This is a genomic window from Klebsiella oxytoca, assembly GCF_009707385.1.
Taxonomy (GTDB): domain Bacteria; phylum Pseudomonadota; class Gammaproteobacteria; order Enterobacterales; family Enterobacteriaceae; genus Klebsiella; species Klebsiella oxytoca_C.
In genome coordinates this window covers 3,850,473-4,311,845 of the sequence record NZ_CP046115.1, presented here as the reverse complement: position 1 = coordinate 4,311,845, position 461,373 = coordinate 3,850,473, and the positions used below count along the sequence as shown (strand labels likewise).

The following is a 461,373-nucleotide window of genomic DNA, read 5'->3' as shown; positions in this document are numbered from 1 at the left end:
CGAGTGGCCGCCCCAGCAGACAATCATATTTGGCGCTTCACCCACGTGCAGGGCACGGGCGTTGCGCAAAATGGAGAAGACCAGGTTGGTGATATGCACCGAACTTTCCAGATCGAGATTCGGGAAGCGAACGGTGTTGTGGATCTGGCCGTAGACGAACAGAATATCGCGCAGTACGGCAAACAGGTTGGCCTGCAGGGAACGGATGATTCGCCCGTCAACGAAAGCGTCTTCCGGCGGGTTGATCAGTTCCAGCTTCACGCCGCGTTCGCGGCGCAGCACGTTAATATCGAAGTTTTCAAAACGAGACAGGAGCTCTTTGCTGTTATCGGTCAGGCTTCCTGAGTTGAGCACAGCAAGCGAGCAGTTGCGAAAGAGTTGATACAGGTCACTGCTGGCGGTGCGTTTAAGCATATCCACTTCCAGCTGCGACAGCATTTCCATTGAACCAAGCGGGCTAACATGTGTAATCAAGTGAACTCCTTACAGGACGATTATCGTCTTCCTGTGATTACAATAGCCCTGCTGACGGCGTTTTCACAACCTTGCGCGCGGGTTAACGCACGCAAATTGTGAAAATGTTTACTATTGACGGGCGAGGCGACCGATAGCCGGAACAAAATCGGTGTTGCTGCGCCACGGGTTGATGTCCAGACCGCCGCGGCGCGTGTAGCGCGCATAGACGGAAAGGGCTTCCGGCTGGCAGAAACGTTGAATATCGTTAAAGATGCGCTCTACGCACTGCTCGTGGAACTCGTTGTGATGGCGGAATGACACCAGATAGCGCAGCAGTTTCTCACGATCGATTTTCGCCCCGCGATACTGGATTTGTACTGAGCCCCAGTCAGGCTGGTGGGTAATCAAGCAGTTAGACTTCAGTAAATGGCTGACCAGCGTCTCTTCGACAACTTTGCCGGAAGCGGCGTTCTGCAGGTAATCGGCGCTGAACTGGTAGTTATCGATTTCAATATCCTGCTCGTCGATGCAGGTGCCGTGCAGATGGGCTACCGGCTGGCCTTCGAGTTCATCAAGGCGATACAGCGACACTTTTACCTGCCCTTCGGCGCAGGCGCTGAGATCGCGCGCCAGCGTCGCTTCGACCTCCTGCCAGCCGGCGAAACGAGTCTGGTTAAAGCTGTTGAGATAGAGCTTAAAGCTTTTTGACTCCACCAGATTCACGGTCGTGTCGCTGAGCTCTACGTGGCCCACGGCGACCTGCGGCAGGCCTTTGGCATTCAACCAGGAGAGCTCGTAAAGCGTCCAGATATCGGCACCGTGAAACGGCAGATTGTTGGCGTGCAGGCCCAGCGGATCGCGGTTCAGGCTGCGCGGGACGCCCTGAAGCAGGCTGGCGTCGTAAGTATCGCGGTAATCGGTTGATTTACCGAGCGTCAGGCCAGCCAGCGCCTGATGGTTATCGTAAGAAGACATGTTTCACCATAGTTAAAGCGGTTACACTATATGCCAAGTGTATCCTGTCTAACGTGAAGAGAGAAACCGGTGGACTATCAAACCGCAGAAGCGCTACAAGCATTTACCCAACGTTATTGCGACGCGTGGCAGCAGCAGTATTCCAACCTGCCGCGTAGCGAAGATCTTTACGGCATTCCGTCACCCTGTATTAGCGCCACGGACGATGACGGCGTATTCTGGCAGCCGCAGCCGTTTTCTTTAGAACGCAATATTAATGCGGTTGAACGCGCGCTGGAGATTGTGGTACAACAGCCGCTTCATGCTTATTATACCACTCAGTTTGCTGGTGACATGCAGGCGCGTTTTGCCGATGAAACCATGACGCTGCTGCAAACCTGGAGCCCGGATGATTTTCAACGGGTACAGGAAAATCTGATTGGTCATTTGCTGGTACAAAAGCGTTTGAAGCTGTCGCCTACGCTGTTTATCGCCACGCTGGACAGCGAGCTGGACGTCATTGCGGTCTGTAATATGAGCGGTGAAGTAATTAAAGAAACGCTCGGGACCCGTAAACGAACGACCCTTTCCCCTTCGCTTGCGAGTTTCCTCAACGCCCTTAATCCTGTTCTGTAATCCACAGCACCCAACACTTTGTGAGAGATCTCTTACAAGACCTGTAAGAGATCGTCATCATTTAAGGCGATTCTTTACGCACTGTATTTTAGGTAATTTTATATTTATCAATTGGTTATATTTATTTTAAATGCTGATACAGACAATGAATCTTAAGATATTGTCTTAACAAGGGTTGTAAGACGAGGCGGAATCAGGGATTCTATACCCATCAACAGGGAGTTGATAAATGAAGCGAACATCAGGATGATGACGCTTCTTTAGGACCCGCCAGGATGGCGTAGCAAGGACAGGCTTCAGGATGAAGCACAGGATAACGCAGGATTGCGTAAAAGGACACCTCCAGGAGGGAGAACGAGAGCCGGTCGGGACGTTCGGTGGATCAGGAAGATCAGGATAGACTTACGGATGAGTTATTTCACATCGGGGTGGTGTGAAAGCAGGATGCAACAGTTTATGGATGAACATGGTCAGGAGACCACAGGAAAAGTTTTCATGGACGAGCAGGGAGCAACAATGTAGCTGGATTGCTGCAAAACGAACCGGGAGCACTGTTTATACAGTGCTCCCTTTTTTTATTTCTCGTCTGAATTTGCTATTCTGCGCCAGTTTTCAACTCATCGAGGTTTCCCATGACTCTTGACCATAGCGTGCGCGAGCGCCTGCTCGCCATTGAAGCGCTGCTGCGCGAAACGGAACACTGGCAGGATAGCGCCCCCGACAGTAGCGCGTTCGCCAGCGAGCAGCCGTTCTGCCTCGACACCATGGAGCCGCTTGAATGGCTACAGTGGGTATTAATCCCGCGCATGCATCAGCTGCTGGAAAGCGGAATGCCGCTACCGCAGAACTTTGCCGTTGCTCCTTATTATGAAATGGCCCTGGATAATACTCATCCCGTGCGCGAGCAGGTGCTGGCCGAGCTGCTCCTGCTGGATGCGCTGTTCGCCGGCGGCGAAGCCTGATGCTGGAAATTCTGTATCAGGACCAGTGGCTGGTGGCGGTAAATAAGCCTTCGGGTTGGCTGGTGCACCGTAGCTGGCTGGATCGGGACGAAAAAGTTGTGGTGATGCAAACCGTGCGCGACCAGATAGGCCAGCACGTGTTCACCGCTCATCGTCTCGACAGGCCGACGTCCGGCGTACTGCTGATGGGGCTGTCGAGCGAAGCGGGTAGATTGCTGTCGCAGCAGTTCGAGCAGCATCAAATGCAGAAACGCTACCATGCAATAGTTCGCGGCTGGCTGAGCGAAGAAGCGGTGCTTGATTACCCGCTGGTTGAAGAGCTGGATAAAATCGCCGATAAGTTCGCGCGTGAAAATAAAGATCCGCAGCCGGCGGTAACACATTATCGCGGCCTGGCGACGGTAGAAATGCCGGTGGCGACCGGGCGTTACTCTACGACCCGCTATAGCCTGGTAGAGCTGGAACCCAAAACCGGTCGAAAACATCAGCTCCGCCGCCATCTTGCCCATCTACGCCATCCGATTATCGGTGATAGCAAACACGGGGATTTGCGGCAGAATCGCAGCGCGGCAGAACATTTTGGCTGCGAGCGGCTGATGCTCCATGCCAGTCAGCTATCATTAACGCATCCTTTTACCGGTGAACCGCTGGTTATTCGCGCTGGCCTGGACGACGTTTGGATGCGCGCGTTGTCGCACTTTGGCTGGCGCGGCCTTCTCCCGCTAAATGAAAGGGTTGAGTTTGCAGGCGACAGCGGTCAGGATGAAGAGATACAGGTTAATTCAGGGAGATAGTCATGGCTGAAGTCGGAATTTTTGTCGGTACGATGTATGGAAATTCGCTCCTGGTCGCCGAAGAGGCGCAGGCTATTTTGAGCGGACTGGGCCATAAGGCGAAGGTCTTTGAAGACCCTGAAGTCAAAGATTGGGAGTCATATACCGGGAAATATGCGCTGGTGGTGACTTCAACCACCGGACAGGGTGACTTACCGGATAGCATTGTGCCTTTGTACGAAGGTATCAAAGATATGTATCAGCCGCATTTGCGCTATGGCATGATCGCGCTTGGCGATAGCACCTATGCCAACTTCTGCGGCGGCGGTTTAAAATTTGACGCGTTACTACAGGAGCAGGGTGGTACACGCATTGGCGACATGCTGATGATTGACGCCAGCGAAGACCCTGAGCCAGAAAGCGTTGCTAATCCATGGGTGGAGCAGTGGGCAACATTGCTTGATTAAAAGTTTCGCCCTCTCCCTACGCAGAGGGCGTCCCTTCTTACTGATTTTCAGTGCCAGTGGCCAGATTAACGGTCAAAAAGATCGTAACAATTCTTCGTTTCCCCGGCTTCGGGCATTTGCCTTAAAACCAATGTAATAGCAGGGCCTTTACCGGGCTATTTCACGGGGTCAAGAGAGTTAATTCACACTCCTGTCTTTTACGCCGCCGTTTCTCTCTGAGAACGGACTTAGCTTTTCATTTCCGTGAAGCATCCCCCATCACATTAGGCATAAGCCATAAATCAGATTCTCTATCGCCGTGAAAGCTGTGTATTTGCACGGTGAGCCCGCCAGCCCCTCTTTTTATACTTTTCCTGCCAGTAAAAAATGCAGTGCCAGATATAACGAAAACGATGAAAAACACTAACACGTCATTCTGAGTACCCTACAGGTTGTGCTGTTCAGAATGAACGTAGCTAACGCTATGATTCAGGAGTGCAACAATGAGTTCATTAAGTCAGGCGGCGAGCGGCGCGGAAAAGCGCACTAATGCTCGTTACTGGATAGTGGTGATGCTGTTTATCGTCACATCCTTCAACTACGGCGACCGTGCCACCTTATCCATTGCCGGTTCGGAGATGGCCAAAGATATTGGTCTCGATCCAGTTGGGATGGGCTATGTCTTCTCCGCGTTCTCATGGGCCTACGTCATCGGCCAGATCCCTGGCGGCTGGCTGCTTGACCGCTTCGGCTCAAAGCGCGTTTACTTCTGGTCCATTTTTATCTGGTCTATGTTTACCCTGCTGCAGGGCTTCGTCGATATCTTCAGCGGCTTTGGCATTATTGTCGCGCTGTTTACCCTGCGCTTCCTGGTTGGGCTGGCGGAAGCACCTTCCTTCCCCGGTAACAGCCGCATCGTGGCCGCATGGTTCCCGGCGCAGGAGAGGGGCACGGCCGTTGCTATCTTTAACTCAGCGCAATATTTTGCCACCGTTATTTTTGCGCCAATCATGGGTTGGCTGACGCATGAGGTGGGCTGGTCGCACGTGTTCTTCTTTATGGGCGGCCTCGGTATTGTTATCAGCTTTGTCTGGCTGAAGGTGATTCACGAGCCGAATCAGCATCCGGGTGTTAATAAAAAAGAGCTGGAATATATTGCCGAAGGCGGCGCGCTGATCAACATGGATCAGGCAGCAGCCAAAGCCAAAGTACCGTTTAGCGTTAAATGGGGACAAATCAAGCAGCTGCTGGGTTCCCGAATGATGATTGGCGTATATATCGGCCAGTACTGTATCAACGCTCTGACCTACTTTTTTATCACCTGGTTCCCGGTTTACCTGGTACAGGCGCGCGGCATGTCGATTCTGAAGGCGGGCTTCGTCGCATCGGTTCCGGCGGTCTGCGGATTTATTGGCGGCGTGCTGGGCGGCATTATCTCTGACTGGCTGATGCGTCGTACCGGTTCTCTGAACATTGCGCGTAAAACGCCAATCGTTATGGGGATGCTGCTATCGATGGTGATGGTGTTCTGTAACTACGTCAACGTCGAGTGGATGATCATCGGCTTTATGGCGCTGGCTTTCTTTGGTAAAGGCATCGGTGCGCTGGGCTGGGCGGTAATGGCGGATACGGCGCCGAAGGAGATCAGCGGCCTGAGCGGCGGTCTGTTCAATATGTTCGGTAACATTTCCGGTATTGTGACCCCGATTGCGATTGGCTATATCGTTGGCACCACCGGTTCCTTCAACGGCGCGTTAATCTATGTGGGGGTTCATGCGCTGGTGGCGGTCCTGAGCTATCTCGTATTGGTGGGCGATATTAAACGTATCGAACTGAAACCAGTGGCAGGACAATCATCATGACAAGCCAATCAAGTCCTGTTGTCACGGACATGAAGGTTATTCCTGTGGCCGGGCATGACAGCATGTTGCTCAATATCGGCGGCGCGCACAACGCGTACTTTACCCGCAATATCGTGGTACTCACCGACAGCGCCGGAAATACCGGCGTAGGTGAAGCGCCAGGTGGTGAAGTGATTTATCAGACGCTGGTTGACGCTATCCCGCAGGTGTTGGGTCAGGAAGTCGCCCGCCTGAATAAAGTGGTTCAGCAGGTGCATAAAGGTAACCAGTCCGCGGATTTTGACACCTTTGGTAAAGGCGCCTGGACGTTTGAACTGCGGGTTAACGCGGTAGCGGCGCTGGAAGCCGCGCTGCTGGATCTGCTGGGTAAAGCGCTCAACGTGCCGGTTTGCGAACTGCTAGGGCCGGGCAAGCAGCGCGATGCGGTGACGGTGCTGGGCTATCTGTTCTATGTGGGCGATCGGACAAAGACCGATCTGCCCTATCTGGAGAGTACGCCGGGCAGCCACGAGTGGTATCACCTGCGCCATCAGGAGGCGCTGAGCAGCGATGCGGTGGTGCGCCTGGCGGAAGCTTCACAGGATCGTTATGGCTTTAGAGACTTTAAACTGAAAGGCGGCGTGCTGCCCGGCGAGCAGGAGATAGAAACCGCTCGCGCGCTGAAAAAGCGTTTCCCCGACGCACGTATCACGGTTGATCCCAATGGGGCATGGCTGCTGGATGAAGCCATCGCGCTGTGTAAAGGTCTGAACGATGTTCTGACCTACGCGGAAGACCCCTGCGGCGCCGAGCAGGGCTTTTCTGGCCGCGAAGTGATGGCGGAGTTTCGCCGCGCGACCGGGCTGCCGGTGGCGACCAATATGATAGCCACTAACTGGCGGGAAATGGGGCATGCCGTAATGCTGAACGCCGTGGATATTCCGCTGGCCGATCCGCACTTCTGGACCCTTTCCGGCGCGGTACGCGTGGCGCAGATGTGCGATGACTGGGGGCTGACCTGGGGCTGCCACTCTAATAACCACTTTGATATTTCGCTGGCCATGTTTACTCACGTCGGTGCGGCAGCGCCGGGTAAGCCTACGGCCATTGATACCCACTGGATTTGGCAGGAGGGCGACTGCCGCCTGACCAAAAATCTGCTGGAAATCAAGAACGGAAAAATTGCGGTTCCTGATGCGCCAGGTCTGGGCATCGAACTGGACTGGGAACAGGTACAGAAGGCTCATGAAGCCTGGAAAAAGCTGCCCGGCAGCGCGCGTAATGACGCCGGCCCGATGCAGTACCTGATCCCCGGATGGACTTTTGACCGTAAACGCCCCGTTTTCGGCCGTCACTGATTTGAATGAGGATTTAATTATGAGCGCACAATTTACTACCCCTGTTGTTTCCTCTATGCAGGTTATTCCGGTCGCGGGCCACGACAGTATGCTGATGAACCTGAGCGGCGCGCACGCTCCGTTCTTCACGCGTAATATTGTGGTGATTAAAGATAATTCCGGTCATACCGGCGTCGGCGAAATTCCCGGCGGTGAGAAAATTCGTAAAACTCTGGAAGACGCGATCCCGCTGGTAGTCGGTAAGACTCTGGGGGAATATAAAAACGTGCTGACCGCCGTGCGCAATACTTTTGCCGACCGCGACGCTGGCGGGCGCGGTTTGCAGACCTTCGACCTGCGTACCACAATTCACGTTGTTACCGGGATCGAAGCGGCCATGCTTGACCTGCTGGGCCAGCATCTGGGCGTTAACGTTGCATCTTTACTGGGCGATGGTCAGCAGCGCAGCGAAGTAGAAATGCTGGGCTATTTGTTCTTTGTCGGCAACCGTAAAGCCACGCCGCTGCCGTATCAGAGCCAGCCGGATGAAAAATGCGACTGGTACCGCCTGCGTCATGATGAAGCGATGACGCCGGATGCGGTAGTACGCCTGGCGGAAGCGGCATATGAGAAATACGGATTCAACGACTTTAAACTGAAAGGCGGCGTGCTGGCCGGGGAAGAAGAGGCGGAATCGATTGTCGCGCTGGCGAAGCGCTTCCCGCAGGCGCGCGTGACTCTGGATCCGAACGGCGCGTGGTCTCTGGATGAAGCGATTAAAATTGGTAAATACCTGAAAGGCTCCCTGGCCTATGCGGAGGATCCGTGCGGCGCCGAGCAGGGCTTCTCCGGCCGTGAAGTGATGGCGGAGTTCCGCCGCGCCACCGGTCTGCCGACGGCAACCAATATGATCGCTACCGACTGGCGTCAGATGGGGCATACGCTGTCGCTGCAGTCCGTGGATATCCCGTTGGCCGATCCGCACTTCTGGACCATGCAGGGTTCCGTGCGCGTAGCGCAGATGTGCCACGAGTTCGGCCTGACCTGGGGCTCGCACTCTAACAACCACTTCGATATCTCGTTGGCGATGTTTACCCACGTGGCGGCGGCTGCTCCGGGTAAAATCACCGCTATCGATACGCACTGGATCTGGCAGGAAGGCAACCAGCGTCTGACCAAAGAGCCGTTTGAAATTAAGGGCGGGATGGTACAGGTACCGGCGAAGCCTGGGCTGGGCGTAGAGCTCGATATGGATCAGGTAATGAAAGCCCACGAGCTGTACCAGAAACACGGTCTGGGCGCGCGCGATGATGCCATGGGGATGCAGTATTTGATCCCGAACTGGACGTTTGATAATAAGCGTCCGTGCATGGTGCGCTAAGGAAACACCGGTCCCTGCGGGGGCCGGTTTCTTGCATGGCGTCGGGTAAATGTTCATTTTAAGGACAGCTTATGAAGATAGTGATCGCACCGGATTCATACAAGGAGAGCCTGAGTGCGCTGGAAGTTGCAACTGCTATAGAGCAAGGTTTTCGGGAAATTTATTCCGATGCGGAGTATGTCAAGCTGCCGGTCGCCGACGGCGGAGAAGGGACCGTTGAAGCCATGGTTGCCGCGACGCAGGGATGCCGGGTAGAGGTCACGGTCACTGGTCCGCTCGGTGAACCAGTGGCTGCTTTTTATGGTCTTTCGGGCGATAAACAGTGCGCGTTTATTGAAATGGCGGCGGCGAGCGGTCTGGAAAGCGTGCCGCCGGCGCGACGTAATCCTTTGCTGACCACCTCCTGGGGAACCGGAGAGCTGATACGCCACGCGCTGGACGCGGGCGTTACGCAGATAATTATCGGTATTGGCGGCAGCGCGACGAACGATGGCGGGGCCGGAATGGTACAGGCGCTGGGGGCGAAACTGCTGACAAAAGATAATCAGCAGATTGCTTCCGGCGGTCAGGCTCTGGAGAATCTTGCGCGCATTGACGTTAGCGAACTTGATAAGCGCCTGGCCGGATGCCATATTGACGTGGCTTGTGATGTCACCAATCCGCTAACGGGACCACAGGGCGCGACGGCAGTATTTGGGCCGCAGAAGGGGGCTACGGCGGAGATGATCTCCCGCCTGGATAAGGCGCTGGCCCATTTTGCCGATATTATCCACCGCGACTTAGAACTTGATGTGTTGAATCTTGAAGGCGGCGGAGCGGCAGGAGGGATGGGTGCAGGCCTGTACGCCTTTTGCGGCGCGAAGCTGCGGCCCGGTATCGAGATTGTGACCGATGCTTTACATCTCGCCGAGATCGTGGCGGATGCGGATCTGGTGATTACCGGCGAAGGTCGAATTGATAGCCAGACCGTGCACGGCAAAGTGCCGGTTGGCGTGGCGAGAGTGGCAAAACGCTATAATCTTCCGGTCATCGGGATTGCCGGGAGCCTGACGCCGGATGTAGGCGTCGTGCATCAGCACGGACTGGATGCGGTGTTCAGCGTCATTTATTCAGTGTGTACGCTGGATGAAGCGCTGGAAAATGCCGCCGAAAATGTACGCATGACGGCGAGAAACGTTGCCGCCGTGCTGAAAATGGGGCAAGTGTTATAGTTTTTCCCCGGTCGCGAAAGCGCAGACCGGGGCTCGCGTTTTAAATGCCTAATAGCTTACAGGCTTCACGCGCGACGTTGTCCATTTCATCCAGCAGTTCCAGAAACTCCGGTTCCAGCTCTTCGACGTCGGTGCCCGCGCGTAGCTGGCTCTCAATGGTATGACACAGTTTCTTCAGACGCGGCACGCCGCTATAGCTGCAGCTACCGTGAAGCTTATGAATTAAGTCCAGCACGCCTTCCGGCTGTTCTCCCACCAGCTGTTCTTCTATTTTGTTACGCACCTCTGGCATAAAGGCGAGCAGCATTTGCAGCATTTCCCGCGCCAGGTCTGGTTTCATCGCTGCCTGACGCAGCGCCAGCTGCCAGTCCAGGGTGACATTATGGTTGATGGTCGGCTCTACGGCCTCCGCCGCTATTTGCGGCAATATGGCTTTCCCCGGCTGGTAGCGCAGCAGCAGATTGTAGAGTTTCTCTTCTTCAATAGGTTTCGCCAGATAATCGTTCATTCCCGCGCTCAGCAATTTCTCGCGCTGTCCTTCCAGGGCATGGGCCGTCACGGCGATCACCGGCGTTTGCTGCTGGTGAGGGAGCTGATGGATCAGTTCGCAGGCGCGGATACCGTCCATTTCCGGCATCTGAATATCCATCAGAATCAGATCCTGCTGCGTTTCTCTGGCCTGTTCGACGGCGTGCTGACCGCTGTTGCACAGGATGACATGCTGAACCAAATCCTCCAGCAGCGCGCCGATAAGCTTAAGATTCGCCGGGTTATCATCGACGGCCATCACCGTCATCGGCAGTTTTTTACTATCGGAGCGGTGCAGCAGAACCGTTGGCTGCGTCAGGCACGTGGCCGTCAGCGCCGGAAGCAGTCGCGTGGAGGTTAACGGCTTGAGCAAGCAGGCGTCTATACCATCGTGTTTCAGCGCTTCGGCGCTGACCTGCGCGTGGCAAGGCAGCGCCAGCAGCAGGTGGTCGGCAAGCTTGCTGGCCCTTGCCAGCTTATCGCGATGCTGGCTGATGTCGCGTATCGACACCGGAATACCTGCCAGCAGAATATCGTAGTGGGCATCCGGTAGCGCCGTCAGCGTCGGGCTATAGACCACCTCCAGCGGCGTTGTCGCCAGTAGCTCCATCGTACACTGCGCCGCCGCCGCGTTTGCCTCTATATAGGCCAGCTTTTTACCCGCCAGGCACTGGGTCGGTACATTATCGGGAACCGCGTTGGGGTTAAGGTCGAGACTAATATGGAACCAGAACGTTGATCCGCGATTAGGCTGACTATGGAAGGATATATCGCCGCCCATCTCCTTCACCAGGCGCTGGGTGATGACCAGTCCGAGACCGGTACCGCCGTGGCGGCGGGAAATGCTGGCGTCGGCCTGGCGGAAAGCCTGGAACAGACGCGACTGATCGCGCTCCGGGATCCCGATACCGGTATCATGAATCTGTACTTCGATCTGCACTCGTGAATTGCTGATTGCACGTTGTTCCACCAGCACGTCAATGTTGCCGTGCTCGGTGAACTTGATAGCGTTGCCCATCAGGTTGGTAATAATTTGCTGCAGACGCAGCGGGTCGCCGATCACGTTATCCGGCACATCATTTTTGATGTTCAGCGTCAGCTCCAGCCCTTTATCGTGCGCCGAGTGCGCCAGCAGCGTAACCACCTCGTCCAGGGAGTTACGCAGCAGGAACGGAATGCTCTCAAGGATGAGCTTACCGGCTTCGAGCTTAGAGAAGTCCAGAACATCGTTAATGATGGCCAGCAGGTTGTTAGCGGAACGTTCAATAGTGGTGAGATGATCGCGCTGGGTAGTATTTAAATCGGTTTTCAGCGTCAGACGCGTAAAGCCAATCACGCCGTTAAGCGGAGTACGCAGCTCATGGGACATATTAGCGAGGAACTCAGATTTGATTCGCGCCGCTTCCTGGGCGCGTTTTTTCGCCAGGTCCAGCTCCACGTTCTGGATTTCCATCTGCTCAAGCGTTTCCCGCAGATCGGACGTCGCCTGATCGACATTGTGCTGCATCTCTTCATGATAGGCTGCCAGCGACATCGCCATTGAGTTGATGCCGTTTTTCAGCATATCCAGCTCGCCGAGCATATAGCCTTCGACCCGACTATCAAGCTGGCCGCGGCGGATACGGTCAACCGTGTTCACCATATTGCGGATTGGCCCGGTTACGTCGCGCATTAGTCGCCAGCCGAAGATCAGCGCAATACCAATACAGAACAGCATCATCACGCTGGAGATGAAGATCTCTTTGTACTGCTGCAGGCGCACCGATTTCAGATCCAGCTCAAGCGCCACGTAGCCCAGCATATTGCCCGGCATTTTGGCATCGCTCCCCGGAGATTCATCAGGTGAATAGCTTTCCGAAACAATTGGGGTACGCAAAATCATTAAATCGCCGTGGCGAATTACGCTCAAACGGCGAGGAAAAGGGGTTCCTTTCGCTAGCTGAAGCTCTCCGGGATCGAGCTGAAAGTTTGAGGTGACAAACAGCTTGTTTTGCGAATCGTAAATGGAAATGGCCCGCACAATATCGGAATGGCGGCGATGCAGCACGCTGATTAGCTGCCCGATTGACTCGCGGTTTTGCAAATTCATGCCATATTCACTGGAGACCGCCAGCGGTTCGATAATGCTGGCTCCGGCATCTTCCAGCTGGCGCTGTAGATCGTTATAGCGGTGTGCGACGAAGAAAATACTGAGCAACAGACCGATCAGGACGGTCGGCGCCAGAATAAGAATCATCATGCGGGCACGAAGGCTGTAGTTGGTCATGCGGTTCCATTATGGGAGAATATACACATCATTCTTCAGGCGGCTTCCACGTTGGCTGCGCTTTTAGCGTGCCCTGATCGAACTCGTGTATAGAGTCAGTATATTTAATTGAGACAAATCTCTACGATGGCGCAATTCTACTCTGCAAAACGGCGTGTGACGACGCGCCAGATCATAACCGTTACAGTAAATGACCTTGACCCTTTCGGCCAGGGCGTTGCGCGTCACCAGGGTAAAACGCTGTTTGTCAGCGGTTTATTGCCGCAAGAGCAGGCTGAAGTTGTTGTTGTCGAAGATAAAAAACAATACGCCCGCGCTCAGGTGAAACGCCGTCTAAGCGATAGCCCACAGCGGCAGGCCCCGCGCTGTCCGCATTTTGGCATCTGCGGTGGATGTCAGCAGCAGCATGCCAGCATTGAGCTGCAGCAGCAGAGTAAACGCGCCGCGCTCGCGAGGCTGATGAAGCGCGACGTTGACGACATTATAGCCGCTGCGCCGTGGGGCTATCGTCGCCGGGCGCGTCTGAGCTTGAATTATCAGCCAAAGACCCAACAATTACAGATAGGCTTCCGGAAGGCCAACTCCAGCGAAATCGTTGATGTAGTGCAGTGCCCCGTTTTGGTGCCCGTTCTTGGTGCGCTTCTGCCTGCGGTACGCGAATGTCTTACCGGATTGAAATCTGTGCGTCAACTTGGGCACGTGGAGCTGGTTCAGGCGGATAACGGTCCGCTACTGGTATTGCGCCACACCGCGGCTCTTCCTGAGGCAGATAAAGAAAAACTGGAACGTTTTTCGCAATCTAATGGTCTTTCCCTGTATCTCGCCCCGCAAAGCGAGATACTTGAACATATTTCTGGGGAAGAACCCTGGTATACCTCTGACGGTCTACGCTTACTGTTCAGTCCGCGTGATTTCATCCAGGTGAACGATGGCGTAAACCAGCTTATGGTGCGTACGGCGCTGGATTGGCTGGATATTCAGCCTCAGGATCGGGTTCTGGATCTCTTCTGCGGCATGGGCAACTTTACCCTGCCGCTGGCGAAGCGTGCGGCGCAGGTTGTTGGCGTTGAAGGGGTTCCCGCGCTGGTGGAGAAAGGGCGAGAGAACGCGGCGCTTAACGGATTACACAATGTGACATTCTTTCATGAAAACCTGGAGGAAGATGTTACCCGTCAGGCGTGGGCGAAAAACGGCTTTGATAAGGTCTTGCTTGATCCGGCGCGAGCCGGTGCGGCGGGCGTTATGTTACATATTATAAAATTAGCGCCGCGTCGGGTGGTGTATGTTTCATGCAACCCGGCAACGCTGGCGCGCGATAGCGACGTTTTATTGCTGGCGGGTTATACCATTCAGCGCCTGGCGATGCTGGATATGTTCCCACATACTGGACATCTGGAATCAATGGTGTTGTTTGAGCACAAGCATACACACAATTATTCGAATCGCATCGAGATGGCGGCAGAGTGAATCCCCGGCAGCTTACTCAAGTCAGTGACCGAGGTGAGCAAGGGAACCCAGTGCTGATGTGGTTTGCAGAATGAAGTGTAAAGTTAAGGCTTGCCGACTTCGGCAGGCTGGTCCCTTAAGGAGAGGACAATGGTTGCGGTAAGAAGTGCACATCTAAATAAAGCTGGTGAATTTGACCCGAAGAAATGGATCGCGAGTCTGGGAATCTCCAGCCAGCAGTCGTGTGAACGCTTAGCCGAAACCTGGGATTACTGTCGAGAGAAAACGCAGGGCCACCCGCAGGCCGAACTCCTGCTGTGGCGCGGCGTGGAGATGGTGGAAATTCTCTCCATGTTAAGCATGGATATCGATACGCTACGCGCGGCGATGCTTTTTCCTCTGGCTGACGGCAACGTTGTCAGCGAAGAAATCATGCAGGAGAGCGTCGGTAAATCCGTTGTCACCCTAATTCACGGCGTGCGGGACATGGCCGCGATACGCCAGCTTAAAGCAACCCATACAGATTCAGTCTCCTCTGAACAGGTAGATAACATTCGTCGCATGCTGCTGGCGATGGTCGATGATTTCCGCTGCGTGGTGATTAAGATCGCCGAGCGTATTGCTCATCTGCGCGAAGTGAAAGACGCGCCGGAAGATGAACGCGTGCTGGCGGCGAAAGAGTGTACCAATATCTACGCGCCGCTGGCCAACCGCCTGGGGATCGGTCAGCTCAAGTGGGAGCTGGAAGATTATTGCTTCCGCTATCTGCATCCGGCGGAATACAAACGTATCGCTAAGCTGTTGCACGAGCGGCGCATCGATCGTGAACATTATATTGACGAATTCGTAGGGCATTTGCGCTCGGAGATGAAAACCGAAGGCGTCAAAGCTGAGGTTTACGGACGCCCCAAGCATATTTACAGCATCTGGCGCAAAATGCAGAAAAAACATCTCGCTTTCGATGAGCTGTTTGACGTGCGCGCGGTGCGTATTGTGGCCGAGCGTCTGCAGGACTGCTACGCCGCGCTGGGGATAGTGCACACTCACTATCGACATCTGCCGGATGAGTTTGATGATTATGTCGCTAATCCCAAGCCTAATGGCTATCAGTCAATTCATACCGTCGTACTAGGCCCAGGCGGAAAAACGATTGAAATCCAGATTCGTACTCGTCAGATGCATGAAGATGCTGAGCTGGGGGTTGCCGCGCACTGGAAATACAAAGAGGGCGCCAGCGCTGGGGTCAGCGGCGGGCGTGGCTACGAAGATCGCATTGCATGGCTGCGTAAACTGATTGCCTGGCAGGAAGAGATGGCCGATTCCGGCGAGATGCTGGACGAAGTTCGTAGCCAGGTCTTTGACGATCGGGTTTATGTCTTTACGCCGAAGGGCGATGTGGTCGATTTACCTTCGGGTTCGACGCCGCTCGATTTTGCCTACCATATTCACAGCGACGTCGGCCACCGCTGCATCGGTGCCAAAATTGGCGGGCGTATTGTGCCGTTTACCTATCAGCTGCAGATGGGTGACCAGATTGAAATCATTACCCAGAAGCAGCCAAACCCAAGCCGCGACTGGCTGAACCCAAACCTCGGCTACGTTACCACCAGCCGCGGGCGTTCCAAAATACACGCCTGGTTCCGCAAGCAGGATCGCGACAAGAATATCCTTGCCGGCCGGCAGATCCTTGATGATGAGCTGGAACACCTGGGTATCAGCCTGAAGGACGCGGAAAAGTATCTTCTGCCGCGCTACAACTTTAACGAACAGGACGAACTGCTGGCGGCGATTGGCGGAGGCGATATTCGCCTCAACCAGATGGTTAATTTCCTGCAGGCGCAGTTCAATAAGCCCAGCGCGGCGGAGCAGGATGCGGCGGCGTTAAAGCAGCTGCAGCAGAAAACCTATACTCCGCAGAATCGCAATAAAGACAACGGTCGCGTGGTGGTGGAAGGGGTTGGCAATCTGATGCACCACATTGCGCGCTGCTGCCAGCCGATTCCCGGCGACGAGATTGTTGGTTTTATCACTCAGGGCCGGGGTATCTCGGTACACCGTGCGGATTGCGATCAGCTGGCGGAGCTGCAGTCTCACGCCCCGGAGCGGATCGTCGATGCGGTGTGGGGAGAGAGTTATTCTGCCGGTTACTCGCTGGTCGTCCGCGTTCAGGCCAACGATCGTAGCGGCCTGCTGCGCGATATCACCACTATTCTCGCCAATGAAAAGGTCAACGTGCTGGGCGTTGCCAGCCGCAGCGATACCAAACATCAGTTGGCGACTATCGATATGACCATTGAGATCTACAACCTGCAGGTGCTGGGCCGCGTGCTTGGCAAGCTGAATCAGGTGCCGGATGTCATCGATGCCCGTCGTCTGCACGGCGGTTAACATCACTTTCTTTTTTTCGGCCGGGAAAGGCGAACGTCGCCTCCCGGCCTGATTCTTTTATGGAAACGACAATGACCCAAATCGACCGCCTTCTGGGCATTATGCAGCGTCTGCGCGATCCGGAAAACGGCTGCCCGTGGGATAAAGAGCAGACTTTTGCCACTATCGCCCCGTATACCCTCGAAGAAACTTATGAAGTGCTCGACGCCATTTCTCGCGAAGATTTTGCCGACCTGCGCGGTGAATTAGGCGATCTGCTGTTCCAGGTCGTCTTCTACGCTCAGATGGCGCAGGAAGAGGGGCGCTTTGATTTTAACGATATCTGTGCCGCTATCAGCGACAAGCTGGAGCGACGTCACCCGCATATTTTCGGCGAGGCGTCCGCCGGTAATAGCAGCGAAGCGCTGGCTCGCTGGGAGCAGATTAAAAGCGCTGAGCGAGCGGAAAAGTCTCAGCACTCCGCGCTGGACGATATTCCGCATAGCCTGCCGGCGCTGATGCGCGCGCATAAAATTCAGAAACGCTGCTCGGCGGTAGGCTTTGACTGGACTTCTCTGGGGCCAGTGTTGGGCAAAGTGCACGAAGAGATAGACGAGGTGATGCACGAAGCGCAGCAGGCCGTAGTGGATGAAGCTAAACTGGAGGAGGAAGTGGGCGACCTGCTGTTCGCGACGGTCAATTTATCCCGCCATTTAGGGGTAAAAGCCGAAGTTGCGCTGCAAAAAGCCAACCTGAAGTTTGAGCGTCGATTCCGCGAGGTTGAACGGATTGTTGCCGCGCGCGGCCTGGAAATGACCGGTGTTGACCTCGACACCATGGAGGAGGTTTGGCAGGAAGTAAAACGCCAGGAAACTGATCTCTAAAGAGTTTTCGTGATCAAGCGCTATTTGTGTGATTTTTTAAATAACAAGCGCTTGATTTGCGTCAAAAACATTTCTCCAAAAGCGGCTATTTTCTCACTCCCTGCGTTTGTGTGGGCCTGATGAAAAGGAGGGATAATGAAAGTTTGTGGCGTCAGTCATGATCGGGTATACTGCTTTCCCGTCCTGGTTATTCCATCGTCTTTTAAACCTAACTTCTCAGGTTCAGCATGACAACGAACTATATTTTTGTGACCGGCGGGGTCGTATCCTCTCTGGGTAAAGGCATTGCCGCAGCTTCCCTCGCAGCCATTCTCGAAGCCCGCGGGCTTAACGTGACCATGATGAAACTGGATCCGTACATCAACGTCGATCCGGGTACCATGAGTCCAATCCAACACGGGGAAGTGTTCGTTACTGAAGACGGCGCTGAAACCGATCTGGACCTGGGTCACTACGAGCGTTTCATTCGCACCAAGATGACCCGCCGCAACAACTTCACTACCGGTCGTATCTACTCTGACGTCCTGCGCAAAGAGCGCCGCGGCGACTATCTGGGCGCAACCGTGCAGGTTATTCCGCACATCACCAACGCTATCAAAGAGCGCGTCCTGGCGGGCGGCGAAGGTCATGATGTGGTGCTGGTTGAAATCGGCGGCACCGTTGGCGATATCGAATCGCTGCCGTTCCTCGAAGCGATTCGCCAGCTGGCGGTAGATATTGGTCGTGAAAACGCGCTGTTTATGCATTTGACCCTGGTGCCGTATATGGCCGCCGCGGGTGAAGTCAAAACCAAACCGACCCAGCACTCCGTGAAAGAGCTGCTCTCTATCGGTATTCAGCCTGACATTCTGGTCTGCCGCTCCGATCGCGCCATTCCGGCGAACGAGCGCGCTAAAATTGCATTGTTCTGCAATGTGCCAGAAAAAGCCGTTATTTCGATGAAAGATGTCGATTCCATTTATAAAATCCCGGGCCTGTTGAAATCTCAGGGGCTGGACGATTATATTTGTAAACGATTCAGCTTAAACTGTCCGGAAGCGAACCTGGCCGAATGGGAACAGGTTATCTACGAAGAAGCGAACCCAGCAGGGGAAGTCACCATCGGTATGGTCGGCAAGTACATTGAACTGCCGGACGCCTATAAATCGGTGATTGAAGCGCTGAAACACGGTGGCCTGAAAAATCGCGTAACCGTCAACATCAAGCTGATTGATTCGCAGGATGTGGAAACGCGCGGCGTCGAAATTCTGAAAGATTTAGACGCTATCCTGATACCTGGTGGCTTCGGCTATCGCGGCGTTGAAGGTAAGATTGCCACCGCACGCTATGCGCGTGAAAACAATATTCCATATCTGGGCATTTGCCTGGGTATGCAGGTTGCGCTGATTGAGTTCGCGCGCAACGTAGCGGGAATGGAAAACGCCAACTCAACGGAATTTGTGCCAGACTGTAAGTACCCGGTTGTGGCCCTGATTACCGAATGGCGTGATGAAGACGGTAATGTTGAAGTTCGCTCTGATAAGAGCGACCTCGGCGGCACGATGCGCCTCGGCGCGCAGCAGTGCCAGCTGTCCGATGACAGTCTGGTGCGCCAGCTGTACGGTGAGCCAACCATTACCGAGCGTCATCGTCACCGTTACGAAGTTAACAACATGCTGTTGAAGCCGATTGAAAATGCGGGCCTGCGTATTGCGGGACGTTCCGGGGATGATCAGTTGGTCGAGATCATCGAAGTGCCGAACCATCCGTGGTTTGTTGCCTGTCAGTTCCATCCGGAGTTTACTTCGACGCCGCGTGATGGCCATCCGCTGTTTGCAGGCTTTGTAAAAGCCGCTGGCGAGTACCAGAAGCGTCAGGCGAAGTAAAAGAGTTAGAACGGCAATGCACCCATCCGGGTGCATTGTTTGTCTGGAGTTTTAGTTTAACTTGTACTGAGGAAAACCTAATGTCCAAAATCGTTAAAGTCATCGGTCGTGAAATCATCGACTCCCGTGGTAACCCGACTGTTGAAGCCGAAGTACACCTGGAAGGTGGTTTCGTCGGTATGGCAGCTGCTCCGTCAGGTGCTTCTACTGGTTCCCGCGAAGCGCTGGAACTGCGCGATGGCGACAAATCTCGCTTCCTGGGTAAAGGCGTACTGAAAGCCGTTGCTGCAGTTAACGGCCCGATCGCTCAGGCAATCCTTGGCAAAGACGCCAAAGATCAGGCTGGCATCGACAAAATCATGATCGACCTGGACGGTACTGAAAACAAATCTAACTTCGGTGCGAACGCCATCCTGGCCGTATCTCTGGCGAACGCCAAAGCTGCCGCTGCTTCTAAAGGCCAGCCGCTGTATGAGCATATCGCTGAGCTGAACGGCACTCCGGGCAAATACTCCATGCCGGTTCCGATGATGAACATCATCAACGGCGGTGAGCACGCTGACAACAACGTCGACATCCAGGAATTTATGATTCAGCCGGTTGGCGCTAAATCCCTGAAAGAAGCCGTACGTATGGGTTCTGAAGTGTTCCACAACCTGGCTAAAGTTCTGAAAGCTAAAGGTATGAACACTGCTGTTGGTGACGAAGGCGGCTACGCGCCGAACCTGGGTTCCAACGCTGAAGCTCTGGCTGTTATCGCTGAAGCGGTTAAAGCAGCTGGTTACGAGCTGGGCAAAGACATCACTCTGGCGATGGACTGCGCGGCTTCTGAATTCTACAAAGACGGTAAATACGTTCTGGCTGGCGAAGGCAACAAAGCGTTCACCTCTGAAGAATTCACTCACTTCCTGGAAGATCTGACCAAACAGTACCCGATCGTTTCTATCGAAGACGGCCTGGACGAGTCTGACTGGGACGGTTTCGCATACCAGACTAAAGTACTGGGCGACAAAATCCAGCTGGTTGGTGACGATCTGTTCGTAACCAACACCAAGATCCTGAAAGAAGGTATCGAGAAAGGCATCGTTAACTCCATCCTGATCAAATTCAACCAGATCGGTTCCCTGACCGAAACTCTGGCTGCGATCAAAATGGCGAAAGACGCTGGCTACACTGCCGTTATCTCTCACCGTTCTGGCGAAACTGAAGACGCTACCATCGCTGACCTGGCTGTTGGTACCGCTGCAGGCCAGATCAAAACTGGTTCTATGAGCCGTTCTGACCGCGTTGCTAAATACAACCAGCTGATTCGTATCGAAGAAGCTCTGGGTGAAAAAGCGCCGTACAACGGTCGTAAAGAGATCAAAGGCCAGGCATAAGCCTGTCTTTATCTGATATGTGAATGCCAGCCCTTGGGCTGGCATTTTTTTATCTGTACAAAGTGGCTATTTAAAATCTACCGCCATTTGCTGCGGAATAGACAGTCCGCGCGTGGTCTGGACGCAGCGGTCAATATAATCGGTAAAGCGCGGCGGTTTTGGCATCCCCATACTGAGCAGCTTATCGTTACTGAATCGCACGTTGAGCGTGGCGAAGGCGCCGTACAGGCGCATGGCTTTTAGCATCAGCCGTTCGTTACAGGGACCAAAGATATCCTTCAGCTCACGGCGCATTTTGACCAGCGTTTCATATCTGACCTGAGCATATTTATCACCGACCGGCGCCTGTTCCAGCGCCGATGCCATTGCTCTATCAATATCCGCAAATCTCACGCTATTCTCTTCGCCAGCTGAAATGTGTACGACTTCTCCGCGCGCAAGCGGGCTGATTAGCAGCATAAGCAGCGCATCGGCGCAATAATCGACGGGGATAACGTCGATGCGGTCCTCCATCGAACACATAAATTTTTGTAGCATCAGCCCCATGCTGAACACCCAGAAGATACTGCTGGATGGCTGACAGCCGTGATGAGTGTGGCCAACAACAATCGAAGGGCGGGCGATTACCAGCGGTAACGTGGGGCACTCCTGCTGCATCAGACGCTCTATCGTTGATTTAGAGTGCGTGTACTCGACCAGATGTTCTGCGCGCTCGCGGAACATTGCGCTTTCCGCCACCAGAGAATCGGGCTCTGGCGAACAGGACATCGCGGTACCGACGTGTAGAAAGCGCTGAAGGCCGCTGACCTGAGCCATACGTCGGGCAAACTGCAGCGTACCTTCGACGTTGACCTTCCAGATAAGCGGATTATTACCAAATGAGGCAACGGCGGCGCAGTTGAGCACGTGGGTTACCTGATTCAGGCGCGGGTCGTCGAGAAAGGGCTGCGGATTGGTCAGATCCCCCAGCAGAATGTTGCCGGGCGTCAGGGCCGTTAATCTCTCTTCGCTAATATTGAATTTTCGCAGGTTTTCCTTTACCCGTTCTACGGCAGCTACACTATTATCCGCACGAACTAACAGCAATAGATTGGTCGCATTCATTTGATTAAGAATGCTTTCTAACACTGCTCCACCCAGGAATCCTGTTGCGCCAGTAATTAATAATGTATTCATGAATGCAGTCTCATTGTGGTGAATTGACTGGATTCTAGATGTGAATAATTAAACGGATATTAAATGGTATTGTTTCATAATATTCTGTTTCTTAATGATATTTTAATGTTTCTCTACGTGGTGGATCGAATTTGACCCTTTGCAAAGATAATAAATTCATTATTTCGTGTATCCATTTGTACATCATTGAATTTTATTATTTTAATTTATTTTGGATTTACGGATTTATTCATTTTTTGTTACACCAAATTTTAAATTAGTGGCGCTAAAAATTATCCTGATAATTATCAGGATAATTAAATGACTCGCTGGAGCAGCAGAGGACAAGATCTGCACGGGCAAATCTGCGATAATGCGCGCCCACAACCCTGAGCAGAGATGATTATGCAGTACCCGATTAACGAGATGTTCCAGACCTTGCAAGGCGAAGGTTATTTCACCGGCGTTCCCGCCATTTTTATTCGTTTACAGGGATGCCCGGTTGGTTGCGCCTGGTGCGATACCAAACATACCTGGGATAAGCTTGCCGATCGGGAAGTGTCGCTGTTCAGCATTCTGGCAAAAACCAAAGAGAGCGATAAATGGGGGCCGGCAAGCAGTGAAGATTTATTGGCTATCATCGGACGTCAGGGGTGGACGGCCCGCCATGTAGTCATCACCGGCGGCGAGCCCTGTATTCATGATCTTACGCCTTTAACCTCGCTTCTGGAGCAAAACGGATTTAGCTGTCAGATAGAAACCAGCGGCACCCACGAAGTTCGCTGTACGCCTCATACCTGGGTGACCGTGTCGCCGAAGGTGAATATGCGCGGCGGCTATGATGTGCTTTCTCAGGCGCTACAGCGGGCTGATGAAATCAAACATCCGGTGGGTCGCGTACGCGATATTGAAGCGCTGGATGAACTGCTGGAAACGCTGACCGATGAAAAGCCGCGTATTATCGCGCTTCAGCCGATTAGCCAGAAAGATGATGCAACGCGCCTGTGCATTGAAACCTGTATCGCCCGCAACTGGCGACTCTCTATGCAGACGCATAAGTATCTGAATATTGCGTGAGGTAAAAACCCTGGCAGCAGATGGCTATCAGGGTTTTATTCAACTGAAGGTACTATCACTCGCCGCGATAGACGCAGCCCGCCGTACAGGTTTCCTTGATCATCACCGCGCTCAGCAGCGGCACCAGAGGCTTCATCTGCTCCCAGATCCATTTTGCCAGTACTTCGCTGGTCGGGTTTTCTAGCCCCGGAATATCGTTCAGGTAGTAGTGATCAAGCCTGTCGTAAGTCGGCTTAAACGCGGCCTTCAGCTCGGCGAAATCCATGATCCACCCGGTATGGGGGTCGACTTCACCGGTAATCTCCAGGCGCACCATAAATGAATGGCCATGCAGGCGGCCGCACTTGTGGCCTTCCGGTACATGCGGCAGGTGATGAGCGGCTTCGAAGGTGAAATCTTTAAACAGCGTGGTGGACATCTTTTATTCTCAATATGGCAAAAAACCGCCGTAGGGTACCGGAAAGCACCTTTTTTCGCATTAACTAAAACGCCCCTGAACAGAAAATGGACATATTCATCCAGCTTATTGAAGAAAAATTATTATATATCATTGGGTTATTTAATCGATTTTGTTGTTAACAACTATAACTAAAACAGGTTAGTCCATTTGGTTATTTGTTATTTCCATCCCTTCTTTAATTGTTACTATCTGCACCGTTAACCTTATCACTCGTCATACTTCGAGCCGCATGTGCGTTGGCAATAACTCGGCCCATCCTTGGGCCTCGCCCTGACGGGCGCTGTTCACCCCAGCCACTTACTTATGTAAGCTCCCGGGGATTCGCTGCGTCGCCGCCTGCCTGCAACTCGAATTATTTAGAGTGAACACATTCTCTTTTGTTTTATCGCGCTGACAGGTTGCGACTAACAGCTTTGCTTACTGGAACATAACGACGCATGACGACACAGGCCCCACCTTCCAATTTGCTACCGCTGAATCCGGAGCAAATGGCGCGCCTTCAGGCGGCCACGACCGACTTCACGCCTACCCAGCTGGCCTGGGTTTCCGGTTACTTCTGGGGCGTGCTGAACCAGCAGCCCGGTTCGGCGATTGCGGCACCAGCCCAGGCGGCAGAAGTACCATCCATCACCCTGATTTCAGCATCGCAAACCGGCAACGCCCGCCGTATCGCAGAAGCGCTGCGTGACGATCTGCAGGCTGCGCAGCTGAACGTGAAGCTGGTCAATGCAGGCGACTATAAATTCAAACAAATTGCCTCCGAAAAGCTGCTGGTCGTGGTGACCTCAACGCAGGGGGAAGGTGAGCCGCCGGAAGAAGCCGTCGCGCTGCATAAGTTCCTGTTCTCGAAGAAAGCGCCAAAGCTGACCGATACCGCGTTTGCCGTATTTGGCCTCGGCGATACTTCCTATGAATTCTTCTGCCAGTCCGGCAAGGATTTTGATAACAAGCTGGCCGAACTGGGCGGCGAACGCCTGCTTGACCGGGTGGACGCTGACGTGGATTATCAGACCGCCGCCGCCGAATGGCGCGCCCGCGTGGTTGAGGTGCTAAAAGCGCGCGCGCCTGCTGCCGCGCCGTCCCAGCTGGTGACCAGCGGGGCGGTGAACGAGATCCACACCAGCCCCTATACCAAAGAAGCGCCGCTGACCGCGACGCTGGCGGTGAATCAAAAAATCACCGGTCGCGATTCAGAAAAAGATGTGCGCCATATTGAGATCGACCTCGGCGACTCAGGCCTGCGCTATCAGCCGGGCGACGCGCTGGGCGTCTGGTACCAGAACGATCCGGCTCTGGTGAAAGAGCTGGTGGAACTGCTGTGGCTGAAAGGTGATGAGCCGGTCACGGTTGACGGTAAAACCCTGCCGCTCGCCGAAGCGCTGGAGTGGCACTTCGAGCTGACGGTCAACACCGGCAACATCGTGGAGAACTATGCCACCTTAACCCGCAGCGAATCTCTGCTGCCGCTGGTGGGCGATAAGGCACAGCTTCAGCATTACGCCGCGACCACGCCGATCGTTGATATGGTGCGTTTCTCGCCGGCGCAGCTGGATGCCCAGGCGCTGATCGACCTGCTGCGCTCGCTGACCCCGCGTCTCTATTCCATCGCCTCTTCGCAGGCGGAAGTGGAAAGCGAAGTCCACGTCACCGTCGGCGTGGTGCGTTATGACATCGAAGGCCGCGTCCGCGCCGGCGGTGCCTCCAGCTTCTTGGCTGACCGCGTTGAAGAAGATGGCGAAGTTCGCGTCTTTATTGAGCATAACGATAATTTCCGTCTGCCCGCTAACCCGCAGACGCCGGTGATCATGATTGGCCCGGGTACCGGCATCGCGCCGTTCCGCGCTTTTATGCAGCAGCGCGCGGCGGAAGGTGCGGAAGGTAAGAACTGGCTGTTCTTCGGCAACCCGCATTTTACCGAAGATTTTCTCTATCAGGTGGAGTGGCAGAGCTACGTCAAAGAGGGCGTGCTGAGCCGCATCGACCTGGCCTGGTCCCGCGATCAACAACAAAAAGTCTATGTTCAGGACAAGCTGCGCGAGCAGGGGGCTGAACTGTGGCGCTGGATTAACGACGGCGCCCATATTTATGTCTGCGGCGATGCTAATCGTATGGCAAAAGACGTTGAACAGACGCTACTGGAAGTGATAGCCGAATACGGCGCGATGGACGCCGAAGCGGCGGACGAATTTTTAAGTGAGCTGCGCGTTGAGCGCCGTTATCAGCGAGATGTCTACTAATGAGCGAAAAACATCCAGGCCCGCTGGTGGTCGAAGGTAAACTGACAGATGCCGAGCGCATGAAGCTCGAAAGCAATTACCTGCGCGGCACCATCGCGGAAGATTTAAATGACGGCCTGACCGGCGGTTTTAAAGGTGACAACTTCCTGCTGATCCGTTTTCATGGCATGTATCAGCAGGATGACCGCGATATTCGCGCCGAGCGCGCGGCGCAGAGGCTGGAGCCGCGTCACGCGATGCTGCTGCGCTGCCGCCTGCCGGGCGGGGTGATCACCACTAAACAGTGGCAGGCGATTGATAAATTTGCCGCTGATAACACCATCTACGGCAGCATCCGTCTGACCAACCGTCAGACCTTCCAGTTCCACGGCATTCTGAAGAAGAACGTCAAGCCGGTGCACCAGATGCTGCATTCGGTCGGGCTGGACGCGCTGGCGACCGCCAACGATATGAACCGTAACGTGCTGTGTACCTCTAACCCATACGAGTCTCAGCTGCATGCTGAAGCCTACGAATGGGCGAAGAAAATTTCTGAGCATCTTCTGCCGCGCACTCGTGCCTACGCCGAGATCTGGCTGGATCAAAAGAAAGTCGCCACTACGGATGAAGAACCGCTCCTCGGTCAGACCTATCTGCCGCGTAAGTTCAAAACCACCGTGGTGATCCCGCCGCAGAACGATATCGATCTGCACGCCAACGATATGAACTTCGTAGCGATTGCCGAAAACGGCAAGCTGGTAGGCTTTAACCTGTTGGTCGGCGGCGGTTTGTCTATCGAGCACGGTAATAAGAAAACCTACGCCCGTACGGCGAGCGAGTTTGGCTATCTGCCGCTGGAGCATACCCTGGCGGTAGCGGAAGCGGTGGTGACGACCCAGCGCGACTGGGGTAACCGTACCGACCGTAAAAACGCGAAAACCAAATACACTCTGGAACGCGTTGGCGTAGAAACCTTTAAAGCGGAAGTGGAGCGCCGGGCGGGGATCAAATTTGAGCCGATTCGTCCATATGAGTTCACCGGACGCGGCGATCGTATCGGCTGGGTGAAGGGGATCGACAATAACTGGCACCTGACGCTGTTTATTGAAAATGGTCGAATCCTTGATTATCCGGGGCGTCCGCTGAAAACGGGTCTGCTGAAGATTGCGAAGATCCACAAGGGCGAATTCCGCATCACGGCGAACCAGAACCTGATTATTGCCAGCGTTCCGGAAGAGCAGAAAGCGAAGATCGAGAAGCTGGCTCGCGATCATGGTCTGATGAACGCCGTCACGCCGCAGCGTGAAAACTCGATGGCCTGCGTGTCCTTCCCGACCTGCCCGCTGGCGATGGCGGAAGCTGAACGTTTTCTGCCATCGTTTATCGATAAAGTCGAGGCGGTGATGAGCAAACACGGCGTGGGCGACGAGCACATCGTCACCCGCGTGACCGGCTGCCCGAACGGCTGCGGCCGCGCGATGCTGGCGGAAGTGGGGCTGGTCGGTAAAGCGCCGGGCCGCTACAACCTGCACCTTGGCGGCAACCGCAGCGGGACGCGGATTCCGCGCATGTATCGGGAAAACATTACCGAGTCGGAAATTCTTGACTCAATCGATGAACTGGTAGGGCGCTGGGCGAAAGAGCGCGAAGCGGGTGAAGGCTTCGGCGACTTTACGGTGCGTGCGGGCATCATTCGCCCGGTGCTCGACCCAGCCCGGGATTTCTGGGAATAAACTTTTCTCCCTCATCCTGGCCCTCCCTCCTCCCTCGCTCCTTTGGGGGAGGGGAACAAACAAACGAGGTACTTATGTCCGTACTCGATCTGAACGTGCTGAACGAATTACCGAAGGTTGATCGCGTTTTGCAGCTGGCGGAAACCAATAGCCAGCTGGAAAAGCTGAGCGCGGAAGCGCGCGTCGCGTGGGCGCTGGAAAACCTGCCGGGCGAATACGTGCTCTCTTCAAGCTTTGGTATTCAGGCGGCGGTGAGCCTGCATCTGGTGAACCAGGTACGCCCGGATATTCCGGTTATTCTCACCGATACCGGCTATCTGTTTCCGGAAACCTACCAGTTTATTGACGAGTTAACGGACAAACTCAATCTGAACCTGCAGGTCTATCGGGCGAAGGAAAGCGCGGCATGGCAAGAGGCGCGCTACGGAAAGCTCTGGGAGCAGGGCGTTGAGGGCATTGAGAAATACAATGACATCAACAAAGTCGAGCCGATGAATCGGGCGCTGCAAGAACTGAACGCGCAAACCTGGTTTGCGGGCCTGCGCCGCGAGCAGTCCGGCAGCCGTGCCCACTTACCGGTACTGGCGATTCAGCGCGGCGTGTTTAAGGTGCTGCCGATCATCGACTGGGATAACCGCACCGTCTATCAGTATCTGCAAAAGCACGGCCTGAAATACCACCCGCTATGGGACCAGGGATATTTATCGGTGGGCGATACCCACACCACCCGTAAATGGGAGCCGGGGATGGCGGAGGAAGAAACACGGTTTTTTGGCTTAAAAAGAGAGTGCGGACTGCACGAAGGTTAAACTCATCTTAAGTGAGCCAGCATTTTTCAAATGCTGGCTCACTTATTAGCGGCCCAGCCCTGTCTTTTTATGGTAATAATCGGCTTCACCTTGCGGCGATACAAGTACCACCTGCGCCGCCGGGCGATGTTGTTTCTTACGGAATTGCTCAAGTGCTTCCTCATTGGGGAGTAAAAACTCACCTGATTGTTTGCGCCACCACGACAAGCGTACTGATAACCGGCTCATTTCCCAGCGGAAATCCCCTTTATCGACGACGGGATGCAATTCCCCCACCTCATTCTGCCATGCCAGATAAACATCCACGCTCTCCTCGCCCAGACGAGTCGAAAATTCTCTATCCTTATCCCATAAAAAATCGCTGGCTTCTCGATCATAACCGAGATCGTGACACAGCAGATTTTGTGCAGCAACTGAGCGCTGGCTAAGCACTTTGCCAAAGGCCATATCGGAGAGCGTTTGCAGACCAGTGGGCGCATTAATTTTCTGCTCATACACGCCATCCACCAATATTCTGGCATTCTCCGGCATCCGGATTTCACCTTGCTGACGCAGCAAAGCCTGGGTGCGCCACAGACAGGCATGATCGGCGTAAACATAGCCGGTTCCTTTTAGCTCTTGTCCCAGCCATCCTGCTTCTGCCTGCTCCTGCCAATCCGGGGCCAAAATATACAATACCGGAGGCTGGCGACCATCAGGCTGCGTAGATTTGCGTTGCCCCTGAGCATCGCGAATATGACGTTGCAGACGACCAGCGCGCTGGATTAATAAATCAATGGGTGCCAGATCGGAGATCATCCAGTCAAAGTCCAGATCGAGACTCTGCTCCACGACCTGTGTGGCTATCAGTATTTTCCCTCGTCGTTCTGAAGAGGGGGCATCATTACCGAACCAGCTAAGTGTTTTATCTTCAATAGTGATACGATCGACAAAAGCAAAGCGGCTATGAAAAAGCAAAAGATCCCGTTCGGGCACGATCCCTTCATGCAACAGCTGCTGGTAAATTTCTCGTGCATCATCAACCGTATTGCGAATCCAACAAACACACTGCCCGGCTGCCACAACGCGATAAATAATGTCCAGTGCTTCCCGGCGCTGTTGTATCCAGCTAATAGCCACGGTTCGTTGAACTTCAGGACGCGTGGGCAATGCTTGTTCCAGCAGGCCGGCGGACGAAAGATGGCTTAACCACGGGTAATCTGCATTCTGGTTGGCTTCTGTAGCCGTAAATCCTGAACCGTCATTGAAGGCATTGAGTAATTTTTCCCGTAACGCGGTAGGAAGCGTCGCGCTCAGGATAATGGCGCTTCCCCCTTGGGCGGCATGGAAGCGTAATAACCCTTCCAGCAATTTCACCATATAGCCATCGTAGGCATGAACTTCATCCAGCAGCAGAATTTTATCGCGCATCCCCAGCAGGCGGAGTGACTGATGGCGAAAAGGCATCACCGCCATTAAGAGCTGATCCAGCGTACCGACGCCGACTTCCGCCAGTAGCGCTTTTTTGCGCGAATCGGCAAACCAGGCATGGCACTCGCCGCTAGCGTTACTATCATCACGGGCGTAGTCTTCGGCAATTTCTCCTGCCGGTTGCCAGAGGGATTGGCGGAAGGTGCTCGACATTTCTCGCCCGCCGTGAGCCAGGACGAGGGATGGTCTGGAATCATCGGTAAATAGCGCGTGATAGGCCGTAGCCAGGCGTTTATACATTGCGTTTGCGGTCGCCATTGTTGGCAACCCAACGTAGAGACCGTGGCCTTTATTGGCCGACATCAGGCGGTGAGTCAAGATTAACGCAGCTTCCGTTTTGCCTGCTCCGGTAACGTCCTCCAGAATAACTAACTGAGGGCCTGGAGCCGAGATATCCAGCGTGCTTGCCCGCTTTTGAAGTGGGGTCAGTGTGTGAATGAAAGGAAACAGCGCCTGGTGGTTCTGGTAGTGGCTATGCTGTGATGGCGGCGGAATTTTTAAGATGGCTTTCTGAGCTTTTTCACAGGCGAGGGGCCAATACTCTTTCAGGGGCATAGCGTTGTTGAGCAATGGAAACTGTGTCTCATCTGAGCCCATCCAGTCAGCAAGGGTGGTAAGTGTTCCCCGCGCTAGCGGGGATAAACCGTATTTTGCAGTCTGAGTCTTTAAACCTTTTATGTGTTCCCCGCGCTAGCGGGGATAAACCGAGCTGGGATTAACGGACAGGCCACCGAACGAGGTGTTCCCCGCGCTAGCGGGGATAAACCGAAGCCGCAGCTATGACCGGCACGCTGGCGCGCGTGTTCCCCGCGCTAGCGGGGATAAACCGTAATACGCGATTGCTACAGTCTTCTGTGATGCGTGTTCCCCGCGCTAGCGGGGATAAACCGTTATACAGAAACTCCGGATCGCGCAGGTCTGTGTGTTCCCCGCGCTAGCGGGGATAAACCGATATTTCTGGCATTTTAGTAATTGCTTCTACAGTGTTCCCCGCGCCAGCGGGGATAATTCGTACCCCAGCACTTGAGTCGTTCTACTTTCAGAAAGGGGACACTTTTGTTCCCTTTCCCCTTATTCTCTAACCTTTCCATTGCTTCTCAGTACAGCAAAGTCCGGCTCCGGACAATTTTGACCAAAGTTTTCTGTCCACGGAAATGGCGCGCCGTTTTTTACATAGCGCTGATAGAGACGTTTTACCGATGTTGGGTCCTGAGCCCATATCCAGTCCGTCGCGTTGCACAGCACGGCGGCATAGGCCTGTGATTTTCTCGGCAATAGATCGGCGGCTTTCTCGGCAAGCTTCACCGCCTGCCAGCGATAGTGCATAAAATGATTATCCTGTTTCGGCTGGGATAGCTGCACACGTTGGCGCTCACCGGCGCTAATCCACGATTTGGCGGCCGGCTTACCTTCTAAACCCGAATCGTAATAAGGCCATGAATATCCACCGCCATAGAGTGCAAAATCCGGCGCCATCTCATAGCCCGTCAATTCCATTCCCTGATGACGCAGGAGAAGCGCAGCTTGCCACCACGCCTTTGCCTGAGCGGTCTTTGGTCCATTTTTCGGTAGGGTATTGATAAACGCCTGTGCAGCATCACGATTCTCCGGCAGGGCAAAATAGGTCAGCGCTTTTTGGTACTGTCCTGCCCGCATCAGACGGCGGGCAAGCAGGGTTCGTAGCCTGACGTCAGCGCTATAGCGTTCCGTATTTTCCGGCTGCTCAAGTAAAGCAGGAGAGGGGGCGGGGACATATTTATCCACGAACGCGGTGAGCTCTTTTAGCGTAAGCACCCGTTCGGCAATTTGCGCTAAATCCGGCCAGTAGTGCTCTTTGGCTTTGTACATCAGACGCATCGCTTCGAGATAATCGTTGCGATTCAGCGCCAGGATTGCCTGTTCGGCGTTAATACGGCAGGTCGGGATAACAAACTCATCACCGATAATTTCATTATTATCAGGTTGGGACCCCCACGCTTCGTCTGCCGGAAAAGATGCGGCGGCTTTTGCATACCATGCCGTTGCCGCTTTAACATCACCAGCCCGCAGCGCCATTTTGGCCTGTACCCACGAGGTCAGCCCATTTTCGGTGGCATTTTTTAGCAGTAGCGTCACCAGCGGGTACTGACCATTACGATAGGCGAGGGCGATCAGACGATCGCTACCGGGCAGGTCGTGGTTTATTCTCTGCGCCAGCTTCGCAATCAGCGCATCATGGTAATTTTTGATCTCTTGTTCATCATCGGGCCTCGGTTCTGGCTCGTATAAGGGACCAGACGAGCGCGTGAAAAAACTCGCAATAAGCAGTTGCTGAATAAGCGGATCGTCAAGGCCCGGTTGCAGGAAGTTCTCGTTTTCAGGATCGCTCAGAATATCTGCGGTGTAGCGTAAAGAGAGGCTGCCGGTGGGCGACCCCTGAGCCGCCTGCCGGGCGTAGAGGTGGGCCGCGGCAAGCGGCTCACTCTGCCAGTGTTTGATGCGGCCCTGCTGACCGAGGCTTGCCAGCGAGAGCTGTTCCGGGTCTTCTTGTCCATTGCGCACAGCGTCGATAATTTGCTGATAAAGCTCGAAAGCTTCGCGTAGCCCCTGCTGGTTACCGTGAGAGTGAGCGCTATCGGAAAGCGGATATCCGCTCTCAGAGCGTGGTTCCGGATAATCATGCATTAAGTCGCGGGCCAGTGAGTAGCGGGCTTTTAGCCCCCATAGGCCCTGTTGTGCTGCGGGCAGCGCAAGAACCTGACGAAAATAATCACGCGCCCGGCTATCGCGTTTGGTAAATGCCACGGCGCCGAGGACGTACAGGCGGCTCGCGGCAGGCAGGTCGGCAGCCATCTTTTCTGCAGCTTCTAACGAACCGCTGGCGCGGATCTTCGTAATCAAAATCTCTTGGGCAGAGGGGGCGGTAGGCTTATCGGTGGAAGTATCGCGCCATTGCGGAAGACGCGGATCGATAGGCACCAGGCGGCTGCTCTCTAAAGCAAAGCTTCCCTCGGGTAAATAAAGCAGATTGGCGTGACGGTTTTCCAGCAAATAGTTGGGGAAAAACGGCCCGCAGGCGTGGCCGTTGGCGGCGGCCAGCATCGCCGTCAGGAAGGTGGTCAGAGGTAATTTACGGGCTAACATAAAACTCTCCTTGCGGTGGCGACGTGCATCTTGCCCAGCCGATGGTGCGCGTTCTTCCGGCGCGTAGCAGCGCCGGGGCGGTCAGATAAAACCTCTCTTCAGCAAAGCGGTAGCCGCCTGCGCCATCGGCGGCGAGGCAATTTTCCATCTGTAACGTAATTTTTATCGGTAGCGGGGCGTCAATATTGCCCGAATTTTTAATCGCCAGTTCGTAGAGCGTGGACTCAGGGCTGACGTTGGCTTTGTCGGGAAGCGCCAGCCATTGCCAGCTTGTGTTCAACGGCCGATGGCGAATAACCGCTTCCAGCGTGGTGAGTGACCAGGAACGACTATCGTTAGCCAGCGGCAGACGGAACCAGACAAGACCGGCAAAATTTTTCGGCGGATTCGCTTCGAGCTCACGGGTAAAAGCGTCGATTTGCTGCGGCGAGACGCTAAGCTCTCGCCTCTCACCGAAAATACCCAGCAGCGATTCGCTTTCCACCCGTTCTGGCTGACCGGGGGCGGAAATCAGTGCGGAACCATACGCCGGCAGCGCCAGATAAAAAGGATGCGGAGAGATAAGGGCATATTGTCTGCTCCAGCGCCGGGCCTGAGCCGGGTCAAACAGCCCCTGCTGCGGCGAGAGGACACTATGGAGCTGTAGCACGGAGCTATCCACCGCTGCCAACAGGTCAGGAAGATGAGCTGATGAGAGCCAGGCAGGAAGCGCGGTGATGCTGAGCGTTAGATCTGGCGGCAGTGCCTGGCGCAATAACGCCAGCAGTTGCTGATAATCTGTCAGCCGCGAGGTGGGCGCATCGTAATCAATTTCGATTGCCGTGAGTTTAACGCCAGCACCGCGCCAGTGAGTAATAATGCTTTGAATCTGTGGCAGAATGGCTGCCGCATCGAGCTGCGTCAGGCTGCCGTCCAGGCGGACTACCAGCCACACCGGGCGACCATCCTGCTGTAACAAGGGTGTATCGACCCGGGCAATACGCGATCCTTCCTGCGGATGAATCTGTAGCCCCAGCACGCGCAAAGTTGAAAACAGCTCGTGGCTCTGGCGTAGCGCCGTTTTATGATCGTCTTTCCAGACGCGTTGCCAGATATATACCTGGTTGTCGGCGATGGAGCCTGCGCAGGTCGCCAGCAACAGAAACAACGGTAGCAAAAAACGCAAGTGCATTATGGCGACACTCCTTGTTGCCGGGTTAATTATTATTCTATTTTTTTGCGGCGGGTTTTTTCTCCACCTTCGCCAGCTCTTTGACCAGCGGCAGCATAATCTTCAGCACATCGCGGCTGCGCTGGGCAATACGGCCCGGCAGGGCTTTATCAATATGCTGTTGATTATCCAACTGAATATTATGCCAGCTGGTGCCATCCGGGAAGGAACGAGATTTAGCGCGCTGCTGGTAGCCATCTTTGCGTCCCAGGGACCAGTTTGTGGCTTCGACCGATAATACCGGGATTCCGGCTTCGTCAAATACGCTGGCATCATTACAGCAGCCGGTACCTTTCGGGTACTCAGGGTTCAGGCCTGGATTGCTGGAGGCGATAATGCCTTTGCTGCGGGCGATAGCCAGCGCCCGGTCGCGGGTGAGCTTACGTACCGACGCAGGCGTGCTGCGGCCGCTATTGAAGTAGAGTTTATCGCCCACCACCAGGTTATCGAGATTGATTACCAGCAGAGTATTTTTCTTTTCCGCATCGCTCATACGTTTGAGCATATTCTGCGCGCCAAGCCGACCTTCTTCTTCACCGCTGGTAGCGACGAAGCGAATACCGTAGCGGGTAGGGACGTTCTTCAACTGCTCGGCAAGTTCCAGCATAACTCCCAGTCCGACGGCGTTATCATCGATACCCTGCAGCGTCAGTCCGCCGAGATTATTTTCAACGTCGGCGTTGGTTTGCGGCGCATAGGTATCGAGATGGGCCATGATGATAATCTGCTGGCGCTCTTTCCCCTCATGCGCGGCGATAACCGTACTGCCGGTGACGTTCTGCCAGTTTTTGCGCTTTTCATTGTCGGTGTAAATATAACGAGTATTAAAACTGCGGATATCGCTCTTATACCCCATTTGCGTGAACTGCTGGCGCAGATAGTCGGCGGAGAGCATTTCGGCAGGCGAACCGGTCATTCTTCCGGGAAAAAAGGTGGCGATATGACGAGCCTGTGCATTGGCGGTGTCGCCCAGGGCACTCATTGCCGGGGCGGCGGAGAAGACAAAACCTGCGCCCAGCGCCAGGGGAAGCAGGCGACGGCACAATGCGGAAAACATAACGGATCCTTGAGTACTTAAAACAATTTCACCCGCGTAGTATGAAACTGTGACCGTGGTTAAACAATTTCAATCGCTCTTAAATGGTGGAAAAACCGCGTGTTAAGCACTTTTTGATATTTGCTTTCCCAGGTCGTTATTCTTTTGAGTAACAACTCATTCCATTTCGTAATTTCATTTGCTCCAGACCGCACCCTATAGTCGCTCTATTGCTGATTGTAAGAGAGTTGTTGCGCAGTGGAATACTTGCCGATATTTGCCGAAGTGAAAGAAAGACCCGTACTGGTTATCGGCGGCGGCGAGATTGCCGCGCGCAAGATCGCGTTTTTGCTGCGCGCTGAAGCGAAGGTGCAGATTGTCGCCGATGCGCTGATACCAGAACTTGCCGGAAAGGTTGAGCGTCAGGAAATTCAGTGGCGGGCGACCGTATTTGAAGAGCGGCAGCTTGATGACGTATTCCTGGCGATTGCCGCCACTGAAGATGACGAGCTTAACCAGCGCGTCTATGTTGCGGCGAATGCGCGCTATCGGTTGGTCAACGTTGTTGATAATCAGGCGCTGTGCTCGTTTGTCTTTCCGTCAATTGTTGACCGTTCGCCGCTGCTGGTGGCTATCTCTTCCAGCGGAAAAGCGCCGGTACTGTCGCGAATATTGCGGGAAAAAATTGAAGCGCTGCTGCCAACCAACCTGGGGCGGCTGGCTGAAACAGCAAGCTACTGGCGCCACCACATTAAAACTCATCTTAAAACAACCGCTGAACGCCGCCGCTTCTGGGAGCGCGTGTTTACCGGTCGCTTTGCCAGCCTGATGCTGGCGGGCAACAAAGCCGAAGCGGAAAAAGCGCTGGAAGATGAACTCAGACAGCCGGAAAAACGTCCCGGTGAAATTATTCTCGTTGGGGCAGGTCCAGGCGATGCCGGACTGTTGACCCTGCGCGGTCTGCAGGCCATTCAGCAGGCAGACGTGGTGTTTTACGACAACCTGGTGACGCCAGAAGTGCGTGAACTGGTACGCCGCGACGCGGAGACTATTTGCGTTGGTAAAAGCGCCTCCGGCGTATCCGTTCCGCAGCAGGAAATTAACCGCATGCTGGTGGAAGCGGCAAAAGAGGGCAAAACGGTGATTCGTCTGAAGGGCGGCGACCCGTTTATCTTCGGCCGCGGCGGCGAAGAGCTGCAGGCGGCGGCTGAAGCCGCTATTCCGTTTCAGGTTGTTCCGGGCGTCACGGCAGCGGCGGGCGCAACGGCTTATGCCGGGATCCCGCTGACCCACCGGGACTATGCCCAGAGCGCCACCTTCATTACCGGCCACTTCGGCGCGGAAAATTCTCCGCTCGACTGGGCGCGGCTGGCGCAAAGCGGCCAGACCCTGGCGATTTATATGGGCAGCCTGAAAGCGGTGGAAATCAGCGCCCAGCTGATCGCCAACGGCCGCGACGGCGATACCCCGGTAGCGGTGATCTCTCGCGGCACTCGCGCCGATCAGCAAACGAAGACCGGCACATTACAGCAGCTCGGAAACCTGGCAAAAGATGTCCCGATGCCCGCGCTGCTGGTGGTGGGCGATGTGGTGCGATTACATCAACAGCTCGCCTGGTTTCAACACACAACAGACGCAGAGGGCTTTGGTTCTTCTGTTATTAATCTGGCTTAAGGAACGGTTATGGACCAAAAACGACTTACTCACCTGCGGCAACTGGAGGCAGAAAGCATCCATATCATTCGTGAGGTGGCCGCCGAATTCTCTAACCCGGTGATGATGTACTCCATCGGTAAAGATTCCAGCGTGATGCTGCATCTGGCGCGCAAAGCGTTTTATCCTGGAACCCTGCCGTTCCCGCTGCTGCACGTCGATACCGGCTGGAAATTCCGCGAAATGTACGAGTTCCGCGACCGTACGGCTAAAGCCTACGGCTGCGAACTGCTGGTACATAAAAATCCAGAGGGCGTGGCGATGGGCATTAACCCGTTCGTGCACGGCAGCGCCAAGCATACCGACATTATGAAAACCGAAGGTCTTAAGCAGGCGCTGAACAAATACGGCTTCGATGCCGCATTCGGCGGCGCGCGCCGCGATGAAGAGAAATCTCGCGCCAAAGAGCGGATTTACTCCTTCCGCGATCGCTTCCACCGCTGGGACCCGAAAAATCAGCGTCCGGAGCTGTGGCACAACTACAACGGCCAGATTAACAAAGGCGAAAGCATCCGCGTCTTCCCGCTTTCCAACTGGACCGAACTGGATATCTGGCAGTACATCTATCTGGAAAATATTGAAATTGTGCCGCTGTACCTGGCGGCAGAGCGCCCGGTGCTGGAGCGCGATGGCATGCTGATGATGATCGACGACGATCGCATCAATTTGCAGCCCGGTGAGATGATCAAGAAACAGATGGTGCGCTTCCGTACTCTCGGCTGCTGGCCGCTGACCGGCGCGGTGGAATCCAACGCGCAAACGCTGCCGGAGATCATCGAAGAGATGCTGGTATCGACCACCAGCGAACGACAGGGGCGGGTGATAGACCGCGACCAGGCAGGCTCCATGGAGCTGAAGAAACGTCAGGGTTATTTCTAAGGAGCCGCCATGAATACCACTATTGCACAACAAATTGCCGATGAGGGCGGGGTAGAAGCCTATCTGCACGCCCAACAGCACAAAAGCCTGCTGCGCTTTCTCACCTGCGGCAGCGTCGATGACGGCAAAAGTACGCTGATTGGCCGTCTGCTGCACGATACCCGTCAGATTTATGAAGATCAGCTCTCTTCCCTGCACAATGACAGCAAGCGCCACGGTACTCAGGGTGAAAAACTGGATCTGGCGCTGCTGGTGGATGGCCTGCAGGCCGAGCGCGAGCAGGGCATCACCATTGATGTCGCCTATCGCTACTTCTCTACCGAGAAACGCAAGTTCATTATCGCTGATACTCCGGGGCACGAGCAGTATACCCGTAATATGGCGACCGGCGCTTCCACCTGCGATCTAGCGATCCTGCTGATCGACGCCCGCAAAGGCGTGCTCGATCAAACTCGCCGTCACAGCTTTATTTCGACGCTACTGGGGATCAAACACCTGGTGGTGGCGGTGAACAAAATGGATCTCGTTGATTTTAGCGAAGAGACCTTTAACAGCATTCGTGAGTCGTACCTGACGTTCGCGGAACAGCTGCCGGGAGACCTGGATATTCGTTTCGTGCCGCTTTCGGCGCTGGAAGGGGATAACGTCGCCAGCCAGAGCGATAAAATGCCGTGGTACAGCGGCCCGACGCTGCTGGAAGTGCTGGAAACCGTTCAGATTCAGCGCGTGGTGGAGAGCCAGCCGCTGCGTTTTCCGGTGCAATATGTTAACCGTCCGAACCTCGACTTCCGTGGTTTTTCCGGTACGGTTGCGTCCGGTCGCGTGACCGTCGGGCAACGTCTGAAGGTGCTGCCGTCGGGCGTGGAATCCACCGTTGCGCGTATTGTCACCTTCGACGGCGACCTGCCGGAAGCGGCGGCCGGTGAAGCGATCACTATCGTGCTGAAGGACGAAATTGATATCAGCCGCGGCGACCTGCTGGTGGATGCGGCGGTTTCTCTGCCCGCGGTACAGAGCGCCAGCGTTGATGTGGTATGGATGGCGGAGCAGGCGCTGACTCCCGGCCAGAGCTACGATATTAAAATCGCCGGTAAGAAAACCCGCGCCCGCGTAGACGGCATTCAGTACCAGGTGGATATCAACAATCTGACCCAGCGTGAAGTGGAATCTCTGCCGCTGAACGGCATTGGCCTTGTGGATCTCACTTTCGACGAACCGCTGGTGCTGGATAAGTACCAGGATAACCCGGTCACCGGGGGGCTTATCTTTATCGACCGCTTAACCAACGTCACCGTTGGCGCAGGCATGGTACGCGAGCCGAACGCACAGGCGCAGGTGGGTGCTTCGCAGTACAGCGCGTTTGAACTTGAGCTGAACCAGCTTATTCGTAAGCACTTCCCGCACTGGGATGCTCGCGACCTGTTGGGAGGCAAATAATGGCCCGGCACGACGAAAATATCGTCTGGCACGCCCATTCGGTAACGCGTGAAGATCGTGAAGCGCTGCATGGGCATAAAGGTGCAGTGGTCTGGTTTACGGGACTTTCCGGTTCGGGAAAATCAACGATTGCCGGCGCGCTGGAAGAGGAGCTGCATCGGCTCGGCGTGAGCACCTGGTTACTGGATGGCGATAACGTGCGTCATGGCCTGTGCAGCGATCTCGGATTCAGCGATGATGACCGCAAAGAAAACATTCGTCGCGTAGGGGAAGTGGCGAAGCTGATGGTCGATGCCGGGCTGGTTGTATTGACGGCGTTTATATCTCCGCATCGCGCAGAGCGGCAAATGGTGCGCGAACGTATAGGCGAAGGACGTTTTATCGAAGTCTTTGTCGATACGCCGCTGGCCATCTGTGAAGCGCGGGATCCGAAAGGCCTGTACAAGAAGGCGCGGGCAGGGGAATTGCGCAACTTCACCGGGATTGATTCAGTATATGAATCGCCGGAGAAGGCTGAGATTCACCTCGACGGTGAACAATTAGTAACAAATTTGGTGCACCAACTATTAGACCTGCTACGACAGAGCGATATTATCAGATCCTGAAACGGCGGCGGCATCATCAATGGATGCCGTTCGCCAGGTCAACAGGATTCGATATGCGCAATACCCAGAACATCAGTCTTATTCGTTCAGAACCGCCACCGGCAGCCGGCGACGAGACCACCTGGTCTCTGTCGGGCGCCGCCGTTGGTTTTATTTCATGGCTGCTGGCGCTGGGTATTCCCTTCCTGATCTATGGCAGTAACACGCTATTTTTTCTTCTCTATACCTGGCCGTTCTTTCTGGCATTAATGCCGGTTGCCGTTGTGGTTGGCATCGCGCTGCATTCTCTGCTGGACGGTAAACTTCAGTACAGCATTTGTGCGACGATTTTGACCGTCGGGCTGATGTTCGGTCTGCTGTTCTTCTGGCTGCTGGGGTAGTCTTTTTTACGAATGAATCTTGCCTGGGTATCAACGGTAAAAATGTGGTACAGTCCCCGCGTTACGCGGCGTCGTCCGCGCGCCAGAGTAGAGCACTCGGGCGAGTTGTGGGATGATGATGCCGTTTTTCAGGGGGCAGGATGGGTAAACTAACGCTGCTGTTATTGGCTTTGCTGGTCTGGCTGCAGTACTCGCTGTGGTTTGGCAAAAACGGTCTGCACGACTATAGCCGGGTTAATGACGATGTCTCCGCGCAGCAGGCGACTAACGCTAAATTAAAAGCGCGCAACGATCAGCTATTCGCCGAAATTGATGACCTCAACGGCGGTCAGGAAGCCATCGAAGAGCGTGCGCGCAATGAACTCAGTATGACCCGCCCGGGCGAAACGTTTTATCGTCTGGTGCCGGATGCGTCCAAACGCAACCAGGCCGCGGGGCAACAGCAGAATAATCGATAAACAGGCCCAGGATTACAACATGGCAGCCACTTTTCCGGGCGTTTGCGCCGTGCTGCCGGCAGCCGGTTTTGGCCGCCGCATGCAAACGGAATGCCCTAAACAATATCTCTCAATCGGTAACAAAACGATTCTCGAACACGCGGTCGCCGCGCTGTTGGCAAACCCGCTGATAAAGCGGGTGGTGATTGCCGTCAGCCCCGGAGACCTGCGCTTTAGCCAACTGCCGTTGGCAAATCATCCTCAAATCACCGTCGTTGATGGCGGCACCGAGCGTGCGGATTCCGTTCTCGCAGGCCTGAAGGTTATTGATGAAGCCGATTGGGTGCTGGTGCATGACGCCGCGCGCCCCTGTCTGCATCAGGACGATCTCAGTCGTCTGCTTCAATTACGCGAGACCAGTCGTACGGGCGGCATTCTGGCTGCTCCGGTTCGCGATACCATGAAGCGCGCGGAGCCGGGCAGAACGGCCATCGCCCATACCGTTGAGCGTAACGATTTATGGCATGCGCTAACGCCACAATTTTTCCCTCGCGAACTGCTGGTTGATTGCCTGACGCGGGCGCTTAACGAAGGCGCTATCATCACTGATGAAGCCTCGGCGCTGGAGTACTGCGGCTTCCACCCTGAGCTGGTTGCCGGACGAGCTGATAATATTAAAGTGACGCGCCCGGAAGACCTGGCGCTGGCCGAATTTTACCTTACCCGTTCCCGACACCAGGAGAAGGCTTAATGCGAATTGGACACGGTTTTGACGTACACGCTTTTGGCGGTGAAGGCCCAATTATCATTGGCGGCGTGCGCGTGCCTTACGAGAAAGGGCTGCTGGCGCATTCCGACGGGGATGTTGCGCTACATGCGCTGACCGATGCACTGTTGGGCGCGGCGGCCTTGGGTGATATCGGCAAACTGTTTCCGGATACCGATCCGGCCTTTAAGGGCGCCGATAGCCGCGAGCTGCTGCGTGAAGCGTGGCGGCGGATTCAGGCCAAAGGCTATACCCTTGGCAACGTTGACGTCACTATCATCGCCCAGGCGCCGAAAATGCTGCCGCATATTCCGCAGATGCGCGTCTTTATCGCTGAAGACCTCGGCTGTCATATGGACGATGTTAACGTCAAAGCTACGACGACTGAAAAGCTGGGCTTTACCGGCCGCGGCGAAGGTATTGCCTGTGAAGCGGTGGCGCTGCTGCATAAGGCGGATAAATGATTGCTTTTGACGACCTCACTTATCTGCATGGGAAACCGTTGAGTCGGGGGCTGCTGAAAGCGAATCCGGAAGATTTTGTGGTAGTCGAGGATCTTGGTTTTGCGCCTGATGGCGAAGGCGAACATCTTCTCGTCAGGATTCTTAAAAACGGCTGCAATACCCGTTTTGTCGCTGACGCGTTGGCAAAATTCCTTAAAATTCATGCGCGTGAAGTGAGCTTCGCCGGGCAAAAGGACAAGCATGCGGTAACCGAGCAGTGGCTGTGCGCCCGAGTGCCGGGCAAAGAGATGCCCGACCTGAGCAAATTCCAGCTCGAAGGCTGTCAGGTACTGGAGTACGCGCGCCATAAGCGCAAGCTGCGCCTCGGGGCGCTGAAGGGGAACCAGTTTACGCTGGTGCTGCGCGAAATCAGCGCCCGCGACGATGTTGAAAAGCGTTTACAGGCCATTGTCGAGCATGGCGTACCTAACTATTTTGGTGCTCAACGCTTCGGTATTGGCGGCAGCAATCTGCTGGGGGCGCTGCGCTGGGCCGAGAACGGTGCGCCGGTGCGCGATCGTAATAAACGCAGTTTTTGGTTGTCGGCGGCCCGCAGCGCATTGTTTAATCAACAAGTTGGTATTAGATTAAAAAAACCGGAATTTAATCAGGTTGTTGATGGCGATGCGCTACAATTAGCGGGGCGCGGAAGCTGGTTCGTTGCGACCTCTGAAGAACTGACGGAACTCCAGGCGCGGGTTGATAGCCGCGAACTGATGATTACCGCTGCGCTTGTTGGCAGCGGCGACTGGGGAAGCCAACGGGATGCGCTGGCCGCCGAACAGGCGGCTGTGGCCGAAGAGACGCAGCTACAGGCGCTGCTGGTGCGTGAAAAAGTAGAGGCAGCCCGACGGGCGATGCTGCTTTATCCCCAGCAGATGAGCTGGAACTGGTGGGATGACGTTACCGTTGAACTGCGTTTCTGGCTGCCCTCGGGCAGCTTCGCCACCAGCGTAGTAAGGGAGCTTATCAATACAACGGGTGACTATGCGAATATTGCTGAGTAACGATGACGGGATACACGCGCCGGGGATTCAGACTCTGGCGAAGGCCTTACGGGAATTCGCTGAGGTTCAGATAGTTGCACCCGATCGTAACCGCAGCGGAGCGTCGAATTCCCTGACGCTGGAGTCTTCGTTACGCACTTTCACTTTCGACAATGGCGATATCGCCGTGCAGATGGGTACGCCGACGGACTGCGTATATCTCGGCGTGAATGCCCTGATGCGGCCGCGACCGGATATTGTGGTCTCCGGTATTAACGCCGGGCCTAATCTTGGTGATGACGTTATCTATTCCGGTACCGTAGCCGCCGCGATGGAAGGCCGTCACCTGGGCTTTCCGGCGCTGGCCGTCTCGCTGAACGGCTATCAGCATTATGATACCGCCGCTGCGGTTACCTGTTCCATTCTGCGGGCTTTAAGCCGCGAGCCGCTGCGCACCGGGCGCATTCTCAATATCAACGTGCCGGATCTGCCGCTTGAGCAGATCAAAGGTATTCGCGTTACCCGCTGCGGTAGCCGCCATCCTTCCGATCAGGTCATCCCGCAAAAAGATCCGCGTGGTAATACGCTTTACTGGATTGGTCCTCCGGGTGAAAAGTATGATGCCGGACCGGATACCGACTTTGCCGCAGTCGATGAAGGCTATGTGTCGGTCACTCCGCTACACGTCGATTTAACCGCCCACGGCGCGCATGAGGTGGTTAGCGGCTGGCTGGATCGCGTTGGGGTTGATTCGCAATGGTAAGTAAACGTGTTGAAAGTCTTCTCAATCAGCTCCGTACTCAGGGCATTGTTGACGAGCGCGTGCTGAACGCGATTGCGCAGGTGCCGCGAGAAAAGTTTGTTGATGAAGCCTTTGAACATAAGGCATGGGAAAACACGGCTTTGCCGATTGGACAGGGGCAAACTATCTCGCAGCCCTATATGGTGGCGCGGATGACCGAGCTTCTGACGCTAACGCCGGACTCAAGGGTGCTGGAAATTGGCACCGGTTCGGGTTATCAGACGGCTATTCTGGCGCATCTCGTGCATCACGTTTGCTCGGTAGAGCGGATTAAGAGTTTGCAGTGGCACGCGCGCCGCCGCCTGAAACAACTTGATTTACATAATGTTTCAACTCGTCATGGCGATGGGTGGCAGGGTTGGCAGGCACGCGCGCCGTTCGACGCGATTATCGTTACCGCAGCACCGCCGGAAATACCGGACGCACTGCTGGCGCAGCTGGACGACGGCGGCGTACTGGTGTTGCCGGTAGGTGAAGAGCATCAGTTCCTGAAGCGGATCCGTCGACGCGGCAACGAGTTTGTGATTGATACTGTCGAAGCCGTGCGCTTTGTTCCCCTCGTTAAAGGGGAGTTGGCCTGAACCCGGATTATTCCAGGTTTTTTTGCCTGCATTTAGGCATAGGGTGGACGCATTTTTCGTGTCCTGGCCGGCACCGTCCGGTGAGCATGATATTGGTAGTTAACATATTCCTGGGGGATAAATGAGCGCGGGAAGCCCAAAATTTACCTTAAGCCGCATTGCGGCTTTGTCACTGGTGTCACTCTGGCTGGCAGGCTGTAGCAATTCCAACAATCCGCCTGCGCCGGTCAGCTCGGCTGGCGGGGCTTCATCTTCCAGCACCAACTCCGGAATGCTGATTACGCCTCCGTCAAATAACGGTACCGCAAACGTTCCGCAGGCACGTCCGGTACAAACTCAACCGGTACAGGCGCAGCCCACGCAGATTCAACCGATGGCTCAGGAGCCGGTACAGACGGTGAACGGCAAAATTGTCTACAACCGTAAGTATGGGGATATTCCGAAAGGTAGCTACACCGGCGGCAGTACCTATACAGTTAAACGCGGCGACACGCTATTCTATATCGCATGGGTCACCGGTAATGATTTCCGCGATCTGGCGCAGCGCAACAATATCCCCGCGCCGTACGCCCTGAACGTTGGTCAGACGCTGCAGGTTGGTAATGCGTCTGGTCAGCCAATTACCGGTGATAACCCGGTTGCTCAGGCCAGCGTACAGGCCAGTAACGGTGGAATGCTGGGCGCAAATTCTGCACAAAAATCCACCGCGGTGGTTGCGTCCCAACCAACTATTACGTATTCTGAATCTTCAGGTGAACAGAGTGCTAATAAGATGTTGCCGAATAACAAGCCTGCGACGACAACAACCGTCGCGCCAGTTACGGCTCCAGCTGTCAGCACAACCCAATCGACTGCAAGCAGTACGTCAACCAGTTCGCCAATCTCTTCATGGCGCTGGCCGACTGATGGCAAGGTTATCGAGAACTTTAGTGGCGCCGAAGGCGGCAATAAAGGTATTGATATTGCAGGCAGTAAGGGACAGGCTATTGTCGCGACCGCCGATGGGCGCGTCGTCTATGCCGGTAACGCACTGCGCGGTTACGGTAATCTTATTATCATCAAACATAACGATGATTACCTGAGCGCCTACGCTCATAACGATACGATGCTGGTAAAAGAGCAACAAGATATCAAAGCGGGGCAGAAAATCGCTACCATGGGTAGCACGGGTACCAGTTCGACACGTTTGCATTTTGAAATTCGTTACAAGGGGAAATCCGTTAACCCGCTGCAGTATTTACCGCAGCGATAATTTGGCAAAGTACGGATAACTCGACGTCACTAAGAAAGGCGCCAGGGCGGCCACCATACCTTCTTTACCGGGGGTATAAAAGGTTATCGTCCGGGCGTCGTTTGAGCGATGTTCAGCGAAAGTGCTTTGCTCAGGGATCACGGGTAGGAGCCACTTTATGAGTCAGAATACGCTGAAAGTTCATGATTTAAATGAAGATGCGGAATTTGATGAGAACGGAGTCGAGGTTTTTGATGAGAAAGCCTTAGTTGAAGAGGAACCCAGTGATAGCGATCTGGCAGAGGAAGAGCTTCTTTCGCAGGGAGCAACCCAACGGGTGCTCGATGCGACGCAACTCTACTTAGGTGAGATTGGTTATTCCCCACTGCTGACGGCCGAAGAAGAGGTTTATTTTGCCCGTCGTGCGCTGCGTGGTGACGTTGCGTCACGCCGCCGGATGATCGAAAGTAACCTGCGTCTGGTTGTCAAGATAGCCCGCCGTTACGGCAATCGTGGTCTGGCGCTGCTGGATCTGATTGAAGAAGGTAACCTGGGGCTGATTCGCGCAGTTGAGAAGTTTGACCCGGAACGTGGGTTCCGTTTTTCGACTTACGCGACATGGTGGATTCGTCAAACGATTGAACGGGCGATTATGAACCAAACCCGTACCATTCGTTTACCGATCCATATCGTTAAAGAGCTGAACGTCTATCTGCGTACCGCTCGCGAGTTGTCCCATAAGCTGGACCACGAGCCGAGCGCAGAAGAGATAGCCGAGCAGCTGGACAAGCCGGTTGATGACGTGAGCAGGATGCTGCGTCTGAATGAGCGCATTACCTCGGTGGATACACCGCTGGGCGGCGACTCGGAAAAAGCGCTGCTGGATATTCTGGCCGATGAAAAAGACAACGGCCCGGAAGACACCACGCAGGACGATGATATGAAACAAAGCATCGTCAAATGGTTGTTCGAACTGAACGCCAAGCAGCGTGAAGTGCTGGCTCGTCGTTTTGGTCTGTTGGGCTATGAAGCCGCCACGCTTGAAGATGTTGGTCGTGAAATTGGCCTGACCCGCGAACGCGTACGTCAGATCCAGGTTGAAGGTCTCCGCCGTCTGCGGGAGATCCTGCAAAGCCAGGGGCTGAATATCGAAGCGCTGTTCCGCGAGTAAGAAACCTTTCTTAAAAAAGGCTCAATCGTTCGATTGGGCCTTTTTCTTTTAACCTCACCTTAAATCAGCGCCGTCTCGTGGAGATGCCGCCAGATAATTTGACCTCCCTGCTGACAAAAGAGAGCCGTAGACCAGCGAACTGTTGGCGCTTTGTCGGGCAAATGCTGGGTTTCCCGATACATTACCGCCGCGCCATCGTGCCATTCGGCAAGTAGGGCGGCATTATCAATGACAATCTTTAACCCGGGCCGACTGCCACAAGCCCCCTGAAAAAAAGCGCTGACCGCCTGATGATTCATTCGCATGCCGCTTATTGGGATCATGCTGAATTCCGTGCTAAAACGCTGCATTAGCGCGTCTGCGCTTCCTTTACCCTGACCCAGCCACTCTTCTATGACTACATGGGCGGCAATAACTTCTTCAATGTAGTGATTCATTTGTTTTCCATTTTGCTATGCAGGCGCATGATTATGGCCCGATTATTAAGGTTCAGGCTGCTTAGCAGCGGCACCAGAGTAACAACGGCTGCGGTGATAAATACGCCGCGCCAGGCCAGCGATGTTGGCCAGTAAAGTGAAAAAGCGCTCACTAACGCTGCCAGCAGAGCAGAACCAATCAGGAAGCTGAGCTGGCGATTAAGATTCCACAGCGCGCTGGCGTCCGGCATATCTGGGTTAGCTACATTAAGAAACGCGCTGCTTTGGGCCGTGCTGCTGCACAGACTGCCGCCCGCCCCCATTAAGATAAATGCCGCGATCAGCATGCTGCTGGCAGTATGTGAATTGACGCCGATCAGGATAGCGATCCCGAAGGCCTGCAGACAACAGCCCACTATTATCAGAGGGCGGGGACCGAGACGATTGAAATAGCGGCCGGTCGTGACGATCGCCATACACGAGGCCAGAGACCAGGGAAGCATCAGAGCGCCGATGGTGGAGGGCGACATACCCGTTACGCTTTGCAAATAAAACATGCCGACGACGTTGATGCCAATAAACGTCCCCGGTACGCAAAGGTATACCAGCATAGAAAAGCGCAGCAGCGGATCACGCAGTAAAGAGAGGTGTAAGAAGCCGCTCTGCCGGGCGAGGCTTTTCTCATCTTTAAGCCAAAGCGCTGCCAGGCTAAAAGTCAGTAGCGCTATCGGCAGGCTGGCAAAAAATACCCAACGCCAGCTCAGTGATTGCACCAGTACTCCTCCCAGAGCCGGAGAGCACGCCGGAGCCAGCAGCCCGACCAGCATCACCGCGGCAGAAAGTTTAGCCCGTTCATGAGGCTTAAACTGCTGCCAGGTAAGCGACTGACCTATTGGAATCAGCAGCCCGCCGCCGATCCCTTGCAGAACGCGCCACATAACAAGGTTTGCCAGCGAGTCGGCCATTCCCGTCGCTAAAGCCCCGATGCTAAATAAACTTAGCGAAAACAGAAATATTCGCCGGGCACCAAGCCGCTGGCTTAGCCAGGCGCTACACGGCAGTACCAGGGTAAGTCCGGCAATATAGCCGTTGCTGACCCATGCCAGTTCGCTCACCGAGGCGTGCAGCGACTGGCTCATCGCAGGAAAGGCGACGCTGGCGATAAACATATTGATTAAGTCGAGAAAGAAACCCAGTAGAAAAACGGCGGCGGCTTTGCGGCGATAGGTCATATATTCAATCCTCTGTGAAGGCCGCTACTGTAAACCTGCTTATTGACGAGAATAAACGAGACATTCAGAGATATACTGTCTGAAATTTTTTGACAATGGGTGCCAGGATGCTGAACCTGCAGCGAATGACGATGTTTGTGGCGGTGGTAGATAGCGGAAGTTTTACCGCTGCAGCCGCAGCGCTTGGGCAGACCAAGGCCGTGGTTAGCTTTAACGTCCGCCAGCTGGAGAGCGAACTGGGCGTTACCTTACTGCTGCGGTCGACCCGGCGGCTTACGCTGACTGAAGCTGGTTCGCTGTTTTATCATCGCGGCGTCGCGCTACTGAAAGCGGCGGAAAATCTGCAGGATGAAGTACGGGGCTGCCATGTGGGGCTGAGCGGAGAGCTGCGGATCACGACGACGCCGGAATATGGCGCTCAGGTGATTGTTCCGGCGCTGGCGGAATTCAGCGAGCGCCATCCCGCGCTTCGCGTTCGCCATGTTTCATCGTCTCTCCACGCGGATTTAATCTCCGAGCGCTTTGATGTGGCGATCCGCCTTGGAACGCTGGCGGATTCACGTTATCGCGCGGCGTTGATATCGCGCTTTGCTATTGTTCCGCTTGCCGCCCCGTCGTGGCTGGCGCGTCATGCCGTGGAGACGCTGGAAGATTTGGCCCAGGCGGAGTGGATTATTCATGAACGTCTGACCGCGCCGCTGCGCTGGCAGCTCACCGGGCCGCATAACGAGAACGTGGCCTTTGAAATTAACCGGGCCCCACGGTTGTCGGCGGATAGCGCCAGCGCGCTGATGGCTTTTGCGCTGGCGGGCTGCGGGATCGCGCTTCTGCCTGAATGGCTGGCGGCGGCCGCGCTGGCGGATAATTCGCTGGTTCAGGTAATGCCAGAATTTAGCTTTCCGCCCCAAGGAGTGTACGCGGTCTACCCGGATGCTCAGCATGTTCCGGCTAAAGTCCGGGCATTCATCGATTTTTTACGCCAACGCCAGGGTTAATTCTTTTGTTCTTGCGCCATCAGCTTGTGGATTATTTGCGAAAACTGCTGGCGCTCTTCATCGTTCAGCCGACCTAAAAACTCTTCGTCGACGGCGTTGCCCAGCGGCATTGAGTTCGCCAGCAGCGCTTCGCCTTCGGCGGTTAAATAGACAAACCGACGGCGTTTGTCCGCCGGATCGTGTTCGCGGCGAACCAGCCCACGGCTCTCCATTCGGCTCAGCATTTCCGCCAGCGTCGCTTTAGTGCTGACCGCCGCTTCCGTTAACGTCACCTGTTCAATACCCGGATGCTCGGCAATTGAGCGCATCACCGCGTACTGCGGTTTGGTCAGATCCGGCAGTTCAAGCTGCCAGCGGGCGGTGTGCTGCTGAAAAAGCTGGCGCAGCATATGAAACGCCTCGTTTTTTAACTCCATGACAACTCCGTAATAAAACCGTCGGTTTCTATGATAGCCGTTCGCAAGGCGTTTGAGCATTTTTCCTGTTTTGATAAAAAATGCGATCGTATACGAACAAACTTGCGAGAAATGCTTATCAAGCGTAGTTTTAATAAAAATGTTCGTATACGAACAATTAATGAGGCGATGATGAAGCTAATCGTAGGGATGACCGGAGCGACGGGGGCTCCGTTAGGCGTTGCGCTGCTAAAAGCGCTTCGTGAGATGCCGGAAGTGGAAACGCATCTGGTGATGTCAAAGTGGGCTAAAACCACCATTGAGCTGGAAACGCCGTGGAGCGCCCGTGAAGTGGCGGCGCTGGCCGATTTCTCACATAGCCCGGCGGACCAGGCCGCCGTCATCTCATCAGGTTCATTTCGTACCGACGGCATGATTGTTATCCCCTGCAGTATGAAAACGCTGGCAGGAATTCGTGCTGGTTATGCCGATGGGCTGGTTGGGCGTGCCGCAGATGTGGTGCTGAAAGAGGGGCGTAAGCTGGTACTGGTACCGCGCGAAATGCCGTTGAGCACTATCCATCTGGAAAACATGCTGGCTCTGTCCCGCATGGGAGTGGCGATGGTGCCGCCCATGCCCGCTTACTACAACCATCCCAAAACTATTGAGGACGTCACTGACCACGTCGTCACGCGAGTGCTGGATCAGTTTGGGCTGGAGTATCACAAAGCGCGCCGCTGGAACGGGTTACGGGCGGTAGAGAATGTTTCACAGGAGAATGAATAATGGCTTTTGATGATTTGCGCGGCTTTTTACAGGCGCTGGACGACCAGGGGCAGCTGCTGAAAATTAGCGAAGAAGTGAATGCTGAGCCGGATCTGGCCGCGGCGGCAAACGCCACCGGGCGCATCGGCGATGGCGCGCCGGCGCTGTGGTTTGACAATATTCGCGGTTTTACTGATGCTCGCGTGGCGATGAACACTATTGGTTCCTGGCAGAATCACGCTATTTCACTGGGCCTGCCGCCGAATACGCCGGTGAAAAAGCAGATCGACGAGTTTATTCGTCGCTGGGATAAATTCCCGGTGTCGCCGGAGCGGCGGGCCAATCCGGCATGGGCGGAAAATACCGTCGACGGCGAGGAGATCAACCTGTTCGATATTCTGCCCCTGTTCCGTCTCAATGACGGCGACGGCGGCTTTTATCTCGACAAAGCCTGCGTAGTTTCACGCGATCCTCTCGACCCGGACAATTTTGGCAAGCAAAACGTTGGTATTTACCGCATGGAGGTGAAGGGCAAGCGTAAACTCGGCCTGCAGCCGGTACCGATGCACGATATCGCGCTGCATCTGCACAAAGCGGAAGAGCGCGGTGAAGACCTGCCGATTGCCATTACCCTGGGTAACGATCCGATTATCACCCTGATGGGCGCTACGCCGCTGAAATACGATCAGTCGGAATATGAAATGGCGGGTGCGCTGCGCGAAAGCCCATATCCTATTGCTACCGCGCCGCTGACCGGCTTCGACGTGCCGTGGGGTTCCGAGGTGATCCTCGAAGGGGTGATTGAAAGCCGCAAACGTGAAATCGAAGGGCCGTTTGGTGAATTTACCGGCCACTACTCCGGCGGGCGTAATATGACGGTAGTGCGTATCGATAAAGTTTCTTATCGCACAAAACCGATTTTTGAATCTTTGTATCTCGGTATGCCGTGGACCGAAATCGACTATCTAATGGGCCCGGCCACCTGCGTACCGCTTTACCAGCAGCTGAAGGCTGAGTTTCCGGAAGTGCAGGCCGTCAACGCGATGTATACCCACGGCCTGCTGGCGATAATTTCCACTAAAAAACGCTACGGCGGCTTTGCCCGCGCGGTTGGCCTGCGGGCGATGACCACGCCGCACGGTCTGGGCTACGTGAAGATGGTGATTATGGTTGATGAAGACGTTGACCCGTTCAACCTGCCGCAGGTGATGTGGGCGCTGTCGTCGAAGGTTAACCCGGCGGGGGATCTGGTGCAGTTGCCGAATATGTCGGTGCTGGAGCTTGATCCTGGTTCCAGCCCGGCGGGCATCACTGACAAACTGATTATCGACGCCACTACGCCGGTTGCGCCGGATCTCCGCGGCCACTACAGCCAGCCGGTACAGGATCTTCCTGAAACCAAAGCCTGGGCTGAAAAACTGACCGCCATGCTGGCCAACCGTAAATAAGGAGAAAAAGATGATTTGTCCACGTTGCGCCGATGAACATATTGAAGTGCTGGCAAAATCGCCGGTAAAAGATGTCTGGACGGTATTTCAGTGCCAGCACTGTTTCTATACCTGGCGCGATACCGAGCCGCTACGCCGCACCAGTCGGGAACATTATCCGGAAGCGTTCCGTATGACGCAGAAGGATATTGATGAAGCACCGATGGTACCGCATATTCCACCGCTGCTGGCGGAAGATAAACGCTAACATAAACGGGCCCGCTTAGTCGGGCCTTTTTTATTTGTTTGGTTAATCAATGAAAAATATTTATTAATTAATCTTTCAAATGTCAAAATGGTTGATAGAGCAGATACGTTTGCGAGCCTTCTTCCAGTTGATAATAAAAGCAACGCATTTAACGAATTTCCGATAATCATGGCGGCCGGGAAAATATAGAATAGCGGCGGGTGCTTGAGGCTATCTGGCTTTGAGCATTTATAAGGATTCAGATAGACGAAAGCCCCAGGAGATATTTCTATCAACTGAGGCTAACGAATGAACACAGACAATTCAGATGTTAGTCTCTTCTTTGCAGGGAGGCAAGACATGCTGACAAAATATGCCCTTGTGGCAATCATCGTACTGTGTATTACGGTACTGGGATTTACGCTGTTGGTACGAAGCTCGCTGTGTGAGCTGAGTATTAAAGAGCGTAGTATGGAGTTTAAAGCTGTTCTCGCTTACGAATCGAAGAAGTAGCATCAGCGCGGGGGAGACCCCGCGTATTGGTTGTCAGGACGCATCCTCTCGCACCCATTCTCGTGTTTTCTAAAACGGCAGCACCGCTAAGCGCTGCCGTTTTTCATATTAATGGAACTAAACCAGGCTTTTCAGGCGGTAGATCCACTCCAGCGCCTGGCGCGGGGTCAGCGAATCCGGGTCAAGGTTTTCCAGCGCTTCAACCGCCGGTGAGGTTTCCTCGGGAGCGGAAAGCAGCGACATCTGCGTACCGTCTACCTGAGTGGCGGCAGCGCTCGGCGCGATGCTTTCCAGCTCGCGCAGCTTCTGACGCGCCCGCTTAATCACCTCTTTTGGCACCCCCGCCAGCGCCGCAACCGCCAGGCCGTAGCTCTTGCTGGCCGCGCCATCCTGCACGCTGTGCATAAAGGCAATGGTGTCGCCGTGCTCCAGGGCATCAAGGTGGACGTTGGCCACGCCTTCCATTTTTTCCGGCAGCTGGGTCAGCTCGAAGTAGTGGGTGGCAAACAGCGTCAGAGCTTTAATCTTATTCGCCAGATTTTCCGCGCAGGCCCACGCCAGCGACAGGCCATCGTAGGTTGAAGTACCGCGACCAATTTCGTCCATCAGCACCAGGCTGTGCTCGGTGGCGTTATGCAGAATATTGGCGGTTTCGGTCATCTCTACCATAAAGGTTGAGCGGCCGCTGGCCAGGTCATCTGCCGCCCCGACGCGGGTGAAGATACGATCGATGGGGCCGATTTCCACTTTTTCCGCCGGAACGTAGCTGCCGATATAGGCCAACAGCGCGATTAGCGCGGTCTGGCGCATATAGGTACTTTTACCGCCCATATTCGGGCCGGTAATAATCAGCATTCTTCGCTGCGGGGCAAGGTGTAGCGGGTTCGCGATAAACGGCTCTTTCAGTACCTGCTCAACCACCGGATGGCGGCCTTCGCTGATCCGAATGCCCGGTTTATCGCTAAAGGTCGGGCAGCAGTAGTTCAGCGTTTCCGCGCGCTCGGCGAGGTTCACCAGCACGTCAAGCTCCGCCAGCGCGCTGGCGCTCTGCTGCAGGTCGCCAAGATGCGGCAGCAGCATATCGAAAAGCTCGTCATACAGCTGTTTCTCCAGCGCCAGCGCTTTCCCTTTGGAGGTCAGTACTTTGTCTTCATACTCCTTCAGCTCAGGAATAATGTAGCGCTCAGCATTCTTGAGGGTCTGACGACGGACGTAGTGGATTGGCGCGTGCTGGCTCTGACCGCGGCTAATCTGGATGTAATAACCGTGAACGGCGTTATAGCCCACCTTCAGCGTATCCAGGCCCAGACGCTCGCGCTCGCGAATTTCCAGTTTATCGAGATAATCGGTCGCACCATCGGCCAGGCCGCGCCATTCGTCCAGTTCAGCATTATAGCCGGGGGCGATGACGCCGCCGTCGCGAACCAGCACCGGCGGTGCATCAATAATTGCCCGCTCCAGTAGTTCGCGCAGTTCGCTAAACTCGCCCATCTTTTCACGTAGCTGCTGTACCGGTTTGCAGTCAACGTCGGCCAGCATGGCGCGCAGTTCCGGCAACTGCTGGAAAGCGTGACGCATGCGCGCCAGGTCGCGCGGTCGCGCGGTGCGTAGGGCAAGGCGAGCCAGTATACGTTCGAGGTCGCCAACCTGACGCAGTATCGGCTGGAGCTCGGCGTAACGTTCTTGTAGCGCACCGATAGTCTGCTGGCGCTCTACCAGCAGGGCGGTATCGCGCGCTGGCATATGCAGCCAGCGCTTCAGCATACGGCTACCCATCGGGGTGACGGTGCAGTCGAGTACCGAGGGCAGCGTATTATCAATACCGCCAGCGAGGTTCTGGGTTATCTCCAGATTGCGGCGCGTAGCGGCATCCATAATGATGCTGTCCTGCTGGCGTTCCATGGTGATGGAGCGAATGTGCGGCAATGACGTACGCTGGGTGTCTTTGACGTATTGCAGCAGACAGCCGGCGGCGCACAGGCCGCGCGGAGCATTTTCCACGCCGAAACCGACCAGATCGCGAGTGCCAAACTGCAGATTTAGCTGCTGGCGCGCGGTGTCGATTTCAAATTCCCATAGCGGACGGCGGCGCAGGCCACGGCGGCCTTCGATCAGCGAAGACTCGGCAAAATCTTCCGCGTACAGCAGTTCGGCGGGATTGGTGCGCTGGAGCTCTGCCGCCATGGTTTCGCGATCGGCAGGTTCGCTCAGGCGAAAGCGGCCGGAGCTGATATCGAGGGTTGCGTAGCCGAAGCCCTTGCTGTCCTGCCAGATAGCGGCCAGCAGATTATCCTGGCGCTCCTGCAGCAGCGCTTCATCGCTGATGGTGCCGGGAGTCACAATGCGTACGACTTTACGCTCAACCGGCCCTTTAGTGGTGGCGGGATCGCCAATCTGTTCGCAGATAGCGACCGACTCGCCCTGATTAACCAGCTTGGCCAGATAGTTCTCTACCGCATGGTGCGGGATGCCGGCCATCGGAATGGGTTCGCCCGCGGAAGCGCCGCGTTTAGTCAGCGAGATATCCAGCAGCTGAGATGCGCGTTTCGCATCGTCATAAAACAGCTCGTAAAAGTCTCCCATCCGGTAAAACAGCAGGATCTCCGGATGCTGAGCTTTCAGCTTGAGATACTGCTGCATCATGGGCGTATGGGCGTCAAGATTCTCTAGTGTACTCATCAGTTTTTGATGTCCATTTTCTTAAGTTTTAATGAGTTAGCGAAGTTTATCGTTTTTATGACGTCGCGCGCTGGCTCATTGGTTCCCGTGAAATTGTGCATTTCTTTTCATTTGCTCATAAGCCGCATGATAACGGAGTCTTCAGGTCAGGAAAACAAGAAGCGACGGCGGCTTGCCGGGAGAAGGGGAGGCAGAGGATAAAGCTATACTGGCGAACAGAGAAGGTTTTGTCTGTGGGCGCTGGTTGACTTTGCTGGCCAATCATAGCGGCTGCGTAATTTTGTACTATAGTCTGCTGGCAGCCGGACACATGTTATAGATGTCTTTGTTAATAAATTGTGATCTATGTTAAAATTATTTAACCGTAAACTCTTGACCCCCTCAACTATTAATTACCTGTCGCTATTTGTTTTTAGGATATATCCCAGAGGTCTGCGAGTTAATTTTCTGACGCGGCATTGTTCGCGAGGTTAAATCTTTTTTTAATTCTTTGATGAATGTATTTCTTTTTACCTAAAAAATGATTTGTTAGTATTTTTGTCGACCAGGGGGATCTGGCTTTAATTAAATTATTAATATTCATTAATAGTCTAATTATTGAAACGGATTTTTCGGTGATGCGGAGGGCTGGAAATTGTTATGAGGGTACACCCTGGCAATTTAATAGCTCTTACTCTTTTAGGATAAAAATTTATAACGCAGGAATTTTCTATGAAACTGAATAAAGTTGCTATGGCTGTGGCATTAACTGCTGCTCTCGGCTCAATGTCTGCTCTGGCTGATACAACTAATGGCCAGATTGAGCTTCAGGGTGAGCTGGTGAATACCGCTTGTGGTTTAGCTCCGTCTTCCAGCCCGGTAACCGTTGATTTTGGTCAGGTTCCAGTTTCCCTGCTGCAGGGCGGTGGCCAGGCAACTGAAACCAAAAACATCGAGCTGCAGTACTGCGATACTACCATCGCCAGCAGCGCCGTTGTTTCCTATACCCCGACTTCGGTTAACCCGAACGATCCTACTCTGGCTGCATTCACTTCTGGTACCGCATCTGGTGCAGGTATCGGCCTGAAAGACAGCGCTAGCCAGACTGTTACCTGGGGCGCGCAGACTACTCCGGTAACTCTGGTTGACGGTACCAACACCATTCCTTTCGTGGCATTCCTGAAAGCGGAAGCAGCAGCGAGCGGTTCTACAACTACCGTAACCGCGGGTGCATTCCAGTCAACGATCAATTTCACTATCGATTATCAATAATCGATTTTGAATTGTCGCTCGCGGGGAGGTTTCTCCCCGCGATATTGGAATTTGTACCAGATAATATGGAATTCTGAGTATGGTTAAGGATACAGAGAAAAAGAGACTGATGGCATTATTTGTATCGGTATTACTCTTTTCCGGACATGCTTCGAGTACTAATTTTACGCCCGGGCAGCTGGCGCTTTCTGGGGAGCTGGTTGCTGCCGCGTGCGATATTGATCCTGAGTCGCGGGAGCTGTGGGTGGATTTCGGTAATATTTCCGCTCGTGATATAAATATGGATCAAGAAGGTAAACTTATTCGGCCTTTTTTGGTGCGCTTAGTCGGCTGTGAATCTTTCGGCAGCGAAAATCAATCAACGCCTGGTGCTTATGCCACCATTACTTTTACCGGCAATGCTTCATCACAAGACCCCACAGTATTAATTCCGGATGGCGAGGGAAAGGGATTTGGTATACAAATTCGCGATCGCCATGGGGAAATATTAACCTTTGGAGAACCCTCTTCAGGTTATCTTTTGAGTGATGAAAATAATACGCTGAAATTTACCGCCTCGCTGGTACCCGTTCAGCAACATATTAAGGCCGGGGATTTCTACGCCGTTACTCGTTTTTTTATGGATTACAACTAGAAACAAGCCAGCTATTTCTGTTTTAGCTTGTTTGTCGCGCACGATATTTTACTGATTGATTCGGGATGAATAGTCATGTCAGCAGAACTAAAAATAAAAATAATCCTCTCTCAGATGCTTTTTTTCTGCTGTGCTTCTGTGGCTTGCGCTTCAAGTGATGTGGAATTCAATACCGACGTACTGGATGCCGCCGACCGCGATAATATCGACTTAACCCGTTTTGCTACCGACAACTATGTTCCGCCGGGCGAATATTTATTGGATATTAAAATAAATGGCCAGGCCGTGGGGCAGCAAAAGGTTCGTTATCTGGCTTCTAAGGATGAGAAGCATACTCAGGCCTGTATTAATGGTGAAATCTTCTCAAGATTGGCCCTGAAAGAAGAAGCGCAGCTGAAGGTCGCCCAGCCGTTTGCGGATTGTTATAACCTGCTCAGCCTGCCGGGCGCTACGCTCAGCAACTACGCCGGTGTACTGAATATCACCGTTCCGCAGGCGTATATGAAATACAACGATCCAAACTGGACGCCACCGGAGCGCTGGGACGAGGGTATCGGCGGATTTTTGCTCGACTATAGTCTGACCGGGCAATATACCCGCCAGCTGGATATGCATGAAGATTACAGCACCCTGAGCGGATATGGTCAGACCGGGATTAACCTCGGCGGCTGGCGCCTGCGTGGTGAATATCAGACCAGCTATTACAGCGCGACGCACCAGTTTGATTTCGACATGAATCAGATCTACGCCTATCGCCCATTGCCGATGATGGCGGCAAAGCTAACGGCAGGGGAGATCTATCTTGATTCTCAGGTCTTCGATACCGTGCGTTTTACCGGGCTTAATCTCGCCAGCGATGAGCGTCAGCTGCCGCCGAACCTGCAGGGCTACGCGCCGGAGATTCGTGGCCTGGCTAAGACTAACGCCAAAGTTACGGTGAAGCAGAGCGGGCGTATTATCTATGAAACTACGGTTCCCGCCGGGCCGTTTAACATTCAGGATTTACGCAGCTCGGTGCGCGGTACGCTGGACGTTCAGGTAGAAGAGCAGGATGGCTCAATCTCAACCTTCCAGGTCAACACCGCCAACATTCCTTATCTTACGCGCCCTGGCTACGTGCGCTATAACGTCGCGGTCGGCGCGCCGTCCCGCTATAGCCATAAAATTCAGGGGCCAGGATTTGCTTCCGGCGATTTCTCCTGGGGGATTACCAACGCGTGGTCATTGTATGGCGGCTTACAAAGCGCAGGGGCCGAATATACCGCGGTTTCCGCCGGTATTGGGCGCGATCTCAGCGTGCTCGGCGCACTCTCGCTGGATGCCACGGAATCCTACAGCAAGCAGTCAAATCAAAAACGGCTCAAGGGAACCTCGTTTAAGCTGAGCTACGCGAAAACCTTTGACGAATATAACAGTTCAATTACCTTCGCCGGATATCGCTTTTCGCAGGAGGACTTCCGTTCTTTCTCGCAATATCTCAACGAGCGTTACGAAGGTTACGACAGTCTTGGCCGGGAAAAAGAAGTGTATACCATCACCGGTAACAAAACGTTCTGGGCCGATGAGCCGGGCAAGGCGACGACCGTATTCCTGACCTATACCCACCAGAATTACTGGAATCGAAGCAGTCAGGATCGCTATGGCATCTCGTTAGGGCGTTCATTTAACGTCGGTAATATTCGGGGGATCACCACCAATATTTCGGCCTACCGTTCTGATTATGAAGGGCGTAAAGACGACTCAATTGCTTTCTCACTTTCGATTCCTGTGGGTGACAGCAAATGGACCGGCCTCGACGTGCAGACCAATAACGGTAAAACCAGCCCGATGCTCTCGTATACCGACAGCAGCGACTACAACAACCTGTGGCGGCTGCGTGCAGGGGCAAGCCAGAGCGGTTATGCCAACGTCGATGGCTACTATCAGCGTCGCTCGCAGTATGCCGAAATCAACAGCAACGCCAGCTATCAGCAGGATCACTATATTTCCCTGAGCAGCACCCTGCGCGGCGGCTTTACTGCGACGCGACACGGAGCGGCGATTCACAACAGCGGCGCGACGCTCAATACGGCTCGCGTGATGGTGAATACCAACGGTATTGGCGATGTCCCGCTTAATGATGGGAAATCAAGAACCAATAATTTCGGCATCGCCGTTATTCCGGACATCGTGAGCTACAACAGCTTTGATACCCGGGTTGATGTTGATGCGATGTCGGAATCCATTGAGCCGGCGAAAGCTATCAGCACCGCCACGCTAACCGAAGGCGCCATTGGCTATCAGACCTTCGGCATGGCGAAGGGTGAAAAATTGATGGGCATTATTCGTCTGGCTGACGGTACCTACCCGCCGTTTGGCGCCGAGGTTATCAACGGTGATGGCGTGAGCGTATCGATGATTATGGAAGGTGGGCAGGGATGGCTGGCAGGGGTGAATCCTCAAGAGCTGTTAAACGTAGTGTGGAGCGGGAAAAAGCAGTGTCAGATTACCATCCCGCCAACCATAGAGCGTCGTTCGACAGCCGCGCTATTGCCGTGTAAATGACAGTGACTGTAATAAAAGGCCAAAAATGAGCATAACAAGCAACAAACTCTGCTGGATGGGCGTTCTGATGCTGGCGGCGGTAAGCGGTACCGCCCAGGCGGGCGTTTCGTTGGATCGCACGCGTCTGATAATCACCGGTAAAGATAGCTCGGCGAGCGCGAATCTGACCAACACCAGCCCGGATATTCCTTTTCTGGCGCAATCGTGGGTGGAAGACAGCAAGGGTAACAAGATTACCTCCCCACTGGTGGTTTTACCGCCTTTGCAGCGCATTAACGGCGGGCAAAAAGGGGTCGCGCGGGTCACAAAAACAGATGGTATCAACCAGCTGCCGCAAGATCGCGAAAGTCTGTTTTATTTAAGCGTGCGGGAAATTCCGCCTAAGCCGGATAAAGCTAACGTCCTGCAGCTGGCCATGCAGTCGCGGATTAAATTATTTTTCCGTCCGACGGCTATTATTCCCAAAAGCAAAAGCGAAATATGGCAGGACCAGGTCGTCTTTCAAAAGAGCGGAAATAAGATGACCGCGCAAAATCCGACGCCCTATTACATCACTATTATTAGCCTGTCCCGCGTTAAGGGTGAAAAAATCACCAAATTCCCGGGAATTATGATTGCGCCGAAATCCAGTCTGGAGTTTAGCGTGACCGATGGCGGCGTCAGAGATTTTGCGATGATGTATGTGAATGATTATGGCGGACATCCGGAGCTGAAATATCGCTGTGAAGGAAATACCTGTAAAGCGCTGCCACCATCGCAGCAAGGGTAATTAAAGAGGAACCTGATGATGAAAACGCGCCTATCGCTATTAGCACTGTTTGTATTCGGTATCAGTATGCCAGCGCTGGCCGACGCTGATATTCCTCTACAGCCGCAGCACTATAACCGGGATCATCAGGGGGAGGATGGCGGTAACGTCATTTTCAACGGCTCTGTGTATGCCTCGCCTTGCGTGCTTGCCCCGCAAAGCCGCCTGCAGATTATTGAAATGGGCGAAATTAGCGTCCGGCGTTTTCACCAGGCCGGTGACCGTAGCCAGCCGGTGCTGGTTCGCGTCGAACTCAGGGATTGTCTGAAAGGCGCTTCCCAGGCGCGCGACAGTATCGCATCCAGGACAACGGGCAATAGCAAACATCTTTACACCACCAGCGAGCAGGCGATACAGCTCACTTTTATCGGCGAGTCGGACGAGAATAATCGCCAGCTTCTGCGCCTGACCGGCAGCATTTCCGGCGCTGGTATTCGCCTGCTGGATACCAAAGAGCGAGCGCTGGATATTAACCAGACCCAGCCGCCGTTTGTTGTAAAAACCGGCGACAGCAGCCTGACGTTTCTGGCGGTACTGGAGTCAACCGGACGAAACGTGTCTGCGGGCAATTTTAGCGGACTGCTGCGATTAAAAATGGAGTATCTGTGATGGTGACAATGGTTATTGGGCGGAAATCTTGCGCCACGCTTTTACTTTTTGGCGGCCTATTATCCCAGTACGCCAGCGCGGTTGAAGGGGAGATTACGCCGGTTGGCGGGCCTAAAACCTATAATATCGATGTGGCCAATCAAGATATTACCAATAATAGTATTGGGGCGACTATTCCCTATATTTTCTCACTGGGTGAACAATACTCTGGTATAGCCAGCTGTACTATCCCTATGGAAAATCAGGCTATTTTTTACTCTGCTACTGCTTCGCTGCTGCAGCAGGGGAGCTCGCCAGGCTATTTAAAACTGAATGATTACATGGATGTGAAAATTGAAATTTATATCCGTGGTCAGCGTATGGAATATCTTCCGGTCCCTTTTAATAATGAGTCTAACCGGGCGTTTCAGAACAAATGCGTGCCGCCCACCACTCAGTTTAATAACTTTGAGTCCGGCGCTCAGGGGCGGGTGACGTTTATGATCACCAAGCCGATTGTTAACGGCGTAAACCTGTTAGGTACTGAAATAGCCAAACTTTATGGTCGTCTGGGGGATTACAGCGTTGGAATGGGCAGTACGCCAATGTCGATTGTCCGAATTAATTCTGGGGTGATTACCGTACCGGACAAATGTATCGTTAACTCTGGTGCGCCGATTACCGTTGATTTTAACACCATCCCGAGCTCTGGTTCACTGCTAAACGGCAACAACTATAGCCAGTCCGTGCCGATTCAGGTGAAGTGCGAAGGGGGAAGTTTTGCTACCGGCACTTTTAATATACGTCTGGGAATTCAGCAGGCGAATACCGCCAGCTTTAATAGCGACTATTTAGGAACGACTGGCGCGGTCGACCGCTCTAATCTCGGCATTATCCTGAAAGATTCTGGCGGCAATTTAGTCGCCGCGAATAAGTTTTATGACGTCCCGGGTTTTAATAACAATCAGGGAACCTGGAATCTGACTGCCGCGCCGATTGCGAATGCCGGGACCAACGTTCTCGAAGGGGATTTCCAGGCATCGGCCACCGTGGTCGCTGAGTTTCAGTAAGGGGATAGCATGCGTCAATTAATCGCATCAATGATACTCATATGTTCGCTACCCGTGGCCACCCCGGCGCATGCAATCGGGGAGCTGATTGGCGGCGATCTAAACTTCAAGGGAACCGTGGTTTCCCACGGTTGCAGTATCGTGCCTTCGTCAAAAAACATCGCCGTGGATTTTGGCCAGATTTCAACCCGCACGCTCTATGCGGAAGGGAAATCGCAGCCTAAAGCGTTTGTTATTGAGCTTCAGGATTGCAGCACTGATGTTTTTAATTCCATCACCGTGACCTTTAGCGGGACGGAAAATGCCAATATGAGCGACCGCCTGGCGATTACGCCGGTCGCGCCTAATTCTGCCAGCGGTATTGGTATTGGTTTTGAAGAGAGTAACGGCACGGCGATTTTACTTAATACGCCGACGACCGCGGTGGCTATTTCTGATGCCACCATGCAGCTAAATTTTAGAGCCTTTGTGGAAGGGGAACCGGAAGCCTTGAGTAACAAAACCTTGACCACCGGCGCCTTTCAGGCAACAGCGAACTACACTCTAAATTACCAGTAGAACAGATCAAGGATGATGAAAAATGAGCCGTCATTTCTTTCTCTACGATAAAAACATCTTTTTTTCGGAAGGCGTGCGTTCCGTGGTTACCGATCTGGCTAAGCATGAAGACGATTATGTTTTCTCGCGGCTCGATCAGTTCTCACAGCTGATCGGCACGCTTCGTCTGCCCAGGCAGAAAGATGAACTACGCTGGATCCTCTGCGATGTCGATAGTTTGCCGGATGAGCGGTTTAATGCGCTGTACACCATTAAAGAGTATTACTGCAGGGAAAATCAGCAGCTAGTGATTTTGTTAGGCGAGAATAATATTTCTTTATTCTTTGCGCTGCATTCACTTCTCCCGGAAGCAAGCTGGCTTTTGAAGAATGAGTCCCTGGATAACTTTTTTAAGTTCATCGAAGGTGCTGATTCTATGCCAGCGAAAAAAATATTTTTCAGTCGCTCTTTGATTAATTATACCCGGCAGAAATGGCTCGCCAGGGATTTTAATAATAGTATCTCCAGTGATGACTGGTGGTTAATGGAAGAAATTTTCAAAGGAAAGTCATTATCGCAAATTTCCTCTGAACAAAAAATTGATGTTCGTCGCCTGAGCCGCTGTAAACGAGGCCTGATGAAAAAGCTAAACGCTAAAAATAACGTTGAGCTGTTTAATATTTTCAAGTGCATCGTGGCCACCCCCTGCGTATAACAGCGGATAAATATGACATCGAAAGAATTACTGGCAGGTTACTTAGCCAGTAGGTAAGTGCAAGAAAAACATATATCAATATAAATAGTTAAGGATCTAACAAATGCAAAAATTAAGTATGATTGAAGCATCAGCTATTATTGGCGGAACTTGCAAGGAAACCTGCACCAGCTCTTACGAGACAGTGGTTGTTGGTGGCGTTTCTTCTTGTAAAGAAGTGACTACCTGTACTGATAAGCACGGTAACTCAACCGTTACTATGAAAAATGCTGCCGACGGTATGTGTGTAGTGCCGAATAGCATCCGTCAGTAATTTCTGATGTGGTATATGGAGGGGAAACCCTCCATATATTTGACGCCGTTTTTTAAGAGTCAGTTATCAACATGAAGATCAAACCTATTACCATTATTGGCTACACGTTTCTGGTGGCATTAATATCGTCACTGATTACCGTGCTGTGTTACCACATCTTTGTGTTTAATACATTTTCACTGGACAGCAGTAAACCTTCGGCGTTACGGGAAATTGATAGCGAAATTGTTGCCAGTAGTCCAATACAACATAAGAACAGCATTATTGAAGTTCTCTCCTATGGCTGTCACTACTGCGCGTTGAACGAGGAAGATATCGAGAAATTCGCCGGCACACTGCCTGCGGATAGTACCTTTGAAGTTATCCATATTACCGCTGAAAGAAACGGCCTGGCGGTTTATGCTCCGGTTTTCGCCACCCTTGAAGTGATGGGGCTTGAGCGCCAGATGCGCGACCAGGCTTTTAACGCGGTAATGACCCGCGGTATCAATTTAGCCGACGATGAAGCGCTCAACGGCTGGCTGAAAAAGAATAATATTGATGTCGAAAAATACCATCAGGTACGCCAAAGTAAAGCCGTTACTGAACGCCTTGAATATATGGCGAAGATTACCGAACTCTATGACATAAACGCCACGCCGTTATTTATTGTGAATAAAAAATACGTGGTGGCGAAAGATCGTCAGTTTCCTGAATTTGCTGACTATATGCGTCAGCTGTTAACTCAGGACAAGGAGTAAGCGTGACGCGCTTTCTGATTGTCTGGAGCGTATTCAGCCTGAGAAAATGGTCATCGCAGCTGATCTGGCGCAGTCACCCGTTTACTGGCTACGGTCAAAAGGTAGTGCGTGGAATTATGCGTTTTACCCCTATGCCGCTGCTGTTGGCGGCGGCTCGGGCGTTGTGCTGGCTGCGGCTGTTGGGGCGACAATATCGCGGACGCACCGCCGTGGCGACGCAAAACTACCGCTGCCTGACGGGGGCCGATGGGCGTATTGACGCCGCATGGATAGCCATGCGCCGCCAGCTGCTGGAGATGGGCGCGACCTGGGGACAGCATCCGGCCACGCTGTCCCAGATGCAGGCGTGTACGCGAGAGCTGGATGCCGTAGTCGCTCCGCTGGCGGCGCAGAAAACGCCGGTTGTTATCGCACCGCTGCACTGCGTGTCGGATATCCTTGCCGCGATGGTCGGAGCCAGGGTAACGCCGGGTAAAGCCAGCGTGGTGGTCTCTTCCAGCGCGGAAAGCTATACCGTCGCTAGCCGCAAAATGGGCGGCGTCGCGCTCTCTTATTGTTCAATCCATCAGGATAATACCTCACTGGCCAGCGAGCTGATGGCGCTAATGAGCAACGTCTCCGAAGGGCGGGAAAATATGATTATTTTTCCCGATATTCCCGCCGACTATACCGTACAGACCCATGAGGCGCAGTCCGGGAAAATAAGCTGTCGGCTATTTGACCGTCCGGCGAAATTACATAGCGGCGTACAGCGTTTTTCCCGCATTGTGTCGGCGAAGGTAGTTTTTTATCACCTTTATTATCAGCAAGGGATCAAAATAAAAATCTATTCCCCGCTGTCGCCGAAAGAGGTCACGGCACATCTGCCGACGATTATCGAAAATACCCTGCGGGATTATCCGCAGGATTGGCTTTTATGGCACAGCCATTCGCTCTACTTTATTAATCACTGACGTATAATAATGAAAAAGATTATCCCTGATATGGTTTTCCAGGAAGAGACCAATGAGTGTGGTCTTTCCTGTATTGCGATGCTGGCGCAAACTCAGAATATTCAGTGTTCTCTACCGGCATTGCGGGAAATTTTCCCGGCGTCCGATCACGGGACTTCGTTAAGCGACTTATCTCTTATTCTGCAACAGATTGGCATTGCCACGGCGCCGGTGCTGTTCGATCACGAAGAGCTCCATGCGCTGCCGTTCCCGTCCATTCTGCACTACGGCGCCAGCCACTATGTGCTGCTGGCCTGGCGCAAAGGCGATTACGTTTGCGTGATGAATCCGGCTATTGGTCAGCAGTGGCTGCCGTTTTCGGCGTTAAAAAAAGAGATTAGCGGCTATGCGCTGATCCTTGAAGATACCCCCGGCGTTATCGCTAATCAGGATCCGGTTATTGCCGGCGCGCAGCAGGAGATGCCGAAGGCGATGAGCCTGAAGGAAACCGCGGCGGTACCGGGCATTTATAAACTGATGCTGTTGACCTTCCTGGTATCGCTCACGCTGTTTTTGATGCCGACGATGGTCAGTCGGGCAATCAATCAGGCTTTTTCTGATGTGCAGAATACGCCGTTTCCCTATTTGTGGTTCATTCTCGCATTCGTCGTCTCCACGCTGTTAGCGCTGGGCGTCAGGGTCATCAGCGAGCGGTTTATCCGCCGCTTTGTCCTGCTTAAGAGCGACGTTGGTTTTTCCCGATTGCTGAATAACCCGCTGCGCTTCTTTGAAAAACGCGCGCCGGGAGACGTTTTCAGCCGCTTTATCGCCTGGCAGAGCGGCATGCTGCAAAAAATTGAGCTGGATAACGGACTCCGCTCGGACTGGATTATCTGCGTTATCGCCATCGGCATTATGTTCTGGATCTCCCCGGTGCTGGCGCTGATTTCCGCCGTGGGAATTGTCGTAATGGGGCTGATTAGCATCTGGGCGATATTCCGCGATCGCTGGTATACCCAGCAGCTCCAGCTAAAAAGCGCGACGCTGAATGACTTTTTTATGGAAACCCTGCAGGGGGTATTAACCATCAAAACCGCCGGACTGGAAACCCAGCGTAAAGCGCAGTTTGCCCGCTTATCTCACGATCTTTTCACCTGCCTCCAGCGCCAAAAAATCTACCAGCAGGTAAAAGAGGGGCTGTACCAGCTGACCGGCAGCCTTGAGATGGTGGTCTTTATGCTGGTGGTGCTGCCGCTGGTGCACGCAAAGCTTATCTCGCTCGGCGACTTTTTTGCCTACAGCTTTTTACGGCAGATTTTCACCTCCTACGTGACGCGGATATTTTATGCCGTGATCCGTAAATCGCAGCTGCACGTAATTGACACCCGAGCGCAGGGCCTGTTTACCCGGCATGAGCTGGCTTCGCCGCTGTTTTCCCCGATTGCAGGAGAGGCCGTTCCGCGGCTGACCTTCGAACAGGTGAGCTTTCATTACAGCCCGCAAAGCCCGGTGCTAAATGCCGTTGATCTCACCCTGGAGCCAGGCGAACAGATAGCGATTGTAGGTGACTCCGGCGCGGGCAAAAGTACCCTGCTGCGGCTGATGGCCGGGCTTTTTACCGCCCGGCATGGGCGCATTCTGCTCAACAACGATGAGGCCAGCGCGCAGCAGCTGGCATCGCAGGTGTGGCTGCAGAGCCAGGAGGACATCCTGTTCAACGCCTCGGTACTGCAAAATATCACCCTGTTTGATCCCTGGTATAGCGACAGCGACCGTGGGCGAGTGGAGTCTCTGGTCAATAAAATGGCGCTGGGGCCGGTGGTGCAGGCGCTGCCGGGAGGCATGGAGGCGCTGATCCGCGAAAGCCACTCTGCGCTCTCTTTAGGCCAGCGCCAGCGGCTGATGCTGGCGAGAGCGCTCTACAGCGCCCGACCCATTTTGCTGTTCGACGAACCGACCGCCAATCTTGATGATGAAACGGCGGAAACGGTGATCGCCGCGCTGTGCCAGCACTGCCGTGAACATGGTAAGACGCTGATTGTGGTGACCCATAGCGAGCCGATTCTGCATCACTTCAGGCGAGTCTATCGCCTCAATGAAGGCGAGCTGCACGATATTGCGCAGGGAGCGCCGGGCCAATGATGCGAGCATTCTTCCGCCGCCCTAAAACGCTACTTTTTGCGCTGGTCGCGGCGGCGGCCATTACCGCTGCCGTTTTCTACCAGCAATCGCGTCCGGCGCAGGCCGAGTCGCTCTATACCGTTGCGCTCGACCGTGGAGATATCGAAAAGGTGGTGCTGGCGAGCGGGATTATCAAACCCGCCGTTCAGGTGAGCGTCGGCGCTCAGGTCAGCGGTCAGCTACGCAAGCTGTACGTGCGTCAGGGCGAGCGGGTAAAAAAAGGGCAACTGTTAGCCGAAATCGACCCGACGCTGCAGCTTTCCGACTTACGCAACGCCACCGCACAGCTGGCCAGCGCCAGAGCGCAGAAGCTGGCCTCTGAGGCCACGCTGGAACAGTACCGCAAGGCGCTGGCGCGCGAACAGGCGATGTACCGCGACGGTTCCGGGGTGAGCAGCGATCTGGAGCAGGCGCAGGCGCAGTATGCCGCGCAGGTTCAGCAGATTGCGGTCAACGAGGCGCAGATTGTGCAGGCGGAAATGAGCGTGCAGACCGCCAACGCTAACCTCGGCTATACCCGCATTGTCGCGCCGATGGATGGCGAAGTGCTGGGCATCGTCACCCGAGAAGGGCAAACCATCGTCTCCTCGCAAATTGCGCCGACCATTCTGGTGCTGGCCGATCTCGATAAAATGCAGGTACAGACGCGCATTTCCGAAGCCGATATTCAGAAAATTCATCCAGGACAGCCGCTGTGGTTCTACGTTATCGCCGATCCGCAGACGCGTTATGAAGGGGAGCTGGGATACGTCCAGCCCGCGCCGCAGGAGGCGCTGGAAGAACAAAACGCTGGCGCTTCCGCCGGGAATCAGCAAAGCAGCGCCATCTACTATAACGGCACCTTTGAAGTCGATAACCGGCAACGATTGCTGAAAACCTCGATGACCGCCCAGGTGTTTATCCGCATCGCGCAGGCGAAAGATACGCTGCGCGTACCGGTCGCCGCGCTGGGGCGTTCGCTCGGCGATGAGCGTTATCTGGTACTGGTGCAAAAGGAGAACGGCAGCGAGGAGCGAACCGTCCGCATCGGGATTAACGACCGCCAGTATGCGCAGGTTCTCGAAGGATTGCAGCCCGGCGAGCGGGTAGTGATCCCGCAGGACGCGGGGGCAGTCTGATGGCTGAGCCGTTAATCGTGCTGAACAACGTCACTCGGCATTTTATTGCCGGTACGCAGACTATTCCGGTGCTGAAATCCGTGTCTCTGGCCATTATGCCCGGCGAAATGATGGCGATAATGGGCGCTTCCGGTTCGGGTAAATCGACGTTGATGAACATTATCGGTTGTCTGGATAAGCCCAGCAGCGGTGAGGTTTATATTAACGATATCGCCATCCACCGGGCCGATAGCGCGGCGCTGGCGGAGCTGCGCAGCCGCTGGCTGGGATTTATTTTTCAGCGTTACCACCTGATGCCCTATTTAACGGCGGAAGAGAATATTGCCATCCCGGCGCTGTATACCGCGATGCCTGCCGCAGAGCGCCAGGCGCGCATTGCGCTGCTGGCCGAAAAGCTGGGCATCGATGGCCGCTTACAGCATAAGCCGGCCCAGCTTTCCGGCGGCCAGCAGCAGCGGGTCAGCGTCTGTCGGGCATTGATTAACGGCGCGCAGATTATTCTTGCCGATGAACCGACGGGAGCGCTGGATAGCGTCAGCGGTCGGGCATTGATGGAGGTGCTGCATCAGCTTAACGCCGATGGTCATACGGTGATAATCGTCACCCATGACCGCGCGGTGGCGCAGCAGGCGCAGCGGATAGTCGAGATCAGCGATGGGCAGGTTGTCGCCGACAACGCCTGTAGCGCGCGGGATAATCGTGACGTCCAACGGCTACCGGCGGTGCAGGATAATGGCCGCGCCTCGCTGCTGCGCAGCGTGGGGGAGTCGGTGCGTATGGCCTGGCGTTCACTGCTGGGCCATCGGATGCGCGCTTTTTTATCGATGCTGGGGATCATCATCGGGATCTCGTCCGTGGTTTCTTCAATGGCGGTGGGGGAAGGCGCCCGGCAGACGATCATGAACGAGATTGGCAAGCTGGGTAACACCACGCTCGAAATCCGCCCCGGCATCAGCTGGGGCAGCAAGCGTCCGGATATGGAACGGGCGCTGTCGCTGGATGATATTGCCAGCCTTAGCAAACAGCCCTGGGTTCAGGGCGTCTCGCCGATTGTCTCCAGCATGACCACCGCGGTGCGTCAGGGCTTTGATTCGTCGATTATCCTCTCCGGAGTTTCCGCCGACTTTTTCTCCTTGCAGGGGATCCGCTTTATCGATGGCAACGGTTTTACCCGCCGGGACGTCGATGACCGGGAACCGGTGCTGGTGCTGGATGAAACCAGCAAAGAGACGCTGTTTCCCGGCAATGAAGACCCGCTGGGCAAAATTGTGCAAATCGCCGGCGCGCCGTGGCGGGTGATTGGCATCGCCAGCAAGCCGGGGCCGAAGGTGGTCAGCGGATTTATGTCGGCGTGGATCCCCTATACCTCGCTTCTGCAACGGATTTCCGGCGATAAGCCGCTGGAAGCGCTGACGCTGCGTTTTCAGGAGACGCTATCGCCACGGGAGGCTTCGCAGCGTGTGGAAAGACATCTCATCCGTGAGCACGGTAAAAAAGATTTCTTTGTGCAGACCGATGAGCAGCTTGCTAAAGCGCTGCAAAAAACCTCTGACTCCATGTCGTTGCTGATCACCGCGATTGCCGCGATTTCGCTGCTGGTCGGCGGCGTTGGGGTGATGAATATCATGCTGGTTTCCGTGACCGAACGCACGCATGAGATCGGTATCCGGCTCTCGGTCGGCGCGCGCCCTTCCGACATCATGCATCAGTTTTTAATTGAGGCGGTGATGATCTGCGCGCTCGGCGGGCTGACGGGGGTTTTAGGCTCCTGGGCCGCCGGTAACCTGTTTGCGCTGCTAACGCAGGAGTTTTCTATGGTCTTCACCTGGCTGCCGGTGGCGATGGCCTGCGGCTTTTCCGCCCTGATTGGCCTGACGTTTGGCTATTTTCCGGCGCGCCGGGCGGCGCGTCTGAACCCGACGGAGGCGCTGGCCCGCGAATGAGACCGTTGACTTTATTACCGTTAATTTTCGTGCTGACGGGCTGCGGCAGTTTGACCCGCAGCGATTATCAGCGCCCATTGCTGTCGGTGCCGGAAAACTGGCAGCGGACGGAAGGACAGGGCGCAGCCCTGGCGCAGGACGCTGGGGGCCGCTGGTGGGAGCGTTTCGGCGACGAGCGACTCTCACGGGTAATTGGCCAGGTACTGGAAAGCAATAACGATCTGGCCACCGCCGCTCTCACTCTCAAGCAGGCGCGTATTTCCGCCGGATTAACCCAGACCAATATCAGCCCTGATGCGAGCCTCAACGGCTCCGGCAGTAACTCAAAACCGCTGAATAGCGGAGGTTCGCAGGAGAGCTACAGCGCCTCATTGTCCCTGAGCTATGAGCTGGATCTGTGGGGCAAGCTGGCGCGGATACGAGAACAAAGCGAGTGGGAAGCGATTGCCAGCGAACAGGACTACCGGGCGACCATTCTGTCAACGATTGATACCACCGCGCAGCTCTACTGGAGCATTGCGCTGTTGAATCAGCAAATGGCTTACCAGGCAACGAGTCTCGATATCGCCGGGCAGACGCTGGCGCAAATTGAGTCCTGGCAGCGGGCGGGAAAAGTGGGACAGCTTGATGTACTGCAGGCGCGACAGACGGTTATCAGCCGTCAGAATCAGCTGTTAAGCCTGAAGCAGCAGCGGGCGATTTCGCGCAACGCGCTGGCGCTGCTGCTTAATCGCCCTCCGGCCCAGCATACCGATGAAGCGCACGGCCTTGACGTTCGTCAGCGGGTTGCCATCGCCAGCGCCACGCCGCTGTCGGCCCTTGCCGCCAGGCCGGACCTGCAGGCGGCAGAATCGCGCTTGCGCGCGGCGCTGGCGGGGTCCGATGCCGCACGGCTAAGTTTCTATCCCACGCTTTCGCTGCAGGGGACGCTCAGCGCCGGAAGCCAAATTTTTAACCAGTGGTTTAACGACCCCCTGCGCACCGTCGGCGGCAGCGTCGCCGCCCCTTTTATCCAGTGGAATACGGTACAGCTTACCGTGGAGCAGGCCAGCGTGACGGTACAGCAGGAGGCGGTGAACTTCCGTCGGACGGCCTATACCGCGCTGTCGGAAGTAGACAACGCGATAGAGAAGCGGCTTAACGCCGAGGAGCAGCGCGAGCGTCTGCTGCAATCGCTGCGGCTAGGCCAGCAGCGCCTGACGCTCACCGAAAGCCGCTATCGTGCAGGCGCGGTGGACTATCAGACCCTGCTGAACGCGCAGGATGCGCTGCTTGATGTGCAGAACAGCCTCGTGCAGAACCAGTACGACTATCTTTATGCCACTTTGCAGCTTTGGCTGGCGCAGGGAGGCAATAACCCGCAACAGAGGACATCCCAGAATGAGTCACAGTAATTCCCCTTATCGCGTGGTGATAACCGGCTATGGCGCGGTGACTCCCCTTGGCGATAGCGCAGCCGAAAGCTGGCAGGCGATCATGGATTATCGATACGGTTACCGCTATGTGGATCTCTCCGCTAACGGTATTCACACTCATTTCATCGGTCAGATAGAGAACGAGCCCAGCCTGAAGGGCGTTCCCGCCGCCATTCGCCGGCGTCTGCCCCGCCATGCGCGCCTGGCGCTGGCCGCCGCGCGGGAAGCGGTAGCGATGGCCTTTGCTGGCGAAGCGCCCACCGGCTTTTACGACCCGCTAATGTGCGGCGCAATTATCGGCTCCGGCTGGGCAGGGCTTGATGAAAGCTACCTGGCGGTACCGGAGTTTGAGAAAACGGGCGTTTCATCGCCTTTCAGCTGCTTCTTTTCCATGCCGAACGTGACCACCGCGGCCTGTAGCCAGCTGTGGAATTTGCGCGGTTATCAGAATACGCCGGTCGCCGCCTGCGCCACCGGCACTATCGCTATCGGCGAGGCCTATGATGCGATTCGCTTTGGCCGCGCCAGCATGATGCTTGCCGGAGCCGGGGAGTCGTTGAACAGCATTTGCGCCATCTGGAATATCGATGTGCTTGGCGCGCTGAGCCGGGAAACGGAATCGCCGGAGCGGGCCAGCTGTCCGTTTAGCCTGCAGCGCAGCGGATTCGTGCTTTCAGAGGGCGGAGCGGTGCTGTGCCTGGAAGAGCGCGAGAGCGCCCTGGCGCGCGGAGCGACGATCCTGGCGGAAGTTACCGGCTATGCCAATTTCTCCGACGCGGTGGATTTTACCTCCCCGGCGGAAGACTGCGTGGCCCGCGAGCAAACCATACGCTGGGCGCTGCGCGGCGCAAACCTCCAGCCTGCCGACCTCGACTATATCAACGCTCACGGCACCTCTACGCCGCTCAACGATATTAACGAAACGCTGTCGCTGAAAAAGGCGCTGGGTGACGAGGCGTATCGAATACCGGTATCCAGCACCAAAGCCTACTCGGGGCATTTGATCGCCGCGGCGGGAAGTTTTGAAACGATTGTCTGCCTGCAGGCGATGGCGGCGGGGATCATGCCCGCAACGGCGCATCTGACCGAGCCGGACCCGCAGTGCGATCTTGACTATATCGCTGAAGGTCATCGTCGTGGGGAGATCCGCCGGGCTCTCAATCTGAGCTTTGGTTTCGGCGGCGCGAACGCCGCGCTGGTGCTGGAGAAACATGCGTGACGCGGCTTTTCTACACCCTTGCCGATGCGCAGCAGTGGGCGGCGTTTTCCGGCGATGACAACCCCATTCACTTTGACCTCTCGGCTGCGCGCGAGATGGGCGGGAGCCGGCTGAGCGTTCACGGAATGCGCGCTCTGCTTGACGTGAAGCGTGATGTCCAGTCGCGGCTGGCGTATCCGCAATCCAGCTCTGAACGTTACCTGAAATGCGTGGTTCGCCTGCGCAGGCCGCTCTGGTGCGATAGCGACTGGCTGCTAACTCCGGGAGCCGCGAAAAATCGCGTCTTATCCGCCGCGTCGGTCAGCAGCCCGCAGGATGATGAAGTCTGTTTGTCATGCCAGATGAGCCTCGCCGCCGGGCCGGAATCGCTGACGGGAAAACAGCCCAGCGAACTTGCACCAAAGACGCTGCTTGCGCTGCAATCCCATTTCAACAGCGCCTGGCCCGACCTGGCGCAGTGGCAGTTTCTCGACGCGCTGTTATTTCGCCAGCTCATCAGCGATGGGGCGCTGCTGCGACAGGAGAATATCGCGGCTCTGCTCGGTCACGGTGAGACCTCTTTGCAGCAGATTTTTACCCGTTATCCGGTTGTACAAACCCATCAGGAAGTCGTGTTTGACGCTCGTATGATGGGGGAATGTGCGCCGATTTGGCCGGATACCCTGTCGCTCTGGCTACTGCCTGCGCTGGTGGTTGGCGAAATAGCGCAGGGGGCTTTAGTACGCGTCGCGGCGGCGGCGCAGCTGGATGACCAGATAATCACGAGCGTGGTAACGCTAAAAGTTGGCCCAACGACTATTTGATAATTAAGGATAATTTATGATTCCGTATGATGATGTTCTGCAAAAAGTGTGTGAAATGATTTGTGATGCCAAAGATCTGGAGCCCGATGAAGTCGATGAAAATACGCCTCTCGTACGGCTGAAGTTAGATAGTCTCGACTACGTCGAATTGATGGTGCTGGCAAAGCGCGAATTCAACATTACCCTGGAAGCGGACTGGTTTATTCACAATCCAGGGATAACTCTTGGCGAACTGTGTCAGTACATCAGTAAAGAGTCAGGCAGCTAATATGGCGCAAAAATGGATACTGATTACCGGAGGCAGCCGCGGCATCGGTCGGGCGCTGGTGACCGGTCTGGCGCAAAGCTGGAACGTGGTATTTACCGGACGTAACGAGGCGGCGATCGACGCCACCCTGGCGGAGTGCGAGCCTTCATCCAACCGGGTACAGGGATACGCCTGCGACGGTAATGATGAGCTGCGGGTTGAGCATCTGGCGCAGGAGCTGCTGACCACGTGGGGGCCGCCGGAGGCGATAATTCACAATGCCGGGATGGCGCGCGACGGCTTGCATATTCATCAGAATGCCGCGCTATGGCGTGAGGTGCTGGAAACCAACGTTATCTCCATGATGAACTGGAATCGGGTTCTGCTGCCAGCGATGCTGACGCAGCGGCGAGGCTCTATCGTGATGATGTCATCGGTCAGCGCGTTAAAGGGCAACGTAGGACAAACGGCTTATGCCGCAAGCAAAGCGGCGATGAGCGGTATTGCGCGTTCGCTGGCGCTGGAGGTGGGGCGATTCGGCATTCGGGTAAACTGTCTTGCGCCGGGCCTGATTCGTACGGAGATGCTGGCAGAAATACCGGCGGACAAACTCAAAGAGATGCGTCAGGCAATACCTCTGCGCAGATTGGGCGAAACGGATGATGTGCTTGAGGCCGTGGCGTTTTTAATCGGTGAGGGGAGTCAATATATGACCGGGCAAACGCTGGTTCTGGACGGCGGGTTGAGCGCCTGAGTCAGGTCGGGTCAGTCTTTAAATGGAGTTAGTGAGTTGCTCAATGCGATTCACTAGCTCTTTTATTTCTCCCGCGGTTGCGCGATATATCTGAATTATCTGTGAGGCATATTGAGCGAGCAGGGGCAGCATAAATGGGGGAATTCCATCTCCCGGATTGTTTTTAATTAACTGCGCCAGCGATTTTTCTTCCGCTCTTGGCCCGCTTAACGCATAAACCACCAGTCGGCTAACGGCAATCAGCATCGCTTCCGGTTCAAGAGGGAAATGGGTTAATTTGGACGATACTGGGCGATTTTGCGTCGCTATCCACTCAGAAATATCATCAATTCCTTCAATAGGATGCCAGGAGTAAGGTGCTTGCTCAGCCGATGCGGTTTGCTTTGGCGACGGTCTGTGATCCAGACAGGAAATATTATGCAGTAACCCGCCAATCTCAACTTTCAGCGTTTGCGTCGCACTCATTTCCATTTTTGTCGCCAGAAAACCGGCAATATGTCCGACGGCAGCGGATTGCCACGGCGTCTGCTGGCTGAACTGATCGATAATAAAAGAGAGAAGTTCGGCAATATCGCGCAGATTGTGTAAAGAGATAGTGTCGTTATTCACCCTGGGGATCTCTTTGATGTAATCGCGATAGTCGGTAGAAGTCAGGACGGACCAGAAATGTTCATCTGCGGAGAGCGTTCTGAAAGCCTCAATAAACTCTTTCTTATAGAGAATGTTTGCCCCGGCGGAGACAATTTCAACAAGCTTTTTGCTTAAAAAAGCGATATGGCCGCTGCGGTGCTGGCAATAAAGCACATCCAGACGGTCGGCAAAGAACAGCAGATGACTCTCTTCGGGAACCAGCTCATCATCGATGTAATGCCCCAGACCGTTGCGCCAGTGGGTGTGATGATAGCGAACAATTCTGTTTAGCGGACGAAACAGCGGAATGCGGCTAAGTAATTCGCTGCCGATGATCGCGTGATTATTATGCTCGTTATCGATGTAATTAAGTGGTTCAAGACGTGATTTTTCATTTAATCCACCGACATCATGAATGAGCGCCGCCAGTATCGTTTTACGCCGTTGGGCTGCGGTAAAATCGACTAAATTAGCCAGCCGTGATGCAATATACGCCGTTCTGACATGGTGCAGATTCAGCCGTGGGTTAATCATATCAATGATATTGGCGATACTGGCTAAGGTCGGAAGTAAATGTATGGTCATGATATCGTCATAATTAAAATTAATGAGATAAATCTCAATCAATGATTTGCTGCTGACGCTGGCAACCATATTGTGGGAACGTTTGATTACCGAATAAAATAGTATCATCATTGATCTGATTTATATAGATGATTTTATCATTAGTTTGGCTGGCAAAGAGGTTTTTTTGTGCAATATTTTCCGGCGTATTATCAGAATGGTGGCGAATGGTTTGCACTTCAGCTATATAAAAAAGATGGCTGGGGACGGTGTTGGTTTTTAAGGTGAAAGCAATGGTACGTGAAACAATATATTTGTCTGCATTGTTGGTGAGTAATCCTTCAAGATTGATTAAGAGGCGGTTATCGGAAAATTCTGCGGAGAGCAGGCCTTGTGAGCGTAGAATGTTGTCATCTATATTTTCGGTAATATCGTACTGTGATTCGCAGGCGAAGTTGTCATGGCGGTTGAAACGAATGTAAAGCGTTAATATTAACGTCAGCGCCAGGGAACAGGCTGAAAATATTAGAGCGTATTTACGCATTTTTTATTTCCTTATAGTAGTAGCTGTGGCACTGCTGGTACTTTCTGTCGCATTTGAGTATGAAGATGTCCATATAGATGCCCAAGCCTTGTTCCTGATCTATTTGTCGATTGAAAAGGTAGATTTTCTTTGGCTTAGAACAATCAAGCCCAGAGGGGAGCAGTTTTTTTATTCTGAGTATTTCTGTCGCGTGCAGGGCTTCTGAGCCGTAAATAGTACATTTATCTTGCGTAAAAACTATGGCAGATGATTGTTTTTTATGGATAAAGAATAGTGAAAAAAGCATCACTATCAGTACGGCGAGGATAAATAACATGCCCTCCTTGCGGTGTTGCCACAGTAAACTACGCGTGGGGAGTTCTGGAGTCAGCGTCGGGAGAGTGAAAGAGGAGTAGTAATCATTGTCGCTGGTGATAATGACTTCATCAGAAATCTTAAAGCCAATTCGCGGTACCGTGATAATTACATTTTTCTCAATACCAAGATCGGCAAGACTGCGGCGGAGCGTTGAGATGTATTGGTTCAGGTTGCTATTGGATGGCCTGGCACCATATTTTTCAAACACCGTCTGAAAAATATCAACTCGCGAAATAATATCCCCACGGTATTGCAACAGACTGGTAAGGAGGCGAGTGGAAGTGGCTGAGAGTTCTATACAATCGCCGGTCAGAAGATTGACCAGGGAAGCCTCCTCGGTATCAAATGTAATAAATCCCTCTATATCGAACCGCATTTTTATCTCCACACGGAATTAAAAATTCACTCTTTATATCAGGGTTTTTATCATAAAAAAAAGTGAATTTCAGATAAATGTACTGTTTAACTTGAAATTTGAAGCTAATGTTGCCGTTTTCGTGGGGGTAACCCATACTGACACGCACTGAATGACAGAAGGAGCTGACTCATGAAGATTTCATTTTCATCCTGTACCCCACATTCAAATCAAAATTCTGTTACCGCCGTTGAGAGTTTAAGGTCATTGATGACCACTATGGGCATTAATAAATTCTCCGGGGTCAATGTACCAGAGCAAGAGTATATTCTTTATGTATTGAAAGAACATGAGCCTGAGGGGTTACTTACTCGTGAGTTAGCGGACAGATGCGAAATGTCAATATATAAAGTCAGACACTTGCTACTACCCCTTGAGAAGTATGGTCAGGTGATCAGAATTAAAATTAACAAACATCATAAATGGTATTTTTATAATAAAAATATTGACTAAGCGTCATACTAACAAGAGGCTTCAGGGTTTGCAATAAATATAGAAATCTTAGATTTTTTTTGTTTATTTTTATGTATTTTGAGGAGTTCTATCTCGCAAATAATAGAGAATATTCTTAAGGTTGATATCTTAGGCTTCTTAGATCTAAGTCATTTCGCTATTCATATGGCGATAAACATTTATCAAGCGTGACAGATTATTCTTAGATGGCAATTTTGCTCAATGGTTGATGGGGGAGAGGCTACCCTTTGTAGATGAAATGATGTTTTTTTGTTTCTGGAGTGTTATTTTATAGCGTGGCAATTTCGTTCATTCTTCTCGAGAAGGCGTTTAGCGCTGCGGGAGGGGGAAACATGCGCATAATTATCTAAGAACGTGGTTATCGTCGCCGATGGCCAGCCTTGGGCTGGCTAAATTGCTGGCCGATGACTGGAGTCGCCCTTTTTCAACGTAATTCGCCAGAGAGAGACTTCAGCCCGGTCAGCGCAAAGGCTATTGAATCCGTTAACCATTGTTGTTCGCTAGTGCGAATTTTTCATGAAATAGAGTGATATTTACGTAGAAGGGTAAATAATGTGATCTACTTCAATAATATAGCGATAAGATAACAAGATCCAACGGCATATATTGCACACCATTACGGATGGAAAAATAAAATTAGATGACCGCTGGTGTCCAGTATACTGGACAAAATTCAGCGCTGAGGCTGAAGATATTAATCAATTGGGCCATCGAACAAGGCAATCAGGGTGTTATTTGATATTGAATAATAAAACGGCCACAGCAGGCACGTTACTGTAGGGCTAAATATTAAAGTTATCAAACACTCTGATTGAGGGAGCACGCATGGCTTATAGAATGATTTTAAACGAAACTTCGTATTTTGGCCCCGGCTCGATTAGCTGTATTGTCGACGAAGTTAAAAAACGCGGCTTTAAAAAAGCGCTGGTGGTCACAGATAAGGATCTTATTCGTTTTAACGTTGCCACAAAAGTATTCGCTATTCTTGAGAGCGCCGGGCTGCCATACAGTATCTTTGATGAGGTCATCCCCAATCCCACTATTGAAGTTGTGCAGCAGGGCGTTGAGGCGTTTAAGCAGTCGGGCGCCGACTACCTGATCGCCATCGGCGGTGGCTCACCGCAGGATACCTGTAAGGCAGTAGGGATTATTATTAATAACCCTGAATTTGCCGACGTTCGCAGCCTTGAAGGTGGGGCTGAGACCAAAAACGCCGCCGTGCCGATAATTGCGATCCCAACCACCGCCGGTACAGCAGCGGAGGTCACCATCAACTATGTGATTACCGATGTCCAGAATCGACGTAAGTTTGTTTGCTATGACCCGCACGATATTCCGCTAGTGGCGATCGTTGACGCCGAAATGATGGCCAGCATGCCTGCCAGCCTGAAAGCGGCGACCGGCGTTGATGCGCTGACCCACGCGATTGAAGGCTATATCACTAAAGGCGCATGGGAGTTAACCGATATGCTGCATCTGAAAGCTATCGAGGTAATCGGCCGCTCGCTGCGCGCCTCGGTGCAGGGCGATGCGCAGGGCGCGGAAGGCATGGCGCTTGGGCAATATATCGCCGGGATGGGCTTCTCAAACGTGGGGCTGGGGCTGGTTCACGGCATGGCTCACCCGCTGGGCGCTTTCTACGGCACGCCGCACGGGGTGGCGAACGCGGTGCTGTTGCCGCATATCATGGCGTATAACGCCGAATATACCGGGGAAAAATATCGCGATATCGCGCTAGCTCTTGGCAACAAGCAGGCGGCAACGATGCCGATTGCCGAGGCGCGTAAGGCGGCGATAGAGGCGGTGGCGCAGCTCAACCGCGACGTCAATATTCCGGCGCGCCTGCGTGACGTGGGAATGAAAGAAGAAGATATTGACGGGCTGGCGCAGGCGGCTCTGGCCGATGTATGTACCGGCGGCAACCCGCGCGATACCAATCTGGAAGAGATCAAAGCGCTGTATCGGGCGATTTTTTAAATAAAGCGAACGGTAAGCAGGGTCTGGCGCCTCTCACAGCGCCAGACATACCTGCGGAACGGCCGTATCGGGATGTTCGCCCGCTCTGTTCTCCACCGCTGCATCAGCGGCTGCCGATAATATATTAGTAGGGTTTACTTCCCGGAAAATCCGCTGGCGCACGTAGACATACCGGCATAATCCTCAGGGAGTAATGGGCTGCATTGCCCTCCATGAATGTGTATTATGAATGCATCTTTATCGGGGAGGTGCAGGCGATGGCGGGCAAACGTATTGCGCGGGAAAAAAAGACCATTAGCAGCATGATTGTGCTTTATCAGCGCCGCTGCCCGGATGCTCGCGACGACGCCGAACACTATCAGACGCTTAACGATTATGCTGATAAGCGCCTGGATAAGTGCGTATTCGGTGAAGAAAAACCCGCCTGCAAGCAGTGTCCGGTGCACTGCTATCAGCCCGCGAAGCGCGAAGAGATGAAGCAGATTATGCGCTGGGCAGGGCCGCGGATGCTCTGGCGGCACCCAATCCTGACGATTCGCCACCTGATCGATGATAAACGCCCGGTGCCGGAGTTACCGGAAAAGTATCGGCCCAAAAAGCCGCAATAAACTCCCCGGCTCGCGCTGCGCTTAGCCGGGCTACAATTCGTGCGGCCCGGGTAAGGCGTCAGCCGCGACCCGGGACCTCGCCGGAACGGGCTGTGGTCTGACTATCGCGAACCGACGTCCAGATAAACGCGATAACGAACAGAACGGTAAACAGCACCACAATGGTCGGCGCCGGGGCGCTGTCGAGATAAAACGACAGCCACACGCCGCCCAGCGAACAGCCTAACGCCACCGCCATCGCCAGCAGCAGGGCGCTGATAAACCGCCGCGTCAGCAGCAGAGCGATCGCCCCCGGCGCTATCAGTAGCGAAATCGACAGAATAATCCCCACCGCTTTCAGCGTCGCCACGATGGTCAGCGCAATCATGCACAGCAGCCCATAGTGCAGCAGCCCGCAGCGTAATCCGCTTGCCCTGGCCTGCTGCGGATCAAAGGCATGCAGCAGAAAATCGCGCCACTTCAGGCCGATAATCAATACAATCGCCAGCGCAATCAGCGACGTTTGTACAATATCAATGGCGGAAATCCCCAGCATATCGCCAAACAGAATATGATCGAGATGGACCTCCGACTGAATCGACACGTACAGCACCAGGCCCGCGCCAAACATCCCGGAAAACACGATTCCCATAATGGTATCGCGCTTAATGCGGCTGTTATCGTCGAGATAACCGGTGGCGATGGCGCAGAACAGTCCGGCAATAAACGCACCGATGGCGAAGGGGATGCCGAGGAGATACGCCACCACCACGCCTGGAAACACCGCGTGGCTCATGGCATCGCCCATCAGCGCCCAGCCTTTGAGCACCAAAAAAACCGACAGCAGCGCGCAGGGAAGCGCGACGATTGCCGCTACCAGCAAGGCGTTGACCATAAACGAGAATTGGAAAGGTTCAAACAGCACGCTCAGCATGAGGCCTCCCTGACGCGGCGACGGATGGCGAGCAGACCGTGTTTCGGCGCGAAAACGAAAGCGGTTAAAAACAGCAGCGTCTGCGCCACGACGATAATCCCGCCGGTCGCCCCGTCCAGGTAGTAGCTTAGCCACGCGCCGAAAAAGCTGGTCAGGCTGCCAATCGCGACGGCAATCGTCAGCAGGTGCGGAAAACGGTCGGTCAGCAGCCAGGCGGTAGCGCCGGGCGTCACTACCAGGCAAATTACCAGAAACGCGCCGACGGTTTGCAGCGCCGCCACGGTACAGGCCGCCAGCAGGGTAAAGAACAGCAGCTTCAGCCCGCTGGCGTTGAGGCCAATCGAGCGGGCGTGGTTCTCATCGAAAAAAGTTACCATCAGGTCTTTCCACTTCAACAGCAGAATCGCCATCGAAATAAAACCAATCGCCGCCAGTTGGACAATATCCTCCGGAGCAATAGCCAGAATATTGCCGAGAATAATGGTCTGGATATTCACCGAGGTCGGATTCAGCGACACCATAAACAGGCCAATACCGAAAAAAGAGGAGAAGATCAGGCCGATAATCGCGTCTTCTTTCAGCTTCGAACGCTGGTTTAGAAACAGCATGCTGCCCGCGGCCAGCCCGCCGGAAAGAAACGCGCCCAGCGCGAAGGGCAGGCCGAGCATATAAGCGCCCGCTACGCCGGGGACAATGGAGTGAGAGAGGGCGTCGCCAATCAGCGACCAGCCTTTGAGCATCAGATAGCAGGAGAGAAAGGCGCACACTCCGCCCACCAGCGCCGAAACCCACATCGCGTTCAGCATATATTGATAACCAAACGGTTCCAGCAGCCAGCTCATCTTTCGCCTCCCGCCGCCCGGCGGCTGATAAACGGCCGCTCATCGTCGGTAATAATCCGCTCCTCCGCGCCGCTCAACGCCACGTGGCGCAGCACGCCGCTAAAAGCCAGTTCGAGGTTTTCGGCGGTAAAGGTGCTTTCCGTCGGGCCGCTGGCCAGTACGGTACCTTTGACCATCACCGTGTAGTCGCAGAATTCGCTTACCGAACCAAGGTTGTGGGTGGAAACCAGCATGGTGCAGCCTTCATCACGCAGTTCCCGCAGCAGCTCGATGATGCGCGCTTCGGTCTGCACGTCGACGCCGGTAAAGGGTTCATCCAGCAGAATGATTTTTCCCTGCTGAGCGATAGCGCGGGCCAGAAACACACGCTTTTTCTGCCCGCCGGAGAGCTCGCCGATCTGGCGGTGCCGGTATTCACTCATGCCGACCCGCGCCAGGGCGGCGTCAACAATCTCATGGTCGCGTTGTTTGGCTCGCCGTAGCCAGCCCATATGGCCGTAGCGGCCCATCATCACCACATCCTCCACCAGCACCGGGAACGACCAGTCCACTTCTTCCGCCTGCGGAACGTAGGCAACCAGGTTCTGCCGCAGAGCGCGATTAACCGGTTGACCGAGGATCGCGATGTTGCCATTGCTGGCGCGTACAAAGCCCATCAGCGCTTTGAACAACGTTGATTTCCCGGAGCCGTTCACGCCAACCAGCGCCGCGATAGAGCCGCGTGGGACGCTAAACGAAGCATCGCGCAGCGCGGTGTGGCCATTACGATAAGTAACGCTGACATTGTTGACCGCGAGGCCCGGCAGCTGGTTATTCATTCCTGCTTCCTTAGTCCGTCGTTGATGCCCTGGACAATGGTTTGGGTAGTGACGCGCAGCAGGTCGAGCCAGGTTGGCACCGGGCCATCGGCGGCGCTGAGGGAGTCGACGTACAGGACGCCGCCGTAGTGGGCGCCCGCTTCGCGCGCCACCTGACGCGCCGGTTTATCGGAAATGGTGCTTTCGCTAAAAATGGTCGGGATGCGCTCTTTCTTCATGGTGTCGATAGTTTTACGCACCTGCTGCGGCGTTCCCTGCTGGTCGGCGTTGATTGGCCACAGATAGAGCTCCTGCAGGTTGTTATCGCGGGCCAGATAGGAGAATGCGCCCTCGCTGGTCACCAGCCAGCGCTTGTCCTGTGGCAGCTTCGCCAGCTCTGCCTTCAGCGGTGCCATGGTCTGGCGGATCTTCTCTTTGTAGGCTTCGGCGTTTTGGCGATAGACGTCAGCATTTTCAGGATCGTACTTCACCAGCGCATCGCGAATATTATCGACATAGATCAGCGCGTTATCCGCCGACATCCACGCGTGCGGGTTGGGTTTGCCGTTATAAGGCCCCTCGCTGATGCCCATCGGCTGAATGCCGTTGCTGACCACCACTTCCGGCACGCCCTTTAAGTGCTGATAAAAGCGGGAGAACCACAGTTCAAGATTCAGACCGTTGGCGAGGATCAGCTGTGCCCCCTGAGCGCGTTTGATATCCCCGGGCGTCGGCTGGTATTCATGGATCTCGGCCCCGGGTTTAGTTATCGAACTGACGTCGGCGGCATCGCCCGCGACGTTTTGCGCCATGTCCGCGAGCACCGTGAAGGTGGTAATCACTTTAAATTTCTCTTTTGCCTGAGCGGGAGCGACGGCCAACAGCGCCAGGGTGGCGGCAAACATCAGATACTTTATGGATGGCAGGTGCAGCATAAGAGCCCTCACAACGGTGTGGTTAATTAATCATCATTTATAGCCATTGCTATGTTATATAGCACAGGCTATTTATAAATGAAAATAATTCTTATTTGTATGTTGAGGGAATGATTAGCAAGGGGGTTGCGACGCGAGAACAGAAAAGCCCGGTCATCGGGGAGACCGGGCGAGAAAATCAGGAGAGATCGGCCACCGACTGACGAGGGATCAGGCGGCCCGCCAGGGTGCGCCCTTCGGGAGAGAAGGTGGGGCGCTCGTCAATCAGGCTGCGGATGCGTTGAATACAGTTTTCCATTAGCTGTTCCAGCGGCCAGGAGATACAGGTTAGCGGTGGGTTCAGCAGCGAAGCGAGGGGGGAATCCTCAAGGCTCAACAGCGACACTTCCTGCGGTATGGCGATGTTGAATTCGCGTAGCAGGCGCATCGCTTCGGCGGCGTAGCGGTCGCGTTTAACAATAATCACCGAGTATTTGCTGAAGCTGTTGATCAGCGTCAGCAGCGCCTGTTCAACGTTATCGTTGGCCGCCAGCATCAGCTGCCGGTTAAAGGGGATAGAGTAGTTTTGCAGCACGTTGCGGTAGCCTTCAAGCATCTGGCGGCTGGCGTCATCGCTGTCGTTATCAACAAGCAGGGCAATATTACGGTGGCCTTTACCGATCACGTAGCGGCAGGCGCTTTCGGTGGCAAAAGCGTAGTCGTAGCCCTGATTATTGACGCCGGCAATGCTGAAACGGTCAAAGGAGATCACGTTGCGCGGTGCATCCGCCGGGACGGCGCCGAGCACCACTACCGCCACGCACTGGCGCTGTAAATCGTCAACTACCGCCGCCTGTTCCGCCGCATCCGTCACGTACTGAACAATCAGGTTTTTATTCAACCCTTTCAGCGCCAGGGAGAGCATCGGCAGCAGGCGCGCGCCGCTGCTGTCATCGTTCGTCGGGATCACCAGCCCCACGTGATTGGATGTTTGACTGGCGAGGTTTTGCGCGGCGAAGCTCGGGCGGTAGTTAAGTTCTTCCACCGCGCGCAGCACCGCTTCCCGGCTCTCTTCGCGCACGCCCCTGGTGCCGGTCAGCACGCGGGATACCGTCGCCCGGGAGACATTCGCTAATCTTGAAACATCATCAATGGTTGGCATGGCATTTTCTGTCTGAATATTTTCGCCTAGCTTAGCATATCCGCTGAAAAAAGTGTCTATTCGGCGGCGCTCAGAACCGGCAGCCAGGCCGCGCCGCGCACGCCGCTGGCGTCACCGAAGCGCGCCTGTTTGATCTGCGTTCGGCAGCTGTCGGAGAAGAGATACGGGACGATAGCCGGCGGCAGCTGCTCATAGATTTGCCCGACGTTGGAGAGCCCGCCGCCCAGCACAATCACCTGCGGATCGAGGATATTGATTACCGACGCCAGGCTGCGGGCGAAAGCGTCGATAAAATGCCGCCAGTGGGCCTGCGCCTGCGGATCGCCGTTCTGCGCGGCGCTAATAATCGCTTCCGACTGCGCCTGCGCGCCGTAGCGGCGTGCAAAACCGGTACCGGAGATAAAGCTTTCGATGCAGTTCTCTTTTCCACAGTAGCAGGGCTGAGCCGGGCCGTCGCGTTCGGGGCGGTAGCCCGGCAGGGGGTTGTGCCCCCATTCACCAACGATGGCGTTAGGTCCGCTGAGCAGCCGTTGGTTCACCGCGATGCCGCCGCCGCAGCCGGTGCCGATGATGACGCCGAATACGGTCGTCGCCCCCGCGCCCGCGCCGTCCATCGCTTCAGAGAGAGTAAAGCAGTCGGCATCGTTCGCCATCCATACCGGTTGACCGAGTTCCCGCATCAGGTCGTGACGCAGATCGTGGCCGTTAAGCACCAGACAATTACAATTTTTAATCAGGCCGCTTTGCGGGTCGATAGCCCCCGGCAGACCGATGCCGATGGTAAACGGCCGTTCGCTCCAGTCGCGGACGGTCGCAATCAGCCCGAGCAGCTGTTGCATAAACGCCTGATAGCTCTCTTTATGCGTTGGGCGACGCTGGCGATAAACGCATTCGCCCGCCGCGTTGAGCAGGACGGCTTCCATTTTGGTGCCGCCAATATCTAAACCCAGATGTAGCATGGTTATCCTTAATAGTGGTGGACGATTTCCCGGGGCCAGCCGGTTTTCTCCGGGAGGGAGCTACGCGCGCAGCCCAGGTAGCCCGGCTAAGCGCAGCGCGAGCCGGGAAGCCAGCCAGGTTGCATGCGAATTTACCGTTTTCCTGTGTCGCGGCGTAAACGCCTTACCCGAGCTACCAGCCGGTTTTCTCCGGGAGGGAGCTACGCGTGCAGTCCAGGTAGCCCGGCTAAGCGCAGCGCGAGCCGGGAAGCCAGCCAGGTTGCATGCGAATTTACCGTCTTCCCGGGTCGCGGCGTAAACGCCTTACCCGAGCTACGTCATCCGCGCTGCCAGCAGGTTTTCTCCGGGAGGGAGCTACGCGTGCAGTCCAGGTAGCCCGGCTAAGCGCAGCGCGAGCCGGGAAGCCAGCCAGGTTGCATGCGAATTTACCGTCTTCCCGGGTCGCGGCGTAAACGCCTTACCCGAGCTATGTCATCTCCTCTCTCCTGGAGAGGAGGAACCCTACGCGTGCAGCGGTCGCGAACGGTAAATGGCGATCAGTTCGCCAATCAGCTCTTTCGCCAGAATCGAGGTCATCAGATGATCCTGGGCGTGAACCATCACCAGGGTCATTTTAGTTTTCCCTTCGCCTTCATCGGCTTCAATTAGCTGGGTCTGCACCAGATGCGCTTCGCGGGCAAAATGCGCGGCTTCTTTCATCTTCTCGTCAGCGGCGGTGAAATCCCCCGCTTTAGCGCAGCTCAGCGCTTCGTAGCACAGGCTACGTGACTGTCCGGCGTTGATGATGATACCCATTACCTGTTCTTCTAATTCCATGACAACCCTCTGAAAAGTATAAATTATGCGGACTGCGGCGCGCTTTCGGCCTGAGCCACCGCGTTAGCGTGCTCCTGCTCAAGCAGCTGTTTTTCGTAGGCTTTAAGGAACGGCAGATACATCACCATCGCCGTCGCCATACAAATCAGGCACATGATTACCGGACTAAAGCTCCAGTTCGCTGCCCAGGAAGCACCGATAGGGGCCGGAGTCGTCCACGGCGTCATCGACACCACGCGGCTGACCAGGTCCAGCTTCAGCGCAAAGTACGCCAGGGTCGCGTTGACCATCGGCACCAGCACGAACGGCAGGAAGAACAGCGGGTTCATGATGATCGGCGCGCCGAACAGAATCGGTTCGTTGATGTTAAATACGCCCGGCACCACGCCCATCCGGCCAATCGTCCGCAGGTGTATGGCCTTGCTGCGCAGCAGCATCAGCGCCAGCGGCAGGGTGGAACCGACGCCGCCGATCAGCAGATAGTGATCCCAGAAGCCCTGGACATAGATATGCGGGATTGCGGTACCCGCAGCCATTGCCGCCTGGTTGATCGACAGGTTAGCCATCCAGAACGGGTTCATAATGCCGGTCACGATTAGCGCCCCATGGATGCCGGCAAACCACAGCACCTGGCACACCAGCACCGACAGCAGGATCGCCGGTAGGGTATCGGAGGCCGCCACCAGCGGTTTCACCAGCGACATAATTGCTTCCGGGATGATCATTCCCAGCTGCGCTTCAATAAACAGGTTCAGCGGGTGCAGCGTCAGCACGATTGCCAGTACCGGGATCAGGATCTCAAACGAGCGCGCCACGCCTGCCGGAACTTCAGGCGGCAGACGGATCGTAATGTTGTGGCGTTTGAGGAAGGCGTACAGCTCAGTGGAGTAAATCGCCACCAGAATCGCGGTGAAGATCCCCTGGCCGGAGAAGTAGGCGGTAGAGATCTGGCCATCTTTCAGCGGCGCGGCCACCAGCAGAAACGACATCAGCGATAGCATCCCGGCGGTCAGCGAATCCAGATTGTGATGCTTCGCCAGGCTTGCGGCGATCCCGACGGCGATAAACAGCGTCATCACCCCCATGCTGAAGTTAAACGGCAGCATCAGCGCATCGCGATGATCGAGCGAAAATTGTAGCCAGGCACGGGCAAAGCCCCACGTCGTATCCGGGGAAAACGGCGGGAAGATAAACACCAGCAAAAACGAGCCGACGATCATAAAGGGCAGGGCGGTAATAAAACCGTCGCGGATGGAGGTGACGTATTTTTGCTGGCCGATCGCCCCCGCCATGGGCGTGATCTTCTGTTCAATCACGGCGATCAGCTTCGCGTACAGAGTGCTCATGATCTTTCCTTAATTTTTGTTATCGATAAGGGAAAGCGCGAAATCCAGTACGGCGCCGCCTTTCTGCATGCCGTAATCCATCATGTTGATGGGTTCTACGCGGATCCCGTATTTATCGGCCTGTTTCTGCAGATCTTTCTGCATGTATTTCACCTGCGGCCCCAGCAGAACTACTTCGTAATGACCCACTTGCTGGTCAAACTCCGCGACGCCAAAGGCGTTGATCTCCACCGGCAGCCCGCGCTGCTCGGCCTCGGCGATCATTTTTTTCACCAGCAGGCTGGTGGACATGCCCGCAGAACAGCACAACATTATCTTTTTCATATATCGCTCCTGATGAGTTGGATGCGCCGACTATAGCCATAATGGATTTAAAACGGAAAGCGCTTTCCGTTTGTGGATTTATTTATTGTGACCACGATCACCTATGGCGGGCTTTTACTTTACTCAGTAGTGCGCGATCATCCTGGCGACATCACTATTCTAAAAGGCAGGGCTATGAACATTCAGTTGATGAATGTTGTCGTCGACATTATCGAGCAGCGGCTGGCGCCGCTGGCCAACGTTCTGACGCGCAATAACCACATTACGGCGATGCGCGACAGCTTTGCGCTGGCGATGCCGTTTGTGATTGTCGGAAGTTTGCTGGTGCCGATTTTGTTTCCACCCGTTTCCATCGACGGTACATCGGCTTTCGGGCAGTTCTATCTCCAGCTGCGGCCGATACTGCTGCCGACCTTTGAGCTCACTATCGGACTGGTGGCGCTGATTGTCGCCTTTGGCGCCAGCGCCAGTCTTGCCAAGCAGTACCGGCTACCGGAGCGGCTCTGCGGGTTAACCGGCTGCCTGGGGTTTTTGCTGTTTATCGGCTTTCGCGGCAACGGCGCGGCCAATCTTTATCTTGGCGGGATGGGGATTTTTACCGCTCTGATTTCAAGTGCTTACTCCATTGAAATCGTGCGCTTTTTCTACAAAAAAGGCTGGTGCATCCGCTTGCCGGAAGAGGTGCCGGTGATGACCCGCAACGGCTTTCAGCTGCTGATCCCGCTGCTGGTGGTGATGCTCTCCATCAGCGTCATTAACGCGCTGCTGTTGCAAAGCACCGGGCGAATTTTACCAGAGCTGATAAGCGAAGCGGTGCGGCCGCTGGTAGTGGCTTCCGATACGTTAACCGCAGTACTAATCTCATTGTTTATCTGCAACTTACTCTGGTTTGTCGGTATTCACGGCGCGCTGATCATTACCGGGATTATGAACCCGTTCTGGATGACCTATCTGTTTGAAAACCAGCAGGCGCTGGCCGCCGGTTCCGCTATGCTGCCGCATATTTACCTGCAGGGATTCTGGGATTTTTATCTGCTGATCGGCGGTATCGGCTCCACTCTGCCGCTGGTTTTTATGGCGATGCGCAGCCGTTCGCGGCAGCTAAAAAGTGTGGGCAAAATTGGTCTGCTACCTTCGCTTTTTAATATCAATGAGCCGATATTGTTTGGTTTTCCGATTATCATGAACCCGGTTTTTCTGCTGCCGTTTATTTTTGTACCGCTGATAAATGCCTGTATCGCATGGTATTTAACCCAGCTGGGGATTCTCGATCGGGCGGTGGCGATGCTGCCGTGGTCGATGCCGGCGCCGCTCGGCGCGGCATGGTCAGCCAACGGCAGCTGGAAGAATTTATGCATGTGCCTGTTCGCCATCTTTAACGCATGGATGCTCTATCGACCGTTCTTTAAAGTCTACGAACGCCAGCTCGCCGACGCAGAACGCTAAGTTTTCTCCCCCTGTATCAGCCCGCCGCGCGCGGGCTTTTTTATTTCCGCTGAATTATGTGACGTACCTCACGAATATTCGCCCGCTATTTTGAAATTTGTGAACTCATCCGGCAATTACGGAAAGCGCTTTCCATTTGTGGATGTACATTTCCAATTTAGATCCGTAAATTTCCTCCCGTTCTCAGGCAGTGTTAATAAAAAATAACCAAGGAAAAAAAATGATCAGGCTAAATCATTCAATACCTCTGTCTTTACTGGCCCTTGTGGTGATGAGCGACTGCGCCAGCGCCGATCCGAAGTACGATTTTATGCTGCATGGCTATATCCGTTCCGGGATCCTCGCCAATTCCGACGGCAACCGCGCCGACTCCGTAGGCCTGATGCCCGACGGAAAATGGCGTCTGGGCAACGAAGAAGATACCAAAATTGAACTGATCCCAACGGTGACCCTCACGTCGGACAGCGGCGTGGTGGCAAAAGTCCAGGCCAACATCACCCACCAGTCGAAATGTACCTCCGACTGGAACTGTCAGGATGATGACGGACACGATGTGCAGTTCCGCGAAGGTTTCGCCGAACTATCAAACCTCGACTTCGCGCCGGAAATGACCTTCTGGGCCGGTAAGCGCTACAGCAGCTCCAACACCTCCAGCCACCAGTTCGACTGGGAGTACATTCAGTACAACGGTACCGGCGGCGGCTTTGACAACATGGATCTCGGCTTTGCGCGCTTTGATGCCGGGGTTTACGCCTTCTCGCCGACGGACGAAACCAAAGCCTACCCGGTCGACAAAGGCGATCAGGGCTATCCGGATGACTACTCGCTCAACCTGTGGCTGAAAAAGATCGGCGGGACCGGCTTCGATCTTGAACTGATTGGTCACCATATGAACCGCAACGAGAATCATCCGACCTCGGCGGAAAAAGGCTACGGCGTGACCGGCGTTTATAACTTTGACGGTTTTTACGGCCTGACCGGCGGCTATTCCCGCGTGGTTTTCCAGTACGGACGCGGCCTGGCGGCGGGAGATTCGCTGGGCAAAAACGGCTGGGGTTGGGCTAACCTCGACGATACGCAGTCCTGGCGCGTGGTGCTGGACAATATGGCCTCGCTGGGCGACTGGGAAATCTCCACGTTTGCCTACTATCAGAAAGACAAAAATTACCGCTGGTGGACGGAAGACGCCAACGGCTGGGGGCGTACCAGCTGGGTGGCCGGGATCCGCCCGTACCAGCAGATCACCAAAAACTTCGCCATGCAGTACGAGCTGGGCTACGAATATCTCGACGATAAAAACTACAAAGGCGTGGACGGTAAAGGCAAAGGCGGGTTGACCAAAGTGACCGTCGCGCCGACCCTGACCTTTGACTCCGGCTTCTGGACTCGCCCGCAGCTGCGCTTCTTCGTGACTTACGCGAAGTGGGATAAAGGGGTATCCGACGCGCTGGACGGCAACTACAACTGGAGCACCAATACGATTTCCGCTGGCGGTTATTCGCGCAGCGGCGATACCGACACGCTGAACTTTGGCGTGCAGGCCGAAGTCTGGTTCTAAGGAGAGATAACGATGATTAAGCCGGTGAAAAAACTGATGCTTGTGGCGCTGCTTTCGGCGCTGGGAAGCGCCGGAGCGATGGCCGCAGAGCAGTCGCATTTTGAACACTTTATTACCCGTGACGGCGCGACGTTAAAAGATGGCGATAAGGTTTTCCGCTTCGCGGGGATCCACGCGCCGGAGCTGCACCGCATTGAGGACGATGCTCGCGGGACCTGCAAGGCCGACTCGCGCGGCTGGGGGCAGTACTTCCGCTGGCCGACGGCGGACGAGCAGGAAAACTGGATTAAGGCGCAGGTGCAAACCGGCGCCAAAGCGCAGCGGGTATACGTACTTTCGGTGCAGCAGGAATTTGACGAGGCCTGCGGTCGCGAAACCCATATTCTGGCTCCGCAAACCGCCGACGGCATGCCGCGCCTGAACGAAAAGGCGATGCAGATTTACGACAATATGATCGCCGAGGCGGATAAGCAGGGGCTGCGCCTGATTCTGCCGTTTATCGATCACTGGTGGTGGTGGGGCGGTCGCGAACAGCTGGCGGCGTTCTACCACGAAAAGCCGGAGGATTTTTATCGCACCGACAGCAAAACGTTTAAGGCCTATCTGGACGTGATTCGTCAGGTCATCACTCGAACTAACAGCGTGACCGGCCGCCCTTACTATGACGAAAAAGCGATTATGGCCTGGGAGACCGGCAACGAGCTGGAAGACACTAACGCGGATTTCCTCCGGCAGACCGCCGCGTGGATCAAAAAGTGGGCGCCGCATCAGCTGGTGATTGATGGCACTTACAAGAAAATTAACGAGTTCGCCCTTGATGACCCGAATGTCGATATCGTCAGCAACCACTATTACACCAATGCCGATAACAACCATCCCGATCAGGTGAAGAAAGATTTGACGGCGGCCGCGGGTAAGAAAGTTTATATGGTGGGCGAATTCGGCCTGCTGGACGCGCAGCAGCTCAACGCCATTATGCAGTCGATCGTCCATAGCGAAGTCAACGGCGCGCAGGCGGCGGGCGGCTTGATTTGGGGCTTCCGCGGTCATCGCCACGACGGTGGTTTCTACTGGCATAAAGAGTCTACCGGCCACTATAGCTATCACCTGCCGGGCTTTCCGGTAGAAGGCAAGGCCAATCAGGAGATGGAAGTGGTCGATCTGGTCAGGACCGCCGCGGCGCAGATGAACGGGCAGGAGAAAGCACCGCCGCTGCCGAAGCCGGATGCGCCGAAGCTGCGGGCGACGGATTCACCGTTTGCTATCAACTGGCTGGGGGCCGCGGTGGGGCGCGCCTATGATGTTGAGCGCTCAGATTCGGCAACCGGGCCGTGGAAGGTGGTAGGGCGCGATATTTCCGACGGCGTTAACGAGTGGAACCCGCAGACGATGGATCTGTTCCGCGATGACTATCGCAGTCTGCGGCTGGGGAATACGTACTATTACCGCGTCATCGCTAAGAACGAGAGCGGCAGTTCAGCGCCTTCAAACGTGATTAGCGTGAAGCACAACCAGGAGAATCAGGCGCCGGTAATCACGCTGGCGCAGACGCTCACTACCAGCCAGGACCAGGGCGTGCAGCTGAGCGCGAGCTGGCGCGATGATGGGCTCCCGGACCGCGACGTAAAGGTTAGCTGGAGCAACGGCGGCAGCGCACAGGCCCATTTCTGCGCGGCGGATAAAGCCGAAACCCGCGCCTGGTTTAGCGCGCCAGGTGAATATGCGCTGACCTTCAGCGTCGATGACGGCCTGCTCAAGAGCAGCAAAACCGTTAAGGTCACGGTGACGGAGGCCGTCGGTAAAGCGCCCGCCGATTACTGCCGTTTTGCCGGGAGGGTATTAAACGTTAGCGAGGGTAAGGTTGAGGCGGCGAAAAGCGAGAAAGACGCGCTGGCGATTGACGACGACGGGTTTCTCGGACCGTTTGCCAACGATGGCGATAAGGTGAGCTGGCAGGTTGCCGCACCGTGGGCCGGCAAGTACCAGCTGCGGGTAACGTTCAGCGGCAAATGGGGCGGTAAGAAAAACTCGTTTATCGTCAACGGCGGCGCGCCGATAGCGGTTGAATTCCCGCAGACCGATGAACAGGGCCAGCAGCTGCTGGTGCCGGTCGAGCTGAAAGCCGGCGATAACCGCATCGATTTTGGCAAATTCGCCGGTGACTGGGGCTATATGTTTATCAAATCGATTGAAGTGGTTGCTGAGTAGTGCTTATTGGCTGCGCCCGTTGGGCGCGGCCTTTTTTAACTTACAGGAGGCGTTATGACCCGGTATCAGTTTCCGGAAGGCTTTTTTTGGGGCGCGGCGGCATCAGGTCCGCAAACGGAGGGCATAAGCAATAAGCCGCACCGTTCTATTTGGGACAGCTGGTTTGCCGAACAGCCGGAACGTTTTTATCAGCAGATTGGGCCGCAAACCGTCTGCGACACTTACCATCAATATCCGCAGGACGTGGCGTTAATGAAGCGGACCGGGTTCAACTCTTTTCGCACCTCGATCCAGTGGTCGCGGCTGATTGACGACTTCGAAACCGGCGCGCCCAATGCGGACGCGGTGCGTTTTTATCATGCCTACCTGGATGAGATGATTGAAAACGGCATTGAGCCGATGATCAACCTCTATCACTTTGACATGCCGGAAGCGCTGCAAAAGCAGTACGGCGGCTTTGAGTCGGCGCACGTGACGGATCTCTTCGCGCGTTTTGCCCGCACCGCCTTCGAGCTGTTTGGTCACAAAGTGAAATACTGGATCACCTTCAACGAGCCGATTGTGCCGGTTGAAGGCGGCTATCTGTACGACTTCCACTACCCCTGCAAGAAAGACGGCAGGCTGGCGGCGCAGGTGGCGTTCAACATTATGCTGGCCCACGCCAAGGCGGTGCGCGAGTTTCGCGCGCTGGCGCTGGAAAGCGAGATTGGCGTGGTGCTGAACCTGACGCCCTCATATACCCGCAACGACAGCGCGGAGGATAAAAAAGCGGCGTGGTATGCGGATCTGTTTTTCAACCGCAGTTTCCTCGATCCGTTGGTGAAGCATCAGTTTCCAAAAGAGCTGTGCGAAATTCTGGCCGCGCACGATTGCCTGCCGGAGGTGACAAAAGCCGACGTGGAGCTGATCACCGGATCGCGCGTCGATTTTCTCGGCGTTAACTATTACGTTCCGCGGCGGGTGAAGGCGCGCGAAAGCGACTATACGCTGGACTATTTCACGCCGGAGTTTTATTTCGAAAACTACGTGAATCCAGAAGGGCGCTTTAATCCTTATCGCGATAATAATGAAATTCTGCCGCAGGCGATTTATGACATTGCCGCCAACATTCGCGATAACTACGGCAATATAAAGTGGTTCCTCGCGGAAATCGGTATCGCGATGGATATTGAGTCGGAAGGTGAGCCGGGCGAGGACGGGGTCATTGATGATTCGTTCCGCATTGGCCTGATGGAAGAGCACCTGGTGCAGCTGCATCGCGCCATTGCCGACGGCGCCAACTGCTTTGGCGTGCATCAGTGGACTTTTATCGATAATTGGTCGTGGATTAATTCGTTCAAGCGCCGCTACGGCTTCTGGCGGCTCGACCTGCAAACCGGCGAGCGGCAGATAAAACGCAACGCGCTGTGGTTTGCCGGGCTGGCGACCAGCAACGGCTTCAGTTCTGATAAATAGCTCTGCAAAATCCCCCGGAGGCGGCGCTTGACGCGCCTTTCCGGGCTACCAAACCGCACGCACTTGTAGCCCGGACAGATGCGCTGCATCGCCTCCGGGAAGCCCCATTCCACGTGACTTTAGTTATCTCCCCGGCGGCGGCTGACGCCTTACCGGGGCTAGGGATTCACCACCCTATGGTAGCCGCGCGAGCCGGGGAATGATTGGCGCTACTTTTGCGCTTTCGCCAGCGAGGCTAACCTGCTGGCGGAAACGGTGGGGCTACACCAGCTGGTCTTTATTAATACCGAGCCGTTTCATTCGCGACAGCAGCGTTGTGCGCTTTAATCCCAGGCGCTGGGCCGCGCCCTTTGGTCCGGCGACTACGCCGTTACTCTCTTTCAGTACCCGGACAATGAGCTGATACTCGTCTTCGCCCTCTTCCGGCAGCACTTCCGCCGCCTGTGGCTCCTGCTGGATACTCATTTCCGGCAGGGAGAGCTGCAGCACGCTGCCGCGGGTCAGCAGCACCGCCCGTTCAATGACGTTTTCCAGTTCACGCACGTTGCCCGGCCACTCCATGCGGCTGAGAAGCCGCAGCGTCTCGGCCGGAATGCTGTCGATATTGCGTCCGAGGCGGCGGGCGATTTTAAAGGTGAAGGCTTTCACCAGTAGCGGAATATCGTCCGGACGCTCGCGCAGCGGCGGCAGGTGGATAGGGAAGACGTTCAGCCGGTAGTAGAGATCGCTGCGAAATTCGCGATCGGTAACCATTTGCTTAAGGTCGCGGTTGGTCGCGGCGATCAGGCGTACATCGGTATGAATCAGCTTATTGCTGCCGAGACGCTCGAACTCCTGCTCCTGCAGGACGCGCAGTAGTTTAGGCTGCAGCTCCACCGGCATATCGCCCACTTCATCAAGGAACAGCGAGCTTTTGTCCGCCAGTTCGAAACGGCCGATACGCTGGGCGCTGGCGCCGGTAAACGCCCCGCGCTCGTGACCAAACAGGTCGCTTTCCAGCAGCCCGGCGGGCATCGCCGCGCAGTTCATTTTGACCATCCGGCGGCTATTGCGGCCGCTCAGGTTATGAATAGCGCGGGCAATCAGCTCCTTACCGGTGCCGGTTTCACCGAGGATCAGCACCGTGCTGTCGCTCTGCGCCACCATTTCCACCTGCTTGAGCACGCTATTCATGGCCTCGCTGCGGCCAATGATTTCGCCAAACTCGTTTTCGACGTTATTGAGTTGTTCGGTGAGCGCCAGGTTTTCATCCACCAGCCGCTCTTTAAGGCGCTGAATTTCGCGATAGGCGAGGGCGTTATCGATGGCGATCGACACGCGTTCGGCGATTTGCCGCAGCAGCTTGAGGTTGGTGGTGGTAAACACTTTTTCATCGCACTGCGCCAGCTTCAGTACCCCAAGCAGGGTATCGCCGGACATTAACGGCAGCAGGCACAGGGTCTGAATTTTGTTATCCCACATCTCGAAAAGCATTTTTTCGTACGGCGCCAGCGGGTCGTGCTCGTGGAGGTTGAGCAGCAGCATCTCTTTGCTTTTGAATACCCGCTCGGTCAGGGTACCGGCTTCGTCCACTTCGCTCTGGTCGTGCACCGGGTGGCTGGCGTCGAGATAGTGGGTGGAGTAGATATTGAGTTTGCCTTTGCGGTTGCTGCGCAGTACCACGCTAATGGCGTCGATACGGAAGTAGCGGTGGATCTCTTTGGCCACTTCGCTGACCAGCTCGTCAATATCCAGCCGCGAGAGCACCGCGTTGGTGATCGCCACCAGGATACGGAAGTTATCGCGCTCGTGGCACAGCAGATCGTAGTCGACGTTATTGCTGACCCGGCTCTGGATCTGCTCGGTCACTACGGCGACGATTTGCGTAAAGGTGTGCAGCCGCTGGTACTCTTTTTCGCTCCATGGGCGATGGTCATCACGAATAAATTCGCAGCCGCCAAAGATACGGCCCTCCGCCGCCAGCGGCAGCAGGCAGTAATAGCCAAATTCCGCATAGAGCCCGCTTCTGGCGAGCTGCGGCCAGGTTTCGGCAAAGGTGGCGCTATCGCAATGCAGCGCATCCGGTCGCGACAGCAGGCGTCGCACCGGGCCGTTGGCGAGCACGGTTTCATCTTCATAGCCGCCCGGATGCCCCTCGTCGTCGCAGGCGTACCTGGTCGCGCGGTGGTTACCGGAATGCCACAGAATAATCGCCGCCCGGTCGGCAAGCGCGGACTGCTGCACCAGGCGGGTCAGCGTCTCACTGAGCGCGGCCAGGTCCGGCTGCTGTAATAAAATACGGGTGATATCGAACAGACCCTGCTGCCCAAAATCGCCCATCGGTGTATACGACATTGCTTAAGTCCAAAAGCGCCGCAAAACGGCGCAGAAGAAAGTGATGACACAAATAATAGTCTGTAAATAAAGCGGTTGTGACCGCCATTAGCCCATCCCTGGGTGCCCGCTGGTTTGGGCTGGATAATGATGCTGTCGTCCTGGCGCTTTCCCGGCTCGCGCTGCGCTTAGCCGGGCTACAGGTGTGCGCAGTTTTGTAGCCCGGATAAGGCGTTAGCCGCAATCCGGGATCCCGCACCGTTAACAAATTCTCGGCAGCGGCTCGGCGTGCGGAAGGTCCAGCGTACGTTTGACGCCGTACAGACCAATAGAGCGCACGCCTTTGCGTTCCACAACGTCGCCGATTATCGCCGCATCGCGGCCTAACGGATGAGAGCGTAAATGCGCAAGCACGCTTTCCGCCGCCTCGCGAGCAACGGCGATCAACAACTTACCCTCGTTGGCAAAATTAAGCGCGTCCAGGCCAAGCAGCTCGCACACCCCGCGTACGGTATCGTTAACCGGCAGCTTTTGTTCATGCAGCTCTATTCCGCAGCCGCTGGCGGCGGCGAACTCATGGGCCACCGCGTTAACGCCGCCGCGGGTGGCATCGCGTAGCGCTTTCACGCCAGCAACGCCGCGCAGCATCTGAATTAAGGGCGTCAGCACCGCGCAGTCGCTGGACAACGCGCCGTCCAGCCCCATCTGCTCGCGCAGGTTGAGGATCGTCGCCCCGTGGTCGCCAAGCGTGCCGCTGACCAGCAGCACGTCGCCCGCGCTAATCCGCTGCGCGCCCCAGCGAATGCCGGTGGGGATTACGCCGATCCCGGCGGTATTAATAAACAGCTTATCCGCCGCCCCGCGCGGCACCACTTTGGTATCACCGGTGACAATGGCGATACCGGCTTCCCGCGCGGTCTGCGCCATGCTGTTGACCACCGCTTCGAGAGTGGCCATCTCCAGCCCCTCTTCGAGAATAAACCCGCAGGAGAGGTAGTGCGGGATCGCGCCGCTTACCGCCACATCGTTGGCGGTACCGCAAACCGCCAGCTTGCCGATATTGCCGCCGGGGAAAAACAGCGGATCGATAACATAGCTGTCGGTGGAAAAAGCCAGGCGATCGCCCTGGGCCATAAGATCGGCGAGATCGAGACGTGCCTGATCCTCCTGTTCCGCCAGCCAGGGATTGGCGAAAGCCTGCATAAACAGATCGCCGATCAGCTGCTGCATCGCCTGACCGCCGCTACCGTGAGCTAACTGAACGCTTTTCATGCTTCGATTTCCTGACTGCGATATTGATACCAGGCGGCGCAGGCGCCTTCCGATGAGACCATCAGCGCGCCGAACGCGCTTTGCGGGTTGCAGGTGTTGCCGAACAGCGGGCACTGGTGCGGTTTACAGCGGCCGGTCAGCACTTCGCCGCAGCGGGCGCGTGGGTCGTCGCAAACGCGCTGCGGTGCCGGGCGAAAATGCGCTTCAGCGTCGAAACGCTGATAGGCGGGCGTCAGATGCACGCCGGAGTCGTTAATTACTCCCAGACCGCGCCACTCGCTATCGCCGCTAAGGCAGAAAACGTCGGCGATGGCCGACTGCGCCAGCGGGTTGCCTTCATCGGGCACCACCCGACGATACTGGTTCTCCACGTCGCTACGGCGCGCTATTGTCTGCTCAACCAGCATCACCGCGCCTTGCAGTAGATCAAGCGGTTCGAATCCGGCCACCACTAAAGGGCGCTGGTAGTCGCTGGCGATAAATCCGTAGGCGTCGGTACCGATAACCATGCTGACGTGACCGGGGGCGAGAAAAGCATCGATGCCGTTATCCGGCTGGTCGAGCAGGCTGCGCAGGGTCGGCAGCAGGGTGATGTGCTGGCAGAAAAAGTAAAAGTTCTCGACGCCGCGCTCGCGGGCCTGACGCAGGGTCAGGGCGGTGGCGGGCATGGTGGTTTCAAAGCCGAGGCCGAAGAACACCACTTCACGCTCGGGGTGCTGCTGCGCCAGCTTCAGGGCGTCCATCGGCGAATAAACGATGCGGACGTCGGCGCCGCGCGATTTTGCCTGCAGCAGCGAACCGTTTTTTCCCGGCACGCGCATAGCGTCGCCAAAGGTGCAGAAAATCACGCCCGGACGGCTGGCGATATCGATACAGGCGTCGATACGCCCCATTGGCAGGACGCACACCGGGCAGCCGGGGCCGTGAATAAACTCGATATTTTCCGGCAGCAGCTGGTCGAGGCCAAATTTAAAAATGGCGTGAGTATGGCCGCCGCACACTTCCATAATGCGCAGCGGACGCTGGGCGGTATGCGGCAGCAGGTGGGCGCGCTGCCGGAGATGTTCCACCAGCTGCATCACCTGCTCAGGAGCGCGGTATTCATCAACAAAACGCATCTATCGCTCCTCGCCGTACAGCAGCGCGCCGACGTCCGGCTCGACTTCAAACATATTTTGCAGCGCTTCAAGGGTGTCGCGCGCTTCCGCTTCGTTAATCACGCTCATGGCGAAACCGACGTGCACCAGCACCCACTGGCCGATGCGCGGCTGGCCGCGCTCGTCGACCGCACCCACCAGCGTCAGGTCGACTTCGCGCTGAATGCCGCACACTTCGACCTTCGCCAGATTGCCGTCAATGGCGCAGATTTGCCCCGGAATGCCTATGCACATCGTTGTGTCTCCAGCCAGTCAAGCCACTGGTCCATGCCTTCGCCGCTGGTAGCGGAGAGTAGGATGATGTCAATATCCGGGTTCACCTCCCGCGCGCAGGCCAGACACTTCTCTACATCAAAGTTGAGATACGGCAGCAGGTCGACCTTGTTAAGCAGCATCAGGCTGGCGGCGGCAAACATATGCGGATACTTCAGCGGTTTATCTTCCCCCTCGGTCACCGACAGCACCGCCACTTTATGGCGTTCGCCGAGGTCAAAGCTCGCCGGGCACACCAGGTTGCCGACATTTTCGATAAACAGGAGCCCGTGGTCCGCCAGCGGCAGGCGCGGAGCGGCGTCGGCGATCATCTGCGCGTCGAGATGGCAGCCTTTCCCGGTATTGACCTGAATCGCCGGGGTACCGGTGGCGCGGATGCGCGCGGCGTCGTTCACCGTTTGCTGATCGCCTTCAATGACCGCGCAGGCGGTTTTCTCTTTCAGCCGCAGCAGGGTTTCCGTCAATAAGGTGGTTTTGCCGGATCCTGGGCTGGAGACCAGATTCAGCACCAGCTGGTTTTTAGCGGCGAAGCGCGCGCGGTTGCGGGCGGCCAGGCGGTTGTTTTTATCCAGCACGTCGATTTCCACTTCCAGCATTCGTCGCTGGCTCTGGCCCGGCGCGTGGGTACCCGCCTCACCGTGACCGTAGTGCAGGTCGCCAGTTTCCGAGCGGGTGGGGGAGAAGTTATCGGTTTTGACGCCGGTAATGTTCATCGTCTGGCGCGGGGCGGGCGCGAAGGGGGCGCTGCGAAACGCCGAGTGCGGGTTATGCTCGTCGCCTTCTATATAGAGGTTGCCTTCACCGCAGCCGCAGGTTGTACACATAATCTTTTACTCCAATTCTAAACGCTGAATCTGTAAGCCATCATCCGCCACGATCTGCAACTGGTCGTTATCACAGTGCGGGCAGCGGCGGACGTGCTGAGAGACAAGATGCACATACTGCTGACAGCGTTCACACCAGCATTCGGCCTGTTGCTCGGCGATATACAACGCGCAGCCTTCCGCCAGGGTGCCGCGACACACCAGTTCAAAGCAGAAGGTCAGCGCGCTGGCTTCCACGCAGGAAAACGCCCCGACCTTTAGCCACACGCCGGTGACCCGGTGCGCGCCGGCCTGCTGAGCCTGCTGTTCAATAATTTCCAGCGCCCGCTGGCTAAGGGTGATTTCGTGCATGGTGCCTCCGTATCGCAATGGCCCATTAATGCAATAACGATGCCAGGTCCCTGGGCAATGACGCCAGAATGTCGATGACACGCTTCAGACATCGTCATCGACATGTCTTTCTTGCATTGCGAATTTAATAATTTACTTAAAAATCAATAAATTAATTTTTGGCATGAAAAGTGCTTAACCGGTGCATCTCATACAACGGGGGATCCGGGATGACTATTTGGGAATTAAGTGAAAAGGCGGACTACATCGCCGATCGTCACCGCCAGCATCAGGAGCAGTGGCACACCTACTGCAATTCGCTGGTACAGGGAATAACCCTGTCGAAGGCGCGTCTGCATCACGCCATGAGCTGCGCGCCGGATAAAGAGCTGTGCTTCGTACTGTTTGGCCACTTTCAGGTTTACGTGGCGCTGGCGGAAGGCTTTAACAGCCATACCATCGAGTATTACGTGGAAACCAAAGACGGTGATGATAAACGCCTGATAGCGCAGGCTACGCTGGGCTCAGACGGCATCATTGATGGCCGGATCAGCAATCGCTCCCGCGAGCAGGTGCTCGAGCACTACCTGGCGACTATCGCCAGCGTTTACGACCGTCTCTACGAGGCGATGGAAAAAGACCAGCAGGTGGATTTAAGCCACCTGACGCTGGCCCGTTAATCGTCAGGTGTCGACAAGTGTCGAAGCTGACACCTGCGCAACCTGTTTTCGTCAAAAATGACTTTCACCTGAGGATGACCCGGTGAACCGTTTTGTAATAGCTGACTCCACCGTCTGTATTGGCTGTCGCACCTGCGAGGCCGCCTGCGCTGAGACTCACCGCCAGCAGGGCCTGCAGGCCATGCCCCGGCTGCGGCTGATGCGTAATGAAAAAGAATCCGCGCCGCAGATGTGCCACCACTGTGAAGACGCCCCCTGCGCCACCGTTTGCCCGGTTAACGCCATTAATCGCGTCGATGGCGCGGTGCAGCTCAATGAGAGCCTGTGCGTAAGCTGCAAGCTGTGCGGCATCGCCTGTCCGTTCGGCGCCATTGAGTTTTCCGGCAGCCGTCCGCTGGATATTCCGGCTAACGCCAATACGCCGCTGGCGCCCGCCGCGCCGCCGGCTCCGGCCCGCGTCAGCTCGCTGCTCGACTGGGTGCCGGGCGTGCGCGCCATCGCCGTCAAATGCGACCTGTGCTACTTCGACGAGCAGGGCCCGGCCTGCGTGCGTACCTGTCCGACCAAAGCGCTGCTGCTGGTGGATATCCGCGATATGGCCCAGGCCAGCAAGCGTAAACGTGAACTGACCTTTACTACCGACCTCGGCGATTTGTCGCTGTTTCAGGCGCAACAAGGAGGCGTGAAATGAGCGTGGTTGCATTAGTGAATCAGGCGGTGGCCTGGTACGCCGCCAGCGCGGTGCTGGCGTTTTTGTTCGCCCTGCGCAAACCGCTGAGCGGGGCGATTGCCGGAATTGGCGGCGCGGTCGCCAGCGTGATGCTGGTGCTGGCGGGCGCCACGACGCTGCTGATGCCTGAGCGTCTGAACGGCGGCATGCTGCAGATGCTGCATCTCACAATGCGGGTTGGCGGCGTGAACGCGCTGTGGCTGCTGGCCATCGGCCTGTCGGCGCTGCCGATATCGCTGTTCAATATCGCCTGGCATCGTCATCCGCAGGTTAAAGCCAACGGTCTGCTGGTAAATCTCCTGCTGGCCGCCGCCGTCTGCGCCGTGGTGGTGACGAACTTCGGCGCGCTGGTGGTGATGGCGGAAATCATGGCCCTTTGCGCTGCGTTTCTTACCGGCTGCGCGCAGTCCGGCAAGCTGTGGTTTGCGCTGGGACGCCTCGGTACGCTGCTGATGGCGTGGAGCTGCTGGCTGGTCTGGTCGACCTACGGCACCCTTGAGCTGGGGCAGATTACTCAGCTGGTGGTGGCGGCACCGCAAAACGCGCTGCTGTGGCTGCCGGGCCTGATCGGCTTCGCGCTGCTGGCCGGGGTGATCCCGCTGCACGGCTGGGCGCCGCAGGCCCACGCCGGCGCCAGCGCCCCGGCCGCCGCGCTGTTCTCAACGGTGGTGATGAAGGTCGGCCTGTACGGCATCCTGACCGTCTCGCTGGCCGGTAGCGTGCCGCCGCTGTGGTGGGGCGTGATGCTGCTGGTGCTGGGAATGATTACCGCCTTTATCGGCGGGCTGTACGCCCTGATGGAGCACAATATTCAGCGCCTGCTGGCTTACCACACTCTGGAAAACATCGGCATTATCCTGCTCGGCCTCGGGGCATTCGTCACCGGCGTGGCGACCCATAACCCAACCCTGATGGTGCTGGGGTTTATCGGCGGCATGTATCACCTGATCAACCATAGCCTGTTCAAAACCACGCTGTTCCTTGGCGCGGGGGCAGTGTGGTTCCGCACCGGCCATCGCGATATTGAAAAGCTCGGCGGTATTGGTAAAAAAATGCCGCTGATTTCGCTCTCTATGCTGGTTGGCCTGATGGCGATGGCCGCGCTGCCGCCGCTGAACGGCTTTGCCGGGGAGTGGGTTATCTATCAATCCTTCTTTAAGTTGAGCACCAGCGACGCGTTTGTTGGCCGCCTGCTTGGGCCGCTGCTGGCGGTGGGCCTGGCGATTACTGGGGCGCTGGCGGTGATGTGTATGGCGAAAGTCTACGGCGTCACTTTCCTCGGCGCGCCGCGCAGCAAAGAGGCGGAAAACGCCACCTGCGCGCCGGGGCTGATGACCTTTAGCGTGGTGTTGGCCGCCGCGTGCTGCGTTATCGGCGGCGTGGCGGCACCGTGGCTGCTGCCGCTGGTGAGCGGGGCGTTTCCGGTGCAGACGGAGGTCTCCAGCGTGGTCTCCCAGCCGCTGATCGCCATTCTGCTGATTGCCTGCCCGCTGCTGCCGCTGCTGCTGATGATCTTCTTCAAGGGCGACCGCCTGCCGGCGCGCTCGCGCGGCGCGGCCTGGGTCTGCGGCTACGACCATGAAAAATCCATGGTGGTGACCGCCCACGGTTTCGCCATGCCGGTGAAAGAGGCTTTTGCGCCGATCCTGAAGCTGCGCCACTGGCTAAACCCGGTACGCCTGATCCCCGGCTGGCAGAACGCTTCCGCGCCCGCGCTGTTTCGCGGCGTGGCGCTGGTGGAGCTGGCGGTACTGGTGGTGATTGTGATTTCCCGAGGAGCCTGAGAATGAGCGTATTAATTGCATTGTTGCAGGCGCTGGTGCTGTTCGCCGCCGCGCCGCTGTTGTCCGGGGTGACCCGCGTCGCCCGCGCGCGTCTGCATAATCGCCGCGGCCCGGGCGTACTGCAGGAGTACCGGGATATCCTGAAACTACTGGGGCGCCAGAGCGTTGGCCCGGATGCCTCCGGCTGGGTCTTCCGCCTGACGCCGTACGTGATGGTCGGCGTGATGCTGACCATCGCTACCGCGCTGCCGGTGGTGACCGTTGATTCGCCGATGGCGGGGCTGGGCGACCTGATTACCCTGATCTACCTGTTCGCTATCGCCCGTTTCTTCTTCGCTATCTCCGGCCTCGATACCGGCAGCCCGTTTACCGCTATCGGGGCAAGCCGCGAAGCGATGCTCGGCGTGCTGGTGGAGCCGATCCTGCTGCTTGGCCTGTGGGTCGCGGCGCAGGTCGCCGGATCCACTCATATCAGCAATATAACCGACACCATTTATCACTGGCCTGCCGCCCGCACTCTCCCGCTGATTCTGGCGCTGTGCGCCTGCGCTTTCGCCACCTTTATCGAAATGGGCAAGCTGCCGTTCGACCTGGCGGAAGCGGAGCAGGAGCTGCAGGAAGGCCTGCTCTCGGAATACAGCGGTAGCGGCTTCGGCGTGCTGAAGTGGGGCATCAGCCTCAAGCAGCTGGTGGTCCTGCAAATGTTCGTCGGCGTATTTATCCCGTGGGGACAGATGACCAGCTTTAGCGCTGTTGGTCTGCTGCTGGCGCTGGTGGTCGCCGTCGTCAAGCTGGTGGCGGGAGTACTGATTATCGCGCTGTTCGAAAACAGCATGGCGCGTCTGCGCTTTTGCGCCACCTCCCGCGTCACCTGGGCCGGGTTTGGTTTTGCCTTTTTAGCCTTCGTCTCCTTGCTGGTGGCGTGATTTAAGAGAGTTTGAGCATGTCTGAAGAAAAAATCGGTCAACACTATCTCGCCGCGCTGCATCAGGCCTTTCCGGGCGTGGTGCTGGATGAAGCCTGGCAGACCAAAGATCAGTTGACGGTTACGGTGAAGGTCAACTATCTGCCGGAAGTGGTCGAGTTCCTGTACTACAAGCAGGGCGGCTGGCTGTCGGTGCTGTTTGGCAACGACGAACGTAAACTGAATGGCCACTACGCCGTCTACTACGTGCTGTCGATGGAGCAGGGCACCAAATGCTGGGTAACCGTGCGCGTGGAGGTGGACGCCAATAAACCGGAATATCCGTCGGTGACGCCACGCGTGCCGGCGGCGGTGTGGGGCGAGCGCGAAGTGCGCGATATGTACGGTCTCGTGCCGGTTGGCCTGCCGGACGAGCGCCGGCTGGTGCTGCCGGACGACTGGCCGGATGAACTCTATCCGCTGCGTAAAGACAGCATGGACTACCGCCAGCGCCCGGCGCCGACTACCGACGCGGAAACCTACGAGTTTATCAACGAGCTGGGCAGCAAGAAAAACAACGTGGTGCCGATTGGCCCGCTGCACGTCACCTCCGATGAACCGGGCCACTTCCGCCTGTTTGTTGACGGCGAAAATATTATCGACGCCGACTACCGCCTGTTCTACGTCCATCGCGGGATGGAAAAGCTGGCGGAAACCCGGATGGGCTACAACGAGGTGACCTTCCTGTCGGACCGCGTGTGCGGTATCTGCGGCTTCGCCCACAGCACCGCCTACACCACTTCGGTGGAGAATGCGATGGGCATCGTAGTGCCGGAACGCGCGCAGATGATCCGCGCCATTCTGCTGGAGGTGGAGCGCCTGCACTCGCACCTGCTGAACCTCGGCCTCGCCTGCCACTTTACCGGCTTCGACTCCGGTTTTATGCAGTTCTTCCGCGTGCGCGAAACCTCGATGAAGATGGCGGAAATTCTCACCGGGGCGCGCAAAACCTACGGCCTGAACCTGATTGGCGGCATCCGTCGCGACCTGCTGAAAGAGGACATGATCCAGACCCGCCAGCTGGCGCAGCAGATGCGCCGCGACGTGCAGGAGCTGGTGGATATGCTGCTCAGCACACCGAATATGGAGCTGCGCACCGTCGGTATTGGCCGTCTGGATCCAGAAATCGCCCGCGACTTCAGCAACGTCGGCCCGATGGTGCGCGCCAGCGGCCACGCCCGCGATACTCGCGCCGATCACCCGTTCGTTGGTTACGGTCTGCTGCCGATGGAAGTGCACAGCGAGCAGGGCTGCGACGTGATTTCACGCCTCAAGGTGCGCATCAACGAAGTTTATACCGCGCTAAACATGATCGACTTTGGCCTCGATAATCTGCCGGGCGGCCCGCTGATGGTGGAGGGCTTCACCTATATTCCGCACCGCTTCGCGCTGGGCTTCTCGGAAGCGCCGCGCGGCGATGATATCCACTGGAGCATGACCGGCGACAACCAGAAGCTGTACCGCTGGCGCTGCCGGGCGGCGACCTACGCCAACTGGCCGACTCTGCGCTATATGCTGCGCGGCAATACCGTCTCCGACGCGCCGCTGATCATCGGCAGCCTTGACCCCTGCTACTCCTGTACCGACCGCATGACGGTGGTCGATGTGCGCAAGAAGAAGAGCAAAGTGGTGCCGTACAAAGAGCTGGAGCGCTACAGCATCGAGCGTAAAAACTCGCCGCTGAAATAAGGAATCGCCATGTTTACCTTTATCAAAAAAGTCATTAAGACCGGCACCGCGACGCACTCATACCCGCTGGAGCCGATGCCGGTGGATAAAAATTTCCGCGGCAAGCCGGAGCATAATCCGCAGCAGTGCATCGGCTGCGCCGCCTGTGTTAACGCCTGTCCGTCGAACGCCCTGACGGTAGAGACCGATCTGGCGACTAACCAGCTGGCGTGGCAGTTCAACCTCGGGCGCTGTATTTTCTGCGGACGCTGCGAAGAGGTCTGCCCGACGGCGGCGATTAAGCTCTCTCAGGAGTACGAGCTGGCGGTATGGAAGAAAGAGGATTTTCTCCAGCAGTCGCGTTTTGCCATTTGCCACTGCCGGGTGTGCGAACGGCCTTTCGCGGTACAAAAAGAGATCGACTATGCCATTGCGCTGCTTAAGCACAACGGTGATACCCGCGCCGAGCTGCATCGCGAAAGTTTTGAGACCTGCCCGGAATGCAAACGCCAGAAGTGCCTGGTGCCGTCCGATCGTATTGAACTGACTCGCCATATGAGGGAGGCCAGCTGATGAGCAATTTATTAGGCCCGCGCGATGAAAACGGCATTCCGCTGCCGATGACGGTGGATGAGTCTATCGCCAGCATGAAGGCTTCGTTGCTGAAGAAAATCAAACGTTCCGCCTACGTCTATCGGGTGGACTGCGGCGGCTGCAATGGCTGCGAGATCGAGATTTTCGCCACCCTGTCGCCGCTGTTCGACGCCGAGCGCTTTGGGATTAAAGTGGTGCCGTCGCCGCGTCACGCCGATATTCTGCTGTTTACCGGCGCGGTGACCCGGGCGATGCGTTCTCCCGCGCTGCGCGCGTGGCAATCGGCGCCGGATCCGAAAATCTGCATCTCTTACGGCGCCTGCGGCAACAGTGGCGGTATTTTCCACGATCTGTACTGCGTATGGGGCGGTACCGACAAAATCGTGCCGGTCGACGTCTATATTCCGGGCTGTCCACCGACACCTGCCGCCACGCTGTACGGCTTCGCGATGGCGCTGGGCCTGCTGGAGCAGAAAATCCACGCCCGTCTGCCGGGCGAACAGGATGAACAGCCAACCGAGATCCTTCATCCGGATATGGTACAGCCGCTGCGCGTGCGTATCGACCGCGAAGCGCGTCGTCTGGCGGGCTACCGCTATGGCCGGCAGATTGCCGACGACTATATGCGCCTGCTGACGCAGGGCGATAGCCAGGTGGTGCGCTGGCTGGAGGCGGAGAAAGATCCGCGTCTCACCGAAATCGTCACCCATCTGAATCAGGTGGTCGAGGGGGCGCGTATCCGATGAGCGAGACGGTGGTGTTCAGTCAGCTGAGCCGTAAATTTATTGATGAGAACGACGCGACGCCGGATCAGGCGCAGCAGGTGGTCTATTACAGCCTGGCGATTGGCCACCACCTCGGCGTCATCGACTGCCTGGAAGCGGCGTTAAGCTGTCCATGGGAGGCGTATCTGGAGTGGATCGCCACTCTCGAAGGGGGCAGCACCGCGCGGCGCAAAATGGAAGGCGTGCCGAAGTATGGCGAGATCGTTATCGACAGCAATCACGTGACGATGCTGGCTAACGCTTTTGATAAAGCGCAGTCCGCGCAAACCCCCCAGCAGCAGGCGTGGAGTAAAACCCTGCTCAGCATGCTGCATGATATTCACCAGGAAAGCGCCATCTATCTGATGGTGAGGAGACTACGTGACTGACGTTTTACTCTGTGTCGGTAACAGCATGATGGGCGACGACGGCGCAGGTCCGCTGCTGGCGGAGATGTGCGCGGCCAATCCGGTTGGCGACTGGGTGGTGATCGACGGCGGCAGCGCGCCGGAAAACGATATTGTCGCCATCCGCGAGCTGCGCCCCGAGCGCCTGCTGATCGTCGACGCCACCGATATGGGGCTCAACCCCGGCTATATCCGCATTGTTGACCCGGACGATATCGCTGAAATGTTTATGATGACCACCCACAATATGCCGCTTAACTATCTTATCGATCAGCTAAAAGAGGATGTCGGCGAGGTGATTTTCTTGGGTATTCAGCCGGATATCGTCGGCTTTTATTACCCGATGACCCAGCCGATTAAGGACGCGGTCGAAGCGGTGTACGCGCGGCTTGATGGGTGGCAGGGGCAGGGCGGTTTTGCGGCGCTGGAAGCCGCAGAGGAGCCGGCGTTCCCCGGCTAAGCGCAGCGCAAGCTTGGAGTTCAGTCAGGGGAGCAAGTTTACTTTTTTCCCGGGTCATGACGTAAACGCCTTACCCGGGGTTCGGCTACTTTTGTCACCCTGGCGTTTGCCATTCCCGGAGGCGATGCTGCGCATCTGTCCGGGCTACCGGTCCGGGGGCGTTGATGAACCTGTAGCCCGGCTAAGCGCAGCGCAAGCCGGGAGTTCGGCCAGGGGGAGCAAGTTTACTTTTTTCCCGGGTCATGACGTAAACGCCTTACCCGGGGTTCGGCTACTTTTGTCACCCTGGCGTTTGCCATTCCCGGAGGCGATGTTGCGCATCTGTCCGGGCTACCGGTCCGCGGGCGTTGATGAACCTGTAGCCCGGCTAAGCGCAGCGCGAGCCGGGAAAATTTCCGTGTTGCAGGTGTTTGCCAGGCTGAGCATCCCTCAGTCTGCGGGGCACTCTACGCCAAATCTTCCCCGTTGCTGGCAATCACCTTCTTATACCACCAGAACGATTTCTTCCGTTTGCGCGCCAGCGTGCCGTGGCCGGCATCGTCGCGGTCGACGTAGACAAAGCCGTAGCGCTTGCTCATCTCGCCGGTTGAGGCGGAAACCAGGTCGATGCAGCCCCAGCTGGTATAGCCCATCACCGGAATACCGTCCTCAATGGCGTCGCCCATCGCTTTAATATGTTCGCGCAGATAGCTGATACGATAGTCGTCGTTGATCTCGCCGTTAGCGTCAATCTCATCGCGCGCGCCGAGGCCGTTTTCCACCAGGAACAGCGGTTTCTGGTAGCGGTCATACATCATATTCATGGTGATGCGCAGGCCGAGCGGGTCAATGCCCCAGCCCCATTCGCTGGCCTGAATATGCGGATTCTTCAGCGACTTGACGATATTGGCGGCGTTGGTGTTACCGGCATTCATCTCCGCCGAGGCGCAGCGTGAAGCGTAGTAGCTGAAGGAGACGAAATCGACGGTATGGCGCAGGATCTCATCATCACCCGCTTCTTTGACGATAGTCACCCCTTTCTCGCGGAATACCCGCGCCGCCCATACCGGATACGCGCCGCGTGCCTGGATATCGATAAAAAGCAGGTTCTCGCGATCTTTTTCCAGCGCCATCCACACATCTTCCGGCTTACAGGAGTAAGGATAGAAATTGCCGCCCGCCAGCATACAGCCAACCTGATTTTGCGGGTTCACCTCGTGGGCGATTTTGCTGGCTAAGGCGCTGGCGATCAGCTCATGATGCGCGGCCTGATATTTTACCTGCTCCTGATTTTCCCCCTCTTCAAACACCAACCCGGCGCCGGAGTACGGACTATGCAGCATAATGTTGATTTCATTGAAGGTGAGCCAGTATTTCACAAGACCATCAAAAGCTTCAAAACAGGTGCGGGCATAGCGGGTGAAGAACTCCACCATTTGACGATTGCGCCAGGAGCCGTATTCGGTCACCAGATGCATCGGTACGTCGAAATGGCATAGCGTGACCAGCGGCTCGATATGGTGCTTTTTGCACTCCTCGAAAAGAGAGCGATAAAAGGCGATCCCTTCCTGGTTTGGTTCCAGCTCATCCCCCCGGGGAAACAGGCGGCTCCAGGCGATAGAGGTGCGGAAGACGCTAAAGCCCATCTCCGCCATCAGGGCGATATCTTCTTTATAACGATGATAAAAATCGATCGCCTCGTGGCTCGGGTAGAACTCGTCGTCGCGCAGTTCAAAGCGTTTCTCCAGCCCCAGCTTGACCGGCAGACGGTGAGCGCCGTGGGGAATGGTATCGACGGTGGTCAGCCCTTTGCCGCCCTCCAGATATGCCCCTTCGGACTGGTTGGCGGCCAGTGCGCCGCCCCATAAAAATCCCTGTGGAAATGTCGCCATGCGTTACCTCGTTAACAAAATTGTGTTCAGGCGTGAGAAGCTTGCGTGCTGGCCTGGCGCTGTCTGGCGTCGGCGGCGGCTTCTTCTTGCGGAATATCTTCAAAGCCGAGCATCAGCGTCAGGACAAACGACAGTACTACCGCCAGCGCCATGACGCCAAAGACCCAGACGATGGTCATCGGATTGGCCGGGTCGAAAAACTGGACGCTGGTAAATAGTCCCGGTGCCGCCATCGAGTGGCTGGCGAGCCCGGCAATGCCGGCCACCGCGCCGCAGATAAAGCCGCTGATCAGGCTGGCAATCAGCGGTCGCTTCAGGCGCACCGCCACGCCGTACAGCGCGGGTTCCGAGATTCCCGCCAGAATGGCGGAAGCCGCCGCCGCCAGCGCCGTCTGGCGTAATTCCGGGTTTTTGGTTTTCCACGCCACCGCCAGCGATGAGCCGCCCAGCGACAGGTTGGCGCCGATTTCCGACGGCATCACCATGCCCTCTTTACCGGTTTCGGCAATGGTCTGAATAATAGTCGGGGTAAAAACGCGGTGCATCCCGGTCATCACCAGCAGCGGCCACAGGGCGCCCATAATCGCCACCGACAGCCAGCCCAGGTAGCTATGAATGGTATAAACCAGCGCGGAAATTGCGCTACCGATCCAGATGCCGAGCGGGCCGATCAGCAGAATTGACAGCGGAGCGGCGATGAGCACGATCAGCATCGGTTTAAGGAAGTTTTTGGTGACCGCCGGGGTGATACGATCGACCCAGCGTTCGATATAAGAGAGGCACCAGGTCATCACCAGCGCCGGGATCACGGTATAGGTATATTTCACCGCCGTCACCGGAATAAAGGCGAACTCCACGTGCTCGCCCTGGGCGGCTTTGGCCATCAGCTCGATAAAGCTCGGATGCACCAGCACCCCGGCAATGGCAATCGCCAGCGACATATTGGTTTTGAACTTCACCGCCGCGGAGGCGGCGACCATCAGCGGCAGGAAGAAGAACGCGCCGTCTCCAATCACCGTCAGAATGGTCAACGTGGGCGCGCCTTTGGGCAGCGCGCCGGTCATCTCTAAGATCATCGCCAGCAGTTTGACCATCGATCCGCCGATAATCGCCGGGATCAGCGGCGACATGGTGCCGATCAGCGCATCGAGGATCCCGGCGCCGATGCGTTTCAGCGTGATGGGCGGTTTCCCCTGGGTTTCGGCAGGGCGCAGATCCCCCGGCAGCAGCGCCACCACTTCGCGATACGCCTGGGAGACGGTATTGCCGACGATCACCTGACACTGGTTATCGCTACGCACCACGCCGAGTACGCCTTTCAGCCCTTTCAGGGTAGCGCTGTCGACCCGCTCGTTATCTTTAACCACGAAACGCAGGCGGGTCATGCAGTGGGTGACGGCAGCAACGTTCTCCGCGCCGCCAATTGCCGTGATAATCTGCTGCGCCAGGGCTGCATAATTTTTAGACATCGGATTTTATCCTGTTTATCAATAGGGTACTGGCTTGTCACCGCAGCGAAAAAACGAGCGGTATCATGCATACATAGGAAACCGGTTCCACATAATCATTAATAGTTTCTTATCAGGTTACAAGAATTAAAAAATTCAGATCTTAATTTTGTGATTTTGATCGCTTAGCGAGTCGGGGGCGGGCGCTAAGCGCAAATGCTGAAAAAGCGCCGCGCGTGCAGTACACTGCGGGCTACATTGGCAACAGGAATAACCACATGGCAACGATGCTGGAGGTAGCGAAGCGCGCGGGCGTATCAAAGGCTACCGTTTCGCGAGTGCTGTCGGGGAACGGCTACGTCAGCCAGGAGACCAAAGACCGGGTGTTTCAGGCGGTGGCTGAAAGCGGCTACCGGCCGAATCTGCTGGCACGTAACCTGGCGACGAAAAAGACGCAGACCCTCGGGCTGGTGGTGACCAACACGCTGTATCACGGCGTCTATTTCAGCGAACTGCTCTACCACGTGGCGCGAATGACGGAAGATAAAGGACGGCAGCTGATCCTCGCCGACGGTAAGCACAGCGCGCAGGAGGAGCGTGAGGCGATTCAGTATCTGCTCGATCTGCGCTGCGATGCGATTATCATCTACCCGCGCTTTCTCAGCGTCGATGAGATGGATGAGATCATTGAAAATCACGAACAGCCAATAATGGTGCTTAACCGCCGCCTGCGCCGCAACGCCAGCCACTGCGTCTGGTCCGATCAAAAAGCTTCGGCGATGATGGCGGTGGAAAAGCTTATCGCGCTGGGCCATCGGGAAATCGCGTTTATTACCGGTTCGCTGGATTCGCCAACCGGCGTTGAGCGTCTCTCGGGCTATAAAGACGCGCTGGCCCGCCACGGCATTGACCTGAATAAGGATCTTATCGTCGAAGGCCGCTGGACGCCGGAAACCGGCGCTGCCGGGGTGGAAACGCTGCGCCAGCGCCGGGTCGGCTACAGCGCGCTGGTGGCGAGCAACGACGATATGGCGGTTGGCGCGATGAAACAGCTGCATCAGATCGGCGTCAAGGTCCCGGAGCAGGTCTCGGTGGTGGGCTTTGACGATATCGTGCTGGCGCCATATATGGTTCCGGCGCTCTCCAGCGTCAAAGTCCCGGTGACGGAGATGATCAAAGAGAGCATTAACCGGCTGATCGTTATGCTCGACGGCGGTGATTTCAAATTTATGCAAACCTTCCCCGGCGAGCTGATTGAACGCGAGTCGATGATTTCCGGCCCGCATGCCTGACGTCGTCAGCTGTCATCGTCACAACTGACGATGACAGCATTTCATATATTTATCCTTTTTAATATCAATGAATTAAAAACTGGAACGTATTATGCATACTCCGGCGCGTAACCTTCTTACAGCTGGAGAAATGGATGAACCGTTTCATTATTGCCGACGCAAGCAAATGCATCGGCTGCCGCACCTGTGAAGTGGCCTGCGTGGTCTCTCATCAGGAAAATCAGGACTGCGCCGCGCTGACGCCAAAAAACTTTTTACCGCGTATTCACGTGATCAAAGGCGTCAATGTGTCGACGGTTACTGCCTGTCGTCAGTGCGAAGACGCGCCGTGCGCCAACGTCTGTCCGAACGGCGCGATTAGCCGCGACCAGGGCTTCGTCCACGTGATGCAGGAGCGCTGCATCGGCTGCAAAACCTGCGTGGTGGCCTGCCCGTACGGCGCAATGGAAGTGGTAGTGCGTCCGGTTATCCGCCACAGCGGCGCCGGGCTGAACGTGATGGCGGAAAAAGCCGAAGCCAACAAGTGTGACCTGTGCTACCACCGTGAGGAAGGTCCGGCCTGTATGGATGCCTGCCCGACCCACGCGCTGATCTGCATCGACCGCAATAAGCTCGAACAGATGAATATCGAAAAACGCCGCCGCACCGCGCTGGCCTGGTAAGCCGGCCGCGCAATGAACGGGGTACAGATCCGTATTCGCGGTAAAGTGCAGGGGGTGGGCTTCCGCCCCTTTGTCTGGCAGCTGGCGCAGCGGCTGGGGCTGCGCGGCGACGTAAGCAACGACGGCGACGGCGTACTGGTGCGGCTTGTCGGCGACGGCGCGCTTTTTCTCACCGCGTTAAGCCAGCGCTGCCCGCCGCTGGCGCGTATCGATAGCACGCAAACTCTGCCGTTTGCCTGGACCGTCGCGCCGTCGGATTTCACTATCCGCCAAAGCGGGGCCGGGAGCATGCGCACGCAGATTGTACCCGACGCCGCCACCTGCCCGGAATGCCTGGCGGAGATGAACAACCCGCTGGAGCGCCGCTACCGCTATCCGTTTATCAACTGTACCCACTGCGGGCCGCGCTTTACCATTATTCGCGCCATGCCCTACGACCGACCGTTCACCTCCATGTCGCCGTTTCCTCTTTGCCCCTCCTGCGCGGCGGAGTATGGCGACCCCGGAGATCGCCGTTTCCACGCTCAGCCGGTAGCCTGCGCCGGGTGCGGACCGCGGCTGGAGTGGCGCGGTTCCCGGGCGCATTTATTGGGCGAGGACGCTTTAGCAGCGGCGATTGTTCGCCTGCTGGCGGGCGATATTGTGGCGGTGAAGGGGCTGGGCGGTTTTCATCTGCTGTGCGATGCCGGAAATTCTGAGGCCGTCGCGAAGCTGCGGGCGCGTAAACATCGTCCGGCGAAACCGCTGGCGGTGATGCTGGCGACAACGGCGGGGCTCAGCGAACAGGCGGTAGCGCTGCTGACGTCACCCGCCGCGCCGATCGTGCTGCTGGAAAAAAAGCTGGTGACTGGCCTGTGCGACCTGATTGCGCCGGGGCTTGCGGAAGTAGGGGGGATGCTGCCGTCTAATCCATTGCAGCATTTACTTTCGCAGGCGCTGGCGCGTCCCTTAGTGATGACCTCCGGCAACCTCAGCGGCCGCCCGCCGGCGTTAACCAACGCCGAGGCGCTGGCGGACTTAGCCGGGATTGCCGACGGTTTTCTGCTGCATAACCGCGAGATTGTGCAGCGGATGGATGATTCGGTGGTGCGGCAAAACGGCGAGATGCTGCGCCGCGCCCGCGGCTACGTGCCGGACGCGCTGGCGCTGCCGCCGGGGTTTCACGACGCGCCGCCGCTGCTGGCTCTCGGTGCGGATATGAAAAATACCTTTTGCCTGCTGCGCGGCGACGAAGCGGTGCTCAGCCAGCATTTTGGCGATCTCGACGACGAGGGCGTCGAAGGGCAGTGGCGACAGGCGCTGCACTTGATGCAGGAGATTTACGCTTTTGCGCCGCAGCGGGTGGTGGTCGACGCTCATCCCGGCTATCGCGCTTCGCAGTGGGCGGCGTCGCTGGCGCTGCCGGTGGAGCGCGTTTTACACCATCATGCCCACGCTGCCGCCTGTCTGGCAGAGCATCGCTGGCCGCTGGACGGTGGCGACGTAATCGCCCTGACGCTTGACGGCATCGGGATGGGGGAGAACGGCGAACTGTGGGGCGGCGAGTGCCTGCGGGTCAACTATCGCGAGTGCGAGCACCTCGGCGGCCTGCCGGCGGTGGCGCTGCCCGGCGGCGATCTTGCGGCGCGTCAGCCGTGGCGCAATCTGCTCGCCCACTGCCTGGCGTTTGTCCCTGAGTGGCAGAACTATGCTGAAACCGCCGCGCTGCGTCAGCAAAACTGGCCGCTGCTGGCGCGAGCGATTGAACGCGGTATTAATGCACCCTCAGCATCGTCGTGCGGGCGTTTGTTTGATGCCGTCGCCTGCGCGCTGGGCTGCGCGCCGCTCACTCTGAGCTATGAGGGGGAGGCAGCCTGTCGTCTGGAAGTGCTGGCGGCGACCTGCGAAGGCGTTGATCACCCGGTGACGCTACCGTGGCGAGACGGCGAGCTGGACTTGTCGACCTTCTGGCAGCAGTGGCTGAGCTGGCAGGCGGACCCGGCGCAAAAAGCGTGGGCCTTTCATGATGCGCTGGCCCGCGGGCTGGCGGCAATGATGCGTGATTGCGCGTTCGCGAGGGAGATACAGACCCTGGCCTTCGGCGGCGGGGTATTGCACAACCGCCTGCTGAAGGCGCGATTGACCTTTTATCTGGCCGATTTTACTCTGCTCTTTCCGCAGCAGCTTCCCGCAGGCGACGGTGCGATTGCCCTCGGCCAGGCGGTCATCGCTGCGGCCCGCCTGCAGGTTTAAAGGATTCCGACATGATAGTGACGATTTTACGTCAGCAGCCGCGCGCAGCGGCGCTGGTGCTGGCATTAATTGCCGCCAATTTGCTGGCGTGGGGCTGGGCGTTTGCCGCATTCGGCGGCAGCGGCGCGCTGATGGCCGCCAGCCTGCTGGCCTGGGGCTACGGCCTGCGCCACGCGGTGGATGCCGACCATATTGCGGCGATCGATAACGTCACCCGCAAAATGATGCAGCAGGGGAAACGGCCTTTTGCCGTCGGCGTATGGTTCTCTCTGGGGCATTCGTCGATTGTGGTGCTTGCTTCGGCGGCGATTGCCGCGACCGCTACCGCCTTCGGCCAGCAGATGAGCTGGTTTCACGAGACCGGCAGCGTCATCGGCACCGCCGTATCGGCGCTGTTTTTGCTGGCGATGGCGTTTATCAACCTGGTTATTCTGCGCAGCGTCTGGCGCAGCTTTCGGGCGTGGAAGCAGGGCGAAAAGGTGAGCGATGAGGTTGCGATCGGCGGCGGCATGATGAGCTGGCTGTTCGCTAAGACCTTCCGCCTGATTAGCCGCAGCTGGCAGATGTACCTGGTGGGGTTTCTGTTTGGCCTCGGTTTTGATACGGCGACGGAAATCGGCGTGCTGGGCATTTCTGCCGCCAGCGCGTCGAGCGGGATGTCGATTTGGTCGATTATGATTTTTCCGGCGCTGTTCGCCAGCGGGATGGCGCTGGTGGATACGCTCGATAACGTGCTGATGGTCGGCGCCTACGGCTGGGCGTTCAGTAAGCCGCAGCGTAAGCTCTATTACAATATGACCATTACCGGCACCTCGGTGGTGGTGGCGCTGTTTATCGGCGGTCTGGAGGCGCTGGGGCTGTTGATGGATAAGTTTTCCCTGAGCGGCGGGGTCTGGCGCTGGGTCGGCGCATTGAACGACCATCTCGGCGACGCCGGTTTTGTGGTGGTGGGGCTGTTCGTTGCCTGCTGGGTGCTGTCGGTGCTCAACTACCGCTGGCGCGGATACGATAATCTGGCGCGGTAGGTTGGGTATCTCCCCGGCTCGCGCTGCGCTTAGCCGGGCTACCAGACCCGGGCGCCTCGCAGATTGGGTAGCCCGGGTAAGGCGTTTACGCCGCGACCCGGGAAGAGAGAGCGCTCGCCTCCTGGAATGTCCGCCATGCGCCGCACGTTTTCTCCCGGGGGAGGCGCAAAGCGCCTGCCCGGGCTACAGGAGTGGCGCGGTAATTGGGCATTTTCCCGGCTCGCGCTGCGCTTAGCCGGGCTACCAGACCCGGGCGCCTCGCAGATTGGGCAGCCCGGGTAAGGCGTTTACGCCGCGACCCGGGAATAACCTCATTTCATTGAGGTTAACTCACCAGCTGTTTAAGCAGCGCAAAGGCGTCTTTCATCCGATCCTCGCTGACCACAAAGGCGCGCAGCTGATTTTCACTATCCACCCCTTTCGCCATCAGACCGTCTTTGGCGGCAACGATATTCCACGTCAGATCCTCGCGTCGGGTATCGCCCGCCAGGTGCAGCGGTAAATCCGGCGTCTTCACCTTCACCAGCATCGGCGGCAGCTTCAGATCGCTCCGCTGGCCCAGCAGAGTTTTACCGAGGCTCATGGCGCTTAGCAGAATCGGCTGCAGAAACGGCAACACCATACCGTTGATTTCCGCGCAGTCGCCGAGGGCGTAAATCGCCGGATGGCTGGTTTGCAGCTGGCTGTTGACCACCACGCCGCGATTAATTCTCAGACCCGCATGCCGCGCCAGCGCCGTTTCCGGACGCAGGCCGGCGGCGGCGACGACCGCATCAACCGTCACCGTACGCTGACGATCGAGGGTGACGCGAATCCCGTCGGCGCTCTGCTCCAGGCTTTCCAACTGAGTCTTCAGCATCAGATGCACGCCCATGTCGGTCAGACGATGCTGCAGTCGACTGCTGGCTTCCAGCGGCATCAGCGCCGACAGCACGCTGGCGGAGTTATCCACGACCGTCACCGCTTTGCCGGCGCGGCAGAAATCCATCGCCAGCTCGCAGCCAATCAGCCCGCCGCCAACGATCAGCACTCTTTTTGCATCGCGCAGCTGGCTTTGCGCCGCGCCGTATTCTCGCTGGCTATTCAGAGTCAGCATCAGCTCGCGTCCCGGCACCGGCGGAATAAACGGCGTCGCGCCGGTGGCCAGTACCAGTTTGTCATAACTCCACTCGCGCTCCTGGCTCTTCACCCGCTGATTCTCAGCGTCGATATCGCTGACCCAGGTATGCGGAAACAGGCGCAGATTGTACTGCTCGGCAAACTCACCCGCCGTTTGCAGGGTCAGGTCGTCGGCCTTCTGCCCGAGACTGACCACATGGCTGAGATCCGGTTTGTTGTACTCATCCATGCTGTCGGCGGCGATCAGGGTCAGCGGGATGTCCGGGTCCTTCTTGCGAATATTTTTTACCAGCTGACGGGCCGCGAAGCCCGAGCCGATGATGACGATACCATCACTCATTTTGCCTCCGATGCCAGAACGTCAAATACATCTTTACCCAGAGAACATTCAGGACAGAGGAAGTTATCCGGAACTTCGCTCCATGGCGTACCCGGCTGGACATCCTGGTTCGGCTCGCCCTGTTCGGGGTCATAAATCCACTGGCAAACGCTACACTGCATTTTTGGGCCGAGATCGGCCGCCGCTGTGCAGGGCGTTGCTTCCGGCAGCGCTTTTTTCTCCTGGCTCAGCGGCAGCGGGGAGAGGGCCCACTGACGGGCGATTTCACGACCGTGTTCGCGGCACAGCTCCAGCGCGTTGAGGTCAGGACGCCATTTGGCCTTCAGGCTCAGGGACATTTCAAAGCCCGCATCCTGTAAGCGCGTGGACAGGCGGTCAACCGCGCCGCCGCTCCAGCCGTGGGAGCCGAAGGCGCTGGCGTGTTTGTTGCGGAAACGCAGACCGGTCATCTCCTCCACCAGTCCGGCGATTTTCGGCATCATCACGTTATTCATGGTGGAGGTGCCGACCAGTATGCCTTTCGAGCGGAATACGTTGGTCAGAATGTCGTTTTTATCGCTGCGGGCGACGTTAAAGATTTTCACCGCCACCCGCGGATCCACGTCGGTAATGCCCTGAGCGATCGCATCGGCCATCATGCGGGTGTTGTTGGACATGGTGTCGTAGAAAATGGTGATGCGGTCTTCCTGATAATCCGCCGCCCACTCGAGATATTTTTCGACAATTTGTGTCGGGTTATCGCGCCAGACCACGCCGTGGGAGGTGGCAATCATATCTACCGGCAGGTTAAAGTCGAGGATCTCGGTGATTTTCGGCGTCACCAGGCGGCTGAACGGGGTCAGGATGTTGGCGTAGTAGCGCTGGCACTGCTCATAAAGCTCAACCTGGTCAACTTCATCATTAAACAGATGCTCATCGCAGTAGTGCTGGCCGAAGGCGTCGTTGCTGAACAGCACCGCGTCGCCGGTCATGTAGGTCATCATGCTATCCGGCCAGTGCAGCATCGGAGTTTCGACGAAGATCAGCTGCTTGCCGTTGCCGATATCCAGGCTGTCGCCGGTTTTCACCACCTTAAAGTTCCACTCCGGATGATGATGATGGCCGGTGATGGAGTCGATGGCGTTGGCGGTACAGTAGATTGGGGTATCCGGGATCTGCGTCATCAGTTCGGTGAGCGCGCCGGCGTGATCCTCTTCGGCGTGGTTAATAATGATGTAATCAATATCGGCGAGGTCGATTTCGCCGCGCAGGTTCTGCACGAATTCACGGCTGAATTTATGATCGACGGTATCAATCAGCACGTTTTTTTCTTCCCGGATGAGATAGCTGTTGTAGCTGCTGCCGCGCAGCGTTTTGTATTCAGTACCGTGGAAATCACGTACTTCCCAGTCGCGTTGGCCAACCCAATGAATATTATTTTTAACCAGAATGGACATAACCACCTCAATTAACACAGCGTTTTCAAATAAGATATTTTGTCTATATCAAGTTACGTGCCATGTTTTTAATTAATTGAATTATAATGATTTAATGTTTTTATTTATATTTATTGATGTCAAAATGACAATGTATAAAATAGTCGATATGACTATATTGATTGTCAAAATGACTATGGGGCGATAATGAGTTTCACCGTCGAGGCCCTGGCGAAAATCGCCATTGATTTACAAAGCGATCTCGGACACGCCGACCGCTTCTCGCGTCTGATTACCACTTTGCGGCAGATTCTCGGCTGCGATGCGTCGGCGCTGCTGCGCTACGAGGCGCATCAGTTTGTGCCGCTGGCGATCGATGGCCTGGCCCAGGACGTGCTCGGGCGGCGCTTTGCCCTTGAGGGGCACCCGCGGCTGGAGGCGATTGCCCGGGCGGGGGACGTGGTACGCTTCCCGGCGGACAGCAGTCTGCCGGACCCTTACGATGGGCTGATCCCCGGTCAGGAGAGCCTGAAGGTGCACGCCTGCGTCGGCCTGCCGCTGTTTGCCGGGCAAACCCTGATCGGCGCGCTTACCCTCGACGGGATGGATGCGGACCGCTTCGACAGCTTTAGCGACGAGGAGCTGCGCCTGATAGCCGCTCTGGTGGCCGGGGCGCTCAATAACGCGCTGCTGATTGCCCGACTGGAGAATCAAAACGTGCTGCCGGAGCAGGCCATCGTTTATCCGGTATCCGAACGTCAGGAGATCATTGGCCTGTCGGCGCCGATGCTGCAGCTGAAAAAAGAGATCGATATCGTCGCCGCTTCCGACCTGAACGTCCTGATTAGCGGGGAGACCGGCACTGGCAAAGAGCTGGTGGCGAAGGCGGTGCATCAGGGATCGCCGCGGGCGGCCAATCCGCTGGTCTATCTTAACTGCGCGGCTCTGCCGGAGAGCGTGGCGGAGAGTGAACTGTTTGGTCACGTCAAAGGAGCGTTTACCGGGGCGATAAGCAACCGCAGCGGCAAGTTTGAAATGGCGGATAACGGGACGCTATTCCTTGATGAGATTGGCGAACTTTCGCTGGCGCTGCAGGCCAAGCTGCTGCGGGTGCTGCAATATGGCGATATTCAGCGCGTCGGCGACGATCGCAACCTGCGGGTGGATGTGCGGGTGCTGGCGGCGACCAACCGCGACCTGCGTCAGGAGGTGGTGGAGGGGCGTTTTCGCGCCGACCTCTATCATCGCCTGAGCGTGTTTCCGCTGTCGGTCCCGGCGCTGCGCGAGCGGGAAAATGACGTCGTGCTGCTGGCGGGCTATTTCTGCGAGCAGTGTCGTTTACGTATGGGGCTGTCGCAGGTGATTTTAAGCGAGGCGACGCGCGTCAGGCTGCTGGCCTGGTCATGGCCGGGTAACGTGCGCGAGCTGGAACATGCCATTCATCGGGCGGTGGTGCTGGCGCGGGCGACGCAGGTGGGTAATGAGGTGCTGCTGGAGCCGCAGCATTTTCAGTTTGCCGCGGAAATGCCGACCTTACCGAACGTCAGCCCGCAGCCAGCGGCGGGAGCGGTAAGCCTGCGCGAGGCGACAGAGACGTTCCAGCGTGAAGCGATCGCCAGAGCGCTGGCGGAGAACAACCGAAACTGGGCCGCTACCGCTCGCGCGCTGGATCTTGACGTCGCCAACCTGCACCGGCTGGCGAAGCGTCTTGGGCTTAAAGGATCCCGGCCTGATAAAAGTTCTGCAGGTTAATCGCGCCGACCAGCAGGCCGTTTTCATCCACCACCGGCGCGGCGCTGATTTTATGCTTCATCAGGCGCTCTTTGGCTTCTATCGCACGGCTTTCCGCTTGCAGAGTGACGCCGTTGCGGGTCATCGCCTGGCTGACGATATCCTGTAAGCTGCCGCCGCCTACCAGCCAGCGGCGCAGGTCGCCGTCGGTAAAGACGCCCTGCACATGATTGCGCTCATCGCAAACGGCGACCAGCCCCAGGCCGGTGCGGCTGAGTTCGAGCATCGCGTCCATGACGCTGGTGTCGTTGGCCACGCGCGGCACGTCGCCGTCGCGGCGCATCAGGTGGTGAACTTTATTCAGCAGCCGCGCGCCCAGCGCGCCAGCCGGATGCGAACGGGCAAAATCTTCTTCATTAAAGCCGCGGGCCTGCATCACCGCCATCGCCAGCGCGTCGCCGAGCATCAGCGTGTTGACGGTGCTGGAAGTCGGCGCGAGGTGCATCGGGCAGGCTTCACGCTCGACGGCGATATCGAGCACCGCTTTGGCTGCCAGCGCCAGCGGTGAGGTGGATTTACCGGTCATCGCCAGCAGCGGAATAGATTTTTCTTCCAGCCGCGGGACGATCAGATCCAGCTCTTTGGCGCTGCCGGAATAGGAGATAAACAGCATCACGTCGCGGCTATCGAGCATTCCGAGGTCGCCGTGCAGCGCTTCCGCCGGGTGAACAAAAAATGCCGGGGTGCCGGTGCTGGCGAAGGTGGCGGCCAGCTTTTTACCAATATGACCCGATTTGCCAATACCGGAGACGACCAGTTTGCCCTCGCAGTGGATGATGGTCTCCGCCGCGCGGATGAAGTCGTCGCCCAGGCGTTCAGGCAGGCGGCTCGCCTCCTGAAGCTCCAGCATCAGGGTCTGGCGTCCGGCTTCTAACAGAAAGTTACTCATGATCTTCTCCAGTAATAATGACTTCGATGCCTTTTGCTTCCAGCGCCTGCTTAAATTCCGGGCTGATATCGGCATCGGTAATCAATTTGTCTACGCTCTCCAGGCCGCAGACGATATTAGGGCTTTTGCGGCCAAACTTCGACGAGTCGGCCATCAGGATAACTTCGCGGGCGGCATTGCACATCGCTTTGCTGACCGTATAAACCTCATTAAAGGTGGTGACCCCGGCGATTAAGTCAATTCCGTCGGTGCCCATAAACAGGCGATCGAAGCTGAATTGTTCAAAGGCGTTTTCCGCCAGCTGGCCGTGAAAAGAGGCCGATTTTTTACGAAAAGTGCCGCCCGGCATCAGAATAGTTTGTTCGTTATCCAGCTCGGAGAGAGCGTTGACAATATGCAGGCTGTTGGTCATCACGGTGATGTTATTGAAGCGGCTAAGCATCGGCACCATTTGCAGCACGGTGCTGCCGGCGTCAAGAATGATCGAGTCGCCATCGTGAATGAAGCTGACCGCGGCTTCGGCAATCCGCTCTTTTTTGTGAGTGTTAATCAGCGTCTTGTGGTCGATGGGCGGATCGGCCTCATCCTTATTTAACACCACGCCGCCGTAAGTGCGGATTACGGTGCCGGCATTCTCAAGGATCACCAGATCCTTACGGATGGTGGTGCCGGTGGTGTCGAAGTGTTGCGCCAGCTCTTCGACCGAGCATTTGCCCTGCGATTGCAGGTGCTCGAGAATGGCTGCCTGGCGCTGACGTGGTTTCATAGGCGTTGTATCCTGCGTTTAAAGTTTCGAAATGATAATTTCGCAAGATATTAACGTTCACAACGAAATTATCCATGTTTCGGATTAAGCGCTAATAATAGAGCATTCTGACAGAGCGGATCATGGGGAAAGATCACATCAGGTTGCAATTCCTCGATATGTTTGCCGTTGAGGGCGGGAATTTTTTGCGGCCTGGCGAAGACGGTAAGACCTTTCATGAGCAGCGTATCGCGAATGCGGTCGTTTTCGTCGACGGCGATGGCGATGACGGCACGCGGCTTGAAGCGTCCCGATGAGCGCCCGACGCCAACTCTTCCCTGCTGACATAGCCGATCGAACGCGCGATTGAACTGGCGGATTTGCCAGCCGCCAAAAGCGAGCTGGGTTATCCAGGCGATGGCGGCGACGGTAATGAGTGCGGTAACCATAAAATCTCCTTAGAGTGTGGGAAAACTCCCCCGGAGGCGGCGCGTTGCGCCTGTCCGGGCTACTAAACCGCCAACTGCGCAGACGGTCAGGAAGAACCCGGGTCGCGGCGCGTACGCCTTACCCGGGCTATGGATCGGCGTGGGGTGCCGGTTTTGTAGCCCGGATAAGCGCAGCGCAATCCGGGACCTCTGGTTTAAAACATCACCTGCCCGCCGGTGACGTTAATGGACTGGCCGGTGCAGTACGACGCCTGCGGGCTGGCGTAAAACATCAGCACGTTTAGCACGTCCTGGTAATCGCAGCCGCGCTTCAACGGCACTTTATCGATGTAATACTGCTCTACTTCGTCCTCGGCAATCCCCAGCTTGGTGGCGTACTGCGGCAGCAGCGACTGGAACATCGGCGACTTCAGCAGGTTGCCCAGCATCAGGGAATGCACGGTAATCCCATACTCTGCGAGATCCAGCGCCAGCGACTGCGTCAGCCCCACGCCGCCGAACTTCGCCGCGCTATAGCCGGAGTTATGCTTGCTGCCTACTTTGCCGGATTTCGAGTTGATCTGGATGATGCGGCCTTTGATGCCGTCGCGGATCATCAGACGAGAGAACTCGCGGGCGCAGAGGAAGTAGCCCACCAGATTCACCTGCAGCGAACGGTCGAAATCCCCCAGCGCGAAATCGCTGATAAAGGCCGCTTTAGCGATCCCGGCGCTATAGACCAGCAGATCGACGCGGGAAAATATTTCGTCCACCCCGCGGGCAAGGGCGACCACGCTGGCTTCGCTGGTGGCGTCCGCGCCGAAGCCGTAAGCCGTTCCTTCACCATATTCAGCGTTAATAGCCTGGGCGACGCGGGTCGCTTTATCGCTCTGAATATCGACAACCGCGACGCGATAGCCTTCTGCGGCCAGTCCGCGACACAGAAACTCCCCTAAGGTTTGTCCCCCACCGATGACAACAGCAACCTGATTCATAATTTTCTCCTTACAACTTAAGCAACAAATTTCAGAACGCAGCCGGCGGCGATAGCTTCCGGCACCGGGCCCGCCACGTGGACGGTGCCGGGGAATTCCGCTTCGCGGTGGCCGTCAAAGCGCAGCGTGATATGGCCCAGCTCGCGCAGGTTCTGCTCGGCGACCTCGCCGACGGCGGTGACCGGATAGCGCTGTTCGCCAAGCTGCAGTTCAGCGCCCGGCACCAGCGCGCCGGACAGCTCGCCGTGGTTGTGAATAAAGCAGTACTCTTCGATATCGGCCGGCGCGCCTTCGCGGAAGGTGATCAGCATCTGCTCTTCCAGCGCCATCGTCGCGCTGGCGCCGATGTGCGTAATGGTGGTCTGGTAAATCACGGTCATCTTCAGGAACCTCTTATTGGTAAATAAATCCGGAAACGAACCAGGCGATCAGCACCGTTGGTGCGCCGGTCAGGAAGCGGCTTACCAGCACCGACGGCACGCCGACGCGCACCGTGTCCTGTCGCGCTTCTGCCAGCGACAGGCCTACCGGGATAAAGTCGCAGGCGGCCTGGGCGTTGATGGCGAACAGCGCGGGTAGCGCGAGATGCGGCGGAATATTGCCAAGACCAATCTGCACGCCAATCAGCACGCCGATAACCTGGGCGATGACCGCGCCGGGGCCGAGAAACGGCGACAGCAGCGGGAAAGAACAGATGAGTGCCAGGGTGACGAGGCCCAGCGGATGGCTGGCGAGCGGCGCCAGACCGTGGGCAATCCAGTCGCCGATACCGGAGGCCATGATGATGCCGATCAGCGCCGAGACGAAGGCCATAAACGGCAGAATAGTTTTCAGCACCGTATCGATAGTGTCGCGTCCGGCCTGGAACAGCACCGCCACGACGGAGCCCATCCCCATGCCGACTTTTGCCAGCAGGCCGTCGCTCTGCTCGGTTATCTTCTTGCTGGTGTCATATTCACGAGGCGCAGACTGGGCCGGTGCGGCCTGTGGGGCAGGGGAGTGACCCTCTTCCAGCGCGAAAATGTTCTCCTCTTTGACGCCGGAAACATAAATGTCTTCGACGATATACTGCGCCAGCGGACCTGATTTGCCGGTCGCGTGAATATTAATGGTCGGGATGCGGCGTTTCGGGTAGATACCGCAGCGCAGGGTGCCGCCGCAGTCGATAATCGCCACGCCGATTTCCGCTTCCGGCGGTTCTCCCTCTTTAAAGCCATCGACCGCCTGCCAGCCGGTGAGGTGGGCAATTTTATCGACGATCGCCGGGCGGGTGCCCGCGGTGATATAGACGATTTTTTTACCGGCAACGGCGTCCAGTTCGAGCGGGCCGCCCCAGCCGCCGGTGCCTTTTTCAATGCGAATACGCGTCATGATGTCGCTCCTGACAGATGAACTTTCTGCTCAAGCTGGATAGCCATTTTTTTCTCAAAAATCGATGTGGTCAGGTCGGTCACCCAACCGCGGAAGAAGTTAGTGACCAGGCCAACCAGCAGATAGCTCACCGCCAGTGGTCCCAGAGGCAGGCCGAGAGTGGTCAGCCCGTTGGCGATCCCCAGATAGACGAACAGTTCTCCGGGGTTGATATGCGGGAACAGGCCGTTCATCGAGTGGCAGCTGTAGGAGGCCGCCGCGTAGTAGCTGGGTTTGTATTTCTCGGGCATAAAGCGCCCAAGGCTCAGGGTCATAGGGTTGCAAAACACGAAAGTGCCGATGCAGGGCAGCAGCAGGTAGCGGGAGATTGGATTACCGGCGCAGCGCTGCGCCAGCTTTTCGATCCGCTGCTGACCGATAAAGTTGATCAGCGCGTTCATGATCACCAGCAAACTGATCAGCAAAGGCAGGATCCCGGTAACCATCCCGGTAAACACCTCGCCTCCCTTCTGAAACAGGCCGATAAACCATTCGGCGCCGTGGGTAACGACTTCAATCATTAGTTCTCTCCTTCAGCATGTTATTTTTCTTGCTAACTGGCAGCTAATTTTAATCATTTTAAAAGGTTTAAAATTGTTATATTGATCGCAAGATGAAAGATAAATATTTTATTTTGAAAGATAATGGCTGAGGTGAACGATAGATATGGCAGAGAGCGAGGAAAAAATGGCAATAAAAAACAATTTACGTCGCCGCCGCTTCCTTGTGAGCGGGCGCATGCTTTACCATAATTACCCCTTGCCGATTAGTTAAATGGATGTCCCATGTTGAAGCGTCGTTATCTGGCTCTACTCCCTTTGTGCATTTTTCTCGCTGCCTGCAGCAGCAAACCTCAAACGCCTGCGGAAAAGGAAATGGCGAGCGGCACGGGCGGTTTTTTACTCGAACCGCAGCATAACGTGATGGAGATGAGCGGCGATTTCGCCAATAACCCGGCCGCAGAACAGTTCATCGACAAAATGGTGAGCAAGCACAGCTTTGACCGACAGCAGCTGCATGAAATCCTCTCGCAGGCCAAACGGCTGGACTACGTGCTGCGTCTGATGGACCGCCAGGCGCCGACCGGGCTGCCGCCGTCGGGGCCAAACGGCGCCTGGCTGCGCTACAAAAAACAGTTTATTACCCCGGATAACGTGCAGAACGGCGTGGCGTTCTGGAATCAGTATCAGGATGCGCTTAACCGCGCGTATCAGGTTTACGGCGTGCCGCCGGAAATTATTGTGGGGATTATTGGCGTCGAGACCCGCTGGGGCCGGGTGATGGGCAAAACCCGCATCCTGGACGCGCTGGCGACGCTGTCGTTTAACTATCCGCGCCGCGCGGAGTACTTCTCCGGCGAGCTGGAAACATTCCTGCTGATGGCGCGCAGCGAACAGGATGACCCGCTGGATCTGAAGGGGTCCTTCGCCGGCGCGATGGGCTACGGTCAGTTTATGCCCTCTTCATATAAACAGTATGCGGTAGACTTTAACGGCGACGGTCATATCAACCTGTGGGACCCGGTTGATGCCATCGGCAGCGTGGCTAACTACTTCAAGCAGCACGGCTGGGTGAGCGGCGATGTGGTGGCGGTGCAGGCGATGGGCCAGGCGCCGGGGCTGAACAATGGTTTCAAAACCAAATACAGCGTCTCGCAGCTGGCGGCGGCAGGATTAACACCGACTCAGCCGCTGGGTAACCATCAGCAGGCGAGCCTGCTGCGGCTGGATATTGGCACCGGTTACCAGTACTGGTACGGCCTGCCGAACTTCTACACCATCACCCGCTATAATCACAGCACCCATTACGCAATGGCCGTCTGGCAGCTGGGGCTGGCGGTTTCACAGGCCCGCATGCAGTAATCCCGTCTTCTGCGCTCCTCTCCGTCCGGAGAGGAGTCTGTAACATTTTGCAGCATTTCCTTTTGTTGACGCCAATTTACAATCTACGCTTCTTTTAATATTGTTATGTTATAACGTTTTATTGAGGCGTAAACATTGACTTCCTTATTGATGACTTCAGGTATCGGCCGGTTGGCGATGGCCAGCGTAGTGCTGGCCGCGCTGTGGCTGGCAACCTGGTGGGCGGTATCGCTGCCATGATTAAGCTCGATCATCTGGTAGCTGGTTATGAAGGGCTGGCGATCGCGCCGTCGCTTAGCGGCACGATTGAGACGGGCAGCATGACGGCAATCGTCGGCCTTAATGGCTGCGGTAAATCGACGCTGTTGAAGACCCTGGCCGGGTTTATTCCACCGGTAAACGGGCGTCTGTCCTGGCGCAACGGCCGGCCGGTTATCGGCTGGCTGGCGCAGCGACACGCGCTGGAGTCGCAGTTTCCGCTAACGGTGCAGGATGTTGTCAGCCAGGGAGCCTGGCCGCAGGTATCGCTGCTGCGAGGGCTCAGGAGAGACAGTCGCCTTCGTATCCGGGCCTCTCTGGAGCGGGTGGGGCTGCTATCGATGGCGAAAATGCCGATTGAAGAGCTCTCCGGCGGCCAGTTTCAGCGCATGCTGTTCGCGCGAGTAATGGTGCAAGGCGCGCCGCTGGTGATGCTCGACGAGCCGTTTACCGGCATTGACGAAGCAACCAGCTGCGAGCTGATGAACCTGATTCTGGAAATGCATCAGCAGGGGCAAACGATCCTGGCGGTGCTGCACGATAACCGGCGGGTCGCCGACTATTTCCCGAAAACAATGCTGCTGACGACTGAACGCGTCCACTGGGGCCGAACTTCTGAGGTTCTGCCCGCATTTCATTCCGCGAGGATGGCATGATCTGGCATACCTTTTTTCAGCCCTTTATCGAATTTGGCTTCATGCGCCGGGCGCTGGTGGTGTGCCTGGCGTTATCCCTGAGCAGCACCATACTCGGCGTCTTCTTACTGCTACGACGCATGAGCCTGATGGGCGACGCGCTTTCACATGCCATTTTGCCCGGCGTGGCGGCGGGCTACCTGCTTAACGGGATGTCGCTGCTGGCGATGACCGTTGGTGGTTTTATCGCCGGGATTGCGGTGGCGCTGGTAGCGGGGTGGGTCAGTCGGCGTACGCCTTTAAAAGAGGATGCCAGCTTTGCCGGATTTTATCTCGGCTCTCTGGCGCTGGGCGTCACGCTGGTTTCGCTGCGTGGTTCTAACGTCGACCTGCTGCATCTGTTGTTTGGCTCGATTCTGGCGGTAGATAGCGATTCGGCGGCGTTCGTGACGGGCGTGGCCAGCCTGACGCTGATCTGCATCGCTCTGTTTTATCGCGGCCTGGTCAGCGAAGCCTTCGATAGCGTCTGGCTCCAGGTGAACTCACGCAGATTACCCGCACTGCTGCACGGCCTGTTTCTCGTTTTGCTGGTGCTCAATCTGGTGGCGGGATTTCAGGTGCTCGGCACGCTAATGGCGGTAGGCGTCATGATGCTGCCAGCGGTAGCGGCGCGCTGCTGGGCGCGGACGCTGCCGGGCATTCTGCTGCTGGCGGCGCTGCTCGGTAGTTTTTGCGCATGGATGGGACTGAGCCTGTCGTGGGCGGCAAATTTGCCTGCCGGGCCCGCGATTGTGCTGACCGCCAGCGGCGTCTTTTTTGGATCGGTGATTTTGGGCTCGCGCAGTCGGCTGGTTGTTGGCTGGCGTAACTTAATGGGGTAAGGACAATGATGAAACGTACCGGGATATGGCTGGCGCTGGCGTTGGGGCTGGCATCGCAAGGGGCGATGGCGAAAACGCTAAACGTGGTGAGTAGTTTTTCCGTATTGGGCGATATGGTGCAGCAGATTGGCGGAGAATATGTGCACGTAGATACGCTGGTGGGGCCGGACGGCGATCCGCATACCTTCGAGCCCTCGCCGAAAGATAGCGCGCTGCTGAGCAAAGCCGATGTGGTGGTGGTCAACGGTCTGGGGCTGGAGGGCTGGCTGGACAGGTTGATTAAGGCATCCGGTTTTAAAGGCGAGCTGGTGGTGGCTTCCAGAGGGGTTAAAACCCACATGCTTGAAGAAGATGGCGCAACGGTAACCGATCCGCATGCCTGGAACAGCGCCGCCAACGGCGCGCGGTATGCGCAGAATATCCTCAACGGCCTGGTTAAAGCTGACCCGAATGATAAGGCGGCGCTGGTGGCTTCCGGTAGGCGCTATATCGACCAGCTCAACGCGCTTGATAGCTGGGCGAAAGGTCAGTTCAGCGCGATCCCGCAGGCAAAACGTAAAGTGCTGACCAGCCATGACGCCTTTGGCTACTTTGGCCGTGCCTATGGCGTGACCTTCCTCGCTCCGCAGGGACTGTCTTCAGAAAGTGAAGCCAGCGCGGCGCAGGTGGCGGCATTAATCAAACAAATTAAAGCCGATGATGTACACACCTGGTTTATGGAAAATCAGCTCGATCCACGACTGGTCAGGCAGATTGCCAGCGCAACGGGCGCGCAGCCGGGAGGGGAACTCTATCCTGAAGCGCTCTCAAAACCAGGCGGCGCAGCGGACAGCTACGTGAAAATGCTGCGACACAACGTGGAGCTTATTGCGGCGAGCATGAAATAACTGAATCCGGCCCGCTATGGGCCGGTTATCTGCTTTATTTCTTGGTTAATGAGAGGCCACAGGTCTATGCCCCGCGTTCGAAACGACATGTACGTTTAACTCTTCATATGCTGTGAATGACGGCACTGCTGATGCCCGCTGGCTATGTGAAAATGCCGCGTCGGCCATGGTTGATGTTTTTAGGAAGCCCGCTCGTAAATTCGCGACCCCATCCCCATATCTCTGCTGAAAGTGCTATCTTTGATGGCCTCTTTATAAAGCTTATGTGGGGCGACGAATGACAGATTCGGAATTGATGCAGCTGAGCGAGCTGGTGGGGCTGGCGCTGAAAGCACGCGGCGCGACGGTGACCACGGCGGAGTCCTGTACCGGCGGCTGGGTCGCCAAAACCCTTACCGATATTGCCGGCAGTTCGGCATGGTTTGAACGCGGCTTCGTGACTTACAGTAATGAAGCGAAATCGCAGATGATCGGCGTCAGCGAAGCGACGCTGCTTGAGCATGGCGCGGTGAGCGAGCTGGTTGTGGTTGAGATGGCGATTGGCGCGCTGCGTGCGGCCCGTGCGGATTACGCGATTTCGGTCAGCGGCATTGCCGGGCCGGATGGCGGCAGCGCGGAAAAGCCGGTTGGTACCGTGTGGTTTGGCGTAGCCAGCGCCAGCGGACAGGGCGTAACCCGGCGCGAATGCTTCGCCGGAGACCGTGAGTCGGTGCGCCGTCAGGCCACTACCTATGCGCTAAACCTCCTCTGGCAACAATTTCTACAAAATACTTGATACTGTATGACTATACAGTATAATTGCCTCAACAGAACAGAATTTACCACCCGGTTACACCCGGCATGAGAGGAGTAATAATGGCTATCGACGAAAACAAACAGAAAGCGTTGGCGGCAGCACTGGGCCAGATCGAAAAACAATTCGGTAAAGGCTCCATCATGCGCCTGGGTGAAGACCGTTCCATGGATGTGGAAACTATCTCCACCGGCTCGCTTTCCCTTGATATCGCTCTGGGCGCAGGCGGTCTGCCGATGGGCCGTATCGTCGAGATCTACGGGCCTGAGTCTTCCGGTAAAACGACGTTGACTCTGCAGGTTATCGCCGCCGCACAGCGCGAAGGCAAAACCTGTGCGTTTATCGATGCGGAACACGCGCTGGATCCGGTTTACGCTCGCAAGCTGGGCGTGGATATCGACAACCTGCTGTGCTCCCAGCCGGATACCGGCGAACAGGCTCTGGAAATCTGTGACGCGCTGGCGCGTTCCGGTGCGGTAGACGTTATCGTTGTTGACTCCGTCGCGGCGCTGACGCCGAAAGCGGAAATCGAAGGCGAAATCGGCGACTCTCACATGGGCCTCGCGGCGCGTATGATGAGCCAGGCGATGCGTAAACTGGCAGGTAACCTGAAGCAGTCCAACACGCTGCTGATCTTCATCAACCAGATTCGTATGAAAATTGGTGTGATGTTCGGTAACCCTGAAACCACTACCGGCGGTAACGCGCTGAAATTCTATGCTTCCGTGCGCCTGGATATCCGTCGCATCGGTGCGGTGAAAGAGGGCGACAACGTCGTCGGCAGCGAAACCCGCGTTAAAGTGGTGAAAAACAAAATCGCTGCGCCGTTTAAACAGGCTGAATTCCAGATTCTTTACGGCGAAGGTATTAACTTCTTCGGCGAGCTGGTTGACCTGGGCGTGAAAGAGAAGCTGATTGAGAAAGCGGGTGCCTGGTATAGCTACAACGGCGATAAAATTGGTCAGGGTAAAGCGAATGCCATCTCCTGGCTGAAAGAAAACCCGGCTGCGGCAAAAGAGATCGAAAAGAAAGTTCGTGAACTTCTGCTGAGCAATCAGGACTCCACCCCGGACTTCGTTGTTGATGGCAACAGCGAAGAAGAAACCGAACAAGATTTCTGATATCGTCTGCACAGATAAACAAGGGGCCGCTTATGCGGCCCTTTTGCTTTTTGACTCGCGAGGCTTCCCGTGACTGAAACTTCACCCCGTTGCTCTGACTATGCCCGACTGCTGGATCGCGCGATCCGCATTCTGGCTATGCGCGATCACAGCGAACAGGAACTAAGGCGCAAACTGGCAGCGCCGGTTATGAGTAAGAACGGTCCTGAAGCGCTAAATGTGACGCCGGAAGAGGTCGATAAAGTTGTTGAATGGTGTATTGATAACCGTTATCTGGACGACGATCGCTTTGTTCGCCAGTTTATTACCAGCCGTAGCCGCAAGGGATACGGCCCGGCGCGCGTCCGCCAGGAGCTAAAGCAAAAGGGAATTTCGCGTGAGACGATAGAGCGAGCAATGTTTGAGTGCGAAATTGACTGGGCCCGGCTTGCCAGAGAGCAGGCACAGCGAAAATATGGCGAACCTCTACCTGTCGCATTTACAGAAAAAGTCAAAATTCAGCGCTTTCTGCTCTACCGCGGCTATCTGATGGAGGATATCCAGGAAATCTGGCGAAATTTTGCAGATTGACCCATCCGGGATTTTACTTCCCCGTGAAGAAAACTTATCTTATCCCCACTTTATTTTCGTGAGTAGCCTGCCGGTCGAAACTGGGTAGTGGCTGCCAGCGACATTTCGTTAGCTTGATTTCAGGATAATTATGAGCAAGAGCACCGCTGAGATCCGTCAGGCGTTTCTCGACTTTTTCCATAGTAAGGGACATCAGGTAGTTGCGAGCAGCTCCCTGGTGCCGCATAACGACCCGACCCTGCTGTTTACCAACGCCGGGATGAACCAGTTCAAGGATGTTTTCCTTGGTCTCGACAAACGTAATTATTCGCGCGCGACCACCGCGCAGCGTTGCGTTCGTGCGGGTGGTAAGCACAACGATCTGGAAAACGTCGGTTACACCGCGCGTCACCACACCTTCTTTGAAATGCTGGGTAACTTCAGCTTTGGCGATTACTTCAAACAGGACGCCATCAAATACGCATGGGAACTGCTGACCGGTGAAAACTGGTTCGCCCTGCCGAAAGAAAAACTGTGGGTGACCGTCTACGAAACCGATGACGAAGCGTTCGACATCTGGGCAAATGAAGTTGGCGTACCGCGTGAGCGTATTATCCGCATCGGCGACAACAAAGGCGCACCGTTTGCTTCCGATAACTTCTGGCAAATGGGCGATACCGGGCCGTGCGGTCCATGCACCGAAATCTTCTTTGATCATGGTGACCACATCTGGGGGGGCCCTCCGGGAACTCCGGAAGAAGATGGCGACCGCTATATTGAGATCTGGAACATCGTCTTTATGCAGTTCAACCGTCAGGCTGACGGGACTATGGAGCCGCTGCCGAAGCCGTCCGTTGATACCGGTATGGGCCTGGAGCGTATTGCCGCAGTTCTGCAACACGTTAACTCCAACTACGATATCGATCTGTTCCGCGATCTGATTAAGAGCGTGGCTAGCGTCACCGGTGCGACAGATTTGTCTAACAAGTCGCTGCGCGTTATCGCCGACCACATTCGTTCCTGCGCGTTCTTGATTGCCGATGGCGTTATTCCGTCGAATGAAAACCGCGGCTACGTGCTGCGCCGCATCATTCGTCGCGCCATTCGTCACGGCAACATGCTGGGCGCGAAGGATACCTTCTTCTGGAAACTGGTTGCCCCGCTGATTGAAGTGATGGGCTCTGCCGGTGAAGAGCTGAAACAGCAGCAGGCTCAGGTTGAGCAGGTGTTGAAAACTGAAGAAGAGCAGTTCGCCCGTACTCTGGAGCGCGGACTGGCGCTGCTGGATGAAGAACTGGCTAAACTGCAGGGCGACACGCTGGATGGCGAAACCGCTTTCCGCCTGTACGATACCTACGGCTTCCCGGTTGATCTGACCGCGGACGTTTGTCGCGAGCGCAACATCAAAGTTGATGAAGCGGGCTTTGAAGCAGCGATGGAAGAGCAGCGCCGTCGCGCGCGCGAATCCAGCGGCTTTGGCGCAGACTACAATGCGATGATCCGCGTAGATAGCGCATCTGAATTTAAAGGCTACGACAGCCTTGAGCTGAACGGCAAAGTGACCGCGCTGTTTATCGACGGTAAAGCGGTCGATAGCGTAAGCGCGGGCCAGGATGCGGTTGTGATCCTCGACCAGACTCCGTTCTATGCGGAATCCGGCGGCCAGGTGGGCGACAAAGGCGAACTGAAAGGTGCTGGATTCTCCTTCCAGGTCAATGACGCACAGAAGTACGGTCAGGCAATCGGTCATATTGGTAAACTGACCAGCGGTTCGCTGAAGATCGGCGACGCCGTACAGGCTGACGTCGATCAGGCTCGTCGCCAGCGTATCCGCCTGAACCACTCCGCTACGCACCTGATGCATGCGGCGCTGCGCCAGGTTCTCGGTACGCACGTCGCGCAGAAAGGTTCTCTGGTTAACGACAAAGCGTTACGCTTCGACTTCTCGCATTTTGAAGCGATGAAGCCGGAGGAGATCCGTGCGGTAGAAGATCTGGTGAACGCGCAAATTCGTCGTAACCTGCCAATCGAAACCAATATCATGGATATTGATGCCGCTCGTGAATCAGGCGCGATGGCGCTGTTTGGCGAGAAGTACGATGACCGCGTTCGCGTGCTGAGCATGGGTGATTTCTCCACCGAACTCTGCGGCGGTACTCACGCTGCGCGTACCGGTGATATTGGCCTGTTCCGCATTACGTCTGAATCCGGTACCGCAGCAGGCGTACGCCGTATCGAAGCCGTCACCGGTGAAGGCGCGATGGCTGTGCTGCACGCGCAAAGCGATCTGCTGGGCGATATTGCGCAACTGCTGAAAGGGGATACCCATAGCCTCGGCGACAAAGTGCGCGCCGCGTTAGAGCGTACGCGCCAGTTGGAAAAAGAGCTGCAGCAGCTGAAAGAACAGGCTGCCGCGCAGGAGAGTGCAAATCTCTCCAGTAAGGCAGAAGAGATTAACGGCGTTAAGCTGCTGGTCAGCGAGCTGGCCGGCGTTGAGCCGAAAATGCTGCGTACTATGGTTGACGATCTGAAAAACCAGCTGGGTTCAACGGTTGTCGTGTTAGCCACGGTCGCAGAAGGTAAGGTTTCTCTGATTGCAGGTGTGTCTAAGGATGTGACAGACCGCGTGAAAGCAGGGGAGCTGGTTGGTATGGTCGCCCAGCAGGTGGGCGGTAAAGGGGGCGGTCGTCCGGATATGGCGCAAGCCGGCGGTACCGATGCGTCTGCTCTCCCTGCTGCGTTGGCCAGTGTGAAAGGCTGGGTAAGCGCAAAACTGTAATAACTATAATCGCATAGATGCTGTGATTCTCGGATTACAGCATCTTGCGCGAGAAGTACCGATAACGATAAAGTCGGGTTGAAGTTGTGTATATCGGCTAAACTTAGGTTTAACAGAATGTGATGCCGTGACTGCTTACACCGTAGGGTGTTTGTCATCGCTTACTTTTTGGCGTTATATGATGGATAATGCCGGGATACGAGAGACCCGACTCTTTTAATCTTTCAAGGAGCAAAGAATGCTGATTCTGACTCGTCGAGTTGGTGAGACCCTCATGATTGGAGATGAGGTCACTGTGACAGTTTTAGGGGTAAAGGGTAACCAGGTTCGTATTGGCGTAAATGCCCCTAAAGAAGTTTCTGTCCACCGTGAAGAGATCTACCAGCGTATCCAGGCTGAAAAATCCCAGCAGTCCAGTTACTAAGGTTTTCGCGCCTCGCTATTTTGTGAGGCGCATCCTTCCACCTGCCGTTTTTTCCACTTTTTCTCTCCGACAGCTTCTCTTTTTTATCTATTATCAAGCATCCGCGACAGCTTTCTTTTACGTTAGCAGTGACGTAATCGCCAATTTCTTGTTGATAAAATACTCTTTTTGTCGTTTTCACAGGCTAATTGCGCGGTAAGTGTGCAAACGAAAAAAAGGTCTCGAAAAAAGGTTTGACTTATAAGTACCAGAAAGTAATATGTGCGCCATCGCAGCGACGAAGAGCAGAAACAAGTTCTTCGAAGCACTCGTAAGAGGCGTGTGGTGAGGTGGCCGAGAGGCTGAAGGCGCTCCCCTGCTAAGGGAGTATGCGGTCAAAAGCTGCATCCGGGGTTCGAATCCCCGCCTCACCGCCATTTTGCATCCGTAGCTCAGCTGGATAGAGTACTCGGCTACGAACCGAGCGGTCGGAGGTTCGAATCCTCCCGGATGCACCATCTTACTTGATACGGCTTTAGCAGCAGTATCAAAATCTGCAGTAAAGTAAGTTTCCCGATGCATCCGTAGCTCAGCTGGATAGAGTACTCGGCTACGAACCGAGCGGTCGGAGGTTCGAATCCTCCCGGATGCACCATATTCTCCGCGCTTTCAGCAATGAAGGAGTGGACGAGATGGCGGTAGTAGCCGCAAGCACTAGGAAGGATAACGTTGCTTTAGCAACGGCCCGAAGGGCGAGCCATAAGGCGAGTCATCCTCCCGGATGCACCATCTTACTTGATATGGCTTTAGTAGCGGTATCAATATCAGCAGTAAAGCAAGTCTCCCGATGCATCCGTAGCTCAGCTGGATAGAGTACTCGGCTACGAACCGAGCGGTCGGAGGTTCGAATCCTCCCGGATGCACCATATTCTCCGCGATAGTAGCAACACTGTCGTTGCATGGTCTGCGAGACAATCGCCAGCATCAGGAAGGATAACGTTGCTTTAGCAACGGCCCGAAGGGCGAGCCATAAGGCGAGTCATCCTCCCGGATGCACCATCTTACTTGATACGGTTTGAGTAGCGGTATCAATATCAGCAGTAAAGTAAGTCTCCCGATGCATCCGTAGCTCAGCTGGATAGAGTACTCGGCTACGAACCGAGCGGTCGGAGGTTCGAATCCTCCCGGATGCACCATATTCTCCGCGATAGTAGCAACACTGTCGTTGCATGGTCTGCGAGACAATCGCCAGCACCAGGAAGGATAACGTTGCTTTAGCAACGGCCCGAAGGGCGAGCCGTAAGGCGAGTCATCCTCCCGGATGCACCATACTCCAATGCAATCATCTTCTGCTCTTCCTTTTTCCTCAGGCATTTTAAACGCAATAATTCACTATCTTCTCAGTACTTTTTCCGTTGGCAACTCGCTCTTTCCACTATAATTTATCCCAGTATACTGACCTGATTCGGGGTGAAAAAAGTGCAAGGAGAGAAATCCATGAAATGGTTCAAAGCAATTTCCGCGTTTGGCGCGACGCTTCTGGTTGCCGTATCGCTTGCGGGTTGCGCAGGTTCGGCCACAAAGGAAAGTACCGGTGGATATATTGATGATACCGTCGTTACCACCAAAGTAAAAACGGCGCTCTTCAATGACAAAGAGATTAAGTCTTCGGAGATTAGCGTCCAGACCTTTAAAGGTCGTGTACAGCTCAGCGGCTTCGTCTCATCCGCTGACAGCGCCAAACGTGCGGTAGAAGTAACGCGCAAGGTGCAGGGCGTTCGCGTAGTTGAGAACGATTTGAGAATCAAATAAACGCACCAGACCACATTGAGATTTAGAAGGGCGCCACAGGGCGCCCTTGTTGCATCTACCTCTGGCAGCGACAAACCAGGCCTTTTGCGTTACAGTAACACCTTCTTAACCGGTTGATGAGAAGACGATGTACGAACGTTACGCAGGACTGATTTTTGATATGGATGGCACGATCCTCGATACCGAGCCGACGCATCGTAAGGCATGGGACGAGGTGCTTGGACGTTACGGTATGCGTTTTGATATGCAGGCGATGGTCGCGCTTAATGGTTCTCCAACCTGGCGGATCGCACAGGCTATTATCGAATTAAATCACGCTGATTTAGATCCTCATCGTCTGGCAGAAGAAAAAACCGACGCCGTGAAAGCGATGCTGCTTGATAGCGTTCGTCCTTTGCCGCTGATTGAGGTGGTTAAGGAGTGGCACGGTCGTCGTCCGATGTCGGTGGGTACCGGTAGCGAGAGCGCCGTTGCCGAAGCGCTGCTGGCTCATCTGGGCTTGCGTCACTATTTTTCGGCGGTGGTAGCCGCCGATCATGTCGCCAACCACAAACCCGCGCCCGATACTTTCTTACTTTGCGCCGAGCGCATGGGCGTAGCGGCGGAGAAATGCGTGGTCTTTGAAGATGCGGACTTTGGTCTGCAGGCGGCGAAGCGCGCCGGAATGGATGCCGTGGACGTGCGATTGCTGTGAGCGACTCGCTGTCGCTGATATCGCTGTTTGCCAGCAGCTTTTTGAGCGCAACGCTGCTTCCTGGTAACTCGGAGGTGGTGCTGATTGCCATGCTGCTGGCGGGGGTTAGCCAGCCATGGTTACTGGTTTTAATAGCAATAATCGGTAATAGCCTTGGAGGGGTAACTAACGTTATTCTGGGGCGCCTGTTTCCGCTGCGCAAAACATCGCGCTGGCAGGAGAAGGCATCCGGCTGGCTAAGACGCTACGGCGCGGTGACGCTATTATTAAGCTGGGCGCCTGTTATAGGCGATTTGCTGTGTTTACTGGCGGGATGGATGCGCATTTCCTGGGGACCAGTGCTCTTTTTTTTATGCCTTGGCAAAGCATTACGCTATATCGTCGTTGCGGCGATAACGCTTCAGGGCATGACGTGGTGGCACTAATTGGACTGATTGTTCAACCATTACAATTATGCTAATTCAAACGATTTCGACAGGCGGGAGGTCAAATTGATCCCGGACGTATCACAGGCGCTGGCCTGGCTGGAAAAAAATCCGCAGGCGCTGCAGGGTATTCAACGTGGTCTTGAGCGCGAAACGCTGCGCGTTAATGCTGACGGCACGCTGGCTACTACCGGTCATCCGGAAGCGCTGGGCTCAGCGCTGACTCATAAATGGATTACCACCGATTTTGCTGAAGCTTTGCTGGAATTTATTACGCCGGTTGATGGCGATATCCAGCATATGCTCACCTTTATGCGCGATGTTCATCGCTATACCGCACGCCATATTGGCGACGAGAGGATGTGGCCGCTGAGCATGCCTTGCTACATCGCGCCCGGCCAGGATATTGAACTGGCACAGTATGGCACCTCAAATATCGGTCGTCTGAAGACGCTGTATCGCGAAGGGCTGAAGAATCGCTACGGCGCGCTAATGCAAACCATCTCCGGCGTGCACTTTAATTTCTCTTTACCGATGGCTTTCTGGCAGGCTAAGTGCGGCGTTGAGGATGCTGAAAGCGGTAAAGAAGCGATTTCAGCAGGCTATTTCCGTTCCATTCGTAACTACTACCGTTTTGGCTGGGTTATTCCATATCTGTTTGGCGCCTCTCCGGCAATATGCTCGTCGTTCCTGCAAGGGAAGCCAACGACGCTGCCGTTTGAGAAAGCCAGCAACGGCATGTACTACCTGCCTTATGCGACCTCTTTGCGCCTGAGCGATCTGGGCTATACCAATAAGTCGCAAAGCAATCTCGGAATTACGTTTAACGATCTGTACGAGTATGTGGCAGGATTGAAGCGGGCGATAAAAACGCCTTCCGAAGAGTATGAAAATATCGGACTGGAGAAAGACGGCAAGCGTCTGCAAATCAACAGCAACGTACTGCAGATCGAAAACGAGCTGTACGCGCCGATTCGCCCGAAACGCGTAACCCGCAGCGGCGAAACGCCGTCCGACGCGCTGCTGCGCGGCGGCATTGAGTATATTGAAGTTCGCTCTCTGGACATCAACCCGTTCTCACCGATTGGCGTAGACGAGCAGCAGGTACGTTTCCTCGATCTGTTTATGGTCTGGTGCGTGCTGGCCGACGCGCCGGAAATGAGCAGCGACGAGCTGCTGTGTACGCGCACCAACTGGAACCGCGTGATTCTCGAAGGCCGTAAGCCGGGCCTGACGCTGGGGATTGGCTGCGAAACCGCTCAGTTCCCGCTGGCTCAGGTGGGTAAGGATCTGTTCCGTGATTTACGCCGCGTGGCGCAAACCCTGGATAGCATCCACGGTTGTCAGGCCTATCAGCAGGCCTGCGATGAGCTGGTCGCCTGCTTTGATAATCCGGAATTAACCTTCTCGGCGCGCATTCTGCGTTCTATGCTTGAAGAGGGGATTGGCGGTACCGGCAGAGAGCTGGCCGAGCAATACCGGACGATGCTGCGCGAGGAGCCGCTGGAAATTTTACGCGAAGAGGATTTTGTCGCCGAGCGTGAGGCGTCGGTACAGCGTCAGAAGAAAGTGGAAGCAGCGGATAGCGAGTCGTTTGAAGCGCTGCTGGCAAGGCACGCTTAGCTTTACGAGCGGTAAAAAAGAAAACGGCCACATCACTGTGGCCAAACTTTCATCTCTGATTCAGGGATGATGATGATAATAAATGCGCGTCTTTCATATATTCAGACTCGCGGCCTCAAAAAGAGTTCATTTTATTTTTAAAAAAATCACTATCGGAGGTGAAGAATGCCGTTGTTAGATAGTTTCACAGTCGACCATACCCGAATGGAAGCGCCTGCGGTGCGTGTCGCGAAGAAAATGAACACGCCTCACGGCGATGAAATCACCGTTTTCGATCTGCGATTCTGCGTGCCAAATCAGGAAGTAATGCCGGAAAGAGGCATTCACACCCTTGAGCATCTGTTTGCCGGCTTTATGCGCGATCACCTGAACGGTAATGGTGTGGAAATTATCGATATCTCTCCGATGGGCTGCCGTACCGGGTTCTATATGAGCCTGATCGGTACGCCGGACGAGCAGCGCGTCGCGGATGCCTGGAAAGCGGCGATGGCCGATGTGCTGAAGGTGAAAGATCAGAACCAGATCCCGGAGCTGAACGTATACCAGTGCGGAACCTATACCATGCACTCGCTGGAAGAAGCCCAGGAAATCGCTCGCCATATTATTGAGCGCGATGTCCGTGTCAACAGCAACGACGAGCTGGCGCTGCCGAAAGAAAAACTGCAAGAACTGCATATCTAGCGTTTCCGCTACGGCCCGGCGAGAGCGTCGGGCCGCTATTGCTCAATGCCGCCATGTCGACGACTTTAAGCCTCAACTTCGAACACCGTTCACTGGTACCCTTTGCCCATGATTATGCTCATGGCGATAGCGAACCCTGGCATCAGCACGATTGCGCCCAGCTATTACATATTCTCAGCGGCGTAGTGCGGGTTGAAACCGCGCAGGGTTATTGGGTGGCGCCGCCGGGACGAGGTGTCTGGCTGCCCGCCGGTACACCGCATACTCTGCGGGTTACGGGAGCCGCTGCTGCGCGAACCCTGTTCATTGATCCTTTCGCGCGCGCCGATCTTCCTTCAATCTGCCAGATTGTGCAGGTCACTCCGCTGCTGCGTGAACTGATTATCGCGTCGCTGACGCTGGCGGAATCTTATGCGCCAGGAAGTCGAGATGAACGAATTTACGAGCTGATCCTCGATGAGATTCGCGGTATGCCGGCGCTACCGTTTGGTCTGCCGGAGCCGCAAAGTGAAACGTTGCGCCGTTTATGTCAGAAGGTGAGGGAGGCGCCGGGTGAATCCTGGAGCAGCACCGAGGCGGCGAAAGAGAGCAGCATGAGCGCGCGCACGCTGAATCGTCATTTTCAGCAGCAAACGACACTCACCTGGAGCGAATGGGTGCGCCGGGCGAAGCTGATGGAAGCGCTGGTTCGCCTGGCGCAGGGGCATTCGGTACTTCGGGTGGCGCTGGATCTCGGCTATGGCAGCCATAGCGCTTTTAGCGCCATGTTTCGCCGGGTCATCGGCATGGCTCCCAGCGACTACTTCCGCTCGCCGGAGTAATGGCTTTCCCTCATCGCATTGCACAGCGCCTGTAACGAAGCGCGCGCCACGTCGTTATCAATTCCCACGCCCCAGCGGCTATTGCCATTCGGGAAAACGCAGCGAATATAGGCCACTGAACGGCTGTCGCTGTGTTCACCGAGAGTATGCTCGTGATAATCTTTGATAACGAAGTTTTGCTTCAATAAGCCGCTCAGGCCGCTGGCGGCAGCGGATAGCAGGCCATTGCCGCGGCTGTGCAGTCGTCGCGTTTCCCCTGAAATACGCAGGGTCGCCTGCAACGAAAGCTGTCCATCCTGCTGGCTATCGCTGTTGTAATCCAGCAGCGCGATCGGTGGGTTGGGCACCAGGCCATAGCGGGCACGAAACAGCTGCCACAGCGCGTTCTGGGTCATCTCTTTACCATGTGTATCGGTTTCCCGCTGTACGTGCAGGCTAAAATCCTGCTGCAGCGTACGCGGCAGCTTCAGGCCATGATTCTGTTCTATCAGCCACGCGCTACCGCTTTTGCCAGACTGACTATTGACGCGAATCACCGCTTCGTAGCTACAGCCGATATCCTGCGGGTCGATAGGCAGGTAGGGCATTTCCCAACGATCGCCGGGCTGGCGGGCATCGAATCCCTTTTTAATTGCATCCTGATGAGAGCCGGAGAAGGCGGTATAGGCCAGGCTTCCGGCCCATGGATGGCGCGGATGAACCGGGATCTGGTTGCAGCTTTCGACGACTTCGACCACCCGGTTCATTTCGGAGAATCTAAGCCGGGGATCGATTCCCTGGCTGTAGAGATTCATCGCCAGCGTCACCAGGCAGACGTTACCGGTGCGTTCACCGTTGCCGAACAGGCAGCCTTCAACACGGTCGGCTCCGGCCATCAGCGCCAGCTCCGCGCTGGCGACGCCGGTTCCCCGGTCGTTATGCGGATGGACGCTGATGCATACATCGGCGCGGCGTGAGAAATGGCGACAAAAATACTCAATTTGATCGGCGTAAACGTTAGGCGTATTTACCTCCACCGTCGCGGGGAGATTGATAATCATCGGCCGGTCGGCGCAGGGCTGCCAGATTTCCGCCACCGCTTCGCATATCTCCAGCGCGAATTCAGGCTCGGTGAAACAAAAGGTTTCCGGAGAATACTCGTATTGCCAGCGGGTCAGCGGCTGCTGTTCACACTGCTGGCGGATAAGCCGGGTGGCGCGCGTCGCCAGCTCGACGACCTGCGCTTTGTTCATCCCGAAAACCAGCTCGCGGAACAGCGGCGCGGTGGCGTTATAAAGGTGAACCGTGGCGCTGTGGGTATTGCGAAGCGATTCGAACGTCTTGAGGATTAAATCCTCCCGCGCCTGGGTCAGCACCTGGATGGTGACGTCCTGCGGTATACGCTGTTCTTCAATTAACTGACGCACAAAGTTGAAGTCGGTTTGTGAGGCGGAAGGAAAGGCGACCTCAATCTCTTTGAATCCACACTCCAGCAATAAATCCCAAAACTGCAGCTTGCGCGCGCTATCCATCGGCTCGGCCAGCGCCTGGTTGCCGTCGCGCAGATCGGTGGAGAGCCAGCGGGGGGCGTGGGTGATTTGTCGTTCCGGCCAGCGACGGTCGGGCAGAGCGACAAGCGGATAGGGGCGGTATTTTTCACCGGGTTGAGTCAGCATGATTTTCTCCTTTTTAGCGAATCTTTATCGTGCATGACCCGACGAAAAGGCATCTCCAGCAAACTGGACATAAACTAGCGCAAACTGGACAACCTGCGTAGCAGGCAATAAAAAAGGGATCCGCAGATCCCTTTAAATCAAGCCTTAATGCGCGCCGCCGCCGCCGCCCCCGGCGCTAAACGGCGGTCTGGCAAACCATACCAGCCCCAGCAGAAGGATAAATATCGCCGCCGAGAGCCAGAAAATTTCGTTGGCGGAGATAATTAGCCCCTGATTGGTTATCTGCTGCGCTATCCAGCCGGACGCCTGCTGTTGCGTCATCCCCAATCCCAGCAGCTGGTCATATATCTGCTGGGCGTTGGGGTTATACGGCGTCACCGATTCGGTAAGCTGGGCATGGTGCAGCGCCTCGCGGTTCGTCCACATGGTGGTGGTAATCGAGGTGCCGATGGAACCCGCCAGCGTACGCGTAAAGTTCGACAGGCTCGATGCCGCCGCCAGCCGTTCCGGCGGCAGGCCGGATAAGGTGATGGTGGTCAGCGGCATAAAGAAGCAGGCCACCGCGAAGCCCTGGATAAACTGCGGCCATGCCGAAGCGCCGAAGTCCATACCCGGTTCGAAGGTCCAGGCGCGCCAGTAGAAACAGACCGCGTACATGATAAAGCTGAAGGTGACCAGCCGACGCATATCCAGCTTGTGGGCAAAGCGGCCGATAATCGGCGAGAGGATCACCGGGATCACCCCGACCGGAGCCGAGGCCAGACCGGCCCAGGTGGCGGTATAGCCGTAGACCTCCTGCAGTAGCTGTGGCAGCAGCACAATAGCGCCGAAGTAGAGCATATAGGCAAGGCTGATACACAGGCAGCCGATAGTAAAGTTTCGCGACTTAAATAGCGACAGGTCGACTATCGGGTTGTCGTCGGTTAGCTCCCAGACGATCAGGAAGCTTATCGCCACCACCGCGACAATCGTCAGGATGATGATCTCGTTGGAGGCGAACCAGTCCAGCTCTTTACCCCGGTCGAGCATTACCTGCAGGCTACCGATACCGATAATCAGCAGCGCCAGGCCCACGCCGTCGATCCGCCGCTGTTCAGTTCGGGTTTCCCGGTTGCGCAGGGTTTGCAGCGTCATTACCACCACGGCGATACCAATCGGTACGTTGATAAAGAATATCCAGCCCCAGTGGTAGTTATCGCTGATATAGCCGCCGAGAATCGGGCCGCAAATTGGCGCCACGATAACCGTCATTGACCACAGCGCCAGCGCGATGGAGCGCTTAGCGGGCGGGTAGTTGCTGAGCAGCAGACTTTGTGACAGCGGGATCAGCGGACCGGCGACGATCCCCTGAATCACGCGGAAGAAAATCAGCATCGTCAGGCTGTTCGACATGCCGCAGGCCCAGGAGGCGATAGCGAACGCCACCGTTGACCAGAGAAACAGCTTCACTTCGCCAACGCGCTTTGCCAGCCAGCCGGTAATCGGAATGGAGATAGCGTTCGCCACCCCAAACGAGGTGATAACCCAGGTTCCCTGGCTCAATGAAGAGCCAAGGTTACCGGCGATGGTGGGGATAGCCACGTTAGCGATTGTGGAGTCCAGCACCTGCATAAAGGTCGCGAGCGACAGCGCAATGGTCATAATGACCAGCTGCGCGCCTTCCAGCGGTTTTTGCTGTTGCATTACGCTCACCCCGAATTATCCGGCGTTGGCCTGGATGATGTCGTTTATTAGCTTGTTGACCGGCTCAAGGCCGATTTCGCGGGCATTACTTTCGTATACCGGGGAGCTGCGCACCTGGCTTGCCAGCATCTCGCCGCCGCGGTCGGAGGTGTTTACCTCAACCAGCGTCGACAGGCCGATGCGCAACGGGTGCTCTGCCAGCTGTTTTGCATCCAGCTCAATACGTACCGGCAGGCGCTGGACGACCTTGATCCAGTTACCGGTGGCGTTTTGCGCGGGCAGCAGCGAGAAGGCGCTACCGGTCCCCATATCGAGGCCGACGACTTTACCGGTGTATTTCACATCGTCGCCGTAAATATCGCTGACCACGGTAGCCGGCTGACCAATACGCATGTGCGCCAGCTGCGTTTCTTTGAAGTTGGCGTCAATCCACAGGTTGGTTGCCGGTACGACGGCCATCAGCGGGGTAGTGGTGGTGATTTGCGCGCCGGGCTGTACGGAACGGCGAGAAACGTAGCCGCTAATCGGGCTGACGATCTTCGTCCGCTGCAGGGCCAGCCAGGCGTTACGCACTTCGGTGGCCGCCTGCAGCACCGCAGGCTGTTGTTCCAGCCTGGTACCCAGAACGATCGCCTGGTTGGCGTTGTATTGCTGAATCGCCACGTCCAGTTCGGCCTGCGCGCTGGCAACCGTGTCGCGCGCATGCTGCAGCTCTTCGCGGCCAATCAGGTTGGCGGCTCCCAGTGGAATACGACGGTTAAGGTCGGTTTGCGCCTGGGAAAGCGCGGTTTTTTTCACTTCGATATTGGCCTGCAGCTGCTTGCTGTTGATCATTTGCTGGCGAGTTTGACGTACGCTGGCGGCCAGCTGGGTTTGCGCTTTTTCAAACGCCTGCTGGGCATCGGTCTGGTCGAGGGTGACCAGCGGATCGCCTTTTTGCACGTAGTCGGTGTTGTCGGCCCAGACTTTCGTCACGCTGCCGGACACCTGCGCCATAATTTGTACCTGGTTCCCCGCCACGTACGCGTCATCGGTCTCTTCAAAATGACGCAGTACCAAAAACCAATAAACCCCGTATGCCACGGCAACAATAATAAAGAGCAAGGTCAGCAGCAGAAGGGCGCCTTTACGCTTCCCTTTTTTGCTGCCCGGTTGCTGCGGGGTTTGGCTCTCCGCATTTGCGCTCATGTTATTCTCCACGATCTTATTATTTCACATCGGCTGAGCCGACCTGTTTATCAGAAAGGCCAGCAGAAAATCTGCTGGCCTGTCCGTTTTCCTTGTCAATCCAGAAAAAGTGTTGAGCGGTTGGTTCCGCGCTTAGCGCAGAGACTCCGCAAGCACGCCATCCTCTTCCATTTGGTCGAGGCGACCAAGCAGCTTACGGGTGATGTGCTCGAGCTGATCTTTTTCGCTGGTGCTTAAAGAAGACCAGAGCTGATGCAGGCAGTTGTGCTGCGGCGGTAATACTTCACGCAGGAATTGATGCCCTTTATCGGTAAGTTGTAAATGCAGGCAGCGACGATCGTTATCGCTTTCGCGGCGCTCGATCCAGCCGCGCTTTTCCAACTCGTCGGCGATGCGCGTGGCGTTGGTCCGTGACGATCCCAGGGCGCAGCTCAGCTCAGAGGGCTGAATGCTGTGATTTTCCTGAGACTCAAGCGTGATCAGCGCCATAAACAATGTCTCGTTAATCCCTTGCGCTTTCAGCATCTTGTTGCGATTTTCCAGCAGTTTCCCCTGCATATGCATGCAAAGACGGGTGAGCAGAATTTCCTGAAAAGGGAAGTCTTCGTGACGGCTGGCGCGGAACTTGAGCATTTGCTCAATGGGAGTAAACGAACTATCCATTTTGGTTATGACCTCATTAATTACAGCCGATATAATAACTATTGTGACAAATAAATCAAATGAATTATTGACAAAAATTTATACTTTAAGCTTATAGCCATGTGCCGATTTTCCAGACAACACCGTAGGTTAGCGCGCTCAAAAGCGTTGGCATAATGATGCTGCGCGTTTTCCAGAAGGCGATGCCCAGCGCGATGAAGCCGGCTAATGTGGGCAACAGACGGCGGGCGTCGTGAAGAATTTCCGGCACGCTGGAGACCACGAGCAGCGCGCAAATGGAGGCGATGCCGATGGTGTCCAGCAGTACGCTGACCGGCCCGCGACGCGTCGGACGCGCGTTTCCGGCGCGCAGGCGCAGAGGCAGATAGCGGAAGAGATAGTTCACGCAGCCGACCAGCACGCCGAGAATCAGGACATTACTGTTCATCGGGCATCCCCTGAATGCTGGCCTGTACCAGAGCGATCAAACAGCCGCAGACAATCCCGGCAAGGATAGCGGCGGGGATGGAAAACAGAATAATTCCTCCCAGCGCTCCTGCCAGCGCGGCGGTAACGCTAAGTGATTGTTTACGCTGGAAAGAGGCAAGTAAAAAGCTCATAAACAGCGCCGGAAGCATAAAGCTCAACGCTGCCTCCACTGCGGGAAAACCGGTCAGCAGACCGCTGCCTGAGTATGCCCCTACCACAGTGCCGAAGACCCATGAAGCCCACGACATAAAAGCGATACCGATCATCCAGTTTTCGCTCCAGCGGCGATTATCGCGTACCAGTTTAGCGGTGGCGGCGGCAAACACCTCATCGGTCAGACCGAATGCCCAGATCGCGGTTTTTTTCTTGCTCATTGCACTCTGAATACGGCTGCGCAGGGACGGGCCGTAGAGGACGTGGCGAACATCCATTGCCATAACGGTGAGCGCCGCGACCCACAGCGAGCTTCCCGCGGCCAGCATCGCGGTGATCACAAACTGGCTGGCGCCAGCGTAGATAATGCAGGAAAAGAACAGGCTTTCCAGCGGAGTGAAGCCGAGCTTAGTCGCGTTGAGGCCAAAAGCGAAGGCCACCGGAATATAGCTAACGACAATCGGCAGACTGTCTTTTATGCCTTCGGCCAGACCGGCCTCGTTAGCGGGGAGAGTTTGCGTCAATGCGTCAGGGTTTTCCATGGAAATAGCTTATTAATAACTCACGTGAAAATCACACGATAAAACAGGTGGATTAACCTTAGCAGAGAGCGGCGCGGCTTAACAGTATTCGGGATAATATGCTTAAAGTTATGCACATTTTTTGCATATAAACCCATCGGTTGGGGAGGGGGGATGATGGCGAACCTTGCACTATCAGGCAGAACACCCGGAAAAGGCGGGGGCCTTTTCCGGGATACGCGATAAAAGCGGGGGATTACTTCTGCGCGGCCAGCGCTTCGTTCACCCAGCCGTCAAACTGCTGCTGGTGGGCTTTGATCCAGCCGTCAACGTGGCCCTGGATATCCGCTTCTGAACCATGACCCGCGTGCATCATGGCGTTTTCGGCGTTGATATCGGCAATCGGCAGCTTCATGATGCTAAATAGCTTCGCCGCCGCCGGGTGTTTCTCGGCCCAGGCTTTGTTGGCGACAATATGCATCGTGTTCACCGGGAAACCATAGTTCATACCGTTTGGCAGCCTGGTATCAATATCTTTCTGCTCGCCCGGCAGGGAAGAGAAAGGCACCTGCAGCCAGACCACGTCTTTACCCGGTTTCAGTACGTCGCTGACCCAGTAAGGCGTCCAGGTGTAGTAGATCACCGGTTTGCCCTCTTTATAGCGGGCGATGGTATCAGCCATCATCGCCGCATAGTTGCCCTGGTTGTGCACGACCGTCTTGCTCAGGCCATAGGCATCAATCTGATGGTTGATAACCGCTTCACAGCCCCAGCCGGGCGTACAGCCGGTCAGGTCGGCTTTGCCGTCGCCGTTGGTGTCAAACAGTTTGGCGATTTTCGGATCTTTAAGCTGATCGATAGATTTGATGTGGTACTGCTCCGCCGTTTTCTTATCAATCAGGTAGCCCTGGGCTGCACCGGTCACAAAAACGCCTTCACGGTAAAATTTCTTATCGCCACCGGCGGCTGCGTACATATCGTCGTGCAGCGGCTGCCAGTTGGTAGCGATGTAGGTGGTATCGCCTGCGGCGATAGAAGTGTAGGCGACGTTATAGTCGACTTCGCTCGGCTTCTCGACGGTATAGCCGAGCTTTTCCAGCGCGCGGCTAACCAGCAGAGTCTGGAAGGTCTCTTCCGAAATAGTGCTCTGCGCCGGTTTAACGGTAATGCCTTTGCCAGGCAGATCCGCCGCAAAGGCGGTGGTGGAAATGAGGGCGGTAAACGCTGTGGCAAGGATCGCTGTATGTCGCATCGTTGTTCCTTTTATTCATCAGATGGGAAGTTCATCCCCCCCGACGGCACGACTGCCGGGGAGGTGAGCTCTTATTTACAGAAAGGGCGAGTAATCAGCCCCAGCGGGCCGGTTGTGTACCAGCGGCGGTTGCCGCGGCTGCGTGAATCCCGTCCTACGGCCTGAGTCAGACGGTCAAGAATAATGGCAAGAATGACGATCCCGACGCCGCCGACGGTGGCGAGACCCATATCCAGGCGGCCAATGCCGCGCAGTACCATCTGGCCGAGACCGCCTACGGCGATCATCGAGGCGATAACCACCATCGACAGGGCCAGCATCAGCGTCTGGTTAACTCCGGCCATAATGGTCGGCATGGCCAGCGGCAGCTGAACTTTAAATAACAGCTGACGGGGGCTGGCGCCGAATGAGCGTGAAGCTTCAATCAGATCTGCTGGCACCTGGTTAATCCCCAGAATGGTCAGGCGAACGATCGGCGGCAGGGCGAAGATAATTGTCACCACAACGCCCGGAACGTTACCGATACCGAACAGCATGACGATAGGCACCAGGTAGACAAACGCCGGCGTGGTCTGCATTGCGTCGAGCAGCGGACGGATAATTTTCGCCGCTCGTGGGCTACGCGCCAGCCAGATCCCAAGCGGCAGGCCGATCAGCATACAAAACAGCAGCGCGGTCAGCACCAGCGCCAGGGTCACCATCGCCTGCGACCAGGCGCCGATAGCACCGATGGCGATAAGCGAAATCAGGGTTGCGGCACCCATGCCGACGCTGGAGATTTGCCAGGCGATCAGCGAGAAAATAATAATCGCCACCGGTGCCGGCATACCCAGCAGCAGCTGCTGAAAGGCGCTCAGGATATAATCCACCGGTACGCGAATCCCCTGGAAGACCGGGCGGAAATGCATCACCACCCAGTCGATACCGTGTGTGACCCAGCTATCGAGCGGAATAAGCGTTTTATGGAACGGATCCATAATATTGAAATGTTCCGGCTGCGGCGCGGGCGCGCTGGTCAGCCAGTCAGCGCCGCCGCCATCGGTTGGCGCCGGCGTCGAAGTCCCCCAGGCGTCGGCGGATTGCGCTGCGCTATCCGCCGCTGGTGCGGTGTCCCATGGGTTAGATTGATCAGCCATTGTTTGTCCCCTCGCGATCTAAAGCCTGCAGCAGCATACGTTTGGAAATGATGCCGATGTACTGTTGCCCTTCGTCGATAACCGGCACCGCGCACGGTGCGTGACCAACGTTGGAGAGCAGCTCGCTGAGCGGCGTTTGCGCATCGACCGCCTGCGGGGAGTCGAGTAATGCCGCATCGATTCCCTGGCCTTCGCTCAGGGCGGCCTTCAGGGAATCAATGGAAACAATGCCGACAAACTTATTACCGCGTTCGATAACGTAGCCATATTCGCGGTCTTCATCCTGCAATAATTTCAGCGCTGAACGCGGGCCGAAGCCGGGCGTTTTACGGATCAGACCGACTGGACTACGGCGGGCAATATCTTTGGCGCTGAACACCTGGCTAATATCGACACCGCGGAAGAAGGTACGGACATAATCATTAGCGGGATTATTGAGTATTTCATCCGGCGTACCGACTTGCACCACTTCACCATTTTGCATAATGGCAATACGATCGCCGATACGCATTGCTTCATCGAGATCGTGAGAAATAAACACTACGGTGCGTTGATGTCTGGCCTGTAATTTCGTCAGCTCATCCTGCATTTCGGTACGAATTAGTGGATCGAGCGCCGAGAATGCTTCATCCATTAACAGGATATCGGGGTTAATCGCCAGCGCCCGGGCAAGGCCTACGCGCTGACGCATGCCGCCAGAGAGCTCGTCAGGATATGCATGAGCATAGTTTTCCAGACCGACCTGTCGCAGCGCTTCCAGCGCTTTTTCCTGGCGTTCCTGAGTCGGCACGCCTGCCAGCTCCATGCCGAAGGCGGCGTTGTCGAGTACGGTCATGTGAGGCATAAGCGCAAATGATTGAAAAACCATTGCGATTTTTTTTCTGCGCACCTCGCGGAGTTCGGCATCAGAGATTTTCGCGATATCGACACCGTCGATCAGGACCTGGCCACGGGTGGGTTCAATCAGGCGATTGAGAAGGCGAACCATGGTGGATTTCCCCGATCCGGAGAGCCCCATGATGACGAATATCTCGCCTTCTTCAATGGTCAGACTGGCGTTTATTACGCCAAGCGATAACCCCGTTTTTTCCAGTATTTGTTCTTTCGAAAATCCTTTTTCGATATATTTGAAAGCCCTCTGTGGGTGCTCGCCAAATATCTTGTAGAGATTCTTGATTTCTAATTTAATTGCCATGCAATAGAGCGTTTCCTGTTATTTATTAATATCGATAAAGTACCTGGTGGTGATAATTGCTTTTTTACACCCTAACATACTGAGAATCTGTGACAACCCTTAATCTCGGGTTGCCACGGAAATTCGAAAGGCGAATTTTCGGTGCATCCCCCGTGATATAAGGGCTGAGCACGAATTGCCTGTAGTCGATATTTTTTAGCTATGTTGGGTTAATTCTGGCGAAAATCGATAGCATTCTACTGAATATGACACGGTGATGACGGAAAGATATTGAGTGAGATGAAAACGGATAATGTGAAATAAATCACCAGGAAATATATCGATATATTCCCGGTGAAAGTAAGGTTAAAAGTCCCAATCATCGTCGGCGGTTTCTTCCGCTTTTCCCATCACATACGACGATCCAGAGCCAGAGAAGAAGTCGTGATTTTCATCGGCGTTCGGTGAGAGCGCGGCGAGGATCGCCGGGTTGACGGCGGCCATTTCCGCCGGGAACAGCGCTTCATAGCCAAGGTTCATCAGCGCCTTGTTGGCGTTGTAGCACAGGAAGGCGTTGACCTCCTCAATCCAGCCGCTATCGGCGTACAGCTCGCGGGTGTAGGCCAGCTCGTTGTCGTACAGATCCATCAGCAGATCGAGAGCGAAGTTTTTCAGCTCTTCGCGCTTTTCGTCGCTGACAATCTCCAGCCCTTTCTGGAATTTGTAGCCAATATAATAGCCATGCACCGCTTCATCGCGAATGATCAGGCGAATCAGATCGGCGGTGTTGGTCATTTTGCCCCGGCTGGAGAAGTACATCGGCAGCCAGAATCCGGAATAAAAGAGGAAAGATTCGAGAAACACGCTGGCGATTTTTTTCTTCAGCGGTTCATCGGACTGATAATACTCCAGCATCAGCTGTGCTTTGCGCTGCAACGGCGCGTTGTGTTCGCTCCAGGCATAAGCGGCATCAACGTCTTTGCTCTGGCAAAGGGTTGAGAAAATCGAGCTGTAGGATCGGGCGTGCACCGCCTCCATAAAGCTGACGTTAGACAGCACCGCTTCTTCATGCGGGGTGAGGGCATCGGCCATCAGCGCCGGGGCGCCAACGGTGTTCTGGATAGTATCAAGGAGCGTCAGCCCGGTGAAGACGCGAATCGTCAGCTGCTGCTCCACCGGGGTAAGCGCTTGCCAGGCGGGAATGTCGTTGGATAGCGGTACCTTCTCCGGGAGCCAGAAGTTGCTGGTCAGCCGGTTCCAGACCTCCAGGTCTTTGTCATCCTCAATTTTGTTCCAGTTAATGGCGCTGATGCGCGATATATGGGTCATCCTGTTCTCCTTACAGCGCGCAGGACACGCAGCCTTCGATTTCGGTACCTTCCAGCGCCAGCTGGCGCAGACGGATGTAATACAGCGTTTTGATACCCTTTTTCCACGCGTAGATTTGCGCTTTATTGATATCGCGCGTGGTGGCGGTATCGGGGAAGAACAGAGTCAGCGACAGACCCTGATCGACATGGCGCGTGGCCTCGGCGTAGGTGTCGATGATTTTCTGTGGGCCAATTTCCCAGGCATCCTGATACAGCGCCAGGTTGTCGTTGGTCATAAACGGAGCGGGGTAGTAAACGCGCCCGGTTTTCCCCTCTTTGCGGATCTCTATCTTCGAGACGATCGGATGGATGCTGGAGGTCGCGTGGTTAATGTAGGAAATAGATCCCGTCGGCGGTACCGCCTGCAGATTGCGGTTATAAATGCCGTAGCGCATCACGTCGTCGCGCAGCTGCCGCCACATTTCGCGGTCGGGCAGGGTAATACCGGCGCGAGCGAACAGCTCACGGACTCTAGCGGTTTTTGGCCGCCAGTCGCCTTCCAGATAGGGGCGGAAATAGTCGCCGCTGGCGTACCGCGACTGCTCGAATCCGGCAAAACGGGTCCCTCTTTCACGTGCTATCAGCATTGAAGTGCGCAGCGCGTGCCAGGTAATGGTGTAGAAATAGAAATTGGTGAAATCCAGCCCTTCCTCGCTACCGTAGGCAATGCCCTCGCGCGCCAGATAACCGTGCAGATTCATCTGCCCCAGGCCGATGGCATGTGAGGCGGCATTGCCCGCCGCCACCGAAGGCACCGAACGGATATCGCTCATATCGGAAACCGCCGTCAGCCCGCGTACCGCCACCTCGACCGTGCGGGCGAAATCCGGAGAGTCCATGGTATGAGCGATATTCAGCGAGCCGAGGTTGCAGGAGATATCCTGGCCGATGCTGGCGTAATCCAGGTTTTCGTTAAACGTGGAGGGCGTATTGACCTGTAATATCTCCGAGCACAGGTTGCTCATATTGATACGCCCGGCAATCGGGTTCGCACGATTAACCGTATCTTCAAACATGATGTACGGATAGCCGGACTCAAACTGAATTTCCGCCAGCCTCTGGAACAGCTCGCGGGCGCGGATCCAGCGCTTGCCCACTCGTTCGTCGGCCACCAGCTCAGCATACATTTCGCTTACCGCAATATCGCCGAACGGTTTACCGTACAGACGTTCGACGTCGTAGGGTGAGAACAGCGCCATCTGCGCATCTTCTTTCGCCAGCTGAAAGGTGATGTCCGGAATCACGACTCCGAGAGAGAGCGTTTTAATGCGGATTTTCTCATCGGCATTTTCGCGTTTAGTATCGAGGAAACGCAGGATGTCCGGATGATGGGCATGCAGATAGACCGCGCCGGCCCCCTGGCGCGCGCCGAGCTGGTTGGCGTAGGAAAAGGCATCTTCCAGCATTTTCATCACCGGAACGACGCCGGAGGACTGATTCTCGATGCGCTTGATCGGCGCCCCGGCTTCGCGGAGGTTAGAGAGCAGAAACGCCACGCCGCCGCCGCGTTTGGATAGCTGTAGCGCCGAATTCACCGCCCGGCCAATCGATTCCATATTATCTTCGATCCGCAGCAGAAAACAGGAGACCAGCTCGCCGCGCTGCTGTTTACCGGCGTTGAGGAACGTCGGCGTAGCGGGCTGGAAACGCCCGGAGAGGATCTCATCGGTTAGCTGGTGGGCCAGCATCTCGTCGCCCTGCGCAAGGCTCAGTGCCACCATACAGGTGCGGTCGGCAAAGCCTTCGAGGTAGCGCTTACCATCGAAGGCTTTCAGCGCGTAGCTGGTATAAAACTTCCATGCGCCGAGAAAGGTCTGGAAGCGAAAACCGCCGTTTTGAGCATAGGCAAACAGCTCAAGAATAAACTGGCGATCGTAGCGCGCCAGGACCCCGGCATTGTAATAGCCTTCGGCGACCAGCCACGTCAGCTTGTCGTCCTGGCTGGCGAAGGGAACGGTATTCGGCTCAACGTGGTTGGCCATAAACGCCGCCACCGCCTGGTGGTCTTTGTCAAACGGGATGCGGCCATTGCTGTCGTAGAGATTCAGCATCGCGTTGAGGGCGTGGAAATCCGGCGCCTCGGTGGTTATACGTTCTGCGGTTGTCGTTGCCAAAATTCGCTTACTCCTTTACGCACGTTGTCGACATCTTGCGGGGTGCCCATTAGCTCAAAACGATAGAGATACGGTACGCCGCATTTCTGCCTGATGACGTCGCCAGCCCGACCGTAGGCCTCGCCGAAATTGCGGTTGCCCGCAGCGATAACGCCGCAAATGTTCTGACGGTTATGCGGATCGTTGAGAAAACGGATCGCCTGGCGGGGGACTGCGCCCGCCGTGCCGCCGCCGCCATAGCTGGGGACGATAAGAATGTAGGGTTCGTCTACCTGAATGCGCTCGCGTTCGTTAAGCGGTATGCGCACCGCAGGCAGCCCCAGGCGCTGGACGAACCGGTGCGTATTTTCGGAGCTGCTGGAGAAGTAGACGATCAGGCTCATAAGCTGGCCGCTGATGCCGTCGGGCGCAGTCGATTGATCATGTCGGGACGAAAGCCGGACCAGCGGATTTCTCCGGCAATTACCACTGGCAGCTGGCGAAAGCCCTGCTCGCGCAGCATATCGACGGCTTCAGGATGGAGGTCAATATTGACCATGTCGAATTCAAACCCGCGGGTTTCCATGGCCTGTTTCGTGGCATGGCATTGCACGCAGTCATTTTTAGTGTAAATAGTAATGCGCATGATTCGTATTTCCATTTAAGATGGCAGCACGACGCAAAAATTGGCGTCGCGCGCTATGGGCTATCGTTGCAGGAAATACTAGATGTAGTTATTTAAAAGTTCAACAACTCAATATATATGGTTTTTGTAAAGATTAGCCCCCGCGAAAGGAACCGCAGGGGGGCGCTATCTGCTGGCTTGAAATTACAGGCGCATGCTGACCGCCAGGCGGTTAAAAGCGTTCATCAGGCTGATGGCGAACGTCAGATCGCTTATCTGGCGGGCGCTAAAATGCTCCAGCAGGGGCAGATAAACGTCGTCTTGCGCATGGCTTTCGGCGATGTGGGTAACCGATTCGGCCCACGCCAGCGCCGCGCGCTCGGCTTCGCTGAAATGAGCGCTAACCCGCCAGCCTGCCAGTGCGTCCAGCTTGTTTTGCGCGACGCCGGATTTACGCAGGGCTTTGCTGTGCATCTCCAGGCAGAAGGCGCAACCGTTGATTTGCGACACCCGCAAATAAACCAGTTCTATCAGCGCGCCGTCCAGCTCGCTTTTTTCCAGCGCAATTTTGGCCTGAACCAGGGCGTTATAGACTTCCGGACTCAGTTCATTATACGGCTGACGTAATGTGCTCATTTTACTCTCCTCATTAAGACGCGAGGAAAATAGCACTATAATGGACTGCATAAGATAGCCATATTGTGATGAAAAAAGCAGACCATAATGGATGCCAAAAAACTTCCGCACTACCAGCGTATTGCCCGCCAGCTCAAGCTGGCTATTGAGAACGGCGAACTGGCTCCGGGGAGCAGGTTGCCTGCGAGCCGAGTCTATGCGCAGGAACTTGGCGTCTCGCGCGCGACGATTGAGAACGCCTGGGGGGAGCTGGTGGCGCAGGGCTGGGTGGAACGGCGCGGGCAGGCGGGGACTTTTGTTAGCGATCGTCTTAGTCCGCAGCAAAGCGCGCCAGTACAGCCCATCGCGGGAGATGAACCGACAGCGCCGCTGCCGTTTCAACTGGGGCTTCCAGCCCTGGATCTGTTCCCGCGAGGGCTGTGGGCGAGGGTGATGGGACGGCGGCTACGGACACAAACGCGTTTTGATCTGGCCCCCGGCGATCCCTGTGGAGAACGGATACTTCGTCGGGCGATCGTTGATTATTTGCGCCTGTCGCGCAGCATTGAATGCCGGCCTGAACAGGTCTTGATCACCGGTAGCTACGCCGCGTCGATGCGCCTGATTCTGCGGACCCTTGCGCAGCCTGGACAGCAAATGTGGATGGAAGATCCGGGGTTTCCGTTGATCCGGCCGGTGGTGAACGGTGAGGGCGTGGTGATAAATCCCGTTCCGGTCGACGACGACGGGATGGATATCAGCTGGGCGCAGCAGCATTATCCGGACGCCCATTTTGCATTACTGACGCCCGCTCATCAGAGCCCGCTCGGGGTAGCCCTGTCATTAGCCAGGCGCAGGCAGCTGCTGCTATGGGCGGCGGAAAACGATAGCTGGATTATCGAAGATGATTACGACAGCGAATTCCGCTATCGCGGAAAGCCGCTACCGCCGTTAAAGAGCCTTGATGCCCCGCAGCGAGTTATCTATGCCGGAGCGTTCAGTAAGTCTCTCTTTCCGGCGTTACGCGCGGCCTGGCTGGTCGTACCGGAACCGCTGGTGGCGCCATTTCGCGCCGGGGCGGCGCTGATGAGCTGTAGCGTACCGACGCTGTGGCAGCAGACGCTGGCGGATTTTATGCGCGAAGGTCATTTCTGGCGTCACCTGAAGAAAATGCGCACCAGCTATGCTCAGCGCCGTCTGTGGCTTGAATCGGCGCTGCGAGAACAGGGATTTAAGGTTGTACCGCAAGCGGGCGGGATCCAGATGGTGGTCAGGGTTGACGGAGACGATCGTCAGCTGGCGCTGCGCGGCAGGCAGGCTGGTCTGGCCGTGCAGGCGCTGAGCGACTGGCGAATGGATAGCCGCGGCCAGGGAGGGGTGCTAATGAGTTTTACTAATTTGACGTCAGCAGAAATGGCAAATGATGCCGTGCGTAAGCTTTATGCGGCGCTGCACGACCAGCAAAGAAAAACCCCTGCATACCGGAGCGTGCAGGGGTAGACGCGTATTTGTTATCTTCATTGGTCTGACAGAGATATTATCGACGTAAATTCAATAATACGCCAATAAATACCCCAACGGCTGCTGCAGCGCCAACGCTCTGCCACGGTTTATCGCGCACATAGCTGTCGGCGCAGCCCATAGCGTCACATGCGGCCTGCTGAACGCGATTATTGCCGTTAAGACGGGCGCGGGTCTCTTTCAACAGCGTTTGCGCTTTTTTACGCGCCGCTTCCGCTTCGTCTTTTGCATCGCTGCCCCATGATTTCAGCACCTCTTCCAGCGTATCCGCTAATTGGCTGACTTCATTATGGATATCTTCAGCGCTGTCTTCTACGTTGTTGCGGTTTGCTCGATTGGCCATTAGTTTCTCCCTTTTATTCCATTGGGTTTATACCCGTCATACTTCAAGTTGCACGCGCCCTGGCCGTATTACCCGGGCCCCTGTGGGCCTGCGCCAGTGCTGTTCAAAGCACAAGTGCCTTGTCCTGCAATTCGAATTATTCAGTCTATAAGTGTAGGACAGGATTTTGCATTATGCTGTAAATAGCCCTTTATGGAATATTCCGAAAGCGTTGTCTTTAATGAATAAGGTAAGGTTAACGTGCGGTAAAAGATAATGAGGAATTAGTATGTATTTAAGACCCGATGAGGTGGCGCGAGTTCTTGAAAAAGCCGGCTTCACCATGGATGTTGTTACGCAAAAAGCGTATGGCTATCGCCGTGGCGATAATTATGTATATGTGAACCGTGAAGCTCGTATGGGGCGTACCGCGTTAATTATTCATCCGGCTTTAAAAGAGCGTAGCACCACGCTTGCGGAGCCCGCGTCGGATATCAAAACCTGCGATCATTACGAGCAGTTTCCGCTGTATTTAGCGGGCGATGCTCAGCAGCATTATGGTATTCCACACGGGTTCAGTTCGCGCATGGCGCTTGAGCGTTTTCTGAGTGGCTTATTTGGCGAAACGCAATATAGCTGACAAAAAGCGGCTGGCGGAACCAGTCGCTTTTTTGCATCAACTCAGGCTTTGGCCTGCTGATAGGGGCTGACGCGGAAAAGGCGGCGACAGTAGTCGAGGAAATAGCCGTACGCTGCACCCATCATCATCGATATGACGATATTTGAACTCACCGCCGCGGCGATCTGATGCCAGTCGGCGCCGACGACCAGCAGAATCGCGACGTAGACCGGTGACTGGAAAGTAACATAGGCCACCACGTCGGCAATATTCTTCATCCAGCCTGACAGGCTGACTTTGCGCGCCTGACGCATCGCGAAATCGCGATAGAAGCCGTAAGGCACGGCAATAATAATGTTCACCGGGATCGCCACCAGTCGCGAAGATAAAGACTGCTGGAAAGTCATTCCGGAGAGAAAAATTTCGATCATCATGTTCACAACGGTGCAGTAAACCACCATCGCAAAGGTGTCTGCTACCGCATGACGCAAGCGGGACTGCGCAGAGAACATCGGTGTGCTCCTCGAAAATGAAGTCGATAATGCCAAAATATTCGCGTTAAATCAGCGTTTTTGGGGGGCTGTTTTGATGTGCGTAGATTATATCTCTGCATTAAAACTATCAACTAGCTATAAATTTTTATTTAATGGCTTTTGGTCGATAAAATACTCTGCAATAGTCTATTTTTTGTTCGTTGCGCTACTTTTGTTCTCTTTGCTGATTTTTTCTTTATATATCAAATAGATGTTTTTATTCCTGTTCCAGGAATCGGCCGCATTTCGGCCGATGCTAGCGTGATTTCATTACAGAATCGCGTATTGATGTGACTGATGTCACTTTTGGAGTTTTTTGTGCATTAAATGGCTTAAATGCAGTGCAATATGCTATTTCTATCTCCGGGTGGCTATTCATATTGAGCGCATTATTATTCCGTGCCTTTATATGCCGTGTTTTGGTTTTCTGACCGGGAGGTGCTGATAACCTGCTGAGCATACAGGCAATAACTGACGACAGGGGCGTTATTAATATTTTTCGGTCTGCACGAGCTTATTCATTTCTGATAATGTTGTGTTTATTGATTTATTAGTTGTATGTTTTATGAATCTTTTTTTTGATATATTCGGGAGTGCTTAAAGACTGGAAATAAATAATCGTATCCATTAAACTAGCGCCGTAACATTTGTTTCATTTGCTATTTGGGAATTTTTTGAATTATATGTCATTACTATTAGATAAACTTAATAATATCCGTTCACTCCGCGCAATGTCCCGTGAATTCTCCATTGACGTGCTTGAAGATATGCTGGCAAAGCTAAGGACCGTCACTGAAGAAAAACGTGCTGAAGAGCAGGCGGCTCAGGCACAGCGGGCGGAATATCAGGAAAAAATAAACACCTGGCTGGAATTAATGATGGCTGACGGTATTACGCCTGAGCAATTAGTCGGTCAAACTGCTTCCACCCCTAAAGGCGGTAAAAAGCGCCAGCCGCGTCCGGCTAAATATCGTTTTATCGATTATACCGGTGAAGAAAAAACATGGACCGGACAGGGACGTATGCCGAAGCCGCTAGCTAAAGCGGTCGCCGAGGGGAAATCCCTTGAGAGCTTTTTGATCTAATATAAAAACGGTGGGCAAGCCCACCGTTTTTTTCTCGGCCTAATCAGCACACGCCGAAATCACCCTCTTCTTTATAGGCCGTCACTTCCTCTGGCTTCAGCGTATATTTCTCACCCTGCTCGTTACTCGCCTGAACGGCGATAATGTGGCCGTCCTGGACTTCAACGACTTTGAGTTTTGGCCCGCCTGCAAGCGGTTGTACCAGGTCACCGACTGAAAACATACTTCTTCTCCTATGGGCTGAAAAAACTTATCGCTGATAATAACCATAGCTTAGCAAAAGCATTGTAAACAGCTGACCAAAAGAAGTAGCGGTTAGCGACGATTCCACGGCATCAGCGCTAAAAGGCGCGCCATACCGCAAAAGCCGGTGACGCCGGCGAAGGTTAAACCGGCGCCGACAAACGCGCTCAGCAGGAAAAATCCGCTGCTAAAAGCGTAACCTAAAGCCACACCGAGCAAAATCAGAATGCCCGCGGCGATTTGTACCTGACGCATGAGCGGTAGCGGCTGAGATTTATCCTCTTTTACCGGCAGACCCGCCGCTTTCCACGCCTGAATACCTCCGGCCAGCAGCTTTGCCTGGGCCGGTGCAGCGGCGTTCGCCAGGCGGATGGCGTTATTCTGGGTACGCGAGCCAGCCTGACAGTGAAACACAATGGTCTCCTCAGGGCGGGCGTGTAGCGCGGCGGCGTTATTTAGCGTCTCCAGCGGCACCAGTTCCGCTCCGGGGATATGTTCGCGGGCGTACTCATCGGCGTCGCGGATATCGATCAGCCGGGCGCCCCGTTCGATGAGTGCCTGGGTTTCCGCAGGAGAAAGCGTGGCGATAGTCATAAACGCTCCTTAAGGACAAAAGATCGACTTCAGCGTGCTCACGATTTGCTGAACCGCTGGTTGGGTGATGAAATAATGGATTCGCTGCGCCTGACGTTCGCAGCCGATGAGCCCCTCATCGCGCATTCGCGTCAGATGCTGGGAGGTAGCGGAGGGACTCAGCCCGGTGATCCGCGCCAGTTCACCAGCGCTGGTGCCTGGCGTATCGCACAGCATGCACAAGATCAATAACCTGCTGGGATGGCTCATGGCTTTCAATAGCGCGGCGGCTTCACCGGCGCTGGACTGTAGCTGTTCTGGCGTATTCATTTATTTTAGTCTTTTCTAAATTTAGTAAATTCTAAAATAAAAAACAAGATTACGCCAGATCTCTCGATAACGCAGCCGTCAGCTCCGTACTGCCGCATCCACGATGCCGCGTCTGGCAAGGGCAATTCCTTTATCGCGGCCGTGCGGCTTAATATCCAGCCCCTCGGCGTAGATAAACTCGACATCGCTGATGCCCATCAGGCCAAGGACCGATCGGAGATATGGCGTCACGGCGTCGGTAGCTTGTCCCTCGTGTATGCCGCCGCGTGAACTCATCACCACCGCGCGGACGCCTTCGACTAGCCCCTGAGGCCAGGTTTCGGTATAGCGAAACGTTTTCTGGGCGCGGGCCACTAAATCAAACCATTTTTTCAGGTCTGTCGGAACATTAAGATTGTACATCGGTGCGCCAAGGACCAGCAGATCGCAGGCTTTTAACTCTTCGATTAAGGTATCGGATAAGGCGACATAGCGCTGCGTTTGTTGGCAGGCAGCAGTGGCGCCGCGCAGGGCGGCAAAAAGCTCGCCGCTCAGCGTTGGCAGCGCCATCTTTGTCAGGTCATGTTCAACAAGGGTGTCCTGATGACCGGTTTCCCGACGCGATAAAATATACTCGTCAATGAGTTGGTTCGTTAGCGATGCCGGGCCGTTAATACTGGATTTCAATACTAATATCTGACTCATAAATAGCGCCTCAGGTAACTTCGTTTGGCACAGATTAGCACTGTCTATTTTTCTCCAGTAGTGACATTATTTTCCTGGATTGTAGCCTTTATGGAACCAATTTTATGAACCATGACCTGAGCGGTATCCCGGTGTTTGTCACCGTCGTTGAGAGCGGTAATTTCGCGAAAGCGGCGCAAACGCTGCACGTCACCCGTTCAGCGGTGGGCAAAACCATCGGGCGGCTGGAGGAGCGGCTGGGCGTTGCGCTGTTTCAACGAACGACGCGTAAACAGACGTTGACCGAAGAGGGAGCGCTGTTCTATCAGCAGTGCCGACAGGCGCTGGACGGTATTCGTGAAGCGGAAGATGAAATTCATCGGGGAAAAACTGAGGTTAAAGGACGGCTGCGGGTCAGTCTGCCGGTTCTTTTTGGCCAGCGCTGCGTGGCGCCAATCCTGTTTACTTTGGGCCAGCGTTATCCGCAGCTAACGCTGGAGCTATCGTTTAACGATCGCCAGGTTAACTTATTTGAAGAGGGGTTCGATCTGGCGGTTCGCATCGGTACTTTAGCTGATTCGAGCTTCCTTAAGGCTCGTCATCTGGGCGAGCATGGAATGGTACTCTGCGCGTCGCCCCGTTATCTGCAAACGCATCCCGCCCCGCAAACCGTTGGAGAGCTGACTGAGCATCGAACTATCGGCTATTTGCGCGGCGGTCAGGTTCAAAGATGGCAGCTCAACGAGCCGCAAACCGGCCTCATGTTGGTGCGACCGCAGCCGCAGCTGGCGATGGATGATTTTGCCGCCATTGCCGCTGCGGCGATGAGCGATATGGGGATTGCCTGGATCCCTGATTGGCTGGTGGCGCAAGAGATTGCTCAGGGACTATTGATGCCCGTCTTGCCGGATAGCGCGAGGGTTAATTTCGCAATCAGCGCCGTCTGGCCGGAGGCGCCATGGATCCCGCAGAAGATTCGTGTAGCAATAGATGAGCTGTTGGCGCGTCTTCCAGCGCAGATATATCCAACGACTTAAACCGGCCGCAATCAGGACGACTCTTAGCGCCGGGTTAAGCGTAACTTAAGCCGGCTCAGCGATAATGACGGTAATATGACTGCCGCGAGCTATCGCCATGAACGCACTGGAAACGTTAAATCAAAGCGCTTTTTTAGCGCTGAATGCATCGCCCGGTACCCCGGAAATCATCCTGGCGCTGGCTCGTTTTTCGGCGAGCGGAATTATTTTTGTGGTTCCGGCTGTTCTGCTCTGGCTGTGGTTTTCAGGAGGGCGGCAGGGGCATCGTCAGGCGCTGTTTTGTGCCCTGAGCATTCTGACCGCGCTGGGGTTGGGAGCTGCCTGTGCCATGCTGTGGTTTCATCCGCGTCCGTTCATGATCCCTCTCGGCCATACCTGGATAAATCATCCGGCGGATAATTCATTCCCGAGCGACCACGGCACGGTAATGTTTAGCGCCGCTTTTGCATTACTGTCGCTGCGCCTGCGCGCGTTGGGGATATTTCTGCTGCTGGCGGCGCTGCCGGTGGCCTGGGCGCGAATCTTCCTTGGGGTTCACTTTCCGCTGGATATGGTCGGGGCGGTGTTGGTTTCCGTCTGGGGCGTCTGCATCGCAAAGCTTGTCTGGCTGCGCGTTGGCCGTCGTTTAACGTTGCTATGTGAAGCCGTGAGCAGACGTATGTTCGCATGGCTACCGCCGCGCTTTACCCCCTGAGCGAAGGCAGATGCTATGCGCCATGGTCTCCGCGGCGTGCTGCACGGCGGTACAGCGTACTGCGCGCGATGCCTAAAGCCCGTGCGGCCTTGCTGATGTTGCCGTTATAGTTTGCCAGAGTATCGGCAATCAGCCGGGCATCGTGCTGTTGAAGCCCGCACGGCGTATGGGCGACAGCCGGGGTTCGATATTCATGAGGCAAATCATCGATACCCAGCGTTTCGCCCTCTTCGGCGAGCGCCAGCAAAACTCTCATCAGGCTTTGCAGCTGGCGAACATTGCCCGGCCAGGGCTGAGTCGCCAGGTGTTGCACAACTTCGGGAGCCAGCGTGATGCGACGCTTTTCTCCTCCCAGTTCGCGCCATAATCGCTGGATAAACGCGGGCAGTCCAGGCCACTCGCGCAGCGGCGGCAGCGTCAGGGCAAACTCACGCAGGCGATAGAGCAGATCCTCACGGAAGGTGCCTTCGGCTACCCGCTGCGCCAGGTTGCGGTGCGTAGCGCAAATTACCGCGAAGTTAACCGGCAAGCTTCGGCTGGCGCCAAGCGGGGTGACTTCTCTCTCCTGTAAGATCCTCAGCAGACGGGTTTGTAGCGTTAACGGCATATCGCCGATTTCATCAAGAAACAGAACGCCGCCGTCGGCCTCGCGAATCTTACCGATATAGCCGTTTTTATTGGCGCCGGTAAACGCGCCGGGCTGGTAGCCAAACAGCTCTGATTCAATCAGTGATTCCGGGATGGCGGCGCAGTTGATGGCGACAAATTTACCGCTGCTCCAGCGGCTGTGCCGGTGCAGCAGACGGCTGACGTACTCTTTGCCACATCCGGTCTCTCCTTCAATACATAACCCGATACCGGCATTAAGCAGGCGCAGCAGCTTTTCCCCTTCCTGCTGGCTGGAGAAAGGCAAATCGAGGCTCGGACGGGAAGCGATCGCCACGCTGGCGGTAGCGGGAGCGCGTAGCAGGTAATAGTATTTCTGCTGTCCGACGGCGAGCGGCAGCGGCACGCTGACGGCGGTTTGCTGCAGCTGCGGAAAAAGCTGCTGGAACGTGATTTGGCCGAACAGGCTGGCGTTGAGAGAGAGTTCGCGCATTGCCAGCCGGTTAGCCGCCATCAGGATATTATCGCTGAAGATCAGCAACAGTTCGTCCACGCCGTCGAGCTTTTCCGGTTGAGAATGCAGGCTCATCAGCCACTGCTGCGGATGGAGACTTTGTTTAACCCACAGATACTCTATCTGCCTGGCGGCGCCTTTTACCCACGCCAGCGTGCGGGCGTGCGGAAACTGGGCCGGGCCGGAGATATCCAGTACTCCGGCTATTTTGCCATCGGGACTTTGCAACGGCACGGCGGCGCAATAAAGGCTCTGGTTGCTGGTCAGGAAATGCTGGCGGCCATTGATTTCGCAGCTATCGTTAATCGCCAGCGCGGTGCCAATGGCGTTAGTCCCGCGCCCGCTTTCGCTCCACAGGTTGCCCGGTGCTAAAGCCAGGCGCTGTGCACGCTTCATGGCGTGCGAATTACCGAAGGTTTGCAGCACCAGGCCGCTGGCGTCGGAGAGAACCACGACGGATTGTAGTTCATTTACTTTGCCGGATAGTTCATTGACCACCGGCTGAGCCAGCTTTTGCAGACGGCTATGGCTGGCGAGCCTGTCTGCCAGTTCGCTGGCGCGCAGGCGAGGGAAGTCATGCGTGGCGGGGTCGAGTCCATAGCGCCGACTGCGGCACCAGGAGTCGCTCAGCAGCGGGCTTGCTTCCACCTCTGGCGACAGGGCAAATGGATTTCCAGGCACGGGACACCTCGTCGTCTTATTTTTGTTGCAATATTGTAGCGATAAGGTTTTTTATGTGTTGCGATTCGCGACACATAAGGGAAATTTTGCGCGTTATGAAAATAGGTAAATAATCTAATTTTTTGAAAATCATAGTCTTTTTAATTAATAAAAAAGTGGCATAACCCCTGCAATGGAGTGGAGACGCAGCGAGCCGCCGGACAAAACTAATACGCCGCTGCGCCTCAACCCTACATGAAGGAGATTCGCGATGCGTTATGCACATCCTGGCACGCCGGGCGCTTTGGTTTCACTGAAGTCAGCTTACGGTAACTTTATTGACGGTAAATTTGTCGAGCCGATCGGCGGTGAATACTTTATGAATACCTCCCCGGTCGACGGTAGCAACATTGGTCAGTTTCCGCGTTCCGATGCCAAAGATATCGACTTCGCCCTCGATGCGGCGCATCGGGCCGCCGACGGCTGGGGGAAAACGTCGGTTCAGGAGCGGGCAAATATACTGCTGCAGGTGGCCGATCGTATTGAGGCTAATCTTGAGTATCTGGCGGTAGCGGAGAGCTGGGATAACGGCAAACCGATCCGTGAGACCCTGAATGCTGACCTGCCGCTGGCGGTCGATCATTTCCGCTATTTCGCCGGCTGCCTGCGCGCGCAGGAGGGGAGTACGGCGGAGATTGATGAAACGACGGTGGCCTATCACTTCCATGAGCCTCTCGGCGTAGTCGGTCAAATCATCCCGTGGAACTTCCCGCTGTTGATGGCAGCCTGGAAACTGGCTCCGGCGCTGGCGGCAGGCAACTGCGTGGTGCTGAAACCGGCAGAGCAGACGCCGCTTAGCATCACGCTGCTGCTGGAGATTATCGGCGATCTGTTCCCGGCGGGTGTCCTGAACGTCGTGCAGGGCTTTGGTAAAGAGGCGGGCGAAGCGCTGGCCACCAGTAAACGCATCGCTAAAATCGCCTTTACCGGCTCCACGCCGGTTGGCCGCCACATAATGGCCTGCGCGGCGGAAAACATTATTCCTTGTACCGTTGAGCTGGGCGGCAAATCCCCTAATATCTACTTTGCTGACGTGCTGGAAGGCGAAGAAGAGTTTATTGAAAAGGCGGTTGAAGGTCTGGTTCTGGGCTTCTTTAACCAGGGGGAGGTCTGTACCTGCCCGTCTCGCGCGCTGATTCAGGAATCTATTTATGAGCCTTTTATGGCGCGCGTTATGGACAAGGTGGCGCAAATTCGCCGCGGCGATCCCTTTGATACCGACACCATGATTGGCGCGCAGGCGTCGCGCCAGCAGTTCGATAAGATCCTTTCATATATCAGGATCGCGCGCGATGAAGGCGGTAAGATTCTGACCGGCGGCGAACGCGCCAGCATCTCTGCGGAACTGGATAACGGTTTCTACATTCAGCCGACGCTGATTGAGGGGCATAACGATATGCGCAGCTTCCAGGAAGAGATCTTTGGCCCGGTAATCGGCGTCACCACTTTTAAAGATGAAGCTGAGGCGCTGTCTATTGCGAACCAGACCCAATTTGGCCTGGGGGCAGGGGTATGGACGAGGGATAGCAATCTGGCCTATCGCATGGGGCGCGGCATTAAAGCCGGTCGGGTGTGGACCAACTGCTATCATATCTACCCTGCGCACGCCGCATTTGGCGGTTATAAACAGTCCGGCGTGGGACGTGAAACGCATAAGATGGCGCTCAGCGCCTATCAGCAGACGAAAAACCTGCTGGTGAGCTATGGTACCGCGCCGCTGGGTCTGTTCTGAGCGCCAGCCATTATCTACTCATGCTGAAAACAACCCGCAATCGTCATCACAGATTGCGGGTTTATTATTCCAGGAAATCATGATTGTTATTCGCCTGCAATTATCCGCGGCTTCCGTTTGAAATAACCCCAGTACCATTTATTTAAAATCATTAGCCTGATTATTGTTTATTGGGTTACGAAAATAATATGAAAACCAATCTAAGAATAATCCTAATATTGCGTAAATATATGGGTTACTCACAAAATGATAGCCGAATAATTGGCTTGAATTTTATGGTGATTGTTAAATTTTACAGGCTAATGTTGCTTTTTGATGTTGTTGTGCCGTGATTTTAGGCGGTATTAATTAACAACTTGCAGAGTATATTTAATATCATTTTTATATGTAAAATAAAACATCATTTCATTAACATAACAAAATATTGCGGTTTGTAATTGAGCGAGATAGTATTTATTTATTCACTTAATAAATGGTTTGTCCGTGCGGCGGCATACATTCTGTTTATTGAATAGTTGATTAAGCAGCTCAGGTTTTGCTCCTGATGTCCTGCGGACGGAACGCGAATATTATTAACAGGGAGGAACTAAACGCAGATTTGCCCGGCTTTTAAAGTCTCCGTGCTCAATCTGTAGAAAATATAAGTTAGAGATGAGATTAATAATGAAGACGCAATTTCGTATTATGGCAATGCTTGTCGGTGCTCTGGTGTCCGGTACCGTATTATCCAGTCCTTCGCAACCGGCGCGCTCGGCAATGACCGTCAATCCAGGTTCCAGTGCGGGAACCCAGGGAACGGGCGGCCAGGTAGAGTTTACCGGCTCCATTACCGACTCCTCCTGTAATGTTGATAGCACCAGCGCGAATCAAAGCGTCGATCTGGGGAAATGGGCGAGCAGCTATTTTACCGGAGCCGGTTCTGAAACGACTAAAACTTCCTTCCACATCAAAGTGAAAGATTGCCCTTCCACCGTTACCTCCGTCTCGGTACTGTTTGACGGTACCCGCGATACCAACAATAGTGACCTGCTGGCGATTAACGGTACCGCGAGCGGGGTGGCGATAAAACTGTACGAAGACGACAAGTCGACGCCGGTTGATCTCGGCGCTGTATCACACGCCCACGGCGTTACCGCCGGCGCGAGCGGAGCGGCTACAGGGACGGCCGATCTGGAATTCTTTGCTGACTATGTCTCGACCAGCGCGGTTTCCGCCGGTTCAGCTAACGGTACAGCTAACTTCAATATGGTTTACAACTAATCCCTTTAAAGCGGGTAAAGCTGATGAATTCATGGTTCCGTAGGCCGGGGACCCGCTCTTATCCGGCTGAAATACGGGCAGCATATTGAGTAACGCGTGGTCATCCATCCCGGATGATATTACCCGCTTTATTAATCCCGGACGGTAGTGATTATGAAACGAACAATCGCCGCGATAGCCCTGTCAGCGTTATCCGCTGCGGCACAGGCCGGTATTGTCACGGGTGGGACCCGTGTTATTTATCAGGAAGGGAAGCGTGAAGCGGCAATATCGGTGACTAACGCAGATACCCATTCACCGTATCTGGTGCAATCGTGGGTAGAGAATTATCGGCCAAACGATAAAAGTCGGGTGCCGTTTATCGTTACGCCGCCGTTATTTCGACTCGATCCCGAACAGCAGAACGTATTGCGCATTAATTATATCGGCGGAACGCTGCCTGCGGATCGTGAGTCCGTTTTTTGGCTCAATGTAAAAAGTATTGCTCCCAGCAAAAAAGATGAAGCGAACAAGCTTCAGGTCAATATTAAATCAAAGTTTAAGATTTTCTATCGTCCTGATGGCCTTGCTGGTGAACCTGCCGAGGCGTGGCGCAAGCTGAGATTTAAAGTTGAGGGTTCAAAGCTGGTTGCCCAAAATCCAACACCTTACTTCGTCTCTTTTTTTGTTATTTCTGTTGGCGCTAAGGAAATTCCTGAACCCGGTATGATTGGCCCTCTCACCTATAAAGAGTGGCCGATTAATCATTCCGGAGTAGTTAAATGGCGCGCTATTAATGATTTCGGTGGTATTACGGATTACGCGCAACAGTAATTTTTGCTTCGCCTGGTCAGGATATTGTGAAAAATAACGCTTCTGGTATCACTTCCGGTTATTCGGCGATCGTTGCGCACGCCGGCAGAATTTTTTTATCAGCGACGGCACCGACGGCACTTTTCCTGCTTTGCCAGAGCAGCATTGCGCAGGCGGATGATTACTTTGACCCAGCGGCATTAGAATTTGCCAATCCGCAGCAAAAGACCGCTGATTTGCACTATTTTGCCAAATCAGGCGGCCAGCAGCCTGGGACATATCCAGTCAGTATTTGGGTAAATAATCAGGAGATAGCCCAGGCTGAGGTGACTTTTGTCGACAGCAATGGCGCGCTGCAGCCGCAATTAACCCCGGCGCAGCTGGCGGAATATGGCGTTAACGTCAGCGCGTTCCCGGCGTTTAATACGCTGCATGAAGGGGAGGCGTTTACCCGGATTGAGCGCTATATCCCCGATGCCAGCAGCCGTTTTGATTTCGCCACCCAGCGTCTGAATTTAAGTGTTCCCCAGGCGGCAATGAACGTGCAAAGCCGTGGGTACGTTGATCCGGCGCGCTGGGATGACGGCATCCCGGCGGCGTTTGTTAACTATAACCTGACGGGATCGCAGACCCGGCAGGCGGATGACAACAACCGCTCCAGCTATCTGAATTTACGTAGCGGAGTTAACCTCGGAGCCTGGCGTCTGCGCAACGTATCGTCGATGGAATATGACCGGACCCGACGCTGGAATTCGCAAAGTACCTGGCTACAGCGCGATGTGAAGTCGCTCAAAAGCCTGCTGCGGATGGGCGATACCTTTACCACCGGGGAAATTTTTGACAGCGTGCAGTTTCGCGGCGTGCAGCTGATGTCCGATGATGAAATGCTGCCGGATAGCCAGCGCGGTTTTGCTCCGACGATTCGAGGGATGGCGCACAGTAATGCGAAGGTGACTATCTCCCAGCATGGCTATGTTATCTATGAAACTTTCGTCTCGCCGGGGGCGTTTGCGATTAACGATCTCTATCCGACGGCACAAAGCGGCGACCTTTGGGTCGAGGTTAAAGAGAGCGATGGCTCGGTTCGGACCTTTACGCAGCCCTTTTCAGCCGTGCCGTTTATGCTACGCGAAGGGCGAGTGAAATTCAGCCTGAGCGCCGGACGCTACCATTCGGGTCAGAGCCAGGCGCCGTCGCCGACGTTTGTGCAGGGGACGTTGTTTTATGGGCTACCGGCGGAGTTAACCCTCTACGGCGGTAGCCAGCTGGCGCAGGATTACCGCTCCTGGGCGCTGGGCGTCGGGCGGGGTTTTGGCGAACTGGGTTCGCTCGGTGGCGGTGTGACCTGGGCTAACACTACGATGCCTTCAGGAAAACGCTCGGCGGGACACTCGCTGCGCGTACAGTATCAGAAGGATTTTGTCGGTACCGGCACATCCTTTAGCCTCGCCAGCTATCGCTACTCCTCTGGCGGTTATTATGACTTTAGCGAGGCGAATGCGCTTGAGAGCCCCAGCGGGCAGGTTGAGAACAAGCGCAGCCGTGAGGAGGTCTCCGTATCGCAGGCGTTTGGCGGTGTGAGTAGCCTGGCGATTTCCGCCTGGTCGCAGGAGTACTGGCACCGACAAAACCGCGACGAGACGCTGCACCTCGGATTTTACAGCGCCTGGCGAGGCGTTTCGTGGGGCGTGGGGTATTACTACACCCGGTCCTCCGATCGGCAAAAAGCCGATCGTTCGTGCTCCTTCAACCTCAGTATTCCGCTTGGCGGTCCGCTTGCCGGAAGCGCGATTAGCTATAGCACGACCTCCGATAATAACGGGCGCACCTCGCAGCAGGCATCGCTGTATGGTTCGATCCCGCGTAATCCAAATCTCTATTATTCCCTTCAGCAGGGCTACTCTAACGGCGGCCAGGGTAGCAACAGCAGCGCATCGCTGGATTACCACGGTGGCTACGGAACCGCGCAGCTCGGCTATCGTCGCGATAGCGCCAGCCACCAGCTTACCTGGGGAGCATCGGGTTCTATTGTCGCCCATCGCCATGGCGTGACGCTGGGGCAAACCGTCGGCGAAAGTTTTGCCATCGTACGTGCGCCGGGTGCCGCCGATGTGGCGATTCAGAACGGCAGCAACGTGCACACCGACTGGCGGGGCTATGCAGTGGTGCCCTCGCTGACGGCCTATCGCAAAAACACCATTACGCTGGATACCGAATCGCTGGCCGATGATGCCGATGTTGAACTGGAAGGACAGACGGTGATCCCCGGCGGCGGAGCGGTGGTACAGGCCACTTATCAGACCCATATCGGTAATCGCGTGCTGTTTACCCTGAGCGATAGCCGTGGCCCCCTGCCGTTTGGCGCCAGCGTCCGCTTGCGTAAGGCTGAGGATGACGAGGGGACGGCTCCCGGTGGCATGGTGGCCGATAGCGGACAGGTGTATCTGAGCGGCATTCCGCAGCAGGGAACGCTTGATGTTACCTGGAACGCTGACAATATCTCACGGAGATGCGCCCTGCATTTCCAGCTTACCGATACCGTACAGCAGGGGCAGAGTCCGGTAAAAACCGTTTCTGGCCTCTGTCAGTAGCTCTGAACTGAGGTGATTTTGCGCATAATATCGTTTTTATTACTGCTGATGGCGGGAATGTATAGCCACGGCAGCCGGGCGGAAACCTGCAAAGGTGATATCGGCCAGATGACCGTTAACGTCCAGAATATCAAGTACCTGCCTACGCTACCGCTGAATTCGCAGATGACCAGCATGATGGCGGATAACGGTAGCGGGATTCGTTTCTCCTGCGACCTTCAGCTACCGAAAGCGGTAGCTAAGCGCCTGGTGTACCGGCAGCTTAAAACTGCATCATCGGCGCTGTCGATTAACGGTCAGCACGTGTTTCCCTCGGCGCTGGACGGTATAGGCTACTCGCTGGGCTTCCAGTGCAACGGCGGACCTGTTCGCGCAATTGACGGTAATCATGCTGCCGGGGGCGCGGAGTCGGTGACGGTGTGCGATAGCAATGAGATTGCCGCTCTGCTGGCGCAGCAGCAGATTGCGGTGAAAGTGCTGGTGACGTTTTATAAGACCGGAGAGGTTACCCTGGTCAGCGGCAACCACGCTAATGTCCCGGCGCAGCCGCAGATTGGTGAGCTCACTATTCAGCAGCGGGCCGGCAGCGGCGCCGATTATGTCGCCAGCCCGCCGGTCACTCTCGATATGGCCGCGCTGAACGTCGATATTGGCAGCAGCGGCAGCTGTCAGGTTTCGAGCGCAAACATTCACGTAAACCTCGGGACGGTCAATAAGGCGGAATTCAAAGGCAAAAACACCGTCGGCGGCAGCGCGCGAAGCTTTTCTATCCCGGTCTTTTGTTCAACGCCGACCGATATCCGCATCGGTTTTTTTGGCGTGACGACGCAAACCGGGACCACAGATACCCTGGCGCTGAGCAAAGAAAACGCCTCTGCCAGCGGGGTAGGCGTCCGGCTCACTTACGGCAATAACAGCGCCCCGGCACCCGCTGCCGGCACCAGCGTTAAAATCAATGAGGCCAGCAACTTGCCGGTACTAAAACGAATTAACGCCAGCCATGCCGGCAGCGCAGAAAATATCAACTTTAATGCCCAGTACGTGCAGACCGATGAGGCGGTAACCGCCGGCACCGCCAATAGCATGGTGACTTTTGCGCTGGAATATAACTGATGCCAACTGGCGAGACGCAGGCTCTCGCTTTCGCGCTGTGGCTCACAAAAAAGAGATGTCATTGCGATTTTTTGCACGATGAGCGGATCGGTACGCTATCAATGATCGAGAGATTAAGCGGCTGACCTGAAATACTTTTGTGCGGGAAAATCGAAAATGAAAATCGCCTTTGGTGAGCTTAAGCCTGTATTACAGGCGCAGCGCGTTTTTGTCGGCGGACAAAAGCTGGTCTGCGCCCACGCTTTTTATCGTGACGATCTGCTGATTGAGGTGCCGGAAAATTTAGCCACCGAGGCTTATACCACCTACTGGGGGCGCTGCGGCGAACGGCTGGCCTCAATGGGAGCGTTTAGCTATACGCGAACGTTGCTTCCGGCGCTCATTCGGGTGGGGCGCTATACCTCTATTGCCGACAGGCTACAGGTGTTAGGCGATCGGCACCCTCTGGAATGGGCCAGCGCCAGCCCGGTATTTTATGCGCATCACTCCGGCATGATGGCCACTCTGGCCGCCGATAGCGGCAGGCCCAACCAGTTTTACCCTTTTGAGAAAACTCCTCGTCCGATAACTATCGGTAACGATGTCTGGATTGGTCAGAATGTTACTTTGGCGCAGGGCATCACCCTCGGTGACGGCGCCGTGATTGCGGCCAACTCGCTGGTGGTAAAGGACGTTGCGCCGTATACCATCGTTGGCGGTAATCCCGCGAAAGTTATTCGCGGACGCTTTAGCGACGAGATTATCGAACAACTGCTGGCGCTACGCTGGTGGCGTTATTCCGCTCAGGATATCGCCGGGTTTCCGGTTAATCAGGTTGAGCGCTTTTGTGAACTGTTCGCTGCGCGCATTGCTGAAGGGACAATACAGCCTTTCTCGCCGCCGGTATTGACGGCATCCATGATTAAAGATTTTATGGCTAATAAACATCACCCGCTGCGCGGCGTGGTTTAATCACAAACGGTTCAGATCTGGACAAGGATAAGAAAATGAAGTTGAAGTCAGGCATTGCTTTGGTCATCGCCGTCGCCGCTTTTGGCGCCCAGGCACGCGACATGAACAGCATTCAGCAAAGCGGCGAGCTCAAAGTCGGCGTGCCGGGAGACTACGCGCCGCTGGCGTTTCATAATAAAGCCGGAGAGCTGCTGGGCTACGATGTTGATATGGCGAAAGATCTTGGCAAGCGGCTCGGTCTGAAGGTGAGCTTCGTGCTGACCAGCTGGCCTACGCTTTCCGCCGATCTGAAGGCTGATAAGTTTGATATCGCCATGGGCGGAGTGACGGAAACCGCGGCGCGAGCGAAAGAGTTCGCGTTAAGCCAGCCGGTGGTGCCGAATGGCAAGATTGCCCTGGCTAACTGCGCGGCGGCACCGGCTCTTGGCAGCCTGGAAAAAATCGATCGGCCGAATGTGAAAGTGGTTGTGAATCCGGGCGGCACCAATCAAAGCTTTGTCGATGAACACATCAAGCACGCGCAAATCATTCGGGTAAAAAATAATATCGATAACCTTGAAGCGCTGCGGCAGAAAACGGCGGATATGATGGTGACCGACCTGATTGAAGGCGTTTATTACCAGAGCAATGAACCGGGTATATTTTGCGTGGCAAACGAGACGCCGTTTCCGGGCACCGCCAGTTTCAAGGTCTATATGATGAATAAAGATAACCCGCAGCTGCTGGAGAAAGTTAATCAGTGGCTGGAAAGCCAGGACAAAAATGTGCTCCAGCAGAAGTGGCGGATCCATAACCAGGTCAAAGCCTGACGCCCAGGACCTTCCCGGCACAGCAGGCAGAACCATTACTCCCTTTCCTGCAGGCAGAGCGCCAGCGAATAGTTCTGGCGCCAGACGGCTGGTCTGAATGCCTGATAACGTTCATTATGTCGTCCAGGATGTTGGCATAACGAAAATAAATTCAGGATAAGGGAATCCATGAGCGCTGAGATAACGTTGCCCGTCAGGCAGCAAAACCAAAATATTGTTCGTCTGGCTACGGCACAGGCGCTGGCAGGTGCAAACGCGGTGGTGTTTTACACCACCGGGGCGCTTGTTGGCAACGCCATCGCGCCTTCTCCGACGCTGGCAACGCTGCCCCTCACTATTTTTGTGCTGGGCATGGCCGCCTGTATTCTACCATTTGGCGCGATGGCCAGAAGGCGCGGACGGAAAACGGTATTTATGACCGGTACCGGCGCCGGTATATTGACGGGGCTCCTGGCGGCGCTGGCGGTCGTTATCAGCTCGTTCTGGCTGTTCTGTGTCGCGGCCTTTTGCGGCGGCGCTTATGCGGCGGTGGCGGTCTCATTTCGCTTCGCCGCCACCGATGGCGTCAGCATCGATCGCCGGGCGCGGGCGCTTTCTCTGGTAATGGGCGGCGGCGTGGCTGCCGGGGTCATCGGCCCGATGCTGGTGATCGGGACTATGAATCTGTGGCCGCCGCATACTTTCGCGATGACCTTTATCGCTCAGGGAGTGGTGGCAGCGGTATCGGCGCTGGTACTGTTGGGTGTGAAAACCGCTGAGCCGGCGGCGCAGGCGAAGTACAGCGGCCGTCCGCTTGGCGAAATCGTTCGCCAGCCGGGTTTTTCCCGGACGGTATTTAGCGGCGCAATCTCCTACATGGTGATGAACTTCCTGATGACCGCCGCGCCGCTTTCCATGCATATGCACGGGATCTCGCAGCAGGCGTCTAGCCTCGGTATTCAGTGGCACGTGATCGCCATGTATGGTCCCGGATTTTTTACCGGCAGGTTAATTCAGCGTTTCGGAGCCCGGCGTATTAACGCGGCCGGGTTGTTTTTGCTGGTGCTGTCGGTGATGGTTGGTCTGGCCGGCGTCGAGGTGATGCACTACTGGCTGTCGCTGATCCTGCTGGGTTTAGGCTGGAACTTTGGCTTTACCGGCGCGTCGGCGCAGATTATGGACTTCCATCGACCGGAAGAGAAAACCCAGGTGCAATCGCTGAACGATTTTATTGTTTTCGGCGTCATGATGATTGGGTCATTTTCCTCCGGCGCATTAATGAACCTTTTCGGCTGGAATGCCGTACTGTGGGGATCGCTGGTGCCGGTTGTGGTTGCGCTGGCGGTTTTACCGATAGGCGGACGGGCTGCGCGCCGGGGCTAATTTATCAGGCGGTGTCTGCGCTGCGCCGCATTAGCGGGCAGCGCAGTCTGAGTCGGGCAGAGGTCTCTCTCCAGAGCGTAATTTTTCTACCGACTCTGATTTCGACTGCGGCTATCCAATAGCAGATATAAATTGATAATCCGCCACATAATAATATGCGGTTAAGACAAAATTAGATAAGAATGTCGCCTGTTACCAGGATAATTCCCATTCTTTAATTGGTTAAAAAACGACCATTTCGTGTGTTTTTTCCGAATTGATGCTAAATCAAACTCACAACGTTGTTTGTTAAATTTTTTTCTGCTGGAATCGGCGAATATATTTTTGAAGTTTTTTTCTAGCGGATGGGAAAATGATAAGAAATAGCTTATTGGCGTTGGTTTGCATTTCTGTGGGTCTAATGCAGGGATGTGCTAATAATAAAAAAATAGACAGTGTACTAATAAAAAAGGATGTTGCTGAAAAAGAGCAGCCAGCGCAGATACCAGCTTTACAGCAGTGTATCCAGGATGCTGATGCTTTAGTTAAGCTCGACAAAAAGTTTCAGCAGGATTCAACTGAACTGTATGGCTTAATCAACGATGCTAAGTTTTATGCTTCTGTTTCAGGTCAAACGTCATCAAGCGTAAAGTCAACGATTACTCCGCTTTTTGAATATAAGATAAACTATAAGTGCAATGTTATTTCTCAAAAATTAATTAAAGAGTTCGAAATTCGGGCGAGAAAAGCCGATCTCAAGGATGGGATTGCCAGATGAGATACAAGAAGGGGAAACTGAATATATACGATCTTAGAGGTCTTGCGATTGTATTTGCTCTCTCTACCCTTGTTATTATGTTCCCTGCTCACTCTGCCGAGGGTGACTTCCTCGATAATATATCGAAACTTGAGATAAAAAATCTGCCGGAAGCAGAAGCCAGCGCTGAGGCAGCAACGACGGCTAATCAAGGAAGAGATAGCGGCGGTAAAAAAACACCGCCAAAGCAAGATGTTGTCAGAAAGAGAGCCACTCAGAGTAACAAGGCTGAAAGTACGGTCGGAACGCTTCGTAAACAGAATGCGGAACTGAGCGCTGCGGTCAAAGCGGCAGAAAAAAAGCTGGAACAAACGACGCGTGAGCTCTCGGCGCAGATTGCCGAACTGAAGGCGCAGAGCGGACAGACGGACAGCGGCGATCCTGGCGTCGTTAGCGCGCTGACGAAGAAGAATGCTGAACTGGCCGCCGCCGCCGAAGCCGCACAGAAAAAGATGGATGAGACCACTCGCGCGCTGTCGGCGGAGATTGCCGCGCTGAAAGCGCAGAACATCCAGAGCGACAGCAAGCAGAAAACCGTGCTGGATGCGCTGGCGAAAAAGAATATTGAACTGACCGCTATCGCCGCATCGGCGCAGAAAAAGCTGGATGAGACCACCCGCACGCTGTCGGCGGAGATTGCCGCGCTGAAAGCGCAGAGCACTCAGGGGGAGGGTAAGCAGAAAACCGCCCTTGATGCGCTGACGAAGAAGAACGCTGAGCTGACCGCCGCCGCTGCATCGGCGCAGAAAAAGCTGGATGAGACCACCCGCACGCTGTCGGCGGAGATTGCCGCGCTGAAAGCGCAGAGCACTCAGGGGGAGGGTAAGCAGAAAAGCGCCCTTGATGCGCTGACGAAGAAGAACGCTGAGCTGACTACCGCCGCCGCATCGGCGCAGAAAAAGCTGGATGAGACCATCCGCAGGCTGTCGGCGGAGATTGCCGCGCTGAAAGCGCAGAACTCTCAGGGTGAGAGTAAGCAGAAAACCGCCCTTGATGCGCTGACGAAGAAGAACGCCGAGCTGACCGCCGCCGCCTCCTCGGCGCAGAAAAAGCTGGATGAGACCACCCGCACGCTGTCGGCGGAGATTGCCGCGCTGAAAGCGCAGAGCACTCAGGGTGAGAGTAAGCAGAAAACCGCCCTTGATGCACTGACGAAGAAGAATGCTGAGCTGACCGCCGCTGCTGCTTCGGCGCAGAAAAAGCTGGATGAGACCACCCGCACGCTGTCGGCGGAGATTGCTGCGCTAAAAACGAAAAATACACAAAACGAAACTGAGCAGAAAAAGATTATCGATACGCTGACCAAAAAGAACGGTGAGCTAACCGCGGCTGCTGAGACGGCACAGAAAAAATATGCTGCTTCTGTGCTTGATTTAAACGATAAAAATAAAAAATTGCAGTCTACTCTTGATAGCCTGACCATAAAGAAAAGTGATTTAAATCTTGCGGATAAAAGCAATAAAAATGCTTATGCGCTTGGGGTATTCTATCTGACTCAGGCACTATCCGATGTAAATAAAATGGCCGACAATGATATCAAGCTGACTCCCTCGGCGTTGGTTTCCGGGTTTAACGATGCTTACAATAAAAAGCTGCAAATTAAAGAGGGTGAAATAGAAAGCATCGTCAACACGCTTAATGACCAGTTGTCGTCAAAGTACGTTGATATCGAAAAAAGAATCATGGCTAAAATCAAAAATAAAAAATACGAAATAATGCCTAACGGCGTTTATTTTGTTATTGATAAAAAAGGGAAGGAACCTTACAAGCCGAATGAGTCTTTATCCATGAATATACTGGAGAAAAAGCTCGATGGTACGCCGATACTGAACACCATGAATTCAAAGATGGTGTACGACAAGCAGCTCGATCCTTTAATGGAAAAGGTCTTATCATCAGGTTTTAAAGGCGGAAAAATTACCCTATATGGCCAGGCTGGCTCATTATACAGCACCACTCCGGCTGACATTAATCCCGACGCATTAATCTCAATTACCTTCGAGCTGAGCCCCTGAGCAATCGGTCGGGATGAATAGTAAAGTCGGGCGGGTTACTGCCTGACTTTTGCCGCTGCTTGCCTCAGTTTTATAGGGCGTTCACGGCTCGTTTCATGGTTATCTCTTTTACAGAACCGTGCACAGGGTGCGTCACAGGCATAAAACCAGCATGAGCAAGAGATGTGAGGCTATTTATCTTTTTGTTTTAAAAACCAACGATGCGGAAAGTAACATGTAACCTCCCGCGCGGTGAATGGGATAACAGCGGGTAGTACAGAGGCGCTTCATCAGAAGCGAGGTGTGGAAAGATAGTGTGCGGAATGCGAGAGGGTCAATCAGCTGAGCGTAAACGCAGAACAAAAACCAGTTCATCCTCTTCCGTGCAGGAACAGGAAAAACCGAGTTTGTGCAGTAAGTTTATTGAGCGAAGATTCTCTGCAGCAACCCCGGCTTTTAGCGCTGAAAATCCCTGTTTTTTGCTCCACTCAATCACCGCCGTAGCGACCTCAAAAGCATATCCCTTTCCGGCATGTCGCGGACTAACGGTGTAGCCAAGCCAGAGGGCTTCGTTGTCCTGTTTTAAATAGATATCGCCAATTAAGGTTCTTTTGATGGTATCGAATATCGCCAGCTGCATACCCGTTGCCAGTGAAAGGTTTCCCAGCAACGCCTCTGCATAAGCTTCCTTTGTCAGGTTTTTAAAACCCTGATATTGCATCCATTCGGCATCATTGCGATAAGCCATGAACGGCTCAATTTTATCGGTGTTGAACGGCCGTATGATGCAGCGCTTTGAGAAAATTTCCACCGTAAATCCTGTCAGTGTTGGGCATCAGGAGGCAACGTTATAAACAATTTGTCCCTGTATATCCAGGCGGATTTGCTCCCGGCCCGGGCCGGGAGCGATGGCATCAGAAAACATTCATGCTGTAACCGACGATAAACTTCACATCGTTACGGTCGGTTTTATAGTTGCTGTCAGTCGTGCGCAGCAGGGCGGGCAGAAGGGTAAACGATAAGCCTTTTGCCGGACCATCCGCCACCAGATAGCGGGCTGAAAAATCCATCGACGTCATCTTTCCATCATACTGACGTTCGCCCCGGGTTTTGCTGACATCCGTGACAACGTGCCAGCCATAGGTGACGGCGCTTGCCAGCGTTAATTCTGGTAGCTGGAAGTCGGCAAAATTATAGCTTACCCCCAGTCTTACTGCCCGGGCGCCCGAGACGTTGAAATCCTCAAGCTGTGACAGCGTGGGCTGATAGTCTCGTTTGTCTGAATTTGCCCACGGCGTTAAGCGAAAGTTGTAATCGCCGGTATTGGGAGCATAGTTCTGGCTGTAACCCAGCGACCACACCGTATTGTGATGGCTCAGATTGAAGCCGATACCGACGTAATATTCGGTGGCAGGATCGCTGATGCCTGAAAGCTTCTCGTTGTAGCGTGCGCCCTGGTAAAACAGCTTGCTGCGCAGGGAAAAGTTATTCGATAAGGTATCGTTGCGTTCAACCTGAACCTGCCAGTTGCGGCGATAATCTTTGCCTTCGCCATAGCCAAGGTCCAGCACCGTATTGCCAAAGTTGTAAATTGCGCCAGCGGTGTGAATGTAATCGATAATTTTGCCGGCTTTCATTGTCCCGCCGTTGTTATCGAGTCCGGCGGCGTTATTTTGATGCCATGAGGTTGTCATCGGTTTAAAGTCGCGGCTCCAGTCGTTTTTAAAACGATCCGCCCACGCGTAGGTGAGTTTGAGATCATCAATAGTTAACGCGCCGTCAAAACCGCGGAAGGCATGGGGATTCAGGCCCCAGCTGCTTTTAATCGTCCCGGAGTTAATCGGCGTATAGCCTGCGGCAAGCTTAAAATTAGCGTTCTCTTCACCCAGCTTTAGCTTCAGCGCGGCAACCGACACGGCCATATAGGATTTCTCACATGGGCTGAACTTCCCTGCCTGACCGCATTGGTAGTCATAATAAAGGATCTCCGACTGGCCGACAGTATGCCCTAGTTTGATATTGGCATTGCCCCAGAAATCGAATCCAATAACGTCCTTGTAATAGCCCGAGATATAGCTAAGCGCAATATTACCGGTCTGGTTTTGGATCCCCGCGGGACCCAGTCCATATTTTCCAGTAGTAGGATCTTTAACCGCGCGATGACGGATATATAAAGATGTATTAAGATCTAATTTACCTTCGTCATAAAACGCTTTCTCAAATAAAGAGGGAGGTTCATAATCCATCTCTTCAGCGGAAAAGGCAGCAGAGGAAATAAAAAATAAAAGCGGAGCGCACAGAGAGGCTCTGAGTTTTATGGTGCTCATCATTTTTACCTTATAAAATATTTATGGTAGGGACAGATAATTTGTTTTTAATTTAAGTTATTAACGAGTTCAGGGATTTTATCTCCGTATTTTTCTAAGAGAAGTTGGTTATGTTGGGCCGAGTTCTCAATATTACCGCTCAGAAATATCGGTAGCGGCTGATTATGCTGGCTCAGGTTGCTGATGATTTCGGCGAACAGAGCGTGAAGAATAAATATTCCAGTCATCGATGAGACCGGCGCGAAGGGAGCCGGCTGGCCTGGAAGCGAGAGCACTGCGTCGCCTATCGGCACTTGGTTATCAATCGCTATATCCGCGCACTCTTTGAGATAGCGGCCCTCCTTGTGCTTTGAGCGCTGGGTTTCTGCGTATATAAAACTGGTCAACGCCAGGGTGAAAGCGCCGTGGCGTTTTCCCCACAGCGCCGCATCTATTGGCGCAGGGTTAATACCCGATGTGGAAATCACAATTAAGCAGTCGTGCTCGGTAAGGTTATATTCATCAAGATGACGGTTAATATAATCATTCTGCTTTTCATAATGCGATGAGGCGGCGGCACCTTGATGAAGCATTAAGGGTTCAATGAATATAGGCCTGACCGGAGCAATTCCGCCAGCGCGATAAAATAGATCTTCAGAAAAAATATGCGAATGGCCACAGCCAAAAATATAAATAATTCCGCCGTTGGCGATTCTTTGTGCCATTTCGCTTGCGGCGGTAATGATTTTATTATTTTGTTGCTGAGTGATGTCGTTAAGCTTTTCCTGAACAATCTTTAAGTATTGTTGAGTGATTGTCATATCCAGTATCCTGACCAATGTGGTTGATAGAGTCGGTACAGGGCTTCCATATAGAAATAATCGCCCCAGAGATTACATTCATCGATACCTTTTCCTAAAGCCCAGGCATAGACCCCGTGCTTCAGCAGCCCGTCACAAGCATCGTCGTCTCTGGCCGAAGCCTGCACCATCAAGGTCTGTAGAAGCTGACTGGCTATCCGATCGTAATGTTCGTCGGGAAGATGTTTATGTGCTTCCAGCAGGCCGCAAATAGCAATGGCTAACGCCGAGCTGTCTTTAGGCGTACCGTCGATGTCGTTAAGGACAAGATCCCAGGCCGGGACACCATCGGCAGGGAGATGGCGGAAAAAATAACTGCAGGCCTGCAACCAACGTTCCAGATGCTGAATTTTTCCGCTGGCTGACCAGTTAAGCGGGATCCCGAGAATGGCCCAGGCCTGTCCACGAGCCCAGCAGGATTGGTCGCTGAAGCCCTGGAATGTTTTGCCATATGCTGGTTCTCCGCTGGCCGGATCAAAATAGAATGTGTGAAAAGTAGAGTCATCTTCGCGGAAAATATTGTCGATGACATTCTGGTAGTGGCGTTCCGCAACCTCCCGGTAATGATGTTCGCCGCTAATATTTGCCGCCACGTGTAGCAGTGGAAGGTTAATGAGCGAATCGATGATCAGGCGATACTCTTCCGGATCCGATAATTTCCCCCAGGCTTGAATAAAGCCGGCATCGGTATGAAACCGCCGGGTAAGAACATCGGCTGCCGCCAGAATCAGTGATTTCACCGCGCTATCGTCCGTTAGCTTCCAGTACGCCACCGCCGATAAACTGTAGAGGAAACCGATATCATGATGATCGAGTACATGGTGTGCGTCTAAACGAGCCCGGAAGCTGGCGACATTGCGTTTTACCGTATCGAGGTACGCCGCTTCACCGCTGAACTCCCAGGCAATTGCCTGCATTCCGGTCCAGAAACCATTGGTCCAGTCGTTATTTTCTTTCAGCGCATAGCGATTCTCCGTGGTGCAGGCAGAGGGAAACATATCTCCATAGCGCTCGGCGTTTCGTAGGAGTTTGCTGCCTATCGCGCTCAGCTCATCCCGGCACTGCGCACGGGTCAGTGCAGGGAAGGGGAGCGAGAGGCTGGTCAATAACGGATTTTCTTTCATGGCCTTCCCTAGAGCGTAAAAACACGTTCTTTGTACTGTTTCATGAGAGCTTCATTATATTCTTTGCCTCCGGGCAGATTGATGCTGCGCATGACCGGCGGCTCGATACCCTGTTCCAGCAAGATTTCGATACAGCGTAAAACGATGTTGTTGATGATGAAGGCTGCCGATAATGAGGAGACCGGGCCGGTCATTATGCGGCCGCTATCAAGATTTAGCGTGCAGTCACCGGCAGGGCAGCCGTTATCCACCACCACATCGGCGTAATCACGAATGCTCTCAACGCTATTTGTCGAGGCGGGATCGTGACGAGTGATGACGATCAGTTTTAGTCCCTGCTGCTTTATTTGCCGCGCCAGTTCCGTATGCAAAGGTCTGGTGCCGGAGTTGGATATCATGACAAAGCAGTCAGCCTCGCGCAGATCGAGAAGTCCGGCAAAGATATCGCCAATGCCTGTGAGCGAGTCAAACCAGCCCGTAGGGCCGTAGAACTGGTCAATGGCTTTGGTGTTCACCAGTCCGCCGGCTCTTCCGGCAAGCTCAACCGCTGCGGCAAATGAGTGTCCTGAACCAAATCCATGGATAACGCCGTTAGCCTTTACGCATTCGGCAAAGAGCGTTGCGGCCTGTTCTATTGTATCGCCCTGGGTTAGTGTGACGCGATCCAGAGTGGCTATCACATGCTGATAATACTGCTGCTGATTTGGAGACATTCCTTATCCTTTATCTTTTAAAAAAGTGGTGATGGCGACGTCTGGTTCTTCTGGCGTCATTTGCGCGGTGACTGAAACTCCTTTAGCCAGCAGGGCGTTGATCGCCTGGATTTCAGCGTCGCTGACGCTTACCGAGCGTTTGATCTGGCTACGCCCTTCTTTGTTTGACATATTGCCGATATTCAATTGAGTTAGCCCGATGCCGCTGTTAACCATCTGCAGGGCAATTTCCGGGGTTTTCAGCAGAATAAGAACGCGCTGACCGGCGTAATTTCCGGCAAGAATATTGGCGCTGGCTTTTTCAACCGTCAGGATTGAAGTATTGCAGCCTTCCGGAGCCGCGCTGCGCAGCAGCATTTTCTCAACCTCATTTGCCGCGACCGCATCGTCAATAACCATGATGCGATTAGCATTAAAGTGGCTGACCCAACGGGTGGCGACCTGACCATGGATTAAGCGATCGTCGACACGAATATGTACGATACCTTTCATTATTATTTCCTGAGAAAATGATATTTATTTAGCCGAGAATATTCAGGTTATAGCCAACTATGCCGAGAGCAATCAGGATGAAAATAACCCGGGTAGAATTCATCTTTTTTAAACCCAATAACCAGTAGGTTAATGCCACTACCAGTAATGGAATCAGCCCGGGCATGATTTGATCGGCAATTGACTGCAGTTTTAGTGATACCTCACCGTAGCTGAATTCAAAGTTAAGTTTGGCTTTTACCACCGAAGGAATCAGCGCGCCTATAACGGTGAGACCAAGAATATTGGCAGCCCGCGTAATTTTATTAAGGCTGTTGGTCAGCGATCCCAGCAGGTTAACGCCCTCCTGATAGCCTTTATTGATACTAAAGCGCATGAACAGCATGCGGACTACCGCAAATAGCAGCCAGAGCACTAATCCTACCGGATTGCCCTGTAAAGCAAGGTAGGAGGCGACCGAGCCGATGATGGTGGTAGGAATAACGAAGAACAGAGTATCGCCAATCCCCGCCAGTGGCCCCATCAGTCCGGTCTTAATCCCAGTTACGGCATCTTTTCCCGTCAGACCGGTTTTTTCTTCCAGGGCGATATTGACCCCCAGTATTCCCGGCGCCATCGTGTTATTAGTGTTAAAAAACTGGCTATGAACTTTTGCTGCTTCTTTTAGCTCTGTAGGCTGCTGATATTTCTTCTCCAGGAATGGGTAGATGCTGTACAGGTAACCCAGACCCTGCATTTTTTCGTAGTTCCATCCGGATTGACCGAACAGGAACCAGCGCCAGAATACGCGTTTCAGGACTTTATTCATCACCCATTACTCCATTTGTGGAAGAGACAGCCGGTTGGGCCACCTGTTTTTCGGCATTAAAGATATAGATAGCGATAGCCAGACCCATTAATGCCGCACCGAGTACCGGTATATTGAGATACGCGGCGAGAAAGAACCCCAGGATCAGGAAAGTAATATTCTTTTTAATGGGTAAATAGCGCAGAAGGATAGCGATACCCAATGCAGGCAGCACGCCGCCAGCGACTTTCAGTCCGTTCATAATGGAGTCCGGGATCCAGGTCACTACCTCGTTAACGAAGGTGGCTCCGAGAATTAACGCCAGGAGAACAGGTACCATGCGCGAAAGCGAAATAGGCACCTGCCCAAGTAGATTCAGCCTGGCTGCGGCCTTAACCTGGCCCGTTTCGATGAGCGCATCTGCTTTATGATGAATAAAGGTGTTGGTGAACCGGGCCAGAATATCCAGCTGAACCATCAGTAACCCAATAGGGACGCCAATCGTTGCACCGAAGGCCGCGCCCTGGCCGCTGATAATAGCGAAAGCTGTACCCAGCACTGCTCCTGTCATATAGTCGGGAATTGACGCGCCGCCAAAGTTACCTACCCCTAATACTAAAAGATTTAATGTGCCGCCAACTATTAATCCTGTCGTGACATCTCCCATAATAAGTCCGGCAAAAAAACCGGCCATTCCGGGCTTAACTAAACCTAAGGTTGTATTATTGCCATCATATATCGCTAATCCTGAATAGAGAGTGAGTAAGACTATCTGCCAAACCGCTATATGCTCCATGTTTATTCATCTCCATCATGAGTATTTGTGGTTAAAGCCATAGGTTGCAAATGATGAATGCCTGCACAGGCTGTTGTCATAATCTCGCCTATCATCTGCTGGCTTACAGGAGCGTCAAGAACCATGACTATTTCTAGTATTAAATTTAAATTCATACCGGAAAGTAGCGTAACGTTATCCCATAAATTATTTAACGCAATTAGCTCCATTGCTGTATTGTAGGGAGAGCCATTTTTTAAATCTGAGATGATAATTAATTTTTCTTGCCTAGACCTTAACTCTGATATTTTTTCGGTAAGTTCTCTTTTGAAAATATCAATGCCTTTTTGGCCGTCTAGTTCAAGTAAATGAAGATTGGGTTGCGGTCCCAGAATGAGTTCTGTTGCTTGTCTGGCACCGCTGGCAAAACCACCGTGAGATATTAATAGAAGTTGATTCATCCTGGCCCCTTATCTGGCGTTCTGATTTCGATATAAAATGACTCTAACCGCTTGTATGTTTCAATATATTCAATGACCTGGGCTTGCTCATTGTAGGTGTAGCGTTTCATGACGATAACTGGTTGTTGGTTGGAAAGTACCAGATGATCCTGTACATCTGGAGAGACATCAGTTATTGCGCAGATCGTCTGGCGATATGGCATGGCATACATATCCAGACCGTGGTTTACTTTAAACGCCTCATAAATAGAGTTGAGTGCTGAGTTATTGACGAGCAGTTTACGCTCAAAATAACGTACCGGAATATAAGAGATCTGAAAGGCATAGGGTTTGCCACTATCAAACTTAAGTCGGGAAATACGGTAGTATTCTTCAGTAGCGTCAAGTCCAAGCTTTTCCTGAATAGAGATATCATTTTCAGTGGTGCAGGTAATGACTTTTACCGACTGCATGCCTTTCATATCTCTGTCTGATTCAGAGAAAATAATATTTTCATTACGCTTTGCTTTTGAGACAAAAGTCCCTTTACCCTGGTAGCGTACCAAATAACCTTCATTTACCATCTCGTGAATTGCGCGAATGACGGTAGCAGAGCTAACGGAGTAACGCTCTTTTAGTTCAGATTCACTGTAAAATTTCTCACCAGGTTTAAAAGTACCATTTCTTATTTCATCTAACAGCGCCGCTTTTATCGCCTGGTACTTAGTTGATTGTGCAGTTGCTCTCATATTTTGCCGGAATCTATTTAAATTAATTTTGTAGGCTTACGATACCGCTACGGGTTGGTTGGATCAACACGCAAAAGCAACTTAACCGGTTAACCTGTTAAGTTATTTCCTGGAATGTGATAAGGTTCGCATAAACGAGGGGGGAGGGGACGAAAAGGTGGCTGGAGCGCTGAGGTACAGCGGCACTACACGAGTATGCCCATCGTAAGCAGGGAACTGGACAGATACGATGGTTAAAGACGTATGGTTGATGGGTCAGCAATGCTGAGTGGGGGAATTCTTGTAGAGCCTGCAATGGCGACTGGGCCGTTTTACAGGCACAAAAAAGCCCGCAGGGCTTGCGCCGTGCGGGCTCTTAGGACTTCATCGGATGACTCTGGTAATCACCGATGGAGAATTTTGGTGCTGGCGGAGTCTGAATTGGTTGTGTAACTTGTTGTTTAATATTTGATAATATTCAGTTCAATTTTCATTTTGGTCCCATTGTTGGTCCTAAAAGAAAATGTCAGGTTTTTTGCAGGGGAGGTGGGGTTACAGCAGGAGTCTCTTCGTTTGTGAGATTAGCATTTTGCTTTCCTTCAGTCTGCTCTGTATTTATGTGTTTATTTCACGTTAGTTTTTAGCAAGCCGGTAGAGCGCCTTGCTCGCAAAATATCCACTACGGAAAGATACGGGGTCTGCTCTTGCCACGAAAATCCCTTCCGGTCGATACGGACAAGCCCGTATTTTTCTACCAGAAAATTCACCGCATCGCTGAGAGATATCCCGGCGTCAATATGCTCCTGGATGGTGGTTTCATTACTGAACGGTGTGTCATTCAGCGTCAGGCCATAGTGCTGCGACAACAGATGAGTTAGCAGGCACTGCCAGATTTCAATGGGTGACAGGCAGGGCTGAGCCGCCCGTGTCGGGTGTGATGATAAGGTTTGCATGATGTTTACTCTGTGATGTTCAGGGAATAAGTGGTGAGCTAATGCGGCTCAGTCTGGTCAGGATAAATAGCAATGTAGACATAACCACAGGAGCCGAGTGTATCGGCTTCGCAGGTGAGTCCGTTGTGGTAAAACGTGACGCAGTGCAGATAGCGGGGATTTAGCTCGCCGCTGGTGAGCATTAGTTCCAGTTGCTTGAGTATCAGGGGAAAAGCTTGGTCCAGGTGTAATACATCCCCGTCGCTGAAAGCACCGTTGAATCCGGCCCGGTCAGCGAGAAAATGCACCCGGTTGCCTTCCTGCACCAGACGAGCGCCAAAACAGGGTGTGATCGTGCGCTTTAGTCCCCACTGCTGGCAGGCGGGATTATCCGGCTTAGTACCGGATTCGGAGTGATTGTTCATTATTGTTCCTGATTAAAGGGAAAGATTAATTGAGAGTGACACTTCGAAGAATGACATAGGGACCATTGCGGTCCTGACGACGTTCAGCAAATACGGCCAGAACGCCGCGTATATCTTCCACCTCGCGGCCAGCATAATGGCAGATACTGCCTGACCATTTATATTTTCCCGTACTGAAGCGAAACAGCCGGGAGCCAGGATGTTGCCGGTATAGGGTCATTGCCTGGCGTTTACTGATGATTTTCATATCCAGCCTCGCTCCGGGAACGACACAATGCCCTCTGAGCCGATGACCAGATGATCGAGCGTGTTCACATCAACCAGTGCTAACGCTTCTTTAAGCCTGCCCGTAATGTTGCGGTCACATTGACTGGGCTCCGGATCACCGGATGGATGGTTATGCGCCAGCACGGCAGCTGCAGCATTTAAGCGAAGCGCTGACTTCACTACTTCGCGGGGATGGACCTGGACATGGTTAACTGAACCGGCAAACAGCGTTTCGCTCTCCAGTAAACGATGCTGATTATCAAGATAGAGCACCATAAACACTTCCCGTTCTTGTCCTGCCAGCTGTAACCGAAGCCAGTCACGGGCAGCAGCACTTGAGGTAAAAGATATGCCGGGCTGGCGCAGATATTTATCCAGCAGATTGATAGCCCGGCGAATGGTCCGTTGGGCATAGGGTGTCAATCCAGAAGTCGCGGGAAGCAGGCAACCATGTTGAGCCATAACCGCCAGCGGAAAGAGTTCAGGCTGTGATGACAATGGGGATAACGCGGTACTCATGCTCGGCTCTCCTCAGTCGATGAGATGCATAATGGAGTTGCACTCTGGATGGTTCAGCGCGAAGTCGCGTAAGCGATAATAGTGCTCAGTCATCGCATCACACTCGGTGCGACAGGCGTGGTGACTGTATGTCATCAGACAGGCGACTATTCCTGCTGCTTCACTGGTGAGTTCTGCTCCATTGCCGTTCATGCTGTTAAACAATGCCCACTTTTCATCATCCTCCGACTCAGGAGACATAAAAGCGCCGCCGTTGCTGAGCGTCGAAAAGTTCCAGATACCGCCGTGATAGTCAGTGCACAGGCGGTCCATCCAGGCAAAGATTCGGGGTTCAAGGGTTATCCATTGCGGGATGGAGCCAAAATGTTTCGGCCAGAAGCCAATGCGTAACTCATCAGGGACCACTGAGGCGGTAATTGCTGTCAGCTCAGCGAACTGATGATTTTGTGTATCCATTAAATTATCTCCCTTATGCCGGAACTGTTGTTTAACGCCCGAAAAACTCGAGCATGTTTTCTGCCATAACCCACAGGGCGCGATTGAGCTTCACATCGCCATCAATACCGGTAACGGCACGGGTGCGGTTGCTTTTCCCCTGTGCAGTTCGCCCTGACAGACCACCTTTCATCAGGTTCTCTTGCACGCGCTGGTAGACTGTCCACAGGTCGTCGCTGTAGTCCTCCCGGCGACGTGGGGTCAGCAACTGCGATACCGTGACCGGCTGGTGGTCCTCACCAAATCGATACTTCAGTGCGGCATTTGCCAGCGCGTGACGGGCCGGGGCTGGCAGCGCCAGCGACTGCATTGCATCGCGTTTCTCATCCACCCGGTCAAAGACCCCGAGCACTTCGTAAGCCCCTTCAATTACCTTCTCGACGACATTGCCTTTATGCGGTACCCGCACTTCTCCGAATGACTGGCCGCAGACAAGACCGTTAGTACAAACGCCACGAAATAGCCCCGGCAGCATCTGGTAGCTTGATGAGCCGTCATGGCTGTTGAGAAGAATGATTTCCGGCACCTGATGCCCGGTCAGTTGACCGGCACGACGCAGGCGAAGCATGTGTTTGGTGTGCTCCCGCTTGCTCTGGTCTCGCACGCGGGTCTGGCAGGCAAAGAACGGCTCAAAGCCCTCACGCTGCAGGCTTTCAAGGATGGTGATGGTCGGGATGTAGGTGTAACGGTCTGAGCGTGATTCATGCTTGTCGCTCCCGAACACGCTGGGGACATGACTCAACAGCTCTTCATGGGTTAGTGGTCGGTCACGGCGTATCTGGTTTATACGGCCAAAGCGGCTGGCTAATCGCATGGGTAATTCCTTATGCAGTGGGTAAAAATACAAAGGGCCACACTTCCCGAGGGAGGTGTGGCCTGACTTTGTTTATAACGGTGATGCGCTGGTGGTGGTTATGCAGGGAATTTGCGGATGCCATAACGAGCGATATATCTGTTCAGCCAGTAACCGGCATCCGGCTCAAAGTTCCAGGCTCGCCAGACCATGCAACACTCATGACGGATAACCAGACGGAAATGTGTCCCCTGGTCGTCTTCTATTACAACGTTGGAATATTGAGACGCAACCGCCTCTGCCTGCTGGCGCGTAAACGGTCCAACAGGCAATTCAATGAGCTCATGCACTCAGCCTCCTTAAAACAAAAAGCCCCTGCGGCATAAGCGACAGGGGCTGAATCAAACGGATAACGAATCGGCTAAGATGCCTTACCACCGACAACCGTGACTTGTATCGGCCGGTAATACTGCGGGTCGAAAATGGCCAGTGGCAGGTCAGTCTGGTAACCATGACGCTCTTCCGTTGCCTTCATGATTTCGACGGAGCTAACGTTTTCCACGCATTCGTTCTCCAGCGAAGCTTCCTGAGAGCGAGTAGCATCGCTGTCGCCAAATGCAGCCACCGCCATATTCCCCATCGCCAGCGTGTTCCCCCCTTTATCTTTCAGACGCAGGGAGAGTGTCAAAGGCCCGAACCCTTCGCCACTTCCGCCGTTATCCAGGCGAAACTGCCAGACGCAGACATTACCCGGCACCCAGACCATGTCGGTGTTACGGATACTAATGTAACGCTGTTCTTCAGCCTGAGCCGGTGACAGCAGACAGAGGCTCAGAGCGAAAACTGAGATAACGCCTTTTAGCTTAGTCATGGATTTTTCTCCTGATTCTCCGGCAGATAGAGCTTCCCCATTTCCTTACCATCGTGTGAGTACACCACCGATTTCTCACCCGTGTAGCTGTCGGTTTCAATCCTGAAGCTCAGGGTGATATTGTCCGCAAGGCACAGGGCTGCCATCAGCGGCTGCACCGTTTTCTGCTGCATGTCAGCAATGTAGTAATAATTACCTGACTCACAACCTTCCGGCGACTGGCGGGTTTTCATCACCGTATATTGCGGTGTACCGAAGGCATCCTTCTTTACCCATTCCTGGGCAATATCGGATTTATGCGAGACAACCTTGCTGAATGGTGGCGGGGTAATGTCCTTAAAACGGGCTATCGCTTTCACTCCCGCATCTTCCTTGCTGTCGCAGCCAGAGAGCCCCATGGTACCGATAACCATCAAAACAGTGAGAACAGGTCGATACAATTTCTTCATGGTGCAGATTCCTTATTAATCGTCCGTTCCATTGCTTCAGCAGTTGCCGGTGCGTCGGCACAACTCAGCCAGACTCTGTTGGGCTACCCACTGCTGCAGTTTCTGCTCTGAGGCAGAACGCTTCGCCGCCAGGGCAGCCTGCTGCTGTTTGTTGACACAGTTTTCCGGGAATGCAGCAAGCACCTTGTTGCTGTGAGGTTCGTCAGCCAGTTCCAGCTGATACTGGGTGTCGATGATAGTGAAGTAACACCCTTTCCCCTGGTCTTCGCCCTGATAGACCGATGTCAGGTCGGAGTAATAACCGCTGGCAGGTTTCAGATTCAGCTTGCGCACGGTATGCGTTTTCTTGTCGGCGAGAAAATAAGCACCACCACCACGCTGACGCAGCAGGAATTGCCTGGTCCAGGGATAATTGCCAATGACACTGGCCTGATAGAGCGTGTTGTTCAGCGTGTCGTTATCCATGCCATCGGCCGATTTCCAGCCATCCGCCTGCATGTACTGCCAGAATTTGACGGTACCCACGACAGTTTCGGCAGACGCCGGAAAGACAGCGCCAGCGCAGAGACTGACGGCCAGCGCCGTTGTGGTCAGTAATTTCTTCATCATGATTCCTTATGAGGTAAAAGACCGTCGCCGGTTCTGGCGAGCAGTGAGTGAAAAACGTGAAAATGGGGAAGAGCTCTGAGGAATTCCGGTTCGGCGAGAACGTTGCGAATCTGAAGGTCAGGCACGAACAGTTCCGGGTGCAAGGTAACCGCATGGATATCGTTCAGCGGAAACACCGCAACACGATGATGATGCTCTCCAGTCAGATACCAGTGCCCACCGCAGAGTACGAGGCGGTATGGTGCAAGCCCTGAACAGCGACAGCCTTCAGCCAGCAACGTTACGCACCGATGCTCTGATATGGCCCTGATAAGCCGTGTAAATATGCCTGGTCTGGGTGGCGACAATGGCTCTGACTCTGCCCATATGAGGCAAGGAGACTCACCGGGTCCACTTAACAGGGAACTGACCATGTGATTGTCCATGTCAGGAAACAAGGCCTCCACACCAGACTGACGAGCAAAAGTCAGCACCGCCAGTTCACGCTGATGACTACCTGAAAGTAGGCGACAGGTGCCATCGCGATATTCCAGATCCAGGTACATCAGTCGCTCACGAAAATCCCGGCGGAGGGTGCGGATCGATACACCAAATTCTGCGGCAAGAAGGCCCATATCCAGCGTTTCTCCAGCAACCAGGCGGCTGATAATGAGGGACAGCCGAACCGCCAGCCTTTCATGGCGACGCTCAGTCTGGGACATTAGATTTTCTCCATCCCGTTAACAGGCTGAAAATTAAGTGATTAGTGTAACGAAGGGGCCGGACAGGGTATGGACATGGGAAGGCGTATTTTTTCAAAGCGTGGATTTCAGGCGTGATGCGCCGTTGCGCCTGATTGATGGATTAGTAGTTCATTAATTGAGCAAGGCAAGGACAGGGAGTGTCCGCCATGAGCGGTTTGTCATAAGAAAATCCAGTCCCAGACGGCACGGGCAACAGTCACCACAGCTTCCCGTACGGTTCGAATCACAGCCCTTACAGGCGCAGGCAGAAAAGATGATGACTCCGCAGTGCCAATCATTTCATCCACTGCATTACCAAATCGCTCACGTGCCTGCTTTTTTACCGGCTCGGTGCAGAGCCTTCCATGCAGTTGTGTCGTCAATGGGCTGGTGGCGCGGTCAGGCAGGCAGCGCATCATGGTTTCCACCATCGTATTCAGTCCCCATCCGGTACGGGCCGACACCATGCAGACTGGATGCTGCGGCAGAAACAATTGCTGCATCGCATGCTGTTTCGCCTTAATCGTCAACAGCTGCGCCGGAGAGGGCTGGTTATCGGCAGTTTTCCACTCGTGGCAGGGTTCGATTTTGTCGGCCTGATTCACCACAAATAAAACCCGATGCTGGTACGCCAACATAACCCTCCGATAAAAATGCTCATCCACCGACATGGCGCGATCATCGGCTTTGATAGCCCACAGCACCATATCCAGTTCTGGCAGGATGCGGCGATACAAGGCGGTGTATTCCTCGTCGCGTTGCTCGCTTTCACCCACTCCCGGTAAATCAACAATCATTAGACTGTGATTGCCATTGCGAAGCCGGAAGCGCAATACGTCGCGAGTGCAAGCCTCCACATCACTGACCGGTGTGACTTCGCCGTGGAACAGGGCATTACAAAGTGACGATTTACCGGCACCACTTTTACCCATAATGCCGATCACCGGCTCGTATTGTGTCAGGCTGCGAAGTCGTTCAAGAATGTGGTTACGGAGAGTATGGGGCAGGGAAACCAGTGGTTTCTCAATGGCCCGGAAGCCTTCAGTTTTATTCATACAGAGATCTCAGCGTGAAAACAAAAATTCCCGCAATCCGGTAAGGATGCGGGGGTATTCACGGAGATAATATCTGTCTGAAAATATTTGGGGTGCGAGTTAGAATCCAACAAGGTCGCGCTTAATTTGGCAGTTTGGTGATCGGTTCTGATGGTCTGCTTAGTGCTGTGAGTTCAACGGGTCGATGCAACGCTATCCTTAAAGAAGCGGACGTCGCCCGTCTGCAAGCCACTTAGAAAAGAGCACCGTCACTTCTGCAATCTATCTATGTTAATGTAAAGCATCTCGATTAGTTCTTTCGCATTTTGACTATAGTGCAAGGCCCTATGGCAATTGGGGCAAAGTGCAATGCAGTTGCTTGTTGTATCAGCACCAGATGAAGAGAGAGGTATCACGTGATGTACTTCTAGGTATGGGCTGCCATCATTTAAATAAAACGGTGCCTTTTCACCACAGTTTTCACATACACCCTTACTTTGCTGCAAGATCCAAGCTTTCACCGCAGGATCTCTAACATAGACCTTTTGAAGTTGCTCTACCGCGCTTGGTACTTTATATCCTTTGGGCTCGCTCAAAGGTTTTTTTAGTAATCTGCTAACTCTTGTATTCAGAACGCTCTCATCATCTGTAGGTAGCAAGAGATCTGATGATTCTCCATGTATTATAGGTTCCCAAAATTTGCCATTGTCGACTTTAGGAACACTTATCATTATTCGTTTGGTCCTGTTACCAGAAGGAACTTCTTTTCTACCTGTACTACTGAAATGAGCCTGATAACTGCACATTTTTTGGCGAATATCTCGAGGGCTATTACCCACTAGAGGAAAGTATTCACTAGGATGGATTTTTCTTTCAGCTATGGACGGCATATACTTTCTGGCTGTCAATGAGGCAAGATATACAACGACATTATTTACATCGCAATCGATCAGTCGCTCAATGATACAATCAAGGGCAATATTGTAGTCTTTGTTCCTGTGTGCTGGCCCCCAGGACTCAAGGATTAGACCATAAACCCCATCTTCTTCATCAACTGAGCACTCTGCGCTCAGTTGAGTGCCATTTTTATCAAAAACATGCATTACATTGATCTTTTGTGCGGATTTTCTACAAAAATACTACCTATCTATATAAATAAGCAACGTTTTATTAAAAATCGAGCTGACCTGCTACCCGTTGATTAAAACACGAGAATGTTAGTAATGCTTATTATTTGAGAAAAACTGCGAACTTTCGTTCTTTGCTCTTAACTACCTTCAGAAACAACCGATTGTAAAAAGCCAGCCTTAGAGGCTGAGGTGGGCTTTTCAAGAATTTTATCTCCTCCGATTGGGCTCGCCTTCGCCAGTAACTGGTTAATTTACAAGATAAAAAAATGATGTAGTCAAGACCACTAGGCTGACCACCATTTTTAACCCATGAAAGAGCGTTTAAAGCAGCGTCATTCCCAATTCCTGTCCATTATTCTTTTAAAAACGTTTTCAATCTTTCCAGAAGGATATCGGTCTCTTTAAGTTCGCACTCCCACACTACCAACGCCCGCCAGCCCATTTCGTGTAGCTTTGATAAATGTAGAGAATCTCTGACTTTGTTTTTTTCCAACTTAGCAAACCAATATTCCTGATTTGACTTTGGCATACGATGTCGCCGACATCCCTCATGACCATGCCAAAAGCAACCATGCACGAAGATAACTTTACGTTTTCCCCAAAACACTAAATCTGGCTTGCCCGGCAATCGCGGATCGTATAAACGATAACGAAATCCAGCATGATAGACAAGGCGTCTAACGATTCGTTCGGGACTGGTATCTCTCCCTTTAACTCTGGACATAACATAGCTTCGTTTAGCGGGGGTAACTGTATCCATCGTAAAACCTCGCTATGTTATGCCGTAGAATAAAAGCGCTTCCATATTGAAAACGCCTTTGGTTAAAAACATCAACCAGAAACGCTACTGCGATATTTTAGCTCCGTTTAAGATTCGCAAGCGCACGCAATGGTCGTCTTTCCAGTTCAAACGTATCAATGAATCGTAGCGGCGACTCTCCGCCAGCCAATCCAAAACAGTCAATAAGGGAATCACGTTCGGCGTCTCTCCATTGCCATAATGGATGCGTTACGGCTGCTCGCCAAAGCTCTTTTCCATCCTGTATTTCGATAAGAACAGGTAATGAATGCTCTTTTGACAATTTGATTGTTCCTGGCCGTAGCGCCTCGACGTCTTCCGCTAACTCAAACGCTCTTTCTCGCCAGCCTTTCATTTCCGGCTGATTCCAGTCGGCGGCGTTCAGGCCGCATGCGAATTCGGGCATAACCATCGCCCGTAAATAGGCCATACCTAAACGCCAGTCCAACAAGCCGTGATACCGACGGTTGCCATAGCGCTGTATGCACTTGTAACACGCGGTTTTGCATTGAGTCGGGTGATCTTTTTTTAGAAAATCAACCATCGGCCAGTCGTTATTCTCTTCGAGAATCTCATGTAATAATTTGACTATCAAAGGTAAGCCGTCAGCAGTTGCTGGTTCGGCAAGCCGTCTGCATAATCCTGAACCGTTGATTAACGCGTCGGCGATTTGCAATATGGGTTTACCAAGATGTAGTCGGGGTTCAAGCATTTCGAATTCATCTGGCGAAACATCCAGATAGAGCGCTGCCTTATGCGTCAATATTTGGGTTGCGCTGATAGCCGCCGCGCGCGTAGGCAAATTCATGTACTCGCCGTATCTGGCGACCATATTCAGATTAAGGCGAGTATCGAATTTCGTTAGTTCAAGATGGAGCGATTCGGTCTCTTTGCTCGATACAAGCCCAAAATCGCTTTTCTTGCCGCGACACTCCCAGCGTGGGCTATTGTGCGATTCCAGCCAGTCTGAATCGATAGCTTGATCATCTTTAATTGACGGGCAATAAGTAGAAAAGGGCACCGGCGCTTTTTTATCGTACACTAGGTCAACAGTAAATCGTTCGCCTTCCTTTTCTCCATTAATGGGGCCATCGTTGAGGCGTAGAATGGTCACTTCGCCACGTTGCACAGTGAAAGAATCGCATTTTGTTGGAACGCCCTCATGCAACACTGTCGCTGTGGTTTTCAATGACATGCGGATAAAACTATCCATATCGTCTTTGGGTTTGAAATCCGTGCGAAAAGCGGCTGGTGTGATATAAAGCCTGAATTCGTCAGGGCTGATAGGCGTGCGGCAATCTTCGCAATTAATGTCGCTGTCAGGTTTATGTAGCTCCAGTTTGGCGGAGCCACATGACGGGCAAATTGCTACATGGCTGCATGACTCCTGCCATGAACCTACCGTCGAGAGATCCGATATTCGGTTGTTCTGGATCTGTGGTTCCTGGTAATTGCCTGTAAAGCCTATTACCTCATGCTTTTTCTTATCCTTAATTAATACCGAGCCGGGAGCATACTCGAAAACTGCGAGATCAAGATCGCGATCCATTGTCGACCATTCGTATTCTTCTTGAGCGTTTAGACCTTTTGTTTTACGCAATCCCAAATACAGGTTGCGCACCCGAGTCGGCATTCCATACATCGGCAGTTTGCCGTGCTCAGCCAGGAAACGTGCAAGCCCCATATCTTCTTCAGGGGCGTAAGCGTTCAGTTCAGCGATTTCATCAATTATTTTTTCCGCATTTAATGCGGAGTCAAGACGTTGTCTTTGCTCTGAATCGAACGTTGCAGCTTCAATAAAGCGATCATGTATATTCTGAGTTGCTTTCAACGCTCCCAGCAATCGTTCAGCCCAGTTCGTTTCATCGCGATGATAGTAATCATGCGTAGAAACATATTCGCCATGAATATCAGGCGGAACGAGTTTATCTCCAGGGAATGTTGTTCCGTTTTTATGATCCTCTTCGCGTAAAAGATTAAATGCAGCTCTAAGCCATACTTTCCGCATGAGTCTTAATGGAATGGCGTCGTGATCTACCGCCAGAAAAGGCGGCGGCGGCGGATCACCGGTGATCGCATGAGGATGGGCGAAATAGTAGGCATCATGAGTACGTCCGCGACAAAATGTGATAACGAAAGAAAAAGCTTGGCCTCGTCGCCCAGCTCGACCGACGCGCTGCTGGTAGTTAAATCGCTGAGGCGGCATGTTGGCCTGATAAACAGACTGAAGTGAACCGATATCAATTCCAACTTCCATTGTCGTGGTAACAGCAAGCATATCTATTTCCGCATCTAGCTTTTCAAGTTCACTCATCTTATCGACGAAAATACCCTTGAACTTACGCAGACGATCGGAGAAATCATCCGTCTGCCCCGTCAATTCTTCGACGTTCAGCCGGAAACGTTTAACTCCGTCTCGCTCGCCGCGTACAATGCGTTTACCAAGAAAATTTTCTTCCCATAGCTCTTCGACAAATCCGCTGGGTTCAATGTTGAGTGGATTTATACAACGGGTACAATGTTTGAACCCTAAATGTAAGTGAATTCGCCCACAGTTACCGCATTGCCAGTAATTATCGCCAGGTTTAGCGACCTTAAGAAACAACTTGCCGATACTAATTAATCCTGCTGGATGTTTCAAATCAGTAAACTGCTTTAAGATACGCGTCAAACCATCTTGATAGTTGTTATCACCGAATAAGACTCTGGCGACTCGCTTAATTTTCTCTTTTTCAACATCTTTCCCAACATACCAATCACGAGTACGGCTTGCATCGAAATATTTATTCTCTTTAACACGATAGGCACCGGAAAAAACCCTTAGCCAGGCATCAATTTCCGGCATGTCATCTTTATCTGAGATACATGGATATGCCAGTCCTGTTTCTTCAAGCGCGAAAAAAGTATTGGCGAAAATAACGTCATCGATTAATTCAGATTGATTTTCGAATATCTTCTTTTTGATTGTCATTCGGTCAGACAAGGAAAGTTTTTCGTGATATTTGACGACATCTCCATCTTTTACAAAATTGTCGTGCCACACGGTTTTGTCATCGTCATCAGCGCTAGTACGATATTTGTAAGGCGATATTCCTAACCCTGTTAATTCCGAGGATATTTTTCCGATGAAGTCGCCTTCAGATTCCAGTAAGCTATCAATTTTTACTCGTCTGAATCTACAGAGAGTAGCAATACTTTCTTGGCTTTTTTTTAGCACATATAGTCTTCCGAACTCATCATCGTCCTCAGCCTTTCTGGCTTTGGCTATTTTTTCATTAAGTTCCTCTTCTGGAATGTATTCTTTTTCAGCATCTCTGATAATCGCTCTTGCTGCAGCGACCAATATTTCCCTACGCAGATCGCGCAAGTGCAGCCGTTCAATTTCCAGCGCCATTGACGCCGCGTCCTGCCTGCTGTCTGAGAAAACAATACTCTTCGCTTCCGCCCCAATCGCATGCAGTAATTCAAATAGCTCCGTCGCTACCAGTTGTGATGATTTTGTCACACCGGTACGAAATGCGCGAATGGGTGTTCTGGAACGATTACTGGCAGGTCGACTGGAATAGTCGATGCCGCAGTTCGGGCAGCAGAAAGGCTGCGCGGATGGTTTCTTTGTCGGCTCGCCTTTTTTAGCCGGAATTGTTTTCTGGAAATAAAGATACCCGCTAACCGCGTCAGTATCTGTTGGCGATATTTCCTGCCCGACCGTCACAATACCTGTAACAGGATTAAGCGTCGCCTTATCCCAGACATCCCAACCCTTTTCGCAGCCTGCCGGACTCTTATCGACTATATTTACAGGCCAGAAAACCGCAAACTCATCCAGAGTCATATCATCGTAATATTCAGCGCCGGGGCGTTCGGGAAGATTTTCCAGATTGGCCGCCGAAGGTAATAATTCGATGGTGCTACCGCCATTCTGTCCCTTTTGACCGCCGATCAGTAACTCGCCGCAAGCCTCGCAGTACAACATCTCAAATAAACGGCGACCTCGTTTCTCTCCCTGAGCTGCTTGAGCATGCGACAGGCCGCGTTCCAGACAAAAATCGGCGAATTTCGCCTTTTGCTCTCCCGGTGATACGGAGGCGAAGAAACCCTCAATATTTCTGACGAATGTATGCACGCGAAAAGCAGGAGTCACGTTGGCTGGCTTCTCGCAATCCACCCCGGATTCCGGCAGCGCGCGCACCAGCATTAACCCACGTAATGCTAATTCCAATTCATCTGGTTTATCCGAGCCTTCCTTCAGAAAAATCTTATCTATGATAAGTCTAGGAGGCATTGCTCGTGGCAACTCGCCGCCTTCTTCTATACAAGCGTTGGTCAATAGCGCAGCCGCTTTTTCCGCCGCTTGTTTAATGCCTTGCATATCATTTTGCGCTTTTACGCCCAGAGCCAGGAAGACATCAGACAAAGCCTGACTCAGCGCGTCCGTCATGTTCAGATTGCGAATGACATTTCCCTGATTCTCAAGCGCAACCCGCATTAATGCGGCAAAAGGCCGCACGGCGATTTTTCCTTCTGGCTTCAACGGTATATAAGGTTTTCCCTGAATGACGCAGTTACGCCAGAAATCAGTCTTATCGCTACCGGGATCCAGAGAATCGCGGCAAGTGCCAAAGGGCGCAAAGAGATCCCGAAGGTATTTCCGTGATTGTTCTCCATCAGCGCCATCCATCGGCAGCGATGCCGAAGACGCCAGCAAACGTAGTTTGTAGCGATGTTTCGGATCGTCAAGCCCAAGTCTGATAATCAGCGACTTAATCAACATTGCGGTTTCGGTTCCAGCGGAACCGCGCATTAAATGCAGCTCGTCGAATACCAGATAGAAATACGCATCGTTGTTATTCAGCAACCATTCGCGCGTAGCATCAAAAATACCGTCTTCGACTTCGCGCGAAAGCATTGCCCCTAGCATTGAGGCGTTAGTGACGAGAACGTCAGGCGGGGCAGCCTGCATATCCCAGCGAGACATCATTTCCCCGCCGTCTGTCGAAGGAAATATATATCGGGTCTTTTCCGAAACGTTTTCTTTTTCGTCGAATGCGCGCGCAGCCTGCTGATCGCCATCAATTCGCTTCAACGCCTTACGTAATTTTTCAAGATTACGGGCCCGGCGACTTTTTTCCGAACTGATGCCGGAAAGACGAGGATGGCTGGAGTAACCAGTAATCGGTGTGGCGCTGGTATATTGCCCGAAGAAGATCTTGTTTCCGGCGAAACGCTGCTCCATGACCTCTCGCGCATCGTCGGAATCTAGTGTTTTACGCAAACGCGCCATTTGATCTTCAACCAGAGCGTTCATCGGGTAAAGCACCATCGCCCTGACCGCTGCAGGGCGTCTTTCTCCTTCGCGACGAGAAACCCAGTTTGTTTTTTCGCCACTCCACCACCGATTTTGCAGATAGCCATCGCAAGGCGCGGCCCAGTTGACAGCCTCATTCGATAATGCAGCCAGTATCGGCAACATAAAACTTTCCGTTTTTCCCGAACCTGTTCCCGATGTCACAATGCCGGGGCAGCCGGGGCGAATACCGCGCTCCAGCATTTGAGTCTGATGGCTATACGGCGCATGGACCGAACGACGCGGCCAGACTTCGTCGCCAGGTTTAGAATCGAACAGACCGGATAACGCTAGTTCGACGAACGCTTTACGGCCTTTGGGAGACAAGCTATTCAGCGGCCCGCAGTCCATCTCGGCCAAAGCTTCAAGCGTTTTATCCGAAGACTCATACCGTAAAACAGGTTCAATGTAGGGCTCCGCGGCAAATTCCCCGCTGCTATTCAAAAGATTGCGTCTTGAGTCCGCGACTGAAGGATCGGCAATTCGAAAGCTGGTTTCTATATATGAAATGAAGAAGTCCTGAATGCGGCGAAAACCGCCAATCGGATCTAACATGATTTCCTTCTCCTGTAATTTATTGGGCGTACAGCTCGTTATTCTGTAAATCGGCGTATAAATCGACTAAATGCTTCTGATGTATCGCTTTGTGTTCATCATCAAGCGGCGCGACTTCATGCGCCGTTTTCATCGCCCGTAGGGTATTTGCCAGATCCAGACGTCCAGCTGACATTTCATCAGCGATAGTGAGTTTTTCCGGGAGCGAACCTTGCGATGCCGGGCCGGGATCCAGCTCGCTATGATTTTCTAAAGAAAGATGTAAAGGGGACAGCGCAATCGCATTTCGAATGACGACGTTTTCCATCCGCAGGTGAAGATGCTGTTCCTTTATTTTCTCCGCTTCTTCACAATCTTCGTTTTCAATGGTACCGCAAATCAGAAAGCGTCGGGGCAAATCGCCGCTGTGCAATCGGTCTTTCAGCGCTGGCAACCAGAAGCGCGCAGCGGAACATTCGACACGTTCAATAATGGCGAGGATCGTTCGGGGGCGGGAAGCCTCGCTCAACAATAATCCCTGATAAAGCGGCGTTGCCATATTATTTCCCGCACGAACCCAAAGATCTTCACAGGAAATCATCGTTGGATCGGCGATCTGTCGGATGGAGCGGCCCGAAGAAATCAGTGATTCGGCAATAGCAAGGAAATCCTGCGTTTCAGAGCCAGATAACAATGGACATTCTCCAGCCAGCATCAACGCCAGAAACTGCACCATCAATCTCTTTCCGTCAGGCGTTAGCAATTTGTTCCCTCTGACGCAAGCACCGAACTCATTGCAGGACACGATTTTCGCTTCTGGCGGGAGGCGTACCTCAGGAATAGCTGAATACGCCATCCGGCGAGCTTTTTCAGCAATAGCAGCATTCATATGCCCGAGTTCGGCTTGCGCCTGAGCAGAATGTTCTTTGACGTCTGCAAGAGAAGCCACTAACGCTTCACGCTCACTGGTCAGAGAAGCCAGCGTCTGACGTTGATGTTCGTTCTGAGCGCATAAATCCGTGATGGCGTCTTTCAGACGATCAATTTCCCTTTCGAGGCGCGATTTCTCATGTTTTAGCGTCAGCTCGAATTTTGCTTGTTTCTCTGTAAAATCAGCCTGTAATTTTTCTTCATCGCTTTGTCGTAATTGGGCGATTTGATGTTCGATTTCATTCTTTTGGGTTGCCAGGAAAGTAGCCATTTCCGCATCAAGAACATCTCGACGTTGCTGGCGTTCGGCGGAAAATTCGTCTTCGAGCGCTTTTTTTTGCTCAGCGCGCAACGTCGCTTGCTCTTCTTCAGCGATACTTTGTATCTGACGTTCGAGCAAGTCAGCGATTCTGCCGTCACTGAGTAGTGATTCAGTTAGCTGACGGGCCAGGCAATCTTCGTCTTCCAATTTCTTTGCCAGTTCGCCTGAGCGGAGTGATTGAGCGGTAGCCAGAAGATCATTGACGCCGGAGTTTAATTTTCCGCTTTTCTCGTCCGAATGCACCCGAAGCCATGAAGCGAGGTCCGTTGTCGAACCCGCACAGGAAAGAAGTTGAATGACGTTTTCGATGTACTGCTTATCCGGCGTCCAGTCATGGACTCTAGCGGGTGAAGCATCAGTATCGGGCATATAAAATGCTTTTCCGCTTTCAGATGTGTCGGATACACTAATTACACCGTTTTCGTTGAAAGCATATTCATGCACGCTCTGGTTTCTGGACAGCATCAGACAACCTGATTTTGACTCAGCCAGATTCGCCAGAATAAGTCCGTCAGGCCCGAAACGTATAGCCCATAGTCCCGGTTCGCCGTCTGCCGTTATGCCATCGAAACTTAATCGACGACGCGCCTCCAGCAGCGACTGCCCGGAAGATAAATCATAATAAGGATAAATACGACGGGTGTGTTTCGCCTGAGTCTTGTTTCGAGGACCTAGACCCACCTGAAAAGCAGCCCATTCTTGCGGGCGAAATTGTAAAATGTCAGTTCCGTTAAACTCGACTTCCCCTGTACGAGGAAATTTCTTCTTAGGATTGTCGATCACATTCCAGCCATTTTGGGTTTCCTGCGCGACAACTTTGAAGTAAGACTGGTAATTTCTGCGGTCATACTGACCAATATACCAAGGGATATCTTTCATTATTCTTTTCCTTATTTCCCAGTCCATAACGTTAGAAGCCCGTTTCGCCATTGCAGACGCATTTTTCCGCCAGAATGGCGAGCTGCGGAAACCAACTGGCTGGCGCTATTATCGTCATCCGACGAGAGCGAATAGAAGCATCCAGGAAGCAGTTGGTTTAGCCAACGGAAAGATATGTCGTCGAGAGGGTAAGCATATCCGGCTTCCGTCGGGCCGCCGTTTCTGAGCAGGTTGCGCCGTAATCCTGTCGCCAGTGCGTCAGGCAAGCCGCAGTCGTTGGTAATGCAAATAAAGCGGTTATCAGCGATTTTCCTGAATGTAGGGCGGCGAGCATCCACGTTCGCGGCAATAATTGCGGCGGTTCGGGATAAAAAAAACTCCGTTTTTCGGTGGGTAACAACACGATACACATCATGATCGCGTCCACCCGGATGAACATGGCGCGTTAAAAGCGTCGTTTCGCCATCTGAATCCACATGCGACAGGAAACGCCCGGAATTCCAGTCCCAGGTTGCCGCCTGAACGTGAAGTTCGGCGGTGCGGAGCGTTGACATAAATGCGAGAGGCATCATATCTGACTTCAACGGTGCCTCGACAAGTGGCCATTCCATAATCCGGGATAACGTGACAGGATCATCAATCTCCGCGCCGAATACAGGAGGAGACCAGACACTTACGCCGCCGCGACGGAAATATTTTCCGCCCAGTTCTGAGACCGCTTTTTGAAAATCATCTATAAGCCTGGTGCAGACGGCACCTTCTACAATGACCAGACTGCTTTTTCCATAGCGAATATGAAACAGCGAGGGTTTAACTAGCGTCCATACCCGACCTTTCCAGGACTGGCGTAAGCGCGGCTCAATCAGACCTGCATCATGCAAACAGCGAAGCAGATGCCATATGCTGATACCGTCAGCAACGCGCTGGAGAAGTGAGACCAGTTCAACTTCTTCCCAGCCGCTGGCACCGGCTGCGTAAATAGCCTCCAGAAGATGTTCACAACGCACATCGCCATCTTCCATTAACAAGGGCGCTTCGGCGCGGAATATTGGGGTTTTCAGTTGCGAAATCTTCCATTCAGTAAGACGTTCGAGATGATATTTTGCGCTTTCCCCTAGCGCTGGATGTGGAACAGCGCGATCAAAAAAACGCACTCGCCGCCGCCATAGTGGCATTTTCTTGTCTGCTTCCAACTCAGGCTCAATAATAAACTCGCCGTTGAGTGGCATGGATGATATTAATTGCCCATCTATCTTCTTGATATCGATTTTTGCGCAATTTTTCCCCAAAGCATAAACTCTATAATTTCGCGCGTCTGATTTGATGAATGGCAGAAATGCAGGCAACCCCAGCCATCCCCCCGGTACTCTTATTCCGTCGTAAATCAGAGGACGGGTAATCTGTTCATCCGGCGAATCTGACGACGCTTTCATCACACGGAGTATATCCATTGCTAGATGACGGCTCTGAGGGCGTTTGGTCAAAATCCAGTCACCTTCTATAACTGCATCGTTAAGGTATTTGCTTATACGCGTGGAGTGCTTACAGGATAATGCGATGTAAAATTGTGAAGAACATTTATCGGGAACTGCGATTGCTCTCCAGCGTCCATGGCCGACTTGATGAAAAAAGATTAAGCCGATCTGCACGGCTTTTCCCAGGTTTTCACTGTGTCCAGCAGATGCAGAAATTAGCGCTTCGGATAACGAAGGAGCGAAAACACTATCGTTGTTCTCATCAGAGGAGCTGAAATAACACCGCGAATCGTCGAAATCGACCCGCATATCAATAATCGCTTTACGCATTTCAACATCGGGGAACTGCGCCATAGCTCGCTGACGCAGGCGCCAGAAAGGCATATCGGCGAGCGTTCTACGTCCAGCAAACCAGGCGCTTTTAAACTCGTTAAACGCCTGACTCATTGCGTAAGATGCGTTTTCTTTTTGAATCGCGAATTGGAAATAGTCGATTAACAGTCGGGGGCTGGATACAGCTTGCGGGTGGTTCATAAGAACTCGGGTCATCAAGCGCAAGTCTGTTTTTCCGGGAAAAGCCAGCCGTAGGGTGTAGCCGATGTGACTCCAACTGGGTGGTATTTCAGGAAGAATCAGACGACGGTAAGGCTCCTCTTTCTGAATCCGTTGTTCAAGCCATCCAGCTAGCGCTTCCCACATAGCGTTTACGCCTGCCAAATTCTGGTAGCTATGCCCGGTTTGCAACCAGTTCTGTAACTTCAGGCGGAAATCATTACTTTCTTCTTGAGCGTCGAATTGACTGCTGATGAGTAGCGTCATGACAAGATAAGTAAAATATCCGGGAGACTTGTCATTGGATCTTTCCATCATTCCACTTTCAAGGCGCAGCGGCAGATCCGGTATCCTCGACATACATGCCTGAAAAGCTTTTTCTATTTCATCCGCGCCGACGCCGCTGTCGGCGAATGCTGCTGCAAGCGTCGACGGCGTAACTTCAAACCAGCGAATATCCTGCGCGTCGCCGTCGGTACCGAACCGGAGAAAATAATCGATCAGCTTACTTTCCCAGCCATCGGGCGTAACAGGCGGCGTCCACTTCATTTGTGTTTGTCCTCCCTCCGGCGCTCATCATTTCGGACAGCTATCGCCAGCGGCTCCAGTATGCGTTCAGCCAGAAAACGGACTGCGGGAACAGCAAGCCCGTCACCGATAACTTTAAATGCTGATTGATACGCTGCCGGGAGAATAAAATCATCCGGCAGCCCCATTAACGCCGCCGCTTCTTTGGCCGACAACAAACGTGTTTTCACCTGGTTGCCGTTAACAACAATAATACGAGGACGAGAAGCTCCGCCTTTAGGGGTTCTCAGGCAACCAAGAACCGTCGAGAATGTAATTTCTGCCCGTTGCTGATTGACACCTTTTTCTTTGCGCATGCGTAAATAAAGGCTGCCTATCATTGTTTCACCTGATTCCTGCGCCTTCGCCAAACGCGCCAGATTCGCTGGTGCCATCATACGGATAAGCCGTTGGGTTTCATCAGCACAGTGCCATAGCGCATTTGTGTCTTCACAATCTATTATCTCAGTCAGCTCCTTCATTTTGGCTTCGGGTAAAATACCGGGTGACCACCAGACCCAGTCGTCATGAACTTCTTCTGACAGTGCATCACAGGCACGAAGAAGGGACGACGAATGCCATTCAGGAAGAGGTTCTTCTGAAACCAGATATGCGGGAATAGATATATGATGACTAACCGCCACAATAAATACGCGGGGTCTGGATTGCGGAAGAAAGTGTTTTGCATCAACGATTATTGCGCCATAACGGTAACCAGTTTTACTTAGCTGATGGCATATCGCGGCGAAATGCCGGCCTTGATCCAGCGTTAGCAATCCAAGTACATTTTCCAGAACAAGAATTGGCGGCTTTCGGTTTTCTTGACTGAGATTGCTTATCAAATCGAGAAACGGCCACACAGCGCCGGAACGCGTAAACTCGTCGGCGCTGGAATCTCTGTCGCCGATCCCCAGGCCATTACCAGCCAGTGATAAATCCTGACAGGGGAATGAGGCCCAGGTTAAATCAGCATGGCGCGGCAGGTCATTAGAGGGGATTTCGCGTACATCGCGTATGTCGAAATGTTCGTCGCCCCAGTTGTTGATGTAGGTCGATGCTTTTATTGGATCCATGTCATTGGCGAAGAGACATCGCCACTGCTTTCCTAGACCTGCCCGTGCCATGCCGCCGCCTGCAAAAAACTCATAGAAACTAAATTCTGTTTCGTACGGTTCGGTTGAACGATTGTCGTCCGTGACTGATTTATCGCTCATGGCCTGACCATAAAATTTTGTTGATGAATCGGGGCATCGCTCAATTTCCTGACAAGAGGATTATTAACGAGATAGTCTATAAAATCATAAAGATAATAGCTATATGGATAAATGTAATCTACGCGATTATGGGGCATCTCACTTACCCCTGACTCAAAGGCCTCCTCGCGCAGAGAAGGCCACTGGCAAGTTACAAATCGATTTGGCTACAGCCGAAGTTACGATCCCCTTCACCAAACACTTTAGATTCGACTTTGGTCAGGTAGTCCAACCGGGTTAGCAATGCCTGGCAATGATCCTCAAAGTCAGGGTCTTCATTATTCAGTACGTACCGACAGTTATCGGGGAATGTTACCAAGTCAGGGCAATCATCCCGTTGTAATCCTAAGGCACTATACCATGCAGCGGTAATCATCCCTCTCAGGTTGTCTTCACATTCATAGTCCCCGAGGTGGTAGTAAGCGTCTTTGTTGAACAGAAGGCAAATGTGGTAGTGGCATTTACCCGATTCGGAATACTCTTTAGCCCACATAATAAATAAAGGGCAGCGGTAAATACGCTTACCTTCACGCTTCTTACGGATACGGTCAGCTTCCAGCTTAGCTTTAAGGGACTCACGCATTCGGGATATCACCCCTGGTTCCAGATTTGGGAAGCAGCAGATATTGTCACCGTTATCGACTATCTTCGGATAGTGGAGATCCACTCGTACTGCTGTTAGTCTGGGGTAACGACCAGTCAAGCAACAAAGTAATTGGTTAATCTTGACCCAATACTCCAGAACGTGATCCCCATGTAAGCCTTTATACATTTTCATCTTTGTATTCCTATGCGTTTAATCATACGGTCTTTGCCAGACCGCATTGGTTATTGCCACACAGGCAGGGATATACTCATTCAAAGTTAGGGGTATATACTGGTATCAGATCTTAGTACAGACATACTGATCCAATTGCTACTCTTACTGATTAATACAGGTAGTAAGGGTACATAAGGCCATTATAATACCTATCCAACATCTGAATTTGAGACGAAGGTAGCCCCAGCCTGTGATGGCTGTTAAAAAGTTACTCTGCAATTAGCTGCTGGAATTAACCGATAATTCCATTATTCCAGTGTCGTTTAACGGTCGATAGACTGATACCCAATTTCTTCGCTGTCTCTGCTTGAGTGTATCTGGCGGCCCTGAGTGTTGTGATGTCTTTTCGGTATTTGCTTCCCTCCTTTCGTCCTAATTTTTTTTTAATATACCGATATCTACTTTTGGTTGATTTCAGATTGTGGATGTCAATCATATCTTGACGAGCAATCAAAAAAGACACGCAACTTTCTGCAGAAGGTTCTATCCTTGAGGCAGGATGGTAGCTGTAGATAAAAATGTCTTTTTGAAGGCAAAAAAATAAAATTTCCTGTAAGTCCTCCACTGTTCTGCCAAGACAGCTTAAATCAGGAATGACAAGCGTGTCCTGTCGGTTCATTTCATGATGAATCAATTGCCTGAGAAAACGTTGCTTTGAAACAACCTCTTTAATATCTACCTGCTCGATCACAACATGTTCAGGTGGAATATTAAACTTCTGGCATATCTCTGTAAGCGAGTGATGATCTTCTATGCTCTCTTGCTGTCCACCACTGCACATGGTGTAAAAAAATGAACGCATCTGATGCACTCCGGTGTCAGAAATTATTTTTTGATACCTGAATTTTGATTTATGTACAAAAAGCAACCACGATAATCGATAATGTTTACCATTTTCATTACCTCTTAAAAGTGTATTAAACGTCCCAGAATTGTTTTCTCTTCTAAACTAATCGTTAATTTTTGTTCTCCTGTGAGTATGGGTTGATAATTATGTCATCCGGAGCTCTGATACAGCTGGAAGCATCTTTTTTGTGGATCACTGGCAGCATAATTATCATCTCATTCACATGGTAAATATCTATCCAGCAAATAACCGGATAAGGCATCACAACCTCCTTTCTTCTTAGAACTTCATTTACTCCAAATATAATCAATTGGGATGTGGAAAAGAGTCGAACTTCTCCAACATCAAAGTAATAGTCCTCAAAGGAGGTTTTATGGATAAGAATAATGTTCGAATCTCCTGAGACACTTTGTTTAGTCTCATCAAATTTCCTCTGGTTGTAAATGTAGATTGCTTTTTCCATATCGTAATCCTCCCTTAACGAGGAAAGTCTTTCACGTAAAACTATCTTTTCATCTTTCCCCATGAATTCATCATTGGCGTTCAGCTGAAAGTAATCCGAAACGGGGATTTTTAACGGACTCCTGATATTCGTCTTCCAGATTAATGAACAGTGTTCTTCCTGTGTTATGCCTAGAGCCCCCCTTGCACGATTAATGCTTTCTTTTATAGTGAATTTTAGCAGGTCATTTTTTAGTTCCTTTATTGACCATTGATAACGAAGACATTGTTCAAATATATGTACCGTTAACGCTACAGAGTCCGATATGACTGAGGAAAGGGATGTATTATTCATTTTGGCATAACGCTCAAGCGTTCCCATCTCAGATTCATTTTTGTGCGTAAATGTGTATTTTTTACTGGAAATATTTGTTACTCCTCATAATTGACATTGCTATTAATTAATCCTGTTCGTAAAGGGATCGATAATTAATCAGTAAAAAATCATCCTGCATCAATGCACAATGAAAATGTCCCCTTTCTTACTCGATCGCCTGGGTCCGTTGTAAAATCCATTCGTCTATTTCAGCCTCTATCCAGCCGACAGATTGCAGTCCTAGACGACGTTGCTTAGGGAACGTTGGGTCATAGCGTGGTGATTTAGGGTTGATCCAGTCATAGATTGTTGAACGTGACATGCCCGTTTTATCGATTACTGTAGAAAGACGAAGTATTTTAACATTAGATTTGCTCATACATGATTACCTTAAATCGCTGTGCTCTGGATGACGTGAGATTAGCTTTAAGGCATATGATCTAAAATACAGGTGCCAAAAAAACTTTCTTTTACGAGTGACAGGTCCGTATATCATTGAAAATTAATTGTTTTATTTTTGCAGGGCAGTTTTTTCGAGTTACACATGCAGTTATGTTGGGTGCCAGCAATGGTGTTGACAGAACACCCGCGACAATCTGAAGGATTCCGAGCGTTGTATGCCATACCGTAATTAGTGGAACTCACAGCATTCAGTCATGCTTATGCTGATTCTGGATTACTAGCGGGAAGTATGGCAAACCGTTACCTCCTGTCTTCACGTCTGGTGTTTCATTCAGCTAAGTAGTAAAAATGAGCAAGGGATGGCAGGGCAAGATCAAGAACAGATGATATTGTGTAACTGACTAATAAAGGATGACATGGAATATGCTGGATGTTTTTTGCTCAGACTTTGAAGGAAAAAGAGACAGATTAAGGACCTGCCTTGAAGGTTCTGGCTTTCTTTACAGACATTCTATCCTTAAGAGTCTGTCACTTCTGGATGGTACGAATGAAAGCCAGGAATTTGAGTTGTTGCAGGTGAAAATATATTATCGTGATGATATTCAACGCTGGGAACATCTCAGAACTAAGTGGACTGTGATGTCTGTAATCGAGGGTTCGCAAAGTCTTAAATACTTTTTCAAAACGAATCTGATGGCTGCAGGGTTATTCCAGCGCTATGGAAGAGATATGTGGGATATCAATCAAACGATTGCGATCAAGTCTTTCTTACGGGCGAGTACAATCTTGGGGGAGTGTATTGGCATTGCAGGCTATGGCCCTTTGCTACCTTCGGAACTGGCATCAGAAAAGGAGAAGATGGCTAAGAAAAAACAGTCAGCTAGAAAGGGGGGGGTGTCGAAAGCTGAATTATATCTTCCGGTAAAAGAAGAGACGATAAGATTGCTCCACCAATATGTTCCCACGGATGGTGGATGGAAAAATAAAACGGTTGCAGCAAAGGCAATAGAAGCAGATTTAGTCGCCTTTGTACAAAATTTGAAATCTCAGAACAAAAACTTGGATCTTAATGAAGAGGATATCACAACAGTCGTCAAACGTTGGGAACGCAATGATGAAAGAGTGAAGGCTGCATTTGAAGATACGGTTAAACAAAAGATACCCGGGATGAATGACTCTGATTAGAACTTCCCGTTATTTTTTAGTAAAAAATAAGAACCGCGCCTTTGAAGGCGCGGATTAAGTAGAATCAAACAACAAGCTTTAATACTCCGACACTACATTCGACTATACTTCCCTTATCTGCAGTTTTAACAAAGTCAGCCCACCATTGCATCATAGGACGACGTTGCTCAAGGTAATCACTGCGGTTATAAGCGCGACGTACCTCATTTTTGTCTACATGAGCCAGTGCTGCTTCAATGACATCAGGCGGAAATCCTTCCTCATTGAGTGCCGTACTAGCGATAGAACGTAAACCGTGTGATACGAGTACGCCTCCTAAGCCAGCACGCTTGAGTGCTGCATTCACTGTTTGGCTGTTCATTGGCTGGGTTGGTTTGATACGACTGGGAAAGATAAATTCTCGACCACCGCTGAGAGACTTCATCATTTCCAGAATAGCGAGAGCCCCATCAGATAATGGAACCGTATGGTCCCGGTTCATTTTCATTCGAGCAGCAGGAATTTTCCATTCGCTGGCATTGAAATCGATTTCATCCCATCGAGCCTCAGCAGCTTCGGCAGGGCGGGTGATGGTGAGAAGTTGCCACATGAACAGGCATCTTGTGGACAAGCTGATACTTGCCGTACGCATAGTCTGCATTAGCTGTGGAAGTTGATCTGGGCGGATGCTTGGCATGTTTTTCTTTTGCGGTTTCTCGAATGCTTTCCCGATGTTTACGCTGGGAACCGCATCAATCAGGCCCGTGTTCTGCGCATAAATCATGACTTCGTTAATACGCTGACAAAGGCGGCGAACAGTCTCTAATGCACCTCTGGCCTGAACCGGTTGAACTGCTTTAACCAGAGTATGAGCCTTAATCTCAGTGACACTGATATCACCGATTGCCGGGAAAACATCTCTCTCAAGTGAGCGCCAGATATCGTCGGCATAGTCCTCTGTTACGCTGGCTTTCTTCACATTCCACCAACGTTCGGCGACTAACAAGAAAGTGTTGGTTTTGGCCTCTTGTGAATTTCTGACCTGTTCTTTCTGATGTTCCTGGGGATCAATGTCTTTCGCCAATAAAACTTTAGATTCGGCTCTGAGTTTACGTGCATCAGAAAGCGAGACGGCAGGGTAGGCACCGAAGCTCTGTTTGGTTCTCTGCTTGGTTAGAGGCCGATAGTAACGGAACTGCCAGAGCTTACTACCGCTGGACTTGATTAGCAGAGTAAGCCCATCACCATCATACAGCTGGTAATCGGCATCTTTAGGTTTGGCGGCTTTGATTTCCGTATCGGTTAACGGCTTGGTTTTTCTTGCCATGGGGAGTCTCCATGCGTTTAGGCCCAACGAAAACAATAGAGCTTTTCGTTGGGCCTATCAATGGGCCTAAAAGGTTCGGATTTAATTAGTTCTCTTCGGACTTCGCGGGACAAATCGAGGGCACAAAAAAGCCCGCAGGGCTTGCGCCGTGCGGGCTCTTAGGACTTCATCGGATGACTCTGGTAATCACCGATGGAGAATTTTGGTGGAGCTGGCGGGAGTTGAACCCGCGTCCGAAATTCCTACATCCTCGGTACTACATGCTTAGTCAGTCTTTACATTCGCCTGGCACCTGCGGACGGACACGCCACTACCAGACTAGCCTGATTAGATTTAACGCTTCAACCCCAGGCAGGGCCTCCACGCGATCTCTTTTGGGTTTGACCTCTCTTTGATCCCCGTCTTAAGAGCGGAAGCTAGGGAGAGAGGGCTCAGAGCAGGTTATTAAGCTGCTAAAGCGTAGTTTTCGTCGTTTGCGACTATTTTTTTGCGGCTTTTTACGAGGCCAACCGCCCCTCGGCATGCACCTTGGGTTTCGCAAATCCCGTCGAATCCAGAATCAGCCCCAATGTGTTCGTTAAGTATAACAGATTTATGAATGTGCTTACCAGCCCTCGTTTTGAGGATTAAGGTGCCGGTCTGAGCAAAAAAGCAGCATCAACAATGATCTAGCGCGAGGGTCAGCTAACTGACCCTCAAGGGAAGGGTAATTAACGACCTGCGTGTTTCATAATACGGGCTTTATCAACCGCCCATTCGCGGTCTTTGATATCAGTGCGTTTGTCGTGCTGTTTCTTACCTTTAGCTACGCCAATTTTCACTTTGCACCAGGCATTCTTCCAGTACAGCGAAAGAGCAACTACTGTGTAACCTTCGCGGTTAATGCGTCCGTACAGGGTGTCCAGTTCTCGCTGGTTTAGCAGAAGCTTACGTGTACGCGTCGGATCGCAGACGTAATGGGTGGATGCGACGGCCATTGGCGTGAAGTTGGCACCAAACAGATAGGCTTCGCCATCTTTCAAAATGACATAGCTATCACCAATATTGGCTTTACCTGCACGGAGAGATTTCACTTCCCATCCCTGTAGGGCAAGACCAGCCTCGTATTCATCTTCAATAAAGTATTCATGACGAGCGCGTTTATTCAGCGCAATGGTGGCTGATCCAGGTTTGTGGGCTTTTTTCTTAGTCATAGTATCCTGAAGTCATCGTCTTAAAACAGTCGTACCTCAATATTTTCCTGCGAGGCGTAATGGGCTATCTTAGCACGACTTGCGGTACAGCGTTTTTTTTAGCAGCAGATAAATGATATTATTTGCCCCGTGTTTATATGTGGAACCTGCTATGCCTCAGATTAGCCGTACCGCTCTGGTGCCGTTCAGTGCGGAACAGATGTACCAACTCGTAAATGATGTGAAGTCCTACCCTGATTTTCTGCCAGGCTGTACCGGTAGCCGGGTTCTGGAGCTCGGGCCGACGCAAATGACCGCGGCGGTTGATGTATCCAAAGCGGGTATCAGCAAGACTTTCACCACGCGAAATACGCTAACCAGTAACCAGAGTATCCTGATGAGCCTGGTCGATGGACCGTTCAAAAAGCTGATTGGCGGCTGGAAGTTTATTCCCTTAAGCCCGGAAGCGTGCAAAATTGAGTTTCATCTCGATTTTGAATTCACCAATAAGCTGATTGAAATGGCCTTTGGTCGTATCTTCAAAGAACTGGCCATGAATATGGTGCAAGCGTTCACGACCCGCGCTAAAGAGGTCTATAGTGGCGGCTAAAATCGTTGTTGAAGTAGCCTACGCGTTGCCGGAAAAACAGTATCTACAAAGCGTTAAGCTGGAAGAGGGCGCGACGGTCGAGCAGGCGATCGTTGCGAGCGGTCTTCTGGCGCTGCGTGATGATATCGATCTGGCGAAGAACAAAGTGGGAATTTATAGCCGTCCGGCTAAGCTTCAGGATTGTGTCCACGATGGCGATCGGGTAGAAATCTATCGGCCTCTGATTGCTGATCCGAAAGAGCTGCGCCGCCAGCGGGCTGAGAAAAGCGCTGGCAAGTAATTTTTTCGGCTATAAAAGTTCAGATATAAAAAAAGCGCTCATTGAGCGCTTTTTATGTATTGATACTCTTATTCTGCCGTCAGGGCAGGTTTGTTATCAATGTTGGTCAGCACACCGCTACTGTTGAAAGTCAGGGTTAGAGTCTGCTGGGTAACCTTTTCATGTCCAGGCTGCTGACGGAAAACGTAGAACCAGGTATTAGTGCCAAACGGATCCGACATCATCGGAGTACCAAGAGCATAGGCAACCTGTTGTTGCGTCATGCCGACACGAACTTTTGCTACATCGGTTGGTGCCAGATAGTTACCCTGGTTGATGTCAGGACGGTAAACCACTCGTTCCAGAGTAGAACAGCCTGCGGTCAACATAAGAAGAACCGCTGTGGCAGCAGTCAGCGTTTTACAGCGCATAGTGATTTGATTCCTTTTTGGGCCCGAGCAGTACGTGGCTCATCTGTAATATGCCGATGATAATAGACCTTTGCCCAGTTGGGAACCTTCGGCTGCAGGTCTATTGGCAATTTGCTGTTCACTATGACTCTGTGAAAATAAAAAAGTTTACGCGGCAAGTAACTCTTTCGCGTTTGCCAGAGTGTTACGAGTGACTTCACTACCGCCCAACAGACGGGCCAGTTCCTGTAAACGAGCGCGTTTATCCAGAGGTTGCATATGCGTCTCGGTCATTTCACCGTCAGTTTCTTTGCAGACGAAGAAATGATGATGCCCACAACCGGCAACTTGGGGTAAGTGGGTAACGCACATCACCTGGGTTGACTCCCCTAACTGACGCAGCAGTCTACCTACGACCGCCGCAGTCGGGCCACTGATGCCAACATCTACTTCATCGAAAATTAGCGCCGGGGTTTCCATTTTGCGCGCGGTAATAACCTGAATAGCCAACGCAATGCGCGATAACTCACCTCCGGAGGCAACTTTGGCAATTGGCTGCAGCGGCTGACCCGGGTTGGTGGTTACGCGGAATTCGATATGGTCAGCGCCTTCGGCCGTGAGATGACGCTCATCAAACGCGACATCGATGGAGAACACACCGTGCGGCATTGAAAGTGAGTGCATACTCTCTGTGATTAACTGAGCCAGTTCACCAGCACTCTTCTGACGCAAAGCATGCAGCTGTTTTGCCGTATTTAGCGCCAGCTGATGATGCTCAATGGCCAGCTGGCTCAGGGTTTCTATAGAACCAGCGCTATCATCAAGCAGACGCTGCTCTTCCAGCAAGGATTGGTAAAATTCTGGAAGTTCTTCGGGAGTAATTTGATGCTTTCTGGCCAGGGAGATCTGTCGGGAAATGCGCTGCTCCAGTTCGAACAGGCGGTTAGGATCCAGATCGAGGCGGTCATGATAGTGGCGCAGTTCGTCTGTGGCTTCGCTCAGCTGGATAGACGCTTCTTCCAGCATATCCAGCACCCCGGAGAGTTTACCGTCCATTCCGACCAGCTCGCTCACCAGCTGTTTCGCAGCGTAGAGTTGGCTTTGCAGGTTGGATTCTTCGCCGTCAGCCAGCACCGTCAGCGCATGCTGACAGGTAGTCAGTAGCTGTCCGCTGTTGGCCAGGCGTTTGTATTCTTCATCGATTTGCTCAAATTCACCCGCCTGCGGGTTGAACTCGTTGAGCTCTTTTAATTGATATTGCAGCAGGTCCGCACGAGCCGCGCGTTCCTGGCTTTGCTGCTGATGCAGTGCCAGCTCGCGACAGCTTTTATGCCATTGCTGATAGCGTTCCGCCATAAGCTGAGTAAGCGCATACTCACCGGTATAGCCATCAAGCAGCGTTTTCTGATGTTCGGGTTTAGTTAGCAGCTGGTGTGCATGTTGACCATGAATCTGGATAAGCAGCTGACCTAGTTCCCGGAGCTGGGATAAAGGGACCGCCGTCCCGTTAATAAACCCGCGAGAGCGGCCGTCTGCGCTGATGACGCGGCGAAGTAAACACTCACGTCCACTTTCCAGCTGGTTCTGTTCCAGCCAGCGCTGAGCGGCTGGCGTGTCTTTAAGGGAGAAGCGGGCGCATAAATCAGCCCGGCTGGCATCTCTGCGCACCATGTCGGCTTCTGCACGACCACCGAGGCATAGCCCCAACGCATCGATAGCGATCGATTTACCGGCACCAGTTTCGCCGGTAATGGCGGTCATACCGCTGTGAAAATCGATTTCCAGCTCACGAACGATAGCAAAATTACTGATGGTGAGTTGTGCCAACATAGCCGCCTTCCTGTATGAAAAACCATTACTGTGTTTTCGTACAGTATAATATGGTTTTTTATCCAGTAAAGAGGTTGGCCATGAAATTAGAACAATTTTTTTGACCAGCCTAACTTGGTGCTTAATGTATTGAAATAACTGTAATCTTTTGGATGAATAAGATTGAGGTGATAATCGCAGCGGCGGATCAGCACATCTTCACCATCCTGAATCGGAAGCGCTATCTGGCTATCACAGCTAATCTCCAGGTCGCTACAGCGCTGAGAAAAGCGTAGACGGATGGTGCTGTCGCCGTTGATCACCAGCGGACGGGCTGAAAGCGTATGCGGGAACATAGGAACCAGGGTGATAGCATCCAGTGAAGGGGTAAGAATAGGTCCCCCGGCAGAGAGTGAATAAGCCGTGGAACCGGTAGGCGTAGAGATAATCAGACCATCGGAGCGCTGAGAGAAAGCAAATACTTCGTCAATGTAGACTTCAAACTCTATCATATGCGCCACTTTGCCGGGGTGCAGGACAACTTCGTTAATTGCCGTGCTGATGCGCTTCTGGCAATCCTGCTGGCACACCTGAGCTTCCAGCAGGAAGCGTTTTTCGGCGATATAATGACCCTCAAGCACATCGGCGAGCTGCTGTAGCGCGTTATCCGGATCGAGGTCGGTCAGAAAGCCGAGATTACCTCGGTTAATTCCAATGACGTTAATATCGTAGCGCGCCAGCGTGCGTGCCGCGCCGAGCATATTGCCATCTCCACCTACCACAACGGCCAGATCCGCCTGCTGACCAATTTCCGCCAGCGTTCCTGTTTTCACATTACTCAGCTGTAATTCATGTGCGATTTGCTGCTCAACCAGCACTTCATAACCTTTGCTGGACAACCAGCGCCAGAGCATTTCATGTGTGGTCAGCGCGGTTGGGTGACGAGGGTGTCCCACAATGCCTATACACTTGAAGTGATTCTTCATGATCTGGATGTCCTTGCGTTAAATGAATAGTGACAATATGGCTGCGTTCCCTTGAAACCCGGAAACTGATCCCCATAATAAGCGAAGTTAGCGAGATGAATGCGAAAAAAAACGCGGAGAAATTCATGAGTAGTAAAGAACAGAAAACGCCTGAGGGGCAAGCCCCGGAAGAAATTATCACGGAGCAGCACGACGACGTTGAGGCGGTAGAGCCTGAGGTTTCGGCTGAGCAGGTGGATCCGCGCGATGAAAAAATTGCGAATCTGGAAGCTCAGCTTGTTGAAGCCCAGAAGCGCGAACGTGAAGTATTGCTGCGTGCGAAAGCCGATGAAGATAACCTGCGCCGCCGTACCGAGCTGGATATCGAAAAAGCACATAAGTTTGCGCTTGAGAAGTTCGTCAATGAACTGCTGCCGGTAATCGACAGCCTGGATCGCGCGCTGGAAGTAGCTGATAAGGCGAATCCGGATCTGGCGCCAATGGTCGAGGGTATCGAACTGACGCTGAAGTCGATGCTGGACGTGGTACGTAAGTTCGGCGTGGAAGTCGTCGCTGATACCAACGTGCCGCTGGATCCGAACGTACATCAGGCCATCGCGATGGTTGAGTCTGACGACGTAGCGGCTGGCAACGTTCTGGGCGTTATGCAGAAGGGCTATACCCTGAATGGTCGTACTATTCGCGCGGCGATGGTTACCGTGGCGAAAGCGAAGTAAATAAGCGAAACGGCTACCACAGGGTAGCCGTTTTTCTGTTCATATCTGTCAGATACCATAAGGTTAACTAGGATTCAGCCACGCTTTCGCGGATGGGTTTTACCGGCATAACCTTCACTTGTTTAATCATATTCTCCTGAACATCAAGAATATCGATATCGTACTGTTCGATGCGTACGCGGGTGCCTGGAGCAGGGATCTCTTCGAGTGCCTCGAGGATAATACCGTTAATTGTTCGCGCTTCATCTTCCGGCAGATGCCAGTTAAATGCCTTGTTGATTTCACGTACGTTCGCGGACCCGTCGATAATGACTGAACCATCGTTAAGCGGTGTGACCTCTTCAGCCAGCGTAGGCGACATTGAAGTCGTGAAGTCACCGACGATCTCCTCAAGGATATCCTCAACTGTGACCAGACCCTGAATATCTCCGTATTCATCAACTACCAGGCCTACTTTCTTCTTATTACGCTGGAATTTTACCAACTGGGTGCTGAGCGGAGTTCCTTCCGGGACAAAGTAAATTTCATCGGCGGCGCGCAGCATAACCTCTTTAGTGAACTCTTTTTTCTCCGTCATCAGGCGGTAAGCTTCACGTACCCGCAGCATGCTGATGGCATCATCAAGGGTATCGCGATAAAGCACGATGCGCCCGTGCGGAGAATGGGTCAACTGGCGGACAATGGATTTCCAGTCGTCATTAATATTGATACCGACAATATCGCTGCGCGGAACCATGATGTCATCAACGCTGACTTTCTCAAGATCCAGAACGGACAGCAGCATGTCCTGATTACGACGAGATATTTGCGAGCGTGATTCATTCACGATAGTACGCAGTTCATCTTTACTTAATGCCCCGCTAATGACGATGTCGGCTTTAATGCCCATAATACGCATCAGAATGCGGGTTATGGTATTGAGTAGCCACACCAGCGGCATCATCAGTATCTGCAGCGGCGCGAGCAGGAGGCTACTGGGATAGGCCACCTTTTCCGGATAGAGCGCCGCGATGGTTTTTGGCAGCACTTCGGCAAATACCAGAACCACGAACGTCAGAACGCCGGTAGCAATGGCGACGCCGGCATCGCCGTACAGGCGTATACCCACAATGGTAGCCAGCGCCGAGGCAAGAATATTGACGAGGTTATTGCCAATGAGTACCAGGCTAATGAGACGGTCGGGTTTGCGTAGCAGCTTTTCGACGCGTTTTGCCTGACGATTGCCCTGTTTGGCCAGATGCCGCAGGCGGTAGCGATTTAGCGTCATCATGCCGGTTTCAGAACCGGAGAAATAGGCGGAGATTACCACCATGATGATCAGCGTTACGATCAGCGTGGTGGTGGAGATATGTTCCAATTAGGATTCCTTAAAGACTTAGCTCATGAACTGTTGCAATACACGGCTACCAAAATAGGCCAGCGTCAGCAGTCCTGCACCAGTCACGTTAAACCAGACGACCCGGCGTCCGCGCCACCCTTCATGATAGTGGCCCCACAGCAGGACGATATAAACAAACCACGCGATGATAGACAGTACTGCTTTATCAATGTTTTCCGCATTAAACAGGTTGTGCATGTAAAACAACCCGGTACATAGCGTCAGGGTTAATAGAACTACACCTATCTGAGTGATATGGAACATTTTACGTTCGATGCTCATCAGCGGCGGCATTTCGCTACTGAATGTTAACCTCTTATTCTTCAACTGATAGTCAATCCACGCCAGTTGTAGAGCGTAAAGGGCCGCGATAATCAGCGTAGCATAAGAAAAGAGCGACAGGCCGATATGGACCAACATCCCCGGCGTGGTTTCAAGATGAGTGATGTACTCGTTCGGCATAAAGGTTGCGAACGCGAGATTGATCAAGGCGAAGGTATAAACAATGGGCAGCAATAGCCAGCCGCGATTACGCGATGCGACTATGGTCATTACCGTACAGATCATCAGGCTGACCAGCGAGCCTACGTTTAATAGACTAAGATTTTGCCCGCTTTCGCCGCCGGGAAAAATGCGTGATTCCAGCGCAAAGGCGTGACAAATCAACGCAATAGTTGCGGAAAGAATCGCCATCCGCCGCCAGCTGCTGTTTTTTTGCAGCAGACCGGGGACGATCAGCGCGAGGCTGATAGAGTAGGCGACAAGGGCGAGTAGAGCAAAAACAGGCATATGCGCGTCGACTGTTGACTAAATAGTAAAGAGAAGCAGTATAACGTCACGCGACTCTGGCTCCAACCGTTGCAGCACATTCGCGTTTATGTCGTGTTATACTGCGCCCATTCCGTTTTTGTGTCGCTGCGGCGACCGACCGTTTCCATCTCAGGCGAGAGACAATGTTTGATAATTTAACCGATCGTTTGTCCCGTACGCTGCGCAACATTAGCGGCCGCGGACGCCTTACCGAAGACAATATTAAAGACACCCTGCGTGAAGTGCGCATGGCGCTGCTGGAGGCGGACGTTGCTCTGCCTGTCGTTCGTGACTTCATCAACCGCGTAAAAGAGAGCGCGGTAGGCCATGAAGTGAACAAAAGCCTGACCCCGGGTCAGGAGTTCGTCAAAATTGTCCGCAACGAACTGGTTGCTGCAATGGGCGAAGAGAATCAGGCGCTGGATTTAGCCGCTCAGCCGCCAGCGGTAGTTTTGATGGCTGGTTTGCAGGGGGCAGGTAAGACCACCAGCGTCGCTAAGCTGGGTAAATTCCTGCGTGAAAAGCATAAGAAGAAAGTGCTGGTTGTATCTGCTGACGTTTATCGCCCCGCGGCGATCAAACAGCTGGAAACGCTGGCTGAGCAGGTTAGCGTTGATTTCTTCCCATCTGACGTGGGTCAGAAGCCGGTTGATATCGTTAATGCCGCGTTGAAAGAAGCGAAGCTTAAATTCTACGACGTGCTGCTGGTGGATACCGCCGGTCGCTTGCACGTTGATGAAGCGATGATGGACGAGATTAAGCAAGTCCACGCCTCGCTGAACCCGGTAGAAACCCTGTTCGTGGTCGATGCGATGACCGGTCAGGATGCGGCAAATACGGCGAAGGCGTTTAACGAAGCTCTGCCCTTGACCGGGGTCGTCTTGACGAAAGTGGACGGCGATGCCCGCGGCGGTGCGGCGCTGTCGATCCGTCATATCACCGGTAAGCCAATCAAGTTCCTCGGCGTTGGCGAGAAAACTGAAGCCCTGGAGCCGTTCCACCCCGATCGTATCGCATCGCGTATTCTGGGTATGGGCGACGTTCTGTCGCTTATCGAAGATATCGAAAGTAAGGTCGACCGCGCGCAGGCTGAGAAGCTGGCTTCCAAGCTGAAAAAAGGCGATGGTTTCGACCTTACCGATTTCCTTGAACAGCTGCGTCAGATGAAAAATATGGGCGGTATGGCCAGCCTGATGGGCAAACTGCCGGGCATGGGGCAGATACCGGACAACGTTAAATCGCAGATGGACGATAAGGTGCTGGTGCGTATGGAAGCCATCATCAACTCGATGACGCTGAAAGAACGTGCTAAACCGGAAATTATTAAAGGTTCGCGTAAGCGCCGCATCGCCGCAGGTTGTGGAATGCAGGTGCAGGATGTGAACCGTCTGCTCAAGCAGTTTGACGATATGCAGCGCATGATGAAGAAGATGAAGTCGAAAGGCGGCATGATGAAGATGATGCGTGGAATGAAAGGGATGATGCCGCCTGGTTTCCCTGGCCGCTGAAAACAAGGGTATAAGGCTATCTTGTTTGCCATGTTAGCTCCGGGGTGTGCTCGACAAAACACCAATGTGTTTTGAACGCCCTTCTGGGCGGCCCGGAGGGCGAGCGGAGCGAGTAAATGCTCATGAGCTACGTGTACGTTCCGGTGGCTGCGCGCACGCCGGAACCAAACTGACTGCACCGCCGACGGCCATTACAGCAGACTTATCAACTGCTGATTGCAATTTCCCCAAAAATCAGTAAAATTTTCGGGCTTTTAATATGACACCGGGCTCCGTTCCTCGATGGGGCCCGGTGTTTTATTCACACAAGAGGATGTTATGGTTACTATTCGTTTAGCACGTCACGGCGCAAAAAAGCGTCCGTTCTACCAGGTTGTTGTTACTGACAGCCGTAATGCACGCAACGGTCGCTTCATCGAGCGCGTTGGTTTCTTCAACCCGATCGCTTCCGCGAACGAAGAAGGAACTCGTCTGGATCTGGATCGTATCGCTCACTGGGTTGGCCAGGGCGCTACTGTTTCCGATCGCGTAGCTGCGCTGATCAAAGCCGCTAACAAAGCAGCTTAATCTGTCACGGTGGTCATGATGAGCAAGCAACACACCGCACAAGCACCTGTTGATCCGATTGTATTGGGCAAAATGGGTTCTTCCTACGGTATCCGTGGTTGGCTCAGAGTGTTTTCCTCCACCGAAGACGCCGAAAGCATTTTTGACTATCAGCCCTGGTTTATCCAGAAAGCGGGTCAGTGGCAGGTTGTCGAGCTGGAAAGCTGGCGCCACCACAATCAGGATATCGTCATTAAGCTGCAAGGCATTGACGATCGCGATGCAGCGAATCTATTGACTAATTGCGAAATTGTCGTGGATTCATCGCAGCTGCCAGCGCTTGAAGAAGGTGATTATTACTGGAAAGACCTTATGGGCTGCCAGGTTGTTACCACTGAAGGCTATAGCCTCGGCAAAGTCATCGATATGATGGAAACCGGGTCTAATGACGTTCTCGTCATCAAGGCAAACCTGAAAGATGCATTTGGTATCAAGGAGCGGCTGGTTCCGTTCCTCGATGGGCAGGTTATCAAGAAAGTCGATCTCGCTACTCGTACTATCGAAGTAGATTGGGATCCTGGTTTTTAAATTCTCCGAATAAACGGTAAAAAAACGGCACTATGGGGATTGGCTTGTGTTTATAGGTATTGTTAGCCTGTTTCCTGAAATGTTCCGCGCAATTACCGATTACGGGGTAACTGGCCGGGCAGTAAAAAATGGCCTGCTGAGCATCCAGAGCTGGAGTCCTCGTGATTTCGCTCATGACCGGCACCGTACCGTGGACGATCGTCCTTACGGCGGCGGACCGGGGATGTTAATGATGGTGCAACCCTTGCGGGACGCCATTCATGCAGCAAAAGCCGCGGCAGGTGAAGGCGCAAAGGTGATCTATCTTTCACCTCAGGGACGCAAGCTTGATCAAGCGGGCGTCAGCGAACTGGCAGCTAATCAGAAACTGATTTTGGTGTGCGGTCGCTACGAAGGCGTAGATGAGCGCGTAATTCAGACCGAAATTGATGAAGAATGGTCAATTGGTGATTACGTTCTCAGCGGTGGTGAGCTGCCGGCAATGACGTTGATTGACTCCGTTTCCCGGTTTATTCCGGGGGTTCTGGGTCATGAAGCTTCAGCAATTGAAGATTCTTTTGCTGAAGGATTGCTGGACTGCCCGCACTATACGCGGCCTGAAGTGTTAGAAGGCATGGAGGTACCGCCAGTGTTACTGTCGGGAAACCATGCGGAGATACGTCGCTGGCGTCTGAAGCAGTCGCTGGGCCGAACCTGGCTTAGAAGACCTGAACTTTTGGAAAACCTGGCTCTGACTGAAGAGCAAGCAAGGTTGCTGGCGGAGTTCAAAAAAGAACTGGCGCAACAGCAACATAAACATGATGGGATGGCGTAAGCCCCCGATATCAGTTTACCCAGGATAAGAGATTAAATTATGAGCAACATTATTAAGCAACTTGAACAAGAACAGATGAAGCAGGACGTACCTTCCTTCCGTCCGGGTGATACCGTGGAAGTGAAAGTATGGGTTGTTGAAGGTTCCAAAAAACGTCTGCAGGCATTCGAGGGCGTGGTTATCGCTATTCGTAACCGCGGTCTGCACTCTGCATTCACTGTTCGTAAAATTTCCAACGGCGAAGGCGTTGAGCGTGTCTTCCAGACTCACTCTCCGGTAGTTGACAGCATTTCTGTCAAACGTCGTGGTGCTGTACGTAAAGCTAAACTGTACTACCTGCGTGAGCGTACCGGTAAGTCTGCTCGTATCAAAGAGCGTCTTAACTAAGATTCGCTTTCGCGACATCCTGAATGAGAGGGCTGGCCTGCTGGGCCAGCCCTTTTTTTATCTTCATTTTAAACATTTCATTGAGAATCATTTACAATATGGCCCTCATTCGGAGGGACGGTGGCCAGCACTATTTTTCATCACTCAGCATTTCGACTACGGGCCGCATGGCTTGCGCTGTTTACGATCCTGCTGATCGTGGTGGCGCCGCTGATCTCTGTTGCGCTACAAAAAGATCCGATGAGCGGTATGCACCATTCAACGATGGAAATGTCGGAAGAGATGCCATCACATCAGATGCCCATAATGCATACTGACGCCTCGATTCCGGAACACGCGCATAGCATGCCGCTCGATCATGCTGAAGCCTGTGGCTACTGCGTACTGCTAGCTCAGGTTCCGGGTCTGATTCTCGCGCTGGTGCTGCTGGCTAGTATGATACTTCGACGCCAGCGGATTGCTGTTACCCGACCGATACTCAAACACTGGCATTACTTTCCCTGGCTTTATCCCGAAACCCGAGCGCCGCCGGTCCTGCCTGCTTACTCCTTTACATAAAAATAATGTGCGCACTGCGCAACGTTCTCTTTTGCTTTAAAAAAGGAAAAGTATGACTACCTGCACCTCGCGCGCGGCATGGCTGAACCTGCTGCGTCGTCTTCATTTCTATATTGGATTATTTATCGGGCCGTTTATTTTTGTGGCTGCTTTGACCGGTACGCTATATGTTGCCACTCCACAGCTGGAGAGCTGGCTTTATCAGGATGCTCTACGCGGTACGCTTAGTGGCGCAAAGCAGCCGCTTAGCGCGCAAATTATGCGCGCTAAGGAGGCTACCGATGAAAGGCTGCGTTTACAGGCCGTTCGTCCGGCGATAAACGCTGGAGAAACTACCCGCGTAATGTTTGTCGATCCTAAACTTGGGGAGTCTGAAACGCGGGCCATTTTTATTGACCCGGTAACTTTAAGCGTGAAAGGGGATATGCCGGCATACGGCACCAGCGGCATTTTGCCGCTGCGTCAGTGGATTGATTATGCTCACCGCTCGCTGCTGTTGGGTAACTTCGGACGACTTTACAGTGAACTGGCCGCATCCTGGATGTGGGTTGCCGCTCTCGGCGGGATCGCGTTGTGGTCGATGACCCGGCCGCGTCGTCGCATCAATAATAAGATGCAGAATCATCGCCGTCTGCATGTATCTCTCGGATGGGCGCTGCTGGTCGGTATGATCTTATTCTCTGCGACAGGTTTAACCTGGTCGCAATGGGCCGGCGCTAACGTCGACAAGATGCGCACCGCCTTTGGTTGGTTAACGCCACAGGTGAATACGCGGCTGCAAAGTGATGTACCGGTCGTGCACGATCCGCATGCGGAACATCATATGCGAAGCGTGACGACGGAGGAGATGGTATCGCCGCTACGCGTAGAGGATTTTGATAAAGTTCTGCAGGCTGCTCGCGCGGCTGGACTGGATGCCAGCAAGCTTGAGATTCGTCCGCCATCCGGTTCCGGGCTCGCGTGGACGGTGAATGAAATCGACAGAAGCTGGCCGACTCAGGTTGATGCCGTCGCGATCGATGGTGCAAATATGCGGGTCGTGGACCGTACTCGTTTTACCGATTTTCCTCTGATGGCTAAGCTAACCCGCTGGGGCGTTGATTTCCATATGGGTATTTTGTTTGGTCTTGCCAATCAGCTTCTGCTTATTGCATTCGGGGCTGCACTCTGCGTGATGATAGTCGTGGGATATCGCTTGTGGTGGATCCGCCGTCCGGCGCATGCGGCATTTAATCCGGCTAATACATTAATACAGGCGTGGTTTGACCTGGCGTGGCCCGCTCGTGTGATAACAGGCATTATTGCGGGATTGTTGGGGCTGGCGCTGCCGCTAATGGGGCTCAGTCTGGCGGCATGTCTCGCCGTTGATTATCTGCGCTGGCGCACTGCAACGGCGATGGTTCAGAGTAAATCAGTCGAGTAGGTTATTTAAGGCGTGCTGATGACTACCGTGACGCGGCGGTTTTCAGCACGGCCTTGCGCTGTATCGTTACTGGCTATCGGATACTTTTTCCCCAGGCCGAGAGTTGTCAAATTTGCGCGCGGAATATTTGCACCTTCGGCCCAGGCATCCGCTACGCTGTTAGCGCGCTTCAGCGATAACATTTCGTTGTAGCTGTCTTCGCCGTAATTATCAGTATGGCCTTCCAGGTGACTGTGGGTAATACCGGTAATCGCCAGACGTGAAGCCATCGTATGAATTTGCTGTTTGCTATCGGCACGCAGATGGTAGTCGTTCTTATCAAATAAGATGGTATCAGCTATTCCTAATGACCAGTCACCGTTGGTTTCAGTAAAACCGTATGACTTCATAGCTGCAATTTGTTCCGTGGAAAATTTCCCTTGCGGAGCCTGGCAGCCGCTAAGAAAAAGTGCGGCCAGTAAAGCAGGAGCGAAATATTTGCCGATCATGGTGATTCCTTTTATTTTTGCGTTTGCTGTAAGCGCTGGTGTTTCATCCGATACATATTTTGATCGGCAAGCTCTTGCAGATTTTCCGCAGAGGCATGTTCCCAGGTTAAAGCGTAGCCAATACTCAGCGTCAGCCTGACGGTGTGGCCGTTATGGAGATGGAACGGCGGGAGAAACTGTTCGGACAGCTTACTGCACAGAGCCTGAACTTCGGCTTCTGAATGAACATTACGCAGCAGAATAGCAAATTCATCGCCGCCGAGACGCCATGCCTGATGCTGTGTGCCGACAAAGGCCATCAGGCGGTTCGCTACTTCAATTAACACTTTGTCGCCGGCAGCATGGCCCCAGTTATCGTTAATGAGCTTGAAATTATCGCCATCAAGAAATAAAAGCGCTGAACTGCTATGTACGCTTTCGTCTTTCATCAATTCGTTAATGACGTTATAGAAAGCCGCCCTGTTAGCCAGACCGGTCAATGGATCGTGCAATGAGCTGCGCAGGAGCTGGGCATTTTTATCCTGAAGCTGCTGCTGCCAGTCCTCCATTTCACCCAGCAGACTATTAAAATCCTGGGCAAAGAGGTGGAATTCTTCAATACGCTCTTCAGGAACCCGGCGAGAAAAATGACGATTCTCGCGGATGTCGTGAACGACTTCGGTAATGCTTTGTAGCGCAGCCACAATGCCGCGATGCAATGAATGAGTCAGTAACAAAGCAATACAGGAAGCAAGAAAAATGCTGCCGGTTAGTACAAGAATTGAGATGCCAAGAAAATAGGTAATCAATCTGTCCAGCGCGGTCAGACGGAGTTCACCAATCATTTTTCCCTGATGCTGGATAGTTTGCACTGTCGGTTTGGGGAATAACCATTTGCTGATAACGTCGCTGATTCTATCCTGTCGGGCCAGACCATCGTTATGCCATGAAGCGAAAGGTTTTTGCCTGGCATCAACCAAAATTGCTCTGGAAAATTGCCCCTGTTTCCCGAGCGTCGCCAGAGTATCTTCAGCTGCCGCGCTATCGCCAAATACCAGCGCTGCTTCCAGACTACGGCCCATGGTGGCCGCGGTGAGCTCCAGGTTTTTTTGCGCATACTGTTTAAGGGTGAATATGGAAGCGGTGCACAGCAACAGCCAGACCAGTGTCATAGAGATAACCACGCTGATCATGCTGATACGGCGTAGCGCTCGTTTAAATGTGGGGCGCGGGGCCTGAGAAAAATCCTTATTCATGTGATGTTTTCCGGGCAAGCATCAGCACATCGGGATTAACCCGAACGCCGCTGTGCGTCAGTACATCCAGATTTACGGAAAATCTGACTCTCTCATTATTTATGAGCAAGCAAAAAGCGCTGCCAATAGAGCAATCAATATTTTGTTCCGCAATAAGTAATAGGGGGCGGTTTCCATATTTGGCTGTAAATTCAGACTGTTGGGTCGGTGATTCACTGCCAAAATAAAAACCATCGCAGGTCGTATGTAAGGCTTCTTCTGTATTACGAACAATCACAGGTTTATAAGGCAATAATTCCGGCGCTTCTTTGGCGAGGCTATGGATATAACGTGATGTCGAAAAAATACATAATCTTGGCGGACCGGATAACTGCGGCCAGCGAGTATAAGTCACGATTCCTGAAACGATCGTCCGAACATTTTCAGACGGTCCGGAGGCAACAGCAGAGATACCCACGAGCGATAGTACTAAAGTCAAAAAAAGACGGTTAAGAACTCTCATTACGATTCCGTCAGGTTGTCATAGCGCGGGGGGGCAGATTGCTGAAACCTGAGCGAAGAATAGCATCATTGGTGAAGAGCGTCATTAGCCAGCCGCGCTGCTTTAAGATAATTCTCACCAGGATTTTTCGTAAGCGTAACCTGTTCATATGGGGCGGTAATCGGTATTCAGACTGGTGGTGTAAATTAATTTGTACAAAAATAGTGGATTAATTCCCAATTAATTTGCTATTGTAAACTAAAATTTACGGATTATGGATTGAAATCTTTACTTTGTATGGTATCGTTACGTCATCCTCGGTGAGGAAACCACTATCGCAAACGAGCTATACAGGATCGCAATCATGCAAAAAGACGCGCTGAATAACGTACATATTACTGATGAACAGGTTTTGATCACTCCGGAACAGCTGAAAGCTGAATTCCCCCTGAGCCTTGAGCAAGAAGCGCAGATCGCGCAGTCTCGCCAGACTATCTCAGACATCATCGCTGGCCGCGATCCTCGCCTGCTGGTGGTGTGTGGTCCTTGTTCGATTCACGATCCTGAAACCGCAATTGAATACGCTCGTCGTTTTAAAACTCTTGCCGCAGAGGTCAGCGATAGCCTCTATCTGGTAATGCGCGTCTATTTTGAAAAACCTCGTACCACCGTTGGCTGGAAAGGGCTGATTAACGATCCGCATATGGATGGTTCGTTTGATGTGGAAGGTGGTTTGAAGATTGCGCGTCGTCTGCTGGTTGATTTGGTCAATATGGGCCTGCCACTGGCGACAGAAGCGTTGGATCCAAACAGTCCTCAGTACCTTGGCGACCTGTTCAGCTGGTCAGCTATTGGCGCGCGTACTACGGAATCACAGACTCACCGCGAGATGGCCTCAGGCCTGTCAATGCCGGTCGGTTTTAAAAATGGTACCGATGGCAGCCTGGCAACAGCAATTAACGCGATGCGCGCAGCTGCTATGCCTCACCGTTTTGTAGGCATCAACCAGGCCGGGCAGGTTTGCCTGCTGCAAACGCAGGGCAACCCGAACGGCCATGTTATTCTTCGTGGTGGTAAAGCGCCTAACTACGGTCCGGAAGATGTCGCGAAGTGTGAAAAAGAGATGACTCAGGCGGGACTGAAACCCTCTCTGATGGTAGATTGCAGCCATGGGAATTCGAATAAAGACTACCGCCGCCAGCCTGCGGTTGCCGAATCCGTCGTCGCGCAGATTAAAGATGGTAATCGTTCCATCATTGGTCTGATGATCGAGAGCAATATCCACGAAGGTAATCAGTCCTCCGAGCAGCCGCGTTGCGATATGAAATACGGCGTCTCCGTGACCGATGCCTGCATTAGCTGGGAAACTACCGATGCATTGCTCCGCGAACTTGATAAGGATCTGCGAGGCCATCTGGCGGCTCGTCTGGGGTAAGAGGATTATATGGTTGCTGAACTGACCGCGTTGCGCGATCAAATTGATGAAGTCGATAAGGCGCTGCTGGAACTGCTGGCTAAGCGCCTCGAACTGGTAGCGGAAGTCGGAGAGGTTAAAAGCCAATATGGCCTGCCGATTTACGTTCCTGAGCGTGAGTCGGCGATGCTGGCTTCCCGTCGTGAGGAGGCCGCAGCGCTTGGGGTTCCGCCGGATCTTATCGAAGATGTTTTGCGTCGCGTGATGCGTGAGTCTTACTCCAGCGAAAACGATAAAGGTTTTAAAACGCTCTATCCGAATCTGCGCCCGGTGGTTATTGTCGGCGGCGGTGGGCAAATGGGGCGTCTGTTCGAGAAAATGCTGACGCTTTCCGGCTACCAGGTTCGTATTCTGGAGAAAGACGACTGGTCGCGGGCGGAAGAGATCGTTGCAGATGCCGGCATGGTTATCGTCAGCGTGCCGATTCACACGACTGCGGCAACGATTGCTCAACTACCGCCATTGCCAGCGGACTGCATTCTGGTTGATTTGGCCTCGGTTAAAGCAGAACCGCTGCAGGCAATGTTAGCCGCCCATAAAGGTCCGGTGCTAGGTCTGCATCCTATGTTTGGCCCCGATAGCGGCAGCCTGGCGAAGCAGGTTGTTGTGTACTGCGATGGTCGTCAGCCGGAATCCTATCAGTGGTTCCTGGAGCAAATTCAGGTATGGGGGGCTCGGCTGCACCGCATCAGCGCCGTCGAGCACGATCAAAACATGGCCTTTATTCAGGCGCTGCGCCACTTTGCGACCTTCGCTTATGGCCTGCACCTGGCCGAAGAGAACGTGCGCCTTGAGCAGCTTCTGGCGCTGTCGTCGCCTATTTATCGCCTTGAACTGGCGATGGTTGGTCGCCTGTTTGCCCAGGACCCGCAGCTTTATGCTGACATTATTATGTCCTCGGAAAACAATCTGGCGCTGATAAAGCGATACTATCAGCGCTTCGGCGAAGCGATTGGTCTGCTGGAGCAGGGAGATAAACAGGCGTTCATCGACAGCTTCCGCAAGGTTGAGCACTGGTTCGGTGATTATGCCCAGCGCTTCCAGAGCGAAAGCCGAACGTTGCTGCGTCAGGCAAATGATAATCGGCAGTAAGTGTTAAAACGCGTATACAATAAAGCCAGGGGGGTGACCCGCTGGCTTTTTTTATAGGGATGAAAACGATGGCTGAACCACAACCGCTGTTTGATTACACCGGGCATTTACCGGAATGTCCGACCTGGAGTGAAGCCGAACAGGCTCTGTACTGGGCCGATATAATGGAGTGTGAGATTCATCGCTACGAAGTGCGGACGGGTGAACATCAGGTACTACAATTTCCTGAAGAGCCCGGCTGTTTTGCTCTCCGGGCGAAGGGGGGGTTTATCGTCGCATTACGTAGCGGTATTTGGCTCACTGATACTCATGGCCTTCTGCAGCGAAAAGTTTGTGATAACCCGAGTAATCCGCTATTAGCGCGCTTTAACGATGGTGGAACCGATCGCGACGGCCGCTTTTATGCCGGAACTTTCTGGGGGCCGGGAGATTTTAACGGGGCGCTGTTGATGCGTATCGATAACGATCTCTCTGCGCAGGTCATCCAGTGCGATATTCATGGTGCCAACGGCCTGGCGTTTAGCGAAGACAAGCAATGGATGTATACCTCGGATACGCCGAACGCTGTTATCTACCGTACTCCTTTGGATGAACAGGGCGAGCCGGGTAAGCGCGCGGTTTTTCGTCGCTTTCTGCCGGGGGAGGGGATCCCTGATGGTGCGGCCATAGATGTAGAAGGTTGCTACTGGAGTGCGATGTTTGACGGCTGGCGGGTTGCCCGCTTCTCGCCGACGGGTGAGCAGCTGGAGGAGTATCGCTTACCGGTGCGTTGCCCGACGATGGTCTGTTTTGGTGGGGCAGATATGAAAACGCTTTATATCACCACTACGCGGGAGAATATGGACGCCGAAGAAGTCGCAAAATATCCGCTTTCCGGCGCGATCTTCACCCTGCCGGTTGCCGTGGCAGGGATGAAGAAATTGCCGTTTAAAGAAAGTTAAACCGGATCGACCGGTACCACGTTTTCGCTGGCATAGCAGCCCAGCACCTTCATTGAACGGGTTATCTCGGCCAGCTCTTTTAATGCCTTACGCATGGGCATCGATTCCAGGTTGGCCTGGATATCCAGATAAAACATCTCTTCCCACGGGTTACCGTGAATCGGACGGGATTCCAGCTTCGTCATTATCAGGTTATGGTTGCGCAGCACCAGCAGAGCCTCTACCAGGGCTCCTGCTTGCTGGCCTGTAGCCATTAGCAAGGTGGTTTTCGCCGGTACCTGATCGGAGACTTCCACCGCTTTTCGTGCCAGGACCAGGAAGCGGGTGATGTTTTGCGCCTGGTTAGCAAGACAATGCTCCAGAACCTGCAAACCGTGCAGCGCGCCGCCGGCTTCGCTGCCCAGGGCGGCCACGGTCGGAGAGTTAGCCTGCGCCACCTTCTCCATTGCTGACGAGGTGCTATCGGTATATTCAATGTTCCAGTGCGGATAGCGGCTTAGATATTGGCTGCACTGCTGGAACGGCTGCGGATGGCTGTAGACCGTTGTGATCTGCTGCGCATCGGTTGACGTTGCGACCAGCACGCAGTGATCGATAGGCAGCGTCAGCTCGCCAACGATGGACAAGCTAGTGTGCTGCAGAAGGTCGTAAACGTCATTGATGCCGCCGGAGCTGGTATTCTCGATAGGCACGACGGCGTAGTCAGCCTGACCCGTTTCCACTTGCTCGAAGATATCGGCAAATTTAGCGCAGCCGCTCTCGATAAACTGTTCAAAGTGGCGGGCCGCATACTGACGAGCCGCCAGATGCGAATATGAACCTTTAGGGCCGAGAAACGCTACGCGTGCGGAATGAGGGTTTATTTTATTCAGGTGCTGCTGGAGTAGCGTTTGTTGGGTAAGAACCGAGTCTTCAATAATGAGCTGGAACAGGCGTGTGATGTAATGGGCATCAAGATGATAGCTTTTACCCAGCGTCATCAGCCGCTCCAGCAGGTCGCGCTCGCGGTCGATATCGCGCACCGGACGATGTGATGCCAGCTTGGCTTTGCCAACCTCTACGGCCAGGCCACGGCGTTCAGCCAGCAGCGCAAGCAGCTTTTCATCAAGAGCGCTGATCTTATCGCGTAGGGCCAGTAATGGGTTTTCCTCGGTCATATGTGTTGCCTTTCTTGTTATCGATTATCAATAAAAAAGGCCTCCCGCTTGGGAGGCCTTGTTGTTCGTCTTCGCATTCTTTATCACACGACGAATTGCCTCCCATTCAGGGGAAGGTAAAAAAGAATGCGAAGAAGAACGGGATCGGTTGCACGATGAATTCCTTAAGTTAGTGGGGATTACAGTACCTGTACTGTTTTCACTCTGTCAATAAAAAACGCGCCCGAAGGCGCGTGGCATGACACAAGCTTAAGTTAAGGATTACTCTTCTTCTTCCACAAAGCCTGCCTCTTTCACCGATGTTGCGGCGCGGCGGGCTTCCCCTTTGTGTTGCACTTTATTTAGCTGCCGTTCCAGCTTGTTGATCAATTCGTTGATGGCGGCGTACATATCTTCGTGCCGTGCGCTGGCAACCAGGTGGCCGTTCGGCGTATTGATTGTTGCATCAGCGACAAAACCCTGTGGCTCTTTAGAAAGGATGATATGCGGGTTAATTAAGTGGGTTTGCCATTTATCTAATTTTGCGAGACGGTCTGCGACGTGCTGGCGAATTGCCGGAGTAATTTCCATTTGCTTACTGGTAATGTTCATTGTCATAAATTTTACCTCTTGTCTTTCCCGTCTTGGTGAACTCAGCATACCTCGCCTAATGTCAAAATTCGTGATTTAAATCACATTTTATTGTCACTTTTTGTCAACAAATCTGTTTTGTGAGGCAGGACAGGAACAGAGGAGATTTTACTTGTCGAATGGAAAAAAGAGGGCCATATTTGATGAGTTAACTCAGCGCTAAACCGCTTCAGCTAAAATTTTTAACGAATAAAAAAACGGCAGCCATCAGGCTGCCGTTTTGCTTATCTATCGTCTATCAGGTGTTCTTACCGTTTGCTGCAATGATTTGCGCAACCTTGTCGGCCTGAGCATTCATTTGCATCTGACGGTAGGCGTTTTCCATCTTCGGCAGCGCATCGCGGGTGGCCTGCGTATCCGGATAGTTACGCAGCATTCCTTCCACGCGGTTGACTACCGCAACCCATGCGCCACGAGCGGTATAGTAATCAACAACCGATAGCTCGTACTTCGCCAGACGATCCTTCAGGAACACCATACGTTTATAGGCGTCGGTGGAGTACTGGCTATTAGGATAGCCACGAACCAGCCTGGAGAAGTCGTTAAAGGCATCACGCGCGTGTTGTGGATCGCGATCGGAGCGATCGACACCGAAGAAGCCCTGCAGCGCACTGTCATCCAACGCCATATTTGTCAGACCACGCATATAAATGACGTAATCAATGTTAGGATGCGTAGGGTTCAGGCGTACAAAGCGATCGATGGCGGCCTGAGCCAGCGGCAGATCGGCGTTTTTGTAGTACGCATAAATCAGATCCAACTGTACCTGTTGGGAATAAGGTCCAAAGGGATAACGGTTATCCAACGCTTCCAGTTGCGTTATTGCCTGTTTCCAGTTACCGTCCTGCAGCTTTTGCTGAGCGGTCGCGTAGATCTCATTCGGCGGATTATCGGGCACCTCCTCCTTTGAGCCAGAGCAACCCACCAAAGCCAGGCTCAGTGTGGCTGCTGCCACCAGGTATTTCATGCGCGTCATGACGTTTTGACTTCCTCAAAATGTTTATGCGGGAGAATCTCTGTTCCTGCTCCCGATTAAGACCAGCTACAATAGCACACTATATTAAACGGCAAAGCCGTAAAACCCAACGTTAAAACGAAGAAGCTGTATATGGCACAACGAGTACAACTCAACGCAACGGTGTCCGAAAACCAACTCGGACAACGCTTAGATCAGGCTTTGGCCGAATTGTTCCCGGATTATTCGCGTTCACGCATAAAAGAATGGATCCTTGACCAGAGAGTGCTGGTAAACGGCAATGTCAGTGACAAGCCGAAAGAGAAAGTGCTGGGGGGAGAGACGATTGCTATCGATGTTGAAATCGAAGAAGAAGTTCGTTTCCAGCCACAGGATATTCCGCTCAATATCGTTTATGAAGATGATGACATCCTCGTAATTAACAAACCGCGCGATTTAGTTGTGCATCCCGGCGCGGGAAACCCTGACGGTACTGTGCTGAATGCGCTGTTGCACTACTATCCGGCCATTGCTGATGTGCCGCGTGCCGGAATTGTGCACCGTCTTGATAAAGACACCACCGGTTTGATGGTGGTGGCGAAAACTATACCGGCGCAAACCCGGCTGGTGGAGTCCCTGCAGCTGCGTGAAATCACCCGTGAGTATGAAGCGGTGGCCATCGGTCATATGACCGCAGGCGGTTCGGTTGAAGAACCGATTAGCCGCCACCCTACCAAGCGTACTCACATGGCGGTACATCCAATGGGAAAACCAGCGGTAACGCACTACCGAATTATGGAGCATTTTCGCATCCATACTCGCCTGCGTTTGCGTCTGGAGACCGGGCGTACGCACCAGATTCGCGTGCATATGGCGCACATCACCCATCCGCTGGTGGGCGATCAAGTGTACGGTGGGCGGCCGCGTCCGCCAAAAGGCGCATCGGAAGAGTTTATCGCTGCTCTGCGCAAGTTCGATCGCCAGGCTTTGCATGCCACCATGCTGCGCTTATACCATCCGATCAGCGGAATTGAGATGGAATGGCATGCGCCAATTCCACAGGATATGGTTGATTTAATTGATGCCATGCGCGCTGATTTTGAAGCTCATAAAGACGATATCGACTGGCTATGACTAAAGTGATTGTACCGCAATGGCCGACGCCGAAAGGCGTGGCTGCCTGTAGTTCCACGCGCGTTGGCGGGGTTAGCCTGCCGCCGTATGATTCACTCAATCTGGGGGCGCATTGCGGGGACAATCTACAGCACGTAGAAGAGAACCGTCGGCGCATGTATGCCGCAGGTGGTCTGCCTTCATACCCGGTGTGGCTGGAGCAGGTGCACGGTACGACTGTTTTGCAGCTCGATGGCGGGCCGTACGAGTCAAAGCGGGCGGATGCTTCCTACAGCAATGTCCCGGGGACGGTATGCGCGGTAATGACCGCCGATTGCCTGCCGGTGCTTTTTTGTAACCGCGCGGGTACAGAGATTGCGGCTGCCCATGCTGGCTGGCGCGGTCTGTGCGAAGGCGTGCTGGAGGAAACGGTCGCCTGTTTTGCCGATAAGCCCGAAAACATCATGGCATGGCTTGGTCCAGCCATTGGGCCGCAAGCTTTTGAGGTTGGCCCGGAAGTGCGTGAAGCCTTTATGGCAAAAGATGTCCAGGCAGAGCGCGCATTTCGCGCCGCAGGTGAAAAATATTTTGCTGATCTCTATCAACTGGCCCGTCAGCGTCTGGCGAGCGTTGGCGTTGAGCAGATTTTCGGTGGTGACCGTTGCACCCTCAGCGAAAAAGATGATTTTTTCTCTTATCGTCGCGACAAAACGACAGGTCGTATGGCAAGTTTTATCTGGCTGATATAACCTGCCGAACTAAGACGATCCAGAAGGCAAACTTATTTTTTGCATAGTTCAGGTCTTTAACCTTGAATAATTGAGGGATGACCTCATTTAATCTCCAGTAGCAAATTTGACCTGTTATGGGAGGAGTTATGCGTCTGGATCGTCTTACTAATAAATTCCAGCTTGCTCTTGCCGATGCCCAGTCTCTTGCGCTTGGGCACGACAACCAATTCATCGAACCTCTTCATCTTATGAGCGCCTTGCTGAATCAGGAAGGGGGATCGGTACGTCCTTTATTAACTTCGGCAGGTATCAACGCCGGAGAGTTACGCACCAATATTGAACAGGCGCTGAGCCGTTTGCCGCAGGTAGAAGGTACCGGTGGCGATGTTCAACCGTCTCAGGATTTAGTGCGTATCCTGAACCTTTGCGACAAGCTGGCGCAAAAGAGAAAGGATAACTTTATTTCGTCAGAACTGTTCGTTCTGGCAGCGCTTGAATCACGCGGCACGCTGACCGACCTTTTAAAATCCGCCGGAGCCACAACCGCTAACGTGAGTCAGGCGATTGAACAAATGCGCGGAGGTGAAAGCGTGAACGATCAGGGTGCCGAAGACCAACGTCAGGCATTGAAAAAATTTACGGTCGACCTGACCGAACGCGCCGAGCAGGGCAAACTTGACCCGGTAATCGGCCGTGATGAAGAAATTCGCCGTACGATTCAGGTTCTGCAGCGACGCACCAAAAATAACCCGGTACTCATTGGTGAACCAGGGGTGGGTAAAACCGCCATTGTTGAAGGGCTGGCGCAGCGGATTGTAAACGGAGAAGTGCCTGAAGGGCTGAAGGGCCGCCGGGTGCTGGCGCTGGATATGGGGGCGCTTGTCGCTGGCGCCAAATATCGCGGTGAATTTGAAGAACGCCTGAAAGGTGTCCTGAACGATCTCGCTAAGCAGGAAGGCAACGTTATTCTGTTTATCGATGAGCTGCACACCATGGTCGGTGCTGGTAAAGCCGACGGCGCAATGGACGCCGGTAACATGCTGAAACCGGCGCTGGCGCGTGGTGAACTGCACTGCGTTGGTGCTACGACGCTTGATGAATATCGCCAGTACATTGAAAAAGATGCTGCGCTGGAACGCCGTTTCCAGAAAGTGTTTGTGGCGGAGCCGACCGTTGAAGATACCATCGCGATTCTGCGCGGATTGAAAGAACGTTATGAACTGCATCACCATGTGCAGATCACCGACCCGGCAATTGTGGCTGCAGCGACGCTGTCTCACCGCTATATCGCCGACCGACAGCTGCCGGATAAAGCCATCGACCTGATCGATGAGGCTGCTTCCAGCATCCGAATGCAGATTGACTCAAAACCGGAAGAACTGGACCGGCTTGACCGTCGTATCATCCAGCTTAAGCTGGAACAGCAGGCGCTGAAGAAAGAGTCCGATGAAGCCAGTATTAAGCGACTGGATATGCTGAATGAGGAGCTGGCGGATAAAGAACGCCAGTATTCGATATTAGAAGAAGAGTGGAAGGCTGAAAAAGCGTCGCTCTCAGGAACCCAGACGATTAAAGCTGAGCTGGAGCAGGCCAAAATCGCTATTGAACAGGCGCGTCGCGTCGGCGATCTGGCGCGGATGTCTGAGCTGCAGTACGGCAAGATCCCGGAACTGGAAAAACAGCTGGCGGCGGCAACGCAGTCGGAAGGCAAGACGATGCGTCTGTTACGTAATAAAGTAACGGATGCGGAAATCGCGGAAGTGCTGGCTCGCTGGACGGGTATCCCGGTGGCGAGAATGCTTGAAGGCGAGCGTGAGAAACTGCTGCGTATGGAGCAGGAGTTGCATAGTCGCGTCATTGGTCAGAATGAAGCAGTTGAAGCGGTATCGAATGCGATCCGCCGTAGCCGTGCCGGGTTGTCCGATCCTAACCGCCCGATTGGCTCATTCCTGTTCCTGGGGCCTACCGGTGTGGGTAAAACGGAACTGTGTAAAGCGCTGGCCAACTTTATGTTCGATAGCGACGATGCGATGGTTCGCATCGACATGTCAGAGTTTATGGAGAAACATTCCGTTTCACGTCTGGTTGGGGCACCTCCGGGATATGTTGGCTATGAAGAAGGCGGCTATTTGACAGAAGCGGTCCGCCGCCGTCCTTATTCCGTCATCCTGCTGGATGAAGTGGAAAAAGCGCATCCCGATGTCTTTAACATTCTGCTGCAGGTTCTGGACGATGGACGTTTGACGGACGGGCAGGGGAGAACGGTCGACTTCCGTAATACGGTCGTCATCATGACCTCAAACCTCGGCTCCGATCTCATTCAGGAACGTTTTGGTGCGCTGGATTATAGTCACATGAAAGATCTGGTGCTGGGCGTGGTTAGCCAAAGCTTCCGTCCGGAGTTTATCAACCGTATTGATGAGGTTGTTGTATTCCATCCGTTGGGTGAAAAACACATTGCTTCGATTGCGCAGATTCAGCTGCAGCGGTTGTATAAACGTCTTGAAGAACGCGGCTACGAAGTCCATATCTCTGAAGACGCTCTGAAGCTGTTGAGCGAAAACGGCTACGATCCGGTTTATGGCGCTCGTCCTCTGAAACGAGCTATCCAGCAACAGATCGAAAACCCGCTTGCGCAGCAGATTCTTTCCGGTGAGCTGATTCCGGGTAAAGAAGTGCAGCTAGTCGTGAAAAACGATCGGATAGTAGCAGTGCAGTAACTCACAAAACCGCAAAAACGGGCCCTCAGGGCTCGTTTTTGTTTAAAAACCAGGCAATTGATTAATTTTAGCTAATGGCTTGGTTGAAAATTAAGCATGCGGAGTTTTTTTTTAAAATTCCCCTTGTCACGTCAGAATTACTCCCTATAATGCGCCTCCACTGACACGGAACAACGGCCAACAAGCCGCCGGGTTAGCGGGATTCAGCGATGAATGCCGGCAGAGAAAAGTGAAAATAATCGCTTGACTCTTTAGCGGGAAGGCGTAATATGCACACCCCACGCTGCAGCGAAAAGCGAAGCGGCACTGCTCTTTAACAATTTATCAGACAATCTGTGTGGGCACTCAAAGTGACATGGATTCTTAACGTCTTCGGACGAAAAATGAATACCAAGTCTCAAAGAGTGAACACGTAATTCATTACGAAGTTTAATTCTGTGAGCATCAAACTTAAATTGAAGAGTTTGATCATGGCTCAGATTGAACGCTGGCGGCAGGCCTAACACATGCAAGTCGAACGGTAGCACAGAGAGCTTGCTCTCGGGTGACGAGTGGCGGACGGGTGAGTAATGTCTGGGAAACTGCCTGATGGAGGGGGATAACTACTGGAAACGGTAGCTAATACCGCATAACGTCGCAAGACCAAAGAGGGGGACCTTCGGGCCTCTTGCCATCAGATGTGCCCAGATGGGATTAGCTAGTAGGTGAGGTAACGGCTCACCTAGGCGACGATCCCTAGCTGGTCTGAGAGGATGACCAGCCACACTGGAACTGAGACACGGTCCAGACTCCTACGGGAGGCAGCAGTGGGGAATATTGCACAATGGGCGCAAGCCTGATGCAGCCATGCCGCGTGTATGAAGAAGGCCTTCGGGTTGTAAAGTACTTTCAGCGGGGAGGAAGGTGTTGTGGTTAATAACCGCAGCAATTGACGTTACCCGCAGAAGAAGCACCGGCTAACTCCGTGCCAGCAGCCGCGGTAATACGGAGGGTGCAAGCGTTAATCGGAATTACTGGGCGTAAAGCGCACGCAGGCGGTCTGTCAAGTCGGATGTGAAATCCCCGGGCTCAACCTGGGAACTGCATTCGAAACTGGCAGGCTGGAGTCTTGTAGAGGGGGGTAGAATTCCAGGTGTAGCGGTGAAATGCGTAGAGATCTGGAGGAATACCGGTGGCGAAGGCGGCCCCCTGGACAAAGACTGACGCTCAGGTGCGAAAGCGTGGGGAGCAAACAGGATTAGATACCCTGGTAGTCCACGCTGTAAACGATGTCGACTTGGAGGTTGTTCCCTTGAGGAGTGGCTTCCGGAGCTAACGCGTTAAGTCGACCGCCTGGGGAGTACGGCCGCAAGGTTAAAACTCAAATGAATTGACGGGGGCCCGCACAAGCGGTGGAGCATGTGGTTTAATTCGATGCAACGCGAAGAACCTTACCTGGTCTTGACATCCACAGAAGTTTTCAGAGATGAGAACGTGCCTTCGGGAACTGTGAGACAGGTGCTGCATGGCTGTCGTCAGCTCGTGTTGTGAAATGTTGGGTTAAGTCCCGCAACGAGCGCAACCCTTATCCTTTGTTGCCAGCGGTCCGGCCGGGAACTCAAAGGAGACTGCCAGTGATAAACTGGAGGAAGGTGGGGATGACGTCAAGTCATCATGGCCCTTACGACCAGGGCTACACACGTGCTACAATGGCATATACAAAGAGAAGCGACCTCGCGAGAGCAAGCGGACCTCATAAAGTATGTCGTAGTCCGGATTGGAGTCTGCAACTCGACTCCATGAAGTCGGAATCGCTAGTAATCGTGGATCAGAATGCCACGGTGAATACGTTCCCGGGCCTTGTACACACCGCCCGTCACACCATGGGAGTGGGTTGCAAAAGAAGTAGGTAGCTTAACCTTCGGGAGGGCGCTTACCACTTTGTGATTCATGACTGGGGTGAAGTCGTAACAAGGTAACCGTAGGGGAACCTGCGGTTGGATCACCTCCTTACCTGAAAGAACCTGCCTTTGTAGTGCTCACACAGATTGTCTGATAGATGTAAAGAAGCAAGACGGCTGCGAAGTCGTGACACCTCGTGTCCCCTTCGTCTAGCGGTTAGGACTCCGCCCTTTCACGGCGGCAACAGGGGTTCGAATCCCCTAGGGGACGCCACTTGCTGGGTGTGAGTGAAAGGCACAACCAACCGGTATCTCAAAACTCATCTTCGGGTGACGTTTGAGATATTTGCTCTTTAAAAATCTGGATCAAGCTGAAAATTGAAACGACACACTGTTGAAGTGTGTTCGAGTCTCTCAAATTTTCGCGACACGAGGGTGTTTCACGAAACATCTTCGGGTTGTGAGGTTAAGCGACTAAGCGTACACGGTGGATGCCCTGGCAGTCAGAGGCGATGAAGGACGTGCTAATCTGCGAAAAGCGTCGGTAAGGTGATATGAACCGTTATAGCCGGCGATGTCCGAATGGGGAAACCCAGTGCAATTCATTGCACTATCGTTTGATGAATACATAGTCAAACGAGGCGAACCGGGGGAACTGAAACATCTAAGTACCCCGAGGAAAAGAAATCAACCGAGATTCCCCCAGTAGCGGCGAGCGAACGGGGAGCAGCCCGGAGTCTGAATCAGCGTGTGTGTTAGTGGAACGGTCTGGAAAGTCCGACGGTACAGGGTGATAGTCCCGTACACCAAAATGCACATGCTGTGAACTCGAAGAGTAGGGCGGGACACGTGGTATCCTGTCTGAATATGGGGGGACCATCCTCCAAGGCTAAATACTCCTGACTGACCGATAGTGAACCAGTACCGTGAGGGAAAGGCGAAAAGAACCCCGGCGAGGGGAGTGAAAAAGAACCTGAAACCGTGTACGTACAAGCAGTAGGAGCCTCCATGTGGGGTGACTGCGTACCTTTTGTATAATGGGTCAGCGACTTATATTCTGTAGCAAGGTTAACCGTATAGGGGAGCCGCAGGGAAACCGAGTCTTAACTGGGCGTTAAGTTGCAGGGTATAGACCCGAAACCCGGTGATCTAGCCATGGGCAGGTTGAAGGTTGGGTAACACTAACTGGAGGACCGAACCGACTAATGTTGAAAAATTAGCGGATGACTTGTGGCTGGGGGTGAAAGGCCAATCAAACCGGGAGATAGCTGGTTCTCCCCGAAAGCTATTTAGGTAGCGCCTCGTGAACTCATCTTCGGGGGTAGAGCACTGTTTCGGCTAGGGGGTCATCCCGACTTACCAACCCGATGCAAACTACGAATACCGAAGAATGTTATCACGGGAGACACACGGCGGGTGCTAACGTCCGTCGTGAAGAGGGAAACAACCCAGACCGCCAGCTAAGGTCCCAAAGTCATGGTTAAGTGGGAAACGATGTGGGAAGGCCCAGACAGGCCAGGATGTTGGCTTAGAAGCAGCCATCATTTAAAGAAGCGTAATAGCTCACTGGTCGAGTCGGCCTGCGCGGAAGATGTAACGGGGCTAAACCATGCACCGAAGCTGCGGCAGCGACACGATGTGTTGTTGGGTAGGGGAGCGTTCTGTAAGCCGTTGAAGGTGGCCTGTGAGGGCTGCTGGAGGTATCAGAAGTGCGAATGCTGACATAAGTAACGATAATGCGGGTGAAAAACCCGCACGCCGGAAGACCAGGGTTCCTGTCCAACGTTAATCGGGGCAGGGTGAGTCGACCCCTAAGGCGAGGCCGAAAGGCGTAGTCGATGGGAAACAGGTTATATTCCTGTACTTGGTGTTACTGCGAAGGGGGACGGAGAAGGCTATGTTGGCCGGGCGACGGTTGTCCCGGTTTAAGCATGTAGGCGGAGGCTCCAGGTAAATCGGAACCTTATTAACGCTGAGGTGTGATGACGAGGCACTACGGTGCTGAAGTGACAAATGCCCTGCTTCCAGGAAAAGCCTCTAAGCATCAGGTAACATCAAATCGTACCCCAAACCGACACAGGTGGTCAGGTAGAGAATACCCAGGCGCTTGAGAGAACTCGGGTGAAGGAACTAGGCAAAATGGTGCCGTAACTTCGGGAGAAGGCACGCTGATGGTAGGTGAAGTGACTTGCTCATGGAGCTGAACTCAGTCGAAGATACCAGCTGGCTGCAACTGTTTATTAAAAACACAGCACTGTGCAAACACGAAAGTGGACGTATACGGTGTGACGCCTGCCCGGTGCCGGAAGGTTAATTGATGGGGTTATCCTCGCGGAGAAGCTCTTGATCGAAGCCCCGGTAAACGGCGGCCGTAACTATAACGGTCCTAAGGTAGCGAAATTCCTTGTCGGGTAAGTTCCGACCTGCACGAATGGCGTAATGATGGCCAGGCTGTCTCCACCCGAGACTCAGTGAAATTGAACTCGCTGTGAAGATGCAGTGTACCCGCGGCAAGACGGAAAGACCCCGTGAACCTTTACTATAGCTTGACACTGAACACTGGTCCTTGATGTGTAGGATAGGTGGGAGGCTTTGAAGTGTGGACGCCAGTCTGCATGGAGCCATCCTTGAAATACCACCCTTTAATGGCTGGTGTTCTAACGTGGGCCCCTGATCGGGGTTGCGGACAGTGTCTGGTGGGTAGTTTGACTGGGGCGGTCTCCTCCTAAAGCGTAACGGAGGAGCACGAAGGTCAGCTAATCCTGGTCGGACATCAGGAGGTTAGTGCAATGGCATAAGCTGGCTTGACTGCGAGCGTGACGGCGCGAGCAGGTGCGAAAGCAGGTCATAGTGATCCGGTGGTTCTGAATGGAAGGGCCATCGCTCAACGGATAAAAGGTACTCCGGGGATAACAGGCTGATACCGCCCAAGAGTTCATATCGACGGCGGTGTTTGGCACCTCGATGTCGGCTCATCACATCCTGGGGCTGAAGTAGGTCCCAAGGGTATGGCTGTTCGCCATTTAAAGTGGTACGCGAGCTGGGTTTAGAACGTCGTGAGACAGTTCGGTCCCTATCTGCCGTGGGCGCTGGAGAATTGAGGGGGGCTGCTCCTAGTACGAGAGGACCGGAGTGGACGCATCACTGGTGTTCGGGTTGTCATGCCAATGGCATTGCCCGGTAGCTAAATGCGGAAGAGATAAGTGCTGAAAGCATCTAAGCACGAAACTTGCCCCGAGATGAGTTCTCCCTGACTCCTTGAGAGTCCTGAAGGAACGTTGAAGACGACGACGTTGATAGGCCGGGTGTGTAAGCGCAGCGATGCGTTGAGCTAACCGGTACTAATGAACCGTGAGGCTTAACCTTACAACGCCGAAGATGTTTTGGCGATTTGAGAGACGATTTTCAGCTCTGATTCAGAGTCCGAAGGATTTTACGCTGAGACAAGGCGGCAAGCGAAGCGATGGAAGGAGCATACTGAAGTATGTGACTGACATTCGCGAGAGCAGCCAACGCAGTATGAGCGTAAAAGACACAGGACAGAGTACAAAGAATTTGCCTGGCGGCAACAGCGCGGTGGTCCCACCTGACCCCATGCCGAACTCAGAAGTGAAACGCCGTAGCGCCGATGGTAGTGTGGGGTCTCCCCATGTGAGAGTAGGGAACTGCCAGGCATCAAACCAGTGAAGAGCCCATCCTGACGGATGGGCTTTTTGCGTTTTTGTCTTCCGCAAACATATCGATAAACTTCCCGTACCTATATGGGTAACATTCCATATCCTGACATAGGTAGCCTACGTGGATTATCATTTCTCCTGTAAATCTAACGGGGTCTTACTCCTCTTTTCAGCTTTCGTCCGTCTTTATAAAATAAGAATTTGCCGCTTTTATGCCGATTCTCTGTATACGATACAGAAAAGTCCTCCTTCTACACTTCTACCTTATGTACCAGGCTAATAAGGTGTTTTAGTCAATATGAGAGGAAACTGTGGCCATTAAGCCTTTTGATTACCAGCAAGATTTTTCCACCATCGATTTTCGCCAGCACCCGGAGCTGTATCAGGTAGGAAAAGGTGAGCAGGGCGTGCTGTTGGTTGAGCCCTATAAAAGCGAAATCCTTCCCTTCTGGCGCTACAAAGATGAAGCATCAGCAAACGAGTCGGCCAAAAAAATATATCAGCTCTTTGAGCATTATCGACAGCAGAATGATTTCGTCGGCATGGATATGGCACGAAAGTTTATTCAGATGGGCTACACGCGGGCAAGGCGCTATGCCAATTATAAAGGTGGTAAAAAATATGCAAAGGATGGCTCACTGAATACGCGAGGTAATGATCCTGTAAAGGCCGCAGCGGCGACCGTATTCAAGGCGTGGTGGGATAAGCTTCGTCAGGATGAAGATTATCTGTTACGAAAAAAGAAACACTAGGCTCGCTGGGGATAAAATCCTGCGTGGACATGCTTATCTCGTAGAATTGTCAAAGAAAGCAGGCTATATAAAAATCTGTTATAACCCGAGCTTCATCATATTTCACTTTTTAAAGCCTTCAGAATCTACTTTTCGTCGCGAAAACCCAGTGCCCGAAAAAAAATGTGAATAATATCACAAACTAAAAAATAACAATTATATAACATTTGGTTCACTAATTGATTTGTCCGATTGCGTTGGTTCACCCGACACGGCAGATTGCAGTCTTTGCTGGAGCAGAATTACAATGACAGAGAGCAGTATTAGCGAGCGTGAATCACCGGATCATGGTGATACCCGGCGCCGTGTATGGGCAATTGTAGGTGCATCCTCAGGGAATCTGGTTGAGTGGTTTGATTTTTACGTCTATTCATTTTGCTCACTCTACTTTGCGCACATCTTCTTTCCTTCCGGAAATACCACAACACAGTTGTTACAGACTGCTGGAGTCTTTGCTGCTGGCTTTCTGATGCGTCCGATCGGGGGATGGATATTCGGGCGCATTGCTGACCGCCGTGGACGTAAAACTTCTATGCTTATTTCAGTTTGCATGATGTGTTTTGGTTCACTGGTGATTGCCTGCTTACCGGGTTATGAAACGATAGGAACCTGGGCTCCGGCTTTGCTATTGCTTGCCCGTTTATTCCAGGGATTATCTGTCGGAGGGGAATATGGTACCGGTGCGACATATATGAGCGAAGTTGCCGTAGAGGGTAAGAAAGGTTTTTATGCCTCTTTTCAGTACGTCACGCTGATTGGTGGGCAACTTCTGGCGGTGCTGGTCGTGGTTGCATTACAGCAGATCCTCAGCGATGAAGATCTTCACGCGTGGGGATGGCGTATTCCCTTTGCACTTGGCGCAGTATTAGCCGTTGTGGCCCTGTGGTTGCGACGCCAATTAGATGAAACGTCTAAACAGGAAACTCGCTCCTTAAAAGAGGCGGGCTCGTTTAAAGGGCTATGGCGTAACCGCAAGGCATTTATTATGGTGCTGGGCTTTACTGCCGCGGGGTCATTAAGTTTTTATACTTTCACCACCTATATGCAGAAATATCTGGTCAATACTGCAGGCATGACGGCGGGTACCGCCAGCATGATTATGACCGCTGCTTTATTTGTTTATATGCTGGTTCAGCCGCTTTTTGGCGCTCTCTCGGATAAGATTGGTCGCCGTAGTTCTATGCTCTGCTTTGGCGTACTGGTCACCGTCTTTACGGTTCCGATTCTGAATGCGCTACAGAATGTAAGTTCGCCGTATGCGGCATTTGCATTAGTGATATGTGCGCTGCTAATCGTGAGCTTCTATACCTCAATCAGCGGTATTCTGAAGGCCGAAATGTTTCCAGCCCAGGTACGTGCTCTGGGCGTTGGGCTTTCTTATGCCGTCGCCAATGCGCTGTTTGGGGGCTCGGCGGAGTATGTCGCGCTATCGTTAAAATCAGCGGGAATTGAGCATGCCTTTTACTGGTACGTGACCGTCATGGGAGCCATTGCTTTCCTGGTTTCCCTGACGCTACACCGTAAGGGTAAAGGACTCCGTTTGTAGGGTTATTGATGTGCCAGTTGCCATACCGCATAGCCGGTTGTGGCTCCTGCCACATCCCAGGCAAAGTCCTTCCAGCTCCAGCCGCTCCCGGATGGGCGGCTGTCCCATAGCTCCTTCGACGCGCCTAAGCTCACCGAAAACATAAAGCCAATTGCGGCGCTGCGGTCGCGACTATAGCCCTGATGCTGAGCATATTCATTGCCCGCCGCAGAGAGCATCGCTGATGCGAGAAAGTGTTGGGCTTTATCCTGACCGCTCCATGAATCATTAGCCATATGGCTACAGCCAGTCAGTAATAATAGCGGGGCGATAAGCATGATGAGGCGCATAGAAAGTCCAGGAAAAAAGCCCCGATGACGGGGCGGTAATTCAGAGAATGCGGCTGATAAGACGATCGATTCGAATACGTCGCAGACGCCTGATCAGTTTGCGTACCTTTATTGGATAGTCAGCAATACTTTGGAGATCGCGATAGTGTTTGACGATGGTGGTGTGTTTGCGGATGAGGCTTAACTCTTTTTCGCGCATTGCGCCGAGCTGATGCTTCGGATCGTGAATAAGGATCGCGTTTTCTAAATCCAGTCGCCAGGCGCGTGGATTCAGGTTGTTGCCGGTCAGGAGCATCCACTCGTCATCCACCCACATGCCTTTCAGGTGGTAGCTGTTATCATCGTCTTTCCATAAACGGACAATGAGCTGATCGGTATTGACATAATACTGCAGTCGGCTCAGGAATCGCCGCAGATTGATTTCATAAAGATAGGGCAGAGCGCCGATAATTTTAAACGGCTGATCTTCCGGAATATAGAAATCATTAGCGGTTTTATCGCCAACGATAATTTCGACTTTTTTCCCACTGCGTAACAGCTGAATGATATTACGTACCAGCAGGGCTGGCAGGTTAAAATAAGGGGTGCAGATCGTCAGTTTGTGCTCAGCACAGGGCATCAGATGGAAAATCGTTTTATTTAGCAGGCTAGTTTTACCCAGCCCAACTAACGGGGTGACAGATAGCTGATCTTCACCAGCATCGCCAGAAAAATGATAGCTGCTATCGCGGAGCTCCTGGCGATACTGACGGATATCATTTTTGATTTCCGGGCTTTTAGGACGGTCGGTCCTGTCAAGGCGATTAACGCCACGGCCCTGCACCAGGTTATTTTCAACCCAGTCGAACATCACATCTGCCATTTTCGCGTTGCGAATGCACTGGTAGCGATCGTAGCGGTATTTATCGTGTTGATGCAGGTAAACATCATTAAGGCTGGCGCCGCTATAGAGAACGCTATCATCAATGATAAAGCCTTTGAAATGGAGGACACCGAGCGCTTCCCGGGTATTGACTGGAACGCCATAAACCGGAATATCGACGCCGGGATTCTCCTGCGCCATGCGGCAGTACCAGTCGGCATTGGTATCAGACGCCGCGACGCCAATACGCCCGCGCTGGGCGCGATGCCAGTCGACCAGCACCTGGACATCTAATTGCGGACGCTGACGCTTAGCGTCATATAGCGCCTGCAAAATTCCTTTGCCGCCATCATCCTGTTCCAGATAGAGCGCAATAATACAAATACGCTGGGTGGCTTGAGCTATTCTGGCCAGTAACGCTTGCCGAAAATCTGCCGGAGCGTAAAAGAACTCGATATCATCAACTGACTGAGAAAGCTTAGGGAGTTGGGCAAGGTGTTGTTGATGTTTATTGCGTTTAAATTTTGACAACATCACAGTGCGTTTCTTCTCTGTTTATTGAAGGGTCTTCTGTACCATGCAGACGACGTAAGCGGGCAATAATACCATTACTACCCGTTAAAGTAGTCAACAATTGCGGTCAGCCGTTTGTAATTGCTCAGGTACAAGCTGTAGAGACAAACTTACAATCCCATCTTCAAGTTGAATATCAACTGAGAATCCTAGCTTTCTGGCGAGCCCGATCATGCCTTTATTATTGGGCATGGTGATGCCATTCAGCCGCTGCAGGCCGTGGCTTTGCGTATAGGCAATCAACTTTTCCAGGAGCTTGCGGCCTAACCCCATACCTTTCAGGTCGGAGCGCACCAGTACAGCAAACTCGGCATCGATATTATCCGGATCGGAGATAGCCCGCGTCACGCCGAGGATCTCATCTCCCTCACTTGTGATGCGCACAGCAACAAAGGCCATTTCTCGATCGTAGTCGATCTGCGTCATATTCGCTAAATCATCATGAGTAAATTCGTTGATTTCACTGAAGTAACGATAATAGAGATCTTCCTTCGTGACCTGAGCGATAAAGGCCAGCAGCTGCGGCTCATCTTCCGGCAATATTGGACGGAAAAGGCAGCGTTCCCCATTCTTCATCACCACCCACTCCTCCTGCTGCTGCGGATAAGGGCGTATGGCGAGGCGGCTTTCACTATCGCCGGTGAATGGAGCGAGAGTTAACGTCACGTCAAGCGCGGTAAACTCATGGCCGGAAGCCAGAAGAGGGTGGATATCCAGACGCTGAATTTCCGGGCAGTCGACAATTAAATTCGATACCTGTACCAATAGCTGGCTCAGGCCGGGAATATCGAGAGGTCGCAGCGCGCTGCGGCCGCGCACTTTTTTACTTTTGATGGCCTGGATAACCAGGTAGCGCGCAAGGTTCATATTCAGCGGAGGGAGCGCGACGGCGGCCTGATCCTCTGCACGCCATTCTACGCCGCCTTCGCCAAGCATGATAAGCGGCCCAAAAACGGAGTCATGTTCTACGACAACCCTCAGCTCCTGCGCTCCGGCGCGATTGGCCATACTTTGCACCAGCAGCCCGTGAATGCGCGCCTGCGGCCAGGTCATTTTGACACGATCGATAATCGCATCCGCAGCCTGCTGCACTTCGACGGCGGTACGCAGATAAAGCATAACCCCCTGAACTTCCGACTTATGTGGAATATCAGGCGAGCGCAGCTTCAGTGCTACGGGATAGCCAATCTGCTCGGCAATATGCACGGCTTCAGCGCTATCGGCGGCAATCCACGTCGGTAGGGTATGAATACCGTAAGCGCGCAGAACGGGGCTTACTTCATGGGTATCCAGAGACGTAGCGCCTTCATTGATTGCGCGTTGCAGCAGACTATGCGCTTCGGCTGTATTAGTCGCTAACGAGACTGGCTGCACCGGAGTTTCCCTGAGCTGCTTCTGGTTACGTCGATATTCAACCATATGCATAAAGGCGGTAATCGTACCTTCGGGGGTTCGATAGGTCGGCAAGCCCGCATCGCTAAACAGACGCCGCGCTTCCTGTGAAGAGAACTCACCGCACCAGTTGGTGAGAACCGTCACGTACTTGCCGCGAGGATGGCGCTTCAGGGCGTCAATCAGCGCCAGCGCGCTTTCTGTGCCTGGAGCTGCTGCGCTGGGTGAATGGATTACCAGCAGCGCATCGTAGTCATGGCTATCCAGCAGCACGTTCAGCGCTTTGAGGTAATGCTCGCTGCTGGCGTCGTCGCGGAGATCGAGCGGGTTAGCGATATCAATCGTTTCAGGTAACGCCTGACGGAGACGATCGCTGGTCTCTTCGCTGAGAGCGGCAAGTTTGCCGTTGCGCAGCCAAAGCTCATCCAGCGCCAGCGCAGCAGGAGCGGCACCGTTACTGATAATCATCAGCTTCTCACCGCGCAGCGGGCGCATGTGGCTGAGGGTTTCGACCGCGGAGAACAATTCGTGAGTATCCTGAACCCGCAACAAGCCCGCGCGCTGAATCGCGGCGTCCCAGGCCGGATCCATACCTGAATTGACGTGCAGCAGCTTTTGTGCGGCAGGACTTCGTCCACTTTTAATCACCAGGATCGGCTTATTTCGTGATGCGCTACGGGCCGCGGAGACAAAACGGCGGGCATCGCTGAGATGTTCAAGATAGAGCAGAATGGCGCTGGTCTTACTGTCGCGAGCGAGGAAATCAAGCAGGTCATCGACGTCGATGTCCAGGCTATCTCCCAGTGCAATAAAGTAAGAAAAACCCATCTCGCGCTGCTGAGCCCAGTCGAGGATGGTATTGGAGACCGCCGCCGATTGCGAAATAAACGCCAGTTTGCCGCGATGAATAGGGACCGGCGAAAAGCTGGCGTTAAGACCTTGCCAGGGAGCGAGAAGACCAAGGCTATTTGGCCCGAGCAGCCGCATCTGGTAGCGAGCGGCACACTCAAGCAGCGCGGGATATTGTTCGGATATGGAAGAGAGAATGATGCAGGTTTTGCACCCTTTTTGCCCCAACGCTTCCAGAAGCTCAAGATTTCTGCGGGCGTTGGTACACAGCACGGCGAGATCGGGCGTGAAGGGCAAACTATCCACGGTGGGCCAGGCCAGCACGCCCTGAACTGCTTTCCAGGCTGGCGTAACGGGAAGGACAGGGCCGTTAAATCCCCCGGCCAGCAGGTTGCGCATCATCAGATAACCGGCGCGCTGTGGTTTCATTGATGCGCCAATAACGGCGATCGACTTTGGCCGCAGCAATGCTTCCAGGCCTCGTTGGCTCATACCGGTCTCCTTTGATCTCCAGTGACCGAATGATTTTAAACGTTTTCCGTAAGTTGTGCTGTGATACTGCCCTTATGCTGCGTTTTTCCTGCCAGATAGCGCGATCTGAATAAGCTGAAGTGATCGCCAAGGGCGGTGGCGGCGGTTTCATCCCCCGTGAGATCCAGCAGTGCAATAGCGACCTCAGCGGTACAGTACTGCCCTTCTGCGTGCGCTTCCCGCAGGTGATAAGCGGAAATGCGCGACAGGTCGACGGAAATAATCGGCAGCGCATCAAGCCACGGGCTTTTGCGGAACATTTTTCGCGCTTCGGGCCAGGTGCCGTCGAGCATAATAAACAGCGGCGGTTTACCCGCCAGCGGAGAATTAAGTACCTGGCGCTCTGAACCTGCATAAGACGCAGGAAAAACGACCATTGGCTGATATCGCTCGTCGGAGACTAAATCAAGAAGCGCCTGCGGCGGTTCGGTTCGTGACCACTGAAATGCTGTGGTATCCGGCAGGATATCGGCTATCAGGCGTCCGGTGTTGCTGGGCTTCATTGGCTCAGTGTCGAACATCACCAGGCAAAAACGGCTGGTAGCGGTAACCGGATTTAGGGTTGCGCAGAGGCATTGCTTTAACGGCAGCAGGCAGCGCTGGCAGCGGTGGACACGGTTACCGCGGGCAAGAAAAGGCCGGGTGGCGCGCGCGAGACGTTCGGCGCGAAGACGAAGGACGGCGTTATCAGTCATGGGGATCGCTAAGAAAAAACGCCATTGTCGCAGAGGTAAAAACGGGGCACAAGCGGTGCCCCGTAAGCTTTACTGCTGGCCAGCTTCGTTTAGCCAGCTATCGAAAGGCGCCTTAGGCACGGCGCCGTTCAGCATGTCGATGACTTCACCATTTTTGAACATCATAATGGTCGGGATGCTGCGAATGCGGAAGCGAGCGCTTAATTCACGTTCCATTTCGGTATTTACTTTCACGAAACGCATTTCGCCGCTGCGTTCTTCCGCCACATCTTCAAAGATTGGCGCAAAGTTACGGCAGGGGCCACACCATGGCGCCCAGAAATCAACGACAACGGGGAGATCGTCCTTCAGTAGTTTATCCAGCGTTGCCCCGGTCGCGTTGATAACGTCGCCATCAAAAAGATCGTGACCACAGCGCCCGCATTTCGCGCCATCGGCACTACGATCGTCGGGGAGGCGGTTCAGAGCCTGACAACTGGCACAAACGGTATTCATAACTAACCTCTGGTTATGGGTTGCAGCGCGGCACGTGGCCGATTTGTTTCTTGAATGTTACATATTATCGACGCACTGCTAATAAAGGACAATGAGATTTATTCAATGAATACGATAGACTCAGGCTTTTAAATGAAATAATGGCTAAGTGATGGCACATCGGGTAATCTGCGCGCTTCGCGCAGCGCAGGTGGAGAAAATTGATGAGCGACGACGAACTGAAAAATAAAAGCGGCAAGGTCAAAGTGATGTATGTCCGCAGTGATGATGATTCTGACCGACGTACCCATAACCCGCGTACCGGGAAAGGTGGGGGACGTCCAGGAAAATCTCGTGTTGATGGTCGTAACCGCCCTGCGCGCGATGAAAAAGAGAGCCGAGGCGGCGATCGTAAACGTGACGATCGCAAGCGTGAAGGCTTCGGCGGTGAGGGTACCTCGCCGTGGCGTACCGTGTCCCGCGCGCCGGGCGATGAGACGCCGGTAAAAGCGGATCACGGCGGGATCAGCGGGAAAAGCTTTATCGATCCTGAAGTACTACGCCGCCAGCGTGCGGAAGAGACCCGGGTCTATGGTGAAAATGCCTGTCAGGCGCTCTTCCAGAGCCGTCCGGATGCCATTGTGCGCGCCTGGTTTATCCAGAGCGTGACCCCGCGCTTCAAAGAAGCCCTGCGCTGGATGGCGGCTAATCGTAAAGCCTATCATGTGGTTGATGAAGCTGAGCTGGCGAAAGCATCTGGAACAGAACATCACGGCGGCGTTTGCTTCCTGATTAAAAAACGTCATGGCACCTCCGTTGAGCAGTGGGTTGCTAAAGCCGATGCTGAAGATTGCGTTCTGGCGCTGGAAGATGTCGGTAACCCGCATAACCTCGGCGCGATTATGCGCAGCTGCGCGCACTTCGGCGTGAAGGGCGTTGTTGTACAGGATGCTGGCGTAATGGAGTCTGGTGCCGCGATTCGTACCGCAGAAGGCGGTGCAGAACACGTTGAGCCGATCACCGGCGACAGCTTTATTGATACGCTTGAACGCTTCCGTAAAGCGGGCTACGCAATTGTTTCTACCTCCAGCCATAACGGCACTCCGCTGTTTAAAGCCGAGCTGCCGAAGAAAATGGTGCTGGTATTAGGGCAGGAGAGCGACGGTCTTTCCGACGCGGCTATTTCCAGCGCCGATCTGAATATCGCTATCGAAGGCACCGGCAACGTAGAAAGCCTGAACGTTTCGGTTGCGACCGGTGTGCTGCTGGCTGAATGGTGGCGGCAGAACAAGGCTTGAGCCTTATTTCAGAGCCAAAAATGCCAGCGTAATGCTGGCATTTTGGTTTTAGCGTTAGTTGTGATTATTCGCTTTCAGCTGGCAGTTTGGGCATCCAGTCAATCGGCGTTTCGCCGCGTTCGGCAAGCCATTGATTTGTCTTAACGAAATGATTACTACCAAAGAAGCCGCGGTGGGCCGATAGCGGCGACGGATGCGGTGCTTTGAGTACGCAATGGCGCTGGCGATCGATTATCGCTCCCTTCTTCTGCGCATGCGACCCCCACAGAAGAAATACTACGCCTTCCCGGTGCTGGTTAATCAATGAAATCACTTTATCGGTAAAGGTTTCCCAACCGAGGCTGGCATGAGAATGCGCTTGTCCTGCTCGTACCGTTAATACGGTATTGAGCAATAAAACCCCCTGACGCGCCCAGCTTTCGAGATAACCATGATTCGGCCGCTGAAAGCCAGGTATTGTGCCTTCCAGTTCTTTATACATATTTAGCAGCGATGGAGGAGTCGCGATCCCCGGTAGGACTGAGAAGGCAAGGCCGTGAGCCTGTCCTGGCCCATGATAGGGATCCTGGCCCAGGATCACTACTTTTACATCGCTTAGCTCAGTATAACGAAACGCGTTAAAGACATCTTTTTGTGGGGGATAGATGGTGATTCCCGACTGGCGTTCTTCCGCTACGGTTTTCAGGGTATTAACAAACCAGGGCTGCTGCTTCTCTTCTGCCAGCACATCGTGCCAGGTTAATGGGGTGGTCATTTTGCTCTCCTGCAAAGTGTCGTCGCCATAGCTTAACTGTATCTTTCTACAACACAAAATTTGCTCCACGCGATTGACGCTCTTCATGCAAAAAAAATTGAAAATTTACAAATTTATTTGGCGTCGTGAGTGGCGTAACTTGATGTAAAACAATAATATCCAGCTATACCCACTGTTGTTGCATGGTTTTTGTTGATTTAAATCAATGAATACCGGATGTCCGGCTGATATATATACATGCATACAACAATGGTTTTACCAATTGGCCGCAAAGGCCAAAATCGAATAAACACTGCCTGGAGGCATCCAATGATTACTGGTATCCAAATTACTAAAGCTGCAAACGACGATCTGCTGAATTCTTTCTGGCTGCTGGATAGCGAAAAAGGCGAAGCCCGCTGCCTGTGCGCTAAAGCTGGTTTTGCGGAAGATGACGTGGTTGCGGTAAGCAAACTTGGCGAGATCGAATATCGTGAAATCCCGGTAGACGTGAAACCAGAAGTTCGTGTTGAAGGCGGTCAGCATCTGAACGTTAACGTTCTGCGCCGTGAAACGCTGCTGGATGCGGTTGAAAATCCGGAAAAATATCCGCAGCTGACCATCCGCGTTTCTGGCTATGCGGTACGCTTTAACTCCCTGACTCCGGAACAGCAGCGCGACGTTATCGCCCGTACTTTTACCGAAAGCCTGTAAGATTTAGCCTTGATGCAAAAAACGCCGGGATATCCCGGCGTTTTTTTACTCTTAGTTCGACTTCTGCGGAGCATCCGCGGCGCTTGGTTTACGGCGCTTACCAATGTTTTTGGTATCACGATGGCGTTTTTTCACCCGCGGTTTCTCTTTTTCTTTCTCTTTCTTCTCTGCGCGCTTCGCTAAAACCTTTTTAGAAGGTTTACCGGTCAGCTTTTCGCTTGGTGCTCGGGTCGTCGGCCGCAGTTCATCGATGACGCGGGCTTTTAACGGCTCTTCGACATAGCGGCCAATTTTACCCAACAGCAGGTGGTCGTGGGCTTCAACCAGAGAAATTGCCGTTCCTTTCTTGCCTGCACGCCCGGTACGACCGATACGGTGCAGATAGATATCCGCCGTGCGCGGCAAGTCGAAGTTGAATACGTGGCTTACGTCTGCAATATCAATACCGCGGGCGGCAACATCGGTGGCGATTAATACATTAATACGGCCATCGGTCAGGCGGCTAATCGCTTCGTTGCGTTTTGCCTGCACCATCTCGCCTTCCAGCCAGCAGGTATTAATACCTGCTTCACGCAGCCAGCCGGCCAGTTCATGCACGCGCTCGCGCTTACGTACGAAGACGATAGAACGCGTCGCTTCCGGCTGCTTGAGAAGATGGACGAGCAGAGCGGTCTTATGCTTGACGTCATCCGCACGGTAATACCACTGGTGAATCTTTTTACGCTCGCGAGTGGAGGGGGTGGCCGAGACTTCCACCGGTTCTTCCAGCAGTCGCTCAGCAAAATCCTTAATGGCATCACCTTCGAGGGTTGCGGAGAACAGCATGGTCTGCTTGCGCCAGCGGGTTTCACCGGCAATATGTTCAATATCCTGGGCGAAGCCCATATCAAGCATGCGGTCCGCTTCATCGAGGATCAGCGTTTCAACGGCGCGGCAGTCGAAGTTTTCTTCTTTAATATACTGCAGCAGACGACCGGTTGTGGCGACCACGATATCCTGGTTCTCGCTGAACACTTCGGCGTGGTTCATGTATGCGACACCGCCGGTGATAGTGGCGATATCCAGATGAGTGTGTTTTGCCAGTTCACGCGCATGGTCGGCAACCTGCATGGCCAGTTCGCGAGTTGGGGTCAGGATAAGAATGCGCGGCGGACCAGATTTCTTGCGCGGAAAATCGAGCAGATGCTGCAACGCTGGCAGAAGATACGCCGCCGTTTTACCGGTGCCGGTCGGGGCTGAACCGAGAATATCACGGCCATCAAGCGCAGGCGGAATAGCGGCGGCCTGAATGGCTGTCGGGCGTGTGAAACCTTTATCCTGGAGTGCGTCCAGCAGGTTTTCGTCGAGTTCAAGTTCGGAAAAAGTCGTTACAGTCATGATCTACCTCTGAGTGGACCGCCGATTATAGACGTTACGGACGCAATGTTCATCTGTTTGTAAGGCTATCTGTTCTCCGGTATTGTGCATAGCCTTAAGCTCAGGAGTTTTTGCCCGCAAGGTTATCGAGGATGTCCCAGTCGAAGTTTGCGCTGCCGCGCAATGGTTTTACGTTTAAGCAGTTTTTTGTCGCTCATGATAGATGCGCGATGAAGGTAGGTACCGACGGCATTTTACTTGGCGCATGGGCCCCGATCGCCAGGGTTAAGCGGGTACTGGATATCGGCACGGGCAGCGGTCTGTTAGCCCTGATGATCGCGCAGCGAACCGGGGAGACGGTTATTGTTGATGCCGTGGAGCTGGACGAAGAGGCGGCAGCGCAGGCGCGAGAAAATGCGCTGGATTCCCCATGGGCTGAACGTATCCAGATTCATCAGGCAGATATTCTGCAATGGCAGCCGCCGCAAACCCGACGCTATGATCTGATCGTCAGCAATCCGCCCTTTTTCGCGGCCGGCGTTCCTTGTGCCACCTCGCAGCGCGAGCAGGCCCGATATACTTCCTCACTCGATCATGCAACCTTATTAACCTCTGCCGCCGAGCTTGTTACGGAAGAGGGTTTTTTCTGCGTTGTGCTTCCGGTCGACATCGGCAATGCTTTTGTGCAGAGGGCGCAGAATATGGGCTGGCATCTGCGGCTGCGTACCGACGTCGCGGAAACCGAAGTGCGCCCGCCGCATCGAGTTCTGTTAGCCTTTTCTCCAACGGCGGGAGAAGAGTGTTTTAGCGACAGATTAGTTATCCGTGGGCCAGAGCAGCAGTATTCTGAAGGGTTTACCGCTTTGACCCAGGATTTTTACCTTTTTATGTGAACCAGCGGCGAGAGCACTGAAGGTCCGCTATCCGGCAGCATTTCAGGATAGTCCAGAGTGTAGTGAAGCCCACGGCTCTCTTTACGTTGCATAGCGCAGCGCACTATCAGCTCGGCAACCTGTACCAGGTTGCGCAGTTCCAGCAAATTATTGGAGACGCGGAAGCGTGCGTAATATTCGTCGAGCTCCTGCTGCAGCATATTAATGCGGCGCAGGGCGCGTTCAAGGCGGCGGGTGGTGCGTACGATGCCGACATAATCCCACATCAGCAAGCGCAGCTCATGCCAGTTGTGCTGAATCACTACCAGCTCATCGGGAATTTCGACCTGGCTTTCATCCCATGCCGGCAGTTCACTCACTGACTGCGCGAAAGGCAGGCGCTTAACGATATCTTCGGCAGCAGACCATCCGTAGACAAGGCACTCAAGCAACGAATTTGAGGCCATGCGGTTGGCGCCGTGTAATCCGGTGTAGCTCACTTCGCCTATGGCATACAGACCGTCGACGTCGGTGCGCCCATTATCATCAACCATCACGCCGCCGCAGGTATAGTGTGCGGCAGGAACAATAGGCACCGGCTCCTTTGTCAGATCGATGCCCAGCCCAAGCAGCTTCTCGTAGATCATTGGAAAATGGTGGCGAACGAATTCCTCGGGCTTGTGGCTGATATCAAGATACATACAGTCAACGCCAAGGCGCTTCATCTCATGATCGATGGCTCTGGCGACGATGTCGCGCGGCGCCAGCTCGCCGCGTTCGTCAAAGTCCGGCATAAACCGAGTGCCGTCCGGACGTTTTAACAGAGCCCCCTCGCCGCGTAGCGCTTCCGTCAGCAGGAAATTGCGCGCTTGCGGATGGTATAGCGCAGTGGGGTGAAACTGATTAAATTCGAGGTTGGCAACCCGACAGCCGGCTCGCCAGGCCATCGCGATACCATCGCCGGAAGAAACATCAGGGTTGGTCGTGTATTGGTAGACTTTAGCCGCACCGCCGGTCGCCAGCACCACGGCTTTTGCGCTACAGGTTTCCACCGCTTCTTTATTCCGGTTCCAGATCCATGCCCCCACAACGCGGCGCGTTCCCGGCAGGCCGATTTTATCAGAAATAATCAGGTCAACGGCGTTGCTACGTTCCAGCACGCGGATATTGGGATGAGCCAGCGTCTGGCTGACCAGGGTGGTTTCAACGGCTTTACCGGTCGCATCGGCGGCATGAAGGATTCTGCGATGGCTATGGCCCCCCTCGCGCGTCAGGTGGTAGCTCTCTTCGCCGTTAGCCTGCACCTGAGTATCGAACAGAACGCCCTGATCGATAAGCCACTGAACGCAGGATTTAGCGTTGCTTGCCACAAATGAGACCGCATGGCGATCGCAAAGGCCCGCACCGGCAATCAACGTATCTTCGACGTGGGATTCAATACTGTCTGTTTCATCAAATACTGCAGCAATCCCACCTTGCGCATAAAAAGTAGAGCCTTCGCTGACCGGCCCTTTGCTAAGCACTGTGACTGTACAGTGTTCTGCCAGACGTAAGGCAAGGGATAATCCGGCAGCGCCGCTGCCAATAATCAACACATCGCAGGAGGAATCAGAAGTTGTTTTCATGGCCTTTGTTTAATTTACTAAACACGATTGCCGAACAATAGCACCAGGTTGCGATAAAACGTACAGTTTTTTTACCTGGAGTTGTGACGGCTAAACATATCGCCTGAATGAGGCGGAGAGTAAATGAAAGAAAAGTTTTGCTAAGCTACTCGTTAGCTTCAGATTTTATAGTGAAATAAACGGCGGGTTACGTTACCCTTCTGACGGGTATTGCGCTTTTTCTTATCATCTTACATATCGTTTAGCTACCGGGACATATAATGAGAGATAACAATCCGTCAGCCGGTGTCGGACGAAAAAAAAGGCGTAACGGAACTTTATTGTTTTCAGACACTCCAACCCTCTGCTTGCTCATTTATGCAGTGATTGGGTGGTGTTTTTGAATACGCATGGGAATTGGGTTTGGGGAGACATTACCTCGGATGAGCGAGCAGTTAACGGATCAGGTCCTTGTTGAACGGGTCCAGAAAGGAGATCAGAAGGCATTTAACCTGCTGGTGGTGCGCTATCAGCACAAGGTTGCAAGCCTGGTCTCCCGCTACGTGCCGCCGGGCGATATCGCTGACGTTGTTCAGGAATCGTTCGTCAAAGCATGGCGTGCGCTGGATTCTTTCCGGGGGGATAGCGCTTTTTACACCTGGTTATATCGCATTGCCGTCAACACGGCGAAGAATTATCTGGTTGCTCAGGGACGCCGTCCGCCATCCAGCGATGTTGATGCAAATGATGCGGAAAACTTCGAAAGTGGCGGGGCGTTGAAAGAAATTTCGAACCCTGAGAACTTAATGTTGTCAGAAGAGCTGAGACAAATAGTTTTTCGTACCATTGAATCGCTCCCGGAAGATTTACGTATGGCTATTACGATGCGGGAGCTGGATGGCATGAGCTATGAAGAAATAGCCGCCATCATGGATTGTCCGGTGGGTACCGTGCGTTCACGTATCTTTCGGGCGCGAGAAGCCATTGATAATAAAGTTCAACCGCTAATCAGGCGTTGACGATAGCGGAATACTGGAAAAGGGTATCAGGCATGCAGAAAGAAAAACTTTCGGCCTTAATGGATGGTGAAACGCTGGATAACGAACTGCTCAATGAGCTGGGGCGTTCATCTGAAATGCAAAAAACCTGGGAGAGCTACCATCTCATCCGCGATACGCTGCGAGGCGATACGAGTGAGGTGCTCCATTTTGATATCTCAGCTCGCGTCATGGCCGCCATTGAAAACGAGCCCGTTCGCCAGACGGTTCCTCTAATTCCTGAATCTCAGCCCGCACCGCACCAGTGGCGTCAGATGCCTTTCTGGCAAAAAGTACGCCCGTGGGCCAGCTCGCTCACCCAAATGGGGGTCGCCGCCTGCGTATCTCTTGCTGTGATTGTCGGCGTTCAGCAGTATAATGGTCAGTCTGATTCATCTCAGCAGCCTGAGGCGCCGGTGTTTAACACCATGCCGATGATGGGTAAAGCCAGCCCGGTTAGTCTGGGCGTACCGGCAGATGCTTCATCCGGCAGCGGTCAGCAGGCTCAGGTGCAGGAACAGCGCCGCAGAATTAATGCTATGCTGCAGGACTATGAATTGCAGCGTCGCCTGCATGCAGAACAGCTGCAGTTTGGCCAGGCCCAGACTCAGCAAGCCGCTGTTCAGGTGCCGGGCTATCAAACTTTAGGAACACAATCGCAGTAATGAAGCAACTTTGGTGTGCCATGTCGCTCATGGCAGGCAGCCTGTTCTTCTCTCTCAACGCCTCGGCTGATACATCGTCCGGGGCGTTGTTGCAGCAGATGAACCTGGCCAGCCAGTCCCTTAATTACGAGCTCTCTTTCGTCAGCATCAACAAGCAGGGTGTTGAGTCGCTGCGCTATCGACACGCTAAACTGGACAATCGTACTCTGGCTCAGCTTCTGCAGCTCGATGGTCCTCGTCGGGAAGTGGTGCTGCGCGGAACAGAAATAAGCTATTTTGAACCCGGGCTGGATCCTTTCACGCTGAATGGCGACTATATCGTTGATTCGCTGCCTTCGCTGGTCTACTCCGACTTTAAGCGCCTGTCCTCCTATTACGACTTTATCTCCGTTGGTCGTACGCGTATTGCCGATCGGTTATGCGATGTCGTCCGCGTAGTCGCTCGTGATGGTACCCGCTATAGCTATATTGCGTGGTTAGATGCTGAGACTAAGCTGCCTCTGCGCGTCGATTTGCTTGACCGGGATGGCGAAACGCTCGAGCAGTTCCGGGTCGTTGCGTTCAACGTGGGCGATAACGTTAGCGCCAGTATGGAAACTCTGTCCAAAGCGAATTTACCTCCGCAGCTGTCGGTGCCTGAAGGCGGCAGCAAGGCTAATTTTAACTGGGCGCCAACCTGGCTGCCGCAGGGCGTTACCGAGGTTTCCAGCAGCCAGCGGCGTCTGCCGACCTTCGATGGTCCGGTAGAGTCACGTTTGTATTCCGATGGGCTGTTTAGCTTCTCAATCAATATCAATCGCGCCACGGCTACCAGCAGCGATCAGCTATTGCGTACCGGGCGTCGTACCGTGGCAACTACCGTCCGTGATAACGCAGAGATAACCATTGTGGGCGAGCTACCTCCGCAAACTGCTAAGCGTATTTCCGATAGTATTAAATTCAGGGCTGTCCAATGATTAAAGAGTGGGCGACGGTCGTTTCCTGGAACAATGGCGTTGCGCTGGTGAGCTGTGATGTTAAAGCATCCTGTAGCAGCTGTGCTTCCCGCGCCGGCTGCGGAAGTCGGGTGCTGAACAAGCTTGGGCCGCAAACCAGCCACACCATTAGCGTTCCCTGCGAACAGCCGTTGTCTGTCGGGCAAAAAGTAGAGCTGGGTATTGCCGAGAGTAGCCTGCTGGGCTCGGCCGTTTTAGTCTATATGGCGCCGTTAGTCGGACTGTTCGCGATGGCGTCTCTCTTCCAGGTGCTGTTTGCCAACGATTTTGCTTCATTGTGCGGGGCGATACTGGGCGGAGTTGGCGGATTTTTGGTCGCGCGCGGTCTTTCGCCGGGCTTAGCCTCCCGTCAGTCATGGCAGCCGGTGATTATCAGCATCGGTTTGCCGCCGGATTTAGTCCGCATCGAGACGCCTTCCTCACAATTGGGTCAGTGATTTCACTGGCCCTTATCTTTATTTACAACAGCCGCAAGAACTCGTCATTTACTCCGGTTATGCTAGTGGTAAGAGCATTTCCTGGTTTCGTGGTTGTAGTGTAGAATGCGGCGTTTTCGGATTAAAAAACGTCAGGCACAGAACAGCGGCCTCATGATTCGCGTAAGGCATAATTAACTCTAAATATGAAGAATATACGTAACTTTTCAATCATCGCTCACATCGACCACGGTAAGTCGACACTGTCTGACCGTATTATCCAGATTTGCGGTGGCCTTTCCGATCGTGAAATGGCAGCCCAGGTTCTGGACTCCATGGATCTTGAACGTGAGCGCGGTATTACCATCAAGGCGCAGAGCGTCACCCTGGATTACAAAGCGACTGATGGCGAAACCTATCAGCTGAACTTTATCGACACCCCGGGCCACGTCGACTTCTCTTATGAGGTTTCTCGTTCTCTTGCCGCCTGTGAAGGCGCATTGCTGGTGGTTGATGCCGGGCAGGGCGTAGAAGCCCAGACGCTGGCTAACTGCTATACGGCGATGGAAATGGATCTGGAAGTGGTACCGGTCCTTAACAAAATCGACCTGCCTGCGGCCGATCCGGAACGCGTGGCGGAAGAGATTGAAGATATCGTTGGTATCGATGCTACCGATGCGGTGCGCTGTTCAGCGAAGACCGGCGTTGGCGTACCGGACGTGCTGGAGCGCCTGGTGCGTGATATTCCGCCGCCGGAAGGCGACCCGGAAGCGCCGCTGCAGGCTCTGATCATCGACTCATGGTTCGATAACTACCTCGGCGTTGTCTCGCTGGTGCGTATCAAAAACGGCACTATGCGCAAAGGCGATAAAATTAAGGTCATGAGTACCGGACAGGTATATAACGCCGATCGTCTGGGTATCTTCACGCCGAAACAGGTTGACCGCACCGAGCTGAAATGCGGCGAGGTAGGCTGGCTGGTTTGCGCCATTAAAGACATCCTCGGCGCGCCGGTCGGCGATACGCTGACTCTCTCCCGCAACCCGGCAGAGAAAGCGCTGCCAGGCTTTAAAAAGGTTAAACCGCAGGTTTACGCCGGCCTGTTCCCGGTAAGCTCTGATGATTATGAGAACTTCCGCGATGCGTTAGGCAAACTGAGCCTCAACGATGCTTCTTTGTTCTACGAGCCGGAAAGTTCTACCGCGCTGGGCTTTGGTTTCCGCTGTGGCTTCCTGGGCCTGCTGCATATGGAGATCATTCAGGAACGTCTGGAGCGTGAATACGATCTGGATCTGATCACCACGGCACCGACGGTAGTTTATGAAGTAGAAACTACTTCAAAAGAAGTTATCTACGTCGATAGCCCATCCAAGCTGCCGCCGCTGAACAACATTCAGGAGCTGCGTGAGCCGATTGCCGAGTGCCACATGCTGCTGCCGCAGGAGTTCCTGGGCAACGTCATTACCCTGTGTATCGAAAAACGCGGGGTCCAGACCAACATGGTTTACCACGGTAATCAGGTGGCGTTGACCTATGAAATCCCGATGGCGGAAGTGGTGCTCGACTTCTTTGATCGTCTGAAGTCTACCTCTCGCGGCTATGCGTCGCTGGACTACAACTTCAAGCGCTTCCAGGCTTCGAATATGGTGCGCGTTGATGTGTTAATTAACGGCGAGCGTGTGGATGCGCTGGCGCTGATCACGCATAACGACAATGCGCCGTACCGCGGCCGCGAACTGGTAGAGAAGATGAAAGAGCTGATCCCGCGTCAGCAGTTCGATATCGCTATCCAGGCCGCAATCGGCAACCACATTATTGCCCGCTCTACCGTAAAACAGCTGCGTAAAAACGTTCTGGCAAAATGCTATGGCGGTGACGTTAGCCGTAAGAAAAAGCTGCTGCAGAAGCAGAAAGAAGGTAAGAAACGCATGAAGCAGGTCGGCAACGTTGAGCTCCCTCAGGAAGCGTTCCTCGCCATTCTGCACGTTGGTAAAGACGGCAAATAATTCTAAGGAGTTGTCATGGCGAACATGTTTGCCCTGATCCTGGTCATCGCTACTTTGGTGACGGGTCTGTTGTGGTGCCTGGATAAGTTTATCTTTGCGCCAAAACGTCGCGAAAGTCAGGCTGCTGCGCAGGCGGCGACCGGCGACCAGTTGGACAAGAAAACGCTGAAAAAGGTTGGCCCGAAACCGGGCTGGCTGGAAACCGGCGCTTCGGTATTCCCGGTTCTGGCAATTGTGCTGGTGGTGCGCTCATTTATTTATGAGCCCTTCCAGATCCCATCCGGATCGATGATGCCGACCCTGCTGATTGGCGATTTTATTCTGGTGGAGAAGTTTGCCTACGGCATTAAAGATCCGATTTACCAGAAAACGCTGATCGAAACCGGGCATCCGAAACGCGGTGATATTGTCGTTTTTAAATATCCGCAGGATCCGCGCCTGGATTATATTAAGCGCGCCGTCGGCTTACCGGGCGATAAAGTGACCTACGATCCGATTGCTAAACAGGTCACTATCCAGCCGGGCTGTAGTTCTGGTCAGGCCTGCGGTAACGCACTGCCGGTGACGTACTCCAACGTGGAGCCGAGCGACTTTGTTCAGACCTTCTCCCGCAGCAACGGCGGGGAAGCGACCAGCGGTTTCTGGCAGCTGCCGAAAGGCGAAAACAAGGCTGACGGTATCCGTCTGACCGAACGTAAAGAGACGCTGGGCGAGGTGACCCACCGTATTCTGACCGTGCCAATCGCTCAGGATCAGGTAGGAATGTATTACCACCAGTCCGGGCTGCCGCTGGCGACCTGGATTGTGCCGCCGGGACAATACTTTATGATGGGCGACAACCGCGATAACAGCGCTGACAGCCGTTATTGGGGCTTTGTGCCGGAAGCGAATCTGGTGGGTAAAGCGACCGCAATCTGGATGAGCTTCGAAAAACAGGAAGGTGAGTGGCCTACCGGCGTACGTTTATCGCGTATCGGTGGTATCAAGTAATTTTTCCTGCTTTATTCGCGCTGTCGTTGCATTAACGGCAGCGCGAATTATTTAATATTTAAATCCATTCAAACTAACGACATCCCCTGTCGTTGCGTATAGAATATCCCCCCGAAGTTTTAGGTTGTCTCTCGTAAGATTGACACAGCACACGAAACCGCGTTGGTTGTTACTCAGGTCGGTTTCGTGTGCTGCATTTTTGACGCATTCATCTATTGGTAACGCATGAACCCCATCGTAATTAATCGGCTTCAACGGAAGCTGGGCTACACTTTTCATCATCAGGAGCTGTTGCAACAGGCATTAACTCATCGCAGTGCCAGCAGCAAACATAATGAGCGCCTGGAGTTTTTAGGTGACTCAATATTGAGCTTTGTTATCGCAAACGCGCTTTATCATCGTTTCCCTCGGGTAGACGAAGGCGATATGAGCCGTATGCGCGCGACGCTGGTGCGAGGCAACACGCTGGCAGAAATTGCCCGCGAGTTCGAATTAGGTGAATGTCTGCGTCTTGGGCCGGGTGAATTGAAAAGCGGGGGCTTTCGCCGTGAATCCATACTGGCGGACACCGTTGAAGCTTTAATCGGTGGGATTTTCCTCGACAGCGACATTCAGAACGTTGAGCGCCTTATCCTCTCCTGGTACCAGAGCCGCCTGGACGAAATCAGTCCTGGCGATAAGCAAAAAGATCCAAAGACGCGCTTGCAGGAATATCTACAGGGGCGTCATCTGCCGCTGCCGTCTTACCTGGTTGTTCAGGTTCGCGGTGAAGCGCACGATCAGGAATTTACTATCCACTGCCAGGTTAGCGGCCTGAGTGAACCGGTGGTTGGCACGGGTTCTAGCCGTCGTAAGGCGGAGCAGGCTGCCGCCGAACAGGCGCTGAAAAAGCTGGAGCTGGAATGAGCGAAGAAAAAAACTACTGTGGCTTCATAGCCATCGTTGGTCGTCCAAACGTGGGCAAATCCACGTTGCTGAACAAGCTGCTCGGGCAGAAGATCTCTATCACTTCCCGAAAAGCGCAGACGACGCGTCACCGTATTGTCGGTATTCATACTGAAGGCCCGTATCAGGCGATCTACGTCGATACTCCGGGTCTGCATATGGAAGAAAAACGCGCGATTAACCGCCTGATGAATAAAGCGGCGAGCAGCTCTATTGGCGACGTGGAGCTGGTTATCTTTGTTGTTGAAGGTACCCGCTGGACGCCGGACGACGAAATGGTGCTCAATAAGCTGCGCGACGGTAAAGCGCCGGTGATTCTGGCGGTAAACAAAGTCGACAACGTGCAGGAAAAAGCAGATCTTCTGCCGCACCTTCAGTTCCTCGGCAGTCAGATGAACTTCCTTGATATTGTGCCGATTTCCGCGGAAACCGGGCTGAACGTGGATACCATCGCCGGTATCGTGCGTAAGCACCTCCCGGAAGCGATTCACCACTTCCCGGAAGATTACATTACCGATCGTTCTCAGCGCTTTATGGCTTCGGAAATTATTCGCGAAAAGCTGATGCGTTTCCTTGGCGCCGAGCTGCCGTATTCCGTCACCGTCGAAATTGAGCGTTTTGTGACCAATGAACGCGGTGGTTACGACATCAACGGTCTGATTCTGGTTGAGCGTGAAGGGCAAAAGAAGATGGTGATTGGCAACAAAGGGGCCAAAATCAAAACCATCGGTATCGAAGCGCGTAAAGACATGCAGGATATGTTTGAAGCGCCGGTTCACCTTGAGCTGTGGGTGAAAGTGAAATCCGGCTGGGCTGATGACGAACGCGCGCTGCGCAGTCTCGGTTACGGCGACGATCTCTAAGTTTGGATACTCTATGGCTTTCGAGGTGCAGGACAAAACACAACGTGTTTTGAACAGCGCTTGCGCTGGCTCCGAAGGCGCGAGGCCAGAGGCTGAGTCACGCGGCAAGGCCGCAAGCCCCCGGGAGCTTACTTCAGTAAGTGACTGGGGTGAGTGGGCGCAGCCAATCCACCTGCGGCTTGAAAGACGACGAGTATGATGGAAGGCTGGCAACGCGCTTTCGTACTGCATAGTCGTCCCTGGAGCGAAACCAGCCTGATGCTGGACGTTTTCACGGAAGAATCCGGCCGCGTGCGCCTTGTTGCAAAAGGCGCGCGTTCCAAACGCTCCAACCTCAAAGGCGCTCTTCAGCCTTTTACCCCCTTGCTGCTGCGCTTTAGCGGGCGCGGTGAAGTGAAAACGCTGCGCAGCGCTGAGGCCGTCTCGCTGGCGCTGCCCCTCAGCGGCATCACGCTCTATAGCGGTCTCTACGTCAACGAATTGCTCTCCCGCGTGCTTGAGCATGAAACCCGTTTTTCCGAACTGTTTTTTGATTATCTGCACTGTATTCAGTCTCTGGCTGGCGCCAGCGGCTCGCCGGAGCCAGCGCTACGGCGTTTTGAACTGGCGCTGCTCGGGCACCTTGGATATGGCGTTGATTTTCTCCACTGCGCCGGCAGCGGAGAAGCGGTTGACGATGCAATGACCTATCGTTACCGTGAAGAAAAAGGTTTTATCGCCAGCGTGGTTATTGATAACAGCACCTTTACCGGGCACCATCTTAAGGCTCTGGCGAGCCGAGAATTTCCGGACAGCGATGCGCTGCGCGCGGCAAAGCGTTTTACCCGTATCGCCCTGAAGCCCTATCTTGGCGGCAAGCCGCTAAAAAGTAGGGAGCTTTTTCGTCAGTTTTTGCCCGCGCGGGCAGCGCGTGCCGATAAAACAAATAACGATTAACGAGGATTGTCATGGCTGAATTACTGTTAGGGGTCAATATTGACCACATTGCGACATTACGCAACGCTCGCGGTACCGCTTATCCGGATCCGGTACAGGCAGCCTTCATCGCTGAACAGGCCGGCGCTGACGGTATTACCGTCCATCTGCGCGAAGATCGCCGTCATATCACCGATCGCGATGTCCGTATTCTGCGCCAGACTCTCGATACCCGTATGAATCTTGAGATGGCGGTAACGGAAGAGATGCTGAGTATTGCCTGCGAGACAAAACCACATTTCTGTTGCCTGGTGCCGGAAAAACGCCAGGAAGTAACCACGGAAGGCGGACTGGACGTGGCGGGTCAGCTTGAGAAAATGCGTGATGCCTGTAAACGTCTTGCCGATGCAGGTATCCTGGTGTCCCTGTTTATTGACGCTGATACCGCGCAAATTAAGGCTGCGGCGGAGGTAGGCGCGCCTTATATCGAAATTCATACCGGCTGCTACGCTGATGCGCAAACGGATGCAGAGCAGGCAAAAGAGCTGGAGCGGATTGCCAAAGCGGCAACCTACGCCGCCAGCCTGGGGCTGAAGGTCAATGCCGGTCACGGTCTGACCTACCATAACGTTAAGGCTATTGCCGCCCTGCCGGAAATGCACGAACTGAATATCGGCCACGCGATTATTGGTCGTGCGGTGATGAGCGGTCTGAAAGAGGCGGTTGCGGAGATGAAGCGCCTGATGCAGGAAGCTCGCGGCTAATGGCGATTCTCGGACTGGGTACTGATATAGTTGAAATTGCCCGTATTGAGGCGGTGGTCGCCCGCAGCGGCGATCGTCTCGCCCGTCGCGTACTCAGCGATAACGAGTGGGCGATATGGCAACAGCATCAGCAGCCGGTCCGTTTTCTGGCTAAGCGTTTCGCGGTCAAAGAGGCGGCGGCCAAGGCGCTTGGCACCGGAATTCGCAACGGGCTGGCGTTTAATCAGTTTGAGGTTTACAACGACGAGCTGGGCAAACCAAAACTACGCTTATGGGGTGAAGCGCAGAGCCTGGCTGAGCGCCTGGGCGTAAGCAGCATTCATGTAACGCTGGCCGACGAGCGCCACTATGCCTGCGCTACGGTTATCATCGAAAGCTAGATTTATACAGCTACGCCCATCCCGGCACTATCAAAGCTTGTCCGCGTGGTGCATAAGGACAAATTTATCCCACAGCTGTTCTTCATTTTCGTTATGTGCCGGGTCTTTCAGGATGGTGTTTGGGATCGGGCACACCTTCTGACAGGTCGGCGTATCATAATGGCCGACGCATTCGGTGCAGCGGTCGCTGTTAATTTCATAAATGCTCTCACCCATGGATATGGCCTCATTCGGGCACTCTGGCTCGCACATATCGCAGTTGATGCATTTTTTGGTGATTAACAGCGCCATCAGGAAATTCTCAGAAACAACACAAACGGGGCGGGCATTATACGCCCATTTTCTGCTCAGGCCAGCTCTTTTCTGCCGCTGATTGTCTTTCCACCATGTAGAAATTTTTGCTCGCCTTGAGCAAATGAGAGTTTGTTTCCTGCTTCTAAAAGCCGGTAAGACGCTCGGGATTACACCAGCTTTTTCACTAGCGCCTCGCTATGGCGAATACGCTCCGGAGCATGCTCAAGATCCTGCTGCACCAGTCCCATAAACAGGAGATCGGTCAGCATCATTTGCGCGCTGGTGGAGGAGATCGCGGCGCTGCGCGTGGCCTGCTCTTCCGCAATAGTATACAGGCACAGCGTCGCCTGCTGCTGAAGGGCGTTGGGATTAAATCCGGTGATGGCCAGGATCTGGCTTCCTACGCGTAGCGCTTCACCGGCCGCCATGTTGATCTCGCGCCGCTCGCCGGAGTAGGAGATAGCCAGCAGCAGATCGTCCGGCGACATCGCCTGTACCGTCGCCAGCAGAGCGTGCATATCCTGTTCCGAAACGGCGTTGATACCGATTTTCATCAGCTTCCAGCTAAAGTTTCGCGCCACCAGGCCCGAAGCACCGATGCCGGTAATAATGACCCGGCGCGCATGGCGCAGCAGCGTGACGGCTTCCAGCAGTTTCTCTTCAGCGTTGACGTCCAGCGAGGCGTGCATTGCCGCGATGTTATCCTTAATTAGCTTTTCGCCTACCAGCCGCAGAGGATCGTCGCCGCGAATCTGGTTATGTACCGGCACGGACTGCGGCGTGGCGGCGCTTGCCAGCGCCTCGCTTAACGCCAGTTTTAACGCCGGAAAACCTTTGAATCCCATCTTCTGCGCAAACTTCACTACGCTGGACTGGCTGACGCCGGCTTCGCCCGCCAGCTGCTGCGAGCTGAGATGGCGGGTTTGATCTGGTTGAGCCAGAATGAAATCGGCCAGTTTTTTATCGCTTGCTGCCAACGTCGGGTAGCGCTGGCGAATACGGGTCAAACAGTTCATAGCGGCTCCGGAGGACAGCTTCACCCTCGGCTGAAAGAATTTTGTATTCGATTATAAGAGGATTATTGCGAATTAAAAATTCTATGCCTGAGATTTCTCGGCAAAAGCGTTTTCTTAATCCGGGGTTAACAAACAGCACATGTTTTCTCTACCGTCGGCATAAGGCTGTTAAGCTATTGGTAATCGGGCGATCGTTCATGGGAGAGGGTTTTGAATAGCAGCACGCGGAGAGTGGTTTTTTTTGATCTGGATGGAACATTGCATCAGCAGGATATGTTCGGCAGCTTTTTGCGCTACGTCTTGCGCCATCAGCCGCTGAATACGCTGCTGGTGCTTCCTTTATTACCCGCGATCGCAGCCGGGCTGATGTTGTTCGGCCGTGCCGCGCGCTGGCCGATGAGCCTTTTACTCTGGGCTTCAACCTTCGGGCGCAGCGAACGTCACCTTAAACGCCTGGAGGCAAACTTTGCCCTCTGGTTTCGTCAACACGTCACCGCATTTCCGGTTGTTCAGGCGCGGCTCAATAACTATCTGACCAGCACGGATGCGGACGTCTGGCTGATTACCGGCTCGCCGCAGTCGCTGGTTGAGCAGGTTTATTTTGATACCCCCTGGCTGCCGCGGGTGAATCTGATCGCCAGCCGGATGGAGCGTCGTTACGGCGGCTGGGGATTAACTCTTCGCTGTCTCGGCAATGAAAAAGTGGTGCAGCTGGAACAAAAAATTGGCGCTCCGCTGCGATTGTATAGCGGCTACAGCGACAGCGAGCAGGACAACCCGCTGCTCTATTTTTGCCAGCACCGCTGGCGCGTAACGCCACAGGGCGATCTTCAGCAGTTAGAATAGTGTGTAATACATAGCGCCCATGTATAATGCGCCCCGCTTTTCTGCAGGAGTGCCCGCTTTGTCTGACCATGAATTAAATGATGAATACTGGATGCGTCACGCTTTGACGCTGGCGAAACGCGCCTGGGAAGAGGGCGAAGTGCCGGTCGGCGCCGTGCTGGTGCGTAATCAACAGGTCATCGGCGAGGGCTGGAACCGGCCAATCGGCCGCCACGATCCCACCGCACACGCGGAGATTATGGCGCTGCGTCAGGGCGGGCTGGTGCTGCAGAACTACCGCCTGATTGACGCAACGCTGTATGTTACCCTCGAACCCTGCGTGATGTGCGCCGGTGCGATGGTGCACAGCCGTATTTCCCGCCTGGTATTCGGCGCCAGAGATGCGAAAACCGGAGCCGCCGGATCGCTTATCGATGTGCTGCACCATCCGGGGATGAACCATCGGGTAGAGATAACGGAAGGCATTATGGCTGAGACCTGTTCCGGTATGCTAAGTGATTTCTTTCGCTGGCGGCGCGAAGAGAAAAAAGCGCTGAAGAGAGCCAACCGGCAAGCTGAAGGTTAGTGTTCTGAGCCCGGAATTTTCAATTTCGCGTTATCAACCAGCTTTTCGGCGCGAAAGGTGAAATAGGGCATGGCGTACTGTTCTGCTCTATCCAGCTCATCCGGCATGACCGCCGGATAGTGTTCGCCTAAAGCGGCTATCTGGGCATCTTTTCGCTCTTTTTCAGAAAGATAACCCACGAGGCTGATATGATATTTACGGATGTTTTCGACGTAGGCGTAGGCTTCATGCCCGCGCGCGAAACCGTATTTTAGACGGCTGTAGTAGTTTTTCTGGCTTAGCAGCGGCAGACGCTGCTTCACATCGGCCCAGCTGTTCGGGTTGCCTTTCTGCTTTTTCGTCAAGGCTATCGCGTCAAGCATATGCGCGTAGCCCATATTATAAGCCGCCAGCGCGAACCAGATTCGCTCGTCCTGAGGGACCGACTCCGGTACTTTGCTCATCATATCCTGTAAATAACGCATACCGCCGTCAATGCTTTGCTCGGCGTCGGTGCGGTCGGTCAGGCCCAGGCTTTGAGCGGTGTTACGGGTTAGCATCATAATTCCGCGAACGCCTGTCGGGGAGGTGGCCTGCGGATCCCAGTGTGATTCCTGCCACGAAATAGCCGCCAGCAGTCGCCAGTCTATCTGTCTGGCATATTTTTCAAACATCGGCTGCAGGTCCGGGAGAGTGCTTTCCACAGCGCGCAGGAAGGTACGGGTATCCACATAATCAAAATCGTTACCGTGGCCTAAATATTTCTCCTCGAGCCTCGCCAGGGTGCCGTCTTCATTAATGTTATTGAAGAAATCGAGCATCGCCGCCGACAGAGAATTATCCTCGCCTTTTTTGCTAAACCAGGTGACCGGCTGTTCGTCGCTGATATCAAGCGCGACGGCGAGTTCAGGATGAACGCGCTGAAACAGACTGATGGCGACGGAATCGGCGACGGTATAGTCGAGCTTGCCGTCGATAACCGCCTGCATCAGCGCTGTCGTTCCGCGTTTTTCGTCCACGCGCCAGTCGAGGTCGGGATATTTTTGTTCTTTCAAGGTTTGCAGATCGTTTACCGCCACGTGGCCGGGAGCGATGGCCAGCTGTTCGGCAGTAAGGTTTGCCAGGGTACGCGGACGCAGGCTGCCCTTACGATAAACCAGCTGTTGTGAAACGGAATAGTAGGTTGGCCCAACCTGATAGTTTTTCACCCGCTCGGAGTTGTAGACCAGACCGGCTGCCAGCATGTCGGCTTTACCTTCATCAAGGTCGTCGAACAGCTGGCTGATATTCTGCCTGACGGTGACTTTTAGCTCTACGCCGAGGTAGTCGGCAAACTGCTGCGCCAGCTCATAATCAAAACCGTAGGTTTTGTCATTGATGGTCGCGAAGGTCATTGGCGAATTAATCGTACTGACGCGCAGCTCTCCGCGCGCCATGATCCCCGCAACGCGGTTTTCTGGTTTCCCCGTCCACGGGATAGACGGCCACAGGGCAGCCGCCAGCAGGAGGGTAACAATGCCGATGAGCAGATAATTAATCTTTAATTTTTTCAGATAGTTAATCTTCTGCAGCTTGGTGTTCCTCAGCAGACTATGACCGGAAAAAGTTAATGGTTGTTGTTGAATGAGCGGCATTTTGCTTAAGAATGCGTCAGTTGGCAACTTATTAGCGAGATGAGTCACATTAATTGATAAACCCTGGCAATCATTTTATTTATACGCAAACGGTTTCGTCGGGGCACAGGATTCACTATAATGGCGCCCGTTTCCCCCCTGGCTCACCATGAAAGCTTCGAAGACGAGAGACTTATGATGGAAATTTTGCGTGGTTCACCTGCACTGTCGGCATTCCGTATCAATAAACTGCTGGCACGTTTCCAGGCGGCCAACCTTCCGGTAAGCACGATATATGCCGAGTACGTTCATTTTGCCGACCTTAGCGCCCCGCTCAGCGGCGACGATCGCGAGAATCTGGCAAGGTTGCTCAAGTATGGTCCGAACTTAAGCAGCCATACCCCAACCGGTAAGCTACTGCTCGTCACTCCTCGTCCCGGCACTATCTCTCCCTGGTCTTCTAAAGCTACCGACATCGCCCATAACTGCGGCCTGTCTCAGGTGGTGCGTCTGGAGCGCGGCGTCGCGTATTACGTTGAAGCGAGCAGCCTGAACGATGAACAATGGTCGCTGGTGGCGGCTGAACTGCATGACCGGATGATGGAAAGCGTGTTTGGCGCGTTGGACGAGGGAGAGAAACTTTTCGCCCATCATCAGCCAACTCCGGTAACCAGCGTTGATCTATTGGGCCTGGGGCGTCAGGCGCTGATTGACGCCAACCTTCGTCTGGGGCTGGCGCTGGCGGATGACGAAATCGACTATCTGCAGGATGCCTTCCAGAAGCTGGGACGCAATCCAAATGATATCGAACTTTACATGTTTGCGCAGGCCAACTCTGAGCACTGCCGACACAAAATTTTTAACGCCGACTGGGTCATTGATGGCGAAAAACAGCCAAAGTCGCTGTTCAAAATGATCAAGAACACCTTCGAGAAAACCCCGGAGTATGTGCTGTCTGCCTATAAAGATAACGCCGCGGTCATGGAAGGTTCGGCCGTTGGTCGTTACTTTGCCGATCACGAAACCGGCCGCTACGACTTCCACCAGGAAGATGCGCATATTCTGATGAAGGTCGAGACCCATAACCACCCGACGGCTATTTCTCCATGGCCGGGCGCGGCGACCGGTTCTGGCGGCGAAATTCGCGATGAAGGCGCCACCGGACGCGGCGCGAAGCCAAAAGCCGGTCTGGTGGGCTTCTCGGTTTCCAACCTGCGTATTCCGGGATTTGAACAGCCGTGGGAAGAGGATTTCGGCAAGCCTGAGCGTATCGTAACCGCGCTGGATATCATGACCGAAGGTCCGCTGGGCGGCGCGGCGTTTAACAACGAATTTGGCCGTCCGGCGCTGAACGGCTATTTCCGTACTTATGAAGAGAAGGTGACCAGCCACAACGGCGAAGAGCTGCGCGGCTATCACAAGCCTATTATGCTGGCGGGCGGTATCGGTAACATCCGCGGCGAACACGTGCAGAAGGGCGAGATTGTTGTCGGCGCGAAGCTGATTGTTCTCGGCGGACCGGCAATGAACATCGGTCTCGGCGGCGGGGCGGCCTCTTCAATGGCGTCCGGCCAGTCTGACGCCGATCTGGATTTTGCATCCGTACAGCGCGACAACCCGGAGATGGAACGTCGTTGCCAGGAAGTTATCGACCGCTGCTGGCAGCTGGGCGAGGCTAACCCGATTCTCTTTATCCACGACGTCGGCGCGGGCGGTTTATCGAACGCCATGCCGGAGCTGGTCAGCGACGGCGGGCGCGGCGGTAAATTCCAGCTGCGCGATATTCTCAGCGATGAGCCGGGCATGAGTCCGCTGGAAATCTGGTGTAACGAATCCCAGGAACGCTATGTTCTGGCGGTCGCGCCGGAACAGCTACCGCTGTTTGATGAGCTGTGCCGCCGCGAACGCGCGCCGTACGCGGTCATTGGTGAGGCCACCGAAGAGCTGCATCTGAGCCTCGACGATAGCCATTTTGACAATCGACCGATTGACCTGCCGCTTGATGTGCTGCTGGGCAAAACGCCAAAAATGACCCGCGATGTGCAGACTCAGAAAGCCCAGGGCCAGAGTCTGGTACGCCAGGAAATCACTATTGCCGACGCGGTAAATCGCGTGCTGCACCTGCCGACGGTCGCGGAGAAAACTTTCCTCGTCACCATCGGCGACCGTACAGTCACCGGTATGGTGGCGCGCGATCAGATGGTAGGTCCGTGGCAGGTCCCGGTGGCTAACTGCGCGGTGACAACCGCCAGCCTCGATAGCTACTACGGCGAAGCAATGTCAATTGGTGAACGTGCGCCGGTCGCGCTGCTGGACTTTGCTGCTTCTGCCCGTCTGGCGGTCGGCGAGGCGCTGACCAACCTTGCGGCGACGCAGATTGGCGCGCTCAATCGCGTCAAGCTGTCGGCAAACTGGATGGCCGCAGCCGGTCACCCGGGCGAAGACGCCGGTTTATATGAAGCGGTAAAAGCGGTTGGCGAAGAGCTGTGTCCGGCTCTGGGACTGACTATTCCGGTGGGCAAAGACTCTATGTCGATGAAAACCCGCTGGCAGGAAGGTACTGAACAGCGCGAGATGACTTCTCCGCTGTCGCTGGTGATTTCCGCTTTTGCCCGTGTGGAGGATGTGCGCCGCACCGTAACTCCGCAGCTCTCCACCGAAGATAACGCCCTGCTGCTGATTGATTTAGGCAAGGGCAACAATGCGCTGGGCGTGACCGCGCTGGCGCAGGTTTACCGCCAGCTTGGCGATGTCACCGCCGACGTTCGCGATGTTGCTCAGCTGAAAGGCTTCTGGGACGCGATGCAGGCGCTGGTGGCTGAAGGTAAGCTGCTGGCCTGGCATGACCGCTCTGACGGCGGCCTGCTGGTGACGCTGGCCGAAATGGCCTTTGCCGGTCACTGCGGCGTCAACGTTGATATCGCGGCGCTCGGCGAGGATCGCCTGGCCGCGCTGTTTAACGAAGAGCTTGGCGGCGTGATTCAGGTTCGTGCCGCCGATCGTCAGGCGGTGGAAGCCACGTTGGCTGCTCATGGCCTGGCGGATTGCGTTCACTATCTTGGCCAGGCTACGGCGAGCGATCGCTTCGTCATCGAGGCCGACGGTCATCCGGTATTCAGCGAAAGCCGTACCACGCTGCGTATGTGGTGGGCGGAAACCACCTGGCAGATGCAGCGTCTGCGCGATAACCCGGAATGCGCTGACCAGGAGCACAACGCGAAAGCCAACGATGCCGATCCGGGCCTCAACGTGAAGCTCTCCTTTGATATCAATGAGGATATCGCTGCGCCTTATATTGCCACCGGCGCGCGTCCTAAGGTCGCAGTTTTGCGCGAGCAGGGCGTAAACTCTCACGTTGAAATGGCGGCGGCGTTCCATCGTGCCGGCTTTGATGCCATCGACGTGCATATGAGCGATCTGCTGGCGGGCCGTACCGGTCTTGCTGATTTCCACGCGCTGGTAGCCTGCGGCGGCTTCTCTTACGGTGACGTTTTAGGTGCAGGTGAGGGCTGGGCGAAATCGATCCTGTTCAATGAGCGCGTTCGCGACGAGTTTGCCACCTTCTTCCATCGTCCGCAGACCCTGGCGCTGGGCGTGTGCAACGGTTGCCAGATGATGTCTAATCTGCGCGAGCTGATCCCGGGAAGCGACCTGTGGCCGCGCTTTGTGCGTAACCAGTCGGACCGCTTTGAAGCGCGCTTCAGCCTGGTTGAAGTCACTCAAAGCCCGTCTCTGCTGCTGCAGGGAATGGTAGGTTCGATGATGCCGATTGCCGTATCTCACGGTGAAGGCCAGGTGGAAGTCCGCGACGGCGCGCATCTTGCGCAGCTTGAGAGTAAAGGCCTGGTGGCGCTGCGCTTCGTCGATAACTTCGGTAAGGTCACGGAAAACTACCCGGCTAACCCGAACGGTTCGCCGAACGGTATCACCGCGGTAACCAGCGAAAGCGGGCGTGCGACTATCATGATGCCGCATCCGGAGCGCGTTTTCCGAACCGTATCGAACTCCTGGCACCCGGAAAACTGGGGCGAAGACAGCCCGTGGATGCGTATTTTCCGCAACGCGCGCAAACAGCTGGGCTAACCCGTTTATCAGTCGTGTTGAGCCTCCTGCCTGGCAGGAGGCTTTTTTGTTTGTGATGCTCATCGGTAAATGGTGTCGGGGATCGCCGACAAATGCGTTAAAGCAGTGTCTCCAAATGGAGACATATAACTTATTGATTTGAATTGATATAAATACATCATTCATCTGGTGTTGCTAATTAACGACACTCCGGGCAAAAAACGATCGCAATCATCAAAGCAATATAATGGTTTAAAACATTTATATTTCAATTGGTTAATAAATTATTTTGTATTATGGCATAGTTCGTGCATAATTACAGGCAGTGGCTCATTCACCTTCTTATGTCAGCCCCTTCGGGAAGCGCTACATAAACTTCGAATGACGCACAAACAGGTGCCTGCCGTCCAACTCCTGATAACAGCTCAGCTTTATCAGCCATCGGGCGAAACGTCGAGTAAGGCACCGCCTCATTTCTGAATAAAGCCAGGCTCAAAGTAGCCTGGCTTTATTATTTCTGGCGTAGATGTTTATTGCGTCCTCAGTTAGCATCGTCATGGGCTAATGATTGAGACACTACCCTTGAAGCGACTTTCTCTTTTTCCTCGTTCGCTGCGCCAGTTGGTTACGCTATCCTTTGTGCTGATCCTGCTCCCGCTGCTGGTGCTGGCGTGGCAGGCGTGGCAAAGCCTCAATGCGCTCAGCGCTCAGGCAGCGCATATTAACCGTACCACCCTCATTGATGCCCGCCGCAGCGAAGCGATGATAAACGCGTCGCTGGAGATGGAGCGCAGCTATCGACAGTATTGCGTTCTGGACGACCCCACGCTGGCGCGGGTCTACCAGAATCAGCGCCAGCGTTACAGTGAAATGCTCGAAGCCCACGCGGGCGTACTGCCTGATGAGAAAATCTGGCAGGCGCTGCGTCAGGATCTCGACGATCTGGCCGAACTGCATTGTACAAATAGCGGTCCGGCGGCGAAATCAGCGACCAGACTGGAAGCTTTTGCCTCGGCGAATAGCGACCTGGTGCAGGCGACCCGAACGGTAGTCTATTCGCGCGGTCAGCAGCTGCAGCAGGAAATCGCCGAGCGTGGCCAGTTCTTTGGCTGGCAGGCGTTAGTGCTGTTTTTGCTCAGCCTGGCGCTGGTGCTGCTGTTCACCCGCATGATTATCGGCCCGGTAAAGGGCATTGAAAGAATGATCAACCGGCTGGGCGAGGGGAAATCGCTGGACGATGCCGCGCTGTTTACCGGTCCGCGCGAACTGCGTTCGGTCGGCAAACGTATCATCTGGCTGAGCGAACGCCTTGCATGGCTGGAGTCCCAGCGTCATCAGTTCCTGCGCCATCTCTCCCATGAGCTGAAAACCCCGCTGGCCAGCATGCGCGAAGGAACGGAGCTGCTTGCTGATCGGGTAGCCGGGCCGCTGACGCCAGAACAGCAGGAGATCGTTGAAATTCTGGACAACAGCAGCCGCAACCTGCAAAAGCTGATTGAGCAGCTGCTGGACTATAACCGCAAACAGGCCGATGGCCCGATTGCGCGCGAGACGGTCAACCTGGTCGAACTGGTGGAAAACGTGGTTTCCGCCCATAGCCTGCCGGCAAGAGCTAAACTGATGCATACTGAACTACTGCTCAGCGAGCGTTTTTGCGAGGCGGAGCCCGCGCTGTTGGTGAGCGTGCTGGATAATCTCTACTCCAATGCGGTGCACTATGGTGCTGAATCCGGTAACATTCGAATCCATAGCTATCGGCACGGCGAGCAGGTGCGCATTGAGGTCTCTAACGATGGTGAGCCGATCCCGCCCGCAGAGAGAAATATGATTTTTGAGCCTTTTTATCAGGGAAGCCACCAGCGTAAAGGGGCGGTTAAAGGTAGCGGTCTGGGACTAAGCATTGCCCGCGACTGTGTACGGCAAATGCAGGGCGAGCTGAGTCTGATTGATGATAAATCAGGGCTTATCTGTTTTCGTATCACGCTTCCCGTCGCCGAGTCCGGGAAAAAATAACGTATAACTATCGGGTGAATATGTCCCACTTCTTCGCATTTGTCCGTCCCCTGAAGGGATGGCTGCTGTCAGGCATTTTATGCCTGGCGCTGGCGGGATGTTCCGCCTCCACATCACCACACGCCGCGGATGGCAAAACGCTCTCCGCGCTACCGCAGCATCAGGTCGCCGATTTTCTTTCGGTCGAGTGCGCCGATATCTGGAATCTGCAAAGCGAGGCCAGCGATAAAAATCCGCTTTACTGGCTGCGGGGAATTGACTGCGCGGATCGTCTGGCTCCGGTACAGGCGCGTGCGGAGGCTCGCCAGCACAATGCCGACAGCTGGCAGGACGCCTTTAAGCGCGGCATTTTACTGGCTGATGCCAAAATCACGCCCAACGAGCGTCGGGAGCTGGTAGCCAGTCTCGATACCTTTAGTGCGCAAATCGCCGTACAGGTGCGTCCGCTCTATCAGCTCTGGCGCGATGCCCAGAGCCGGCAGCTGCAGCTGATTGACGAGCGTTCCCGCTACGCCAGACTGCAGCAGTCCAGCGACGCGGAGCTGGAGACGTTGCGCCAGCAGGAAATCGAGTTACGCAGCCAGCTGGAACTGACGACCCGCAAGCTGGAGAATCTTACCGACATCGAACGCCAGCTCTCCAGCCGTAAACCCGGCGGGAATTTCAGCTCCGATGCCGGGCACGGCAGCGATAAAGTCCCGGAGGTGGTTCATGACGATCCGTAAACCCGCCCGCCTGCTTCTGGTGGATGACGATCCGGGGCTGCTGAAGCTGCTGGGCATGCGCCTTGTCAGCGAAGGATACAGCGTGCTGACCGCAGAGAGCGGGCCGGAAGCGCTGCGCACGCTGGGCCGTGACAAAGTGGATCTGGTGGTCAGCGATCTGCGGATGGACGAGATGGATGGCCTGCAGCTGTTCAGTGAAATCCAGAAGGTGCAGCCGGGAATGCCGGTGATTATCCTGACCGCACATGGCTCCATTCCGGATGCCGTCGCGGCAACGCAGCAGGGCGTGTTTAGTTTTCTGACCAAGCCGGTAGATAAAGACGCCCTGTATAAGGCGATTGATGACGCTCTGGAGCAGAGCGCGCCGACAACCGATGAGAGCTGGCGGCGGGCGATTGTCACCCGCAGTCCGCTGATGGAGCGCCTGCTGGAGCAGGCCGGAATGGTGGCGCAATCGGACGTCAGCGTGCTGATTAACGGCCAGAGCGGGACCGGGAAAGAGATTGTCGCTCAGGCTATCCATAATGCCAGCCCGCGTCGCGATAAACCATTTATCGCCATTAACTGCGGCGCGCTCCCCGAACAGCTGCTGGAATCGGAGCTGTTTGGTCACGCGCGTGGCGCTTTTACCGGTGCGGTCAGCAACCGTGAAGGACTTTTTCAGGCCGCTGAAGGCGGGACGTTGTTTCTCGATGAAATCGGCGATATGCCGGTGGCGTTACAGGTAAAACTGCTGCGCGTTCTTCAGGAGCGTAAAGTTCGCCCGCTGGGCAGCAACCGCGATATCGACATTGATGTACGGATTATTTCTGCCACCCATCGCGACCTGCCGAAGGCCATGGCGCGCGGCGAGTTTCGCGAAGATCTGTTTTACCGTCTGAATGTGGTAGGTCTGAAAATCCCGCCGCTGGGCGAGCGTACGGAAGATATCCCGCTGTTGGCTAACCACCTGCTGCGCCAGTCTGCCGATCGCCACAAACCCTTTGTCCGCGCTTTCTCAACGGATGCGATGAAGCGTCTGATGGCCGCCAAATGGCCGGGTAACGTGCGCCAGCTGGTGAACGTTATCGAGCAGTGCGTGGCGCTGACTTCATCGCCGGTGATTAGCGACGCGCTGGTGGAGCAGGCGCTGGAAGGCGAAAACACCGCCCTGCCGACGTTTGTCGAGGCGAGGAATCAGTTTGAGCTAAATTACCTGCGCAAGCTGCTGCAGATTACTAAGGGCAACGTGACGCATGCGGCGCGGATGGCGGGGCGCAATCGCACCGAATTTTATAAGCTGTTGTCGCGCCACGAGCTGGATGCAGCCGACTTTAAAGAGTAGCTCGGCATCATCACGCAAGTTATGATACGGTTAGCAACCGGTTACGCGACTAAGACAGGAACACCATGAAAAAGATTGATGCAATTATTAAACCTTTCAAACTGGATGACGTGCGTGAAGCGCTGGCCGAAGTCGGCATCACCGGGATGACGGTAACGGAAGTGAAAGGCTTTGGCCGTCAGAAGGGGCATACCGAGCTGTATCGCGGCGCGGAGTACATGGTGGATTTTCTGCCGAAAGTGAAAATCGAAATTGTCGTTACCGATGATATCGTCGACACCTGCGTGGATACTATTATCCGTACGGCGCAGACCGGCAAAATCGGCGACGGGAAAATTTTTGTTTTCGATGTCGCGCGCGTGATCCGTATCCGTACCGGCGAAGAAGATGACGCGGCGATTTAAGCTGCAAATGGATGGCGGCCCGGCAACTTTCGGGCCGCCTGCATCCGTCTCTTCGGTTACAGCACCTTATGCGGGCCGAAGCACTCGTAATGAATGTTCTCGCTGTTCACTCCCAGCTCTACCAGCTGCTTCGCGGCAAACTGCATAAACGCCACCGGGCCACACAGATAGAACTGCATCTGCGGGTCGCGAATCTGGTCGGCCAGGGCCGATAAATCCAGCAAACCTTCGCTGTTAAACGCGCCGGATTCACGGTCCGCTTCGCTCGGGCTGCGGTACCAGACGTGAGAAGTAAATTTCGGCAGGGCTTCACCCAGCGCCTTAACTTCATCTGCGAAGGCGTGTACGTCGCCGTTTTCTGCCGCATGGAACCAGTTTACCTGCGCCGGATGCTGCGCTTTTGCCAGTACATCCAGCATCGCCAGCATCGGCGTCTGGCCGACGCCGCCGGAAAGCAGCGTGACCGGCGTTTGTGGTTCGACGTTGAGGAAGAAATCGCCTGCCGGTGCGGCCAGATAAATAACGTCGCCTTCTTTCGCTGAATGATGCAGCCAGTTTGAGACCTGACCGCCGTTTTCACGCTTAACCGCGATACGATAGCCTTTGCCATCGGGCTTACGGGTCAGAGAGTACTGGCGAATTTCCTGATGCGGAAAACCTTCCGGCTTCAGCCAGACGGCGAGATATTGACCCGGGTGATAGTCAGCTACCGCGCCGCCGTCTACCGGTTCAAACTCGAAGCTGGTAATGAGCGCACTGCGCGGCGTTTTCCTGACGATGCGGAACGCACGGGTACCTTCCCAGCCGCCGGTTTTGCTGGCGCTTTCGCTGTAGATTTGCGCTTCACGTTTAATAAAGACGTCAGCCAGCACGCCATAGGCCTTTCCCCAGGCATCCAGCACTTCCTGGCCCGGACTGAACAACTCGTCCAGAGTCGCCAACAGGTGGGTACCGACAATGTTGTACTGTTCCGGCTGGATCTGGAAGCTGGTGTGTTTCTGGGCGATTTTTTCAACTGCCGGCAGCAGGGTAGGCAGGTTCTCCAGGTTACTGGCGTAGGCGGCAATAGCGTTGAACAGCGCCTCCCGCTGATCGCCATTGCGCTGGTTGCTCATATTAAAGATTTCTTTGAGTTCCGGATTATGAGCAAACATGCGGTCGTAAAAATGGGCGGTCAGTTTCGGGCCCGTTTCAACCAGCAGGGGAATGGTGGCTTTCACCGTAGTGATGGTTTGCGCGTCGAGCATGGCGGCTTCCTTGTATGTTATCTTAATGATGTATTTTAAATGCATCTTATAAAAATAACCCTGCTTTGTAAATGGTTCTTTAATACTTCGCTTGTGGTGGTTACAAGATGAATTTTTTGCATCACAAACCTGAAAAGAAATCCGCTGGTAATCGAAGGTGCTTTATTGCTCAAAGCCTTGTGTAATGCGGAGCCAATCGTTTGCGTAATTTCCTTTGTCAAGACCTGTTATCACAGAATGATTCAGTTATACTGTGGGCCGTTGTCCAAATGGACCGCCTTTTAAGGCCGAAATTCTATTGTTAGCTGAGTCAGGAGATGCGGATGTTAAAGCGTGAAATGAACATTGCCGATTATGATGCCGAACTATGGCAGGCTATGGAGCAAGAAAAAGTACGTCAGGAAGAGCACATCGAACTGATCGCCTCCGAAAACTACACCAGCCCGCGCGTAATGCAGGCGCAGGGCTCTCAGCTGACCAACAAATATGCTGAAGGATATCCGGGCAAGCGTTACTACGGCGGCTGTGAATACGTCGATATCGTAGAGCAGCTGGCTATTGATCGCGCGAAAGAGCTGTTTGGCGCTGACTACGCGAACGTGCAGCCGCACTCCGGCTCCCAGGCTAACTTCGCGGTCTATACCGCTCTGCTGCAACCGGGCGATACCGTACTGGGTATGAACCTGGCGCAGGGCGGCCACCTGACTCACGGCTCTCCGGTTAACTTCTCAGGCAAACTGTACAACATCATTCCTTACGGTATTGATGAGTCCGGTAAAATTGACTACGAAGACATGGCGAAGCAGGCTCAGGAACATAAACCGAAAATGATCATCGGTGGTTTCTCTGCCTACTCCGGTATTGTTGACTGGGCAAAAATGCGTGAAATCGCTGACAGCATTGGCGCATACCTGTTCGTCGACATGGCCCACGTTGCTGGCCTGATTGCCGCTGGCGTGTACCCGAACCCGGTTCCGCATGCTCACGTTGTGACTACCACTACCCATAAGACCCTGGCGGGCCCGCGCGGCGGCCTGATCCTGGCGAAAGGCGGTAGCGAAGAGCTGTACAAGAAACTGAACTCTGCCGTATTCCCGAGCGCGCAGGGCGGCCCGCTGATGCACGTTATCGCGGCAAAAGCGGTGGCGCTGAAAGAAGCGATGGAGCCAGAGTTCAAGGTTTACCAGCAGCAGGTTGCGAAAAACGCCAAAGCGATGGTCGAAGTGTTCCTGAACCGCGGTTATAAAGTGGTTTCCGGCGGCACTGAGAACCACCTGTTCCTGCTGGATCTGGTGGATAAAAACCTGACCGGTAAAGAAGCGGACGCCGCTCTGGGCCGTGCCAACATCACCGTCAACAAAAACAGCGTACCGAACGATCCGAAGAGCCCGTTTGTGACTTCCGGTATCCGTATCGGTTCTCCGGCAGTAACCCGCCGCGGCTTTAAAGAAGCGGAAGTGAAAGAGCTGGCCGGCTGGATGTGCGACGTGCTGGACAACATCAATGACGAAGCGGTCATTGAGCGCGTGAAGGGTAAAGTGCTGGATATCTGCGCGCGCTTCCCGGTTTACGCGTAATATTGCCTCACTAAGATAAAAAAGGCCGCGATTGCGGCCTTTTTTTGTCTCTGCGGATTACCGACGGTCTAGCGAGATGGCGCCCGGTCCGGTTATCGCCAGCAGCAGGAAGGCGCCGGCGATGCTGACGTTTTTCCAGAAGTTAATCATATTCGGCAATACCGCATCGCCGGTCATATCCCAGTAGTGATGGCCAATCACCGCCGTACCCAGGGTATAGAAAATAAAGATCACCGCCAGCGGGCGGGTAAAAAAGCCCAGCACAATCAGTATCGCCGCAGGAACTTCCATAATGACGGCAATAACGGCCGCCAGCGTTGGCATTGGCGCACCGGAGGAGGCCATATACTGCACCGTACCGCTAAAGCCGAGCAGTTTGGGATAGCCAAAAAGTATAAACAGCACCACGACTGCGATACGTGCAATCAATAGCAGCAGGGCGCGGGAGGAACCAAAATCAAAATAGCGTAGTGTGTTCATGATCAGCTCGTTATGAGAGACGTGTGATTTAAACGTAATACACAATTTTGCTTCCCGCCACGTTAGTTCTAGCATCATCCTCCGGCCCGCTGAGTAGCAGGATTACCGCGTTTTTAAGGGTATTGCTTCATTGCACAGCGCCTCGGCGCTCACCAGTTGACCACTCTGGATAAGCTTACGTAGCGTGCGGATCTCGCGGCCGTGATTGAGGGCAACCGCACCGGTTAACGCGCCATCGCGCAGCTGAAACCAGATCGCTTTGCGATCGGCTGGCGTTCCCCGACACCACCACTTTTCACCGTGCATATCGCCAATAAACTGCAGGTTATCCAGGTACTGATCGGTCCAGAACCATCCCGGAGCCCCGGCAGGCCGTGGCCTGCCAAGCATGGCCGCGGCGGCAATCTGAGCCTGAACATTGGCGTTTTCCCAGCTCTCGACGCGCGCCAGCGAACCGTCCGTCTGCCGCGTCAGCGTCACATCGCCGGCGGCGAAAATAGCCGGGTCTGAGGTTCTGCAATCGGCATCCACGACGATACCGTTGGCGGTTTCCAGCCCGGCGCGGCGGGCGAGGGTATCGTTAGCCACGATACCAATGCCATACACCACCGTATCGGCGTGCAGGGTTTCTCCGCTCTGTAAGGTCAGGGTGAGAGGCGTTCCCGGTTCCGCCTGTTCAATGACGCTGTTCAGCAGCACCCTTACTCCGGCCTGGCGATGGCGGGCCAGCAGGTAGTCGCGGACCGGCCATGGGGCGTTGCGACCCATTACCGTCGGCGCCTGCTCCACCACCGTGACGCGACAGCCGCGCTGAATAGCGCTGGCGGCCAGCTCAAGGCCGATGGTGCCTGCGCCGACGATGACCACAGCGCTCCCGGGCTGCAGCGCCGCGCGCAGCCGCATAGCGTCACCGGCGTGACGCAGGGTCAGGCAGCGTTCCCCAAGCGCGTCGAGCAGCGGCAGTGGCCTGGCGGCGGCGCCGGTCGCCAGTAGCAGCTGCGTCCAGTGAAAGATGCGATTGTCCGCCAGCGTCAGGCTCTGCGCCTGGCGATCGATATCACGCAGCGCCACACCGAGATGTAACTCGACGTGGTTGTCCTGCCACCAGCTGGCAGGTAGCACCGGCTGTAGCTGAGGAGTTGCGTCCAGCAGCATCGCTTTCGACAGCGGCGGACGCTCATACGGTAAACAGGATTCATCAGAAAACAGGTGCAAGGAGCCATGGTAACCCTGCTGGCGAAGGGCGGCTGCGGCCATCGCTCCGGCTTGTCCGCCGCCAATAATGGCAATCATCGGTTCGCTCATCATGACTCCTTAAAGGTCCAGCCCGGCGGCCACATGGCGGATCCCGCGGATCCCCAGACCACCATCAGCGTTGATCATGACCCCACTCAGCGTCCGATTGTTGCGTCGGGAGGCCAGCATGACGTACGGGCCGGTGAAATCGGCCGGTTCCGGGAAAAACTGCAGCGGCAGAATGGCGGCGATCTTCTCCGCCGTCAGGGACTGCATTATCGCGGTGTCGCTTTGCCCCAGCGCCTGCGGGCCGCGCAGATCGGTCGCCATACCGCAGGGGCCGACGCCGTTGACCCGCACCTTCGGCGCCAGCTCGTAGGCCAGCTGGCGTATTAAGCCGGTCGCCGCATGTTTGCTGGCGGTGTAGAGCGGGCCGCCGCCGCCCGGATACCAGGCCGCGTTAGAGAGAGTCAGAATAATGCTGCCTTCGCTGGCGATTAATGCCGGGGCGCAGGCCTTAGCGCCGAGCAGATAGCCCAGTACGTTGACGTTGAACAGCTCATGGAAGCCGCTCTCCAGCGCCCCGGCCGGGGTATCCATCAGGGAGGCGTTATGATCCCAGATGCCGGCGTTGCCGATAAAACAGTCCAGTCTGCCAAAGGTTGTGAGGAGCCGATCCACGGCCTTCTGATAATCGGCGTAGCGGGTCACGTTGCCTTCCACTGCCAGCACCTGCTCACCAAAGCGCTGGCGCAGGCTGGTGACTTTTGCGTTCGACAGTTCGAGGGTCGCGACCTTCGCCCCTTCGTCAATAAAGCGTTCGATCAGCGCCAGGCCCAGGCCGGAGCCGCCGCCGGTAATCAACACGACGTTATCACGTAAATCGCTCATCAGGCCTCCTCAGGTATATCGATAAACACATCGCCGCCTTCCACGTGCACTGCATAGGTGGTTAGCGGGTCGGTGGCGGGCAGGCATAGCGCTTTACCGGTTTTCAGGCAGAAACTGGCGGCATGCAGCGGACACTCCACCGTCGCGTCGTCTTCCAGATAGCCTTCGGACATCGACGCGTTGCCATGGCTGCAGCGATCGTTAAGGGCATAAAACGCCCCGCCAATATGGAACAGGGCAATGACGGGAGAGGTGTCCAGGCGGAGGGCTTCTCCCTCCGGTAGCTCCGTGGTGGAGCAGGCGAATATACGATTCATCAGAAGAGTACGCTCAGGTTGTGGGAGGCGATCACGGCCTGATCGAGCACGATATCTCGTGCCGCCAGACGCCACTCGCCGTCAGGCAGACGACGGACGGTGTCCCGCCGCGTTCCGACGTAACAGATCTCGTCGCGTTCCTTTTGCGCGCGATAAAGGAGATAGTTAAGGCGTACGGCGAACAGATCCGGTTGCCCGGTTTCGCCGATCTGCAGGTTGCCGATCAGATGGCGGGTGCGGGAGGGCGGTTCCTCGGCCCACGCCATGCCGGTTTCCAGACGGGCGATGCGACGCTCAAGCTGATCTTTGTTATCGTTGAAGAGCCAGGTGGTCGGCGGTTGTACCCCTTTTCGGCGGTCGCGGGTCTGAGCGTTGACGGTGGTGCGCATGGTGTAGCGGATCCCGTCGTCCAACAGCGCCAGCCAGTCGCGAAACTGCCAGTCGTCCAGCAGACGCGCCTCCTCATAGAGGAACTGGCTGATGCGGTAGTGCAGTTCAGGGGAGACTAAAGCGCTCATTTCATCACCTCCTGCTGGTAAGCGGCGGTTTTTTCCTGCACTTCCTGCCACGTTTCACTGCTTAACAGGTCGGCCCAGCGCTGGTACATACCGCGGGCGGCAGTTTCCGAGAAGATATAGTTGGTTATCCCCGGAATGCCGTCAGTGCGGCGTTTTTCCTGACCTAATCCCATCTCCAGGCACAGGTCGGTGTGACGCGCCCGGTGGCCTTTCAGCAGTTTTTGAATTTCACACCAGTTTTCCGAGTCATCCTGCTCGAGGAAACCTGCTGGACCAAAGGCGCGCGTGGCGCTGTTTTCAAACGCCGCTTTGACCTCATCGGAGGCGGCTTTATCGGTAAGACAGAATGCCCAGACTTCAACCCGATCCGGTCCGCGCGGGTGCCAGACGCGCAGCGTGGCGGTGCCGTTGAGCCAGGAGAGGGTCGGGAAGATATTATTGTGGCCCGCGAGGCGCAGGGCGCGCACGGTGCCCAGCCGCTGCTCGGCTTCTGCAAAAGTGTCGCGGTAATAGCTGGAGACCTCACCGTCGACCCAGACGTTAGCATCCGGTTGCTCGGTAAAGAAGAAGCCACAGCCGTGCCCATCCTGGCCGAACTGCAGCGCGTCTTTGGCGGTTTCCCACACCGGGCGGGCGGTCTGACCGTCGCCCAGGCGCTTATCACTACCGTCATCTTTCGCTCCCAGCACCTGCACCGCAGAGGCATGGCTGAACAGAGCGTGATACTGATCGCTGGCGAACTGCTCGGCGGGAAATTTCCAGTTGCAGTCGATGATCCACTTCTGCACGCCGCCGACGATTTCGGTCCCGCCTTCACGACGATCGAGGACGCCGTCCAGATACCAGGCCATATCGCCCAGATAGTCACGCAGCGCAGGAGCGGAGGGATCCCAATTGGCGAAAATGAGGCCTTTGTAGCTTTCCACGCACGGGACTTCATTAAGCCCCCAGTGGGACTTACATAGCCCCTGCGGATAGGCGCGCGGCTCAAGCGGGACATCGATCAGCTCGCCGTCTATGCCATAGGACCAGCCGTGATAGGGGCAGGTAAAGGCGCGGGTGTTACCGCAATCGGCGTAGCTGACGCGCATCGCGCGGTGACGGCACTGGTTTAAAAAGGCCTTGATACTGCCATCCTTCTGGCGCACCACCACCACGGCATCTTCACCCATGTAAGTGTTAAAGAAATCTCCCGCTTTCGGGATCTGGCTTTCATGGGCCAGAAACAGCCAGCAGCGGCCAAAGATCCTTTCCAGCTCAAGCTGATAAATTTCCGGGTCGGTATAGATCCGCGGGGTGACGCGACCATTTTGCGGGTCGACCAGCTGATAGACGTCAGTTTTCATTTCTGTGGTCATATTTTTAATCCTGTGGGGTAAGAGGTATTGACCTTCTCTTTTTTATGTCATCCTTATGTTGCTTGTGGGTTATCAATGTGTGAAATAGTTAATTTCTACCAGCTGAGATGTTTTATCGATAACAAGGAGGCGTTGATGGAATTGAGGCACCTGCGCTACTTCGTGGCGGTGGCGCAGGAACTAAACTTCACCCGCGCGGCGGAAAAACTGCATACCTCACAGCCTTCGCTGAGCAGCCAAATCCGCGATCTTGAACAGTGCGTTGGCGTGTTGCTGCTTGAGCGTGACAAACGCAAGGTGATGCTGACGGCGGCGGGAGAGTGTTTTCTGCAGGATGCGAAGGCGATCCTTGAACAGGCAGAGAATGCCAAAATGCGTGCGCGTAAAATCGACCAGCACGACAATCACCTGGCGATTGGTTTTGTTCCCTCTGCCGAGGTGAATTTGCTGCCTGATGTTCTGCCCTTGTTTCGCCGTAAACAACCGGATACCCGGGTTGAGCTGGTCAGTCTTATCACCACCGAGCAGGAAGATAAAATTCGCAGCGGCGAACTGGATATTGGACTGATGCGCCACCCGATATACAGCCCGGAAATTGACTACCTTGAACTGCTCCATGAACCGCTGGTGGTGGTGTTGCCGGTAGATCATCCTTTGGCGAAAGCGGAGAAGGTGAGCGCCAGCCAGCTGGATGGCGTCGATTTTGTCAGCACCGATCCGGCGTACTCCGGCGCGCTGGCGCCGATCGTCCAGGCGTGGTTAGAACAGCAAAATAGCCAGCCGCGCATTGTCCAGGTGGCGACCAATATTCTGGTGACCATGAATCTGGTGGGCATGGGGCTCGGGGTGACTTTGATACCCGGCTATATGAATCATTTTAATACTGGTCAGGTGGTTTTTCGTCCTATCGCCGGCAACGCGCCCACCATTGCGCTGCTGATAGCGTGGAAGAAAGGGACCATCAAAGCGGCGCTGGCCGATTTTATCGAGACCGCCAGAGAGCATGCCGCGGCCGTGGGATAATCTCCTGCATTTGCCGGGCCGCCCGCTGGGGGATGCCCGTCCGCGCTGCCGTGGGCAATGGTCGTATCTTGTGATGAGCTTCACGCTTTTAACGCAAACCTTCAGGGTTATGCCTGGCAGAATGTCTGGTCTACCAGCCTTTACACTCCCACGCCCGGCGCCAGAACCGCGGCGCGTCACCTGCGCTATCAGACGGAAAAAGGCCTTTTTAGCCACTTCGCATCACTTGCGCCTGCCGGGGTTTATCGCCAGACTGTCGCCACCATTCGGGAGGAAATCATGGTCTTGCACTCCACGCGCTGGCTGGCGCTTAGTTATTTCACCTACTTTTTTTGCTACGGTATCTTCCTGCCTTTCTGGAGCGTGTGGCTTTCCGGACTTGGCCTGACGCCGGAAACGATAGGCATGCTGCTCGGCGCCGGCCTGGTGTCGCGTTTTCTTGGTAGCCTGCTGATTGCCCCACGGGTCAGCGACCCCTCCCGGCTTATCTCTTCGCTGCGTATTCTGGCTCTGCTGACGCTGCTCTTTGCCCTCGCTTTTTGGGCGGGTAACCATGTTGCCTGGTTAATGGTGATTATCGTCGGCTTTAACCTCTTTTTCTCGCCGCTGGTGCCGCTGACCGACGCGCTGGCGAATACCTGGCAAAAGCAGATAACGATGGATTACGGGCGCGTGCGTCTGTGGGGGTCGATTGCTTTTGTGATAGGTTCCGCGCTCACCGGTAAGCTGGTTAGCCTGTATGACTACCGGATGATTCTGGTGATGCTCAGCATCGGCATAGCGTCAATGCTGATAGGCATGTTGTTAAAGCCCTCGGTGCAGCCGCAGGGTGAATCGCGCCACCAGGAAGCGGCTGGCATGGCGGCCTGGCTTACGATGGTGCGCCAGAGCTGGCGCTTTCTCGCCTGCGTCTGTTTGCTGCAGGGGGCGCACGCCGCCTACTACGGATTCAGCGCTATTTACTGGCAGGAAGCGGGCTATTCCGCCTCCGCCGTCGGCTATTTGTGGTCGCTGGGCGTGGTAGCTGAAGTGGTGATTTTCGCGCTGAGCAAAAAAGTCTTCCGTCGATTCAGCGCTCGCGATCTGCTGCTGCTTTCCGCAGCGTGCGGGGTGGTGCGCTGGACGCTGATGGGCTGGACCACGGCGCTACCGGGGCTTATCGTCGCCCAGATTCTCCATTGTGGCACCTTTACGGTCTGTCATCTGGCGGCGATGCGCTATATCGCCGCCCGTCAGGGCAGCGAAGTGATCCGCCTGCAGGCGGTCTACTCGGCGGTCGCGATGGGCGGCAGTATTGCGGTGATGACGGTTTTTGCCGGTTTCCTCTATCAGCACCTGCACCAGGGCGTTTTCTGGGTGATGGCTGTGGTGGCTTTACCGGCGCTGGTGCTGCGGCCAAAAGCGGTGTCTTAAGTCTCCAGCATTTTGCAAATCTGCTGCCGCTGGTGCTCGCTGAACGCCTCTTCAGCATGAAACAGCGGCGGTGAAAACAGCGGCAGCGCCGTAGTATAGGGAGTGACGATAAGCGTGACTTCCTTCGGCGCGCCTTCTTTCTGAAACTTACTCACGCTCAAATACTTAATGTTAAGCGGCAGCAGGGTTAATTCGCGCAGCTGCTGCTCCAGCGCTTGCTCAAGATCCGGGTTATCATCGGTAAGCAAAACAACCTGTTTCTCCTGCAGATCGCTTTTTTGCATTAGCCATGCGCCGAAAATTACCGCGATTAACCCCACTTCTTCCTGACTAAAACGTATTTGCCAGCTGGCTTCAAAATCCTCTAAGGCTGCCTGAGTCGTTCGCATCAATCGGGGATAAAGACGGCTAATCTCTTCCGGCAGCGCGTTATCAATACCGATGGCGAAGACGCTGCGGTGTAACGCCTGCGAGAGATGAATATAGAGCTGATCGCTCAGCCCCTGCTCATCGCTAAACGGCCGGCCTGCCAGATCCTGGAAGCGGTGAATCAATCTGGCGATGGCCAGATGCAGGCGCCGGTCGTGCTGGTGCCCATCACGGATAGGATCGGGGGTTTTTAGCAGCATAAACAGCAGGGCCAGAAACAGCTGTTCTCCGGCATGGGGCGTCGCTGCCACCCGACGCTGCCAGTGACGGACAATCTCTTCCGCGAGGGTAAACTCGGCGGCGGCCTGCGCCCAACGCTGCTGCTCATGGGTAAAAGAAGGACTCTGGCCGAGGTGGTGCTGCAGCAAACAATACTGTAAATAAAGACGGAGAAAATGTACGTCGCGGCAGTCAAACTGTCGGTTCAGCGTTCGCGCGCAGCGATTCACCAGAGCCTGAAGATTCGTGTCGTCATACAGCGTACGTGCGATACCCTGCTGTTTAAGCTGCGTTTTTAATGCCGGGGTAAAATGGTGGCTGATAAAATGCGGGCATAAGCGTAGCCCCCGGCGCAGGCCGTGCAGCAGGCACAAACGTTGATCGAGCGTGGCGCCTTCCATCCGATAGCTGCCGTCCGCTTGTGAAGCTAGGGTCAGGCGGTGATAACGCTGAATTTCGCGTCCCGTCTCCGCGATGTCCTGCCTGGCGGTATCCTCATCTACCTGAGTGAGGCTACCCAGCCATTCGGGCGTGACGGACTGCCCGGGCAGATAAAACATCAGGAGCACCTGACTACGGCGCTGTGGACTGGAAAGTACCGGTGGTGGTTCAATCACTGTCATCATCCGGTTAGTTCCAGTTAGGGTTTTCGTTAAGAATAGTTAATGTATTAAAGGTGACCAGGGTAGCTCCGTGTCTTTACATCAGGATTGCTGGCGGAGTTCACAGAATTTTTCACGTGAGGAACAGATGAATAGAGTGAAACAATGCGTCAGCGCAGCGTTTTTCATGTTTTTATCGCTATCTGCGGCGGCGCATCCACATAGTTTCATCAGTTTGCAAACGGAAGCCGTGGCGGAAAATGGTCTGCTCACCAGCTTTAAAATGCGCTGGACAATGGATGAAATCACCTCTGCCGATCTGCTCTATGATGCGGGCAATGCTAAACCCGGTAGCGAAATCTGGAAAAAGCTGGCGGCGGAAGTGATGGCGAACGTACTGGGCCAGCATTATTTCAGCGAGCTGTGGCATAACGGCGAGAGAGTGAAGTTTGATAATCGGCCCGATGGCTATGGCCTTGAGCGCAGCGGTCATCAGGCGGTACTCTCTTTTACTCTGCCGCTGGCGAAGCCGCAGCCGATGGCCGGGCAAACCTTCACCTTTTCGACCTACGACCCAACTTATTATGTTGATATGTATTATGACCAGGACGCAGACTTTGTTCTGCCGGCTGCGATGACCGCGAGCTGCACGGCAAAAGTGATGACGCCGAAACCTAATGAAAAAATGTTGTCCTATGCACAGTCGCTGGATAAAGCAGATGCGCCGCCGGAGGATATGGAACTGGGAAGCTACTTCGCGCAAAAGGTGACGCTGCAATGTCGCTGATTTTGGCTCCAACCGGAGGTTCATCGCGTTGGCGACAGCTGTGGCCGCTGGCGCTATTTTTGCTGCTGGCTGCGGGGGCTGGTTTCTGGCTGTGGCAGGCCTGGCCGCAGGTCCTCCTGCAAAGCGCCGTTTGGCAGCGCGCGCTGAATCTTGAACTGAGTCGACTTCTGCAAGCGGTGGCGGAAAATCCCTCCGCCGCGGGGCTATCGCTGCTGGGCTTTAGCTTTGCCTATGGTGTTCTGCACGCGCTGGGGCCGGGACACGGTAAGGTGGTGATTACCACCTGGCTTGCGACTCATCCTTCGAAGCTGAAATCAAGCATTGGCCTGACCCTGGCCGCTTCGTTGCTGCAGGGAGTCGTGGCGATTGCTTTAGTCGTGGTCGTTCTCACCTTGCTACGGTTGCCGGCAAGACAGCTGCATCTGAGCAGCTTCTGGCTTGAAAAAGGCAGCTATCTACTGGTCGGCGCGCTGGGTCTGCTGCTGTGCTTCCGGGCGTTGAAAAAACTGCGGATGCTGCTGCGACGGCCGAAATTTACTGCCTTTACTCCGCATCACGTACATGACGCTAACTGCGGCTGCGGGCATCAGCACATACCCGGGCCGGAGCAGCTCCAGAGTGGTGATGACTGGCGCGCCAGGCTGGTGATTGTGCTGTCGATGGGAATGCGCCCCTGTTCCGGGGCTATTATGGTTCTGTTGTTCAGTAAGGTTATCGGCGTATTTGGCTGGGGGATGGCGGCAGCGCTGGCGATGGCGGCGGGTACCTCGCTGACGATTAGCGTGCTTGCTCTGCTGGTTCACGGTTTTCGCCAGCTGGCGGTCAGGCTGAGCGCCAGACAGGCGCCGGTGCTATGGAAGCAGGTGGGCTGGGCAACCCTGGCGCTGGCCGGTAGCGTGATTTTGCTGGCGGCGGCGGTGGTTATGTGGAGCAGTGCAGTGCCAGTAGGGCGCGGGTTAAGGCCGTTTTAGTATCTTTGACCAAGCTAACATCCTAAAATATAGGCGATTGATTGTGTCATCGTTGTTTAATTCTTAGCATCCTGCAGCGCATTTTGCATAAAGCTCACCATCACATCCCGGTAGCGCTCGCCGTGGCGTTTGGAAAATGCATCAATATGCTCGCCATTAGGAATAAGGATTTCCTGCTTCGGCTGACCAGCCAACTGGTAGAGTTTTTCGCTGTGTTCCCAGGGAATAACGTGGTCCGCTTTACCATGAATAATCAGCACCGGAATAGGGCTGATAGAGGCGATATTACGGTCTGCGCTATAGCTATCATTGAGCAAAAAACCGCTGCCGGGGATCATTTTATTGGCGATAGCCGAATAGGATGAAAAGGTTGAGTCGAGAATAACGGCGCGGATACCTGAGCGATCCGTTGTACGCTCGTTGACGCAATCCATACAGTTCCCAATGGCGGCAAGGATGTTATTGCCTCCCAGACTTTGCCCCAGCAGCACCAGACGCTGCGGATTTACGTCGCTGCGCTGACGCACATAGTTGATGGCGCTTATCGTATCGTCATATAAGCCCTGCTGCGAAGGTGTGCCTTGCGATTTACCAAATCCGCGATAGTCGAACATGAAAAGGTTGTAGTTGCGTTCCGGCAGCCAGCTAACTAGCGGCCAGTGCGCCGACATATTTCCTGCGTTGCCATGAGCATGTATCACCGTAGCTACCGCGTTCTCTGTGGAGCCGGTGGTTGAGGGAATAAACCAGCCGTGCAGGAGGGTGCCATCTTTAGCGGTAAAAGTAACGGATTGAGCAGGCCAGGGATCCGGGCCATAGACTTTGTCATCGGGATAGTAAAAAGCATTGATGGCGACGCGAGGCAGCAGATAAGCACATACCACCGCAATACAGAGGATGAAAACGTATCTGGCGCCGCGCTTGCCGCCGGGAAAAGTCATGAGTGTTTCCTTACTGCTTCCCGTTAACAGCCGTGTGGGAAAGTCGCAGTTCAATCCGTTGCTAAAAGAGAAACTATCGTGTGAGAGGGCGGCGCGAAAGTAAAGTGTCAGAGGTGAGTTTCGGAAAAAGGTCTGGGGGAAATTAACGGGCAGGAGCGACCCCACCCGTTGAGCGGAATTAACGCTTCAGCGCTTCGCTCAGCTGCTCGCGCATATTCGCCAGCATGGCTTTTACAACGCGCGGGTTACCCGCAACGATATTGCCGGTCAGCAGATAGTTATGGCCACCCGTAAAGTCACAGACAATCGCGCCGGCTTCACGAGCGATCAGTTCACCAGCAGCGAAATCCCACGGTTTCAGCGCGATTTCAAAGTAACCGTCCACGCGGCCAGCGGCTACGTAGGCCAGATCCAGGGCGGCGGAACCGGTGCGGCGGAAATCCGCGCATTCGGTGAACATGTTGCCGAGGATATTCATATAAGCGGTGGCGTGCTGCTTCGCTTTGAACGGGAAGCCGGTGGCGATGATCGTGCCATCCAGGTCGCGAGCGCTGCTGCCGCGCAGGCGGTAGCCGTTCAGCTGTGCGCCCTGACCGCGGGTTGCGGTAAACAGCTCGTTACGCATTGGATCGTAAACCACGGCAACTTCAGTACGGCCTTTAATGCGTACGGCGATGGAGACGGAGAAGTGCGGCAGACGTTTTACGAAGTTGGTGGTGCCATCCAGTGGATCGATAACCCATTGAACATCCTGATCTTCACCCTCATGTTCACCGCTTTCTTCGGTGATGATGGTGTGCTGCGGGTAAGATTTGCGAATGGTTTCGATAATAATCGCTTCAGCGGCTTTATCGACGTTGGTCACAAAATCATTGCTGCCTTTCTGGCTGGTTTCTACGGAGTCAGGTGTTTCGTAGTGCTTGGCAATTAAATTACCCGCCTTGCGCGCTGCGCGCACGGCGATGTTCAGCATCGGATGCATCGGTATCTCTCACTGGATGTTAAAGAACGGGAAAAAACGGCGCATATAGTAACAGTGAAATCTGCCCATGTCTCCGTTTTATGATAGCATGCACGAATAATCTTTAGCCGAAGAACCATAATGCTGCAAAATATTCGAATCGTACTGGTAGAAACCTCACACACCGGCAATATGGGCTCCGTCGCCCGCGCAATGAAAACCATGGGATTAACTAACCTCTGGCTGGTCAATCCGCTGGTAAAGCCTGATTCACAGGCTATTGCCCTGGCGGCCGGGGCCAGCGACGTAATTGGTAATGCCAACATCGTTGATACTCTTGATGAAGCGCTGGCGGGCTGTAGCCTGGTTGTTGGTACCAGCGCGCGTTCGCGCACGCTGCCGTGGCCGATGCTCGATCCGCGCGAATGCGGCCTGAAAAGCGTTGCTGAAGCGCAGCACGCGCCGGTGGCGCTGGTGTTCGGTCGCGAGCGCGTTGGTTTGACTAATGACGAACTGCAGAAGTGTCACTACCACGTGGCGATTGCCGCCAATCCGGAATACAGCTCGCTGAATCTGGCAATGGCGGTGCAGGTTATCGCCTATGAAGTGCGGATGGCCTGGCTGGCGGCGCAGGAGCAAAATGAACCTGTCGTCGAGCATGAAGAAACGCCTTATCCGCTGGTGGATGATTTAGAGCGTTTCTACGGGCACCTTGAGCAGACGCTGCTGGCAACCGGTTTTATCCGCGCCAGCCATCCAGGGCAGGTCATGAATAAGCTGCGCCGTCTGTTTACCCGCGCTCGCCCGGAGAGCCAGGAGCTGAATATTCTGCGCGGCATGCTGGCGTCAATCGAGCAACAGCAGAAGAACAAACAATAGCGCCGAAACTGCGGCTTCCCCTGTCTCTGTAGAGGAGGGGGCGAGTAGGGGCATCAGGCCGAGCTGAGAGAAAACGGCACGGAAAGCTAAATACCTGACTAAAACAGTCAAGTAAATAGTTGACCAATTTACTCGGGAATGTCAGACTTGCCCTTGCTATGCAATACCCATATTAATAAAAAGCCCGGGCAGGGGCGAGTTTGAGGTTAAGTAAGACATGAGACTGACATCTAAAGGGCGTTATGCCGTGACCGCGATGCTTGACGTTGCGCTCAACTCTGAATCGGGTCCGGTGCCGTTGGCTGATATTTCAGAGCGTCAGGGAATTTCGCTTTCCTATCTGGAACAGCTGTTCTCTCGCCTGCGCAAAAATGGCCTGGTTTCCAGCGTACGTGGTCCAGGCGGCGGTTATCTCTTAGGTAAAGAAGCGGGTAGCATCGCGGTTGGCGAAGTTATCAGCGCAGTTGACGAGTCCGTTGACGCCACCCGTTGTCAGGGTAAAGGCGGCTGCCAGGGTGGCGATAAGTGCCTCACTCACGCGCTGTGGCGCGATCTGAGCGAGCGACTGACCGGTTTTCTGAATAACATCACGCTGGGCGAATTGGTGAATAACCAGGAAATCCTTGATGTTTCCGGTCGTCAGCATAACCATGAATCTCAACGTAATACCCGTGCTCAGGACGCCATCGACGTCAAACTGCGCGCGTAGCTCTCGCTCAGTTTCATCTTGCAGCTATCCGGCTGCAGGATGAAACGAGTTGAGTAAAAAGATAAAAAAGATTTTCGAATCAGGCCGGGATGCCTCGACATTCCGTGTACTCGGTCGTACATCCAGCCGGTTGCCTGATTCCTTGCATTGAAGCGATGTACGGAGTTTATAGAGCAATGAAATTACCGATCTATCTCGACTACTCCGCAACCACGCCGGTGGACCCGCGTGTTGCCGAGAAAATGATGCAGTTTCTGACCCTGGACGGGACCTTTGGTAACCCGGCCTCTCGTTCACACCGCTTTGGCTGGCAGGCTGAAGAGGCGGTAGATATCGCCCGTAATCAGATTGCTGAGCTGGTCGGCGCCGACCCGCGCGAAATCGTCTTTACCTCCGGTGCGACTGAATCCGACAACCTGGCGATTAAAGGTGCAGCCAACTTTTATCAGAAAAAAGGCAAGCACATCATCACCAGCAAAACCGAACATAAAGCCGTGCTGGACACCTGTCGTCAGCTGGAGCGCGAAGGGTTTGAAGTAACCTACCTCGCCCCGCAGCGTAACGGTATTATCGATTTAAAAGAACTGGAAGCCGCGATGCGTGATGACACCATCCTTGTTTCCATTATGCACGTGAATAACGAAATCGGCGTGGTGCAGGATATCGCTACCATCGGCGAGATGTGCCGCGCCCGCGGTATCATTTACCACGTTGACGCCACCCAGAGCGTGGGCAAACTGCCTATCGACCTGAGCCAGCTGAAAGTTGACCTGATGTCCTTCTCCGGCCACAAAATCTATGGTCCGAAAGGGATCGGCGCGCTGTACGTGCGTCGTAAACCGCGTATTCGTATTGAAGCGCAGATGCACGGCGGCGGTCACGAGCGCGGCATGCGTTCCGGTACTCTGCCTGTTCACCAGATCGTCGGTATGGGTGAAGCTTACCGTATCGCGAAAGAAGAGATGGAAACTGAAATGGCCCGCCTGCGCGGCCTGCGTGACCGTCTGTGGGCTGGCGTGAAAGATATGGAAGAGGTTTACCTGAACGGTGATCTTGAGCAAGGCGCGCCGAACATTCTCAACGTCAGCTTCAACTACGTTGAAGGCGAGTCGCTGATTATGGCCCTGAAAGATCTCGCGGTCTCTTCCGGTTCAGCCTGTACTTCCGCAAGCCTCGAGCCATCCTACGTGCTGCGCGCGCTGGGGATGACCGACGAGCTGGCGCACAGTTCTATTCGTTTCTCTTTAGGTCGTTTTACTACCGAAGAAGAGATTGACTACACCATCAATCTGGTTCGCAACTCCATCGGTCGTCTGCGCGATCTTTCTCCGCTGTGGGAAATGTTCAAGCAGGGCGTGGATCTGAACAGTATCGAATGGTCACATCACTAATTCGGCACCAGTACACATAAGGAGAATTCATCATGGCTTACAGCGAAAAAGTTATCGATCATTACGAGAATCCGCGCAACGTCGGTTCTTTCGACAATAGCGACGAAAACGTCGGCAGCGGCATGGTCGGCGCGCCGGCTTGCGGCGATGTGATGAAGTTGCAGATTAAGGTCAACAATGAAGGTATCATTGAAGACGCGCGCTTCAAGACCTACGGCTGCGGTTCCGCCATTGCTTCCAGCTCCCTGGTGACCGAATGGGTAAAAGGGAAATCGCTGGATGAAGCCCAGGCGATTAAAAACACCGATATCGCCGACGAGCTTGAACTGCCGCCGGTGAAAATCCACTGCTCTATTCTGGCGGAAGACGCGATTAAAGCCGCGATTGCGGATTACAAAAGCAAACGTGAAGCAAAATAATTAAGAGTTGAGGTTTGTTATGTCGATTACTTTAAGCGACAGTGCAGCAGCGCGAGTCAACGCCTTTCTGGCCAACCGTGGTAAAGGGTTTGGCCTGCGCCTGGGAGTAAGAACTTCCGGCTGTTCAGGTATGGCTTATGTACTGGAGTTTGTTGACGAACCGGCGGCAGAAGACACCGTGTTTGAAGACAAAGGCGTGAAGGTCGTGATCGACGGCAAAAGTTTGCAGTTCCTCGACGGTACGCAGCTGGACTTCGTCAAAGAAGGTCTTAACGAAGGGTTTAAGTTCACTAACCCGAACGTGAAAGACGAGTGCGGCTGCGGCGAAAGCTTTAACGTGTAATTGCAATGTAATCTAAGCCCCACTACGGACGTCCGTAAGTGGGGTTTGCTTTATCTCGTTAACCCTGAGGTTGTTATGGACTATTTTACCCTCTTCGGGTTACCGGCCAGCTATACCCTTTCGTTAGAACCCCTGGCTGCCCGGTACCAGGAGCTACAGCGCCAGTATCACCCCGACAAGTTCGCCAGCGGCAGCGCGGCCGAACAGCTCGCCGCCGTGCAGCAGTCCGCCACCATCAATCAGGCGTGGCAAACCCTTCGTCATCCGCTGACCCGCGCTGAATATCTCCTTTCGCTTCATGGTTTCGATCTCGCCAGCGAGCAGCATACCGTGCGCGATACCGCGTTCCTGATGGAACAGCTGGAGCTGCGCGAGGAGCTTGATGAGATAGGCAGGGCGAAAGATGAGACGCGGCTGGAAGGCTTTATTAAACGGGTAAAAGCGCTGTTTGATACCCGGCATCAGCTGATGGTTGAACAACTGAATAACGAGACGTGGGAGGCGGCGGCGGATACCGTGCGCAAGCTACGTTTTCTCGATAAACTGCGGAGCAGTGCGGAACAACTCGAAGAAAAACTGCTCGATTTTTAATTTTCGGAAGCAATTATGGCCTTATTACAAATTAGTGAGCCCGGCCTGAGCGCCGCGCCGCACCAGCGACGTCTGGCGGCGGGTATCGATCTGGGCACCACCAATTCACTGGTTGCTACCGTACGTAGCGGCCAGGCCGAAACACTGCCCGACCATCAGGGGCGCTATCTGCTGCCGTCGGTGGTTAACTATCAGGCTTCGGGTTTAACGGTGGGTTATGACGCGCGTGAAAATGCCGCTCAGGATCCGGTTAACACCATTAGCTCCGTCAAACGCATGATGGGCCGTTCTCTCAGCGATATTGAGGCCCGCTACCCGCATCTGCCTTATCAACTGCAGGCCAGCGAAAACGGTCTGCCGATGATTCAGACCACCGGTGGGTTGCTCAATCCGATTCGCGTTTCTGCCGATATTCTGAAGGCGCTGGCCGCACGCGCCACCGAGGCGCTGGCGGGCGAGCTTGACGGCGTAGTGATCACCGTTCCGGCCTACTTCGACGACGCACAGCGTCAGGGAACCAAAGATGCCGCGCGTCTGGCTGGCCTGCACGTGCTGCGTCTGCTGAACGAACCGACCGCAGCGGCGATTGCCTATGGTCTGGACTCCGGTCAGGAAGGAACGATCGCGGTATACGATCTCGGCGGCGGAACCTTTGATATTTCCGTGCTGCGCTTAAGCCGCGGCGTATTTGAAGTACTGGCGACCGGCGGCGATTCAGCCCTCGGCGGCGATGATTTCGACCACCTGCTGGCCGATTACCTGCGCGAGCAGGCTGGACTGAGCGATCGCAGCGACAACCGTCTGCAGCGCGAACTGCTCGACGCGGCTATCGCGGCGAAAATTGCCCTCAGCGATGCTGATACGGCGTGCGTCAACGTTGGCGGCTGGCAGGGAGAGATTACCCGCAGCCAGTTTAACGATCTGATCGCGCCGCTGGTAAAGCGCACTCTGCTGGCCTGTCGTCGCGCTTTAAAAGATGCGGGCGTTGAGGCGCAAGAGGTGCTGGAAGTCGTCATGGTTGGCGGCTCTACCCGCGTGCCGCTGGTTCGCGAGCGCGTTGGCGAGTTTTTTGGCCGTACGCCGCTGACCTCTATCGACCCGGATAAAGTCGTCGCCATCGGCGCGGCGATTCAGGCGGATATTCTGGTAGGTAATAAGCCGGACAGCGAGCTGCTGCTGCTCGATGTGATCCCGCTCTCTCTGGGGCTGGAAACCATGGGCGGCCTGGTAGAGAAGGTTATCCCACGCAACACCACCATTCCGGTGGCGCGCGCGCAGGAGTTTACCACTTTCAAAGATGGTCAGACGGCGATGTCTATCCACGTTATGCAGGGCGAGCGCGAGCTGGTGCAGGATTGCCGCTCCCTCGCGCGTTTTGCGCTGCGCGGTATTCCGGCGTTACCGGCGGGCGGGGCGCATATTCGCGTCACCTTCCAGGTGGATGCCGATGGTCTGCTGAGCGTGACGGCGATGGAAAAATCGACCGGCGTCGAGGCCTCTATCCAGGTAAAACCGTCCTACGGTCTGACCGATGGCGAAATCGCCAGCATGATTAAAGATTCGATGAGCTACGCCGAACAGGATGTCCAGGCGCGGATGCTGGCCGAGCAGAAAGTTGAAGCCGCACGCGTTCTGGAAAGTCTGGTCAGCGCGCTGGCCGCCGATGCAGCGCTGTTAAGCGCCGCAGAGCGTCAGGCCATCGATGACGCCGCGGAGCAAGTACGCGCCGCAGCGGCAGGCGATGATGCCGATGCAATTAAAGAAGCGATTAAAAATATCGACACACAAACCCAGGAATTTGCCGCACGCCGTATGGATCAATCGGTCCGTATCGCGCTGAAAGGCCAATCCGTGGACGAGGTTTAAAATGCCAAAAATTGTTTTTCTGCCCCACCAGGACCTGTGTCCGGATGGCGTAGTTGTGGAAGCTGAGAGCGGTGAAACCATTCTTGATGCCGCTCTGCGTAGCGGTATCGAGATTGAGCATGCCTGCGAAAAATCCTGCGCCTGTACCACCTGCCACTGCATCGTGCGCGAAGGCTTTGACTCGCTGGCTGAAAGTACCGAAGATGAAGACGACATGCTGGATAAGGCCTGGGGGCTGGAGCCCGACAGCCGTCTGAGCTGCCAGGCGCGGGTGACCGACGAAGATTTGGTCATCGAAATTCCGCGTTACACCATCAACCACGCACGCGAGCATTAATATGGGACTGAAATGGACCGATAGTCGTGAAATCGGTGAAGCGCTGTACGACGCTTTCCCGGATCTCGATCCGAAAACCGTTCGCTTCACCGATCTGCATCAGTGGATTTGCGATCTGGAAGAGTTTGATGACGATCCGAACGCATCCAATGAAAAAATTCTTGAGGCGATTCTGTTAGTCTGGTTAGACGAAGCCGAATAATTTTCGCGTAATGATTTACTCGGTGGTTATCAGCCGGATAAATCAACGGGCGAAAGAACTTTACGGGCTGCCATACGGCGGCCCGTTTGCTAAGAAGGATAATGATAATGACCGAAGTGATGAAAATTACGCTTACCGTGCAGCCTGCCGATGCGCGCTGGGGAGAAAAAGCGTCTTACAGTATTAATAACGACGGTATTACCCTGCATCTGAACGGCAAAGATGACCTCGGTTTAATTCAGCGCGCGGCGCGAAAAATTGACGGCATGGGCATCAAACATGTCGCGCTTGATGGCGAAGGTTGGGACACCGATCGGGCATGGGCGTTCTGGGCAGGCTATAAAGGGCCAAAAGGCAGCCGCAAAGTTGAGTGGCCGAACCTGGACGATGCGCAGAGAAGCGAACTGGACAACCGCCTGACTATTATTGACTGGGTGCGCGACACCATCAACGCTCCGGCGGAAGAACTGGGGCCGGAACAGCTGGCGCAGCGCGCGGTTGACCTGCTGTGCAGCGTGGCCTGCGATAACGTTTCTTATCGCATCACCAAGGGTGAAGATCTGCGCGAGCAGAACTACCTGGGCCTCCACACCGTCGGCCGCGGCTCCGAGCGTCCGCCGGTCCTGCTGGCGCTGGACTATAACCCAACCGGTGACAAAGAAGCGCCGGTGTACGCCTGTCTGGTCGGCAAAGGCATTACCTTTGACTCCGGCGGATACAGCATCAAACAGAGCGCCTTCATGGATTCGATGAAGTCCGATATGGGCGGCGCGGCGACGGTAACCGGCGCGCTGGCGTTCGCTATCTCGCGTGGTCTGAACAAGCGCGTGAAGCTGTATCTGTGCTGTGCCGATAACCTGATTAGCGGTAATGCCTTCAAACTTGGCGATATTATTCACTATCGCAACGGCAAAACCGTAGAGATTATGAATACCGATGCTGAAGGTCGCCTGGTGCTGGCGGATGGTCTGATCGATGCTTCTGCGCAAAAGCCTGAGTTAATTATCGATGCCGCCACGCTGACCGGCGCCGCGAAAACCGCGCTGGGCAATGATTATCACGCCCTGTTCAGCTTTGACGACAAGCTGGCGAATCGCCTGCTGGCGAGCGCGCAGGCTGAGAACGAAGCCTTCTGGCGCCTGCCGCTGGCTGAGTTCCACCGCAGCCAGCTGCCGTCTAACTTTGCTGAACTGAACAACACCGGCAGCGCGGCCTATCCGGCGGGCGCCAGCACCGCAGCGGGCTTTCTGTCGCATTTCGTGGAAAACTATCACCAGGGCTGGCTGCATATCGACTGTTCGGCAACCTACCGCAAATCTGCCGTTGAGCAGTGGTCGGCGGGCGCGACCGGCCTCGGCGTGCGTACCATTGCCAACCTGCTGACGGCAGAGTAATGGGTCTTGCCGGGTGGCGCTGCGCTTACCCGGCTGAAAAACTCGTGGGCCCGTGCGAGCGTAGCGCCGCCGGGCGATTTTGAAGTAGCGAAACTATGTCCGAAACTAAAAATGAGCTAGAAACCCTGCTGGAAAAGGCGGCTATCGAGCCAGGCCATCGTCCGGCGTTTTTCCGTACCTTGCTGGAATCCTCCGTTTGGGTTCCGGGGGCCGCCGCGCAGGGCGAGCAGGTTGTTGAAGATAGCGTGCTGGATTTGCAGCATTGGGAAAAAGATGACGGTACCTCGGTCATTCCTTTTTTCTCCTCGCTGGAAGCGCTACAGCAGGCCGTTGAAAATGAACAGTCTTTCGTGGTGATGCCGGTACGTACGCTGTTCGCTATGACTCTTGGCGAGACGCTCTATCTCAACGCCAAACTACCTACCGGCAAAGAGTTTGCGCCGCGCGAGATTAGCCACCTGCTGGGGGAAGAGGGCAGCCCGCTCAGCACTCAGACCGTACTCGAAGGCGGGGAGTCGCTGCTGCTGTCTGAAGTCGCCGAGCCGCCCGCGCAGATGGTGGATTCACTGACCACGCTGTTTAAAACGCTGAAAACGGTGAAGCGCGCGTTTATATGTTCAATTAAGGACAGCGCCGATGCGCCGGCTAATCTGCTGATTGGCATTGAAGCGGAAGGCGATATCGAAGAGGTTATCCAGGCTACCGGCAGCGTAGCAACCGATACGCTTCCCGGCGACGAGCCGATTGATATCTGCCAGGTGGTGGAGGGGGAGAAGGGGATCAGCCACTTTATGATTGCCCACATTACGCCGTTCTATGAAAAGCGCTGGGGCAGCTTTCTGCGCGACTTTAAGCAGAATCGAATTATCTAAAAATAACGGGGGCTTTTGCCCCCGTTGTTCCGTCTACTGCAGCGGTTCAATCGGCAAATCTGCCCGTGCGCCCCATTCGCTCCAGGAGCCGTCATACAGGCTAACGCCGTTAACGCCCAGGGTTGTGAGCGCCAGTAATACAACCGCTGCCGTTACGCCTGAACCGCAGCTGACAATGATTGGCTGCTCAAAGTCGACGCCCTGGCGAGCAAAAATCTCATTGAGTTCATCGGTTGTTTTGAGTTCGCCGTTAATCACCAGTTCGGTCCAGGGAACGTTTAACGCGCCGGGAATATGCCCGCAGCGCAGGCCCGGGCGGGGCTCGGCTACCTGACCGTGAAAGCGACCGGCAGGACGAGCATCGACGATCTGCGCCGATCCTTCATGGCTCACCAGCAGCACATCGGTCAGACGCTTGATCGCCTGCGGATCGAGGCGGCCGTCAAAATCACCTTCCGGTAGTTCGGGAAGGCCTTGTTCCAGCGGGAGTTCATCGCGACGCCAGCCTTCAAGACCACCGGCAACAATCGACACCTTTTCCACGCCGAAAGTACGCAGCATCCACCAGGCGCGCGGTGCGGAGAAAAGATTACCTTCATCGTACACCACCAGATGTTTATCGCTGCTGACGCCAAGTTCGCGCATCGCGACGGCAAACGCTTCAGCGCGCGGCATCATATGCGGCAGCGGGCTGGTATGGTCGGAGAGGGCTTCGATATCGAAAAAGACGGCGCCGGGAATATGGCCTGCCAGATACTCTGCGTTAACATCGCGATCTTCCTGACCCGGCGGGGCCATCCGCGCGTCGATAATCTGGATTTCCGGGTCATCAATATGTTCCGCCAGCCAGTCGGCTGCGATAAAAAACGAGGTAGACATGAGTGCCTCCGTGTCATCAACAATAGAATGATTGTTGTTGTTTTTCACAATATCGACAAGGCATTTTCAAGAGGATGCGGCGGGAATGTGATATTTCCCCCGAACCGACTCGGGGGAATGTCGGTTAAAACTGACTTTGCCGCAGATAGCGCCATGCGTACTGCGCGTAAAGTTCAGCACCGCTTTTCATCACCTGCTCATCGATATTAAAGCAGCCGTGGTGGTGCGCGTAGTCGCTGCCTTTATCTTTATTGCCTGAGCCGAGCAGCGCGAAGGCGCCGGGAATATTTTCCATATAAAAGCTGAAATCTTCTCCGCCGGTGGTTGGCTTTTCGCTAAAAAGGACGCCCTCGCCAAACGTATCGCGAATAACCGACTGTGCCAGCAGCGCGCTGCGCTCTTCGTTGATGACCGGCAGCGTACCGTAGCAGTAGTCAACCTGAGCGGTGGCGCCGTAAACGGCGGCGGTATGCTCGGCGTAGCGCGTAATTGCCGCTTCCAGACGCTGACGTGCGGCAAGACTGAAACAGCGTACGGTACCGTCAAGTACGGCGTTTTCGGCAATGACGTTAAAGCGCGTGCCAACCTCCATTCTGCCGATAGTCACTACCGCAGACTCCAGCGGAGAAGTCTCGCGCGCCACGATTGACTGGAGATTCATAACGAAAGCGGAAGCGACCACTGCTGCGTCGATACAGGCCTCCGGCATCGACCCATGACCACCGCGGCCGCGGAACGTGACCTTCAGCAAATCCGCTGACGCAAAGGAGGAGCCAACGTTGCAGGAGATTTTGCCGGACGGCGTGCCTGACCAGATATGCATCCCGAAAACGTTATCCACGTTATCGATAGCCCCCTGTTGAATCATCGCCTTCGCCCCTTCGGCAATCTCTTCTGCAGGCTGAAAGATCAGCCTGACGTTGCCCGCAAGCTGCTCGCGCACTTCATACAAGGCATGAGCCGCGGTCAGCAGCATCGCGGTGTGGGCGTCATGACCGCAGGCGTGCATTTTTCCCGTGGTCTGCGATTTATAGCCAAGCTGGTCGTTGAGCTCCAGTACCGGTAGAGCATCAATATCCGCGCGCAGAGCCACGGTTTTACCCGGCTGACCGCCGATGATGTCGGCGATAATACCGGTGGGATGAGTTCGCCGATAAGGGATACCAATGGCTTCCAGCGCTTCGGCGATGCGATCCGTGGTGCGTTTCTCTTCCCAGGGGAGTTCAGGATGGGCGTGCAGGTCGCGGCGAAAAGCGATCATCGCCGGTTCTTCTCTGGTGATAATTTCGCTTATGGCAGGGTTAATCATTAATAGCTCCATAATTTGCTAAACATTCAACGCGCTCAACCGGCAATCGGCGTCAGGTAGCCGACCAGTATTCCGGCTAACACCACCGAAACCATGGTCACGGAAACGAATCCGCCGACCAGCATCGGACCCAGCATATGGTGAGTCAGCATTTGACGCTCTTTTTCATCGAGGGTGAGGGCGTTGATGGCCTCGTTGGTAATAATGTAGTCGGCCGGGAAACCATACAGCGCGGTCAACGAGATGGCGAATGACATCGGACCGCTGACGCCAAGCAGTTTCCCAGCCAGCCAGGAGACGATAAACATACCAACAACCGCCGTGGCGATTAATACCACCATTGGGAAAAGCAGGCGCAGCAGCATTTCCGGGGTCGCTTTATTTAATGTATCAAAGATAAAAAGCATTAACGCCATAATGGCGAAGCCAAAGCCGTTAGCCTTTTGCAGGGTATGTTTTTCGAGAAAACCTAATGAAGTAAATACCACGCCAAAAAACAGACACAGTACGAACGGGCTGATATTGACTATCGGCTTTGCAAGGTCGGCAACAAACCAGGCCAGACAGCCAACCAGCGCCAGACGCAGGAATTTAAAGTAGTTACTGTTATAGCTGCCGGGTATTTTGCTGAACAGGCGCGGCATTTTCTCTTCCCCAACGCCGGGCATTGCGTGCTCAGCTACCATATCATCGTGGTGGTGCTCGCCGCTGCGGTAACGGGCAAGCAGCGTTTTACCTTCGCGCTGCAGCATGATCGCGGTCAGCGGATATCCGGCAAACCCTTGCATGACGTAAATCAAAATGGCAAATACCGACAGATCGATCAGGCCCGCGTTGCTTGCTCCTTGCGACATAATCAGCGAGGAGACGATGCCGCCAACTAGCGGAGGAATGGTCACCAGCGCGGTATTACGGTCGAACAGCACCATACATACTGCAAAAACGCTCGCCGCTATTCCGGCAATGCCGGCGAGTGAGATAACAACGGTCTTCCACTGCTGGGCCAGCTCTTTAAGCGACAGCAGGGTGCCCATGTTGGTGATTAACAGATACATCAGCATTATGGCAACCGGCGTGGTGATCCCTGCCCGGCTGATTATATCCTCAGGAAAAAATGTCCAGTAACCAATGAGAAACAATACCGCGCAGACAAATACCGAAGGTATCCAGGCTTTTGTACGGGTAGAAACAACGTCACCGATATAAAGAATTAAAATAATAATCGACAATGCCACCATCTGAGACATAAATAACTTCCATATTATTTATCTCATATATGTCATATGAGATGAGTTGATGTTGTGCTATCAGGCAACCCGTGGAATGCAAAATGAATAGCGGTGCCGGAGCCTTTATTTATAAAAGCTTTTATATATCCATCAATTAATAGAAACGATGCTCATTGTCAATTTATATGGCTAAAGATCATGGGTTTCAGAATAAAACCCATGGCTGGCGGCTGATATTCAATATTGATATAAGAAAAATCGCAGTACATTTACTTCGTTCAATTAACTCGCTCCCGTTCTTCCTCGCCCGGCAAGGACTCGCCGCGAACATCTATCATTATTGCAGGCGAGCGCTATTGGTAATTCAGCCATTAACGCATAATAATGTGTTCACTAAATGCATCTGGCCGCAGGGCCGAGGGGTTAGAAGGATGAAACCATTTCGTTTGGCAGCGTTATCTTTGGCGCTACTCACCGCGCTATCGTTAACCGGCTGTGATGACAGCGGTAAACCTCAGGCGACTGCGCCAGCGGCGTCTGCGGCGGTGGAAAAAGAGAGCGCGAAGCCGGATAGCGCTCAGCTGGCGGCGCTGGCGGAAAAAAGCCAGGGTAAAGCGTTAACGCTGCTGGATGCCTCTGAAGTGCAGCTTGACGATGCGTCGACGCTGGTGCTGACCTTCTCTATTCCCCTGCAGCCGGATCAGGACTTCTCCCGCAGCGTACATCTGGTCGATAAAAAGAGCGGCAAAGTTGACGGCGCGTGGGAACTGGCGCCCAATCTTAAAGAGCTGCGGCTCCGCCATCTTGAGCCAAAGCGCGAGCTGATCGTTTCGGTGGATCCCACCCTGGCGGCGCTGAATAAAGCGACGTTTGGCAGCAGCTTTGAAAAAACCATTACCACCCGCGATATCGCCCCGAGCATCGGCTTTGCCAGCCGTGGCTCGCTGCTGCCAGGAAAAGTGGTGGCCGGACTGCCGGTGATGGCGCTGAATGTTGATAACGTCGACGTTAACTTTTTCCGTATCAAACCTGAATCACTTTCGGCCTTCGTCAGCCAGTGGGAATACCGTAATTCGCTGAGCAACTGGGAATCGGACGAGCTGCTGAAGATGGCCGATCTGGTCTACACCGGCCGTTTTGACCTTAATCCCGCGCGCAATACGCGTGAAAAACTGCTGCTGCCGCTGGCGGATATCAAACCTCTTCAGGAGCCTGGCGTCTATATCGCGGTAATGAATCAGGCGGGCCACTACAGCTACAGCAACGCCGCAACCTTGTTCACCCTCAGCGATATCGGCGTGTCAGCGCACCGCTATCACAACCGGCTGGATGTCTTTACTCAGAGCCTGGAAAACGGCGCGGCGCAGTCCGGTATCGATGTTCAGCTACTGAACGCCAAAGGGCAAACCCTGGCCCAGGCGAAAAGCGACGCTCAGGGTCACGTTACGCTGCAAACGGATAAAGACGCAGCGCTGCTGCTGGCGCGTAAGGACGGGCAAACTACGCTACTGGATCTCAAACTGCCGGCGCTGGATCTGGCGGAGTTTTCTATTGCCGGCGCGCCGGGATTCACAAAGCAGCTATTTATGTTTGGCCCGCGGGATCTCTATCGCCCGGGTGAAACAGTGATCCTCAACGCCCTGCTGCGCGATAGCGACGGTAAGCCGCTTCCCGAGCAGCCGGTGAAGCTGGAAGTGGTGCAGCCGGACGGCCAGGTTATTCGTTCAACGGTAAGCAAGCCGGTAAACGGCCTGTACCAGTTTACTTATCCGCTTGATAGCGGCGCGGCGACCGGAATGTGGCACATTCGCGCCAGCACCGGTGATAACCAGCCGCGCGAGTGGGATTTCCACGTCGAAGATTTTATGCCTGAGCGTATGGCGCTGAATCTTACGCCGCAAAGTACGCCCGTTGCGCCCGCTGATGATGTGAACTTTGCCGTAACCGGCGCTTATCTGTACGGCGCACCGGCCAGCGGCAACCAGCTACAGGGTAAACTGTTCCTGCGCCCGCTGCGCGACGCGGTGCCTGCGCTGCCAGGTTTCCAGTTTGGCGATATTGCCGAAGAGAATCTTTCCCGCAGCCTGGATGAGGTGGAGACCACGCTCGATGAGCAAGGTCATGCCGAAATAACTGCCGCCAGCCAGTGGCAGGAGAGCCACTCGCCGCTGCAGGTGATCCTGCAGGCCAGCCTGCTGGAATCCGGCGGTCGTCCGGTTACCCGGAGCGTCAGGCAGCCAATCTGGCCTGCCGATGCGCTACCGGGCATTCGTCCGGAATTCGCTCTGAAAGAGGTTTACGACTATCGCACCGGCAGCACGATTAAGCAGCCGGTGGTGGATGAAAACGGCAACGCCGCTTTTGAAATTGTTTATGCCGATGCCAAAGGCGAGAAGAAAGCGGTCTCCGGGCTGCAGGTGCGGTTGATCCGCGAGCGCCGCGACTACTACTGGAACTGGTCTGATAGCGAAGGCTGGCGGTCGCAGTTCGATCAAAAAGATCTGCAGGAAGGCGAGGAGTCGCTGGATCTTCCTGCCGGGCAAACGGCGAAAGTCAGCTTCCCGGTTGAATGGGGATCCTATCGCCTGGAAGTCAAAGGGCCGGATGATGTCGTCAGCAGCGTGCGCTTCTGGGCCGGTTACAGCTGGCAGGATAACAGCGATGGTCAGGGAGCGGCGCGCCCGGACCGCGTCACCATGAAGCTGGACAAACCGGCCTATAGACCAGGTGATACCATCAAACTGCATATTGCCGCTCCGGCGGCCGGTAAAGGCTATGCGCTGGTGGAGTCGAGCGAAGGGCCGCTATGGTGGCAGGAAATTGACGTTCCGGCGGAGGGGATGGACCTGTCGATTCCGGTGGATAAAGCCTGGAATCGCCACGATCTGTATCTCAGTACTCTGGTGATTCGTCCCGGGGATAAATCCCGCTCCGCGACGCCAAAACGGGCGGTGGGTCTGCTGCATTTGCCGCTCGGCGACGAAAACCGTCGTCTGAATCTGGCGCTGGAGGCGCCGGCTAAAATGCGCCCGAACCAGCCGCTGACGGTGAAGGTTAAGGCCAGCGTCAAAGATGGCGAGACGCCAAAGCAGGTTAACGTTCTGCTCTCCGCTGTGGATAGCGGCGTACTGAATATCACCGACTACGCGACGCCGGATCCGTGGAACGCTTTCTTTGGTCAAAAACGCTACGGAGCGGATATCTACGACATCTATGGTCAGGTGATTGAAGGGCAGGGAAGACTCGCGGGGCTGCGCTTCGGCGGCGACGGCGATGAACTCAAGCGCGGCGGCAAACCGCCGGTTAATCACGTGACGATTATCGCCCAGCAGGCGCAGCCGGTAGCGCTGGATGAGAAAGGCGAAGGGGCGGTCACCCTGCCAATCGGCGATTTTAACGGCGAACTGCGGGTCATGGCCCAGGCGTGGACCGCGGATGATTTTGGCAGCAGCGAAGAGAAAGTCATCGTTGCCGCGCCGGTAATTGCCGAGCTGAATATGCCGCGTTTCCTCGCCAGCGGAGACACGACACGTCTGGCGCTGGATCTCAGCAACCTGACCGACAAGCCGCAAACGCTCAACGTTGCGCTGGCCGCCAGCGGCCTGCTCCAGCTGGAAGGTGGCGAAATACCGCCGGTACAGCTGGCACCCGGCGCGCGCAGTACTCTGTTTGTGCCCGTTCGTGCCCACCAGGGCTTTGGCGACGGTCAGCTAAATGCCACTATCAGCGGCCTGAACCTGCCGGGGGAAACCTTCGCGCCGATGCAGAAACAGTGGAAGCTGGGCGTGCGTCCGGCGTTCCCGGCACAGACAGTGAATTCCGGTGCCGTCCTGCAGCCGGGTGAAAGCTGGCAGGCTGCGGCTGAGCAAAGCCAGGGTTTCTCCCCGGCGACGCTGCAAGGACAGCTGGTATTCAGCGGCAAGCCGCCGCTTAACCTGGCGCGCTACATTCGCGAGCTCAAAGCTTATCCTTATGGCTGCCTGGAACAGACAACCAGCGGGCTGTTCCCGTCGCTCTACACCAACGCAGCCCAGCTAAAAGCGCTGGGCATCAGCGGCGATAGCGATGAGAAACGACGCGCGGCGGTGGATATCGGCATTTCTCGCCTGCTGCAAATGCAGCGCGATAATGGCGGTTTCGCCCTGTGGGATAAAGAAGGGCCGGAAGAGTACTGGCTGAGCGCCTACGCGATGGACTTCCTCGTGCGCGCGGGCGAACAGGGCTACAGCGTACCGGCTAACGCCGTCAACAACGGTAACCAGCGGCTGCTGCGCTATTTACAGGAGCCGGGTCTGATGACCGTTCGCTACAGCGATGATGCCCAGGCCAGCCGTTTTGCCGCCCAGGCCTACGCCGCGCTGGTGCTGGCGCGGCAGCAGAAAGCGCCGCTCGGCGCGCTGCGCGAAATCTGGAGCCGCCATGACCAGGCGCGTTCCGGCCTGCCGCTGCTGCAGCTGGGCATTGCCATGAAATTGATGGGCGATGCGCCGCGCGGGGATGAAGCCCTGAGGCTGGCAATGGCGACACCGCGGCAGGATACGAACCGCTGGCTTGGAGACTACGGTAGCGAGCTGCGCGACGACGCGCTGAAGCTGGCGCTGCTGGAGGAGAACAAGCTGCTGCCGGAAGCGCAAAATATCCTGCTCAGTAACCTGGCGGATGAAGCCTACGGGCAGCGCTGGCTCTCGACCCAGGAGAGCAACGCTCTCTTCCTCGCCGGGCGCACGTTGCAGGATCTTCCCGGCAGCTGGCAGGCGCAAACTTCGCTGCAGGGCGAACCGCTTTCCGGCGAGAAAGCGCAAACCCGCAACCTGACCGGCGATCAGCTGGCTGCGCTGCAGGTAACCAACACCGGCCAGCAGCCGCTCTGGCTTCGTCTCGACAGCAGCGGATACCCGCAGGTCGCACCGCAACCTGGGGGGAACGTACTGGGGATTGAACGGCAAATTTTCGATACCCATGGCCAGCAGAAATCGCTCTCTTCGCTGCGCAGCGGCGAACTGGTGTTGGTGAAGCTGGAAGTCACGGCCAAACGTAACGTGCCGGACGCGCTGGTGGTGGATTTACTTCCGGCGGGGCTGGAGCTGGAAAACCAGAATCTGGCCAACAGCAGCGCCAGCCTGCAGGAAAACGGTGAAGTGGTGCAGAATCTGCTCAACCAGATGCAGCAGGCGGATATCCAGCACCTTGAGTTTCGCGACGATCGCTTTGTGGCCGCAGTGGCTATTAATGAAGGCCAGCCGGTGACGCTGGTGTATCTGGCGCGCGCGGTAACGCCGGGCACTTATCAGGTACCGCAGCCGCAGGTGGAGTCGATGTACGTACCGCAGTGGCGGGCAACCGGTGCGGCCAGCGGCCCGCTAACCGTTACCCCGTAAATGCGGATATTGAGGCGCATACAACGCCGCTGGCGCTGGCTGGCGGCGTTTGTTTTTCTGCTGTGGTTGGCTGTTCTGGCTGCCGACCGGCTATGGCCGCTGCCGCTGCATGAGGTCGCCCCTGCCAGAGTAGTGGTGGCGGAAGACGGGACGCCGCTATGGCGCTTTGCCGATGCGCAGGGCGTCTGGCGCTATCCGGTAACCCTTGCTGACGTGTCGCCACGCTATTTACAGGCGCTGATCCACTATGAGGACCGCTGGTTCTGGGATCATCCCGGCGTAAATCCTTTCGCAATCGTTCGCGCCGCCTGGCAGGATCTGACTTCCGGGAGAGTGATCTCCGGAGGCAGTACCCTGACCATGCAGGTTGCGCGTCTGCTCGATCCACATCCTCGCACCTTCGGCGGCAAGCTGCGTCAGCTTTGGCGTGCGCTGCAGCTGGAGTGGCATCTGTCAAAAAGCGAGATCCTCACGCTGTATCTCAACCGGGCGCCGTTCGGCGGCACGCTGCAGGGGATCGGCGCGGCCAGCTGGGCATACCTGGGTAAGCCGCCCGCCAGGCTAAGCTATGGCGAAGCGGCGCTGCTGGCGGTGCTACCGCAGGCGCCGAGCCGTCTGCGTCCGGACCGCTGGCCCGAGCGGGCGCAGGCGGCGCGCGATAAAGTGCTGCTACGTATGGAAAATCAGGGCGTGTGGCCAAAAAAACCGGTACACGAAGCTATCGAAGAGCCCGTCTGGCTGTTTCCACGGCAGATGCCACAGCTGGCGCCGCTGTTTTCCCGCCGCGCGCTGGCGAGCAGTCGTGAAGAGAAGGTGGTGACGACGCTGGATGCCGGTCTGCAGCGACAGCTGGAAGACCTGGCGCTGAACTGGAAATCGCGTCTGCCGCCGCGCAGTTCGCTGGCGATGGTGGTGGTCGACCATACCAATATGAAAGTACGCGGCTGGGTAGGATCGGCGGATATTAGCGATGATAGTCGCTTTGGCCATATTGATATGGTATCGGCGATCCGCTCTCCCGGCTCGGTACTGAAGCCGTTTGTCTACGGTATGGCGCTGGATGAAGGACTGATCCATCCAGCCTCATTATTGCAGGATGTTCCGCGACGCTTTAGCGACTACCGGCCGGGCAACTTTGACAGCGGTTTTCACGGGCCGGTGAGCGCCAGCGATGCGCTGGTTCGCTCGCTAAATCTTCCAGCGGTGCAGGTGCTGGAGGCCTATGGACCGAAGCGTTTTGCCGCCAGGCTGCGTAATGCCGGATTGCCGCTGATGCTGCCCGCCGGCGCGGAACCGAATCTGTCGCTGATCCTCGGCGGCGGTGGCGCGCGTCTGGCGGATATTGTGGCGGCATACAGCGCATTCGCCCGTCACGGTAAGGCGGCGCAATTGCGCATCACCCCGGACTCTTCGCTAGTGGAAAGACCGCTGCTGTCGCCAGGTTCAGCCTGGATCGTGCGGCGCATTCTGGCCGGTGAAGCGCAGCCGGTTCCCGATGCCTCGCTGGTGCAGGTGGTGCCGCTGGCGTGGAAAACCGGTACCAGCTACGGCTATCGCGATGCCTGGGCGATTGGCGTTAACGCCCGCTATCTGATTGGTATCTGGACCGGACGACCCGATGGAACGCCGGTCGTCGGGCAGTTTGGATTCGCCAGCGCGGTACCGTTGCTGAATCAGGTGAATAATATGCTGCTGGCGCGACCGGCAATGAGCCGCGGCGGATTGCCCGCCGATCCTCGTCCGTCATCGGTTAGCGCCGGGACCATTTGCTGGCCGGGAGGGCAGAATTTACCGGCGGGCGACGCGAATTGCCGCCGACGGCTGGCAACCTGGCTACTCGATGACAGCCAGCCGCCGACTCTGCTCCTGCCCGGGCAGGAAGGCGTTCGCGGGATTCGCTTCCCGGTATGGCTGAATCAACAAGGTTTACGGGTGGCGGCTGATTGCCCCGGCGCGGTGGAGAAAAGGCTCGACGTCTGGCCGCTGCCGCTTGAACCCTGGCTACCCGCAGGCGAACGGCGTCGCGTCAGGGTGCCTCCGGTTTCGCTGGCGTGTCCGCCGGTGCAAACTGCGGATGCCGCACCGCTGATACTCTCAGGCGTTCGCGAGGGCGCGGTAGTTAAACGCCTTCCCGGCGAGCGGAAGGTGATGCTGCCCCTGCAAACGACCGGCGGGGAAGGGCGACGCTGGTGGTTTTTGAACGGCGAAGCGCTGCTGGCGGAAGGAGCCAGCACCACTCTTAGCCTGGAACGCCCTGATGGTTATCAAGTGGTGGTGATGGATGAGGCAGGGCAGATTGTTGCCGTGAATTTCACCGTGCAATAAGCGGCTCTGTCATTGATTGCGCTGATTTGTTGTTTAAGGTCGCTTTTTTTTAAAAAAATGTTACCTAAACACATAGGCAACCGCCTTAGATGATGATTATAATTCGCGCCGTATTTATCAGTCTTATCTGCTCATCTGCAAAACAGAACAACATATATAAGAGGTTATCATGGCTATTGAACGTACTTTTTCCATCATCAAACCAAACGCGGTGGCAAAAAACGTTATTGGCGGCATCTTTTCTCGCTTTGAAGCTGCAGGGTTCAAAATTGTTGGCACCAAAATGCTGCATCTGACCGTTGAGCAGGCTCGCGGCTTCTATGCTGAGCACGAAGGCCGCCCATTCTTTGATGGTCTGGTTGAATTTATGACTTCCGGTCCGATCGTGGTTTCCGTACTGGAAGGCGAAAACGCGGTTCAGCGTCATCGCGATCTGCTGGGCGCAACCAACCCGGACAACGCGCTGGCCGGTACCCTGCGCGCTGACTACGCTGACAGCTTCACCGAGAACGGCACCCACGGTTCCGACTCAGTTGAATCTGCTGCGCGCGAAATCGCTTTCTTCTTCGCTGAAGGCGAGGTTTGCCCGCGTACCCGCTAATCTCCCGCGTCTTTCACGCCACCGCTTTGTTGGCTTCATTCGCGTACCCCGGTCACATAGCTATCTATGCTTCCGGGGATTTGCGAACTCGCCGCCTCGCCGTGACGTAAAATACTTTGGAGATACCCATCCTCGTCGTCTTTCTGACCGTCGCGGTGTTGGCTGCGTGCGTTCACCCCGGTCACGAGGAGCTGCCTGGCAGTTACAGATTTTTTCATCATTGCTGCGTGCAGACGTAGTATTGATGGGCCAGAATTTGTAGAATACAGCGCCCCGGACGAGCAGTCGCTCCCGGGGCGTTTCTTTTCAACCCTCCAGGGGCCATAACGTGTAATAACGAGGCCGGAATCAATTATGTCTGAACAAATAGTCACACCTGATAGCGCCGCTCTGACGGTGCCGAACAAAGATGCCAAAATCAACCTGCTGGATCTGAACCGTCAGCAGATGCGCGAGTTTTTTAAAAACATGGGCGAAAAGCCTTTCCGCGCCGATCAGGTGATGAAATGGATGTATCACTACTGCTGCGATAACTTTGATGAGATGACCGACATCAACAAAGTTCTGCGCGGTAAATTAAAGGAAGTCGCGGAGATACGCGCGCCGGAAGTTGTTGAAGAGCAGCGCTCCAGCGACGGCACCATCAAATGGGCGATTGCCGTTGGCGATCAGCGCGTTGAGACCGTATATATCCCGGAAGAGGATCGCGCTACCCTGTGCGTCTCTTCGCAGGTTGGCTGCGCGCTGGAGTGTAAATTCTGCTCGACGGCGCAGCAGGGCTTTAACCGCAACCTGCGGGTTTCGGAAATTATCGGCCAGGTCTGGCGCGCGGCGAAAATCGTCGGCGCGGTGAAAACCACCGGCGTACGTCCGATTACCAACGTTGTGATGATGGGAATGGGCGAGCCGCTGTTGAACCTGAACAATGTGGTTCCGGCGATGGAAATCATGCTTGATGATTTCGGCTTTGGTCTTTCCAAACGTCGCGTCACGCTCTCCACTTCCGGCGTGGTGCCAGCGCTTGATAAGCTTGGCGATATGATTGACGTCGCGCTGGCTATCTCCCTGCACGCGCCGAACGATACCATTCGCGACGAAATCGTGCCGATCAACAAGAAATACAATATCGAGACCTTCCTGAACTCGGTGCGTGGCTATATTTCGAAGTCCAACGCCAACCAGGGCCGCGTCACTATCGAATACGTCATGCTGGACCACGTTAATGACGGCACCGAACATGCCCACGAGCTGGCTGCGCTGCTTAAGGACACGCCGTGCAAGATTAACCTGATCCCATGGAACCCCTTCCCGGGCGCGCCGTATGGCCGTAGCTCCAACAGCCGTATCGACCGTTTCTCCAAGGTTCTGATGGAGTATGGTTTTACCACGATTGTGCGTAAAACTCGCGGTGACGATATTGACGCTGCCTGCGGTCAGCTGGCCGGCGACGTAATCGACCGTACCAAGCGTACGCTGCGTAAACGTATGCAGGGCGAAGCGATCGACGTTAAGGCTGTCTGATAAATGATGCGGCGCACAGCCCTGGACGTGCGTTGCATATTTATGTTGAATGGCCGGGCGAAATACGCTGTTCTGGTTAATAATTACGGTGCGTTTTTGTCGACTTTGAGGCAGTATGTAGCGGTACAACAACCGCTTAGCACTCAATATTGATAAGTCTCTGTGATACCAGGTCATACCGACTTATACTGTTTGTCTGACGTTGAGCAGATGTCTCGCGGCGCGGGGTTACCGGCGCTGAATTTTAAATTTCACGTACCAGTAGTTGTAGCGAATGAATACTGAAGCCACTCAAGACCATCAAGAAGCAAATACCACGGGCGCGCGTCTGCGTAATGCCCGCGAACAACTCGGGCTCAGCCAGCAAGCGGTGGCTGAACGTTTATGCCTGAAGGTTTCCACGGTTCGTGATATTGAAGACGATAAGGCACCCGCCGATCTTGCTTCAACCTTCCTGCGCGGCTATATCCGCTCCTATGCTCGCCTTGTGCACATTCCTGAAGAAGAGCTGCTGCCGATGATGGCGAAGCAGGCTCCGATTCGGGCGGCGAAAGTTGCGCCGATGCAAAGCTTCTCGCTGGGTAAGCGTCGCAAAAAGCGCGACGGCTGGCTGATGAGCTTTACCTGGCTGGTGCTGTTTGTGGTGATTGGCCTCAGCGGCGCCTGGTGGTGGCAGGATCACAAAGCGCAGCAGGACGAGATCTCCAGCATGGCCGACCAGTCCTCCGCTGAGCTGAATTCCGGAGATAGCAACAGTCAAAGTATTCCACTGAATACTCAATCTTCCACTTCGGTACCGGATACGGCAGCTAACAGCGCGCCCGTAGAGGCTCCTGCGGCGCCAGCGGCATCGACGCCAGCGCCGGTTGATAATAACGCCGTTGTCGCGCCTTCTCAGGCAAACGTCGATACGGCGGCCACTCAGGCGCTTGCAAATCCAGCGTTACCGTTACCGACCGATCAGGCAAACGTGACCGCTACGGCGGCTTCTGCGCAGGATCTGGTGATGAACTTTACCGCCGACTGCTGGCTGGAAGTGAGCGATGCGACCGGCAAAAAACTGTTTAGCGGTTTACAGCGTAAAGGCGGGAATCTCAATCTGAGCGGCCAGGCACCCTATAAACTGAAAATCGGTGCGCCGGCAGCGGTAGAGATTCAGTATCTGGGTAAACCAGTCGATTTGAGTCGTTTTATCAGAACTAACCAGGTTGCGCGTCTGACCCTGAATGCCGAACAATCACCGGCGCAGTAACAGACGGGTAACGCGGGAGATTTTTCATGCATAACCAGGCTCCGATTCAACGTAGAAAATCAAAACGAATTTACGTTGGGAATGTGCCGATTGGCGATGGTGCCCCCATCGCCGTACAGTCGATGACAAACACGCGCACCACCGATGTGGCGGCGACGGTAAATCAAATTAAAGCTCTGGAGCGCGTCGGCGCGGATATCGTGCGCGTTTCGGTGCCAACGATGGATGCAGCAGAAGCGTTTAAGCTTATTAAACAGCAGGTTGACGTACCGCTGGTTGCCGATATCCACTTCGATTACCGCATTGCGCTGAAAGTTGCGGAATACGGGGTTGATTGCCTGCGTATTAATCCAGGTAATATCGGTAACGAAGAGCGCATCCGCATGGTAGTTGACTGCGCTCGTGACAAAAATATCCCTATCCGTATTGGTGTGAACGCCGGTTCTCTGGAAAAAGATCTCCAGGAAAAATACGGTGAGCCCACGCCTCAAGCGCTGCTGGAATCGGCAATGCGCCATGTCGATCACCTCGATCGTCTCAATTTTGATCAGTTTAAAGTCAGCGTAAAAGCGTCCGATGTTTTCCTGGCGGTGGAGTCCTACCGCCTGCTGGCGAAACAGATCGATCAACCTCTGCACCTGGGGATCACCGAAGCGGGCGGCGCGCGCAGCGGCGCGGTGAAGTCAGCGATCGGCCTCGGGTTACTGCTATCTGAAGGGATCGGCGATACTCTGCGCGTTTCTCTGGCAGCGGATCCGGTTGAAGAGATCAAAGTTGGTTTCGATATTCTCAAATCGCTGCGTATCCGCTCTCGCGGGATCAACTTTATTGCCTGTCCGACCTGTTCACGTCAGGAGTTTGACGTTATCGGTACCGTTAACGCGCTCGAGCAGCGTCTGGAAGATATCATCACGCCGATGGATGTTTCGATCATTGGCTGCGTGGTGAATGGCCCAGGCGAGGCGCTGGTTTCGACGCTCGGCGTGACCGGCGGCAATAAAAAAAGCGGGCTGTATGAAGATGGCGTACGTAAAGACCGACTGGATAACGACGATATGATCGATCAGCTGGAGGCGCGGATTCGTGCTAAAGCATCGATTCTCGATGAGGCTCGTCGCATCGATATTCAGCAGGTTGAAGCGAAATAACGTGTTGGGAAGCGATACGCTTCCCGTGTATGATTGAACCTGCGGGCGCAAGGCGCCGGGGTTCATTTTTGTATATATAAAGAGAATAAACGTGGCAAAGAACATTCAAGCCATCCGAGGCATGAACGATTATCTGCCGGGCGAAACCGCTCTCTGGCAGCGCATTGAAGGCTCACTGAAGCAGGTGCTTGGTAGCTACGGTTACAGCGAAATCCGTATGCCGATTGTAGAGCAGACCCCGTTATTCAAACGCGCTATCGGTGAAGTGACCGACGTGGTTGAAAAAGAGATGTATACCTTTGAGGACCGCAACGGCGATAGCCTGACTTTGCGCCCTGAAGGCACTGCTGGCTGCGTACGCGCCGGTATCGAACATGGTCTCCTGTACAATCAAGAACAGCGTCTGTGGTACATTGGGCCGATGTTCCGCCACGAGCGTCCGCAGAAAGGGCGCTATCGTCAGTTTCACCAGATTGGCGCGGAAGCGTTTGGTCTGCAGGGGCCGGATATCGATGCCGAGCTGATTATGCTTACCGCCCGCTGGTGGCGTGAACTGGGTATTTCCGACCATGTTGCGCTGGAGCTGAACTCTATCGGTTCGCTGGAAGCTCGCGCCAGCTATCGTGATGCGCTGGTGGCTTATCTTGAGCAGTTTAAAGATAAGCTGGACGAAGACTGCAAACGCCGCATGTACACCAACCCGCTGCGCGTGCTGGATTCTAAAAACCCGGATGTACAGGCGCTTCTGAACGACGCTCCGACGCTGGGCGATTATCTTGATGAAGAGTCGAAAGCGCACTTCGCCGGGCTTTGCGCGCTGCTGGACGATGCCGATATCCGCTATACCGTGAACCAGCGTCTGGTGCGCGGTCTCGACTATTACAACCGCACCGTGTTTGAGTGGGTAACCACCAGCCTCGGTTCTCAGGGCACCGTCTGCGCCGGGGGCCGTTATGATGGTCTGGTTGAGCAGCTTGGCGGCCGCGCAACGCCTGGCGTAGGTTTTGCGATGGGGCTGGAACGTCTTGTTTTACTGGTTCAGGCAGTGAATCCGGAATTTAAAGCCGATCCTGTTGTCGATATATACCTGGTAGCCTCCGGAACTGACACCCAGTCCGCAGCAATGCGTCTGGCTGAGCAGGTACGCGATGCGTTGCCCGGCGTTAAGCTGATGACCAACCAGGGCGGCGGCAACTTTAAGAAGCAGTTTGCCCGCGCCGATAAATGGGGCGCTAGCGTCGCGCTGGTGCTGGGCGAATCAGAAATCGCTGACGGAAACGTGGTAGTGAAAGATTTACGCTCAGGTGAGCAAACTACCGTAACGCAGGATAGCGTTGCCGCGCATTTGCGCACACTTCTGGGTTAATCTCCCGGGAATCATTAGTCAGGAGAAGGACTGCGTGGAAATTTACAATAACGAAAACGATCAGGTCGATGCGCTAAAGCGTTTCTTTGCTGAAAATGGCAAAGCGCTGGCCGTCGGGGTGATTTTGGGCGTTGGCGCACTGGTTGGCTGGCGCTACTGGACTTCCCATCAGCTGGATACCGCCAGGGGCTCGTCTCTGGCTTATGAAAATGCGATTTCCGCGCTCAAATCGGATAAACCGGAAGCGCTGAACGCTGCACAGAAGTTTGCCGCTGATAGCAAAAACACCTATGGTGCGTTTGCTTCACTTGAGCTGGCGCAGCAGTTTGTGGATAAAAACGACCTGCAGAACGCTGAAAAGCAGCTTCAGCAGGGGTTGGCTGCCGCATCTGATGATAACCTGAAATCGGTTATCAATATGCGTCTTGCCCGCGTACAGCTGCAGCTTAAGCAACCTGATGCTGCGCTGAAAACACTGGATGCCGTGAAAGGCGAAGGCTGGACCGCGATTGTCGCCGACCTGCGCGGCGAGATCCTGCTGAGCAAAGGCGATAAGCAAGGGGCTAAAGCTGCATGGGAAGCGGGTGCGAAAAGCGATGCTTCACCGGCGCTCAGCGAAATGATGCGTATGAAAATAAATAATTTGTCCATCTGAGAGGGACTCGATGCAATTGCGTAAATTACTTTTGCCAGGGCTGCTTTCCGTTACCTTATTGAGCGGTTGTTCGTTGTTTAACAGCGAAGAAGATGTGGTGAAAATGTCGCCACTGCCGACGGTGGAAAACCAGTTTACGCCGTCCACGTCCTGGAGCACCTCTGTTGGCGGCGGTATTGGCGAATTCTACTCTAACCTGCACCCGGCTTTTGCTGATGGCGTTGTGTATGCCGCCGATCGTAAAGGCACCGTTAAAGCCCTGAATTCAGGCGACGGTAAAGAGGTATGGTCGGTTAATCTCGCAGAGAAAGACGGCTGGTTCTCACGTGCGCCTGCGTTGCTTTCCGGCGGTGTGACCGTTTCCGGCGGCCACGTGTATATCGGTAGCGAAAAAGCGAAAGTCTACGCGCTGAACACCAGCGACGGTAGCGTCGCGTGGGAAGCTAGCGTGGCGGGTGAGGCGATTTCTCGTCCGGTTGTAAGCGACGGAATGGTGCTGATCCATACCACCAACGGCCAGCTGCAGGCGCTGAATGAGGCCGACGGTGCGGTGAAATGGACCGTTAACCTCGATATGCCTGCGCTCTCCTTACGTGGTGAATCCGCTCCGGCTACTGCCTACGGCGCAGCTATCGTGGGCGGCGACAACGGCCGTGTCAGCGCGGTGCTGATGCAGCAGGGGCAGATGATTTGGCAGCAGCGTATCTCTACCGCTACCGGCCCGACTGAAATCGATCGTCTTAACGACGTTGATACCACGCCGGTTATAGTTAACGGAGTAATTTATGCGCTGGCCTATAACGGTAATCTGACCGCTCTGGATCTGCGCAGCGGCCAGATCATGTGGAAACGTGAGCTGGGTTCAGTGAACGATTTCATCGTCGATGGTAACCGTATTTATATGGTCGACCAGAGCGATCGTCTGCTGGCGTTAACTACCGATGGCGGCGTGACGCTTTGGACGCAAAGCGATCTGCTGCATCGTCTGTTGACGGCTCCGGTGCTGTATAATGGCAACCTGGTTGTCGGTGATAGCGAAGGCTATCTGCACTGGGTTAACCCGGAAGACGGTCACTTTGTCGCTCAGCAGAAGGTGGACAGCTCTGGCTTCCTGACCGATCCGGTTGTCGCGGACGGCAAACTGCTGATTCAGGCTAAAGACGGCACGCTGTACGCTATTACGCGTTAACGACTGCGGTAGTCTATTTTTGAGAAACGGCCCCTGGCAGACAGGGGCCGTTTTGGCTTTTTAAAAAACGCCGTGAAACGTGGCGTTGTATCGATTTTAGTATGAGGCATTTAACATGATACCTGTGGTCGCGCTTGTCGGGCGCCCTAACGTTGGAAAATCCACGCTCTTCAACCGCTTAACGCGCACTCGTGATGCGTTGGTCGCGGATTTTCCGGGGCTGACTCGTGACCGTAAGTACGGTCGTGCTGAAGTTGAAGGCCGCGAATTTATCTGTATCGATACCGGCGGGATCGACGGTACCGAGGATGGCGTAGAAACGCGTATGGCGGAGCAGTCGCTGCTGGCAATCGAAGAAGCGGACGTTGTGCTGTTTATGGTTGATGCGCGCGCGGGCCTGATGCCTGCGGACTCTGCAATTGCAAAGCATCTGCGTTCACGTGAAAAGCCGACCTTCCTGGTGGCAAACAAAACTGACGGCATCGACGCCGATCAGGCGATCGCCGATTTTTGGTCGCTGGGGTTAGGTGATATTTATCCAATTGCCGCTTCACACGGCCGCGGCGTTACCAGCCTGCTGGAACACGTGCTGCTGCCGTGGGTTGACGAGGTCAACCCGCCGGAAGAGGTCGACGAAGAGGCGGCATACTGGGCGCAGTTTGAAGCCGAACAGAACGGCGAAGAAATTGAAGAGCCGGAAGATGATTTTAACCCACAGGATTTGCCGATTAAGCTGGCGATAGTGGGCCGTCCGAACGTAGGTAAATCCACCCTCACCAACCGTATTCTGGGTGAAGATCGCGTTGTGGTTTACGATATGCCGGGAACCACCCGCGACAGTATCTATATCCCGATGCAGCGCGATGAGCGTGAATACGTACTTATTGATACCGCGGGCGTGCGTAAACGCGGCAAGATTACCGATGTCGTAGAGAAATTTTCAGTAATTAAAACGCTGCAGGCGATTGAAGACGCTAACGTCGTGCTGCTGGTGATTGATGCACGTGAAGGGATTTCCGACCAGGATCTCTCCCTGCTGGGCTTTATCCTCAACAGTGGCCGCTCGCTGGTGATCGTCGTCAACAAATGGGACGGTTTGAGCCAGGAAGTGAAAGAGCAGGTGAAAGAGACTCTGGACTATCGTCTGGGCTTTATCGACTTTGCCCGCGTGCACTTTATCTCCGCACTGCACGGCAGCGGCGTAGGCAACCTGTTTGAATCCGTGCGCGAAGCGTACGACAGCGCAACCCGTCGCGTGGGGACCGCTATGCTGACCCGCATCATGACCATGGCTGCCGAAGACCATCAGCCGCCGCTGGTGCGCGGCCGTCGCGTGAAGCTGAAATATGCCCATGCCGGGGGTTATAACCCACCGATCGTGGTTATTCACGGTAACCAGGTCAAAGACCTACCGGATTCTTACAAACGTTACCTGATGAACTACTTCCGTAAATCTCTGGAAGTGATGGGCACGCCGATTCGTATTCAGTTCAAGGAAGGGGAAAACCCGTTTGCCAACAAACGCAACACCCTGACGCCGAACCAGATGCGTAAGCGTAAGCGCCTGATCAAACATATCAAGAAAAGCAAATAAGCTATTCGCCCTGGTAAAATTCTGAAGCCCGCCTCTGACCGCGGGCTTTTTATTTCTCAGGATTGGCAAATTGCTGATTAACAATAAACCTGCTTGAGGCCGCTGTATAAATATGCGAAAAGTGAGTGAGGATTAATACTTCGATGACATGAGGTCAAAATGAAAAGATTTTTAGCTAGCCTGATACTGTTTATTATTCCCGTCGTGTATGCCGCTGAATCACAACCTGTGGAACCTCGTATTAAGCCTGTTTATCCTGCTAAAGCTGCGGAAAAAGGGATACCGGGCCAGGTTAAAGCGCAATTTGATGTTGACGATAATGGCTTCGTTACTAACATTCAGTTATTAAGCTCGAACCCTTCCAGAATGTTTGATAACGAGGTCAGAGCTGCCATGAAAAAGTGGCGATATGCTAAAGGGAAGCCCTCCAGGAAAAACATTATCACCATTAATTTCGTACCGGTAGCCTCTTCCGTTGAAGTACCAGCGCCAAACCAGCCCGGTAGCATTCAAAGCCGTGGTGTACCATTTAGATAAGAAGAACGCGCCAGAGATGATGCCAGGGAATCGCTTAAAAGACGAATTAAGGAACAGGATATGAAAAAAATACTAATGATGGCTATCGTCGTCATCTTTACCAGTAGCTGCGCGCCGCTTCGTCCTTCTGATTGTCATAAAACGACAGCTTTAGGCAGCTGTGACTCTGGGCGCTTCAATGATGACGATGCGTATGGCAAGCAGGCCAGAGCGATTAAAGAATCAATTGAGTCCCGGTTATCCAATCGTTACGGCTGGAAGGGCAAAAAATGCAGGATACATTTGCGTTTTGACTACGATGGAAAACTGCAGAGCATTACGACGAGTGAAGGTAACAAACAATATTGCGACGCGCTGGTCGAAGTCGCTAAGCAGGCTACCTTTGCGCCTTTTACCGACAAGAAAATATATAATGCTTTCGCTCAGTCGCGATTTAACATGCAGGGTGAATAAAGTAAAACGCGATGGTCCGGTGATGGATAAAATAGTCTGTTTGTCATTAACGATTATCATGATGTAACAGTAACTGTATGCTCCTCACTCATCAGGCAAACGTGATAAAATAAAGAAATATATCCTTCATCAGGAGTCACCATGGAATTTGAGTGTCCCGTATGCCATTCGCCGCTTGCCGTGCAGGCCAATCACGCCCACTGCGATCGTTGTGCGAAAGATTATGTGGTTGAAGCCCGCTGTCCGGATTGCCACAAGCCGCTGGAAGTTTTAAAAGCCTGCGGCGCGGTGGATTATTTTTGCCAGAATGGGCACGGGCTGATTTCGAAAAAACGCGTGGAATGGGCGACGGTAGAATAACCGTCGTTATTTTTTCTTCGCCCGGGTTTTCTTCACCGGCGTAATTGTTTTTACCTCGCTCTCTACCCAGCCATCGTTAAGGCGGGTAGTGAGGAGCTCCCCTTCGCGTACCTGTTTGGTTTGTTTCAGCACTTTACCGTCGCTGGCCGAGGTCACGCTATAGCCGCGGGCGAGCGTTGCCAACGGGCTGACGGCCTCCAGATGCGTAACCATATTACCGAAGCGCTCGCGCTGTTCGCCAAGTCGTGAGCGGATATTTTCCGCCAGTCGGTATTCCAGCTGCTGAATACGGCTCTGAGCGCGGTGAATTCGCGGCTGCGGATTTTGCTGATTCAGACGCTGCGTTGCGCGCTGCTGGCGCTGGTCGGCACGCTTCATTTGTGTTTCAAGGGCAAAACGCATGCGCTGGCGTAATCTTTCCAGCTCCGTTTGCTGACGGGCCAGCCGCAGCTGGGGATGCTGCTGCTGCAGACGATGGAAAATCTGCGTAAAGCGACGATGGCGGTTGGCAAGGAAGTAGTCCATCGCCATCTCCAGACGCTGCTGCCCGGACTGGAGCTGGCGCAGCAGCTCCTGCTGATTACGGCTGACAATTTCTGCCGCCGCGGAAGGCGTTGGTGCGCGCAGGTCGGCAACAAAATCAGCGATGGTGACGTCGGTTTCATGACCGACGGCGCTGACGATGGGAACAGGGCTGGCAAAAATCGCCCGCGCCACCCGCTCGTCGTTAAAGCTCCATAAATCTTCCAGGGAGCCGCCGCCGCGCCCGACAATAAGCACATCGCATTCACCGCGCGCGTTGGCCAGTTCTATCGCCCGAACAATCTGCCCCGGTGCGTCTTCGCCCTGAACGGCGGTTGGGTAGATAATCACCGGCAGGGAAGGATCGCGACGTTTGAGCACGTGTAAGATATCGTGCAGCGCAGCGCCGGTTTTTGACGTAATAACGCCTACGCAGTGCGCGGGGGAGGGGAGCGCTTGCTTATGCTGCTGATCGAATAACCCTTCCGCGGCCAGTGCAGCCTTGAGCTGTTCATATTTCTGCTGAAGTAGTCCTTCGCCTGCCGGCTGCATACTTTCGACAATAATCTGATAATCACCGCGCGGCTCGTAAAGCGTAATGTTAGCGCGTACCAGCACCTGCTGCCCGTGCTGCGGGCGGAAGGTTACGCGGCGGTTGCTATTGCGAAACATTGCGCAGCGCACCTGGGCGTTATCGTCCTTTAAGGTGAAGTACCAGTGGCCGGAAGAGGGCTGGCTGAAATTGGAAATCTCGCCGCTAATCCATACCTGGCCCATTTCACGTTCCAGCAGCAGTCGAACTGACTGATTCAGGCGGCTAACGGTGTAAATTGAGGGGGATTGAGATGGCAACATGTGAGCAAGATCAAATTCTAAATCAGCAGGTTATTCAGTCGATAGTAACCTGCTGGGAGGGGAGCGCAAGTATTATTTGCAAAAAAGGGTAGATGCAATCGGTTACGCTCTGTATAATGCCACGGCAATATTTATCCACCCTGGTCGAGATATTGCCCATGCTACGTATCGCTAAAGAAGCTCTGACGTTTGACGACGTCCTCCTCGTTCCCGCTCATTCAACCGTTCTGCCAAACACCGCCGATCTCAGTACTCAGCTGACGAAAACAATTCGTTTGAATATTCCAATGCTTTCCGCTGCGATGGATACCGTAACTGAAGCGCGTCTGGCAATTGCTCTGGCACAGGAAGGCGGCATCGGCTTTATTCATAAAAACATGTCAATTGAGCGCCAGGCTGAAGAAGTCAGGCGTGTGAAGAAGCATGAATCCGGCGTGGTTACCGACCCGCAGACCGTTCTGCCGACTACTACCCTGCGCGAAGTCAAAGAGCTGACCGAACGCAACGGTTTTGCCGGCTATCCGGTGGTTACCGAAGACAACGAACTGGTGGGTATTATTACCGGCCGCGACGTGCGTTTCGTTACCGATCTGAATCAGCCGGTTAGCGTTTATATGACGCCGAAAGAGCGTCTGGTTACCGTGCGTGAAGGCGAAAGCCGTGAAGTCGTGTTCGCAAAAATGCATGAAAAACGCGTAGAAAAAGCGCTGGTTGTGGATGACAGCTTCCATCTTCGCGGCATGATTACCGTTAAAGATTTCCAGAAGGCAGAACGTAAACCAAACGCCTGTAAAGATGAGCAGGGTCGCCTGCGCGTTGGTGCTGCAGTTGGTGCGGGCGCGGGTAACGAAGAGCGCGTTGACGCACTGGTTGCCGCGGGCGTGGATGTTCTGCTGATCGACTCCTCTCACGGCCACTCTGAAGGCGTATTGCAGCGTATTCGCGATACTCGTGCTAAATATCCTGATCTGCAAATCATCGGCGGTAACGTGGCGACCGGCGCGGGTGCTCGTGCGCTGGCTGAAGCCGGCTGCAGCGCGGTGAAAGTGGGTATCGGTCCAGGTTCCATCTGTACGACTCGTATCGTGACCGGTGTAGGCGTTCCGCAGATCACCGCCGTTTCCGACGCGGTTGAAGCGCTGGAAGGCACCGGTATTCCGGTGATCGCCGATGGCGGGATTCGTTTCTCCGGCGATATCGCTAAAGCGATTGCGGCAGGCGCTGCCGCGGTCATGGTGGGGTCAATGCTGGCCGGTACCGAAGAATCCCCGGGCGAAATCGAACTGTACCAGGGGCGTTCTTATAAGTCATACCGCGGTATGGGTTCCCTTGGCGCGATGTCCAAAGGTTCTTCTGACCGTTACTTCCAGACCGATAACGCCGCCGACAAACTGGTGCCAGAAGGGATCGAAGGGCGCGTTGCTTATAAAGGCCGTCTGAAAGAGATCATTCACCAGCAGATGGGCGGCCTGCGCTCCTGTATGGGGCTGACCGGTTGTGGTACCATTGACACCCTGCGGACTAAAGCGGAATTCGTGCGTATCAGCGGCGCGGGTATCCAGGAGAGCCACGTACACGACGTGACCATCACCAAGGAATCCCCGAACTACCGCATGGGCTCCTGATTTTCATCGCCCGGCCATGCGCCGGGCGATTTATTTAACCTGTAATACTTGCCTCGGAATTATCGTCAATGACGGATAACATTCATAAACATCGTATTCTTATCCTGGACTTCGGTTCTCAGTATACTCAGCTGGTTGCGCGTCGCGTTCGTGAATTAGGTGTCTACTGCGAACTGTGGGCATGGGACGTGACTGAAGCTCAAATTCGTGAGTTCAACCCTAACGGGATTATTCTTTCCGGCGGCCCGGAAAGCACCACCGAAGATAACAGCCCGCGCGCGCCGCAGTATGTCTTTGAGGCTGGCGTGCCGGTATTTGGCGTCTGCTACGGTATGCAGACCATGGCGATGCAGCTGGGCGGCCATGTCGAAGCTTCTAATGAGCGTGAGTTTGGCTATGCGCAGGTTGAAGTTCAGACCGACAGCGCGCTAATCCGCGGTATTGAAGATGCGCTGAGCGCCGACGGTAAGCCGATGCTGGACGTCTGGATGAGCCACGGTGATAAAGTTACCGCTATCCCGTCTGACTTCGTCACCGTTGCCAGCACCGAAAGCTGCCCGTTCGCTATTATGGCCAACGAAGAGAAGCGTTTCTACGGCGTGCAGTTCCACCCGGAAGTCACCCATACCCGTCAGGGTCTGCGTATGCTGGAGCGCTTCGTGCTTGAGATCTGCCAGTGCGAAGCGCTGTGGACGCCAGCTAAAATTATCGACGACGCCATCGAGCGTATTCGCCAGCAGGTGGGCGACGATAAAGTCATTCTCGGCCTGTCCGGCGGCGTGGATTCCTCCGTCACCGCAATGCTGCTGCACCGTGCTATTGGCAAAAACCTGACCTGCGTATTTGTGGACAACGGTCTGCTGCGCCTGAATGAAGCCCAGCAGGTTATGGACATGTTTGGCGATCGTTTTGGTCTGAATATTGTTCACGTTGAGGGTGAAGCTCGCTTCCTGGCTGCGCTGGCAGGTGAAAACGATCCTGAAGCGAAGCGCAAAATCATTGGTCGCGTGTTCGTTGAAGTTTTCGATGAAGAAGCGCTGAAGCTGGAAGACGTTAAATGGCTGGCGCAAGGGACTATCTATCCTGACGTCATTGAGTCTGCCGCATCCGCAACCGGTAAAGCCCACGTTATTAAATCTCACCACAACGTAGGCGGCCTGCCGAAAGAGATGAAGATGGGGCTCGTTGAACCGCTGCGTGAGCTGTTCAAAGATGAAGTGCGTAAGATTGGTCTCGAGCTGGGGCTACCGTACGATATGCTGTACCGTCATCCGTTCCCGGGACCGGGTCTCGGCGTGCGCGTGCTGGGCGAAGTGAAGAAAGAGTACTGCGACCTGCTGCGTCGCGCAGACGCTATCTTCATCGAAGAGCTGCATAAAGCTGACCTCTACAACAAAGTGAGCCAGGCGTTCACCGTGTTCCTGCCGGTTCGCTCCGTCGGCGTGATGGGCGATGGTCGTAAGTATGACTGGGTTGTTTCCCTGCGCGCTGTCGAAACTATCGATTTTATGACCGCACACTGGGCACACCTGCCGTACGATTTCCTCGGCCGCGTATCTAACCGCATCATCAACGAAGTCGATGGTATTTCCCGCGTGGTGTATGACATCAGCGGTAAGCCGCCGGCGACCATTGAGTGGGAATAAGCTGATTTAGCACATTGATTTAATTCAATAAAAATAATGCCATTAATGATTTTTTACCTCATTAATGGCATTTTTTATGGAGTGTGAAAAGGTATGGGCTAGCGCAACAAGGTTATGAGCGTACTCTTTCGCCGATCGTTTGTGAACGATAACGGATTTCAATATTAGGGGATGACCTGCTGCGCAAAGGAATTAATCGCCCCTTCATCACTAATATAGGATGGATAAATCGTCGCGAGATGCTTCTTCATGGGAAAAACGCTTTTCCCTCCCGGTGCAATCATTCCCCCGTTAGCAACCACGGTTTTCCCTTCTTTATCCTCAGTGATATTCGCCAGGGAGACAAAGTAGGGGGTAGGATTTGAACCTTCAATTCCACTATTGACCTTTTTCCAGACGACTGACTTTCCAGCCTGATTGGCGCTGCCGGCTAATCCCTGCGGGCGGTAAAAAATTTTAATTCTTGAACGAACCGCCATTTTCAGCTGGTTTTTATTGTCTTTTTTCGTCGCCGGAATTTCCAGCACGTTAAGCCAGAATAAGGATTCTTTATCGCCGGGCAGCTTTTCTCCCGTATATATCATGCGCAGCGTCTGGCCTTTACCGCCGTTGATGCGGTTAATCGGCGGAGTAATCGTAAAGGGCGCTTTGGCTGTTTCCGGCGTGGCATCAGGGTCTCCGGCGTCAATCCAGACCTGTGCGAGAGCCGGTTTATCTCCGACATTATCAATTTTTACCGTTACTTCGCGCTCTTTTTCCGGATAGACGAAGCGGGTTCCGGTGATGACGATATCCGCGAAAGCGGAAGACACCATAGAAAAAGCGAAAATCGCTACGGCAATATGCCTGTAAAATATGCTGCGAGGCATCGTATATTTCTCCCTTGTCAGCCCGCCGGTCAGGCAGGTTGAATATGTAATAACCCTGTCACTTAATTCATTTACATATAAAGTGACGGTATTTCCATAAACTCGTGGTCACAGATAGGTGATAGTAAAAACGACGGAGCCGTTCGCGGGCCCTGCCGTGACGTTGGCATCAGACTGAACATAGCGAGCTTTCAGCGGGATGGTATAGGTGGCGTTATCTTGTTGTGTAAGATTGGTCAGGTTAAATCCGCCGGAACCATCCAGCGGTATGCTGCCGGATATATTTCTTTGTGATAATTCAATGCCGATCCCGGTGGCTGCGTTAGTACCCGCGTCCAGTTTGGCCAGTGACGGGTTGCCTTCAATAACGCCGTTAGCGCTTTGAAGTCCGATGGAGATAACGTTGTCGGCATTGGAGCCGGTAAGTTCATCCGTTCTGCCATTATAAGTGTAATTACCATAACCATAGAAGGGTGGACAGCCCTGCAGAACGATATCAAAATCCTTCCATTCGGTAACTGTTCCCGGGCTGGTAAAATCGCCGACCGCATGGTTGCCAAGATTTACGTCAATATTTGCCGTTGCCAGCTGACAGGTTTTGGTATGTATCGTCGTGGACCCCACAAAATTAAGATTGACAAAAACATTGTTCATAGGAGTAGGTGAATATAATCCAGAACTAATCTGAAACGTAGGAAAGGATGAACCTTCGACCTGCTGATATCCTGCTGGGATAGGTCCTGTTTTAATAAGTTCTATTTTAACTCTATTGAACATAGTCATAGTTCGACTGCTGGTGCCAATACCTATTGTATAAGAATCATCCCAGACAGAAGGGAAAGAAGTATAGTTAGGATTAATTCCAGAGATATAAAAAATAGCACCGACGCCAGATATGTTTGTCGGGAATATATCTTGTCCACCAGACTTTATCGCAGGCCCTGAAGGCGTAGATATCGTGGTGAACTTTACATACTCGTGCTTTGTAAATGATAGTCCAGCTACAGCCTCTTCATCAGAAACTGTACACGAAATTGATCTTACTGTGTTAAGTGCTGGAGTATAAGTCTGACTATATAATACTTTTCCCACAGGTACATCTTCGCTTGCGGTGGATATTCCGAGGCCAATGACGGGAATTGAAATATCATTGGTAATAAGAGATGAGAACTCACAAAAAACAGCCTGAGCCTGAGATGTGAATATGCAGGCCAGACCGATGCCCAGACACTTTATTAGTCGCATTTTTGCATTAAAAAAACGAACGGCAGCTAATAACACTTTCATTTAAACCCTCATAATTTACTGTCAGTGCATATCATGTTCAACCGGATTCGGGAGAAACGGTAAACGTCCATTGTTAACCAGAGAGGCATTATCGCCTGCGGCATGAGTGCTTTCCCTGAAAGTGTAATACTCAACGAATTCGCAAAACTTCAGCATCATATGCAAATCCTTTTTATTCGTTAATCTCATCTTCTTCATTAAACTGGTTCTCGACTGATAGACCGTTTTTTTGCTTTTGCCCAGCGCGAGAAAAATTTCATCCATGCCGTATCCCGAGATTAAAAAAAAGAACAGCTCTTTTTCAGAAAGGCTCAGGGAGGCCAGCGGGTTATTCCGGGTTAACGGGTGCTTTTTCTGCCCGGTACTGTGGATAATATACCGCAGCGCTTTCTTTATTTTACCGACCGGGCCGCACAGCGGCAGGAAGGGAACCCGGCCAAACTTCATGTCGGTTAAGGAAATAAAAACGTAATAATCTGCCCTGATGATTTCTTTATAAATTTTATACCAGGCCCCTCTTTGAGTATAAATGTATTCGGTATCAATAAGGGCCACCCTGAAATGTTCAGGCTGGTTAATAAAAGCAGGGTGATGCCCTGAGCGCGCCTGCTTATCGTCTGCCGGACATTCCGCTATGAGCGACTCGAGGGCCTTTTTCAGGTAGATATTCAGGGTCAGAATATTCACTTCGGTGGTCTGTGTAAGGTGATTGATAATCATAATGTCATCCCTGTCGGAAATTAAACGGCCGTACCGTTATGCGCGAATGAACAAGGAGCCCGGTGCCGTGACAATCAGGCCTGGCAGCGTGGCCCTGATTTTTCATTTCTTTTTATTTGCACGTTTCGGTCAGCTTTCTGAACCCGGACGGTTTCTCCTCGTTAACCCGATAGGTTATCCGGCACTGTTCATTATCCCCGCTGCCCCACCTGACGGTCAGCTGCCCGGCGGCGGCTTCCGTCAGCGCATATATCTGCCCCATCTGCCCGACGCTGCCGACATTAGCGCCGGCGGCATCAAACACCTCTGCACCGAACGGTAACGGTTCGCCTTTCGCATTCTGCGCGTTAATCAGCAGCGGTATCCCTTTGCGGGTATTAAAGACAACCTTGCTGACCGCGCCCCAGTGCGGGGCGACTTTCTCGGTGGTATTGCTGAGCTCTATGTCCTGTGACAGCCCTTTCGGGTCGATACTGACCTCGTTCATTTCATACGGGGTCAGGTACGGAATAGCCGCGTGCCCGAAGCGGTCAATTTTCAGCCCCGGATAGCCGCCGACTCTGGCGCCTTTTGCATCCTTCGCCTCGACCACGGCAAAGGTGTCCCCCGTATAAGGCGTGGCCACCACGCCGTTCTGCCAGGCAATCACCGTCCCGCTGGCCGCCAGGCTGCTGTTCTGATAATGCTGACCGGCGCCATAGCTGGCCGTCAGATGGCTGTAAGGCGTGCGCCATCCGCCGCTGGCGGTCATGCTGCTGCCGGTGCCCTGGTTATAGTTGGCGGCCGTCAGACCGTAGTTATACTGGTTGTCTTCCCCGTAGGTGCCGGAAAGGCCCAGCTGCTCACCCATTCGGCCGTTGCCGCTTTTGTTCAGACTGGCGGTCAGCATCGGCACATGTTTTTTGTCATAACCGCCCAGAGGCGTCGAAATATTCAGCAGAAAGTTGTTTTCCATTTTCCCGCTGTAGTTTCTGACGCGTCCGGCGCTGAGGTTATAGTTCACCCGGCCGAAGTTATTGCTGTAGCCCATCTGGTACTGAATGTCAGACTTGCCGTTGTTCCAGTAATCCTGGGTGTACCCGGTGAGATACAGCTGCCCCCGTCCCGGCCCCAGCCCCTGGTTCATGGTGATGTTCAGGCGGTTTTTCGGACGCCATATACCGGAGGCCAGGCCGCCGCGTTTCTCTTCATCAATGGCGCGCATGGCGGTCTGGAAGTCGTAATACCCGGCGGTGGAGAACCGGTACGCCGCAATAGTCAGGTTGCTGTCGGTATCGGGCAGATATTTGCTGTAGCTGACCTGGTAGCTCTGGCCGCCGTTCGCCGTGTCCTCCGTGGTCTTCAGGTGCACCCGCGCCTGGGTGACGTCGACAGAGAACGCGCCTATCGCCGTACTGATAGCCATCCCCAGCTGCACCGCATAGTAGGCAGCGCCGCTGCCCTGAATGCCGGCGTAGCCGGTCAGGATATTCGACAGCCCGCGCTGATAGGTGGCCTGGTACAGCGTCGGGTTAAAGGAAAGGCCGGGGTCGTTCAGTCGTCCTGCCACCACGTCATAGCGGTGCGCACCCGGACGCAGCAGCTGGGTCACCGACGCGTAGGGCACCCGGAAGCTCTGCACGCTGCCGTCGGCTTCCGTGACCGTCACGTCCAGATTGCCGCCGTAACCGGTGGGGTATAAATCCTCAATCGCGAAGGCTCCGGGCGGCACGGTGGTTTCATAGATAATGCGGTCGTTCTGGCGGACGGTGACCCGGGCGTTGGTGCGCGCGATACCGCGGATGTCCGGCGCATAGCCGCGGCGGGACTGCGGCAGCATCCGGTCGTCGCTGACCAGCTCAACGCCGCGAAAAGGTAACGTGTCAAAGAGCTGCCCGCCGGTGGAGGTTTCGCCCAGCAGCACCCGGCCGAGGATGGACGAGATGTCCTTTTGCACGTAATTGTTGATGGACTGATAGTGGCCGCCGCTGCCCTGCTGGCGGCTGTAGTTACCGTCGTGGCGGAAATACCAGCCGCCGATATTCAGCCCGCCGTTGAGGCCAATATAGGAAGAGGTGTAATCCCTGCCGTGTGAGCGGGTGGTGTAGGTGCTGGCGTTGTAGCCCAGTAAGGCGGCCGGAATACCGGTATCCCATAATGCCGGGCTGACATACCCCCGCGCGGTATTACGCAATAATGCCTGCGGGATTTCAACATCCAGCCGCTGGGTGGAGGAGTCATAGATGATGCTGACGCCGGGTAATAATGCTTCAAGGTTATAGCACTCACGGTTCTCCCGGAGAGCGGTGGTAAACGAGGCCGGGACTTTATCGAAATTGATATTCAGATTTTTAATCAGGTCCGCGGTGATACAGGGGCGCACTTTTTTATCCGCCTGTTCGGCAAATAACACCGGGCTCTGAGTGACGGATTCACCGTTAACGAAAATATCCGTTGACCAGGTTCCGGGCGTGGCGGAGCCGCCGTTTTCAAAGCGTGATAAGTCAATCTTTTCCTCACCGGAGGTATTCAGAAAAATAGGGTCAAAAGTAAGATTGTCTTCATTCACAGGAGACTGAGACAGCGGTGTTGCAACGACCTGCTGCGGGGTCATAATTGCCGCCATAACGGCAAGGGCAATTAATGAATATCCAAAATGAAGACGCATGATTTTATTCCCTCAAAACTGAAACGGTAAAAAATATATAAATGGCTTATAACGTGTATTCGACTTTCCTGAGGGCACCCCAGTCATTCACATATTCATACGTTAATAATGAGCCGGTGCCTGCACGTACGGATGCCGGCAAATTAAAGGTATAGCTGCCCATTGGAGGAACCATTTCACCTTCAATCGAGCCATTTTTGCCGGCGTTTTTCAGCGAAACGGACACCAGCGAAATAAAATAGGGCGAGGAATTAGATGCAATCAGTTTTCCCCCGGAAAAAGTCCACTTAATTTTTTCAGCCGCTTCGGTGACTTTTGCTTTGTCAGTGAGGGCGGCCGGGCGGTAAAAAAGTTTTATTCGGGTACGAAAAGCTACCTGCAGTTTATTTAATTTTTCGTCTTTTTTGGATGCCGGCACCTCAAGAAGGTTAAGCCAGTAAACGGACTCCTTGTCCTGCGGCAGGGCCGGTGAACCTGTATAGCTGATTCTGAGGGTCTGACTTTTATCGGCATTAATACGGTTGATCGGCGGCGTCAGGGTAAAGGGCGTACGGATACGATCCGGCCTGGCGTTCATATCGCCCTCATCAATCCAGCTTTGTACCAGAACCGGGAGCGTGCCGGTATTCGTAAGCCGGACAGACACTTCCTTTTCATTTCCGTTGTAAATGACGCGGGTCCCGTTGACGATAACGCTGGCGTGGGATGACCAGGCCACGGCGGCAGCGGCAATACAGGTGACTTTAGCGAATGTCCGGATAAGGGATAACGGTATCATGGGGGCTCCTGTGTGACAGGGGGAGCGACTCCCCCTGAAATTCCTTATTACTTGTACTGCAGGTTATAAACGACGCTGCTGGTGACGGTGCCCGGGGTGGTCTGCGCATTCGCGAAGTATTCAACGGCGTACGGCAGCAGTGCGGTACCGTCAGCGTTGATGTCGACATAGGCCATGCCATCAACCTGATCGGTGTTACCTACGTTAATCGGCGCATAGCTGTTGGAAGCATCCAGCAGGCGCAGGTCAACGTTAGTGGCGCTGCCGCCGACGTTTTTCAGACGACCGGTGCTCAGATCAACGGTGTTACCCGGCTGGAAGAACGCCGAGACTTTAGAGTGGCCGCCTTCGGTGCCAATCACGCAGTCGGAGATGTTCATGTTGAAGGAAGTACGACCGGTGGTGTCGCCGCTGGCGGTCAGCTGGTTCACGCCGACGGTCGGCAGGATGACGGTCGCGTCGGAGCCCTGGCCGTTAATATCCACTTCGCAGGTGGTGTCGGTCAGCTCACCGTTAAAAGTAATGGTCCCGGTGGAAGCTGCCTGGGCGGAAAATGCTGCGAGAGCGAAAACAGCAAAGATTGAGGTACTGACGACTGACTTTTTCATAAAATTATCCTTAATTGATTACTTTTGGTTTTACATGATTTCGACGAAATACATCGTCACAGCATCATGAGTACTGTGTCTCTCTCGGAGAGAAGTTTAGAAAAATAGCTTTATCAGGTTGTGTAAACACAACTTTAAAAAATAATTCGGTTATATAATTTGCCGCTGTTTAACTTACATGTATCTATATTTGCTGGTCATGTTTTTCTGGCTTAGCAGTCTCAAACATCTCAAGGTGAGAGCTGTTAAGGGCGTAACATAACAACATTCCAATTCTCACATTGGAAATTAAAAAACCATTGTTATTTACTCTGTAGATAATAAAGCGGCTGAAACCACACTTTGCCAGAGTTTTTTTTAGCGAATTAATGGCCTGCCATAGTCGCTGCTTGTTACACTTGAGACCATAATTCTCAAAAACATCCCGCATTATTTTCTCATCTTCAATCATTCTTTCATCTGAGTGATTTAAGATATAAGAAAGCAGTCGCGCCATTGTTGGCCGCAGACGAATGCTGATTCCTGTCAATGTATTTACTAATAAGGCCGGTGATATCCTGAACTCAAGATTATCCCCAATGCAATATCCATAAAGGTGATGATCTAATTTTCTTGGGTTCTGCGTCATTGAAAATGATCTCCTTTTACCTTTGCCTTATCCATGTTGTGGCATTCTATATGTTAAAAATGATTAATCAATCAGACATATATGTGACGATTAATAGCTATTTATTGATTTATAAGTAGTTTTAAAATCTAATTTTTATTGTTTTTTTGGTTTTTTAATCCTTTTATTGCGTTTCTCCTCATTAAATTCACCCATCTTTAGATACTAAGTAGTTAATACTCTGCGTAAGATATTTTTATATTACGTTTTTGGTATGAATCAATTATAGGGAGTTGTTTGATAAATTTAAGAATTTTCATTTGAGGAACTTATTCATAAGCATAAAAAATATGTTATGAAATTGAAATGAATTCGCTATTGTTTTAATTTTCATTAAAATCAATTGGTTAATGAAAATTGTGAAGGTTTTTGTTTTGTCTTATATAATCTTATAGAAGATTTTTTATATGTATCCTAATGGTTGTTACTTAACATGTAACTTTATTGTTATTAATTTGATTTTGAGGTGTTGATGTTTTGTATGCAGAATATTTATGTATTAAATGATTCAGTCATATTTTGGCCAGAACGGAATCTTTTGTCGTGCGTGTCTGATAGAAGTAAAAAAGTGCAATTAACAGGCCCTTCAGCTCGCTGCCTGGAGTTATTGCTCTCCAGAAAAGACCTGGTGCTACAAAATGATTTCTATGAGTATGCCTGGCAAGGGAGTGGGTTTATCCCATCACCTAATACTTTGTATCAGAGCATATCTGTCATTCGTCGGGCATTCAGAGAGATATGTGAAAATGAGACTGATTATATTCTGACTGAAACCAGGAAAGGCTTTCGACTAAACCCAACGGTAACCGTGTTGGCTAAAATGCAGGATTTTAACGAGGGGGACTGTGAAAAAAATGAGAATGGAATAGATACATCAGATCAAACTGTTGAACCCGTGATTTACCAAAACAGAAAGCTAACTCACTTTACAACAATGGCATTTATACTAATTATCATGATGATGTCAGGTACGTTAACTTTTGAAATATATGGTACACAAACAAGAGGCTACAAATTCTTTGAAAACTACAGCGGTCCAGTTTTTATGCCCGGGAGTGCGTGTAAGTTTTTTCTATCTCCCAAAAATGGTAAAGACCGATTATCTATTTTGAATTTATCATTTTTGAAATGTCAGCATCAATATTTTGTTTATGTAACCATACTCCCCTATTCACCTAATATCTCAGTTATTTCGTGCGATAGACCTATAAATTTGAGACCAAAAAAATGTGAAGTCATGGACTTGAGAGATGAAAATGTATTTTAAAAATAGTAGACTTATAATCTTAGTTACTGTTTTGATATCAATTACTGTTCCAGTATTGATGTTTTATTATGTCAGCTACAAAAACACTCATTTTCGCTGTGATGCTACATATTCGGCAAGAAAATCTGGTAAGCTTCTGGTTTCTAAAAGCAGCCTTGTTATTAATGGCAGGTACGGTACTATAATGATGGATGGCCGTATTACTGATGGCAATGCAAATGTGTATTTTTTCAAGCTTAGAAATCACTTTGAAGTTGCAAGGAATAATTTCGCCTATAACTTTACTTCACAACAAGTGTCAATTTTACCGGAAAGCTTAAATCATTCGAAAGTGCTGAGTAATTTTCTTGCTGATGTATTAATAAAAGAAGGGGTTAGTACCTTTTTTTACCTTTATCCTTTAAACGATAATTATGTTATTACAAGTGGTAATATGCCGATATTTTTTTGTATAAAGCACTGATGTAGTCGATAGTGAAAATAGCCGCTAAGTGTTATTGGTTTATCTGGTGCGATAATTAATTATGGCAGAGAAGGGAGGTTGATAAAACGGCTGGCAGGGGATAAGGATATGCCACCACAGCCGCTTGTGATATTCAACAACAGGAAACATGCATACCACCATATTATAAATATGCAGGATGCTTTTACTGATAATTTCCTGTATGTATTCTCTACTTTAACATAAAGGTTATAGATACAAGACTTTCCGCAGAAACGTTGTCTGGTATAGTTTTATATAAGATATCCGCCTTGCCATACAGCGTCATTGCACCGCCTTTACCACCCTCTGAAACGACTTTTCTAAGCAACGGGTCATGAATTTGATTAAAGTTAACCTTAGTATTCATGGTGTTAAGTATTGGCTTGCCGTTCAGGTTTTTCTCCAGCATATCAAAAGTTACTATCTCATTCTCACCATATTTCTTTGACGTCGATTTGTCCGTAACTAAAAATGAACCATTCGCAAGTACTTCATATTTTTTCTTGTTAATTATCTTTAGGATCTTTTTAGCGTAGTCGCTATTAATACTTTGCACGATTCGATCAATTTTGACTACATTTTCCATTATCTCCGCTTTTTTGATTTTAAGTGATTTATTGAAGGCATCATTCATACCATCGATCATCAACGAAGGAGTAAGCTTAATGTTGTTTTTAGTGATTTTTTCAAATTCAGCGTTGATCTTATCATAATAAAAAACACCTAATGAATAGGAGTTTTTGCCTTCAGTAGTTTTTAACAATTTGGTTTTTAAAGTAGCTGATTTTTGTGAATCATTCTCCATTTTGGCCAACTTAGTAGTGGCTTCGGTCAGCTGTTTGCGCGTGGCGTCAGATTCGCTGAGCAGGCGGGCGTTTTCCTGGCCCAGAGCGTTCAGCTCTTTCTTCTGGCTGGCGACGGAGAGTTCATTTTGCTGACGCAGGGTGGCAAGCTGCGCAGTGGCTTCAGCCAGCTGCTTGCGCGTGGCGTCAGATTCGCTGAGCAGGCGGGCGTTTTCCTGGCCCAGAGCGTTCAGCTCTTTCTTCTGGCTGGCGACGGAGAGTTCATTTTGCTCACGCAGGGCGGCGAGCTGCGCAGTGGCCTCGGCAAGCTGTTTGCGCGTGGCGTCAGATTCGCTGAGCAGGCGGGCGTTTTCCTGGCCCAGAGCGTTCAGCTCTTTCTTCTGGCTGGCGACGGAGAGTTCATTTTGCTGACGCAGGGCGGCGAGCTGCGCAGTGGCCTCGGCAAGCTGTTTGCGCGTGGCTTCAGATTCGTTGAGCAGGCGGGCGTTTTCCTTCCCCAGAGAGTTCAGCTCTTTCTTCTGACTGGTGAGGGACTGCTCTCCTTGCTTCTGCAGCGCGGAAAGTGTGGAAGTGGCATCAGCCAGCTGTTTGCGTAACGCGATATTTTCGGCGTTAAGTTTGTCTTTTTCTTTAGAGAGCGCGGAGAGGGTTGATTTTTGGGATTCTGCATTACCAGAGTCGCCTTTTAATTTTATCTCATTGTACGAACCCAATAATTTTTCATACTTCATTTGAAGCTTTTTATTTTTTTGTTCTAACTTATCATTGATGCTGGTTTCACTATTAATACTCTGCGATCTGTTATCTGCTGATTCTGAATTTTCATTAGTATCAATAGTTTGTAAGTTGAGGTTTTTAATCGCATTAATGAATTCACTATCTTCAGCTGATGCTGTTTTATTCAGAGCAATGAATACTAATAATGAAACGATTGTTAGTTTATTCAATCTTCTCATATGAAATCAAACATCCTTGTTTCTAGCTCTTGGCTTTGCTGATAGAATTAATAGTGTTCTTTTGAAATTCTTCAATTAACATAAGAGATATATTGTTACATATTTCATTTAATTTATAATCAAAGAAAGGCGTTATTGTTGAACTCACGTTGGTAGACGACTCATCAGCAATAGAAGCATAAAATTTTGCATTATTAACTAACGTATATAATTCTTTTGTGCTTTTCTCATATTTATTATCCAATTGGGATAAGGTTTTCGCATCAGTGATGCAACGTTGAAATTTCAACATTTTTGGTGGTTGCTCGCTCAGTTTTTCGGGGCTTTTTTTAATTGGTTTAGCGCACCCCTGTAAAAAGAGTACTGATAGCGCAATTATAATGACTGGAAGCTTCTTCAAGGTGTCCTCCATGGACCAAATTACTAATGGGCGTAAAGTATCAAAAAAGAAATATATGTACTACAGGTTTACAGGCAAGCACATTGAGCTAACCGGGAGGGTTGTTTGTTGCTTAACAGTAACTTATTGATAATAATTGGTTTTTGATGGCAATGAATAATTTATGGAGTGATTTCCTGCAATAAAATCAGATTTATTTACTATATGTAACATCGTTTTTTTATTTTCCTGCGTCTGTCTGAGTGATTTTTTATCTGCTGAGAGATTAGTTTTAGATTTTTTAGTAGAGCAAATATAGAGTATCTTTATCTTAACGTTTAAAATAATCTTGAATATTGACTAATTTTATTTTGCTAATTTTTTATCTGTATTGATTGCTCCACTTTGACCATTTTTAATAGGTATGACAGAGGGGACTTAATAGGGAATTCTAATCCTGTGGTTGAGTTAGAGTCTCTGGGTTATTGGCGTCATTTTCTATCAATTCATTTTGCCGGGCGGCCGCTGTTACTCTGTATTGATTGATAGCAATCATTATTGCTAACCCTGTCACCAGCAGCGCCAGAGCGGCAGAGACCGCTAAGCTGCCTGACATCCCAAGATAATGATTCATCCATGCGTAGGCAAACGGCGATATGGCGGCCAGAAGCTGGGCGGGAATCAAAAGAACACCGGTCCGCTGGGCATAATCCTCGGCGGCAAAAAGCTGCAGCGGTAGAGTGGCTTTAAATACGGTTGTCAGGCCATTGATCGCGCCGTAGCCTAATACAAATGCTCCTGCGCACCAGGAGAGATAAGGCCCACTCAGACCAACGACGAAGCAGAGAGGCATCAAAAAGGTCGTCAATATCGTTAGCTTCAGCGGCGTTAGTATGGAACCCGACACGACTTCGAGAAAACGAGCGCCCGTTTGCCCAATTCCCCACAGCATCCCCACTGCGACAGGCAGCCCGAAGCTGGCGATAAACTCCGGAAGATGCGTCGACGTGCCGTTTGAGACGAAGGTAATCAGCGCAATTAACGATGCGTAAAGCAGAGCCGGACGTCGATCGTGCTTTGAAAGCCGCTGGCTTTTTTTCACCCTTATCGGCAACGGTAATTTGGTATTCGGCATTCCCCATAGCAGCGTAGCGCTAAGCACGCCGAACAGGGCATACATCAGGAGAGCGTGCCGCCAGTCCGTCTGCGTCAGTAACCATGCGCCAAGCGGCCAGAACAGAGCCGAGGCCAATCCTCCGGCCAGAGTCACGCGCGAGATGGATAACCTGGCGCGCTGTCCATAGATATTTACCAGCGCGGCGAAAAGCGCGTCGTAAAGCGCCAGCCTCATACCGACACCGGTCAGGAGCCAGGCGGCGTACCAGCCCGTCAGGCTATGGACGTAAGCCATTATCAGACAGCCTGCTGAAATCATCAGGGTACCGGTCACGACGACCCGTTGGCCGCCAAAGCGGGCCAGTAGCCTGGCGACAAACGGGGAGATAATCGCCATCATGAACATAGCAAGAGTAAGACCTAAGTAGATTTCGGCTATGGCCCAGTCGGTTTCCTGAGCGATAGACCTGGCGAAAGTACCGGGCATATAAAACGATATTCCCCAGTTAATAAGCTGATTGCATCCGGCGGTAAGAGTGACAAAGCGCGGTGCAGCGAGTAATTTTGCAGGTGTATTCATGAGTTTCCATTTTGTTACGCTGTTGTCGGCAGCATACCCCGCGCGCTAATGTGCGGGCAGTCCGGTACATTTATAACCCTTATAAGAGAAACTTTGTGATGACGATGCTCAATCTGGGAAATCTGGCGACGTTCCGCCTGGTCGTACAGCGTGGAAGCTTCTCAGCAGTTGCTGACCTGCTGGGGCTGTCGCAGCCTGCGGTGAGCCTGCAGGTGCGTCAGCTGGAGCAATTTCTGCAGACCAGACTGCTTGAGCGAACGGGGCGAGGTATCAAAGCGACGGCGGCAGGAGTTGCGCTGCTGGCGCATAGCGAGCAGATTGAACAGGCGGTGAACGCCGCGGTGCAATCAGTTAGCGAGTTTAATCGTGAAGTCAGCGGCTCGATAACGCTGGGTACCGGCGCAACGGCCTGTATCCATCTTTTGCCACCGCTGTTGTTAAAGCTGCGCGAACAGCATCCGCTACTGACCGTTGGAGTCGCCACCGGTAATACTCTGGATATTGTTCGAGCTGTTGAAGAAAATCGCCTTGATTTAGGGTTAGTTACGCTCCCGGTGAGCGGACGTAACCTGGCTGTGACGGCAGTTATGGATGAAGAGTTTGTCGGTATTCTGGCTAGCGATAGGGATGTTTTGCCGTCAGCGCTGACTCCTGAAGTTTTGCAGATGCTGCCGTTTATCGCGTTTGAATCGGGGAGCGGAACCCGGGATCTGATCGATAGCTGGTTTCTCGCAGACGGGCGGAGGATTGCGCCCGTAATGCAGTTAGGCAGTATTGAGGCTATCAAACGTATGGTATGTGCGGGACTGGGATACAGCATTGTACCGCGTACGGCGGTAGAGCATGAGCAGGATCGCATCGGCTTAAATGTGCAATCCTTGACTCCGCTATTGTATCGTCAGCTAGGCATCGTAATGAGGCAGGATAAAATCATCAGCAAAGGTATTGCTGAGCTTCTGCGTTTGCTGTCGCGAGTAGTAAGCAATTAGGCAGGCGCTGCGCGCTTATTTTTGGATCGGCGTTTTCAGTGAATCAGAAGGTTCAACGATGATAGTTGATGGCTGCGATTGCTTTTTGTCCTGATGATGGTACCAGGCACCGATAGAGGAGTAGACGAAGCGTCCAAAGAAAAAGATAAAGCTGATAAGCAGTACGATACGGGTCATGCGACGGTTAAATCGATGTCGTTTACGCATACTGGGTGCCTGACTCACAAAAGGTTCCTTAAAGTATACCCAGAGGATGGGCGATGTGGGTATTAAGGCACAGGAAAGCGGAAGGGTCAATTGATGACGATGTAAAAATCCCAGAGCTAAAACATTAATTAATGTTATATAAGATAAACCTCGTATTTACATGCTTTCTGCTCAGGAGCAATAGATGTTAAAAAACAGGTATTATTAATATTAGCTAGGTGATTTCTTGATTTATATCAACCGTCTGTTTTCACCGACAACTAAAATCACCAGCCAGTTCCGCGTCTTTATTCACGGCGCGATAGTGACGGTCGGTTGGATGCCTGCCTGAATATACCCTGCAGGATTTGGGGTTATCCGTTGAGCATCTATGAGCATAATTAAACTTTACAGGCAATATCGGGATAAATGGTGGGCGCTACCGCTTATCTTACCGGCATTGTTGCTTCCAATATCGCGATGGGCTAATACTGCTGCGTTGCTGGATGGCAATGAAGTCTATCTTTACTACTTACCCCTGGCATTAGTTCTGAGCCTGATGCTGTTTTTTGGCTGGGCTGCGATTCCGGGTATCGTTCTCGGTTTACTACTTTCCATTACGCGCGGCATGACGCTGGAAGATTCGATCGGGGTTATTTTCCATTTTCTTATTCCGACCGTCCTGTGCTGGGGCGGATACCGAATTTTTGTGCCGCGAAGGCAGCAAATATCACACGGTAATGTAGGGTTAATGCCTCACCGTCTGTTCTGGCAAATGTTTCTGCCCTCATCTATTTTTCTGATTCTTTCGCAGCTGGCTGAGTATCTGGGTATTCATCCGCGCGCCACGGGGTTGATTGGCGTTAATCCATTGAGTTTGCGTTCTTTAATTACGTTTCAGGCCTTGATGGTAGGATGCTTAACGGGCGTGCCGTTATGCTATTTTTTGATTCGTATTATCAGAAATCCGACGTATATCCGCGGATTTATTTCTCAGGTCCGCTTGCAAATCGACCCAAAAATCAAGCGTGTTGAAATAGCATTATGGGCAGCGACGCTGTTGATATTCCTGGCTTTACTCTTAATGCCGCTAACTAATCAAAGTACTATCTTTAGTACAAACTATACCTTGTCATTGCTTATGCCGGTAATGCTATGGGGAGCAATGCGTTTTGGCTATCGTTCTATCTCATTGATATGGGCGCTAGTTTTAATTGTTATTATCCATTTTCATTATCAATATCTGCCCCACTCGCCGATGTATGATAATCAGCTGGCGATTACTTCCTCCAGCTACCTTGTTTTTTCATTTATTATTGCCTATACGGCGATGCTGGCGACGCAACAGCGGGTGATTTATTCGCGAATGCGAAGAATGGCCTTCATTGATCCGGTTGTACGTTTGCCTAACATCCGGGCGCTGAGCCGGGAATTAAATAAATCTTCCTGGTCAGCGCTGTGCTTCTTACGTATTCCCGAGCTGGAAATATTGGGCCGCCATTATGGCGTTCTGTTGCGTATTCAATACAAACAGATGCTGGCAGAATCACTCCACGGATTGCTGCAGCCCGGAGAAAATATCTTTCAAATGGCCGGGCATGAGCTGGTGATCCGTCTGAACAGTGACGAGCATCAACGGCGAATTCCTCTGCTCTATGAACACCTCAAAAAATTCCGTTTTGTCTGGAATGGGATGCCCCTGCAGCCGCCCGTGGGATTTAGCTATTGCAACGTTCGTTCCCCGGTGATCCATCTGCATTTACTGCTTGGTGAGCTCAACAGCGCGGCCGATCTTTCACTGGCGACCGGCAGCCCTGAGAACTTGCAGCGTCGCGGAGCCATCACTTTGCAGCAGGAACTAAAAGACAAAGTCACGATAATGAATCAGCTGGTGAAGGCGCTGGATCAGGATCGCTTTGTCCTGATGGCGCAGCCGATAGTGGGTATCCGGGGGGACTGCTACCATGAAGTTCTGCTCAGGATGTTGAACGACAATGATGAAATCATCATGCCGGAGGTTTTTTTACCCGTGGCGTACGAGTTTGGCCTTTCGGCACGTATTGATAGCTGGGTTCTCGAACATACGCTTATCTTTATGGACAAGCAGCGCAAGAAGCTTCCGGGAATGCGCCTGGCAATTAATATTTCACCTTTTTCGGTGAGCAACAGCCATTTTCATCAGCAGGTGAAAACGCTGCTGGAGCACTATGACATCGAGCCGTGGCAGATTATTTTTGAACTGACAGAAAACCATTCACTGACCAATCCTGAACAAGCGCGGAAAACCCTGGCGCAGCTTCAGGAGCTGGGCTGCCGGGTGGCAATTGATGATTTTGGCACCGGTTATGCCAGCTATGCGCGGCTGAAAACGATGAATGCGGATTTGCTGAAAATTGACGGCAGTTTTATTCGTAATCTGGTCTCCAGCAGTCTGGACTATCAGGCGGTCGCTTCCATTTGCCTTCTTGCGCGGATGAGAAATATGCAGGTGGTAGCCGAATATGTCGAAACGCCGGAGATTCGTCAGGCGGTAGTGTCGCTGGGGATTGATTATATGCAGGGTTATGATATCGGCAAACCGGCTCCGCTGGAGGCGTTGGTTGAGGATTAACAGGCGAATGGGCCGGAAGTCCGGCCCACAAGGGATAAATTAGCTAGCCGCGTCAGGCTTCTCTTCTTCGCTGATTTTTAGCCACCAGTCAGGAACGCCCTCCCAGTACTCCTGCTCTTTTTCCAGGTCAAGCAGCACCAGCGCATTCTGGCTAAACCAGTCATGCGGAAACGTGAGCGTCCAGTGGTTCGCCTCGGTTTTCAGCGTGAGAGTCGGCGGCGTTGTCGTTGCCTGACGTTGGTTATTCAGCAGGACGCCAAGGCGCAGTAGCTGAATTAACGGCAGAAACTGTTTTTTCTTAAACAGCGTAAAACGCGGTAAATCATCCAGCTTGATGGCCTTTCGGTGATAGCGAACCAACGTTGCCATTAGCATCTGCTGTTCCTGATTAAAGCCTGGAAGATCGCTGTTTTGCAGGATGTAAGCCGAATGGCGGTGCATACCGCTATGGTTAATATTTAAACCGACTTCATGCAGCATGGTTGCCCACTTCAGCAGCGCAGCCAGATGAGGATTGGCAAGTTTGGGATTTTGTTCCAGCCACTGCTCATAAATGTGCGTGGTGGTTTCCAGTACCCGACGCGCCTGTTCGCGGTCGATATTATATTGGTTAGCCAGGCTTTGCGCGGTGCGGCTACGGATATCCTGATGACGGAAACGTCCTTCCATTTCGTACAGAACGCCTTCGCGCAGGGCGCCATCGGACAAACGCAGTTCTTTAATCGCCAGCGCGTCAAATACTCCGCACAGGATAGCCAGGCCGGGAGCAAAAACGGCTTTGCGGTCTTCTGACAGCCCAGGCAGGCTCAGCGAGTCGAAGTTTTTGTACTTCAGCAGCTCTTCGACCAGCATCTCAAGGCGCTCAGGGGTGATGAAGCCGTCTTTCTCGCCCATTGCCACCAGCACTTCGTGAGCGGCTTTAATGGTACCCGACGCGCCTAGGGCGACGTTCCAGCCCTGAATGCGGAACTGCCACGCCAGCGTTTCCAGCTTTTGCACGGCCGACAGACGCGCGCGCTGAAAATTCTCTTTATTGATGACGCCGCCAGCGAAATAGGCCTGAGAGAAGCTTACGCAGCCCATCCGGCGGCTTTCCACCAGGCGAGGCTCGAAATCTTCACCGATAACCAGCTCGGTAGAGCCGCCGCCGATATCAATGACCAGCTTACGGCCTCGCTCCGGCTGCGTATGCTCCACGCCCATAAAAATCAGTCGCGCTTCTTCGTTGCCGGGGATTATCTCTATCGGGTAGGGGATGACTTCTTCCGCGCGCTTGAGGAATTCGGCGGCGTTTGTCGCCTGACGCAGGGTGTGCGTGCCAACGATGCAGACGCTTGACGGATCAAAACCCTGCAGGCGTTCGGCGAATAGCGACAGGCAGTTCAGCCCACGCGTAATAGCCTCTTCGCTCAGTACAGAGTTTTCATCCAGACCATCGGCCAGATGTACGCGCTGTTTAAGACGACCGATGATCTGCATTGCCCCGTCAACGACACGGGCGATCACCATATGAAAACTGTTCGAACCGAGGTCGACCGCGGCGAACTCCTGCGGTCGAGGGGCTTTTTCGTTTATTGGCATAGGTTAATCGGGCTGTTCAAGTGATTTGAGGTAGTCGTATATCGCCATCTGTGCGCGGACTTTGCGGCGATTGCCGCGGGGCACGTAGCGATTACTCAGTTCTTTATCAAGATAGCGTGCTTTCACAGTATCGTTGAATAGGAGATCGAAAATATCCAGCACGCGCTGTTTCAGGCGCGGATCCAGCAGCGGCGCGGCGACTTCGATACGATAGTCGATATTGCGCGTCATCCAGTCGGCGGATGATAGCCAAACCTGCTTTTCGCCGCCGTTTTCAAAGCAATAAACCCGGTCATGCTCAAGGAAACGGTCAACAATGCTGATCACCCGTATGTTTTCGCTTATTCCTTCCAGACCGGGGATCAGCGAGCACATACCGCGAATGAGCAAATTAACCGGCACGCCTGAGCTTGAAGCGGCGTAGAGACGGTCTACCAGGCCTTTATCGACCAGGTTGTTCAGCTTCAGCATAATCCCTGATGGCTCACCATTTTGCGCGTTGGCAATTTCGCGATCGATCATTTCATAAAGCAGACGACGCGAGTTTTGCGGCGACACCAGCAGGTAGTCGAAGCTTACCGGACGGTATGGATTTTCAATAAAGTTAAATACCCGGCGGACTTCATTGGTGATGCGCGCATCAGCCGTCAGCAGGGAGTAATCGGTATAAAGACGCGCGGTCTTCTCGTTGAAGTTGCCGGTACCGATATGCGCATAGCGAACAACTTCATCGCCTTCTTTACGGGAAACAAGGAACAGCTTGGCGTGAATTTTCAGCCCTGGAGCAGAGAAAATAACGTGTACGCCGGCTTCGGTCAGGCGTTTAGCCCAATGAATATTGGCTTCTTCGTCAAAACGCGCCTGTAGTTCCACCACCACCGTGACTTTCTTACCGTTGTGGGCGGCATGAATCATCGAATCGATAATCCGTGAATCTTTCGCTACCCGGTAGATGTTGATTTTGATCGCCAGTACGCTCGGATCGAAAGAGGCCTGGCGCAGCAGTTCAAGAACGTGTTCAAAAGTGTGGTACGGGTAGTAAAGCAGTACGTCGCGTTCGCGGATCGCGTCAAAGCCGTTACGGAATTTATCAAACCACAGATGACGCAGGCGCGGCATCGGCTTATTGACCAGGTTAGCTTTGCCGACGTTCGGGAAGCCGATAAAATCTTTGAAGTTGTGGTAGCGGCCGCCCGGCAGCATCGAATCGTAATTGGAGATGGAGAGCTTATCGCGCAGCATTTCGACCATTGCGTCCGGCATATCGCGCTGGTAGACGAAACGCACCGGCTCGGCGGTCAGACGCTGTTTCAGGCTGGAGGACATCAGCTCCATCAGGCTCGATTCCATTTCGTGCACCAGATCGTATTCGGCGTCACGTGTCATTTTCATCGAGTAGGCGTTAAGCGCATCGTAATCGAAAAAACCTTTAAAGATATCATCAAGGCAATAGCGCAGGATGTTATCTAACAGAATCATCGGTTTACGGCGGCGTGGCGCTTCCGGCGGCAGGTTCACAAAACGCGGCACTTTGTCTGAGGGGATCTCAAGCAGCGCGTAATTAATGGTGTCCCCGCGAATAATTTCGACGGCCAGGTAGGTGTAATCATCCTTCAGAAACTGCACCAGATCCGTTTCGCGGTTAATCAGGATCGGCGTGATGTGCTGACGAAGATACAGCTTGAAGTAGTTACGCAGCCATGACTGCTGGTTGACGGAGAGCTGGCGTTCATTAATCAGGAAAATCTGGTTACGCGCCATTTCCAGCAGCAGTTCATTATATAAACCGTCAAACTCCTGATCGGCCTTAAGGACGCGAGCCTGAATTTTGCCCAGCAGGTGGCGAGAGTGTGCGGTACGGCCTTGTTCTTCGCTGATGATGATGCGGCGCTTAAGTTCGGCAAAGCGCACTTTATAAAATTCATCGAGGTTGTTGGAGTAAATCCCCAAAAAGCGCATGCGTTCGATCAGCGGATTGCTTTTGTCCGCCGCTTCCTGAAGTACGCGCTCGTTAAAGGACAACCAGCTGAGTTCTTTTTCGATGTATAGCTTTTCCTGGCCCATTACAGCTCACACTCCGTTTTACTCACAGGACATAGACTATTATGACGAAATTTTCCGCATAGCGATTCACTCTGTCACAACAATATGACAGGAAGAAGAATTATTTCTTCAATATGCTTGATTGTTAAACGATTTTAATCAAAAAAAAGCCCCGCGGGGATAAACGCAGGGCGATGGGTTACTCTTCGGCGGCGTAGCCTTGCGGCGGTAGCCTCATTCCATCAAGCCAGGCTTCGTTTCCCTGAGAGCGCAGACGGCCGTCGACAAACCAGCTGATAGCCAGGGGATAGATATCGTGTTCCTGAGCCTGAACGCGAGCGGTAATATCGTCTTCGGTATCTTCAGCGAATACCGGCACTTTAGCCTGCAGAACCACCGGGCCGCCGTCCAGTTCGTCGGTGACGAAATGCACCGATGTTCCGTGCTCGTCATCGCCATTTTCCAGCACCTGGCGATGGGTATGTAGCCCCGGATATTTTGGCAGCAGGGAAGGATGGATATTCAGCAAACGCCCCTGGTAGTGCGCGACAAAAGCCGGGCTGAGAATACGCATATAGCCGGCCAGAACCACCAGATCCGGCGCGTAGGCGTCGATCTCGTGCATCAGCTGGCGATCGAAGGCTTCACGATTGGTAAACTGACTGGCGGCGAGCGCATGAGCCGGAATATTAGCCTCACGCGCGCGCTCAAGGCCGAAGGCGTCGGCCTTATTGCTGAAGACTGCACGCAGGGTGCCTTTGATTTTCTTCCGGGCGCAGGCATCAATAATCGCCTGCAGGTTGCTACCGTTACCGGAAATCAGCACCACGATGTTTTTCATTCAATGACCACACGCTGTTCGGAATCAGAGGCTTTGATGTAACCGATTTTCCACGCGCTTTCACCTTTGTCGTTGAGGAAAGCAACCGCTTTATCCGCCGCTTCGGCCGGGAGCGCGATAACCATGCCAACGCCGCAGTTAAAGGTGCGATACATCTCGTGGCTGCTGACGTTACCGGCGGTTTGCAGCCAGTTGAAGACTTCCGGCCACTGCCAGGAGGATTCATCAATGACCGCCTGAGTGTTGTCCGGCAGAACGCGCGGAATGTTCTCCCAGAAGCCGCCGCCGGTCAGATGGGCGATGGCGTGCACGTCGACGCTGGCAATCAGGTCGAGCACGGATTTCACATAAATGCGGGTCGGCGCCAGAAGGTGGTCAGCCAGCGGCTTACCGTTGAGATCGGTGGTTTGCGGGTCAACGCCGCTGACTTCGATAATTTTGCGTACCAGAGAGTAGCCGTTAGAGTGCGGGCCGCTGGAGGCCAGCGCCACCAGGACGTCGCCATCGGCTACTTTGCTGCCGTCGATAATTTCTGATTTTTCTACCACGCCGACGCAGAAACCCGCCACGTCATAATCTTCGCCGTGGTACATGCCCGGCATTTCCGCCGTCTCGCCGCCAACCAGCGCGCAGCCCGACTGCAGACAGCCTTCGGCGATACCGCTGATTACGCTCGCCGCAGTATCGACATCCAGCTTACCGGTCGCATAGTAATCAAGGAAAAACAGCGGCTCAGCGCCCTGAACGACGAGGTCGTTTACGCACATGGCGACCAGGTCGATACCGATAGTGTCGTGACGCTTCAGATCCATCGCCAGACGCAGCTTGGTGCCGACGCCGTCGGTGCCGGAAACCAGTACCGGTTCGCGATATTTCTGCGGCAGTGCGCACAGCGCGCCGAATCCGCCCAGTCCACCCATTACTTCCGGGCGACGGGTTTTTTTCACCACGCCCTTAATACGGTCGACGAGAGCGTTGCCTGCATCAATATCCACGCCGGCATCTTTATAGCTGAGAGAGGTTTTATCGGTCACTGCGAAGTCTCCACGCGTTTGCGGTAGCAATAAAAAACGGCGCAATTCTAACAGGGATAGCAAACGTTTGCGAGCCTGCTTTGCTGTCGAGGTAAAACGGCCGTTAAGTGCGCAAATTTGATACCCTTCACGAAAATGAAACCGGGTACATTCTTATGCTTGCCAGCGTACCTGGTAATAATCATCATGCCAATGAAACCGGTTTCTTTTTTTTGCTGCCAGAAGAGTTAAGCCGTGATAATCGGCGGCGGAATAGCGGAACGGCCGGGCTTTCTGGCCCTGCTGCGCGAACACCTGGCCTGGTATGGCATCGCCGACGATATCGATACCGTCAGCCATGGCAACGATGCCGGACTGGTGGGCACCGTTTACCATTTCAATCAGCAATACCGGTCGCATAGCGGCGACTGCGCATAGGGAGAGAACATGTCTGGATTTAAAGAAGGTTTTCTGTGGGGCGGTGCGGTAGCAGCGCATCAGCTGGAAGGCGGCTGGAAAGAGGGCGGGAAAGGGATTAGCGTCGCCGACGTGATGACCGCAGGCGCGCACGGCGTACCGCGTGAAATCACCGACGGCGTGCTGCCGGGGAAAAATTACCCTAACCACGAGGCGATTGATTTCTACCATCGCTATAAAGACGACGTTCAGCTGTTTGCTGAAATGGGCTTCAAATGCTTCCGTACCTCCATTGCCTGGACTCGGATCTTTCCGCTGGGCGATGAGCAAGAACCTAATGAAGCCGGGCTACAGTTTTATGATGACCTGTTTGATGAGTGCCGCAAGCACGGCATTGAGCCGGTGATTACGCTCTCCCATTTCGAAATGCCGTACCATCTGGTGACCGAGTACGGCGGCTGGCGTAACCGTAAGCTGATTGATTTCTTCGTCCGCTTTGCGCAGGTGGTGTTTACCCGCTACCAGCATAAAGTGAAGTACTGGATGACCTTTAATGAGATCAATAACCAGGCCAATTTTCACGAAGATTTTGCGCCGTTCACCAACTCCGGCCTGAAATATCTGCCGGGCGAAGATCGCGAACCGGTTATGTACCAGGCGGCACACTATGAGCTGGTGGCCAGCGCGCTGGCGGTTAAGGCCGCTCGCGAAATTAACCCAGCGCTGCAAATTGGCTGCATGATAGCCATGTGTCCAATTTACCCGCTGAGCTGCGCGCCCAACGATATGATGATGGCGATGAACGCGATGCATCGGCGCTACTGGTTTACCGACGTGCACGTGCGCGGCAAATATCCGCAGCACCTGCTGAACTACTTCGAGCGTCGCGGTTTTGCGCTGGATATCACCGAAGCCGATCGGATTGCGCTGACTCAGGGCTGCGTCGACTATATCGGCTTTAGCTACTACATGTCGTTCGCCACGAAAGCAACGGATGACAATCCGCTGCTGGATTATGACGAAACCACCAGTCTGGTCTCCAACCCGTACGTGCAGAAGTCTGACTGGGGCTGGCAGATTGATCCCGTCGGGCTGCGCTACTCTTTAAACTGGTTCTGGGATCACTATCAGCTGCCGCTGTTCATCGTGGAAAACGGCTTCGGCGCCATCGACGTGCGCGAAGCGGACGGTTCGGTGGATGACCAGTACCGTATCGACTATCTCTCCGCCCATATTGCAGAGATGAAAAAAGCGGTCGTTGAGGATGGCGTAGACCTGATGGGCTACACCCCGTGGGGCTGTATCGATCTGGTTTCCGCAGGCACCGGTGAGATGAAAAAACGCTACGGATTTATTTACGTGGATAAAGACAATGAGGGTAACGGCACGCTGGCGCGTAGCCGCAAGAAATCTTTTGCCTGGTATCAGCAGGTTATCCGCAGTAATGGTGAAACGCTGTAAATAGGCGTTAAGCCCCGTCCAGCCCCGCATTCGCGGGGTTTTTTTATTTTGTCTTATACTGGCTCAGGCAGCGTAAAGCATTTTGGTTGATCGTGGTCAAACATATCGGCTATGGCGCGCAAGGAAAAAAGCGGTATAATCCCGCGATTTTTTTTGTGGTTGCCCCTCAGAGGAGAAAGAGAATGAAGATCGTGGAAGTGAAACACCCACTCGTCAAACACAAGCTGGGCCTGATGCGTGAGCACGACATCAGCACCAAACGCTTCCGTGAACTCGCCTCAGAAGTTGGCAGCTTACTGACTTACGAAGCCACTGCCGATCTGGAGACTGAAAAAGTCACTATCGAAGGCTGGAATGGCCCGGTAGAAGTTGAGCAGATTAAAGGCAAGAAAATTACCGTTGTGCCGATTCTGCGCGCGGGTCTGGGAATGATGGAAGGCGTGCTTGAGCACGTGCCAAGCGCGCGTATCAGCGTGGTGGGCATCTATCGTAACGAAGAGACCCTTGAGCCGGTTCCTTACTTCCAGAAGCTGGTTTCCAATATCGATGAACGTATGGCGCTGGTGGTTGACCCGATGCTGGCAACCGGCGGCTCGATGATCGCCACCATCGATCTGCTGAAAAAAGCGGGCTGCTCCAGCATTAAGGTACTGGTTCTGGTAGCGGCGCCGGAAGGAATTGCCGCGCTCGAGAAAGCGCATCCGGACGTCGAGCTGTACACCGCGTCAATCGACCAGGGTCTGAACGAGCACGGATACATTATTCCGGGGCTCGGCGATGCCGGCGATAAGATTTTTGGTACGAAATAAATGATGAATTAGAAAAAGCCGACTTTGAGAGTCGGCTTTTTTTTGAATAAAACACAGCAACAGTAATCAACAAACGACTCTCAGAGGAAAATGCCATGACGCGCCGTGCTATCGGGGTGAGTGAAAGACCGCCGCTTTTACAGACAATCCCGCTTAGTTTGCAACATCTGTTCGCCATGTTTGGCGCAACGGTACTGGTGCCCGTTCTGTTTCATATCAACCCGGCCACGGTACTGTTGTTTAACGGTATCGGTACGCTGCTATATCTTTTCATCTGCAAAGGCAAAATCCCGGCCTATCTTGGATCGAGCTTTGCGTTTATCTCTCCGGTGCTGCTTCTGCTGCCGCTGGGATACGAAGTCGCTCTCGGCGGCTTTATTATGTGCGGCGTGCTGTTTTGCCTCGTCTCCTTTATTGTTAAAAAAGCCGGAACCGGCTGGCTGGATGTGATGTTCCCGCCGGCGGCGATGGGCGCGATTGTTGCGGTTATCGGCCTTGAACTGGCGGGCGTCGCGGCGAACATGGCCGGCCTGCTGCCCGCTGACGGACAATCTCCGGACAGCACAACCATCATTATTTCGCTGGTGACGCTGGCGGTGACGGTCTTTGGTTCGGTACTGTTCCGCGGCTTCCTGGCGATTATCCCGATTTTAATCGGCGTTCTGGTCGGCTACGCGCTCTCCTTCGTAATGGGCGTTGTCGATACGACTCCAATTGCCGAGGCCCACTGGTTTGCGCTGCCGACCTTCTACACGCCGCGCTTTGAATGGTTTGCCATTTTCACCATTCTGCCTGCCGCGCTGGTGGTTATTGCCGAGCACGTTGGGCACCTGGTGGTAACGGCCAACATTGTCAAAAAAGATCTGATCCGCGATCCTGGTCTGCATCGTTCAATGTTTGCCAACGGCCTGTCTACGGTGATCTCCGGCTTCTTTGGCTCAACGCCGAATACCACCTACGGCGAGAACATTGGCGTCATGGCGATTACCCGCGTCTACAGTACCTGGGTTATCGGCGGAGCGGCGATCATTGCGATTCTGCTCTCCTGCGTCGGCAAGCTGGCGGCGGCGATCCAGATTATCCCGCTGCCGGTAATGGGCGGAGTCTCTCTGCTGCTTTACGGGGTGATTGGCGCATCGGGTATTCGCGTGCTGATTGAATCCAAAGTGGACTATAACAAGGCGCAGAACCTGATTCTGACCTCCGTTATCCTGATCATCGGCGTGAGCGGTGCAAAAGTGCATATCGGTGCCGCTGAGCTGAAAGGCATGGCGCTGGCGACCATTGTTGGCGTCGGCCTGAGCCTGATCTTCAAGCTGATTAGCGTCCTGCGTCCGGAAGAGGTCGTCCTCGACGCGGCGGACAGCGAAGAAGCAAAACATTGATCCTTATACCGGGCGGCGATCCTGCCCGGTTCTCTCCTCGTGTATTTCTGTGCTAAACTCACCGCGTTTTTCTGAAAGCCTATGTTGAGGTCCATCTGAACGCACCGGCACAGCTCTCTTTGCCACTGTATCTTCCCGATGATGAAACTTTCGCGAGTTTCTGGCCGGGCGATAACCCTTCTCTTCTTGCTGCCCTTCAGAACGTGCTGCGGCAGGAGCATAGCGGATACATCTATATCTGGTCACGCGAAGGGGCGGGGCGCAGCCATCTCCTGCACGCGGCCTGTGCGGAACTCTCCCAGCGCGGCGATGCGGTGGGCTACGTTCCTCTGGACAAACGAACGTGGTTTGTTCCTGAAGTGCTGGACGGAATGGAGCAGCTCTCGCTGGTGTGTATCGATAATATTGAATGCGTGGCGGGCGATGAACTGTGGGAGATGGCCATCTTCGACCTCTATAACCGCATCCTTGAGTCAGGTAAAACCCGGCTGCTGATTACCGGCGACCGGCCGCCGCGCCAGCTTCAGCTGGGCCTGCCGGATCTGGCGTCGCGTCTCGACTGGGGGCAAATCTATAAGCTGCAGCCGCTATCGGACGAAGATAAGCTTCAGGCGCTTCAGCTGCGTGCCAGACTGCGCGGTTTCGAAATGCCGGAGGACGTCTGCCGGTTTTTGCTTAAGCGTTTAGATCGTGAAATGCGTTCGCTGTTTATGACGCTCGATCAGCTCGATCGCGCTTCGATTACCGCTCAGCGCAAGCTGACTATTCCTTTCGTCAAAGAGATCCTCAAGCTTTAGCGAAGCTGCGGCTCGAGGATCCTGCATTTAGTTTACGATTTCCAGAACCTGCTCCGGCGGGCGGCCGATACGGGCCTCGCCGTGGCTGACAACGATAGGCCGTTCAATCAGCTTCGGATTCTCGATCATCGCCTGGATGAGGGCATCTTCGCTGAGCTGCGGATTCGCCAGATCCAGAGACTTATAGAGATCTTCCTTCTGGCGCATTAATTCGCGCGCGCTGGCCATCCCTAACATTTTCAGCAGCTGGCGCAGCGTGGCGGCATCCGGCGGCGTCTCCAGATAGAGCACCACTTCGGGGTCGATGCCGTTAGCCTTCAGCAGGCTCAGCGTGTCGCGGCTTTTGGAGCAGCGGGGATTATGGTAGATTTTGACCGTATCGGACATCAGATCTCCTTACATTTTCTGGTACGGTTTGAAGCGTTCTTGCAGCTGGCGCAGCTGATCGATACGCGCATCGTAGCGGGCCTGCTGCAAACTGCCTAATTTCACCTGTGAACTAGCGCTGCTGAGTAGGGTGATGGCCTGATCGAGGCGGCCAACCAGCGCCATTCCTTCCGCTCTTGCAGCCAGCTCCTGATCGCGATTCCCCAGTTTGGCTTCCGCCTGCGCCAGGAGCTCCCAACCGTTGCTGTCATCTTTGTTATTGAAGGTGTAGCGATTAAGGATATTCGCCGCTTCCGCCGGCTGCCCGCCTTCCAGCAGGGCGTTAGCGAGGTTTAACTGCAGCACCGGGTTAGTACGTAGCTCGCGGGCGCTTTTCAGGCGATTAATCGCGTCCGTAGCTCTCTTTTGCCCCAGATCGATATCGGTGGCGAGGTCAAGATACCAGGCGTTCTGCGCGTCGGCGCTCAGCAGCGGCTGTAGCGTTTTGCGCGCCAGATCGAAATTGTTGTTGCCCATCGCCAGCAGAGCCCGGCCATACTGCGCGGCGTGCTGCTCGCGAATATTGCCTTTTTCCCAGCTGCTCAACAGGTCGTTACCCAGCTTATTGTCGCCGGAGGTATACATTCCGAGCGTTCTGGCTTTCGCCAGGTAGAAATCAGCTGAGGATTGTACGACAACCGGGCGCATTTGGTTCGCGCGGTTGCGGGCATCGGAAAGCCGGCTTTCCGGCAGCGGGTGGGTCAGCAGCATTTCCGGCGGACGGGTCGAGTAGCGCGATTCATCCAGCAGCTTACCCATAAATGCAGGCATTGCCTGCGGATCGAAACCCGAACGCTGAAGGACCTGAATACCAATGCGGTCAGCCTCTTCTTCGTTTTGGCGGGTAAAGCTGATCAGCCCCTGCTGGCTGCCCGCCAGAGTCCCGGTCAGCGCGGCCATACCGGCCTGCGGGCTGGCCATTGCCAGCAAAATTGAGCCCAACGCACCGACCCAGGTTAGCGGGGCGTTACGCTTTTGGTCTTCCATCGCGCGCGCGAGGTGGCGCTGGGTGACGTGAGAAATTTCGTGCGCTATTACCGACGCCAGCTCGCTTTCGTTATCCGAGTAGCGGAACAGGGCCGAATGCAGTACGACGTTACCGCCGAAGAAAGCAAAGGCGTTAATTTGATCGTTATTAATCAGATAAAAGTGGAACGGGGTGCGCACCGAATTGGCGTGTGAAACCAGGCGCATGCCTAAACCGTTAATATATTGCACCAGTAGCGGGTCATTGATTAACGGCGCGCTACCGCGCAGCTGGCGCACGTAGTAATCTCCCATCTGCATTTCCTGACCGATGGAGAGCGTGCTTCCTGCGGAGGTGCCCATGTCCGGCAGGGTGTCTGCGGTATCGGCAAAAGCAGGTAATATTGAACCCAGCGTCAGCGACGCGATGACGGTCGCCACCAGCGTTTTCTTCAACTGCCTGAACATAACCTCTGTCCTTTCATGTAGGTGTGCCAGTTTGACCGACTGTGCGGCGTAATGTTCCCTGACCGCAAGTTCAGCGAGTTTAGCTGTCGTTGAGGTCATTGAAAATATCATATTCACGCGGTGGTTAATGTTTGTGGTTTTAACCATAAAAAGCGAAGTCTTTTTTGTGACATTTCGATACAATTCCTGGGATTATTACAGCTTTGCTCTTCAGGGAAGGGTTTTATGCTTCAGATGTTAATGCAGTGGTACCGTCGACGGTTCAGCGATCCGGAGGCGATAGCGCTGCTGGTCATTTTGCTGGCGGGTTTCGGCATTATGTTTTTCTTCAGCGGCCTGCTGGCACCTCTGCTGGTGTCGATTGTTTTGGCCTATCTGCTGGAGTGGCCTACCGTCAGGCTGGAGCGTATCGGCTTTTCACGTACCTGGGCTACCTCGGTCGTTCTGATTCTGTTCGTCGGTATTCTGCTCCTGATGGCGTTTGTGGTGATGCCGGTGGCCTGGCAGCAGGGCATTTATCTGATTCGCGATATGCCGGGAATGCTAAACAAACTCTCTGATTTTGCCGCGACGGTGCCGCGTCGTTATCCGGCCTTAATGGATGCCGGAATTATCGACGCGATGGCGGAGAATATGCGCAGCCGGATGCTAACCGTCGGCGATTCGGTAGTGAAGTATTCACTGGCCTCGCTGGTTGGGCTGCTGACGCTGGCGGTCTACCTGGTGCTGGTCCCGCTGATGGTTTTCTTCCTGCTGAAAGACAAAGAGCAGATGCTTAACGCCGTGCGTCGGGTGCTGCCACGCAATCGCGGGCTCGCCGGGCAGGTGTGGAAAGAGATGAACCAGCAAATTACCAACTATATCCGCGGCAAAGTGCTGGAGATGGTTGTTGTCGGAGTGGCGACGTGGATTGGCTTTATCCTGTTTGGCCTCAACTATTCGCTGCTGCTGGCGGTGCTGGTGGGGTTCTCGGTATTAATCCCTTATATCGGTGCTTTTGTGGTCACCATTCCGGTAATTGGCGTGGCGCTGTTTCAGTTTGGCGCGGGAACCGAGTTCTGGAGCCTGTTTGCGGTTTACCTGATCGTTCAGGGGCTGGATGGCAATCTGCTGGTTCCGGTACTGTTCTCGGAAGCGGTTAATCTGCACCCGCTGGTCATCATTCTGTCGGTGGTCATTTTCGGCGGTCTGTGGGGGTTTTGGGGCGTGTTCTTCGCCATCCCGCTGGCGACGTTAATCAAAGCGGTGGTGCATGCCTGGCCGGATGGCATGACAGTGGAAGAGAGTTAGCGAAAAGCTGCAGAGTATTTCCTGAAAAAGACGCCGGGTGGTTTGATAACGACCCGGCGTCTTGCGTTTGTTGTAGCGTCAGGCGTTTTCTTTCAGCCAGTTCAGCACCACATCGTGGTGATTGCTGGTCTTGAAATCATCAAACACATGTTCGATTTTGCCGTTAGCGTCGATGAGGAAGCTAATACGATGAATGCCATCGTAGGTTTTCCCCATAAAGGTTTTTTCACCCCAGATACCGAACTGCTCGCAAACCTGATGATCTTCATCAGACAACAAGGTGAAGTTCAGCAACTCTTTTTCGGCGAAACGGGAGAGTTTTTCTGGTTTATCCGTACTGATGCCCAGTACTTCAACGCCTGCTTTTTTCAGGTCGTCCATATTATCGCGTAAACCGCACGCCTGTACGGTGCAGCCCGGGGTCATGGCTTTCGGATAAAAATAAACCAGAACACGCTGTCCCTGGAAGTCGGTCAAATTTACTTCCTCGCCGTCCTGGTCCGGTAAGCTAAATTTCGGTGCAATATCACCGGCTTTCAGTGGGTTCATCACTCAAACTCCATCCTGTTCATCATGCTGTGAATAATTAACGATGTTAATACTGCCTTGTGCATTCAGTTCTGTACATAGGGCTTTGAACGCTTGTTCGATATTTGATGCATTTTGCGTAGTCGGGCTGTGGGCGGTGATTTGGATAAAAAGCTGTGCTGAATCGTCGTTTGCTCCCGGCTGAGTGCGGGAAACCAGTTCGGCAATATTCATTTTCCACGTATCGCACAGAGCAGTAAATCGCTCAATAATGTGCGGCGAATCCGGCACCTCAACCTGAACCCAGACGGTGTTCTGCATCGCCTGAGGGGGTCTCGCAGTTGTTCGCTTCATCACGATAAGCAGATCCAGCTCGGCGCCTTTCAGCGGCAGAGTTGATTCGATCAGGTTAATGGCATTCCACGAGCCGGAAAGCAGCATGATAAACGTAAACTCATCGCCAAGCATGGCCAGCCGACTGTCTTCGATATTACAGCCGCAGCTGCTGACGTGACGAGTGATCGTATTCACGATGCCTGGGCGGTCAGCACCCAATGCGGTAATAACCAGATAGTGTTGTAATGAGGCTGTCAAACCTGTTCTTCCTTTAAAAAGGTGAGGTAACGTTAGGAAAGCATAAAAAAAACCGGCATACAACATCCCTGATGGCATCGGGTCTCTTGCTTTTATTGCGGCACCAAACGTAACATTGAGAATCTTGTCCCACTTATGCTCTGAGGATGGCCCATGTTTACGGGAAGTATTGTAGCGCTTGTCACGCCGATGGATGAAAACGGCAACGTTTGCCGGTCAAGCCTGAAAAAACTGATTGATTATCATGTCGCCAACGGAACCTCGGCGATCGTTTCGGTAGGTACTACCGGAGAGTCCGCAACATTGAGCCATGAAGAGCATGGTGACGTGGTTATGCAGACGCTGGAACTGGCCGACGGGCGTATCCCGGTCATTGCCGGTACCGGTGCAAATTCAACCGCGGAGGCGATCAGCCTGACCAAGCGGTTCAACGATAGCGGTGTGGTTGGCTGCCTGACGGTAACGCCTTATTACAACCGTCCGACTCAGGAAGGCTTGTTCCAACACTTTAAAGCTATTGCAGAACATACTGACCTGCCGCAAATCCTGTATAATGTACCGTCCCGTACCGGTTGCGATATGCTGCCTGAAACCGTCGGTCGTCTGGCGGAAGTCAAAAATATTATCGGTATTAAGGAAGCAACGGGGAACTTAAGCCGCGTTCATCAGATCAAAGAGCTGGTTTCAGATGACTTTATTCTGCTGAGCGGCGATGACGCGACCGGAATGGACTTTATGCAGCTTGGCGGTCATGGCGTGATTTCCGTAACGACTAACGTTGCGGCGCGTGAAATGGCCGAGATGTGCCGACTGGCGCTAGCAGGTCAATTTGCCGAAGCTCGTGCGATTAACCAGCGTCTGATGCCATTGCATACCAAATTATTTGTCGAACCCAACCCTATCCCGGTCAAATGGGCCTGTAAGGCGTTGGGTCTTGTGGCGACCGATACGCTACGCTTGCCGATGACCCCGATTACCGAAAACGGTACTAAGGTCGTTACCGCAGCGCTGAAGCATGCCGGTTTGCTGTAAAGTTTAGGGAGATTTGATGGCTTACTCAGTACAGAAGTCGCGCCTGGCGAAGGTTGCGGGTGTTTCGCTGGTTCTACTCCTCGCGGCCTGTAGTTCTGACTCGCGCTACAAGCGTCAGGTTAGCGGCGACGAGGCCTATTTGCAGGCTACGCCGCTTAGTGAACTTCACGCGCCGGCAGGAATGATTCTGCCGGTTCAGGTGGGTGACTATAATATTCCGGTTGCGACCAGCACCGGTAATGTAGGCAAAGCACTGGATATTCGTCCGCCGGCTCAGCCTCTGGCGCTGGTCAGCGGAGCACGCACGCAGTTTAACGGTGATACCGCGACGCTGATGGTGGAAAACGGCCGCAGCGGTTCTCTGTGGGCGCAGGTTGCAAGCATCGTGCAGTCGAAAAACTACACCATTTCTAAACGCGACGATGCCAGCCAGACGCTCACTACCGACTGGGTCGAGTGGAATCGCCTCGATGAGGACCAGCAGTACCGCGGTCGCTATCAAATCTCAGTTAAACAGCAGGGCTATCAGCAGGCTGTGGTGGTGAAGCTGGTAAATCTGGAGCAGGCGGGTAAACCCGTTGCCGATCCGGTTGCGCTACAGCGCTACAGTACTGCCATGCTGAACGTCATTTCCGAAGGTCTGGATCTGAACGCCACCAGCGCACAGAACGCCGCGCAGAAAAATGCCGGGGCGACCTTTGACGTGCAAAGCGGCGCTGATGATACCGGGCTGCCGATGCTGGTCGTTCGCGCGCCGTTTAACCTGGTGTGGCAGCGCCTGCCGGGCGCGCTGGAAAAAGTGGGCATGAAGGTAACCGATAGCTCCCGTTCTCAGGGCAGCTTCTCCGTGACCTACAAACCGCTATCCGACAGCGCCTGGACAGATCTGGGCGCTCGCGACCCGCAGCTGGCCTCCGGCGATTATAAACTGCAGGTAGGGGATCTCGATAACCGCAGCAGCCTGCAGTTCATCGACCCGAAAGGCCATACCCTGACGCAGTCGCAAAACGATGCCCTGGTCGCCGTATTCCAGGCTGCATTAAGTAAGTAATTAACAGGGCTGGAGCAATCCGGCCCTTTTTAATGTATAGTGACGCAAACGTGTGCGTCGGCAGAAAAGCACAAATTTTTATCGTTAATCATCACTGGAGTGACAAAGATGCAAAAGCAAGCTGAGTTGTATCGTGGTAAGGCGAAGACGGTATACAGCACCGAAAACCCGGATCTGTTGATACTCGAATTCCGTAACGATACGTCAGCAGGGGACGGCGCTCGCATCGAGCAGTTCGATCGTAAAGGCATGGTGAACAACAAGTTCAACCATTTCATTATGAGCAAGCTGGCGGAAGCGGGTATCCCGACCCAGATGGAAGCGCTGTTGTCCGATACCGAGTGTCTGGTGAAAAAGCTGGATATGGTGCCGGTGGAGTGCGTTGTGCGTAACCGTGCCGCCGGTTCGCTGGTGAAACGTTTAGGGATTGAAGAGGGCATTGAGCTGAACCCGCCGCTGTTCGATCTGTTCCTGAAAAACGACGCCATGCACGACCCGATGGTCAACGAATCCTACTGCGAAACCTTTGGCTGGGTGAGCAAAGAGAACCTGGCGCGCATGCAGGAGCTGACCTACAAAGCTAACGATGTGCTGAAAAAGCTGTTCGACGATGCTGGCCTGATCCTTGTGGACTTCAAGCTGGAGTTCGGTCTGTTTAAAGGTGAAGTGGTGCTGGGTGACGAATTCTCCCCGGACGGCAGCCGCCTGTGGGATAAAAAGACCATGGATAAAATGGACAAAGACCGTTTCCGTCAGAGCCTCGGCGGCCTGATTGAAGCATACGAAGAAGTTGCTCATCGCCTGGGCGTTAAGCTCGACTAATCCCCGACGCCAGAAGAAGATAGCTTCTTCTGGCGCTCTTCTTGCTGTTTCCTGTGGTAATCCTTCGCTGAACCGCCTACGATCTTATTCATTGGTTAATATGATGAATTGAGGTGCTTATGCGCTGGCAAGGACGTCGCGAAAGCGACAATGTTGAAGATCGTCGTGGTCAATCCGGTTCTCCTCTGGGCGGAGGAGGCGGTTTTCGTCTCCCCAGCGGCAAAGGCGGCATTGTGCTGCTGATTGTTATCGTGGTGGCGGGATATTACGGCGTCGATTTAACCGGTATGTTGACCGGTGAGCCGGTATCTCAACAGCAAACCACCACTCAACGCTCCCTGAGCCCGCAGGATGAAGAAGCCGCGAAATTCACTAAGGTGGTTCTGGCGGATACGGAAGACACCTGGGGCGCAATTTTTAAAGATATGGGCCGCCAGTACCCGCAGCCAAAGCTGGTGATGTATCGCGGCGCAACGCGCACCGCCTGCGGCACCGGGCAGTCGGTGATGGGGCCTTTTTACTGCCCTGCGGACAGCACGGTGTATATCGACCTCTCATTCTACGATGAAATGAAAACTAAGCTCGGCGCGGGCGGCGATTTCGCTCAGGGCTACGTTATTGCCCACGAGGTTGGCCACCACGTGCAAAAACTGCTGGGTATTGAATCGAAAGTGCGTCAGCTACAGCAAAATGCTTCACAGGCGGAAGCGAACCGCCTGTCGGTGAAGATGGAGCTACAGGCGGACTGCTTTGCCGGCGTCTGGGGCTACAATATGCAGAAACAGGACGTGATGGAGACTGGCGATCTGCAGGAAGCGCTGAACGCCGCGGAGGCGATTGGCGACGATCGCCTGCAGCAGCAGAGCCAGGGGCGCGTGGTGCCGGACAGCTTTACTCACGGTACGTCGCAGCAGCGCTACACCTGGTTTAAGCGCGGTTTTGATAGCGGTGACCCGGCGCAGTGCAATACCTTCGGCAGCTCGCTGTAAATACTGCCGGTCATGGATGAACTGCTTCAGCTGACGGCGCAAATGGTGCACGAGGGCATTCGTCGTCTGCTGGTACTCAGCGGCGATGATGCCTGGACCCTGCGTCAGGCGCATAGGTTACGTACTACGCTCTCAGGCGACGGTCTGTGGGTTGGCCCGCAGCCGATGCCTGAGCCGTACGTTTCGTCTGCGGCTCTTAAATTGCTGCTGGGTCGCGAATATCAGCACGCCTTTTTCGACGCTCGTGACGGTTTTGACGTTGCGGCGTTTGCCGCGTTGGCCGGTACGCTGCGCGCCGGAAGCTGGCTGATATTGCTCACTCCCGATTTTGCGCAATGGCCAGCCCGCCCCGACGCGGATTCTCTGCGCTGGAGCGACACTCCCATCCCCATACCCACGCCGAATTTTGTTGATCGCTTTTGCCAACAGATAATGGCCGATACCGCGTCTGTTCTCTGGCGGCAGGGCCATGAACGGGTGGTGCCCGAATATCCCGCGCGTGCGCGATGGCACCACGCGGATGGCCATCCGCAGGCGGAGCAGGCCGCCGTTCTTGCTGAGCTGGCTGACCTCCCTCCCGGTATTGCAGCACTGACCGCCGAACGCGGGCGGGGAAAGTCCGCCCTCGCGGGAATGCTGATTCGCCAGCTGGCAGGCGATGCCATCGTCACGGCACCGTCGCGCGGGGCGACGGAGGTGATGGCGGCTTTTGCCGGTGAGGGGTTTCGTTTTATGGCCCCCGACGCATTACTGGCGTCAGAGTGTAAGGCAGGCTGGCTGATTGTCGACGAAGCCGCCGCTATCCCTGGCCCGCTGCTGCGCCAGCTTGTCGCCCGTTTCCCGAGGGCGCTGCTGACCACAACCGTACAGGGATATGAAGGTACCGGACGCGGTTTTTTGCTTAAGTTTTGCGCCAGTTTTGCGCATTTGCGGCAGTTTACCTTAACGACGCCTGTCCGCTGGGCCAGCGGCTGCCCGCTGGAGACGACCATTGCTCAGCTGCTGCTGTTCAACGACGAGACCTTTCAGATCCCGCCAGCTGGTGAAGCGGTACTGGAAAGCGTCAGCCAGGAGAGCTGGCGGCGGCAGCCTGCTTTAGCGGAAGCGATGTATCAGCTGCTCTCCGGCGCGCACTATCGCACTTCGCCGCTGGATCTACGGCGCATGATGGATGCGCCGGGACAGCATTTCACCTGCGCCCGCAGCGAGCGGCGAATTGCTGGTGCGCTGTGGCTGGTGGAGGAGGGCGGTCTTGAGCCGTCGCTTAGCCAGGCAGTTTGGGCCGGCTATCGTCGCCCGCGCGGTAATCTGGTGGCGCAGTCGCTGGCGGCGCACGGCGGTAGTCCGCTGGCGGCAACGTTAACGGGGCTGCGAATCAGCCGTATTGCCGTACACCCGGCCCGCCAGCGCGAGGGGCTGGGGCAGCGATTGGTCACATGGGCTGCCAGCCGGGCTTTGGATCGGGATTATCTCTCGGTCAGTTTTGGCTACACTCCCGAACTGTGGCGATTCTGGCAGCGCTGCGGTTTTACGCTGGTGCGCCTGGGGACTCATCGGGAAGCCAGCAGCGGCTGTTATACCGCGATGGCGCTTTATCCTCTCAGCGAGGCTGGCCGTCAGTTGGCAAGCGAAGAGGCCCGGCGTCTTTTGCGCGATGAGTTCTGGCTGCGCGGCTGGCGAGATGATCCTTCGCCGCTGACCGCGCAGGAAGAAGGGTCTATCCTTACAGGTGAGGACTGGCTGGAGATCGCGGGTTTTGCATTTGCCCATCGTCCGCTGCTGACGGCGGCCGGGAGTCTGAATCGCCTGCTTATGCAGGTGGATTTGCCGCTTCCGGCGCTGCGCGCTCGTCTGAAGCATCAGGGTGAGGCAGAACTTTGCCGTACGCTGGGCCTGTCCGGACGGAAAGCGCTTCTCGTCAGGCTGCGCGAAGAGGCGGCTCAGGCGTTATCAAGCCTGGATGCGGTTCGCGCCAGCAATCTTCGCCGGCAGGTCGAAATGCTGCAATTTTTTTAACTAACTCCTTCAGTTAAATGGCATGGTCATATTTCGTCTGCGGCGTAAACTTTCTTGCAGACACTAAGGAGACAGCCATGAAACACGACCATTTTATTGTTCAAAGCCCAGCGACACCCGCACAGCAACTGCTGCTGCTGTTTCATGGCGTCGGCGATAACCCGGTGTCCATGGGGCAGATCGGCAGCTGGTTTGCGCCGCTGTTTCCCGATGCGCTGATTGTCAGCATCGGCGGCGCGGAGCCGTGCGGCCCGCCTCCGGGACGCCAGTGGTTTTCCGTACAGGGCGTCAGCGAAGAAAACCGCCAGCAGCGCGTAGATGCGATTATGCCGACCTTTATTAAGACGGTTCGTTACTGGCAGCAGCAAAGCGGCGTTAGTCCGCAGGCGACGGCGCTGATTGGTTTCTCGCAGGGGGCGATTATGTCGCTGGAGAGCATTAAAGCCGAACCGGATCTGGCATCGCGGGTGATTGCATTTAACGGCCGCTATGCGACTCTGCCCGAGACGGCGACGACGGCAACTACGATTCACCTGATCCACGGCGGTGAAGATCGCGTTATCGATCTGGCGTGGGCGGTTGCGGGGCAGGAGGCGCTGCAGCAGGCTGGCGGGGACGTGACGCTGGATATCGTCGAGGATCTGGGGCATGCGATTGACGATCGCAGCATGCAGTTTGCTCTCGACCATCTGCGCTTTACCATACCGAAGCACTATTTTGACGAAGCGCTCAGCGGCAGTACGCCGAAAGACAGCGATATTATTGAACTGCTGTAAATAAAAAACCCGGAGGCGGCGCGATGCGCCTGTCCGGGCTACTTGACCCGCAGACGGGCAGTAAACCCGTAGACCGGGCAAGGCGCGTCAAGCGCCGCCCCCGGGAAAAGGGAGCAGGGTGGAATAATTTCCCGGAGGCGATGCTGCGCATCTGTCCGGGCTACCTGTCCGCACACAGCGGTGAACCTGTAGCCCGGGCAAGGCGCGTCAAGCGCCGCCCCCGGGGAAAAGGGAGCAGAGTGGAATAATTTCCCGGAGGCGATGCTTGCGCATCTGTCCGGGCTACTTGACCCGCAGAGCAGACGGGCTGTAAACCCGTAGTCCGTCTCAGCGATGCGCAAACCGCGGAGACGTAACAGAAGTAAGATGTTACTTCTTCTTCGACTGGTCGTTCTTCGGCCAGTCATCATCATCGTCCCACTTATCGTTGAAGTCGCGATGCGGCGGCAGATCCGGCTTGTTGTTAAGAAATTTTTTGTGGTCAACGCGGGTCAGATCTTTAATCACGTTGATCATTACGCCCACCAAAAATACCAATACCAGGATCCACCAGTATTTCGATAGCCAATCCATGCGCTTACCTCTTATCTGTTTTGATGCCGTCAGGCGACCAGCTGTTCCATGATGCGTTGGTACATCCGCGCCAGCAGCTGGAGATCGGCTGCGTTAACACACTCGTTTATTTTATGAATGGTGGCATTCACTGGTCCCAGTTCAACCACCTGAGCGCCCATACGCGCGATAAAACGCCCGTCGGACGTGCCGCCGTTCGTCAGCAGCTGCGGTTTTATTTCATTATAGTGCTCAATGGCGTTAACCACCGCATCTACCAGCTTACCGCGGCTGGTCAGAAACGGCTGGCCAGAAAGCCACCAGTCAACGCTGTAGCGCAGCTCGTATTTTTCCAGCAGCGCCACAACGCGAGCTTTGATCATTTCGTCGGTCAGCTCGGTGCTAAAGCGGAAGTTGAACTGGACGAACATGTCGCCGGGAATGACGTTGTTGCTGCCGGTCCCGGACTGCACGTTAGCGATTTGCATGCTGGTTGGCGGAAAAAATTCGTTGCCTTTATCCCATTCGATATTCACCAGTTCTGCCAGCATCGGCGCGGCGCGGTGTACCGGGTTATCGGCGAGATGCGGATAGGCAACGTGTCCTTGCACGCCGTGAATGGTCAGGTTGCAGGTCAGCGAGCCGCGACGGCCGTTTTTGACGACATCGCCGACGATCTCGGTGCTGGACGGTTCGCCGACCAGGCAGTAGTCCAGGCGCTCGTTGCGGGCCATTAACGCTTCTACAACCTTAACGGTACCGTTTTTGGCGCTGGCTTCTTCATCGGAGGTGATGAGGAATGCCAGTCGGCCTTTATGGTCCGGGTACTGGGCGACAAATCGTTCGGCGGCAACCACCATCGCAGCGAGCGAACCTTTCATATCCGCGGCGCCGCGGCCAAACAGCATGCCGTCGCGAATGGTGGGCTCAAAAGGGGGGTTGATCCAGCGATCGGCATCGCCTGACGAAACAACGTCGGTATGGCCGGCGAAGGCCAGCGTTTCCCCGCGCCCGCGCCAGGCCCAGAAGTTTTGCGTATCGCCGAAATCCATCGGTTCAACGGTAAAGCCAATCGCACGCAGACGTTCAATCATCAACGCCTGGCATCCCGCATCGTCGGGGCTGAGGGAAGGGCGGCGAATAAGCTGCTGAGCCAGCTCAATGACCGGGCAAGACATAGACTACACCTCGTTAAACTGCTGATAACTTGATTCACTGAAACCCAGCAGCATAGGCTGACCGGGCGCACAGAGCAATGGGCGTTTGATGATTGCCGGCATTTCCAGCATCAGCTTCGCCGCGGCGTCGGCGTTATCGATACCGGCACGAACCGTTTCGTCCAGCTTGCGCCACGTTGTTCCCCGAGTATTGAGCAGCGCTTCCCAGCCGAGTTCAGCAATAAAGGTATCGACTAAATTGCGATCCAGGCCATCGACACGATAATCATGAAAGCGATATTCTATCTGATGGGCTTCCAGCCAGCGGCGGGCTTTTTTTATGGTGTCGCAGTTTTTTATCCCGTACATCGTGAGCATGATTAAACCTTTTCCGTTGAATTAAACGATTGCTGAGAATATTCCGAATATATAAGCCTTTAATAAATGATACGTGAATTGCTTTAATAAATATCGTTTTTTCCCCAGCTATATACACCCGGCGTTACATTTTACCTGTTTTTTGCCCTCTGGCTCCCTGCGTCCCCTGGTATCTGGCCGGATCCTGCGATTTATGCCGATGAACAAATGTTGCTAAATGTTGCTGTTGGTCACATTAAACTGCGCGAAATTAGCTCATAGTACTTACGAATGAAAGGGAGAATTCCGCAGGAGGTCATTATAGTAATCATAACGATAGCGCAAACAAGCTTTTAACCATTTATGAATTTGCATAAAATCACCCATAATAATAAGAGAGGCAATTATGATTGAACACGAGCTGGGGAACTGGAAAGACTTTATCGAAGGTATGCTTCGTAAATAATTTTCCGCAATAAAAGCTGGCGATTCCACGAGCAGAATATTAATGCAGTTGAAGCGACCATATGATAAAGGCGACACATCCGGTCGCCTTTTCTGTTATTTGGCCCCGGCGAAAATATCGTCAGGGCATGTCCGGGCTAGAGCGGCCTTTCCTTAAGCGGGAAGCGGCGGCGCACCAGTACGAAGAACAGCGGCACGAAGAAGATAGCCAGCACGGTGGCGGAGATCATCCCGCCCATCACACCGGTACCGACGGCGTGCTGGCTGCCGGAACCAGCGCCGGTACTGGTAGCCATCGGCAGCACGCCGAAGATAAACGCCAGCGAGGTCATCAGAATTGGCCTCAGGCGCTGGCGGCAGGCGGAGAGCGTGGCGATTAGCAGATCCTCACCTTTCTGGTTAAGCTCATTGGCAAATTCGACGATAAGAATGGCGTTCTTCGCCGACAGGCCAATCACCGTCAGCAGGCCTACCTGGAAGTAAACGTCGTTTTCCAGACCGCGCATCCAGGTCGCCAGCAGCGCGCCGATAACTCCCAGCGGCACCACCAGCATCACCGAGAACGGTACCGACCAGCTTTCATACAGCGCCGCCAGGCACAGGAAGACCACCAGCAGCGAAATAGCGTACAGCGCCGGGGCCTGGGCTCCGGAGAGGCGCTCCTGATAAGACATCGCCGTCCATTCGAGGCCGAAGCCGTTCGGCAACTGTCGGGCCAGATCCTCCATAATCGTCATGGCGGTACCGGTACTAACGCCCGGTGCGGCTTCACCGACAATTTCTACCGCTGAGTAGCCGTTGTAGCGTTCCAGACGCGGTGAACCGGTCTCCCAGCGCGAGCTGGCGAAGGCGGAGAAGGGCACCATCTTGCCGCTGTTGTTACGCACGTACCACTGATTGATATCATCCGGCAACATGCGATACGGAGCCGCCGCCTGAACATAGACCTTCTTCACGCGGCCGCGGTCCATAAAGTCGTTGACGTAGCTTGAGCCCCACGCGGTTTGCAGCGTATCGTTGATATCATTGATGGCGACGCCCAACGCCTGCGCTTTACGCTGATCGATATCGATCTGCAGCTGCGGACTGTCATCGAGGCCATTGTGGCGTACGCGGGTCAGCTGGTTATTTTTGGCGGCCAGCTCAAGCAGGGTATCGCGGGCGGACATTAGCGCTTCGTGTCCGTTGCCCGCGTGGTCCTGCAGTTCCATATCGAAACCGGCGGAACTGCCCAGCCCGCTGATAGCCGGTGGGCTGCTGGCGAAGACGCGTGCCTCTTTAATTTTGCTGAACGCTTTGGTTGCGCGTTCGATGATGGCAAAAGATGAGCCGGTTGCGGGATCGCGTTGGTCCCAGTCCTTCAGGCGTACGAACATGCGCGCAACGTTCTGGCCGTTACCGCCGGGGCCGGAACCGATGGTTGCGAATACCGATTCGACGTTTTCTTTCTCATTTTTCAGGAAGTAGTCTTCCGCCTGCTGTACCACTTTCAGGGTTTGCTGCTGGGTCGAACCGCTGGGTAACTGTACCGAGGTGGTGAACATCCCGCGGTCTTCCAGCGGCAGGAAGGAGGTCGGCAGATGCAGGAACAGAAATACCATTCCGCCCAGCAGCAGGACGTAAATCATTATCCAGCGCAGCGAGCGATGAAGAATTTTTCCCACGGCGGATTCGTAGCGGCTGGCGTTGCGGTTAAACATGCGGTTAAACCAGCCGAAGAAGCCCCGCTGTCCGTGGCTTTCTCCTTTATGAATGGGTTTTAGCAGCGTGGCGCACAGCGCAGGCGTCAGGATCATTGCCACCAGAACCGACAGCACCATCGCTGAAACAATGGTAATTGAGAACTGGCGATAGATAGCGCCGGTAGTGCCGCCGAAAAAGGCCATCGGCACAAAGACCGCCGACAGCACCATGGCAATACCGACCAGCGCGCCCTGGATCTGGCCCATCGATTTTCGCGTTGCTTCACGCGGCGAGAGGCCTTCCTCGCTCATGATACGCTCGACGTTCTCCACCACCACGATGGCATCGTCCACCAGCAGGCCGATCGCCAGCACTACCGCGAACATGGTCAAGGTGTTAATGCTGTAGCCGCAGGCGTAGAGGACGGCAAAAGTTCCCATCAGCACTACCGGAACGGCGATGGTAGGAATCAGCGTGGCGCGGAAGTTTTGCAGGAACAGATACATCACGAGGAACACCAGCGCGATGGCTTCAAGCAGCGTTTTCACCACGTCGGTAATCGACGCTTTGACAAAAGAGGTGGTTTCGTAAGCGACTTTATATTCCAGCCCGTGCGGGAAGTATTGCGAGAGTTCGTTCAGCCGGCTGATGACGCGTTCGGCGGTGGCCATTTCGTTCGCGCCGGACGCCAGTTTAACCCCCAGGCCGGACGCCGCCTGGCGATTGTAGCGGCTGAGATAATCGTATTTTTCCGCGCCCATTTCGACGGTGGCGACGTCCCCAAGGGTGACCTCTGAGCCGTCCTGATTCACCCTCAGAGTGATAGCGCGAAACTGTTCCGGGGTTTGTAACAGCGATTGCGAGTTAATCGTCGCGTTCAGCGCCTGTTTATCTACCGACGGCGTGCCGCCCAGCTGGCCGACGGCGATCTGCGCGTTCTGCGAAGAAATTGCATCGGTGACGTCTTTTGCCGTCAGCTGAAAGCTGTTGAGCTTCGCCGGATCGAGCCAGATGCGCATCGAGTACTGGGAGCCGTAGGCGTCAATATCGCCGACGCCGTTTACCCGGCTGAGCGGATCCTGAATATTACTGGCGACGTAGTCGGCGATATCCTGTTTATCCATGCTGCCGTCGGTGGAGACAAATGCGATGGTCAGGATATTGGTATCCCCGGTTTTGCGCACCGTCACGCCCTGGTTTTGTACGGCCTGCGGCAGTTTTCGCATCGCCGACTGCAGCTGGTTCTGCACCTGCTGGACGGCTTCGTCCGGGTCGGTACCGGCGGTAAAGCTCAGCATTACGCTTGCCTGCCCGGTGCCGCTGCTCTGGGATGACATGTACATCAGATTGTCGAGTCCGGTCATATTCTGCTCGATAACCTGCGTGACGGTGTTTTCCAGCGTCTGTGCCGAGGCGCCGGGATAGTTTGCTGTGATCCGCACGTTTGGCGGGGCAAGTTCGGGATATTGCTCAACGGGAAGCGACAAAATTGCGAGCGTACCGGTCAGGCATAAGAGAATTGCCAGAACCCAGGCAAAAATGGGGCGATCGATAAAAAAATTCGCCATCAGAATTTGGACCTCATTTTGCACATTTTATTGTTATTGCATAGCCTGTGACACTCTAGCGGTAAGCCTACAGGCAATCGTGGAGAAAATAAGGAGATAGTGTAATTTATCGTGTGCCTTTTATGGCAGCGTAAAGAACCGTCCTTCTATCTCTATCGGCGTCATCCTTTCTGCGCGTCGTCACAGCCGCTCAAGCGCAGCCAGTTATCACTTAGCTAAATAAAACGTAATTTCATTTAAGTCAAAAAAATTGATCCAACTCGGGTTATTACCAAAAAATCGGCGACCTGTGCAAATGCACATTGTTCCTGCACCGATTTGTCGGGTAATAGATAGGCATGCGAATTGAGGGGTTATTCACCAATAAGACTGAAGGATGTCATGAACCACTTTATTTTAAGCGATAGTCATAAGTGCATCGGATGCAAGGCTTGTGAAGTTGCCTGCGTCATGGCGCATAACGATGAGCAGCATGTATTGACCCCGCAGCGTTTTCTGCCGCGCATTACGGTTATCAAAAGCGAGCAAAAACGTAACGCCGTAACATGTCACCATTGTGAAGGGGCGCCGTGCGCCCGCAGTTGTCCAAACGGCGCTATCAGCCAGCTTAACGGCAGCGTTCAGGTCAATCAGGAAAAATGCATCGGTTGTAAATCCTGTATGGTTGCCTGTCCGTTCGGCGTGATGCAAATCGTCCTGACGCCGGTACAGGAGGGCAGAGTCAAAGCGACGGCGCACAAATGCGATTTATGCCAGGGGCGCGAAGAGGGCCCCGCCTGCGTGCAAAACTGTCCGGCCGAGGCCCTGCAGCTGGCGACGGACGGTACGCTCTTGAATCTGGCCAAACAGCGGCGTCAGCGCACGGCGCATCTGGGCCATTCCGGCGCCGGGATCTCATCTTGTTCCGCTGGCAAAGTCGCTCAGATGGAGGCGATACCGCCGCGCGGTGAACCAGATAAGCTCTCCGCTGAGGCGCGTAAGACAAATTTTGCCGAAATCTATCTTCCGTTCAGCGCCGGACAGGCCAACCGTGAGGCGGAGCGCTGCCTGAAGTGCGGTGAACACAGCATTTGTGAATGGACCTGCCCGCTGCACAACCATATTCCTCAGTGGATCGAGCGGGTGAAAGAGGGGGATATTTCCGCCGCCGTTGAGCTTTCTCATCAAACTAATTGCCTGCCGGAAATTACCGGCCGCGTCTGCCCGCAGGATCGTCTGTGTGAAGGCGCCTGTACGCTGCGCGATGAGCATGGTTCGGTAACTATTGGCAACATTGAACGCTATATCTCCGACCAGGCGCTGGCCAGCGGCTGGCGGCCGGATCTTTCCCGGGTCGTGGAAAGCGGTAAACGGGTGGCGATTATCGGCGCCGGCCCTGCCGGACTTGCCTGCGCCGACCGCCTGGTGCGCAACGGCGTAAGTCCGGTGGTGTTTGACCGGCATCCGGAAATCGGCGGTCTGCTGACCTTTGGCATCCCGGCGTTCAAGCTGGATAAATCTTTGCTTGCCCGGCGGCGTGAAATTTTCACCCAGATGGGCGTGCGCTTTGAGCTTAACTGCGAGATAGGTAAAGATATCCCGCTGACCACGCTGCTTGACGAATATGATGCGGTATTCATAGGCGCGGGAACCTATCGTTCAATGAAAGCGGATCTGCCGAATGAAGATGCGCCCGGCGTTTATGATGCGCTGCCGTTCCTTATCGCCAACACTAAACAGGTGATGGGGCTGCTGGAGCTACCGGAAGAACCGTATGTTAATACCGAGGGGCTGAACGTTGTGGTGCTCGGCGGTGGCGATACGGCGATGGACTGCGTGCGTACCGCGCTGCGCCACGGCGCAAAGCAGGTAACCTGCGCCTATCGTCGCGATGAAGCCAACATGCCCGGCTCGAAGAAAGAGGTTAAAAACGCGCGCGAAGAGGGAGCGCAGTTTGAATTTAACGTCCAGCCGGTCACTCTGGAACTGGACGCCAAGGGGCGCGTCAACGGCGTACGCTTCTTGCGTACCCAGCTTGGCGAGCCGGATGCCCAGGGGCGCCGCAGCCCGTCGCCGATCCCGGGGAGCGAGTTCGTGATGCCTGCCGATGCGGTGATTATGGCTTTTGGTTTCCACCCGCACGGCATGCCGTGGCTGGAGTCGGTGGGCGTTAAGCTCGACAGCCGCGGGCGAATTAAAGCCCATGTCGAAAGCCGTTATCGCTACCAGACCACCCATAGCAAAGTATTTGCCGGCGGCGACGCGGTGCGCGGCGCCGATCTGGTGGTGACCGCGATGGCGGAAGGTCACCACGCGGCGCAAGGGATTATGGATTTCCTGGGCGTAAAATCGATTCCGCTTCACTAACGACAAAGCGGGTTCCGCAGCGTAGTATGGCAACGTCATTTCACGCTGTGGGGCCCGTATGTCACTCAATATCAACGTTATCAAAGATAAAATCCTCTCCGAAAACTGGTTTGTTTTACGCAATATGACCTATGAGCTGACGCGCAGCGACGGCAGCGTGGTGCGCCATAAACGCGAGGTCTATGACCGCGGCAACGGCGCGACCATCATGCTTTACAATCGCCGCAAGCAGAGCGTGGTGCTGGTCCGCCAGTTCCGCGTCGCGACCTGGGTAAACGGTAACGAAGACGGTATGCTGATTGAGACCTGCGCCGGACTGCTGGATAACGATGAGCCGGAAGCGTGCGTGCGCAAAGAAGCCATTGAAGAGACCGGCTTTGAAGTCGGCGAGGTGCGTAAGCTGTTTGAGCTGTATATGTCTCCCGGCGGCGTCACCGAGCTTATCCATTTCTTTATCGCCGAATACAGCGATGCCCAGCGGGCCAACAGCGGTGGCGGCGTGGATGATGAAGAGATCGAGGTGCTGGAGCTGCCTTTCAACCAGGCGCTGGCGATGATGGCGAACGGGGAAATCCGCGATGGCAAGGCGGTGATCCTGCTGCAATATTTGCAAACCTCCGGGCTGATGACCAGGGATCTCTGATAAATCCGATTGAGTAAAACCTCACCGCTGGAGAACATAGCCGCTGTGTATGGCGAATTCGTCGGGGTTGTGCCGCTCATGCTGCATCGGGTTATTTTTATTGTACTTTTCGGTTTGCTGCCGACCTCACTGGTTCGGGCGGCGCCGGCGCAACAGCAGTTCAGCGACTGGCAGGTGACCTGTAACAATCAAAACTTCTGCGTGGCCCGCAACGTTGGGTTACACCACGGCCTGGTGATGACTCTTACCCGCAGCGCCGGGGCGGCGACCAGCGCGAGCCTGCGCATTGAACTTGGCGGCGTTAGCAACCCCGTTGCCGCGCTGGCGCCGATTGCACCGCGCCTTCAGCTCGATGGCAAGCCTCTGACCGTTGACGATAAACACTGGCTGATTGCCGATAAACTGCTGAAAACTGACGATGGCGTCACCATTGATGCTTTTTTACAGCAGGTGCAGGACGCGCAGAGCATCACGCTTGCCAGGGATCTCCAGACTATTTCTTTGCAAGGGCTGAAAGCCGCCCTGCTGTTTATCGATAGTCGGCAAAAGCGAGTAGGCAGCGAAACCGCGTGGATAGAGAAGGGGGAAGAGCCGTCGCGCAGCGTTCCGCCTGCGCCGGCGCTGCGCTCAGTAGCGAAAATCGATATGACGCAGCTGCCTCTCGGCCGCGATGAACTCAACGATTTAATGGATTACGGCAACGAACGAATGAACAGCAGCGCCTGTTCACTGGATCCGTTTCGCCGCGAGGTGCGGGTTGCCGCGCTGACCGACGAAAAAGTGCTCTTGATGACCAGCTGCGAAGCGGGCGCTTACAACACCATTTGGCTGGCGTGGCTGGTTTCGCGCCAGCGCCCGTATATCGCTCACCCGGTACGCCTTACGCTGCCGTTCCAGCCGCCCGGCGACGCCCCGCGTGAAGTTGAGCTGGTAAACCTCAGCTATGACGATCGCCACCAGGAACTGGTCACCCTCGATAAAGCGCGCGCCTCCGGCGACTGCGGGACGCAAACGCGCTGGCGCTATGACGGCCAGCGGTTTAGCCTTGTTCGCCACGCGCAGCAGCCGCAGTGCGATAGCTGGCAGGGGCCAGACGCCTGGCCCACGCTATGGGTTACCCGTTCAGTATCTCATCGCCCATACTGACAATATTCTCAACGGTAAAGCCGAAGTAAGGGAACAGCTTATCGGCAGGGGCCGATTCGCCGTAGCCGGTCATGCCGACAATTTTCCCTTTTAGGCCCACGTATTTATACCAGTAGTCGGCGATGCCGGCCTCGACGGCCACCCTGGCGCTGACGTCCGATGGCAGGACGGATTCCCGATAAGCCTCGTCCTGAGCATCAAACACGTCGGTCGATGGCAGGGAGACCACGCGCACGTTCACTCCTCTGGCCAGCAGCTTCTCCGCCGCCAGTACGGTGATCTCGACTTCTGAACCGGTGGCTATGAGGATCAGGTCCGGCTTACCGCCGGCGTCCTTCAGCACGTAGCCGCCGCGGGCGATATTCTGTACCTGCTCCGGCGTGCGCGCCATCTGCGCCAGGTTTTGTCTGGAGAGAATCAGCGCCGTCGGCCCGCTGTGGTGCTCTACCGCCAGTTTCCACGCCACCGCGGCTTCCACCTGATCGCACGGACGCCAGGTACTGAAGTTTGGCGTCAGGCGCAGGCTGGCCAGCTGCTCTACGGCCTGATGAGTTGGACCATCTTCGCCGAGCCCGATGGAGTCGTGGGTATAGACCATGATTTGCCGCGCTTTCATCAGCGCCGCCATCCGCGCCGCGTTGCGGGCATATTCGACGAACATCAGGAAAGTGGCGGTATAGGGGACAAACCCGCCGTGGTGCGCGATGCCGTTGGCGATGGCGGTCATCCCGAATTCACGCACGCCGTAGTGAATATAGTTTCCCGCCGGATCTTCTTTAAGCGACGTTGACCCTTTCCAGATGGTCAGGTTGCTTGGCGCAAGGTCGGCTGAACCGCCCAGCAGCTCAGGAAGATGCGGGCCGTAGGCATCAAGGGTATTTTGCGAGGCTTTACGGGTGGCGATTTTGGCCGGATTAGCCTGCAGCTCAGCGATATATTGCTGCGTGGTTTCATCCCAGGATTCAGGCAGGCCGCCGCTCATGCGACGCGTAAATTCAGCTGCCAGTTCAGGATAAGCCTGCTGATAGGCAGCAAACTTCTCTTGCCAGCTTTTCTGCGCTTTTTGTCCTTTTTCGCGCGCATCCCAGGCCCGGTAGATCTCTTTAGGAATTTCAAACGCCGGATGGTGCCAGCCGAGTTTCTGCCGCGCCAGCGCCACTTCTTGTTCTCCGAGCGGAGCGCCGTGAGCCTCCTCTTTCCCGGCTTTGTTCGGCGAACCAAAACCTATCACCGTACGGCAGATAATCAGCGAGGGCTTATCCTTCACGCTCTGGGCTTCCAGAATCGCCTTTTTCACGGCTTCCGGGTCGTGGCCGTCGATTTCATGCACCACGTGCCAGTGATAGGCCTCAAAGCGTTTTGCCGTGTCATCGGTAAACCAGCCTTTGGTTTCGCCATCAATAGAAATGCCGTTGTGATCGTAGAAGCCGATCAGTTTGCCCAGTCCTAATGTCCCCGCCAGAGAGCAAACTTCGTGAGAAATCCCCTCCATCAGGCAGCCATCGCCCATAAACACGTAGGTAAAGTGGTCGACAATGTCGTGTTCCGGCTGATTAAACTGCGCTGCCAGCGTGCGCTCGGCGATAGCCAGACCAACCGCATTGGCCAGACCTTGCCCCAGCGGCCCGGTGGTGGTTTCAACCCCCGGCGTATAGCCAATCTCCGGATGGCCCGGCGTTTTTGAATGCAGCTGACGGAAGTTTTTTATCTCTTCGATGGGCAGGTCATAGCCAGTCAGATGCAGCAGGCTGTAAAGCAGCATCGAGGCGTGACCGTTGGAGAGAATAAAGCGGTCGCGATCGTACCAGTGGGGGTTTTCTGGATTGTGCTTAAGGAAATCGTTCCACAGCACTTCAGCGATATCGGCCATCCCCATAGGCGCACCGGGGTGGCCGGAATTGGCTTTCTGAACAGCATCCATACTCAGGGCGCGGATGGCGTTGGCTAGTTCTCTACGGGACATAATGTGCTCCTGAAACAATACGTTGCATGAGTTTTTATTGGATTAGGATAGAGAGGGTAATGAGAGACATAACTAAAAAGCATAGCAGATGGGGCTATCATTGCCCGCGAAACTAAGTTACATAACGATTATAAATCGATAACAAACATAACTTTGTTATGGCGAGAGTTTGGCGGTGTTCAAAGTTTACGAAGCCGTCAGGCGAGATACTAGGTGCCCTTTAGGGTGAACACCAGGTACGCCATTACGTTTCACCCCCTACGATAGATACGTGAAAGGAACGATAAAATGGATGAGCAGTTAAAACAAAGCGCCCTTGATTTCCACGAATTCCCTGTCCCTGGCAAAATTCAGGTTTCCCCGACAAAACCGCTTGCTACCCAGCGCGATCTGGCTCTGGCCTACTCGCCGGGCGTCGCCGCCCCTTGTCTGGAAATCGAGAAGGATCCGCTGGCAGCCTATAAATATACCGCTCGCGGCAATCTTGTGGCGGTGGTCTCTAACGGCACGGCCGTACTGGGGCTGGGGAATATCGGCGCTCTCGCCGGTAAGCCGGTGATGGAAGGCAAAGGCGTTCTGTTTAAAAAATTCGCCGGTATCGATGTGTTCGATATTGAAGTTGATGAACTGGATCCGGACAAATTTATCAACGTCGTCGCGGCGCTGGAGCCGACTTTCGGCGGTATTAACCTCGAAGATATTAAAGCGCCGGAGTGCTTCTACATTGAGCAACAGCTGCGCGAGCGCATGAATATTCCGGTATTCCATGACGATCAGCACGGTACGGCGATTATCAGTACCGCAGCGATTCTGAACGGTCTGCGGGTGGTGGAGAAAAACATCTCCGACGTGCGGATGGTGGTGTCCGGCGCGGGCGCGGCGGCGATTGCCTGTATGAACCTGCTGGTGGCGCTGGGGATGCAGAAACACAACATCGTGGTCTGCGACTCAAAAGGCGTTATCTATAAGGGCCGCGAGCCGAATATGGCGGAAACCAAAGCGGCCTATGCGGTAGAGGACAGCGGTAAACGCACGCTGGATGACGTGATTGACGGGGCGGACATTTTCCTCGGCTGCTCGGGGCCGAAAGTGCTGACTCAGGAGATGGTGAAGAAAATGGCCCGCGCGCCGATGATCCTGGCGCTGGCCAACCCGGAGCCGGAAATTCTGCCGCCGCTGGCGAAAGAGGTGCGCTCCGACGCTATTATTTGTACCGGCCGCTCCGACTATCCGAACCAGGTGAACAACGTGCTGTGCTTCCCGTTCATCTTCCGCGGCGCGCTGGATGTCGGCGCAACGGCGATTAACGAAGAGATGAAGCTGGCGGCGGTGCACGCGATTGCCGAACTGGCCCACGCCGAACAGAGCGAAGTGGTGGCCTCCGCCTATGGCGATCAGGACCTGAGCTTCGGCGCAGAATATATCATTCCGAAACCGTTCGACCCGCGCCTGATCGTGAAGATCGCGCCGGCGGTGGCCAAAGCGGCGATGGACTCCGGCGTAGCGACCCGCCCGATTGAGGATTTTGATGCCTACATCGAGAAGCTCAGCGAGTTCGTCTACAAAACGAACCTGTTTATGAAGCCGATTTTCTCGCAGGCGCGTAAAGAGCCGAAGCGGGTGGTGCTGGCGGAAGGTGAAGATACCCGCGTGCTGCACGCGACTCAGGAACTGGTCTCTCTTGGGCTGGCGAAACCGATTTTGATTGGCCGTCCTGGCGTTATCGAAATGCGTATCCAGAAGCTGGGTCTGCAGATTAAAGCCGGCGTTGATTTTGAGATCGTGAATAACGAATCCGATCCGCGCTTTAAGGAGTACTGGAACGAATACTACAACCTGATGAAGCGCCGCGGGATCACCCAGGAGCAGGCCCAGCGCGCGGTGATCAGTAATACTACGGTGATTGGCGCGATCATGGTGCAGCGCGGCGAAGCCGATGCGCTGATCTGCGGCACCATTGGTGACTATCACGAGCACTACAGCGTAATACAGCCGCTGTTTGGCTACCGCGAAGGGGTTCACGCCGCCGGGGCGATGAACGCGCTGCTGCTGCCGAGCGGCAACACCTTTATCGCTGACACCTACGTCAATCACGATCCGTCGCCGGAGCAGATTGCCGAAATCACCCTGATGGCGGCGGAAACCGTTCGTCGTTTCGGGATTGAGCCGCGAGTGGCGCTGCTGTCGCATTCCAACTTTGGATCTTCAGACTGCCCGTCAGCCAGCAAAATGCGTCAGGCGCTGGAGCTGGTGAAGGCGCAGTCGCCGGAGCTGATGATTGATGGCGAGATGCACGGCGATGCCGCGCTGGTGGAAAGCATTCGTAATGAACGGATGCCGGACAGCCCGCTGAAAGGCTCGGCGAATATCCTCGTGATGCCGAATATGGAAGCGGCGCGTATTAGCTACAACTTACTTCGCGTCTCCAGCTCCGAAGGCGTAACCGTTGGACCGGTGCTGATGGGCGTCGCGAAGCCGGTACATATTCTGACGCCGATTGCTTCAGTACGGCGCATCGTGAATATGGTCGCGCTGGCGGTTGTTGAAGCGCAAACTCAGCCGCTGTAATTTTATTTATTTAATTCAGGCGCGGGAAATCTTCCCGCGCTTTTTTTATTTCTTTTTATACTCTTCATACTGCAAGTTGCACGCTCGTTCGCCTGAATCACTTACTTGAGTAAGCTCATCGGAACTTTCTCGCTTGCCGCCTTCCTGCAACGCGAATTATTTTGGCTGTATACGTCCTGTCTGAAAATTAAAGTCTTGTGGGGATAAGTGATCTACCTCACTTTTCAAATCGACTTGCCGAATTTTGTTATTTACTCCAGCCGGAAATTGTCACGATAAGCCCAGATTTTAGCGGAGCGGCGAATCATGGATAAAGAACGCATCATTCAGGAATTTGTACCCGGCAAACAGGTCACCCTGGCGCATCTGATTGCGCACCCGGGCGCAGAGCTGGCGAAAAAAATCGGCGTTCCTGAATCCGGCGCTATCGGAATTATGACCTTAACCCCAGGAGAAACCGCGATGATCGCCGGTGATTTAGCGATGAAGGCCGCTGATGTGCATATCGGTTTTCTCGACCGCTTTAGCGGCGCGCTGGTGATTTATGGTTCGGTTGGGGCGGTTGAAGAGGCGCTGCTGCAGACGGTAAGCGGTCTCGGTCGATTATTAAATTATACCCTCTGCGAATTAACTAAAAGCTAATTAGAGGCTGCGATGAAGCGTATTGCATTTGTCGGAACGGTGGGCGCGGGAAAAACAACGTTATTTAATGCGCTACAGGGGAATTATTCCCTCGCCAGAAAAACGCAGGCCGTGGAATTTAATGAAAAAGGCGATATCGACACCCCGGGAGAATATTTCAGCCATCCCCGCTGGTATCACGCATTAATTACCACGCTACAGGATATCGATACGCTGATTTATGTCCATGCGGCAAATGATACTGAAAGTCGCCTGCCGGCCGGGCTATTGGAAATTGGCGCGAATAAACGACATATCGCCGCAATCAGCAAAACGGATTTGCCGGACGCCGACGTCGCCAGGGTTCGGCAGCTGCTGCACGGGATGGGATTCCAGGAGCCGATTTTTGCGCTCAACGCTCACGACCCGCAAAGCGTAGCGCATCTGGTGAATTATTTGAATGAGCTCAGCCAAAAGGAGGAAGGGGCAGGTGAAGAAACTAATCACAGCTAACGATATTCGTGCGGCCCACGCACGCGGCGAACAGGAAATATCGCTGGTCCTGCGCGCCAGCATCATCACCCCGGAAGCTCGCGAAGTGGCGGAGCTGCTGGGCGTTGTCATCAAAGAGTGCGATGAGTCTGCGCCAGCGGCGTCAACAGCTGCAGTCGCGGAAAAAACCGAAAGCCAGCGCATTCGCGAAACCATTATCGCGCAGCTGCCGGAAGGGCAGTTTACCGAAAGCCTGGTGGCGCAGCTGATGGAAAAGGTGATGAAGGAGAAACAGTCGCTGGGGCTTGAGGCGATGCAGCCGGGCTTTAAGTCGGTCACCGGTAAAGGCGGCGTCAAAGTCATTGATGGCAGTAGCGTGAAATTCGGCCGCTTCGACGGTGCCGAACCGCACTGCGTCGGCTTGACGGATCTGGTGACAGAACAGGATGGCAGCAGTATGGCTGCAGGCTTTATGCAGTGGGAAAACGCCTTTTTCCCGTGGACGCTGAACTATGACGAGGTCGACATGGTGCTGGAGGGCGAGCTTCACGTGCGTCATGAAGGTGAAACCATGGTTGCCAAAGCCGGTGACGTGATGTTTATCCCGAAAGGCTCCAGCATTGAGTTCGGCACCCCATCGACCGTGCGCTTCCTGTACGTCGCCTGGCCTGCGAACTGGCAAACGCTATGAAAGATTTCATTACCGAAGCCTGGCTCAGAGCGAACCATACGCTCAGCGAAGGGGCAGAGATTCATCTGCCCGCCGACGCGCGTCTGACGCCATCGGCCCGGGAGCTGCTGGAGAGCCGCCGCCTGCGCATTAAGTTTATCGATGAGCAGGGGAGCCTGTTTGTCGATGATGAAGCGCAGCAGCCGCAGCCGGTACACGGTTTGACCAGCAGCGACGCGCATCCGCAGGCCTGCTGCGAACTGTGCCGTCAGCCGGTGGAGAAAAAACCGGACACCCTGACCCATCTGACGGCGGACAAAATGGTCGCCAAAAGCGACCCGCGGCTGGGTTTTCGCGCCGCCCTCGACGCCACCATCGCCCTGGCGGTATGGCTACAAATCGAACTGGCGGAACCCTGGCAGCCGTGGCTGGCGGATATCCGTTCGCGGCTGGGCAATATTATGCGCGCCGACGCAATGGATGAAGCACTGGCGGCGCAGTCTATCGTCGGGCTGAACGAGGATGAGCTGCACCGGCTTTCCCACCAGCCGCTACGCTATCTCGATCACGATCATCTGGTACCGGAAGCCAGCCACGGCCGTGACGCCGCGCTGCTCAATCTGCTGCGCACCCGGGTTCGTGAAACGGAAACGGTCGCCGCGCAGGTCTTTATTACCCGCAGCTTTGAGGTTTTACGCCCGGACATCCTGCAGGCGCTCAACCGTCTCTCCAGCACCGTCTACGTGATGATGATTTTAAGCGTGACGAAGCATCCGCTCACCGTCAGCCAGATGCAACAACGCCTGGGAGGAGAGCAATGATTATTGAACGCGCGCGTCAATTGGCTTTGCGTTCACCCGCCCGGGTGGTGTTTCCGGATGCGCTGGACGAACGTGTCCTCAAAGCGGCGCACTACCTGCAGCAGCAGAGACTGGCAAAACCGATACTGATCGCCAGCCCCTTTGCCCTGCGCCAGTTTGCCCTCAGCCACCGCCTGCCGCTGGACGGTATTCAGGTCATTGACCCGCACAGCAACCGGCACATGCGCGAAGCGTTTGCCCGGCGCTGGCTCGCCCGCGCCGGAGAAAAAACGCCGCCGGACGCGGAGGAAAAACTCAACGATCCGCTGATGTTCGCCGCCGCACTGGTTAGCGCCGGTAAGGCCGACGTGTGCATTGCCGGCAATCTCTCGTCAACGGCTAACGTGCTGCGCGCCGGATTACGCATTATTGGCCTTCAGCCTGGCTGCAAAACGCTGTCGTCGATCTTCCTGATGCTGCCGCAGTTCGTCGGGCCGGCATTAGGCTTCGCCGACTGCAGCGTGGTGCCGCAGCCGACGGCGGCGCAGCTGGCGGATATCGCCATCGCCAGCGCCGGGACGTGGCGGGCCATCACCGGTGAAGAGCCGCGGGTAGCGATGCTGTCTTTCTCCAGCAACGGCAGCGCCCGTCACCCTAACGTCGCCAACGTACAGCAGGCCACGGAGATTGTTCGCCAGCGCGCCCCGCAGCTGATGGTAGATGGCGAACTGCAGTTCGACGCCGCCTTCGTACCGGACGTTGCTGCGCAAAAAGCGCCCGCCAGCCCGCTACGGGGCCGGGCCAACGTGATGGTTTTTCCCTCGCTGGAGGCGGGCAACATTGGCTACAAAATCGCCCAGCGGCTGGGCGGCTATCGCGCCGTCGGGCCGTTAATTCAGGGGCTTGCCGCACCGCTTCACGACCTCTCCCGAGGCTGTAGCTTGCAGGAAATTATCGAACTGGCGTTAGTGGCAGCCGTGCCGCGCCAGACTGACGCGAGTCGGGAAAACGACCCGCAAACACTGGTTGTATAAACGGTCCCGTTCTGGACCCCATGAGAGGAAAACACAATGGAAGCATTAGGAATGATTGAAACCCGGGGCCTGGTTGCGCTGATTGAGGCCTCTGATGCGATGGTGAAAGCCGCGCGCGTGAAGCTGGTTGGTGTGAAGCAGATTGGCGGCGGTCTGGTTACCGCGATGGTGCGTGGCGACGTGGCGGCCTGTAAAGCGGCCACCGATGCGGGCGCCGCGGCGGCGCAGCGTATCGGTGAGCTGGTCTCGGTACACGTTATTCCGCGCCCCCACGGCGATCTGGAAGAGGTGTTCCCAATCAGTTTCAAAGGCGACAGCAACATCTAAATGGGATAGCAGGCCCGGACAGCCTTGGCCGGATGGCGATGCGCTTATGCGGCCTGCACACAAAACGCGGAGGCGGGTATGAAACTGGCAGTCGTCACGGGACAAATTGTCTGTACCGTCCGCCATCAGGGACTGGCGCACGACAAGCTGCTGATGGTGGAGATGATTGATGCCGCAGGCAAGCCCGACGGGCAGTGCGCCGTCGCCATCGACAGCATCGGCGCGGGTACCGGTGAATGGGTGCTGCTGGTCAGCGGTAGCTCGGCGCGACAGGCACACCGCAGCGACGCGTCTCCTGTCGATCTGTGCGTCATCGGGATCGTCGATGAAGCGGTGGCTGGCGGCCAGGTGATTTTCCATAAATAGGACTGAACATCATGAATCAACAGGATATTGAACAGGTGGTGAAAGCGGTACTGCTGAAAATGCAAGACAGCAGCCAGCCGGACAGCGCTGTTGATGAAATGGGCGTCTTTGCCTCCCTGGATGATGCCGTCGCGGCAGCAAAGGTGGCCCAGCAGGGGCTGAAAAGCGTGGCGATGCGCCAGCTGGCGATTCAGGCCATTCGTCTTGCTGGCGAAAAACACGCCAGAGAATTAGCGGAACTTGCCGTCACTGAAACCGGCATGGGACGTGTTGACGATAAGTTTGCCAAAAACGTGGCGCAGGCGCGCGGTACGCCGGGCGTTGAGTGTCTCTCCCCGCAGGTGCTGACCGGCGATAACGGCCTGACGCTGATTGAAAACGCGCCGTGGGGCGTGGTGGCCTCGGTCACCCCATCCACCAATCCGGCGGCGACGGTGATTAATAACGCTATCAGTCTGATTGCCGCGGGCAACAGCGTGGTGTTCGCGCCGCATCCGGCGGCGAAAAGGGTCTCTCAGCGGGCGATTATGCTGCTCAACCAGGCAGTAATTGCCGCTGGCGGCCCGGCCAACCTGCTGGTCACCGTAGCGAACCCGGATATTGAAACCGCCCAGCGGCTGTTTAAGTACCCCGGCATCGGTCTGCTGGTGGTGACCGGCGGAGAAGCGGTGGTGGAGTCCGCGCGCAAGCATACCAACAAACGTCTGATTGCCGCCGGGGCCGGTAACCCGCCGGTGGTGGTCGATGAAACCGCTGACCTGGCGCGCGCCGCGCGGTCCATCGTCAAAGGCGCCTCGTTTGATAACAACATCATCTGCGCCGACGAGAAGGTGCTGATCGTGGTCGACAGCGTTGCCGACGAACTGATGCGCCTGATGGAAGGCCAGCAGGCGGTCAGGCTCACCGCCGCTCAGGCCGAGCAGCTCCAGCCGGTGCTGCTGAAGAATATCGATGAACGCGGAAAAGGTACCGTCAGCCGCGATTGGGTGGGCCGCGATGCGGGCAAAATTGCCGCGGCTATCGGTCTGCACGTCCCGGAGCAGACGCGTCTGCTGTTTGTTGAAACCTCAGCCTGTCATCCGTTTGCCGTTACCGAACTGATGATGCCGGTGCTCCCTGTCGTACGGGTGGCCAGCGTTGAAGAGGCGATCGCCCTGGCGGTGCAGCTGGAAGGCGGCTGCCACCATACGGCGGCGATGCACTCGCGCAATATCGACAACATGAATCAGATGGCGAATGCCATTGATACCAGCATTTTCGTCAAAAACGGGCCGTGTATCGCCGGGCTCGGACTGGGCGGGGAAGGCTGGACCACCATGACCATCACCACGCCAACCGGAGAAGGGGTGACCAGCGCCCGCACCTTTGTGCGTCTGCGCCGCTGCGTGCTGGTGGATGCATTTCGCATTGTATAAGGGATGAAAGATGGCGCACGACGAACAACTTTGGCTCACCCCCAGGCTGCAAAAAGCCGCCGCCCTGTGTAACCAGACGCCGGCGGTCAGCGGTTCGCCGCTATGGCTGGGCGTGGATTTGGGCACCTGCGACGTGGTGTCGATGGCGATCGACGGCGATAGCCAGCCGGTTGCAGTGTGCCTCGACTGGGCCGACGTGGTGCGCGACGGTATCGTCTGGGATTTCTTCGGCGCCGTCACCATCGTGCGCCGCCATCTCGACGCGCTCGAACGGCAGCTCGGCTGCCGCTTCACCCATGCAGCCACCTCATTCCCGCCGGGCACCGACCCGCGTATTTCGATCAACGTGCTGGAGTCCGCCGGGTTAGAGGTGAGTCACGTACTCGATGAACCTACCGCGGTGGCGGACCTGCTGCAGCTCGATAACGCCGGGGTGGTAGATATCGGCGGCGGTACCACCGGGATCGCCATCGTTAAGCAGGGGGAAGTGACCTACTCCGCCGATGAGGCGACCGGCGGCCACCATATCTCCTTGACTCTGGCCGGAAACCGCCGCATCCCGCTGGAAGAGGCGGAGCAGTACAAGCGCAGCAACGCGCAGGAGATCTGGCCGGTGGTGAAGCCGGTGTACGAAAAAATGGCGGAGATCGTTGCTCGTCATATTGAAGGGCAGGGAATTGCTGATTTATGGCTGGCGGGCGGCTCCTGCATGCAGCCGGGCGTGGATGCGCTGTTTCGCAAGCGTTTCCCGGAGTTACAGGTGCATTTACCGCAGCACAGTCTGTTTATGACCCCGCTGGCGATAGCCAACAGCGGGAGAGAGAAAGCGGAGGGAATCTATGCAAGCTGAACTGCAGACGGCGCTCTTTCAGGCCTTCGATACCCTGAATCTGCAGCGGGTGAAAACCTTCAGCGTGCCGCCGGTAACGCTGTGCGGACTGGGCGCGCTCAGCGCCTGCGGGCAGGAAGCGCAATCGCGCGGCGTAAGCCATCTGTTTGTGATGGTCGACAGTTTTCTGCATCAGGCGGGAATGACCGCCGGGCTTGCGCGCAGCCTGGCGATGAAAGGCGTAGCGATGACAGTCTGGCCGTGCCCGCCGGGCGAGCCGTGCATTACCGACGTTTGCGCGGCGGTGGCGCAGCTGCGCGAAGCGAAGTGTGACGGCGTAGTGGCCTTTGGCGGCGGTTCGGTGCTGGACGCGGCGAAAGCGGTGGCGCTGCTGGTCACTAACCCTGAGCAGACGCTAAGCGCGATGGCGGAAAGCAGCGTACTGCGCCAGCGTCTGCCGCTGATTGCGGTGCCAACCACCGCCGGAACCGGTTCTGAAACCACCAACGTGACGGTGATTATCGATGCCGTCAGCGGGCGCAAACAGGTACTGGCGCACGCGTCATTGATGCCGGATGTGGCTATTCTCGACGCCGCTCTGACTGAAGGCGTTCCACCGCCGGTGACGGCGATGACCGGCATTGATGCGCTGACCCACGCCGTTGAAGCGTACAGCGCGCGCAACGCCACGCCCTTCACCGATAGCCTGGCGATTGGCGCGATTGCGATGATTGGCCAGGCGCTGCCGAAGGCCGTTGGCTGCGGTCACGATCTTGCCGCGCGGGAAAGCATGCTGCTGGCTTCCTGTATGGCAGGGATGGCCTTCTCCAGCGCCGGTCTGGGCTTATGTCATGCGATGGCGCATCAGCCCGGCGCGGCGCTGCATATTCCGCACGGCCAGGCCAACGCCATGCTGCTGCCGACGGTGATGACGTTTAACCGGATGGTATGCCGCGAACGGTTCAGCCATATCGGCCGGGCGTTAACCGCTAAAAAAGCCGATGACCACGAGGCGATTGCCAGGGTGTGTGAACTGATCGCTGAAGTTGGTCTGAGCAAACGGCTCTCTGATGCCGGGGCCGTGCCTGAACATTTCGACGCATGGGCGCAGGCGGCGCAGGAGGACATTTGTCTGCGCACCAATCCACGCACCGCCAGCCGGGAGCAGGTTATCGAGCTGTACGCGGCGGCGTACTGATGCGGCGTTAACCCGGGCGGATTGTCCTGGAGGCATGTGGCTGTGGCCTTCCCGGCTCGCGCTGCGCTTCGCCGGGCTACAGGATCGCAGCCGTCTGCTATTCCGTAGCCCGGGTACGGCGTTCACGCCGCGACCCGGGAAAGTCCCCGGAGTACGGCTAATGACCCGGCATCCACAGAATTTACAAATCACAAATGACAGGGAGTAAGGGCTATGGGAATTAACGAAATCATCATGTACATCATGATGTTCTTTATGCTGATTGCCGCCGTGGACAGGATCCTGTCGCAGTTCGGCGGTTCGGCGCGCTTCCTCGGCAAGTTTGGTAAAAGCATTGAGGGTTCCGGCGGCCAGTTTGAAGAGGGCTTTATGGCGATGGGCGCGCTGGGCCTGGCGATGGTCGGGATGACCGCGCTGGCGCCGGTACTGGCGCACCTGCTCGGGCCGGTGATTATTCCGCTGTATGAAATGCTCGGCGCCAACCCGTCGATGTTTGCCGGGACGCTGCTGGCCTGCGATATGGGGGGCTTCTTCCTTGCCAAAGAGCTGGCGGGCGGCGACGTGGCGGCGTGGCTCTATTCCGGCCTGATCCTCGGGGCGATGATGGGGCCGACGCTGGTGTTCTCCATTCCGGTTGCGCTGGGAATTATTGAACCGTCCGATCGCCGCTACCTGGCGCTGGGCGTGCTGGCCGGGATCGTGACGATTCCAGTCGGCTGTATCGCGGGCGGTCTGGTGGCGATGTACTCCGGCGTGGAGATTAACGGCCAGCCGGTTGAGTTCACCTTCGCGCTGATCCTGATGAACATGATCCCGGTGCTTATTGTGGCGGTGCTGGTGGCGCTGGGGCTGAAGTTTATTCCGGAAAAAATGATCAACGGCTTTCAGGTTTTCGCCAAATTTCTGGTGGCGCTGATCACCATTGGCCTGTCGGCGGCGGTGATCAAGTTTCTGCTTGGTTGGGATCTTATTCCGGGGCTCGACCCGATCTTTATGGCCCCCGGCGACCAACCCGGCGAGGTGATGCGCGCCATCGAAGTGATCGGATCCATCTCCTGCGTGCTGCTCGGCGCTTATCCAATGGTGCTGCTGCTGACCCGCTGGTTTGAAAAGCCGCTGATGCGCGTTGGTAACCTACTGAAAATCAACAATATGGCGGCAGGCGGGATGGTGGCGACGCTGGCCAACAATATCCCGATGTTCGGCATGATGAAGCATATGGACACTCGCGGCAAAGTCATCAACTGCGCGTTCTCCGTCTCCGCCGCATTCGCGCTGGGCGACCATTTAGGCTTCGCCGCCGCCAATATGAACGCCATGATCTTCCCGATGATTGTCGGCAAGCTGATCGGCGGCGTCACCGCGATTGGCGTGGCGATGCTGCTGGTGCCAAAAGATGAAAATGCGCCGGCAGCGGTGAAAACCGAAGCGGAGGCGCAATCGTGAAGACTCGCCAGCTGCTGAGCGTCGGCATCGATATCGGCACCACCACCACTCAGGTGATCTTCTCCCGCCTGGAGCTGGTTAACCGTGCGGCGGTGTCGCAGGTGCCGCGCTACGAGTTCATCAAACGCGAAATTAGCTGGCAAAGCCCGGTCTTCTTCACCCCTGTCGATAAGCAGGGCGGCCTGAAGGAGGCTGAACTTAAGGCGCTGATTCTGGCGCAGTATCAGGCCGCCGGTATCGCTCCTGAAGCGGTGGACTCCGGGGCAATCATTATCACCGGCGAAAGCGCGAAAACCCGCAACGCAAGGGCGGCAGTGATGGCGCTCTCGCAGTCGCTGGGCGACTTTGTGGTGGCCAGCGCCGGGCCGCATCTGGAGTCGGTGATTGCCGGTCACGGCGCCGGGGCGCAGACCCTCTCTGAACAGCGGATGTGCCGGGTGCTGAACATTGATATCGGCGGCGGTACCTCGAATTACGCGCTATTTGAAGCGGGAAAAGTCAGCGCCACCGCCTGCCTCAACGTTGGCGGGCGTCTGCTGGAGACCGACGGCCAGGGGCGGGTGGTTCATGCGCATCAGCCGGGACAGATAATTGTCGATGAAGTTTTTGGCCCCGGTACCAACGCTCTGACGCTGACCGCCGGGCAGCTGGCGCAGGTGGCGCGTCGGATGGCGGAGCTGATCGTCGAAGTCATCGACGGCACGCTCTCTCCGCTGGCGCAAAAGCTGATGCAAACCGGCCTGCTGCCCGCAGGCGCGATACCTGAGGTGATTACCCTTTCCGGCGGGGTGGGCGAGTGCTACCGCCACCAGCCCGCCGACCCGTTCTGTTTTGCGGATATCGGGCCGCTGCTGGCGACGGCGCTACACGAGTATCCGCGCCTGCGCCAGATGAACGTGCAGTTCCCGGCGCAAACCGTGCGCGCCACGGTGATTGGCGCCGGGGCGCACACGCTCTCGCTTTCGGGCAGCACCATCTGGCTGGAGGGGGTTGCGCTTCCGCTGCGCAATCTGCCGGTAGCGATCCCGCTTGATGTATCCGATCTGCTGAGCGCCTGGCAGCAGGCGCTGATGCAGCTCGATCTGGATCCTGTTACGGATGCTTACGTACTGGCGCTCCCCGCAGCGTTACCTGTGCGCTACGCCGCACTTCTCATGGTTATTGACGCGCTGACCGCATTCGTCGCGCGCTTTCCCAATCCGCATCCCCTGCTGGTGGTGGCGGAGCAGGATTTTGGCAAGGCGCTGGGCATGCTGCTGCGCCCGAAGTTACAACAGCTCCCGCTGGCGGTCATCGATGAGGTGAGCGTGCGGGCGGGGGACTATATCGACATTGGTACGCCTCTTTTTGGCGGATCGGTTGTGCCGGTGACGGTGAAATCACTCGCATTTCCTTCCTGAGGGAACGACTTATGAAGCTAAAGACCACATTGTTCGGCAATGTTTATCAGTTTAAGGATGTAAAAGAGGTGCTGGCTAAAGCCAACGAACTGCGTTCGGGGGATGTGCTGGCGGGCGTAGCGGCGGAAAGTTCGCAGCAGCGCGTGGCGGCGAAGCAGGTGCTCTCCGATATGACGGTCGCCGATATTCGTAACAACCCGGTGATTCCGTATGAAGAGGACTGCGTGACGCGCCTGATTCAGGACGACGTCAACGAAACCGCCTATCACCGAATTAAAAACTGGACCATCAGCGACCTGCGAGAATACGTACTCAACGATGAGGTCACCAGCGACGATATTGCGTTTGTGCGTAAAGGGCTGACCTCGGAAGTGGTGGCGGCGGTGGCGAAGGTCTGTTCCAACGCCGACCTGATCTACGGCGCGAAGAAAATGCCGGTGATTAAAAAAGCCAACACCACCATCGGTCTACCGGGCACCTTCAGCTGCCGCCTGCAGCCGAACGATACCCGCGACGACGTGCAGAGTATCGCCGCGCAAATCTATGAAGGGCTCTCTTTCGGCGCGGGCGATGCGGTGATCGGCGTTAACCCGGTGACCGATGACGTGGAGAACCTGACCCGCGTCCTCAATACCGTCTACGGCGTTATCGACAAATTCAGTATTCCTACCCAGGGCTGCGTGCTGGCGCACGTCACCACGCAAATTGAAGCCATACGCCGCGGCGCACCGGGGGGACTTATTTTCCAGAGCATCTGCGGCAGCGAAAAGGGACTAAAAGAGTTCGGCGTGGAGCTGGCGATGCTCGATGAAGCGCGGGCGGTGGGCGCCGAATTCAACCGCATCGCCGGAGAAAACTGCCTCTATTTTGAAACCGGGCAGGGGTCGGCGCTGTCGGCTGGCGCGAACTTCGGCGCCGACCAGGTGACGATGGAAGCGCGCAACTACGGCCTGGCGCGGCACTACGATCCGTTCCTCGTTAACACCGTGGTGGGTTTTATCGGGCCGGAATACCTCTATAACGATCGGCAGATTATCCGCGCCGGTCTTGAAGATCACTTTATGGGCAAGCTCAGCGGCATCTCGATGGGCTGCGACTGCTGCTATACCAACCATGCCGATGCCGATCAGAACCTCAACGAAAACTTGATGATTCTGCTCGCTACCGCTGGCTGTAACTACATCATGGGCATGCCGCTCGGCGACGACATCATGCTCAACTATCAGACCACCGCGTTTCACGATACCGCCACCGTCCGTCAACTGCTGAATCTACGGCCGTCGCCGGAGTTCGAACGCTGGCTGGAAACCATGGGCATTATGGCAAACGGTCGTCTGACCAAACGGGCGGGCGATCCGTCACTGTTCTTTTGATGACGCGGGGATGACACATGATGGATCAAAAGCAGATTGAAGAAATTGTACGTAGCGTGATGGCGTCAATGGGGCAACCGCCAACGGCGGCGCCTGCGCCCCAGGCGGCGAAATGCGCCAGCCAGTGTGAGATAACGGCGGAAAGCTGCGCGCTGGATTTAGGCTCGCCGGAGGCGAAAGGCTGGATTGGCGTACAGCAGCCGCATCGTGCGGAAGTGCTGGCCGAACTGAAGCGCAGCACGGCGGCGCGCGTGTGCACCGGTCGCGCCGGTCCGCGTCCGCGCACCCTTGCGCTGCTGCGCTTCCTCGCCGACCACTCGCGCTCCAAGGATACGGTGCTGAAAGAGGTGCCGGAAGAGTGGGTGAAAAACCAGGGATTGCTCGAGGTGCGTTCCGAGATTAGCGACAAGAACCTCTACCTGACGCGCCCGGATATGGGCCGTCGCCTGAGTCCGGAAGCGATTGAGGCGCTGAAGACTCAGTGCGTGGCGAATCCTGACGTTCAGGTGGTGGTTTCCGATGGCCTCTCCACGGATGCGATTACCGTCAATTATGAAGAGATCCTGCCGCCGCTGCTGTCGGGGCTGCAGCAGGCCGGGCTGAAGGTCGGTACGCCGTTCTTCGTGCGCTACGGGCGGGTCAAAATCGAAGATCAGATTGGCGAGATCCTTGGCGCGAAAGTGGTGATTCTGCTGGTCGGCGAACGTCCGGGTCTGGGGCAGTCGGAAAGCCTCTCCTGCTACGCCGTGTATTCGCCGCGCGTGGCGACCACCGTCGAAGCGGACCGGACCTGTATTTCCAATATTCACCAGGGCGGTACGCCGCCGGTAGAAGCCGCCGCGGTGATCGTCGATTTGGCCAAACGCATGCTGGAGCAGAAAGCTTCCGGCATCAACATGACTCGTTAAGGAGGCATCATGCCTGCATTAGATTTAATTCGCCCCTCGGTGACGGCCATGCGCGTGATTGCTTCAGTGAATGACGGCTTTGCCCGCGAGCTTAAATTACCGCCGCATATACGTAGCCTCGGACTCATCACGGCAGATTCTGATGATGTGACCTATATTGCCGCAGACGAAGCGACAAAACAGGCGATGGTCGAAGTGGTGTATGGCCGCTCTCTCTATGCCGGTGCGGCTCACGGCCCATCGCCAACCGCCGGTGAAGTGTTGATTATGCTGGGCGGTCCGAACCCGGCGGAGGTTCGCGCCGGGCTGGATGCGATGATGGCGCATATTGAAGGCGGAGCGGCGTTTCAGTGGGCCAACGACGCCGAAGATTCGGCGTTTCTGGCGCACGTAGTTTCGCGTACCGGCTCTTATCTCTCGTCTACCTCTGGCATCGCACTGGGCGATCCGATCGCCTATCTGGTGGCGCCGCCGCTGGAGGCCACCTTCGGCATCGATGCGGCGATGAAATCGGCCGACGTTCAACTGGTGACCTACGTGCCGCCGCCGTCGGAAACCAACTATTCGGCCGCGTTTTTGACGGGTAGCCAGGCCGCCTGTAAGGCCGCCTGTAACGCCTTCACCGATGCCGTTCTGGATATTGCCCGTCATCCCATCCAGCGCGCGTAAGGGGGGAAGCGATGATTAACGCCCTGGGATTACTGGAAGTGGACGGTATGGTCGCCGCCGTTGATGCGGCGGATGCCATGCTGAAGGCGGCCAACGTGCGCTTGCTCAGCCACCAGGTCCTCGACCCCGGCAGGCTGACGCTGGTGGTGGAAGGCGACCTGGCGGCATGCCGGGCGGCGCTGGATGCCGGAAGCGCTGCGGCGCAGCGTACCGGGCGCGTTATCAGCCGTCGGGAGATTGGACGCCCTGAAGAGGATACCCAGCGGCTGATCGGCGGTTTCCAACGGCAGCCGCAAGCGCCCGAGCCGCCTGTGAAAGCGGAATCATCAGCGCCCTTACTGGCGCTGCTGGCTTCGACCCGTCAGGGAATGACGGCAGGGGAAGTGGCCGCGCATTTCGGCTGGTCGCTTGAGGAAGCCAGAAAAGCGCTGGAGCAGCTGTTTTCTGCCGGAGCGTTGCGTAAACGCAGTAGCCGCTATCGCTTAAAAAACTAACCAGTCGGAGGTACCGGGAACGCGAAAGCGCTCCCGGTTCAAAAGATCATGAAAAAGAAACAACCGGCAAACCTGCACCATCTTTATCATGAAGCATTGCCCGAAGACGTTAAACTGACGCCGATGATCGAGGTGGATAACGTCCACCAGCGACGTACCACCGATGTCTATGAACATGCCCTGACGATTACCGCCTGGCAGCAGATTTACGACCAGCTTCATCCGGGGAAATTTCACGGCGAATTTACCGAAATCCTGCTCGATGAAATTCAGGTCTTTCGCGAATATACCGGTCTGGCGCTGCGTCAGTCCTGCCTGGTGTGGCCGAACTCCTTCTGGTTCGGTATTCCGGCAACCCGCGGCGAACAGGGATTCATTGGCTCACAGTGTATTGGCAGCGCTGAAATCGCCACCCGTCCCGGCGGTACGGAGTTTGAACTTAATACCCCGGATGATTACACCATTCTTGGGGTCGTTATCTCGGAGGACGTTATTTCCCGGCAGGCCAGCTTCCTGCATCACCCGGAGCGCGTGCTGCATATGCTGCGTAACCAGTCGGCGCTGGAAGTCAAAGAGCAGCACAAAGCGGCGCTGTGGCGCTTTGTACAGCAGGCGCTGGCGACGTTTAGCGAGACGCCGGAAAACCTGCATCAGCCCGCGGTACGTAAAGTGCTGGGGGATAACCTGCTGCTGGCGATGGGGGCGATGCTGGAGGAGGCGCAGCCGATGGTCACCGCCGAGAGTATCAGCCATCAGAGCTACCGTCGGCTGTTGTCCCGGGCGCGGGAGTATGTACTGGAGAATATGTCGGAGCCGCTGACGGTTCTTGATTTGTGCAATCAGCTGCACGTCAGCCGCCGCACGCTGCAAAACGCCTTTCACGCGATTCTGGGGATTGGGCCGAACGCGTGGCTCAAGCGCATTCGGCTCAACGCGGTGCGTCGGGAGCTAATCAGCCCGTGGTCGCAGAGCGTTACGGTTAAAGATGCCGCGATGCAGTGGGGATTCTGGCACCTGGGGCAGTTCGCTACCGATTATCAGCAGCTGTTCGCCGAGAAACCATCGCTCACGCTGCATCAGCGGATGCAGCAGTGGGCATAATGAGCGGCCGGAGAAGCGCGTGTTTACAGCCAGTCGCGCACCTGAATAAACTCGCTTAGCGCCGCTTCCGGGCTGCCCGCTTCCGGCTGATATGCGTATTCCCAGCGTACCAGCGGCGGCATCGACATCAGAATAGATTCGGTGCGGCCGCCGGTTTGCAGGCCAAACAGGGTGCCGCGATCCCACACCAGATTGAACTCCACGTAGCGGCCGCGGCGGTAGAGCTGAAAATCGCGCTCGCGCTCGCCCCAGCTCATCTCCTTGCGTCGTTCGACAATCGGCAGATAAGCATCGGTGTAGCCGTTGCCCACCGCCTGCATAAAATCGAAGCAGTGGTCGAAGTCCGGAGTATTCAAATCATCGAAAAACAGGCCGCCGATCCCGCGCTGTTCGTTGCGATGCTTAAGGAAGAAGTAGTCGTCGCACCACTTTTTATAGCGCGGGTAAACCTCTTCGCCAAAGGGCTGACACAGGTCGTGGGCGGTACGATGCCAGTGTACGGCGTCTTCTTCAAAGCCGTAGTACGGCGTTAAATCAAAGCCGCCGCCGAACCACCATACCGGATCGGCCCCCGGTTTTTCCGCGATAAAGAAACGTACGTTGGCGTGACTGGTGGGAATATACGGGCTGCGCGGATGTACAACCAGCGATACGCCCATGGCTTCGAAGCTGCGACCCGCCAGTTCAGGGCGGTGCGCGGTTGCGGAAGCCGGCATTGCCTCGCCGTGTACGTGTGAAAAGTTAACGCCAGCCTGCTCAAAGATACCGCCATCGCGCAGTACCCGGCTGCGCCCGCCGCCGCCGCCTTCCCGTCGCCAGCTATCCTCGACAAAAGCGCTGCCGTCAACGGCGCTGAGCTTTTGGCAGATGGCGTCCTGGAGCTGAAGGAGGAAAGATTTTACCTGGTGCGCGTCGGGTTTCATTAACGTCTCTTCGAATGGGCTTTCTGGTTATCGAACCAGTGGAAATAACTGATAATGCCGTTGGCTATCGCGGTGGCGATTTTCTGCCGGAAAGCAGCGGTGCCGAGCAGCTTCTCTTCGTTCGGATTGGTAATGAACGAAGTTTCTACCAGCACCGACGGAATGGATGGTGATTTCAGCACCACAAACGCCGCCTGCTCGGTATTGCTGCTGTGCAGCTTATGCACCGGCTTGATCTTTTTCAGGATATGCGATCCGAGCGTCAGGCTGTTTTTGATGGTATCAGTTTGTACCAGGTCGAACAGCACTTGCTGTAACAGGTGATCTTTATCCGTCGTTTTCTTGCCGGCCACTTCGTCCGCCCGGTTTTCACGATCCGAGAGATACTTTGCCATGGCGCTACTGGCGCCCCGGTTGGAGAGGGCGAAAACGGAAGCTCCGGCCGCGCTCGGGTTAGTGAAGCCGTCAGCGTGAATCGACATGAAAAGATCGGCCCCATGCTGGTGGGCAATTTCAACGCGATCGTAGAGAGGAATAAAGGTGTCGCCGCTGCGCGTAAGCCGCGCATCAATACCGTTGCTGCGCAGAATACTGCGCACGTTTTTGGCGATCGCCAGCACGACGTGTTTCTCTTTTGAACCGTTATGACCGATAGCGCCGGTATCAATACCGCCGTGGCCCGGGTCGAGCATCACGACGCGTTTAGCGCCTTTTTTCTTCGCTGCGGGTTTGCTGTGCCCGTTGGATGTTTTCAACGGCTGTTGTTCTTTCGCGCTGGCCTGTGAGGCGATCCCTGAAAGCGTGATTGCTGCCAGCCCGGCTTTCAGCACCTGGCGGCGCGAAGCAAGTATTTTTAATGGTTTAAAAGTGCTCATTCGGCCTGAATTGCAAACAAGTGGTGACTAATGTTATATCGTATCGTGTTTTCCGTTACGACCATTCATAATAAGAATTGTTTTACTTTTCATTTCAATACATGACAAAGTCATATTATGCCATTTTTTGCGGCTCATTGCGTCTGATATTGGCTATCCGGCGCAATCGCGCCATAATCACTGTTTTTAACCGTCAATGGTGGGCAATACCATGGAGATTCGCGTTTTTCGCCAGCAAGATTTCGAAGAGGTTATTACCCTATGGGAGCGCTGCGATCTCCTGCGTCCATGGAACGATCCGGAGATGGACATTGAACGTAAGTTAAACCACGATGCCAGCCTGTTTCTGGTTGCTGAGGTTAACGGCGAAGTGGTTGGCACAGTGATGGGCGGTTACGATGGTCACCGCGGGTCTGCCTATTACCTTGGCGTACACCCGGAATATCGCGGTCGTGGTATTGCTAACGCGCTGCTCAATCGGCTGGAGAAAAAGCTGATTGCCCGCGGCTGTCCGAAAATCAATATTATGATACGTGAAGACAATGACGTAGTGCAGGGGATGTATGAACGCCTGGGCTACGAGCATTCGGACGTGCTGTGCCTCGGCAAGCGCTTAATTGAAGATGAAGAATACTGAATTAATTCCTTCCGATTTCGATACCCATGGTCGCCTGCGTTTGCCGTTTCTATTCTGGTGCGTGCTGCTGCTTCAGGCGCGAACCTGGGTGTTGTTTCTGATGGCAGGCGCATCGCGCCAGCAGGGCGACGCGCTGCTGAATCTGTTTTATCCCGATCATGATAATTTTTGGCTGGGGTTGCTGCCCGGTATTCCGGCGGTGCTGGCGTTTATTATTAGCGGCCATCGGCAGCGATTTCCCCGGCTCTGGCCCGCGATGCGCTGGCTGCTGGTGCTTTCTCAGTTTTTACTGCTGGTCTGGCAGCCGCTGCTGTGGTTTAGCGGTGAATCGCCTTCGGCGGTGACCATTTCTCTGCTGGCGGCGGACCTTTACGCGCTCTGGTGGCTGCTAAGCAACCATCGACTAAAAGCCTGTTTTCGCGAAGAGCAGGTTTAACGGCACTTTTTGCCGATCGCGCACTCCAACTTGCGTTGAATTAATCAGAAAGGACTGTGTCATGAAATCGCTACGTTTACTTCTCTGCGCATTACCGCTGGTTTTAACCGGCTGCTCGACGATGAGCTCGGTTAACTGGTCGGCGGCCTATCCGTGGAACTGGTTTGGTTCCTCAACGGAGGTAACCGAGCGGGGCGTAGGCAATCTGACGGCGTCAACGCCGTTGAACCAGCAGGCTATTAGCGATGCTCTTGGCAGCAGCTACCGTCTGCGCAGCGGCATGAAAACGGCTAATGGCAATATTGTGCGCTACTTTGAAGCGTTAAAAGACGACCAGGTCGCCCTGACTATCAACGGTGAGAGCGGGACTATCAGCCGTATTGACGTGCGCGATAGCAATATTAAAGCGGCAGGCGGTGTGAAAATTGGCACCCCGTTCAGCGATATCTACAGCAAAGCGTTTGGCAACTGCCAGAAAGGCGGTCACGACAGCGGCGCGGTGGTGGAATGCAAGGCGGAGGGCAGCCAGCATATTAGCTATGCCTTTACCGGTAACTGGAGCGGCCCGGAAGAGTTGATGCCTTCCGATGATACGCTCAAAAACTGGAAGGTGAGCAAGATTATCTGGCGTCGCTAATTTGATCTGAAGTGATTCGACGTACTGAAAAAGCGAGTACAATAGCCGCTTAAAAGGCCACAGCGTTGTGGCTGTACTATTTCAGGAGGAGCGATGTCTCAGGTTCAGAGCGGCATTTTGCCGGAACATTGCCATGCGGCGATTTGGATTGAAGCGAATGTCAAAGGCGATGTTAATGCCCTGCGCGAAGCCAGCAAGGTTTTTGCCGATAAGTTAGCCACCTTTCAGGCGAAATACCCGGAAGATAAGCTGGGAGCGGTGGTCGCTTTTGGTCATGACGTCTGGCGTCAGCTGAGCGGTGGCGTTGGGGCTGAAGAGTTAAAAGACTTTCCGGTCTACGGCAAAGGCCTGGCGCCGTCGACTCAGTATGATGTGCTGATTCACATTCTGTCCGCTAAGCACGAGCTGAACTTCTCAGTCGCCCAGGCCGCGATGGCCGCCTTCGGCGCGGCTGTCGAAGTTAAAGAAGAGATCCACGGCTTCCGCTGGATTGAAGAGCGCGATCTGAGCGGCTTTGTCGATGGTACCGAAAACCCGGCAGGGGAGGAGATCCGTCGGGAAGTCGCGATTATAAACGACGGCGTGGATGCGGGCGGCAGCTACGTATTCGTTCAGCGTTGGGAGCACAACCTCAAGCAGCTTAACCGCATGAGCGTGACCGATCAGGAGATGATGATCGGTCGTACTAAAGAAGCCAACGAAGAGATTGACGGCGATGCTCGTCCGGAAACCTCTCATCTGAGCCGCGTGGATCTGACAGAAGATGGCAAGGGGCTGAAGATTGTGCGTCAGAGCCTGCCGTACGGCACCGCCAGCGGGACTCACGGTCTCTACTTTTGCGCTTACTGCGCGCGTCTGCACAACATTGAGCAGCAGTTGCTGAGCATGTTCGGCGATACTGACGGCAAGCGCGATGCGATGCTGCGTTTCACTAAACCGGTGACCGGCGGATACTACTTTGCGCCGTCCCTGGATAGACTGCAGGCGCTGTAAACTTTTCCCCTCACCCTAACCCTCTCCCCACAGGGGAGAGGGGATCGATCGGCGTTGTTGGTGAGTACAGTTTCTCCTCGGCGCGGCAGGCGGAACGATCGGCGTTGTTGGTGAGCTCGAGCGCCGACTGCCTTTCTCCCTCTCCCTTAGGGAGAGGGCCGGGGTGAGGGTATCGGCGACTCAAGCGCTTCAAGTATCCTCTCCATCACCGCCTCCTCATGATGTTCAAACTCATTATTCCAGAAACGTAAAACCTGCCATCCCTGACCCTGCGACCAACGGGTGCGACGGGCATCGTAAGCACTCCTCTCATCGTGTCGCCCGCCATCCAGCTCAATCGCCAGCCGTACTGAGCAGCAGGCAAAATCTAGAATATAGGGGCCAACGGGATGCTGGCGGCGAAACTTATAGCGAGCAAAGCGACGGTCGCGGAGTAAATACCACAGTCGACGTTCCGCGGGCGTTAAGCTACGTCTGAGCTGGCGAGCTAATATCTGTGCATTTTTCATGTCAGCACAGTGCCCGCTTACCCACCGTTTGTCATAATGACACTTCGCTTCTGGAAGCCGAATTCAGAAATGCTTTCCCATGTCCTTATTCTCTTTTCGACTTCCAAATCGCCAAACGGTATATAAAACCGTTACTCCTTTCATCGCCGTTATAAATATGATGAACAGCAGAAAATCATCAAATTTAATAAGGGTGCGCAATGGCCGTTAAATCACTGAAAAAAGGATATCTGGCGCTGGCTGCTTCTGTGCTGCTGGTTGCGCAGGCTCAGGCGACTGAACTGCTGAACAGTTCTTACGATGTTTCCCGCGAGCTGTTTGCCGCCCTTAACCCACAGTTTGAACAGCAATGGGCGAAGGATAACGGCGGCGATAAGCTGACCATTAAACAATCGCATGCCGGGTCATCAAAACAGGCGCTGGCGATTCTGCAGGGGCTTAAGGCCGACGTGGTGACCTACAACCAGGTCACTGACGTACAGATTCTGCACGATAAAGGCAAACTGATTCCCGCCGACTGGCAAAGCCGTCTGCCGAATAACAGCTCGCCGTTTTACTCCACGATGGGATTCCTGGTCCGCAAGGGCAACCCAAAAAATATTCACGACTGGAATGACTTAGTCCGTTCCGACGTAAAACTGATTTTCCCGAATCCGAAGACCTCAGGCAATGCCCGCTATACCTATCTGGCGGCGTGGGGCGCGGCGGACAAGGCTGACGGTGGCGATAACGCGAAAACCGAGCAGTTCATGACCCAGTTCCTGAAAAACGTCGAAGTGTTCGATACCGGCGGCCGCGGCGCGACCACGACCTTCGCCGAACGCGGACTTGGTGACGTGCTGATTAGCTTCGAATCGGAAGTGAATAACATTCGCAAACAGTACGAAGATCAGGGATTTGAGGTTGTTATCCCTAAAACCAACATCCTTGCTGAATTCCCGGTGGCCTGGGTGGATAAAAACGTGCAGTCCAACGGAACCGAGAAAGCGGCTAAAGCCTACCTGAACTGGCTCTACAGCCCGCAGGCGCAAACGATCATCACCGATTATTACTATCGCGTGAATAACCCGCAGGTGATGGATTCCCTGAAAGATAAATTCCCGCAGACTGAACTGTTCCGCGTGGAGGACAAGTTTGGTTCCTGGCCGGAAGTGATGAAAACCCACTTTGCCAGCGGCGGTGAGCTGGACAAACTGCTGGCGGCGGGGCGTAGGTAATGTTTGCTGTTGCATCAAAGCGGGTGTTGCCGGGCTTTACCCTGAGCCTCGGCACCAGTCTGCTGTTTGTTTGCCTGATTCTGCTGTTGCCGCTGAGCGCGCTGGTGATGCAGCTCTCTGAAATGAGCTGGGGCCAGTACTGGGAAGTGATCAGTAATCCTCAGGTAGTGGCGGCTTATAAAGTGACGCTGCTGTCGGCTTTTGTGGCGTCAATTTTTAACGGCGTATTCGGCCTGCTGATGGCGTGGATCCTGACGCGCTACCGCTTTCCGGGCCGCACGCTGCTGGATGCGCTGATGGATTTGCCGTTTGCGCTACCGACGGCGGTGGCGGGCCTGACGCTGGCCTCTCTCTTTTCCGTCAACGGCTTTTATGGCGAATGGCTGGCGAAGTTTGATATCAAAGTGACCTACACCTGGCTGGGCATTGCCGTCGCGATGGCCTTTACCAGCATTCCGTTCGTCGTTCGTACCGTGCAGCCGGTACTTGAAGAGCTGGGGCCGGAATATGAAGAGGCGGCGGAAACGCTGGGCGCCACGCGCTGGCAGAGTTTCCGCAAAGTGGTACTGCCGGAGCTTTCACCGGCGCTGCTGGCCGGAATTGCGCTGTCGTTTACCCGCAGCCTGGGGGAGTTCGGCGCGGTGATTTTTATCGCCGGTAACATCGCGTGGAAAACGGAAGTGACCTCGCTGATGATTTTTATTCGTTTGCAGGAGTTTGATTACCCTGCCGCCAGCGCCATCGCTTCGGTGATCCTCGCGGCATCGTTACTGCTGCTGTTTTCAATCAACACCCTGCAAAGTCGCTTTGGCCGACGTGTGGTAGGTCATTAATGGCGGATGTAACTGAATTGAAGCGTTATGACGCACCCCGCATTAACTGGGGAAAATGGATTCTGATCGGTATCGGGATGCTGGTTTCCGCCTTCATTCTGGTTGTGCCGATGGTCTATATCTTCGTGCATGCCTTTAGCAAAGGGCTGATGCCGGTGCTGCAGAATCTCGCCGACCCGGACATGCTGCACGCTATCTGGCTGACGGTGATGATTGCCTTAATTACCGTACCAGTAAACCTGGTGTTCGGGACGCTGCTGGCGTGGCTGGTGACGCGTTTTACCTTTCCTGGCCGTCAGCTGCTGTTAACGTTGCTGGATATTCCGTTTGCCGTTTCGCCGGTGGTGGCGGGTCTGGTCTATTTGCTGTTTTACGGTTCTAACGGCCCGCTGGGCGGCTGGCTCGATGAGCATAATCTGCAAATTATGTTTGCCTGGCCGGGCATGGTGCTGGCGACCATCTTTGTGACCTGTCCGTTTGTGGTTCGCGAGCTGGTGCCGGTGATGATGAGCCAGGGCAGTAATGAAGATGAAGCGGCGATTTTGCTCGGCGCTTCCGGCTGGCAGATGTTTCGCCGGGTGACGCTGCCGAACATACGCTGGGCGCTGCTCTACGGCGTGGTGCTGACTAACGCCCGCGCTATCGGTGAATTTGGCGCCGTGTCGGTGGTTTCAGGCTCGATCCGCGGTGAAACCTTATCGCTGCCGTTACAAATTGAACTACTGGAGCAGGATTATAATACCGTCGGTTCGTTTACCGCCGCGGCCCTGCTGACGTTAATGGCTATTCTGACCCTGTTTTTGAAGAGTGTGGTGCAATGGCGTTTGGCCAATCAGGAAAAACGCGCGCAACTGGAGGGAAATCATGAGCATTGAGATTGCCAATATTAAGAAGTCTTTTGGTCGCACCCAGGTGCTGAATGATATCTCGCTGGATATCCCTTCCGGACAGATGGTTGCGCTGCTGGGCCCGTCGGGCTCCGGCAAAACGACGCTGCTGCGTATTATTGCCGGGCTGGAGAATCAATCCAGCGGTCATATCCGCTTTCACGGTACCGACGTCAGCCGCGTACACGCGCGCGACCGTAAAGTTGGCTTCGTGTTCCAGCACTACGCGCTGTTTCGTCATATGACGGTGTTCGACAATATCGCCTTCGGTCTGACGGTACTGCCGCGTCGTGAACGGCCGAACGCTGCCGGTATTAAAGCGAAAGTAACCAAACTGCTGGAGATGGTACAGCTGGCGCATCTGGCAGACCGCTATCCGGCTCAGCTTTCCGGTGGGCAGAAGCAGCGCGTGGCGTTAGCGCGCGCGCTGGCGGTTGAGCCGCAAATTTTGCTGCTGGATGAACCCTTTGGTGCGCTGGACGCTCAGGTGCGTAAAGAACTGAGACGCTGGCTGCGTCAGCTACATGAAGAGCTGAAGTTTACCAGCGTATTTGTGACCCACGATCAGGAAGAAGCAACAGAAGTCGCGGATCGCGTGGTGGTCATGAGCCAGGGGAATATCGAACAGGCCGATGCGCCCGATCGGGTATGGCGTGAGCCAGCTACCCGTTTTGTGCTGGAGTTTATGGGTGAGGTTAACCGTCTTAAAGGCACCATTCGCGGCGGACAGTTCCACGTTGGCGCGCATCGCTGGCCGTTAGGCTATACCCCTGCATACCAGGGGTCAGTCGATCTGTTCCTGCGCCCGTGGGAAGTGGATATCAGCCGCCGTACCAGCCTTGATTCGCCGCTGCCGGTACAGGTGCTGGAAGCGAGTCCGAAGGGGCACTACACCCAATTAGTCGTGCAGCCGCTCGGGTGGTATGACGAACCGCTAACCGTGGTACATCAGGGGGAAGAGGCGCCATATCGCGGGGAACGCCTGTTTGTCGGCCTGCAGAACGCGCGTCTGTATAATGGCACCGAGCGTATTGAACCGCGCGAGGAGCTTGCTCTGGCGGAGTCGGCCTGATAGCTTAATCCGTAAGGTTATCGCTGTTTTCGTAACGGCAGGATTTGGTCTCCTGGATAAGACGCGATGCGTCGCCACCCGAGGGACGTTTGCAGGCCGGGTAAACTCTCCCCGGCCTTTTTATTGGGCAAAAAACGTGAATACATTAGAACAAACGATTGGCAATACGCCTCTGGTCAAGCTTCAGCGCATGGGGCCGGATAACGGCAGTGAGATTTGGGTCAAACTAGAAGGCAATAATCCGGCAGGTTCCGTGAAGGATCGCGCTGCGCTGTCGATGATTGTCGAAGCCGAAAAGCGCGGAGAGATTAAGCCGGGCGATGTGCTGATTGAAGCCACCAGCGGCAATACCGGTATTGCGCTGGCGATGATCGCCGCGCTTAAAGGCTATCAGATGAAGCTGCTGATGCCGGACAATATGAGCCAGGAGCGTCGTGCCGCCATGCGCGCCTACGGCGCCGAGCTGATTCTGGTGACCAAAGAGCAGGGAATGGAAGGCGCACGCGATCTGGCGCTGGCAATGGCCCAGCGCGGTGAAGGCAAGCTGCTGGATCAGTTCAACAACCCGGATAATCCTTTCGCGCATTACGCTACCACCGGGCCGGAAATCTGGCGGCAGACCGGTGGACGGATTACGCACTTTGTCTCCAGCATGGGGACTACCGGCACTATTACCGGCGTTTCTCGCTTTCTGCGCGAGCAGGATAAAGCGGTCAGTATCGTCGGCCTGCAGCCGGAAGAGGGCAGCAGTATTCCCGGAATTCGCCGTTGGCCTGCTGAATATATGCCGGGGATTTTTAACGCACAGCTGGTGGACGCGGTGCTGGATATCCATCAGCTGGATGCGGAGAATACTATGCGCGCGCTGGCGGTGAAGGAGGGGATTTTCTGCGGCGTCAGTTCAGGCGGCGCGGTGGCGGGCGCGTTACGAATTGCCCGTGATAATCCCGGAGCGGTAGTGGTGGCGATCGTCTGCGACCGCGGCGATCGCTACCTTTCTACCGGCGTGTTTGGCGAAGAGAATTTTGCCCAGGGCGCGGGGATTTAAACCTCGGGAGCGTCGAGCAGATCGGTACCGTAAGAGTTATCAACGGTACATAGCCAACGCTCGCCCTGCTGACGAAAGACATAGGTTGCGCGCCGCGTGATCTGAGTTGTCCCGGCTTCCGCAGTCGGGATGTCCATCCGGGTCTCCATGATCACCAGCGCATTGCCGCCGCCTTCAATAATCTCCATTTTACCCTGCGTCACCACCAGCCGATGCTGGAAATAGTCGGCAATGGCGATAAACGCCCGGCGAATATTTTCTTTCCCTTTGACCACCATGCCCGGTTTGACAACCAGCGCGGCGTCTTCCGCATAATATTCCAGCAGGGTATCGTAATCCTCCTGCGAAATAGCGCGATCGCAGGCCTCAATGGCGGCTTTTAGCTGTAGGTTGGGGTTGTGCATTTCCGGCGCCCTTTTAGTGAACTATTTTTCCTCTGCCGCGAGCGTTTTGTCCGTCTCAGCGAGCAGCGCGTGCAGATAAGGCTTTGCGTTTTCATCGTTTTTTCCCGGGATTTTAACGATATAAGGTTTTCCGGTAATAGATGATGATGAGGCGACTTTATCAATAAACTGCTCAGCAGTATTGATACGGTTACGAGTATTGCCTAATTTCAAACGCAGGTGCGATACCGCTTCCTCACAGGTATGGGCATCGCCATTACGCACGAAAGTCAGCTCTTTTTGTTGCGCCAGGGCATCCAGCATGGCGTTAATACGCGCTTCTTGCCAGGCGTTAAGTTTCGCTGCGGCGGGGAGCGCGAGGAACAATGCGATAACCGCGCAAAGAATTTTTTGCATTTTGAATCCCTTCGATAGTGACAATTACGTCAGATTCTACTCTGTTCGCGGTAGCTTAGTTCAATTTTCAGAAAAAGAATGCTGTACGCTTATTTTATCGAGCAACGTACGGCGTTTCTGGTTCATAAGAAGTCGGCGTCTTCCGCTAGCGTTAAATTCCATTATTGTTGTTGTAATATCTGACGTAAGTCATTGGCAAGCTTATTAATTTCATTATCACTGAGCGTCGCAATCGACAGCCGTAGCCCGTGCGCCGGGGCGTTAATTCCGAACGTTTCGCCTTCGCGAACCAGCCAGCCGGCACGGGCAAGGCGAAGCGCTATCCGCTGGCTCGGCTCTGCCAGCGGGAACCAAAAATTAAGGCCATCTCCCGGCGTAAGATGGGCTATTCCGCACCTGGCGAGCCCGCTAATCAGCTTTTCATGCTGCTGACGATAGTGGCGCCGACTCTCGTCCAGGGAAGCCATAAAAGCATCATCGTTAAGGCAGGCAAACACCAGATCCTGCAGCAGATGGCTGACCCATTGGCTACCGGAGTTAAGCCTGAGGCGCAGCGCCGCCGACGTCTCTGAATCGCTGGCGACGATGGCCAGGCGCATGTCCGGCCCAAGGGTTTTCGACAGCGAGCGCACCAGCGCCCAGCGCTGGTTTTCTGCGGCAATAGGGGAGTACCAGGGCGTGGAGGAGAGCAGCGCAAAATGGTCATCAACAATCACCAGAACCTGCGGATAGCGGGCCAGAATTTCGCGTATTGCCCGGGCACGAGACTGGCTGAGGCTACAGCCGGTTGGATTATGCGCTCGCGGGGTAATAATGACCGCCCGCGCGCCGTTGCGCAGCGCCTCCTCGAGGGCCGCAGGCTGCATGCCTTCACCATCGACCGGCACCGGTGAGGGCTTAAAACCGGCATAGCGCAGCATATTGATACTACTGAGAAAACAGGGATCTTCGATTGCTACGCTATCCCCGGGCAACAGTAGAGCGCACAGCAGGCGCTCCAGTGCGTCAACTGCGCCGCTGGCAAGATTAATCTCGGCCTTTCTAGCCAAATCTTTGCCGATCCAGGAACTGGCCCAGACGGCCAGACGCGGTTCTACCGCCGCATCGCCGTACAGGCGAGGGGCTAAAGACACCGCCTGAATGTAGTTCTTGAGGTTCGCCAGTCGGCGAGGATCGGGATTGCCGCTGGAAATATCCTTCAGCGTAGAAGAAGGATCGCCCCCTTCAAGCGCGGGAAGCGTATTATGCGTTTTAATCGCGGTACCATTGCGCCCCTGGCTGATGGCCAGACCGGAGGTCACCAGTCGCTTATAGGCGGCAGCGACGGTATTACGGTTAACCGACAATTTGCCAGCCAGCTCGCGTACCGGCGGCAAAACATCGCCAGCTTTTAGTACGCCGCTTTCTACCAGGTAGCGAATGTTATCGAAGATTTCACTGGCAGTTTTTCCAACGATCATTATTGACCTATGACAAAATGAATTTTAGCATAGGACAAATAATAATCAGAGTCTGAGTCGCTGTCCAGCGGGAGGAGAAAGGATGGATCAGCAGGATGAAATACAATCGGTGCTCTTTAACGATAAAAGCCGGGCGCTGCAGGTTGATATTGTGGCCGTACAATCGCAGGTGGTTTACGGCAGCGTAGGAAACAGCATAGCGGTACCGGCGATCAAGCAGCACGGACTGCGGGTCATGGCGGTGCCGACGGTGCTGTTCAGCAATACTCCGCACTATGATACTTTCTACGGCGGCGTAATTCCCGAAGAGTGGTTTGCCGGTTATTTAAAAGCGCTGGAGGAGCGCGATGCGCTACGTGAACTGCGGGCGGTGACTACCGGTTATATGGGCAGCGCGGTGCAGATCAAACGTCTGGCGCAATGGCTGCTGCGCATTCGCCAGCAGCATCCTGGACTATGTATTCTCGTCGATCCGGTCATTGGCGACGTGGATAGCGGTATCTACGTAAAGGCCGAAATACCTGACGCTTATCGTACCCATTTGCTTCCGCTGGCGCAGGGGATCACGCCGAATCTCTTTGAGCTTGAGACGTTGAGCGGCTTGCCTTGTCGTAATCAGCAGGAGGCGATTACGGCTGCCCGCAGCCTGCTCTCCGATTCACTGAAATGGGTCGTTATTACCAGCGCGCCGGGAGCGGATAATGCGACTATCAACGTGCTGGTGGTTAGCGCAGAGTCGGTTGAGGTGGTGGAACATCCGCGCGTTGAGACTGACCTAAAGGGAACGGGCGACCTCTTTTGCGCTGAGCTGGTGAGCGGCCTGGTTTGCGGATTGTCGCTGGGCGAAGCCGCTCATGCCGCCGCGCAGCGGGTGCTGGCGGTAATGACCTGGACCAAACGCCACGGCTGCGATGAGCTTATTCTTCCGCCTCCGGGAGAGCGCGTATAAAGAGCTATCGATTAGTGGAGCTTCGGCAGGAGAGAGCCGTCGGGCAGTACGAAACTACGGTCGCCAGGCGCGGTAAGGTATCTGCGACGTTGTGGCGCATCGGGGTAATTGACCAGCGTTTGATAGCGAGACGCGAATACTGGAAAGTCGCTCCGAAGGAGTGAAAATACCCGCGTTATCGACCGTTAAAAACGGTGAGATAAAAAAATGGCGCCCTGAGAGGCGCCATTTTTCTGCGGCAAGAATTACTTCTTGATGCGGATAACCGGAGTTTCACCCACGGTCACGCTACCGGACAGTTTGATCAGCTCTTTGATCTCGTCCATGTTGGAGATAACAACCGGAGTCAGGGTAGACTTGGCTTTCTCTTCCAGCAGAGGCAGATCGAATTCGATAACCGGGTCGCCGACTTTCACACGCTGGCCTTCTTCAGCGATACGTTTGAAGCCTTCGCCTTTCAATTCAACGGTATCAATACCGAAGTGAACGAACAGCTCGATGCCGCTATCAGATTCGATTGAAAACGCATGGTTGGTTTCAAAAATTTTACCGATGGTACCATCTACCGGCGCAACCATTTTGTTGCCAGTAGGTTTGATAGCAATGCCATCACCCACAATTTTTTCCGCAAAAACTACATCCGGCACGTCTTCGATGTTGACGATCTCGCCAGAGAGCGGGGCAACAATCTCAATAGTTCCGGTGTCTTTTTTGTCATCAGAAACCAGAGATTTCAATTTATCGAACAAACCCATGATCTTCTCCTAAGCAGTAATTTGGGCCGCGCATCTCGTGAATTAGCAGATTGTTTTTTCTTCAATGAACTTGTTAACCAGCGTCATTAACTCGTCCGTTGTCGGTTGAGCAAGAGCCTGCTCTGCTAATACTTTCGCATCTTCGAAGTTCGTGTTACGAATAATCTTCTTAATGCGCGGGATGGAAATGGCGCTCATAGAGAACTCGTCCAGACCCATACCCAGCAACAGAAGTGTAGCACGTTCATCGCCCGCAAGCTCACCGCACATGCCTGTCCATTTGCCTTCAGCATGAGAAGCATCAATAACTTGCTTAATCAGCGTCAGCACGGACGGAGACATTGGCTGGTAAAGATGTGAAATCATATCATTACCACGGTCAACTGCCAGAGTATACTGCGTTAAATCATTGGTACCGATACTAAAGAAATCAACTTCTTTGGCTAAGTGACGAGCAATTGTCGCAGCGGCAGGGGTTTCCACCATGACGCCAATCTCGATTGCTTCGTCAAATGCTTTACCTTCGTCGCGCAGTTCCTGCTTGTAGATTTCAATCTCTTTTTTCAGTGCACGCACTTCTTCAACAGAGATGATCATCGGGAACATGATGCGCAGTTTACCGAAAGCGGAAGCGCGCAGAATAGCGCGTACCTGGTCGCGCAGAATTTCTTTGCGATCCATTGCGATACGCACGGCACGCCAGCCGAGGAACGGGTTTTCTTCTTTCGGGAAGTTCATGTACGGCAGCTCTTTGTCGCCGCCGATATCCATGGTGCGAACGATAACGGCCTGCGAGCCGCACGCTTCGGCAACCGCTTTATAAGCTGCGAACTGCTCTTCTTCAGTTGGCAGGGAGTCGCGGTCCATGAACAGGAATTCAGTACGATATAAACCTACGCCTTCTGCGCCGTTACGCTCGGCACCTTCAACGTCGCGTACGGTACCGATATTGGCACATACTTCAACCTGATGGCCGTCCAGCGTAATTGCCGGCAGGTCTTTCAGCTTAGCGAGTTCCGCTTTCTCTTCAGCGACCTGTGCCTGCAGGTTGCGCAGTTCTTCGATTTGTTTATCGCTCGGGTTAACCAGAACCTGGTTATTCACCGCGTCGAGAATCAGATAATCGCCGTTTTTCACCTGGGTGGTCACGCTACCGGTGCCCACGATGGCCGGCAGTTCAAGGGAACGCGCCATAATCGAGGTGTGGGAAGTACGGCCGCCCGCGTCGGTGATGAAACCCAGCACCTTGTTCAGGTTCAGCTGTGCGGTTTCAGACGGGGTGAGGTCAGCTGCAACCAGGATAACTTCATCCTGAATCGCGCTCAGATCGATGATGGCCAGGCCGAGGATGTTGCGCAGCAGGCGCTTACCGATGTCGCGTACGTCAGCCGCACGCTCTTTCAGGTATTCGTCATCCAGTTCTTCCAGGGCAGTAGCCTGACCTTCGATAACTTCATTGGCTGCCGCATCGGCAGTCATATGCTTATCTTTAATCAGGGCTATGATTTCCTGCTCAAGCTCCTCATCTTCCAGCAGCATGATGTGCCCTTCGAAGATGGCTTCTTTTTCTTCACCGAAAGTTTCACCAGCTTTGGTTTTGATGACCTCCAGCTGGGCGGAGGCCTTGGTGCGGCCGTTCAGAAAACGTTCAACTTCCTGATCAACCTTATCGGCAGAAATTTTCTTCCGGTCGATGACAATTTCATCTTCTTTCAGCAGAAGAGCCTTGCCGAAAGCGATACCCGGGGATGCTAAAATGCCTGAAATCATAACCCTACCTTACTTGTGACTGATATTAAAAAGAACCCGTGAACTTACTCGAGTTCAGCCATCAGTTTAACCAGATGCTCAACTGCTTTTTGCTCATCTTCGCCTTCGGCAGAGAGAGTCACAACGGTGCCCTGGGTCAGGCCCAGAGTCTGCAGTTTGAACAGGCTTTTGGCGCTGGCGCTTTTGCCGTTGGAGGTTACAGTGATCTCAGAAGTGAAGCCTTTTGCTTCTTTAACAAACTGAGCAGCAGGGCGGGTGTGCAGACCGTTCGGAGCGGTAATAGTAACTTCTTGCTGGAACATTATATTTCCCCAACTTATAGGTTTAGTGTTGTGGACCTAAAGTTTAGCCTAACGGCCAAACTTTAGCCTGTATCGTTAGCGCCGGCATCACGTGTCGGGCTCCGGCCCCAGCAGCAACGAATCGCAGTGGAAACCTTCAGGCCGTTAACGTCTACCACGTCATTAAACATTATGCCGCTAAAGGAAGACTTGAACCAAATCATAAAATCGATTCAGCTTATGGAAATCCTTACCGGAATAATTTCGCGCATCGAAATAAATGTGCTGGTTAAATACCAGACCCAACGAAGTGAATCAATGCCAGGAGGGGTAAAAGTTTGATGTGCGCCACAAAAAAGCACCTGAAAAGGTGCTTTTTTACACGATATTAACAAGCTGGCATTACTGTTGCAGTTCTTTCTCTGTGAACAGATCCGCGAACAGTGCAGTGCTTAAATAGCGCTCACCTGAAGAAGGTAGGATAACTACAATATTCTTATTGGTAAAGGATTCATCTTCCTGCAGCTTCAGCGCGGCGGCAACGGCAGCGCCGGATGAGATCCCAGCCAGAATGCCTTCCTCTTCCATCAGACGGCGCGCGGTGGAAATCGCTTCTTCGTTAGTGATGGTCACTACTTTATCAACCAGTTTTAAATCCAGGTTGCCGGGAATGAAGCCGGCGCCAATACCCTGAATTTTGTGCGGGCCTGGCTTGAGTTCTTCTCCCGCAATCGCCTGAGAGATGACCGGGGAATCGGTAGGCTCTACCGCAACGGTAATCAGATCTTTTTTACCTTTGGTGCCTTTGATATAGCGGCTCACGCCGGTCAGAGTACCGCCGGTACCGACGCCAGAAATGAATACGTCGACCTGACCATCGGTATCTTCCCAGATTTCCGGGCCGGTGGTTTTTTCATGAATTTCCGGGTTAGCCGGGTTGCTGAACTGCTGCAGCAGAAGGAATTTTTCCGGGTTGCTGGCGACAATTTCTTCGGCCTTCTGGATGGCGCCCTTCATGCCTTTCGCGCCTTCGGTCAGGACCAGATTAGCGCCAAGGGCTTTAAGCAGCTTGCGGCGTTCAATGCTCATGGTTTCCGGCATCGTCAGCGTCAGTTTATAACCGCGAGCTGCAGCAACGTAGGCCAGAGCAATACCGGTATTACCGCTGGTGGGTTCTACCAGTTCAACGCCAGGTTTTAGCACGCCGCGTTTTTCGGCATCCCAAATCATATTGGCACCGATACGGCATTTTACGCTAAAGCTCGGGTTACGAGATTCTACCTTTGCCAGAATGCGCCCGTTACCGATGCGGTTCAGTCGTACCAGCGGCGTGTGGCCGATAGTCAGGGAGTTGTCTTCAAAAATCTTACTCATGGCCTGTCCTTAACTGTATGAAATTTGGGAGTACGGCTCCAGCATACCCGCTTAAAGAATATGCGGAAGTAAGGATTTAGCATATCTATATTCGGAAGAGAAATAATGGCAATCCAGAAGTAATAAGGAGCGGCATAAGCCGCTCCGGAAGAGAAAGCGTTATTTCCACATCGCATGCTTGTCGCGGTAACAATCAACCCACATTGCCGTCGCGCCGCAAATAGCTACCGGCAGAATAACCAGATTCAGAACCGGGATCATGGTAAACAGGCTGGTCAGGGCGCCAAACTGCATATTGATCGCTTTGCGGGTACGTAGCGCCTGACGCATCGTTTTAAACGGCACTTTATGGTTATCGAAAGGGTAGTCGCAGTACTGAATTGCCAGCGTCCAGGCGCTGAACAGGAACCACAGTACGGGGGCAACGGTCTGGCCAACGCCGGGAATGAAGTAGAGGAGCAACAGCACGATGGCTCGCGGAAGATACCAGGCGAACTTTTGCCACTCCCGCTTCATGATGCGCGGCACATCTTTCACGATGCCGAAAACCCCCACGTCTGGAGGCGTTGCGCCCGTCAGGCGCGCTTCAAGCTGCTCGGCCAGCAGGCCGCTAAAAGGCGCGGCAATCCAGTTGGCAATAGTCGAGAAAAAGTAGCCGAAGACCAGCAGAATAGAAATGACCACGATGGGCCATAGCAAATAGTTAAGCCATTGCAACCATTCGGGAACGTGGCTCATCAAAGAGGGAATCCAGCTGCCGAGGCGAGTGAACAGCCACCAGAAGGCGCCACCCATCAGCACAATGTTGACGAGTAAAGGAAGGAAGACGTATCGACGGATCCCCGGCAGCCCGATCAGCTTCCAACCCTGCGAAAAATAGTAGACGCCACTGCGCGGGGTCGTTACGGATGATGAAACCATAGTCAGGTAATGCTCCTTTTGTGACATCCAGACTGAATGCCGGGCTATTTTATCGGGTTAGCAAACAATAACCAGTTAAGAAATGTTCGAAAAAACAGCAAAAAGCACGATTTAGTTCATCTTTATGTAGTGAAAGCCCCAGACGCACTTGCACTTGATGTAATCGACAAATACTCTTAGTGAGTAAATGTTTGCCGTGGTGGCAAGGTGTTAGAACAACAGAGAATATAATGATGCAGGATTTGCGTCTGATATTAATCATTGTTGGCGCGATCGCCATAATCGCTTTACTGGTGCATGGTTTCTGGACCAGCCGTAAAGAACGTTCCTCGATGTTTCGCGATCGCCCACTGAAACGTATGAAGTCTCGCGACGATCAAGAGTCGGAAGGCGATGACTTTGATGACGATGTTGAAGGCGTTGGTGAAGTCCGGGTTCATCGGACTAATCATGCGCCGGCTGGCGTTCATGGGGAGCATGAAGCACCTCGTCAGCCGCAGCACCAGTATCAGCCTCCTTATGAGCGTCAGGCTCAGCAGCCGCCTGTGCGTCCGGAGGAGCCTGTCCGTGCCCCGCAGGCGCCGCAGCAACAGCCTGTTCATGCCCAGGCACCGGTTCAACAACCGCATCACGCCGTGCCGCCTCAGCAGCCGGTGATGCAGCCGCAGCCAGTACAGCCTCAGCAGCCCGCGCAGCCTCAACAGCCGTTGCAGCCGCAGCAACCCGTTCAGCATGCGCAGCAGCCGGTTCAGCAACCGGCCGCCGCTCCTGCGCCTCAGCCGGCGCCTGAACCTCAGGCCCCTGAGCCTCAGCAGGCAGCACCGCAGCCTAAAGAGCGTAAGGAGACGGTCATTGTGATGAACGTCGCCGCGCATCATGGTTCGCAGCTTAATGGCGAGCTGTTAATCAATAGTATTCAGCAGGCGGGCTTTAAATTCGGCGATATGAACATCTTCCATCGCCACCTCAGCCCGGACGGCAGCGGTCAGGTGCTCTTTAGTCTGGCCAATATGGTCAAGCCTGGCACCTTCAATCCGGACAGCATGGCGGATATGATGACGCCCGGGGTGACAATCTTTATGCAGGTTCCGTCCTTTGGCGATGAACTGCAAAACTTTAAGCTGATGCTGCAATCGGCACAGTACATCGCTGATGAAGTCGGCGGCGTAGTGCTGGACGACCAGCGTCGTATGATGACGCCGCAAAAACTGCGTGAATACCAGGACCGCATTCGTGAAGTGAAAGAGGCTAACGCCTGATTCATCTTCTTGCGTTTCATCGACTTATCCTGAACCCCCGCCCGTCGGGGGTTTTTTATCATTGATGGTGTGATATGGAATCGAACGAACAAAAACTGACTGAACTGCGAACCACGCTTCGCCATCATGAATACCTGTACCACGTTATGGATACGCCGGAAATCCCTGATGCTGAATACGATCGGCTAATGCGTGAACTACGTGAACTGGAAGCTCAGCATCCTGAACTCATCACGCCGGACTCTCCCACCCAGCGGGTTGGCGCAGCGCCGCTGGCTGCGTTCAGCCAGGTGCGCCATGAAGTCCCTATGCTGTCGTTGGATAACGCCTTCGATGAAGAAAGCTTCCTCGCGTTTAATAAGCGCGTTCAGGATCGCCTGAAAAATACCGATGACCTGACCTACTGTTGCGAGCTCAAGCTGGATGGCCTGGCGGTCAGTATCCTGTATGAAAACGGCTTACTGGTCCAGGCGGCGACCCGCGGCGATGGGACGACCGGCGAAGATATAACTTCCAATGTGCGTACCATCCGCGCCATCCCTCTGAAATTACGCGGTGACAATATTCCTCAGCGGCTTGAGGTTCGTGGCGAAGTTTTCCTGCCGCAGGCCGGTTTCGAAAAAATTAATGAAGAGGCGCGAAGGACCGGTGGGAAAGTCTTTGCTAACCCACGTAATGCGGCTGCCGGTTCGTTACGTCAGCTCGATCCGCGGATTACCGCGAAGCGTCCGCTGACTTTCTTTTGTTATGGCGTGGGCGTGCTGGAAGGCGGTGAGCTGCCACGGAGTCACTCGGCGCGTCTGGAGCAGTTTAAGGCCTGGGGGCTGCCGGTCAGCGCCCGTGTAAAACTCTGCCATACGCCAGAGGAAGTGCTTACTTACTATCATAAGGTGGAAGAGGATCGTCCGACTCTGGGGTTTGATATCGACGGCGTGGTGATCAAAGTCGATTCTCTGGAGCTGCAGGAACAGCTGGGATTTGTGGCCCGCGCGCCGCGATGGGCGGTGGCGTTCAAGTTTCCAGCTCAGGAACAGATGACCTTCGTACGCGATGTTGAGTTTCAGGTTGGGCGTACCGGCGCCATCACGCCGGTTGCGCGTCTGGAGCCGGTACACGTCGCCGGAGTACTGGTCAGCAACGCGACCCTCCACAATGCCGATGAAATCGAGCGCCTGGGACTGCGAATCGGTGACAAGGTAGTCATTCGTCGTGCCGGGGATGTTATTCCCCAGGTCGTGAATGTCGTGCTTTCGGAACGTCCGGAGGAGACCCGCGAAATAGTCTTCCCTACGCATTGCCCGGTATGTCATTCCGACGTGGAGCGCGTAGAGGGCGAAGTGGTTACTCGCTGCACCGGTGGTCTTATCTGCGGCGCGCAGCGTAAGGAAGCACTCAAGCACTTTGTCTCTCGCCGCGCCCTGGACGTTGAAGGGATGGGCGATAAAATCATCGATCAGCTTGTTGAGAAAGAGTACGTACATACGCCAGCCGATCTCTTCCAGCTAACGCCGGGTAAACTCACCGGGCTGGATCGCATGGGGCCGAAATCAGCGCAGAACGTGGTGGATGCCCTCGAAAAGTCAAAAGAGACAACTTTTGCCCGCTTCCTTTATGCGCTGGGGATCCGTGAAGTCGGCGAGGCGACGGCGGCAGGTTTAGCCGCCCATTTTGGCACCATTGAAGCACTGGAACAGGCATCGCTTGAAGAGCTGCAAAAAGTGCCTGACGTCGGGATAGTGGTCGCCACGCACGTACGTAATTTCTTTGCTGAAGAGAGCAACCGTGAAGTGATTGCTCAGCTGCGTAAAGAAGGCGTTCGCTGGCCTGCGCCGGTGGTGGTCAATGCTGAAGATATTGATAGCCCATTTGCCGGGAAAACGGTCGTTCTGACCGGCAGTCTGAGTCAGCTCTCGCGCGATGATGCGAAAGCGCGGCTGGTCGCGCTGGGTGCTAAGGTTGCGGGCAGCGTGTCGAAGAAAACCGACCTCGTTATCGCCGGGGAAGCTGCCGGCTCTAAGCTTGCGAAAGCCCAGGCGCTGGGGATTGCGGTGATTGATGAAGAGGAAATGCTGCGTCTGCTCGGAGAGTCGCGTGGATAAAGAGCAGCTTATTGAAATTGCCAATACGGAAATGCCGTTTGGCAAATATAAAGGGCGTCGCTTAATTGATGTGCCGGAAGAGTATTTGCTGTGGTTCGCCCGTAAGGAGCAATTTCCCGCCGGGCACCTTGGTGAACTGATGGCATTAACCCTGTTGATTAAAACAGAGGGACTGACCAGTCTGGTGCAGCCCCTTAAGCGTCCGCGTTAAGCCTCGGAGGCGCGGTTTTTTTCCTGCGCCTGTAGCGCTTCCGCCTGGCGCTTGTAGCGCCGAGCCAGAACCGCGCACACCATAAGCTGAATCTGGTGGAAGATCATCAGAGGCAGCACCATGATCCCCAGTATTGAGGTCGGAAAGAGAATATTGGCCATCGGAATTCCGTTTGCCAGGCTCTTTTTCGACCCGCAGAAGACTATCGTAATTTCATCCGCTTTATTGAACCCGCATTTACGTGCAACAAAGACGTTGATGGCAATCACAATCGCCAGCAGCACGATGCTGACAATAACGATAAACAGCAGCGATCCAATGCCGACTTTGTGCCAGATGCCGTTCACGACCGCCTCGCTGAACGCCGAGTAGACCACCAGCAGGATGGAGGTCTGGTCGGTTTTCGAGATCCATTTTTTATGTTTGGCCACCCAGTTACCAATCCATGGGCGAGAAAGATGACCCAGCACAAACGGCAGGAGCAGCTGCAGCATAATTTTGCCGACCTGCTCCAGACTCCCGCCCGCGCCGTGCAGATTCATCAGCAGGCCGACAAGCAATGGCGAAATAAAGATCCCCAGCAGGCTTGAGGCCGAAGCCGAACAGACGGCAGCCGCGACGTTGCCGCCCGCCAGCGAAGTAAACGCGATAGCGGACTGGACGGTGGCGGGCAGAATGCAAAGGTAAATAAACCCGGTATACAGCGCCGGATCAACGTTAATAGGCGCCCACCAGGCGAACAGCACGCCAAGAACGGGAAAGACGATAAAGGTGCTGCACATTACCCAAAGATGCAAACGCCAGTGGCTTCCCCCGGCAACGATCGCCTCACGAGAAAGCTTTGCGCCGTGCATAAAGAACAGCAGCGCGATGGCGGCGGTGGTTAAATGTTCAAAGAAGGGGACAAATCCGCCGCGGGCAGGGAAAAAAGAAGCCAACAGGACGACGGTGACTAACGTCAGAGTGAATGGATCAAGAATGCGGAAAAATTTCATAAACGCTCCTGAAAATCGATGTCGCTATTGTGCTTTCTTTAGTTTGAGAAATAAAATCGATTTATTGCATCTATTCATGAATAAAAGAGATGAATTACACGCTGCGTCAGTTGAAGGTGTTTGTGACAGTTGCTCGCGTCAAAAGCTTTAGCCGGGCAGGGGAGAGTATTGGCCTTAGCCAGTCGGCGGTAAGCCATAGCGTAAAAGAACTTGAGCATCAAATCGGCGTACGTTTGCTGGACCGGACAACGCGTGAAGTGGTGCTCACGGAAGCCGGGCAGCAGCTGGCGGTCCGACTTGAACGCCTGCTCGATGAATTAAACAGCACTCTGCGTGAGGCCGGGCGCGTCGGGCAGCAGCTTATGGGAACCGTCCGGGTGGCGGCCAGCCAGACCATTTCGGCTCATCTGATCCCCCAGTGCATTGCCTCCGCGAATCAGCTTTATCCGGAGATCGATTTTGTTCTCCACGATCGGCCCCAGCAGTGGGTTCTGGAGAGTATTCGCCAGGGAGAGGTTGATTTTGGCATTGTTATCGATCCAGGAGCCGCAACCGATTTAGAGTGCGAAACCGTACTGGCAGAGCCGTTCTTATTGCTTTGCCGCTACGATCATCCCTTTGCTGAACAGGATTCGGTGAGCTGGCTGGCGCTACAGCACCAGCGGCTGGTGCTTCAGGATTATGCCTCTGGTAGCCGTCCGCTTATTGATGCGGCGCTTTCGGGATTCTCAGTTGCTGCGAATATTGTGCAGGAGATAGGTCATCCGGCAACATTGTTCCCAATGGTTGAGTCGGGGATAGGTATCAGCATATTACCCGCGCTGGCGCTCCCTCTCCCGCAGGGTAGCCATTTGCAGGTGAAGCGACTCACGCCGGTGGTGCAACGTCAGTTGATGCTGGTGCGGCGTAAAAATCGCTCACTTTCCACTGCCGCTGAGGCGCTGTGGGAGGTGGTGCGGCATCAGGCCAGCCAGTTGACCTCTCTGCGTGAGAACGACCCTTTGTATCAGATATGAAATCAATAGCTTTTTTATATTAAACGTCCGAGAAAACTGTATTGGTAATCGATTGCGTAGCATCGTTATATCGACATTGTACCCAATCAATTATCGATTCTTCAGTTTAAGGACAGCTTATGAGCGACACTCTTTTCTCCCGGAACCCGTGGTATAGCGCCGATATTATTCGCGGCTACAAACCTGATTTCACGCCGCGCGTGGCGTTTATTCTTGGTTCTGGTCTTGGAGCGCTGGCAGAACAAATTGAAGATGCGGTGGCTATTTCTTATGAAAAGCTACCTGGCTTCCCGGTTAGCACCGTGCACGGTCATGCGGGTGAACTGGTGCTTGGTCATCTGGCTGGCGTCCCCGTCGCCTGTATGAAAGGGCGGGGCCATTTCTACGAAGGACGGGGCATGACGGTAATGACCGATGCCATCCGGACGCTAAAGCTGCTGGGTTGCGAACTGCTGTTTTGCACTAACGCGGCTGGTTCGTTGCGCCCGGAGGTCGGGCCGGGTAGCCTGGTGGCGCTTAACGATCATATTAACACCATGCCGGGTACGCCAATGGTGGGCCTGAATGATGAACGTTTCGGCGAGCGCTTCTTTTCGCTGGCGAACGCCTACGATGCGGATCTCCGCGCCGTTCTGCACAGCGTCGCGGCAGAAGAGGGTTTTCCGCTCACTGAAGGAGTCTTTGTTTCCTATCCCGGGCCGAATTTTGAAACGGCGGCAGAGATTCGCATGATGCAGATTATCGGCGGCGATGTGGTGGGGATGTCGGTGGTGCCAGAAGTGATCGCCGCGCGTCACTGTGGGATGAAAGTGGTTGCGGTCTCTGCAATCACTAACCTGGCCGAAGGACTGGGCGATGTGAAATTATCCCATGCGCAAACTCTGGCGGTGGCCAAACTCTCGCAGCAGAACTTTATCAACCTGATCTGCGGCTTTTTACGCAAACTGGCCTGAAAATAATAAATATTGACCCCGTACGCGGGGTCTTACTTTAATGGCAAGGAACGGAAAAATGGGTATCGCCTCTCGCTTAAAGCTCATGTCGTTTTTGCAATATTTTATCTGGGGAAGCTGGCTGGTAACCCTGGGTTCTTACATGATAAACACGTTGCATTTTACCGGTGCAAACGTCGGTATGATTTATAGCTCTAAAGGGTTGGCGGCAATTATCATGCCCGGCATTATGGGAATTATTGCCGATAAATGGTTACGCGCGGAACGAGCCTATATGCTCTGCCACCTGGTCTGTGCCGGAGTGCTGCTTTATGCAACCACCGTTACCGACCCGGATACAATGTTTTGGGTAATGCTGATTAACGCGATGGCCTATATGCCGACTATCTCGTTGTCTAACAGTGTTGCCTATTCCTGTCTGGCGCAGTCTGGCCAGGATCCGGCGACGGCATTCCCGCCTGTTCGCGTGTTCGGTACTATCGGTTTTATTGTCGCCATGTGGACGGTGAGCCTGATGGGGCTGGAGTTAAGCAGCGCCCAGCTGTATATCGCATCTGCCGCATCATTGTTACTGGCGATGTACGCGTTCACGCTACCGAAAATTCCCGTGGCTGAGAAGAAAGCCAGCACCACCCTTGTCAGTAAACTGGGGCTGGATGCATTCGTACTGTTTAAAAATCCGCGGATGGCCATTTTCTTTTTCTTCGCAATGATGCTGGGAGCGGTGCTGCAAATTACAAACGTCTTCGGGAATCCATTCCTGCATGATTTTGCCCGCAACCCGGAGTTTGCCGACAGCTTTGTCGTGAAGTATCCCTCTATTCTGCTTTCGGTTTCGCAGATGGCGGAAGTCGCTTTTATTCTTACCATTCCGTTCTTTCTTAAACGTTTTGGCATCAAAACGGTAATGCTGATGAGTATGCTGGCGTGGACGCTACGCTTTGGTTTTTTCGCCTTTGGCGACCCGTCTCCGTTCGGTTTTATTCTGTTGCTGATGTCGATGATCGTGTACGGCTGCGCATTCGACTTCTTTAATATTTCAGGTTCGGTTTTCGTGGAGCAAGAGGTCAGCTCGAATATTCGCGCCAGCGCGCAGGGACTGTTCATGACGATGGTTAACGGCGTTGGGGCATGGGTTGGCTCGATCCTGAGCGGAATGGCCGTTGATTACTTCTCGGTAGACGGGGTGAAAGACTGGCAGACTATCTGGCTGGTATTTGCGGCCTATTCATTCATTCTGGCGATTATTTTTGCCCTGTTCTTCAGATATAAGCACGAACCCGAGAAGCTAATGCAGAAAGAGCTAGCACATTAATGCTTTTCAGCGGCGGGATTCATTCCCGCCGTTTCATTTAGTGTGATGCAATGTGGTAACTTTGCGCATTATCCTTCGCCTATGGAGCGCATCGCACATGGAACGCACGCATCGTATCGATCTGAAGTTATTGCGCTATTTTCTGGCCGTCGCAGAAGAGCTGCATTTTGGTCGTGCGGCTGCCCGTCTGAATATGTCGCAACCTCCTCTGAGCATCCATATTAAAGATCTGGAACAGCAGCTCGGTACGCTGTTGTTTATTCGCCATTCCCGCAGCGTAGCGTTGACCCATGCAGGAAAAATTCTGATGGAGGAGTCCCGCCGCCTTCTTTCCAGTGCGAATCAGGCTCTGGCGCGTGTGGAACAGATTGGCCGAGGGGAGGCAGGGCGGGTAGAACTGGGCGTGATAGGTACGGCAATGTGGGGAAAAATGCGCCCGGTAATGCGCCGCTTTTTGAAAGAAAACCCTAATGTTGAGGTGCTCTTCCGGGAAAATATGCCTGCGATGCAAATGGCGATGCTGGAACGACGAGAACTGGATGCCGGAATCTGGAGGATGGCCACGGCTCCTTCGCCAGGCTTTACCAGTCTGCGCTTGCATGAGTCCTCTTTTCTGGTGGCTATGCCGGAAGAACATCCTCTTACTCTGCGTCAAGCGATCCCGCTTGAGGCGCTGCGTAACGAATATTTTGTCACCATGCCCTCAATCCATACCGACTGGACGTTTTTACAACGCGTTTGTCAGAGCGCCGGATTTTCGCCGATGATTGTCCGCGAAGTGATGGAGCCGCAAACCGTACTGGCAATGGTGAGCATGGGGATTGGTATCACGCTTATCGCGGACAGCTACGCGCAGATGACGTGGCCTGGGGTTGCATTTCGACCGCTGGAGGAACGCATACCCGCTGATTTGTATATCGTATACGATCAGCAGCAGGCGACGCCTGCGCTGACAAAGCTGGTGGAAGCGCTGACGGGGTGATTGTTGGCTCAGGATTGGATATCGCAGATAGCAAAAAAGCGCCACAAGCGCCATTTTTACAATAGTGGGTCGTGCAGGATGACTCGCTTCGCTCGCCCTTCGGGCCGTCGCCGCAGGCGGCTCCGTTGTCTCTCTTCGCGTTATGCAAAATTGTTCCCGACAATTTTGTCGACTCGAACCTGCCGCAGGTTCGAATCTTATATATCGCAGATAGCAAAAAAGCGCCTTTAGGGCGCTTTTTTGCATTGGTGGGTCGTGCAGGATTCGAACCTGCGACCAATTGATTAAAAGTCAACTGCTCTACCAACTGAGCTAACGACCCGAAGTGGTGGGTGATGACGGGATCGAACCGCCGACCCCCTCCTTGTAAGGGAGGTGCTCTCCCAGCTGAGCTAATCACCCACTTCGGTACTTCAATTTTAATGCAAGAAATCCAGCTGGCGAGAAAGTGGTGGGTGATGACGGGATCGAACCGCCGACCCCCTCCTTGTAAGGGAGGTGCTCTCCCAGCTGAGCTAATCACCCACTTCTCAATTTCTTGCTACACGGCGGAGACTACGCGAAGTAGTTGGTGGGTGATGACGGGATCGAACCGCCGACCCCCTCCTTGTAAGGGAGGTGCTCTCCCAGCTGAGCTAATCACCCCCGCTGTGTGGAGTCGCATTATAGGGAGAGTTGAAAATGAGTCAACGCCTTTTCTAAATAATTTGTTTGTTCGTCGTAAAATTAAACAAAACGATCGCAATGTCATCTATGACGCATGATTTATAAACAAAAAGGGCAAAGCGTGAGGTTGAAACGGGAACAACATTGAGGAATCAGCCTGTGGTGTTAGAATATTCCCCCATAAAATCTAACGAACACTGCCGCGTGTCGGCATCTTTATCAAACGTAAGGCCAATTCATGAAAATCAAAACTCGCTTCGCGCCCAGCCCGACAGGCTATCTGCACGTTGGCGGTGCGCGTACTGCTCTCTATTCCTGGCTTTTTGCACGTAATCACGGCGGTGAGTTTGTGCTGCGTATTGAAGACACCGATCTTGAGCGCTCCACGCCGGAGGCCATTGAAGCCATTATGGATGGTATGAACTGGCTGAGCCTGGAGTGGGATGAGGGTCCATACTTCCAGACCAAGCGTTTTGATCGCTATAACGCCGTCATTGATGAAATGCTGGAAGCGGGCACGGCCTATAAGTGCTACTGCTCCAAAGAGCGTCTGGAAGCCCTGCGTGAAGAGCAGATGGCAAAAGGTGAAAAGCCGCGCTACGACGGCCGCTGCCGCCATGGTCATGAACATCATGCTGACGATGAACCTTGCGTTGTACGTTTTGCCAACCCGGAGAACGGTTCGGTGGTTTTTGATGACCAGATCCGTGGCCCGATTGAATTCAGCAACCAGGAGCTGGACGACCTGATTATTCGTCGTACCGATGGTTCCCCAACCTACAATTTCTGCGTTGTGGTTGATGACTGGGATATGGAAATCACCCACGTCATCCGTGGCGAAGACCATATCAACAATACTCCCCGTCAGATTAACATCCTGAAAGCGCTGAATGCGCCGGTGCCGGTATACGCCCACGTCTCCATGATTAACGGCGACGACGGTAAGAAACTCTCTAAGCGTCACGGCGCGGTCAGCGTTATGCAGTATCGCGATGATGGCTACCTGCCGGAAGCGCTGCTGAACTATCTGGTTCGTTTAGGGTGGTCAAGCGGCGACCAGGAGATTTTCTCTCGTGAAGAGATGATCAAGCTGTTCAGCCTGGGGGCGGTGAGCAAATCTGCGAGCGCGTTCAACACTGAAAAACTGCAGTGGCTGAACCATCACTATATCAACTCGCTGGCGCCGGAATATGTGGCAACGCATTTACAGTGGCACATTGAGCAGGAAAATATCGACACCCGTAACGGCCCGCAGCTGGCTGAACTGGTAAAACTGCTGGGAGAACGTTGCAAAACGCTGAAAGAGATGGCGGCGAGCTGCCGTTATTTCTATGAAGATTTTGCCGAGTTTGATGCCGACGCGGCGAAAAAACATCTGCGTCCGGTTGCCCGTCAGCCGCTGGAGGTGGTGCGCGATAAACTAGCCGCCATTAGTGACTGGACGGCTGAAAATGTTCACCACGCGATTCAGGCTACGGCCGATGAGCTGGAAGTAGGCATGGGCAAAGTGGGGATGCCGCTGCGCGTGGCGGTGACCGGTGCAGGCCAGTCTCCGGCGCTTGACGTGACGGTACATGCGATCGGTAAATCACGCAGCGTAGAACGTATCAATAAAGCGCTGGCCTATATTGCTGAGCGGGAAAACCAGCAATCCTGATTTTGATAACGGCAATAACAAAACGGCGGGGTTAGCTATCCTCGCCGTTTTTTTTGCCTATTTATCGGTATCCGTAATGCTGAGCCGGGAGAGAAATCCGCTGATCCCCTCGCGAGCAAGAAGATCGCGCAGGCGCAGCTGTTCGGCCGGAGTCATCAGGCGCAGAGTCTCGACAATCTGGCGCCAGATTGCATCAGCATCGTTCACCAGATATTTGACCGGCTGTTCGGCAAGCTGGTTGTCGATCGACAGATGGCGCAGCGCGGGGATATTTGCCAGGAAATCGATAACCGGCCTGTCAATAACAATAAGGCGCGCGCGCCCACCTTTGACGCCGGGTATCGCTTCCGTCCGCCATTTTTGCTCTCTGGCCCAGCGGTTTATCGTTTGTCGGGCGAGATCAAGGCACTCAGCGAGTTCCGCTGGAGTCATTTTGTCTTTAAGTTTCATCATTATTTCACTGGTCGCGGATACCCAGTCGATTGAGTAGCCCGGTAATCCCTTCACGTAGCAGCAGCGACATAAACAGCTTTTGCTCTCCCGGCGTCATCTCTTTACACAGCGTGAGTAGCAGCGATTCTAAATCGCTATCTGTTGCGGAATAGGGGACTGGGTTTTCGGCCACGCGCTGTGCGCTGCGGATAAATTCGCGAACCTGCTCATTAACATGTACCAGGCGTGCTTTACCGCCCTGAACTCCGGGCCGCGGAGATGTCTGCCATCCCTCCTTACGTACCCATTTGTTAATCGTCTGTCGGCTGAAGCCAGTTAAATGCGCTATTTCTTCAGGTGTCATTCGTTCCTTGAGCATACTATTTCCTGAGTAAATATGTGGGAATTAGTTGCACATGTTATAGCATCCTTTTAGAGGAAAGGGTGACATGTTTAGCTTCTGGCTGCGATAAGGCTCGCAATGTCAGCCGTTTGCCTGCTTTTTCAGCGATCAAATAGCGGGGATTAATTTTGCCGTTGACACCTGGCGAAGGAATTCATATTATGCCGCCCGTCAACACGACACGCTTTACGTTACGGGGCTATAGCTCAGCTGGGAGAGCGCTTGCATGGCATGCAAGAGGTCAGCGGTTCGATCCCGCTTAGCTCCACCAAAACCTGCTCCCACAGGTTTGGTTCGTAAAGAGGTCCTGTGGGGCTATAGCTCAGCTGGGAGAGCGCTTGCATGGCATGCAAGAGGTCAGCGGTTCGATCCCGCTTAGCTCCACCAAAATATCGAACCCTCGCTGCGGCGGGGGTTTTTCATTTCTTAACTATAAAAATGTAAAGCTGTTTCTGAATAAGTCAGCAAATCTCTGTTTAAAGTAATTTCAGATTTTTTCACAATGTAAAATCTTGCTTGCGCTTATTAAGCGAATTAATATTTATGCCCCCTAAAAATATTTATTGCAGCAGGAGTTTTAATTAACAATAATGATTGATCATTTTAACATTAAGATCAAAAAAACTCTGCTGGCTCTCCTGGTCTGCTTTATCGCAATTCCGCTCTCCAGATTTATTTCTCCACAAACCATCATTGATGGAAATCAAATTTATCTGGCATGGCTGCCGTTGAGCTTAATGTATTCCGTGCTGTTTATTTTCGGTCGCTATGCGGTTATCCCGTTGATTATTGCATTTGCGATCACCAACAGCTGGATAATCGATCTGACCGTAGCTCAGGCAATGATTCTGCTATTTTGCCAGCTGTTCTCGGTTTTCATTTCCTGCGCCATTCTTTACTTTCAGCTTGGAAGACGCTGGCGCGTAGGGCTGACGGCAAAGCATATGGGCGTAAGGATCTTTTGGGCGGGATTCTTTGCTCCGATCCTGTTGAAAGTCACTATGTATCTGGCGGGGCGCTTTTTTTCGTTTCCGCTCGCGATTTCCAGCTATTTCGGCAATATGTCGGTTATCTACACCGTTATTGATATACAAAGCCTGATTAGCGCAGCATTAATTTTTACAACTTTCTTTTATTATCCGTTGCGGATGATTATCAGTCCGCGATATGCGAGAACGTTCTGGCGTAATCATTGCCAGCCGTGGCTGGTTCGCACGCAGCGGGTATTTACGGTGTATTGGTTTGTCGCCCTGACGGCTGTATTACTTGTGCTGTGTACACCTTATGATTCTGATTTTATTGCAGGTTATTTAGTCCCTCTTATTTTTATTTTGTATTTTATTGGTATTAGCCGTCTTGGGCATACGTTGATTCGCATTGCATGGTCTGTTTCAGCATTTTTGCTGGTCGCCTATAACCAGAATTTTTTACACGGTGTACAAACTGAATATTCGCTCTCATTTGTTCTTTCTGTATTGATCTCTTTTACTATCTGTTTGTTCTATATGGCAGATATTTATGCTCGTAGTGAAAGAATGAAGCTCAGATGGCGAGAGCAGGCGGAAGAAGATCCGCTTACGGGATTGCCGAATTTGCGCGCGCTGGAGAGCCACTTGCAGTGTCACCCTACTGTCGCCATCAGCAGCCTGCGCATTCAGAATCTGGATTTCCTTAGTCGTCACTACGGTATGATGATGAGAGTGGAGAGCAAAAAGCAGATCGTTCGTAAGCTGCAGCCTCTGTTAGCTCAGGGAGAGCGCATTTTTCAGCTGCCCGGTAGCGAGCTATTGCTGGTTCTCAATGGTCCGGAACCGGAAGCGCGCCTAAGCCATATTGTTTCGACGCTGAACCATAAAAAGTTCAGCTGGAATAACCAGGGATTGGATCTGGAGTTTGGCGCATCATGGGGCGCTTACAGCGGTATAGAGTCTGAGCTTCACCCGATGCTTGGCCAGCTTAGCTGGCTGTCTGAGCAAGCGGGCGCATCGCGCCGGGTACTCCCGCTGGATGCCGCTCAAGAGCAGATTTCCGATCAAACAAGCGAACAGGTACGGCTGCTGGCGCAAATTAAGCAAGCGCTCAATGAACGCGGGCTGGTGCTGTACGCCCAGCCTATTCAGGATGCCTCAGGGGAGGGCTACTACGAAATTCTTAGCCGTATGCGCTGCGGTGACACCATCATTACGCCCGATCGATTTATTCCGCTGATTGCGCAGTTTAATCTGAGCCAGCGCTTTGATATGCAGATTCTGGAAACCCTATTTAGTAGCCTTAGCCATCATCCTGGTAAGCATTTCTCCGTGAATCTGCTGCCCTACACGCTGATGCAAAAGGATAGCGCAGCACAGATTATCTCACTGTTTAAGCGCTATAACCTGGCGGCGGAGGCGATAACTATTGAAGTCACCGAAGAGCAGGCGTTTTCCGATGTTGAAACCAGTTTGCATAATATTCAGCAGTTAAGAGACTTCGGCTGCGCTATCGCCATTGATGACTTTGGTACCGGCTATGCCAACTACGAGCGCCTGAAAAGCCTGCAGGCCGATATTGTAAAAATTGACGGCTGCTTTGTGCGCGATATCGAGACCGATCCGCTGGATGCCATTATGGTTAAATCCATTATTGAGATGGCGAAGGTTAAGAAGATGAAAGTCGTGGCGGAATATGTTGAAACGCCCGAGCAGCGGGAAAAGCTTCTCCAGCTTGGAGTTGACTACTTGCAGGGGTATCTGATTGGTAAGCCGCAGCCGCTGAGCGAACTGCAGGCGTAAAAAAGCCGGGGCTTGCCCGGCTTTCGCTTAATGAATATCGGATTACAGTACCAGTGCGGCGATAGATGCAGAGAGCACGCTTACCAGTGTGGAACCATAAACCAGCTTCAGGCCGAAGCGTGAAACCACGTTACCCTGCTCTTCGTTCAGTCCTTTAATCGCACCGGCGATAATACCGATAGAGGAGAAGTTAGCGAAGGAGACGAGGAAGATAGAGATGATGCCTTCCGCACGCGGAGAGAGCGTGGAGGCCACTTTCTGCAGATCCATCATGGCGACGAATTCGTTAGAAACCAGCTTGGTGGCCATAATACTACCTACCTGCAGCGCTTCACCTGCCGGGACGCCCATGACCCACGCAACCGGATAGAAGATATAGCCGAGGATCCCCTGGAAGGAGATACTATAACCGAACCAGCCGGTGACGGTGGCGAACAGGGCGTTCAGCGCGGAAATAAGCGCAATAAAGCCGATCAGCATTGCGGCAACGATAATCGCCACTTTGAAGCCCGCCAGGATGTATTCTCCCAGCATTTCGAAGAAGCTTTGCCCTTCATGCAGGTTAGACATCTGCAGATTTTCTTCGCTTTCGTCTACGCGATAGGGGTTAATCAGCGACAAAACGATAAAGGTACTGAACATGTTGAGTACCAGCGCCGCAACGACATATTTTGGCTGCAGCATGGTCATGTATGCGCCTACGATAGACATGGACACTGTAGACATCGCCGTAGCAGCCATGGTGTACATGCGGTTGCGGGACATCTTGCCAAGGATATCTTTATAAGCGATAAAGTTTTCTGACTGGCCCAGAATCAGCGAGCTGACAGCGTTGAAAGATTCCAGTTTGCCCATGCCGTTAATTTTGGACAACACGGTACCGATGGCGCGAATGACGATAGGCAGAATACGAATATGCTGCAAAATACCGATCAGCGCGGAGATAAACACGATTGGGCACAACACTTTCAGGAAGAAGAAAGCCAGGCCTTTATCATTCATATTGCCGAAGACGAAGTTTGTCCCTTCATTGGCGAAACCGAGGAGTTTCTCAAACATCTCCGAAAAGCCCTTCACAAAACCCAGACCAATGTCAGAGTTCAGGAAGAACCAGGCCAACAGCACTTCAATGACAAGCAGCTGAATGACATAACGAATACGAATCTGCTTACGGTTGTGGCTGACCAGCAAGGCCAGAATGGCAACCACTACGATCGCGAGAATAAAGTGCAAGACGCGGTCCATATTTGCTCCAAATATGAGGCAGGTTAAATTTCTGTGCACATTCTATGTAACAGGCGCAAAGAAAACGAGAGATAGAACACACTATTGCAAGGATATGTGACTAATGGCAGAAATAGTGATCAAACATGCATTTTTGTTATGTTACGTAAAAGTTTTAAAAGTTGCACTGATGTACTATTCTGATAGTTGATTAAAAGAATTTATCGTTTCCCGGCTTTAAGTTGCCGACCTGCTATCGTCCCCTCCTATCACAGCAATCATTATCACCGTTTTAAATGAACTTGATAATCATTCGCGTTTTGATAGCATAAAACATAGCAAAGGCTATATTTCCAGAGGCAGAAAATGACAAACAGTCGCGTTGAGAATAGCAGCGGTCGTGCAGCGCGCAAGATCAAGTTGGCCCTGATGGGACCTGCTTTCATTGCTGCCATTGGCTATATCGATCCGGGTAATTTCGCGACGAATATTCAGGCCGGTGCCAGCTTTGGCTATCAGCTGCTTTGGGTTGTGGTATGGGCTAACCTGATGGCGATGCTGATTCAGGTGATGTCGGCGAAGCTGGGTATCGCTACCGGTAAAAATCTGGCAGAACAAATTCGCGACCACTACCCGCGGCCGGTAGTGTGGTTTTACTGGGTGCAGGCGGAAATCATCGCGATGGCCACCGATCTTGCCGAGTTTATTGGCGCAGCTATTGGGTTTAAGCTGGTGCTCGGCGTCTCCTTGCTGCAGGGCGCGGTGCTGACGGGAATCGCGACGTTTCTGATTCTGATGCTACAGCGTCGCGGTCAAAAACCGCTGGAGAAAGTGATTGGCGGACTGCTGCTGTTTGTCGCTGCGGCATATGTCGTTGAACTGATTTTCTCCCAGCCTGCGCTGGCGCCGTTGGCGAAAGGAATGCTCGTACCGTCTCTGCCGACCAGCGAAGCGGTATTTCTTGCCGCCGGGGTACTGGGCGCAACCATCATGCCGCATGTCATCTATTTACACTCATCGCTGACCCAGCATCTGCACGGTGGGACGCGTAAAGAGCGGTATAACGCCACGCGCTGGGATGTGGCGATTGCCATGACTATCGCTGGTTTTGTCAACCTGGCGATGATGGCGACCGCTGCCGCGGCTTTCCATTTCAACGGCCATACAGGTATTGCCGACCTCGATCAGGCCTATCTGACGCTGGAGCCTTTGCTGAGTCATGCGGCAGCGACCATCTTTGGCCTGAGTCTGATAGCAGCGGGACTATCTTCGACGGTTGTTGGCACCCTGGCGGGGCAGGTGGTGATGCAGGGCTTTATACGCTTTCATATCCCGCTATGGTTTCGTCGGGCAATCACCATGCTGCCGTCGTTTATTGTGATTTTAATGGGCCTTGATCCGACGCGTATTCTGGTGATGAGTCAGGTATTGCTGAGTTTTGGTATCGCTCTTGCGCTGGTGCCGTTGCTTATATTTACCAGCGATTCCCGATTAATGGGTGACCTGGTCAACTCCCGGTGGGTGAAAGTACTGGGATGGGCGATTGTCGCGGTGGTCGTGGGGCTCAACGGTTGGCTGATTGTGGGATCGATATTCAGCTAATTGTCAGTAAAAAGGGAGCCGGATGGCTCCCTGTTGTCATTAATGATGCCCGTGACCATGGCCGCGACCGCCGTGACCTCGTCCCCAGCCGCCGCGTCGGTCGTCGCGGTCGTTCCAGCCTTCGCGATAGCCGCGTTCGTAGGCTTTGCGTTTATCCCAGCCACGATGCCAGCCGTTGTCATGACGATGCCAGCGGTTGTCGCGCCACTCATAGTGTTTACGCCAGTAATCACGGTCGCGCCAGCCGCCACCGTCCCAGTAGTTACCATAATTGTCGCGATCGCCAATTTGTAATTTTATAGATGGCAACAGGGTGATTTCACCAGCATTAGCGACCAATGGCGCTGAAGCCAGAAGCACTGCAGCCAAAATCAGTGACCTGAACATACTTTTCTCCTTCACGATCGGGGCCGTTGTCGGCCTGTTAACCTGATATTACGGGGCAGTAAAGCCCCATCGCATCGGAGGAACTCCTAAATCGCAAGCGAGAGCACTTTTTGCTAAAGTAAAAATGAATTTACACCGCAAGGATGGCATCGATGGCCGCCCGTTCTTCGGCGCTGAAATGGCGGTTTTCCAGCATGCCAATCGCATCGTCGAGCTGCGACGTTTTGCTGGCGCCAATCAGTACCGAGGTGATTTTCTCTTCGCGCAGCACCCAGGCGAGGGCCATTTGCGAGAGTTTCTGCCCGCGGGATTCTGCCAGCGCGTTCAATTGACGAATCTTCTCCAGTTTGTTTTCAGTTAGCTGATCCGGTTGCAGGAAGCGGCTACCGCTGGCGGCGCGAGAGTCTGCCGGAATGCCGTGCAGATAGCGGTTAGTCAACTGGCCGCCGGCAAGCGGTGAAAACGCTATACTTCCCACCCCTGCGGTTTGCAGAAAATCGAGTAAACCTTCCTCGACCCCGCGTTCAAACATCGAGTATTTAGGTTGATGAATCAGGCACGGTGTACCGAGGTCGTTAAGGATGTTGATGGCGTCACGAGCCTGTTCTGGCGGGTAATTCGATAATCCGACGTATAGCGCTTTGCCCTGGCGAACAATATGGTCCAGCGCACGCATGGTTTCCTGTAATGGCGTTTCGGGGTCGGGGCGGTGATGGTAAAAAATATCGACATAGTCCAGGCCCATGCGTTTAAGGCTTTGGTCGAGGCTGGCAATGAGATATTTACGCGATCCCCAGTCGCCATAAGGGCCGTCCCACATGGTGTAACCGGCTTTGCTGGAGATAATCAGTTCATCGCGGTAAGGCAAAAAATCTTCTTTCAGGATACGACCAAAATTGCTCTCTGCAGACCCTGGCGGAGGGCCGTAGTTATTGGCTAAATCGAAATGAGTAATGCCGAGGTCGAACGCGTGTCGCAGAAGCTGGCGGCTGGTTTCTACCCGCGTTTCGTCGCCAAAATTATGCCAAAGCCCAAGGGAGATTGCCGGCAGCTTTAATCCGCTATGACCGCAGCGGCGGTAGTCCATCGTTTGATATCGCGTGGCGTTTGCCTGGTAAACCATACTTCCTCCGCAGATAAAACAGGGTGTGTATACGTTTACACTAAAGAATGTTTGTCGCCGAGTACACTCCCTGAATGCGTAAATTTTGCTTTCCACCCCATTTGTTGAGCACAATCTGGACAGCCCATCTGCTTATCCAATACTCAAATTACCTGCACGAGAGGAGAGTATGGATATGCAACCGACTTATACCATTGGCGATTATCTGCTGGATCGTCTCGTAGATTGCGGCATAGACCGCTTGTTTGGCGTACCGGGTGATTACAATTTACAGTTTCTCGACAGCGTTATCGCGCATCAGAAATTAGGGTGGGTTGGTTGTGCTAACGAGCTGAACGCGGCCTATGCCGCCGATGGCTATGCGCGTATTAAAGGCGCTGGCGCGCTACTGACGACCTATGGTGTCGGCGAGCTTAGCGCGCTTAACGGAATTGCCGGAAGCTACGCCGAACATGTTCCGGTCCTGCATATTGTCGGGGCTCCCTGTACCGGCGCGCAGCAGCGCGGCGAACTGCTGCACCATACGCTTGGTGATGGTGATTTCAGCCACTTTTCGCGTATGAGTGAACAAATTACCTGTTCCCAGGCGGTACTGGCGGCGGGCAATGCCTGCCATGAAATAGACCGGGTATTAAGTGAAATGCTAATCCATCATCGCCCCGGTTATCTGATGCTGCCGGCCGATGTGGCGAAGGCGAAGGCCACGCCGCCTGCTCACCGTTTGCTAATGGAAGGTCTGCCCGCCGATGATAATCAGCTGGCAGGATTTCGTGAGCATGCGCTGTTGATGCTGAGAAGCAGCCGTCGCGTATCGCTGCTGGCTGATTTCCTTGCCCAGCGCTATGGGCTGCAAAACGTCCTCAGAGAGTGGGTCGCTAAAGTACCGGTTTCTTTCGCCACCATGCTGATGGGTAAAGGGCTTTTTGATGAGCAGCAGAGCGGGTTTGTCGGGACCTATAGCGGCGTAGCAAGCTCCAGTCAGACTCGCGATGCCATTGAAAATGCTGATACCATCATCTGCATTGGCACCCGTTTTACCGATACCATTACCGCCGGGTTTACTCAGCATCTCCCGCAGGAAAAAACGATAGAAATCCAGCCCTTTGCCGTTCGGGTTGGCGATCGTTGGTTCAGCCGGATTCCAATGGAAAAGGCGCTTGATATTTTAATCGAGCTTTCCGCCACTCTGGCGGCAGAATGGACTACGCCAGACGTTCAGGCTCCCGGCGTAGGCGGCGAGCCTGAAGGCCGCCTGACGCAAAAAAATTTCTGGAGTACGGTGCAGAAACAGCTGCGTCCCGGGGACATAATTCTTGCCGATCAGGGAACGGCCGCGTTCGGGGCTGCGGCGCTTAAACTTCCAGCCGGCGCAACGCTGATCGTCCAGCCGTTATGGGGATCGATAGGTTTTACCCTTCCGGCAGCCTATGGAGCGCAAATAGCAGCGGCGGACAAACGGGTAGTGCTGATTGTCGGCGATGGCGCCGCACAGCTAACCATTCAGGAGATGGGATCGATGCTAAGAGATAAGCAACGTCCGCTGATTCTGTTGCTTAATAATGAAGGCTATACGGTCGAGCGCGCCATTCATGGCCCTGAGCAGCGTTATAACGATATTGCGCTCTGGGACTGGAGCCGTCTGCCTGATGCTTTTGCCCCCGAAGTACCGTCGCGCTGCTGGCGAGTAACGCGTACGCAGGAGCTGCAAGAAGCGATGGACAGCAGCATTGCCTCAGACAGGTTAACAATGGTAGAGGTGATGCTGCCAAAAATGGATATTCCCGACTTTCTGCGTACGGTTACCCGGTCGCTGGAAGAGAGAAACAGCCGCGTTTAACCGCCGCGGCGCTTTGCGATCATCAGCGGTTTTCCGGCAAGTAATAGCCAGGCGGGAAGCATCACGATACACAGCAGCGGAAGTAAAGTGGAATCTGGCACCACTACCGCTGCCATAAACAGGCTTAACCAACCATCGCGCGTCACCACAAGCGTAAGTCCGAGAATCGCGCAGGAAACGGTGATAGCTGCCGGGACGGCATCCACGTGTGCATGCAGCATTAGTCCGAGCGCGACGCCGACAAAAACCGCCGGGAAAATTCGCCCGCCGCGAAAACTGCAGGCCGCGGCCAGCACCAGCGCCGCCAGCTTGACCAGAGCAATAAGCATGAAATCACTGGCGGTTAACGTCTGGCTAAAAGCTAATTGCTGCATCTCATCCAGACCCTTAAACAGAGTGATATGTCCGCCGATAACGCCAAGGATACCCAGGAGAAAGCCACCGATACCCAAGGTTAAGACCGGATTTTTCAGGCGGTGCATTAGTGCGTGTAAACGCGGTAAACACCAGACGCCAACCATACCGACGGCAACAGCGATAAGCGTAACGATAGCTCCGCTAAAGATATCGACAAGATGCCACTGATTGTAATGCGGGATTGGTAACGAAAAATGGGGATGGAAAAATAGCCCGGTGGTCAGAGACCCGGCCGCTGCGGCAAGCAGCGGCGCGAAGAGTCTGTCCCAAAGCGGTACATCGTTACTGCTGTTTAGCGTTTGCGAAAAGATCAACGCCGCAGCAACCGGAGTTCCAAATAATGCGCCGATGGTGCCGGAAGAGGCAAGAATCGTCCAGTCCAGCGCGCTAACGCGCGGGAAAATACGGGAACCAAGCGCTACAGCGAGGGCGATATTAATCACCATGATCGGGTGTTCCGGGCCGAGACTAACGCCGCCCGCCAGGCCGAGGAGCAGCGCAGCGAACAGGCCTGGCAGCACGCTGATGCTTACAGGGGCGCCAATAAGTGACTCTGTGGCCGGGTCCGGACCTGCGTGACCAGGACTAAAGCGTATTACCAGTCCAACGGCGATACCGGTGCAGGTGAGGATAGCGATAGTCCAGAAAGGTCCGCTGGCGTTGATGCCTAAACTTGCCGGCAGGCTATCCCATAGAATGCTTTGCAACACGGATGCCATTTTCATCGCCACAATTAATACCAGGCTGGCAGCAATACCAATCAAAATGGCCGGTATGGATAACAGCAGCATCGTTCTGGCGCGCGGGTGCAGCATGAAAATATCCTTCTGAAAGTTTCGTCGCATTACTTTGCTCGGGGGGGCTGAGAGCGTTGGCGCAAATGATGCTGAAACGATAAAGTAAAGATGTGTCCGGCAGTTGTGCAGCACAATATTTCATAAATTACAGACTAACTGTGACGCAAGTCGCTAAACCAAGGGCGCTTATGCGTTGGTCGTTGTTGTCAGGACGTCATGAATTTAGAGTGTGCCAAAAGAATCATTTTGACTTTAGCGGAGCCGTAACGGAATGACAAAATTTGCTTTAGTAGGGGACGTTGGCGGAACGAATGCCCGTTTGGCGTTATGTGATATCGCAAGCGGGGAAATTTCTCGCGCCAGGACCTATTCCGGGCTCGATTATCCAAGTCTTGAAGCCGTAGTGAAGGTCTATCTGGAAGAGCAGGACGTGAAGGTTGAAGATGGCTGTATCGCCATTGCGTGTCCGATTACCGGTGACTGGGTCGCTATGACCAATCACACCTGGGCTTTTTCTATCGCCGAGATGAAAAAGAATCTGGGCTTCTCGCATCTGGAGATTATTAACGACTTTACCGCTGTGTCGATGGCAATCCCGATGCTGAAAGCTGAACATCTGATTCAGTTTGGCGGTACGGCTCCGGTAGAGGGCAAGCCGATCGCCGTCTATGGTGCTGGTACCGGGCTGGGAGTGGCTCATCTGGTCCACGTGGATAAACGCTGGGTGAGCCTGCCGGGCGAAGGCGGCCATGTGGATTTCGCGCCAAATAGCGAAGAGGAAGGCATTATTCTGGAAGAGCTGCGTAGCGAGCTGGGACACGTCTCCGCCGAGCGCGTATTATCTGGCCCCGGATTAGTCAACCTCTACCATGCGATCGTTAAGTCCGATGGCCGTCTGCCGGAAAACCTGCAGCCTAAGGATGTGACTGAACGCGCGCTGGCCGATACCTGCATTGACTGCCGTCGCGCGCTGTCGCTGTTTTGCGTCATTATGGGCCGCTTTGGCGGTAATCTGGCGCTGACTCTTGGTACGTTTGGCGGCGTGTATATCGCTGGCGGTATTGTGCCGCGTTTCCTTGATTTCTTTAAAGCTTCCGGTTTCCGCGGTGGTTTTGAAGATAAAGGCCGCTTTAAAGCCTTTGTTCAGGATATCCCGGTCTATCTGATAGTCCACGACAATCCGGGGCTGCTGGGTTCCGGCGCACATCTGCGTCAGACTCTGGGGCAGATTCTCTGAGTTCTTTCTTACCCGGATATATTGTATATCCGGGTAAAATTCCCTACAGATGCATGAGCTGACGAAACTCTTTTACCTTGCTGCGGCTAACCGGTACCTGAAACTCTAAATCGCGAAGCCGCAGAATATAGGTGTTGTTGAACCAGGGTTCGATTTCGCGAATTTTGTTCAGATTGACGCAGTACGAGCGGTGGCAGCGGAAAAAGTGCGCTGACGGTAGCTTGTTACAGAACTCCGTGATATTCATCGGCATGACAAACGACTCTTTCCGGGTATACACGAACGTCATCTTTTCATGCGCCTCCGCATAGTAAATATCGTTGATGCTGGTGACGATAATTCGCTCATCTTTAATCAGATTAATCGTGTCGTTTTCTCTGATTGGGTTGGAAGCTGTGCCGGAGCCAGCGCTCACCTGCAGCTGTTGCCAGGCGCTGGTCAGTTTTTGAAGCATGTTGATGATGCGCGATTCCTGGTATGGCTTAAGAATGTAGTCAAACGCCTCCAGCTCAAAGGCTTCCACCGCATGCTCTTTCCAGGCGGTAATAAAAACGATAAACGGCTTGTGCGCGAACTGGCTGATATTTTGCGCTAACAGTACGCCATCGAGAGAAGGGATATTGATGTCGAGAAAAATAGCGTCGACTTTGTTGTGCTGTAAAAACTTCAGCACGTCCAGCCCATCGTCAAAGGTGCCGACAATCTCCATCTGACTATGCGTGTTAATCAACCAGGTGAGCTCCTGTTGCGCGAGGAACTCATCTTCCACAATGATGACTTTCATTTTTTCTCCACTCATGACAGCAGCGACTCTGTTGCCGCCTGGGGGGCGTGTTGGGTTGGCACATAGAAGGCAATTTCTGTCCCCGGCGTCAGGCGTCGGATATGCAGACCTTCGCCATAAAGCAGCTTGACCCGATGATGAACATTGAGTAACCCGATTTTATTCCCCGGCATTTCATCAGCCTCCACTCTTGCTACCACCGCAGGATCGATACCATTTCCCGTATCGCGAACGCTGATTCGAACTCGATTTCCGCACTCATTAATGCCGATGGTCACCACGCCTTTTCCCTTGCAGGGCTGAATGCCGTGGACGATGGCATTCTCCACCAGAGGCTGAATAAGCAAACTGGGGATCATAAAGTTGACCTCATCATCAATATCATAAATCACCGTCAGTTTATCGCCGAAGCGAGCCTGCTCTATGGCGATATAATCCTTGATTTGATACAGCTCCCTTTTGATGTCAATTTGCTCATCATCTTTTAATTCAATGTTGTAGCGTAAATAGCGCGACAAATTAAAAATTAACTGGCGCGCGGTGTCCGGATTCAAGCGAATCGACGACGAAATCGCGTTCAGAGCGTTAAATAAAAAGTGGGGATTAATTTTGCTTTGCAGCGCGCGCAGTTCAGCTTTATTGGCCATCTCACGAAGCTGCTCGGCGCGCGAGACCTCCAGCTGCGTAGAGATGATTTGCGACAGGCCAATAGCCATTTCCTGCAACGAAGAGGTGATGCGATGCGCGTGGCAGTAATAGATTTTTAGCGTACCGGTGACGACGCCTTTTTCCCACAGCGGAATAACGAGCATCGAGTGTATTTCCGGCGTCCGATGAGCTTCATCATTATTTTTGATAATGATTTTTCCATAGCGGATCGCTTGTTGCGTGGTCGGACTAATAAAGTCGTCGTTATTGCGGTAGTTGATTTCACCGACACCGACATAGGCCATTACGTGCTGGGTATTGGTGATGGCGACGGCATCGGCATTGATGTCGCGACGGATGATATCGCAGACCTGACGCAGGGACTCGCTATTGACGTGGCGAAACAGCGGCAGCGTTTTATTAGCAATATCCAGCGCCAGCTTTGCCTGACGGGCGGCGCTGGCCTCCTTTTCTCCTTCAACGCTCTGTACCAGCAACACGATGAAGCCGATACATATGCTGCCAAGGATCATTGGAATACCAATTTTTGACACGATGTCGATTCCCAGCGCCAGGGAGGGCGCCCATACCACCACGAGAATCATTGTTAATGTTTCGCACAGCATCCCGGCAAGGATCCCCGCTTTCCAGCGCTGCGCTTTCGGAACTTTACGACTGATAAAACCGGAAAGCAGACCGGCGACAATGCTGGTAATAAAACAGGGGACAGCGGTGACGCCGTCTATATCGATCAGATAGCGATGCACGCCGGCAATGACGCCAACAATTGCGCCGACCCAGGGACCGAAAAGGATCCCGCCGGACATCACGGCGATAATTCGTACGTTGACCAGCGATCCCTCTACCGGTACGCCGGACCAGGTACTGAAAAGGGCGAAGAGAGAGAAGATCGCGGTAACGGCCAGCAGCTCTTTTGGCGTGTGCGCGGATTTATGCAGAAGTTCACGAAACAGGCGCAGACGAATAAGAAAAAAGAGACAAATTAGCATTAATGCCGCGCGGTCAAAAACCGCCAGCAGCATAGTAAATATTTCGTGCATGAGTGCGCCATGTTAATCGCGAGAAAGCAATATGATAGAAAACCTCACGACAGAAGACCAGCCGGAGACCTGAATAGGGAAAAGACTCACAATTAAAAGGGGATTAATCAGAAGGGCTTCAGATTCAACAATGACAAACAATCAACCCTTTCCAGGGTAAAATTAATGATATCAAGATGTTAATTTTAATGTGGTCACAGAGGGGGGCGGAAGATTTTTATGCCGCATTTAGCCGAACGGATGCCCGTTTTTACTGGCGGAAATATTTTTTAGCTGCACTCTCGACAGCAGGAATTTTTTCGGGTTATTTTCTAAACGTGCTGCAAATGCAGCAGCGTCGCTCGGACGGTCCGGGCGCTAACGTCAATCCGAGGAATCTATGGCTGAATTCAGTCCTGAACGCCGTTTTACGCGTATCGATCGTCTCCCCCCGTACGTTTTTAACATTACCGCTGAACTGAAAATGGCTGCGCGACGTCGCGGCGAAGATATTATTGATTTCAGCATGGGTAACCCCGATGGTGCGACTCCGCCGCATATCGTCGAAAAGCTATGCACCGTCGCTCAGCGGCCCGATACTCACGGCTATTCTACTTCTCGTGGTATTCCGCGCCTGCGCAGGGCGATTTCCCGCTGGTATCAAGAGCGCTATAACGTTGAGATCGATCCGGAATCTGAAGCGATTGTGACGATTGGCTCTAAAGAGGGGCTGGCGCATCTGATGCTGGCGACGCTTGACCATGGTGATACCGTTCTGGTGCCAAACCCAAGCTATCCTATTCATATTTATGGCGCAGTGATAGCCGGAGCCCAGGTGCGTTCGGTACCTCTTGTCGAAGGCGTGGACTTTTTTAACGAGCTTGAACGCGCTATTCGTGAGAGCTACCCGAAGCCGAAAATGATGATCCTCGGTTTTCCATCCAACCCGACCGCGCAGTGCGTTGAACTGGAATTCTTCGAAAAAGTCGTGGCGCTGGCGAAGCGTTATGATGTGCTGGTGGTACACGATCTGGCCTACGCCGATATCGTTTATGATGGCTGGAAAGCGCCTTCTATTATGCAGGTTCCCGGCGCGCGCGATGTTGCCGTAGAGTTTTTCACGCTATCCAAAAGCTACAACATGGCCGGCTGGCGTATTGGTTTTATGGTCGGTAATAAAACGCTGGTCAATGCGCTGGCGCGAATTAAAAGCTACCACGATTATGGTACCTTTACTCCGCTGCAGGTTGCGGCTATCGCTGCGCTTGAAGGCGATCAGCAGTGTGTTCGCGATATTGCCGAGCAGTATAAACGCCGGCGCGATGTGCTGGTCAAGGGGCTGCATGAGGCGGGCTGGATGGTCGAGTGTCCGAAGGCGTCCATGTACGTGTGGGCGAAAATCCCGGAGCAGTATGCGGCCATGGGATCGCTGGAGTTCGCTAAAAAGCTGCTGCAGGATGCGAAAGTCTGCGTCTCACCGGGCATTGGCTTCGGTGACTATGGCGATACCCACGTACGCTTCGCTTTAATTGAGAATCGCGATCGTATCCGCCAGGCCGTGCGCGGCATCAAATCTATGTTCCGCGCTGACGGGCTTCTGCCGGCATCGGCAAAGATAACCAGCGAAAGCAACGAGTAAAAAAAGGGAGCCCAGGAGGCTCCCTTTTTTAACACCGTTAAAGCTAGATCATCAGGGCGAAAGTACCGGCCCAAACGATGACCATAAAAGAAATGCCCATTAAAAAATATTTCACGACTCATCACTCCGCGGTCTCGGCGAGACGCCTTAAATGAATTTGCTCTTGATTACCTGCTCAACTATCGCTGACAAAAGCCAAACATTTTAGCCAGCGGTAGCGGTGAATTCTGAGCTCAAACAGCTCCAGATGGCGCTAATGTACGCCTAAAAAATGTGGGAAACAAGAGCCATTTTTTTATTAATTTTTAGTTACTTACGAGTGTCGTGATTAGGCGACACATTAATTTCATTCGGTATTAAATTTTATTCTGGCGACGATTGTTAGCGATTGCTTTCGGTACAGATAGAGTCACTTGATTTTGGGCCTTTTTCTACGTACCTGAAGGGCGGGACAAAGTCCCGCATGGTGAAAAAGCGTGTATAGCGTTTCAGCACTCTTCGCGACTGCTCTTACCGTTAGCGAGCCGGAAAAAGACAACGTCATGGTCATTAACGCTAATGCTCACAGCAAGAGGCATCGAGTGAAGCAGCTTAATGCCCGAATAGTTCCAATAGCCCGGCAGCAGATAAAACTAACTGCGTTTACTAACTGTTAAGGTTTTCCTGCGATAGCGGATTGATGCTGGAGAACCAGGGCCGATACCAGATCCCCATAAAAGTCAGCAATGACGAAGACAATGCCTGCCTGACGTTTGCGGTCTGAGCTTTAATCATGTCTATTAGCCGTGAACGATTTAGAAAAATATGCGGCCATATTACTGAGGGCTATAGCAAAAGTGATATCCTAGTACGCTCTACTATTATGATGATGGCTCTGAAAGAGGATTATCAGATATGGTTAGCCAGCGGCTAAGCATGCTCTGTCTCCGGAATCTTTTCTTGGTCTGAACCAACCAGACTCACGAAATTTTCATCATCCCAGGCCTCCAGCTATTCGTTAGCGTTCAATGATTGTCTGTTGAAACCTGGATTCAGTTGCATAAATTCATCTATAAAGTCGGTGAGCGTTATATTCTGTAAGGTGAATTGAGGTTCATTAATGACCTCCTTATTTAAAATAACTGAAGGTTGTTTAGCAATCTCCAGAGTGCGGCTGCTTATAGTATGCTCAAAAATTTTCTCAACATCTTTGCTAAGGATATAGATTTTATTGAGCGATACTGAAAGATGACTACTATCATCGGCAGAAAAGTAGCAAAAGAGAGTGTTTTATGTAGGGGCTATTGCACTGACATTCTGTACCAGTTGGTTATGATCCGGGCATTCTCGTAGTTCTCCCAGATTTTTTTCGGCTATATGCCAAAGCCCGGAAACGATGGCCTTTATCTGGGTTTGTATCGCTTGATTACCATGAAGCGTTTCGATGGCAGAAACGCTCTCCTTTATCTCCAGAACGCGGTCAACTGTTGAATATTGTGACCATATTTCCTCTTTTTTTCTTAATATGTTGGTATGATTTAAATGATTCTCACTTTGTGGGTTAGCTATATCTCTATTTTTCGATATAGCGATATTTAGCATTCCCGGGATGTTTTTTAACTTTATCGCGAGATTTATCGCGCCAATGTCGTGCCAGTGAAGTAAGTCTTCAACTTCACAGTTAAGCAGTTTCTGCGCTCGAAAGATCGAACAATACTCAAGCGGGGGAATATTGTTCAGTTTCCAGACGTTTCTTTCAATTTTATTCATGATGGTGACTTGCTTGTTGATAGATTAATATATTGTCGTTTATTTTTATGAGGGTGTTCATTCATTTTATCTAATATCAATCGTTCATGCTTTGATGAATCGCTTTTATTCACATGATTTGAGAATGATTTCAATATAAATTAATATCTAATGAAACAGAGGGTATCTGTATTTTACGCAAATAGTGCTATTTATTTTTGCTATGAATAATTACCGGTATGGAGTATTTTTTGAATGAATCATAATAATAAAGTCATTCTACCTGCGGAAACTCGCGGTTCGATTTTATTTTTACCGAGCATCACCGGACTGAGATACATGAATGACCATTATGGTGACTACTCTCAGCTCTGGACGATATGGTGAAAAAAAGAGCAGGGCGGCAGGTTTTATCAATGAGGCGACATGCTGACAGCCAGAAGATAGCTGATAGTGAGGCGTTATTAAGGTAATCAGAATTTCTGTGGAAAAGTGTCCCCTGCAGGAATCGAACCTGCAACTAGCCCTTAGGAGGGGCTCGTTATATCCATTTAACTAAGGGGACGAAACGGCGCGATTATAGCGCCTTTTCGTTTACAGGTTAAGCGGTGATGGACTGACTGCTCAAACTGTCGCCACTTATCGTTTTTTATTAGCTTTTGCTTTAGCTTTTTTCTCATGGCTCATATCGTTTCGGATCTGCGCATGGCTAAGTAAAGCAAATATAAAAGTCCCGCCGCAGATATTTCCGGCCAGCGTCGGCAGTGCGAAAGGCCAGATAAATTCCTGCCAGGGGAGCGTTCCATTGAAAACGAGATAAAAGATCTCGACGCTGCCCACCACAATATGAGTCGTGTCCGCTAGGGCGATAAGCCATGTCATCAGGATGATGACAATAATCTTTGCCGAACCCGCGGCAGGAAACATCCACACCATAGTGGCGACCAGCCAGCCGGATATTATGGCGTTAGCGAACATCTCCAGCGGCGGGTTTTGCATCACCTTGAGACTAATTTTGAGGAAGGCTTCTCGGGTTGGTTCATCGAAAACAGGCATCACATCGAACGCCCACGCAGCAATCGCGGTCCCGATTAAGTTACCTGCCAGTACAATCCCCCATAAACGTAACAACAGCCCAATATTGCCGGGCGTAGGTTTATGCATAATTGGCAGGACGGCGGTAACGGTATTCTCGGTAAACAGCTGTTGCCGGGCGAGGATGACGATAACAAAACCAAAGGTGTAGCCTAAATTCTCCAGTAAAAAACCACCGGGGAGTTCACTGAGATGTACATGAAAGATGCCTTTGGCAACCAGAGAGGCCCCCATTGAAAGCCCGGCGGCAATGGCTGACCATAGTAGCGCCATAGCATCGCGCTCAAGCTCTTTCTCTCCTTCCTGACGAATCACTTCATGGGTGGCCATCGCTTGTGAAGGTAAATGTTCTTCATCAACCTCAATTTCTTCACCATTCTGTTTTTCTTCACTTTCTACTTCAACCTCATCACTATCATGGTGAGTTTGCGGTACCATAGCTTTTCCTCAACGACTGGTCTTTATTATAATCGTAGAGCGCTTTCAGCTATTCGGGTCGGGTAAGCTCCTAAATTCTTCACAATGACAAGATTAGCAATACGGAAATTGCAAAATGTGTATAAAATCGGGGCATCAACATCGATGCCAAAAAAGGCTATGCTGAAAGCTGACACATGCTTACGGGCGATATCTTCACGGAGGCTGCTGTCCTCGGATAACCCCCAGCGATAGCTTAAATTAACAGGGAGACACCTATGAATTTTCGCCTGTCGGCGCTTGCGCTTGGCACCACATTGCTGGTGGGATGCGCCAGTTCTAGTTCTGGCGATCTACCGCAGGGGCGTTCAGATCCGCTTGAAGGCTTTAACCGTACCATGTTCAACTTCAACTACAATGTTGTTGATCCCTATCTTCTTCGCCCTGTCGCGGTGGCGTGGCGTGATTATGTTCCGCAGCCGGCGCGTAATGGTCTGAGTAATTTTACCAGCAACCTCGAAGAACCAGCGATAATGGTAAACTCCTTCCTCAAGGGCGATCCCTATAAAGGTATGGTGCACTTTACTCGTTTCTTCCTGAACACCCTCCTTGGTATGGGTGGCCTGGTTGATGTGGCTGGCATGGCTAATCCGAAACTGCAGCGCGTTGAGCCAAGCCGTTTTGGTAGCACGCTTGGCCACTATGGCGTCGGTTATGGGCCATATGTGCAATTGCCTTTCTATGGCAGCTTCACCCTTCGTGATGAAGGTGGTGATATGGCTGATGATTTGTATCCGGTTCTTTCCTGGCTGACGTGGCCGATGTCTATCGGTAAATGGGTGTTTGAAGGAATTGAAACTCGCGCTCAGCTGCTGGATTCCGACGGCTTGCTTCGTCAGTCCTCCGATCCGTACATCTTAATGCGTGAAGCTTACTTCCAGCGTCACGACTTTATCGCCAACGGCGGCAAGCTTTCACCTAACGAAAACCCGAACGCGCAGGCGATTGAGGGCGATCTTAAAGATATCGATTCACAGTGATCGAGTGGTAGAAAGTAAAAAGGGTGAACATGATGTTCACCCTTTTTTGTGGCTGCAGATTATCAGAAACGGTAGTTGAAGTTTGCGCCGTACAGCCAGGCTTTACCTTCGGATTTAAAGGTGTAAGGGCCTTCCTGAAATTCGACATGCTGACCGTGCATGTAGGAAACCCCCACATCGACTGACGCATCTTTATTGAAGGCGTAAGTCGTACCCGCGCTGAGCCACAGGCGGTCCTGGTCGGGAATTGAGATAGAGCGATTGGAAGCCGGGACTGGGCTATCATCAAAGGCGATACCGGTACGGAAGGTCCAGTTATCGTCGTAGTAATAAGTAGTACCCAGGGCGATACGATAGGAATCTTTAAAGCTTTCGTCTTTATAGAAAAGCGTTTCGCCACCGCTGGTTTTTGTTGCTTTCAGCTCCTGGAACTGACTCCAGCTGGTATACGCCAGGCTGTAGTGTACGGCCCATTTAGGTGCTACGCGGTTATAACCTGAGATTTCCCACATTTCTGGCAAGTTCAACGTCAGAGAGCCGCCAATGGTCGATCCGCCGGTACCGTACGGCAGTCCCAGACCCAGGGCAGAGTTGATTGGATTAAGGGATGCTGGCAGGCTGCTCTTATAATCGCCATCAAAATCAACTTTGATTTCAGAGCGATAGGTAAAGCCGTAGCGGTTGTTTTTATCGACTTCATATAGAATACCGGCATTCCAGCCGAAGCCCCATTCATCCCCTTTAAGTCGAGCGATTTGGGTATCACGGCTGATACCGCCAGCCTGCTGGCCAATTGCGGCAGCCTGCGCCGGGGAGAGTTTCCCTGCTTTTATCATCCCAGGTATTTGATCGCCGATAATTTCCGGTAAATCACCTGCATAGCGCTCCAGCTTGGCTCGGGCATATACGGCGTCGAAGCCCAGGCCAAAACTCCAGTGATCGTTAAGACGATATGCGCCGCTCAGATTGAGGTTTAAGGTTTCAAGGTCGGTAGTGCCGCCCATTGAGCCAGCGGCAAAATCGTTATTGAACTCGGTGGCTAAACCATAGTTAGAAGTGAGGGAGGCACCCCAGCCGAACTGCTCGTTAATCGGCGCGACAAAGTGCAGGTTAGGCACCCATGCGGTAGGGGCGATATTGTCCTGGCTGGCGTCATTACCGATAATGGAACTGCCGGTAACGTTGACATCAGGATCGACGAAAATAGCACCGCCAGAGAAGGTCGGACGGTCAAACATCATGATTAACGCCGGGTTACGGCTGACGTTTCCTGCATCATCAGCAATAGCACCTTCACCTGAATAGGCGCGACCAAGGCCGGATGAAGAGAATTCATTTAACTGAAAGCCTGCCGACAAGGCCTGGCTTGAAACAAGTGCTACAGCCACTGCCAGGGCAGATTGGGTAAGGCGGGTTTTCTGGCTCATGCCCATAACCTCATAGAGTTATTTTTATTTAAACAATGTTACATGCTGTAACAGGAGCGCGAAGTGTAGGGTCTGCTTTACCACAGAGAAATCAGACCAGTGCGCTGAGTATAGGTCTGACCAGATGATATGTTGCAAGTTTGTTTATAAGTTTTTTCAATTGTGATCTAAGAAACGCGATCCAGTTGGCAAATTTGCCGTGGAACCACCTCCCCGAAGGAGACCATTTTTGTTTTGGATCATTTTTAAGTGTGATTTCGCTCACTTATATCCTTTGTCGACATTAACGACTGGAGGCGGGTATGTCCCGGGCGTAAAATAAGCGCATTGTTTATCTGGCACCCAGAGTGCATATACAGAGGAAATCTACGATGAGTAAATGCAGTGCTGATGAAACCCCGGTTTGTTGCTGTATGGATGTAGGCACCATTATGGACAACAGCGATTGCACCGCATCCTACAGCCGCGTGTTTGCTAACCGCGCTGAAGCAGAAACAACGCTTGCCGCATTAAGTGAAAGAGCGCGCAACGTTGAATCCGAGCCATGCAAAATCTCCCCTACCTTTACCGAGGTGGAAGGCGGCATAAAGCTGGATATCGACTTTGTCTTCAGCTGTGAAGCGGAAACCCTGATTTTTCAGCTCGGCTTGCGTTAATCCTTCCCCTGACGCCCCTCATAGCAGGGGCGTTATCTTTTCTATTCAATGTGTTTTGGCTCCCACTTTTTCTGTTCCCCGGTTGGCTTAATGTAAAATATTGGTTAAAACTGTTATCAGGTCAGACCACTTTGTTTTACTGATTAACAGGGGAGCGTTATGAGTCAGGCATTACCGCTAGTCACCCGCCAGGGCGACCGTATAGCTATAGTCAGCGGTTTACGTACTCCGTTTGCCCGACAGGCGACGGCATTCCACGGCGTTCCGGCCGTTGATTTAGGTAAGCTGGTGGTCGGCGAAATGCTGGCGCGCAGCAATATCCCCGCGGAAATAATAGAACAACTGGTCTTTGGTCAGGTAGTGCAGATGCCTGAGGCGCCGAACATTGCCCGGGAGATTGTGCTGGGAACCGGCATGAGCGTGCATACTGATGCCTACAGCGTCAGTCGCGCCTGTGCGACCAGCTTTCAGGCGGTGGCCAACGTTGCGGAAAGCCTGATGGCAGGGACAATTCGTGCGGGGATCGCCGGTGGGGCTGACTCCTCTTCAGTATTACCCATTGGCGTGAGTAAAAAACTTGCCCGGACGCTTGTTGATGCCAACAAAGCCCGCACCCTTGGACAGCGCCTGAAGCTATTTTCCCGTCTGCGTTTTCGCGACCTTCTCCCCGTACCGCCTGCGGTGGCCGAATACTCAACCGGCCTGCGAATGGGTGATACCGCCGAACAAATGGCAAAAACCTGGGGCATCACTCGTGAACGGCAGGATGGGCTGGCGCTTCGTTCGCACCAGCTTGCCGCCAGAGCATGGGAGGAGGGGAAGCTAGCGGCAGAAGTGATGACCGCTTATACCCCGCCGTTCCGCGAGCCTTTGGAACAGGATAACAACATTCGTAAAAACTCAACGCTGGCGGATTACCAAAAGTTACGCCCGGCCTTTGACCGTAAACACGGTAGCGTGACCGCCGCAAACAGTACGCCGTTAACCGATGGCGCGGCGGCAGTGATTCTGATGACCGAGTCCCGGGCTAAAGAGCTGGGTATTGTGCCGCTGGGCTATCTTCGTAGCTATGCGTTTACCGCTATCGATGTACGACAGGATATGCTACTGGGCCCGGCGTGGTCGACGCCGCTGGCTCTGGAAAGGGCAGGGCTGACGCTGGCTGATTTAACCCTGATTGATATGCACGAAGCTTTTGCCGCCCAAACGCTGGCGAATTTACAGTGTATGGCAAGCGATCGTTTTGCCCGCGAAGTGCTTGGCCGCTCCCAGGCTATCGGTGAAGTCGATGAGAGCAAATTTAACGTGCTCGGTGGTTCGATAGCCTATGGTCATCCTTTTGCCGCCACCGGCGCGCGAATGATTACCCAAACACTACATGAACTACGGCGACGCGGCGGCGGGTTTGGTCTGGTCACCGCCTGCGCGGCGGGTGGGTTGGGTTCCGCCATGGTTCTGGAGGCAGAATAATGGAAACCATATCGGCATTTACGTTTGAGGTTCGCCCGGACAATATCGCGGTCATTACTATTGATGCGCCCGGCGAAAAAATGAATACCCTGAAAGCTGAGTTTGCCAGCGAGGTTCGGGGGATTATCCGGCAGATCCGTGACAATAAAGAACTGCGCGGCGCGGTGTTTATTTCGGCAAAACCGGATAATTTTATCGCCGGCGCTGATATCAATATGATTGCCCGCTGTCATACCGCTCAGGAGGCGGAGGCGCTGGCCCGTCAGGGACAGCAAATCATGGCCGAGATTCACGGGCTGTCGATTCCGGTGATTGCCGCTATCCATGGCGCATGTATGGGCGGCGGGCTTGAGCTGGCGCTGGCCTGCCACGGTCGAGTATGCAGCGATGATGATAAAACCCGGCTTGGTCTACCGGAGGTTCAGCTGGGGCTATTACCGGGTTCTGGTGGAACCCAGCGTCTGCCGCGCTTAATTGGCGTCAGTCGGGCGCTGGAGATGATCCTGACCGGCAAACAGCTACGCCCGCGTCAGGCGCTGAAGGCCGGGCTGGTTGATGATGTCGTACCACGGGCGATTTTATTGCAAACCGCGGTTGAACTGGCCCTGAAGGGGCGCCCGGCAAGTCGAAGCGTGTCGGCGCGTGAAAGGATACTCGCGGGTCCTCTTGCCCGCAGCCTGCTGTTTCGTCTGGTTGCGAAAAAGACCTATCAGAAGACGCAGGGGAACTATCCGGCGGCAGAGCGCATTTTGCAGGTGATTGAAACCGGACTCGCTCAGGGCAGCGGTAGCGGATATGCAGAGGAGGCTCGCGCATTTGGCGAGCTGGCGATGACATCGCAATCACAGGCGCTGCGTTCGATTTTTTTCGCCAGCACCGATCTGAAAAAAGATCGCGGCGCGGAGGCTGAGCCTGGCGCGCTGCGCAGCGTTGGCATCCTTGGCGGCGGACTAATGGGCGGCGGCATCGCCTACGTCACCGCGTGTAAAGGTGGGTTGCCGGTACGTATCAAAGACATTCAGCCGCGCGGGATCAATCATGCATTGAAGTACAGCTGGGATCTGCTCGACAAACAAGTACGCCGCCGCTATCTGCGCGCCAGCGAGCGCGACCGTCAGTTGGCATTAATCTCCGGTTCTCTGGATTATCAAGGGTTCGCTCATCGCGATGTGGTGATAGAAGCTGTATTTGAAGATCTGGCGCTTAAGCAGAAAATGGTGAGTGAAGTCGAACAGCACTGTAGTGCGGAAACTATTTTTGCTTCTAACACTTCGTCTTTGCCGATCGGTGATATCGCAGCGCACGCAAGCAGGCCGCAGCGGGTTATCGGGCTTCACTTTTTTAGTCCGGTAGACAAAATGCCGCTGGTGGAGGTGATTCCCCATTCAGGTACGGACCAGCAGACTATTGCGACGGCGGTAAAGCTCGCGAAACTGCAGGGTAAAACGCCCATTGTGGTGGCCGATAAAGCCGGTTTTTATGTTAACCGTATCCTGGCCCCCTATATTAATGAAGCAATGCGTCTGTTAACGGAAGGGGAGCCGGTAGAACATATTGATAAGTCGTTGGTTAAATTTGGTTTTCCGGTTGGCCCTATTCAGCTTCTCGATGAAGTAGGGATCGATACCGGTACCAAAATTATTCCCGTTCTGGAGGCCGCATGGGGGGAACGTTTTAGCCCGCCTGCAAACATCATTAGCTCGATTCTGAATGACGATCGCAAAGGTAGAAAAAATAACCGGGGTTTCTATCTTTATGAGCCAAAAGGGCGTAAAAGCAAAAAAAGACCCGACCCGGCGATTTACTCTTTGCTGGGAGTATCTTCTCCACAGGCTCGCTTATCCGCGCAGCAGGTGGCTGAACGTTGCGTAATGATGATGCTTAACGAAGCGGCTCGCTGCTTTGATGAGCGGGTTATTCGTAGCGCCCGGGATGGCGACATTGGCGCCGTGTTTGGTATTGGTTTTCCGCCGTTTCTTGGCGGCCCGTTCCGCTATATGGATAAGCTCGGTGCGGGGGAAGTCGCAGCGATTTTGCAGCGCCTGGCCGCACAGTACGGCCCGCGTTTTACGCCATGTGACACTTTGTTACATATGGCTGAGCAGGGGGCGACCTTTTGGCCCGCTGATGAACGTACGACCTAAGTTGTGGTCAAAGAAGGTAAATCCGCCAGTGAATGGTGCTGTCCTTTGGCGATTTTGTAAGCAATAGTTGACTATACTTACGCCATTGAGGTAAAAAACAGCGTTTCATTCGTTGAATGGATCAGGCACAATGCCCGGCCACCGAGTCGTCTGCGTATCAATTACGTCAGGAAGATTTCGGTGCTTCTGGTTAACAAAAGCGGTGCAATATGCAAGTTTTTATCATGCGTCACGGCGACGCTGCCCTCGATGCAGCCAGTGACTCGGTTCGTCCATTAACCGTCTGCGGTTGCGATGAGTCCCGTCAGATGGCAACCTGGCTGAAAGGTCAAAAAGTGGATATTGAACGGGTTCTTGTCAGTCCCTACCTGCGTGCAGAACAGACGCTGGAGATCGTTGGGGAGTGCATGAATCTGCCAAAAGATGTCGACGTGATGCCGGAACTCACGCCGTGCGGCGATGTTGGAATGGTCAGCGCCTATCTTCAGGCGCTGGCGAATGAAGGTGTGGCAACGGCGCTGGTCGTGTCCCATCTCCCTCTGGTGGGGTACCTCGTCTCAGAGCTGTGCCCGGGGGAAACTCCCCCGATGTTCACCACTTCGGCTATTGCCTGCGTCACGCTTGATACCAGCGGCAAAGGCGAATTCAACTGGCAAATGAGCCCCTGCAATTTGAAGATGGCGAAGGCTATCTGATTTCTTCCGGAGCTGACGTTTACGGAAGCTCCGGCGGTTGCCACTCTTCCACTTCAATCAGTACCAGCAGTGCGGCGTCGCCGCCGTACTCTTTTGGTGCCTGATGAAACGCCATAATATGCGGATGCTGAGCCAGCCAAAGCGGCGTTTGCTGTTTGAGAATATGCTTCCCATGCCCGTGCATCACGCAGGCGCAAAACACGTGTTCGCGACGGCAGGCGGCAATCAAAGCCCCCAGCTCCTGCTTGGCCTGCTGTTGGGTTAATCCATGCAGATCGAGAAACAGTTCCGGTGAATAATCACCGCGCCGCAGTTTTTTCAGCTCAAAGTGGCTGACGTCTGAACGTACATACTTAACCGAGCCTTCGGTATTCAGCAACGGCTGAAACTCGTCGGAAAAATAGTGGCTATTATCCGCCTGCTCCTGGAGCAGTCGCTTGGGCGGGACTTCAGTGATTTTTTTGCGCTGTGGGCGATGAACGATGGTGTCCTGTTTAATCTGACGCGTGCCGGTCATCAGCTGCCGGAACAATGCCTGATCCTCCTCGCTTAGCGGTGTTTTCTTTTTCATTACCAGATCTCAGTTTTTCTTTGCCGTTAGTTTACCCGACTCGCCGCGCATCCGGGCAAGGAAAACCTATTTTTCCCCTTTAGCCTGACGTAAGAATGCTGATTTATCCCCGTCTTCGTGGCAAACTAGCCGCCGAATTTATAGCAGAGCGTGCCCTGGGGGATAGCGTGGATAAAATTTTTGTTGATGAAGCCGTAAATGAGCTTCATACCATTCAGGACATGCTGCGTTGGGCGGTTAGCCGCTTTAGCGCTGCAAATATCTGGTACGGACACGGTACCGACAACCCGTGGGACGAAGCGGTGCAGCTGGTTATGCCATCGCTGTATCTGCCGCTCGATATTCCGGAAGATATGCGCACCGCGCGTCTGACTTCCAGCGAAAAACACCGCATCGTTGAGCGCGTGATTCGCCGCATTAACGAGCGCATTCCGGTTGCCTATCTGACCAACAAAGCCTGGTTCTGCGGTCATGAATTTTACGTTGATGAGCGCGTGCTGGTACCGCGCTCGCCGATTGGCGAACTCATTAATAATCATTTTTCCGGTCTGATTGACCACTATCCGCAGCACATCCTGGATATGTGCACCGGCAGCGGCTGCATTGCTATTGCCTGCGCATACGCTTTCCCGGAAGCGGAAGTCGATG

At 54.1% G+C, this 461,373-nt stretch carries 425 protein-coding genes, 13 tRNA genes, 3 rRNA genes, 1 other RNA gene, 3 pseudogenes, 1 CRISPR repeat array and 1 other annotated feature (2 of these 447 running past the window's edge); of the genes and pseudogenes, 255 read left to right on the top strand and 190 right to left on the bottom strand.

The features are described 5' to 3' along the window. Together ppnN and queF are read right to left on the bottom strand one after the other, a co-directional pair. Window positions 1–474, bottom strand: partial view of a nucleotide 5'-monophosphate nucleosidase PpnN gene (gene ppnN / locus GJ746_RS20075; protein ID WP_154681768.1) — the 5' portion only. 894 nt of this gene lie to the left of the window's left edge; only the first 474 of its 1,368 coding nucleotides appear in the window; the start codon lies at window positions 472–474; the stop codon falls past the left edge of the window. Window positions 475–585: 111 nt separating this feature from the next. Beyond that, a complete protein-coding gene (gene queF / locus GJ746_RS20070) occupies window positions 586–1,431 on the bottom strand; it encodes an NADPH-dependent 7-cyano-7-deazaguanine reductase QueF (RefSeq protein ID WP_154681767.1) in 846 nt (281 codons plus the stop codon). 69 nt (window positions 1,432–1,500) lie between these two features. Here queF and syd point away from each other — a divergent pair, with 69 nt between their 5' ends. From syd to GJ746_RS20030, 8 genes are all read left to right on the top strand, one after another. Continuing rightward, complete coding sequence (syd, locus tag GJ746_RS20065) at window positions 1,501–2,046, top strand: SecY-interacting protein (RefSeq protein WP_154681766.1); 546 nt, start codon at window positions 1,501–1,503, stop codon at window positions 2,044–2,046. A gap of 632 nt (window positions 2,047–2,678) precedes the next feature. Further along, the gene (locus tag GJ746_RS20060) at window positions 2,679–3,008 is read left to right on the top strand and encodes a YqcC family protein (protein ID WP_154681765.1); all 330 of its coding nucleotides are present in this window, start codon (window positions 2,679–2,681) and stop codon (window positions 3,006–3,008) included. Next, the gene (gene truC, locus GJ746_RS20055) at window positions 3,008–3,802 is read left to right on the top strand and encodes a tRNA pseudouridine(65) synthase TruC (protein ID WP_154681764.1); all 795 of its coding nucleotides are present in this window, start codon (window positions 3,008–3,010) and stop codon (window positions 3,800–3,802) included. Before GJ746_RS20060 ends, truC begins: the two co-directional genes overlap by 1 nt. Before the next feature lie 2 nt (window positions 3,803–3,804). Continuing rightward, the gene (locus GJ746_RS20050) at window positions 3,805–4,248 is read left to right on the top strand and encodes a flavodoxin (RefSeq protein ID WP_154681763.1); all 444 of its coding nucleotides are present in this window, start codon (window positions 3,805–3,807) and stop codon (window positions 4,246–4,248) included. A gap of 482 nt (window positions 4,249–4,730) precedes the next feature. Beyond that, on the top strand, window positions 4,731–6,089 hold the full coding sequence (gene gudP / locus GJ746_RS20045) for a galactarate/glucarate/glycerate transporter GudP (protein ID WP_154681762.1): 1,359 nt from the start codon (window positions 4,731–4,733) through the stop codon (window positions 6,087–6,089). Then, entirely contained in the window at window positions 6,086–7,426 is a 1,341-nt protein-coding gene (locus GJ746_RS20040; RefSeq protein WP_154681761.1) for an enolase C-terminal domain-like protein, read from the top strand. The genes gudP and GJ746_RS20040 overlap by 4 nt, the downstream gene beginning before the upstream one ends. Before the next feature lie 19 nt (window positions 7,427–7,445). Then, window positions 7,446–8,786, top strand: coding sequence for a glucarate dehydratase (gene gudD, locus GJ746_RS20035; RefSeq protein WP_154681760.1), 1,341 nt, complete (start codon window positions 7,446–7,448; stop codon window positions 8,784–8,786). Between the two features lie 71 nt (window positions 8,787–8,857). Then, window positions 8,858–9,997 (top strand): glycerate kinase, encoded by a 1,140-nt coding sequence (locus tag GJ746_RS20030; protein ID WP_154681759.1) that lies wholly within the window; start codon window positions 8,858–8,860, stop codon window positions 9,995–9,997. 40 nt (window positions 9,998–10,037) lie between these two features. On the opposite strand, the gene barA is transcribed toward GJ746_RS20030, so the two are convergent. Then, the gene (gene barA / locus GJ746_RS20025) at window positions 10,038–12,791 is read right to left on the bottom strand and encodes a two-component sensor histidine kinase BarA (RefSeq protein WP_154681758.1); all 2,754 of its coding nucleotides are present in this window, start codon (window positions 12,789–12,791) and stop codon (window positions 10,038–10,040) included. Between the two features lie 126 nt (window positions 12,792–12,917). On the opposite strand from barA, the gene rlmD reads away from it, so the two are divergent. From rlmD to eno, 5 genes are all read left to right on the top strand, one after another. After that, on the top strand, window positions 12,918–14,258 hold the full coding sequence (gene rlmD / locus GJ746_RS20020) for a 23S rRNA (uracil(1939)-C(5))-methyltransferase RlmD (protein ID WP_154681757.1): 1,341 nt from the start codon (window positions 12,918–12,920) through the stop codon (window positions 14,256–14,258). A 129-nt stretch (window positions 14,259–14,387) separates the two neighbouring features. Next, complete coding sequence (gene relA, locus GJ746_RS20015; RefSeq protein WP_154681756.1) at window positions 14,388–16,625, top strand: GTP diphosphokinase; 2,238 nt, start codon at window positions 14,388–14,390, stop codon at window positions 16,623–16,625. Window positions 16,626–16,696: 71 nt separating this feature from the next. Continuing rightward, window positions 16,697–17,488: a nucleoside triphosphate pyrophosphohydrolase gene (gene mazG / locus GJ746_RS20010; RefSeq protein ID WP_154681755.1), complete on the top strand. Its 792-nt coding sequence runs from the start codon at window positions 16,697–16,699 to the stop codon at window positions 17,486–17,488. 227 nt (window positions 17,489–17,715) lie between these two features. Further along, window positions 17,716–19,353 (top strand): glutamine hydrolyzing CTP synthase, encoded by a 1,638-nt coding sequence (gene pyrG / locus GJ746_RS20005; RefSeq protein WP_154681754.1) that lies wholly within the window; start codon window positions 17,716–17,718, stop codon window positions 19,351–19,353. 80 nt (window positions 19,354–19,433) lie between these two features. Further along, complete coding sequence (gene eno / locus GJ746_RS20000) at window positions 19,434–20,732, top strand: phosphopyruvate hydratase (protein WP_154681753.1); 1,299 nt, start codon at window positions 19,434–19,436, stop codon at window positions 20,730–20,732. Window positions 20,733–20,798: 66 nt separating this feature from the next. On the opposite strand, the gene GJ746_RS19995 is transcribed toward eno, so the two are convergent. Next, on the bottom strand, window positions 20,799–21,908 hold the full coding sequence (locus GJ746_RS19995; RefSeq protein WP_154681752.1) for an SDR family oxidoreductase: 1,110 nt from the start codon (window positions 21,906–21,908) through the stop codon (window positions 20,799–20,801). 384 nt (window positions 21,909–22,292) lie between these two features. On the opposite strand from GJ746_RS19995, the gene queE reads away from it, so the two are divergent. Then, a complete protein-coding gene (gene queE, locus GJ746_RS19990; protein WP_154682784.1) occupies window positions 22,293–22,964 on the top strand; it encodes a 7-carboxy-7-deazaguanine synthase QueE in 672 nt (223 codons plus the stop codon). A 55-nt stretch (window positions 22,965–23,019) separates the two neighbouring features. On the opposite strand, the gene queD is transcribed toward queE, so the two are convergent. Beyond that, the gene (queD, locus tag GJ746_RS19985) at window positions 23,020–23,382 is read right to left on the bottom strand and encodes a 6-carboxytetrahydropterin synthase QueD (RefSeq protein ID WP_154681751.1); all 363 of its coding nucleotides are present in this window, start codon (window positions 23,380–23,382) and stop codon (window positions 23,020–23,022) included. Window positions 23,383–23,861: 479 nt separating this feature from the next. On the opposite strand from queD, the gene cysJ reads away from it, so the two are divergent. The 3 genes from cysJ to cysH all read left to right on the top strand — a co-directional run bounded on the left by cysJ (window position 23,862) and on the right by cysH (window position 28,182). Continuing rightward, window positions 23,862–25,661, top strand: a complete 1,800-nt coding sequence (gene cysJ, locus GJ746_RS19980) for an NADPH-dependent assimilatory sulfite reductase flavoprotein subunit (RefSeq protein WP_154681750.1) — start codon at window positions 23,862–23,864, stop codon at window positions 25,659–25,661. Further along, a complete protein-coding gene (gene cysI, locus GJ746_RS19975; RefSeq protein ID WP_154681749.1) occupies window positions 25,661–27,373 on the top strand; it encodes an assimilatory sulfite reductase (NADPH) hemoprotein subunit in 1,713 nt (570 codons plus the stop codon). The genes cysJ and cysI overlap by 1 nt, the downstream gene beginning before the upstream one ends. Before the next feature lie 74 nt (window positions 27,374–27,447). Next, window positions 27,448–28,182 (top strand): phosphoadenosine phosphosulfate reductase, encoded by a 735-nt coding sequence (gene cysH / locus GJ746_RS19970; RefSeq protein WP_154681748.1) that lies wholly within the window; start codon window positions 27,448–27,450, stop codon window positions 28,180–28,182. 45 nt (window positions 28,183–28,227) lie between these two features. Here the strand turns inward: cysH and cas3 are convergent, their stop codons facing one another. From cas3 to GJ746_RS19950, 4 genes are all read right to left on the bottom strand, one after another. Then, on the bottom strand, window positions 28,228–30,222 hold the full coding sequence (gene cas3, locus GJ746_RS19965) for a CRISPR-associated helicase Cas3' (protein WP_227852708.1): 1,995 nt from the start codon (window positions 30,220–30,222) through the stop codon (window positions 28,228–28,230). Window positions 30,223–30,269: 47 nt separating this feature from the next. Next, window positions 30,270–30,664: direct repeats of the CRISPR family, unit length 29 nt; unit sequence GTGTTCCCCGCGCTAGCGGGGATAAACCG. Window positions 30,665–30,723: 59 nt separating this feature from the next. Further along, window positions 30,724–32,775, bottom strand: a complete 2,052-nt coding sequence (locus GJ746_RS19960) for a hypothetical protein (RefSeq protein WP_154681747.1) — start codon at window positions 32,773–32,775, stop codon at window positions 30,724–30,726. Next, the gene (locus tag GJ746_RS19955; protein WP_227852706.1) at window positions 32,762–33,946 is read right to left on the bottom strand and encodes a DUF3142 domain-containing protein; all 1,185 of its coding nucleotides are present in this window, start codon (window positions 33,944–33,946) and stop codon (window positions 32,762–32,764) included. Before GJ746_RS19955 ends, GJ746_RS19960 begins: the two co-directional genes overlap by 14 nt. 37 nt (window positions 33,947–33,983) lie before the next feature. Beyond that, window positions 33,984–35,042 (bottom strand): aminopeptidase, encoded by a 1,059-nt coding sequence (locus GJ746_RS19950; RefSeq protein WP_154681745.1) that lies wholly within the window; start codon window positions 35,040–35,042, stop codon window positions 33,984–33,986. Window positions 35,043–35,288: 246 nt separating this feature from the next. Between GJ746_RS19950 and cysG the strand changes: the two genes are divergently transcribed. From cysG to rpoS, 13 genes are all read left to right on the top strand, one after another. Then, window positions 35,289–36,695 carry a siroheme synthase CysG gene (cysG, locus tag GJ746_RS19945; RefSeq protein WP_195908758.1) on the top strand — a complete coding sequence of 469 codons (1,407 nt, stop codon included), beginning with the start codon at window positions 35,289–35,291 and terminating at the stop codon, window positions 36,693–36,695. 9 nt (window positions 36,696–36,704) lie between these two features. Beyond that, on the top strand, window positions 36,705–37,613 hold the full coding sequence (gene cysD, locus GJ746_RS19940; RefSeq protein WP_004104981.1) for a sulfate adenylyltransferase subunit CysD: 909 nt from the start codon (window positions 36,705–36,707) through the stop codon (window positions 37,611–37,613). Between the two features lie 9 nt (window positions 37,614–37,622). Continuing rightward, complete coding sequence (cysN, locus tag GJ746_RS19935; protein ID WP_154681743.1) at window positions 37,623–39,050, top strand: sulfate adenylyltransferase subunit CysN; 1,428 nt, start codon at window positions 37,623–37,625, stop codon at window positions 39,048–39,050. After that, entirely contained in the window at window positions 39,050–39,655 is a 606-nt protein-coding gene (gene cysC / locus GJ746_RS19930) for an adenylyl-sulfate kinase (RefSeq protein WP_154681742.1), read from the top strand. The genes cysN and cysC overlap by 1 nt, the downstream gene beginning before the upstream one ends. A 53-nt stretch (window positions 39,656–39,708) precedes the next feature. Further along, entirely contained in the window at window positions 39,709–40,035 is a 327-nt protein-coding gene (locus GJ746_RS19925; protein WP_154681741.1) for a DUF3561 family protein, read from the top strand. A gap of 140 nt (window positions 40,036–40,175) precedes the next feature. Then, window positions 40,176–40,493: a cell division protein FtsB gene (gene ftsB, locus GJ746_RS19920; RefSeq protein ID WP_004104977.1), complete on the top strand. Its 318-nt coding sequence runs from the start codon at window positions 40,176–40,178 to the stop codon at window positions 40,491–40,493. 19 nt (window positions 40,494–40,512) lie between these two features. Next, window positions 40,513–41,223, top strand: coding sequence for a 2-C-methyl-D-erythritol 4-phosphate cytidylyltransferase (gene ispD / locus GJ746_RS19915; protein ID WP_154681740.1), 711 nt, complete (start codon window positions 40,513–40,515; stop codon window positions 41,221–41,223). After that, complete coding sequence (gene ispF / locus GJ746_RS19910) at window positions 41,223–41,702, top strand: 2-C-methyl-D-erythritol 2,4-cyclodiphosphate synthase (protein WP_154681739.1); 480 nt, start codon at window positions 41,223–41,225, stop codon at window positions 41,700–41,702. Before ispD ends, ispF begins: the two co-directional genes overlap by 1 nt. Beyond that, window positions 41,699–42,748: a tRNA pseudouridine(13) synthase TruD gene (gene truD / locus GJ746_RS19905; protein WP_154681738.1), complete on the top strand. Its 1,050-nt coding sequence runs from the start codon at window positions 41,699–41,701 to the stop codon at window positions 42,746–42,748. Before ispF ends, truD begins: the two co-directional genes overlap by 4 nt. Beyond that, the gene (gene surE, locus GJ746_RS19900; RefSeq protein WP_154681737.1) at window positions 42,729–43,490 is read left to right on the top strand and encodes a 5'/3'-nucleotidase SurE; all 762 of its coding nucleotides are present in this window, start codon (window positions 42,729–42,731) and stop codon (window positions 43,488–43,490) included. The genes truD and surE overlap by 20 nt, the downstream gene beginning before the upstream one ends. Continuing rightward, window positions 43,484–44,110: a protein-L-isoaspartate(D-aspartate) O-methyltransferase gene (locus tag GJ746_RS19895; RefSeq protein ID WP_154681736.1), complete on the top strand. Its 627-nt coding sequence runs from the start codon at window positions 43,484–43,486 to the stop codon at window positions 44,108–44,110. The genes surE and GJ746_RS19895 overlap by 7 nt, the downstream gene beginning before the upstream one ends. Window positions 44,111–44,231: 121 nt before the next feature. Continuing rightward, window positions 44,232–45,362 (top strand): murein hydrolase activator NlpD, encoded by a 1,131-nt coding sequence (nlpD, locus tag GJ746_RS19890; protein ID WP_154681735.1) that lies wholly within the window; start codon window positions 44,232–44,234, stop codon window positions 45,360–45,362. Window positions 45,363–45,519: 157 nt separating this feature from the next. Continuing rightward, on the top strand, window positions 45,520–46,512 hold the full coding sequence (gene rpoS, locus GJ746_RS19885) for an RNA polymerase sigma factor RpoS (protein ID WP_004104962.1): 993 nt from the start codon (window positions 45,520–45,522) through the stop codon (window positions 46,510–46,512). 59 nt (window positions 46,513–46,571) lie between these two features. On the opposite strand, the gene GJ746_RS19880 is transcribed toward rpoS, so the two are convergent. After that, on the bottom strand, window positions 46,572–46,949 hold the full coding sequence (locus GJ746_RS19880; RefSeq protein ID WP_154681734.1) for a DUF4440 domain-containing protein: 378 nt from the start codon (window positions 46,947–46,949) through the stop codon (window positions 46,572–46,574). Next, window positions 46,946–48,160 carry an MFS transporter gene (locus GJ746_RS19875; protein ID WP_154681733.1) on the bottom strand — a complete coding sequence of 405 codons (1,215 nt, stop codon included), beginning with the start codon at window positions 48,158–48,160 and terminating at the stop codon, window positions 46,946–46,948. The genes GJ746_RS19880 and GJ746_RS19875 overlap by 4 nt, the downstream gene beginning before the upstream one ends. A 107-nt stretch (window positions 48,161–48,267) precedes the next feature. Here GJ746_RS19875 and GJ746_RS19870 point away from each other — a divergent pair, with 107 nt between their 5' ends. Beyond that, window positions 48,268–49,155, top strand: coding sequence for a LysR family transcriptional regulator (locus tag GJ746_RS19870; protein WP_154681732.1), 888 nt, complete (start codon window positions 48,268–48,270; stop codon window positions 49,153–49,155). On the opposite strand, the gene GJ746_RS19865 is transcribed toward GJ746_RS19870, so the two are convergent. After that, entirely contained in the window at window positions 49,152–49,571 is a 420-nt protein-coding gene (locus GJ746_RS19865) for a MarR family winged helix-turn-helix transcriptional regulator (RefSeq protein ID WP_154681731.1), read from the bottom strand. The two genes, GJ746_RS19870 and GJ746_RS19865, sit on opposite strands and share 4 nt — an antisense overlap. Window positions 49,572–49,742: 171 nt before the next feature. On the opposite strand from GJ746_RS19865, the gene GJ746_RS19860 reads away from it, so the two are divergent. From GJ746_RS19860 to GJ746_RS19845, 4 genes are all read left to right on the top strand, one after another. Beyond that, window positions 49,743–50,336, top strand: coding sequence for a non-oxidative hydroxyarylic acid decarboxylases subunit B (locus GJ746_RS19860; protein ID WP_154682783.1), 594 nt, complete (start codon window positions 49,743–49,745; stop codon window positions 50,334–50,336). Beyond that, window positions 50,336–51,763 carry a non-oxidative hydroxyarylic acid decarboxylases subunit C gene (locus GJ746_RS19855; protein ID WP_154681730.1) on the top strand — a complete coding sequence of 476 codons (1,428 nt, stop codon included), beginning with the start codon at window positions 50,336–50,338 and terminating at the stop codon, window positions 51,761–51,763. The genes GJ746_RS19860 and GJ746_RS19855 overlap by 1 nt, the downstream gene beginning before the upstream one ends. A gap of 10 nt (window positions 51,764–51,773) precedes the next feature. Further along, entirely contained in the window at window positions 51,774–52,010 is a 237-nt protein-coding gene (locus GJ746_RS19850; RefSeq protein WP_154681729.1) for a non-oxidative hydroxyarylic acid decarboxylases subunit D, read from the top strand. Window positions 52,011–52,349: 339 nt separating this feature from the next. Next, on the top strand, window positions 52,350–52,502 hold the full coding sequence (locus tag GJ746_RS19845) for a Hok/Gef family protein (protein ID WP_073970757.1): 153 nt from the start codon (window positions 52,350–52,352) through the stop codon (window positions 52,500–52,502). 117 nt (window positions 52,503–52,619) lie between these two features. Here the strand turns inward: GJ746_RS19845 and mutS are convergent, their stop codons facing one another. Continuing rightward, window positions 52,620–55,181: a DNA mismatch repair protein MutS gene (gene mutS / locus GJ746_RS19840; RefSeq protein WP_154681728.1), complete on the bottom strand. Its 2,562-nt coding sequence runs from the start codon at window positions 55,179–55,181 to the stop codon at window positions 52,620–52,622. 711 nt (window positions 55,182–55,892) lie between these two features. On the opposite strand from mutS, the gene GJ746_RS19835 reads away from it, so the two are divergent. The 19 genes from GJ746_RS19835 (at window position 55,893) to GJ746_RS19745 (ending at window position 74,993) form a co-directional block, all read left to right on the top strand. Further along, on the top strand, window positions 55,893–56,432 hold the full coding sequence (locus GJ746_RS19835; RefSeq protein ID WP_004124241.1) for a fimbrial protein: 540 nt from the start codon (window positions 55,893–55,895) through the stop codon (window positions 56,430–56,432). A gap of 79 nt (window positions 56,433–56,511) precedes the next feature. Further along, window positions 56,512–57,066 carry a fimbrial protein gene (locus tag GJ746_RS19830; RefSeq protein WP_154681727.1) on the top strand — a complete coding sequence of 185 codons (555 nt, stop codon included), beginning with the start codon at window positions 56,512–56,514 and terminating at the stop codon, window positions 57,064–57,066. A gap of 75 nt (window positions 57,067–57,141) precedes the next feature. Beyond that, entirely contained in the window at window positions 57,142–59,610 is a 2,469-nt protein-coding gene (locus GJ746_RS19825) for a fimbria/pilus outer membrane usher protein (RefSeq protein WP_154681726.1), read from the top strand. Window positions 59,611–59,635: 25 nt separating this feature from the next. Next, window positions 59,636–60,379 (top strand): molecular chaperone, encoded by a 744-nt coding sequence (locus GJ746_RS19820; protein WP_154681725.1) that lies wholly within the window; start codon window positions 59,636–59,638, stop codon window positions 60,377–60,379. 18 nt (window positions 60,380–60,397) lie between these two features. Beyond that, window positions 60,398–61,027 (top strand): fimbrial protein, encoded by a 630-nt coding sequence (locus tag GJ746_RS19815; RefSeq protein WP_154682782.1) that lies wholly within the window; start codon window positions 60,398–60,400, stop codon window positions 61,025–61,027. Then, window positions 61,027–62,076, top strand: a complete 1,050-nt coding sequence (locus GJ746_RS19810; RefSeq protein WP_154681724.1) for a fimbrial protein — start codon at window positions 61,027–61,029, stop codon at window positions 62,074–62,076. Before GJ746_RS19815 ends, GJ746_RS19810 begins: the two co-directional genes overlap by 1 nt. A gap of 9 nt (window positions 62,077–62,085) precedes the next feature. Beyond that, on the top strand, window positions 62,086–62,634 hold the full coding sequence (locus GJ746_RS19805; RefSeq protein WP_154681723.1) for a fimbrial protein: 549 nt from the start codon (window positions 62,086–62,088) through the stop codon (window positions 62,632–62,634). A 22-nt stretch (window positions 62,635–62,656) separates the two neighbouring features. After that, window positions 62,657–63,328 carry a DNA-binding response regulator gene (locus GJ746_RS19800; RefSeq protein WP_154681722.1) on the top strand — a complete coding sequence of 224 codons (672 nt, stop codon included), beginning with the start codon at window positions 62,657–62,659 and terminating at the stop codon, window positions 63,326–63,328. 103 nt (window positions 63,329–63,431) lie between these two features. Next, complete coding sequence (locus tag GJ746_RS19795) at window positions 63,432–63,641, top strand: DUF4762 family protein (protein WP_154681721.1); 210 nt, start codon at window positions 63,432–63,434, stop codon at window positions 63,639–63,641. A gap of 71 nt (window positions 63,642–63,712) precedes the next feature. Beyond that, window positions 63,713–64,381, top strand: a complete 669-nt coding sequence (locus GJ746_RS19790; RefSeq protein WP_154681720.1) for a DsbA family protein — start codon at window positions 63,713–63,715, stop codon at window positions 64,379–64,381. A gap of 2 nt (window positions 64,382–64,383) precedes the next feature. After that, the gene (locus tag GJ746_RS19785; RefSeq protein WP_154681719.1) at window positions 64,384–65,334 is read left to right on the top strand and encodes an ABC transporter; all 951 of its coding nucleotides are present in this window, start codon (window positions 64,384–64,386) and stop codon (window positions 65,332–65,334) included. 9 nt (window positions 65,335–65,343) lie between these two features. Next, window positions 65,344–67,455 (top strand): peptidase domain-containing ABC transporter, encoded by a 2,112-nt coding sequence (locus GJ746_RS19780; RefSeq protein WP_154681718.1) that lies wholly within the window; start codon window positions 65,344–65,346, stop codon window positions 67,453–67,455. Next, a complete protein-coding gene (locus GJ746_RS19775) occupies window positions 67,452–68,612 on the top strand; it encodes an efflux RND transporter periplasmic adaptor subunit (protein ID WP_154681717.1) in 1,161 nt (386 codons plus the stop codon). Before GJ746_RS19780 ends, GJ746_RS19775 begins: the two co-directional genes overlap by 4 nt. Beyond that, entirely contained in the window at window positions 68,612–70,555 is a 1,944-nt protein-coding gene (locus GJ746_RS19770) for an ABC transporter permease (RefSeq protein ID WP_154681716.1), read from the top strand. The genes GJ746_RS19775 and GJ746_RS19770 overlap by 1 nt, the downstream gene beginning before the upstream one ends. After that, window positions 70,552–71,949, top strand: a complete 1,398-nt coding sequence (locus GJ746_RS19765) for a TolC family protein (protein WP_154681715.1) — start codon at window positions 70,552–70,554, stop codon at window positions 71,947–71,949. Before GJ746_RS19770 ends, GJ746_RS19765 begins: the two co-directional genes overlap by 4 nt. Beyond that, window positions 71,936–73,189: a beta-ketoacyl-[acyl-carrier-protein] synthase family protein gene (locus tag GJ746_RS19760; protein ID WP_154681714.1), complete on the top strand. Its 1,254-nt coding sequence runs from the start codon at window positions 71,936–71,938 to the stop codon at window positions 73,187–73,189. Before GJ746_RS19765 ends, GJ746_RS19760 begins: the two co-directional genes overlap by 14 nt. Next, window positions 73,186–73,992 (top strand): MaoC family dehydratase, encoded by an 807-nt coding sequence (locus GJ746_RS19755; RefSeq protein WP_154681713.1) that lies wholly within the window; start codon window positions 73,186–73,188, stop codon window positions 73,990–73,992. The genes GJ746_RS19760 and GJ746_RS19755 overlap by 4 nt, the downstream gene beginning before the upstream one ends. A 16-nt stretch (window positions 73,993–74,008) precedes the next feature. Further along, window positions 74,009–74,260, top strand: coding sequence for an acyl carrier protein (locus GJ746_RS19750; protein ID WP_154681712.1), 252 nt, complete (start codon window positions 74,009–74,011; stop codon window positions 74,258–74,260). A gap of 1 nt (window position 74,261) precedes the next feature. Further along, window positions 74,262–74,993, top strand: coding sequence for an SDR family NAD(P)-dependent oxidoreductase (locus tag GJ746_RS19745; protein WP_154681711.1), 732 nt, complete (start codon window positions 74,262–74,264; stop codon window positions 74,991–74,993). A gap of 18 nt (window positions 74,994–75,011) precedes the next feature. On the opposite strand, the gene GJ746_RS19740 is transcribed toward GJ746_RS19745, so the two are convergent. From GJ746_RS19740 to GJ746_RS19730, 3 genes are read right to left on the bottom strand one after another with little or no spacing between them, the layout of a single operon-like run. After that, window positions 75,012–76,208, bottom strand: a complete 1,197-nt coding sequence (locus GJ746_RS19740; RefSeq protein ID WP_227852700.1) for an HD domain-containing protein — start codon at window positions 76,206–76,208, stop codon at window positions 75,012–75,014. Window positions 76,209–76,242: 34 nt separating this feature from the next. Then, complete coding sequence (locus tag GJ746_RS19735; protein WP_154681710.1) at window positions 76,243–76,731, bottom strand: hypothetical protein; 489 nt, start codon at window positions 76,729–76,731, stop codon at window positions 76,243–76,245. Further along, the gene (locus tag GJ746_RS19730) at window positions 76,724–77,464 is read right to left on the bottom strand and encodes a winged helix-turn-helix domain-containing protein (RefSeq protein ID WP_154681709.1); all 741 of its coding nucleotides are present in this window, start codon (window positions 77,462–77,464) and stop codon (window positions 76,724–76,726) included. The genes GJ746_RS19735 and GJ746_RS19730 overlap by 8 nt, the downstream gene beginning before the upstream one ends. Window positions 77,465–77,635: 171 nt before the next feature. Between GJ746_RS19730 and GJ746_RS19725 the strand changes: the two genes are divergently transcribed. The 3 genes from GJ746_RS19725 (at window position 77,636) to GJ746_RS19715 (ending at window position 80,562) form a co-directional block, all read left to right on the top strand. After that, window positions 77,636–77,956 (top strand): FaeA/PapI family transcriptional regulator, encoded by a 321-nt coding sequence (locus tag GJ746_RS19725; RefSeq protein WP_154681708.1) that lies wholly within the window; start codon window positions 77,636–77,638, stop codon window positions 77,954–77,956. 846 nt (window positions 77,957–78,802) lie between these two features. Then, window positions 78,803–79,954, top strand: a complete 1,152-nt coding sequence (fucO, locus tag GJ746_RS19720) for a lactaldehyde reductase (RefSeq protein WP_154681707.1) — start codon at window positions 78,803–78,805, stop codon at window positions 79,952–79,954. Window positions 79,955–80,211: 257 nt separating this feature from the next. Continuing rightward, on the top strand, window positions 80,212–80,562 hold the full coding sequence (locus tag GJ746_RS19715; RefSeq protein ID WP_154681706.1) for a nitrous oxide-stimulated promoter family protein: 351 nt from the start codon (window positions 80,212–80,214) through the stop codon (window positions 80,560–80,562). 58 nt (window positions 80,563–80,620) lie between these two features. Here GJ746_RS19715 and sitD read toward each other — a convergent pair whose 3' ends face one another. The 9 genes from sitD to GJ746_RS19670 form a co-directional block, all read right to left on the bottom strand. Further along, window positions 80,621–81,475, bottom strand: coding sequence for an iron/manganese ABC transporter permease subunit SitD (sitD, locus tag GJ746_RS19710; RefSeq protein WP_154681705.1), 855 nt, complete (start codon window positions 81,473–81,475; stop codon window positions 80,621–80,623). Beyond that, window positions 81,469–82,317: an iron/manganese ABC transporter permease subunit SitC gene (gene sitC, locus GJ746_RS19705; protein ID WP_154681704.1), complete on the bottom strand. Its 849-nt coding sequence runs from the start codon at window positions 82,315–82,317 to the stop codon at window positions 81,469–81,471. The genes sitD and sitC overlap by 7 nt, the downstream gene beginning before the upstream one ends. Then, entirely contained in the window at window positions 82,314–83,135 is an 822-nt protein-coding gene (locus tag GJ746_RS19700) for a manganese/iron ABC transporter ATP-binding protein (RefSeq protein WP_154681703.1), read from the bottom strand. The genes sitC and GJ746_RS19700 overlap by 4 nt, the downstream gene beginning before the upstream one ends. After that, the gene (locus tag GJ746_RS19695; RefSeq protein ID WP_154681702.1) at window positions 83,132–84,049 is read right to left on the bottom strand and encodes a metal ABC transporter substrate-binding protein; all 918 of its coding nucleotides are present in this window, start codon (window positions 84,047–84,049) and stop codon (window positions 83,132–83,134) included. The genes GJ746_RS19700 and GJ746_RS19695 overlap by 4 nt, the downstream gene beginning before the upstream one ends. A 178-nt stretch (window positions 84,050–84,227) precedes the next feature. Further along, the gene (locus GJ746_RS19690) at window positions 84,228–85,190 is read right to left on the bottom strand and encodes a LacI family DNA-binding transcriptional regulator (RefSeq protein ID WP_154681701.1); all 963 of its coding nucleotides are present in this window, start codon (window positions 85,188–85,190) and stop codon (window positions 84,228–84,230) included. Window positions 85,191–85,246: 56 nt separating this feature from the next. Further along, the gene (locus GJ746_RS19685) at window positions 85,247–86,149 is read right to left on the bottom strand and encodes an ROK family protein (protein ID WP_154681700.1); all 903 of its coding nucleotides are present in this window, start codon (window positions 86,147–86,149) and stop codon (window positions 85,247–85,249) included. Between the two features lie 501 nt (window positions 86,150–86,650). Further along, complete coding sequence (locus GJ746_RS19680; RefSeq protein WP_154681699.1) at window positions 86,651–86,965, bottom strand: PTS lactose/cellobiose transporter subunit IIA; 315 nt, start codon at window positions 86,963–86,965, stop codon at window positions 86,651–86,653. 23 nt (window positions 86,966–86,988) lie between these two features. Then, on the bottom strand, window positions 86,989–88,311 hold the full coding sequence (locus GJ746_RS19675; protein WP_154681698.1) for a PTS sugar transporter subunit IIC: 1,323 nt from the start codon (window positions 88,309–88,311) through the stop codon (window positions 86,989–86,991). Window positions 88,312–88,320: 9 nt separating this feature from the next. Next, a complete protein-coding gene (locus tag GJ746_RS19670) occupies window positions 88,321–88,635 on the bottom strand; it encodes a PTS sugar transporter subunit IIB (RefSeq protein WP_154681697.1) in 315 nt (104 codons plus the stop codon). A 174-nt stretch (window positions 88,636–88,809) separates the two neighbouring features. On the opposite strand from GJ746_RS19670, the gene GJ746_RS19665 reads away from it, so the two are divergent. The 4 genes from GJ746_RS19665 to GJ746_RS19650 all read left to right on the top strand — a co-directional run bounded on the left by GJ746_RS19665 (window position 88,810) and on the right by GJ746_RS19650 (window position 95,302). Continuing rightward, window positions 88,810–90,081 (top strand): PTS sugar transporter subunit IIC, encoded by a 1,272-nt coding sequence (locus GJ746_RS19665; RefSeq protein WP_154681696.1) that lies wholly within the window; start codon window positions 88,810–88,812, stop codon window positions 90,079–90,081. Between the two features lie 220 nt (window positions 90,082–90,301). After that, the gene (locus GJ746_RS19660) at window positions 90,302–91,639 is read left to right on the top strand and encodes a maltoporin (protein ID WP_154681695.1); all 1,338 of its coding nucleotides are present in this window, start codon (window positions 90,302–90,304) and stop codon (window positions 91,637–91,639) included. A 15-nt stretch (window positions 91,640–91,654) separates the two neighbouring features. Next, window positions 91,655–93,847, top strand: a complete 2,193-nt coding sequence (locus GJ746_RS19655; RefSeq protein ID WP_195908878.1) for a CBM35 domain-containing protein — start codon at window positions 91,655–91,657, stop codon at window positions 93,845–93,847. Between the two features lie 54 nt (window positions 93,848–93,901). Further along, complete coding sequence (locus GJ746_RS19650) at window positions 93,902–95,302, top strand: glycoside hydrolase family 1 protein (protein ID WP_154681693.1); 1,401 nt, start codon at window positions 93,902–93,904, stop codon at window positions 95,300–95,302. Window positions 95,303–95,563: 261 nt separating this feature from the next. Here GJ746_RS19650 and flhA read toward each other — a convergent pair whose 3' ends face one another. The 6 genes from flhA to hypA all read right to left on the bottom strand — a co-directional run bounded on the left by flhA (window position 95,564) and on the right by hypA (window position 101,492). Next, window positions 95,564–97,636, bottom strand: a complete 2,073-nt coding sequence (flhA, locus tag GJ746_RS19645) for a formate hydrogenlyase transcriptional activator FlhA (protein ID WP_154681692.1) — start codon at window positions 97,634–97,636, stop codon at window positions 95,564–95,566. Between the two features lie 240 nt (window positions 97,637–97,876). After that, on the bottom strand, window positions 97,877–98,887 hold the full coding sequence (gene hypE / locus GJ746_RS19640; RefSeq protein WP_154681691.1) for a hydrogenase expression/formation protein HypE: 1,011 nt from the start codon (window positions 98,885–98,887) through the stop codon (window positions 97,877–97,879). Next, window positions 98,884–100,005, bottom strand: coding sequence for a hydrogenase formation protein HypD (hypD, locus tag GJ746_RS19635; RefSeq protein WP_154681690.1), 1,122 nt, complete (start codon window positions 100,003–100,005; stop codon window positions 98,884–98,886). The genes hypE and hypD overlap by 4 nt, the downstream gene beginning before the upstream one ends. Next, a complete protein-coding gene (locus GJ746_RS19630; protein WP_154681689.1) occupies window positions 100,006–100,278 on the bottom strand; it encodes a HypC/HybG/HupF family hydrogenase formation chaperone in 273 nt (90 codons plus the stop codon). Further along, entirely contained in the window at window positions 100,269–101,141 is an 873-nt protein-coding gene (gene hypB / locus GJ746_RS19625) for a hydrogenase nickel incorporation protein HypB (protein ID WP_154681688.1), read from the bottom strand. The genes GJ746_RS19630 and hypB overlap by 10 nt, the downstream gene beginning before the upstream one ends. A 6-nt stretch (window positions 101,142–101,147) precedes the next feature. Beyond that, window positions 101,148–101,492 carry a hydrogenase maturation nickel metallochaperone HypA gene (gene hypA / locus GJ746_RS19620; protein WP_154681687.1) on the bottom strand — a complete coding sequence of 115 codons (345 nt, stop codon included), beginning with the start codon at window positions 101,490–101,492 and terminating at the stop codon, window positions 101,148–101,150. A gap of 209 nt (window positions 101,493–101,701) precedes the next feature. On the opposite strand from hypA, the gene hycA reads away from it, so the two are divergent. The 9 genes from hycA (at window position 101,702) to hycI (ending at window position 109,522) form a co-directional block, all read left to right on the top strand. Then, window positions 101,702–102,151: a formate hydrogenlyase regulator HycA gene (hycA, locus tag GJ746_RS19615; RefSeq protein ID WP_154681686.1), complete on the top strand. Its 450-nt coding sequence runs from the start codon at window positions 101,702–101,704 to the stop codon at window positions 102,149–102,151. A gap of 82 nt (window positions 102,152–102,233) precedes the next feature. Next, on the top strand, window positions 102,234–102,842 hold the full coding sequence (locus tag GJ746_RS19610; protein ID WP_154681685.1) for a 4Fe-4S dicluster domain-containing protein: 609 nt from the start codon (window positions 102,234–102,236) through the stop codon (window positions 102,840–102,842). Next, entirely contained in the window at window positions 102,839–104,665 is a 1,827-nt protein-coding gene (gene hycC / locus GJ746_RS19605) for a formate hydrogenlyase subunit 3 (protein ID WP_154681684.1), read from the top strand. Before GJ746_RS19610 ends, hycC begins: the two co-directional genes overlap by 4 nt. Before the next feature lie 2 nt (window positions 104,666–104,667). Then, complete coding sequence (locus GJ746_RS19600; protein WP_154681683.1) at window positions 104,668–105,591, top strand: respiratory chain complex I subunit 1 family protein; 924 nt, start codon at window positions 104,668–104,670, stop codon at window positions 105,589–105,591. Between the two features lie 17 nt (window positions 105,592–105,608). Then, entirely contained in the window at window positions 105,609–107,318 is a 1,710-nt protein-coding gene (gene hycE, locus GJ746_RS19595; RefSeq protein ID WP_154681682.1) for a formate hydrogenlyase subunit HycE, read from the top strand. 9 nt (window positions 107,319–107,327) lie between these two features. Continuing rightward, window positions 107,328–107,870: a formate hydrogenlyase complex iron-sulfur subunit gene (locus tag GJ746_RS19590; RefSeq protein WP_015370029.1), complete on the top strand. Its 543-nt coding sequence runs from the start codon at window positions 107,328–107,330 to the stop codon at window positions 107,868–107,870. After that, entirely contained in the window at window positions 107,870–108,637 is a 768-nt protein-coding gene (locus GJ746_RS19585; RefSeq protein WP_154681681.1) for an NADH-quinone oxidoreductase subunit B family protein, read from the top strand. The genes GJ746_RS19590 and GJ746_RS19585 overlap by 1 nt, the downstream gene beginning before the upstream one ends. After that, window positions 108,634–109,044, top strand: a complete 411-nt coding sequence (locus GJ746_RS19580) for a formate hydrogenlyase maturation HycH family protein (RefSeq protein WP_154681680.1) — start codon at window positions 108,634–108,636, stop codon at window positions 109,042–109,044. Before GJ746_RS19585 ends, GJ746_RS19580 begins: the two co-directional genes overlap by 4 nt. Then, window positions 109,037–109,522, top strand: coding sequence for a hydrogenase maturation peptidase HycI (gene hycI / locus GJ746_RS19575; RefSeq protein WP_154681679.1), 486 nt, complete (start codon window positions 109,037–109,039; stop codon window positions 109,520–109,522). Before GJ746_RS19580 ends, hycI begins: the two co-directional genes overlap by 8 nt. Before the next feature lie 446 nt (window positions 109,523–109,968). Here hycI and GJ746_RS19570 read toward each other — a convergent pair whose 3' ends face one another. Beyond that, window positions 109,969–111,393: a 6-phospho-beta-glucosidase gene (locus GJ746_RS19570; protein WP_154681678.1), complete on the bottom strand. Its 1,425-nt coding sequence runs from the start codon at window positions 111,391–111,393 to the stop codon at window positions 109,969–109,971. A gap of 26 nt (window positions 111,394–111,419) precedes the next feature. After that, complete coding sequence (gene ascF / locus GJ746_RS19565; protein ID WP_154681677.1) at window positions 111,420–112,862, bottom strand: PTS cellobiose/arbutin/salicin transporter subunit IIBC; 1,443 nt, start codon at window positions 112,860–112,862, stop codon at window positions 111,420–111,422. A 257-nt stretch (window positions 112,863–113,119) separates the two neighbouring features. Between ascF and GJ746_RS19560 the strand changes: the two genes are divergently transcribed. The 4 genes from GJ746_RS19560 (at window position 113,120) to GJ746_RS19545 (ending at window position 118,052) form a co-directional block, all read left to right on the top strand. Then, on the top strand, window positions 113,120–114,133 hold the full coding sequence (locus GJ746_RS19560; RefSeq protein ID WP_154681676.1) for a LacI family DNA-binding transcriptional regulator: 1,014 nt from the start codon (window positions 113,120–113,122) through the stop codon (window positions 114,131–114,133). A 134-nt stretch (window positions 114,134–114,267) separates the two neighbouring features. After that, window positions 114,268–114,795: an electron transport protein HydN gene (hydN, locus tag GJ746_RS19555; RefSeq protein WP_154681675.1), complete on the top strand. Its 528-nt coding sequence runs from the start codon at window positions 114,268–114,270 to the stop codon at window positions 114,793–114,795. A 12-nt stretch (window positions 114,796–114,807) separates the two neighbouring features. Further along, the gene (gene hypF / locus GJ746_RS19550; RefSeq protein WP_154681674.1) at window positions 114,808–117,027 is read left to right on the top strand and encodes a carbamoyltransferase HypF; all 2,220 of its coding nucleotides are present in this window, start codon (window positions 114,808–114,810) and stop codon (window positions 117,025–117,027) included. An 11-nt stretch (window positions 117,028–117,038) separates the two neighbouring features. After that, window positions 117,039–118,052 (top strand): HoxN/HupN/NixA family nickel/cobalt transporter, encoded by a 1,014-nt coding sequence (locus tag GJ746_RS19545; protein ID WP_154681673.1) that lies wholly within the window; start codon window positions 117,039–117,041, stop codon window positions 118,050–118,052. A gap of 325 nt (window positions 118,053–118,377) precedes the next feature. On the opposite strand, the gene norW is transcribed toward GJ746_RS19545, so the two are convergent. Then, the gene (gene norW, locus GJ746_RS19540) at window positions 118,378–119,511 is read right to left on the bottom strand and encodes an NADH:flavorubredoxin reductase NorW (protein WP_154681672.1); all 1,134 of its coding nucleotides are present in this window, start codon (window positions 119,509–119,511) and stop codon (window positions 118,378–118,380) included. Then, window positions 119,508–120,947, bottom strand: coding sequence for an anaerobic nitric oxide reductase flavorubredoxin (gene norV / locus GJ746_RS19535; protein WP_154681671.1), 1,440 nt, complete (start codon window positions 120,945–120,947; stop codon window positions 119,508–119,510). Before norV ends, norW begins: the two co-directional genes overlap by 4 nt. Before the next feature lie 186 nt (window positions 120,948–121,133). On the opposite strand from norV, the gene norR reads away from it, so the two are divergent. Then, window positions 121,134–122,678 (top strand): nitric oxide reductase transcriptional regulator NorR, encoded by a 1,545-nt coding sequence (gene norR / locus GJ746_RS19530; RefSeq protein WP_154681670.1) that lies wholly within the window; start codon window positions 121,134–121,136, stop codon window positions 122,676–122,678. On the opposite strand, the gene gutQ is transcribed toward norR, so the two are convergent. The 7 genes from gutQ to srlA all read right to left on the bottom strand — a co-directional run bounded on the left by gutQ (window position 122,641) and on the right by srlA (window position 127,705). Then, complete coding sequence (gene gutQ / locus GJ746_RS19525) at window positions 122,641–123,606, bottom strand: arabinose-5-phosphate isomerase GutQ (protein ID WP_154681669.1); 966 nt, start codon at window positions 123,604–123,606, stop codon at window positions 122,641–122,643. The genes norR and gutQ overlap by 38 nt on opposite strands. Beyond that, a complete protein-coding gene (gene srlR, locus GJ746_RS19520) occupies window positions 123,599–124,372 on the bottom strand; it encodes a glucitol operon DNA-binding transcriptional repressor SrlR (protein ID WP_154681668.1) in 774 nt (257 codons plus the stop codon). Before srlR ends, gutQ begins: the two co-directional genes overlap by 8 nt. Window positions 124,373–124,440: 68 nt before the next feature. Continuing rightward, the gene (gutM, locus tag GJ746_RS19515) at window positions 124,441–124,800 is read right to left on the bottom strand and encodes a transcriptional regulator GutM (RefSeq protein WP_154681667.1); all 360 of its coding nucleotides are present in this window, start codon (window positions 124,798–124,800) and stop codon (window positions 124,441–124,443) included. Between the two features lie 194 nt (window positions 124,801–124,994). Further along, window positions 124,995–125,774, bottom strand: coding sequence for a sorbitol-6-phosphate dehydrogenase (gene srlD / locus GJ746_RS19510; protein ID WP_154681666.1), 780 nt, complete (start codon window positions 125,772–125,774; stop codon window positions 124,995–124,997). A 17-nt stretch (window positions 125,775–125,791) separates the two neighbouring features. Further along, window positions 125,792–126,154: a PTS glucitol/sorbitol transporter subunit IIA gene (gene srlB, locus GJ746_RS19505; protein WP_154681665.1), complete on the bottom strand. Its 363-nt coding sequence runs from the start codon at window positions 126,152–126,154 to the stop codon at window positions 125,792–125,794. 13 nt (window positions 126,155–126,167) lie between these two features. Then, window positions 126,168–127,145 carry a PTS glucitol/sorbitol transporter subunit IIB gene (locus tag GJ746_RS19500; RefSeq protein ID WP_154681664.1) on the bottom strand — a complete coding sequence of 326 codons (978 nt, stop codon included), beginning with the start codon at window positions 127,143–127,145 and terminating at the stop codon, window positions 126,168–126,170. Further along, complete coding sequence (srlA, locus tag GJ746_RS19495) at window positions 127,142–127,705, bottom strand: PTS glucitol/sorbitol transporter subunit IIC (protein WP_004104818.1); 564 nt, start codon at window positions 127,703–127,705, stop codon at window positions 127,142–127,144. The genes GJ746_RS19500 and srlA overlap by 4 nt, the downstream gene beginning before the upstream one ends. Before the next feature lie 264 nt (window positions 127,706–127,969). Between srlA and mltB the strand changes: the two genes are divergently transcribed. The 20 genes from mltB to GJ746_RS19395 all read left to right on the top strand — a co-directional run bounded on the left by mltB (window position 127,970) and on the right by GJ746_RS19395 (window position 143,408). Then, window positions 127,970–129,046, top strand: coding sequence for a lytic murein transglycosylase B (mltB, locus tag GJ746_RS19490; RefSeq protein ID WP_154681663.1), 1,077 nt, complete (start codon window positions 127,970–127,972; stop codon window positions 129,044–129,046). A gap of 203 nt (window positions 129,047–129,249) precedes the next feature. Continuing rightward, window positions 129,250–129,960 (top strand): metal ABC transporter ATP-binding protein, encoded by a 711-nt coding sequence (locus GJ746_RS19485; RefSeq protein ID WP_195908757.1) that lies wholly within the window; start codon window positions 129,250–129,252, stop codon window positions 129,958–129,960. Next, on the top strand, window positions 129,957–130,820 hold the full coding sequence (locus GJ746_RS19480; RefSeq protein WP_154681661.1) for a metal ABC transporter permease: 864 nt from the start codon (window positions 129,957–129,959) through the stop codon (window positions 130,818–130,820). Before GJ746_RS19485 ends, GJ746_RS19480 begins: the two co-directional genes overlap by 4 nt. A gap of 8 nt (window positions 130,821–130,828) precedes the next feature. Beyond that, complete coding sequence (locus tag GJ746_RS19475) at window positions 130,829–131,707, top strand: metal ABC transporter substrate-binding protein (protein ID WP_154682780.1); 879 nt, start codon at window positions 130,829–130,831, stop codon at window positions 131,705–131,707. A 277-nt stretch (window positions 131,708–131,984) separates the two neighbouring features. Then, entirely contained in the window at window positions 131,985–132,482 is a 498-nt protein-coding gene (pncC, locus tag GJ746_RS19470) for a nicotinamide-nucleotide amidase (RefSeq protein ID WP_154681660.1), read from the top strand. Window positions 132,483–132,562: 80 nt separating this feature from the next. Beyond that, window positions 132,563–133,621, top strand: a complete 1,059-nt coding sequence (gene recA / locus GJ746_RS19465; protein WP_154681659.1) for a recombinase RecA — start codon at window positions 132,563–132,565, stop codon at window positions 133,619–133,621. A gap of 69 nt (window positions 133,622–133,690) precedes the next feature. Beyond that, window positions 133,691–134,191: a recombination regulator RecX gene (gene recX / locus GJ746_RS19460; RefSeq protein ID WP_154681658.1), complete on the top strand. Its 501-nt coding sequence runs from the start codon at window positions 133,691–133,693 to the stop codon at window positions 134,189–134,191. A 130-nt stretch (window positions 134,192–134,321) separates the two neighbouring features. Continuing rightward, on the top strand, window positions 134,322–136,949 hold the full coding sequence (gene alaS / locus GJ746_RS19455; protein WP_154681657.1) for an alanine--tRNA ligase: 2,628 nt from the start codon (window positions 134,322–134,324) through the stop codon (window positions 136,947–136,949). A gap of 238 nt (window positions 136,950–137,187) precedes the next feature. Next, window positions 137,188–137,373 (top strand): carbon storage regulator CsrA, encoded by a 186-nt coding sequence (gene csrA, locus GJ746_RS19450; protein WP_000906486.1) that lies wholly within the window; start codon window positions 137,188–137,190, stop codon window positions 137,371–137,373. Window positions 137,374–137,696: 323 nt separating this feature from the next. Beyond that, window positions 137,697–137,789: transfer RNA gene (locus GJ746_RS19445), tRNA-Ser, on the top strand. Window positions 137,790–137,793: 4 nt separating this feature from the next. Further along, window positions 137,794–137,870, top strand: a tRNA-Arg gene (locus GJ746_RS19440). 60 nt (window positions 137,871–137,930) lie between these two features. Further along, window positions 137,931–138,007, top strand: a tRNA-Arg gene (locus tag GJ746_RS19435). A gap of 194 nt (window positions 138,008–138,201) precedes the next feature. Beyond that, window positions 138,202–138,278: transfer RNA gene (locus GJ746_RS19430), tRNA-Arg, on the top strand. Between the two features lie 193 nt (window positions 138,279–138,471). Then, window positions 138,472–138,548, top strand: a tRNA-Arg gene (locus GJ746_RS19425). Between the two features lie 301 nt (window positions 138,549–138,849). Continuing rightward, window positions 138,850–139,164, top strand: a complete 315-nt coding sequence (locus tag GJ746_RS19420) for a BON domain-containing protein (RefSeq protein WP_154681656.1) — start codon at window positions 138,850–138,852, stop codon at window positions 139,162–139,164. 127 nt (window positions 139,165–139,291) lie between these two features. Beyond that, window positions 139,292–139,858 (top strand): fructose-1-phosphate/6-phosphogluconate phosphatase, encoded by a 567-nt coding sequence (gene yqaB / locus GJ746_RS19415; protein WP_154681655.1) that lies wholly within the window; start codon window positions 139,292–139,294, stop codon window positions 139,856–139,858. After that, window positions 139,855–140,283, top strand: coding sequence for a YqaA family protein (locus GJ746_RS19410; protein ID WP_064397948.1), 429 nt, complete (start codon window positions 139,855–139,857; stop codon window positions 140,281–140,283). Before yqaB ends, GJ746_RS19410 begins: the two co-directional genes overlap by 4 nt. 66 nt (window positions 140,284–140,349) lie before the next feature. After that, complete coding sequence (gshA, locus tag GJ746_RS19405; protein WP_154681654.1) at window positions 140,350–141,906, top strand: glutamate--cysteine ligase; 1,557 nt, start codon at window positions 140,350–140,352, stop codon at window positions 141,904–141,906. 165 nt (window positions 141,907–142,071) lie between these two features. Continuing rightward, window positions 142,072–142,587 (top strand): S-ribosylhomocysteine lyase, encoded by a 516-nt coding sequence (gene luxS / locus GJ746_RS19400; RefSeq protein WP_004104795.1) that lies wholly within the window; start codon window positions 142,072–142,074, stop codon window positions 142,585–142,587. Window positions 142,588–142,640: 53 nt separating this feature from the next. Continuing rightward, the gene (locus GJ746_RS19395) at window positions 142,641–143,408 is read left to right on the top strand and encodes an AraC family transcriptional regulator (RefSeq protein WP_154681653.1); all 768 of its coding nucleotides are present in this window, start codon (window positions 142,641–142,643) and stop codon (window positions 143,406–143,408) included. Here the strand turns inward: GJ746_RS19395 and leuA are convergent. The 14 genes from leuA to GJ746_RS19325 form a co-directional block, all read right to left on the bottom strand. Beyond that, window positions 143,387–145,063 (bottom strand): 2-isopropylmalate synthase, encoded by a 1,677-nt coding sequence (leuA, locus tag GJ746_RS19390; RefSeq protein WP_154681652.1) that lies wholly within the window; start codon window positions 145,061–145,063, stop codon window positions 143,387–143,389. The genes GJ746_RS19395 and leuA overlap by 22 nt on opposite strands. A gap of 144 nt (window positions 145,064–145,207) precedes the next feature. After that, window positions 145,208–146,746 (bottom strand): multidrug efflux MFS transporter permease subunit EmrB, encoded by a 1,539-nt coding sequence (gene emrB / locus GJ746_RS19385; RefSeq protein WP_154681651.1) that lies wholly within the window; start codon window positions 146,744–146,746, stop codon window positions 145,208–145,210. 15 nt (window positions 146,747–146,761) lie between these two features. Further along, on the bottom strand, window positions 146,762–147,934 hold the full coding sequence (gene emrA, locus GJ746_RS19380; RefSeq protein ID WP_154681650.1) for a multidrug efflux MFS transporter periplasmic adaptor subunit EmrA: 1,173 nt from the start codon (window positions 147,932–147,934) through the stop codon (window positions 146,762–146,764). 132 nt (window positions 147,935–148,066) lie between these two features. After that, window positions 148,067–148,597, bottom strand: coding sequence for a transcriptional repressor MprA (gene mprA / locus GJ746_RS19375; RefSeq protein ID WP_041146855.1), 531 nt, complete (start codon window positions 148,595–148,597; stop codon window positions 148,067–148,069). 91 nt (window positions 148,598–148,688) lie between these two features. Then, window positions 148,689–149,024, bottom strand: a complete 336-nt coding sequence (gene ygaH / locus GJ746_RS19370) for an L-valine transporter subunit YgaH (protein WP_154681649.1) — start codon at window positions 149,022–149,024, stop codon at window positions 148,689–148,691. Beyond that, the gene (locus GJ746_RS19365) at window positions 149,014–149,760 is read right to left on the bottom strand and encodes an AzlC family ABC transporter permease (protein ID WP_154681648.1); all 747 of its coding nucleotides are present in this window, start codon (window positions 149,758–149,760) and stop codon (window positions 149,014–149,016) included. The genes ygaH and GJ746_RS19365 overlap by 11 nt, the downstream gene beginning before the upstream one ends. Before the next feature lie 235 nt (window positions 149,761–149,995). Next, window positions 149,996–150,991 carry a glycine betaine/L-proline ABC transporter substrate-binding protein ProX gene (gene proX / locus GJ746_RS19360; RefSeq protein WP_154681647.1) on the bottom strand — a complete coding sequence of 332 codons (996 nt, stop codon included), beginning with the start codon at window positions 150,989–150,991 and terminating at the stop codon, window positions 149,996–149,998. A gap of 71 nt (window positions 150,992–151,062) precedes the next feature. Beyond that, window positions 151,063–152,127, bottom strand: a complete 1,065-nt coding sequence (proW, locus tag GJ746_RS19355; protein ID WP_154681646.1) for a glycine betaine/L-proline ABC transporter permease ProW — start codon at window positions 152,125–152,127, stop codon at window positions 151,063–151,065. Then, complete coding sequence (gene proV / locus GJ746_RS19350) at window positions 152,120–153,322, bottom strand: glycine betaine/L-proline ABC transporter ATP-binding protein ProV (RefSeq protein ID WP_154681645.1); 1,203 nt, start codon at window positions 153,320–153,322, stop codon at window positions 152,120–152,122. Before proV ends, proW begins: the two co-directional genes overlap by 8 nt. A 345-nt stretch (window positions 153,323–153,667) precedes the next feature. Then, complete coding sequence (gene nrdF / locus GJ746_RS19345; protein WP_154681644.1) at window positions 153,668–154,630, bottom strand: class 1b ribonucleoside-diphosphate reductase subunit beta; 963 nt, start codon at window positions 154,628–154,630, stop codon at window positions 153,668–153,670. Window positions 154,631–154,640: 10 nt separating this feature from the next. Continuing rightward, window positions 154,641–156,785 carry a class 1b ribonucleoside-diphosphate reductase subunit alpha gene (nrdE, locus tag GJ746_RS19340; RefSeq protein WP_154681643.1) on the bottom strand — a complete coding sequence of 715 codons (2,145 nt, stop codon included), beginning with the start codon at window positions 156,783–156,785 and terminating at the stop codon, window positions 154,641–154,643. Continuing rightward, the gene (nrdI, locus tag GJ746_RS19335; protein WP_154681642.1) at window positions 156,758–157,168 is read right to left on the bottom strand and encodes a class Ib ribonucleoside-diphosphate reductase assembly flavoprotein NrdI; all 411 of its coding nucleotides are present in this window, start codon (window positions 157,166–157,168) and stop codon (window positions 156,758–156,760) included. The genes nrdE and nrdI overlap by 28 nt, the downstream gene beginning before the upstream one ends. Beyond that, window positions 157,165–157,410, bottom strand: coding sequence for a glutaredoxin-like protein NrdH (nrdH, locus tag GJ746_RS19330; protein WP_154681641.1), 246 nt, complete (start codon window positions 157,408–157,410; stop codon window positions 157,165–157,167). Before nrdH ends, nrdI begins: the two co-directional genes overlap by 4 nt. 183 nt (window positions 157,411–157,593) lie before the next feature. Continuing rightward, window positions 157,594–158,025, bottom strand: a complete 432-nt coding sequence (locus tag GJ746_RS19325; RefSeq protein WP_154681640.1) for a carboxymuconolactone decarboxylase family protein — start codon at window positions 158,023–158,025, stop codon at window positions 157,594–157,596. 87 nt (window positions 158,026–158,112) lie between these two features. Between GJ746_RS19325 and GJ746_RS19320 the strand changes: the two genes are divergently transcribed. After that, window positions 158,113–159,504: a PLP-dependent aminotransferase family protein gene (locus GJ746_RS19320; RefSeq protein WP_154681639.1), complete on the top strand. Its 1,392-nt coding sequence runs from the start codon at window positions 158,113–158,115 to the stop codon at window positions 159,502–159,504. Window positions 159,505–159,541: 37 nt separating this feature from the next. Here GJ746_RS19320 and GJ746_RS19315 read toward each other — a convergent pair whose 3' ends face one another. Then, window positions 159,542–159,868: a DUF883 family protein gene (locus tag GJ746_RS19315; RefSeq protein WP_154681638.1), complete on the bottom strand. Its 327-nt coding sequence runs from the start codon at window positions 159,866–159,868 to the stop codon at window positions 159,542–159,544. Window positions 159,869–160,136: 268 nt separating this feature from the next. On the opposite strand from GJ746_RS19315, the gene GJ746_RS19310 reads away from it, so the two are divergent. Next, a complete protein-coding gene (locus GJ746_RS19310; protein WP_004123942.1) occupies window positions 160,137–160,487 on the top strand; it encodes a DUF2002 family protein in 351 nt (116 codons plus the stop codon). A 41-nt stretch (window positions 160,488–160,528) separates the two neighbouring features. Here GJ746_RS19310 and alaE read toward each other — a convergent pair whose 3' ends face one another. Beyond that, entirely contained in the window at window positions 160,529–160,978 is a 450-nt protein-coding gene (gene alaE / locus GJ746_RS19305) for an L-alanine exporter AlaE (protein WP_154681637.1), read from the bottom strand. Between the two features lie 704 nt (window positions 160,979–161,682). Here alaE and stpA point away from each other — a divergent pair. Continuing rightward, window positions 161,683–162,084 (top strand): DNA-binding protein StpA, encoded by a 402-nt coding sequence (gene stpA / locus GJ746_RS19300; RefSeq protein WP_154681636.1) that lies wholly within the window; start codon window positions 161,683–161,685, stop codon window positions 162,082–162,084. 43 nt (window positions 162,085–162,127) lie between these two features. On the opposite strand, the gene GJ746_RS19295 is transcribed toward stpA, so the two are convergent. The 4 genes from GJ746_RS19295 to GJ746_RS19280 form a co-directional block, all read right to left on the bottom strand. After that, complete coding sequence (locus tag GJ746_RS19295) at window positions 162,128–162,307, bottom strand: hypothetical protein (protein WP_154681635.1); 180 nt, start codon at window positions 162,305–162,307, stop codon at window positions 162,128–162,130. Window positions 162,308–162,399: 92 nt separating this feature from the next. Continuing rightward, window positions 162,400–162,921: a rhodanese family protein gene (locus GJ746_RS19290; protein WP_154681634.1), complete on the bottom strand. Its 522-nt coding sequence runs from the start codon at window positions 162,919–162,921 to the stop codon at window positions 162,400–162,402. Window positions 162,922–162,930: 9 nt separating this feature from the next. Further along, window positions 162,931–163,230 (bottom strand): ArsR/SmtB family transcription factor, encoded by a 300-nt coding sequence (locus tag GJ746_RS19285; protein WP_154681633.1) that lies wholly within the window; start codon window positions 163,228–163,230, stop codon window positions 162,931–162,933. Window positions 163,231–163,308: 78 nt separating this feature from the next. After that, a complete protein-coding gene (locus GJ746_RS19280) occupies window positions 163,309–163,914 on the bottom strand; it encodes an FMN-dependent NADH-azoreductase (RefSeq protein WP_154681632.1) in 606 nt (201 codons plus the stop codon). A 104-nt stretch (window positions 163,915–164,018) separates the two neighbouring features. On the opposite strand from GJ746_RS19280, the gene GJ746_RS19275 reads away from it, so the two are divergent. Both GJ746_RS19275 and GJ746_RS19270 read left to right on the top strand, forming a co-directional pair. Continuing rightward, on the top strand, window positions 164,019–164,930 hold the full coding sequence (locus GJ746_RS19275) for a LysR substrate-binding domain-containing protein (protein WP_154681631.1): 912 nt from the start codon (window positions 164,019–164,021) through the stop codon (window positions 164,928–164,930). 97 nt (window positions 164,931–165,027) lie between these two features. Then, entirely contained in the window at window positions 165,028–165,624 is a 597-nt protein-coding gene (locus GJ746_RS19270; RefSeq protein ID WP_154681630.1) for an undecaprenyl-diphosphatase, read from the top strand. A gap of 13 nt (window positions 165,625–165,637) precedes the next feature. Here GJ746_RS19270 and GJ746_RS19265 read toward each other — a convergent pair whose 3' ends face one another. After that, window positions 165,638–167,425, bottom strand: a complete 1,788-nt coding sequence (locus GJ746_RS19265; RefSeq protein WP_154681629.1) for a sigma-54-dependent Fis family transcriptional regulator — start codon at window positions 167,423–167,425, stop codon at window positions 165,638–165,640. Between the two features lie 250 nt (window positions 167,426–167,675). Here GJ746_RS19265 and GJ746_RS19260 point away from each other — a divergent pair, with 250 nt between their 5' ends. From GJ746_RS19260 to GJ746_RS19215, 10 genes are all read left to right on the top strand, one after another. Continuing rightward, the gene (locus tag GJ746_RS19260) at window positions 167,676–169,196 is read left to right on the top strand and encodes an aldehyde dehydrogenase family protein (RefSeq protein ID WP_154681628.1); all 1,521 of its coding nucleotides are present in this window, start codon (window positions 167,676–167,678) and stop codon (window positions 169,194–169,196) included. Between the two features lie 663 nt (window positions 169,197–169,859). Continuing rightward, window positions 169,860–170,456: a fimbrial protein gene (locus GJ746_RS19255; RefSeq protein ID WP_154681627.1), complete on the top strand. Its 597-nt coding sequence runs from the start codon at window positions 169,860–169,862 to the stop codon at window positions 170,454–170,456. A 153-nt stretch (window positions 170,457–170,609) separates the two neighbouring features. Next, complete coding sequence (locus GJ746_RS19250; RefSeq protein ID WP_154681626.1) at window positions 170,610–171,269, top strand: molecular chaperone; 660 nt, start codon at window positions 170,610–170,612, stop codon at window positions 171,267–171,269. Between the two features lie 26 nt (window positions 171,270–171,295). Beyond that, on the top strand, window positions 171,296–173,839 hold the full coding sequence (locus GJ746_RS19245) for a fimbria/pilus outer membrane usher protein (protein WP_154681625.1): 2,544 nt from the start codon (window positions 171,296–171,298) through the stop codon (window positions 173,837–173,839). 48 nt (window positions 173,840–173,887) lie between these two features. Further along, the gene (locus GJ746_RS19240; protein ID WP_195908877.1) at window positions 173,888–174,952 is read left to right on the top strand and encodes a fimbrial protein; all 1,065 of its coding nucleotides are present in this window, start codon (window positions 173,888–173,890) and stop codon (window positions 174,950–174,952) included. Between the two features lie 156 nt (window positions 174,953–175,108). Continuing rightward, a complete protein-coding gene (locus tag GJ746_RS19235; protein WP_154681623.1) occupies window positions 175,109–175,903 on the top strand; it encodes a CatB-related O-acetyltransferase in 795 nt (264 codons plus the stop codon). 35 nt (window positions 175,904–175,938) lie between these two features. Further along, entirely contained in the window at window positions 175,939–176,712 is a 774-nt protein-coding gene (locus tag GJ746_RS19230; RefSeq protein WP_154681622.1) for a transporter substrate-binding domain-containing protein, read from the top strand. Between the two features lie 168 nt (window positions 176,713–176,880). Next, the gene (locus GJ746_RS19225) at window positions 176,881–178,074 is read left to right on the top strand and encodes an MFS transporter (RefSeq protein WP_154681621.1); all 1,194 of its coding nucleotides are present in this window, start codon (window positions 176,881–176,883) and stop codon (window positions 178,072–178,074) included. Between the two features lie 352 nt (window positions 178,075–178,426). Beyond that, window positions 178,427–178,831, top strand: a complete 405-nt coding sequence (locus GJ746_RS19220; protein ID WP_154681620.1) for a hypothetical protein — start codon at window positions 178,427–178,429, stop codon at window positions 178,829–178,831. Further along, window positions 178,828–180,885 carry a cell envelope biogenesis protein TolA gene (locus GJ746_RS19215; protein ID WP_227852698.1) on the top strand — a complete coding sequence of 686 codons (2,058 nt, stop codon included), beginning with the start codon at window positions 178,828–178,830 and terminating at the stop codon, window positions 180,883–180,885. The genes GJ746_RS19220 and GJ746_RS19215 overlap by 4 nt, the downstream gene beginning before the upstream one ends. Before the next feature lie 313 nt (window positions 180,886–181,198). Here the strand turns inward: GJ746_RS19215 and GJ746_RS19210 are convergent, their stop codons facing one another. The 32 genes and pseudogenes from GJ746_RS19210 to GJ746_RS19055 form a co-directional block, all read right to left on the bottom strand. After that, a complete protein-coding gene (locus tag GJ746_RS19210) occupies window positions 181,199–181,675 on the bottom strand; it encodes a GNAT family N-acetyltransferase (protein ID WP_154681619.1) in 477 nt (158 codons plus the stop codon). Between the two features lie 103 nt (window positions 181,676–181,778). Next, window positions 181,779–183,110 carry an OprD family outer membrane porin gene (locus tag GJ746_RS19205; protein ID WP_227852696.1) on the bottom strand — a complete coding sequence of 444 codons (1,332 nt, stop codon included), beginning with the start codon at window positions 183,108–183,110 and terminating at the stop codon, window positions 181,779–181,781. Window positions 183,111–183,238: 128 nt separating this feature from the next. Next, window positions 183,239–183,991 carry an SIS domain-containing protein gene (locus GJ746_RS19200; protein WP_154681618.1) on the bottom strand — a complete coding sequence of 251 codons (753 nt, stop codon included), beginning with the start codon at window positions 183,989–183,991 and terminating at the stop codon, window positions 183,239–183,241. Then, entirely contained in the window at window positions 183,988–185,154 is a 1,167-nt protein-coding gene (locus tag GJ746_RS19195) for a glycoside hydrolase family 88 protein (RefSeq protein WP_154681617.1), read from the bottom strand. The genes GJ746_RS19200 and GJ746_RS19195 overlap by 4 nt, the downstream gene beginning before the upstream one ends. A gap of 8 nt (window positions 185,155–185,162) precedes the next feature. Then, window positions 185,163–185,867, bottom strand: a complete 705-nt coding sequence (locus GJ746_RS19190) for a sugar isomerase domain-containing protein (RefSeq protein WP_154681616.1) — start codon at window positions 185,865–185,867, stop codon at window positions 185,163–185,165. A gap of 3 nt (window positions 185,868–185,870) precedes the next feature. Continuing rightward, entirely contained in the window at window positions 185,871–186,359 is a 489-nt protein-coding gene (locus tag GJ746_RS19185; protein WP_154681615.1) for a PTS system mannose/fructose/N-acetylgalactosamine-transporter subunit IIB, read from the bottom strand. Between the two features lie 28 nt (window positions 186,360–186,387). Continuing rightward, window positions 186,388–187,167: a PTS system mannose/fructose/sorbose family transporter subunit IID gene (locus tag GJ746_RS19180; protein WP_154682777.1), complete on the bottom strand. Its 780-nt coding sequence runs from the start codon at window positions 187,165–187,167 to the stop codon at window positions 186,388–186,390. Further along, window positions 187,160–187,942 (bottom strand): PTS mannose/fructose/sorbose/N-acetylgalactosamine transporter subunit IIC, encoded by a 783-nt coding sequence (locus tag GJ746_RS19175; RefSeq protein ID WP_154681614.1) that lies wholly within the window; start codon window positions 187,940–187,942, stop codon window positions 187,160–187,162. Before GJ746_RS19175 ends, GJ746_RS19180 begins: the two co-directional genes overlap by 8 nt. A 2-nt stretch (window positions 187,943–187,944) precedes the next feature. Beyond that, window positions 187,945–188,382: a PTS sugar transporter subunit IIA gene (locus GJ746_RS19170; protein WP_154681613.1), complete on the bottom strand. Its 438-nt coding sequence runs from the start codon at window positions 188,380–188,382 to the stop codon at window positions 187,945–187,947. Beyond that, window positions 188,379–189,110, bottom strand: coding sequence for a GntR family transcriptional regulator (locus tag GJ746_RS19165; protein WP_154681612.1), 732 nt, complete (start codon window positions 189,108–189,110; stop codon window positions 188,379–188,381). The genes GJ746_RS19170 and GJ746_RS19165 overlap by 4 nt, the downstream gene beginning before the upstream one ends. Window positions 189,111–189,712: 602 nt before the next feature. Further along, complete coding sequence (locus GJ746_RS19160) at window positions 189,713–190,042, bottom strand: TA system toxin CbtA family protein (protein ID WP_154681611.1); 330 nt, start codon at window positions 190,040–190,042, stop codon at window positions 189,713–189,715. A 38-nt stretch (window positions 190,043–190,080) separates the two neighbouring features. After that, complete coding sequence (locus tag GJ746_RS19155) at window positions 190,081–190,446, bottom strand: type IV toxin-antitoxin system YeeU family antitoxin (protein ID WP_154681610.1); 366 nt, start codon at window positions 190,444–190,446, stop codon at window positions 190,081–190,083. Window positions 190,447–190,471: 25 nt separating this feature from the next. Beyond that, window positions 190,472–190,693 carry a DUF987 domain-containing protein gene (locus GJ746_RS19150; RefSeq protein WP_012543032.1) on the bottom strand — a complete coding sequence of 74 codons (222 nt, stop codon included), beginning with the start codon at window positions 190,691–190,693 and terminating at the stop codon, window positions 190,472–190,474. Then, window positions 190,690–191,232 carry a RadC family protein gene (gene radC, locus GJ746_RS19145; protein WP_154681609.1) on the bottom strand — a complete coding sequence of 181 codons (543 nt, stop codon included), beginning with the start codon at window positions 191,230–191,232 and terminating at the stop codon, window positions 190,690–190,692. Before radC ends, GJ746_RS19150 begins: the two co-directional genes overlap by 4 nt. Before the next feature lie 12 nt (window positions 191,233–191,244). Further along, entirely contained in the window at window positions 191,245–191,688 is a 444-nt protein-coding gene (locus GJ746_RS19140) for an antirestriction protein (protein ID WP_063963756.1), read from the bottom strand. Window positions 191,689–191,719: 31 nt separating this feature from the next. Beyond that, window positions 191,720–192,541 (bottom strand): DUF932 domain-containing protein, encoded by an 822-nt coding sequence (locus GJ746_RS19135; RefSeq protein ID WP_154682776.1) that lies wholly within the window; start codon window positions 192,539–192,541, stop codon window positions 191,720–191,722. A 98-nt stretch (window positions 192,542–192,639) separates the two neighbouring features. Continuing rightward, window positions 192,640–192,870 (bottom strand): DUF905 domain-containing protein, encoded by a 231-nt coding sequence (locus GJ746_RS19130; protein WP_154681608.1) that lies wholly within the window; start codon window positions 192,868–192,870, stop codon window positions 192,640–192,642. Between the two features lie 71 nt (window positions 192,871–192,941). Next, window positions 192,942–193,391: an IrmA family protein gene (locus tag GJ746_RS19125; protein WP_154681607.1), complete on the bottom strand. Its 450-nt coding sequence runs from the start codon at window positions 193,389–193,391 to the stop codon at window positions 192,942–192,944. After that, window positions 193,388–193,840 (bottom strand): YfjS/YafY family lipoprotein, encoded by a 453-nt coding sequence (locus GJ746_RS19120; RefSeq protein WP_099433365.1) that lies wholly within the window; start codon window positions 193,838–193,840, stop codon window positions 193,388–193,390. Before GJ746_RS19120 ends, GJ746_RS19125 begins: the two co-directional genes overlap by 4 nt. Before the next feature lie 36 nt (window positions 193,841–193,876). Continuing rightward, a complete protein-coding gene (locus GJ746_RS19115; protein WP_154682775.1) occupies window positions 193,877–194,446 on the bottom strand; it encodes a hypothetical protein in 570 nt (189 codons plus the stop codon). After that, complete coding sequence (locus GJ746_RS19110) at window positions 194,446–195,150, bottom strand: helix-turn-helix transcriptional regulator (protein ID WP_154681606.1); 705 nt, start codon at window positions 195,148–195,150, stop codon at window positions 194,446–194,448. The genes GJ746_RS19115 and GJ746_RS19110 overlap by 1 nt, the downstream gene beginning before the upstream one ends. Before the next feature lie 200 nt (window positions 195,151–195,350). After that, window positions 195,351–196,226, bottom strand: a complete 876-nt coding sequence (locus tag GJ746_RS19105) for a GTPase family protein (RefSeq protein WP_154681605.1) — start codon at window positions 196,224–196,226, stop codon at window positions 195,351–195,353. A 248-nt stretch (window positions 196,227–196,474) separates the two neighbouring features. Further along, the gene (locus GJ746_RS19100) at window positions 196,475–197,308 is read right to left on the bottom strand and encodes an HNH endonuclease signature motif containing protein (RefSeq protein WP_154681604.1); all 834 of its coding nucleotides are present in this window, start codon (window positions 197,306–197,308) and stop codon (window positions 196,475–196,477) included. Window positions 197,309–197,687: 379 nt separating this feature from the next. Then, window positions 197,688–198,095: a very short patch repair endonuclease gene (locus tag GJ746_RS19095; RefSeq protein ID WP_154681603.1), complete on the bottom strand. Its 408-nt coding sequence runs from the start codon at window positions 198,093–198,095 to the stop codon at window positions 197,688–197,690. Between the two features lie 97 nt (window positions 198,096–198,192). Beyond that, window positions 198,193–204,033 (bottom strand): DEAD/DEAH box helicase, encoded by a 5,841-nt coding sequence (locus GJ746_RS19090; RefSeq protein ID WP_154681602.1) that lies wholly within the window; start codon window positions 204,031–204,033, stop codon window positions 198,193–198,195. A gap of 19 nt (window positions 204,034–204,052) precedes the next feature. Next, on the bottom strand, window positions 204,053–206,143 hold the full coding sequence (locus GJ746_RS19085; protein ID WP_154681601.1) for a hypothetical protein: 2,091 nt from the start codon (window positions 206,141–206,143) through the stop codon (window positions 204,053–204,055). Between the two features lie 11 nt (window positions 206,144–206,154). Further along, complete coding sequence (locus GJ746_RS19080) at window positions 206,155–208,719, bottom strand: hypothetical protein (protein WP_154681600.1); 2,565 nt, start codon at window positions 208,717–208,719, stop codon at window positions 206,155–206,157. Then, window positions 208,716–209,951: a DNA cytosine methyltransferase gene (locus GJ746_RS19075; protein WP_154681599.1), complete on the bottom strand. Its 1,236-nt coding sequence runs from the start codon at window positions 209,949–209,951 to the stop codon at window positions 208,716–208,718. The genes GJ746_RS19080 and GJ746_RS19075 overlap by 4 nt, the downstream gene beginning before the upstream one ends. A gap of 190 nt (window positions 209,952–210,141) precedes the next feature. Beyond that, window positions 210,142–210,768 (bottom strand): inovirus Gp2 family protein, encoded by a 627-nt coding sequence (locus GJ746_RS19070; protein ID WP_154681598.1) that lies wholly within the window; start codon window positions 210,766–210,768, stop codon window positions 210,142–210,144. Between the two features lie 274 nt (window positions 210,769–211,042). Further along, window positions 211,043–211,654 (bottom strand): annotated as a pseudogene (locus tag GJ746_RS19065) (recombinase family protein); the annotation flags it as partial. Window positions 211,655–211,766: 112 nt separating this feature from the next. Then, complete coding sequence (locus GJ746_RS19060; protein ID WP_227852694.1) at window positions 211,767–212,480, bottom strand: hypothetical protein; 714 nt, start codon at window positions 212,478–212,480, stop codon at window positions 211,767–211,769. 160 nt (window positions 212,481–212,640) lie between these two features. Next, window positions 212,641–212,853, bottom strand: coding sequence for a helix-turn-helix transcriptional regulator (locus tag GJ746_RS19055; protein ID WP_154681597.1), 213 nt, complete (start codon window positions 212,851–212,853; stop codon window positions 212,641–212,643). Between the two features lie 446 nt (window positions 212,854–213,299). Here GJ746_RS19055 and GJ746_RS19050 point away from each other — a divergent pair, with 446 nt between their 5' ends. Then, complete coding sequence (locus tag GJ746_RS19050; RefSeq protein WP_154681596.1) at window positions 213,300–214,061, top strand: hypothetical protein; 762 nt, start codon at window positions 213,300–213,302, stop codon at window positions 214,059–214,061. A 64-nt stretch (window positions 214,062–214,125) separates the two neighbouring features. Here the strand turns inward: GJ746_RS19050 and GJ746_RS19045 are convergent, their stop codons facing one another. The 3 genes from GJ746_RS19045 to smpB all read right to left on the bottom strand — a co-directional run bounded on the left by GJ746_RS19045 (window position 214,126) and on the right by smpB (window position 216,560). After that, a complete protein-coding gene (locus GJ746_RS19045) occupies window positions 214,126–215,367 on the bottom strand; it encodes an integrase (RefSeq protein WP_154681595.1) in 1,242 nt (413 codons plus the stop codon). A gap of 203 nt (window positions 215,368–215,570) precedes the next feature. Beyond that, window positions 215,571–215,934: a transfer-messenger RNA gene (gene ssrA / locus GJ746_RS19040) on the bottom strand. A 143-nt stretch (window positions 215,935–216,077) separates the two neighbouring features. Further along, window positions 216,078–216,560, bottom strand: a complete 483-nt coding sequence (gene smpB / locus GJ746_RS19035; RefSeq protein WP_004104655.1) for an SsrA-binding protein SmpB — start codon at window positions 216,558–216,560, stop codon at window positions 216,078–216,080. Window positions 216,561–216,711: 151 nt separating this feature from the next. Between smpB and GJ746_RS19030 the strand changes: the two genes are divergently transcribed. Together GJ746_RS19030 and GJ746_RS19025 are read left to right on the top strand one after the other, a co-directional pair. Beyond that, entirely contained in the window at window positions 216,712–217,149 is a 438-nt protein-coding gene (locus GJ746_RS19030) for a type II toxin-antitoxin system RatA family toxin (protein WP_195908756.1), read from the top strand. Next, window positions 217,139–217,429, top strand: coding sequence for an RnfH family protein (locus GJ746_RS19025; RefSeq protein ID WP_154681593.1), 291 nt, complete (start codon window positions 217,139–217,141; stop codon window positions 217,427–217,429). Before GJ746_RS19030 ends, GJ746_RS19025 begins: the two co-directional genes overlap by 11 nt. Before the next feature lie 68 nt (window positions 217,430–217,497). On the opposite strand, the gene bamE is transcribed toward GJ746_RS19025, so the two are convergent. The 3 genes from bamE to nadK all read right to left on the bottom strand — a co-directional run bounded on the left by bamE (window position 217,498) and on the right by nadK (window position 220,613). Further along, entirely contained in the window at window positions 217,498–217,839 is a 342-nt protein-coding gene (bamE, locus tag GJ746_RS19020) for an outer membrane protein assembly factor BamE (protein WP_154681592.1), read from the bottom strand. 147 nt (window positions 217,840–217,986) lie between these two features. Continuing rightward, entirely contained in the window at window positions 217,987–219,648 is a 1,662-nt protein-coding gene (gene recN / locus GJ746_RS19015; RefSeq protein ID WP_154681591.1) for a DNA repair protein RecN, read from the bottom strand. An 86-nt stretch (window positions 219,649–219,734) separates the two neighbouring features. Continuing rightward, the gene (nadK, locus tag GJ746_RS19010) at window positions 219,735–220,613 is read right to left on the bottom strand and encodes an NAD(+) kinase (RefSeq protein ID WP_004104646.1); all 879 of its coding nucleotides are present in this window, start codon (window positions 220,611–220,613) and stop codon (window positions 219,735–219,737) included. A 125-nt stretch (window positions 220,614–220,738) separates the two neighbouring features. On the opposite strand from nadK, the gene grpE reads away from it, so the two are divergent. After that, a complete protein-coding gene (gene grpE, locus GJ746_RS19005) occupies window positions 220,739–221,329 on the top strand; it encodes a nucleotide exchange factor GrpE (RefSeq protein WP_154681590.1) in 591 nt (196 codons plus the stop codon). Window positions 221,330–221,396: 67 nt separating this feature from the next. On the opposite strand, the gene GJ746_RS19000 is transcribed toward grpE, so the two are convergent. Together GJ746_RS19000 and GJ746_RS18995 are read right to left on the bottom strand one after the other, a co-directional pair. Next, window positions 221,397–222,686 (bottom strand): HlyC/CorC family transporter, encoded by a 1,290-nt coding sequence (locus GJ746_RS19000; protein ID WP_154681589.1) that lies wholly within the window; start codon window positions 222,684–222,686, stop codon window positions 221,397–221,399. An 18-nt stretch (window positions 222,687–222,704) separates the two neighbouring features. Further along, window positions 222,705–223,496, bottom strand: a complete 792-nt coding sequence (locus tag GJ746_RS18995; protein WP_154681588.1) for an inner membrane protein YpjD — start codon at window positions 223,494–223,496, stop codon at window positions 222,705–222,707. 164 nt (window positions 223,497–223,660) lie between these two features. Here GJ746_RS18995 and ffh point away from each other — a divergent pair, with 164 nt between their 5' ends. The 7 genes from ffh to GJ746_RS18960 all read left to right on the top strand — a co-directional run bounded on the left by ffh (window position 223,661) and on the right by GJ746_RS18960 (window position 229,341). After that, entirely contained in the window at window positions 223,661–225,025 is a 1,365-nt protein-coding gene (ffh, locus tag GJ746_RS18990; RefSeq protein WP_154681587.1) for a signal recognition particle protein, read from the top strand. Window positions 225,026–225,343: 318 nt separating this feature from the next. Then, entirely contained in the window at window positions 225,344–225,592 is a 249-nt protein-coding gene (gene rpsP / locus GJ746_RS18985) for a 30S ribosomal protein S16 (RefSeq protein WP_154681586.1), read from the top strand. Between the two features lie 18 nt (window positions 225,593–225,610). After that, complete coding sequence (rimM, locus tag GJ746_RS18980) at window positions 225,611–226,159, top strand: ribosome maturation factor RimM (RefSeq protein WP_154681585.1); 549 nt, start codon at window positions 225,611–225,613, stop codon at window positions 226,157–226,159. A 46-nt stretch (window positions 226,160–226,205) separates the two neighbouring features. Continuing rightward, a complete protein-coding gene (gene trmD, locus GJ746_RS18975) occupies window positions 226,206–226,973 on the top strand; it encodes a tRNA (guanosine(37)-N1)-methyltransferase TrmD (RefSeq protein WP_154681584.1) in 768 nt (255 codons plus the stop codon). Between the two features lie 39 nt (window positions 226,974–227,012). Then, window positions 227,013–227,360 carry a 50S ribosomal protein L19 gene (rplS, locus tag GJ746_RS18970; RefSeq protein ID WP_004104634.1) on the top strand — a complete coding sequence of 116 codons (348 nt, stop codon included), beginning with the start codon at window positions 227,013–227,015 and terminating at the stop codon, window positions 227,358–227,360. Window positions 227,361–227,480: 120 nt separating this feature from the next. Further along, window positions 227,481–227,918, top strand: coding sequence for a DUF2946 domain-containing protein (locus tag GJ746_RS18965; protein WP_154681583.1), 438 nt, complete (start codon window positions 227,481–227,483; stop codon window positions 227,916–227,918). Between the two features lie 52 nt (window positions 227,919–227,970). Continuing rightward, a complete protein-coding gene (locus GJ746_RS18960) occupies window positions 227,971–229,341 on the top strand; it encodes a PepSY-associated TM helix domain-containing protein (protein WP_154681582.1) in 1,371 nt (456 codons plus the stop codon). A gap of 5 nt (window positions 229,342–229,346) precedes the next feature. Here GJ746_RS18960 and GJ746_RS18955 read toward each other — a convergent pair whose 3' ends face one another. Genes GJ746_RS18955 through GJ746_RS18945 form a run of 3 tightly spaced genes read right to left on the bottom strand, consistent with a single transcriptional unit; the run spans window position 229,347 to window position 231,566 of the window. Further along, window positions 229,347–229,829, bottom strand: a complete 483-nt coding sequence (locus GJ746_RS18955) for an OmpA family protein (protein ID WP_154681581.1) — start codon at window positions 229,827–229,829, stop codon at window positions 229,347–229,349. Between the two features lie 11 nt (window positions 229,830–229,840). Then, entirely contained in the window at window positions 229,841–231,064 is a 1,224-nt protein-coding gene (gene dgcN / locus GJ746_RS18950) for a diguanylate cyclase DgcN (protein WP_154681580.1), read from the bottom strand. Next, a complete protein-coding gene (locus GJ746_RS18945; protein WP_154681579.1) occupies window positions 231,057–231,566 on the bottom strand; it encodes a YfiR family protein in 510 nt (169 codons plus the stop codon). Before GJ746_RS18945 ends, dgcN begins: the two co-directional genes overlap by 8 nt. 343 nt (window positions 231,567–231,909) lie before the next feature. On the opposite strand from GJ746_RS18945, the gene aroF reads away from it, so the two are divergent. The 3 genes from aroF to GJ746_RS18930 all read left to right on the top strand — a co-directional run bounded on the left by aroF (window position 231,910) and on the right by GJ746_RS18930 (window position 235,052). Beyond that, entirely contained in the window at window positions 231,910–232,980 is a 1,071-nt protein-coding gene (gene aroF, locus GJ746_RS18940) for a 3-deoxy-7-phosphoheptulonate synthase AroF (RefSeq protein ID WP_154681578.1), read from the top strand. A 9-nt stretch (window positions 232,981–232,989) separates the two neighbouring features. After that, the gene (tyrA, locus tag GJ746_RS18935) at window positions 232,990–234,111 is read left to right on the top strand and encodes a bifunctional chorismate mutase/prephenate dehydrogenase (RefSeq protein ID WP_154681577.1); all 1,122 of its coding nucleotides are present in this window, start codon (window positions 232,990–232,992) and stop codon (window positions 234,109–234,111) included. Window positions 234,112–234,179: 68 nt separating this feature from the next. Continuing rightward, window positions 234,180–235,052 carry an SMP-30/gluconolactonase/LRE family protein gene (locus GJ746_RS18930; RefSeq protein WP_154681576.1) on the top strand — a complete coding sequence of 291 codons (873 nt, stop codon included), beginning with the start codon at window positions 234,180–234,182 and terminating at the stop codon, window positions 235,050–235,052. On the opposite strand, the gene pheA is transcribed toward GJ746_RS18930, so the two are convergent. From pheA to bamD, 4 genes are all read right to left on the bottom strand, one after another. Continuing rightward, entirely contained in the window at window positions 235,049–236,209 is a 1,161-nt protein-coding gene (pheA, locus tag GJ746_RS18925; RefSeq protein WP_154681575.1) for a bifunctional chorismate mutase/prephenate dehydratase, read from the bottom strand. The two genes, GJ746_RS18930 and pheA, sit on opposite strands and share 4 nt — an antisense overlap. A 30-nt stretch (window positions 236,210–236,239) precedes the next feature. Further along, window positions 236,240–236,364 (bottom strand) — a sequence feature (Phe leader region). Beyond that, complete coding sequence (pheL, locus tag GJ746_RS25260; protein WP_195908876.1) at window positions 236,316–236,363, bottom strand: pheA operon leader peptide PheL; 48 nt, start codon at window positions 236,361–236,363, stop codon at window positions 236,316–236,318. (Overlaps the previous feature by 48 nt.) A gap of 106 nt (window positions 236,365–236,470) precedes the next feature. Then, window positions 236,471–236,806, bottom strand: a complete 336-nt coding sequence (gene raiA / locus GJ746_RS18920; RefSeq protein WP_004104616.1) for a ribosome-associated translation inhibitor RaiA — start codon at window positions 236,804–236,806, stop codon at window positions 236,471–236,473. 271 nt (window positions 236,807–237,077) lie between these two features. Further along, entirely contained in the window at window positions 237,078–237,815 is a 738-nt protein-coding gene (gene bamD / locus GJ746_RS18915; protein ID WP_154681574.1) for an outer membrane protein assembly factor BamD, read from the bottom strand. Window positions 237,816–237,947: 132 nt separating this feature from the next. Here bamD and rluD point away from each other — a divergent pair, with 132 nt between their 5' ends. The 9 genes from rluD (at window position 237,948) to GJ746_RS18870 (ending at window position 250,252) form a co-directional block, all read left to right on the top strand. Next, complete coding sequence (gene rluD / locus GJ746_RS18910; RefSeq protein WP_154681573.1) at window positions 237,948–238,928, top strand: 23S rRNA pseudouridine(1911/1915/1917) synthase RluD; 981 nt, start codon at window positions 237,948–237,950, stop codon at window positions 238,926–238,928. Beyond that, window positions 238,925–239,656, top strand: a complete 732-nt coding sequence (yfiH, locus tag GJ746_RS18905; protein WP_154681572.1) for a purine nucleoside phosphorylase YfiH — start codon at window positions 238,925–238,927, stop codon at window positions 239,654–239,656. The genes rluD and yfiH overlap by 4 nt, the downstream gene beginning before the upstream one ends. Window positions 239,657–239,784: 128 nt before the next feature. Continuing rightward, window positions 239,785–242,358, top strand: a complete 2,574-nt coding sequence (gene clpB / locus GJ746_RS18900) for an ATP-dependent chaperone ClpB (protein WP_154681571.1) — start codon at window positions 239,785–239,787, stop codon at window positions 242,356–242,358. A gap of 452 nt (window positions 242,359–242,810) precedes the next feature. Beyond that, window positions 242,811–244,350: ribosomal RNA gene (locus GJ746_RS18895) — 16S ribosomal RNA — on the top strand. An 87-nt stretch (window positions 244,351–244,437) separates the two neighbouring features. After that, window positions 244,438–244,512 (top strand) — tRNA-Glu (locus GJ746_RS18890). A 190-nt stretch (window positions 244,513–244,702) separates the two neighbouring features. Further along, window positions 244,703–247,604: ribosomal RNA gene (locus tag GJ746_RS18885) — 23S ribosomal RNA — on the top strand. Window positions 247,605–247,796: 192 nt separating this feature from the next. Further along, a 5S ribosomal RNA gene (gene rrf / locus GJ746_RS18880) occupies window positions 247,797–247,912 on the top strand. The 16S, 23S and 5S rRNA genes sit together here with 1 tRNA gene alongside, the layout of an rRNA operon. A gap of 314 nt (window positions 247,913–248,226) precedes the next feature. Further along, window positions 248,227–248,667 (top strand): DUF4385 domain-containing protein, encoded by a 441-nt coding sequence (locus GJ746_RS18875; protein ID WP_154681570.1) that lies wholly within the window; start codon window positions 248,227–248,229, stop codon window positions 248,665–248,667. Between the two features lie 286 nt (window positions 248,668–248,953). Next, on the top strand, window positions 248,954–250,252 hold the full coding sequence (locus GJ746_RS18870; RefSeq protein ID WP_154681569.1) for an MFS transporter: 1,299 nt from the start codon (window positions 248,954–248,956) through the stop codon (window positions 250,250–250,252). Window positions 250,253–250,254: 2 nt separating this feature from the next. Here the strand turns inward: GJ746_RS18870 and GJ746_RS18865 are convergent, their stop codons facing one another. The 5 genes from GJ746_RS18865 to trxC all read right to left on the bottom strand — a co-directional run bounded on the left by GJ746_RS18865 (window position 250,255) and on the right by trxC (window position 255,978). After that, window positions 250,255–250,581 (bottom strand): YfiM family lipoprotein, encoded by a 327-nt coding sequence (locus GJ746_RS18865; RefSeq protein ID WP_154681568.1) that lies wholly within the window; start codon window positions 250,579–250,581, stop codon window positions 250,255–250,257. Window positions 250,582–250,621: 40 nt separating this feature from the next. Next, window positions 250,622–251,977: a CDP-diacylglycerol--serine O-phosphatidyltransferase gene (gene pssA / locus GJ746_RS18860; protein ID WP_154681567.1), complete on the bottom strand. Its 1,356-nt coding sequence runs from the start codon at window positions 251,975–251,977 to the stop codon at window positions 250,622–250,624. Window positions 251,978–252,070: 93 nt separating this feature from the next. Continuing rightward, window positions 252,071–254,749: a bifunctional acetate--CoA ligase family protein/GNAT family N-acetyltransferase gene (locus tag GJ746_RS18855; RefSeq protein ID WP_154681566.1), complete on the bottom strand. Its 2,679-nt coding sequence runs from the start codon at window positions 254,747–254,749 to the stop codon at window positions 252,071–252,073. A gap of 35 nt (window positions 254,750–254,784) precedes the next feature. Then, window positions 254,785–255,483, bottom strand: a complete 699-nt coding sequence (locus GJ746_RS18850) for a tRNA-uridine aminocarboxypropyltransferase (RefSeq protein WP_154681565.1) — start codon at window positions 255,481–255,483, stop codon at window positions 254,785–254,787. A 69-nt stretch (window positions 255,484–255,552) separates the two neighbouring features. Further along, window positions 255,553–255,978, bottom strand: a complete 426-nt coding sequence (gene trxC / locus GJ746_RS18845) for a thioredoxin TrxC (protein WP_154681564.1) — start codon at window positions 255,976–255,978, stop codon at window positions 255,553–255,555. A 203-nt stretch (window positions 255,979–256,181) separates the two neighbouring features. On the opposite strand from trxC, the gene GJ746_RS18840 reads away from it, so the two are divergent. Next, window positions 256,182–257,255 carry a tRNA/rRNA methyltransferase gene (locus GJ746_RS18840; RefSeq protein WP_154681563.1) on the top strand — a complete coding sequence of 358 codons (1,074 nt, stop codon included), beginning with the start codon at window positions 256,182–256,184 and terminating at the stop codon, window positions 257,253–257,255. Between the two features lie 64 nt (window positions 257,256–257,319). On the opposite strand, the gene ung is transcribed toward GJ746_RS18840, so the two are convergent. Beyond that, on the bottom strand, window positions 257,320–258,009 hold the full coding sequence (gene ung / locus GJ746_RS18835; protein WP_154681562.1) for a uracil-DNA glycosylase: 690 nt from the start codon (window positions 258,007–258,009) through the stop codon (window positions 257,320–257,322). Window positions 258,010–258,318: 309 nt separating this feature from the next. Between ung and grcA the strand changes: the two genes are divergently transcribed. Continuing rightward, window positions 258,319–258,702 (top strand): autonomous glycyl radical cofactor GrcA, encoded by a 384-nt coding sequence (gene grcA / locus GJ746_RS18830; protein WP_154681561.1) that lies wholly within the window; start codon window positions 258,319–258,321, stop codon window positions 258,700–258,702. Between the two features lie 51 nt (window positions 258,703–258,753). Here the strand turns inward: grcA and srmB are convergent, their stop codons facing one another. After that, the gene (srmB, locus tag GJ746_RS18825; protein ID WP_154681560.1) at window positions 258,754–260,079 is read right to left on the bottom strand and encodes an ATP-dependent RNA helicase SrmB; all 1,326 of its coding nucleotides are present in this window, start codon (window positions 260,077–260,079) and stop codon (window positions 258,754–258,756) included. A 131-nt stretch (window positions 260,080–260,210) separates the two neighbouring features. Between srmB and trmN the strand changes: the two genes are divergently transcribed. Continuing rightward, window positions 260,211–260,951, top strand: a complete 741-nt coding sequence (gene trmN, locus GJ746_RS18820) for a tRNA(1)(Val) (adenine(37)-N(6))-methyltransferase TrmN (RefSeq protein WP_154681559.1) — start codon at window positions 260,211–260,213, stop codon at window positions 260,949–260,951. Here the strand turns inward: trmN and nadB are convergent. After that, window positions 260,936–262,555: an L-aspartate oxidase gene (gene nadB, locus GJ746_RS18815; protein WP_154681558.1), complete on the bottom strand. Its 1,620-nt coding sequence runs from the start codon at window positions 262,553–262,555 to the stop codon at window positions 260,936–260,938. The genes trmN and nadB overlap by 16 nt on opposite strands. 260 nt (window positions 262,556–262,815) lie before the next feature. Here nadB and rseD point away from each other — a divergent pair, with 260 nt between their 5' ends. The 12 genes from rseD to acpS all read left to right on the top strand — a co-directional run bounded on the left by rseD (window position 262,816) and on the right by acpS (window position 272,510). Then, window positions 262,816–262,938, top strand: coding sequence for a rpoE leader peptide RseD (gene rseD / locus GJ746_RS25655; protein ID WP_154681557.1), 123 nt, complete (start codon window positions 262,816–262,818; stop codon window positions 262,936–262,938). Between the two features lie 39 nt (window positions 262,939–262,977). Next, window positions 262,978–263,553, top strand: a complete 576-nt coding sequence (gene rpoE / locus GJ746_RS18805; protein ID WP_154681556.1) for an RNA polymerase sigma factor RpoE — start codon at window positions 262,978–262,980, stop codon at window positions 263,551–263,553. Between the two features lie 32 nt (window positions 263,554–263,585). Beyond that, window positions 263,586–264,236, top strand: a complete 651-nt coding sequence (gene rseA, locus GJ746_RS18800) for an anti-sigma-E factor RseA (RefSeq protein WP_154681555.1) — start codon at window positions 263,586–263,588, stop codon at window positions 264,234–264,236. Next, window positions 264,236–265,192: a sigma-E factor regulatory protein RseB gene (gene rseB / locus GJ746_RS18795; RefSeq protein ID WP_154681554.1), complete on the top strand. Its 957-nt coding sequence runs from the start codon at window positions 264,236–264,238 to the stop codon at window positions 265,190–265,192. Before rseA ends, rseB begins: the two co-directional genes overlap by 1 nt. Continuing rightward, the gene (gene rseC / locus GJ746_RS18790; protein WP_154681553.1) at window positions 265,189–265,668 is read left to right on the top strand and encodes a SoxR-reducing system protein RseC; all 480 of its coding nucleotides are present in this window, start codon (window positions 265,189–265,191) and stop codon (window positions 265,666–265,668) included. Before rseB ends, rseC begins: the two co-directional genes overlap by 4 nt. Before the next feature lie 185 nt (window positions 265,669–265,853). After that, complete coding sequence (lepA, locus tag GJ746_RS18785) at window positions 265,854–267,653, top strand: translation elongation factor 4 (RefSeq protein WP_154681552.1); 1,800 nt, start codon at window positions 265,854–265,856, stop codon at window positions 267,651–267,653. A 15-nt stretch (window positions 267,654–267,668) separates the two neighbouring features. Beyond that, window positions 267,669–268,643, top strand: coding sequence for a signal peptidase I (gene lepB / locus GJ746_RS18780; protein ID WP_154681551.1), 975 nt, complete (start codon window positions 267,669–267,671; stop codon window positions 268,641–268,643). A 225-nt stretch (window positions 268,644–268,868) separates the two neighbouring features. Continuing rightward, a complete protein-coding gene (gene rnc, locus GJ746_RS18775; RefSeq protein WP_004104573.1) occupies window positions 268,869–269,549 on the top strand; it encodes a ribonuclease III in 681 nt (226 codons plus the stop codon). Beyond that, a complete protein-coding gene (era, locus tag GJ746_RS18770; RefSeq protein ID WP_004104571.1) occupies window positions 269,546–270,451 on the top strand; it encodes a GTPase Era in 906 nt (301 codons plus the stop codon). The genes rnc and era overlap by 4 nt, the downstream gene beginning before the upstream one ends. Window positions 270,452–270,649: 198 nt before the next feature. After that, window positions 270,650–271,387 (top strand): DNA repair protein RecO, encoded by a 738-nt coding sequence (gene recO, locus GJ746_RS18765; RefSeq protein ID WP_154682774.1) that lies wholly within the window; start codon window positions 270,650–270,652, stop codon window positions 271,385–271,387. Window positions 271,388–271,398: 11 nt separating this feature from the next. Next, a complete protein-coding gene (pdxJ, locus tag GJ746_RS18760) occupies window positions 271,399–272,130 on the top strand; it encodes a pyridoxine 5'-phosphate synthase (protein WP_154681550.1) in 732 nt (243 codons plus the stop codon). Next, a complete protein-coding gene (gene acpS / locus GJ746_RS18755; protein ID WP_154681549.1) occupies window positions 272,130–272,510 on the top strand; it encodes a holo-ACP synthase in 381 nt (126 codons plus the stop codon). The genes pdxJ and acpS overlap by 1 nt, the downstream gene beginning before the upstream one ends. Window positions 272,511–272,540: 30 nt before the next feature. On the opposite strand, the gene GJ746_RS18750 is transcribed toward acpS, so the two are convergent. Next, window positions 272,541–272,801, bottom strand: a complete 261-nt coding sequence (locus GJ746_RS18750; RefSeq protein ID WP_154681548.1) for a YfhL family 4Fe-4S dicluster ferredoxin — start codon at window positions 272,799–272,801, stop codon at window positions 272,541–272,543. A gap of 170 nt (window positions 272,802–272,971) precedes the next feature. Then, the gene (locus tag GJ746_RS18745) at window positions 272,972–273,820 is read right to left on the bottom strand and encodes a MurR/RpiR family transcriptional regulator (RefSeq protein WP_154681547.1); all 849 of its coding nucleotides are present in this window, start codon (window positions 273,818–273,820) and stop codon (window positions 272,972–272,974) included. Between the two features lie 210 nt (window positions 273,821–274,030). Here GJ746_RS18745 and yfhb point away from each other — a divergent pair, with 210 nt between their 5' ends. Next, window positions 274,031–274,666, top strand: a complete 636-nt coding sequence (gene yfhb, locus GJ746_RS18740) for a phosphatidylglycerophosphatase C (protein ID WP_154681546.1) — start codon at window positions 274,031–274,033, stop codon at window positions 274,664–274,666. A 58-nt stretch (window positions 274,667–274,724) separates the two neighbouring features. Beyond that, window positions 274,725–275,231, top strand: a complete 507-nt coding sequence (gene tadA / locus GJ746_RS18735; protein ID WP_227852692.1) for a tRNA adenosine(34) deaminase TadA — start codon at window positions 274,725–274,727, stop codon at window positions 275,229–275,231. On the opposite strand, the gene mltF is transcribed toward tadA, so the two are convergent. Next, window positions 275,228–276,844, bottom strand: a complete 1,617-nt coding sequence (gene mltF / locus GJ746_RS18730; RefSeq protein ID WP_154681544.1) for a membrane-bound lytic murein transglycosylase MltF — start codon at window positions 276,842–276,844, stop codon at window positions 275,228–275,230. The genes tadA and mltF overlap by 4 nt on opposite strands. 174 nt (window positions 276,845–277,018) lie before the next feature. Between mltF and purL the strand changes: the two genes are divergently transcribed. The 5 genes from purL (at window position 277,019) to glnB (ending at window position 285,351) form a co-directional block, all read left to right on the top strand. After that, window positions 277,019–280,906, top strand: a complete 3,888-nt coding sequence (gene purL / locus GJ746_RS18725) for a phosphoribosylformylglycinamidine synthase (RefSeq protein WP_154681543.1) — start codon at window positions 277,019–277,021, stop codon at window positions 280,904–280,906. A gap of 561 nt (window positions 280,907–281,467) precedes the next feature. Then, window positions 281,468–282,898, top strand: coding sequence for a sensor histidine kinase (locus tag GJ746_RS18720; protein ID WP_154681542.1), 1,431 nt, complete (start codon window positions 281,468–281,470; stop codon window positions 282,896–282,898). 20 nt (window positions 282,899–282,918) lie between these two features. Beyond that, window positions 282,919–283,623, top strand: a complete 705-nt coding sequence (gene qseG / locus GJ746_RS18715) for a two-component system QseEF-associated lipoprotein QseG (protein ID WP_154681541.1) — start codon at window positions 282,919–282,921, stop codon at window positions 283,621–283,623. Beyond that, window positions 283,610–284,947, top strand: a complete 1,338-nt coding sequence (gene glrR, locus GJ746_RS18710; protein WP_154681540.1) for a two-component system response regulator GlrR — start codon at window positions 283,610–283,612, stop codon at window positions 284,945–284,947. The genes qseG and glrR overlap by 14 nt, the downstream gene beginning before the upstream one ends. A gap of 65 nt (window positions 284,948–285,012) precedes the next feature. Further along, window positions 285,013–285,351, top strand: a complete 339-nt coding sequence (glnB, locus tag GJ746_RS18705; RefSeq protein ID WP_002914032.1) for a nitrogen regulatory protein P-II — start codon at window positions 285,013–285,015, stop codon at window positions 285,349–285,351. Window positions 285,352–285,407: 56 nt separating this feature from the next. Here the strand turns inward: glnB and hmpA are convergent, their stop codons facing one another. Beyond that, window positions 285,408–286,598 carry an NO-inducible flavohemoprotein gene (gene hmpA, locus GJ746_RS18700; protein WP_154681539.1) on the bottom strand — a complete coding sequence of 397 codons (1,191 nt, stop codon included), beginning with the start codon at window positions 286,596–286,598 and terminating at the stop codon, window positions 285,408–285,410. A 323-nt stretch (window positions 286,599–286,921) separates the two neighbouring features. Between hmpA and glyA the strand changes: the two genes are divergently transcribed. Next, on the top strand, window positions 286,922–288,175 hold the full coding sequence (glyA, locus tag GJ746_RS18695; RefSeq protein ID WP_015370305.1) for a serine hydroxymethyltransferase: 1,254 nt from the start codon (window positions 286,922–286,924) through the stop codon (window positions 288,173–288,175). Window positions 288,176–288,232: 57 nt separating this feature from the next. Here glyA and GJ746_RS18690 read toward each other — a convergent pair whose 3' ends face one another. The 6 genes from GJ746_RS18690 to hcaE form a co-directional block, all read right to left on the bottom strand. Beyond that, the gene (locus tag GJ746_RS18690) at window positions 288,233–288,655 is read right to left on the bottom strand and encodes a DoxX family protein (RefSeq protein ID WP_154681538.1); all 423 of its coding nucleotides are present in this window, start codon (window positions 288,653–288,655) and stop codon (window positions 288,233–288,235) included. Between the two features lie 102 nt (window positions 288,656–288,757). Continuing rightward, on the bottom strand, window positions 288,758–289,960 hold the full coding sequence (gene hcaD / locus GJ746_RS18685; protein ID WP_154682773.1) for a phenylpropionate dioxygenase ferredoxin reductase subunit: 1,203 nt from the start codon (window positions 289,958–289,960) through the stop codon (window positions 288,758–288,760). A gap of 9 nt (window positions 289,961–289,969) precedes the next feature. After that, window positions 289,970–290,782: a 3-phenylpropionate-dihydrodiol/cinnamic acid-dihydrodiol dehydrogenase gene (hcaB, locus tag GJ746_RS18680; protein WP_154681537.1), complete on the bottom strand. Its 813-nt coding sequence runs from the start codon at window positions 290,780–290,782 to the stop codon at window positions 289,970–289,972. Next, the gene (gene hcaC / locus GJ746_RS18675) at window positions 290,782–291,099 is read right to left on the bottom strand and encodes a 3-phenylpropionate/cinnamic acid dioxygenase ferredoxin subunit (protein WP_154681536.1); all 318 of its coding nucleotides are present in this window, start codon (window positions 291,097–291,099) and stop codon (window positions 290,782–290,784) included. The genes hcaB and hcaC overlap by 1 nt, the downstream gene beginning before the upstream one ends. Next, window positions 291,099–291,617, bottom strand: a complete 519-nt coding sequence (hcaF, locus tag GJ746_RS18670; protein ID WP_154681535.1) for a 3-phenylpropionate/cinnamic acid dioxygenase subunit beta — start codon at window positions 291,615–291,617, stop codon at window positions 291,099–291,101. Before hcaF ends, hcaC begins: the two co-directional genes overlap by 1 nt. Beyond that, window positions 291,614–292,975: a 3-phenylpropionate/cinnamic acid dioxygenase subunit alpha gene (gene hcaE / locus GJ746_RS18665; RefSeq protein ID WP_154681534.1), complete on the bottom strand. Its 1,362-nt coding sequence runs from the start codon at window positions 292,973–292,975 to the stop codon at window positions 291,614–291,616. The genes hcaF and hcaE overlap by 4 nt, the downstream gene beginning before the upstream one ends. Window positions 292,976–293,110: 135 nt before the next feature. Between hcaE and hcaR the strand changes: the two genes are divergently transcribed. Continuing rightward, complete coding sequence (gene hcaR / locus GJ746_RS18660; protein ID WP_154681533.1) at window positions 293,111–293,998, top strand: DNA-binding transcriptional regulator HcaR; 888 nt, start codon at window positions 293,111–293,113, stop codon at window positions 293,996–293,998. 279 nt (window positions 293,999–294,277) lie between these two features. Beyond that, window positions 294,278–295,411, top strand: a complete 1,134-nt coding sequence (locus tag GJ746_RS18655) for a 3-phenylpropionate MFS transporter (RefSeq protein ID WP_154682772.1) — start codon at window positions 294,278–294,280, stop codon at window positions 295,409–295,411. Here the strand turns inward: GJ746_RS18655 and csiE are convergent. Further along, window positions 295,408–296,685, bottom strand: coding sequence for a stationary phase inducible protein CsiE (csiE, locus tag GJ746_RS18650; protein WP_154681532.1), 1,278 nt, complete (start codon window positions 296,683–296,685; stop codon window positions 295,408–295,410). The genes GJ746_RS18655 and csiE overlap by 4 nt on opposite strands. Window positions 296,686–296,809: 124 nt before the next feature. Between csiE and GJ746_RS18645 the strand changes: the two genes are divergently transcribed. Then, window positions 296,810–297,448, top strand: coding sequence for a DUF1007 family protein (locus tag GJ746_RS18645; protein ID WP_154681531.1), 639 nt, complete (start codon window positions 296,810–296,812; stop codon window positions 297,446–297,448). Continuing rightward, on the top strand, window positions 297,439–298,419 hold the full coding sequence (locus GJ746_RS18640) for a nickel/cobalt transporter (protein ID WP_154681530.1): 981 nt from the start codon (window positions 297,439–297,441) through the stop codon (window positions 298,417–298,419). Before GJ746_RS18645 ends, GJ746_RS18640 begins: the two co-directional genes overlap by 10 nt. 56 nt (window positions 298,420–298,475) lie before the next feature. On the opposite strand, the gene GJ746_RS18635 is transcribed toward GJ746_RS18640, so the two are convergent. Further along, entirely contained in the window at window positions 298,476–299,360 is an 885-nt protein-coding gene (locus GJ746_RS18635) for an alpha/beta hydrolase (protein ID WP_154681529.1), read from the bottom strand. A gap of 178 nt (window positions 299,361–299,538) precedes the next feature. Continuing rightward, a complete protein-coding gene (suhB, locus tag GJ746_RS18630) occupies window positions 299,539–300,342 on the bottom strand; it encodes an inositol-1-monophosphatase (RefSeq protein ID WP_154681528.1) in 804 nt (267 codons plus the stop codon). A 120-nt stretch (window positions 300,343–300,462) separates the two neighbouring features. Here suhB and trmJ point away from each other — a divergent pair, with 120 nt between their 5' ends. The 11 genes from trmJ to sseB all read left to right on the top strand — a co-directional run bounded on the left by trmJ (window position 300,463) and on the right by sseB (window position 309,324). Next, a complete protein-coding gene (gene trmJ / locus GJ746_RS18625; protein WP_154681527.1) occupies window positions 300,463–301,200 on the top strand; it encodes a tRNA (cytosine(32)/uridine(32)-2'-O)-methyltransferase TrmJ in 738 nt (245 codons plus the stop codon). Between the two features lie 217 nt (window positions 301,201–301,417). Then, complete coding sequence (gene iscR / locus GJ746_RS18620) at window positions 301,418–301,909, top strand: Fe-S cluster assembly transcriptional regulator IscR (protein ID WP_004104510.1); 492 nt, start codon at window positions 301,418–301,420, stop codon at window positions 301,907–301,909. Window positions 301,910–302,085: 176 nt separating this feature from the next. After that, a complete protein-coding gene (iscS, locus tag GJ746_RS18615) occupies window positions 302,086–303,300 on the top strand; it encodes a cysteine desulfurase (protein WP_154681526.1) in 1,215 nt (404 codons plus the stop codon). Between the two features lie 32 nt (window positions 303,301–303,332). After that, entirely contained in the window at window positions 303,333–303,719 is a 387-nt protein-coding gene (gene iscU / locus GJ746_RS18610) for a Fe-S cluster assembly scaffold IscU (protein ID WP_002913991.1), read from the top strand. A gap of 19 nt (window positions 303,720–303,738) precedes the next feature. Beyond that, the gene (gene iscA, locus GJ746_RS18605; protein WP_002913979.1) at window positions 303,739–304,062 is read left to right on the top strand and encodes an iron-sulfur cluster assembly protein IscA; all 324 of its coding nucleotides are present in this window, start codon (window positions 303,739–303,741) and stop codon (window positions 304,060–304,062) included. A gap of 75 nt (window positions 304,063–304,137) precedes the next feature. Beyond that, window positions 304,138–304,653 carry a co-chaperone HscB gene (gene hscB, locus GJ746_RS18600; RefSeq protein WP_154681525.1) on the top strand — a complete coding sequence of 172 codons (516 nt, stop codon included), beginning with the start codon at window positions 304,138–304,140 and terminating at the stop codon, window positions 304,651–304,653. A 15-nt stretch (window positions 304,654–304,668) separates the two neighbouring features. Beyond that, window positions 304,669–306,519, top strand: a complete 1,851-nt coding sequence (gene hscA, locus GJ746_RS18595) for a Fe-S protein assembly chaperone HscA (RefSeq protein ID WP_154681524.1) — start codon at window positions 304,669–304,671, stop codon at window positions 306,517–306,519. A gap of 1 nt (window position 306,520) precedes the next feature. Next, window positions 306,521–306,856, top strand: coding sequence for an ISC system 2Fe-2S type ferredoxin (fdx, locus tag GJ746_RS18590; protein WP_154681523.1), 336 nt, complete (start codon window positions 306,521–306,523; stop codon window positions 306,854–306,856). Between the two features lies 1 nt (window position 306,857). Continuing rightward, complete coding sequence (gene iscX / locus GJ746_RS18585) at window positions 306,858–307,058, top strand: Fe-S cluster assembly protein IscX (protein WP_004104502.1); 201 nt, start codon at window positions 306,858–306,860, stop codon at window positions 307,056–307,058. A gap of 107 nt (window positions 307,059–307,165) precedes the next feature. Next, on the top strand, window positions 307,166–308,452 hold the full coding sequence (gene pepB, locus GJ746_RS18580) for an aminopeptidase PepB (RefSeq protein ID WP_154681522.1): 1,287 nt from the start codon (window positions 307,166–307,168) through the stop codon (window positions 308,450–308,452). Between the two features lie 95 nt (window positions 308,453–308,547). Further along, entirely contained in the window at window positions 308,548–309,324 is a 777-nt protein-coding gene (gene sseB, locus GJ746_RS18575; protein WP_154681521.1) for an enhanced serine sensitivity protein SseB, read from the top strand. A 33-nt stretch (window positions 309,325–309,357) separates the two neighbouring features. Here the strand turns inward: sseB and sseA are convergent, their stop codons facing one another. The 3 genes from sseA to GJ746_RS18560 all read right to left on the bottom strand — a co-directional run bounded on the left by sseA (window position 309,358) and on the right by GJ746_RS18560 (window position 312,759). Then, window positions 309,358–310,203 (bottom strand): 3-mercaptopyruvate sulfurtransferase, encoded by an 846-nt coding sequence (gene sseA, locus GJ746_RS18570; protein WP_154681520.1) that lies wholly within the window; start codon window positions 310,201–310,203, stop codon window positions 309,358–309,360. 124 nt (window positions 310,204–310,327) lie between these two features. Continuing rightward, window positions 310,328–311,512 (bottom strand): amidohydrolase, encoded by a 1,185-nt coding sequence (locus GJ746_RS18565; RefSeq protein WP_154681519.1) that lies wholly within the window; start codon window positions 311,510–311,512, stop codon window positions 310,328–310,330. A 35-nt stretch (window positions 311,513–311,547) separates the two neighbouring features. Next, entirely contained in the window at window positions 311,548–312,759 is a 1,212-nt protein-coding gene (locus GJ746_RS18560) for a hypothetical protein (protein ID WP_154681518.1), read from the bottom strand. 413 nt (window positions 312,760–313,172) lie between these two features. Between GJ746_RS18560 and GJ746_RS18555 the strand changes: the two genes are divergently transcribed. The 13 genes from GJ746_RS18555 to GJ746_RS18495 all read left to right on the top strand — a co-directional run bounded on the left by GJ746_RS18555 (window position 313,173) and on the right by GJ746_RS18495 (window position 331,120). Continuing rightward, on the top strand, window positions 313,173–318,119 hold the full coding sequence (locus GJ746_RS18555) for an alpha-2-macroglobulin family protein (RefSeq protein WP_154681517.1): 4,947 nt from the start codon (window positions 313,173–313,175) through the stop codon (window positions 318,117–318,119). Continuing rightward, window positions 318,120–320,444, top strand: coding sequence for a peptidoglycan glycosyltransferase PbpC (pbpC, locus tag GJ746_RS18550; protein WP_154681516.1), 2,325 nt, complete (start codon window positions 318,120–318,122; stop codon window positions 320,442–320,444). A 169-nt stretch (window positions 320,445–320,613) separates the two neighbouring features. After that, a complete protein-coding gene (gene ndk / locus GJ746_RS18545; protein ID WP_100683314.1) occupies window positions 320,614–321,045 on the top strand; it encodes a nucleoside-diphosphate kinase in 432 nt (143 codons plus the stop codon). 354 nt (window positions 321,046–321,399) lie between these two features. Further along, complete coding sequence (locus tag GJ746_RS18540; RefSeq protein ID WP_154681515.1) at window positions 321,400–322,566, top strand: bifunctional tRNA (adenosine(37)-C2)-methyltransferase TrmG/ribosomal RNA large subunit methyltransferase RlmN; 1,167 nt, start codon at window positions 321,400–321,402, stop codon at window positions 322,564–322,566. A gap of 274 nt (window positions 322,567–322,840) precedes the next feature. Next, entirely contained in the window at window positions 322,841–323,818 is a 978-nt protein-coding gene (gene rodZ / locus GJ746_RS18535) for a cytoskeleton protein RodZ (RefSeq protein WP_154681514.1), read from the top strand. Window positions 323,819–323,844: 26 nt separating this feature from the next. Then, window positions 323,845–324,966, top strand: coding sequence for a flavodoxin-dependent (E)-4-hydroxy-3-methylbut-2-enyl-diphosphate synthase (gene ispG, locus GJ746_RS18530; RefSeq protein WP_154681513.1), 1,122 nt, complete (start codon window positions 323,845–323,847; stop codon window positions 324,964–324,966). 91 nt (window positions 324,967–325,057) lie between these two features. Then, the gene (gene hisS / locus GJ746_RS18525) at window positions 325,058–326,332 is read left to right on the top strand and encodes a histidine--tRNA ligase (RefSeq protein WP_154681512.1); all 1,275 of its coding nucleotides are present in this window, start codon (window positions 325,058–325,060) and stop codon (window positions 326,330–326,332) included. Between the two features lie 34 nt (window positions 326,333–326,366). After that, on the top strand, window positions 326,367–326,987 hold the full coding sequence (locus tag GJ746_RS18520; RefSeq protein WP_154681511.1) for a YfgM family protein: 621 nt from the start codon (window positions 326,367–326,369) through the stop codon (window positions 326,985–326,987). A gap of 10 nt (window positions 326,988–326,997) precedes the next feature. Next, window positions 326,998–328,176 (top strand): outer membrane protein assembly factor BamB, encoded by a 1,179-nt coding sequence (bamB, locus tag GJ746_RS18515; protein WP_154681510.1) that lies wholly within the window; start codon window positions 326,998–327,000, stop codon window positions 328,174–328,176. A gap of 115 nt (window positions 328,177–328,291) precedes the next feature. Beyond that, window positions 328,292–329,770: a ribosome biogenesis GTPase Der gene (gene der, locus GJ746_RS18510; protein WP_154681509.1), complete on the top strand. Its 1,479-nt coding sequence runs from the start codon at window positions 328,292–328,294 to the stop codon at window positions 329,768–329,770. A 159-nt stretch (window positions 329,771–329,929) separates the two neighbouring features. Beyond that, the gene (locus GJ746_RS18505) at window positions 329,930–330,307 is read left to right on the top strand and encodes a TonB family protein (RefSeq protein WP_154681508.1); all 378 of its coding nucleotides are present in this window, start codon (window positions 329,930–329,932) and stop codon (window positions 330,305–330,307) included. Window positions 330,308–330,367: 60 nt separating this feature from the next. Further along, on the top strand, window positions 330,368–330,760 hold the full coding sequence (locus GJ746_RS18500) for a cell envelope integrity TolA C-terminal domain-containing protein (RefSeq protein WP_154681507.1): 393 nt from the start codon (window positions 330,368–330,370) through the stop codon (window positions 330,758–330,760). A 141-nt stretch (window positions 330,761–330,901) separates the two neighbouring features. Continuing rightward, window positions 330,902–331,120, top strand: coding sequence for a zinc ribbon domain-containing protein (locus tag GJ746_RS18495; protein ID WP_154681506.1), 219 nt, complete (start codon window positions 330,902–330,904; stop codon window positions 331,118–331,120). A gap of 6 nt (window positions 331,121–331,126) precedes the next feature. On the opposite strand, the gene xseA is transcribed toward GJ746_RS18495, so the two are convergent. After that, complete coding sequence (gene xseA, locus GJ746_RS18490; protein ID WP_154681505.1) at window positions 331,127–332,497, bottom strand: exodeoxyribonuclease VII large subunit; 1,371 nt, start codon at window positions 332,495–332,497, stop codon at window positions 331,127–331,129. Between the two features lie 158 nt (window positions 332,498–332,655). Here xseA and guaB point away from each other — a divergent pair, with 158 nt between their 5' ends. Together guaB and guaA are read left to right on the top strand one after the other, a co-directional pair. Further along, a complete protein-coding gene (gene guaB, locus GJ746_RS18485; protein ID WP_154681504.1) occupies window positions 332,656–334,122 on the top strand; it encodes an IMP dehydrogenase in 1,467 nt (488 codons plus the stop codon). 68 nt (window positions 334,123–334,190) lie between these two features. Beyond that, window positions 334,191–335,768, top strand: a complete 1,578-nt coding sequence (gene guaA, locus GJ746_RS18480) for a glutamine-hydrolyzing GMP synthase (RefSeq protein ID WP_154681503.1) — start codon at window positions 334,191–334,193, stop codon at window positions 335,766–335,768. Window positions 335,769–335,932: 164 nt separating this feature from the next. Here guaA and GJ746_RS18475 read toward each other — a convergent pair whose 3' ends face one another. The 7 genes from GJ746_RS18475 to GJ746_RS18445 form a co-directional block, all read right to left on the bottom strand. Next, complete coding sequence (locus GJ746_RS18475; RefSeq protein ID WP_154681502.1) at window positions 335,933–336,637, bottom strand: molecular chaperone; 705 nt, start codon at window positions 336,635–336,637, stop codon at window positions 335,933–335,935. 108 nt (window positions 336,638–336,745) lie between these two features. After that, the gene (locus tag GJ746_RS18470; protein ID WP_154681501.1) at window positions 336,746–337,924 is read right to left on the bottom strand and encodes a fimbrial protein; all 1,179 of its coding nucleotides are present in this window, start codon (window positions 337,922–337,924) and stop codon (window positions 336,746–336,748) included. Window positions 337,925–337,945: 21 nt separating this feature from the next. After that, the gene (locus GJ746_RS18465; RefSeq protein WP_154681500.1) at window positions 337,946–338,644 is read right to left on the bottom strand and encodes a helix-turn-helix transcriptional regulator; all 699 of its coding nucleotides are present in this window, start codon (window positions 338,642–338,644) and stop codon (window positions 337,946–337,948) included. Between the two features lie 112 nt (window positions 338,645–338,756). Beyond that, window positions 338,757–341,291, bottom strand: coding sequence for a fimbria/pilus outer membrane usher protein (locus GJ746_RS18460; RefSeq protein WP_154681499.1), 2,535 nt, complete (start codon window positions 341,289–341,291; stop codon window positions 338,757–338,759). 46 nt (window positions 341,292–341,337) lie between these two features. Next, the gene (locus GJ746_RS18455) at window positions 341,338–342,069 is read right to left on the bottom strand and encodes a molecular chaperone (protein ID WP_154681498.1); all 732 of its coding nucleotides are present in this window, start codon (window positions 342,067–342,069) and stop codon (window positions 341,338–341,340) included. Window positions 342,070–342,116: 47 nt separating this feature from the next. Beyond that, window positions 342,117–342,677 (bottom strand): fimbrial protein, encoded by a 561-nt coding sequence (locus tag GJ746_RS18450; RefSeq protein ID WP_154681497.1) that lies wholly within the window; start codon window positions 342,675–342,677, stop codon window positions 342,117–342,119. Window positions 342,678–342,861: 184 nt separating this feature from the next. After that, window positions 342,862–343,305: a hypothetical protein gene (locus GJ746_RS18445; protein ID WP_154681496.1), complete on the bottom strand. Its 444-nt coding sequence runs from the start codon at window positions 343,303–343,305 to the stop codon at window positions 342,862–342,864. A gap of 586 nt (window positions 343,306–343,891) precedes the next feature. Here GJ746_RS18445 and GJ746_RS18440 point away from each other — a divergent pair. Continuing rightward, entirely contained in the window at window positions 343,892–344,611 is a 720-nt protein-coding gene (locus tag GJ746_RS18440) for a winged helix-turn-helix domain-containing protein (RefSeq protein WP_195908755.1), read from the top strand. Continuing rightward, window positions 344,595–345,074, top strand: a complete 480-nt coding sequence (locus GJ746_RS18435) for a hypothetical protein (RefSeq protein ID WP_154681494.1) — start codon at window positions 344,595–344,597, stop codon at window positions 345,072–345,074. Before GJ746_RS18440 ends, GJ746_RS18435 begins: the two co-directional genes overlap by 17 nt. A gap of 211 nt (window positions 345,075–345,285) precedes the next feature. Here the strand turns inward: GJ746_RS18435 and GJ746_RS18430 are convergent, their stop codons facing one another. The 3 genes from GJ746_RS18430 to GJ746_RS18420 all read right to left on the bottom strand — a co-directional run bounded on the left by GJ746_RS18430 (window position 345,286) and on the right by GJ746_RS18420 (window position 348,929). Continuing rightward, entirely contained in the window at window positions 345,286–346,854 is a 1,569-nt protein-coding gene (locus GJ746_RS18430) for a hypothetical protein (RefSeq protein ID WP_154681493.1), read from the bottom strand. A gap of 22 nt (window positions 346,855–346,876) precedes the next feature. Next, entirely contained in the window at window positions 346,877–347,254 is a 378-nt protein-coding gene (locus GJ746_RS18425) for a hypothetical protein (RefSeq protein WP_227852689.1), read from the bottom strand. Between the two features lie 430 nt (window positions 347,255–347,684). Beyond that, the gene (locus tag GJ746_RS18420; protein ID WP_154681491.1) at window positions 347,685–348,929 is read right to left on the bottom strand and encodes an MFS transporter; all 1,245 of its coding nucleotides are present in this window, start codon (window positions 348,927–348,929) and stop codon (window positions 347,685–347,687) included. 98 nt (window positions 348,930–349,027) lie between these two features. Here GJ746_RS18420 and GJ746_RS18415 point away from each other — a divergent pair, with 98 nt between their 5' ends. Further along, window positions 349,028–349,918 (top strand): LysR family transcriptional regulator, encoded by an 891-nt coding sequence (locus GJ746_RS18415; protein ID WP_154681490.1) that lies wholly within the window; start codon window positions 349,028–349,030, stop codon window positions 349,916–349,918. 15 nt (window positions 349,919–349,933) lie between these two features. On the opposite strand, the gene GJ746_RS18410 is transcribed toward GJ746_RS18415, so the two are convergent. Continuing rightward, on the bottom strand, window positions 349,934–350,125 hold the full coding sequence (locus GJ746_RS18410; RefSeq protein ID WP_195908754.1) for a YfgG family protein: 192 nt from the start codon (window positions 350,123–350,125) through the stop codon (window positions 349,934–349,936). Between the two features lie 370 nt (window positions 350,126–350,495). On the opposite strand from GJ746_RS18410, the gene GJ746_RS18405 reads away from it, so the two are divergent. After that, window positions 350,496–352,715, top strand: coding sequence for an EAL domain-containing protein (locus tag GJ746_RS18405; RefSeq protein WP_154681488.1), 2,220 nt, complete (start codon window positions 350,496–350,498; stop codon window positions 352,713–352,715). A gap of 39 nt (window positions 352,716–352,754) precedes the next feature. On the opposite strand, the gene ppx is transcribed toward GJ746_RS18405, so the two are convergent. The 4 genes from ppx to purM all read right to left on the bottom strand — a co-directional run bounded on the left by ppx (window position 352,755) and on the right by purM (window position 358,214). Next, window positions 352,755–354,296: an exopolyphosphatase gene (gene ppx / locus GJ746_RS18400; RefSeq protein WP_154681487.1), complete on the bottom strand. Its 1,542-nt coding sequence runs from the start codon at window positions 354,294–354,296 to the stop codon at window positions 352,755–352,757. Window positions 354,297–354,299: 3 nt separating this feature from the next. Continuing rightward, on the bottom strand, window positions 354,300–356,360 hold the full coding sequence (ppk1, locus tag GJ746_RS18395; RefSeq protein ID WP_154681486.1) for a polyphosphate kinase 1: 2,061 nt from the start codon (window positions 356,358–356,360) through the stop codon (window positions 354,300–354,302). A gap of 178 nt (window positions 356,361–356,538) precedes the next feature. Continuing rightward, on the bottom strand, window positions 356,539–357,180 hold the full coding sequence (gene purN, locus GJ746_RS18390) for a phosphoribosylglycinamide formyltransferase (RefSeq protein ID WP_154681485.1): 642 nt from the start codon (window positions 357,178–357,180) through the stop codon (window positions 356,539–356,541). Continuing rightward, window positions 357,177–358,214, bottom strand: a complete 1,038-nt coding sequence (purM, locus tag GJ746_RS18385) for a phosphoribosylformylglycinamidine cyclo-ligase (RefSeq protein ID WP_154681484.1) — start codon at window positions 358,212–358,214, stop codon at window positions 357,177–357,179. The genes purN and purM overlap by 4 nt, the downstream gene beginning before the upstream one ends. Before the next feature lie 234 nt (window positions 358,215–358,448). Here purM and GJ746_RS18380 point away from each other — a divergent pair. The 5 genes and pseudogenes from GJ746_RS18380 to GJ746_RS18360 all read left to right on the top strand — a co-directional run. Next, window positions 358,449–358,631, top strand: a pseudogene (locus GJ746_RS18380) (beta-glucoside kinase); the annotation flags it as partial. Window positions 358,632–358,640: 9 nt separating this feature from the next. Further along, the gene (locus GJ746_RS18375; RefSeq protein ID WP_154681483.1) at window positions 358,641–360,071 is read left to right on the top strand and encodes a 6-phospho-beta-glucosidase; all 1,431 of its coding nucleotides are present in this window, start codon (window positions 358,641–358,643) and stop codon (window positions 360,069–360,071) included. Between the two features lie 182 nt (window positions 360,072–360,253). Continuing rightward, window positions 360,254–360,880 (top strand): uracil phosphoribosyltransferase, encoded by a 627-nt coding sequence (upp, locus tag GJ746_RS18370; RefSeq protein WP_154681482.1) that lies wholly within the window; start codon window positions 360,254–360,256, stop codon window positions 360,878–360,880. Window positions 360,881–360,975: 95 nt separating this feature from the next. Continuing rightward, on the top strand, window positions 360,976–362,265 hold the full coding sequence (gene uraA, locus GJ746_RS18365; RefSeq protein WP_154681481.1) for a uracil permease: 1,290 nt from the start codon (window positions 360,976–360,978) through the stop codon (window positions 362,263–362,265). Window positions 362,266–362,360: 95 nt separating this feature from the next. Then, window positions 362,361–363,062 carry a DnaA inactivator Hda gene (locus tag GJ746_RS18360; protein ID WP_227852821.1) on the top strand — a complete coding sequence of 234 codons (702 nt, stop codon included), beginning with the start codon at window positions 362,361–362,363 and terminating at the stop codon, window positions 363,060–363,062. A gap of 27 nt (window positions 363,063–363,089) precedes the next feature. Here GJ746_RS18360 and arsC read toward each other — a convergent pair whose 3' ends face one another. Together arsC and bepA are read right to left on the bottom strand one after the other, a co-directional pair. Then, a complete protein-coding gene (arsC, locus tag GJ746_RS18355) occupies window positions 363,090–363,449 on the bottom strand; it encodes an arsenate reductase (glutaredoxin) (protein ID WP_139536747.1) in 360 nt (119 codons plus the stop codon). 9 nt (window positions 363,450–363,458) lie between these two features. Next, window positions 363,459–364,922: a beta-barrel assembly-enhancing protease gene (bepA, locus tag GJ746_RS18350; RefSeq protein WP_154681479.1), complete on the bottom strand. Its 1,464-nt coding sequence runs from the start codon at window positions 364,920–364,922 to the stop codon at window positions 363,459–363,461. 225 nt (window positions 364,923–365,147) lie between these two features. Here bepA and GJ746_RS18345 point away from each other — a divergent pair, with 225 nt between their 5' ends. Further along, window positions 365,148–366,212, top strand: a complete 1,065-nt coding sequence (locus GJ746_RS18345) for an AI-2E family transporter (protein ID WP_154681478.1) — start codon at window positions 365,148–365,150, stop codon at window positions 366,210–366,212. 78 nt (window positions 366,213–366,290) lie between these two features. Here the strand turns inward: GJ746_RS18345 and bcp are convergent, their stop codons facing one another. Beyond that, on the bottom strand, window positions 366,291–366,761 hold the full coding sequence (gene bcp, locus GJ746_RS18340; protein WP_004104423.1) for a thioredoxin-dependent thiol peroxidase: 471 nt from the start codon (window positions 366,759–366,761) through the stop codon (window positions 366,291–366,293). A 3-nt stretch (window positions 366,762–366,764) separates the two neighbouring features. Next, window positions 366,765–367,334 carry a glycine cleavage system transcriptional repressor gene (locus tag GJ746_RS18335; RefSeq protein WP_195908753.1) on the bottom strand — a complete coding sequence of 190 codons (570 nt, stop codon included), beginning with the start codon at window positions 367,332–367,334 and terminating at the stop codon, window positions 366,765–366,767. 153 nt (window positions 367,335–367,487) lie between these two features. Between GJ746_RS18335 and dapA the strand changes: the two genes are divergently transcribed. The 6 genes from dapA (at window position 367,488) to ypfH (ending at window position 374,020) form a co-directional block, all read left to right on the top strand. Beyond that, window positions 367,488–368,366 (top strand): 4-hydroxy-tetrahydrodipicolinate synthase, encoded by an 879-nt coding sequence (gene dapA, locus GJ746_RS18330; protein WP_154681477.1) that lies wholly within the window; start codon window positions 367,488–367,490, stop codon window positions 368,364–368,366. A gap of 16 nt (window positions 368,367–368,382) precedes the next feature. Continuing rightward, window positions 368,383–369,417, top strand: coding sequence for an outer membrane protein assembly factor BamC (gene bamC, locus GJ746_RS18325; RefSeq protein ID WP_154681476.1), 1,035 nt, complete (start codon window positions 368,383–368,385; stop codon window positions 369,415–369,417). A 108-nt stretch (window positions 369,418–369,525) separates the two neighbouring features. Continuing rightward, window positions 369,526–370,239: a phosphoribosylaminoimidazolesuccinocarboxamide synthase gene (gene purC, locus GJ746_RS18320; protein ID WP_004104417.1), complete on the top strand. Its 714-nt coding sequence runs from the start codon at window positions 369,526–369,528 to the stop codon at window positions 370,237–370,239. A gap of 119 nt (window positions 370,240–370,358) precedes the next feature. Continuing rightward, entirely contained in the window at window positions 370,359–371,228 is an 870-nt protein-coding gene (locus GJ746_RS18315; RefSeq protein ID WP_154681475.1) for a neutral zinc metallopeptidase, read from the top strand. 12 nt (window positions 371,229–371,240) lie between these two features. Then, complete coding sequence (locus tag GJ746_RS18310; protein ID WP_154681474.1) at window positions 371,241–373,244, top strand: tRNA(Met) cytidine acetyltransferase TmcA; 2,004 nt, start codon at window positions 371,241–371,243, stop codon at window positions 373,242–373,244. Between the two features lie 77 nt (window positions 373,245–373,321). Then, the gene (ypfH, locus tag GJ746_RS18305) at window positions 373,322–374,020 is read left to right on the top strand and encodes an esterase (RefSeq protein WP_154681473.1); all 699 of its coding nucleotides are present in this window, start codon (window positions 373,322–373,324) and stop codon (window positions 374,018–374,020) included. Between the two features lie 369 nt (window positions 374,021–374,389). Here ypfH and GJ746_RS18300 read toward each other — a convergent pair whose 3' ends face one another. Genes GJ746_RS18300 through GJ746_RS18290 form a run of 3 tightly spaced genes read right to left on the bottom strand, consistent with a single transcriptional unit; the run spans window position 374,390 to window position 376,107 of the window. Further along, a complete protein-coding gene (locus GJ746_RS18300) occupies window positions 374,390–374,593 on the bottom strand; it encodes a YpfN family protein (protein WP_139536737.1) in 204 nt (67 codons plus the stop codon). A gap of 29 nt (window positions 374,594–374,622) precedes the next feature. Continuing rightward, window positions 374,623–375,750 (bottom strand): succinyl-diaminopimelate desuccinylase, encoded by a 1,128-nt coding sequence (gene dapE / locus GJ746_RS18295; RefSeq protein WP_154681472.1) that lies wholly within the window; start codon window positions 375,748–375,750, stop codon window positions 374,623–374,625. Between the two features lie 3 nt (window positions 375,751–375,753). After that, window positions 375,754–376,107 carry an ArsC family reductase gene (locus tag GJ746_RS18290; protein ID WP_154681471.1) on the bottom strand — a complete coding sequence of 118 codons (354 nt, stop codon included), beginning with the start codon at window positions 376,105–376,107 and terminating at the stop codon, window positions 375,754–375,756. Between the two features lie 385 nt (window positions 376,108–376,492). Between GJ746_RS18290 and ypfM the strand changes: the two genes are divergently transcribed. Continuing rightward, window positions 376,493–376,552, top strand: coding sequence for a protein YpfM (ypfM, locus tag GJ746_RS18285; RefSeq protein WP_100181659.1), 60 nt, complete (start codon window positions 376,493–376,495; stop codon window positions 376,550–376,552). Between the two features lie 136 nt (window positions 376,553–376,688). Here the strand turns inward: ypfM and acrD are convergent, their stop codons facing one another. Beyond that, the gene (acrD, locus tag GJ746_RS18280; protein WP_154681470.1) at window positions 376,689–379,802 is read right to left on the bottom strand and encodes a multidrug efflux RND transporter permease AcrD; all 3,114 of its coding nucleotides are present in this window, start codon (window positions 379,800–379,802) and stop codon (window positions 376,689–376,691) included. Window positions 379,803–380,183: 381 nt separating this feature from the next. Here acrD and aegA point away from each other — a divergent pair, with 381 nt between their 5' ends. The 3 genes and pseudogenes from aegA to GJ746_RS18265 all read left to right on the top strand — a co-directional run bounded on the left by aegA (window position 380,184) and on the right by GJ746_RS18265 (window position 383,937). Continuing rightward, window positions 380,184–382,148: a formate-dependent uric acid utilization protein AegA gene (aegA, locus tag GJ746_RS18275; RefSeq protein WP_154681469.1), complete on the top strand. Its 1,965-nt coding sequence runs from the start codon at window positions 380,184–380,186 to the stop codon at window positions 382,146–382,148. Between the two features lie 58 nt (window positions 382,149–382,206). Beyond that, window positions 382,207–382,804 (top strand): annotated as a pseudogene (gene nudK, locus GJ746_RS18270) (GDP-mannose pyrophosphatase NudK). A gap of 65 nt (window positions 382,805–382,869) precedes the next feature. Continuing rightward, complete coding sequence (locus GJ746_RS18265; RefSeq protein ID WP_154682770.1) at window positions 382,870–383,937, top strand: DUF1176 domain-containing protein; 1,068 nt, start codon at window positions 382,870–382,872, stop codon at window positions 383,935–383,937. On the opposite strand, the gene tkt is transcribed toward GJ746_RS18265, so the two are convergent. After that, window positions 383,906–385,900: a transketolase gene (gene tkt, locus GJ746_RS18260; RefSeq protein WP_154681467.1), complete on the bottom strand. Its 1,995-nt coding sequence runs from the start codon at window positions 385,898–385,900 to the stop codon at window positions 383,906–383,908. The two genes, GJ746_RS18265 and tkt, sit on opposite strands and share 32 nt — an antisense overlap. A gap of 288 nt (window positions 385,901–386,188) precedes the next feature. Between tkt and maeB the strand changes: the two genes are divergently transcribed. From maeB to eutR, 18 genes are all read left to right on the top strand, one after another. Continuing rightward, on the top strand, window positions 386,189–388,468 hold the full coding sequence (gene maeB / locus GJ746_RS18255; protein WP_154681466.1) for an NADP-dependent oxaloacetate-decarboxylating malate dehydrogenase: 2,280 nt from the start codon (window positions 386,189–386,191) through the stop codon (window positions 388,466–388,468). A gap of 306 nt (window positions 388,469–388,774) precedes the next feature. Continuing rightward, window positions 388,775–389,110 (top strand): ethanolamine utilization microcompartment protein EutS, encoded by a 336-nt coding sequence (gene eutS / locus GJ746_RS18250; RefSeq protein ID WP_004123425.1) that lies wholly within the window; start codon window positions 388,775–388,777, stop codon window positions 389,108–389,110. A gap of 12 nt (window positions 389,111–389,122) precedes the next feature. Then, window positions 389,123–389,602, top strand: a complete 480-nt coding sequence (gene eutP / locus GJ746_RS18245) for an ethanolamine utilization acetate kinase EutP (RefSeq protein WP_154681465.1) — start codon at window positions 389,123–389,125, stop codon at window positions 389,600–389,602. Continuing rightward, window positions 389,580–390,272: an ethanolamine utilization acetate kinase EutQ gene (eutQ, locus tag GJ746_RS18240; RefSeq protein ID WP_154681464.1), complete on the top strand. Its 693-nt coding sequence runs from the start codon at window positions 389,580–389,582 to the stop codon at window positions 390,270–390,272. Before eutP ends, eutQ begins: the two co-directional genes overlap by 23 nt. Next, window positions 390,269–391,072: an ethanolamine utilization cob(I)yrinic acid a,c-diamide adenosyltransferase EutT gene (gene eutT / locus GJ746_RS18235; RefSeq protein WP_154681463.1), complete on the top strand. Its 804-nt coding sequence runs from the start codon at window positions 390,269–390,271 to the stop codon at window positions 391,070–391,072. Before eutQ ends, eutT begins: the two co-directional genes overlap by 4 nt. After that, window positions 391,069–392,085, top strand: coding sequence for a phosphate acetyltransferase (pta, locus tag GJ746_RS18230; RefSeq protein WP_154681462.1), 1,017 nt, complete (start codon window positions 391,069–391,071; stop codon window positions 392,083–392,085). Before eutT ends, pta begins: the two co-directional genes overlap by 4 nt. Window positions 392,086–392,121: 36 nt before the next feature. Then, window positions 392,122–392,412, top strand: coding sequence for an ethanolamine utilization microcompartment protein EutM (gene eutM, locus GJ746_RS18225; RefSeq protein ID WP_000387720.1), 291 nt, complete (start codon window positions 392,122–392,124; stop codon window positions 392,410–392,412). A gap of 78 nt (window positions 392,413–392,490) precedes the next feature. Continuing rightward, on the top strand, window positions 392,491–392,778 hold the full coding sequence (eutN, locus tag GJ746_RS18220) for an ethanolamine utilization microcompartment protein EutN (protein ID WP_154681461.1): 288 nt from the start codon (window positions 392,491–392,493) through the stop codon (window positions 392,776–392,778). Window positions 392,779–392,789: 11 nt separating this feature from the next. Beyond that, on the top strand, window positions 392,790–394,193 hold the full coding sequence (locus GJ746_RS18215; protein WP_154681460.1) for an aldehyde dehydrogenase family protein: 1,404 nt from the start codon (window positions 392,790–392,792) through the stop codon (window positions 394,191–394,193). A gap of 10 nt (window positions 394,194–394,203) precedes the next feature. After that, window positions 394,204–395,043, top strand: a complete 840-nt coding sequence (eutJ, locus tag GJ746_RS18210; RefSeq protein WP_154681459.1) for an ethanolamine utilization protein EutJ — start codon at window positions 394,204–394,206, stop codon at window positions 395,041–395,043. After that, window positions 395,033–396,220 (top strand): ethanolamine utilization ethanol dehydrogenase EutG, encoded by a 1,188-nt coding sequence (eutG, locus tag GJ746_RS18205; RefSeq protein WP_154681458.1) that lies wholly within the window; start codon window positions 395,033–395,035, stop codon window positions 396,218–396,220. The genes eutJ and eutG overlap by 11 nt, the downstream gene beginning before the upstream one ends. A 213-nt stretch (window positions 396,221–396,433) precedes the next feature. Continuing rightward, a complete protein-coding gene (eutH, locus tag GJ746_RS18200) occupies window positions 396,434–397,666 on the top strand; it encodes an ethanolamine utilization protein EutH (RefSeq protein WP_154681457.1) in 1,233 nt (410 codons plus the stop codon). Then, a complete protein-coding gene (eutA, locus tag GJ746_RS18195) occupies window positions 397,663–399,066 on the top strand; it encodes an ethanolamine ammonia-lyase reactivating factor EutA (RefSeq protein WP_154681456.1) in 1,404 nt (467 codons plus the stop codon). Before eutH ends, eutA begins: the two co-directional genes overlap by 4 nt. An 11-nt stretch (window positions 399,067–399,077) precedes the next feature. Further along, the gene (eutB, locus tag GJ746_RS18190; protein WP_154681455.1) at window positions 399,078–400,439 is read left to right on the top strand and encodes an ethanolamine ammonia-lyase subunit alpha; all 1,362 of its coding nucleotides are present in this window, start codon (window positions 399,078–399,080) and stop codon (window positions 400,437–400,439) included. Between the two features lie 20 nt (window positions 400,440–400,459). Continuing rightward, entirely contained in the window at window positions 400,460–401,347 is an 888-nt protein-coding gene (gene eutC / locus GJ746_RS18185; RefSeq protein ID WP_154682769.1) for an ethanolamine ammonia-lyase subunit EutC, read from the top strand. A 9-nt stretch (window positions 401,348–401,356) separates the two neighbouring features. After that, window positions 401,357–402,016 carry an ethanolamine utilization microcompartment protein EutL gene (gene eutL, locus GJ746_RS18180; protein WP_154681454.1) on the top strand — a complete coding sequence of 220 codons (660 nt, stop codon included), beginning with the start codon at window positions 401,357–401,359 and terminating at the stop codon, window positions 402,014–402,016. A gap of 11 nt (window positions 402,017–402,027) precedes the next feature. Then, window positions 402,028–402,510, top strand: a complete 483-nt coding sequence (eutK, locus tag GJ746_RS18175) for an ethanolamine utilization microcompartment protein EutK (RefSeq protein ID WP_154681453.1) — start codon at window positions 402,028–402,030, stop codon at window positions 402,508–402,510. Between the two features lie 48 nt (window positions 402,511–402,558). After that, the gene (eutR, locus tag GJ746_RS18170; RefSeq protein ID WP_154681452.1) at window positions 402,559–403,611 is read left to right on the top strand and encodes an HTH-type transcriptional regulator EutR; all 1,053 of its coding nucleotides are present in this window, start codon (window positions 402,559–402,561) and stop codon (window positions 403,609–403,611) included. Between the two features lie 23 nt (window positions 403,612–403,634). On the opposite strand, the gene hemF is transcribed toward eutR, so the two are convergent. Next, window positions 403,635–404,534, bottom strand: coding sequence for an oxygen-dependent coproporphyrinogen oxidase (gene hemF, locus GJ746_RS18165; RefSeq protein WP_154681451.1), 900 nt, complete (start codon window positions 404,532–404,534; stop codon window positions 403,635–403,637). Next, complete coding sequence (gene amiA, locus GJ746_RS18160) at window positions 404,534–405,409, bottom strand: N-acetylmuramoyl-L-alanine amidase AmiA (RefSeq protein WP_154681450.1); 876 nt, start codon at window positions 405,407–405,409, stop codon at window positions 404,534–404,536. The genes hemF and amiA overlap by 1 nt, the downstream gene beginning before the upstream one ends. 211 nt (window positions 405,410–405,620) lie before the next feature. Here amiA and GJ746_RS18155 point away from each other — a divergent pair, with 211 nt between their 5' ends. From GJ746_RS18155 to GJ746_RS18140, 4 genes are all read left to right on the top strand, one after another. Continuing rightward, window positions 405,621–406,046, top strand: a complete 426-nt coding sequence (locus tag GJ746_RS18155; RefSeq protein WP_004104360.1) for a GNAT family acetyltransferase — start codon at window positions 405,621–405,623, stop codon at window positions 406,044–406,046. Next, a complete protein-coding gene (locus tag GJ746_RS18150; protein ID WP_154681449.1) occupies window positions 406,033–406,482 on the top strand; it encodes a DUF2919 domain-containing protein in 450 nt (149 codons plus the stop codon). The genes GJ746_RS18155 and GJ746_RS18150 overlap by 14 nt, the downstream gene beginning before the upstream one ends. A gap of 61 nt (window positions 406,483–406,543) precedes the next feature. Next, window positions 406,544–407,119 carry an RpoE-regulated lipoprotein gene (locus GJ746_RS18145; RefSeq protein ID WP_154681448.1) on the top strand — a complete coding sequence of 192 codons (576 nt, stop codon included), beginning with the start codon at window positions 406,544–406,546 and terminating at the stop codon, window positions 407,117–407,119. A gap of 93 nt (window positions 407,120–407,212) precedes the next feature. Beyond that, window positions 407,213–408,112, top strand: coding sequence for a Dyp-type peroxidase (locus GJ746_RS18140; RefSeq protein WP_154681447.1), 900 nt, complete (start codon window positions 407,213–407,215; stop codon window positions 408,110–408,112). Between the two features lie 146 nt (window positions 408,113–408,258). Here the strand turns inward: GJ746_RS18140 and GJ746_RS18135 are convergent, their stop codons facing one another. After that, window positions 408,259–408,621, bottom strand: a complete 363-nt coding sequence (locus tag GJ746_RS18135) for an endonuclease domain-containing protein (protein WP_154681446.1) — start codon at window positions 408,619–408,621, stop codon at window positions 408,259–408,261. Window positions 408,622–408,821: 200 nt separating this feature from the next. On the opposite strand from GJ746_RS18135, the gene cysP reads away from it, so the two are divergent. The 5 genes from cysP (at window position 408,822) to cysM (ending at window position 413,678) form a co-directional block, all read left to right on the top strand. Then, the gene (gene cysP / locus GJ746_RS18130; protein WP_154681445.1) at window positions 408,822–409,838 is read left to right on the top strand and encodes a thiosulfate/sulfate ABC transporter substrate-binding protein CysP; all 1,017 of its coding nucleotides are present in this window, start codon (window positions 408,822–408,824) and stop codon (window positions 409,836–409,838) included. Then, window positions 409,838–410,671 (top strand): sulfate/thiosulfate ABC transporter permease CysT, encoded by an 834-nt coding sequence (gene cysT, locus GJ746_RS18125; protein ID WP_154681444.1) that lies wholly within the window; start codon window positions 409,838–409,840, stop codon window positions 410,669–410,671. Before cysP ends, cysT begins: the two co-directional genes overlap by 1 nt. Beyond that, window positions 410,671–411,546 carry a sulfate/thiosulfate ABC transporter permease CysW gene (cysW, locus tag GJ746_RS18120; protein ID WP_154681443.1) on the top strand — a complete coding sequence of 292 codons (876 nt, stop codon included), beginning with the start codon at window positions 410,671–410,673 and terminating at the stop codon, window positions 411,544–411,546. The genes cysT and cysW overlap by 1 nt, the downstream gene beginning before the upstream one ends. Then, window positions 411,536–412,630: a sulfate/thiosulfate ABC transporter ATP-binding protein CysA gene (gene cysA / locus GJ746_RS18115; RefSeq protein WP_154681442.1), complete on the top strand. Its 1,095-nt coding sequence runs from the start codon at window positions 411,536–411,538 to the stop codon at window positions 412,628–412,630. The genes cysW and cysA overlap by 11 nt, the downstream gene beginning before the upstream one ends. A 136-nt stretch (window positions 412,631–412,766) precedes the next feature. Further along, entirely contained in the window at window positions 412,767–413,678 is a 912-nt protein-coding gene (cysM, locus tag GJ746_RS18110) for a cysteine synthase CysM (protein WP_154681441.1), read from the top strand. Here the strand turns inward: cysM and GJ746_RS18105 are convergent. The 3 genes from GJ746_RS18105 to ptsJ all read right to left on the bottom strand — a co-directional run bounded on the left by GJ746_RS18105 (window position 413,675) and on the right by ptsJ (window position 415,938). Beyond that, the gene (locus tag GJ746_RS18105) at window positions 413,675–414,082 is read right to left on the bottom strand and encodes a YybH family protein (RefSeq protein ID WP_154681440.1); all 408 of its coding nucleotides are present in this window, start codon (window positions 414,080–414,082) and stop codon (window positions 413,675–413,677) included. The genes cysM and GJ746_RS18105 overlap by 4 nt on opposite strands. A gap of 21 nt (window positions 414,083–414,103) precedes the next feature. Then, window positions 414,104–414,478: a YfeK family protein gene (locus GJ746_RS18100; protein WP_154681439.1), complete on the bottom strand. Its 375-nt coding sequence runs from the start codon at window positions 414,476–414,478 to the stop codon at window positions 414,104–414,106. A 161-nt stretch (window positions 414,479–414,639) separates the two neighbouring features. Then, window positions 414,640–415,938, bottom strand: a complete 1,299-nt coding sequence (ptsJ, locus tag GJ746_RS18095) for a transcriptional regulator PtsJ (protein ID WP_154681438.1) — start codon at window positions 415,936–415,938, stop codon at window positions 414,640–414,642. Window positions 415,939–416,020: 82 nt separating this feature from the next. Here ptsJ and pdxK point away from each other — a divergent pair, with 82 nt between their 5' ends. Next, entirely contained in the window at window positions 416,021–416,887 is an 867-nt protein-coding gene (pdxK, locus tag GJ746_RS18090; RefSeq protein ID WP_154681437.1) for a pyridoxine/pyridoxal/pyridoxamine kinase, read from the top strand. A 245-nt stretch (window positions 416,888–417,132) separates the two neighbouring features. Here the strand turns inward: pdxK and crr are convergent, their stop codons facing one another. The 5 genes from crr to cysZ all read right to left on the bottom strand — a co-directional run bounded on the left by crr (window position 417,133) and on the right by cysZ (window position 421,988). Further along, window positions 417,133–417,642, bottom strand: coding sequence for a PTS glucose transporter subunit IIA (gene crr, locus GJ746_RS18085; RefSeq protein WP_000522253.1), 510 nt, complete (start codon window positions 417,640–417,642; stop codon window positions 417,133–417,135). A gap of 42 nt (window positions 417,643–417,684) precedes the next feature. Then, window positions 417,685–419,412 carry a phosphoenolpyruvate-protein phosphotransferase PtsI gene (gene ptsI / locus GJ746_RS18080; RefSeq protein ID WP_154681436.1) on the bottom strand — a complete coding sequence of 576 codons (1,728 nt, stop codon included), beginning with the start codon at window positions 419,410–419,412 and terminating at the stop codon, window positions 417,685–417,687. A gap of 44 nt (window positions 419,413–419,456) precedes the next feature. Continuing rightward, entirely contained in the window at window positions 419,457–419,714 is a 258-nt protein-coding gene (gene ptsH, locus GJ746_RS18075; protein WP_002913505.1) for a phosphocarrier protein Hpr, read from the bottom strand. A gap of 381 nt (window positions 419,715–420,095) precedes the next feature. Continuing rightward, window positions 420,096–421,067 (bottom strand): cysteine synthase A, encoded by a 972-nt coding sequence (gene cysK, locus GJ746_RS18070; protein WP_154681435.1) that lies wholly within the window; start codon window positions 421,065–421,067, stop codon window positions 420,096–420,098. 159 nt (window positions 421,068–421,226) lie between these two features. After that, window positions 421,227–421,988, bottom strand: coding sequence for a sulfate transporter CysZ (cysZ, locus tag GJ746_RS18065; RefSeq protein WP_154681434.1), 762 nt, complete (start codon window positions 421,986–421,988; stop codon window positions 421,227–421,229). A 230-nt stretch (window positions 421,989–422,218) separates the two neighbouring features. Between cysZ and zipA the strand changes: the two genes are divergently transcribed. The 3 genes from zipA to GJ746_RS18050 all read left to right on the top strand — a co-directional run bounded on the left by zipA (window position 422,219) and on the right by GJ746_RS18050 (window position 425,557). Next, window positions 422,219–423,247, top strand: coding sequence for a cell division protein ZipA (gene zipA / locus GJ746_RS18060; RefSeq protein ID WP_195908752.1), 1,029 nt, complete (start codon window positions 422,219–422,221; stop codon window positions 423,245–423,247). A 74-nt stretch (window positions 423,248–423,321) separates the two neighbouring features. Beyond that, window positions 423,322–425,346, top strand: a complete 2,025-nt coding sequence (gene ligA, locus GJ746_RS18055) for an NAD-dependent DNA ligase LigA (protein WP_154681433.1) — start codon at window positions 423,322–423,324, stop codon at window positions 425,344–425,346. After that, window positions 425,339–425,557: a DUF3820 family protein gene (locus GJ746_RS18050; RefSeq protein WP_154681432.1), complete on the top strand. Its 219-nt coding sequence runs from the start codon at window positions 425,339–425,341 to the stop codon at window positions 425,555–425,557. Before ligA ends, GJ746_RS18050 begins: the two co-directional genes overlap by 8 nt. On the opposite strand, the gene GJ746_RS18045 is transcribed toward GJ746_RS18050, so the two are convergent. Next, window positions 425,554–426,552, bottom strand: coding sequence for a bile acid:sodium symporter family protein (locus GJ746_RS18045; RefSeq protein ID WP_154681431.1), 999 nt, complete (start codon window positions 426,550–426,552; stop codon window positions 425,554–425,556). The genes GJ746_RS18050 and GJ746_RS18045 overlap by 4 nt on opposite strands. A gap of 89 nt (window positions 426,553–426,641) precedes the next feature. Here GJ746_RS18045 and GJ746_RS18040 point away from each other — a divergent pair, with 89 nt between their 5' ends. The 4 genes from GJ746_RS18040 to GJ746_RS18025 all read left to right on the top strand — a co-directional run bounded on the left by GJ746_RS18040 (window position 426,642) and on the right by GJ746_RS18025 (window position 430,818). Further along, on the top strand, window positions 426,642–427,568 hold the full coding sequence (locus GJ746_RS18040; RefSeq protein ID WP_154681430.1) for a LysR family transcriptional regulator: 927 nt from the start codon (window positions 426,642–426,644) through the stop codon (window positions 427,566–427,568). A gap of 119 nt (window positions 427,569–427,687) precedes the next feature. Next, entirely contained in the window at window positions 427,688–428,521 is an 834-nt protein-coding gene (gene xapA / locus GJ746_RS18035; RefSeq protein WP_154681429.1) for a xanthosine phosphorylase, read from the top strand. Window positions 428,522–428,579: 58 nt separating this feature from the next. Beyond that, a complete protein-coding gene (locus GJ746_RS18030) occupies window positions 428,580–429,836 on the top strand; it encodes a nucleoside permease (RefSeq protein ID WP_154681428.1) in 1,257 nt (418 codons plus the stop codon). 97 nt (window positions 429,837–429,933) lie between these two features. Then, window positions 429,934–430,818, top strand: coding sequence for a LysR family transcriptional regulator (locus tag GJ746_RS18025; RefSeq protein WP_154681427.1), 885 nt, complete (start codon window positions 429,934–429,936; stop codon window positions 430,816–430,818). A 246-nt stretch (window positions 430,819–431,064) separates the two neighbouring features. Here GJ746_RS18025 and GJ746_RS18020 read toward each other — a convergent pair. The 4 genes from GJ746_RS18020 to GJ746_RS18005 all read right to left on the bottom strand — a co-directional run bounded on the left by GJ746_RS18020 (window position 431,065) and on the right by GJ746_RS18005 (window position 431,463). After that, window positions 431,065–431,140, bottom strand: a tRNA-Lys gene (locus GJ746_RS18020). A gap of 4 nt (window positions 431,141–431,144) precedes the next feature. After that, window positions 431,145–431,220 (bottom strand) — tRNA-Val (locus tag GJ746_RS18015). Window positions 431,221–431,267: 47 nt separating this feature from the next. Beyond that, window positions 431,268–431,343 (bottom strand) — tRNA-Val (locus tag GJ746_RS18010). Window positions 431,344–431,387: 44 nt separating this feature from the next. Further along, window positions 431,388–431,463 (bottom strand) — tRNA-Val (locus GJ746_RS18005). Between the two features lie 259 nt (window positions 431,464–431,722). Here GJ746_RS18005 and gltX point away from each other — a divergent pair. Continuing rightward, a complete protein-coding gene (gltX, locus tag GJ746_RS18000) occupies window positions 431,723–433,141 on the top strand; it encodes a glutamate--tRNA ligase (RefSeq protein WP_154681426.1) in 1,419 nt (472 codons plus the stop codon). Window positions 433,142–433,198: 57 nt separating this feature from the next. Here the strand turns inward: gltX and GJ746_RS17995 are convergent, their stop codons facing one another. Together GJ746_RS17995 and GJ746_RS17990 are read right to left on the bottom strand one after the other, a co-directional pair. Further along, entirely contained in the window at window positions 433,199–433,594 is a 396-nt protein-coding gene (locus GJ746_RS17995; RefSeq protein WP_154681425.1) for a YfeC-like transcriptional regulator, read from the bottom strand. Window positions 433,595–433,598: 4 nt separating this feature from the next. Next, the gene (locus tag GJ746_RS17990) at window positions 433,599–433,952 is read right to left on the bottom strand and encodes a YfeC-like transcriptional regulator (RefSeq protein ID WP_154681424.1); all 354 of its coding nucleotides are present in this window, start codon (window positions 433,950–433,952) and stop codon (window positions 433,599–433,601) included. A gap of 219 nt (window positions 433,953–434,171) precedes the next feature. Between GJ746_RS17990 and GJ746_RS17985 the strand changes: the two genes are divergently transcribed. From GJ746_RS17985 to GJ746_RS17975, 3 genes are all read left to right on the top strand, one after another. Further along, window positions 434,172–434,247: transfer RNA gene (locus tag GJ746_RS17985), tRNA-Ala, on the top strand. A 40-nt stretch (window positions 434,248–434,287) separates the two neighbouring features. After that, window positions 434,288–434,363: transfer RNA gene (locus tag GJ746_RS17980), tRNA-Ala, on the top strand. 203 nt (window positions 434,364–434,566) lie between these two features. Beyond that, window positions 434,567–436,747 (top strand): EAL domain-containing protein, encoded by a 2,181-nt coding sequence (locus tag GJ746_RS17975; RefSeq protein WP_154681423.1) that lies wholly within the window; start codon window positions 434,567–434,569, stop codon window positions 436,745–436,747. A gap of 42 nt (window positions 436,748–436,789) precedes the next feature. Here the strand turns inward: GJ746_RS17975 and GJ746_RS17970 are convergent, their stop codons facing one another. Then, the gene (locus GJ746_RS17970; RefSeq protein WP_154681422.1) at window positions 436,790–437,992 is read right to left on the bottom strand and encodes a NupC/NupG family nucleoside CNT transporter; all 1,203 of its coding nucleotides are present in this window, start codon (window positions 437,990–437,992) and stop codon (window positions 436,790–436,792) included. Between the two features lie 345 nt (window positions 437,993–438,337). Here GJ746_RS17970 and GJ746_RS17965 point away from each other — a divergent pair, with 345 nt between their 5' ends. Then, complete coding sequence (locus GJ746_RS17965; RefSeq protein WP_154681421.1) at window positions 438,338–439,573, top strand: Nramp family divalent metal transporter; 1,236 nt, start codon at window positions 438,338–438,340, stop codon at window positions 439,571–439,573. A 39-nt stretch (window positions 439,574–439,612) separates the two neighbouring features. Here GJ746_RS17965 and GJ746_RS17960 read toward each other — a convergent pair whose 3' ends face one another. Next, window positions 439,613–439,960 carry a DUF2502 domain-containing protein gene (locus tag GJ746_RS17960; RefSeq protein WP_154681420.1) on the bottom strand — a complete coding sequence of 116 codons (348 nt, stop codon included), beginning with the start codon at window positions 439,958–439,960 and terminating at the stop codon, window positions 439,613–439,615. Window positions 439,961–440,090: 130 nt separating this feature from the next. Beyond that, window positions 440,091–441,083 (bottom strand): L-glyceraldehyde 3-phosphate reductase, encoded by a 993-nt coding sequence (mgrA, locus tag GJ746_RS17955; protein WP_154681419.1) that lies wholly within the window; start codon window positions 441,081–441,083, stop codon window positions 440,091–440,093. Between the two features lie 175 nt (window positions 441,084–441,258). On the opposite strand from mgrA, the gene GJ746_RS17950 reads away from it, so the two are divergent. After that, window positions 441,259–442,920 carry an alpha-keto acid decarboxylase family protein gene (locus GJ746_RS17950; RefSeq protein WP_154681418.1) on the top strand — a complete coding sequence of 554 codons (1,662 nt, stop codon included), beginning with the start codon at window positions 441,259–441,261 and terminating at the stop codon, window positions 442,918–442,920. Here GJ746_RS17950 and GJ746_RS17945 read toward each other — a convergent pair. Beyond that, on the bottom strand, window positions 442,917–444,152 hold the full coding sequence (locus GJ746_RS17945; protein ID WP_154681417.1) for an ion channel protein: 1,236 nt from the start codon (window positions 444,150–444,152) through the stop codon (window positions 442,917–442,919). The two genes, GJ746_RS17950 and GJ746_RS17945, sit on opposite strands and share 4 nt — an antisense overlap. A gap of 253 nt (window positions 444,153–444,405) precedes the next feature. Between GJ746_RS17945 and glk the strand changes: the two genes are divergently transcribed. Further along, complete coding sequence (glk, locus tag GJ746_RS17940) at window positions 444,406–445,371, top strand: glucokinase (protein WP_154681416.1); 966 nt, start codon at window positions 444,406–444,408, stop codon at window positions 445,369–445,371. Between the two features lie 43 nt (window positions 445,372–445,414). Here the strand turns inward: glk and GJ746_RS17935 are convergent, their stop codons facing one another. Together GJ746_RS17935 and GJ746_RS17930 are read right to left on the bottom strand one after the other, a co-directional pair. Further along, a complete protein-coding gene (locus tag GJ746_RS17935) occupies window positions 445,415–446,155 on the bottom strand; it encodes a LytR/AlgR family response regulator transcription factor (RefSeq protein WP_154681415.1) in 741 nt (246 codons plus the stop codon). A gap of 11 nt (window positions 446,156–446,166) precedes the next feature. Further along, window positions 446,167–447,864 (bottom strand): sensor histidine kinase, encoded by a 1,698-nt coding sequence (locus tag GJ746_RS17930; RefSeq protein ID WP_154681414.1) that lies wholly within the window; start codon window positions 447,862–447,864, stop codon window positions 446,167–446,169. Between the two features lie 379 nt (window positions 447,865–448,243). On the opposite strand from GJ746_RS17930, the gene alaC reads away from it, so the two are divergent. Beyond that, window positions 448,244–449,482, top strand: a complete 1,239-nt coding sequence (alaC, locus tag GJ746_RS17925) for an alanine transaminase (protein ID WP_154681413.1) — start codon at window positions 448,244–448,246, stop codon at window positions 449,480–449,482. A 43-nt stretch (window positions 449,483–449,525) separates the two neighbouring features. Here alaC and ypdK read toward each other — a convergent pair whose 3' ends face one another. The 5 genes from ypdK to GJ746_RS17905 all read right to left on the bottom strand — a co-directional run bounded on the left by ypdK (window position 449,526) and on the right by GJ746_RS17905 (window position 452,743). Beyond that, complete coding sequence (ypdK, locus tag GJ746_RS17920; RefSeq protein ID WP_077777854.1) at window positions 449,526–449,597, bottom strand: membrane protein YpdK; 72 nt, start codon at window positions 449,595–449,597, stop codon at window positions 449,526–449,528. A 530-nt stretch (window positions 449,598–450,127) separates the two neighbouring features. Continuing rightward, a complete protein-coding gene (locus GJ746_RS25520; protein WP_264766551.1) occupies window positions 450,128–450,256 on the bottom strand; it encodes a hypothetical protein in 129 nt (42 codons plus the stop codon). 495 nt (window positions 450,257–450,751) lie between these two features. Further along, window positions 450,752–451,231 carry a hypothetical protein gene (locus GJ746_RS17915; RefSeq protein WP_154681412.1) on the bottom strand — a complete coding sequence of 160 codons (480 nt, stop codon included), beginning with the start codon at window positions 451,229–451,231 and terminating at the stop codon, window positions 450,752–450,754. Window positions 451,232–451,703: 472 nt separating this feature from the next. Beyond that, window positions 451,704–451,775: transfer RNA gene (locus GJ746_RS17910), tRNA-Arg, on the bottom strand. Between the two features lie 74 nt (window positions 451,776–451,849). Further along, window positions 451,850–452,743, bottom strand: coding sequence for a formate/nitrite transporter family protein (locus GJ746_RS17905; protein ID WP_154681411.1), 894 nt, complete (start codon window positions 452,741–452,743; stop codon window positions 451,850–451,852). 257 nt (window positions 452,744–453,000) lie between these two features. Here GJ746_RS17905 and mlaA point away from each other — a divergent pair, with 257 nt between their 5' ends. Beyond that, a complete protein-coding gene (mlaA, locus tag GJ746_RS17900; RefSeq protein ID WP_154681410.1) occupies window positions 453,001–453,762 on the top strand; it encodes a phospholipid-binding lipoprotein MlaA in 762 nt (253 codons plus the stop codon). 62 nt (window positions 453,763–453,824) lie between these two features. Here the strand turns inward: mlaA and fadL are convergent, their stop codons facing one another. Then, window positions 453,825–455,189 (bottom strand): long-chain fatty acid transporter FadL, encoded by a 1,365-nt coding sequence (fadL, locus tag GJ746_RS17895; RefSeq protein WP_195908751.1) that lies wholly within the window; start codon window positions 455,187–455,189, stop codon window positions 453,825–453,827. A gap of 371 nt (window positions 455,190–455,560) precedes the next feature. Between fadL and GJ746_RS17890 the strand changes: the two genes are divergently transcribed. The 4 genes from GJ746_RS17890 (at window position 455,561) to sixA (ending at window position 460,154) form a co-directional block, all read left to right on the top strand. Next, complete coding sequence (locus GJ746_RS17890; protein ID WP_154681408.1) at window positions 455,561–455,845, top strand: YfcZ/YiiS family protein; 285 nt, start codon at window positions 455,561–455,563, stop codon at window positions 455,843–455,845. A gap of 159 nt (window positions 455,846–456,004) precedes the next feature. Beyond that, entirely contained in the window at window positions 456,005–457,315 is a 1,311-nt protein-coding gene (gene fadI / locus GJ746_RS17885; RefSeq protein WP_154681407.1) for an acetyl-CoA C-acyltransferase FadI, read from the top strand. Then, window positions 457,315–459,459, top strand: a complete 2,145-nt coding sequence (fadJ, locus tag GJ746_RS17880; protein WP_154681406.1) for a fatty acid oxidation complex subunit alpha FadJ — start codon at window positions 457,315–457,317, stop codon at window positions 459,457–459,459. Before fadI ends, fadJ begins: the two co-directional genes overlap by 1 nt. 209 nt (window positions 459,460–459,668) lie before the next feature. Then, window positions 459,669–460,154, top strand: coding sequence for a phosphohistidine phosphatase SixA (gene sixA, locus GJ746_RS17875; RefSeq protein ID WP_154681405.1), 486 nt, complete (start codon window positions 459,669–459,671; stop codon window positions 460,152–460,154). 19 nt (window positions 460,155–460,173) lie between these two features. Here sixA and smrB read toward each other — a convergent pair whose 3' ends face one another. Next, complete coding sequence (gene smrB / locus GJ746_RS17870) at window positions 460,174–460,725, bottom strand: endonuclease SmrB (RefSeq protein ID WP_154681404.1); 552 nt, start codon at window positions 460,723–460,725, stop codon at window positions 460,174–460,176. A gap of 167 nt (window positions 460,726–460,892) precedes the next feature. On the opposite strand from smrB, the gene prmB reads away from it, so the two are divergent. Continuing rightward, window positions 460,893–461,373: the 5' portion of a 50S ribosomal protein L3 N(5)-glutamine methyltransferase gene (prmB, locus tag GJ746_RS17865; RefSeq protein WP_154681403.1), read on the top strand. The gene runs 452 nt beyond the window's last position; 481 of the gene's 933 nt are visible here — the first part of the coding sequence; its start codon is at window positions 460,893–460,895; the stop codon falls past the right edge of the window.

Bases quoted from the DNA above. Each gene is read 5' to 3' on its own strand.
- queF (WP_154681767.1), bottom strand. From the start codon at position 1,431: ATGTCTTCTTACGATAACCATCAGGCGCTGGCTGGCCTGACGCTCGGT.
- GJ746_RS20060 (WP_154681765.1), top strand. From the start codon at position 2,679: ATGACTCTTGACCATAGCGTGCGCGAGCGCCTGCTCGCCATTGAAGCG.
- truC (WP_154681764.1), top strand. From the start codon at position 3,008: ATGCTGGAAATTCTGTATCAGGACCAGTGGCTGGTGGCGGTAAATAAG.
- GJ746_RS20050 (WP_154681763.1), top strand. From the start codon at position 3,805: ATGGCTGAAGTCGGAATTTTTGTCGGTACGATGTATGGAAATTCGCTC.
- gudP (WP_154681762.1), top strand. From the start codon at position 4,731: ATGAGTTCATTAAGTCAGGCGGCGAGCGGCGCGGAAAAGCGCACTAAT.
- GJ746_RS20040 (WP_154681761.1), top strand. From the start codon at position 6,086: ATGACAAGCCAATCAAGTCCTGTTGTCACGGACATGAAGGTTATTCCT.
- gudD (WP_154681760.1), top strand. From the start codon at position 7,446: ATGAGCGCACAATTTACTACCCCTGTTGTTTCCTCTATGCAGGTTATT.
- GJ746_RS20030 (WP_154681759.1), top strand. From the start codon at position 8,858: ATGAAGATAGTGATCGCACCGGATTCATACAAGGAGAGCCTGAGTGCG.
- barA (WP_154681758.1), bottom strand. From the start codon at position 12,791: ATGACCAACTACAGCCTTCGTGCCCGCATGATGATTCTTATTCTGGCG.
- rlmD (WP_154681757.1), top strand. From the start codon at position 12,918: ATGGCGCAATTCTACTCTGCAAAACGGCGTGTGACGACGCGCCAGATC.
- relA (WP_154681756.1), top strand. From the start codon at position 14,388: ATGGTTGCGGTAAGAAGTGCACATCTAAATAAAGCTGGTGAATTTGAC.
- mazG (WP_154681755.1), top strand. From the start codon at position 16,697: ATGACCCAAATCGACCGCCTTCTGGGCATTATGCAGCGTCTGCGCGAT.
- pyrG (WP_154681754.1), top strand. From the start codon at position 17,716: ATGACAACGAACTATATTTTTGTGACCGGCGGGGTCGTATCCTCTCTG.
- eno (WP_154681753.1), top strand. From the start codon at position 19,434: ATGTCCAAAATCGTTAAAGTCATCGGTCGTGAAATCATCGACTCCCGT.
- GJ746_RS19995 (WP_154681752.1), bottom strand. From the start codon at position 21,908: ATGAATACATTATTAATTACTGGCGCAACAGGATTCCTGGGTGGAGCA.
- queE (WP_154682784.1), top strand. From the start codon at position 22,293: ATGCAGTACCCGATTAACGAGATGTTCCAGACCTTGCAAGGCGAAGGT.
- queD (WP_154681751.1), bottom strand. From the start codon at position 23,382: ATGTCCACCACGCTGTTTAAAGATTTCACCTTCGAAGCCGCTCATCAC.
- cysJ (WP_154681750.1), top strand. From the start codon at position 23,862: ATGACGACACAGGCCCCACCTTCCAATTTGCTACCGCTGAATCCGGAG.
- cysI (WP_154681749.1), top strand. From the start codon at position 25,661: ATGAGCGAAAAACATCCAGGCCCGCTGGTGGTCGAAGGTAAACTGACA.
- cysH (WP_154681748.1), top strand. From the start codon at position 27,448: ATGTCCGTACTCGATCTGAACGTGCTGAACGAATTACCGAAGGTTGAT.
- GJ746_RS19960 (WP_154681747.1), bottom strand. From the start codon at position 32,775: ATGTTAGCCCGTAAATTACCTCTGACCACCTTCCTGACGGCGATGCTG.
- GJ746_RS19955 (WP_227852706.1), bottom strand. From the start codon at position 33,946: ATGCACTTGCGTTTTTTGCTACCGTTGTTTCTGTTGCTGGCGACCTGC.
- GJ746_RS19950 (WP_154681745.1), bottom strand. From the start codon at position 35,042: ATGTTTTCCGCATTGTGCCGTCGCCTGCTTCCCCTGGCGCTGGGCGCA.
- cysD (WP_004104981.1), top strand. From the start codon at position 36,705: ATGGACCAAAAACGACTTACTCACCTGCGGCAACTGGAGGCAGAAAGC.
- cysN (WP_154681743.1), top strand. From the start codon at position 37,623: ATGAATACCACTATTGCACAACAAATTGCCGATGAGGGCGGGGTAGAA.
- cysC (WP_154681742.1), top strand. From the start codon at position 39,050: ATGGCCCGGCACGACGAAAATATCGTCTGGCACGCCCATTCGGTAACG.
- GJ746_RS19925 (WP_154681741.1), top strand. From the start codon at position 39,709: ATGCGCAATACCCAGAACATCAGTCTTATTCGTTCAGAACCGCCACCG.
- ftsB (WP_004104977.1), top strand. From the start codon at position 40,176: ATGGGTAAACTAACGCTGCTGTTATTGGCTTTGCTGGTCTGGCTGCAG.
- ispD (WP_154681740.1), top strand. From the start codon at position 40,513: ATGGCAGCCACTTTTCCGGGCGTTTGCGCCGTGCTGCCGGCAGCCGGT.
- ispF (WP_154681739.1), top strand. From the start codon at position 41,223: ATGCGAATTGGACACGGTTTTGACGTACACGCTTTTGGCGGTGAAGGC.
- truD (WP_154681738.1), top strand. From the start codon at position 41,699: ATGATTGCTTTTGACGACCTCACTTATCTGCATGGGAAACCGTTGAGT.
- surE (WP_154681737.1), top strand. From the start codon at position 42,729: ATGCGAATATTGCTGAGTAACGATGACGGGATACACGCGCCGGGGATT.
- GJ746_RS19895 (WP_154681736.1), top strand. From the start codon at position 43,484: ATGGTAAGTAAACGTGTTGAAAGTCTTCTCAATCAGCTCCGTACTCAG.
- nlpD (WP_154681735.1), top strand. From the start codon at position 44,232: ATGAGCGCGGGAAGCCCAAAATTTACCTTAAGCCGCATTGCGGCTTTG.
- rpoS (WP_004104962.1), top strand. From the start codon at position 45,520: ATGAGTCAGAATACGCTGAAAGTTCATGATTTAAATGAAGATGCGGAA.
- GJ746_RS19880 (WP_154681734.1), bottom strand. From the start codon at position 46,949: ATGAATCACTACATTGAAGAAGTTATTGCCGCCCATGTAGTCATAGAA.
- GJ746_RS19875 (WP_154681733.1), bottom strand. From the start codon at position 48,160: ATGACCTATCGCCGCAAAGCCGCCGCCGTTTTTCTACTGGGTTTCTTT.
- GJ746_RS19870 (WP_154681732.1), top strand. From the start codon at position 48,268: ATGCTGAACCTGCAGCGAATGACGATGTTTGTGGCGGTGGTAGATAGC.
- GJ746_RS19865 (WP_154681731.1), bottom strand. From the start codon at position 49,571: ATGGAGTTAAAAAACGAGGCGTTTCATATGCTGCGCCAGCTTTTTCAG.
- GJ746_RS19860 (WP_154682783.1), top strand. From the start codon at position 49,743: ATGAAGCTAATCGTAGGGATGACCGGAGCGACGGGGGCTCCGTTAGGC.
- GJ746_RS19855 (WP_154681730.1), top strand. From the start codon at position 50,336: ATGGCTTTTGATGATTTGCGCGGCTTTTTACAGGCGCTGGACGACCAG.
- GJ746_RS19850 (WP_154681729.1), top strand. From the start codon at position 51,774: ATGATTTGTCCACGTTGCGCCGATGAACATATTGAAGTGCTGGCAAAA.
- GJ746_RS19845 (WP_073970757.1), top strand. From the start codon at position 52,350: ATGCTGACAAAATATGCCCTTGTGGCAATCATCGTACTGTGTATTACG.
- mutS (WP_154681728.1), bottom strand. From the start codon at position 55,181: ATGAGTACACTAGAGAATCTTGACGCCCATACGCCCATGATGCAGCAG.
- GJ746_RS19835 (WP_004124241.1), top strand. From the start codon at position 55,893: ATGAAACTGAATAAAGTTGCTATGGCTGTGGCATTAACTGCTGCTCTC.
- GJ746_RS19830 (WP_154681727.1), top strand. From the start codon at position 56,512: ATGGTTAAGGATACAGAGAAAAAGAGACTGATGGCATTATTTGTATCG.
- GJ746_RS19825 (WP_154681726.1), top strand. From the start codon at position 57,142: ATGTCAGCAGAACTAAAAATAAAAATAATCCTCTCTCAGATGCTTTTT.
- GJ746_RS19820 (WP_154681725.1), top strand. From the start codon at position 59,636: ATGAGCATAACAAGCAACAAACTCTGCTGGATGGGCGTTCTGATGCTG.
- GJ746_RS19815 (WP_154682782.1), top strand. From the start codon at position 60,398: ATGAAAACGCGCCTATCGCTATTAGCACTGTTTGTATTCGGTATCAGT.
- GJ746_RS19810 (WP_154681724.1), top strand. From the start codon at position 61,027: ATGGTGACAATGGTTATTGGGCGGAAATCTTGCGCCACGCTTTTACTT.
- GJ746_RS19805 (WP_154681723.1), top strand. From the start codon at position 62,086: ATGCGTCAATTAATCGCATCAATGATACTCATATGTTCGCTACCCGTG.
- GJ746_RS19800 (WP_154681722.1), top strand. From the start codon at position 62,657: ATGAGCCGTCATTTCTTTCTCTACGATAAAAACATCTTTTTTTCGGAA.
- GJ746_RS19795 (WP_154681721.1), top strand. From the start codon at position 63,432: ATGCAAAAATTAAGTATGATTGAAGCATCAGCTATTATTGGCGGAACT.
- GJ746_RS19790 (WP_154681720.1), top strand. From the start codon at position 63,713: ATGAAGATCAAACCTATTACCATTATTGGCTACACGTTTCTGGTGGCA.
- GJ746_RS19780 (WP_154681718.1), top strand. From the start codon at position 65,344: ATGAAAAAGATTATCCCTGATATGGTTTTCCAGGAAGAGACCAATGAG.
- GJ746_RS19775 (WP_154681717.1), top strand. From the start codon at position 67,452: ATGATGCGAGCATTCTTCCGCCGCCCTAAAACGCTACTTTTTGCGCTG.
- GJ746_RS19770 (WP_154681716.1), top strand. From the start codon at position 68,612: ATGGCTGAGCCGTTAATCGTGCTGAACAACGTCACTCGGCATTTTATT.
- GJ746_RS19765 (WP_154681715.1), top strand. From the start codon at position 70,552: ATGAGACCGTTGACTTTATTACCGTTAATTTTCGTGCTGACGGGCTGC.
- GJ746_RS19760 (WP_154681714.1), top strand. From the start codon at position 71,936: ATGAGTCACAGTAATTCCCCTTATCGCGTGGTGATAACCGGCTATGGC.
- GJ746_RS19750 (WP_154681712.1), top strand. From the start codon at position 74,009: ATGATTCCGTATGATGATGTTCTGCAAAAAGTGTGTGAAATGATTTGT.
- GJ746_RS19745 (WP_154681711.1), top strand. From the start codon at position 74,262: ATGGCGCAAAAATGGATACTGATTACCGGAGGCAGCCGCGGCATCGGT.
- GJ746_RS19740 (WP_227852700.1), bottom strand. From the start codon at position 76,208: ATGACCATACATTTACTTCCGACCTTAGCCAGTATCGCCAATATCATT.
- GJ746_RS19735 (WP_154681710.1), bottom strand. From the start codon at position 76,731: ATGCGTAAATACGCTCTAATATTTTCAGCCTGTTCCCTGGCGCTGACG.
- GJ746_RS19730 (WP_154681709.1), bottom strand. From the start codon at position 77,464: ATGCGGTTCGATATAGAGGGATTTATTACATTTGATACCGAGGAGGCT.
- GJ746_RS19725 (WP_154681708.1), top strand. From the start codon at position 77,636: ATGAAGATTTCATTTTCATCCTGTACCCCACATTCAAATCAAAATTCT.
- fucO (WP_154681707.1), top strand. From the start codon at position 78,803: ATGGCTTATAGAATGATTTTAAACGAAACTTCGTATTTTGGCCCCGGC.
- GJ746_RS19715 (WP_154681706.1), top strand. From the start codon at position 80,212: ATGGCGGGCAAACGTATTGCGCGGGAAAAAAAGACCATTAGCAGCATG.
- sitD (WP_154681705.1), bottom strand. From the start codon at position 81,475: ATGCTGAGCGTGCTGTTTGAACCTTTCCAATTCTCGTTTATGGTCAAC.
- sitC (WP_154681704.1), bottom strand. From the start codon at position 82,317: ATGAGCTGGCTGCTGGAACCGTTTGGTTATCAATATATGCTGAACGCG.
- GJ746_RS19700 (WP_154681703.1), bottom strand. From the start codon at position 83,135: ATGAATAACCAGCTGCCGGGCCTCGCGGTCAACAATGTCAGCGTTACT.
- GJ746_RS19695 (WP_154681702.1), bottom strand. From the start codon at position 84,049: ATGCTGCACCTGCCATCCATAAAGTATCTGATGTTTGCCGCCACCCTG.
- GJ746_RS19690 (WP_154681701.1), bottom strand. From the start codon at position 85,190: ATGCCAACCATTGATGATGTTTCAAGATTAGCGAATGTCTCCCGGGCG.
- GJ746_RS19685 (WP_154681700.1), bottom strand. From the start codon at position 86,149: ATGCTACATCTGGGTTTAGATATTGGCGGCACCAAAATGGAAGCCGTC.
- GJ746_RS19680 (WP_154681699.1), bottom strand. From the start codon at position 86,965: ATGGAATTAGAAGAACAGGTAATGGGTATCATCATCAACGCCGGACAG.
- GJ746_RS19675 (WP_154681698.1), bottom strand. From the start codon at position 88,311: ATGAGCACTCTGTACGCGAAGCTGATCGCCGTGATTGAACAGAAGATC.
- GJ746_RS19670 (WP_154681697.1), bottom strand. From the start codon at position 88,635: ATGAAAAAGATAATGTTGTGCTGTTCTGCGGGCATGTCCACCAGCCTG.
- GJ746_RS19665 (WP_154681696.1), top strand. From the start codon at position 88,810: ATGAACATTCAGTTGATGAATGTTGTCGTCGACATTATCGAGCAGCGG.
- GJ746_RS19660 (WP_154681695.1), top strand. From the start codon at position 90,302: ATGATCAGGCTAAATCATTCAATACCTCTGTCTTTACTGGCCCTTGTG.
- GJ746_RS19650 (WP_154681693.1), top strand. From the start codon at position 93,902: ATGACCCGGTATCAGTTTCCGGAAGGCTTTTTTTGGGGCGCGGCGGCA.
- flhA (WP_154681692.1), bottom strand. From the start codon at position 97,636: ATGTCGTATACACCGATGGGCGATTTTGGGCAGCAGGGTCTGTTCGAT.
- hypE (WP_154681691.1), bottom strand. From the start codon at position 98,887: ATGAAAAGCGTTCAGTTAGCTCACGGTAGCGGCGGTCAGGCGATGCAG.
- hypD (WP_154681690.1), bottom strand. From the start codon at position 100,005: ATGCGTTTTGTTGATGAATACCGCGCTCCTGAGCAGGTGATGCAGCTG.
- GJ746_RS19630 (WP_154681689.1), bottom strand. From the start codon at position 100,278: ATGTGCATAGGCATTCCGGGGCAAATCTGCGCCATTGACGGCAATCTG.
- hypB (WP_154681688.1), bottom strand. From the start codon at position 101,141: ATGTGTACAACCTGCGGCTGCGGTGAAGGCAACCTCTATATAGAAGGC.
- hypA (WP_154681687.1), bottom strand. From the start codon at position 101,492: ATGCACGAAATCACCCTTAGCCAGCGGGCGCTGGAAATTATTGAACAG.
- hycA (WP_154681686.1), top strand. From the start codon at position 101,702: ATGACTATTTGGGAATTAAGTGAAAAGGCGGACTACATCGCCGATCGT.
- hycC (WP_154681684.1), top strand. From the start codon at position 102,839: ATGAGCGTGGTTGCATTAGTGAATCAGGCGGTGGCCTGGTACGCCGCC.
- GJ746_RS19600 (WP_154681683.1), top strand. From the start codon at position 104,668: ATGAGCGTATTAATTGCATTGTTGCAGGCGCTGGTGCTGTTCGCCGCC.
- hycE (WP_154681682.1), top strand. From the start codon at position 105,609: ATGTCTGAAGAAAAAATCGGTCAACACTATCTCGCCGCGCTGCATCAG.
- GJ746_RS19590 (WP_015370029.1), top strand. From the start codon at position 107,328: ATGTTTACCTTTATCAAAAAAGTCATTAAGACCGGCACCGCGACGCAC.
- GJ746_RS19585 (WP_154681681.1), top strand. From the start codon at position 107,870: ATGAGCAATTTATTAGGCCCGCGCGATGAAAACGGCATTCCGCTGCCG.
- GJ746_RS19580 (WP_154681680.1), top strand. From the start codon at position 108,634: ATGAGCGAGACGGTGGTGTTCAGTCAGCTGAGCCGTAAATTTATTGAT.
- GJ746_RS19570 (WP_154681678.1), bottom strand. From the start codon at position 111,393: ATGGCGACATTTCCACAGGGATTTTTATGGGGCGGCGCACTGGCCGCC.
- ascF (WP_154681677.1), bottom strand. From the start codon at position 112,862: ATGTCTAAAAATTATGCAGCCCTGGCGCAGCAGATTATCACGGCAATT.
- GJ746_RS19560 (WP_154681676.1), top strand. From the start codon at position 113,120: ATGGCAACGATGCTGGAGGTAGCGAAGCGCGCGGGCGTATCAAAGGCT.
- hydN (WP_154681675.1), top strand. From the start codon at position 114,268: ATGAACCGTTTCATTATTGCCGACGCAAGCAAATGCATCGGCTGCCGC.
- hypF (WP_154681674.1), top strand. From the start codon at position 114,808: ATGAACGGGGTACAGATCCGTATTCGCGGTAAAGTGCAGGGGGTGGGC.
- GJ746_RS19545 (WP_154681673.1), top strand. From the start codon at position 117,039: ATGATAGTGACGATTTTACGTCAGCAGCCGCGCGCAGCGGCGCTGGTG.
- norW (WP_154681672.1), bottom strand. From the start codon at position 119,511: ATGAGTGATGGTATCGTCATCATCGGCTCGGGCTTCGCGGCCCGTCAG.
- norV (WP_154681671.1), bottom strand. From the start codon at position 120,947: ATGTCCATTCTGGTTAAAAATAATATTCATTGGGTTGGCCAACGCGAC.
- norR (WP_154681670.1), top strand. From the start codon at position 121,134: ATGAGTTTCACCGTCGAGGCCCTGGCGAAAATCGCCATTGATTTACAA.
- gutQ (WP_154681669.1), bottom strand. From the start codon at position 123,606: ATGAGTAACTTTCTGTTAGAAGCCGGACGCCAGACCCTGATGCTGGAG.
- srlR (WP_154681668.1), bottom strand. From the start codon at position 124,372: ATGAAACCACGTCAGCGCCAGGCAGCCATTCTCGAGCACCTGCAATCG.
- gutM (WP_154681667.1), bottom strand. From the start codon at position 124,800: ATGGTTACCGCACTCATTACCGTCGCCGCCATCGCCTGGATAACCCAG.
- srlD (WP_154681666.1), bottom strand. From the start codon at position 125,774: ATGAATCAGGTTGCTGTTGTCATCGGTGGGGGACAAACCTTAGGGGAG.
- srlB (WP_154681665.1), bottom strand. From the start codon at position 126,154: ATGACCGTGATTTACCAGACCACCATTACGCACATCGGCGCCAGCGCG.
- GJ746_RS19500 (WP_154681664.1), bottom strand. From the start codon at position 127,145: ATGACGCGTATTCGCATTGAAAAAGGCACCGGCGGCTGGGGCGGCCCG.
- srlA (WP_004104818.1), bottom strand. From the start codon at position 127,705: ATGATTGAAGTCGTTACCCACGGCGCCGAATGGTTTATCGGCCTGTTT.
- mltB (WP_154681663.1), top strand. From the start codon at position 127,970: ATGTTGAAGCGTCGTTATCTGGCTCTACTCCCTTTGTGCATTTTTCTC.
- GJ746_RS19480 (WP_154681661.1), top strand. From the start codon at position 129,957: ATGATCTGGCATACCTTTTTTCAGCCCTTTATCGAATTTGGCTTCATG.
- GJ746_RS19475 (WP_154682780.1), top strand. From the start codon at position 130,829: ATGAAACGTACCGGGATATGGCTGGCGCTGGCGTTGGGGCTGGCATCG.
- pncC (WP_154681660.1), top strand. From the start codon at position 131,985: ATGACAGATTCGGAATTGATGCAGCTGAGCGAGCTGGTGGGGCTGGCG.
- recA (WP_154681659.1), top strand. From the start codon at position 132,563: ATGGCTATCGACGAAAACAAACAGAAAGCGTTGGCGGCAGCACTGGGC.
- alaS (WP_154681657.1), top strand. From the start codon at position 134,322: ATGAGCAAGAGCACCGCTGAGATCCGTCAGGCGTTTCTCGACTTTTTC.
- csrA (WP_000906486.1), top strand. From the start codon at position 137,188: ATGCTGATTCTGACTCGTCGAGTTGGTGAGACCCTCATGATTGGAGAT.
- GJ746_RS19420 (WP_154681656.1), top strand. From the start codon at position 138,850: ATGAAATGGTTCAAAGCAATTTCCGCGTTTGGCGCGACGCTTCTGGTT.
- yqaB (WP_154681655.1), top strand. From the start codon at position 139,292: ATGTACGAACGTTACGCAGGACTGATTTTTGATATGGATGGCACGATC.
- luxS (WP_004104795.1), top strand. From the start codon at position 142,072: ATGCCGTTGTTAGATAGTTTCACAGTCGACCATACCCGAATGGAAGCG.
- GJ746_RS19395 (WP_154681653.1), top strand. From the start codon at position 142,641: ATGTCGACGACTTTAAGCCTCAACTTCGAACACCGTTCACTGGTACCC.
- leuA (WP_154681652.1), bottom strand. From the start codon at position 145,063: ATGCTGACTCAACCCGGTGAAAAATACCGCCCCTATCCGCTTGTCGCT.
- emrB (WP_154681651.1), bottom strand. From the start codon at position 146,746: ATGCAACAGCAAAAACCGCTGGAAGGCGCGCAGCTGGTCATTATGACC.
- emrA (WP_154681650.1), bottom strand. From the start codon at position 147,934: ATGAGCGCAAATGCGGAGAGCCAAACCCCGCAGCAACCGGGCAGCAAA.
- mprA (WP_041146855.1), bottom strand. From the start codon at position 148,597: ATGGATAGTTCGTTTACTCCCATTGAGCAAATGCTCAAGTTCCGCGCC.
- ygaH (WP_154681649.1), bottom strand. From the start codon at position 149,024: ATGAACAGTAATGTCCTGATTCTCGGCGTGCTGGTCGGCTGCGTGAAC.
- GJ746_RS19365 (WP_154681648.1), bottom strand. From the start codon at position 149,760: ATGGAAAACCCTGACGCATTGACGCAAACTCTCCCCGCTAACGAGGCC.
- proX (WP_154681647.1), bottom strand. From the start codon at position 150,991: ATGCGACATACAGCGATCCTTGCCACAGCGTTTACCGCCCTCATTTCC.
- proW (WP_154681646.1), bottom strand. From the start codon at position 152,127: ATGGCTGATCAATCTAACCCATGGGACACCGCACCAGCGGCGGATAGC.
- proV (WP_154681645.1), bottom strand. From the start codon at position 153,322: ATGGCAATTAAATTAGAAATCAAGAATCTCTACAAGATATTTGGCGAG.
- nrdF (WP_154681644.1), bottom strand. From the start codon at position 154,630: ATGACCCATATATCGCGCATCAGCGCCATTAACTGGAACAAAATTGAG.
- nrdI (WP_154681642.1), bottom strand. From the start codon at position 157,168: ATGAGCCTGATCGTCTACTTCTCCAGCAGCTCCGAAAATACGCACCGG.
- nrdH (WP_154681641.1), bottom strand. From the start codon at position 157,410: ATGCGCATTACTATTTACACTAAAAATGACTGCGTGCAATGCCATGCC.
- GJ746_RS19325 (WP_154681640.1), bottom strand. From the start codon at position 158,025: ATGAGCACATTACGTCAGCCGTATAATGAACTGAGTCCGGAAGTCTAT.
- GJ746_RS19320 (WP_154681639.1), top strand. From the start codon at position 158,113: ATGGATGCCAAAAAACTTCCGCACTACCAGCGTATTGCCCGCCAGCTC.
- GJ746_RS19315 (WP_154681638.1), bottom strand. From the start codon at position 159,868: ATGGCCAATCGAGCAAACCGCAACAACGTAGAAGACAGCGCTGAAGAT.
- GJ746_RS19310 (WP_004123942.1), top strand. From the start codon at position 160,137: ATGTATTTAAGACCCGATGAGGTGGCGCGAGTTCTTGAAAAAGCCGGC.
- alaE (WP_154681637.1), bottom strand. From the start codon at position 160,978: ATGTTCTCTGCGCAGTCCCGCTTGCGTCATGCGGTAGCAGACACCTTT.
- stpA (WP_154681636.1), top strand. From the start codon at position 161,683: ATGTCATTACTATTAGATAAACTTAATAATATCCGTTCACTCCGCGCA.
- GJ746_RS19295 (WP_154681635.1), bottom strand. From the start codon at position 162,307: ATGTTTTCAGTCGGTGACCTGGTACAACCGCTTGCAGGCGGGCCAAAA.
- GJ746_RS19290 (WP_154681634.1), bottom strand. From the start codon at position 162,921: ATGACTATCGCCACGCTTTCTCCTGCGGAAACCCAGGCACTCATCGAA.
- GJ746_RS19285 (WP_154681633.1), bottom strand. From the start codon at position 163,230: ATGAATACGCCAGAACAGCTACAGTCCAGCGCCGGTGAAGCCGCCGCG.
- GJ746_RS19280 (WP_154681632.1), bottom strand. From the start codon at position 163,914: ATGAGTCAGATATTAGTATTGAAATCCAGTATTAACGGCCCGGCATCG.
- GJ746_RS19275 (WP_154681631.1), top strand. From the start codon at position 164,019: ATGAACCATGACCTGAGCGGTATCCCGGTGTTTGTCACCGTCGTTGAG.
- GJ746_RS19270 (WP_154681630.1), top strand. From the start codon at position 165,028: ATGAACGCACTGGAAACGTTAAATCAAAGCGCTTTTTTAGCGCTGAAT.
- GJ746_RS19260 (WP_154681628.1), top strand. From the start codon at position 167,676: ATGCGTTATGCACATCCTGGCACGCCGGGCGCTTTGGTTTCACTGAAG.
- GJ746_RS19255 (WP_154681627.1), top strand. From the start codon at position 169,860: ATGAAGACGCAATTTCGTATTATGGCAATGCTTGTCGGTGCTCTGGTG.
- GJ746_RS19250 (WP_154681626.1), top strand. From the start codon at position 170,610: ATGAAACGAACAATCGCCGCGATAGCCCTGTCAGCGTTATCCGCTGCG.
- GJ746_RS19240 (WP_195908877.1), top strand. From the start codon at position 173,888: ATGGCGGGAATGTATAGCCACGGCAGCCGGGCGGAAACCTGCAAAGGT.
- GJ746_RS19235 (WP_154681623.1), top strand. From the start codon at position 175,109: ATGAAAATCGCCTTTGGTGAGCTTAAGCCTGTATTACAGGCGCAGCGC.
- GJ746_RS19230 (WP_154681622.1), top strand. From the start codon at position 175,939: ATGAAGTTGAAGTCAGGCATTGCTTTGGTCATCGCCGTCGCCGCTTTT.
- GJ746_RS19225 (WP_154681621.1), top strand. From the start codon at position 176,881: ATGAGCGCTGAGATAACGTTGCCCGTCAGGCAGCAAAACCAAAATATT.
- GJ746_RS19220 (WP_154681620.1), top strand. From the start codon at position 178,427: ATGATAAGAAATAGCTTATTGGCGTTGGTTTGCATTTCTGTGGGTCTA.
- GJ746_RS19215 (WP_227852698.1), top strand. From the start codon at position 178,828: ATGAGATACAAGAAGGGGAAACTGAATATATACGATCTTAGAGGTCTT.
- GJ746_RS19205 (WP_227852696.1), bottom strand. From the start codon at position 183,110: ATGGATTATGAACCTCCCTCTTTATTTGAGAAAGCGTTTTATGACGAA.
- GJ746_RS19200 (WP_154681618.1), bottom strand. From the start codon at position 183,991: ATGACAATCACTCAACAATACTTAAAGATTGTTCAGGAAAAGCTTAAC.
- GJ746_RS19195 (WP_154681617.1), bottom strand. From the start codon at position 185,154: ATGAAAGAAAATCCGTTATTGACCAGCCTCTCGCTCCCCTTCCCTGCA.
- GJ746_RS19190 (WP_154681616.1), bottom strand. From the start codon at position 185,867: ATGTCTCCAAATCAGCAGCAGTATTATCAGCATGTGATAGCCACTCTG.
- GJ746_RS19185 (WP_154681615.1), bottom strand. From the start codon at position 186,359: ATGAAAGGTATCGTACATATTCGTGTCGACGATCGCTTAATCCATGGT.
- GJ746_RS19180 (WP_154682777.1), bottom strand. From the start codon at position 187,167: ATGAATAAAGTCCTGAAACGCGTATTCTGGCGCTGGTTCCTGTTCGGT.
- GJ746_RS19175 (WP_154681614.1), bottom strand. From the start codon at position 187,942: ATGGAGCATATAGCGGTTTGGCAGATAGTCTTACTCACTCTCTATTCA.
- GJ746_RS19170 (WP_154681613.1), bottom strand. From the start codon at position 188,382: ATGAATCAACTTCTATTAATATCTCACGGTGGTTTTGCCAGCGGTGCC.
- GJ746_RS19165 (WP_154681612.1), bottom strand. From the start codon at position 189,110: ATGAGAGCAACTGCACAATCAACTAAGTACCAGGCGATAAAAGCGGCG.
- GJ746_RS19160 (WP_154681611.1), bottom strand. From the start codon at position 190,042: ATGCAAACCTTATCATCACACCCGACACGGGCGGCTCAGCCCTGCCTG.
- GJ746_RS19155 (WP_154681610.1), bottom strand. From the start codon at position 190,446: ATGAACAATCACTCCGAATCCGGTACTAAGCCGGATAATCCCGCCTGC.
- GJ746_RS19150 (WP_012543032.1), bottom strand. From the start codon at position 190,693: ATGAAAATCATCAGTAAACGCCAGGCAATGACCCTATACCGGCAACAT.
- radC (WP_154681609.1), bottom strand. From the start codon at position 191,232: ATGAGTACCGCGTTATCCCCATTGTCATCACAGCCTGAACTCTTTCCG.
- GJ746_RS19140 (WP_063963756.1), bottom strand. From the start codon at position 191,688: ATGGATACACAAAATCATCAGTTCGCTGAGCTGACAGCAATTACCGCC.
- GJ746_RS19135 (WP_154682776.1), bottom strand. From the start codon at position 192,541: ATGCGATTAGCCAGCCGCTTTGGCCGTATAAACCAGATACGCCGTGAC.
- GJ746_RS19125 (WP_154681607.1), bottom strand. From the start codon at position 193,391: ATGACTAAGCTAAAAGGCGTTATCTCAGTTTTCGCTCTGAGCCTCTGT.
- GJ746_RS19120 (WP_099433365.1), bottom strand. From the start codon at position 193,840: ATGAAGAAATTGTATCGACCTGTTCTCACTGTTTTGATGGTTATCGGT.
- GJ746_RS19115 (WP_154682775.1), bottom strand. From the start codon at position 194,446: ATGAAGAAATTACTGACCACAACGGCGCTGGCCGTCAGTCTCTGCGCT.
- GJ746_RS19110 (WP_154681606.1), bottom strand. From the start codon at position 195,150: ATGTCCCAGACTGAGCGTCGCCATGAAAGGCTGGCGGTTCGGCTGTCC.
- GJ746_RS19105 (WP_154681605.1), bottom strand. From the start codon at position 196,226: ATGAATAAAACTGAAGGCTTCCGGGCCATTGAGAAACCACTGGTTTCC.
- GJ746_RS19100 (WP_154681604.1), bottom strand. From the start codon at position 197,308: ATGCATGTTTTTGATAAAAATGGCACTCAACTGAGCGCAGAGTGCTCA.
- GJ746_RS19095 (WP_154681603.1), bottom strand. From the start codon at position 198,095: ATGGATACAGTTACCCCCGCTAAACGAAGCTATGTTATGTCCAGAGTT.
- GJ746_RS19090 (WP_154681602.1), bottom strand. From the start codon at position 204,033: ATGTTAGATCCGATTGGCGGTTTTCGCCGCATTCAGGACTTCTTCATT.
- GJ746_RS19085 (WP_154681601.1), bottom strand. From the start codon at position 206,143: ATGAAAGATATCCCTTGGTATATTGGTCAGTATGACCGCAGAAATTAC.
- GJ746_RS19080 (WP_154681600.1), bottom strand. From the start codon at position 208,719: ATGAAGTGGACGCCGCCTGTTACGCCCGATGGCTGGGAAAGTAAGCTG.
- GJ746_RS19075 (WP_154681599.1), bottom strand. From the start codon at position 209,951: ATGAGCGATAAATCAGTCACGGACGACAATCGTTCAACCGAACCGTAC.
- GJ746_RS19070 (WP_154681598.1), bottom strand. From the start codon at position 210,768: ATGAAAATGTATAAAGGCTTACATGGGGATCACGTTCTGGAGTATTGG.
- GJ746_RS19060 (WP_227852694.1), bottom strand. From the start codon at position 212,480: ATGGGAACGCTTGAGCGTTATGCCAAAATGAATAATACATCCCTTTCC.
- GJ746_RS19055 (WP_154681597.1), bottom strand. From the start codon at position 212,853: ATGAGCAAATCTAATGTTAAAATACTTCGTCTTTCTACAGTAATCGAT.
- GJ746_RS19050 (WP_154681596.1), top strand. From the start codon at position 213,300: ATGCTGGATGTTTTTTGCTCAGACTTTGAAGGAAAAAGAGACAGATTA.
- GJ746_RS19045 (WP_154681595.1), bottom strand. From the start codon at position 215,367: ATGGCAAGAAAAACCAAGCCGTTAACCGATACGGAAATCAAAGCCGCC.
- smpB (WP_004104655.1), bottom strand. From the start codon at position 216,560: ATGACTAAGAAAAAAGCCCACAAACCTGGATCAGCCACCATTGCGCTG.
- GJ746_RS19030 (WP_195908756.1), top strand. From the start codon at position 216,712: ATGCCTCAGATTAGCCGTACCGCTCTGGTGCCGTTCAGTGCGGAACAG.
- bamE (WP_154681592.1), bottom strand. From the start codon at position 217,839: ATGCGCTGTAAAACGCTGACTGCTGCCACAGCGGTTCTTCTTATGTTG.
- recN (WP_154681591.1), bottom strand. From the start codon at position 219,648: ATGTTGGCACAACTCACCATCAGTAATTTTGCTATCGTTCGTGAGCTG.
- nadK (WP_004104646.1), bottom strand. From the start codon at position 220,613: ATGAAGAATCACTTCAAGTGTATAGGCATTGTGGGACACCCTCGTCAC.
- grpE (WP_154681590.1), top strand. From the start codon at position 220,739: ATGAGTAGTAAAGAACAGAAAACGCCTGAGGGGCAAGCCCCGGAAGAA.
- GJ746_RS18995 (WP_154681588.1), bottom strand. From the start codon at position 223,496: ATGCCTGTTTTTGCTCTACTCGCCCTTGTCGCCTACTCTATCAGCCTC.
- ffh (WP_154681587.1), top strand. From the start codon at position 223,661: ATGTTTGATAATTTAACCGATCGTTTGTCCCGTACGCTGCGCAACATT.
- rpsP (WP_154681586.1), top strand. From the start codon at position 225,344: ATGGTTACTATTCGTTTAGCACGTCACGGCGCAAAAAAGCGTCCGTTC.
- rimM (WP_154681585.1), top strand. From the start codon at position 225,611: ATGAGCAAGCAACACACCGCACAAGCACCTGTTGATCCGATTGTATTG.
- rplS (WP_004104634.1), top strand. From the start codon at position 227,013: ATGAGCAACATTATTAAGCAACTTGAACAAGAACAGATGAAGCAGGAC.
- GJ746_RS18960 (WP_154681582.1), top strand. From the start codon at position 227,971: ATGACTACCTGCACCTCGCGCGCGGCATGGCTGAACCTGCTGCGTCGT.
- GJ746_RS18955 (WP_154681581.1), bottom strand. From the start codon at position 229,829: ATGATCGGCAAATATTTCGCTCCTGCTTTACTGGCCGCACTTTTTCTT.
- dgcN (WP_154681580.1), bottom strand. From the start codon at position 231,064: ATGAATAAGGATTTTTCTCAGGCCCCGCGCCCCACATTTAAACGAGCG.
- GJ746_RS18945 (WP_154681579.1), bottom strand. From the start codon at position 231,566: ATGAGAGTTCTTAACCGTCTTTTTTTGACTTTAGTACTATCGCTCGTG.
- aroF (WP_154681578.1), top strand. From the start codon at position 231,910: ATGCAAAAAGACGCGCTGAATAACGTACATATTACTGATGAACAGGTT.
- tyrA (WP_154681577.1), top strand. From the start codon at position 232,990: ATGGTTGCTGAACTGACCGCGTTGCGCGATCAAATTGATGAAGTCGAT.
- GJ746_RS18930 (WP_154681576.1), top strand. From the start codon at position 234,180: ATGGCTGAACCACAACCGCTGTTTGATTACACCGGGCATTTACCGGAA.
- pheA (WP_154681575.1), bottom strand. From the start codon at position 236,209: ATGACCGAGGAAAACCCATTACTGGCCCTACGCGATAAGATCAGCGCT.
- raiA (WP_004104616.1), bottom strand. From the start codon at position 236,806: ATGACAATGAACATTACCAGTAAGCAAATGGAAATTACTCCGGCAATT.
- bamD (WP_154681574.1), bottom strand. From the start codon at position 237,815: ATGACGCGCATGAAATACCTGGTGGCAGCAGCCACACTGAGCCTGGCT.
- rluD (WP_154681573.1), top strand. From the start codon at position 237,948: ATGGCACAACGAGTACAACTCAACGCAACGGTGTCCGAAAACCAACTC.
- yfiH (WP_154681572.1), top strand. From the start codon at position 238,925: ATGACTAAAGTGATTGTACCGCAATGGCCGACGCCGAAAGGCGTGGCT.
- clpB (WP_154681571.1), top strand. From the start codon at position 239,785: ATGCGTCTGGATCGTCTTACTAATAAATTCCAGCTTGCTCTTGCCGAT.
- GJ746_RS18870 (WP_154681569.1), top strand. From the start codon at position 248,954: ATGACAGAGAGCAGTATTAGCGAGCGTGAATCACCGGATCATGGTGAT.
- GJ746_RS18865 (WP_154681568.1), bottom strand. From the start codon at position 250,581: ATGCGCCTCATCATGCTTATCGCCCCGCTATTATTACTGACTGGCTGT.
- pssA (WP_154681567.1), bottom strand. From the start codon at position 251,977: ATGTTGTCAAAATTTAAACGCAATAAACATCAACAACACCTTGCCCAA.
- GJ746_RS18855 (WP_154681566.1), bottom strand. From the start codon at position 254,749: ATGAGCCAACGAGGCCTGGAAGCATTGCTGCGGCCAAAGTCGATCGCC.
- GJ746_RS18850 (WP_154681565.1), bottom strand. From the start codon at position 255,483: ATGACTGATAACGCCGTCCTTCGTCTTCGCGCCGAACGTCTCGCGCGC.
- trxC (WP_154681564.1), bottom strand. From the start codon at position 255,978: ATGAATACCGTTTGTGCCAGTTGTCAGGCTCTGAACCGCCTCCCCGAC.
- GJ746_RS18840 (WP_154681563.1), top strand. From the start codon at position 256,182: ATGAGCGACGACGAACTGAAAAATAAAAGCGGCAAGGTCAAAGTGATG.
- ung (WP_154681562.1), bottom strand. From the start codon at position 258,009: ATGACCACCCCATTAACCTGGCACGATGTGCTGGCAGAAGAGAAGCAG.
- grcA (WP_154681561.1), top strand. From the start codon at position 258,319: ATGATTACTGGTATCCAAATTACTAAAGCTGCAAACGACGATCTGCTG.
- srmB (WP_154681560.1), bottom strand. From the start codon at position 260,079: ATGACTGTAACGACTTTTTCCGAACTTGAACTCGACGAAAACCTGCTG.
- trmN (WP_154681559.1), top strand. From the start codon at position 260,211: ATGTCCCAGTCGAAGTTTGCGCTGCCGCGCAATGGTTTTACGTTTAAG.
- nadB (WP_154681558.1), bottom strand. From the start codon at position 262,555: ATGAAAACAACTTCTGATTCCTCCTGCGATGTGTTGATTATTGGCAGC.
- rseD (WP_154681557.1), top strand. From the start codon at position 262,816: ATGAGAGATAACAATCCGTCAGCCGGTGTCGGACGAAAAAAAAGGCGT.
- rpoE (WP_154681556.1), top strand. From the start codon at position 262,978: ATGAGCGAGCAGTTAACGGATCAGGTCCTTGTTGAACGGGTCCAGAAA.
- rseA (WP_154681555.1), top strand. From the start codon at position 263,586: ATGCAGAAAGAAAAACTTTCGGCCTTAATGGATGGTGAAACGCTGGAT.
- rseB (WP_154681554.1), top strand. From the start codon at position 264,236: ATGAAGCAACTTTGGTGTGCCATGTCGCTCATGGCAGGCAGCCTGTTC.
- rseC (WP_154681553.1), top strand. From the start codon at position 265,189: ATGATTAAAGAGTGGGCGACGGTCGTTTCCTGGAACAATGGCGTTGCG.
- lepA (WP_154681552.1), top strand. From the start codon at position 265,854: ATGAAGAATATACGTAACTTTTCAATCATCGCTCACATCGACCACGGT.
- lepB (WP_154681551.1), top strand. From the start codon at position 267,669: ATGGCGAACATGTTTGCCCTGATCCTGGTCATCGCTACTTTGGTGACG.
- rnc (WP_004104573.1), top strand. From the start codon at position 268,869: ATGAACCCCATCGTAATTAATCGGCTTCAACGGAAGCTGGGCTACACT.
- era (WP_004104571.1), top strand. From the start codon at position 269,546: ATGAGCGAAGAAAAAAACTACTGTGGCTTCATAGCCATCGTTGGTCGT.
- recO (WP_154682774.1), top strand. From the start codon at position 270,650: ATGGAAGGCTGGCAACGCGCTTTCGTACTGCATAGTCGTCCCTGGAGC.
- pdxJ (WP_154681550.1), top strand. From the start codon at position 271,399: ATGGCTGAATTACTGTTAGGGGTCAATATTGACCACATTGCGACATTA.
- acpS (WP_154681549.1), top strand. From the start codon at position 272,130: ATGGCGATTCTCGGACTGGGTACTGATATAGTTGAAATTGCCCGTATT.
- GJ746_RS18750 (WP_154681548.1), bottom strand. From the start codon at position 272,801: ATGGCGCTGTTAATCACCAAAAAATGCATCAACTGCGATATGTGCGAG.
- GJ746_RS18745 (WP_154681547.1), bottom strand. From the start codon at position 273,820: ATGAACTGTTTGACCCGTATTCGCCAGCGCTACCCGACGTTGGCAGCA.
- mltF (WP_154681544.1), bottom strand. From the start codon at position 276,844: ATGCCGCTCATTCAACAACAACCATTAACTTTTTCCGGTCATAGTCTG.
- purL (WP_154681543.1), top strand. From the start codon at position 277,019: ATGATGGAAATTTTGCGTGGTTCACCTGCACTGTCGGCATTCCGTATC.
- qseG (WP_154681541.1), top strand. From the start codon at position 282,919: ATGTCCCACTTCTTCGCATTTGTCCGTCCCCTGAAGGGATGGCTGCTG.
- glrR (WP_154681540.1), top strand. From the start codon at position 283,610: ATGACGATCCGTAAACCCGCCCGCCTGCTTCTGGTGGATGACGATCCG.
- glnB (WP_002914032.1), top strand. From the start codon at position 285,013: ATGAAAAAGATTGATGCAATTATTAAACCTTTCAAACTGGATGACGTG.
- hmpA (WP_154681539.1), bottom strand. From the start codon at position 286,598: ATGCTCGACGCGCAAACCATCACTACGGTGAAAGCCACCATTCCCCTG.
- glyA (WP_015370305.1), top strand. From the start codon at position 286,922: ATGTTAAAGCGTGAAATGAACATTGCCGATTATGATGCCGAACTATGG.
- GJ746_RS18690 (WP_154681538.1), bottom strand. From the start codon at position 288,655: ATGAACACACTACGCTATTTTGATTTTGGTTCCTCCCGCGCCCTGCTG.
- hcaD (WP_154682773.1), bottom strand. From the start codon at position 289,960: ATGAGCGAACCGATGATTGCCATTATTGGCGGCGGACAAGCCGGAGCG.
- hcaB (WP_154681537.1), bottom strand. From the start codon at position 290,782: ATGAGCGATTTACGTGATAACGTCGTGTTGATTACCGGCGGCGGCTCC.
- hcaC (WP_154681536.1), bottom strand. From the start codon at position 291,099: ATGAATCGTATATTCGCCTGCTCCACCACGGAGCTACCGGAGGGAGAA.
- hcaF (WP_154681535.1), bottom strand. From the start codon at position 291,617: ATGAGCGCTTTAGTCTCCCCTGAACTGCACTACCGCATCAGCCAGTTC.
- hcaE (WP_154681534.1), bottom strand. From the start codon at position 292,975: ATGACCACAGAAATGAAAACTGACGTCTATCAGCTGGTCGACCCGCAA.
- hcaR (WP_154681533.1), top strand. From the start codon at position 293,111: ATGGAATTGAGGCACCTGCGCTACTTCGTGGCGGTGGCGCAGGAACTA.
- GJ746_RS18655 (WP_154682772.1), top strand. From the start codon at position 294,278: ATGGTCTTGCACTCCACGCGCTGGCTGGCGCTTAGTTATTTCACCTAC.
- csiE (WP_154681532.1), bottom strand. From the start codon at position 296,685: ATGATGACAGTGATTGAACCACCACCGGTACTTTCCAGTCCACAGCGC.
- GJ746_RS18645 (WP_154681531.1), top strand. From the start codon at position 296,810: ATGAATAGAGTGAAACAATGCGTCAGCGCAGCGTTTTTCATGTTTTTA.
- GJ746_RS18640 (WP_154681530.1), top strand. From the start codon at position 297,439: ATGTCGCTGATTTTGGCTCCAACCGGAGGTTCATCGCGTTGGCGACAG.
- GJ746_RS18635 (WP_154681529.1), bottom strand. From the start codon at position 299,360: ATGACTTTTCCCGGCGGCAAGCGCGGCGCCAGATACGTTTTCATCCTC.
- suhB (WP_154681528.1), bottom strand. From the start codon at position 300,342: ATGCATCCGATGCTGAACATCGCCGTGCGCGCAGCGCGCAAGGCGGGT.
- trmJ (WP_154681527.1), top strand. From the start codon at position 300,463: ATGCTGCAAAATATTCGAATCGTACTGGTAGAAACCTCACACACCGGC.
- iscR (WP_004104510.1), top strand. From the start codon at position 301,418: ATGAGACTGACATCTAAAGGGCGTTATGCCGTGACCGCGATGCTTGAC.
- iscS (WP_154681526.1), top strand. From the start codon at position 302,086: ATGAAATTACCGATCTATCTCGACTACTCCGCAACCACGCCGGTGGAC.
- iscU (WP_002913991.1), top strand. From the start codon at position 303,333: ATGGCTTACAGCGAAAAAGTTATCGATCATTACGAGAATCCGCGCAAC.
- iscA (WP_002913979.1), top strand. From the start codon at position 303,739: ATGTCGATTACTTTAAGCGACAGTGCAGCAGCGCGAGTCAACGCCTTT.
- hscB (WP_154681525.1), top strand. From the start codon at position 304,138: ATGGACTATTTTACCCTCTTCGGGTTACCGGCCAGCTATACCCTTTCG.
- hscA (WP_154681524.1), top strand. From the start codon at position 304,669: ATGGCCTTATTACAAATTAGTGAGCCCGGCCTGAGCGCCGCGCCGCAC.
- fdx (WP_154681523.1), top strand. From the start codon at position 306,521: ATGCCAAAAATTGTTTTTCTGCCCCACCAGGACCTGTGTCCGGATGGC.
- iscX (WP_004104502.1), top strand. From the start codon at position 306,858: ATGGGACTGAAATGGACCGATAGTCGTGAAATCGGTGAAGCGCTGTAC.
- pepB (WP_154681522.1), top strand. From the start codon at position 307,166: ATGACCGAAGTGATGAAAATTACGCTTACCGTGCAGCCTGCCGATGCG.
- sseB (WP_154681521.1), top strand. From the start codon at position 308,548: ATGTCCGAAACTAAAAATGAGCTAGAAACCCTGCTGGAAAAGGCGGCT.
- sseA (WP_154681520.1), bottom strand. From the start codon at position 310,203: ATGTCTACCTCGTTTTTTATCGCAGCCGACTGGCTGGCGGAACATATT.
- GJ746_RS18565 (WP_154681519.1), bottom strand. From the start codon at position 311,512: ATGATTAACCCTGCCATAAGCGAAATTATCACCAGAGAAGAACCGGCG.
- GJ746_RS18560 (WP_154681518.1), bottom strand. From the start codon at position 312,759: ATGTCTCAGATGGTGGCATTGTCGATTATTATTTTAATTCTTTATATC.
- GJ746_RS18555 (WP_154681517.1), top strand. From the start codon at position 313,173: ATGAAACCATTTCGTTTGGCAGCGTTATCTTTGGCGCTACTCACCGCG.
- pbpC (WP_154681516.1), top strand. From the start codon at position 318,120: ATGCGGATATTGAGGCGCATACAACGCCGCTGGCGCTGGCTGGCGGCG.
- ndk (WP_100683314.1), top strand. From the start codon at position 320,614: ATGGCTATTGAACGTACTTTTTCCATCATCAAACCAAACGCGGTGGCA.
- GJ746_RS18540 (WP_154681515.1), top strand. From the start codon at position 321,400: ATGTCTGAACAAATAGTCACACCTGATAGCGCCGCTCTGACGGTGCCG.
- rodZ (WP_154681514.1), top strand. From the start codon at position 322,841: ATGAATACTGAAGCCACTCAAGACCATCAAGAAGCAAATACCACGGGC.
- ispG (WP_154681513.1), top strand. From the start codon at position 323,845: ATGCATAACCAGGCTCCGATTCAACGTAGAAAATCAAAACGAATTTAC.
- bamB (WP_154681510.1), top strand. From the start codon at position 326,998: ATGCAATTGCGTAAATTACTTTTGCCAGGGCTGCTTTCCGTTACCTTA.
- der (WP_154681509.1), top strand. From the start codon at position 328,292: ATGATACCTGTGGTCGCGCTTGTCGGGCGCCCTAACGTTGGAAAATCC.
- GJ746_RS18505 (WP_154681508.1), top strand. From the start codon at position 329,930: ATGAAAAGATTTTTAGCTAGCCTGATACTGTTTATTATTCCCGTCGTG.
- GJ746_RS18500 (WP_154681507.1), top strand. From the start codon at position 330,368: ATGAAAAAAATACTAATGATGGCTATCGTCGTCATCTTTACCAGTAGC.
- GJ746_RS18495 (WP_154681506.1), top strand. From the start codon at position 330,902: ATGGAATTTGAGTGTCCCGTATGCCATTCGCCGCTTGCCGTGCAGGCC.
- xseA (WP_154681505.1), bottom strand. From the start codon at position 332,497: ATGTTGCCATCTCAATCCCCCTCAATTTACACCGTTAGCCGCCTGAAT.
- guaB (WP_154681504.1), top strand. From the start codon at position 332,656: ATGCTACGTATCGCTAAAGAAGCTCTGACGTTTGACGACGTCCTCCTC.
- guaA (WP_154681503.1), top strand. From the start codon at position 334,191: ATGACGGATAACATTCATAAACATCGTATTCTTATCCTGGACTTCGGT.
- GJ746_RS18475 (WP_154681502.1), bottom strand. From the start codon at position 336,637: ATGCCTCGCAGCATATTTTACAGGCATATTGCCGTAGCGATTTTCGCT.
- GJ746_RS18470 (WP_154681501.1), bottom strand. From the start codon at position 337,924: ATGAAAGTGTTATTAGCTGCCGTTCGTTTTTTTAATGCAAAAATGCGA.
- GJ746_RS18465 (WP_154681500.1), bottom strand. From the start codon at position 338,644: ATGATTATCAATCACCTTACACAGACCACCGAAGTGAATATTCTGACC.
- GJ746_RS18460 (WP_154681499.1), bottom strand. From the start codon at position 341,291: ATGCGTCTTCATTTTGGATATTCATTAATTGCCCTTGCCGTTATGGCG.
- GJ746_RS18455 (WP_154681498.1), bottom strand. From the start codon at position 342,069: ATGATACCGTTATCCCTTATCCGGACATTCGCTAAAGTCACCTGTATT.
- GJ746_RS18450 (WP_154681497.1), bottom strand. From the start codon at position 342,677: ATGAAAAAGTCAGTCGTCAGTACCTCAATCTTTGCTGTTTTCGCTCTC.
- GJ746_RS18445 (WP_154681496.1), bottom strand. From the start codon at position 343,305: ATGACGCAGAACCCAAGAAAATTAGATCATCACCTTTATGGATATTGC.
- GJ746_RS18435 (WP_154681494.1), top strand. From the start codon at position 344,595: ATGAAAATGTATTTTAAAAATAGTAGACTTATAATCTTAGTTACTGTT.
- GJ746_RS18430 (WP_154681493.1), bottom strand. From the start codon at position 346,854: ATGAGAAGATTGAATAAACTAACAATCGTTTCATTATTAGTATTCATT.
- GJ746_RS18420 (WP_154681491.1), bottom strand. From the start codon at position 348,929: ATGAATACACCTGCAAAATTACTCGCTGCACCGCGCTTTGTCACTCTT.
- GJ746_RS18415 (WP_154681490.1), top strand. From the start codon at position 349,028: ATGACGATGCTCAATCTGGGAAATCTGGCGACGTTCCGCCTGGTCGTA.
- GJ746_RS18410 (WP_195908754.1), bottom strand. From the start codon at position 350,125: ATGCGTAAACGACATCGATTTAACCGTCGCATGACCCGTATCGTACTG.
- GJ746_RS18405 (WP_154681488.1), top strand. From the start codon at position 350,496: ATGAGCATAATTAAACTTTACAGGCAATATCGGGATAAATGGTGGGCG.
- ppx (WP_154681487.1), bottom strand. From the start codon at position 354,296: ATGCCAATAAACGAAAAAGCCCCTCGACCGCAGGAGTTCGCCGCGGTC.
- ppk1 (WP_154681486.1), bottom strand. From the start codon at position 356,360: ATGGGCCAGGAAAAGCTATACATCGAAAAAGAACTCAGCTGGTTGTCC.
- purN (WP_154681485.1), bottom strand. From the start codon at position 357,180: ATGAAAAACATCGTGGTGCTGATTTCCGGTAACGGTAGCAACCTGCAG.
- GJ746_RS18375 (WP_154681483.1), top strand. From the start codon at position 358,641: ATGTCTGGATTTAAAGAAGGTTTTCTGTGGGGCGGTGCGGTAGCAGCG.
- upp (WP_154681482.1), top strand. From the start codon at position 360,254: ATGAAGATCGTGGAAGTGAAACACCCACTCGTCAAACACAAGCTGGGC.
- uraA (WP_154681481.1), top strand. From the start codon at position 360,976: ATGACGCGCCGTGCTATCGGGGTGAGTGAAAGACCGCCGCTTTTACAG.
- arsC (WP_139536747.1), bottom strand. From the start codon at position 363,449: ATGTCCGATACGGTCAAAATCTACCATAATCCCCGCTGCTCCAAAAGC.
- bepA (WP_154681479.1), bottom strand. From the start codon at position 364,922: ATGTTCAGGCAGTTGAAGAAAACGCTGGTGGCGACCGTCATCGCGTCG.
- GJ746_RS18345 (WP_154681478.1), top strand. From the start codon at position 365,148: ATGCTTCAGATGTTAATGCAGTGGTACCGTCGACGGTTCAGCGATCCG.
- bcp (WP_004104423.1), bottom strand. From the start codon at position 366,761: ATGAACCCACTGAAAGCCGGTGATATTGCACCGAAATTTAGCTTACCG.
- dapA (WP_154681477.1), top strand. From the start codon at position 367,488: ATGTTTACGGGAAGTATTGTAGCGCTTGTCACGCCGATGGATGAAAAC.
- bamC (WP_154681476.1), top strand. From the start codon at position 368,383: ATGGCTTACTCAGTACAGAAGTCGCGCCTGGCGAAGGTTGCGGGTGTT.
- purC (WP_004104417.1), top strand. From the start codon at position 369,526: ATGCAAAAGCAAGCTGAGTTGTATCGTGGTAAGGCGAAGACGGTATAC.
- GJ746_RS18315 (WP_154681475.1), top strand. From the start codon at position 370,359: ATGCGCTGGCAAGGACGTCGCGAAAGCGACAATGTTGAAGATCGTCGT.
- GJ746_RS18310 (WP_154681474.1), top strand. From the start codon at position 371,241: ATGGATGAACTGCTTCAGCTGACGGCGCAAATGGTGCACGAGGGCATT.
- ypfH (WP_154681473.1), top strand. From the start codon at position 373,322: ATGAAACACGACCATTTTATTGTTCAAAGCCCAGCGACACCCGCACAG.
- GJ746_RS18300 (WP_139536737.1), bottom strand. From the start codon at position 374,593: ATGGATTGGCTATCGAAATACTGGTGGATCCTGGTATTGGTATTTTTG.
- dapE (WP_154681472.1), bottom strand. From the start codon at position 375,750: ATGTCTTGCCCGGTCATTGAGCTGGCTCAGCAGCTTATTCGCCGCCCT.
- GJ746_RS18290 (WP_154681471.1), bottom strand. From the start codon at position 376,107: ATGCTCACGATGTACGGGATAAAAAACTGCGACACCATAAAAAAAGCC.
- acrD (WP_154681470.1), bottom strand. From the start codon at position 379,802: ATGGCGAATTTTTTTATCGATCGCCCCATTTTTGCCTGGGTTCTGGCA.
- aegA (WP_154681469.1), top strand. From the start codon at position 380,184: ATGAACCACTTTATTTTAAGCGATAGTCATAAGTGCATCGGATGCAAG.
- GJ746_RS18265 (WP_154682770.1), top strand. From the start codon at position 382,870: ATGCTGCATCGGGTTATTTTTATTGTACTTTTCGGTTTGCTGCCGACC.
- tkt (WP_154681467.1), bottom strand. From the start codon at position 385,900: ATGTCCCGTAGAGAACTAGCCAACGCCATCCGCGCCCTGAGTATGGAT.
- maeB (WP_154681466.1), top strand. From the start codon at position 386,189: ATGGATGAGCAGTTAAAACAAAGCGCCCTTGATTTCCACGAATTCCCT.
- eutS (WP_004123425.1), top strand. From the start codon at position 388,775: ATGGATAAAGAACGCATCATTCAGGAATTTGTACCCGGCAAACAGGTC.
- eutP (WP_154681465.1), top strand. From the start codon at position 389,123: ATGAAGCGTATTGCATTTGTCGGAACGGTGGGCGCGGGAAAAACAACG.
- eutT (WP_154681463.1), top strand. From the start codon at position 390,269: ATGAAAGATTTCATTACCGAAGCCTGGCTCAGAGCGAACCATACGCTC.
- pta (WP_154681462.1), top strand. From the start codon at position 391,069: ATGATTATTGAACGCGCGCGTCAATTGGCTTTGCGTTCACCCGCCCGG.
- eutM (WP_000387720.1), top strand. From the start codon at position 392,122: ATGGAAGCATTAGGAATGATTGAAACCCGGGGCCTGGTTGCGCTGATT.
- eutN (WP_154681461.1), top strand. From the start codon at position 392,491: ATGAAACTGGCAGTCGTCACGGGACAAATTGTCTGTACCGTCCGCCAT.
- GJ746_RS18215 (WP_154681460.1), top strand. From the start codon at position 392,790: ATGAATCAACAGGATATTGAACAGGTGGTGAAAGCGGTACTGCTGAAA.
- eutJ (WP_154681459.1), top strand. From the start codon at position 394,204: ATGGCGCACGACGAACAACTTTGGCTCACCCCCAGGCTGCAAAAAGCC.
- eutG (WP_154681458.1), top strand. From the start codon at position 395,033: ATGCAAGCTGAACTGCAGACGGCGCTCTTTCAGGCCTTCGATACCCTG.
- eutH (WP_154681457.1), top strand. From the start codon at position 396,434: ATGGGAATTAACGAAATCATCATGTACATCATGATGTTCTTTATGCTG.
- eutB (WP_154681455.1), top strand. From the start codon at position 399,078: ATGAAGCTAAAGACCACATTGTTCGGCAATGTTTATCAGTTTAAGGAT.
- eutC (WP_154682769.1), top strand. From the start codon at position 400,460: ATGGATCAAAAGCAGATTGAAGAAATTGTACGTAGCGTGATGGCGTCA.
- eutL (WP_154681454.1), top strand. From the start codon at position 401,357: ATGCCTGCATTAGATTTAATTCGCCCCTCGGTGACGGCCATGCGCGTG.
- eutK (WP_154681453.1), top strand. From the start codon at position 402,028: ATGATTAACGCCCTGGGATTACTGGAAGTGGACGGTATGGTCGCCGCC.
- eutR (WP_154681452.1), top strand. From the start codon at position 402,559: ATGAAAAAGAAACAACCGGCAAACCTGCACCATCTTTATCATGAAGCA.
- hemF (WP_154681451.1), bottom strand. From the start codon at position 404,534: ATGAAACCCGACGCGCACCAGGTAAAATCTTTCCTCCTTCAGCTCCAG.
- amiA (WP_154681450.1), bottom strand. From the start codon at position 405,409: ATGAGCACTTTTAAACCATTAAAAATACTTGCTTCGCGCCGCCAGGTG.
- GJ746_RS18155 (WP_004104360.1), top strand. From the start codon at position 405,621: ATGGAGATTCGCGTTTTTCGCCAGCAAGATTTCGAAGAGGTTATTACC.
- GJ746_RS18150 (WP_154681449.1), top strand. From the start codon at position 406,033: ATGAAGAATACTGAATTAATTCCTTCCGATTTCGATACCCATGGTCGC.
- GJ746_RS18145 (WP_154681448.1), top strand. From the start codon at position 406,544: ATGAAATCGCTACGTTTACTTCTCTGCGCATTACCGCTGGTTTTAACC.
- GJ746_RS18140 (WP_154681447.1), top strand. From the start codon at position 407,213: ATGTCTCAGGTTCAGAGCGGCATTTTGCCGGAACATTGCCATGCGGCG.
- GJ746_RS18135 (WP_154681446.1), bottom strand. From the start codon at position 408,621: ATGAAAAATGCACAGATATTAGCTCGCCAGCTCAGACGTAGCTTAACG.
- cysP (WP_154681445.1), top strand. From the start codon at position 408,822: ATGGCCGTTAAATCACTGAAAAAAGGATATCTGGCGCTGGCTGCTTCT.
- cysT (WP_154681444.1), top strand. From the start codon at position 409,838: ATGTTTGCTGTTGCATCAAAGCGGGTGTTGCCGGGCTTTACCCTGAGC.
- cysW (WP_154681443.1), top strand. From the start codon at position 410,671: ATGGCGGATGTAACTGAATTGAAGCGTTATGACGCACCCCGCATTAAC.
- cysA (WP_154681442.1), top strand. From the start codon at position 411,536: ATGAGCATTGAGATTGCCAATATTAAGAAGTCTTTTGGTCGCACCCAG.
- GJ746_RS18105 (WP_154681440.1), bottom strand. From the start codon at position 414,082: ATGCACAACCCCAACCTACAGCTAAAAGCCGCCATTGAGGCCTGCGAT.
- GJ746_RS18100 (WP_154681439.1), bottom strand. From the start codon at position 414,478: ATGCAAAAAATTCTTTGCGCGGTTATCGCATTGTTCCTCGCGCTCCCC.
- ptsJ (WP_154681438.1), bottom strand. From the start codon at position 415,938: ATGATCGTTGGAAAAACTGCCAGTGAAATCTTCGATAACATTCGCTAC.
- pdxK (WP_154681437.1), top strand. From the start codon at position 416,021: ATGGATCAGCAGGATGAAATACAATCGGTGCTCTTTAACGATAAAAGC.
- crr (WP_000522253.1), bottom strand. From the start codon at position 417,642: ATGGGTTTGTTCGATAAATTGAAATCTCTGGTTTCTGATGACAAAAAA.
- ptsI (WP_154681436.1), bottom strand. From the start codon at position 419,412: ATGATTTCAGGCATTTTAGCATCCCCGGGTATCGCTTTCGGCAAGGCT.
- ptsH (WP_002913505.1), bottom strand. From the start codon at position 419,714: ATGTTCCAGCAAGAAGTTACTATTACCGCTCCGAACGGTCTGCACACC.
- cysK (WP_154681435.1), bottom strand. From the start codon at position 421,067: ATGAGTAAGATTTTTGAAGACAACTCCCTGACTATCGGCCACACGCCG.
- cysZ (WP_154681434.1), bottom strand. From the start codon at position 421,988: ATGGTTTCATCATCCGTAACGACCCCGCGCAGTGGCGTCTACTATTTT.
- zipA (WP_195908752.1), top strand. From the start codon at position 422,219: ATGATGCAGGATTTGCGTCTGATATTAATCATTGTTGGCGCGATCGCC.
- ligA (WP_154681433.1), top strand. From the start codon at position 423,322: ATGGAATCGAACGAACAAAAACTGACTGAACTGCGAACCACGCTTCGC.
- GJ746_RS18045 (WP_154681431.1), bottom strand. From the start codon at position 426,552: ATGAAATTTTTCCGCATTCTTGATCCATTCACTCTGACGTTAGTCACC.
- GJ746_RS18040 (WP_154681430.1), top strand. From the start codon at position 426,642: ATGAATTACACGCTGCGTCAGTTGAAGGTGTTTGTGACAGTTGCTCGC.
- xapA (WP_154681429.1), top strand. From the start codon at position 427,688: ATGAGCGACACTCTTTTCTCCCGGAACCCGTGGTATAGCGCCGATATT.
- GJ746_RS18030 (WP_154681428.1), top strand. From the start codon at position 428,580: ATGGGTATCGCCTCTCGCTTAAAGCTCATGTCGTTTTTGCAATATTTT.
- GJ746_RS18025 (WP_154681427.1), top strand. From the start codon at position 429,934: ATGGAACGCACGCATCGTATCGATCTGAAGTTATTGCGCTATTTTCTG.
- gltX (WP_154681426.1), top strand. From the start codon at position 431,723: ATGAAAATCAAAACTCGCTTCGCGCCCAGCCCGACAGGCTATCTGCAC.
- GJ746_RS17995 (WP_154681425.1), bottom strand. From the start codon at position 433,594: ATGATGAAACTTAAAGACAAAATGACTCCAGCGGAACTCGCTGAGTGC.
- GJ746_RS17990 (WP_154681424.1), bottom strand. From the start codon at position 433,952: ATGCTCAAGGAACGAATGACACCTGAAGAAATAGCGCATTTAACTGGC.
- GJ746_RS17975 (WP_154681423.1), top strand. From the start codon at position 434,567: ATGATTGATCATTTTAACATTAAGATCAAAAAAACTCTGCTGGCTCTC.
- GJ746_RS17970 (WP_154681422.1), bottom strand. From the start codon at position 437,992: ATGGACCGCGTCTTGCACTTTATTCTCGCGATCGTAGTGGTTGCCATT.
- GJ746_RS17965 (WP_154681421.1), top strand. From the start codon at position 438,338: ATGACAAACAGTCGCGTTGAGAATAGCAGCGGTCGTGCAGCGCGCAAG.
- GJ746_RS17960 (WP_154681420.1), bottom strand. From the start codon at position 439,960: ATGTTCAGGTCACTGATTTTGGCTGCAGTGCTTCTGGCTTCAGCGCCA.
- mgrA (WP_154681419.1), bottom strand. From the start codon at position 441,083: ATGGTTTACCAGGCAAACGCCACGCGATATCAAACGATGGACTACCGC.
- GJ746_RS17950 (WP_154681418.1), top strand. From the start codon at position 441,259: ATGCAACCGACTTATACCATTGGCGATTATCTGCTGGATCGTCTCGTA.
- GJ746_RS17945 (WP_154681417.1), bottom strand. From the start codon at position 444,152: ATGCTGCACCCGCGCGCCAGAACGATGCTGCTGTTATCCATACCGGCC.
- glk (WP_154681416.1), top strand. From the start codon at position 444,406: ATGACAAAATTTGCTTTAGTAGGGGACGTTGGCGGAACGAATGCCCGT.
- GJ746_RS17935 (WP_154681415.1), bottom strand. From the start codon at position 446,155: ATGAAAGTCATCATTGTGGAAGATGAGTTCCTCGCGCAACAGGAGCTC.
- GJ746_RS17930 (WP_154681414.1), bottom strand. From the start codon at position 447,864: ATGCACGAAATATTTACTATGCTGCTGGCGGTTTTTGACCGCGCGGCA.
- alaC (WP_154681413.1), top strand. From the start codon at position 448,244: ATGGCTGAATTCAGTCCTGAACGCCGTTTTACGCGTATCGATCGTCTC.
- GJ746_RS25520 (WP_264766551.1), bottom strand. From the start codon at position 450,256: ATGATTAAAGCTCAGACCGCAAACGTCAGGCAGGCATTGTCTTCGTCA.
- GJ746_RS17915 (WP_154681412.1), bottom strand. From the start codon at position 451,231: ATGAATAAAATTGAAAGAAACGTCTGGAAACTGAACAATATTCCCCCG.
- GJ746_RS17905 (WP_154681411.1), bottom strand. From the start codon at position 452,743: ATGGTACCGCAAACTCACCATGATAGTGATGAGGTTGAAGTAGAAAGT.
- mlaA (WP_154681410.1), top strand. From the start codon at position 453,001: ATGAATTTTCGCCTGTCGGCGCTTGCGCTTGGCACCACATTGCTGGTG.
- fadL (WP_195908751.1), bottom strand. From the start codon at position 455,189: ATGAGCCAGAAAACCCGCCTTACCCAATCTGCCCTGGCAGTGGCTGTA.
- GJ746_RS17890 (WP_154681408.1), top strand. From the start codon at position 455,561: ATGAGTAAATGCAGTGCTGATGAAACCCCGGTTTGTTGCTGTATGGAT.
- fadI (WP_154681407.1), top strand. From the start codon at position 456,005: ATGAGTCAGGCATTACCGCTAGTCACCCGCCAGGGCGACCGTATAGCT.
- fadJ (WP_154681406.1), top strand. From the start codon at position 457,315: ATGGAAACCATATCGGCATTTACGTTTGAGGTTCGCCCGGACAATATC.
- sixA (WP_154681405.1), top strand. From the start codon at position 459,669: ATGCAAGTTTTTATCATGCGTCACGGCGACGCTGCCCTCGATGCAGCC.
- smrB (WP_154681404.1), bottom strand. From the start codon at position 460,725: ATGAAAAAGAAAACACCGCTAAGCGAGGAGGATCAGGCATTGTTCCGG.